At 40.8% G+C, this 461,373-nt stretch carries 350 protein-coding genes and 1 tRNA gene (2 of these 351 running past the window's edge); 180 read left to right on the top strand and 171 right to left on the bottom strand.

Annotation, left to right across the window (positions count from 1 at the left end; all coding sequences use genetic code 11):
- From BVC89_RS21190 to BVC89_RS21170, 5 genes are all read right to left on the bottom strand, one after another.
- Positions 1–325: the 5' end (the start) of an HvfC/BufC N-terminal domain-containing protein gene (locus BVC89_RS21190; RefSeq protein ID WP_086933119.1), read on the bottom strand. Its footprint begins 443 nt before the window's first position; the window shows 325 of its 768 coding nt (coding positions 1–325); its start codon is at positions 323–325; its stop codon lies off the left edge, out of view.
- On the bottom strand, positions 322–1,185 hold the full coding sequence (gene bufB / locus BVC89_RS21185; protein WP_245929173.1) for an MNIO family bufferin maturase: 864 nt from the start codon (positions 1,183–1,185) through the stop codon (positions 322–324). Before bufB ends, BVC89_RS21190 begins: the two co-directional genes overlap by 4 nt.
- Positions 1,186–1,263: 78 nt before the next feature.
- Positions 1,264–1,530, bottom strand: coding sequence for a BufA1 family periplasmic bufferin-type metallophore (locus BVC89_RS21180; RefSeq protein WP_086933117.1), 267 nt, complete (start codon positions 1,528–1,530; stop codon positions 1,264–1,266).
- 212 nt (positions 1,531–1,742) lie between these two features.
- The gene (gene pgi, locus BVC89_RS21175) at positions 1,743–3,386 is read right to left on the bottom strand and encodes a glucose-6-phosphate isomerase (RefSeq protein WP_086933116.1); all 1,644 of its coding nucleotides are present in this window, start codon (positions 3,384–3,386) and stop codon (positions 1,743–1,745) included.
- A 94-nt stretch (positions 3,387–3,480) separates the two neighbouring features.
- Positions 3,481–4,443, bottom strand: coding sequence for a polyprenyl synthetase family protein (locus BVC89_RS21170; RefSeq protein ID WP_086933115.1), 963 nt, complete (start codon positions 4,441–4,443; stop codon positions 3,481–3,483).
- A gap of 316 nt (positions 4,444–4,759) precedes the next feature.
- Between BVC89_RS21170 and rplU the strand changes: the two genes are divergently transcribed.
- From rplU to BVC89_RS21105, 13 genes are all read left to right on the top strand, one after another.
- Positions 4,760–5,071 (top strand): 50S ribosomal protein L21, encoded by a 312-nt coding sequence (rplU, locus tag BVC89_RS21165; protein ID WP_086933114.1) that lies wholly within the window; start codon positions 4,760–4,762, stop codon positions 5,069–5,071.
- A 28-nt stretch (positions 5,072–5,099) separates the two neighbouring features.
- Positions 5,100–5,357, top strand: a complete 258-nt coding sequence (rpmA, locus tag BVC89_RS21160) for a 50S ribosomal protein L27 (protein ID WP_086933113.1) — start codon at positions 5,100–5,102, stop codon at positions 5,355–5,357.
- Positions 5,358–5,728: 371 nt separating this feature from the next.
- On the top strand, positions 5,729–6,913 hold the full coding sequence (cgtA, locus tag BVC89_RS21155; RefSeq protein ID WP_086933112.1) for an Obg family GTPase CgtA: 1,185 nt from the start codon (positions 5,729–5,731) through the stop codon (positions 6,911–6,913).
- Between the two features lie 91 nt (positions 6,914–7,004).
- A complete protein-coding gene (gene proB, locus BVC89_RS21150) occupies positions 7,005–8,126 on the top strand; it encodes a glutamate 5-kinase (protein ID WP_086933111.1) in 1,122 nt (373 codons plus the stop codon).
- A gap of 184 nt (positions 8,127–8,310) precedes the next feature.
- On the top strand, positions 8,311–9,363 hold the full coding sequence (locus BVC89_RS21145) for a pyridoxal phosphate-dependent aminotransferase (RefSeq protein ID WP_086933110.1): 1,053 nt from the start codon (positions 8,311–8,313) through the stop codon (positions 9,361–9,363).
- Positions 9,364–9,370: 7 nt separating this feature from the next.
- Positions 9,371–9,928: a COG4648 family protein gene (locus BVC89_RS21140; RefSeq protein WP_158658061.1), complete on the top strand. Its 558-nt coding sequence runs from the start codon at positions 9,371–9,373 to the stop codon at positions 9,926–9,928.
- A gap of 11 nt (positions 9,929–9,939) precedes the next feature.
- Positions 9,940–10,329, top strand: coding sequence for an ApeI family dehydratase (locus tag BVC89_RS21135; protein ID WP_086933108.1), 390 nt, complete (start codon positions 9,940–9,942; stop codon positions 10,327–10,329).
- A 14-nt stretch (positions 10,330–10,343) separates the two neighbouring features.
- Entirely contained in the window at positions 10,344–11,084 is a 741-nt protein-coding gene (locus BVC89_RS21130) for a glycosyltransferase family 2 protein (RefSeq protein ID WP_086933107.1), read from the top strand.
- Positions 11,084–12,064, top strand: coding sequence for a lysophospholipid acyltransferase family protein (locus BVC89_RS21125; protein WP_086933106.1), 981 nt, complete (start codon positions 11,084–11,086; stop codon positions 12,062–12,064). Before BVC89_RS21130 ends, BVC89_RS21125 begins: the two co-directional genes overlap by 1 nt.
- Before the next feature lie 10 nt (positions 12,065–12,074).
- Positions 12,075–12,521, top strand: a complete 447-nt coding sequence (locus BVC89_RS21120) for a hotdog family protein (protein WP_086933105.1) — start codon at positions 12,075–12,077, stop codon at positions 12,519–12,521.
- A gap of 60 nt (positions 12,522–12,581) precedes the next feature.
- Positions 12,582–13,811 carry a beta-ketoacyl-ACP synthase gene (locus BVC89_RS21115; RefSeq protein ID WP_086933104.1) on the top strand — a complete coding sequence of 410 codons (1,230 nt, stop codon included), beginning with the start codon at positions 12,582–12,584 and terminating at the stop codon, positions 13,809–13,811.
- 45 nt (positions 13,812–13,856) lie between these two features.
- On the top strand, positions 13,857–14,405 hold the full coding sequence (locus BVC89_RS21110; protein WP_086933103.1) for a sugar O-acetyltransferase: 549 nt from the start codon (positions 13,857–13,859) through the stop codon (positions 14,403–14,405).
- A 284-nt stretch (positions 14,406–14,689) separates the two neighbouring features.
- Positions 14,690–22,297: an RHS repeat-associated core domain-containing protein gene (locus BVC89_RS21105; protein ID WP_158658060.1), complete on the top strand. Its 7,608-nt coding sequence runs from the start codon at positions 14,690–14,692 to the stop codon at positions 22,295–22,297.
- 631 nt (positions 22,298–22,928) lie between these two features.
- Here BVC89_RS21105 and BVC89_RS21095 read toward each other — a convergent pair.
- On the bottom strand, positions 22,929–23,780 hold the full coding sequence (locus tag BVC89_RS21095; protein ID WP_086933100.1) for a discoidin domain-containing protein: 852 nt from the start codon (positions 23,778–23,780) through the stop codon (positions 22,929–22,931).
- Between the two features lie 114 nt (positions 23,781–23,894).
- On the opposite strand from BVC89_RS21095, the gene BVC89_RS21090 reads away from it, so the two are divergent.
- From BVC89_RS21090 to BVC89_RS21055, 6 genes are all read left to right on the top strand, one after another.
- Positions 23,895–24,152, top strand: a complete 258-nt coding sequence (locus BVC89_RS21090; RefSeq protein WP_086933099.1) for a hypothetical protein — start codon at positions 23,895–23,897, stop codon at positions 24,150–24,152.
- A 699-nt stretch (positions 24,153–24,851) separates the two neighbouring features.
- On the top strand, positions 24,852–25,379 hold the full coding sequence (locus tag BVC89_RS21080) for a hypothetical protein (RefSeq protein WP_086933097.1): 528 nt from the start codon (positions 24,852–24,854) through the stop codon (positions 25,377–25,379).
- 48 nt (positions 25,380–25,427) lie between these two features.
- Positions 25,428–25,754, top strand: a complete 327-nt coding sequence (locus BVC89_RS21075) for a hypothetical protein (RefSeq protein ID WP_086933096.1) — start codon at positions 25,428–25,430, stop codon at positions 25,752–25,754.
- Positions 25,755–26,810: 1,056 nt separating this feature from the next.
- Entirely contained in the window at positions 26,811–27,380 is a 570-nt protein-coding gene (locus BVC89_RS21065; protein WP_086933094.1) for a hypothetical protein, read from the top strand.
- Positions 27,381–27,577: 197 nt separating this feature from the next.
- Positions 27,578–29,245, top strand: a complete 1,668-nt coding sequence (locus BVC89_RS21060) for an RHS repeat domain-containing protein (RefSeq protein WP_086933093.1) — start codon at positions 27,578–27,580, stop codon at positions 29,243–29,245.
- 13 nt (positions 29,246–29,258) lie between these two features.
- Positions 29,259–29,732: a hypothetical protein gene (locus BVC89_RS21055; protein ID WP_086933092.1), complete on the top strand. Its 474-nt coding sequence runs from the start codon at positions 29,259–29,261 to the stop codon at positions 29,730–29,732.
- Between the two features lie 86 nt (positions 29,733–29,818).
- Here the strand turns inward: BVC89_RS21055 and BVC89_RS30780 are convergent, their stop codons facing one another.
- Complete coding sequence (locus BVC89_RS30780; RefSeq protein WP_086933091.1) at positions 29,819–29,932, bottom strand: SymE family type I addiction module toxin; 114 nt, start codon at positions 29,930–29,932, stop codon at positions 29,819–29,821.
- Positions 29,933–31,633: 1,701 nt separating this feature from the next.
- On the opposite strand from BVC89_RS30780, the gene BVC89_RS21045 reads away from it, so the two are divergent.
- Positions 31,634–32,848: a hypothetical protein gene (locus tag BVC89_RS21045; RefSeq protein ID WP_086933090.1), complete on the top strand. Its 1,215-nt coding sequence runs from the start codon at positions 31,634–31,636 to the stop codon at positions 32,846–32,848.
- A 434-nt stretch (positions 32,849–33,282) separates the two neighbouring features.
- On the opposite strand, the gene BVC89_RS30775 is transcribed toward BVC89_RS21045, so the two are convergent.
- From BVC89_RS30775 to BVC89_RS21025, 4 genes are all read right to left on the bottom strand, one after another.
- A complete protein-coding gene (locus BVC89_RS30775; RefSeq protein WP_425428399.1) occupies positions 33,283–33,366 on the bottom strand; it encodes a hypothetical protein in 84 nt (27 codons plus the stop codon).
- A gap of 1,363 nt (positions 33,367–34,729) precedes the next feature.
- Entirely contained in the window at positions 34,730–35,251 is a 522-nt protein-coding gene (locus BVC89_RS21035) for a hypothetical protein (protein WP_086933088.1), read from the bottom strand.
- Positions 35,252–35,699: 448 nt separating this feature from the next.
- The gene (locus BVC89_RS21030; protein WP_086933087.1) at positions 35,700–36,254 is read right to left on the bottom strand and encodes a lysozyme inhibitor LprI family protein; all 555 of its coding nucleotides are present in this window, start codon (positions 36,252–36,254) and stop codon (positions 35,700–35,702) included.
- Positions 36,255–36,478: 224 nt separating this feature from the next.
- Positions 36,479–37,906, bottom strand: a complete 1,428-nt coding sequence (locus tag BVC89_RS21025) for a Ca2+-dependent phosphoinositide-specific phospholipase C (protein WP_158658059.1) — start codon at positions 37,904–37,906, stop codon at positions 36,479–36,481.
- A 491-nt stretch (positions 37,907–38,397) separates the two neighbouring features.
- On the opposite strand from BVC89_RS21025, the gene BVC89_RS21020 reads away from it, so the two are divergent.
- Positions 38,398–39,687, top strand: coding sequence for an RICIN domain-containing protein (locus BVC89_RS21020; protein WP_086933085.1), 1,290 nt, complete (start codon positions 38,398–38,400; stop codon positions 39,685–39,687).
- A gap of 183 nt (positions 39,688–39,870) precedes the next feature.
- On the opposite strand, the gene BVC89_RS21015 is transcribed toward BVC89_RS21020, so the two are convergent.
- The 3 genes from BVC89_RS21015 to BVC89_RS21010 form a co-directional block, all read right to left on the bottom strand.
- Complete coding sequence (locus BVC89_RS21015; protein ID WP_086933084.1) at positions 39,871–41,331, bottom strand: amidohydrolase; 1,461 nt, start codon at positions 41,329–41,331, stop codon at positions 39,871–39,873.
- Positions 41,332–41,732: 401 nt separating this feature from the next.
- A complete protein-coding gene (locus BVC89_RS29920) occupies positions 41,733–41,873 on the bottom strand; it encodes a hypothetical protein (protein ID WP_158658058.1) in 141 nt (46 codons plus the stop codon).
- Positions 41,874–42,093: 220 nt separating this feature from the next.
- Complete coding sequence (locus BVC89_RS21010; protein WP_086933083.1) at positions 42,094–42,990, bottom strand: GGDEF domain-containing protein; 897 nt, start codon at positions 42,988–42,990, stop codon at positions 42,094–42,096.
- A gap of 442 nt (positions 42,991–43,432) precedes the next feature.
- Here BVC89_RS21010 and BVC89_RS21005 point away from each other — a divergent pair, with 442 nt between their 5' ends.
- From BVC89_RS21005 to BVC89_RS20990, 3 genes are all read left to right on the top strand, one after another.
- Positions 43,433–45,007 (top strand): alkaline phosphatase D family protein, encoded by a 1,575-nt coding sequence (locus tag BVC89_RS21005; protein ID WP_086933082.1) that lies wholly within the window; start codon positions 43,433–43,435, stop codon positions 45,005–45,007.
- A gap of 513 nt (positions 45,008–45,520) precedes the next feature.
- On the top strand, positions 45,521–46,051 hold the full coding sequence (locus tag BVC89_RS20995; protein WP_086933080.1) for a P-loop nucleotide/nucleoside kinase family protein: 531 nt from the start codon (positions 45,521–45,523) through the stop codon (positions 46,049–46,051).
- A 76-nt stretch (positions 46,052–46,127) separates the two neighbouring features.
- The gene (locus BVC89_RS20990; RefSeq protein ID WP_086933079.1) at positions 46,128–46,562 is read left to right on the top strand and encodes a DUF4279 domain-containing protein; all 435 of its coding nucleotides are present in this window, start codon (positions 46,128–46,130) and stop codon (positions 46,560–46,562) included.
- Positions 46,563–46,631: 69 nt separating this feature from the next.
- On the opposite strand, the gene BVC89_RS29915 is transcribed toward BVC89_RS20990, so the two are convergent.
- The 10 genes from BVC89_RS29915 to BVC89_RS20940 all read right to left on the bottom strand — a co-directional run bounded on the left by BVC89_RS29915 (position 46,632) and on the right by BVC89_RS20940 (position 55,169).
- Positions 46,632–46,772, bottom strand: coding sequence for a hypothetical protein (locus BVC89_RS29915; protein WP_158658057.1), 141 nt, complete (start codon positions 46,770–46,772; stop codon positions 46,632–46,634).
- A gap of 77 nt (positions 46,773–46,849) precedes the next feature.
- On the bottom strand, positions 46,850–48,085 hold the full coding sequence (locus BVC89_RS20980; protein ID WP_086933077.1) for a beta-ketoacyl-ACP synthase: 1,236 nt from the start codon (positions 48,083–48,085) through the stop codon (positions 46,850–46,852).
- Positions 48,086–48,127: 42 nt separating this feature from the next.
- Complete coding sequence (locus BVC89_RS20975; protein ID WP_086933076.1) at positions 48,128–48,859, bottom strand: 3-ketoacyl-ACP reductase FabG2; 732 nt, start codon at positions 48,857–48,859, stop codon at positions 48,128–48,130.
- A complete protein-coding gene (locus tag BVC89_RS20970; RefSeq protein ID WP_086933075.1) occupies positions 48,856–49,377 on the bottom strand; it encodes a hotdog family protein in 522 nt (173 codons plus the stop codon). Before BVC89_RS20970 ends, BVC89_RS20975 begins: the two co-directional genes overlap by 4 nt.
- A complete protein-coding gene (locus BVC89_RS20965) occupies positions 49,374–51,710 on the bottom strand; it encodes an MMPL family transporter (RefSeq protein WP_158658056.1) in 2,337 nt (778 codons plus the stop codon). Before BVC89_RS20965 ends, BVC89_RS20970 begins: the two co-directional genes overlap by 4 nt.
- Positions 51,711–51,712: 2 nt before the next feature.
- Positions 51,713–52,405 (bottom strand): outer-membrane lipoprotein carrier protein LolA, encoded by a 693-nt coding sequence (locus tag BVC89_RS20960; protein WP_158658055.1) that lies wholly within the window; start codon positions 52,403–52,405, stop codon positions 51,713–51,715.
- Between the two features lie 8 nt (positions 52,406–52,413).
- Positions 52,414–52,821 carry an acyl-CoA thioesterase gene (locus tag BVC89_RS20955; protein ID WP_086933072.1) on the bottom strand — a complete coding sequence of 136 codons (408 nt, stop codon included), beginning with the start codon at positions 52,819–52,821 and terminating at the stop codon, positions 52,414–52,416.
- A gap of 26 nt (positions 52,822–52,847) precedes the next feature.
- Entirely contained in the window at positions 52,848–53,126 is a 279-nt protein-coding gene (locus BVC89_RS20950) for an acyl carrier protein (protein WP_086933071.1), read from the bottom strand.
- A 303-nt stretch (positions 53,127–53,429) separates the two neighbouring features.
- Positions 53,430–54,200, bottom strand: coding sequence for a lysophospholipid acyltransferase family protein (locus BVC89_RS20945; RefSeq protein ID WP_086933070.1), 771 nt, complete (start codon positions 54,198–54,200; stop codon positions 53,430–53,432).
- 15 nt (positions 54,201–54,215) lie between these two features.
- Positions 54,216–55,169, bottom strand: coding sequence for a chorismate transformation FkbO/Hyg5 family protein (locus tag BVC89_RS20940; RefSeq protein WP_086933069.1), 954 nt, complete (start codon positions 55,167–55,169; stop codon positions 54,216–54,218).
- A gap of 623 nt (positions 55,170–55,792) precedes the next feature.
- On the opposite strand from BVC89_RS20940, the gene BVC89_RS20935 reads away from it, so the two are divergent.
- Together BVC89_RS20935 and BVC89_RS20930 are read left to right on the top strand one after the other, a co-directional pair.
- Positions 55,793–56,059, top strand: coding sequence for a phosphopantetheine-binding protein (locus BVC89_RS20935; protein WP_086933068.1), 267 nt, complete (start codon positions 55,793–55,795; stop codon positions 56,057–56,059).
- Positions 56,060–56,073: 14 nt separating this feature from the next.
- Positions 56,074–57,483, top strand: a complete 1,410-nt coding sequence (locus tag BVC89_RS20930) for an AMP-binding protein (protein ID WP_086933067.1) — start codon at positions 56,074–56,076, stop codon at positions 57,481–57,483.
- 30 nt (positions 57,484–57,513) lie between these two features.
- Here BVC89_RS20930 and BVC89_RS20925 read toward each other — a convergent pair whose 3' ends face one another.
- From BVC89_RS20925 to BVC89_RS20915, 3 genes are read right to left on the bottom strand one after another with little or no spacing between them, the layout of a single operon-like run.
- Positions 57,514–59,115: an NAD(P)/FAD-dependent oxidoreductase gene (locus tag BVC89_RS20925; protein WP_086933066.1), complete on the bottom strand. Its 1,602-nt coding sequence runs from the start codon at positions 59,113–59,115 to the stop codon at positions 57,514–57,516.
- Between the two features lie 42 nt (positions 59,116–59,157).
- Positions 59,158–60,015 carry a beta-ketoacyl synthase chain length factor gene (locus BVC89_RS20920; protein ID WP_158658054.1) on the bottom strand — a complete coding sequence of 286 codons (858 nt, stop codon included), beginning with the start codon at positions 60,013–60,015 and terminating at the stop codon, positions 59,158–59,160.
- Positions 60,016–60,028: 13 nt separating this feature from the next.
- A complete protein-coding gene (locus BVC89_RS20915; protein ID WP_086933064.1) occupies positions 60,029–61,225 on the bottom strand; it encodes a beta-ketoacyl-ACP synthase in 1,197 nt (398 codons plus the stop codon).
- Between the two features lie 159 nt (positions 61,226–61,384).
- On the opposite strand from BVC89_RS20915, the gene BVC89_RS20910 reads away from it, so the two are divergent.
- Positions 61,385–61,936, top strand: coding sequence for a hypothetical protein (locus BVC89_RS20910; protein WP_086933063.1), 552 nt, complete (start codon positions 61,385–61,387; stop codon positions 61,934–61,936).
- 81 nt (positions 61,937–62,017) lie between these two features.
- On the opposite strand, the gene rpsT is transcribed toward BVC89_RS20910, so the two are convergent.
- The 3 genes from rpsT to pdsR all read right to left on the bottom strand — a co-directional run bounded on the left by rpsT (position 62,018) and on the right by pdsR (position 65,223).
- Positions 62,018–62,284, bottom strand: a complete 267-nt coding sequence (gene rpsT / locus BVC89_RS20905) for a 30S ribosomal protein S20 (RefSeq protein ID WP_086933062.1) — start codon at positions 62,282–62,284, stop codon at positions 62,018–62,020.
- A 150-nt stretch (positions 62,285–62,434) separates the two neighbouring features.
- On the bottom strand, positions 62,435–64,453 hold the full coding sequence (locus BVC89_RS20900; protein WP_158658053.1) for an ATP-binding protein: 2,019 nt from the start codon (positions 64,451–64,453) through the stop codon (positions 62,435–62,437).
- Positions 64,454–64,530: 77 nt separating this feature from the next.
- A complete protein-coding gene (pdsR, locus tag BVC89_RS20895) occupies positions 64,531–65,223 on the bottom strand; it encodes a proteobacterial dedicated sortase system response regulator (protein ID WP_086933060.1) in 693 nt (230 codons plus the stop codon).
- Positions 65,224–65,530: 307 nt separating this feature from the next.
- Here pdsR and glk point away from each other — a divergent pair, with 307 nt between their 5' ends.
- The 14 genes from glk to BVC89_RS20825 all read left to right on the top strand — a co-directional run bounded on the left by glk (position 65,531) and on the right by BVC89_RS20825 (position 83,328).
- Positions 65,531–66,490, top strand: a complete 960-nt coding sequence (glk, locus tag BVC89_RS20890; RefSeq protein ID WP_086933059.1) for a glucokinase — start codon at positions 65,531–65,533, stop codon at positions 66,488–66,490.
- Positions 66,491–66,521: 31 nt separating this feature from the next.
- Positions 66,522–67,403 (top strand): DMT family transporter, encoded by an 882-nt coding sequence (locus BVC89_RS20885; RefSeq protein WP_086933058.1) that lies wholly within the window; start codon positions 66,522–66,524, stop codon positions 67,401–67,403.
- Positions 67,403–67,870 (top strand): hypothetical protein, encoded by a 468-nt coding sequence (locus BVC89_RS20880; protein ID WP_086933057.1) that lies wholly within the window; start codon positions 67,403–67,405, stop codon positions 67,868–67,870. The genes BVC89_RS20885 and BVC89_RS20880 overlap by 1 nt, the downstream gene beginning before the upstream one ends.
- Before the next feature lie 114 nt (positions 67,871–67,984).
- Entirely contained in the window at positions 67,985–68,476 is a 492-nt protein-coding gene (locus BVC89_RS20875) for an RNA polymerase sigma factor (protein WP_158658052.1), read from the top strand.
- A complete protein-coding gene (locus BVC89_RS20870) occupies positions 68,473–68,964 on the top strand; it encodes a hypothetical protein (protein ID WP_086933055.1) in 492 nt (163 codons plus the stop codon). The genes BVC89_RS20875 and BVC89_RS20870 overlap by 4 nt, the downstream gene beginning before the upstream one ends.
- A complete protein-coding gene (locus BVC89_RS20865; RefSeq protein ID WP_086933054.1) occupies positions 68,961–69,503 on the top strand; it encodes a DUF4252 domain-containing protein in 543 nt (180 codons plus the stop codon). The genes BVC89_RS20870 and BVC89_RS20865 overlap by 4 nt, the downstream gene beginning before the upstream one ends.
- Positions 69,503–70,051: a DUF4252 domain-containing protein gene (locus tag BVC89_RS20860; protein ID WP_086933053.1), complete on the top strand. Its 549-nt coding sequence runs from the start codon at positions 69,503–69,505 to the stop codon at positions 70,049–70,051. Before BVC89_RS20865 ends, BVC89_RS20860 begins: the two co-directional genes overlap by 1 nt.
- A gap of 452 nt (positions 70,052–70,503) precedes the next feature.
- Positions 70,504–71,250 carry a TIGR04219 family outer membrane beta-barrel protein gene (locus BVC89_RS20855; protein ID WP_086933052.1) on the top strand — a complete coding sequence of 249 codons (747 nt, stop codon included), beginning with the start codon at positions 70,504–70,506 and terminating at the stop codon, positions 71,248–71,250.
- 451 nt (positions 71,251–71,701) lie between these two features.
- Positions 71,702–72,928, top strand: coding sequence for an ABC transporter substrate-binding protein (locus BVC89_RS20850; protein WP_342752198.1), 1,227 nt, complete (start codon positions 71,702–71,704; stop codon positions 72,926–72,928).
- A 76-nt stretch (positions 72,929–73,004) separates the two neighbouring features.
- Positions 73,005–75,113, top strand: a complete 2,109-nt coding sequence (locus tag BVC89_RS20845; protein WP_158658051.1) for a methyl-accepting chemotaxis protein — start codon at positions 73,005–73,007, stop codon at positions 75,111–75,113.
- Between the two features lie 288 nt (positions 75,114–75,401).
- Positions 75,402–78,362 (top strand): hypothetical protein, encoded by a 2,961-nt coding sequence (locus BVC89_RS20840; protein WP_086933050.1) that lies wholly within the window; start codon positions 75,402–75,404, stop codon positions 78,360–78,362.
- A 785-nt stretch (positions 78,363–79,147) separates the two neighbouring features.
- On the top strand, positions 79,148–81,988 hold the full coding sequence (locus BVC89_RS20835) for a Kelch repeat-containing protein (RefSeq protein ID WP_103654294.1): 2,841 nt from the start codon (positions 79,148–79,150) through the stop codon (positions 81,986–81,988).
- Positions 81,989–82,117: 129 nt separating this feature from the next.
- The gene (locus BVC89_RS20830) at positions 82,118–82,723 is read left to right on the top strand and encodes an AHH domain-containing protein (protein ID WP_086933048.1); all 606 of its coding nucleotides are present in this window, start codon (positions 82,118–82,120) and stop codon (positions 82,721–82,723) included.
- On the top strand, positions 82,723–83,328 hold the full coding sequence (locus BVC89_RS20825; RefSeq protein WP_086933047.1) for a hypothetical protein: 606 nt from the start codon (positions 82,723–82,725) through the stop codon (positions 83,326–83,328). The genes BVC89_RS20830 and BVC89_RS20825 overlap by 1 nt, the downstream gene beginning before the upstream one ends.
- A gap of 22 nt (positions 83,329–83,350) precedes the next feature.
- On the opposite strand, the gene nspC is transcribed toward BVC89_RS20825, so the two are convergent.
- Genes nspC through speA form a run of 3 tightly spaced genes read right to left on the bottom strand, consistent with a single transcriptional unit; the run spans position 83,351 to position 87,669 of the window.
- The gene (nspC, locus tag BVC89_RS20820) at positions 83,351–84,523 is read right to left on the bottom strand and encodes a carboxynorspermidine decarboxylase (RefSeq protein WP_086933046.1); all 1,173 of its coding nucleotides are present in this window, start codon (positions 84,521–84,523) and stop codon (positions 83,351–83,353) included.
- 16 nt (positions 84,524–84,539) lie between these two features.
- Complete coding sequence (locus BVC89_RS20815) at positions 84,540–85,751, bottom strand: saccharopine dehydrogenase family protein (protein WP_086933045.1); 1,212 nt, start codon at positions 85,749–85,751, stop codon at positions 84,540–84,542.
- Positions 85,752–85,761: 10 nt separating this feature from the next.
- The gene (gene speA / locus BVC89_RS20810; protein WP_086933044.1) at positions 85,762–87,669 is read right to left on the bottom strand and encodes a biosynthetic arginine decarboxylase; all 1,908 of its coding nucleotides are present in this window, start codon (positions 87,667–87,669) and stop codon (positions 85,762–85,764) included.
- 623 nt (positions 87,670–88,292) lie between these two features.
- Here speA and BVC89_RS30610 point away from each other — a divergent pair.
- The 3 genes from BVC89_RS30610 to BVC89_RS20790 all read left to right on the top strand — a co-directional run bounded on the left by BVC89_RS30610 (position 88,293) and on the right by BVC89_RS20790 (position 90,335).
- Positions 88,293–88,418 carry a hypothetical protein gene (locus BVC89_RS30610; protein ID WP_281260969.1) on the top strand — a complete coding sequence of 42 codons (126 nt, stop codon included), beginning with the start codon at positions 88,293–88,295 and terminating at the stop codon, positions 88,416–88,418.
- 206 nt (positions 88,419–88,624) lie between these two features.
- A complete protein-coding gene (locus BVC89_RS20795; protein ID WP_158658050.1) occupies positions 88,625–89,644 on the top strand; it encodes a sensor histidine kinase in 1,020 nt (339 codons plus the stop codon).
- Positions 89,625–90,335: a LytR/AlgR family response regulator transcription factor gene (locus tag BVC89_RS20790; RefSeq protein WP_086933040.1), complete on the top strand. Its 711-nt coding sequence runs from the start codon at positions 89,625–89,627 to the stop codon at positions 90,333–90,335. The genes BVC89_RS20795 and BVC89_RS20790 overlap by 20 nt, the downstream gene beginning before the upstream one ends.
- A 97-nt stretch (positions 90,336–90,432) precedes the next feature.
- Here the strand turns inward: BVC89_RS20790 and BVC89_RS20785 are convergent, their stop codons facing one another.
- Entirely contained in the window at positions 90,433–90,789 is a 357-nt protein-coding gene (locus BVC89_RS20785) for a hypothetical protein (protein WP_086933039.1), read from the bottom strand.
- Positions 90,790–90,921: 132 nt separating this feature from the next.
- On the opposite strand from BVC89_RS20785, the gene BVC89_RS20780 reads away from it, so the two are divergent.
- Positions 90,922–91,338, top strand: coding sequence for an ExbD/TolR family protein (locus tag BVC89_RS20780; RefSeq protein ID WP_086933038.1), 417 nt, complete (start codon positions 90,922–90,924; stop codon positions 91,336–91,338).
- Between the two features lie 171 nt (positions 91,339–91,509).
- Here BVC89_RS20780 and BVC89_RS20775 read toward each other — a convergent pair whose 3' ends face one another.
- The 5 genes from BVC89_RS20775 to BVC89_RS20755 all read right to left on the bottom strand — a co-directional run bounded on the left by BVC89_RS20775 (position 91,510) and on the right by BVC89_RS20755 (position 96,205).
- On the bottom strand, positions 91,510–91,845 hold the full coding sequence (locus BVC89_RS20775; RefSeq protein WP_086933037.1) for a hypothetical protein: 336 nt from the start codon (positions 91,843–91,845) through the stop codon (positions 91,510–91,512).
- Between the two features lie 267 nt (positions 91,846–92,112).
- Positions 92,113–92,535 carry a chemotaxis protein CheW gene (locus BVC89_RS20770; RefSeq protein ID WP_086933036.1) on the bottom strand — a complete coding sequence of 141 codons (423 nt, stop codon included), beginning with the start codon at positions 92,533–92,535 and terminating at the stop codon, positions 92,113–92,115.
- Positions 92,536–92,736: 201 nt separating this feature from the next.
- Positions 92,737–93,831, bottom strand: coding sequence for a lipid A deacylase LpxR family protein (locus tag BVC89_RS20765; protein ID WP_086933035.1), 1,095 nt, complete (start codon positions 93,829–93,831; stop codon positions 92,737–92,739).
- Between the two features lie 120 nt (positions 93,832–93,951).
- Entirely contained in the window at positions 93,952–94,533 is a 582-nt protein-coding gene (locus BVC89_RS20760) for a TetR/AcrR family transcriptional regulator (protein WP_086933034.1), read from the bottom strand.
- Between the two features lie 811 nt (positions 94,534–95,344).
- Positions 95,345–96,205 (bottom strand): helix-turn-helix domain-containing protein, encoded by an 861-nt coding sequence (locus BVC89_RS20755; RefSeq protein ID WP_086933033.1) that lies wholly within the window; start codon positions 96,203–96,205, stop codon positions 95,345–95,347.
- A gap of 165 nt (positions 96,206–96,370) precedes the next feature.
- Here BVC89_RS20755 and rrtA point away from each other — a divergent pair, with 165 nt between their 5' ends.
- Positions 96,371–96,910, top strand: coding sequence for a rhombosortase (gene rrtA / locus BVC89_RS20750; RefSeq protein WP_086933032.1), 540 nt, complete (start codon positions 96,371–96,373; stop codon positions 96,908–96,910).
- Between the two features lie 372 nt (positions 96,911–97,282).
- Here rrtA and BVC89_RS20745 read toward each other — a convergent pair whose 3' ends face one another.
- From BVC89_RS20745 to BVC89_RS20735, 3 genes are read right to left on the bottom strand one after another with little or no spacing between them, the layout of a single operon-like run.
- Positions 97,283–100,381, bottom strand: coding sequence for an error-prone DNA polymerase (locus BVC89_RS20745; protein WP_086933031.1), 3,099 nt, complete (start codon positions 100,379–100,381; stop codon positions 97,283–97,285).
- A 32-nt stretch (positions 100,382–100,413) separates the two neighbouring features.
- The gene (locus BVC89_RS20740; RefSeq protein ID WP_086933030.1) at positions 100,414–101,979 is read right to left on the bottom strand and encodes a DNA polymerase Y subunit UmuC family protein; all 1,566 of its coding nucleotides are present in this window, start codon (positions 101,977–101,979) and stop codon (positions 100,414–100,416) included.
- Positions 101,976–102,773, bottom strand: coding sequence for a hypothetical protein (locus BVC89_RS20735; RefSeq protein ID WP_086933029.1), 798 nt, complete (start codon positions 102,771–102,773; stop codon positions 101,976–101,978). Before BVC89_RS20735 ends, BVC89_RS20740 begins: the two co-directional genes overlap by 4 nt.
- A gap of 333 nt (positions 102,774–103,106) precedes the next feature.
- On the opposite strand from BVC89_RS20735, the gene BVC89_RS20730 reads away from it, so the two are divergent.
- From BVC89_RS20730 to BVC89_RS20710, 5 genes are all read left to right on the top strand, one after another.
- Positions 103,107–103,658, top strand: coding sequence for an RNA polymerase sigma factor (locus BVC89_RS20730; protein WP_158658049.1), 552 nt, complete (start codon positions 103,107–103,109; stop codon positions 103,656–103,658).
- A 6-nt stretch (positions 103,659–103,664) separates the two neighbouring features.
- Positions 103,665–104,636: a HEAT repeat domain-containing protein gene (locus tag BVC89_RS20725; RefSeq protein ID WP_086933027.1), complete on the top strand. Its 972-nt coding sequence runs from the start codon at positions 103,665–103,667 to the stop codon at positions 104,634–104,636.
- Between the two features lie 40 nt (positions 104,637–104,676).
- Positions 104,677–105,813: a DUF4097 family beta strand repeat-containing protein gene (locus BVC89_RS20720; RefSeq protein WP_086933026.1), complete on the top strand. Its 1,137-nt coding sequence runs from the start codon at positions 104,677–104,679 to the stop codon at positions 105,811–105,813.
- 335 nt (positions 105,814–106,148) lie between these two features.
- Positions 106,149–106,571, top strand: a complete 423-nt coding sequence (locus tag BVC89_RS20715) for a hypothetical protein (RefSeq protein ID WP_086933025.1) — start codon at positions 106,149–106,151, stop codon at positions 106,569–106,571.
- A gap of 263 nt (positions 106,572–106,834) precedes the next feature.
- The gene (locus tag BVC89_RS20710) at positions 106,835–107,404 is read left to right on the top strand and encodes a hypothetical protein (protein WP_086933024.1); all 570 of its coding nucleotides are present in this window, start codon (positions 106,835–106,837) and stop codon (positions 107,402–107,404) included.
- A gap of 11 nt (positions 107,405–107,415) precedes the next feature.
- On the opposite strand, the gene BVC89_RS20705 is transcribed toward BVC89_RS20710, so the two are convergent.
- A complete protein-coding gene (locus BVC89_RS20705; RefSeq protein ID WP_086933023.1) occupies positions 107,416–110,058 on the bottom strand; it encodes a serine/threonine-protein kinase in 2,643 nt (880 codons plus the stop codon).
- A 12-nt stretch (positions 110,059–110,070) separates the two neighbouring features.
- Positions 110,071–111,054, bottom strand: coding sequence for an FHA domain-containing protein (locus BVC89_RS20700; protein WP_086933022.1), 984 nt, complete (start codon positions 111,052–111,054; stop codon positions 110,071–110,073).
- Positions 111,055–111,792: 738 nt separating this feature from the next.
- Here BVC89_RS20700 and BVC89_RS20695 point away from each other — a divergent pair.
- A complete protein-coding gene (locus BVC89_RS20695; RefSeq protein WP_086933021.1) occupies positions 111,793–112,635 on the top strand; it encodes an isopenicillin N synthase family dioxygenase in 843 nt (280 codons plus the stop codon).
- Positions 112,636–112,740: 105 nt separating this feature from the next.
- On the opposite strand, the gene BVC89_RS20690 is transcribed toward BVC89_RS20695, so the two are convergent.
- A complete protein-coding gene (locus tag BVC89_RS20690) occupies positions 112,741–113,967 on the bottom strand; it encodes a NupC/NupG family nucleoside CNT transporter (RefSeq protein ID WP_086933020.1) in 1,227 nt (408 codons plus the stop codon).
- Between the two features lie 401 nt (positions 113,968–114,368).
- Here BVC89_RS20690 and BVC89_RS20685 point away from each other — a divergent pair, with 401 nt between their 5' ends.
- Both BVC89_RS20685 and BVC89_RS20680 read left to right on the top strand, forming a co-directional pair.
- On the top strand, positions 114,369–115,568 hold the full coding sequence (locus tag BVC89_RS20685) for a PilT/PilU family type 4a pilus ATPase (RefSeq protein ID WP_086933019.1): 1,200 nt from the start codon (positions 114,369–114,371) through the stop codon (positions 115,566–115,568).
- A gap of 1,598 nt (positions 115,569–117,166) precedes the next feature.
- Positions 117,167–118,069 carry a hotdog family protein gene (locus tag BVC89_RS20680; protein WP_086933018.1) on the top strand — a complete coding sequence of 301 codons (903 nt, stop codon included), beginning with the start codon at positions 117,167–117,169 and terminating at the stop codon, positions 118,067–118,069.
- A gap of 92 nt (positions 118,070–118,161) precedes the next feature.
- Here the strand turns inward: BVC89_RS20680 and BVC89_RS20675 are convergent, their stop codons facing one another.
- The 5 genes from BVC89_RS20675 to BVC89_RS20655 all read right to left on the bottom strand — a co-directional run bounded on the left by BVC89_RS20675 (position 118,162) and on the right by BVC89_RS20655 (position 123,392).
- Positions 118,162–119,166: a glycosyltransferase family 2 protein gene (locus BVC89_RS20675; protein WP_086933017.1), complete on the bottom strand. Its 1,005-nt coding sequence runs from the start codon at positions 119,164–119,166 to the stop codon at positions 118,162–118,164.
- Between the two features lie 16 nt (positions 119,167–119,182).
- On the bottom strand, positions 119,183–119,746 hold the full coding sequence (locus BVC89_RS20670; protein WP_216825020.1) for a serine O-acetyltransferase: 564 nt from the start codon (positions 119,744–119,746) through the stop codon (positions 119,183–119,185).
- Between the two features lie 885 nt (positions 119,747–120,631).
- Entirely contained in the window at positions 120,632–121,471 is an 840-nt protein-coding gene (locus tag BVC89_RS20665; RefSeq protein WP_086934700.1) for a CPBP family intramembrane glutamic endopeptidase, read from the bottom strand.
- 19 nt (positions 121,472–121,490) lie between these two features.
- Positions 121,491–122,816 carry a hypothetical protein gene (locus tag BVC89_RS20660; protein WP_086933015.1) on the bottom strand — a complete coding sequence of 442 codons (1,326 nt, stop codon included), beginning with the start codon at positions 122,814–122,816 and terminating at the stop codon, positions 121,491–121,493.
- A 3-nt stretch (positions 122,817–122,819) separates the two neighbouring features.
- On the bottom strand, positions 122,820–123,392 hold the full coding sequence (locus BVC89_RS20655) for a MiaE family protein (RefSeq protein ID WP_086933014.1): 573 nt from the start codon (positions 123,390–123,392) through the stop codon (positions 122,820–122,822).
- Positions 123,393–123,656: 264 nt separating this feature from the next.
- On the opposite strand from BVC89_RS20655, the gene fabV reads away from it, so the two are divergent.
- The 9 genes from fabV (at position 123,657) to BVC89_RS20610 (ending at position 134,061) form a co-directional block, all read left to right on the top strand.
- Positions 123,657–124,847, top strand: coding sequence for an enoyl-ACP reductase FabV (fabV, locus tag BVC89_RS20650; RefSeq protein WP_086933013.1), 1,191 nt, complete (start codon positions 123,657–123,659; stop codon positions 124,845–124,847).
- Between the two features lie 176 nt (positions 124,848–125,023).
- Positions 125,024–126,070, top strand: a complete 1,047-nt coding sequence (locus tag BVC89_RS20645; protein ID WP_086933012.1) for an NADP(H)-dependent aldo-keto reductase — start codon at positions 125,024–125,026, stop codon at positions 126,068–126,070.
- Positions 126,071–126,233: 163 nt separating this feature from the next.
- Positions 126,234–127,256, top strand: a complete 1,023-nt coding sequence (gene lpxL, locus BVC89_RS20640; protein ID WP_086933011.1) for an LpxL/LpxP family Kdo(2)-lipid IV(A) lauroyl/palmitoleoyl acyltransferase — start codon at positions 126,234–126,236, stop codon at positions 127,254–127,256.
- Positions 127,257–127,765: 509 nt separating this feature from the next.
- On the top strand, positions 127,766–128,641 hold the full coding sequence (gene dapA / locus BVC89_RS20635) for a 4-hydroxy-tetrahydrodipicolinate synthase (RefSeq protein ID WP_086933010.1): 876 nt from the start codon (positions 127,766–127,768) through the stop codon (positions 128,639–128,641).
- Positions 128,642–128,704: 63 nt separating this feature from the next.
- A complete protein-coding gene (gene bamC / locus BVC89_RS20630; RefSeq protein ID WP_158658048.1) occupies positions 128,705–129,829 on the top strand; it encodes an outer membrane protein assembly factor BamC in 1,125 nt (374 codons plus the stop codon).
- A gap of 48 nt (positions 129,830–129,877) precedes the next feature.
- Positions 129,878–130,660 carry an MBL fold metallo-hydrolase gene (locus BVC89_RS20625; RefSeq protein WP_086933008.1) on the top strand — a complete coding sequence of 261 codons (783 nt, stop codon included), beginning with the start codon at positions 129,878–129,880 and terminating at the stop codon, positions 130,658–130,660.
- Between the two features lie 20 nt (positions 130,661–130,680).
- Positions 130,681–131,403 carry a phosphoribosylaminoimidazolesuccinocarboxamide synthase gene (gene purC / locus BVC89_RS20620; protein WP_086933007.1) on the top strand — a complete coding sequence of 241 codons (723 nt, stop codon included), beginning with the start codon at positions 130,681–130,683 and terminating at the stop codon, positions 131,401–131,403.
- A gap of 470 nt (positions 131,404–131,873) precedes the next feature.
- Complete coding sequence (locus BVC89_RS20615; RefSeq protein ID WP_086933006.1) at positions 131,874–132,140, top strand: PilZ domain-containing protein; 267 nt, start codon at positions 131,874–131,876, stop codon at positions 132,138–132,140.
- Between the two features lie 160 nt (positions 132,141–132,300).
- Positions 132,301–134,061, top strand: a complete 1,761-nt coding sequence (locus BVC89_RS20610) for an alkaline phosphatase D family protein (RefSeq protein ID WP_086933005.1) — start codon at positions 132,301–132,303, stop codon at positions 134,059–134,061.
- On the opposite strand, the gene BVC89_RS20605 is transcribed toward BVC89_RS20610, so the two are convergent.
- Positions 134,045–134,548 carry a leucine-rich repeat domain-containing protein gene (locus BVC89_RS20605; RefSeq protein WP_086933004.1) on the bottom strand — a complete coding sequence of 168 codons (504 nt, stop codon included), beginning with the start codon at positions 134,546–134,548 and terminating at the stop codon, positions 134,045–134,047. The two genes, BVC89_RS20610 and BVC89_RS20605, sit on opposite strands and share 17 nt — an antisense overlap.
- Positions 134,549–134,703: 155 nt before the next feature.
- On the opposite strand from BVC89_RS20605, the gene BVC89_RS20600 reads away from it, so the two are divergent.
- A complete protein-coding gene (locus BVC89_RS20600; RefSeq protein ID WP_086933003.1) occupies positions 134,704–135,354 on the top strand; it encodes a YiaD family glycine zipper/OmpA-like lipoprotein in 651 nt (216 codons plus the stop codon).
- 70 nt (positions 135,355–135,424) lie between these two features.
- Here BVC89_RS20600 and BVC89_RS20595 read toward each other — a convergent pair whose 3' ends face one another.
- The 3 genes from BVC89_RS20595 to BVC89_RS20580 form a co-directional block, all read right to left on the bottom strand.
- On the bottom strand, positions 135,425–135,652 hold the full coding sequence (locus BVC89_RS20595; RefSeq protein ID WP_086933002.1) for a hypothetical protein: 228 nt from the start codon (positions 135,650–135,652) through the stop codon (positions 135,425–135,427).
- Between the two features lie 228 nt (positions 135,653–135,880).
- A complete protein-coding gene (locus BVC89_RS30085) occupies positions 135,881–136,729 on the bottom strand; it encodes a hypothetical protein (protein WP_173780738.1) in 849 nt (282 codons plus the stop codon).
- A 393-nt stretch (positions 136,730–137,122) separates the two neighbouring features.
- Positions 137,123–137,524 carry a hypothetical protein gene (locus BVC89_RS20580; RefSeq protein ID WP_086933000.1) on the bottom strand — a complete coding sequence of 134 codons (402 nt, stop codon included), beginning with the start codon at positions 137,522–137,524 and terminating at the stop codon, positions 137,123–137,125.
- Positions 137,525–137,886: 362 nt separating this feature from the next.
- Here BVC89_RS20580 and BVC89_RS20575 point away from each other — a divergent pair, with 362 nt between their 5' ends.
- The 4 genes from BVC89_RS20575 (at position 137,887) to BVC89_RS20560 (ending at position 143,260) form a co-directional block, all read left to right on the top strand.
- Positions 137,887–138,276 carry a BlaI/MecI/CopY family transcriptional regulator gene (locus BVC89_RS20575; RefSeq protein ID WP_086932999.1) on the top strand — a complete coding sequence of 130 codons (390 nt, stop codon included), beginning with the start codon at positions 137,887–137,889 and terminating at the stop codon, positions 138,274–138,276.
- Positions 138,277–138,283: 7 nt separating this feature from the next.
- Positions 138,284–139,882 carry a M56 family metallopeptidase gene (locus BVC89_RS20570; protein WP_086932998.1) on the top strand — a complete coding sequence of 533 codons (1,599 nt, stop codon included), beginning with the start codon at positions 138,284–138,286 and terminating at the stop codon, positions 139,880–139,882.
- 12 nt (positions 139,883–139,894) lie between these two features.
- Positions 139,895–140,503 (top strand): energy transducer TonB, encoded by a 609-nt coding sequence (locus BVC89_RS20565; protein ID WP_086932997.1) that lies wholly within the window; start codon positions 139,895–139,897, stop codon positions 140,501–140,503.
- Between the two features lie 681 nt (positions 140,504–141,184).
- The gene (locus BVC89_RS20560) at positions 141,185–143,260 is read left to right on the top strand and encodes a CRTAC1 family protein (protein WP_086932996.1); all 2,076 of its coding nucleotides are present in this window, start codon (positions 141,185–141,187) and stop codon (positions 143,258–143,260) included.
- Positions 143,261–143,395: 135 nt separating this feature from the next.
- On the opposite strand, the gene BVC89_RS20555 is transcribed toward BVC89_RS20560, so the two are convergent.
- Together BVC89_RS20555 and BVC89_RS20550 are read right to left on the bottom strand one after the other, a co-directional pair.
- Positions 143,396–143,734 carry a hypothetical protein gene (locus BVC89_RS20555; protein WP_086932995.1) on the bottom strand — a complete coding sequence of 113 codons (339 nt, stop codon included), beginning with the start codon at positions 143,732–143,734 and terminating at the stop codon, positions 143,396–143,398.
- Between the two features lie 68 nt (positions 143,735–143,802).
- Positions 143,803–145,251 (bottom strand): substrate-binding domain-containing protein, encoded by a 1,449-nt coding sequence (locus BVC89_RS20550; protein ID WP_158658047.1) that lies wholly within the window; start codon positions 145,249–145,251, stop codon positions 143,803–143,805.
- 167 nt (positions 145,252–145,418) lie between these two features.
- On the opposite strand from BVC89_RS20550, the gene BVC89_RS20545 reads away from it, so the two are divergent.
- Positions 145,419–146,198 carry a class I SAM-dependent methyltransferase gene (locus BVC89_RS20545; RefSeq protein WP_086932993.1) on the top strand — a complete coding sequence of 260 codons (780 nt, stop codon included), beginning with the start codon at positions 145,419–145,421 and terminating at the stop codon, positions 146,196–146,198.
- Between the two features lie 401 nt (positions 146,199–146,599).
- Here BVC89_RS20545 and BVC89_RS20540 read toward each other — a convergent pair whose 3' ends face one another.
- From BVC89_RS20540 to map, 14 genes are all read right to left on the bottom strand, one after another.
- Positions 146,600–147,163 carry a YbhB/YbcL family Raf kinase inhibitor-like protein gene (locus tag BVC89_RS20540; RefSeq protein ID WP_086932992.1) on the bottom strand — a complete coding sequence of 188 codons (564 nt, stop codon included), beginning with the start codon at positions 147,161–147,163 and terminating at the stop codon, positions 146,600–146,602.
- Positions 147,164–147,269: 106 nt separating this feature from the next.
- Positions 147,270–148,076, bottom strand: a complete 807-nt coding sequence (locus BVC89_RS20535; protein WP_086934699.1) for a helix-turn-helix transcriptional regulator — start codon at positions 148,074–148,076, stop codon at positions 147,270–147,272.
- A gap of 220 nt (positions 148,077–148,296) precedes the next feature.
- Positions 148,297–148,638 (bottom strand): hypothetical protein, encoded by a 342-nt coding sequence (locus BVC89_RS20530; protein ID WP_086932991.1) that lies wholly within the window; start codon positions 148,636–148,638, stop codon positions 148,297–148,299.
- Between the two features lie 12 nt (positions 148,639–148,650).
- Complete coding sequence (locus BVC89_RS20525) at positions 148,651–148,956, bottom strand: hypothetical protein (protein ID WP_245929169.1); 306 nt, start codon at positions 148,954–148,956, stop codon at positions 148,651–148,653.
- Positions 148,941–149,372: a molybdenum cofactor biosynthesis protein MoaE gene (locus BVC89_RS20520; RefSeq protein ID WP_086932990.1), complete on the bottom strand. Its 432-nt coding sequence runs from the start codon at positions 149,370–149,372 to the stop codon at positions 148,941–148,943. Before BVC89_RS20520 ends, BVC89_RS20525 begins: the two co-directional genes overlap by 16 nt.
- A 105-nt stretch (positions 149,373–149,477) precedes the next feature.
- Entirely contained in the window at positions 149,478–149,741 is a 264-nt protein-coding gene (gene moaD / locus BVC89_RS20515) for a molybdopterin converting factor subunit 1 (protein ID WP_086932989.1), read from the bottom strand.
- A gap of 18 nt (positions 149,742–149,759) precedes the next feature.
- The gene (gene moaC, locus BVC89_RS20510) at positions 149,760–150,236 is read right to left on the bottom strand and encodes a cyclic pyranopterin monophosphate synthase MoaC (protein ID WP_086932988.1); all 477 of its coding nucleotides are present in this window, start codon (positions 150,234–150,236) and stop codon (positions 149,760–149,762) included.
- Positions 150,237–150,241: 5 nt separating this feature from the next.
- Positions 150,242–151,375 (bottom strand): succinyl-diaminopimelate desuccinylase, encoded by a 1,134-nt coding sequence (dapE, locus tag BVC89_RS20505; protein WP_086934697.1) that lies wholly within the window; start codon positions 151,373–151,375, stop codon positions 150,242–150,244.
- A 14-nt stretch (positions 151,376–151,389) separates the two neighbouring features.
- Positions 151,390–152,421 carry a 2,3,4,5-tetrahydropyridine-2,6-dicarboxylate N-succinyltransferase gene (gene dapD, locus BVC89_RS20500; protein ID WP_086932987.1) on the bottom strand — a complete coding sequence of 344 codons (1,032 nt, stop codon included), beginning with the start codon at positions 152,419–152,421 and terminating at the stop codon, positions 151,390–151,392.
- 9 nt (positions 152,422–152,430) lie between these two features.
- Positions 152,431–152,787: an arsenate reductase gene (locus BVC89_RS20495; RefSeq protein ID WP_086932986.1), complete on the bottom strand. Its 357-nt coding sequence runs from the start codon at positions 152,785–152,787 to the stop codon at positions 152,431–152,433.
- Between the two features lie 118 nt (positions 152,788–152,905).
- Positions 152,906–153,559 (bottom strand): endonuclease III, encoded by a 654-nt coding sequence (nth, locus tag BVC89_RS20490; protein WP_086932985.1) that lies wholly within the window; start codon positions 153,557–153,559, stop codon positions 152,906–152,908.
- Between the two features lie 39 nt (positions 153,560–153,598).
- The gene (gene dapC / locus BVC89_RS20485) at positions 153,599–154,810 is read right to left on the bottom strand and encodes a succinyldiaminopimelate transaminase (protein WP_086932984.1); all 1,212 of its coding nucleotides are present in this window, start codon (positions 154,808–154,810) and stop codon (positions 153,599–153,601) included.
- Between the two features lie 67 nt (positions 154,811–154,877).
- A complete protein-coding gene (locus BVC89_RS20480) occupies positions 154,878–157,580 on the bottom strand; it encodes a [protein-PII] uridylyltransferase (RefSeq protein ID WP_086932983.1) in 2,703 nt (900 codons plus the stop codon).
- Positions 157,581–157,583: 3 nt separating this feature from the next.
- Positions 157,584–158,354 carry a type I methionyl aminopeptidase gene (gene map / locus BVC89_RS20475; protein WP_086932982.1) on the bottom strand — a complete coding sequence of 257 codons (771 nt, stop codon included), beginning with the start codon at positions 158,352–158,354 and terminating at the stop codon, positions 157,584–157,586.
- Positions 158,355–158,664: 310 nt separating this feature from the next.
- Here map and BVC89_RS20470 point away from each other — a divergent pair, with 310 nt between their 5' ends.
- From BVC89_RS20470 to BVC89_RS20390, 17 genes are all read left to right on the top strand, one after another.
- Positions 158,665–158,937: a hypothetical protein gene (locus tag BVC89_RS20470; protein ID WP_086932981.1), complete on the top strand. Its 273-nt coding sequence runs from the start codon at positions 158,665–158,667 to the stop codon at positions 158,935–158,937.
- Positions 158,938–159,196: 259 nt separating this feature from the next.
- Positions 159,197–159,952: a 30S ribosomal protein S2 gene (rpsB, locus tag BVC89_RS20465; RefSeq protein ID WP_086932980.1), complete on the top strand. Its 756-nt coding sequence runs from the start codon at positions 159,197–159,199 to the stop codon at positions 159,950–159,952.
- Between the two features lie 159 nt (positions 159,953–160,111).
- A complete protein-coding gene (gene tsf, locus BVC89_RS20460; protein ID WP_086932979.1) occupies positions 160,112–160,984 on the top strand; it encodes a translation elongation factor Ts in 873 nt (290 codons plus the stop codon).
- 137 nt (positions 160,985–161,121) lie between these two features.
- The gene (gene pyrH, locus BVC89_RS20455) at positions 161,122–161,850 is read left to right on the top strand and encodes a UMP kinase (RefSeq protein WP_086932978.1); all 729 of its coding nucleotides are present in this window, start codon (positions 161,122–161,124) and stop codon (positions 161,848–161,850) included.
- 24 nt (positions 161,851–161,874) lie between these two features.
- Complete coding sequence (gene frr / locus BVC89_RS20450) at positions 161,875–162,432, top strand: ribosome recycling factor (RefSeq protein WP_086932977.1); 558 nt, start codon at positions 161,875–161,877, stop codon at positions 162,430–162,432.
- A 164-nt stretch (positions 162,433–162,596) separates the two neighbouring features.
- Positions 162,597–163,334, top strand: a complete 738-nt coding sequence (uppS, locus tag BVC89_RS20445) for a polyprenyl diphosphate synthase (protein WP_086932976.1) — start codon at positions 162,597–162,599, stop codon at positions 163,332–163,334.
- Positions 163,327–164,151 (top strand): phosphatidate cytidylyltransferase, encoded by an 825-nt coding sequence (locus BVC89_RS20440; protein ID WP_245929167.1) that lies wholly within the window; start codon positions 163,327–163,329, stop codon positions 164,149–164,151. The genes uppS and BVC89_RS20440 overlap by 8 nt, the downstream gene beginning before the upstream one ends.
- Positions 164,152–164,160: 9 nt before the next feature.
- Complete coding sequence (ispC, locus tag BVC89_RS20435; RefSeq protein WP_086932974.1) at positions 164,161–165,333, top strand: 1-deoxy-D-xylulose-5-phosphate reductoisomerase; 1,173 nt, start codon at positions 164,161–164,163, stop codon at positions 165,331–165,333.
- 30 nt (positions 165,334–165,363) lie between these two features.
- Positions 165,364–166,722 carry an RIP metalloprotease RseP gene (rseP, locus tag BVC89_RS20430; RefSeq protein ID WP_086934696.1) on the top strand — a complete coding sequence of 453 codons (1,359 nt, stop codon included), beginning with the start codon at positions 165,364–165,366 and terminating at the stop codon, positions 166,720–166,722.
- Between the two features lie 38 nt (positions 166,723–166,760).
- Positions 166,761–169,397, top strand: coding sequence for an outer membrane protein assembly factor BamA (gene bamA, locus BVC89_RS20425; RefSeq protein WP_086932973.1), 2,637 nt, complete (start codon positions 166,761–166,763; stop codon positions 169,395–169,397).
- 372 nt (positions 169,398–169,769) lie between these two features.
- Positions 169,770–170,273, top strand: a complete 504-nt coding sequence (locus tag BVC89_RS20420; protein ID WP_086932972.1) for an OmpH/Skp family outer membrane protein — start codon at positions 169,770–169,772, stop codon at positions 170,271–170,273.
- A gap of 12 nt (positions 170,274–170,285) precedes the next feature.
- Positions 170,286–171,308 carry a UDP-3-O-(3-hydroxymyristoyl)glucosamine N-acyltransferase gene (gene lpxD / locus BVC89_RS20415; RefSeq protein WP_245929165.1) on the top strand — a complete coding sequence of 341 codons (1,023 nt, stop codon included), beginning with the start codon at positions 170,286–170,288 and terminating at the stop codon, positions 171,306–171,308.
- Positions 171,309–171,367: 59 nt separating this feature from the next.
- On the top strand, positions 171,368–171,805 hold the full coding sequence (gene fabZ, locus BVC89_RS20410; protein WP_086932970.1) for a 3-hydroxyacyl-ACP dehydratase FabZ: 438 nt from the start codon (positions 171,368–171,370) through the stop codon (positions 171,803–171,805).
- 24 nt (positions 171,806–171,829) lie between these two features.
- Positions 171,830–172,609, top strand: a complete 780-nt coding sequence (gene lpxA, locus BVC89_RS20405) for an acyl-ACP--UDP-N-acetylglucosamine O-acyltransferase (protein WP_086932969.1) — start codon at positions 171,830–171,832, stop codon at positions 172,607–172,609.
- A 33-nt stretch (positions 172,610–172,642) separates the two neighbouring features.
- Positions 172,643–173,788: a lipid-A-disaccharide synthase gene (gene lpxB, locus BVC89_RS20400; protein ID WP_086932968.1), complete on the top strand. Its 1,146-nt coding sequence runs from the start codon at positions 172,643–172,645 to the stop codon at positions 173,786–173,788.
- A gap of 35 nt (positions 173,789–173,823) precedes the next feature.
- Complete coding sequence (gene rnhB / locus BVC89_RS20395) at positions 173,824–174,390, top strand: ribonuclease HII (RefSeq protein ID WP_086934695.1); 567 nt, start codon at positions 173,824–173,826, stop codon at positions 174,388–174,390.
- 219 nt (positions 174,391–174,609) lie between these two features.
- Positions 174,610–175,080, top strand: a complete 471-nt coding sequence (locus BVC89_RS20390; RefSeq protein ID WP_216825019.1) for a PilZ domain-containing protein — start codon at positions 174,610–174,612, stop codon at positions 175,078–175,080.
- A 25-nt stretch (positions 175,081–175,105) separates the two neighbouring features.
- Here the strand turns inward: BVC89_RS20390 and BVC89_RS20385 are convergent, their stop codons facing one another.
- Positions 175,106–175,660, bottom strand: a complete 555-nt coding sequence (locus BVC89_RS20385) for an energy transducer TonB (protein WP_245929164.1) — start codon at positions 175,658–175,660, stop codon at positions 175,106–175,108.
- 306 nt (positions 175,661–175,966) lie between these two features.
- Between BVC89_RS20385 and BVC89_RS20380 the strand changes: the two genes are divergently transcribed.
- Complete coding sequence (locus tag BVC89_RS20380; RefSeq protein WP_086932967.1) at positions 175,967–177,628, top strand: c-type cytochrome; 1,662 nt, start codon at positions 175,967–175,969, stop codon at positions 177,626–177,628.
- A gap of 49 nt (positions 177,629–177,677) precedes the next feature.
- Here BVC89_RS20380 and BVC89_RS20375 read toward each other — a convergent pair whose 3' ends face one another.
- From BVC89_RS20375 to xseA, 3 genes are read right to left on the bottom strand one after another with little or no spacing between them, the layout of a single operon-like run.
- Positions 177,678–178,475: an ABC transporter ATP-binding protein gene (locus tag BVC89_RS20375; protein WP_086932966.1), complete on the bottom strand. Its 798-nt coding sequence runs from the start codon at positions 178,473–178,475 to the stop codon at positions 177,678–177,680.
- A gap of 14 nt (positions 178,476–178,489) precedes the next feature.
- Positions 178,490–180,214 (bottom strand): monovalent cation:proton antiporter-2 (CPA2) family protein, encoded by a 1,725-nt coding sequence (locus BVC89_RS20370; RefSeq protein ID WP_086932965.1) that lies wholly within the window; start codon positions 180,212–180,214, stop codon positions 178,490–178,492.
- A 2-nt stretch (positions 180,215–180,216) separates the two neighbouring features.
- Entirely contained in the window at positions 180,217–181,575 is a 1,359-nt protein-coding gene (xseA, locus tag BVC89_RS20365; protein WP_086932964.1) for an exodeoxyribonuclease VII large subunit, read from the bottom strand.
- A 382-nt stretch (positions 181,576–181,957) separates the two neighbouring features.
- Here xseA and BVC89_RS20360 point away from each other — a divergent pair, with 382 nt between their 5' ends.
- From BVC89_RS20360 to guaA, 9 genes are all read left to right on the top strand, one after another.
- Positions 181,958–182,647: a response regulator transcription factor gene (locus tag BVC89_RS20360; RefSeq protein ID WP_086932963.1), complete on the top strand. Its 690-nt coding sequence runs from the start codon at positions 181,958–181,960 to the stop codon at positions 182,645–182,647.
- A 174-nt stretch (positions 182,648–182,821) separates the two neighbouring features.
- Entirely contained in the window at positions 182,822–184,171 is a 1,350-nt protein-coding gene (locus BVC89_RS20355) for a FecR domain-containing protein (RefSeq protein WP_086932962.1), read from the top strand.
- Positions 184,172–184,277: 106 nt separating this feature from the next.
- The gene (locus BVC89_RS20350; protein WP_086932961.1) at positions 184,278–186,638 is read left to right on the top strand and encodes a CHASE2 domain-containing protein; all 2,361 of its coding nucleotides are present in this window, start codon (positions 184,278–184,280) and stop codon (positions 186,636–186,638) included.
- 220 nt (positions 186,639–186,858) lie between these two features.
- Complete coding sequence (locus BVC89_RS20345) at positions 186,859–188,037, top strand: OmpA family protein (protein ID WP_086932960.1); 1,179 nt, start codon at positions 186,859–186,861, stop codon at positions 188,035–188,037.
- Positions 188,038–188,133: 96 nt separating this feature from the next.
- Positions 188,134–188,958, top strand: a complete 825-nt coding sequence (locus BVC89_RS20340) for a mechanosensitive ion channel family protein (RefSeq protein WP_086932959.1) — start codon at positions 188,134–188,136, stop codon at positions 188,956–188,958.
- A gap of 222 nt (positions 188,959–189,180) precedes the next feature.
- Positions 189,181–189,603, top strand: a complete 423-nt coding sequence (locus BVC89_RS20335) for a DUF4332 domain-containing protein (RefSeq protein WP_086932958.1) — start codon at positions 189,181–189,183, stop codon at positions 189,601–189,603.
- Positions 189,604–189,890: 287 nt separating this feature from the next.
- Entirely contained in the window at positions 189,891–190,427 is a 537-nt protein-coding gene (locus BVC89_RS20330) for a gluconokinase (protein WP_086932957.1), read from the top strand.
- A 134-nt stretch (positions 190,428–190,561) separates the two neighbouring features.
- Positions 190,562–192,037, top strand: coding sequence for an IMP dehydrogenase (gene guaB, locus BVC89_RS20325; RefSeq protein ID WP_086932956.1), 1,476 nt, complete (start codon positions 190,562–190,564; stop codon positions 192,035–192,037).
- Between the two features lie 114 nt (positions 192,038–192,151).
- Positions 192,152–193,729, top strand: coding sequence for a glutamine-hydrolyzing GMP synthase (gene guaA / locus BVC89_RS20320; protein WP_086932955.1), 1,578 nt, complete (start codon positions 192,152–192,154; stop codon positions 193,727–193,729).
- A 75-nt stretch (positions 193,730–193,804) separates the two neighbouring features.
- Here guaA and BVC89_RS20315 read toward each other — a convergent pair whose 3' ends face one another.
- From BVC89_RS20315 to BVC89_RS20280, 8 genes are all read right to left on the bottom strand, one after another.
- Positions 193,805–194,332, bottom strand: coding sequence for a hypothetical protein (locus BVC89_RS20315; RefSeq protein WP_086932954.1), 528 nt, complete (start codon positions 194,330–194,332; stop codon positions 193,805–193,807).
- Between the two features lie 466 nt (positions 194,333–194,798).
- A complete protein-coding gene (locus BVC89_RS20310) occupies positions 194,799–195,383 on the bottom strand; it encodes a DUF4202 domain-containing protein (RefSeq protein WP_342752194.1) in 585 nt (194 codons plus the stop codon).
- A 21-nt stretch (positions 195,384–195,404) separates the two neighbouring features.
- Positions 195,405–196,106: a Sir2 family NAD+-dependent deacetylase gene (gene cobB, locus BVC89_RS20305; RefSeq protein ID WP_086932952.1), complete on the bottom strand. Its 702-nt coding sequence runs from the start codon at positions 196,104–196,106 to the stop codon at positions 195,405–195,407.
- A 2-nt stretch (positions 196,107–196,108) separates the two neighbouring features.
- Entirely contained in the window at positions 196,109–196,903 is a 795-nt protein-coding gene (locus BVC89_RS20300) for a glutaminyl-peptide cyclotransferase (protein WP_086932951.1), read from the bottom strand.
- A gap of 205 nt (positions 196,904–197,108) precedes the next feature.
- On the bottom strand, positions 197,109–197,471 hold the full coding sequence (locus BVC89_RS20295; RefSeq protein WP_086932950.1) for a late competence development ComFB family protein: 363 nt from the start codon (positions 197,469–197,471) through the stop codon (positions 197,109–197,111).
- A 137-nt stretch (positions 197,472–197,608) separates the two neighbouring features.
- Positions 197,609–199,771, bottom strand: a complete 2,163-nt coding sequence (gene mnmC1 / locus BVC89_RS20290; RefSeq protein ID WP_086932949.1) for an FAD-dependent 5-carboxymethylaminomethyl-2-thiouridine(34) oxidoreductase MnmC1 — start codon at positions 199,769–199,771, stop codon at positions 197,609–197,611.
- 8 nt (positions 199,772–199,779) lie between these two features.
- The gene (gene fldB, locus BVC89_RS20285) at positions 199,780–200,319 is read right to left on the bottom strand and encodes a flavodoxin FldB (RefSeq protein ID WP_086934692.1); all 540 of its coding nucleotides are present in this window, start codon (positions 200,317–200,319) and stop codon (positions 199,780–199,782) included.
- Positions 200,320–200,337: 18 nt separating this feature from the next.
- A complete protein-coding gene (locus BVC89_RS20280; protein WP_086932948.1) occupies positions 200,338–200,778 on the bottom strand; it encodes a flavodoxin domain-containing protein in 441 nt (146 codons plus the stop codon).
- Positions 200,779–201,009: 231 nt separating this feature from the next.
- Between BVC89_RS20280 and BVC89_RS20275 the strand changes: the two genes are divergently transcribed.
- Genes BVC89_RS20275 through tadA form a run of 3 tightly spaced genes read left to right on the top strand, consistent with a single transcriptional unit; the run spans position 201,010 to position 202,680 of the window.
- Entirely contained in the window at positions 201,010–201,261 is a 252-nt protein-coding gene (locus BVC89_RS20275) for a DUF1653 domain-containing protein (protein ID WP_086932947.1), read from the top strand.
- A gap of 35 nt (positions 201,262–201,296) precedes the next feature.
- Positions 201,297–202,199, top strand: a complete 903-nt coding sequence (locus BVC89_RS20270) for a putative RNA methyltransferase (protein WP_086932946.1) — start codon at positions 201,297–201,299, stop codon at positions 202,197–202,199.
- 16 nt (positions 202,200–202,215) lie between these two features.
- Entirely contained in the window at positions 202,216–202,680 is a 465-nt protein-coding gene (gene tadA / locus BVC89_RS20265; RefSeq protein ID WP_086934691.1) for a tRNA adenosine(34) deaminase TadA, read from the top strand.
- A 33-nt stretch (positions 202,681–202,713) separates the two neighbouring features.
- On the opposite strand, the gene mltF is transcribed toward tadA, so the two are convergent.
- Complete coding sequence (gene mltF, locus BVC89_RS20260; RefSeq protein ID WP_086932945.1) at positions 202,714–204,174, bottom strand: membrane-bound lytic murein transglycosylase MltF; 1,461 nt, start codon at positions 204,172–204,174, stop codon at positions 202,714–202,716.
- A 642-nt stretch (positions 204,175–204,816) separates the two neighbouring features.
- Here mltF and purL point away from each other — a divergent pair.
- The 4 genes from purL to BVC89_RS20240 are packed head-to-tail and all read left to right on the top strand — an operon-like array spanning position 204,817 to position 211,081.
- Complete coding sequence (purL, locus tag BVC89_RS20255; RefSeq protein WP_086932943.1) at positions 204,817–208,701, top strand: phosphoribosylformylglycinamidine synthase; 3,885 nt, start codon at positions 204,817–204,819, stop codon at positions 208,699–208,701.
- Positions 208,702–208,712: 11 nt separating this feature from the next.
- The gene (locus BVC89_RS20250; protein ID WP_086932942.1) at positions 208,713–209,546 is read left to right on the top strand and encodes a glycosyltransferase family 2 protein; all 834 of its coding nucleotides are present in this window, start codon (positions 208,713–208,715) and stop codon (positions 209,544–209,546) included.
- Entirely contained in the window at positions 209,540–210,331 is a 792-nt protein-coding gene (locus tag BVC89_RS20245) for an MBL fold metallo-hydrolase (protein WP_086932941.1), read from the top strand. The genes BVC89_RS20250 and BVC89_RS20245 overlap by 7 nt, the downstream gene beginning before the upstream one ends.
- A 33-nt stretch (positions 210,332–210,364) precedes the next feature.
- Entirely contained in the window at positions 210,365–211,081 is a 717-nt protein-coding gene (locus BVC89_RS20240) for a glycerophosphodiester phosphodiesterase family protein (protein WP_086932940.1), read from the top strand.
- Positions 211,082–211,120: 39 nt separating this feature from the next.
- Here BVC89_RS20240 and BVC89_RS20235 read toward each other — a convergent pair whose 3' ends face one another.
- From BVC89_RS20235 to BVC89_RS20140, 19 genes are all read right to left on the bottom strand, one after another.
- Positions 211,121–211,792, bottom strand: coding sequence for a penicillin-insensitive murein endopeptidase (locus BVC89_RS20235; RefSeq protein WP_086932939.1), 672 nt, complete (start codon positions 211,790–211,792; stop codon positions 211,121–211,123).
- 68 nt (positions 211,793–211,860) lie between these two features.
- A complete protein-coding gene (locus tag BVC89_RS20230; protein ID WP_158658046.1) occupies positions 211,861–212,037 on the bottom strand; it encodes a hypothetical protein in 177 nt (58 codons plus the stop codon).
- 126 nt (positions 212,038–212,163) lie between these two features.
- Positions 212,164–212,670, bottom strand: a complete 507-nt coding sequence (locus BVC89_RS20225; RefSeq protein ID WP_086932937.1) for a hypothetical protein — start codon at positions 212,668–212,670, stop codon at positions 212,164–212,166.
- Positions 212,671–213,332: 662 nt separating this feature from the next.
- On the bottom strand, positions 213,333–214,061 hold the full coding sequence (locus BVC89_RS20220) for a hypothetical protein (RefSeq protein ID WP_086932936.1): 729 nt from the start codon (positions 214,059–214,061) through the stop codon (positions 213,333–213,335).
- A 108-nt stretch (positions 214,062–214,169) separates the two neighbouring features.
- Complete coding sequence (locus BVC89_RS20215) at positions 214,170–214,613, bottom strand: hypothetical protein (protein WP_086932935.1); 444 nt, start codon at positions 214,611–214,613, stop codon at positions 214,170–214,172.
- A gap of 112 nt (positions 214,614–214,725) precedes the next feature.
- Positions 214,726–215,493, bottom strand: coding sequence for a hypothetical protein (locus BVC89_RS20210; RefSeq protein ID WP_086932934.1), 768 nt, complete (start codon positions 215,491–215,493; stop codon positions 214,726–214,728).
- Positions 215,494–215,563: 70 nt separating this feature from the next.
- Positions 215,564–215,992: a DUF4399 domain-containing protein gene (locus BVC89_RS20205; protein ID WP_086932933.1), complete on the bottom strand. Its 429-nt coding sequence runs from the start codon at positions 215,990–215,992 to the stop codon at positions 215,564–215,566.
- A 678-nt stretch (positions 215,993–216,670) separates the two neighbouring features.
- Positions 216,671–217,288: a LysE family translocator gene (locus BVC89_RS20200; RefSeq protein WP_086932932.1), complete on the bottom strand. Its 618-nt coding sequence runs from the start codon at positions 217,286–217,288 to the stop codon at positions 216,671–216,673.
- A gap of 815 nt (positions 217,289–218,103) precedes the next feature.
- The gene (locus BVC89_RS20190; RefSeq protein ID WP_086932930.1) at positions 218,104–218,346 is read right to left on the bottom strand and encodes a hypothetical protein; all 243 of its coding nucleotides are present in this window, start codon (positions 218,344–218,346) and stop codon (positions 218,104–218,106) included.
- A gap of 118 nt (positions 218,347–218,464) precedes the next feature.
- Positions 218,465–219,034 (bottom strand): DUF998 domain-containing protein, encoded by a 570-nt coding sequence (locus tag BVC89_RS20185; RefSeq protein WP_086932929.1) that lies wholly within the window; start codon positions 219,032–219,034, stop codon positions 218,465–218,467.
- Between the two features lie 330 nt (positions 219,035–219,364).
- Positions 219,365–219,940 carry a putative adhesin gene (locus tag BVC89_RS20180; protein ID WP_086932928.1) on the bottom strand — a complete coding sequence of 192 codons (576 nt, stop codon included), beginning with the start codon at positions 219,938–219,940 and terminating at the stop codon, positions 219,365–219,367.
- A gap of 950 nt (positions 219,941–220,890) precedes the next feature.
- Positions 220,891–221,481: a LysE family translocator gene (locus BVC89_RS20175; RefSeq protein ID WP_086932927.1), complete on the bottom strand. Its 591-nt coding sequence runs from the start codon at positions 221,479–221,481 to the stop codon at positions 220,891–220,893.
- An 89-nt stretch (positions 221,482–221,570) separates the two neighbouring features.
- Positions 221,571–221,990: a hypothetical protein gene (locus BVC89_RS20170; RefSeq protein WP_086932926.1), complete on the bottom strand. Its 420-nt coding sequence runs from the start codon at positions 221,988–221,990 to the stop codon at positions 221,571–221,573.
- An 89-nt stretch (positions 221,991–222,079) separates the two neighbouring features.
- Positions 222,080–222,529 (bottom strand): DUF2846 domain-containing protein, encoded by a 450-nt coding sequence (locus tag BVC89_RS20165; protein WP_086932925.1) that lies wholly within the window; start codon positions 222,527–222,529, stop codon positions 222,080–222,082.
- A gap of 87 nt (positions 222,530–222,616) precedes the next feature.
- Complete coding sequence (locus BVC89_RS20160; protein WP_086932924.1) at positions 222,617–223,111, bottom strand: P-loop nucleotide/nucleoside kinase family protein; 495 nt, start codon at positions 223,109–223,111, stop codon at positions 222,617–222,619.
- Positions 223,112–223,240: 129 nt separating this feature from the next.
- A complete protein-coding gene (locus BVC89_RS20155) occupies positions 223,241–223,555 on the bottom strand; it encodes a hypothetical protein (protein WP_086932923.1) in 315 nt (104 codons plus the stop codon).
- 272 nt (positions 223,556–223,827) lie between these two features.
- Positions 223,828–225,150 carry a hypothetical protein gene (locus BVC89_RS20150; RefSeq protein WP_086932922.1) on the bottom strand — a complete coding sequence of 441 codons (1,323 nt, stop codon included), beginning with the start codon at positions 225,148–225,150 and terminating at the stop codon, positions 223,828–223,830.
- 383 nt (positions 225,151–225,533) lie between these two features.
- A complete protein-coding gene (locus BVC89_RS20145; RefSeq protein WP_216825018.1) occupies positions 225,534–227,474 on the bottom strand; it encodes an alpha/beta hydrolase family protein in 1,941 nt (646 codons plus the stop codon).
- A gap of 226 nt (positions 227,475–227,700) precedes the next feature.
- Positions 227,701–229,401 (bottom strand): SulP family inorganic anion transporter, encoded by a 1,701-nt coding sequence (locus BVC89_RS20140; RefSeq protein ID WP_086932921.1) that lies wholly within the window; start codon positions 229,399–229,401, stop codon positions 227,701–227,703.
- A 422-nt stretch (positions 229,402–229,823) separates the two neighbouring features.
- Here BVC89_RS20140 and BVC89_RS20135 point away from each other — a divergent pair, with 422 nt between their 5' ends.
- From BVC89_RS20135 to BVC89_RS20125, 3 genes are all read left to right on the top strand, one after another.
- Positions 229,824–230,756 carry a hydrogen peroxide-inducible genes activator gene (locus BVC89_RS20135; protein WP_086932920.1) on the top strand — a complete coding sequence of 311 codons (933 nt, stop codon included), beginning with the start codon at positions 229,824–229,826 and terminating at the stop codon, positions 230,754–230,756.
- 65 nt (positions 230,757–230,821) lie between these two features.
- Complete coding sequence (locus BVC89_RS20130) at positions 230,822–231,778, top strand: DUF2608 domain-containing protein (protein WP_086932919.1); 957 nt, start codon at positions 230,822–230,824, stop codon at positions 231,776–231,778.
- 25 nt (positions 231,779–231,803) lie between these two features.
- Positions 231,804–232,193, top strand: coding sequence for a cupin domain-containing protein (locus tag BVC89_RS20125; protein ID WP_086932918.1), 390 nt, complete (start codon positions 231,804–231,806; stop codon positions 232,191–232,193).
- 15 nt (positions 232,194–232,208) lie between these two features.
- On the opposite strand, the gene BVC89_RS20120 is transcribed toward BVC89_RS20125, so the two are convergent.
- The 7 genes from BVC89_RS20120 to dusA form a co-directional block, all read right to left on the bottom strand.
- Positions 232,209–233,192 (bottom strand): HDOD domain-containing protein, encoded by a 984-nt coding sequence (locus tag BVC89_RS20120; RefSeq protein WP_086932917.1) that lies wholly within the window; start codon positions 233,190–233,192, stop codon positions 232,209–232,211.
- A 233-nt stretch (positions 233,193–233,425) separates the two neighbouring features.
- Complete coding sequence (locus tag BVC89_RS20115) at positions 233,426–234,799, bottom strand: DUF1501 domain-containing protein (protein WP_086932916.1); 1,374 nt, start codon at positions 234,797–234,799, stop codon at positions 233,426–233,428.
- A 27-nt stretch (positions 234,800–234,826) separates the two neighbouring features.
- Positions 234,827–236,665, bottom strand: a complete 1,839-nt coding sequence (locus BVC89_RS20110) for a DUF1800 domain-containing protein (RefSeq protein WP_086932915.1) — start codon at positions 236,663–236,665, stop codon at positions 234,827–234,829.
- A 471-nt stretch (positions 236,666–237,136) separates the two neighbouring features.
- On the bottom strand, positions 237,137–238,507 hold the full coding sequence (locus BVC89_RS20100; RefSeq protein ID WP_086932914.1) for a DUF1501 domain-containing protein: 1,371 nt from the start codon (positions 238,505–238,507) through the stop codon (positions 237,137–237,139).
- Between the two features lie 23 nt (positions 238,508–238,530).
- A complete protein-coding gene (locus tag BVC89_RS20095; protein WP_086932913.1) occupies positions 238,531–240,393 on the bottom strand; it encodes a DUF1800 domain-containing protein in 1,863 nt (620 codons plus the stop codon).
- Between the two features lie 749 nt (positions 240,394–241,142).
- Complete coding sequence (gene tal / locus BVC89_RS20085) at positions 241,143–242,078, bottom strand: transaldolase (RefSeq protein ID WP_086934689.1); 936 nt, start codon at positions 242,076–242,078, stop codon at positions 241,143–241,145.
- 127 nt (positions 242,079–242,205) lie between these two features.
- Positions 242,206–243,180 carry a tRNA dihydrouridine(20/20a) synthase DusA gene (gene dusA / locus BVC89_RS20080; RefSeq protein WP_086932912.1) on the bottom strand — a complete coding sequence of 325 codons (975 nt, stop codon included), beginning with the start codon at positions 243,178–243,180 and terminating at the stop codon, positions 242,206–242,208.
- Between the two features lie 274 nt (positions 243,181–243,454).
- On the opposite strand from dusA, the gene BVC89_RS20075 reads away from it, so the two are divergent.
- Positions 243,455–243,877, top strand: a complete 423-nt coding sequence (locus BVC89_RS20075; RefSeq protein ID WP_086932911.1) for a MarR family winged helix-turn-helix transcriptional regulator — start codon at positions 243,455–243,457, stop codon at positions 243,875–243,877.
- 16 nt (positions 243,878–243,893) lie between these two features.
- Entirely contained in the window at positions 243,894–244,334 is a 441-nt protein-coding gene (locus BVC89_RS20070) for a hotdog fold domain-containing protein (RefSeq protein ID WP_086932910.1), read from the top strand.
- A 74-nt stretch (positions 244,335–244,408) separates the two neighbouring features.
- Here the strand turns inward: BVC89_RS20070 and BVC89_RS20065 are convergent, their stop codons facing one another.
- Complete coding sequence (locus BVC89_RS20065; protein WP_086932909.1) at positions 244,409–246,412, bottom strand: sensor histidine kinase; 2,004 nt, start codon at positions 246,410–246,412, stop codon at positions 244,409–244,411.
- Positions 246,381–247,097, bottom strand: coding sequence for an N-acyl amino acid synthase FeeM domain-containing protein (locus tag BVC89_RS20060; RefSeq protein WP_086932908.1), 717 nt, complete (start codon positions 247,095–247,097; stop codon positions 246,381–246,383). The genes BVC89_RS20065 and BVC89_RS20060 overlap by 32 nt, the downstream gene beginning before the upstream one ends.
- 474 nt (positions 247,098–247,571) lie before the next feature.
- Between BVC89_RS20060 and sbcD the strand changes: the two genes are divergently transcribed.
- On the top strand, positions 247,572–248,930 hold the full coding sequence (sbcD, locus tag BVC89_RS20055) for an exonuclease subunit SbcD (RefSeq protein ID WP_086932907.1): 1,359 nt from the start codon (positions 247,572–247,574) through the stop codon (positions 248,928–248,930).
- Positions 248,927–252,652: an SbcC/MukB-like Walker B domain-containing protein gene (locus tag BVC89_RS20050; protein ID WP_086932906.1), complete on the top strand. Its 3,726-nt coding sequence runs from the start codon at positions 248,927–248,929 to the stop codon at positions 252,650–252,652. Before sbcD ends, BVC89_RS20050 begins: the two co-directional genes overlap by 4 nt.
- A 60-nt stretch (positions 252,653–252,712) precedes the next feature.
- On the opposite strand, the gene BVC89_RS20045 is transcribed toward BVC89_RS20050, so the two are convergent.
- A complete protein-coding gene (locus tag BVC89_RS20045; RefSeq protein WP_086932905.1) occupies positions 252,713–253,201 on the bottom strand; it encodes a YchJ family protein in 489 nt (162 codons plus the stop codon).
- A gap of 368 nt (positions 253,202–253,569) precedes the next feature.
- On the opposite strand from BVC89_RS20045, the gene pgmB reads away from it, so the two are divergent.
- Entirely contained in the window at positions 253,570–254,217 is a 648-nt protein-coding gene (gene pgmB, locus BVC89_RS20040; protein ID WP_086932904.1) for a beta-phosphoglucomutase, read from the top strand.
- Positions 254,218–254,277: 60 nt separating this feature from the next.
- Complete coding sequence (locus tag BVC89_RS20035) at positions 254,278–256,596, top strand: family 65 glycosyl hydrolase domain-containing protein (protein ID WP_086932903.1); 2,319 nt, start codon at positions 254,278–254,280, stop codon at positions 256,594–256,596.
- Positions 256,597–256,663: 67 nt separating this feature from the next.
- On the opposite strand, the gene BVC89_RS20030 is transcribed toward BVC89_RS20035, so the two are convergent.
- Entirely contained in the window at positions 256,664–258,187 is a 1,524-nt protein-coding gene (locus tag BVC89_RS20030) for a tryptophan halogenase family protein (RefSeq protein ID WP_173780737.1), read from the bottom strand.
- Positions 258,188–259,230: 1,043 nt separating this feature from the next.
- On the opposite strand from BVC89_RS20030, the gene BVC89_RS20025 reads away from it, so the two are divergent.
- The 6 genes from BVC89_RS20025 (at position 259,231) to BVC89_RS20000 (ending at position 269,352) form a co-directional block, all read left to right on the top strand.
- Positions 259,231–263,745, top strand: a complete 4,515-nt coding sequence (locus tag BVC89_RS20025; RefSeq protein ID WP_086932902.1) for an alpha-1,6-glucosidase domain-containing protein — start codon at positions 259,231–259,233, stop codon at positions 263,743–263,745.
- Positions 263,746–263,861: 116 nt separating this feature from the next.
- The gene (locus BVC89_RS20020) at positions 263,862–266,948 is read left to right on the top strand and encodes a TonB-dependent receptor (protein WP_086932901.1); all 3,087 of its coding nucleotides are present in this window, start codon (positions 263,862–263,864) and stop codon (positions 266,946–266,948) included.
- A gap of 378 nt (positions 266,949–267,326) precedes the next feature.
- Entirely contained in the window at positions 267,327–267,641 is a 315-nt protein-coding gene (locus tag BVC89_RS20015; RefSeq protein ID WP_086932900.1) for a hypothetical protein, read from the top strand.
- A 37-nt stretch (positions 267,642–267,678) separates the two neighbouring features.
- Positions 267,679–268,182, top strand: coding sequence for a P-loop nucleotide/nucleoside kinase family protein (locus tag BVC89_RS20010; protein ID WP_086932899.1), 504 nt, complete (start codon positions 267,679–267,681; stop codon positions 268,180–268,182).
- A 400-nt stretch (positions 268,183–268,582) separates the two neighbouring features.
- A complete protein-coding gene (locus BVC89_RS20005; protein ID WP_086932898.1) occupies positions 268,583–269,005 on the top strand; it encodes a CBS domain-containing protein in 423 nt (140 codons plus the stop codon).
- Between the two features lie 143 nt (positions 269,006–269,148).
- Entirely contained in the window at positions 269,149–269,352 is a 204-nt protein-coding gene (locus BVC89_RS20000) for a hypothetical protein (RefSeq protein WP_086932897.1), read from the top strand.
- A gap of 283 nt (positions 269,353–269,635) precedes the next feature.
- On the opposite strand, the gene BVC89_RS19995 is transcribed toward BVC89_RS20000, so the two are convergent.
- The 5 genes from BVC89_RS19995 to BVC89_RS19975 form a co-directional block, all read right to left on the bottom strand.
- The gene (locus BVC89_RS19995; RefSeq protein ID WP_158658045.1) at positions 269,636–270,103 is read right to left on the bottom strand and encodes a hypothetical protein; all 468 of its coding nucleotides are present in this window, start codon (positions 270,101–270,103) and stop codon (positions 269,636–269,638) included.
- A 263-nt stretch (positions 270,104–270,366) separates the two neighbouring features.
- A complete protein-coding gene (locus BVC89_RS19990; protein ID WP_086932895.1) occupies positions 270,367–271,785 on the bottom strand; it encodes a DEAD/DEAH box helicase in 1,419 nt (472 codons plus the stop codon).
- Between the two features lie 246 nt (positions 271,786–272,031).
- A complete protein-coding gene (locus BVC89_RS19985) occupies positions 272,032–274,848 on the bottom strand; it encodes a TonB-dependent receptor domain-containing protein (RefSeq protein ID WP_086932894.1) in 2,817 nt (938 codons plus the stop codon).
- A 117-nt stretch (positions 274,849–274,965) separates the two neighbouring features.
- Positions 274,966–276,699 carry a serine/threonine protein kinase gene (locus BVC89_RS19980; RefSeq protein ID WP_086932893.1) on the bottom strand — a complete coding sequence of 578 codons (1,734 nt, stop codon included), beginning with the start codon at positions 276,697–276,699 and terminating at the stop codon, positions 274,966–274,968.
- Between the two features lie 402 nt (positions 276,700–277,101).
- On the bottom strand, positions 277,102–277,683 hold the full coding sequence (locus tag BVC89_RS19975) for a nitroreductase family protein (RefSeq protein ID WP_086932892.1): 582 nt from the start codon (positions 277,681–277,683) through the stop codon (positions 277,102–277,104).
- 370 nt (positions 277,684–278,053) lie between these two features.
- Between BVC89_RS19975 and gltX the strand changes: the two genes are divergently transcribed.
- Entirely contained in the window at positions 278,054–279,562 is a 1,509-nt protein-coding gene (gltX, locus tag BVC89_RS19970) for a glutamate--tRNA ligase (protein ID WP_086932891.1), read from the top strand.
- 52 nt (positions 279,563–279,614) lie between these two features.
- On the opposite strand, the gene BVC89_RS19965 is transcribed toward gltX, so the two are convergent.
- The 3 genes from BVC89_RS19965 to BVC89_RS19955 are packed head-to-tail and all read right to left on the bottom strand — an operon-like array spanning position 279,615 to position 281,066.
- The gene (locus BVC89_RS19965; protein ID WP_086932890.1) at positions 279,615–280,007 is read right to left on the bottom strand and encodes a hypothetical protein; all 393 of its coding nucleotides are present in this window, start codon (positions 280,005–280,007) and stop codon (positions 279,615–279,617) included.
- A gap of 38 nt (positions 280,008–280,045) precedes the next feature.
- Complete coding sequence (locus tag BVC89_RS19960) at positions 280,046–280,492, bottom strand: YybH family protein (protein WP_158658044.1); 447 nt, start codon at positions 280,490–280,492, stop codon at positions 280,046–280,048.
- A gap of 40 nt (positions 280,493–280,532) precedes the next feature.
- Entirely contained in the window at positions 280,533–281,066 is a 534-nt protein-coding gene (locus BVC89_RS19955) for a peroxiredoxin-like family protein (protein ID WP_086932888.1), read from the bottom strand.
- A 75-nt stretch (positions 281,067–281,141) separates the two neighbouring features.
- Between BVC89_RS19955 and BVC89_RS19950 the strand changes: the two genes are divergently transcribed.
- The 6 genes from BVC89_RS19950 (at position 281,142) to BVC89_RS19925 (ending at position 287,407) form a co-directional block, all read left to right on the top strand.
- Positions 281,142–281,750, top strand: a complete 609-nt coding sequence (locus BVC89_RS19950) for a TetR/AcrR family transcriptional regulator (RefSeq protein ID WP_216825017.1) — start codon at positions 281,142–281,144, stop codon at positions 281,748–281,750.
- 310 nt (positions 281,751–282,060) lie between these two features.
- Entirely contained in the window at positions 282,061–284,955 is a 2,895-nt protein-coding gene (locus BVC89_RS19945) for a hypothetical protein (protein ID WP_086932887.1), read from the top strand.
- 108 nt (positions 284,956–285,063) lie between these two features.
- Positions 285,064–286,116, top strand: coding sequence for a phosphotransferase (locus BVC89_RS19940; RefSeq protein ID WP_086932886.1), 1,053 nt, complete (start codon positions 285,064–285,066; stop codon positions 286,114–286,116).
- Between the two features lie 77 nt (positions 286,117–286,193).
- Positions 286,194–286,269, top strand: a tRNA-Ala gene (locus tag BVC89_RS19935).
- A gap of 347 nt (positions 286,270–286,616) precedes the next feature.
- Positions 286,617–287,105 carry a hypothetical protein gene (locus tag BVC89_RS19930; RefSeq protein WP_086932885.1) on the top strand — a complete coding sequence of 163 codons (489 nt, stop codon included), beginning with the start codon at positions 286,617–286,619 and terminating at the stop codon, positions 287,103–287,105.
- A complete protein-coding gene (locus tag BVC89_RS19925) occupies positions 287,102–287,407 on the top strand; it encodes a hypothetical protein (RefSeq protein WP_086932884.1) in 306 nt (101 codons plus the stop codon). The genes BVC89_RS19930 and BVC89_RS19925 overlap by 4 nt, the downstream gene beginning before the upstream one ends.
- 358 nt (positions 287,408–287,765) lie before the next feature.
- Here the strand turns inward: BVC89_RS19925 and BVC89_RS19920 are convergent, their stop codons facing one another.
- From BVC89_RS19920 to BVC89_RS19910, 3 genes are all read right to left on the bottom strand, one after another.
- The gene (locus BVC89_RS19920) at positions 287,766–288,500 is read right to left on the bottom strand and encodes a siderophore-interacting protein (protein WP_086932883.1); all 735 of its coding nucleotides are present in this window, start codon (positions 288,498–288,500) and stop codon (positions 287,766–287,768) included.
- A 79-nt stretch (positions 288,501–288,579) separates the two neighbouring features.
- Positions 288,580–289,254: a cytochrome b/b6 domain-containing protein gene (locus BVC89_RS19915; protein WP_086932882.1), complete on the bottom strand. Its 675-nt coding sequence runs from the start codon at positions 289,252–289,254 to the stop codon at positions 288,580–288,582.
- Positions 289,254–289,721 carry a c-type cytochrome gene (locus BVC89_RS19910; protein ID WP_086932881.1) on the bottom strand — a complete coding sequence of 156 codons (468 nt, stop codon included), beginning with the start codon at positions 289,719–289,721 and terminating at the stop codon, positions 289,254–289,256. Before BVC89_RS19910 ends, BVC89_RS19915 begins: the two co-directional genes overlap by 1 nt.
- Positions 289,722–289,832: 111 nt before the next feature.
- Here BVC89_RS19910 and BVC89_RS19905 point away from each other — a divergent pair, with 111 nt between their 5' ends.
- Positions 289,833–290,729 carry a LysR substrate-binding domain-containing protein gene (locus tag BVC89_RS19905; protein WP_086932880.1) on the top strand — a complete coding sequence of 299 codons (897 nt, stop codon included), beginning with the start codon at positions 289,833–289,835 and terminating at the stop codon, positions 290,727–290,729.
- A 552-nt stretch (positions 290,730–291,281) separates the two neighbouring features.
- Positions 291,282–292,523: a hypothetical protein gene (locus BVC89_RS19900; protein ID WP_086932879.1), complete on the top strand. Its 1,242-nt coding sequence runs from the start codon at positions 291,282–291,284 to the stop codon at positions 292,521–292,523.
- A 113-nt stretch (positions 292,524–292,636) separates the two neighbouring features.
- Here BVC89_RS19900 and BVC89_RS19895 read toward each other — a convergent pair whose 3' ends face one another.
- Positions 292,637–293,584: an SDR family oxidoreductase gene (locus BVC89_RS19895; protein ID WP_086932878.1), complete on the bottom strand. Its 948-nt coding sequence runs from the start codon at positions 293,582–293,584 to the stop codon at positions 292,637–292,639.
- 150 nt (positions 293,585–293,734) lie between these two features.
- On the opposite strand from BVC89_RS19895, the gene BVC89_RS19890 reads away from it, so the two are divergent.
- From BVC89_RS19890 to BVC89_RS19880, 3 genes are all read left to right on the top strand, one after another.
- Positions 293,735–294,622, top strand: a complete 888-nt coding sequence (locus BVC89_RS19890) for an AraC family transcriptional regulator (RefSeq protein WP_086932877.1) — start codon at positions 293,735–293,737, stop codon at positions 294,620–294,622.
- 888 nt (positions 294,623–295,510) lie between these two features.
- On the top strand, positions 295,511–297,571 hold the full coding sequence (locus tag BVC89_RS19885) for an Ig-like domain-containing protein (RefSeq protein ID WP_086932876.1): 2,061 nt from the start codon (positions 295,511–295,513) through the stop codon (positions 297,569–297,571).
- A gap of 258 nt (positions 297,572–297,829) precedes the next feature.
- On the top strand, positions 297,830–298,153 hold the full coding sequence (locus BVC89_RS19880; RefSeq protein WP_086932875.1) for a hypothetical protein: 324 nt from the start codon (positions 297,830–297,832) through the stop codon (positions 298,151–298,153).
- Between the two features lie 287 nt (positions 298,154–298,440).
- Here the strand turns inward: BVC89_RS19880 and BVC89_RS19875 are convergent, their stop codons facing one another.
- Positions 298,441–299,370 (bottom strand): SRPBCC family protein, encoded by a 930-nt coding sequence (locus BVC89_RS19875; RefSeq protein WP_086932874.1) that lies wholly within the window; start codon positions 299,368–299,370, stop codon positions 298,441–298,443.
- A gap of 345 nt (positions 299,371–299,715) precedes the next feature.
- Between BVC89_RS19875 and BVC89_RS19870 the strand changes: the two genes are divergently transcribed.
- The 3 genes from BVC89_RS19870 to BVC89_RS19860 all read left to right on the top strand — a co-directional run bounded on the left by BVC89_RS19870 (position 299,716) and on the right by BVC89_RS19860 (position 301,195).
- On the top strand, positions 299,716–300,243 hold the full coding sequence (locus tag BVC89_RS19870) for a GNAT family N-acetyltransferase (RefSeq protein WP_158658043.1): 528 nt from the start codon (positions 299,716–299,718) through the stop codon (positions 300,241–300,243).
- 73 nt (positions 300,244–300,316) lie between these two features.
- Positions 300,317–300,679, top strand: a complete 363-nt coding sequence (locus BVC89_RS19865; RefSeq protein ID WP_086932872.1) for a hypothetical protein — start codon at positions 300,317–300,319, stop codon at positions 300,677–300,679.
- Between the two features lie 54 nt (positions 300,680–300,733).
- A complete protein-coding gene (locus BVC89_RS19860) occupies positions 300,734–301,195 on the top strand; it encodes a GNAT family N-acetyltransferase (RefSeq protein WP_086932871.1) in 462 nt (153 codons plus the stop codon).
- 32 nt (positions 301,196–301,227) lie between these two features.
- Here the strand turns inward: BVC89_RS19860 and BVC89_RS19855 are convergent, their stop codons facing one another.
- Positions 301,228–302,208 carry an energy transducer TonB gene (locus BVC89_RS19855; RefSeq protein ID WP_086932870.1) on the bottom strand — a complete coding sequence of 327 codons (981 nt, stop codon included), beginning with the start codon at positions 302,206–302,208 and terminating at the stop codon, positions 301,228–301,230.
- Positions 302,209–302,896: 688 nt separating this feature from the next.
- Between BVC89_RS19855 and BVC89_RS19850 the strand changes: the two genes are divergently transcribed.
- Positions 302,897–304,687 carry a PepSY-associated TM helix domain-containing protein gene (locus BVC89_RS19850; RefSeq protein WP_086932869.1) on the top strand — a complete coding sequence of 597 codons (1,791 nt, stop codon included), beginning with the start codon at positions 302,897–302,899 and terminating at the stop codon, positions 304,685–304,687.
- Positions 304,688–304,752: 65 nt separating this feature from the next.
- On the opposite strand, the gene BVC89_RS19845 is transcribed toward BVC89_RS19850, so the two are convergent.
- The 3 genes from BVC89_RS19845 to BVC89_RS19835 all read right to left on the bottom strand — a co-directional run bounded on the left by BVC89_RS19845 (position 304,753) and on the right by BVC89_RS19835 (position 308,948).
- Positions 304,753–306,993 (bottom strand): TonB-dependent siderophore receptor, encoded by a 2,241-nt coding sequence (locus tag BVC89_RS19845; protein ID WP_086932868.1) that lies wholly within the window; start codon positions 306,991–306,993, stop codon positions 304,753–304,755.
- 195 nt (positions 306,994–307,188) lie between these two features.
- Positions 307,189–308,613, bottom strand: coding sequence for a diaminobutyrate--2-oxoglutarate transaminase (locus BVC89_RS19840; RefSeq protein ID WP_086932867.1), 1,425 nt, complete (start codon positions 308,611–308,613; stop codon positions 307,189–307,191).
- A 125-nt stretch (positions 308,614–308,738) separates the two neighbouring features.
- On the bottom strand, positions 308,739–308,948 hold the full coding sequence (locus tag BVC89_RS19835) for an MbtH family protein (protein WP_086932866.1): 210 nt from the start codon (positions 308,946–308,948) through the stop codon (positions 308,739–308,741).
- Positions 308,949–309,462: 514 nt separating this feature from the next.
- Between BVC89_RS19835 and BVC89_RS19830 the strand changes: the two genes are divergently transcribed.
- The 8 genes from BVC89_RS19830 (at position 309,463) to BVC89_RS19795 (ending at position 350,915) form a co-directional block, all read left to right on the top strand.
- Positions 309,463–310,545, top strand: coding sequence for a TauD/TfdA family dioxygenase (locus tag BVC89_RS19830; RefSeq protein ID WP_086932865.1), 1,083 nt, complete (start codon positions 309,463–309,465; stop codon positions 310,543–310,545).
- Positions 310,546–310,561: 16 nt separating this feature from the next.
- Positions 310,562–315,610: a non-ribosomal peptide synthetase gene (locus BVC89_RS19825; RefSeq protein ID WP_158658042.1), complete on the top strand. Its 5,049-nt coding sequence runs from the start codon at positions 310,562–310,564 to the stop codon at positions 315,608–315,610.
- A 2-nt stretch (positions 315,611–315,612) separates the two neighbouring features.
- Entirely contained in the window at positions 315,613–327,396 is an 11,784-nt protein-coding gene (locus tag BVC89_RS19820) for a non-ribosomal peptide synthetase (RefSeq protein ID WP_086932863.1), read from the top strand.
- The gene (locus BVC89_RS19815; RefSeq protein WP_086932862.1) at positions 327,397–337,071 is read left to right on the top strand and encodes a non-ribosomal peptide synthetase; all 9,675 of its coding nucleotides are present in this window, start codon (positions 327,397–327,399) and stop codon (positions 337,069–337,071) included.
- Between the two features lie 58 nt (positions 337,072–337,129).
- On the top strand, positions 337,130–340,876 hold the full coding sequence (locus BVC89_RS19810) for an AMP-binding protein (protein WP_086932861.1): 3,747 nt from the start codon (positions 337,130–337,132) through the stop codon (positions 340,874–340,876).
- 1 nt (position 340,877) lies between these two features.
- Complete coding sequence (locus tag BVC89_RS19805; RefSeq protein ID WP_086932860.1) at positions 340,878–345,233, top strand: non-ribosomal peptide synthetase; 4,356 nt, start codon at positions 340,878–340,880, stop codon at positions 345,231–345,233.
- Entirely contained in the window at positions 345,230–346,942 is a 1,713-nt protein-coding gene (locus BVC89_RS19800; RefSeq protein WP_158658041.1) for a cyclic peptide export ABC transporter, read from the top strand. The genes BVC89_RS19805 and BVC89_RS19800 overlap by 4 nt, the downstream gene beginning before the upstream one ends.
- A gap of 199 nt (positions 346,943–347,141) precedes the next feature.
- Positions 347,142–350,915, top strand: coding sequence for an AMP-binding protein (locus BVC89_RS19795; protein ID WP_086932858.1), 3,774 nt, complete (start codon positions 347,142–347,144; stop codon positions 350,913–350,915).
- A gap of 366 nt (positions 350,916–351,281) precedes the next feature.
- Here BVC89_RS19795 and BVC89_RS30770 read toward each other — a convergent pair whose 3' ends face one another.
- Positions 351,282–351,470, bottom strand: coding sequence for a site-specific integrase (locus BVC89_RS30770; protein ID WP_086932857.1), 189 nt, complete (start codon positions 351,468–351,470; stop codon positions 351,282–351,284).
- A 476-nt stretch (positions 351,471–351,946) separates the two neighbouring features.
- Between BVC89_RS30770 and BVC89_RS19785 the strand changes: the two genes are divergently transcribed.
- From BVC89_RS19785 to BVC89_RS19775, 3 genes are all read left to right on the top strand, one after another.
- Positions 351,947–352,534: a hypothetical protein gene (locus BVC89_RS19785; protein ID WP_216825016.1), complete on the top strand. Its 588-nt coding sequence runs from the start codon at positions 351,947–351,949 to the stop codon at positions 352,532–352,534.
- 63 nt (positions 352,535–352,597) lie between these two features.
- Positions 352,598–353,197 (top strand): macro domain-containing protein, encoded by a 600-nt coding sequence (locus BVC89_RS19780; RefSeq protein ID WP_086932856.1) that lies wholly within the window; start codon positions 352,598–352,600, stop codon positions 353,195–353,197.
- Between the two features lie 85 nt (positions 353,198–353,282).
- Positions 353,283–353,753, top strand: coding sequence for a hypothetical protein (locus tag BVC89_RS19775; protein WP_086932855.1), 471 nt, complete (start codon positions 353,283–353,285; stop codon positions 353,751–353,753).
- A gap of 383 nt (positions 353,754–354,136) precedes the next feature.
- Here the strand turns inward: BVC89_RS19775 and BVC89_RS30765 are convergent, their stop codons facing one another.
- Positions 354,137–354,325: a site-specific integrase gene (locus BVC89_RS30765; RefSeq protein ID WP_086932854.1), complete on the bottom strand. Its 189-nt coding sequence runs from the start codon at positions 354,323–354,325 to the stop codon at positions 354,137–354,139.
- A 447-nt stretch (positions 354,326–354,772) separates the two neighbouring features.
- Between BVC89_RS30765 and BVC89_RS19765 the strand changes: the two genes are divergently transcribed.
- The 8 genes from BVC89_RS19765 (at position 354,773) to BVC89_RS30605 (ending at position 358,649) form a co-directional block, all read left to right on the top strand.
- A complete protein-coding gene (locus BVC89_RS19765; RefSeq protein ID WP_086934685.1) occupies positions 354,773–355,363 on the top strand; it encodes a Crp/Fnr family transcriptional regulator in 591 nt (196 codons plus the stop codon).
- A gap of 60 nt (positions 355,364–355,423) precedes the next feature.
- Positions 355,424–355,870: a methyltransferase family protein gene (locus BVC89_RS19760; protein ID WP_086934684.1), complete on the top strand. Its 447-nt coding sequence runs from the start codon at positions 355,424–355,426 to the stop codon at positions 355,868–355,870.
- A gap of 104 nt (positions 355,871–355,974) precedes the next feature.
- Entirely contained in the window at positions 355,975–356,376 is a 402-nt protein-coding gene (locus BVC89_RS19755) for a VOC family protein (protein WP_086932853.1), read from the top strand.
- Positions 356,377–356,486: 110 nt separating this feature from the next.
- Positions 356,487–356,975 carry a hypothetical protein gene (locus BVC89_RS19750; RefSeq protein WP_086932852.1) on the top strand — a complete coding sequence of 163 codons (489 nt, stop codon included), beginning with the start codon at positions 356,487–356,489 and terminating at the stop codon, positions 356,973–356,975.
- Positions 356,976–357,070: 95 nt separating this feature from the next.
- Positions 357,071–357,649: an NAD(P)H-dependent oxidoreductase gene (locus BVC89_RS19745; RefSeq protein ID WP_086932851.1), complete on the top strand. Its 579-nt coding sequence runs from the start codon at positions 357,071–357,073 to the stop codon at positions 357,647–357,649.
- 176 nt (positions 357,650–357,825) lie between these two features.
- Entirely contained in the window at positions 357,826–358,044 is a 219-nt protein-coding gene (locus BVC89_RS19740) for a hypothetical protein (RefSeq protein ID WP_086932850.1), read from the top strand.
- A 3-nt stretch (positions 358,045–358,047) separates the two neighbouring features.
- Positions 358,048–358,374 carry a low molecular weight protein tyrosine phosphatase family protein gene (locus tag BVC89_RS19735; RefSeq protein WP_086932849.1) on the top strand — a complete coding sequence of 109 codons (327 nt, stop codon included), beginning with the start codon at positions 358,048–358,050 and terminating at the stop codon, positions 358,372–358,374.
- Positions 358,375–358,517: 143 nt separating this feature from the next.
- Complete coding sequence (locus BVC89_RS30605; protein WP_281260968.1) at positions 358,518–358,649, top strand: hypothetical protein; 132 nt, start codon at positions 358,518–358,520, stop codon at positions 358,647–358,649.
- 221 nt (positions 358,650–358,870) lie between these two features.
- Here the strand turns inward: BVC89_RS30605 and BVC89_RS19730 are convergent, their stop codons facing one another.
- Together BVC89_RS19730 and BVC89_RS19725 are read right to left on the bottom strand one after the other, a co-directional pair.
- Complete coding sequence (locus BVC89_RS19730) at positions 358,871–359,419, bottom strand: hypothetical protein (RefSeq protein ID WP_086932848.1); 549 nt, start codon at positions 359,417–359,419, stop codon at positions 358,871–358,873.
- A 99-nt stretch (positions 359,420–359,518) separates the two neighbouring features.
- Positions 359,519–359,896 carry a hypothetical protein gene (locus BVC89_RS19725; RefSeq protein WP_086932847.1) on the bottom strand — a complete coding sequence of 126 codons (378 nt, stop codon included), beginning with the start codon at positions 359,894–359,896 and terminating at the stop codon, positions 359,519–359,521.
- A gap of 270 nt (positions 359,897–360,166) precedes the next feature.
- Between BVC89_RS19725 and BVC89_RS19720 the strand changes: the two genes are divergently transcribed.
- Both BVC89_RS19720 and BVC89_RS19715 read left to right on the top strand, forming a co-directional pair.
- On the top strand, positions 360,167–360,631 hold the full coding sequence (locus BVC89_RS19720) for a carboxymuconolactone decarboxylase family protein (protein ID WP_086932846.1): 465 nt from the start codon (positions 360,167–360,169) through the stop codon (positions 360,629–360,631).
- Positions 360,632–360,674: 43 nt separating this feature from the next.
- Entirely contained in the window at positions 360,675–361,391 is a 717-nt protein-coding gene (locus BVC89_RS19715; protein ID WP_216825015.1) for a helix-turn-helix domain-containing protein, read from the top strand.
- 27 nt (positions 361,392–361,418) lie between these two features.
- Here the strand turns inward: BVC89_RS19715 and BVC89_RS19710 are convergent, their stop codons facing one another.
- Together BVC89_RS19710 and BVC89_RS19705 are read right to left on the bottom strand one after the other, a co-directional pair.
- Positions 361,419–361,997 carry a hypothetical protein gene (locus BVC89_RS19710; RefSeq protein ID WP_086932844.1) on the bottom strand — a complete coding sequence of 193 codons (579 nt, stop codon included), beginning with the start codon at positions 361,995–361,997 and terminating at the stop codon, positions 361,419–361,421.
- 181 nt (positions 361,998–362,178) lie between these two features.
- Positions 362,179–362,970 carry a hypothetical protein gene (locus BVC89_RS19705; protein WP_086932843.1) on the bottom strand — a complete coding sequence of 264 codons (792 nt, stop codon included), beginning with the start codon at positions 362,968–362,970 and terminating at the stop codon, positions 362,179–362,181.
- A 261-nt stretch (positions 362,971–363,231) separates the two neighbouring features.
- Between BVC89_RS19705 and BVC89_RS19700 the strand changes: the two genes are divergently transcribed.
- The gene (locus BVC89_RS19700) at positions 363,232–364,458 is read left to right on the top strand and encodes a DUF3103 family protein (protein ID WP_086932842.1); all 1,227 of its coding nucleotides are present in this window, start codon (positions 363,232–363,234) and stop codon (positions 364,456–364,458) included.
- Positions 364,459–364,590: 132 nt separating this feature from the next.
- On the opposite strand, the gene BVC89_RS19695 is transcribed toward BVC89_RS19700, so the two are convergent.
- The 5 genes from BVC89_RS19695 to BVC89_RS19675 all read right to left on the bottom strand — a co-directional run bounded on the left by BVC89_RS19695 (position 364,591) and on the right by BVC89_RS19675 (position 369,193).
- Positions 364,591–365,403, bottom strand: a complete 813-nt coding sequence (locus BVC89_RS19695) for an SDR family NAD(P)-dependent oxidoreductase (protein ID WP_086932841.1) — start codon at positions 365,401–365,403, stop codon at positions 364,591–364,593.
- Positions 365,404–365,705: 302 nt separating this feature from the next.
- Positions 365,706–366,008 carry a DUF1330 domain-containing protein gene (locus BVC89_RS19690; RefSeq protein ID WP_086932840.1) on the bottom strand — a complete coding sequence of 101 codons (303 nt, stop codon included), beginning with the start codon at positions 366,006–366,008 and terminating at the stop codon, positions 365,706–365,708.
- A gap of 26 nt (positions 366,009–366,034) precedes the next feature.
- On the bottom strand, positions 366,035–366,385 hold the full coding sequence (locus tag BVC89_RS19685) for a putative quinol monooxygenase (RefSeq protein ID WP_086932839.1): 351 nt from the start codon (positions 366,383–366,385) through the stop codon (positions 366,035–366,037).
- Positions 366,386–366,609: 224 nt separating this feature from the next.
- Positions 366,610–367,758, bottom strand: coding sequence for an ARPP-2 domain-containing protein (locus BVC89_RS19680; RefSeq protein ID WP_086932838.1), 1,149 nt, complete (start codon positions 367,756–367,758; stop codon positions 366,610–366,612).
- 16 nt (positions 367,759–367,774) lie between these two features.
- Entirely contained in the window at positions 367,775–369,193 is a 1,419-nt protein-coding gene (locus tag BVC89_RS19675) for a hypothetical protein (protein ID WP_086932837.1), read from the bottom strand.
- A gap of 652 nt (positions 369,194–369,845) precedes the next feature.
- Here BVC89_RS19675 and BVC89_RS19670 point away from each other — a divergent pair.
- From BVC89_RS19670 to BVC89_RS19660, 3 genes are all read left to right on the top strand, one after another.
- A complete protein-coding gene (locus BVC89_RS19670; protein ID WP_086932836.1) occupies positions 369,846–371,957 on the top strand; it encodes a methyl-accepting chemotaxis protein in 2,112 nt (703 codons plus the stop codon).
- 26 nt (positions 371,958–371,983) lie between these two features.
- Positions 371,984–373,090, top strand: coding sequence for a porin family protein (locus BVC89_RS19665; protein ID WP_086932835.1), 1,107 nt, complete (start codon positions 371,984–371,986; stop codon positions 373,088–373,090).
- 156 nt (positions 373,091–373,246) lie between these two features.
- Positions 373,247–375,130, top strand: coding sequence for a tetratricopeptide repeat-containing diguanylate cyclase (locus tag BVC89_RS19660; RefSeq protein ID WP_086932834.1), 1,884 nt, complete (start codon positions 373,247–373,249; stop codon positions 375,128–375,130).
- 100 nt (positions 375,131–375,230) lie between these two features.
- On the opposite strand, the gene BVC89_RS30385 is transcribed toward BVC89_RS19660, so the two are convergent.
- From BVC89_RS30385 to BVC89_RS19640, 4 genes are all read right to left on the bottom strand, one after another.
- Positions 375,231–376,829 (bottom strand): serine protease, encoded by a 1,599-nt coding sequence (locus BVC89_RS30385; RefSeq protein WP_245929161.1) that lies wholly within the window; start codon positions 376,827–376,829, stop codon positions 375,231–375,233.
- A 1,092-nt stretch (positions 376,830–377,921) separates the two neighbouring features.
- The gene (locus tag BVC89_RS19650) at positions 377,922–379,313 is read right to left on the bottom strand and encodes a TolC family protein (RefSeq protein ID WP_158658040.1); all 1,392 of its coding nucleotides are present in this window, start codon (positions 379,311–379,313) and stop codon (positions 377,922–377,924) included.
- Entirely contained in the window at positions 379,303–380,340 is a 1,038-nt protein-coding gene (locus BVC89_RS19645; protein ID WP_086932832.1) for an HlyD family secretion protein, read from the bottom strand. Before BVC89_RS19645 ends, BVC89_RS19650 begins: the two co-directional genes overlap by 11 nt.
- On the bottom strand, positions 380,333–382,048 hold the full coding sequence (locus BVC89_RS19640; protein WP_086932831.1) for an ABC transporter transmembrane domain-containing protein: 1,716 nt from the start codon (positions 382,046–382,048) through the stop codon (positions 380,333–380,335). Before BVC89_RS19640 ends, BVC89_RS19645 begins: the two co-directional genes overlap by 8 nt.
- A 1,117-nt stretch (positions 382,049–383,165) precedes the next feature.
- Here BVC89_RS19640 and BVC89_RS19635 point away from each other — a divergent pair.
- Positions 383,166–383,981, top strand: coding sequence for a hypothetical protein (locus BVC89_RS19635; RefSeq protein WP_086932830.1), 816 nt, complete (start codon positions 383,166–383,168; stop codon positions 383,979–383,981).
- 152 nt (positions 383,982–384,133) lie between these two features.
- A complete protein-coding gene (locus BVC89_RS19630) occupies positions 384,134–385,291 on the top strand; it encodes an AraC family transcriptional regulator (RefSeq protein ID WP_086932829.1) in 1,158 nt (385 codons plus the stop codon).
- Between the two features lie 33 nt (positions 385,292–385,324).
- Here BVC89_RS19630 and BVC89_RS19625 read toward each other — a convergent pair whose 3' ends face one another.
- Together BVC89_RS19625 and BVC89_RS19620 are read right to left on the bottom strand one after the other, a co-directional pair.
- Positions 385,325–385,609 (bottom strand): hypothetical protein, encoded by a 285-nt coding sequence (locus BVC89_RS19625; protein ID WP_086932828.1) that lies wholly within the window; start codon positions 385,607–385,609, stop codon positions 385,325–385,327.
- A 392-nt stretch (positions 385,610–386,001) separates the two neighbouring features.
- The gene (locus BVC89_RS19620) at positions 386,002–387,834 is read right to left on the bottom strand and encodes a glycoside hydrolase family 16 protein (protein ID WP_086932827.1); all 1,833 of its coding nucleotides are present in this window, start codon (positions 387,832–387,834) and stop codon (positions 386,002–386,004) included.
- Between the two features lie 439 nt (positions 387,835–388,273).
- On the opposite strand from BVC89_RS19620, the gene BVC89_RS19615 reads away from it, so the two are divergent.
- On the top strand, positions 388,274–390,745 hold the full coding sequence (locus tag BVC89_RS19615; protein WP_086932826.1) for a di-heme oxidoredictase family protein: 2,472 nt from the start codon (positions 388,274–388,276) through the stop codon (positions 390,743–390,745).
- Between the two features lie 384 nt (positions 390,746–391,129).
- Here BVC89_RS19615 and BVC89_RS19605 read toward each other — a convergent pair whose 3' ends face one another.
- The 5 genes from BVC89_RS19605 to BVC89_RS19585 all read right to left on the bottom strand — a co-directional run bounded on the left by BVC89_RS19605 (position 391,130) and on the right by BVC89_RS19585 (position 399,642).
- On the bottom strand, positions 391,130–396,388 hold the full coding sequence (locus BVC89_RS19605) for a DUF6531 domain-containing protein (RefSeq protein ID WP_086932824.1): 5,259 nt from the start codon (positions 396,386–396,388) through the stop codon (positions 391,130–391,132).
- 235 nt (positions 396,389–396,623) lie between these two features.
- Positions 396,624–396,869: a DUF2798 domain-containing protein gene (locus BVC89_RS19600; RefSeq protein ID WP_086932823.1), complete on the bottom strand. Its 246-nt coding sequence runs from the start codon at positions 396,867–396,869 to the stop codon at positions 396,624–396,626.
- A 114-nt stretch (positions 396,870–396,983) separates the two neighbouring features.
- The gene (locus BVC89_RS19595; protein ID WP_086932822.1) at positions 396,984–397,535 is read right to left on the bottom strand and encodes a hypothetical protein; all 552 of its coding nucleotides are present in this window, start codon (positions 397,533–397,535) and stop codon (positions 396,984–396,986) included.
- 288 nt (positions 397,536–397,823) lie between these two features.
- Positions 397,824–398,735, bottom strand: coding sequence for a hypothetical protein (locus BVC89_RS19590; protein WP_086932821.1), 912 nt, complete (start codon positions 398,733–398,735; stop codon positions 397,824–397,826).
- A gap of 307 nt (positions 398,736–399,042) precedes the next feature.
- Positions 399,043–399,642 (bottom strand): TetR/AcrR family transcriptional regulator, encoded by a 600-nt coding sequence (locus BVC89_RS19585; RefSeq protein WP_086932820.1) that lies wholly within the window; start codon positions 399,640–399,642, stop codon positions 399,043–399,045.
- 1,364 nt (positions 399,643–401,006) lie between these two features.
- Here BVC89_RS19585 and BVC89_RS19580 point away from each other — a divergent pair.
- The 3 genes from BVC89_RS19580 to BVC89_RS19570 all read left to right on the top strand — a co-directional run bounded on the left by BVC89_RS19580 (position 401,007) and on the right by BVC89_RS19570 (position 403,744).
- The gene (locus BVC89_RS19580; protein WP_086932819.1) at positions 401,007–401,891 is read left to right on the top strand and encodes a HEAT repeat domain-containing protein; all 885 of its coding nucleotides are present in this window, start codon (positions 401,007–401,009) and stop codon (positions 401,889–401,891) included.
- Between the two features lie 137 nt (positions 401,892–402,028).
- Positions 402,029–402,733, top strand: a complete 705-nt coding sequence (locus tag BVC89_RS19575; protein ID WP_086932818.1) for a hypothetical protein — start codon at positions 402,029–402,031, stop codon at positions 402,731–402,733.
- Positions 402,734–403,054: 321 nt separating this feature from the next.
- A complete protein-coding gene (locus tag BVC89_RS19570; protein WP_086932817.1) occupies positions 403,055–403,744 on the top strand; it encodes a glycosyltransferase family 2 protein in 690 nt (229 codons plus the stop codon).
- Between the two features lie 45 nt (positions 403,745–403,789).
- Here BVC89_RS19570 and BVC89_RS19565 read toward each other — a convergent pair whose 3' ends face one another.
- From BVC89_RS19565 to BVC89_RS19525, 8 genes are all read right to left on the bottom strand, one after another.
- Entirely contained in the window at positions 403,790–406,147 is a 2,358-nt protein-coding gene (locus BVC89_RS19565) for an NAD(P)-binding domain-containing protein (protein ID WP_216825013.1), read from the bottom strand.
- Positions 406,144–407,499, bottom strand: coding sequence for an MptA/MptB family glycosyltransferase (locus BVC89_RS19560; protein ID WP_158658039.1), 1,356 nt, complete (start codon positions 407,497–407,499; stop codon positions 406,144–406,146). The genes BVC89_RS19565 and BVC89_RS19560 overlap by 4 nt, the downstream gene beginning before the upstream one ends.
- A gap of 65 nt (positions 407,500–407,564) precedes the next feature.
- Entirely contained in the window at positions 407,565–409,046 is a 1,482-nt protein-coding gene (locus tag BVC89_RS19555) for a glycosyltransferase (RefSeq protein WP_086932815.1), read from the bottom strand.
- Positions 409,047–409,931 carry a hypothetical protein gene (locus BVC89_RS19550; protein ID WP_086932814.1) on the bottom strand — a complete coding sequence of 295 codons (885 nt, stop codon included), beginning with the start codon at positions 409,929–409,931 and terminating at the stop codon, positions 409,047–409,049.
- A gap of 625 nt (positions 409,932–410,556) precedes the next feature.
- Complete coding sequence (locus BVC89_RS19545; protein WP_086932813.1) at positions 410,557–412,020, bottom strand: MBL fold metallo-hydrolase; 1,464 nt, start codon at positions 412,018–412,020, stop codon at positions 410,557–410,559.
- 216 nt (positions 412,021–412,236) lie between these two features.
- Positions 412,237–412,791 (bottom strand): hypothetical protein, encoded by a 555-nt coding sequence (locus tag BVC89_RS19540; protein WP_086932812.1) that lies wholly within the window; start codon positions 412,789–412,791, stop codon positions 412,237–412,239.
- 36 nt (positions 412,792–412,827) lie between these two features.
- Positions 412,828–413,244 (bottom strand): hypothetical protein, encoded by a 417-nt coding sequence (locus BVC89_RS19535; RefSeq protein ID WP_086932811.1) that lies wholly within the window; start codon positions 413,242–413,244, stop codon positions 412,828–412,830.
- 435 nt (positions 413,245–413,679) lie between these two features.
- The gene (locus BVC89_RS19525) at positions 413,680–415,260 is read right to left on the bottom strand and encodes an alpha/beta fold hydrolase (RefSeq protein ID WP_216825012.1); all 1,581 of its coding nucleotides are present in this window, start codon (positions 415,258–415,260) and stop codon (positions 413,680–413,682) included.
- A 1,172-nt stretch (positions 415,261–416,432) separates the two neighbouring features.
- Here BVC89_RS19525 and BVC89_RS19520 point away from each other — a divergent pair.
- Positions 416,433–418,208 carry a peptide MFS transporter gene (locus tag BVC89_RS19520; protein WP_086932808.1) on the top strand — a complete coding sequence of 592 codons (1,776 nt, stop codon included), beginning with the start codon at positions 416,433–416,435 and terminating at the stop codon, positions 418,206–418,208.
- Between the two features lie 63 nt (positions 418,209–418,271).
- On the opposite strand, the gene BVC89_RS19515 is transcribed toward BVC89_RS19520, so the two are convergent.
- Entirely contained in the window at positions 418,272–418,973 is a 702-nt protein-coding gene (locus BVC89_RS19515) for an OmpW/AlkL family protein (protein WP_086932807.1), read from the bottom strand.
- A gap of 630 nt (positions 418,974–419,603) precedes the next feature.
- On the opposite strand from BVC89_RS19515, the gene BVC89_RS19510 reads away from it, so the two are divergent.
- Entirely contained in the window at positions 419,604–421,430 is a 1,827-nt protein-coding gene (locus BVC89_RS19510) for a M2 family metallopeptidase (protein ID WP_086932806.1), read from the top strand.
- Positions 421,431–421,476: 46 nt separating this feature from the next.
- On the opposite strand, the gene BVC89_RS19505 is transcribed toward BVC89_RS19510, so the two are convergent.
- The 7 genes from BVC89_RS19505 to BVC89_RS19475 all read right to left on the bottom strand — a co-directional run bounded on the left by BVC89_RS19505 (position 421,477) and on the right by BVC89_RS19475 (position 435,092).
- Positions 421,477–422,061, bottom strand: coding sequence for a YhgN family NAAT transporter (locus BVC89_RS19505; RefSeq protein WP_086932805.1), 585 nt, complete (start codon positions 422,059–422,061; stop codon positions 421,477–421,479).
- 96 nt (positions 422,062–422,157) lie between these two features.
- Complete coding sequence (locus BVC89_RS19500; protein ID WP_158658038.1) at positions 422,158–423,978, bottom strand: 2OG-Fe(II) oxygenase family protein; 1,821 nt, start codon at positions 423,976–423,978, stop codon at positions 422,158–422,160.
- A gap of 95 nt (positions 423,979–424,073) precedes the next feature.
- Positions 424,074–426,917: a TonB-dependent receptor plug domain-containing protein gene (locus BVC89_RS19495; RefSeq protein ID WP_086932803.1), complete on the bottom strand. Its 2,844-nt coding sequence runs from the start codon at positions 426,915–426,917 to the stop codon at positions 424,074–424,076.
- Positions 426,918–428,450: 1,533 nt separating this feature from the next.
- Entirely contained in the window at positions 428,451–431,366 is a 2,916-nt protein-coding gene (locus BVC89_RS19490; protein WP_158658037.1) for a TonB-dependent receptor, read from the bottom strand.
- A gap of 200 nt (positions 431,367–431,566) precedes the next feature.
- On the bottom strand, positions 431,567–432,595 hold the full coding sequence (locus tag BVC89_RS19485) for a FecR family protein (RefSeq protein ID WP_086932801.1): 1,029 nt from the start codon (positions 432,593–432,595) through the stop codon (positions 431,567–431,569).
- Positions 432,596–432,757: 162 nt separating this feature from the next.
- Positions 432,758–433,306, bottom strand: a complete 549-nt coding sequence (locus BVC89_RS19480) for an RNA polymerase sigma factor (protein ID WP_086932800.1) — start codon at positions 433,304–433,306, stop codon at positions 432,758–432,760.
- A 277-nt stretch (positions 433,307–433,583) separates the two neighbouring features.
- Entirely contained in the window at positions 433,584–435,092 is a 1,509-nt protein-coding gene (locus tag BVC89_RS19475) for a phospholipid carrier-dependent glycosyltransferase (RefSeq protein ID WP_086932799.1), read from the bottom strand.
- Between the two features lie 85 nt (positions 435,093–435,177).
- Here BVC89_RS19475 and BVC89_RS19470 point away from each other — a divergent pair, with 85 nt between their 5' ends.
- From BVC89_RS19470 to BVC89_RS19460, 3 genes are all read left to right on the top strand, one after another.
- Positions 435,178–437,100: a hypothetical protein gene (locus tag BVC89_RS19470; protein WP_086932798.1), complete on the top strand. Its 1,923-nt coding sequence runs from the start codon at positions 435,178–435,180 to the stop codon at positions 437,098–437,100.
- 280 nt (positions 437,101–437,380) lie between these two features.
- A complete protein-coding gene (locus tag BVC89_RS19465; protein ID WP_086932797.1) occupies positions 437,381–437,725 on the top strand; it encodes an ACP S-malonyltransferase in 345 nt (114 codons plus the stop codon).
- A gap of 107 nt (positions 437,726–437,832) precedes the next feature.
- Entirely contained in the window at positions 437,833–446,544 is an 8,712-nt protein-coding gene (locus BVC89_RS19460; RefSeq protein ID WP_086932796.1) for an SDR family NAD(P)-dependent oxidoreductase, read from the top strand.
- 129 nt (positions 446,545–446,673) lie between these two features.
- Here BVC89_RS19460 and BVC89_RS19455 read toward each other — a convergent pair whose 3' ends face one another.
- Complete coding sequence (locus tag BVC89_RS19455) at positions 446,674–447,585, bottom strand: LysR family transcriptional regulator (protein ID WP_086932795.1); 912 nt, start codon at positions 447,583–447,585, stop codon at positions 446,674–446,676.
- 88 nt (positions 447,586–447,673) lie between these two features.
- Between BVC89_RS19455 and BVC89_RS19450 the strand changes: the two genes are divergently transcribed.
- Positions 447,674–448,492: a class II aldolase/adducin family protein gene (locus BVC89_RS19450; protein ID WP_086932794.1), complete on the top strand. Its 819-nt coding sequence runs from the start codon at positions 447,674–447,676 to the stop codon at positions 448,490–448,492.
- Positions 448,493–448,575: 83 nt separating this feature from the next.
- On the top strand, positions 448,576–449,466 hold the full coding sequence (locus tag BVC89_RS19445) for a bile acid:sodium symporter (protein WP_086932793.1): 891 nt from the start codon (positions 448,576–448,578) through the stop codon (positions 449,464–449,466).
- On the opposite strand, the gene BVC89_RS19440 is transcribed toward BVC89_RS19445, so the two are convergent.
- On the bottom strand, positions 449,463–451,610 hold the full coding sequence (locus BVC89_RS19440; protein WP_086932792.1) for a flagellar assembly protein A: 2,148 nt from the start codon (positions 451,608–451,610) through the stop codon (positions 449,463–449,465). The two genes, BVC89_RS19445 and BVC89_RS19440, sit on opposite strands and share 4 nt — an antisense overlap.
- A 616-nt stretch (positions 451,611–452,226) precedes the next feature.
- Between BVC89_RS19440 and tagH the strand changes: the two genes are divergently transcribed.
- From tagH to BVC89_RS19415, 5 genes are all read left to right on the top strand, one after another.
- The gene (tagH, locus tag BVC89_RS19435; protein WP_103654288.1) at positions 452,227–453,315 is read left to right on the top strand and encodes a type VI secretion system-associated FHA domain protein TagH; all 1,089 of its coding nucleotides are present in this window, start codon (positions 452,227–452,229) and stop codon (positions 453,313–453,315) included.
- Positions 453,316–453,953: 638 nt separating this feature from the next.
- Positions 453,954–454,184, top strand: coding sequence for a hypothetical protein (locus BVC89_RS19430; protein WP_086932790.1), 231 nt, complete (start codon positions 453,954–453,956; stop codon positions 454,182–454,184).
- A gap of 176 nt (positions 454,185–454,360) precedes the next feature.
- Entirely contained in the window at positions 454,361–455,032 is a 672-nt protein-coding gene (locus tag BVC89_RS19425; protein WP_086932789.1) for a YceH family protein, read from the top strand.
- Positions 455,033–455,119: 87 nt separating this feature from the next.
- The gene (ylqF, locus tag BVC89_RS19420; protein ID WP_086932788.1) at positions 455,120–456,037 is read left to right on the top strand and encodes a ribosome biogenesis GTPase YlqF; all 918 of its coding nucleotides are present in this window, start codon (positions 455,120–455,122) and stop codon (positions 456,035–456,037) included.
- A gap of 244 nt (positions 456,038–456,281) precedes the next feature.
- Entirely contained in the window at positions 456,282–456,971 is a 690-nt protein-coding gene (locus tag BVC89_RS19415) for a transglutaminase-like cysteine peptidase (protein ID WP_245929157.1), read from the top strand.
- Positions 456,972–457,011: 40 nt separating this feature from the next.
- On the opposite strand, the gene gltA is transcribed toward BVC89_RS19415, so the two are convergent.
- Entirely contained in the window at positions 457,012–458,322 is a 1,311-nt protein-coding gene (gene gltA / locus BVC89_RS19410) for a citrate synthase (protein ID WP_086932786.1), read from the bottom strand.
- 613 nt (positions 458,323–458,935) lie between these two features.
- On the opposite strand from gltA, the gene sdhC reads away from it, so the two are divergent.
- The 3 genes in view from sdhC to sdhA are tightly spaced (at most 3 nt apart) and all read left to right on the top strand, a layout consistent with a single transcriptional unit that may run on beyond the window.
- Positions 458,936–459,310, top strand: coding sequence for a succinate dehydrogenase, cytochrome b556 subunit (gene sdhC / locus BVC89_RS19405; RefSeq protein ID WP_086932785.1), 375 nt, complete (start codon positions 458,936–458,938; stop codon positions 459,308–459,310).
- Positions 459,304–459,672, top strand: coding sequence for a succinate dehydrogenase, hydrophobic membrane anchor protein (sdhD, locus tag BVC89_RS19400; protein ID WP_086932784.1), 369 nt, complete (start codon positions 459,304–459,306; stop codon positions 459,670–459,672). Before sdhC ends, sdhD begins: the two co-directional genes overlap by 7 nt.
- Before the next feature lie 3 nt (positions 459,673–459,675).
- Positions 459,676–461,373 carry the 5' portion of a succinate dehydrogenase flavoprotein subunit gene (sdhA, locus tag BVC89_RS19395; RefSeq protein WP_086932783.1) on the top strand. Its footprint extends 72 nt past the window's final position, so only the first 1,698 of its 1,770 coding nucleotides appear in the window; the start codon lies at positions 459,676–459,678; its stop codon lies beyond the right edge, outside the window.

Below are 461,373 nucleotides of genomic sequence, written 5' to 3'. Positions count from 1 at the left end.
GAAATGATTCTGCGCCTGAAAATTCACTTAAAAAAGATGGAAATTGTTGGCCAAAATCAACCATTGCTGCGCTTGAGGGCGGATTATTGTCTAAAAAAATACGTGCACTGACACTAAATAAATCATTTCCGATAGCACCTAAGACAGTTGGATATAAATCTTTTAATGCTTCGATTAATGAATAAAATGTATTATTTTGATAGATAGCTAAACGTGCATTTAATTCTTCTTCTGAATATTCTTTCGCAAAGGAGCTAAGGCTTTTAGCCTCTTGTTTGTGAAAAACGAACTCGGTCATCTGCTGTTGAAATTTTTCAAGTGTCATAACGGCTCCGATAAAATCGCTTTATCAAGAGTATTATCCATTATCCTGTTAGCTTCATGCGCTTGGCTCGTTAGTATTGCAAGTTCTGGAATATTAGTATCCCATTCGATAAGCGTCGCTATAGGTTTTTTGTAGTGAGTAAAAAAATATTCATATAAGCTCCATACCTCTGCTACGACTTTTGATCCGTGGTCGTCAATTCTAATTTTTTGACCACTAGAAAGCTCTTTCAGTGCATGTCCTGCCAAGTGAATTTCTTTTACCGAAGCCAAGGGAAACGCGTCTATATAGGTTTTTGAATCGAAACCATTATTGTATGCCGATACATAAATATTATTGATATCTAGTAGCACATCGCACCCACATCGTTTAACAAGTTCAGCGAAAAACTCGGGTTCACTATAATCACTTTGTGCAAAATCAATATAGGTCGATGGGTTTTCAATAAGGATTGAGCGCCCCAAAAAATCCTGCACCTTATTAATATTATCGCAAATGATTTCTAAGCTTTGAGCGGTATAAGGTAAGGGTAATAAATCATTGAGAAAAATAGCATTCCAATGACTCCAGGATAAATGCTCGGACACATGTTCAGGTTGATATCTGTCCACTAATTTTTTCAATCGTGTAAGATGTTTTTCGTCGATGCCACTAGCACTGCCTAAGGACATACCGACACCATGCATGGACAGTGGGTAATCTTCACGCAGCTTGGATAAATAGCGGTGGGGTGGGCCACCGGCGCCCATATAATTTTCCGGATGAATCTCTAACCAGCTGGTAGCGGAAGTATCTTCAATTAATTGCGTATAGTGCTGGGCTTTTAGCCCAATACCTGCGCGACAAGGAAGTTGAAACATGATGTTGATTTAGTTAGGGAAGTGAGAGTTAGACGCTCTGAAATTAGTTTGCACAGAGCGTCTAATAATTAAGAAGAATTAAGACTTTTTAGGAGTTAAGCTTCCGCCTTTCATTTTTTCGCACTCGCCCTTTTTGACGTATTTCCATGCATCACCTTGGTAATCAACAGTGCTTGTTCCAGCACAGCTGGTTCCTGGGCCTGCAGCGCAATCATTCTTTCCTGCTTTTGCAACGCCATAGCATTTTTCTACTTTTTTAGCAGCGTATACATCGCTAGCTCCTGCCATCATTACGCCGGCTGCGATTGCAGTTGAGATTGCTAAAGTTTTGGTCATTTTTTTCATTTAAGGCTCCTGAGAATTACTTTCTTATTTAATAAAATGAAAATATCACTTCAATTGTTACTTGCAATCAATAAGACTTGGACTCAATTTGAAAGTTCGACTTCATCTTGAAACGTGACATTTGTGTGATAAGTGCTGATATCACACATAGGAATGTAGTACTGTTGGGCTCTGAAAACAAGATAAAAAGGGGCGAAACTGCCCCCTAATTCTCAAAACTTTTTGTTAGCGTCGTTAAATGCTTGTATCAGCTTTCGAGTGGACGAGTCCCAATCAGTAGGGATGTCTGTGGTGTCGATTGCGGTGGTGACATGAGTGCCCAGTAACTTGCCTAATTCCACGCCCCATTGATCAAAGGAGTTAATATTCCACAAAACTCCAAGAGTATAGGTTTTATGTTCGTATGCAGCGACCAACGCTCCCAAAGTTTCTGGCGTTAATGCATCCATAACAATAGTTGTGCTAGGACGATTACCTGGATGTACTTTGTGAGGCGCAATAAATGCTATTTCTTCTTCGCTCAAGCCTTGAGACTCTAATTCTGCTTTAGATGTTTCCAGATCGCGCCCAGCCATAAGAGCTTGGCTTTGAGCGACACAGTTGGCGAATAAAAACTTGTGTTGATGATCAAGTGAGTGATGAGCCTTGAGTGTAGCAATAAAATCGATTGGCGCGGTAATTGTTCCTTGGTGCAACAATTGGTGGAATGAATGCTGACCATTAGTGCCTTCCGTTCCCCAAACAATGGAGCCGGTTTGATAGTCTAGCTTGTCGCCGGTGCGAGTTGTTGATTTACCGTTACTTTCCATTTCAAGCTGTTGTAAATAGGCTGGTAATAGCTGTAAATGATAAGAATAGGGCAGCACTGCTTGCGTGTTTGAGCCCATGACATTGCTATACCAAAATACAATAAGCGCCATCAAAACTGGGATATTGCGTTCCAGTGGTGCTTCCGCAAAGTGACTGTCCATTGAGGCGGCGCCCGCCAAAAGTTTTTGGAAGTTGTCCATACCAATCGCAAAAGCAATGGGTAAACCGATGGCGGACCATAAAGAATAACGACCACCTACCCAATCCCAAATTGGATATATATTGTCGGCATCAATACCAAATTCGATGGCTTTATCTACTTTGGATGAAATAGCTACAAAATGCTTCGCTAATTGCTCGTGGCTGCAGCCACTGTTGAGTACCCACTGGCGTGCCGTCAACGCATTTTGCAAAGTCTCTAGAGTCGAAAATGACTTAGACGCAACAATAAATAGTGTCGATTCTGGGTTCAGAAAAGCACATAGATCACTAATTTCTGCGCCATCAATATTTGCCACAAAGTGAACGTTTACCTTCTTGTTATGAAAAGGCGTCAAGGCTTTGGTTACCATGCGTGGGCCTAAATCAGAGCCACCAATACCAATATTGACCACATCAGTAATGACCTTACCGCTGTGCCCTTTCCATGTTCCAGAGTAAACACTGTTAATGAGTTTACTCATCTTTTCCAGGGTTTCGCTGACACTTTTTTGCTCATCTGTCTTTGCTTGGCCTTCAAAGCGCAGTGCACTGTGTAGGGCTGGTCTGTCTTCTGTGGCGTTAACATGGTCGCCGCGTAATAGCTTTTTAATAGCGCCGGCAACATCTGCTTGTTCTGCTACTGAGAACAGCAGGGAGAGTGCCTTTTCATCGAGGTGATTTTTAGAATAGTCAAGCTCTAACCCTGCAGCCGAAACACTGTATCTTTCAGCGCGGTTGGAGTCAGCATCAAACAAGCTTTGTAATGTTGTATTTTGCCAAGCACTTTTTTGCTCAGCCAGTTGTGACCAGTTACTGTAGAAGTCTGACAGTGATTTAGTATTCATACGATTACTCTTTGATGTAAATCCTTAAATTTGGATCTAGGGCTTTTCCTACACTAGGATAGCGATAATGACGCAATATAGTATAAGAATGCTTCTAGAATGAGCGTTCAACCGAAAAGTTTGCCAAATCTATAAGTGCATCTTTGAAGGTCGTTGGTGCAAAATCTTCAATAGCCTCCTTAGCAAGCTGTACATGTTGTATTGCTTTCTCTTTTGTGTACATCAAGCTGCCAGAAGCTTTAACTATGGCAAGAATCTCATCGAGCTTTTCAACAGAGCCCTGTTCGATAGCGTTACGGATGATGTCGGCAGATTTTTCATCCCCGTGATTGATGGCATGAATAAGGGGGAGTGTCGGCTTACCTTCGGCTAGATCATCGCCGACGTTTTTACCGAGATCCTCCGCATTGCTATCGTAGTCAAGCACATCGTCAACCAGCTGAAACGCGACACCCAGATGATAGCCATAAGTTCTGGCGGATTGTTGCTGTTCCTTATTGGCTTTTGCTATGACAGCAGCAGTTTCACAAGCTGCTTCGAATAAGGCGGCCGTTTTCTTATGTATGACGGTCATGTAGTTGGCTTCTTCGAGATCATGGTTGCCAATGTTAACTAATTGCTGTACTTCGCCTTCAGCAATAACATTAGTTGTACCCGATAGGATATGCATGAGTTCCATGCTGCCCACTTCAACCATCATTTGAAAAGCTCTGGAATAGAGGAAATCGCCTACTAGTACACTAGGTGCATTACCCCACTTGGCATTGGCGGTTTCCCGGCCTCGGCGCAGAGACGAGATGTCAACAACATCGTCGTGTAGCAGTGTCGCAGTATGGATGAACTCAATAATCGCAGCTAAATCAATATGCTGTTTGCCTTCATAAGCTAATGCCTTAGCTATTAGTAGTACTAATAACGGACGAAGTCGTTTGCCCCCAGCATCGACGATGTAATGGCCAATATTTTCGACCAAACCGACATCAGAGTGCAGTTGATTGATAATAGTTTGGTTGACGCTATCAAAGTCTGAACGCACAACCTGATGAAAGGAAAGCATCTATCACCCGCTTTCGGTAGAAAAATTTCGAGCGATGCTAGGGGCCACACTGCGTGCTGTCAAGCTCTGAGCTTAACATTGTTAGGAGAATGACCTGCGGTGTATATTACTTAATACCAATATATGCCCACTAAAAGATCAAACAGCTCAGTGTTTGTCTTGCGAATCTTGTGCTGTTCGATTAGAATGCGCGGCCCTGAAAAACGTAAATCAACGATGCAAGCCATGAGGCCAGCTATCCATTTAGCGGCTCTAAAGCACCAAACACTATTTGCTGCTGCTTCGTATCGTCCAATGTGATATTTGGAGCTAGTTAATGTACGCAGTTATTGCTTCCGGTGGTAAACAGCACCGGGTTGAAGAAGGTGAAGTCCTTCGTTTAGAAAAAATTGAAGTGGCTACTGGTGAGAACATCGATTTTGATCAAGTTCTTATGGTTGCCGATGGCGAAGATGTCAAAATAGGCACTCCTGTTGTAGAAGGTGCTAAGGTAACCGCCGAGGTTGTTAGTCACGGTCGTGCGGACAAGGTTAAAATTATCAAATTCCGTCGTCGTAAGCACTCTATGAAGCGTCAGGGCCACCGTCAGTGGTATACTGAAGTGAAAATTACTGCCATTAAAGGCTAATTGAAGAATATATTGAGAGGGTTGAACAATGGCTCATAAAAAAGCTGGTGGTAGTACCAATAACGGTAGAGATTCGGAAAGTAAACGCTTAGGTGTTAAGCGTTTTGGCGGTGAAAAAGTATTGGCAGGCAACATTCTTGTTCGTCAGCGCGGTACAAAATTTCATGCAGGTCGCAATGTTGGCGTAGGCAAAGACTATACTTTGTTCGCTAAAGAAGCTGGCGAAGTTAAATATGAAGTGAAAGGCGATAAAGGCCGTAAGTTTGTTAGTATCGTAACAGCTTAAGGATTTTCCCTTCCGCGAAGCCTTCATGTTTTGAAGGTAAAAAAAGCCTCGCTGCTTTAAAGTAGTGAGGCTTTTGTGTTTTTAAAGGGACACTTTGTAGAATAAAAACGATGCTGTAATGGCATTCGTATTAAAGGCATTCATTTGCCACTTGAGATAACAATATTAACCTGCCCTGGGAACAACTAGAGCCGGCGCCCAAAATCACAGTGTTGCTGTGTCACTCGATGGTGTTTTTGCTCTAAATAACCTGCATAGTAATGGCAATTTTTGCCAGCAAATATATTGCTAAGTATCAGAATCATTAATTTAGTGTTATTTACTTGCTGTGTGAATAAGGTCTTTTTTAGGGCTATAGAGATAAGTCAATCATGAAATTTGTAGATGAGGCACCGATCGTTGTACAAGCTGGCAAAGGTGGTAACGGTTGCTTGAGCTTTCGGCGAGAAAAATTTATTGAGAAAGGTGGCCCTGATGGTGGTGATGGTGGCGATGGCGGCTCGGTCTACCTGGAAGCGGATGAAAATATCAATACACTTATTGATTACCGCTATCAACGTGGTTTTCAAGCTAAAAATGGTGAGCCGGGCCGTGGACGAAATTGCACGGGTAGAAAAGGCGAAGATCTGATTTTAAAGGTTCCTGTTGGCACATCTGTTGTTAACGAAGAAACGGAACAACAAGTAGGCGACTTGATTAAACATGGACAGCGCCTATTGGTGGCCCAGGGCGGATTTCATGGCCTCGGCAATACACGTTATAAATCTAGCGTTAATCGTGCCCCGAGACAAACTAGCCCGGGTACAGAAGGCGAACTCAAGCGTCTCAAACTAGAGCTCAATATTCTTGCTGATGTGGGCACTCTTGGCCTGCCAAATGCAGGAAAGTCCACTTTTATACGAGCTGTCTCTGCGGCGGAGCCAAAAGTTGCCGACTACCCATTTACAACATTGGTGCCAAGCTTAGGGGTGGTGAAAGTACATCAACACCGCAGCTTTGTTGTTGCCGATATTCCGGGGATTATTGAAGGTGCTGCCGAGGGGGCGGGGCTTGGTGTTAGATTTTTAAAACACTTAACACGTTGTCGAATACTTTTGCATCTGGTTGATTTATATCCTGTCGATGGTTCTGATCCAGCGCAAAATGCAGTCAGTGTGGTGCGAGAATTAGGCAATTTTAGTGCGACACTCGATCAGCGTGAACGATGGCTAGTGCTCAATAAGAGTGATTTGCTCGATGATGATGAGCTTGAATTGCGCAAACAAGCCATTATTGATGCTTTAGATTGGCAAGGGCCGATATTTGTTGTATCGGCCTTGGGGCAGGTTGGAACTGATGAGCTATGTGCAGCTTTGCTTGAGCGCCTGGAAACATGTTGGCAAAATGAAAAAGATGATCCAGAAGCTGCACAATTCGAGCGTGAAATTCAGCAGCAAATGCAAGCAGAAGCCCGTGAAAAAATAGAGGCTTTACGTGTGCAGTGGAAAGCGCAGAAAAATAAAGGTAGTGACGAAGAAGACGATGACGGTGTAGAAGTGGAATATGTGCGTGAATAAAGATGCTCAGTTGTATCTCTGCCTGTACTCTTTCAAAAATAACAGACGTGACATCATAGCGTTACACAATATGTGATTAAAATAGCGAATTATGAATAGACGACAACAAATAAAACAAAGTCGGCGTTGGGTGGTAAAAATTGGTAGTGCGCTGCTCACCGGAAATGGTGTTGGGTTGGATCGCGAAGCTATGAGTGCTTGGGTGAGGGAGATTGCTGCACTGAGTAAACGCGGTTATGAGGTGGTATTGGTGTCCTCTGGTGCTGTTGCAGCAGGCATGACTCGCTTAGGGTGGAAAGTACGGCCTAAATCTATTCACGAGCAGCAAGCTGCCGCTGCTGTAGGGCAATCAAGTCTCATTCAAGCTTATGAGCAAGAATTCAGTCGATACAATTTGAAAACCGCACAAGTATTGCTCGATCATGATGATTTATCTCATCGCCAGCGTTATCTAAATGCGCGCTCCACAATAAAGACTTTAACCTCTCTCAATGTCATTCCCATTGTTAATGAGAACGATACGGTGGTGACCGATGAAATTCGATTTGGCGATAATGATACGCTGGGCGCCTTGGTAGCGAACCTTATTGAAGCTGATACCCTATGTATTTTGACCGACCAAAAAGGCATGTTTGATTGCGATCCGAGAACCAACGCTTTAGCGAAAATTATTCCCGAACGTTCGGCTATTGATCCTGAGCTAGATCATATGGCAGGTGCGGGCGGCGCTCTTGGGCGTGGTGGCATGATCAGCAAAGTTCGTGCTGCCAGGTTAGCTGCGCGTTCTGGAGCCAACACCTTAATTGTTGGTGGTAAAATCTATGATGTTATTAGTCGTGTTGCCGAGGGAGAGTCTTTAGGTACTTTGTTGTACGCTAACCAACAACCACTTGCAGCGCGTAAGCGCTGGCTTGCAGGCAATTTACAGTCTCGAGGTGTTGTTGTACTTGATAGCGGGGCAGTCAATGTACTTAGGGAAAAAGGTAAAAGTTTGTTACCTGTGGGAGTAACTTCTATCAGCGGCTATTTTACTCGTGGCGAAATGATTGTGTGTCGTGACGTGCACGGCCGAGAAATAGCCAGAGGACTGGTCAACTATAACAGTGACGATGCACGTAAGATTATTGGTAAGCCCTCAGATGAAATTGAAAAGCTCATTGGCTACAAAGATTTTGATGAGTTAATCCATCGAGATAATTTAGTGCTGTCGTAAAAAAAGATTATTTTCTTAACATTGTATATCGATACACATGTTAAAGATTAGCCTAATTGCACAAATATATCGGGCTAATAATTGCAAAAAAATTTGCAGCCATGACTATTTTCAGTAGTACTTGGTATCCATATTTTAAAAGCATAGCGAGTATATGTCGCTTAGTTGAACGGTAATGAGATCTATGTCTATCTTTAAATCCCATTTATATGAGTTGTCTGCTTACACCCCACCGCTGGAAGGGCGTGATCCAGAAACACATTTGCTTTTGGATTTTAATGAGAGAACCCTGCCAGTGAGTGAGCCCATCCGTCAGGCCTTGATCGACTATGTAAACAGCGACCGTATTCAGATGTACCCTTCCTATGGGGATATCGCCAATATTATTGCTGATTATGCCAAGGTTAAGCCAACGCAAACTATGATTACTAACGGTTCTGATCAGGGAATCGAGCTTATTTTCCGCGCTTCTTGCAGTCCTGGTGATGAAGTCATTATTCCTATGCCTAACTTCGCTATGTACCAGCAATGTGCACAAGTAGAAAGGGTTAAAATTGTTGCACCTTTCTATAGTCAAGAGCATGGATTTCCTCTCGCCGAGGTATTGGCTGCTATTAACGAAAAAACCCGAGTGATTTGTATTTCTAACCCGAATAATCCAAGTGGCGTAGGGGTGAGACCGGATGATATTGAAAGCATAGCCAAGGCAGCACCTAACTGCACTATTCTTGTGGATGAATGCTACTTTGAATTTTCCAAGTTAAGTGCGGTTGGTTTGCTTGATCGCCACAGCAATATTGTTATCACTCGTACTTTCTCAAAAACATGGGGAATGCCATCGTTACGCTTTGGCTATTTATTAGCGTCACCAGAAAATATCCAAGCCTTGCTGTGTGTTCGTGGGCCTTATGATATTAACCAAATGGCCATTGTGGCTGCGCGAGCAGCATTGGAAAATCCCGGTTATACCGATGCTTATGTGGACGAAGTTATGAATAAGTCCAAACCTTTACTAGAAAAATTTTTAACAGATAAAGGTATTAGCTATTGGCCAAGTTGTGCTAATTACCTATGGACTTTCCCTGAAAATATTGACAATTTAGAATCCGCCTTAACAGCAGCTAATATTTTAGTGCGGCCTAAAGCGGATGCTAGTGGCAAAATGGGTTTACGTATTTCTCTTGGCTCATTTGCCCAAACGAAGCATCTGATCGATATTTTAACTCGTGCGCTTTAAGTCAAAAATGAGAACTTGCTTAATTGTCACTCTTACGCTGTTGACCCTGGCCTATCCTGCTATTGTGTATCTTGGTATCCAAAATACCAGCCCTGCGGTGTTTGCAAGCGTATTATTGATTATCACTCTACTGCGATTATTCTTTAGCCGAGGTCGAGCAGATTACAGGCAAACGGTTATTTTAATCGTAATGGCTGTTTATAGTTTTGTCACTGCACTTATCAATAGTGAGTGGGCTTTGCGTATGTATCCTGTCATTATCAGTTTTTGTATGGCGGCAGTATTTGCAATTACTTTGTTTGAGCAAGAAAGTCTTATTGAACAATTATCTAAAATAGCAGGCAAAACAATTACCACAAATGCTAAAAGATATACCCGTAAATTGACCGGTGTGTGGGCTGTAGTACTAGCAGCTAATGGTGTTATATCGCTTTTTTTTGCAACCTATGCATCGCTTAAAACGTGGGCTTTTTATTGTGGTTTCTTGTCTTATTTAATATTTGCTTTTCTATTTTTTATCGAACTGATCTACCGACAATATTACATAAAAAAATATGGTGCTTGACGAGGGATATTATGATCGACCTTTGTGTTGAAAAAATAAAAACACAGTTTTCTTCTGATGAATGGCCACAATTTGTGAGTGTTCAAGAACAAGAAAATGGATGTGGCTTAACCATTGATGTTAATCAAAATGTACGTTGGTTCGAAGGGCATTTTCCTGGGCAGCCGGTGCTCGCAGGTGTAGTGCAAACCCATTGGGCAGCCGAACTTGGTAAATTTATATTTTCTATTGAAGAAGATTTTCAGCGTATTGATAATTTGAAATTTCAAAATGTCATCATGCCCCCCTTAACCATAGTTTTGAAGTTGGAGTTTTTATCAGAAAAAAACGCACTTAAGTTTAAATTCTACGACGATGATTGTACCTACTCAGAAGGTAAAATTGTCTTTGCTGTTGAATAAGGCGAAGTAATATCATGACATACTGCCTTATTATTCCACACTATAATCATGAACGTCAGTTTTTGGATTTTTTACCCGAATTACTCAAAACACAATTACCTTGCATTATTATTGATGACGGTAGCCAAGTAGAGAGTGTTAAGCAAATAAAGGATTTTATTGCTAATTTGGCTAACGTATACTTGCTTGAGCATACTTATAATCGCGGTAAAGGAGCAGCAGTTAAGACTGGCTTTATCTATGCCAGAGCGCTCGGTTTTACACATGCGGTTCAGATTGATGCCGATGGGCAGCATGCCGTAGAAGATATTGAAAAATTTATTGAATATAGCAAAGCGGAACCCAGCACGTTTGTTTGTGGTTGCCCCACTTTTGACGCTTCTGTACCAAAGGTGCGTTTATATGGTCGCAAGGTAACCGACTTCTGGGTAATACTTGAAACCCTTTCATTTAAGATAAAAGATGGACTGTGTGGCTTTAGGGTATATCCTTTAAAACAAGCTGAAGCTGTGTATGATCATTATTATGTGGGTGGTCGTATGGATTTTGATACAGAAATTTTAGTCAAAGCAGTGTGGCTGAATATCCCTTTGCATTTTATCAATACCAAAGTTGTATACCCAGAGAAGAGCGTCTCGCACTTTAATTACCTGCGGGATAATATGCTACTTATACGTCTTCATACGCGTTTAATGATCGGTATGGTGCTGCATTTACCCAAGTTGGTAATGGGATTTTTTAGGGGATCTCGTTAGTGTCGGTTAGTGCATCAGAAGTCAAGCAAAAACACCACTGGGCTAACCTAAAAGAGGCAGGGACTTACCACGGTTTTTTATTTTTGTTGTGGGTTCATAAGCTATTTGGGCGAAAGATCTTTAGTTTGGTCTTATATCCTGTGACACTCTATTTTTTGTTGTTCCTTCCTGTGGCTCGTCGTTCTTCCAAAGAATTTCTTGAGACACATTACCAGTGTCGTCCTAGTTTTTGGAAAAAGAAACCAGGGTACTGGGATGTATTGCGTCATTTCTTTTCTTTTGGTCAGTCGATTTTGGATAAACTATTGGCTTGGTCTGTGGCGATGTCTGAAGATGAGTTTGAAATTGCCGATCCGGCTTTTTTAGAAGAGTTTTTAAATGATGAAAAAGGGCAGTTAATTATCGGCTCTCATGTGGGGAACCTGGAATATTGCCGCGGATTTGTACAACGCTATAAAAGTAAAACAATTAATATATTAGTCTACGACCAACACTCCGCTAATTTTGTGCGGATGATGCAGAAGATAAATTCGCAATCACGGATTCATGTTTATCAAGTAGACCAATTAGATATTCCAACAATTCTGAGCTTGAAAACTAAAATTGATGGGGGTGAATGGTTATTTATTGCCGGTGACCGAATTCCTCTAAGCGGAGAACAGCGCACGGTAGATATCACGTTTATGGGACGCACAGCGCAGTTGCCTATTGGCCCATATATGTTAGCCAAAACACTGCAGTGTCCAGTAAAGCTGATGTTTTCTTATCGTAAAGGCAAGAAAGTCTTTTTTGATGTACACCCTTTTGCTGACAAAGTTGTGCTACCGCGCCGTGAAAAAGAAGTCGCGCTTACTGAATATGCACAGTTGTTTGCACAATTACTAGAAAAACAATGCCTGCAAGCGCCTATGCAATGGTTTAACTTTTACCCTTATTGGTTAGACAGTGCAGATAAACAAACCACACCATCGCAACAATAGTATTAATAATATGACGATAAATACCGACTCATCTTTACTCGATCTTTTGCCTCATCGTCCGCCTATGCTGTTATTAGATCGCTTAGTGTCTGTTTCGAATAACGCCGCCCAAGCGGAAGTTGCAATCAGCAAAAACTCGCCTTTTTTTATTGCTGGTAAAGGTGTTCCTGCCTGGATTAGTATCGAATATATGGGGCAAACAGCGGCCTTAATTGCAGGTTATCAGCTGCAACAAGGAACGGTGGAACCTCACACCGGTTTTTTATTAGGGACGCGTAAATTATCGGCGCAAACATCTTGGTTTCCCGAAAGTACAGACTTGATTGTTAGCTGTAATGAGTTGGCTGTAGTGGGCGACTCCCTTGCGACCTTTGATTGCCAAGTGAAAGATAAAGCTAGTGATGCGTTGTTAGCGCAGACCAAGCTGTCAGTATTTAGAAAGTTAAGTAATACGTAATCATAGGGTATTACTTACATTATGCTAACGAAGACATATAAAAAGTTAAGGTGAGTATTGTTGAATAAGCGTGTCGCAATAACAGGTGGTGGAGCAATATCTTCCCTAGGAAATAATTGGCAAGATATCCGTGCCGCCCTGCTTGCTTGTAAAAATAAAATTCGCTACATGGATGAGTGGGATCAATATCCAGAGTTACAAACACGCTTGGCCTCTCCAGTAGACGATTTTGTTTTACCTGAGCACTACAGCCTAAAAAAAACCCGCGGTATGGGGCGAGTAGCGCAACTAGGTGTGCGTGCTAGTGAAAAAGCTCTAGAAAATGCGGGTCTTTTAAAAAATGATATTCTTAAAAGCGGTGAAGTTGGCGTCGCCTATGGCTCTGCAACAGGGAATAGCGCAGCGGCAATGGAGTTTTTTAATTTATTAGAAAATCAGTCTATGCGTCGTATTAACGGCACGACTTATTTACGCATGATGAGCCATTCTGCAGCAGTTAATATCAGTATTTATTTTGGCACCACAGGGAGAATGTATACCACCTCCAGCGCCTGCACAGCGGGTAGCCAAGCGATTGGCTATGCCTACGAAGCCATTCGCAGTGGTCAACAAAAAGTTATGCTAGCAGGAGGCTCTGAAGAATTATGCCCAACTCAGGCAGCGGTGTTTGATACGGTGTATGCTACCAGTACTAAAAATACTACCCCAGAACTATCACCACGACCCTACGACAAAAATCGCGATGGATTAGTTTTAGGGGAGGGCGCCTGTACTCTTATTTTGGAAGAGTGGGATTTTGCTGTAAAACGCGGAGCTAATATTTTAGCGGAAGTGGTGGGCTATGGCACTAATACCGATGGTGTCCATCTTGTGCGTCCACAAAAATCTACCATGGCTAAAGTTATGAGCTTAGCGCTTAATGATGCTCAATTGAATGTACAAGACATTGATTATATTTCCGGGCATGGTACTGCCACTGTTCACGGCGATATCGCCGAAACCCAAGCGACAGAGCAAACAATGGGCGCAGGCATTCCGTTTAGTGCCCTAAAAAGTTATATCGGACATAGTTTAGGGGCCTGTGCTTCGCTAGAAGCGTGGCTATCTATTGAGATGATGCGAGAAGGATGGTTTGCACCAACAATAAATCTTGAAACCATAGACGAGAGATGTGGAACCTTAAATCATATTGTAGGGCAGCCGCAGGAACTTAAGGCGTCTTATATTATGAGTAACAATTTTGCTTTTGGTGGTGTGAATACTTCACTAATATTTAAACGTGTTGATTAAGCTAGAGCTTATTAGCTCGTAATCAAAACAAGAGAGTTATCGCGTATGACTGAAAAAGAAAACATGATTCATGGCTTGGCTTATAACTCTCGAGATCCCATCCTTACCCAAGAGCGTCTTCACGCGAAATCTCTATGTCATCAATTTAATATTTATGATCCCAATAAACTGGAAGAAAGAATGGCGATTTTACGCCAGTTAATCCTATTTAAAGGCACAGCCCATATTGAACCCAACTTCTTTTGTGACTACGGCTATAACATTACAATAGGAGACAGTTTTTACGCCAATCATAACTTAACAATTCTCGATGTTTGCCCTGTAGCTATTGGCGATAATGTTATGCTGGGCCCCAACGTCATGATTTCAACCGCCACCCATCCCTTAAACCCAATAGAGAGAAAAACAACAGAATATGGAACGCCTATTCATATTGGCGATGATGTTTGGATTGGCGGTAATGCTGCGGTTCTTCCCGGTGTCACTATTGGCAACGGCAGTGTGATAGGGGCTTCTAGTGTTGTAACCAAAGATATCCCAGAAGGCGTACTTGCCTTTGGCAACCCCTGCCGGGTTATTCGCTCTATATCTTGAGTTTTATTGCTGGCTAAATTAACCCTAAAAATCTAATAATCCCCTTCAGGCTAGCTTTAAATCAGCCTAAAAAATATACTTTGGCATTGAAATCATTGCGCTTTGATTATAGGATAATGCCCACGAAAGGATGCATCCACATTCTAGGAATGAATATCTTTTCGCAAAATGTAATTAATTTTTTGCGTTATCGCCTTTTAAATTAATTTAACTTGCTTTTTACATATTTAAGAAGCCTTCTACTGAGTTACTTGTGCAGTAACCTCTATGATATGTTTGGGGAAATGATGTCTAGCTCTTTGTTGCGTACTCTTTTTGCGTGTGTCTTATTTTTGGGTACTGCTAATGCTACAGCAGTAGATTTTAACAGTAGTAAGTACGATATCTATCGAGGCGATATCAATGGCGATGGCCTTGACGATATCTATGCTCATGGTAAAGAACAATTTCTACTGCTTCATAGTGATATTGCTGTACCTCTTGTACTCCCTCCTCAAGCGAGTTATCGAATTGATGGTGAAAGTGTTACTGAAACCGAAGTGGTTCATACAAACTGTGGCCATCCGCAGTGTGACACGTATACACAAACTGTCACCCGCCTCCTTTATACAGATAATCCAGTAATCGTTGCTCCCCAATTGACACAGCAGCAGATTGCTGCCCATGGATTGGTGCTATTAAGGGAGGGTACTGATTATTTTCTCGCAGATTTTAACCGAGACGGCAATACTGATATATTGTTCCGTGCTGCCGAAATTCATAAGGCATATATCTACGCCGGCAGTGGAGGCGGTAATCCGCCTACCAAGTTTGTGGAATATACAGGTGAGCATGCAGATAGAATAAATAATCGTAATATTTCGCTATCACTGCATGATGCTAATTTTGATGGTTATATTGATATTGTCTTCCCATCTTCGGATTCCCAGCTAGCCGATACCGCAATCTTAGGCGGTGGCGACTACAAAACAATAGAATTAATTATAGATGATGACCCCGCACTGCCCGCAACGATGGTAGGTTCCACCAATGGCGCTTTTCGAGTGGATGAGACGGGCGCATCTAATTACAGTGTTGCAATAAGCCTACCCAAAGGTGTGGCTGATGTAACACCAGAAGTCAGTCTTGATTACTCATCCCGCAGTGGGAATGGTATTGTCGGTTTAGGTTGGACGCTCAACGCCTATTCCATGATTACCCGCTGCCGTCAAACCATCGTTACTGATTCTAACTCTTTGCCTTTAAGCTTGGGGACAAGCGATCGTTTCTGTATGAACGGGCAACCGCTAGTCCTCGATGGCAGCGGCGCATACGGAGCACCCAATACAAAATATAAAACTGAAATTGACAGCTATATGTATATCTACGCTGTTGGCGGCAGTTACGGCGACCCTGCTTATTTTGAAGTGGTTAGTAAAGACGGGTCACTAAAAACCTACGGCAAAACATCGGGTGCAAGCAGAGATCTAATTAGCAATGGTATAAGGAAAACCTTAACGTGGGCCTTAGATAGTTCAAAAGATAACCTTGGTAATGCTATTCATTATGTGTATGCAGGAGAAGAGCAAAACCATCGCCTTACAGAAATAAACTACGCTAATGGCAGTGCTAAGGTAACATTTGACTATACAAGCACTCGGCCAGATGTGCATCACTCATATATTGCCGGTGATAAAATTACTTCTTCTATGAGGCTCAACCGCATTGATGTTACTAACAATAATCAAGTATTACGTAGCTATCAGTTAAGTTATCTTAAAGCCACACCCAATAATCGTGTCAGTCGTTTAAACCGAATTCAAGAATGTGCTGCAATTAGAACTAATTGTTTATCAGCATTAGAGTTTCAATGGCAGAATCAAGCAGTTGCTTTCTCTACATCACCACAACGCTATAATCTCGACAGTGCGCACGATAACCGTTATTTAGCAGACTATAAACAGGCAGATATTAATGGCGATGGTTGTCAGGATCTTGTCATTGGCTGGTTTGACGCTGGAGATAGCCGTTATAAGACAGAAATAGTCATGTCCGATAGTACTTGCAATTCATACTTAATGACCACCAGTACCATATCTTCTGATCATTATAGTAATCTGGGAACCCCAGGTAATCAGCCACAATACCAGTTAAATATTCTCGATTATAATGCCGACGGTCGCCACGATATAGCTCTGCGTTACCGTGATAGTGGCTCTTGGAGTATTCACCTCGCAAAACCTGATAATCAGGGTAATTGGTATGTTAATGCACTAAACCCCATATCTACACCGAGTGATGTAGTAGGTCGTCATTTTATTGATATTAATGGCGATGGCTTAGTGGATAATGTGGGTGAGGTGGCAAAATTTCTAAAGCGAAACCCAGCCGCAGCGGATACTTCAACTACCCCTTATGCTTTTAGTGGCGAAAAGAATTTACAAAATACGGATAATATCGCCTATGGAGACTTCAACGGTGATGGCAATATTGATCTTGTCAGTTTTGAAGCCGGCAGCGAAACTGACGCCGTAGACAATAGCCAAAACTGTGTGGAAGACGCTAGCGACGGTCCAGGTGGTTTTGATTGTGACGATTATGAAACCGTCGGCGAAACAACTAATACTATAACTGTTAATGTGCAAACACCCACAGGTATCGCACCCTATGCTACCTGGACATCGTTCAATCGAACCTGTCCTGCTAATGATAGTAGCTGTGTGCCTGTATATGAACCAGAACTTATTGGTTCGGTATTCGTTACGGATTTTAATGGCGATGGTCTCGACGATATTATATTAAAACGCAGCACAACGTTTGCCTTACACCTAAGCACAGGTAACGGCTTTTCTGGTGCTATTTCAGTACCGCTAAACTTGCATGTTCTGCTCAGTGACTTGCCCGACTCTGTTAGGGTGCGTAACCCTGTTCCATCTGCTGTTGATTATAATCACGATGGTATGAACGACCTTTTCTGGCATGATAAGGTTGCCAATGAATTAAAAGTTGCTTTATGGAATGGGGCCAGTGCCACTTTCGAAACCCCAATGACAATTCGAGAGCGTGTGTTGGACAATGATCAGTACGGCTTTCTTGATGTCAATGGTGATAGCGCAGAAGACCTAGTAAGGTTTGTGCAGACATCAAACCAGCTTAACTCGCAAAAAACCATTGAAGTATTTTTAAACCAAGATGCTAGTAGCCACAATGTGATTAGCGTATTTAAAAATAACTTTGGTAATGAAACTAAAGTGCAATATCACAGCATGAGCACTAGCCATCATTACTCGCGCTTGGAAGTGGAGGGTAACAGCGCTAGTCAAAATAACGATTGCATTGCAAGTTTCCCCTCTTTGCCTGGAGTTTTAGCTAACTCTATTTGTCGACAACGAGTTGCTAATCAAAATGATTTTTATCGTGAAATTAACAATCCTTTAGGTTTAGCCGCGAATGATCCTGACTATGCGTTGCCTGTTTTTGATCTCAATACACCTATGTCGATTGTGGCCAGCGTCGAAAGCACTGCTCCCATTAAAAATAATATTAATGCCACCAGCAAGGTGGAATACCTCTATACTGAAGCAAAAATGCAAGCCGGTGGGCGAGGGTTTTTAGGCTTTAAAACTTTAACCTCTATCGACGTACAAACAGGAATTAAAACCACTACCGAATACCATCAAAACTTTCCTTTTGTTGGAATGCCCAAACGTACTCGCGTCTACACTCCTGAGGATGAATTACTGAGTGATGCTATTAACAAATATACGGATCAAGCACCTGCCGGTTCTGTGTATCATCAACCGCAGTTAACAAGAAGTACAGAGATCATTTATCCAACAAAAACTAATCTTAATCATAGTGATAAACTTGAAGTTGGTACTACTGCGTTAACTACAACCATCACTCAAAGTACTTATGATAATTTTGGCAACGTATCGTCAAGTAGCGTCAATACTCAGGGTGTTTTTAATGACCCCGATAGCAACGGTTCGTCTAACCTAAGCCAAACTACTTCAACAGTAAATACCTACGCTAGTAGTCAAACCATCAGCTTGCATGGTCGCTCATACTCCTATGCCCAATTAGGGCGATTAACCCGTGTGCAATCCAACGGCTCTCGCAACAATGTTGCGCAAGAAGCTCGCACAGTCGCCTTTACCTATTACCCAAATGGTATGTTGCATGAGGAAATTATCGAGCCGGACTCCTCAGATGTCTCTGAAAAACTTACCACAAAACACCATTACGATAGTTTCGGTAATGAAGTAAAAACAGAAACTACAGGTTGGAATGGTTACACAAGCGAAACACGTTTGGCAGAAGTGCAATATGATAGCAATGGGCGCTATTCTATTGAGAGTAAAGATGCTTATGGCCATATTATAGAAACGATTATCTCACGCGATAAATATGGCACGCCGTTACAAGTAGAAAATGCTAACGGTGTTATCACCACCTTTACTTATGACGCTTTAGGCCGTGAAATTTCTCGCGGTGATACTTCTGCTGATAACACGGTGACTTCTGAGTATTTAACATGTTCACAAGTATCGCCAGGCTGTCCTACAGGTGCGCAATATGCTATGCGCAGTATCGTGGCTAACGGTGCAACCACAGTTGAGTATTTTGATCGTCTTGGCCGAACTATGCGTGCTGCCACCCAAGACTTCCAAGGTAGTTGGGTATATGTCGATACAGAGTACGACCTTCTAGGCCGTATTGCGCGAGTAAGCGAACCCTATTATTTTACTGCCCAATATTGGACTGAAACCACTTACGATATTTTGAGTCGCTCTCGTACGGTAAGTGCTCCTGGTTTTGATGGGGTAACAGCCAACAGTAACATTAGTTATGACGGTTTGTCGATGACCACCACAAATGCCATTGGCCAAACCAAGCGAGAGATAAAAAACACCTTTGGCGAATTAATTAAAGTTGAAGACAATATCCATGATGCTGCCAATGACTATGCTTATATTCGCTATAACTATGATACCGAAGGCAATTTAACTAAGACCACTGTTTATCCTACACAAGGTAGCCCTCTTGTCACTGATATTCATTATGATCGCCTCAATCGTAAGCAATGGATGAATGATCCTGATAAAGGGCGTTGGGATTATCAATACAATGCCTTCGGTGAGTTGATTCGTCAGCAAGATGCGAAAGGGCAGGTGGTGCGCAATCGCTATGACCGACTAGGCCGACTACAAAAACGCACAGATTATAAAAATAGTGCGGAAACACAAGTGGAGAATCATACCCGCTGGTATTTTGATGGTGCCACTGATAACGCATCACTCTCAGTAGCGAATGCAATAGGCCAGACAACTGCGGTTATCATGAGTAAAAATACCTTTCATGAAACCTGTAACGCAGGAACAACGCAATATTGTAGTTATCCAACGTTTGACCAATATGGTCGACCATCGGCAAATACTATGCATCTTAACAGCGACAATAATGATGCAACTCCTTTAGAGGTTTTTAATACCGGACAGACTTATGATTTCGCAGGCCGCGTCGATAAGACCTTCGATGTACTGCATAACCTTGTACAAGATGTTAATGGCCAAGCCATCGAAAGTGGTACCCAAAATTTTTATAATGCGCGAGGCTTTTTAACCCACACACAGGACTTGCGTAATGGCGATACCTTATATCGCACGCGCAGAACCAATGAACGTGGGCAAGTAACACAGGCGGATATCGGCCCTTATGGTCGCGCTATGATTTATGACAATGCCAGTGGCCAGTTAAAACAACAAGTGGCCTATTTGGGAGGGATCATTTATCTTGGTACAACTCCTGATCCTTTGAGTATTCAGCATATTAGCTACCGATGGGATTTAGTGGGCAATTTGTTATCACGTCACAATCAAAGCTCCATGCGCAACAGTGGCAATAATTCATCTAATCGCAATTTACAAGAAAGTTTTTGTTACGACAGCCTTAACAGGTTAATTAAAACTAATATAGGCACAACCGCTACAAGTACTTGTCAGGGATTGAGTAGTTCGGCTCAAGATTTGCGTTACGATTCCATTGGTAATATCAAATACAAAAATGGTGTAGGTAGCTACAGCTTTCATGCTAATAGACCCCATGCAGTAAGTAGTACTGGCAATGGCGTTTCTTATTCCTACGATAGTAACGGTAATATGACCAGCGATACCAGCGGTCGTAGTTTGCAATATTCCACCTTCGACAAACCCTTAACTATCGGTAAAGGTAACCATGTATCTACTTTTGCTTATGGGCCGGATCGCAGTCGTTATCTGCAAATTGATAGCAATTCCAGTGTCGCTGCCAAAAATAAAACAACTATCTACCTTGGCAACGTAGAACGCATTACGCAAAACGACGGTACCATCGAATGGCGTCGCCAAGTGGCTGGCGGTCAACGCACTTACACCACCGACGCCTCATTTAAAATGATCGGTGATGAAAGCAAGCGCTTTATCTTTAAAGACCACCTCGGCTCAGTGGACGTCATTGCCGACGATCTCGGCAACCTTGAACAAAGCATGAGCTTCGACCCTTGGGGCGCCCGCCGTCAAGAAAACAGCACGTTGGAGTTATTAACAACGACACAGCTCTTTAACTTTAGCGACGATATCACCAGCCGCGGCTTCACCGGCCACGAAATGCTAGACGAGCTGGGCCTTATTCACATGAATGGCCGCATCTACGACGCCACCATCGCCCGCTTTATGCAAGCCGATCCCTTTATACAGGCAGCGACTGATATACAGATGTATAATCGCTACTCGTATTTAAGGAATAATCCGCTCAATGCTACGGACCCTAGTGGGTATTTCTTGAGTCGTGCTTGGAAGAAGATTAGGCCTTTTGTGGGGGTAGCTGTTGGCGCTTTAATTTCTATATATTGTCAGCCATGTGGCGCTCCCATCGTTAAGGCCGCAATTGCTGGCGCAGCAGGTGGCTTTGTTGGTGCTGCGGTTTATGGCCGCAACCCGGTTCGGGGAGCGGTTATAGGAGGAATATCTGGAGCTGCTTTTGGTGCAGTGGGAGAATACTTTAACGGCCTTGGCTTAGAAAATGCCAAGATGCTGGGTAAGAGCGGCTATATTAAGTTTGGCGGGAATGTGCTCAAAACTTCACAAGCGGTCGCCCAAATTGGTTCACATGCTGTATTAGGTGGCGTGATGTCTGTACTACAAGGTGGTAAATTTGGCCACGGCTTTATCTCCTCCGGATTTACCAAAGCTGTTATGGGCGGCGCAAACTTTGACTACTCTCAAGGTGACGCCTTAGATATTGCTAGACGCACCCTAGTCGCAGCAATTGTTGGTGGTACTACTTCTGCTATAACGGGAGGTAAGTTTGTTAATGGTGCGCGTTCAGCGGCAATTGGGCATCTGTTGAATCAGGAGGCTAGTGCGGCTGAGCGGAAGAGGATTGTGCAGGAGGAATTTAAATTAGTCGGAGAAGGAGCTCGTCAACTTGATAAGCGAGTTGGGTTTTGGCGCGGTATTGGTAAAGGGTTTAAGTCTTTAGGTTCAGGTGTTGTAAAAGCTATAGGTTACGGTGGTTCATACTGGGGGAGTAAAGTTTGTTCAGCTTGGTCATCAGGATGTGGGGCCACTCACCAATTTATTAGAGATGAGGGTGGACGAATCGGTTTGGCACTTCATGATCTTACTGTTGACCAAGTTATGACTGCTCTTGTACTTTCTTCAGCATCTAATACTGCTGAGGGTTATGCGACGGGAAGAGTGGCAGGAGCATTTGGCCTCAGCAAAATGCCTGGACCTACGTATTTGAAGATTGGGGTCGGCACTGTGGCTGTTGCAGGTAATATGCTTCAAATGTCGGAAATATACGGTGATGCACTAACAGGAAAGCATCTGGTTGATGCTGTTGTAATGGGGGCACAAGATGACATGTAGTTGTGGGAAGAGTTTAAGTATCTTCCGTATGTTATTCGCGACGATTTCTAGGCCGATACAATGCCAGGAGTGCGGTAAGTTTATTTATTCTAAAACGCCGATTTCAGAGCCTCTAATTGTTTTGTTTGGAGTGATTCTAATTTTTGTTTCTATTTTTCTGTTAGTAAAAAAAGAATGGCTTTATTTGGTTGTTTCTTTGGTGGCTTTCTCTGTCTTAATATTTTCAGTACGTTTAGTAGAGGTCAAGCTGGTAGGGCTTCGATTGGAGAATGAGGACAGGTTAAAAAGTGTCAAAAACGCAGATTTTTTTGTACGAATGGTCTGGGGAGGTATATTTGTATTGCTTATGATTGTCGCGTATTTATTTTTTTAGATGAGTAAATAAGACAGCTACGATAATAAAGAAGTAAATAAGATACCCACTTTTGTATATCAATAATGATACTTACCCTGTATAAACAGAGTAAGTATCATCTAGTGCTAGTAAGTTTTGGAATAAACGAGACACCCACTTTTTATATAAATAAAGAAGGCTTTCATTATGCGTGTCCTATTTGCTATCGATTTTCGCTGAATATTTAAATCATGATACTTACCCCGTATAAACGGAATAAGTACCACCTAGTGCAGGTTAGTTTTTGCCGTAAAGATTAACTTCATGAATAGACCACCAATTAACGTTGGATGATCCTGTTTGTTCGATTTGTATATGGCGGGCTGTTTGTCCGGCAAAACTAATATCTGTCACTGCGGAGTCGCCATTACCTGACGTGACGTCGCGATAGTTAATGCCATCATCGGATACACGTACGATATAGCCGCGTGGGTAGTCGTTGGGATTGCCTCCTGAGTCTAAAACAATGCGGTCAACATTGCGTATTGCGCCCAGGTCGATGGTGAAGGTTTGTCCCGCTCGCTGGGTTGCGCGTGTCGCCCAACGAGAGCTGGCAATACCATCAATGGCATTGTTAACATCGCGGGAAGTACTTGCAGTTACATTCCAGCCTACGCGGCTAAGCTGTGTGCTGGTGCCGCCATTACCTGGAGTGCCGCTGCCAGCCGCTGTCGAAGTGATGGCGTCGAGGTTAAAGCTACCGTTAATAAATTCTAAGCGGAAAATGTGTCTGCCAGAGTATGCGCTAAGATCGACATTTTCCAGTGTGACGTCTTCGAATTTCGTCCAATTTCCGGTAACGGGCACATTAACAGTTCCTACTTCAACACCACCTACCAACATACGGATTATACCGCTAGCATTAGCAGGATCAGCGACACTTAAGGTAAAGTCATAAATGCCAGGCACAATCTCGGAAGTGTATTCCAGCCATTCACCATCATTGATCCAGCCAACAAAACGTCCATCGCTGGCGCTTGCAGCATCGCCCACATCAACTCCTTCACGTTGGCGGTGGAACTGGCCACGCTGTTGTGGATCACTGTCGTTATAGGCGATACCTTGGCCGCCTTCGTCGTAACTTTCCAAATAAACGAGACACCCACGATACTATAGAAGTAAATAAGCCCCCCACTTTTGTATATCAATGGGAAACGAAGACAGCCAAGTTTTTGGGACAAAATACAAAGAAGCTTTTCTGTAGTGGATTCAGTAGATATTTCTACAGAAGTATCTCAAGTAGTATCTGATGCTTACGATCACGAAAATTTTCAAAAAGCTGGTACTACTGTATCCTTAACTTTAGCAGCAGGCAGTTTAACTCCTTGTTCGGCTTGGTGTGCCACCGGAAGTTTGGCTACTGACGGAGTGTTGGTCTTAGATGAATATCTATTTGGGGCCGATGGGTGGAGTACAGCTGCCGTTGCTTCGCCTGCAGCTGTTGGATTAATTTATCAATAAACTTTAATAAAGACAGGCGTTGCTCCGACTAAAGCTAATGCGGTCGGTGTTGTTGCTACATCAATATCAACTTATTGGTTTAATCGTGATTATCATAGAGAAAAATGATGTTCAATAAATTTACTTTAAGTTATATCACTCTATTAGCCCTGTTTTTTATTATTGGCACCCTATCAGGCGGAAAAGAGTCAGATGAGTGGATTGTTGGTTTTTTTATTTATAGCTACTTTTCTTATTTAGTCATCTGTTTTGTATTTAATAAAAAAATGATTTTGCCTCATGCCTCACTAAATTGTGGCGATATATTTTTGAGAAAATTTGTTTTTGTTATGTCAATAATTATTATGACGGTTTTTTCTTTTAACTAAAAATAAAACGGAAAAATGAGGGCAGGCCTACTGAGATGATTTGCCTCTGTTGGTTTTATCACCTACCATCCTCAATCAGGTGGGGAGGCGAGTCATCTCAGTAGATCTGACCCTGGATTTCTGTGGCTGAATATTTAATCCGTAATGGGCTTTCATATAGTAGTTCCACTGGAAACCAGGCAATGTTGACCAGTTTCCGGTAGGCAGTAAACCAAGCCACTGCTCAAGGTTTTAAGAATGGATAAATGGTTAATGTTGGTCGCTGGGAATTGATATTTAGTGTGGGGCGTTCGGGTGATGCTTTGCCAGTAATTAAACATGTGCTTTATAAATGATGTTGATATTAAAAAAAGAAAATCCCTGTGAAGATATTTCTATTGATATTGATGGATATATTCCGTTCACGGTTGAGGTAAAATCACAAGGGTCGTCAGCACCACCTCTTTATTTTAGGGGTGGTGATGGAAAGCAGTCATTAATAGAGATTGGATTAAACAGAGGAAGCGGCTCAGTTTGTAATGCAACATTAACTGCAATCTCTCCAGAGAGAGTTAGCGAAACTGAGTTGCCAGCTAATAATGACTTACCTGAAATTATTGGCTTGGCTGCTTTTGATGTGAGTACTTGGGACTCTTGTTCGGATAATTACGCAGATAATTTTGATGATAGCTTTGATTCTGAAATTACTTTAATGGTTGGTGCTAATTATCTGTCACTACACTTTGAAGGAATTGAGGAACCAGTTCGGTATATTAAAAATAATCAGCTTCGATTTGGTATAACGTCAGATGGAAAGTTATCGACTTTGGAGCTTTTAGAGCTTACTGAAGATCAAGTTAATCTTTTAAAACCAGTTTAAATTAGCCCCATACTCAGGAGAACTAAATAAGACACCCACTGTACAAAAATGGGTGACCCCAAACCCCGTAATAATGGTGTTTCTACATGGCAGAGTGGTTATCATGGTGGTGATTTCGAATTTAGTAAATATGAAACCATATCTAACCTAATTGGTTTTGAGGCAGACATGTCGTTAGCTGTAGGGGTTTCCTTTGGAGATTTAGGAAGCTTTAAAGGAAAAGGTACTGGTTTAGCTTTTGATTTAGGTCTGATGGCAGTTGATGTTACTTTCGATGCTAGTCAGCGTGTGTCTGGGATTCGAATTTTTCGTGGTACTGATTTCGCAGGTGGAATTTCTCAAGGAGATTCTAATACAACCACGAGTCGATATTGATGTCATATTCTGAATGTAAATTCTGTGGAGCCAAAACGATCTCATCTATGTCAAAACTTAGATCAGACCGTTTTTCTCCTCATATTTGTAGTAAATGTGGATGTAAAAGTTATGTATACTTTGGTTATAAATTTTTATTTATATTTTATGTAATAGTTTCATTTTGGGGAGTAATTGGTATTACTTATCTTTTTCATATGCCGTTTTGGCTCGTGATTGTTATTATTCCTTTCTTAATATATATGTCTTTTATAATGGTATTTTCCGGTAATGAAAATCGAGTCTATTTAAATAGAAAAATAGAAAAATAGAAAAATAGAAAAATGAAATAAACAAGAAATTCACTTTAAAAAATGGACCAGTAGACCTGTCCCCAGATCCTACAAACAAAGATAAGCGCCAATATGGTGAGACATATCTATGTGTCTGAATTAGTAGGCAGGTGAAAATTAAAATAATAAAGAGATAAATTATAATTAATTTATTTTTATTTAAATTGTATATACTTTATTTTAGATTCTTATTATTAACTAAAGGCGTAATAAAAATTATAAAATTAAAAACAGTATTTTTACGAGTGCTTAATATTTATTCTTGCAATTTTAAAAGACGAACTATTTTTTCTATTTAGATACTTAGTGGTACATTCCATAAGAGAGATTTAGAATTAATGGCTCACGTCTATAGTATAAAAACAGCTAGCAATCCATTTAACTGCCAGATTCGCGAAATACCACAAAACAGAAAGCAACACTAAACTGTAAAAGCTGTAAGGGTGCTACCCCAATATGCGGAACTTGCGCATTTACCATATCTCAAAAGAGTAACCCTAGATGTCCTTTTGATCAGACTCCTCTTGGTGATAGTAGCTCAAGCAGCACCAACGCAGCTAGTTCGAGTTCAACTAATTCAAACGCTAACAGCCAGGACTCAAGAAGACGGACAAGGCGTTCAGGTAGTATACTCAATAGATTTAGAAGATAAAGGGAGATGGGGTCATCTCAGTAGACGTGACCCTGAATTCCTGAATTCGGTTTTTGAGAAAGAGTAGTAAAAGTGATTTTAAATTTTTTAGGTGTAGTTTTTATATTGTCATTATTGTTTTCTTCTTCATGTTCTAACAGGGTTAGTAAAGTTGATGAAACTGATGAGAACGATACTATCAGTGAATTATTAATATCTGCAAGAGAAAACGCGGACAATGGTAAATTAAAGGAAGCGCTAGATGATGTAAAATCTCTAAAAGAAATACAAATTTCATCTGATTATCAGAACTTTTTAGTTTTGATGACAAGCGGGTATGTAAGTTACAAAACTGGACACTATAGAGAAAGTGCTTATGAATATCTTGCGGCTTCCCTAGTCGATTCGATTTCTATACAAGATAGACTATCAGCTTATGAGCATCAAGCACATTTGTTTTTTAAAATAGAGTCTTATGTATTATCTGGCGCAGCAGTAGATAAGTTTTTTAAACATAAAGAATCAGACTTACACCTTGCAACTATCGGATTGCTATCATACTTTAATTTGGGATTATGCTCAGAGTCTAAGAGGTATTATGATCTGCTTTCTGGAGAAAAAATGAACTACATAATAAATATATCAATAGAAAGCAGCTTTTAGAAATAGGTAATGCTTGTGCTATAAATAAATAGAGTATAGGGGCACCCATTAGGCTTTAAGTCAATAAAAACAAAAAAATAGGGGGAATGGGTGAGCCCGAATCTGCTATGGCGTTTGGAAATAGCAAAAAAGCTGCTTAATTATGTGTCCTGAATAGTGTTGATGGCGTTTCTTATTTCTACGATAGTAACGGTAATATGACCAGCGATACCAGCGGTCGTAGTTTACAATATTCCACCTTTGACAAACCCTTAACTATCAGTAAAGGTAACCATGTATCTACTTTTGCTTATGGGCCGGATCGCAGTCGTTATCTGCAAATTGATAGCAATTCCAGTGTCGCTGCCAAAAATAAAACAACCGTCTACCTTGGTAATGTAGAACGCATTACGCAAAACGACGGCACCATCGAATGGCGTCGCCAAGTGGCCGGTGGTCAACGTACTTACACCACCGACGCCTCATTTAAAATGATCGGCGATGAAAGCAAGCGTTTTATCTTTAAAGACCACCTGGGCTCAGTGGATGTCATTGCCGACGACTTCGGCAATCTTGAACAAAGCATGAGCTTCGATCCTTGGGGCGCCCGCCGTCAAGAAAACAGCACGTTGGAGTTATTAACAACGACACAGCACTTTAACTTTAGCGACGATATCACCAGCCGAGGCTTCACCGGCCACGAAATGCTCGACGAATTAGGCCTTATCCACATGAACGGCCGCATCTACGACGCCACCATCGCCCGCTTTATGCAAGCCGACCCCTTTATTCAAGCAGCGACCGATATACAGATGCATAATCGCTACTCGTATTTAAGGAATAACCCGCTCAATGCTACGGATCCTAGTGGGTATTTCTTGAGTCGTGCTTGGAAGAAGATTAGGCCTTTTGTAGGAGTAGCCGTTGGCGCTTTAATTTCTATATATTGTCAAGTGTGTGGCTCTGCGATTGTAAAAGGTGCGATTGCTGGCGCAGCAAGTGGTTTTGCCGGTGCTGCGGTTTATGGTCGCAACCCGGTTCGGGGCGCGATTATAGGAGGAATATCTGGAGCTGCTTTTGCCGGTATAAACGGAATTGGCAATCCCCTAGGTCAATTTGTTGCAAGAGGTATATTAGGAGGGGCCTTTGGTCTATTGCAAGGAGGGGGCTTTAGAAACGGTTTTATTAGTGCAGGGTTTAGCCAATTTGGTGGGGGTAGCCTTATAGGTCAGGTTGTTGGTGGTGGTACTATAAGTAGGGTGACTGGCGGGAAGTTTGCAAATGGCGCGGGAAGTGCTGCTTTTGCGTGGGCTGTGAGGGCGGGGTTAAGCTCTCAACAGTCTAGCAATGGAGGCCATACCGCAGAAGAAATTGCAAATATGGAAAAAGGGCTAACACCTGATGGGCGGCAGCTTGTTGCGGGTGATGGAGGCTTAATTAGTCAAAAGGAATTGTCAGAAATATTCAAAGATGAGCAGTTTAAAAAAATCCTCGCCAGAGGGCTTAGTATGGCAAAAGGTGATGTTGAAACTAGGTTTCAGTTGCAAGGGGATAATATTAGTTCTGGCAGTGTTATAAGATATAAAGAGGCATCTTGGTTTAGTAGTAAAGAAGGTTACTACATTGACGGCCTGCCTTCATCAAATACAGTTAGAGGCTTAACAGAAACTGGAGGTTTTGCGGGTGCTGTCCAGCCCTTAGAAGGTGTTAAGGCATTAGCAATTTCGCTTGACCGATGGCAAGGGAATCGAGGTATTACAAGTGCGTCATCAGTAGACAAATTTAATTCTCTTTCCCGTTTCGTTGAAGCCCCTGTTGTTGTTTCTGGTCGTGGAGCTGATACTTTTATCTTTGACGGAAGTTCTGGTTACAGTAAATTTGATTAGGTATTTATTTCAAATGGTTAAATATTTTTCATTTTTTTTAGCATCGCTGTTTTTTTCTCTGTTTTGTTATTGGAATGGAGTACAGATTGGTTTAGAGAGAGCGGCTGCTCAAAAACTGTCTTTGGAAGCATCCTATCAAATTGATGCAATCAATCAATTGAAGCAAAAACCTGATGTGAATGTTGTTGATTTACACGAGGCCAGAATAAATGCTCTACTAATAGAATATGGTAAGTACTTAGAGAGTAAAAGAGCTATAGCCCCTGGTTTGGAAAATGTGGATAAGGCCACGCAAGTGTTATTCTCTCAAGTTGCTCGATATAGAAATGGCAACCCACGTTTGATAAATGGAATTAAATATGCCCCATTTAATGTTAATTACTTAAGTAGCGAATCATATAATGGTTTATCCGAAAGTCAAAAGCTAAAAATCGATTTAGACGCTTCATACTATAATAAAGCTATTAATACACTATTGGAAAAATAACCAAAAAACGACCTGAATAATAAATAGGACACACACAAAGCCCTAGCTTTTAATCTAGGGCTTTTTATTTTTTTATCTATTACCTTTTATGTATCATGGATCACTACCAAAAACTTATCCCTGATCCTCACCTTTACCGGCGCATTAATCTCAAACCTCGCTTCAATCAACCAATGCCCTTTTAAATGAATCTCACCAATCGGCGTGAGTTGTTGGTGCTATTGGCTCAGCTGGTAAGCGTGGTAATTCTCCTTCACTTTTAGCCGTCGTTGGCGATGTCATTTTTTAGTGGTGGGCTGGAGTCGCGCTTGTGTATTATTATTACGAGTAGTCATGATCATACACCCTAATAGTATGGTGGTGATTAGCTGAGCCTTGGTGTTGCCGCACCTTGCCTCTCCATTTGATTTAGGATGGTAGGTGAAAAAAACCAGAAGAAGTAGGTCATGCGTTGTATTTTACCTACTCTGTTTTATACTTATATTGATTTTTAATAGTAAAGGTTTCCGTTTGGTACTTGTGTGTCGTATACAGGTTATTTTATTTTAAAGCTAGTTAAATTATGAGAAAGTAAAAAGAAAAGACCTGACCCTAAATCTTCTGGCAGATAAGTTTTTTAAACATAAAAAACAGACTTACACTTTGCGGCTATCGTAGTGCAGTAACACTTTAATTTGGTTTTATGTTTAAAAATAGGGGTTTTTGCACTATAAGAAATAAGGGCGGTAACAATAATATCGGAGCTATTTAAGTATGTCGAAAATTAGGGTTCAGTCTTTATTTTTTGTGTCTTATTTATAACTCGTGTGCTGAGTCAATTTTAGAAAAGTGTAGTTAGCATTAAATAAATATCATTTTTAAGAACTGTAACTTAATGAATTTCAACTAAGTTCCAGCGTCAACTGAGTTTTCTATCGAGTTTGTTAAATATCTATGCTTTTGGTTCTATACTTCAACTAAGGTTAGATGTTTCCATAGAAGATTTTCTTAATATGTTACATCTTAACTTTTGTTGTGTAAAAGTGATATTTTACATTTTATTAAGATTGTTAGTTTGTCGAAAAATATTACTTTTCTGGTGGGGTTTTAAGCATTTTTTCTGGTTCGGGCATGTTGTTTTATTCAGTTTATAAATATTTTTTTAACATATTAACTCCTATATGCCAATTACAGAATTTAAAAATACACTTCTTATCTATTTTTTTATTTAATAATAAGGTGAGTTTATTTAACACAATAATTTAGAGGAGTTAGACTTTTCTCGAACTATTAGCACTTAAAGATAGTTACCAGAGTGTTGGTTATATGACTTCATCTGATAATAGTGCACTACATATGGCTTTAATAATTGGTTTGATTGAGAAACTAAATTTGAATAAAGGTTGTTTTTATGAAATATATAATTTATTAAATACTCCCTGAAGCTGATTTATACTTCACCATATAAAGCATAACTTAATATCAATATATTAGTTTCTTTATATCTAGACTAAGTTTTGTAAAAAATGGGTCAGTAAATCTGACCTTGTGTTTTTGTTTTAAGTTTATATAAGAGGTAATATATTTCAAAAATATCAAAAAAATATTTTGATAAAATTCTTCAAATAATTTTTGCTATTTCAGTTATAATTATAGTTGCATCACATTCTTTTCTTTATTTCTCATTGTTATGTACAAAGATAGTTTCGAAAGTCTTGAATGGAAATAGGTATATCTTTGATTATTTAAAGTTAAATTACTTTATTTATTTGGGTGTTTTTCCCGATTTGTAAAGATCACTATAAGTATTTAATACCATCACCTAAAATAATGTAAATGTTTACAAATAAATAGAACAAAAACAAAATTTTCGCGACTAAAAGGAAAAAAACGTGATATTTATAAAGAGGAATTGATATTTAATGGCAAACTATAGAGTTACTTCGCAAGGAGTTCAATGTAAGACATGTAATAAAATTTATCCGAATAAGGATGACTTTAAACAACATTTTAGTCGCAGACACGCAACTAGTCAAAGACCAGCTCTTGCAACAGGGCCAAATATTTTGAGTTTACTTAGGCCGCGAAGACAACAGAGCCAGATAGGAACACCTGGAGCTGGGCCTGCTTCAAGGCCAGCTACTCAGCGATCATCATCACCAACACTTACATATAATCAAATAGCATCGCCCCATCTGAACGCTGTAGCAAGAGCGAATGGTCAATCAGCGCCGAAAATTTACCAATTGAGTTATAGTTATGGTAGTAGGGCGAGCGACAGAAACTATACACAGTCACTTGATCATAAGATGCTTGGTAAGGCGTACGCTGCTACAATTGGAGCATCAAATAGTTCTAGTCCTTCAAATCCCAGGCACCTTTTCCACGGAGTGCATGCGTCAGATCCTACGAGATGGAATAGCTTATCGCCACTTGTTTCTTCCAAAGGTTTTTGGGCTGTAGCTCCCAATCCCTCTAATTTGAAAAATGGAGCTGGCTTAGGAGAAATGCAAGGTGTAATAGCATATGCGGGAGATCCTAGCAAAAGTTCAAGGTTTGTTACCGTTTGGAAAACTGATCAAAGCACTTTCAGTAGTAATAACGTTGCGGTTTCCAGTCAACAAACGAGCCCAAGAGATAGAATCTTAAATTATAATGGTGTAAACATTCCTTACCAAGAATTTAAGGAAATACACAACATGGCAGATAGAAGTCAAAAATCAACAGTATCCACTCATTTTTCAAAATCGGATTACACCCGTATAACTTTAGCTTATTGCTTACGTGGTTCTAGCAGTAATAGGGATTTTGCTAGAAGTATTATGGATGTTGCTAGTCCAAGTACAGCAGGTTTATCACTTGAAGAGCGAATAAATAAAACAAATTTAAGTCGTGATAACCATAGAATGTCGAGACTAGATAACGGAACTCTTGCTACCTTAAGTCGGCTTTCAAAAGATGCTCTAGTTAGCTTCGATAGGCAAATTAAATCGTCCACAGGAGGATCGTCTTCACCTCCACGTGTGAATTTTGTCTCTGGCGATAATAGCCATGGTGTAACATATATAGCAAAGCCCCCAGCAGGATCATCTACTGTGCAAGGCTTAACGCTTGAAGCTATATACCAATTACCATAGATAGATATTTATTGTAATGTAAATACCTATAGTGAAGTTGTAATTATTTAAGGGGTATATTGAAAATTACGGAACTTAGCCATTCCAGTCATATGGTGATCGAATTACAGGTTAGTTACACAATTACTGCATCATTTCAGCCATTACTATCCGTAACTATGATCCATATAGTCTGTAGTATTCTTAAGTAGGTCTATAACTACCTTTTTAAAAAGCATTAGGTCTACTAGGTACTTTTAACGTTAATTTTATCAATTCCTGTTTACACCCAAAAGCGCTAATCGCTAAAAGTAGGTGCTTTAAGCGAGGCGCCAAGAGTGTAATTTAGTTTTTCTCGGCCATTACTGCTGCATTGCCCTAATGAATAATAAATAGGACACACACAAAGCCCTAGCTTTTAATCTAGGGCTTTTTATTTTTTTATCTATTACCTTTTATGTATCATGGATCACTACCAAAAACTTATCCCTGATCCTCACCTTTACCGGCGTATTAATCTCAAACCTCGCTTCAATCAACCAATGCCCTTTTAAATGAATCTCACCAATCGGCGTGAGTTGTTGGTGGTATTGGCCTCAGCTGGTAAGCGTGGTAATTCTCCCTCACTTTTAGCCGCCGTTGGCGATATCGTTTTTTAGTGGTGGGCTGGAGTCGCGCTTGTGTATTATTATTACGAGTAGTCATGATCATACACCCTAATAGTATGGTGGTGATTAGCTGAGCCTTGGTGTTGCCGCACCTTGCCTCTCCATTTGATTTAGGATGGTAGGTGAAAAAAACCAGAAGAAGTAGGTCATGCGTTGTATTTTACCTACTCTGTTTTATACTTATATTAATTTTTAATAGTAAAGGTTTTCGTTTGGTACTTGTGTGTCGTATACAGTTTACTTTATTTTAAAGCTAGTTAAATTATGAGAAAGTAAAAAGAAAAGACCTGACCCTAAATCTTCTGGCAGATAAGTTTTTAAAAAATAAAAAATAGATTTACACTTTGTGGCTATCGTAGTGTAGTAACACTTTAATTTGGGGTTATGTTTAAAAATAGGGGTTTTTGCACTATAAGAAATAAGGGCGGTAATAATAATATCGGAGCTATTTAAGTATGTCGAAAATTAGGGGTCAGTCTTTATTTTTTTGTTTTATTTATAACTCGTGTGCTGAGTCGATTTTAGAGAAGTGTAGTTAGCATTAAATAAATATCATTTTTAAGAACTGTAAATTGATGAATTTCAACTAAGCCCCAGCGTCAACTGAGTTTTCTATCGAGTTTGTTAAATGACTATGCTTTTGGTTCTGTACTTCAACTAAGTTAGATATTTCTATAGAAGATTTTCTTAATATGTTACATCTTAACTTTTGTTGTGTAAAAGTGATATTTTACATTTTGTTAAGATTGTTAATTTGCCGAAAAATATTACTTTTCTGTTAGGATTTTAAGCATTTTTATCTGATTCGGGCATGTTTTTTATTCATTCTATAAATGTTTTTTGAGCATGTTGACTTCTATATGCCAATTACAGAATTTAAAAATACACTTCTTATCTATTGGTTTTTTTAATGCTAAGGTGAGTTTATTTAACACAATAATTTAGGGGGCTAGAATTTTCTCTAACTATTAGCATTTAAAAATAGTTCCCAGAGTGTTGGTTATATGTCTTCATCTGATAATAGTGCACTACATATAGCTTTAATAATTTGTTTAATAGAGAAACTAAATTTAAATAAAGGTTGTTATTATGAAATATATAGTTTATTAAATACTTCCTGAAGTTGATTTATACTTCACCATATAAAGCATAGCTTAATATCAATATATTAGTTTCTTTATATCTAGACTAAGTTTTGTAAAAAATGGGTCAGTAAATCTGACCCTAAAATATTTTATTTAAGATTCCTTGCAATATCTTTATAGGCAGAATGTTTGACTGCATCAATTAAGGTTCTTCTATCAGGGAACTTTTGGTGTCTGTGGCTCTCATAACGGCCGATAGCTCCGTGAAAGTCTCTTTTATGCTCACGGGTATAATTATGGATAGTGCCTGCGTCATAAGGTAGAGCAGAGTTTCCCCCTCTCGTAGTAACAACATGTTCATTACCGCGTGAAATAACCCGGATATCTCCACCTCTTGAGCGAAAATCCTGCACAATAGGCGTAGCTGGACGACTTGGAGCACAGCCTCCCATAGCAAGATGGCTAAGAGGGTCTCCCTTCAGGTTATTTATGGCTGAACGATTTATTTGATTTACTATTCCACCCGCATGATTCAACAAAGAACCTGCACTAACGAATATATTACGTTCTGTTTGAGAATGGGAGAAGTATGGGGCATTCCTTATATTTGCACGATCTTGAAGGTGTGTTGTATGGGGGCGTCTTGGTGAGATAGCAGGTATTGTAGACATAAACGGTTACTCATTAAAGTTTTTAAGGATAACGAAGAAAATTTCTTAACATATGAGTACTGCATATATCTCTGTTATGGTGTTCTCGCTTCTTAGTAGAGGTTTAGTGCGGTAAGTTCTTAAAATTAAAAAATATTATAGAGAAAGATAAAAATCTCGTATTAGAGAATAATAAATTAGATAGACAAATCCAAATAACTTTTAAAAAAGCTATTTTCCGCTAAGAGAGCTTTCAACGCTGAGATATTAGAAAGTTGTAAATAGTGTGCCTGTTAAAGACCTATCAACATACTTTTAACTTTTGCAAGTAATTTTAATTTACCGTCCAATAATAATTATATTTTAAATATTATTTTTTTAATTAATATTTTAAGGCGATACTAAAGGGAGAGGTCATTAACATGAGGGTATACAAAAGAGGTATTGCTACCTCTGTATTTTTATAATGTCATTCCGAACAGTAAGTTTTATTTGGCCGGCTTTTATCGCACAGTATGCCTCCCCATTGATACGCTTTGACACCATTTGCTTCAATATAAAACCAAGGGTAACTATTCATTTTAATATCTGTTTCGCTGATGACAGTAATCGCTTGCCTTTCGTGAGTTGAGCCTACTTGGGAGCTTGATAAATTGGGCTCCTCTCGTAATATTCCTCCCCATGAAAACGCGTAAATAGACGATTGCTTACCTTCAAATGATATAATTCTTTTTAGGGATTTCTGCTTTATGCAATCAAAACTGTACTCACATTGGTCTCGCTCTTTTAGCCACCTTCTCTGTGCCTGCTTTAGTGCCTTCACATCTACATAAGGCTTGGATAATTCTTGCAGGTAATGCTTATTGATACGTTTATCAAGAGTGGATAATTCTTGACTGCCACATATTACTTTCTCGGCAATTTTGCTGGCGGCTGAGCAGTCAAACCCAGCAGCATATGTAGCGTTTCCACTAAATATGAAGCCAGCAATTAATGTTATTATTGCAGTACATATTTTATTCATTACCCGTATTTACTCCTTATTGTTGATATGTTAATTATATAGATACTACTATATTTACTGTTTTCAGGCATCTATTGTTTTTAATAACTGGAATAAGTCAGGCAAGTAAACATGGAGTTTTATTTAAATAGCCCTGATAATCTGAAAAAATATATGGTTTAGTATTCAGAATTAATCGAGGGCTATAAATTAATAATAATTAGAGATTATCAATAGTGATCCTACTACTTCCAGGGTGTTATATGGAAGCGCTGATTGCTATTGCCGCTGCAATCCCACTGAGCAATTTCTTCTCCTGAACCAACATTGTAATTCAATACATCCATGCAGTCGCGGCTAAGATTGTTTTTAATTTCATAGTCATTATTTGCATTACGAGTCAATATCCACTGCTGATTTTTAGCATGGCGGTGATCCCAAAGGTGGATATTGACTCCATTATTAGAATTATGATCCTTTATATCCGCTCTTTTACCACTATTTAAAATGCTAAGATAAAATAAACCAGAGTGGGAGTTCGATGTGACATTTGCATGGGGAATAGCAAACCAGCTTTGGTTAATATGCCCTTTTCCCGCGAACCTCCACTGATGAACGGTATCACCGTTGTTTTTACCTGAGCCATCGACAACGCCATCAAAACTCTGATTAAGAGCATGTCGAGGTTTAAGTGTCGTAAAAAGTGGTATTTCCGAATGCTTTAAAGCTCCCGTATAACGAGCGCCACTAGTATAAGCATCGCCTGCGCCATTTTGTATTAAAAATGCGCGATAGTCATAGCTGCTGCGTTCATTTAAGTTAACACCCCAAGTTCGAGAAATATAGTTTTTGCTAAATATTTCAGGCCCTAGGTGGCGTTTAGACGATGACAGGTTGTAAAAAACTACGGAGTTTTTATGTTCTGATAGACCCGCAGGAGTGTCGATAGAGCCTCGATCAATTTTAGGAGCAATAAATGCGCGAGCATTATCGCCTCTCTCATTAATATAATCACGTAAATTACGGTTATCTAGGTCGTAATCAGTAATTACCACCATTATTTTTCCACGCAATCTATTTATATTGGGCCAGCCTTTTTTAGTGACTGCCGATCTGAGGTTGTTTGTACCACTTAAGTTTAATAGGTCTCGCGGTTTAAATAGAATGTCAGATCCAAACATATTTTCTAACAATGCATCGAAGTCATTAGGCCTGCGGCAAGGGCTATTAGTACCGTTTTGACATTGACTCTGTGGTTGCCACTGTTGTTTTTTATCCATCCATAAGGTTATCAAATCATGCTGTGGAAAATTATTATGAAAACGAAGAATCTCCTCAAAACATTCGCTTAAAAAGTCATGATCGCCATCGTTAATACACATTACATCTTCAGCGGGATTAAAAAGCGTGTGCCTTACGTACCAATCTCCCGAACGATATTGCGTCCATGGAAAAGCGTTTTGTGCGTCAAAGAAGTCGAGTTCTATATTGGTACTATAATGTCTTAGAATATTGTATATAGTATGTCCTTTGGCATAAGCATTGTGAATGCTTGTCTGAAAATATCGATTTAGCGGAATGTTATCGTTATCGTCAGTAAAATGTCCGTCTTGATAATTGTCAGTACGATTGTCTCCCCAGTAATCAGCATGAGAAACATTTATAAAAGCCATACTTACTATCATCAAAAATATATGTATGGGCACTCTTGAGGTTGAAAAAACCATTTTTTCTCCTAGTTATGTTCATGGGTTTAATTATTTAAAAGGTATACGCTATATCATCAAGATGACAGTAGTTTTAACTCTTATATAAGCTAGTTGCTGTCAGGTAAGCTTTTATAAAATTTGACCTGATCAGTTTAATTGTTGTTTTTTATTAATATGTGTTGTTATTTCGAAGGTTGCAAGATAAAAAATAAAATTTTTACAGAATTATTACTTTACTTATATAAGGAATAACTTCACTATTTTTCAAATATCTATTTTGTTGATTTTAATTTGTTAATACTCAACTAAATGTAAAATATAAATTATCACCTTATTAAAGATAAATATTAAATTGTGAATTTGTGATGGCTTTGATTATTTAGGCAGGCTTTGCCGTAGTGCTCTTATTGTGGTGTTGCTATATTTGATTTGAATAAATTAAAAGTGAGAGAATCATGAATAAAAATAAATTTATATTGTATCTTTTTCTATTTTCACTCCTCTTGACAATACAATCTCAAGCACAAATCCCTTTTAAGCAGGGGAGAATTGCTATTAGCTCCGATGGCAACTGGACAGATCCAGATGATTGGGGCGCAACACCGGCTGCCCTTATGATGTTAGCCAAGGCGGGTTTACAAGATAAGCTCGTGGCATATACCTATACCGACCATATATGGGGAAATAACCCTGCAAACTCGGTTCAGCAAATGCGTTTAAGTATTAATGGAGCGAAAAACCGTTGGAATTTTAATTCAACAAAGTTTGTTGAAGCTATTAACAATCAGGAAGCAGCATTTAATGCCATTAGAGATGCTATTAATGCTTCAACAGCCAATAATCGTTTGTTTATTTTATTGGCAGGATCAACTCACGTTGTGGGGGTTGGTATGCAAAGAGCTCAACCTTGGCGGCGGCAGTTTGTCACTATGATTTCTCACTCCTCCTGGAATGAACAACACGCTGATAGTCCGCACAGCTGGGAGACACAGCATTCGGGTTGGTCATGGCAGGATATGAAAGATGCTTTTACTACCACTGAATATATCGATATTAGAGACCAAAATAGTTCATCTAATCCGAACTTAGGCTTCAGTACGCAAACACTACCCAATAAATTTAGTTATTGGCATTGGATGCGTGATCATGCCGATGCTAATGTTAGATGGGTCTATGACAGAATGTTTTTTGCGGATAAAGCGGATATTTCAGATGCGGGTATGACTTGGTATCTTTTACACGGTGATGAGAATGGAAATCCTACTATGTTGAAAAACTTTATAGGAAGCAGTGTGGGTACACCTCCGTCGAACGATACAATTATTTTGCCAGTGGGTAAAACTCAATTGCAGGTCAAGCACAGTAATAAATGTGTTGATCTAGCAAGTGGTGCTATTGAAAATGGCACGAATATTCAACAATGGAATTGCGGATCCGGCGCTAATCGTGAGTTTACCTTCGTTGCAAAAGGTAATAATTTTTATGAAATTAGAACCAGACACGACAAGTGCTTAGGTGTTACAGGGAATTCTATGGCGAATGGTGCTAATGTGACCCAATGGTCCTGTTTCAACGGTAACAATATGCAATTTAAGTTGGAGAGTACAGGTGAAGGTTGGTTTGAAATTCGTGCTCGCCACAGTGATAAATGCCTTGATGTAGCAGGTATTTCTAATGCTAATGGAGCCAATATCCATCAATGGAATTGTCTCGGTGGTAATAATCAACAGTTTAGATTTGAATAAGCTTCTTCTATCTTAATTACATGTCACGAAATACTGGGTACGTTATTTAAGGTGTTAGGGTAACTAAGTGATACGCTCATGCTTAAGTAGATTTTATTATCGGTATCTTGTTTAGCTGGGAGCCTTTTTTAGTTAACGTGTGTAGGTGCTGCCGTCAGCGCCTACAGGCTACTTAATACAACCCTACTTGCGGTAATCCAATGGTGGTTTACGGTCACCTAGTAAAGAACTGTATTTGTAATTGGCACCACGAGCTTTGTGAAACTCTTCTTTTGCTTGTTTACGCAAATCTTTGTTAGTGTAGAGCTCGATAGCCGTTAGTGTCATTGTTTTTGCTGCAACCTGTGCACCCTTAAAACCAATGGACATCCCGCTAGCAGCAACCGCCTGCCAAGAGTGAGCTGAGGTGCCTGGCACCCATGCAGCTGTGGTTATGCCAACGGTTGGCACAGTGTAAGAGACATCTCCAACATCTGTAGAACCATAACCAAGACTTTTTGAATAAGGCTGTACCAGACGCTCACTCCCTAGGCCTAGCCGCGCATTGCTAAAAGAGCTATAGATTTCTTCTGCAAATTTTTTCTCTTTTGCGTTATAACTAATACCGCCCACTTGTCTAAGTTTAGCGTCAGCTACTTTGGCTAATGTCTCGTTGACTAGCAAGGGGTTATTGCCGTGAATAATTTCCCAATCCACCTGTGTACCTGTGCCAAGCGCAGCACCTTTTGCAGCATTTTGCACTCGTTTCCATATAGCTTCGACTTGTTGAACTTCTGGATGGCGAACGTAGTAGAAAACTTCAGCAAAATCAGGTACGACATTAGGGGCATTACCGCCCGAAGTGATGACATGGTGAATGCGTGTTTGCTGAGGAATATGCTCGCGCATCATATTGACCATCATATTGAAGGCTTCAACACCATCGAGTGCTGAACGTCCACGCTCAGGTGCACCTGCCGCGTGTGAAGAAATACCCTTAAAACGGAACTTTGCAGATCTGTTGGCAAGGGTTGTTTGCGCTGCTGCTGAATTTTCGTCGTCGGCATGCCAGTGCAACGCAATATCAACGTCATTAAAGAGGCCATCCCTTACCATATACACCTTACCGCTGCCGCCTTCTTCTGCCGGTGTGCCATAAAGGCGTATAGTCCCTGGCGTCTTTGTTTCACGTAGCCAGTTTTTAATGGCAATAGCTGCTGTCATAGAGCCTGCGCCAAATAAATTATGCCCGCATGCATGTCCTGCATGTTTGCCTTCTATAGGGGTACGAGAGCTGGAAATGCTTTGGTTTATCCCCGGAAGCGCGTCAAATTCTGCAAGTACGGCGATGATGGGCTTACCTTTACCCCAACTGGCGATAAATGCTGTTGGAATATTAGCAACACCAGCATCAATCTTGAATCCTGCTGCTTTTAGTTCTTTTTGCAGCAATTTGGATGAGCGCTCTTCTTGATAGCCTACTTCCGCCCAGTCCCACAGCTGTTTAGCCACACTCGCGGTCTGCTGATAGTTGGCATCTATATTTGCCAGTACACTCTTGGTATCGACATTGGCTGCGTGTGTTGAAAAGGTGTTTAAGGCAAGATAAACACTCAGTATGTAGGTTAACAAGAGTTTTGATAAAGCAGGCTTTGCGTACCCCATAATCCCATCCCCATTAAAAGCGTTAATGGGGTATAAAGTATCCTAAAACGCCACTTATTTAAAGTAGATACCCATTGTGAACTTTATGTATTGACCATGAGTGTCTCGTCAGTTGAAGCTTTTACATATGCTTGCTTGAAGCACTTCTCGTTAACATGAGAACCTGATGCGATGGGATTTATGATATACGTATCGAATAATACGAGGGGATATATTTGCTATGTCTAACTTAGTTGATAACTATAAGAATTTAATAATTAAATAGTAGTATCTGCATCCATGCATTGCTTAAGAGGTATTATGCTCAGCATGTTAATAAATTATATTCAAGGTTAATAGATAGATGCTAAAAAATAAAACGATGAAAAATATTCATTAGTTTTAACAAAGCCTTGTACTGCTTATATAAATACAGAGGTAATGGTATAAGCAATAAAAAATGTGATTGATAAAATTGTTACTTCACTTTTTCCAAATACTTTTGAATCAGGTGTGTATTCTTTTACCCGCCTGCAAGTGAAATGTTCTGCTGATGCTGTCATCTTGTGCCCCTGTTTGCTATTGCGTTACTTGTTTTATTCCTTTAGTGATGGGCTTGGCAAAAATGTTCATTTATAAAAAAGTCTATGAGGTATTGTAGAAAAACGCGAGTATAGAGAGTGGAAGACTAGGTTAGTTATTTTAAAACTAGATCTTGGAAATAATTACTATGACTGGAAGAATGTTAATTATGGCGCCATCACGGCAATGCTTTAGAGGCTACTATTCAGATAGAACAACTCGGTTTCTGCCTTCTTGTTTTGCTTGGTAAAGGGCTTTGTCGCAATGGTTAATAATTTGTTCTAAAGTAGTATTCTCTTTGCGATGTGATGCCACACCAATGCTAACTGTTAGGCTAAAACTTTGCCCTGGAGTATTAATAATTAAGTTCTCTGTTTCTCGCCTTATTCGCTCTGCCAGTATAAGGGCATTATCAATAGACGTGTTTAATAAACTCAGTATAAACTCTTCTCCTCCAATACGGGCGAAGATATCTCCTAGTCTAATAATATTAGCGACATTATCCGAAAACTTTTTTAGCGCAATATCCCCTGCATTGTGTCCATACTCGTCATTAATCTTTTTGAAAAAATCTATATCTAGCATCATAAGGGTAAAGGGTTCGGTATTTCGGATTGAAATATTTAATGCAGAGTTTGCCTGTTGTATAAATGCCCGCCGATTATATATCCCTGTGAGGTCATCAATCATGGCTTGATAGCTAAGTTTTTCTTGCAGTAAAATAAGTTCGGTAATATCTCTTAAAAAAGCAAAAATATATAGCTCACCTCTCACCTTTACTGTATTGACACTAAATTGGACATGTACTTCCTCTCCATTCTTTCTAAGCCCTCTTAGTTGCAATGACCTGCCGATAATCGATCCTTCGCCTTTTTCTTTAAATTTTTTAAAGGAATCTTTTGCTTTTTTACGTATGTCGTGAGCAGGTAATATATCGTGCACATACTTGCCTAAGACCTCTGAGGCGCTGTAGCCGAAAATCCTTTTTGCTGAGTTATTCCAAGCTACGATATTTCCAAGGTTATCAGTGACAATAACGGCATCAATAGAAGTCTCAACAATCTCTCGGTAAACTAAGTCATCAAAATCACTTTTCATTTCTCACCAGTTAAAGGCTATATTGCACTAATATTAATTAGGGGCTGTAACTGTTTGCCTTAGTGGAATTTACCGCAGTAGAATTTATCGTAGTAGAATTGCAGTAATTGTGGTTTGTATATAAGAAAATATAGCATATTTTATGTGCTTTTTATAATTTAGTGCTCGATAAATACAAAAGTAGGCGGGTGAATTTTTTTTGTGTCGTATAAGAGAGGGCTTATTATATTTTTGGTAAAATATATTCAGTTGCAGTGCGTTTTATGAAAAATTGTACAATATTGGCTTAGATTGTTTTTTAACCTTTGAGATTTTGTAACTTGCCTATTTAATGCAAATATGATGTTAATAAAGATGTCATACTTCTAATATTGAAGCCACGCTTTTTAGTCATTAATATAGTCGTCTATATACTCTCCGGTATTCAATAGGCATTAATTGTATGACAGATAAAAGAAACCGCTTGCTTACACGAAGACAGCTGTTACATTATGCTTCTGTACTCGCTGCTCAATCGTTTTTTAACGTTCCTCAAGCTATCGCTAAAAGTACAAAGGGGATGACAGACTACCCATTTAAGCTAGGTATTGCATCTGGGGATCCATCCTCTGAAGGCTTTGTATTATGGACACGCTTAGTGGCCGATATCTATGATGCAGAATCTCTGCCCGCTAGTAATATTCCTGTGGTCTGGCAGGTTTCTGACTCTGAAAATATGAAAACAGTTATTCAAAGCGGTACTGTGCACGCAAAGCCCGATAATGCTCACAGTGTACATGTTGAAGTTTACGGTCTTAAGCCAGACAGAGAGTATTTTTATCGCTTTATTTGTGGTGGTGAAGATAGCCCCATTGGTAGAACTCGCACACTGCCTTTGTTGGAGGCGAATATTACGCAATTTAAATTTGCTTTCGCATCGTGTCAGGATATTTCCAATGGTTATTTTGCTGCCTATAGAGATATGTTGAAACAAGATCCTAAGCTGATTATCCATACCGGAGATTATATCTACGAGAGTATTTATAAAGACGGTGTTCGCCGTATTCCTGTTGCCAATGCTTTAACCTTAAGTGACTATCGTAATTTATATAGCCGTTATCGTTTAGATAGTCATTTACAAGCGGCTCATGCGGCATGTCCCTGGCTATCGATATGGGATGATCACGAAGTGGAAAATGATTGGGGAGGACAGTACTCTGAGAGTATTCGCGACCAAGAATTATTTTTACAACGGAAAATTGCAGCGTTTAAAGCCTATTACGAACATATGCCGCTGCGTTTGTATTCTCGCTATACGAGAGGGAGTGCACGCATTTATCAGCGCACTCAGGTAGGTAATCTTCTTGAATTTAATTTGTTAGATTGCCGACAATTTCGAGACCCTCCTCCTTGTCGCGACGATAAAGGGCAAGTTATTAATTACACCCCTTTGTGTGATGAGGCAAAATCCACTTCGCGTTCAATGTTGGGCGAGGAGCAAGAAGCATGGTTATTAAGGGGCTATGGCACATCAGGAGCGAGTTGGAATACACTGGTACAAACTGCACCTATTGGGCCTTTTGATTTTAAAAAGGGTGAGGGCACGATTTACAAAATGGATGGGTGGGATGGCTATGTCTCAACGCGTCAGCGCATAATAGATCATATTGACAAAAATAAAGTGCGAAACCCCGTCGCCATTGGTGGCGAAATTCATGCTTTTTATGCTGGTGTTATTAATAAAGATCCTTTTGATGGTGATTCTCCAGCAGTACTGAGTGAGTTAATTAGTACTTCAATTTCATCTGGTGGCGGCGGCGATCAGCGCTATCAACAGACGAATGAACAGTTTTCTGAAAATACCTTCGCCCGTTTTTTTGAAAATCGTTTTCGCGGTTATATGTTGTGTGAGGTTAATCATAAAGAGTGGAATAGTACAATGCGGGTAGTAGATAATGTTAATGACCCCGCATCGCCTGTTAATACTTTAAATACGCTTACTATTAAAGACGGTATTGTGGATGTTAATGTTGGTTAAGTTAGTTCTTGTTCATATTAATTAAATCACACAAAGCTTGGCAAAGGAGGCCTATTACGAACCTCCGGTGTATTCCCAATATTTTACCGTTGGATCACGCTTTTTTAGACGAATATAGAGTTGAAAGATCGGAACAACCGAATTCGCAGTTTTGTCTATAGTATACACAGAACGATTAGGTGATACTATTAGGATGATCTCTGCCAGAAAAGCAAACGAGAAAGAAAAAGCTTACTATAAAAAGGGAGTTTTTGGCTCAATAAATGGAGTAAACTAAAAGGGCGATTAAAAACGTAAAACTTAAAGACGTCAATAAATCCAGAGGAAAAACCGATTGAAAGTACTTGAAGCCTACCGATAGCGATGTTCAAGCTATGGAAGCACCAAGGCTATTATTTTCAGAGCTACACCAGGTGAAGAAAGTCAAGCAACATTGAACAAAGCAATCAGGTCTGACGCTCACTACAAAGCCGCAGCTTATGGCAACGCTAGATGCTCTAAGGAATTATAAATATGAAGTTCGTAATGATTTTTGGCCCGTCTGGGATAGGGAAAGAAACTATAGCACGTCATTTAGCAGCCCAAAAAGGATGGCATGTTTTCCCCCAGCATTTAGCATTCGATATAGCAAGTGCCGTTGTTGGCTTTGGAAATAATGGATTTGAAAAATATCAAAGGAATGTATGTCTAAAAGCTATAAAAACACTTCACTTAAGAAACGCCAACGGATTAGTATTTACTTTCTGCTATGTTACAAAGGCCAGCGACTTTTTTATTGAAGGCCTGCTATCGATGCTACGCGAATTGGATGTATCAGCAGAATTTGTCCGTATAACATGTGATTTGGAAGAGCATATAGCAAGAGTCACAAGCGAAGGTCGAAAAAATACAAATAAAATTCAAACTAAAGAATACCTTATCAACTATTTAGAACAATTTGATTTTGGCGAATCTATTCCAGGCAAAAGCTCAATATCATTAGACACAACGTCAATGTCAGCTGAAGAATCAGCAAATGAGATTGCGCGCAAACTATGTATTTAGTAATACCTTTAACCCGCAATTTACACTTCGTTCCAATTGCCCGCTGTGTTGGGCCTTCTGTTTATAGGATATCCTAATGCCAGATTATCAGTTTACCGTTTCATTAAAGGTAACGCATCCTTCGTTTAATTATCAAAGTATTTCTCAAGCTTTGTCTCTCGAGCCTAGTATCGCGCATAATATTGGTGATCCTAGATATACTCGAAAAGGCCACTCACTTGGGGGCTATCACAAAGAGACTTTATGGAGCTTAGACTTATGCAATGGTAAAAAATTGGATGCGGGAAAAATACTCTTTGAAGAATTCATAGAACAATGGAACACTAATCTTGCTAAACATAAGGCGTTTATTTCAGAGATACGTTCTAGTGGAGGAGTAGTAGAATATTTTGTAGGTTGGTTTAGTGTTGATAGTATCAATATGAGTATTGCCCTTGATCCTTCTTTACTAAAAAGTACAGCCGAACTGGGTCTGTCAATTGTTTTGCACGCATACCTTGATGAAGAATAAATATGACAAGGTGCTTACTAGATCCGACACTGTTATCACTATGATTAAGCAAGTTTTATAACGTTTAACCTAAACGGAATGAGACGGTAGATTATTAAGTGAAACTCGCAGACAATTTTGTGCTGGGACAAGTGCATTTGTTTGCCGCATAAGTGCTGAAGTCATTTGAACGTCAAACTCTGTGCTGGTTTTCTTAGAAGTGTTTGTCATGTTATTCACCTCCAAATCCAGTTTTAGTTGAACTACGGAATGGAGGTGTAGGAAGCGTGAACAGGCTGCTTTGGCCGTTATTGTTTCCATTTTTTAAAAATAAGAGATGTATTAATGCCGCCAAAGGCAAAGTTGTTACTCATGACATAGTCAGTGTCTATATGCTTACCTTGTTCAGTAATATAATCAAGTTCAGCACATTCTTCGCTCACATTTTCCAAATTTAATGTGGGAGCGAACCAGGCGTCACGCATCATATGAATACTGGCCCAGGCTTCAATTGCGCCGCAAGCACCAAGGGTGTGTCCAATATGGCCTTTTAGGGAGCTAATCGCTACGTCTTTACCAAAAATCGCATGCGTTGCCTGGGACTCTGCTACGTCTCCTAGCTGAGTTGCAGTGCCATGAGCATTAACATAAGCGATCTGCTCGGGAGAAAGTTGCGCATCTTCAAGTGCAAGTTGGATGACTTTACCCATGGTTGCTGTGGTTGGTTGTGTCACATGCTGGCCATCGCAGTTGGTACCGAAGCCGACTACCTCTGCAATGATATTGGCATTTCGTTGTTGCGCATGTTCCAGTTCTTCTAATACAAATGTGCACGCACCTTCGCCTACGACTAAACCATCGCGCTCGCGATCAAAAGGGCGAGGTGTTTGTGAAGGGGTATCATTTTTCAAGCTGGTGGCATAGAGTGTATCGAAAATAGCAGCTTCAGAAGGGCATAGCTCTTCAGCGCCTCCGGCGAGCATAATGTTTTGCTTACCACTTTGTATGGCTTCAAAGGCGTAGCCGATACCCTGGCTGCCCGAAGTACAAGCAGTGGATGTAGCTATGACGCGTCCTTGTAAGCCAAAATAAACAGCGATATTGACCGGAGCGGTGTGACTCATCATCCGAATATAAGTGGTTGCATTGACGTCGGAGATATCGGACTGGGAAATAAGTTTGGAAAAATCCTGCATTGCGTCGGTAGAGCCGGTGCAAGAGCCATAGGAAATGCCTGTGCTACCATCTTTAATGATTTCTTCATCGAGCAGATTTGCTTCTTGTAACGCTAACTCAGTTGCCCTTACCGCAAGCCTCGATACACGTCCCATCGTGCGCAGTTTTTTGCGGGTGTAGTGTTTTGGTAATGAGAAATTTTCAATAGGAGCGGCTAAGCGTGTATTGAGCTCGTTAATATTTTCCCACTCTGGCATATAGCGAATACTGCTGTTATTTTCCTGTAAATTTTGCTTAAACTCACGCCAGGAATCTCCAAGTGGAGTAATGGCCGAAATCCCCGTGATGACAACACGCTTTTTATTCATATTCTAATACTCTTACTACTGTGGGCAGGTAGCCCTCCCTTGTTAACACATACCACCGTTAACGCTGATCACTTGCCGTGTAATATAGCCTGCTTCGTCTGACATGAGAAATCTTACTGTTGCCGCCACTTCTTCCACTTGTCCGAAGCGTTTCATCGGGATCATTTTCATGGCTTCATCTTTATAGATGTCTTCGGTCATTTCCGTCTCAATCACACCAGGAGCCACACAGTTAACAGTGATTTTGCGTTTTGCCATTTCGATGGCGAGTGCTTTTGTGGCGCCAATAATACCAGCTTTGGCAGCACTATAGTTTGCTTGTCCTCGGTTGCCTACAAGGCCTGATACCGATGATAGAGTGACAATTCGCCCCCCCTTTCGCAGCCTTACCATAGGCATAATCAAGGGGTTGAGCACATTGTAAAAGGCGTCTAGGTTGGTGTGAATCACTGCATCCCAATCCTCACCGCTAAGTGCAGGAAAAGCGTTATCTTTAGCGATTCCTGCATTACACACCACACCGTAAAATGCGCCATGCTGTTCAATGTTCTCGTTCAATTTTTCTGCTACTTGAGCTCTTTCGGCAACGTCAAATTGAAGAGTGCTGGCACTACCATTATTTTGTTGTATCTCTGCCACCACTTCATTGGCCAGGTCTTCTCGTGAGTGATAGTGCACACATACATCAAAGCCCTGCTGTGCCAGATTCAGTGCGCAAGCGCGGCCAATACCTCTGCTTGCTCCAGTAATAAGAACTCTTCTTGTTGAACTCAATTGTTTCGCCTTTTTAAATTTAGTAGTGATTCCGGGTTTTCCGGCATAATAGCCTTAATCGTGGCATGAGCCAGTACTGCTTTATTGTTCTCACTTTGTTCGTCAAAATCTGTTATCTGACAACTGTAAACCCCTAAACTGGTTTGATTTTTCATTTCTTCTTCAACCCGCACTCGAATACGCTGGTGAAGGTGAAAGTGGGGTGTGTTTACCTCAAGCCGTTTACACCCCATCACAAATCCCATGGCGATAGGTTTCGCTTTTGCAAGCCGTTGGATGCCTTCAAGGGCTGCTATGGCTTGGCACATATATTCCAAGCTTAGCCAAGTTGGTATTTTGCCCGCGTTATCAGCAAAAGAACAGCCGGGAAGGTGGTCAACTAAGCACTCTAGCCAATCATTCCCCCACTGATCAATGTGGTCGATAAGTAACATCGGAGGGCGATGGGTTATTAGCTCTGCTGGCTTGTAGCTAATAGGCGTGTTGTCGGTAGGTGTATTGCAGGTAGGCTTAGTCATGATGCCTCAGATAGTGCGCAATTATTTTTCGAAACTATGTGATTAGACAATAATATTGCTCCTAAAAGATTGATGCTATTACCTATCAATACGGTTGTACCAAAGGCGCTGACAACGGGTAAGTCGCTGGTACTTAGCAGACCAAAAGAAAGCAAGCTGGTAAGCGCTGATAATATGACGGCGTGCAAAGTTTGGTCGCGATGCTCAGAAATCTCAGCAACAAATATTACGTAGTCCATACCTAGGCCTAACACCAAGAACATAGCCATCGTGTGGAACAAGGTCAGCGGTAAGCCTGCAAAGTATAGTATTACAACTGTCAGCGCAATAGCATTGAGTGGCACTAGTACTAAGCGCAGCTGCACTAGCTGCCGGTATCTTAACAAAACAAGTATTGCGACTAAAATAAAGGCTAGGGCGAGCAAAAGTGTGGCTGACTGCCTTTGTGATGACACACTTTGTTCGACCATTTGCGCGGTATTGATAACGGTAATATTGTCGTTGAGATGATGTAATGATGTTAACGAGTTGTGGTCAAATTCTTTGGGTATTAGAATAAAGCTAAAAATAGCTTCTTGCTGTTCTAGCCAGAGACTGATAGCGCCGCTTTGGGTGGTGGAAAAAAGTTCACTAGGTAAAAGTACCTTATCTATCGCAAGTCTATACTGCGTTTGTAAATTATCAATAACAGATTGCTCTACATCTTGAGCGGCCAGAAATTGTTGAACTAGACCATTTTCTTGATATAAGCGCGACTGTTGTTGATAGTAATGGGATTGTTGCTTGGGAGACGGTAATAGCTTGTGAACCCCAAATGTTTTCTCAAAATTTGGGATATTGTTTTTTAACGTGTTCAGGTGCTGATAAATTTCCTCGACAGACTTACCCTTTATTACGATGTATCTTCCTGGTTCGTAGGAAGAGATAAGTTCAGCAACTGTTTTTTCTTGTTCTAAAAGCTTGGGGTTAGGACTGAAGAATATCTTAGCGCTGTCGTTCACATAGGAACCTTTAAACAATAGAAAACTGAAACTAAGTAATATTGCTGAACAGGTTAACCATAAATATCTACCTTGCACATTTTTTAATAAAAAATTTAATATGCGTAGTATGTGAGCTAAGAATTGACTGTTTTGTGTATAGTCTTTTTGTTTTAGTTGCGGTGCAGCGGCGACTACTATCACCCAGGCCCCGATAAGCCCAACAGCGGAGAAAAAAGCTACTCGTGTTAGCGAACTCAACTCTGAAAATGCCAGTGCACCATAACCAATAACCGAAGTAAATAAGCTGAACGCCAAAGCCTTGTACAACTGTGAGACTTGGTTTTTATCTGTTTTATGAAAGAACGAGTGTAAGGAGTAATCTATTACAACTCCGATAAGCCCTGCACCAAAAACAATGGTGATAATGTGTACAGATCCAAATAGGATATGTGAACCGGTGAAGGCCAGAGCAATCCCAAAGATAATGGATAATCCTGGTAACAGCAGTGCGCCAAAAGATCTAAAAGTAAGTAACAGCAGTAGGAAAATACCAATACTGGAACCGGTACTAATGGTGGAAATATCTGCTTTTGCTTTTTTTGCTGCATCCGTTGCAAAAAATATAATACCCGAGTGAAGATACTGTATTTGCGGATAATCTAAGGCGATATGTTCTTTGATTTGTTGGAGTTGTTGTTGAATACTATTTTGTATCTCAAGATCCAGCGCATCCTTATCTATATTGAAAAATATAGGAATAAAATACTGTTGTTTGCCGTCAAGCTCGAATGCTGTCGCTTCATTTAAATTATTACTATTGAGTTGATTTGCACTATTTAGGATAAAATCATTAAGTAAACCAAAAGGGTCAACGGTAATTGGAAAAATTTGAGCGCTACTTTCTAAACTATATAGACGATGTTTTGCTGAAGTCATGAGCTGCGCGTCAGATACGCTGTCCAGCTGTAGGCTTTGCTGCTGACTAAGTAATTGAAAACGATACTGCTTGAGCAGGTCTGTGTAGCGTTGGAAATTCTCTAGCCCATCGACAACAGAAAAAGAGTAACCTCCATCTTGTACGAATTCCACAAAGGCATCGAAGGCTTCTTCCACTTGGTCACTATCTTCAGCATATACTACTAAGGTAAATCGTTTTTCTATGGAAGATGATACGTTATCAATAGCGTATTGGAGATCTTTCTTTGGAGCAAACTCCGGCGACATGGATTTCAAGTTGGTATCAATGTTAAATCCCTGTGGGAATTGCCTTACAAAAAAAATAGTAATAGCTATAAACAGCACAACAGATAGAGATTGGCAGAGTTTAACCAGGTGTCGGTGGTTGAACATACTTATTTTTGGAATAAAATATCACAAGCGGCTTGTGCTTGCGTAGATGTTAAATGCATTTTGCACTGAGCTTTATCTAATACTGCAAGTTCTTCAGTGGCAAAAATACTCATAGAAGTTTTCTGATCATCCTTGTGATGGATTGTGATGTCAGTACTGGTTTGCTTTTTTTGCAAGTCGATTGAGGAAATAAACTTCTTCATGCGGCGCTTTTTTGGAATCAACTGTATGTTCTGCTCATCGCCTTTGGCTGTAAAATATTTATTAATGTAAGTTGTATCAACCCCAATTAAACCATTTAACAGGGTGCTTAAATGTTTGTGTAAGCGATTGTTAAGCTTCTCTTGCTTTGCGTCCGCGTGTATTTTTGTTTGTGTACCTTGCTTGCTATAAACTAAGGTTTCATTGATTGGTGTATGTGTATACCAAATTAAACCGCTATCGCATGAAAATAAAAAAGTACCTGCTGATTCAAGAGGTTTTTTTATTCCCGACATGGTTTTATTTTGCGAATAGTTACCCAGTAGATAGCATGCCTTTGGCAACAGTGAATGCAAGTTTGTGCCTGCCAACTCTGATGTCTTTTTCTCTGCTAGTTTTGGCTGCTGTGCCTGTGTAATCGGAGAGGCGAAAATGACAAGTATGAGTAGTATGCCTAAAAATAAGTAATCCTTGAAAAAAGGCGATATATTCATTCTCGATATCATAAACAGGCATTGACTCTATCGGTGAGCACTTGTGGACATTGTAGCTGCATAATACCGGTTTTATTATTTACCGCTGCTTGCACAGTATGCGCTTGTGTGAGTTTTTGCTCAGATTCGCTATCGCAAATCACGTAGCTAATTTTTAGCCTTACTTGCCATTCCATAAGCGTCGCCTTAATTGTGATCTGTTGGCCAAATGTCAGCGGATTCACGTATTTTATTCGCATATCCACAATGGGAAATGAATATCCGGAACTCGCCATATCTTGATAGCTGTAGCCAATCTTTTCCAAAAGCTTGCAGCGAGCTAACTCGATGTATTTACAGTAATGTCCGTGCCACGCTATGTGCATTGAATCAACATCAAAGAATGGCACTTCCATATAGTAGTTTTCGCTAATCATTTGCACTATTGCCCAACGACTCGGCGTTACTGGCTGTCTTGTTTGGCCGCACTTTCTTCTTGCACGACGCGATGGATGGCATTGACAACATCATCAATAGTCCTGACCTCTTGGAAGTCCTCTAGGGCCATCTTTTTTCCAGTGAGAGATTTTAGCTCGATCATGAGGTCAACGGCGTCAATGCTGTCGATATCCAAGTCATCATGAAGTTGTGCTTCTAATGAAATCTTGTCGGCTTCTATCTCAAACTGATCCTGCAAAACTTGGCTGATATGGTTAAAAATTTCTTCCTTTGTATGACTCATGTTTTTTAAATTATCTTCAATTGTTACTGAATACGGCCTGAATAGACGCTATAGCGTTATCTGGCCTGCGTTGATGAACGAAATTATACCAGCTTATATTGATAAAGCGCGCTAAAATTTATTAAGGTTCGGCTAACACTTTTGAGTGCAAGCAGGAGTGATCAAGCTAGTGTTAACAGGCCCCTAGGTCGAGTAAGGTTTACTAGGCGGGCAATAACTACACAACCATAAATTCGATATTTGCCTGTAATCTCAAAGTACTTATATGTCTTGATTGAAAAACAGCCATGCAAGGAGTGTTTTCTAGGCTGGGGGTAGCCATTTAGAATATTCGTCTTGCAAAAAACGCGTTAGGTGTCTTGCCTGCACACTTGTTGGGCGAGAGACATCGATACAGTGATTGATATCCAGAGGGTCTAAGGCCGTAAATTTAAAGTGCGGTGGTGTATTTGGAACTTCATACCACTTTTCGTGTTTACGCAGAGTCATAGGCTGGCAATCAATCAGCACTGGACGAATCTTGCATTGTGCTTTGAGGGCTATGTTGGCCGCACCGCGCTTAAAGCTGAGATCGTGCTCGTCTTCTGTGCGTGTGCCCTCAGGGAAAATAATAAGGGTTTGACCGCTACGCAATATTTCAGCCGCTTTGTTGACAAGGTCTTCGCCGTTGTCGTTATTGGGGATATATCCCGCCAGAGATACTACGCCGAAAGTAAAAGGGTTCTTCCACATGGCAGCTTTTACAATACAGTTGGTGTTAGGCATGATGGACATTAGAAATACAACATCCAGTAGTGACGGGTGATTGGCAATAACTAATTGCCCATCTGAACGCAACTGATCGATATTTTTAAACTCAAACGATAGCAGTCCCAAGAACCACATCATCCGTATATAGAGCCAAGTGGCCCGCCAAATAATATATCGAGTGCAGCGTTGTTTGGAGCTGCGCTTCAGCGGGAAAGGGTAGAGTACTAAAAGCAATACCAGTGCAATAATGAATGCACCCAGGCCAAATACAGCAAAACTGAAGCCTGTGCCGATAATACGCCAGTATTTATATACCTGACTCATGGTGACCGCCTTACATTAATTCTCCAATACTTCAAAAGCTGTTTCGATCTCAACTTCAAGATTCGATCGACATATATCTGCAAAAGTATAGGTCACGTTATCACCACTTAGTTTGTCGGCGAGAAATTTTTGCGCAATATTTAAATCTTTTTTGTTGCGTAAATAAACACGTGTACCGTAATACTCACTGGGCTTTAAATTTATATGTGCAATTAAGTGATCAATATTACTCACTGTTAATTGCAGTTGTTCATTAATATCGCCTGGAGCTCGGGTTTCATGCCCCAAAATACTTGCGGTACCGGAAATAAAAACAAGTTTTTTATTGCCAATATCAATGCTTGTTGCTCGCGAGAATGAAGGGCTGCTGATACCGTATTGCTTGGGGTAATGATAAGCACTTTGTTGCCTGGGGTTTTCATGGTGAACCCCGGGCGCTTTACTGGCTAATACATATATAGCCGCGCCCTGTTTATGATGTCCTACCGCTGAGGCCGCAGGGAAAACATCAGAGGAGAAGCCAAGTTTGGTAAAGGCGTTTAAGCGTCCGGTACAAAACTTTTTATAGCGCTCCCTTTCGCTTTCCCCTAAATTTATATCGGCGATAAAATTCCAAAAACGGAAAGGGTAGCAATAGTCCAAGGCGCGCAGTTGCTCTAAAATCGTAAGGTAGGCCTTTTCAGCGGCGGCTTCTAAGTCGTCAAATTCCTTGCCGTCTATCCAGGTCGCAGCGCACATAACGTCATCGTTGTGACTCCATTGACAGTCACCAGTGATGCCGCGTTTGACCGTCCCTGAGCCACATTCAATAACCTCTGACGCGTGGCCGCAGAGCGAATCGACACCGATAGGAATGATTCCTGGTGTCGCTGACGCTTGGCATTGCGTGTTAAATGAAACAACTGAAAGTACACCCGCTTGATCGAGTAATTCTTCAGGTGTTTTGGTCGAGTAATATTGTCGAAACATTCTTGTCTATTTATTCTAAGGAGTAATAATTCACGAAGGCGCGAGTTTATACAAAAAAACAGTGCAAGTTAAGTAAGTGTCGGTTAACAGGGGCAGCTTGCACGCTGTCAACGCTAATATTTTTCTGGCCCCACAGAATAAGAGCTTCTATAACTATTATCTTAGCGCATAATTTTGACACTGAGGTAGGCCTTAAGTGATAGCTAGAGAAAATGCCTTGTGGGGCTATAATACTTGTTGCAAAATGTTGATTTTTAAGGAAATTATTCAAAGGATTCAACAACAATGCCAAACCCTGACTTTGTGTGCCCGCGTCACATTAGTGTCAACAAGCCCTAAGCTATTACCTTATCGAATTGCATCAAGATATAACGGCTTAGGGTCTCGATGAAATATTTTGTATTGCGCCAATATTCAGTACATTATTTGCTAATACTATTTTTTGCTAGGTAAAGTTGTTGATATATAAGGTGCGGCCGCAAAAGGTGTAAACGGCGTGCTTTTGCAGGGTAAAGTGTATAAACTCTGCGCCCGAATTGAACATAGGGGACACAATAAGGTGTGATTCAATTTAGTGTGAACAGGCCCTAGTAGACTATAACTTTGCAACACGAGGAACATGTATGTCTGAACAGACTACTGAGCAACGCGAAATGGCTGAATTATTAGTGGAAGCCCTTAACTTGGAAGACATCACAGCAGAAGAAATTGATCCTGAAGAATCTCTTTTCGGTGACGGTTTGGGCTTAGATTCTATTGACGCCCTTGAAATTGCACTTGCCATTTCGCAAAAATATGGCGTACAAATGCAGGCAGAAGATGAGAATGTTCGCAACGCTTTTGCGACCCTAGCGTCGTTGTGCGAGTTTGTAAAAGAAAATACGCCTTAATACAGAAGCATCCTATGACAGATACATATGCGCCTCTTGTTAATCGTTCAGTAGATGATTGGATTGCCTATACAAAAGCACCTATAGCGCCACTGGGAGATCATATAGGAACCGTATCTGTCGCTGATTTTCTCGCCCATGTGCACCAGCTTGCGCAGCATTTGCCTGATGCAGGCTACGCTCTCAATCTTTGTGAGAATCGCTATCTTTTTATGGTGGCCTTCTGCGCCGCAATTGTTCGCCAGCAGACTAACTTATTGCCTCCGAATAAAAATATTGCGACCCAAGAAGCCTTGGGGCAACGCTATCGCGATACCTATATTCTTCACGATGGCGTCGTTTGTGCCGAAAGTATGCCGCAATTCGATATTAATTCTCTCACTCTAAGCGCTAATACTGAGGCAAGTTCTGAGATAGCCATTCCTGACATAGCACTGGATTTTCTGTCAGCCATTACTTTCACTTCCGGCTCCACTGGAGAATCAACTCCTAGCCATAAACCTTGGCGTACATTTGTTGATAGCACACATATCAATGGAAATTATATGTTGCCTTCCACAGAGCGTCTCGTGTGGTTATTAGCTACCGTGCCTGGGCAGCATATGTGGGGGCTTGAAACTTCAATATTATTGCCGCTTATGGCGCGGGTGTGTGTATGTGATGCCAGGCCTTTATTTGCCAAGGATATCCGTTCAATACTGACGTATTTGCCCGAGCCTAGAATGTTGGTATCAACACCTGTACATCTTAGGGCAATGGTTTTAAGTGGCTTAGACTTCCCACCAATAGCCATGACGTTGTGCGCAACTGCGCCATTGGCAAAGGAGCTTGCGGTTCAAGCAGAAACATTGTTTCGGGGACAGTTACAAGAAGTTTATGGCTGCAGTGAAGTAGGCTCTATGTCGTATCGGCAAACGTCTAAAGTAGACTGTTGGACTATTTTTAACGGCCTTAGTTTTATTAGTAGTGGCAACAATGACGACGATAATAAATATATCGCTCGTGGCGCTCATCTACCCGCAGAAGTGTTACTGCAAGATCGCTTGCAGATGGTAGGGGAGAGGCAATTTCGTTTGCTCGGGCGCAATGAAGATATGATAGAGATTGCAGGTAAACGAGGCTCTTTACAGGAACTCAATAAAATTCTGCTTGCCACCAGGGGGGTGTTGGATGGGGTTGTGTTCTTGCCGCCCGAGGATAAGGCATCAGTTAATCGTCTAGCTGCACTGGTGGTATTCGATGGTCAGACCACTAGCCATGAAAACCAAGAAGACCTCAAAGAAAGGGTGATGGAACAATTTCGCGAGCGCTTAGACCCGGTCTTTTTGCCCCGCCCTTTGCATATTGTCGATGCCCTACCTCGAGAAGCTAATGGTAAACTGCCGCGCAAAAAGTTGTTGGCTCTTTTTGAATCGCTATCTTAAGATGTATTCTCGATGTTATGCAGACAGGCCCTAAGCCAAAATACTTTGGCGATAATCTCCTAAAAGATTGTGCTCTTCATCATCAATATGGCGACTTGGGTTTTCGCTTAACATATTCATCACACTAACGCTTATCTGCTCGATCATAGCCACGTTGTCCTGCAAGTGTTTATCGATGTCACTTGTTTCCGGCATCATTAATATTTCATTAAAATGTTTGAGGCAGGGAATCTTGTATTGATCCATAAATACCCCACGGTTGGGTAAAATTAAACGCTTCTCGGCGCGCTGTCTAAAGTGAGATTGAACCTGCTGGTTGAGGGTTTGGGCTTTTTGTAACACCACACTTAATTTGCGCATACGCGCGATGTCAGTTAATACATTTTGGAAAAATAACAAAGACAAAACACCCCAATAATAGGAATAATCCCACAGTAGTTTTAGCCCCATCATTTGGCGATCGCCAAAGCCGCCGTATTGACCGGTGTATAACGACAGAGTGTTGTTATAAATTGAAAAATGCAATCTTTCATATAATGCACGTTTAAAACGAATATCTTCTCCCTTTGCATCTGATCGTACTAAGTCATCAATAAAACCATTATTAATGGCAATAAAATCGCTGCCTGGAGAATAGAGAGGGTCAGCAAACAAACCTGCTTCACCAGTGATACCCCAGCCGTTGTCGCTAAATAATTGCTTGCAGCTATAGGAATAATCTTTTAATACCACAAAATCTAAAAAATTTGCCTCACCGATAGCTTCGGCACAGCGGCTTTGATTTTTATGCAACCAAGACATAGCGCTTTGCTCACATTCAATCTGGCTTTCATCAAACGCTTGGTTATCCATAACAATGCCAATACTAGTGATTCCTGAAGCGAGAGGGATAATCCAGACCCAGTAACCAGGGCCTACAAGATGATTGGTACTTAGCCAGCGCTTTCCTTGCGGCATACAGCGCCTATGCCAAGACTCTTGCTCACTCCATTGGTCAATTTCAATGGTCTTATCGATACGAAACCAAATGGCGTTGGCCTGGTGTTGGTTATTTTTGTGTAAATTGAGCTGTTGCTTAATAAAGGCTCTTCGCCCTGAAGCATCCAGTAGCCAGCGAGCGTCTATATCATAGCGATCAGTATCTGTTTGTGCCTGCAAATGGTGTTTTTTATCTTCTTTGTGGCTATCTTTTAATGCATCTTGGTTGATCAATAAGTGCTGGATATCGGCGTTATCGATCAGCTGTACACCCATGCCTTTTAATTCACAGGCTAAATGATTTTCAATATCTCCACGGTCTATTTGATAGGTGGGAATACCGAAGGTTTGGCTTGCGCCAAGTTCATCTTGTTGACTGAAATCATCGGCGCCCTCGCCAAAAAATATGCGAATACCAAACTTTTTTAAATGTTCATGTTTTAAATGATCCGCAAGCTTAAGATGCTTTGATAAATAGTGCGAGCCAATTTCAACCGTCGATTCACCTACTTTGGTAATCGCTCTTGGTACAGGGAATTTACGTTTATCCAGTACCACAACATCTAGTTCGGGTGACGCGGATTTTAATTGGTAGGCTAAGCCTAGACCTGCGAGCCCACCACCGGCAATGACAGCATCTGTTTTCAGTTTCATTATAGACATCCTTTTTACGGTGTTGGCACACGTTATATCGCTTTAGCCAGCGTTATATTGTGCTATGTCAAAAGTTACCTGGGTGTTCTCGCTTATGTTCAGTTGTACCTGAGCACTTGGGCTTGCGTCATCCAATTTGGCTATAGCCTGCAGCACATTAAGTATTTTTGCGGCAGGGTTTTGATGGTAGAGAGTATCTAGGTGGGCGTTAGCTATCGGCTCTGGTGAAATCGGCGCACTACCGCGGCTACCCAGTTGCATATCTAATCTAGCGATACTTTTGTCACTATGATGTTGCTCAGGGCTCAATACCAGTGCTGCAGAAAAGGCTGTATCGCAGGGGAAGATATCGCGATAGGCATTGTGCGCTTTATCGTCAAACAAAGTGACAAGTACCAACTCATCCTGATACACACATTGACTGAGTCCTTCAAGCAATGCCAGCCCCGCTGTATTGTCGTAGGCGGCAATAGAGTTGGCAGATTTCATACAATCTGTACTGATTGTCCAGTAACCAGCAGCGGCGTTGTGCACCGAATTATGAAACTTCGTTGGCGATAGTTGTTTGAGTTCGTTGTTGAGTGCGCGACACATGTAGTTGGTAATTTCCGTATCGCCGAGACCAGAGCCAAAGACGCATGCCATATCGTGGGGCTCAAGGGTCGATTGCTGCGCTGCCTGCCATGAGGTCTCTACTGCTATTTTTACAGGCAGAGGTGAGCGTCTGCGCTCATTCGCTGGAATAATGGTGGGCTTAGGTGTTACAGGCTTTGGGCTCTCTTCGTGTGTTTGATTTTGCTGAAGGAGTAGGGCTTTTAATTCGGGCCAATTGTTAAAGCCTGGCCCCCACGCGCCAATTCCTATGATATTGCAGCGCAAGCTATTGTTGTTATGGGTCACAGTGATCGCCTAATTAATGCATGTTGCTAAAGAGTAGACAGCAATTATTGCCGCCGAAGCCAAAGGAATTGGACATAACATGACGGACTTTACGTTGCTGGTTATGAGGGCTCATTGCCAAACCGATAGACTGGTCTACCTGCTCTAAGTTGAGGGTGCCCGGAAGCACACTGGTGTGCAGAGTATCCAGTGCGATAATTGCTTCGATAATGCCAGCTGCACCTAAGGTATGACCCATCCAGCCTTTCGTCGAACTAGCCACGGTATTTTGGCTAAACATATTGGCAATTAAAGAGCCTTCGATGTGGTCATTGGCGCGACTTGCTGTCCCGTGTAGGTTGATATAATCAATATCATCCGTTGTCAGCGCGGCACCTTGTAGTGCTTGCTCTATCGCCTTTTTTGCCCCTAAACCATCAGGGTGGGGGTGAGACATATGATGGGCGTCTGAACTTTCGCCGAAACCACTTAACTTTATGCCGGTATGTTCGGGGCTATTTTCCTTGCGAGTGAGAATAGCAAAGCCTGCAGCCTCACCTAAATTAATACCATCGCGTTGTTCATCGAAAGGTTTGCACGGCTTTTCGGAGACTAGCTGCAACGAGTGGAAACCGTATAATACACTCATGCAAAGAGTATCCGCTCCACCTACAACCACCGCATCCACCAAGCCTAAATTTAACCACCTTGCAGCACTGGCAAAAACTTTTGCTGAGGATGAGCATGCTGTGTTAATAGTGATAGCAGGCCCTGATATGCCACACACATGGGCTGCGTATAAGGCCGGTGCGTGAGGATTTAACACGTATTCTTGCTGAAAAGCGTGGGGCAAGTGCTGATCATCTTCTAGTTGGCCGTAAGCTTCCTCAGCTCGATCGATACTGGAAGTGCTCGATCCCATAATCAAGCCTACGCGCTCGCGTGAAAACTCACGTTTCACTCGTTCAATGGATTGCATGAAGTTGCCTTGGTTTAAGGCCAGCTGTATGAGCGCATTATTGCGACTTTTCCATCCCACTTGCGGCTCTGTCCATTGTACGTCGTCAATTTCAGGTACTCGACCAATCCAGGTGTTGAGTTCGACATTGACCATATCATTCTTGCGCAAGCCGCTTTGCTGCTGTGCAATGGCCTGTCGTAATGCTGTGTTACCCGTGCCTGCCGCGCACGTTGTTTGATAGTCCAAAATAACAATGTCTGATGCTTTCAAAATATTAAATGTCCATTGGCATAATAATAGTTAATTATAAATCGATTCTATGCGGTGGTCTAATTGCCAAAACCCGCCATTGAAAAAATAAAAAAATAGCTTATACGCTATTTTTTTGTAGAATTAGTACTTCAATAAACAAGGAAATTGGAGTTATCTATGACGCGATATTATTCGTCAATTCTCATACTGTTAATGGCATTTGCATCCAATAGTTTTGCTGCGGATTTTAATCCAGGTGAAAAACTGCAATTGCTTTCTAACTTGCATCCGGATGTTGCCCGCCAACGATTGTATACGATGAATTATCAGTTGGCGGATCTCATTCCCATGTGTGCTGAGGTTACGGTGGTAAAGAAAAATAAGAAAAAGTTTATTTTTGAATGGAAATCGGTCGAATATACGATGTTGTACGATAAGCATACAAAAAAATCAGGCGTATCTTTTGATGAAGCTTTGCAGAAGTTTTTTGGCAATAAATGTGAGGCTGATAAGGTTAAAAAGCTCAGTGAAATCGATCGTAAAGGCATACGTAAAGGTATTCCCTATGTTGGTATGACTAAGCAAGGTGTTCTCTATGCAATGGGGCATCCGCCGCCACATGCCAACCCAGATCTCGACGGCTATACCTGGATGTATTGGTTGAACCGCTTTAAGCGTAAAGCTATCGATTTTAATGAAAAGGGAATTGTGGAAGAAGTACGACTCTAACTGCTATGAGCGTGTTGAACGCTATTTTCAGACATAAAAAAACCGGCTATAGCCGGTTTTTTTATGTCTTCGTACAAAAACTTATGCCGCCATAGCTTTGATCTTGGCGTTTAGACGGCTCTTATGGCGAGCAGCCTTGTTTTTGTGGAAAATACCTTTATCTGCAACGCGATCAAGTACAGGCACAGCTTGTGAATATGCAGTTTTTGCTGCTTCAGTGTCGCCTGCTTCTATCGCTGCATCTACTTTTTTAAGATAGGTGCGAACCATGGAGCGCAGGCTAGCGTTATGACGGCGAGCTTTATCGTTTTGACGAGCGCGCTTTTTCGCTTGGGGTGAATTTGCCACCGTGAATGCTCCTATATAATTCTATTGAATAAAAATTCTAATTAAATAAAGTAATAAGCCCGTTGAGGGGCAAATTAAAGACGCGGCATTATGCCCGTTTGCAGGCCGATGTCAAGTAGATATTCTTGTTGTAGCCCCTCAATTTAGTGCTTAGAGGGCGGGCAGGCGAATTTCAAATATGACACCACTGTCATCAGGGGCGTTAAAACCATCCACCTCACCCTGATGGAAATCACTAATAAGGCGGACAATGTAAAGGCCTAAGCCAAGGTGGTGTTTGTCTTTGGGGGTGCTCGTTCCTTGTGCAGGAGTGTCTTTTGGGCTGGCTTTGTCTCTAAGGGATACCATGGAGTCAAAAAGGCGACCTTGCATATTTTCTGGTAACAATGGTCCTTCGTTACGAAAGCTAAAAATCACCCTGTTTTTTTCTTGCTTCAGGCCGATTTCAATCAGGCCGTTAGCGGGGCAGAAGTCGGCTGCGTTATCGATCAATTTGTCAAAGGCTTGTACGAGTAATTCTGCAGATCCTGTGATCTTTGGTTGTTGAGCTGGTTGCGTAACAAGTTTGAAGTGCACCTGAGGGTAGGCATCCTGATAAGCTTGCACAAGAAAGTTTATAAAGGGAGTGCAATCGATAGTTTCCACCTCCGCTGCATCGATCGCTTGTTCCACTCGGCTAGCGGCGCTCATTGCATTGAGGATGTGCGATAGCCTGCTTGCTCCTGCGCGTGCCCGTTCAGCATAGGTTTGGGCTTGTTCACCAAGAGCTTCATGTTCTAAGTTATCCAGCGACGAAAGCACAATCGCCAGCGGCGTCCTCAACTCATGGGAGAGGGTGTTCGACAGGGTTCTTAAATAATCTGTGTACTCTCGTAAACGAGATAGCAAATTGGCATAACTGCGCGATAAATCGCCAATCTCATCACCATTTTTAGAGATAGGAAAGTCTTCGTTAATCTTACCTTTGTCACTGATAGCATCACTGGCAGCTTCGCTCAGTCTGCGAATACGCAGTGATAGCCAGGTGGCGTATAACACCAAGGCAACCCCAGCAAAAGTAGAGGCTAAGAATGAGTATGCTAGTAAGCGGTTAAGTGCATTGTTGGTCGCGTCGGATAGTGAAGACGCACTCTGCTCAGCGATGATGGCACCGATAATCGTATTGTTCTCTTTGCTGCGAATGGGTAAAGCGGCTCGCACAATAGCTTGATCGTCTAATTGATACCAAGCCGATAAGGCGTTCTTGCGAGTGAGCACTTGCATGCTGCTGCCATCCAACATAACGCCATTTGAGTGATGTTGAGGGAGCTGGGGATAGTTGCGATTTCCTGGGGCCAAAGCGTAGAGCCATTCTAAAAAGCCATGTTGTTGTTGCTTGGAGCGTTTCTTTAATTGCCCTGATGAAGCGATTAAATGGCCGCTATCAGTGACAATATGTAACTGTGTATGAGCAGAAGAAAATACCTTAAGCTCATTTGCCAATGTCGCGGACTCGACGATGATGGGCTGCATGATACGTCCAGAATTATTAAGATACTGTATGCCTTGTTCTGGCTCGTAACTGGCAAATGCAATTCCCTCTTTGGCCCAGGAGATAGGCAGAGAAATTTCTACCTGATATCCCTGCGCCCATTCTAACCAGACACCTTTTATGCGGTGTTCAAGCGTTTTTGTATTAACGATTTTGTTATCGATATATTGGATGGCATTGAACTTCCCTGGCGCACTGGCGAATAGCGCATAATTACCTTGATTGGTAAATAACAATAAATGATGGCTTTGATTTAAGGTTTCTGAAGCGGGATTAAAATACTGTAATGAAGAGGCTTCGACCTTTAAAAAAATATGTAGCTGGTCTTGCCACACGGCCAACTTTGGTTGGTTGGGTAAACTATGTTGCTGGTCAATAAGACCTCGCTCAAACCAGTCATCACTGTAACCGTCATGCCATAATGGTTCTCTTAGGTCATGGACGTATAGGGGAGATTGTAAGTGAGCATATCGTTCAATACCTTGACGAAGTGCTGGGTCACTGGCAAAACGAGCGACTACGGCCTGGGCTGTGGCTGCTAATGAATTGGATTGGCCTTGTCGTAAAGTCGCGTCCATTTCATGGATATATTGACAACCCACCCAAGGCAAAGCGAGGGTTATCAAGCTCAGAAACATAAGTTGTTTGCGAAGGCGCATAATGTTGAGAAAGCATCTCGCTTTATAGCTGTTAATAGAAGATAGAAATAAGATCGCTATTCAGTTTGCCAACGATATCCCATGCCGTAGGCTGTTTGAATACAATCGAAATTATCGTCGTGTATTTTAAATTTCTTGCGAATCCGCTTGATATGCGAAGTAATAGTATTATCGTCTAGCACAACGTTAGCTGCGTCCATAAGTTGTTGACGATTCTTCACATGTCCTGGATGGAGGGCCAAGCAGTGGACAATCCAAATTTCGGTAATAGTCAGGTCGACTAATTGTTCCTGCCATTGGGCAATCATACGATCCATATTGAGTGTTAGCTTGCCACGTTTAATTTCTGTTTCTTGATTAGTAGGTTTTTGCAGACTGTCGATACGACGAAACAGCGCTGTAATTCTGGCTAACATATGTACTTGACTGATATCTTTAGTGAGATAGTCGTCAGCACCTAGACGCAGCCCGGACACCACATCAAATTCATTATCTCGAGCGGTAAGAAAGATAATGGGCAATTCTGGTGATCTCGACCGCAGGTCGCGGCACAGATCAAACCCCCCTTCGATTTCATCTCCCAGGCCAATGTCAATAATGGCTAAATCTGGAAGCCGTGATGCGAATGCCTCATTAGCCTCAGGGCGAGAGCGATAATGGCTGACTTTATAACCTTGCCTGCGTAAGGCATCGCAATAGTTTTGCGCAATAGCGTCTTCGTCTTCAACAATAGCAATATGTTTGGGCATAAATTTTTAACTTTTAAGGGCAAATAAAATTGTCTTTTTAGTTGCCCTACCTTATTGATTTTCAATGGCTTGCACCGGCTACGCCGATGGCACGGAGTGTTTGCTCCACACAATTAATGTACGGATTCTATCAGAACCAAACCGTCACAATACAGGCTTTGTACCTCGCGGGGCCTATGTCATACTTGCTGGCTGGAGCCGATAATGAATGCAAAACCTAGGCTCCTTTTTATTAGCGAGTTGTGAGCAAGCGGATATTTAAGCAAGAATGTAAGTCAACAAAGTGAATGAATCTAAGAGGGCCATAATGTTTCCATATATAGTCGCCGATATCGGTGGTACTAATGCGCGTTTTGCTTTAGTTACTGAAAAAAGCCAAGAGCAATTTGTAATTGAACACATTAATGTGCTTAACGGTGCTGACTATCCACAGTTTGAGGATGCCCTAGAGGCTTATATTGCTTCACTAAATGGTGTGCAAGCACGTGCAGCGTGCGTGGCAATTGCAGGGCCGATTGACGGTGATGTTGTTAAAATGACCAACCTCCCTTGGTCTTTTTCAAAAAGTGCGGTTCAAGCTCGCTTCGACTTTGCTGCTTTTGATGTTATTAATGATTTCGCTGCAGTAGCTGTTGGAACTAGTAGCTTAACCGATAAAGACCTCATTGAGATCAAGTCTGGTGTCATTAATCCTAAGGCAAATAAAGCGGTATTGGGGGCTGGCACAGGTTTAGGTGTTGCCGGCTTAGCTTATAACAGTGGTTCTTGGCTGCCTATTCCCAGCGAAGGTGGGCACGTGAATATGGCTCCAGCAACAAAATTTGAAGCTGAAGTGATCGCTGCAGGCCTACAACGTTTTGGCTATGTTTCTGCCGAAACTTATGTCTCAGGCCCAGGCTTGGTTAATCTGTATCAGTGTGTATGTGATGTGGAGGGCGTTGCTGTCAGTCAATTACAGCCCAAGGATGTTACTGCCAGAGCGCTAGCGAGGGATGATGCCCAATGTCTTAAAGCCCTGCATACTTTTTGCTGTTTTCTAGGAACCGTCTCTAGTAATCTGGTTTTGACCTATGGCGGCAAAGGCGGCGTATATTTATCTGGTGGTGTGGTCCCTCGTTTTGTGGACTTTTTAAAAGATAGTGAGTTTGGCGAGCGTTTTTCTAACAAAGGGGTCATGAGTCACTATGTTCAAAATGTTCCCGTCTATTTGATAGGCTATGATCATATCGCACTTTTGGGTGCTGCAACTTGGATAGGGAGCTTATAGTTAGTTTGCTATCGCGAAGAGTTGCCTTGGTATGATGAAAAATAATCACTCGGCGCAAGCCGGGTTAGTCGCTTTGTATTTATCGATTGTGTTGCTAGCGTTAAACGGCTTATTCGCAAAGATTATTCCTTTGGATGCACTTAACGTTACTCAAACACGCAGCGTTGTTGCTTGCATCATGCTCTTTTTGGTGCTGGTTGCTCAAAAGGCAAACTTAAGGCTTAACTCTTTAAAGCAGTTTATTGGTGTTTATGGCTTAGGACTAGTGCTTGGCGCGCACTGGATTACCTACTTCCATGCGATGCAAGTGTCGACAGTAGCGATAGGTATGTTGTCCCTTTTCAGCTACCCGGTAATCACTGTGTTGATTGAACCACTGTTTAAAAGGCAAGTGCCGAAAATTGCGGATTTATTAGCGGCATTTGTTGTTTTCAGTGGTATTTTTATTATGGTTTCACCGCAAATTATCAGTGGTGAGTTTGATGGTAATACTGTTCAAGGTGCATTTTGGGGCGTCACCTCCGCAATTTTATTTGCCTTTCGCAATACGAGTCAGAAATACCTATTTCCCCATATTAATTCCATTACTCTCATGTCCCATCAAACCCTGGTGGTTGGCTTAGTATTATTACCATTTATAGCTGTCGAACAGATTAGCAATATGGAAATAAAAGACTGGGGCCTGTTGATACTTTTAGGGTGTTTATGTACTGCGCTCGCGCATACGCTTTTGTCTATGAGTTTAAAACGCTTGCCAGCTAAATCTGTCGCATTAATCGGTTGTAACGTGCCTGTTGTGGGAGGCCTCATTGCCTGGCTTGCTCTAGGTGAAATCCCTGGTGTTATGGTTTATATTGGGGGTGCCGTAATACTTTCTGTGGCGGCATATGAATCTTTAAATCAAAACAAATAATGTCAAATTCAAAAGAAAAAATACAAGATATAGAAAAGCATATCGATCAATCCCTTGAGGATTCGTCAAAGGCTATTGATTCTTTGAAAACAAGGATTGCTAGTGAGTCGGCTAAATTACCTAAGCAGACCTTGGTTATTGAAGATCGTTTATCGTCGATTCAAGATGAAATGTCGAAATTGAGCGATAAAATGTTGGCATATAAGTTAAGGCGTATTGCGGATTCAAAAATGTTAGAATCCGTTAGTAAGATGTTAAAGGAGGAGAGGCAAACCCCTGCGATACAAGAGCCTGCTATCGGCGATCGTGAACCTCCAGCGAAAACAGATGCTAAGCAACCGCCTGACTATAGCTCGACAACATTTAAATGTAAGTCTGATCTCGATAAATGCCTACTTGGCTCCTCAAGCGCACTAGAACGTGCTCTGTGTTATGCACTGTTTATTCGCTGTGCAATGAAAGGTTAAATTCAGTTGGAACCTTTGCGCAATGTCATGTTGCCAAAGGTTCCACCATCCCCCGTCAATCTTTTTGCTATTTTTTTGTAACCTTTTGCTGGCTATCTCGTGTTTATAGACAATATGAGATTTAAATTCCGTACACTTGTTAATCAGCACGCTAAGCATGTCTATTCATTGGCTTTGCACATGCTCGGGCGCCCAGAGGAAGCCGAAGATATTGCCCAGGAGGTCTATCTTCGTCTGTGGAAAAACATTAACCAATTAGATATGGAAAATGCTAAGCCTTGGTTGTTAAAGGTTACACGTAATATTTGTATTGATCATATTCGCGCTCGCAAACAAGAGGTCGATGCCGAGCAATTTGAGTTTGCCTGTGACAATAACCGTTACCAACCGGCAAAAGCCTTAGCTAACAGTGATTTAAGTAAGTGGTTAACACATGCTATCTCTGCTATGAAAGAACCTTACAAATCATTAATAGTGATGAGCGATGTACAATTTAAAAGCCAAAAAGAAATGGCGAATATTCTTGAGCTAAGTGTTAACCAAGTAAAAGTCTATTTGCATCGAGCCAGGCAGCAGTTAAGAGATCGCCTGAAAGAGATAGAATGATGAAAGATATTGAACCGTACATTCAACAGTTAGAGCACGTTTCTCAGAATGTTACAGCCAAAGATAAGGCGTTTTTAGTTCGTATCCTGAGTGATGAGTCGAAGGATGATGAGCAATTCCCTTTAGTAGATATTCCTCAAGGCTTGGGAGAAAAACTGTATGCGATTGCAGATGATAGTAAGAATACTAAAAACAGGAAAAAGCTCAATGTTGTTTTGCAAGCGCTCGTTTCTCTTGCAGCGATGGTCATTATTGGTTTGTTTTTAATAGAAAAATTCCAGCAGCCATCAGAGAAGGAGATTCAGCGGGCAAAACAAGAATTGGTCATTGCCTTTAATTATCTAAACGCCGCTAATCAGAAAACAAACCTTAAAGTAAAACAAACGTTAAACGCTCGCTTGCAGCAAGCTTCAGTTAAAACTGTATTTAATATTGTACCTCCTAAAAAACACAATGAGGTAAAGAGTATAAGTGAGGAAAAATTATGAATAAATTAATAAAAAGTACGATCGCCATTTTTTGTATTTCAGTATTTTTATTTTCTAAAGCTGTTTTTGCACAGAGCAGAGGTTATGTCAGCTTTGAAAACTTAGCATCCACTTATGGCGAGCCCAAAGTGGAAATTAACCTTAATGCTTTAATGATGGGGTTTGTTGGAACATTAGCAAAAAATGAAGATCCTGAAGTATCGAGTTTGCTATCACAGTTAGAAAGTATCAGAGTTAGAGTATACGACACCAAAGGTGATTCTAAGAAAGCTTTACAGTCTATTGATAAAGTCACACAGAAAATACGCAAAGATAAATGGGAGCCCATCGTTAGTGTTAATGAAGACGATGAACGAGTAAAAATTTTCGCTAAATATACTGACAAGAAAATGGATGGTTTAGTGGTGATGGTTGTCAGCGATGATTCACATACGGGCGATAGAGGAGGGGAAGTTGTGTTCATCAATATTGTTGGTGAAATAGACCCTGCAAATATACAAAAAGTTACTAATTCGCTTAATATTAACGTAGGATCATAATGATGAATGCGCTCATTAAAATACTGCCTTTGTTAATCTTGCTGAGTTTGTCAGGTTGCGGTATTACTACTGCAGGCTTAATTTCCAATCCAGGTTATGCGCGACTTTCTTATCCTTCGGTATGGGAAGCTGATAAACAATTAAGTATATCTCTAGGGCCCTGGGCAATTAGGACATTAGTTAATTTTACGGATGATGGCGATCTTAACCAGCAACAGCTAAAAAAAATATTAGGTTTGCGTGTAACAATATACAATGTGCATAAAAATGCGCCAACTATAAATCAGCACATTCAAGAGTCAGTAAACCAACTTAAACAAGATGGTTGGGTGCAAACAGTGTCTATTAATGAAGGTGTTGAAAAAAATGTCGTTATGGTGAAGTTTGGAGAAGACCTCATTGAGGGATTTTCAGTAATGAGTATCGATCAAGAAGAAGCGGTATTTGTCAATATTATTGGTGATCTCGACCCTAAATTTTTTGATCAATTAATCAATCAAGTTAACGCAAATCAACATAATGACACATTAAAGGTTAGCTACTTATAAATTCTAGAGCGAGTTAACCACCTTTAGAATGAATGGTAGGAACTCACTCTTGTTAACTCTACTTTTGGATGCTTAAATATTAAACTTTGTCCATAAAAAACTAGCATTCTACAATTAAAAATTGAAACCCCTTTGATTCATATTAGATTCATACTGGTCTTGTTACTTTTGTTGCCACTTATGGTTTGGCTATAGAATTGTGCATAATTTATTAATATCACAGTGTTGCAATAGTAAATTTGGTAAAATCGCTTCAACACAACTATATTAGGCCTTGTTAACATTAGATGTGTCCATTAATTAAACGATGTGTTACGCCTTTAAAAGTGCCATTTGCTAAACAACTGCATTACGCGAGGCAGCGAAATCACACTTTAGTTATTTCAAATCTTGGTGTTAACAAGTTTTAGTTGACAAGCTTATGACGTACTAAAGAGAATTTAGGGGATAAAATGAAGAAACTGATAACCACTCTCATGTTAACTATAGCGCCAACAACGGTATTGGCTGTCGATGCTACACCATTGTTCTCCGTGAATATTGGCGCAGGGAGCTGGGGTGCCGACTACTCTGGCGAACTAGGTGACTTTGACACCAATGTTGATGATCTCGGGTTTGACGATGATAACAATGCCTATTTTTATGCCGCTTTTGAACATGCGGTTCCTCTTATCCCCCAAATTCGCTTTGAGAGAATTGATATTTCCTCCTCAGGGGTTGGCACCTTAACAAGGAGTTTTCAGATCGATGATCGTATTTTTACGGTTGGCTCTCAAGTAGCAACCGATTTAGATTTCACTTTCAATGACCTAACACTCTATTATGAATTAGCCATTTTTGATTTCGGTTTAACTTTTCGTCAATTTGACGCCGAGGTAGCCGCCAGTAATACCAATGGAAGCTTATCCGATAGTGAAGAGGTCGATGGCGTTTTGCCCATGGCATATTTACAAACGAAAATTGATTTACCTCTTACTGGCATTTATGTCACAGGTAATGTTAGTGGCATCTCCTTTGATGATAAATCTGTTATCGACTATCGAGCAGCTATTGGTTATGAAATTGATCTAGCTTTAGTTACTAAACTAGGGTTGGAAATTGGTTATCGAAGTTTTGAGTTAGACCTCGGTGATGAAGAAGACTTTGCTGCAGATATTGAGCTATCGGGTGCCTATATCGGCGCGAACCTGAAATTCTAATATCCTATGTATATAGAAATAGATGTTGGCTTGCCACATAGGCTCCAGCATCTATTTTTCATATCTACGTTTGCTGCCCGCTCATGAATACCTCCTAAGTATATTATTTGACTCTTTATGCGTTATAGATACTTTATATAATTGTAAAGATTGAAATACCTTCCTTTTATTTTAATTCATCATAACAACCATGTACCTAGAGGTATGGTGGCCAGCTATTTTCGTTCTCTTTCTTGGTTTGCTCTCTTCTTTGAGTGCCAAATATGGAATCGTTAAATTTCTATCCTCTATCGTTGTGACAACAAAGATGTATGTCTAATCTTAACTATAATGAGATTTTACATATATAAACCTTGTTGTTTGTCGCTTAATTGTAATAAATCATTAGTGAAAATTTTTTAGCTGCCGATAACAACTGTGTTATAGAAAGATTCTCAGATTTCAGCCTTGCATGCTTATAGGAATGCAAGGTTATTCCTATAAGCATGGCCTGGAGAAAACAATGAGACGTTTAGGTATTGTGAACAATACATGTGCATATTTAATATGGCTGTTTTGCTTTATATGTACTTCTTTTGTTGATGCCGGAGAGATAAAAGTCGGAATGAGCACAGCATTAGATGGGCCTGCCAAAGCTCTAGGTCAAGGTGTTAAACTAGGTGTCGAAACATATTTCAATAAAGTTAATGCCAGTGGAGGTGTTAACGGCAATACCTTATCGCTGGTTGCTAAGAACGATGGCTACGAGCCTAAAAAAGCCGCTGTGAATATGCGCGAACTTGCTGATAATCCAGATATACTGGCCGTTATTGGTAATGTTGGTACACCCACCGCCATTGTTACAGTGCCAATAGCTAATGAAAAAAAGATACTTTTATTTGGCGCATTTACCGGTGCCGGTGTGTTGCGAAAAACGCCCCCTGAACGCTATGTTATGAATTATCGGGCTAGCTATGCCGAAGAAACTTCTGCCATGATTGAAGGCTTATTAAAGTCTGGTATAAAACCTGAAGAAATTGCCTTCTTTACTCAAAATGATGGTTACGGTGATGCTGGCTATAATGGCGCAATTGCGGCATTAAAGAAAAAAGGCTATGCCGATGCTGATAGTTTAGCTCATGGACGTTATCCAAGAAATTCTCTTAATGTCGAAGAAGGCTTGTCTGATATATTAGATGCTGATGTAGAGCCTAGAGCTATCATTATGGTCGGCGCATATAATCCTTGTGCAACGTTTATTGAGCTGGCAAAGGAAGAACTGCCCGATACATTATTTTTAAATGTGTCATTTGTTGGCAGTGTTCCCTTGTTGAAAAAACTAGGGAAGCATGCCGAAAACGTGATTGTGACTCAAGTAGTTCCTCACTATAACGATGATCACTCAGGGATTAAAGAATATCGACAAGCACTAAAAGAGTTTAGCCCAGAAGCCGCGCCTGGATTTGTTTCTCTAGAAGGTTATATCGCTGCAAAAATTTTTGTTGAAGGTCTTAAAAAGACACAAGGTAAGGGTAATCGAGAGGATGTAATTAATGCTTTGCAATCCATAGGTACGATTAATTTAGGTATTGGCAGCGATATCAGTTTTAGTTCAACTAAGCACCAGGGCAGTAACACTGTATGGCCTACCATTATCAAAAATGGTGAATATGTACCTTTGCAATGGGAACAACTGTAGTGCTTAAAACTTCGCTTAATGTTATACGCCAGTTATAATAATGTTATTTCGACATTCTAAACTCTCAGTAGGGTTGATGATAACAATTCTTGGTGGCTTAGGAATTTTATCATCAATTTTAATTGCAGCATCAGGCTCATTCTCTTTACGTGGTTTAACCAAGTCTCAGCAGGAAATTTTAGAAGTAGGTGAACTGCGAGCGAAAATAACTGCTTTTCAAGGTTCACTATTGTCATTGGCACTATCTCAAGAAAATATAATAAGTGCCTCGAGTGCGGACGATATTAATCCAAGTGAAAATAAAATTTTAAGAGATAATGTTAAACATAATATTGATAACTTAGAAACCACTACCGAAAAATTTCCACAATTGCAAAATGTTTATCGTTCTCTCGCTAAAGAAACACTTTTACTTATTGAGGACGATAAATTACTTGAAAGTTTAACCTATAAAAATCTAAAACTCGAAAGTGAACTTAACTCCTATGTAGAGAGCCTGCAGAGCGATGTTAGTATTATACAAGCGGGTATTGATACTTTAGTAGGAAAAGTATCTTTCTCTGAAAAGCGCAGTGAGCGCTCTTTGAAACGGATGTTGAGAAAAAATTCAGATGCTGAAACTTTAGCGACTGATGTTGTTGTGCCTCTTATCAATAAAATATTATCCGATGGTAAAAAAATAATAAAGGAAAGTAATGCGTTAAGGGTTACTGTCTTAAAGCTATCTATTATTGCCAATAGTTTGAAGTCGATTCGTAATGTCGATGATCTCACTACCTTACAAAAAAACGAAGTCTCTCAGATTATTAGTAAAGGTGAATCTTCCTTGAAAAAGGTAGTGTCGATGACGGCGGACGATGAAATTCTTAAAGATCTCGTATTGGCTCAGGTGGATAATTTTTCAAAAATTAAAAACGTCTTGGCTGGTGAAGAGAGTTATGGCTTTGAGATACAAAGACAGAGTATTGAAAATAGAATTGCTAGGGAAAAGCTATTAAACCATATTGACGATATGTTTCTTGTTGTGGATAGCAATACTACAGAGATTATTCGTTTATCCATGTCTATTGCCAACGTAGCGAAGGAAAATTCGGAAAGTGTTAGTTCAAATTCTATAGATCTTAATTTTACTATTGCCTTTATTGTTACTTTGGTTTTGTTATGTTTAAGCTTTTTGGTGATCAGGTTGACATCGAAGCCCTTGTCTAATGTCAGTGAAATGATGAGAGAAATAGCCGAAGGTGAAGGTGATTTAACCTTAAGGCTAAAATCTGGTGGGGTTAAAGAAGTAGATGAAATATCTTTGGCATTTAATATTTTTGTAGAAAAAATAAGAGCTATATTAGAGGAGACAATAGAGGCTGTAAATAGTGTCTCAGGTTTTGCCGATAGAGCTGCCGATGTGGCTCAAAAGACTCTTTCTCATATGCTCAAGCAAAACCATGAGCTTGAGTCTATTGATACCCGAGTAAAAGAAATGGGAGCCACAACCAACCAGATATCTGACAGTGCAACAAATGTTTCTCACAGTGCCGAAGCAGTGAATAATCGTTCAAGAGAAGGTAAGGCACATGTCGACAACGTTGTAAGCGCTGTCTTTGAACTAAAAAATGATATCTCGCAAAGCACAGAGTCTATGCTGAATTTGGCTGAAGAGAGCCAAAATGTGGGTAAGGTTCTCGATGTTATTAAAGGCATCGCAGAACAAACCAATCTGTTGGCGCTGAATGCGGCGATTGAGGCCGCCAGGGCGGGAGAGCAGGGGAGAGGTTTTTCGGTTGTAGCTGATGAAGTTAGAACATTGGCAAGCCGTACTCAAGAATCTACTTTAGAAATACACGAAATTGTTGAAAAACTTCAAGATGGTGCAAAGCAATCACTGGCTCTAATGGAGCGTGGCAACAATAAAATTCACAAAGATGTTGAGTTAGCCAAAACGGCTGCAGAAATGCTAGTAGAGATAACCGAGTCTATAGAGTCCATATCTCACAGTAGTCAGCATGTTGCCTCTTCCACTGAGCAGCAAAGTGCCATGAACGTTGAAATTGGCGTAAGTATTTCCAATATTAGTGATCTCTCCAGTGAGACAGAACTCAGTGCTAAAGATACACTCAATGCCAGCACGCAACTTTTAGACTTAAGTTCTAAAGTGTCAACTTTACTGAATCGCTTCAAGATTCAATAGCTCGTGCTTCAAACCAACTATTACTTATTGTTCCTTTTATCATTTATTGTCTATAAATATCTGAAGGAATTAAAAGTGTAACTCAGACTTTTTTCAAAATATTAATAAAAAGTGCAACTATTTTGTTTGTTACTCAGTATATCCGAAATTGGTTTGAATTTTGGCTTGACCTTTTTGAAAAATATAAAAAATATTTTCTTTTAGCTGCACCCCTAATTAATTCCTAAGCGTACATCTACTTGTTATAAAAAACTCTAACTAAACGATTACTATCGGAGCTTACTCAGCATGAATAAATCACTTGTCGCAGCTGTTGCGACTTTAATTCTCAGTGCATGCGGTGGTAGTGATAATAATCCTACCCCGACACCCACGCCCACTGCTACACCCACAATCTCTTCTTGCCCTACAACCATTGGCAATCTCACTCCCATGGCCTTGGCCGTGCAAGATGGCCGTAACCGCTGTCAGATTAGTGGGGTACTTACTTCAGACGGGACGCTTAGTAACACTAATAACACGGATTGGGAACTAGAGGGACTTTTACAAATAGGTGATGATAGTAATAGCGCTACATTAACTGTTGATGCTGGCACAACTATTTATGGTGACAACATCGACATGGTGGATCATGTATTTGTATATCCAGGATCTGCAATTTCTGCCAATGGAACTGGCGCAAACCCAGTGCGCTTTTTATCCGATGATGATGATGTCAATGGCAGTGGCGAGTGGGGAGGTATATTTATTCGTGGTGATGGGGAGAATTTACTTGATTATGTAGTAGTTGCTGAAGCCGGTGCTGCTGTAGATGTAGCAGGCACCACCTATATGGACAATATTGTATTAAATTCTGTGACCCAAAATACTCGTCTTACCTTTGTTCAATCTCATGACTCTGCGCGGGATGGTATTCGTATTCAAAATGGTAATCCTAGATTGAGCTGGATCCTGGTTACCGGTGCTACTCGTGATGGCATTTGGTATCGGGACTTTAACGGTTTAATTAAAGACCTTATGGTAATTCACCGACCTACCACAGGGCGTGCCGGTATTTATACTAGCGAAAGTAGCGCCACAACAAGTTTTAATCCTCGTATTGTCAATGCAACATTAGTAGGGCGCGATGGCGCTAGTGTTGATGCTAGCGCAGATACTGCCGCTCGTGAATTTGGTATTTTGTTTGCCGATAATACTGACGAAGGACGCTTTGCCAATATTTTAATTGCTAATTTCCGCAACGGTTGTTATGAAACTTCTGCCGATGCCAATCTCAGCAATATCCCCTCGACAATGGGCGGCAACCTTGGCTACCTTGACGGTATTCATTGTGCTAACGAAGCTGGTGCTAACCCCAATTTTGCAGTACTAAGAGAAAATACCAACGGTCTCACAGTACAGGGAATTGGTAATGGTGATGGTTTTAGGTATTACAATGGTGCCACTAACCCTGTGACATTTACCGGTGAAACTACAGACCGACTCTTTACTGCTGGCTGGTATCTTTTCCAGTTGGGTATTATTCCTAATGGCTTAGCTGCTGATGCCAACTCATTAAATGCTTTTAATGATGGCGATACTAATAACGATGGCAATGTTAATGCTGATGACGTGGGAGCGACGCCTTTCTTAGGCGTGGCAGGTGCCAATGATTTTAATACTGATGTGGCTGCTGATACGGGGGGGTATGATCTCACGCATATTGGTGCAGTAAGAAGTGGCAGCGATGCCAGCAGTGCCCAATTTAATGGGTGGACGGTTGCCACCGGTGCAGGTGAAGGTTTCGCCGTACCTAATAGCAATGTTATCGCACCTAGCGCTGAAGCACCTGTGGCTTCCACTTGTCCTGCTGTTGGTAATTTAACGCCGACGTCGCTAATGACAGTTAATGGCCGTAATCGCTGCCAGCTAAGTGGTACCTTAACCGCTGATGCAAGTATCGACGGCTCCGTTATCTGGGAGTTAGAAGGTTTGCTACAGGTGGGAGATGATAGCAATACAGCGACCTTAACAATTGCGGCAGGCACTAATATTTATGGTGATAATGTCGATGCTGTGGATCACCTTTTTGTTTACCCAGGTTCGGGTATACAAGCTAATGGTACTGCGGCGAGCCCTGTTCGTTTTCTCTCGGATGATAGTGATATGAACGGCACAGGTGAATGGGGAGGTTTGTTTATTCGCGGCACTGGCGATAATCTTTTAGATTATGTTGTTGTTGCCGAAGCGGGTGCAGCAACCATGGTAGCAGGTACCACCTATCAAGATAATATTGTATTAAATTCGGTAGATGAAAATACTCGTCTTACCTTTGTTCAATCACATGACTCGGCGCGCGACGGTATTCGTATTCAAAATGGTAGTCCGCGTTTAAGTTGGATTCTTGTTACTGGCGCTACTCGCGATGGCATCTGGTATCGTGACTTTAGTGGCCTTATTAAAGACCTTATGGTAATTCATCGTCCCAGCACAGGCCGCTCTGGGATTTATGCCAGCGAAACTGTCGCAGGTGATTCCAATCCTCGTATCGTCAATGCTACCCTTGTTGGACGTGATGGGGCTAGTGTTGATGCTTCTGCCGATACAGCAGCGGGTGAATTCGGAATTCTATTTGCCGATAATACTGATCAAGCGCGTTTTGCTAATATACTAATTGCTAATTTCCGTAACGGTTGCTATGAAGCTGATGAAGCGGCGGACTTAAGTGCTTTTGATGCGACTATTCCAGGCCCTGTTTATCTTGATGGTATTCACTGTGCTAACGAAGCTGGTGCTAATAGTAATTTTGCTGTAGTTCGTGCTGGGTCACAAGGCCTACCAGATTCCATCCAAGGTATTGGTAATGGTGATGGTTTGCGCTATTACAATGGTGCTACCAACCCTATAACTTTCACTGGCGAAAATGCACCACGTGCCTTTACTTCAGGTTGGTATCTATTCACCATCGGTAGTTTAACTAATGGCTTAGCCGCTGATTCAGCAGCATTAAATGGTTTTAACGATGGTGATACTAATAATGACGGCAATACAGATACAGCGGATATTGGATTTGCCCCATTCCTAAATGATAGCAGCGCCTTCAGTGCCGATGTGGCTGGTGATACAGGTGGTTATGATCTTACCCATATAGGCTCCGTGCGCAGTGGTTCTCGCACTTCATTAATGAATCGTCAATTTGATGGTTGGACAATACAAACAGGTGCAGGCCAAGGCTTTGCTGTTCCTGCACCAGTGCCTGCTGCACCTTAATAGATTTCATTTGAGGTAAGTGACTTAAGGCCTTCTCGGAAACGGGGAGGCCTTTTTTTATGGTTGCCAGACGATATTCACCAACGCTACGCTTATTATTTATCTGTGCTTGCCTTGTTTAGCGCCTGGCTCTGCGCAAGTGTTTTGGTTTTGGCGGCAGTACCGGTAATAATTCATCCCTAATACTTTCTGGTTTTGGGGGGAGCGGTGGTGGCGCTGGTTTGGGGTATAGCGGAGGCCTTTTGCTCGATTTAGGATGTGTCATAACTGCAGGAGCTGAGCTTGCTCTTTTATGCGTCTTATGTTTTCTGTGTTTACTGGAACTTGAACTTCTTGCAGCTGTGCTGCTACTTCCATAACGACTTGTTCTCATATTTAAGTTCTCAACTGATTGCACATGTACTTTTATGTCTTGAAAAAATAAATTAAGTTCGTAGATCGTAAACAAGTAGTATTTTATGAGAACTCTAGCTGCACCCCAAATAATTTCTTGACGTTTAATATATTTCCAACCTTCAAATACATTTTATAATTACATAAAAACATTATGCATATCGGCTACTATTGGGTAATGACAGCAGGTGTGTTGAAGGTTTAACTAGTGGCTGTGCGTAGGGTGACATATAAGTAAATAGAATAATTCTGCTGACAAAAAAATAATGCCATTTAACCGCTTTTCTGTTAAATTGTTTTTTGGGGACCAATTTTTATTGGTATGACATTATAATTTTTGATCTAAATGCTTGAATAACGTCAACGCAACAATAACTTAAAAAATAAATCCTATGTCGATAATTATTAAATCTGTCCATATACTAAGGTTAACTATATTTATCAACACTTTACTGCTATTGCAGGCTTGTCAACCTAAAGAGAATATTGATAAAGAGGGGGAAAACTGGCAATGGGAGTTAGTAACAACTCAAGGGACGCCTACCGCAAGGCATGAGGCTTCATTTGTCGAGCATAACGGCCTAATGTACTTGATAGGTGGTAGACGAATTAATCCTACCAATGTCTTTGACCCTAGCAACAATACATGGGTTCAAAAATCTAAGCCCCCATTAGAGTTACATCACTTTCAGGCGGTCTCTTTGGGAGATGCTATCTATATTGTTGGCGCTATGACGGGAGGTTACCCTAAAGAATCGCCACTAACACACGTTATTAAGTATGACCCTAATACAGATACCTACACCAATGTGCATGAAATTCCACAAGCTCGCCGCCGTGGTGGGGCAGGTGCAGTTGTGTATAACGACAAAATATATCTGGTGGGTGGCATAACTAATGGCCATATTGACGGTTATAAGCCTTGGCTTGATGAGTACAACCCTGAGACAGGGGAGTGGAAGGTGCTCCCCGATGCAACTTTTGCTCGCGATCATGTGCAGGCAACAGTACTCAATGACAAGTTGTATGTCTTCGGTGGTCGCACTAGTCGGCAAAGAACCAATCAGGTACTTGAATTACTAGTGAAGTATGGCGAAGTTTTTGATCTTAAAAAACAACAGTGGGATGTGGTCAAACAGGACTTGGCTTTACCTACATTGAGAGCTGGTAATATGTTATTTGCCTGGGGTGATGAAATCATTGTCGCCGGTGGTGAAAGTCATACGCAAGAAGCTGCTCACGCTGAAGTGGATAGTTTTAATGTGGTAACACAAAAGTGGCGCCGTTGGCCAAATGCATTAAAAGGACGACACGGTACTGGTTTAGCGCAGGCCAATGGTTATCTCTATATGGCCTCCGGTTCTGCCAACCGTGGTGGCGGCCCAGAGTTGCCAACGATTGAGCGTTTAAAGCTACCGGATATTAATACCACTTCTAAGGCAGCTCAGGAAAACGACACAGATACAACCATCACACAAAATTGGCATACTATTACTGTTGATTTTACGGGGCCGGCTGTTGCGGAAACAGATGAAGAAAATCCTTTTACAAACTATCGCTTAGATGTGGAATTTAAAAACTCAAAAAGTAAACACTCTGTGCGCGGATTTTTTGCAGCAGATGGAAACGCTGCTAATACTGGAGCCGATAAAGGTAATGTTTGGCGTGTGCATTTCACCCCTGATGTTAAAGGTGAGTGGAGCTATTCTGCGGTACTGAGGAAAGGTAAGAATATTGCAATTCTCGATGCTGGAGATATCGCTGATGCGCAGTCTATTCCCATTACAAATAGCACAGGAACATTCCTCGTTGTCGATACAGATAAAGAAGCGCCTGATTTTCGCGCTAATGGCTTTTTAACGGCTGATGGTGCATATTTTCGCTTTCGCAACTCTAATACATATTGGATAAAAGCGGGTGCTAATAGCCCGGAAAATATGTTTGGTTTTTTTGAGTTTGATGGCACCTATAGGCATGGTCAAAATGAGCGCGATGGAGAAGCTTCTGCAGGAAGTGAATTACACCGTTTGCAAGCACATGCACAAGATTGGCAATTAGGTGATCCCACATGGCAGGACGGCAAAGGGAAAAATATTTTTGGTGCTTATAATTATCTTGCCTCTAAGGGGATGAATTCTCATTATTTTCTGACCATGAATATAAATGGCGATGGAAAAGATGTGTGGCCATTTATCAATCACAAAGATTTCAGCCGCTTTGATGTTAGTAAGCTCGAACAGTGGGATATGGTATTTTCCCATATGCAAGCAAAGGGAATTTTACTGCATATGGTGATCCAAGAAACCGAGAATGAGCGCCTGTTTGATGATGGTGATACAGGCCCGCAGCGAAAGCTTTATTTTAATGAGTTAATTGCACGTTTTGCTCATCATCCTGCTTTAGTTTGGAATTTGGGAGAAGAAAACGGCCCAGCAGAATGGTCTCCTATTGCTCAAACTCACCAGCAACGCAAAGCAATGTCGAGTTATTTAAAAAAACATGATCCTTATCAACACCCGGTGCTACTCCATACTCATTCAACACCTGAAGCTAAGGATGAAATTTTATCTCCACAACTTGGACACCAGCCACTAGATGGCTTGTCATTTCAGGTGGAAAAACGTGAGACGGTCAATGCAGAGATTCAACGATGGTTTAAGGCGTCTAGCAAAGCTAACAGAAAATGGTTAATTACTATGGATGAAATTGGTGTGTGGCAAGATGGCGCCTTACCCGATAGTAAAGATCCAAATCATAATACATTACGACGCTACGCTTTATGGGGCACTTTAATGGGTGGCGGTGCCGGAGTTGAATGGTATTTTGGTGCAAAACACCAAGCCACAGATTTAACGTCGGAGGACTGGCGTCTGCGAGACCGCCTATGGACTATCACTAATCATGCACGTGTCTTTTTTGAAGAACATTTACCTTACTGGTCAATGCAGGCGGCAAATGAATTAGCTGATCAAGAAGATGCATATGTGTTGGCGAAAAAAGGGGAAATCTATGCGGTTTATTTGCCTAAAGTCCTATCAACCAAATTAGATATGAGTGCATCTCATGGCGAATTTACAGTTCAGTGGTTTGATCCTTTACACGGAGGTGAGTTACAACAAGGGTCTCGTAAAATAGTATCAGCAGGTGGCCAAGTTGATGTTGGTCAGCCCCCTTCTAATGTTGATCGGGATTGGGTCGTGTTGGTAAAAAAACTGGAAGATAAAAATGGATAGATTTGAAAAAGGTTTTTTAATGTCAATATCGTATTTTACCTGTCAATAGACTAAAAGCGGAATGTAGAACACAAAGACGTACAACAAAACGCCATAGAATAGCTTTTTTTACTAAAATAAGGTTTATACATGGCTGTACCTCCTAAAACACTCAAAGTATATGAACAAAATCGGCTAGATCGGGCAATTGATGCTTACGCCCGATTAGATAACCCTACTATTGCGGATTTAAACTTCGTGCGAACACAAGCCTCTGTTCAAGATCAAATTGAGCAATATCGTCTTGGTGCGTTAGGTATGAATGAACAAGAACTTATGTTAGAACAACATGATAGTGAAAGGTTATCTAAATTTATGGAAGCTGCTGGAGATAGCAGACCCAATGAGTACTGTCATTGCCATGCGATGATTGCAGGTATACATAAAGATTCTGCAACATTACGTGCAGTAATGGCCTCGGTCATGATGCGTAAAGATGATCCACGTAATGGTTGCTACCTACCCGCAAATACTGCCGCTAGGAAACATATGCCTCACTGGTTACGAAACGCAGTTCCACATAGCCGTATCCATAGAAAATCATGCTATCGCTGGATGAATGGGCGAATAAGTTTTAATCTTACTAAAACAATAGAAGATTTAAGCAATCAACTGAAGCTTATACGCTCTAATTTACAGAAAGGAACAATACCTCCTGAAATATTATTGGAAATGCGTCAACAAAAGGTTAGATAATGACACTTTATTCAGTCCATGAAAACAGCGAAAAATTCGCGACACTTGGCTTTGACCAGGATCAGATGTTTACGGTATTTGGTAAACTTCGTAATCAATTCAGTGTCAATTACCAACCGAAGCCATATGCAGAAAAACTCATTGACCCCCTTAAAGTGAATTTTGGACTTGAAGACCCTCCTACCTCAGCGGGTACAGAAATTCCTGATATCAGTAATCATTATGGGCGTTTGTTCCTCAATCCTAAAGCCTATGATGCGTTAAAAGATTTGCTTAAAAATGATGGTGAGTTTTTGCCTGTGGTATATGAGAATGGTAAAGGCTATATATTTAATACGCTTAGTGTCGCTGAATCTGTCGATGGACTAGACAAAAAGCTGAGCCTTAAAAATGAATATGGCGATGTGCGTAATGTTGCCTTTGATAAAAATCGTGTTGGTGACTTTATGATTTTCCGCACGTCGTTTGACAACTATATCAACGCATATGTACATCAAAAATTAAAAGATGCCATTGAAGATGCAGATTTGCACGGTGTATATTTCTCAATAGACCTCGGCAACCCTTACTCGGAAAAACACGCACAATCTTTGCAAAATGATTAACGCCATATAATATTAACAGGCTCTAGGACAAACGAGACTTAAAATCTTGGTAGCCAAATTTTTTGATCATTCTTATGTCATCTGTCTGTGAATTCCAAATGGCAATGGAAGGCAAATTTATACCGTTGAAGGTTGAAGTTTTTACCATAGTATAGTGAGACATATCGTCAAACATCAGGCGTTGTCCGATTTCTAACGGTTGATTAAAGCTATAATCGCCCATTACATCTCCAGCTAAACACGTTTGCCCACCTAAACGATAGTTATGTTGTTTTTCACCTTTAATACCTGAGCCTAAAATATGCGCATGATAAGGCATTTCTAGCGTATCTGGCATATGGCAGGTCGCCGAAGTGTCTAATATGGCAAGGTCTAAGCTGTTGTGAGTAATGTCTAGCACTTCACTAACTAAAATGCCTGTATTTATAGCAATGGCTTCTCCAGGCTCCAAATAAACCTGTAAATTATAGCGATGTTTAATCTCTTGAATACGTTTTATGAGTCCTTCAACATTATAGCTATCATCAGAGATGTGATGACCACCACCAAAGTTAATCCACTCCAGAGTTTTTAGCTGGCTAGCAAAGCGCTCTTCTATAACATCTAGTGTTCTTGCCAGCGGTTCATAGTTTTGCTGGCATAAAGTATGAAAGTGTAAGCCGCTAATCCCATCCAAGTTTATACTGTCAAACTGGTCGACTGGAATACCTAAACGTGAGCCAGGGGCGCAAGGGTCGTAAATAGGTGTTGTGCCTTCTGAGTGTAAAGGATTAACACGTAAACCAAATTTTAATTGCGGACGTTGTTGTTTCGCCGTTTCAATTATAGGTTGAAACCTTTGCCACTGATGATAAGAATTGAATACGACATGATCGGAGATAGCCAAAATTTCAGTTAGATCTTGTTCTGTGTAAGCGGCAGAAAATGTGTGTACTTCTCCGCCAAACTCTTCTTTCCCAAGTTGTGCTTCATGCAAACCACTTGCACAAGTGCCCATTAAATAGCGGCTAATAAGTGGTGCTAGGCTAAACATGGAAAAAGCCTTGAGCGCCATTAAAACTTTGGCGCCCGATTGTGATTGTATGTAAGCTAGTTTTTTAAGATTGTTTTCTATCGCCACTTCATCCACAACAAAGCAGGGTGAAGGAACTCTACTTACATCAAAATTTAAAAAACTTTTACTTTTTATTTCCATAGTGAAACGTAGATACCTAACAAGTTAAATCAAAATTAGCATTATCAATAACTTTCCAAGCAAGTCCGTATTTATTCATATCGGCCAAAAAAGGATCTGGATCTAGTTGCTCGATATTCCATACTCCAGCCTGCATCCACTTACCTTCAAGCATCATTTTGGCACCAATCATGGCTGGTACGCCGGTAGTGTAAGATATTGCTTGGGAGGCGACTTCTTTATAGCATTCTTGATGGTCGCAGATATTATAAATGTAGGCTGTTTTCTCCTTACCGTCTTTAACTCCTGATACGTAGCAACCGATACAAGTTTTACCTTTGGTTCTTGGGCCTAACGTTGATGGATCAGGAAGTAGTGTTTTTAGAAATTGAATGGGGACAATTTTTTTGCCCTCAAATTCCACCGGCTCGATTCCGGTCATACCGACGTTACCCAATACTTCAAGGTGTTTAATATAGTTATCGGAAAAACTCATCCAGAACTGCGCCTTTTTTAAAGAAGGATAATGTTTGGTGAGAGATTCTAGCTCTTCGTGGTACATACGATAAATATCATAGGTACCAACTTCTTCTGGACAGGTAAATTTTTGTTGTTGAGACATTGCATCGGTCGTAACAAATTGACCATTTTCCCAATGGCGGCATTCTGCTGTGACTTCACGAATATTTATTTCTGGATTAAAGTTTGTGGCAAAAGGATAGCCATGATCGCCACCATTGACATCTATAATATCGAGTGTATGAACTTCATCAAAATAATGTTTGGCTAAATAAGCAGTGAAAACATTGGTTGCGCCGGGATCAAAACCTGAACCTAGCAGTGCCATTAGGCCAGCTGCTTTAAACTTTTCTTGATAAGCCCATTGCCATTTATATTCAAATTTTGCTGTATCCAAGGGTTCATAGTTAGCAGTATCCAAATAATGAACGCCAGTCTCAAGGCAGGCATCCATAATGGTGAGATCTTGATAGGGTAGCGCTACATTGATAACTAGTTGTGGCTGAACATCTTTGATCAAGGCTACTAGCTCTAGCACTTTATCCGCATCTACCTGAGCGGTTGAAATATCGCGGCCGGTTTTAGCTTTTACACTTTTTGCAATATTTTTACATTTTTCTTCTGTTCGGCTTGCTAGCACAATATCACTGAACACCTCAGGTACCTGAGCGCATTTATGGGTAACAACTTGACTGACGCCGCCAGCGCCAATAATAAGTACTTTGGCCATGACTATTTCCTTAATTCTCTTTTTCGTAATAAGTGTAACCACGCATACTTTCGTTAAACGCGTTTATCATCTCAGCTCTTTCACGAGCTGTTATCCGTCCTTCTCGAACAGCGCGTTCAGCGGTATTTCTATAACGTGTTAATAATTCTTTAGGCTGAAACTCTACATAACTGAGAACGTCTGCAATGGTATCGCCGTGTATTTCTTTGACAAAATCGTAGCTACCATCCTCATTGAGGCGCACGCTGACAATATTGGTATCGCCAAAAAGATTATGCAGATCGCCGAGGGTTTCTTGATACGCTCCCACTAAAAATACACCGAGGTAGTATTCTTCACCATCGTGAAGTTGATGTAAGGGGAGGGTTGGCTGGGTTTCATAGGCACCGATAAAGCTATCTATTTTGCCATCGCAGTCGCAAGTAATATCAGCGATTACAGCTTCTCTTGACGGCTCTTCATTTAGCCTATGTATAGGCATGATAGGAAACTGTTGTTTAATTGCCCATATATCGGGAAGCGATTGAAATAAACTAAAATTACCGTAGTAGATATCTGCCAGAGAAACTTTCAGGCCTTCCAGGTCTTGTGGAATACGTTCCATTTCTTTGGTCATAGCTAAAATAGCATGCATGATGTCGAGGAATAGATTTTCTGCCACCGAGCGGGTGCGCAAGTCCATTAGACCGCGTCGGAACTGTGCCCTTGCTTCATTACGATAGTAGTGGGCGTCATTGTAATTTTCCTGCAAACGCCTAGGTGTTAGATCTGCGCGTATCTCACGCATATTTTTAATAATATCGTCTTCATCATCGCAGGCGTCTGGCAGAGCCGTCGGTTCAAAGGTATTGGTATCGAGAATATTAAAAAGCAATATAGAAGTATAGGCGACTGTGGCACGGCCAGACTCTGTAACGATGGTCGGATGATCAATACCGAGTTTATCGAAAGTTTGTTTGAGTGTATCGACAATGTCTTCGCAGTACTCGATCAGGCTATAGTTGCGACTTTGATCCTCATTACGTTGGGCTCCTGAGTAATCTACTGCCAACCCGCCACCGAGATCGATGTACGCTAATTTAGCGCCTTCCGCTTGTAAATCTGCGTAGAAACGACAGGCCTCTGCAATGCCACTGCGAATATCTTGGATGTCTGGAATCTGTGAACCTAGATGGCAATGGAGCAATTGCAAGCAATCGAGCATCTCCTCCGATTTTAGTTGGTCGACTACGTCGATTAATTGCGTTGTTGTAAGTCCAAATACACTGCGATCGCCACTGGTGGTATTCCAATGCCCGCTCACTTTCGTTGTCATTTTGACGCGCACGCCGATTGCCGGTGAGATACCCAGTGCCTTGCTACGCTCAATGATAATTGGTAGCTCAGAGGGTGTTTCAATCACAAAAAAACATGCAAAACCGAGTTTGGTTGCTCGCAGGCCTAAATCGATAAATTCTTCATCTTTATAGCCATTACAAATAATCAAACTTCCTGGTTCCGCGAGAGTCGCTAAGGCGGCGATCATTTCGGGTTTGCTTCCCACCTCAAAGCCATGTTGAAAACGGGCACCAAAATCAGCGATCTCTTCGACTACTTGTGCTTGCTGATTAACCTTTATCGGGTAGACACCACGATATTGGCCGCGATATTCAAGGGTTTCAATCGCATTTTGAAAAGCTTTGTTCAGGCGAAATATCTGTGCATCTAGAATGTTTTCTATTCTCAACAGCACGGGCATCTGCATATCCCTTTCTATCATACCTTGTACAATATCCAGCAGAGCTACCTGGGTGTTTTCAACCTTTGCACTCACTTTGCCATCTTTTAACAGGCCAAAGTAATCGTTACCCCAACGATTAATACCGTAGAGCTCAGCAGAATCTTCTGTGCTCCACTGTGCTAAAGTTTTTTGATCCAATGACGGTCTCCTAAAAGGTGTCGAACGAAAATTTCTTTATTGTTTGCAGGCCCTAATGCGCCAGCAAACCGCAGAGTCATATGACTCAATGTTAGACTGCTTTTAGCTCGTTTGTCAGGGGCTGTTGACACTACTTGAATAGCCTCTGTCGCCTCTGAAAACACTAGCCAAAAAAGGGGCAATTCTGCCTTAGTTTTTTCTTCAAATCCAGCAAATATCACGTTGACTCATACTTCTTTCTAGCCTGGGATACATACTGTTCATAAGCCTATTTGACCTTTGATAAAGGATAATGACAGTTGATCATAAACTTTGCCCGAAACTGGCTGCAATCTGCCATTATGAACACTCCTTTGTTCGGCAAGGCAAAGCTAAGCAAGGCAAGAATTGTAATGGCAATTGTGTTAAATATATTCGTTTTAAGGAGTACGACGCTAGCCTGGGGTGTAAGGGAATATCCAATATAATTACAGCCTTAATGCATGGATGCAATGAAATAAGCCATTGGTTTATTTGGTGGAAGGTGTAAGATATTGCTCAAGGAGATAGGGAGGTTGTTTGATATAGCACGAGGGAGAGGTTTAGCGGGCGAACGTATTTTTCGGGTACGGAGGTATTGTTATATGAAAACAGTATTCTTACCAAGACAAGGGTTATTTTGGTTCTATAGAGGGCCTGTTGACACTAATAGAAACACCTCTGCTGGAGAGTATTTTTCCGCTCAGCAAGGCAGAGCAAACGTAGTTTAGCTGTTCTAAATGAGCTTTGCGATAACGCCGCTGAGCGGAAAAATAATCCCAGCCCTTCGGGTTGTCCCTGAAAAGCGCTATTCGTCGTTGCTCGTCGCTTATTTAACACATTAAACTTCTCTCCTCCCGCCTAGACTAGCGCTTTTCAGGGACAACAGAGGTCATTCAAGTAGTGTCAACAGGCCCTAGGTGGTTGGATGGTGTATATGTTGTGTTTTCCTTTCACTGCCATGGACGCCGAACAAGGGAACTTGTGGTTATCAGATGTATTACGTATTGTGCTGACGATGCCGCTGTTACTGAGTTTTCGTTATCTTTACCAAAAGAATGAATGGCATCAACTATCGTTAATCGAGACGATTAGTGTGACTTTCGGCTTTAATTTGTTAACGGCTATTTTAGTTGTTTATTTTGTTCCTTTTTCTATAGCTTCAACAGATATTTGGTTTGATTTATTCCAACGAGAATCTATTTCTACTACAAGAACATTTGACGAGAAGTTTATAAGTTTTTTTTATTCTTATATTTATCAATTGCTATGGTGCGTTGTTTATATTTTATTTAATGCTCGTCTAATTAATGAAGGTCTAAGTTCTAAAGAAGAAGCTATGAGCCACGAATTAAAAGACGTTAAGATACATTTTTTGGTTAACCAAATTAGTCCTCACTTTTTATTTAATGGACTCAACAATTTATGTAGCCTAATCGATGAAGACTCAGAGAAAGCACAATCTGTTGTTCGTTCTTTTTCTGAGTTATTGCGTTATTGCCTTGAAGCGCACAAGTACGAGAAAGCATCGATGCAACGTGAAGTGGAATTCGTACAACACTATATTGCGCTATCTAAAATTCAGTATGAAGAACGTTTGCGTTTTTCATTGCATATGCCTGACTCTCTGTATGGCTATATGGTGCCACCAATGATGGTTCAGCTACTAGTTGAAAATGCGATAAAACATGGTGTCGGTAGTTGTAAGGATGGTAGTGATGTAGAAATGAGAATATATGAAAAGGATTATTTTATTCATATTGTTGTGATCAATGATGGTAATTTATCTAATAGAGGAAATGGCCAGAGTAGTGGTGTTGGTTTAAAGAATATCTATGAGCGATTACAGTTATTATATAATGATCGTGCTAGTTTTGATATTGATGCTTGCGCAGGTAAAGTAATTGCGAAGTTGGTTATACCTAAGGAAAAATTTTATGAAAGCGGTCATTATTGAAGATTCTCGCTTAGCGCGAGAGGGCCTAAAAAAGCTGTTAAAAAAATTTTCTTCGATAGATATATTAGGTGAGGCCGAAGATGCAGATCAAGGTGTAGAACTGATTGGAAATCATAAGCCTGATGTTATTTTCTTGGATATAGATATGCCTGGTAAGAACGGTTTTGCTATGTTATCTGAGTTATCTTATGACCCTCAGGTTATTTTTACAACAGCCTACAGTGAGTATGCTGTGCGTTCCTTTGATTTTAATACGATAGATTATTTGCTAAAACCTATAAATCCGGAGCGCTTAGCTAAAGCCATTCAAAAACTTAACGATATGCAGGAACTTAATCAACAAGATGATAATCGTTTGAGTGACAATAGTAAGATTTTTATCAAGGATAGTAATGAGAATTATTTTGTAACTCTAAGTAAGATACGACGCTTTGAAAGCTGTGGTAATTATACACGTGTGTATTTTGATGATATTGCTCCGTTCGTATACAAATCTTTAAGTAAAGTAGAGGAGAGATTGCCCGAAGATATATTTTTTCGAGTCAACCGACAGCAGATTATTAATCTGCGTTATGTAAAAACAATGGAAGATGGCGTTGCTGGCAATTACGTTATTCGAATGGATGATGGGGAAGAAGTTGCTGCTTCACGGAACCAGTCGTCGCGCTTACGTGCTTTATTTTCTTTGTAGGAGAACAACTTATAAGTAAAAAAGACGGGTGCCACGAATACTTCATGATAAATACTCTTAATGCTTGTTAAAAAAACACCCGACTTTTATAAGGATTTTACTCTCTAATATGCTCGAACTTGAAAATACACGGTTCTACATGGGCGCAGCTTTTTTCGCTGCCTAAAAATAAGACACATTGATCTAAGCTGTTCATACCGTAACAGTAGTGGAGATCACCTGTGATAACAGGCGTGATGTAACGTTCGGCGGCTTCACGTTTGCAAGGTTCGACATTGTTGCAAGCGTCCTTACTGCCAAAAAAAGTAACGCACTGGCCTAAAGAGTTTTGGCCTCTACACCAAGTGGGCGAGTCGACTTTTATACCTAGGGTATCAGCTGCGAACACTTGTGTTGATGCTGTGAAAAGGCTAACTATTATAAATGCCATATTAAGAAAAATTGCTTTTTTCATTGTTGTTTCCCGTTTTTGTAAAAAATTCTATATGAAACAAATTGCTTCACTATTTAATACAGAATTTTGAGGGAAGGCAGGACAGCTAAATATATTTTCATCTTAGTCATAAAATACATTGAGGAAATATGTATGAAGAGAAGAATGAAATCTTTAAGTGTGTTCGATGATAAACCAGAAGTGGATATGACACCAATGTTGGATGTAGTGTTTATTATGTTAATTTTCTTTATAGTGGCAGCATCTTTCTCTACTGAGAAAACAATTGCGATTAACCAACCGCCTAAAGCTCCTGAAGAGGCTATACAGGAGCAAAAATCAAATTTACTTATTCATATAGATAGCACTAACCATATAAAAATAGATAATAGGTCTATTGATGCTAGAGCTGTTAGGGCTATGGTGGCACAACATTTAGCTGCCAACCCTGATTCACAGATTATTGTGCGGGCTCACGAAATGGCTGCAACTAAAAGTTATATTGTTATTGCTGATCAAGTACGTCAAGTAACCCAAGGTCGGCTTATGCTGACGACATATAGTAATTAATTCTTCTTGTGGTAAAAAGTATAGTTGTTGCCTACTTATATTAAAGCTATATCACTTATAGCTTTTTTACCATGCATTAGCCAATACCTTTTGAGTTGGCTTTTAAGCTAAATCATTAGGGGTAGTTAATTGATTTTACTTTTGCATGTTATATTGTAAGTTTTTTGAATTTTATATACGGTTTAAATATTTGTTGTTAAGTCTTCGAGCGATAAAAAATAGAAAGTTTCTTCTCTGAAGTTTGCCGCGAAATCTATGGTTTAGACGTATAGCCTCTAAAATGGTTGCTTGCATAAGTCTATCTACATCAAGCTTATGCTCTATCTCCATCTCAAAAAAACTGCGCAGATGTACGATATTATTTTTTATAATATTTTCTATAGGTTCATAAACGTAATTACTACTGGGCTTACTTTTAATTATGGATTTTAATTTTAATGAAGTATCAGCTTTATCTTCATTTTGTTGTTGCACGGATTTAGAACTATAAGTTGATGTATTTATCATAATTATTTCCTAGTCTATTTGCTTTAGGCTCAACACTATGTGTGGTTATAACCCAAATAGTTCTTTATTCTAAAAAATTATTATAAAAACCTTCATACTCCTTACTTTTAGCAATAAACAAATCACTAATTGTTCATTTACGAGAGTTATATAACATAGACTATCGTTTTCAGGCAGGGTAGAGCATCACCAACCTTTACTGATTGGTGTGGGATGTTTGACAACAGTTCGATGGGTGTTAACAGATCTTAGAGCCTGTTCACAGACTTAAGCAGACTCTACATATTTTGTTAGGTCTAAGGCTATGATCAGGCGCTCTTTATGGTGATAGGTTCCTAGAATAAGTTCACTGGTAGATGCTGAGCCAGTATTGGGGGCGGTATCTAGTTTGTCGAGATTGATGTCAATCATTTCATTGACAGCATCCACGACTAAACCGTAGTAGATGCCATGACTTTGCATGGTGATAATACGCCAGGTTTCTTGTGGATCTTTATGTTCCAAATCCAAGAGTCTGCGACCAGATAAGACCGTTACAATTTCTCCGCGTACATTTAAAATCCCCGTGACTTCATCAACAGCGCCAGGTACTGGTGTAGGTGTTTCGTAATTTAATATCTCTTGTATGTCATCGACGGTTAAGCAGTAGTCTTCGTCTGCAATCTCAAAGTTGACCCATTGTGTGTTCAAAGACCATTACCTCAAGTTGGTTAAAATAGTTAAAGAAGCTCTGACAATAGTCACAAACATCGGGCTTGCTCATAATAGCCAAGCCCTAACTTTATAATAGTTCAACCTGAAAGAAATGCTGCCTGTAATCTGAAGTTATATATCTATAGTTTTGCGATTTATCGCAGCCCCCTTAGGGCTAGCCAACACTTATCGAAGTACTTAGTCAAAGCTCTTCGCCAGTTGTAATCCTCCCCAAATAACATTGCGGTCTCCGCGTCCGTCTTTGATTTCAGAGGTATGTGCGCGCAGTGAGTAGGTAAAGCGATAACCGTTTGTTAGTGCCAGTGTATAGCCTAGCCAGCCTTCGAGAATGGCATGGTTTACTTCGCCGGTGTCATATTCTACTGCACTATCGCGAAACTGCCCTTGGAGAAATGCATTATATGCTCGGCCTTTAATCGCTACACCGCCCCAAAGATAATGCTCATAAACATGAGTTGATGAGGTGGGTGCTGATTTTTCACCATAGCTTATCAATTCTGGATTGAATGATACCCATGGTGTGTGAATTTTTCCTATTCTTCCACCTAGACTCCAACTGACCTCAGTAATATATCCAACCGACGCTTGTAAGGTATTTTTAAGTTCTGCACCGGAACTTGTTTTTAACAACAACTGTTGTCGAGCTATAGAATAGCGCGCGGTCAATTCGCCCCCATCAGATATTTGATTATTCCAGCCCAGTGGCTGATCACCGCTGGTAAGATCGTGTACACTCTCTTGCAGCTCTCCTACAATACCTAAGCCCAGAGCGCCCACTGTTAGTGTACTGCTCCATGAGGTTTCGCTCTGAGGGTTATAATGCTCAGTTGTGCTAGATACGTAGATCAAACTAGCATATGGCCTGTCGTCGAAAGCGGGCGCTGCTTGTCCTATATCTTCCGGTGTAAAGCCGAACAAGCCATATTCAATTTTGTGAGACGCTAAAGCATTATCGTCATGCTTAATTTGGAACTTGCTATCCAACCAGCTCAATGGCTGATGTAATGACGCCCAATGGTCTTTAGTTTTATCGCCCGCCAGAGTGACATTAACGCCGTAAGTATAATCTTGGTCACGGCTACCAGGCACTAGTACATCATTATCAAAAGCAACAGCCCAGCCTTGTTTTGCTCCATGACTATTAACGATGGATTTGCTGTGAGGCTTGGATACATCTGATTCTTCTATCTTAGCCCAACTCTGAGAGCTCACGAGGAGACTCAAGCTAAATAAAGTACTTAATAATGTGCGTTTTGATAAATTGATGGTCATAATATTGCTCCAGGTGACCGGTCGTCTTGTTTTTTTCCAAAAAAAAGTCGAAAATATATATCGAAACAATTGTTTCGAGTTGAATTCGACCGGTCGTCTTACTTTTAGTTCAAAAAAAATTTACACTGTCATATGACGAAGCATGGCACGAAAAGCGTTGAGTGGTTCACTGCATTTCGAAGCTTTCATTCGCATAAGGGCGCCTTGCCAAGCATTGAAAATAAACTCTGCCATAACATCCGTATCTACATCTTCGTTTAGCACTCCCTTGGCTTTTGCTTCATCTAGTACCATAGCGAAGAGCCGTGTATTGCGTTTAAGGATTTGCTGTACCTTAACTCGGATAACTTCATTACTATCAGACATTTCTTGGCACATGTTGCCCAAAAAACAGCCAAACTTAAAATTGCATTCATCGGCATGTTCGGCTCCACAAACGAAGTAAGCATGCAACTTTTCCATTGGGCACTTATGGTCTGCCAGCAAGATCTTTCGGGCTTCTTCATAGGACTCTTGTGAGACCTTTTCCAAAGCTTCTATGGCAAATGCTTCTTTGCTGTCAAAATAATTGTAAAAAGACCCTTTGGGAACACATGCGGCGTCGACGATGTCTTTAACACTCGTGCCGTTATAGCCTCGTGTTTTCATGACATCTAAGCCGTGGCACAAAATATAGTCTTTTTTCGATTCGCGTTTATTCATGGATGTATGATATGACCGGTCGTCTTGTTTGTCAAAGCTCAATTAGTTATAAGCTTAGGCCATTCCATTACCCTAAAGCAAATGGCTTTTGTCAGCTCATGCTTCTTAGTGAGCTTATTAACAGGTTTGATTAAAACGAAGGCTACAAAGCTAAGATTAGTCATTAGATCTACTGAAATATTTTTATTGGTTAGGCCAGTTTGTTTTTCCTATATAAATTTAACGTGCTTCCATTTTTAGTATTTCTTGTTTCTATATAAATAATAAGATGAATAAATAGCGCTTCGTTTATTGCTTTAATACGCTACTTGCATATGCTTAACTGCAATTGCTCCTCGGCTCTGGCTCCATGCTTCGCGCTAACACCCTTATCCTTATGGTCGTGCATTGCTCTACTACGCTACTTCCATGTAGCTAACGGGAGTTGTTTTGTGTCCTGGTTACAGTTATTAAAGGGTTATATTTCCGGGGTGGAGTAGATTTCCATTGTTTTTATGTATATTAAAAACAGTGAGTTTTATCTTTGTTATTTTTTTTCTGAAAAACAAAGTTAGAAGGGCATTTAAAAAGGGTTGTAATGTATTCTGATTTTTCAATAATTAATTTTTGTAATTTTAATCTTATATATGGATTAAAGAAAATTTTTTTTATTATTTAATTAAGTCTTAAATTTTTTTTCAGTGATTTTTTTCCTTACCAAGAAATGAGGTATAAGGCTTGTGTGAAATAATTCTAATTTATACTTTTTGCTAGGAAGGGCGTTAGGTGGGTATTGATTGCGCCAAAATAATAATTTTGGCGCAATCAGTTACTATATTTTTGAATAGTTTAATGTGAGGTTTTTCAAAACTTTATATTTTTCGTAGTCGAGCTGCTTGGTTATTTCATGCAAAGCAAGAAAACGTTGCTCCTGAACATAACGCAGTCTGTGGTGGATTGAGCCTTTAGTTATTTCTATTGGGCAAACATGAGTTGTGGCAAAAAGTCGGAACGTTGAAAACACACCGCGGTTAATTCTATCTTGCCCGGATTCATAGCGTTTTATTGTTTCAGGTGTTACTCCTAGAATATCGCTGAAGCCTTTTTGAGATAAGCCAAGCTGTTCCCTTAGTTGTTTAATTCGCTTACCAGCAGTTGTAATTAAGTCATCAATGTACATAGTTTGCCAGTTTTTGTCCCTTAATTTAGGCACTGGATGGTCACCAGATACATTGACTTGGCAGTGTCGCAATCCTAAACGGCGGCATATAAGTTTGGTAAAAAGCTCAAACTCATCGTGATCAAAGTGATGAAGGTGTCCATTAATAAACCATGAAATGCATTGTGATGGTGAAGCATTGAGAGGCGTACCTTGAACAACATCAGTAGGCGTAATACCTGTAGCAAAGCCCCATAGACCTAAATTACCTATGTTCAGCCATGCCTCTCCCCTTACTATTTTAGAGAATTGAGAGCTTTTTATGTTACACAGCTGAGCTAATTCGCTGCGACTGTAACCTGAGAGGTTATTGCCCGCCTCAATAACCTGACCGACTCTTTTGCGCATTTTATTTTCATCTTCTTGACTGAGTATAACGCCTGTAATACATGCTTCAGAAAAGTCTGGTTCGTTTTTTATATCGACAAGGTAGTAGTCTGCGGAGATGTCGACAATTTCACCCTTGGAATTCATATTATTCTAAAACCTTGAATTGTCAGTTTTTTGGTAGCTCTGCTTCCAGCAGAAAATGATTTTATTTGTTGTTTTATATATTATGGACTTTATTCTTACATGGGAATGCTAAAATAGCTAGAGCTATGTGTTGTTACATGTGTCAATGTTAACGGTTTATTTTGAATGCGTACACTAAGTCATAAAATTTTAATTCTTTTCTTATCTTTCTTAATACTATTTTCATTCTTCTTTTTCTTTAATGACGAATTAACTCCCTTTTTTAGATATGAGAGAGAGCTTATTTTACAAGGAGAGGTTTGGCGTTTGCTGACTTGTCACTTTGTCCATGTAAATACAACCCATGCAATTATGAATTTCTCAGCGCTTGTGCTTATCATGCTAGCGCTTGGTTATAAGCTAAGTTGTAAAGAATGGTTATCATCAGCTGTATTTTTAAGTGTATTTATTTCTTTAGGGCTCTTAATATTTTCTCCTGATATCGCTTGGTATGTAGGTTTTTCGGGGGTTTCCCATGGTTTATTAGTATTTATGCTGATTAAGAATAGTCTTACTGGTGATAAACTATATTTAATCGCACTACTGCTGGTCATAGTAAAAATAGGCCGTGAGCAACTTCCCGAATTCGATATCTTTCTTCTTATATTTCTGCCCCTGTCGTTGTCGATGCACATTTGTACGGTGCGATTGGCGGTGCATTATTAATTGCGTTACCTATTGTCATTACGAAAGTGATAAACACTCGCAAGCAGCATTAAAAGTATCGAATAATTTTACACTTTTATTTGGGGCGCACTATATGCGTCTATTTTATTATTTTTCTTGCACAATGTTTTATAAGTCTTAAATAGCTATAACTCATACTCACTATGAGCTGTTAATTTTCATATACAACCTGCTTATTAAGCAGGTTGTATGTTTTAATTAAAATAAAAAGTGTCGAGATTTAATACACTTTATATTCGAATACATTTTTTGATTCCTTTTTTCGACCTTGCATCTGTCTTTTAGGTAGTGCCATCAACGTTGTATTTTCAAGCAAATAAGGTTTGACACTTTTCGATAGAAGCTTCGAGTTTAGTGGAAGTCTCGTGATTTGAGGGTGAGGTTCTGAAGGTTGTTAGAGAGATCTTGCAATTCTCCCGCAATAATATGTACAACAGTATCTTTGGTTTCGACATGACCTTTAACCAGTATGAGTTTGGCTGAAAGTAGTGTTTGGCGAAAACGTTCCTGAACACTTTTCCAAACAATAATATTAATATTTCCGGTCTCATCTTCTAGAGTCACAAATATAGTACCTTTGGCTGATCCAGGGCGTTGTCGGCCAGTAACAAGACCTGCAACTCTGACAAAGCGGCCATTGCTCATATAAGGCAGTTCGCAGTATTTTTTGCAGCGGCTAAAAGGGTATTTCTGCCTCAGTAAAGCAAGGGGGTGAGGTCTAAGAGAGAGGCCTGTTGTTTTTAAATCCAGAAGAACTTCGCCTTCTAACTTTGGACGTGATGTGGTTAGCATATCTGCATTTTCTAAACGTTCATTGCTTGTAAGTAACGGACGATATTGCTTGACTGCACTCGCCTGCCAATGAGCGCTATAGCGATGCCCGCTAATATTATATAGAGCATCAGCGGCGGCAAGACATTGAATTTCTATTTGCGTTAACGATGTTCGTTTCGCTAGGTCTTCTACATCTTTAAATGGGGTCTGTGTTCGATATCGCTCGATAAGTATCGCTTTTTTCTCGGGAAGCGCTTTTATATTACAAAAACCTAAGCGAAGGCCCCAGTCGCAAGCGTTTTTTCCACCTGTATTTACTTTCCTTTCTATTTTATTTTGGTAAACGCTTGTATTAATATCAATAGGGAAAATTTTAATACCATGACGTTTTGCATCTTGAATTAATTGTGATGGAGAATAAAACCCCATAGGCTGGCTATTAAGAAGTGCGCAATAGAATGCTGCTGGATGGTGACATTTTAGCCATGAAGAAAGATAGCAAAGTAAGGCAAAGCTTGCTGAGTGAGATTCTGGAAACCCATAACCGCCAAAGCCTTTAATTTGGTTAAATAAACGATTAGCAAAATCTGCATCGTAGCCATTATCCAACATACCCTTAATAAATTTGTTTTCAAATTGCAACAAATTCCCATTCTTGCCCCAGGTTGCCATGGCTCGTCTTAACTGGTCTGCTTCGCCACCACTAAAACCCGCTGCTACCATTGCTAATCGAATGGCTTGTTCTTGAAAAATAGGGATGCCCTTGGTTGAAGACAATACTTCTTTAATGGCTTCATTATGATAAACAATGGGTTCTAGATTATCTCTACGCCTGAGATAAGGGTGTACCATGCCCCCTTGAACAGGTCCTGGCCTTACTATGGCGATTTCAATCACTAGGTCATAAAAACAAACTGGCTTTAAACGGGGCAGCATGGATATCTGCGCACGTGACTCTACTTGGAAAACGCCAATACTATCACCACGGCTTAGCATGGCATAAGTAGCGGGATCCTCCTTAGGTATGTCGGCAATGGTTTTAAGGTTGGACTGGTACTGATTCACATAAGATAGGGTTTTGCGTAACGCAGTTAGCATACCTAAAGATAGGATATCGACCTTGAGTAAGCCCATTGCCTCTAAATCGTCTTTATCCCATTGTATGACCGTACGGTCTTCCATGCTGGCATTTTCCAAAGGAACCAAGTCACTGATTTTACTTTGTGTAATAACAAAGCCACCGACATGTTGCGATAAGTGTTTAGGGAATCCGAGAATATCTTGGACTAGAGTAAAAAATTGCAGAAGGGTTGCGTTTGTATTAGAAAATCCGGCTTCCTCTATACGTTTAAGTAGCTCTCTTTTGCGATCCCACCAAGCTAAAGACTTTGCGAGATGATCTATTAAGGAAGGGTCTAGTCCCATGGCTTTGCCGACATCACGTACAGCACTACGTGAGCGATAGGTAATAACAGTCGCTGCAATAGCCGCTCGCTTTCGCGAGTATTTTTGGTAAATATATTGAATAACTTCTTCCCTACGTTCATGTTCAAAATCAACATCGATATCGGGAGGTTGATTGCGTTCTTTAGAGATAAAACGCTCAAATAAAACATTGATTTGCTCTGGTGATATTTCTGTAATATAGAGACAGTAACAGACTACGGAATTAGCGGCGGAGCCACGCCCTTGGCAAAGTATGTCTCGGCTTCTGGCAAATTTAACAATGTCATAAACAGTAAGAAAATAAAATTCGTAGTGTAGTTCAGCAATGAGAGAAAGTTCTTTTTTTATTGCTTTTTGAATAAGCTCAGGGATGCCATTTGGCCAACGCTTGTTTGCCCCTAAGTAGACCTGTTCTGTTAAATACTCGATAGCGCTCTTATTCTTTGGAACGAGTTCGTGTGGATACTGATAGCGCAGATCATCCATTGAAAACACACACCTTTTTGCAAGCTTATCGGCTTCTTCAATAAGGGCTTGTGGATAGATATTGCTCAAACTCTCAATATCTTTCAGATGCGCTTCTGCGTTGGAAGATAGCTTGCGGCCTAATTTATCAATGCTGGTATTGTGTTTAATACCACAAAGAACATCGTGTAATGGCTTGCGTAACTTATCGTGCATGACAACGCACTGACAGGCAAGAAGGGGAATCCTGTAACGTTGACTAATATTTTGCCATTGTAAAAATGATGCTTGCTCATTACTTGTGAACTGAAAATCGATGCCAATCCATAAGCGTTCTTTAAAGGCACGCAATAATGTAGAGGCATATTGCTCTTTATTTTCTAATGTTTGATCTGCCACCCAAATAATAAAGCAATGCTGTAAGCGAAAGCGTAGATCTTCAAAGTGTGCTTGGTAAGATCCCTTCTTACTACGCCTCCTTGCTAGCGTAATAAAACCCGATAACTCGTGATAAGCTTTTTTGTTAGGAGCAATAACAATTATTTTACAACTATTGCTTAAAGTAAATACACTTCCAACAATAAGCTTTATGCCTTGTTCTTTTGCTGAAATATGGGCTTTAACGATGCCGGCTAGAGAGCATTCATCGGTGATTGCAATAGATGCATAACCGAGTTTGCTTGCTTCGCTTACGAGCTCGTGTGGGTGAGAGGCGCCAGTTAAGAAACTGTAGTTAGTGATTGTATATAGATGATTATATTGCACTGTGATAGCTCTAGTATTAACAGGCCCTAGTACTAAGCAAAGATTCCATGGACAAACCACTCATCTTTATGTACATCATGGAAGACCCACAAACGAACATTATCATTTCGCTTCGCCACAAAATAATCTCTAGCTGTGGGCTTTTTCCACCATAGGCCTTCTATGCGTTCAGGCCCTTGTAAGAGTTCAAGTTTTCCCTTCCAAAAAAGAGTATTCTGTCGTTTCCCTATTTTTATTGGTATGTTAAATATCCAACTAGGCCTATTTAATATCTCAGGATTTTTTTGTAGTGGTTGCGTCATTGTTTTATTATTCATATAGTTTTTTTTAAATGAAAGCTCAGGTATATGAGAGTTTTTTTCAGACAGTTCGAAGACTTTGTTATTCCCTAGGCGAGCATTAATTTTTGTTGATACTAGTGTTTTCTCTTTATCTTTCTCTGCATTATTATTTTTTTCGATAGATAATATTTGACTTTTTAGATTAACTGGCAGCATGTACTTGCAAGATAACTCCAGTGTGTCAACTTCAAAAGGTAATGCTTGATTCTCAAGCTGTATTAAAGTTAATTGCAAGGGCATACTAATATCACTATGAAAGCGATCAAAATGAACTACAAGCTCTTTTTGATTTTCGTGAATGTCGTAAAAGCACCAACAAATACTTTGTATTTCTCTTTGTTTATTTATTAATTCTTCTTTAAGCTGATTCAGTAAAAACTTAATAGGGTAAATGAGTTGTTCTGTGTTACTTACTGGGTAATCAAATTGTGTGCTTTCTGAAAACTCTTGCTCAGGTAGATAGCTAATAGGTGTTTCGCTGAAGAGTTGTGCTTGATCAAATTGCGTTTCAATATCAAAGGTTTTAGCAAGACTGTTTGCAAAATTTTCGCCAAACCGTTTTCGCAGGCTGTATAAGGATGACGTATTAATATGGTGTATAATGTCTGCGAAGGTAAAAAAACCACTTTTCTTAAGAGCCTCGACACTATCTGAGTATTCGTATAGGTAATCTATATCAAGAAGTGCTAGCTTTTTTAGAAAATATTCTTTTGATAGTACACTAATAGTATGATCTTCTAGAGGAGTATCAGAATAAGAAAGTAACCAGGCTGTATTTTTTGTGTGTCCAATACTATACCGATAGCTGAATCGACAACTTTTTAATACACGCTTAATATTCCCTAGTAACGGTGTTAAACCTTTGAATAGTTGAATGCAAGATGATAACTCCAGTAATATACCAATATCGCTATATCCACTTGGTGTTGCTACACTGTAGTGTTCTATATGAGGTGTATAATGGTAGAGTTGTCGACATACAGTCTCCAATGCATTATTTTCACTATCCATTTTACGCTTATAAATACGGCAAATTTTGTTTGAGCTTGTATTGAATAGCAGCTGTCCTGTTGAACTTGGCATACCTAAGCTTAAACCCATTGCCCGCATATTATCTGTTAAGGCACATATTATATTTTTATCCGATACTATGACATTATCATTGTCTTTGTTAAAACCCAGGCTTTCTAATGGAAAGTGTGTAAAGCGTATTGCCACCCATAATTTTTTTGTTATTACCTTGCTAGATTTTTTCATGTAGAAACCCCTTTTTTTAGCTGCGGCCCTTTTGTGTGTGTGGATGCGTTACTAAAAATCTTAGGTGCTGTCTCTAGCGTATAAGTGGCGTTATTTTGTTTGCCTGATGCGGTGCATAGATACTTGTGCGGTAATATTTTTTCCCAAAAACTAGGAATAGGTAGTTGTACATCAATATTTTCTAGGTTTCCTCTTTGCTTAAAAATATTGAGTGTCAGTGTTTGCTCATTTGGTTGAGAAATCAGGCGTAGGCTCGCTGGAGAGCTTCGTTGTTTGTCTTTTATATGGCGGAAGATAACGTATAAGCCATTTTGTTTACTACTATTAAGTTGTAATTTCCTTAACTGACTATAGCTCAAAGAAAACTGCTGCTGCCAGGCAAAAATAGCAGAGTAAGCTGTTGAATATGATATATCAGAAAAGCACTTAATAAATTGCTGAGTATTGGCAGTTTCCACAACTAGTATTTTATGATACGGGATTTCTAACTGTGCTAAACCACCGATAAAAGGCAAAGCAGGTGGATTAATCAAAGCGATATCTCCGCTTTGACTTTCATTATTGAGTGTTTTTAATGTGTGATGAAATAAATACCATTCACTACTGTATTCATACTGACAAACTTCAATAAGTGTCGCCAAAGGCCAGCCGCCATGTTGTAATACTTTATCAAGTTCAGGGTAACCACTGGTGATCGCTTCGTGTTGGGTGAGTCGATGAGAATCCCCTTGCCATGTATCTGAACGACGCAGGATATTTTCTAGAGCGACTTGTCTTGTTCCGATCTTAGACATTGTTTCTTAATACACTAACTCTACTTGCTAATACGCTAACCTCGCTTCCTAGTAACCTAGTTATTAGCATATTTTAACTGTTTAAATATACAGTAATATCAAATGACAAAAATAGCAAGAAATTCGATGTTTGTTTTTATTCTTAGATAGAATATTCAGTGGTCTAATAGATATATGGAGAACCTGTGAACATCTATCGGTTATTGGATTTTTTGGTTGAAAATTGATCTATTTGAGTCGATCTATAAAAAACTCAGAGATTTGCCAACCTAAAGTTATGATTGTGCTTCTAAGTATATGAACAATAAAAATATTGAAAGGAAGAGCGTCATTTTGAAGCGACAGAACGAACTTATTTCATCTGCGCAAAAAGGGTCGATTGGGGCATTTGAGCAGCTGGTGGTTGACCTTGAGCCTGAAATGTTGTCTTTAGCCGCAGGCTTGGCCGCGTACCCTGATGAGGCGGATGATATCTATCAAGAATCTGTATTTAATGCTTATAAAGCCTTACCTAAGTTTCGCTCAGACAGCCAGTTTAGTACATGGTTCTATCGGATCATCGTCAACACGGCACTGGATTATAAGCGTAAATTAAGTCACCAATTTAGTCGTCGTCTTACCCACGAAGACAATCAAGTGGATGAATTTGAATATTATGGTAACCCAAGTAAGGATATAGAAAACACTCAATTGAGCCATTCTATTCATCAAGCTTTAAAAATGTTGAGTGAAAAAGAAAGAGTTGCTTTTGTCTTGTGCCATCAGCAAGAACTGATCATTGCAGATGCAGCTCAGATAATGGAGTGTACCGAGGGTTCGGTAAAGAGTTATTTATTTCGTGCACGCAGTAAATTACGTGACTTACTACAAGAATATAAGCGGTGAATAGCCATGAATCACAACGAAACGAAAATGCAATACGATGCGTGGATTATGGATTATCTTTATGGTGGCCTAGATGCTGAACAGCGCCTTATTTTTGAGCAGACCCTAGAAAGCGATGAGCAACTTCGTAAAGCTTATGAAAGTCAGTGTGAATTTGACGAGATAGTCCCCAAAGGTTTAAAGCCTGTAATTAGCGAACAGCGTACACAAGGGGTGAGATGGTCTGCATTTCATAACATCCGACGAAAAACACAGCCCTCTGATTTCTCTCTGGTGCGATACTTTCGGTACTTATGGTCTGCTCAAGTTTCGATGAGAATACAATTTGTCAGTATGGCAATGATGTTTGCTATAGGTTTGTTTTTTAGTTCATTCTTTAATGGTAGTTATACTCGCCCACAAGTAGACAATGATGGTGTGGCTCTAAATACATTAGGGGATAACAATATTGTTGATATGCAACTTGAAGTATACGACCGAAATATTGGTAATGTGGAATTTTCATTTACTTCTGCCGCTCAGTCAAAAGTTCAAGGTAATCTAAGTGATCCACGTATTAGGAATTTATTGGCAAAAGCGCTACATATTAATAATAGTGATGAAGTTCGGTTAGAGCTAAGTGAGATGCTTGGCGCTTACGTGCAAGACAACGATATCAAATCGTCGTTGATTTATATATTAACAAATGACCCTAATCCGGGTGTTCGATACAACGCTGTGACAAGCTTAGTTAAAGATGCTGCCGACAAGCAAGTGAGGCGAGCACTGCAATATGCTTTAGTTAATGATGTAAACACAGGTGTTCGAGTAGAAGCCTTTTTAGCCTTAACAAAGGCGGTAGATGAAGATTTATTAAAAATATTGCGCCAGCACTCTATTGATGATGCAAATACACTAATAAGAGAAAGATCAAAACGCTTGCTTGAAAAGTTCAAAAAACCAAAAAATAACGTTAGTAAAAAAATAACAGTTATTTGAGAGAAGTAGATAATTGTTGTTTAAAGTAGAGGAAAATACTATGAGTAGCTTTATTACACTTAATAAAATCACAGTTTTTGCACTGATTTTTATTTTGAGTTCATATGCTAATGCAGAAGTTCTTGAAAAGACGTTTGATGTGAATAAGGGAGGGACTTTCGTCCTCGATAGTTCAAAAGGATCTGTGAAGATCAGTTCATGGAACAAAAAAACTGTGGAAGTGGCTGCCACTAAAAAGTCTAATTATGAATCTGAGTTAAGTAGTTTTGTTATCTCTATGACTAAGAAAGGTAATAAGATTATTGTTAAAGGCGAAGGAGGGCGGCGTTCTGGCGTCAATGTTGGCTACAACGTAAAGGTGCCTAAAGATTTTAACCTTGACTTACAGACAGGTGTTGGATCTATAAAAATTGGCGACCTGAAAGGTAATATATCAGCTAAAACCAGTGCTGGTAGCATAAAAATTGATAATGTAGATGGTGATATTAATGTTAATACTTCGGGTGGTTCTATCTCTGTTGGAGAAGTGACTGGGAAAGTCATTACTCATACCTCTGGCGGCAGTATTAAAATAGAAAAAGGGGGTAAAATTGTCGATGCTGATACTTCTGGGGGCAGTATTAAAATAGGCTCTTCTTCAGGAGATGTTAATGCTGACACTTCAGGAGGGAGTATTCGAGTTGGTTACGCTAAAGGAAATATCAGCGTAGATACTTCCGGTGGCTCTATTAAGATTGAAGGGAGTGACGGTAATGTGAGTGCAGATACTTCTGGGGGAAATATTAGTATCGAGAATGTTGCAGGTGCAGTTAGCGCTGATACTAGCGGTGGTGGTATTAAAATTACCGGAGTCAAAGGTGCTGTTTCTGCTAATACTTCTGGTGGTAATATTTTAGTTGAATTCATTGCCGGTAAACCAAAAGGAAAGGCACCGATATCCTTGGATACGAAAGGAGGCTCAATTTCTCTCTACTTATCTAAAGATATAAAAGCCTCTGTTGTTGCTGAAGTGGATGGCGGGCGTCGTTCAAATGGAGGCCCCATTCACTCTGATTTTCCTTTGCAAATGAGTTCTAGCCGAGGAGGTGCAACAGCCAAGGGAGATATTAACGGTGGCGGTAATAAAATAAATTTATCCGCTTCCAATGGTACTATTAATATTAAACTTCTTAACTAAATCTTTTTATATTGACGACTATATAGCATTGTTATTACTGAGTGGTGGCTTGATCACTCAGTACCTCTTACAGCTTACCATTTATATAGCACACCTTATTGGGCATCTTACATAAGCTATTTTACCAGTTTTAAAGATGATGTCAGGTAAATCAATGTCCTCAACTATTATCTTGCTCTATAATGCTTTTTGCGCTGTCTTTTATTAGGACTTGTTAAAAGGTAATTGTGTTTATGAGCTTCTAGTTGGCCTTAGGTGTTTAGGCTAATAGCTTAAGAGTTTTAGAAAGGACGGTTCTCAATACAAATAATCGGTAAGATATTTGAGGAGACTCTATGACTACTTTTTATATTGATGTGCCAGATGGTAATGGCTCAGTTTTAAAGAGTTTTGTTTTAATACCATCGGAAGTTTCTGGACAACCTTGGCTTTTTACAAATCCACCAGATACGGAGAAGTTTGAAAACTTGATAATAACTTTTATCGGAGCTTCTCCAAAACCAGGAGATTATGCTGAAACCACATTTAAGATGAGTAGCTCAGAATGGACTTTTCCTGAAGATGAGCCTATTACCGTATCTAATGACCCTGCCCACGATGTGGAGCTTATTGCGCACGAGTCGAATTTTATAACACTTAAAATATCATCCAATACAGCATCGGACGAAGATGTTTGCGTGATATTTCATGGCTGTTTTGAAGGTGAAAGATACAGTTCTCCTGACCCTGTTATTGCTATTAAACGTAAGCCAGACTAATTTTAAAAGACTCTAGGCTGTCTGAATTAAAACTAGTAATCTATGAGTGAAAAACAAGGCCTGTTAATGCTAATTGTGTTATCACTAGCGTTAACAGCCTATAGTGTAAAGTTATTATGTTAAATTTAGATTACCATCGACAAAAGCTTTGCTAGCAAAATTTTCAGCAAGAATTTCAGTCTGTAGTTTTTTCTCAATACTTGACTTTTATCCTCCCTGTAAGACAATAAAATATATCATTTATAATCTATTTGGAAAACATTATGCTTAACAAGTACGTGACTTATAAATTTTTTGTGACTGATGGTAGTGGCAATCAAAAACCTATGGATCAATGTGACTTTACACTGCATCCTGAAATTGAACCAAATAAAGTATGGTGGTTTAAACCTAACAATGATAGTGCCTCAACGACAACCATAACGACCACTACAACCACAACTAATGCTGCAGGCACGACTACTGTTACTACTACAGAAACAAAAACCACTCAAGAAAATAGCTATCGTTTATATTCGAATTTGGATGTCTTATTTAGTGTGCAGCCTACACCTCCGCAAGATGTAGTGGCAGTTAACTATGACATGGTAGAATCGGAGTATGACTGGAAATTTTGCGAAGATCATCCTATTAGGTTTATTGATTCTGATATAGAGCATGATGTTTCTTATGAGCTGTTAAATAATGGTAAAAGGCTGTGTTTAAATATCACTTTTAATGATGAAGAACCCGAAACCTTGCCCTTTATTTTTAGAGCGTATTACAATAATGACCCCAACAATGTTGTTGAGTCTAAAGACCCAGTTATTGCTATCAAAAGAAAGCCTGACTAGCTGACAAAAAATTAAGGCTGTTCTTTTGCCAGATTTATATCTTCACGATTTATTGTATTGTTTGTACACAGTGAGACCTTATTGACATCACCTATAAGGTCGCCGATCCTAACTTTTTCACATAAGGGTGAAAACCAGGGTAAGGTAAACCATATAGGCGACATACCAAACTTTATTGCTTTTTTTATGTTGACTGTAGCTGAGGTATATTCTCCCGCAAGAGTATAGGTTAAGGCTGCTGTAAAAGCAGTATTTGGGTCATCTGGCGAGTGTTCTATAAGTTTATGTAAAGCTAGAATAGCCTGCTCATAATCGCCAAGCTGTGCGTGCGCTTGCGGTAAAACGAGCATTTCTTCTAAATCTTTAGGGTGGGTAAGGGTTGCTAAGATTTTTCTGTAGTTTGATAACGCAATATTTTTATTGCCCAATAGTAGTTCTACATCTGCTACATTTATTTGTAAAGTGAAATGTTTGGGGTTTTTATCAAGTGCCTTAATAAATAAGGCCTTAGCGTCATCATATTCTTTTAATAATAAGTGTACTAATCCTAAGTTGGTATAATGGTCGCTATCATCGCTAATTGACAATAAGGTATTATAAGTATTTTTGGCCAGTGTTAAATTCCCTTCTGATAGGGCAATACCTGCTTTAAGAGATAAACCGTAGTAGTCTTCTGGGGCAATATCTAGCAAAGCATCAATATGATGCTTTGCTGCATTTAAATCGCCTTGCAGCCAATGGGCAAGTGCCATTTCATATAAGACATTTCGGCTTTTTCGGTAGGATAAGACTTTTTTTAAAAAATTAATGGCCGCCACATAATCGCCTTTTTCTAAGGCTAGGCTTGCTTGCATTTCAAGGACTTTTACCTCATTCTGGTAATTGTCCTGTAAGTATTGAATTTGCTGCTGAGCAAGTGAGTAGTTGCCTTTTGCTAAATAGTATTCAAACCAATTAAAGATAATATTTTGACTTGAAGATATAGTTTTAGGTGTGCGCTTTAGTTTTTGCTCTAAGGCATTTAAGTACTTGCTATCGTTGGAGTCAGTATAAGCATGTAGTGATACATTTCTAAACAAATCATATAGCGGAGTATAATTAGGGTTATATTCGATGAGCGTTGCAATATCTTGTAGGCTTGAGTCAGGATTGTTGCTTGTATTGGCAATATTATATCGTATTTCAATATATTTTTTATAGCTTTCTTCATCTACCAATGCATTTAAAGACGCAGGTGCTATGGCGTCAGCGAATAACCCTACCGCCCTTTGTGCAGAAATATCGTGGCTATTAAGTAGCTGATCTTTTAATACACTCCACTGTTTTTGTTCTAGTACGCTCCAATCTCCCGCATCTAGGCGCACTAACGTAATATTGCAACTGCGACTAAAGCACTCAATATGACTTGATAAAACACTATCAGCACCCGTTTGTAACCCTATTTCTGAAGGGCTTTGTCCTACTTCACTGATTTCAAAGCGCGGTATCAATTTTAACCCCTGTGTTGTTACTATACTTTGTTCAAAGGCATTGAATACAGAGGATTTAACTAGGTAATCTTCTTTTTTTAGCGGCATTTGAGATGTGAGTTTCGGCTCAACAACAGCCACATAGTGATTGTTAATTTTTGTAGGATAGAAGATAAATGCTAATAAAGTAGATAGAATACAAATAGCTATAAAAACGGAGTAAAAAAGTGTAGGTTTGTTAAATTGTGAAGTTACGACTTTGGTGAAATCAGAATAAATTGAACTTGCTATTCTTGTGTGACTTTTGCTGTTATCTTTTTTTTCAATAACAGTGTCAGTGGCAATAACGTTGAAAACTTTTGTATCGTTGTGTTGTGATGCTGAGTCAAAAAATAATTGACTTACTTCTTGTAAATTATTAGGTCTGTCTTCAGGTCTTTTTTCTAATAATTCGACAATGAGATTCGCAATGGGCTTGGTTATATTATTATTTTCTCTATCAGGTGGCACAACACCGCCTGATAGAATATTGCTAATAATGTTGGCCGGCTCGCTGGAGTCTCCAAAGGGATGTTTTCTACACAAAAGAAGATAAGCAAAAATTCCTAGTGAAAATACATCACTTTGACAATCAAGTTTGTTGCCACTGGCTTGCTCAGGAGAAAAAGCAATATAGCTACCCAAAATATTATGGGTCGAATGGTTTTCTGAATTAATAAGCTTGGCTATGCCAAAGTCTGCTATTTTAACTTTGTTTTCGCTATTAAGTAATATATTCTCTGGTTTTAGGTCCCGGTGAATAATTTTATGCTGATGTGCTGAGTGTAAACCAAGAGATATTTCTGAAAGCCAAACAAGAGCCTGCTTCAACGTGTAGTCTTGGCTTTTAATGACATCTTTAAATGATACGCCTTTGACATATTCCATAATCAAAGCGAGCTGATTTTCTTGCTCGACAATATCGTACAGCTGCACAATATTGGGATGATTAAGTTTGGCAAGAACCTTTGCTTCTTTTTTTAAATAGCTGTCACCGTTTTCGATATTACTATCTAAACGTACGCACTTAATTGCAACTTCTCTTTCAAGGCGTGGATCATAACCTAAAAATACATTGCCCATGCCGCCAGCACCCAGCAAGTTCTTAAGCTGGTAATGACCAATGGACTGTTCAACGGTATTCACTATGAAATAAATCTAGTAGCGGTTAAGGTCTTGCACAGAGGTTTCTTCCATGCCTTTTTTGATCGTGATTTGATGAGTTAAAATACCTGTCCTGGTCGCACCGCGTCGACGCTGAATAACAATAGAACTGGAGCAAAGGTTTTTTAAAATATGAGCACATTGTTTGCGTAGCCGAAAAATTTGGATGTTGATATGAGATTCATCCATACCGAGTTCTCGTGACAATAAGGCATTTTCGACCCAGCCCTGGTCTTTTTCATCAAGCCCCATTTGAAAATCATACACTCTCTGTCTGGCGAGGTGAAGTAACAAATACATGTAGGTATTGTCTCCGGCGTTATAGTGCTTATCGCCATATTTCATTTTCAGTGACACATATTCTTCGTCTAAACTCACATTAAAATCAAAATGCAGATTGGAAAACTGCACTTGGCTGGCGTTATCCACTGTCATTTTTTGTTCGGGAGGAATGAACGCCCTCATATTGTTACCTGAGACACTCAGCTGATCTAGGTGGTTCAGGGGCTGGCCAGAATTATCCATGGACTCCATATCAGCAATACCAATATAGCGCCAACAAGATGTGTCGTTATCCATATAGATGATTAATTCTGGTGCCTCTTCGCTTGGTAAAAAGGTAATTTCATGTAGAGGAATACTTTGGCTATTGGGAGGATCAAAGAGCAACAGAGGACTAGGAGGATCGATATTCTCTACAACCCATATATCGTCGCTACTATCGGCGAATGTGATAGACATATCTTGGCTTAATACCTGGGGCATAAATTTCTCAAGCTTTCCTTTGTTTACCCAGGTGCCGTTACTGCTGAGATCTTTAAGTAGCCAATGATTGCCACTCCATTCAATGGTGGCATGAATTTTAGATATTTTAGGGTTAGAAAGGATAGTATCAACGATATCTTCACGACGTCCGAAGGTATGGTGGGCAAGAAGATAAACGAATTTGCCGGTAGTTTTATGTCGTATAAAAGCCATGAACTTGCACTTTAGAGTAGTCTGGATTCAACATTGCTATAAACGCTATGGATAGTAACAGTTAATAGCTGGCCGATATTTAACCTGAGCTAATCGTCTCAACACCTTCTATCTTGTTCTTATCTATCCAATATTTCCAAGTATACAATGAATTTGCCAGCGGTAGTTTGAGAATGGTTTTCACTACCCAACTTATATTTTTGTGCCATAAATGTCGTGTGAATTTCTTATTATACGACGAGTTAAATTTCTACTTAAAGAGCTTCTATGGCTACCCATGTTTTACCATGCGCCATTTTTGGGCAATTATGTTAGAGTTAGCTGTAACCCAGGAAATATTAAGAATACTTGCGTTTATGCTCTCTTTAATGGCTGATATATTGTTTTTACGCAAAATAAGTGCTTTAAACTCGTGTTATTGTTCGAAATGTATCCAATTGGGTGTTTCGAGTAGCAATAACTATCACTTATGATCGGTTTAGAGAAGGTGAAATAGCTATATTAGCTATTTAATAGCATCAAGGGAATTGACTGAAATTAAATGACAGAAATTAAATAAATTGGAGCAAGCGGAAACTAGAGTTATTCTTGGGAATATAGGTTGTGTGCCTAAGGTGCCACTGTAAAGATCTATGGTGCAATATATTGAGCTAATATCTGGTTAATTGATAGCTAAGTAGCTTTGCATTGCTTTACAGCTGGTTGTGTTGAATTACAAAATTTATTGTTTTACTGATTATGAATATGCAAATTGTTGATTACACAGCATCTAATGCTGCCGAACTATTCGTTACGTCTCTAAGAGAAACAGGCTTTGGTGTTTTGGAGAACCACCCGATTGAGCAGTCTTTGTTGGAATCTATCTACACTAATTGGCAAACGTTTTTTAATGGCGAAGAAAAGTTTGATTATGTTTTTGACAAGGAAAAATTTGATGGTTATTTCCCCATGGATGTGTCTGAAACGGCTAAAGGCAGCAAACATCGCGATATAAAAGAGTTCTACCATGTTTATTTAAATGGTCGAGTCCCTCAGCAACTGAGAGAAGAGATTTTTGAGTACTACAATAAAACGTCTGCTTTTGCAGCCAAACTACTTAGTTGGATTGAGGAGTTCAGTCCTAAAGATGTAGCGCAGAACTATTCACAGCCTTTATCAGAGATGATTCGCGATACTGATAAAACCCTCTTGCGAGTACTGCATTATCCACCAGTGACTGGTACTGAGGAAGTAGGAGCCGTGCGTGCTGCGGCACATGAGGATATTAATTTAATTACTATTTTGCCGGCGGCTAACCAGCCTGGTTTGCAAGTAAAAACCAAAGAGGGAGAATGGATGGATGTGCCATGTAATTTTGGTAACTTAATTATTAACATTGGTGATATGTTACAAGAAGCTTCATCGGGCTATTTCCCATCTACCAGCCATCGAGTAATTAATCCTGCCGGTGCTAATAGTAAAGAGTCACGCATTTCCTTGCCTCTATTTTTACATCCTAGAGGTGATGTTGTGCTGTCAGAACGCTATACAGCAGATACTTACTTATCTGAGCGTTTACAAGAATTGGGAATGAAAAAGTAAGCGTTAAGTAATGCCTATTACCTCATATGAAGCAAATCATGTGAGGTACATCAGTAATAAACCCATGGGGGAATATATTCCCCCAATATAAATCGATTTATTGTTTTAAATGCTGTTTAAGCCGGTAAATAGACCAGCAATGGAAGCACTCATCAAATTGGCGAGCGTTGCGGCAATAAGAGCTTTCACTCCCAGTCTTACTAGGTCTGGCCGCCGTTTTGGTGCTAGCGAGCCCAATCCCCCCAATAGAATGGCAATCGAAGAAAGGTTGGCAAAACCACACAGAGCAAAAGTTACAATGGTATTAGTGTGTTCGCTTAGTTGATCTTTGTGGCTGACAAAGTCAAGAAATGCCACGAATTCATTTGCGATTATTTTTTGACCGATAAAGCTTCCAGCTAAGTGCGCTTCATCCCAGGACACTCCCAGAATGAAAGCGATAGGCTGGAACAAATAGCCTAAAATCATTTGCAGAGTAAGGTTCTCTACGCCTACTAGTGAGCCTAAGCCCCCCAGCAAGCCATTGACAAGGCTGATCAAGGCGATAAATGCTACTAGCATTGCACCCACATTAATGGCAAGAGAGACACCGCTTACGGCACCAGCAGCAGCGGCATCAATGACATTTACTGTTTTGTCTTCTTCATTAAGCTCATCCAAGCTATCTTTTGTCTGTTCTGTCTCAGGCATAACAAGTTTTGCCATTAACAAACCTGCTGGGGCTGACATAAAGCTGGCGGCAATGAGATATTTAAGCTCAACCCCAATGCCAGCATAGCCAGACATAATTGAGCCAGAGATGGAGGTTAAGCCGCATACCATAACTGCAAATAGCTCAGATTGCGTCATGTTGTTAATGAAGGGTTTTACAACAAGAGGCGCTTCTGTCTGGCCTACAAAGATATTGGCGGTAGCACAAAGTGACTCTGGACGGCTCGTATTTAGCAATTTTTGCAAACCGCCACCAATCACTTTGATGACCACACCCATGATACCAATATGGTAAAGCACAGCGATAAAAGATGAGAAAAAGACAATAACAGGCAACACATGGAGGGCAAAAACGAAGCCTTTTCCTTTATCTGCCACATGCCCAAACATGAAGTTTATACCTTCGTTTGCATGGCTGAGAATGACATTAACCCCTTGCGAGACGTTCAGTAGTGCCTCTTTACCGAAGGGAATATAAAGTACAAATGCGCCGAGAGATAGCTGGATCGCTAGGGCAAAAAACACGGTTCGCCAGTTAATATTCTTTTTGTTAGCAGAAAACAAAAAGGCAACAAGCAGTATGAACGCTATCGCAATAACGCCGCGAAAAGCCTGCTCCATAGATGGTCCTCAAATCTAATTTATTCGGGTAAGGGGCGGATCATATCACTTTATGATTGCTGCCATCACGGCATTATTTGTTTCAAGGCACCTCTAATTGTATTGAGATGCTCTTTATAAAGATTTCTTATGCAGCCACTTGCTCTGTTTAAACTAACAAATTAAGTACGTGTTATACAACTATGTCATGACATTTGGCGGGGACATTAGGGCGATTTAAATCCACTGAAGCCTCTGATTTTGGAGATGGTAGCCTTACTTGCTATATGCTAATGCGTTATTTTGATTAAAAAATAATCTCTATTTGTGTATTGAATTAGCTCTATACTACATGAATGCGGGCGAGTCTTAACACACTGTTAGCCGTTCAGATATTGATAACTGAAGTGAGTGCCTATGAAATGGAAACGCCAATTAATAAGTATTTGATGCTTCTTGCTCAGAAAGATGGCTCTGATTTGTATCTAAGTACTGGCGCTCCGCCTTGCGCCAAATTTCAAGGTGTGCTCAAGCCTCTGACGCAAACGTCTTATAAAGCGGGGCAAATTGAAGAGATTGCCAATGTCATCATGGATGCAGAGCAGCGCGAGGAATTTACTCATGAGCTAGAGATGAATTTGGCAATTTCCATCCCCAGCATCGGCCGTTTTCGGATCAATATATTTAAGCAACGTAATGAAGTCTCTATTGTGGCTCGCAATATTAAATCTGAGATACCTAAATTTGATGATCTCGGCTTGCCCAAAGTATTAAAAGAAGTGATTACCACTAAACGGGGGTTAGTGTTATTTGTGGGGGGAACGGGTTCCGGCAAATCCACATCATTAGCTGCGCTTATCGATCATCGCAATAGTCATTCAGCCGGCCACATCATCACCATAGAAGATCCTGTAGAGTTTGTACACAAGCATAAGAAAAGCATTATTAATCAACGGGAAGTAGGCTCTGATACCCGCAGTTTTCATAACGCACTTAAAAATACTTTACGGCAAGCCCCTGATGTTATTTTGATAGGGGAAATCCGCGAGCGTGCGACAATGGAGCATGCATTAGAATTTGCTGAAACAGGCCATCTTGCTATATCTACCCTACATGCAAATAACGCTAACCAAGCATTGGAGAGAATTATCAATATGTTTCCTGAAGAGCGGAGGCCTCAATTATTACTAGGCTTATCACAAAATATTAAGGCAATAATTTCTCAGCGACTTATACCGACAATAGATAATAAGCGCTGTGCTGCTGTCGAAGTTTTGCTAGGCACGAGAACAATCCAAGATATGATCTTACAAAATCGCCTGGATGAAATAAAAGAAATTATGGAAAAGTCGGAAAATTTAGGGATGCAAACATTTGACTCAGCGCTATTTAAGTTATACGGCTTAAATAAGATATCATTTGATGAAGCTATTGCTAATTCAGACTCACCTAATAATTTGCGTCTACGAATTAAACTTGCCAGTGATGGCAAAGCCAACAGTGAGATCCAAGACGGAGAGAATCAAAATAATACAGCCACTAAAATTAGCTCAAGTTTTACGGAGCTAACATTACAAGAAATAGATGATGAAAAAAGTGATGATGATACGCCAACATTCTAGAGCGTATTAAATTGTTCGTCACCTCAGTAAAGTAAATGCTAGAAAATTAAAAAACATACGGCCGTTTTAAATATAAAACATTTTTTAACAGTTAAACTTTCAAGGCGTGCAAAGTTTTTAGTTGGCGTGATTTGTTGTTTTAAGTAATGGTCTTTGCTGTTTCTTAAATTATTTTTAAATGAAATTTTTGACGACAGATTGGCAATATTTTTACTTCAGCGCTTCACTTTTTTATTGCTGTTTATCAAAGCGCTTTGTTGGTATTTTAGTCTTCCCACCCATATTGGTGCTTATATTATTGTCGGTAAGGTTGACACCGACTAGTTCTCACTTTCTTATGCTATTGATTTTTTTGGTGTTTTTTTTTGGCTCTTTTCTTGCTTTGTTAGATATTGTGCGTCGACATATTACTGGCAAGGTTTATTACTACAACATTTTCTATGGGGGATAGGCAATAATGTTTTGGTTGTTTTTTGATCTTTCAATGTATGCTTGTGCGAGCTCTGTGTTACGAAATTTACCTAATTGGTAATAGGTCTTAACTTTCTTTTCAAATAAATAAGTCTAATAGATAAAACTGAATTGTAGAATTTAATATAAGGATCGTTTGTGAGACTTTTAAATACCATTGCCCTTATCACATTATTGATAATAATTAAATTACTAGATTTGCTATAAATGAACATCAATTAATATGGTAAAATTAGTATTAGCTTTTCTGAAGCTTTCGAAAAGGAATTTCTAAAGTAATATTTCCAAAGAAAGCTTCGAAATAGCACTATAAATATACTCAATAAAATACTTAGTTATGGCTATTTTGCTTTATTTAGCGAGATAATGATTGAATTAATTAAAGTTATATTTAATCTTAAAAAAAGACCTTTTCAAGTGATCGTTCAATAACAATTATAGAAAAGGGCTTATTCATAAGTAAGTATCAATAGAGACCAAATTCAGTAGTAAACTAGACAACATATTTTGAATATGTGATTCTTCTATTGAAAATAATATGAGTCATTGATTAGCTAAGTATTAAAATTATTTGGGTAGATTTTTTTACAATATCTACTGTTTTTTTGTTCAGAAAAATAATAAATTACTTATTTTATTGTTATTTAAAATACACGCTGAATGTTTCTTGTGTGATGCACTTCTAACAAAAATCTTAAACATGAAATAAAGTGGTGTGGTTGATATTTTTTGTGATGAAATGTTATGTCTTAATCCCTAAAGTATGGTCTGCATAAAGCCTTCCAATACTCTTATAAATATTCTTTCATTGGTATGCCGATTAAGTGTTATTGGTCTTACTCCGGGGGCAAATAAGAGTTTAAAAAAGAAAATATCTCTGGTTTTATTTTTTAAAACTATCTGGAATTTGTATAAACCAGTTAGAGGTTCTTTAGAAGCCGACTCTTATATTAAGAGCGTCAGTTGTTAGGGTTTTGGTGTGGCTAACATTCCATGTGGTTTGTGGTTGTCATTATGACTTTCTATGCTGTCGCCGACCTGACACAACCTATGTCAGGTCAATACAATAATAGGGATACCTTAATATTTGGAAAAACTAATAAGTTCTAAAATAACATAGGTTTAGTATGGTTGAAAATTTAAAAGCATATAGCATTGAGAATCCCAGTGTTTACTTTTTATCATATTTTTTTAAATTATTTAAAGGTATTGCTCGTAAACATAAGCCTGTACTTGAGTCCGAACTTCCAGTATTTCAGTCTGAAATGGAAATTAAAAGAAAAGATCGGAAGCGTTGGTGTGATTTTTTCAAGATAAGAAAAAGCTCGTATCCACCACTTTCATATCACATTCCGATAAGTTCGCAAGCTATTATTGAATATACTAAACGCCTAAATATATCCTATAAAAATATTCTTTTTGCATGTAGTGATGTTGAGATTCTATCTAACGAAATAGATGAGCAGGACAGTACTCCTGTTAAGCTGAAGTATTCATATGCTGGGGCTGAATCTGTTAATGATTTTTCTAGTTTAGCGCGTTTTAATTCGTGCGTACTCACCAAAAATGATAGTAGATTATTTTGCCAAACAGACTATGTTTATGTGAAAAATGCAAAGGCAAATTCATCCTTAAATGATTCAACTGCACAGACAATACAATCTATGCGTTCCCGTGAGAGTACACTCAGTATTAAAAACCACAGCCTTGGGAATTTTTATGTTTGGAAGGGGATGGGGGTGCATTTCGGAGCAATTTCTGGGGATTTTAATCTTACTCATATTTTTGATACTACAGCCAAAATCATTGGCAAAGCAAAAGCATTTATACAGGGCTTATGTACCTTAAATATTGTGATTAGTTTGTTCTGGAATCACTATTCTCATAACATTTCAAATGTGAAGATTTTTTATGCAAAACCCGTATACCACGATCAGTTAGTGCATCTTTTATGTGATGGGGAAAACTTTGAGTTGGTTGACGCTGATAACGAGCTGCTCGCATTTGGAACAATAAAACTGAGATCATAAGTACTTTTGGTTGGGGAATTGATGCTGGCTACTTCAGCTTATCATACAAGCGCTTGGTTGTTTGGCGGCAATTAAATTCCGCCAAACAACGACTACTTTTTAAGACGTGCTACATTAAAAATACTATTGCGCACAAAATCCTGTAGGTACTTAGGCGGCTGATTATCTAGGTCTTTAGGGGAAGTGAGGCGTTTGCGTAGACACCAAAATATATATCCTATTGTCCAGCCAAAATCCGCAAGGATTAACGTGATAAAGCCATGGTTTTTAAGGAAATAGCGTCGCCTAGAGTCAAACCAGTAGGTAGGACGGCGAGGCTGTCTTTTGCGTACATCAGAAATCCCGGTCGCTGCACCAACTTCATGAACAATTCGGCTCTCAGGAACATACCAGCATTTGAATCCAGCTCGTTGCACTTGTAGGCAGTAATCTACCTCTTCAAAGTACAAAAAGTATTTGTCATCCATCAACCCCACACGTTTAAACACCGACTGATGAATCATCAAGGATGCACCTGCTACCCAGTCGACAGTTTCACGTGTATCTGTAAGCGCCCGGGTAACACGGTAGCGTGCAAATAGTTTGTCTAATACACCTAGACTAAACCCTGAGAGGATTTCACTGACAGTGTTTGGAAAGTTAAAGGTAGATATTTGCGGTGTGCCATCAGGGTCTTCGAGGCGACTGCCACATATTGCGCCATCTGTTGTACTTAAAAAGTTAACTAAATTAAGGCATGCTTTGGGTCTAAGATAGGTATCTGGATTCAATAACCAATAATATTCAATAGGCGAAGGCTTATCCTTGTACTTATTTTTATAATAGCTGAAGCCTAAATTGTTACCGTATGCATACCCGCCATTCTTCTCCGCCAAAATAATCTCAGCCCAGGCGCCATAACTTTGTTTTTCAATGTGTTGTTTTATCTGACTAAATGAATCATTTGGCGATTGGTTATCCACTACTACCACAGATAAGTTTACGAGGTAGGTACGTTCTTTTGCGAGGCTATCAAGTGCGCGGCAGACCATAGCCCCAGTATTGTAATTGACGATGATTGTTGCCACTTGGCTATGATTTACATCATTATTTTCCATAATACTTTATCTATTCCTAGGAGTGAGCCTGCATGCATATTTCTTGTACTTTGGAATGTGTACTGATGTTTTTCTTTTTGCCGACAGGCTTTGCTGGGATACCTACGACAGTTGTGCCTGCGGCGACATCATCGAGTACCACCGCATTTGCACCAATAACAACATCGTCGCCTATGGTAATGTCACCAATTATCTTGGCTCCTGCACCGATATCTACACGATTGCCTAATACAGGAGCGTCGTTGGGTCTATCGATGTTCTTAATTCCCATCGATACCCCTTGTCTTATGATGCAATCGTCGCCGATGACGCAATTACCATGGATGACAATGGCGCCTTGGTGCTCGATAATGACGCGACGACCCAGTTCAATACAATAAGGTAACTCAATACCATAAATAGAACGAGCGCGGCGGTAAAGCGCACGATAGAGTAAGGTCATCGGGGCACGAAAAATACGGTGCTTGATGGTTAAGCGCCACCTGCCAAAACGATGAAAAGCAACAGCGCGAAATCCTGGACGAGTCCAGTCCCGTTGGTGTGCAATCCAGTCTTCTTTTATAATTTCAAATAATGTCACTTCGTATACCAATGCATAATTAAAATTTCCAGACAATACATCTGACTATCAATTATCCAAATACTTAGCATTATGTATCTAATTAAAATCTTGTAATATTTCAACGATAACATAACCACTATTGTTAAAATAATAGAGCATATAAGTAATATTGTGCTCATTAATATCAGCTAACTTTTCAGTCAGCATCTAAATCAATCGCTTAGGTACTAGTTATTAGGTGCTAGTTGTATTTTTATAATGTGCTATCCGATTTAAATCGTATGCCTACAATCATCCTCCTAATACATGTATCAGTAGAATGTTCTTATTTATACGAAATATTAATTATTATGGGGAAAGCTTTGGCTGAGAATACTTCAGTGCCTGTTAATACTAATTTAATTAGCGTTAGCAGGCCCTATGACGACTACAGTATTAAAAATAATGAAGCGATCTGTTTCTCTCACTAAATCTGCCAGATAGAGGGTATTATAAACAAACTTATAAAGTATAGTCGTATCTAAATTGTTATTTTTTCCATTTTACATAAAAAAATAGCCTAATATAAAAAAAATTGCATGAAATATAGTCGCATTTAACCTCATTCTTAAACATGGTTTTAAAGTAAAATCGTTGCGCTAAGATAATAGTGGCGTGGTAAATTATATAAACTGCACGTTTCAAGAAAATGTTTGATATAACTGGCTATTATTTGGTTGTGCGTTGTTCCAGTTCAAGAAAAATGATAATCAATGTGTGATGCCTCTCACGAAATTGCGGTTTTATCGTTTTTTTCCAGAGGCGTGCAAAAGCGAAGTTTTGAGTTTTCAAACATTTTTTGTCTTAGCGAGACAAAATTAAGAGTTCAAAAAAAGCTATCGTAAGTCAATACCAACTTATGAGTTATGGCCAAAAAACTGTCGGAATCTTCCCTTGCTTTATTAAAGACGCGATATCCATACTCACGGCCACACCTGCATGGACGAGAAAGCCCCCCCATATTGAGCGCGAACGTAAGGCTAAAATTCCCAAAAATAAACCGAATAAAATAGCGCCTGTTGCTTCTAGCCATAATTTTGGAAAGTGGATCATTAAATAGGGAAGGCACATTACCCATATTGCATTAGCACCTATTGCTGGACGCAGGGCATTAACAAAGTAACCGCGAAAAAAGAATTCCAAGCAGATAAATTGTAAAAGATACAAAAATTCCCAAGCAAGCAAGTCAAACCAGCTTCTACCAGCCTGTTTATAAAATGGATAGTGATTGATGAAATCCTCTCCTTGGCTGACCATTATAATAAATACTAAAATTGGGCTGAGTAATAATAGGTAGCCCCGCCAATGTGTGCTGGTATCATTCCAGCGCCACCCCATATCAACAATACTGGCTGATAAAACTTTTTTTATCACGATACAAGGAATAAGTACGTAGCCTATTACATGCCAAAATGTCCACCAGCAATATCCTATTAAATGGCCGTAACCTGTCGCTTGAATTTTGCCCGACCAGTAGTGTGTTGTTTGTCCTTGTATAGAAGAAAGTAGGGCAAGAGTTGCTTGGAATGTTGAATCATATTTCATGTAATGAATTATTAATAAACAAACGGCAACGCTTGCCATGGTGTAAAACACTTGGCGTAAGGCTTGTTGTCTATTCAATGTATATGACGAGGTTTCATTATCAATATCATCAAGCGCTATAAGTATATTGCGAGGATGAAGCCAGTTAGCCATATCCATAATTGTTCGTATTATTGCGTTATTTTGCCGGGCTTTCATGTTTCTCAATGAACTCTTTGAATATTGGGTAATTTGTCCAGTATGGTGTACTTTCTTGCAAACATTCCTGCAAGGGCTTTGCTGATATAAAATGGTCTTGCATATAGTGAACAAATTTTAGTGTTCTAAAACTATCAAACCAATCGTGAAAGTGTGCGAGGAAGTTCTTTTTATCATGACATTGTTTGTTGGCATGCTCTATAAACTTGTTAAAACCTAAGGCGTCAGTTGCCGCTATTACTTCGTCAGGCAAGCGATTAAAGGAAGCTTTAAAGAACGATGTCAGTGTTACTTTCGGTGCAGTTTTGCTTTGGCGTAATATCTCGATATCATCAAAGTAACAATCGCAACTGTGATTTACATAATCTATCCAATGTTTTAAATATATGAAGATTTGGGGGGAATAATAACAGTATTCTTGCTGCTGACTCTTTTGATTCAGAATCTCCTGTACTGCCGGCCCAGTGCCGAAAGGAACGCGTTGAGAAATTCTCGCATCGAGCTGAATATGGATATTTTCTTGAAATGATACTTCTCCTATCTTGGCGAGTTTATTGAGAAGGTAAAAGTCTTCTCCTGCTGCTCTTTTAGGAAACCCTCTTACTTTGCAATACGCATCAATAGCCACACTGAGCGTACTGCCTAAAGTAAAAAAAGCATAAGGAGAGCCGGCCCATTTTAAAGCATTGCGATAATATTTAATCGCTATCTCATACATATAAGTTGCTTGAGATACCAAACTTGAATTGCGCTTATGTGCAAAATCAAACACGCAAGCACTTACAGGTTTTTTCTGATAAAAACTTCCAAAAGCATCGGAAAAATAATTGTTGGGCAGATGAGCATCTGCGTCAGTAGAATAAAACCATGGCTTTATAAGACGCTTTACCTTGTAAAGTTTTACCGCAATATCGCCACCAATTTTTCGCGCCAGCCCGACCCCTTGCTTGGAGGGAATAGTATTGTTTTTAGAGAAGCGATCCACCAATAAAATATCTAATTTATCTAGGCAAACATGAGACAAGTTGCCAGCACTGGCGACAATTTTTCCATTGAGTACATACTCGTACAAATATTTATTTTTAGAGTTCGCACTGCTTGTATCAGGTTGATTGATAACAACAATAAGCAAAACATTTTTTATACGTAAGTGTTGCTGTAAGCGGATTAAAAAGTCTGTGTTTTCGTCGTATATGGGAATGACAACGCAGTATTGATAACATTCCTTATTGCTTGCAAATAGATTTTCAAGGTGTTTTGTTTCTGGCTCCGCATAATCGCGAAGGTATTTGTCAATCGTATTCACAGTTTAATGAAGGGCTGCAACGATTGGCAGTGAACTGCATATTTGGGCTTCATGATCAAGTATTTCGTCAAGGCGTGAATTGACCGTTTGCTCGGGAAAATAGCGAATGGCTAAGTCAATGAATAGATTCTCGTGGCGGGACTCAGACTCTGTAATGGCAATATAAAATCTCTTCAGCTCACCTTCTGGTAAGGCCTCGGCCACTAAACCAAATCGCTCGCAACCTCTGGCTTCAATAACACCTGCGATAACAAGCCTGTCTAAGAAATACTCCAAGCTACCTTTGCGCATAAGCTTACGCAGCTGAAGAACGTAAGCATCTTTTGTATCGGGCGCTAACATAAGACCTCTGTTGGTCATGATCTTCACCACTTCACGAAAGTGGGTCATCTCTTCTATTGAGAGGTCGATCATCGCTTTTACAAGCTCAGGTTTGTCCGGATAATGGGAAAGCATAGAGATCGCCATGCCTGATGCTTTTTTTTCGGCCGCGGCATGATCTATTAAAAAATCATCAAAGTGTTCAATAACAGTTTGTGTCCAGTCTTCACTGGTATGATAACGAAGTTGAAACATATATACGATTTGCTTAAATGTTGAACGGGTTGCTGTGATGCTCGCACTAATTCGCGCTTAAGCTATAATAGCCAGTCACAAGATATTATTATACTTATAATTCGTGTCTGTTTATAAACAGGTACTCATGGCATTACGGGGGGTAATGCCCAAAGTCGGCGGCGCTATATCGTCGATTTTGCGATACTCAGAATAAGCTCAGCACGTGCGTTTCTGAATGAATATTTAGTTAGTAAATAGCCGGGTTAAGAACAGGAATTTAATATGATTATAAAGCCTAAGGTTCGAGGATTTATCTGCACCAACGCCCATCCTCAAGGCTGTGCGCATAATGTGCACGAACAGATTGAATATATCAAACAGCAAGGAACCATCGAAAACGGGCCTAAAAACGTACTTGTTATCGGTGCTTCTACAGGCTATGGCTTAGCTTCACGTATCACAGCGGCTTTCGGCTGCGGTGCTAATACTTTCGGCGTTTTCTTCGAAAAGCCTAATACTGCTAAACGAACAGGGTCTGCTGGGTATTATAATGCTGCCGCCTTTGAGCATGCGGCGCAAGAAGCTGGGCTCTACAGCAAGAGTATCAATGGAGATGCTTTTTCTACTGAAATTAAAGACAAAACTATTGCTCAGATAAAACAGGATATGGGCAAAATTGACTTAGTTGTATACAGCTTAGCTTCTCCTCGTAGAACAGATCCGGTATCAGGAGAAACCTTCAATTCAGTACTCAAACCTATCGGCCAATCCTATACCGCACGCAGTTTAAATACCGATACCTTGACCATTGCAGACGTTACTTTAGATCCCGCTAATGAACAGGAGATCAGTAATACCGTTAAGGTGATGGGAGGAGAAGATTGGGAAATGTGGATAACAGCACTCAAAGAGGCTGATGTCCTAAGTGAAGGCTGTAAGACTACTGCTTATACTTATTTAGGGGATAAGCTAACGTGGCCAATTTATGGTCAAGCAACCATAGGTAAGGCAAAAGAAGACCTGGATAGAGCAGCCAAAGCGATTGAGCAAACCTTAGCCCCTTTGGGTGGCCAGGCAAATGTATCCGTCCTTAAAGCTCTGGTGACGCAAGCCAGCTCGGCCATTCCGATCATGCCATTGTATATTTCCATTTTGTACAAAGTAATGAAAGAAGATGGCAGCCATGAAGGATGTATTGAGCAGCTGTATCGTCTATTTTCTGAAGGCTTGTACAGCGATAAGCCAAGACTGGATGAAGCCAACCGTCTGCGTATGGATGAGCGTGAATTGCGTGAAGAAGTGCAAGGTGCAGTAGAGAAAATTTGGCCAACAGTAACAGAAGAGAACTTATTTGAGGCGACTGATTATAAAGGGTATGCCGATGAGTTTTTGAAACTTTTTGGTTTTGGTCTTAACAGCATTGATTACGATGAAGATATCGCGCCAGAACCCAGTGTTAAGGTGAATTTTTAAACTAGGGCGTTCGTCTACTTTGCATTCACAATGTAACCTATAGAAAAAAGGCGGTTTTATACCGCCTTTTTATTTACCTAGAGCCTACTTGTATTCAATTAGCGCGATATGCTCATGGCACATATTGGTATTAATGTTGTCCATAGAGCTGCCTATTAACTTGTTGAGAGAAAAGAATGAAATACACCACCCTTGGCAATACTTCCGTTGAAATCAGTCGCATTTGTTTAGGTACTATGACGTGGGGCGAACAGAATACGCAAGCCGAAGCATTCGAACAAATGGATATGGCTTTTGATCTGGGGGTGAATTTCTTTGATGTGGCCGAGATGTACCCTGTACCTCCGCGCCCGTCTACTCAGGGTAAATCTGAAGAAATTCTAGGTGAATGGTTAGTACAACGTGGTCGTCGCGACAAAATTGTATTAGCGACTAAAGTAACTGGCCGTGCCGAGAGAAATAATGGCTTGGAGCATGTTAGAGGCGGAGCTAGGTTGAATAGGGAGCATATTCATAAGGCTATTGATGACTCACTAAAGCGCCTGCAAACGGATTATATTGACCTTTATCAAGTGCACTGGCCTGAACGAGTTACCAATTTTTTTGGTAGGGCGGAGTATCATCATATGCCAGAGGACGATGGTTATGAAATTGCTGAAACCCTAAGTGCTCTCGATGAGCTTGTCAAAGCGGGTAAAGTTCGCCATATAGGCGTATCAAATGAGACTGCGTGGGGGATGCACGAATACTTACGTGTGGCACAACAAGAAAACTTCAGCCGGATAGTCTCCATTCAAAACCCCTATAATTTACTTAATCGCACCTTCGATGTTGGTGCTTCTGAAATGGCGCTCAGGGAAAAGGTGAGTTTGTTGGCCTATTCACCTCTCGCGTTCGGCTCGTTAAGTGGTAAATACCTCGATGGTAAGCGTCCTGAAGGCGCGCGCTTAACGCTATACGATCGCTTTAAACGCTACCTCAAAGCCAATGCCGCTGCGGCTACTGAGGCTTATGTTGCGATTGCTAAAGAAGTCGACTTAAATCCTGCGCAAATGGCTTTAGCCTTTGTTAATGGGCGTCAGTCAGTGGCTTCAAACATTATTGGTGCGACAAACTTGCAACAGCTCAAAGAAAATATTGATAGTATCGATATAGAATTAAGTGAAGATATAAGACAAAAAATCGATGATGTTCACTATAGCGATCCGAATCCGGCGCCTTAGGCTTTCTCGAAGGAGTGCTTAGGTCTTATCTTGGCATTAGATTGAAATTTGAAAACCATAGATAAAAATATCAAAAATGGCTCGCCCATGGGACAAGAGGTGAGGCGAGCCCTATAATGCGCGCATTTTGCGAACGTATATTTGACTCATACATTGATAATACATGGAAAAAATTAAGTTCTCCGTAAAACTTCTACACCCCAAATATTGGCCAGTTTGGTTTGCCATGGCTATTTGGTGGCTACTAATACAGGTTTTACCCTTTCGCTTACAAATGTGGCTGGGTGCAAAAATTGGTCGCTTAGCGGCTAAATTGAGCAAGCGCCGCCGTATGATTACACACAAAAATATAGAGCTATGCTTCCCTGAGCTTGATGAAAAAGCTAAGGAAAAGCTTTTTTGGCAGACCATGGAATCTACTGGTCGAGGTCTTTTTGATACTGGTATCGCATGGTTTTGGCCCTACTGGCGACTAAAAAAAGTGATCGATATTCGTGGTGTAGACCACTTACTTAAGGCAAAAGAATCGGGCAAAGGTATTCTCCTGCTCACCTATCATTTCACTTCTTTGGAGATGGGGTGTGCGGCGCTAAATCGACATTATCCCTATTTAAATCGAGGTGTTTATCGGCCCCATGGTAATCCCGTATATGATTACATTATGCGTAAAGGACGGGAGCGTCATGGAGAAGGTCTAGAAGCTTTGCCCCGTAAAGATGTTCGCGGTATGGTGCGAGCTCTGCGCAAAGGTAACCTATTGTTCTTCTTGCCTGATCAAGATTACGGGCACAAGTACAGTGTTTTTGTGCCCTTCTTTAATGTGGATGCGGCCACGATTACATCCCCAACTCAGTTAACTAAATTAGGTGCAGCACGAGTTTTTTCTTTGTACTGTGTTCGCAAACGCGATGGTTCTGGCTACTTAGTCGAAGTTTTCCCCGAGCACGAAAACTATGGCAAAGATGATGAGAAAGAGGACGCTTTAACTATGAATCGCTTCCTTGAAGAGCGTATAAGGGAATACCCCGAACAATACTTATGGGTGCATAGACGCTTTAAAAGTAGGCAGGACAATGATGAAGACTTTTATGGCTTACAAGCTCTAAGATCTTTTCGCAGGAACAGGCGCAAGCGATCTGAAGAACATGCCCGCAGAGAAATGCAAAAAAGCGCTAACAATAAATAAGCTTATGAAACGCTTGCACATTGACCTAAAGGTCAATGCGAGCCGTTAAAATGCCAGCACACTCGCGCGTTTGCGCCTGCATTTTAAGGGCGACGCCTTGTGGAAGGCAGGGAGCCTTGGACAAGGCAATATAAACAGAAATTCGCAAGCCATGGATGGCTTGCACATTGACCTAAAGGTCAATGCGAGCCGTTAAAATGCCAGTACACTCGCGCGTTTGCGCCTGCATTTTAAGGGCGACGCCTTGTGCAAGGCAGGGAGCCTTGGACAAGGCAATATAAACAGGAATTCGCAAGCCATGGATGGCTTGTACATTGACCTAAAGGTCAATGCGAGCCGTTAAAATGCCAGCACACTCGCGCGTTTGCGCCTGCATTTTAAGGGCGACGCCTTGTGCAAGGCAGGGAGCCTTGGACAAGGCAATATAAAACAGTTGAGACTATTGCCTTTGGTCAGTAATATGGCGCTCTTAATTTTTGTGTAATAAATATATGCATCTGGAGAAGTTTATGTTCAAAGGCAGTATGGTCGCCCTGATAAGCCCTATGAAGCCGGACTTGTCGCTGGACTGGGAAGCCTTGCATAAACTTATAGAATGGCATATTGAACAGGGAACAAAAGCTATAGTTGCGGTGGGAACGACAGGAGAGTCTGCCACTTTAAATGTAAAAGAACATGTTGAGGTGGTCAGCAAGGTCGTTGCGCAGGTGGCAGGTCGGATCCCTGTTATCGCAGGCACGGGGGCAAACTCCACTTCAGAGGCTATTGAACTTACTCAAGGTGCTCTGGATATTGGCGCTGATGCCTGTCTATTGGTTAGTCCTTATTACAATAAACCCTCTCAAGAGGGGCTTTACCAGCATCATAAAGCCATTGCTGAGGCGGTGGATATCCCACAGATACTCTATAATGTTCCTGGGCGTACCAGTGTTGATATGCTACCGGAAACAGTGATTCGATTGTCCAAGATCGATAACATTATCGGTATTAAAGAGGCCACAGGCTGTATGCAGCGTCTACAAGATATTCGCGCTGGTGTCAGTGACGATTTTCTGCTGTTGTCCGGAGACGACGCTAGTGCCCTGGAGTTTATGCGCTTGGGGGGCTGTGGTGAAATTTCCGTAACTGCTAATGTGGTGCCAGCACAAACAGCTAAAATGTGTGAACTGATGCTAGCTGGGCAAGTCGAAGAAGCACGGGCAATTGATGAATATATTCAAAGCCTGCATCAAGCACTGTTTCTAGAGTCGAATCCCATACCTGTAAAATGGGCTTTGGCTAGAATGGAAATGTGTACAGATGCAATACGTTTGCCCTTGACGCAACTCAGCGAGCAGTATCATCAACCATTGCTCGATGCTATGAAATCTGTTGAAGTGTTATAATTTAATAATATGTATTTACCTTTTCTTTGTAGATCTTTAAGTATTACAGGCATTCTTGCCTGTGTGCTCACATTTTCCGGTTGTACTGCTTTGTATGGCGATAAAGGGATATTTCGCGGTAAAAGCAAAGACTATCTCGAGGCGGGAGCCATCAGACCTATGGTTGTGCCGAAAGGCATGAATAACAGGCCCCTTGTTGAACTCTATGAGATTCCCAACGTAAGCCCCCGCGATGAATTTGGTGATTTAATTGGCCTGGAAGAATATGAAGTGCCTCGGCCGGTGGCTATTAACACTGAAAAAGGTAAGGTGGGCGTTAAACTTCAGAAGCTGGGGGAGCATAAATGGATTTTTTTAAACGCTTCTACTAGCCAAGTTTGGCCAAGAACACAGAACTTTTTCTCGCAGTTTGGCATTCAGGTACTTGTGAGTAATCCTGCTATTGGGTTGATTGAAACGGGTGATGTGGCCTTTAAAGATGATGATGCCACGAAGTCACGCTTTAGAGTGTTTATTGAAAAAGGTGTTCATCCAGAAACTACAGAAGTACATATTTTGCAAATCGAGAGGCCGGCAGATCAAGTTGCCAACACGGATATTACCTGGCCTGAAATATCTCACAATGTGAAAAGAGAGCGGCAGTTACTCGACGAGCTGGCAAATACTCTAGCCACTAATGTCAACAATAACAGTGCATCGCTGCTTGGGCAAAATGTTGGTGGTTCACTAAAAGTAGAATTTTTGAAAGATAAGCGCGAGCCGACGATGCGCTTACGTTTGTTTGAAGAGCGTGCACGTGCAACAGTGGCTCATGCGCTTGAGCGGGACGGTTTTGTGCTGTGGGACGAGTCGGTTGACAAGGGCTTATATTATGTTGGTTTTGACCCCGATGCAGATAAACAAGGTATGTTTAGTCGTTGGTTTAAAGGGGGCTTACCAAAGACTGCGCCTCATCCTATCAACACTTTGGTTCAGCATTTAGCTGCTGACGAAGAAGTGCAAAACAAGTTTGCTGAAGTTGATGGTGTGGCATACGGCGAACAGTTACCTAAAAGTATTGGCTTTCTTGTCATGGTAGATTCTTCAGGAAAAACCACGGATGTGGTTGTACGCAATGCTCGAGGCCAGCGTATTGCTCCCGCTAGAGCGAAAGAGTTACTTAGAATTATTCGTAAAAATCTAATTTAGCCAGGCCTTCTTAATCTAGAAGGTTTTTATTTCCATAGGGGAATCTACTTGAAGTTTGCTTCATTAGGCAGCGGTAGTTCAGGTAATGCCACGCTAGTGAGTGATGAACAATCACTTATTCTTGTTGACTGTGGCTTTGCTATTAAAGAAACACAGCGACGTATGCAACGTTTGGGGCTGCGACCAGAAGATTTATCTGCGATTGTTGTCACCCATGAGCATACAGATCATATTAAAGGCGTTGCACCTTTGGCGAGAAAATATAATTTGCCGGTGTATATGACTGAGGGAACACATGCCAGCCGTGATTTTGGTCGTTTGCCCAATCTTTGTGTGATCTCAAATTATCAAAATTTTACCATAGGGCAAATACATGTGACGCCGGTGGTTGTGCCGCATGATGCCCGTGAGCCAGCGCAGTTTATATTTGAAAATGCGTCGGGTCTTAAGTTGGGTATTTTGACAGATTTGGGAAGTGTGACTCCTCATATTACAGAAGCCTATAGCCATTGCCATGGGCTTTTGGTGGAAGCCAATCACGATTTAGAAATGCTAGCTATGGGGCCTTATCCGCCGTCTTTGAAGTCGCGGGTGTCTAGTGCTTGGGGGCACTTGAATAATCAACAGACAGCAACATTTCTGGCAGATTTGGATCTACAACATATGCAGGAAATCGTTGTCGGTCATATTAGTCAAAAAAATAACAGTATTGAGCGAGTAAAATCTGCATTGCACGATATCATGCAACAAGCGAAATCGGTTCACTTCGCCTGTCAGGACGAAGGCTTTGATTGGTTACAGCTAGATCATAATCTCGCCTTAAGCACATAAAATCTACTAGGTAATGGGCAATGGAAAAACAAGCAGAACTCTATTCTGGTAAAGCAAAGTCTGTGTATAACACTGATGATGAGAAATATTTAATTCTCCACTTCCGTAATGATACCTCGGCCTTCGATGGTAAGAAGAGAGAGAAACTTGACCGCAAAGGCATGGTAAATAATAAATTTAACGCATTTATTATGGAAAAACTCCAAGCGGCAGGTGTACCTGTTCACTTTGAGCGTTTGCTTAATGATAACGAAAGTTTGGTTAAGCGCCTTGATATGCTGCCTTTGGAATGTGTCGTTCGTAATATTGCCGCCGGTTCCATTTGCCGTCGTTACGGTATCGAGGAAGGTAAGGATCTTACCCCAGCGACGTTTGAGTTCTTTCTAAAAGATGATGCCTTGGGTGATCCAATGGTAAATGAATATCATATACGTTCTTTTCATTGGGCGAGTGATGAACAAGTGTCTAAAATGAAAGAACTTACATTTAAAGTGAATGAAGTATTAAAAAAATTATTTCTCGATGGCGGCATGCTGTTAGTAGATTATAAATTAGAGTTTGGAATGTCTGGGGATGAATTGATCTTAGGTGATGAGTTTTCACCGGATGGTTGTCGAATTTGGGATGCCGAAACCAGAGAGAAATTTGACAAAGATAGGTTTCGCCAAGGACTTGGTAATGTTGTGGAATCTTATGAACGCGTGGGTGAGCGCTTAGGTATAAGTTTTGCCTCAATTGGCTAATTTTAAGCGTCAGCGATACACAATAGCTGTGTTACTGGCATGTGAGTGTTTACTCCTGATAAAAAAATCTTTTTTTATTGCGAAAGTCAATAGTTTTCCACATGATGTGATAAGACTTTTTTATGTCGTGTCAAAAAACATACAAATACAGTGTTTATTGTTCTATTTGTTTGTAGTTCGTTGAAAACTAACGCTTTTTTTTTTCGAACGAAAAATGCGCACTACCGACAAGAGCCCATTACTACTGCTAACTGTAGAGGGGTTTAAAGGTCTTCCTCACAGACTTATCCACAAAAAATGTGGATAAGTTAATAAGCTTATTGTGTGCCAAATAATCATGTTTTAGGTGACAATATTAACAAATGCATTCTGTCGCCTAAATATGCTTATAATCCTCAGAGAAAAGATACAAATCTGAGTTATACTCAAGTTGTAGATTAATTATTGTTCGATGTTAGGAGCCTAGTTACGTGGAAGAACGGCGAAAATATGAGCGGACGCCAACAGGTGTTCGCGTTGAAATGAGACACCCTGCTTTTGGTGTTATCGTTGGCTTTGCTAAAGATATTTCTGATGGTGGGGCGCAGGTTTCTATCGAAAACCATCCGATTCCCCCTACTGGTACAATTGTCGATGTCAACTTTAAAAAAATGATAGGCCCTGTTAATGCCGAGCCAGTGAGCATGCGTGTGATGCATACAAGACGCAATACCATCGGACTTATGTTTATAAAATAGTTATCGTCCAACACCTTTTGCCACCTCTTCATACATCTTGATTCAATACAAGATTACATCCCCTGTATTTTTTATTTCATATTCCTGAAATAAAAAATACACGATGAGTTAACTTTATGCTCTTACCCTTAGCCCACTTTAAAACAGCTGGGGGAATAAGATGACAAAAGTCTCACGTAGAGGGTTTGTGAAATTTTCAATGATGGGAATGGGCGGTGCGGTAGTTTCCACTGGATTAGGTGGTGTCTTGGTAGGTTGTTCTGGGGACGATGATGCTGATGAAATTGCCGCAAGCTTCGATCATGGCGTTGCCAGCGGAGACCCTTTAAGTGACCGTGTTATTCTTTGGACACGAGTTACCCCAGTAGCTGAAGCCGATCGTGAAGGAAGCACCAATGTTAGGGTCTCCTGGGAAGTGGCTACCGATGAAAATTTTTCGTCGATAGTGGTATCAGGCTCAGCCACGACTAATGCGGGCCGTGACTTTACTATGAAAGTTGACGCATCTAATTTAACTCCCGGTACCGTCTACTATTATCGTTTTTCTACTGCGAGCAGCACTTCAGTAGTCGGGCGCACTAAAACCTTACCTGAAGGCGAGACTGATCAAGCAAGATTTGTCGTTGTTTCTTGTTCTAACTATCCCGCAGGACATTTTCATGCCTATGCAGAAGCAGCCAAACAAGATGGCGTAGATGCTTCGATACATCTTGGTGACTATCTATATGAATATGCTCGCGGCGGATTTGCCAGTGAAGATGCGCAAACCTTAGGGCGAGAAGTGTTACCTGAAGGAGAACTACTCACGTTAAGTGATTACCGTACTCGTTACGCACAGTACCGAACTGACCCGGATTTACAAACTTTCCATCAAGCGATGCCTATGATCGCAGTATGGGATGACCATGAAGTGGCCAACGATACTTGGCGCGAGGGGGCTGAAAACCACGATCCTGAAACGCAAGGTTCCTTTGCTGAGCGTCTACTTTTTGCATTGCAAGCGTATGCGGAGTGGATGCCTATTCGTCCTCCAGTGGATAACGACGTATCCTCATTAGCAAGAAATTTTCAATACGGTGATTTGGTTAACCTGATCATGTTGGATACACGCATTGTTGGGCGAGATCTACAACTGTCGCTTGCCAGCTATTTTGGTAATGACGGTAATTTTGATGTTCAGCGTTACACAAGTGAAATACTCGATAATAACCGTACCCTTCTTGGTACCGACCAATTAAATTGGCTGCAAGAACAGCTAGCAACTAATACTCGCTGGCAAGCACTTGGACAGCAAGTATTGATGGGGCGTATGGAGCTCCCCGGTGCTGTGGCTACTGCACAATTATCAATAGAGGACTACGTAACCCTGGTGCAACTCGCCCAAGCCGATCCTCTAACTCTCAGCCCCGAACAGGCTGCGTTTTTACAAGCTCGAGGCCCATTACTGCAACTACCTAGCTTGCCTTATAACCTGGATGCTTGGGATGGATATCCAGCTGAGCGGGAGCAAATTTATCAAACTGCACAAGATAATAGTGCGAATTTAGTTGTATTAGCAGGGGATACTCATAATGGCTGGGCAAGTAACCTCAAAACCTCTGCTAGCGCTGGCAATGCCAGTGTCGGCGTCGAGTTTGCAACTCCCGGTGTTTCTTCTCCTGGGCTAGAATCTTTTTTGAACCTCAGCTCAGAGCAAGCAATAATGCAAACAGAAGGTGGGCTGACGCAGCTTATTGAGAATTTAAATTATACTAATTTATCCGATCGTGGTTTCTTGATGGTGACCTTTACTGCAAATAACGTCACCGCTGATTGGATATATGTCAGTTCAGTAAAAGAAAATACTTACCAAACCTTGCCCAACCGAAATCGTCAAATAGTTGTTAACGCGGGAGCCAACGTAATTAGCGACAGTGTTTAGGAAGCACTTGTTCGATAGATGTTTGAGGCAGTTCAAGGGAACTGCAAGCTGCCTCATTATTACCATCGCTGTTGACAAAAACTAGTTTATCCAAGTGTTTTAACACTGAAAAATCTTTTACATGGTTATGGGAAATCTGTAGCTGCTGCAAACGAGGAAGTTTTTCTAGTGTGTCGATGTTCTCAATATTGTTCTTGCTCAAGCCCAGGTGCTGAATATAGGCAAATACTTCAATGCCTGTTAGGTCCAAGATATTGCCTGGCGCACAGATCAACTGCGTCAATTGTTCAGCTTTGGTTAATCCCTTTTCAGCGATAGTACTGCGCACACACTCTTTAAGAGCGGCATCTGCCAGCTCATACTGGCTAAATAAAGTTGGGGGCTCGTACACAACATTTTGATTTATTGATACGGAATATCGGCTACAGCCAGCAATGATTGCTACAATGGCGGCGCCGAAGAACTTCGGCTGGAAAAGAATTGTCATATTGTGGCCTGTCAGCAATAAATAAGCAGTAATTAGGATATCATTTTGCGAAAATGATAATAAGCCTTATGGCGCTGATGAAAGACAAAATTGATTGATTTTAATGCAAAGCTTGTGAATTTTAAGCGATTTAATATTTTCGGGAGAAATAATTTATGCGTATCGCACTTATATCGTTCTTGGTTTTATCCATGACTGCCTGTGTATCAACAGATCCTTATACTGGTGAACAAAAAGCTAGTAATACTGCAAAAGGTGCAGGCATTGGCGCAGTAACAGGGGCTGTAATCGGCGCGCTTACGTCAAGTAAAGGTGATCGCGACAAAGGTATATTAACTGGTGCAGCGGCGGGCGCAGCTATCGGTGGTGGCGTGGGTTTCTATATGGATAAACAAGAAGCGAAATTACGTCAAAGACTTCAAGGTAGTGGTGTGCAAGTGCGCCGTGATGGCGATAACCTGCATCTAATTATGCCAGGAAATATCACTTTCGAAACAGCACAATACAATATTCGCTCTCAGTTTTATCCTGTTTTGGGTTCCGTTTCTGATGTCTTGAAAGAGTTTGATAAAACTGCGATTACAGTATCAGGTCATACCGATTCTACAGGTGCCTCAGACTATAATCAGACATTGAGTGAAAACCGTGCCTCCAGTGTGAAAGGTTATTTGGTACAAAAGGGTATTCCTTCTGGGCGTATTCACTCTGTTGGTTATGGTAAGCGTCGTCCAATAGCCAGTAATAATAATGCTAGTGGTCGTGAGCAAAATCGTCGAGTTGAATTAAAGCTAGAGCCTATTCAGTAATCATTTAAAACAGCTAGACCACAAGGCAGGTGATGGTCTAGCTGGCAACTTGCTATTTAAGCGCGTTTTATTATTTATTTAACACGTCAAATGCTAAGGGTGGAGTTTCCCTTCTAGCACCACCAACTTCTGCTTCAAATGACCCTTTAATTGCCCCTTTAACTGCGCCGCCTATAATGGCATTAGGGCTTATTTTACCGTCTTTAACAGCGTCGAGGCCTCCTTTGATACCTTCGTGTATTGTATGAGATCGTGCATGTGATGCTTCAGGACTGAACATTTTTAAATTAGTTAGCATATTATGGGTACCTTAATATATTTTATTTAGTTACCAGGGCGATAAAAACCTCCAGGTTTTCATCTATATGTAAATAATTACGTCACAAAGTTCGCCTATATCACACGATCTAATTGGAAATAGATGGAAAAGTCATTCAAATAATTAACTGAAAATGTAATTTACATCGTGAGGAATTTATCAAGCAGAAAAATAGGAAGCTTCAGTTAGTGAAGCTTCCCGATATGGCTATGCTCCACGTCCATTTTTGGCATAGACATCGGTGATCATTTGTGTCATTTCTGCTTCAGTTGTTTGTCTATCACCTATGTTATTAAAGACTTCTTTAATATTTGCGTGATTTTTTGCTTTAATTCCCGCTGCTTCAGCGTCACTGTGTTGACCTTTGTGCGCGTCTAAACCGGTGGCTCCTGCAGTTTTGTGGAGATGCTGAGCAACTCTGTGTGCGGCACCATCATCAAGTCCCATTTTTCCTAACTGACCAACTAGTGCGGCTCTGTCATTGGTATCGTGGCTGCTTCCTTTAGTGCCATCACTGACGCCATCCCAGCCGCCCCATTTATCGCCAATTTGGAACTTACCATCAGGCCCAAAACCCATTTCTTTACCTGGTGCATTGGGGTTTCCTGGACCAGCTGCTCCTCCTGCCCCGCCGGCACCAGCAGGACCACCAGCACCACTAGGCGCGCCGCCACCACCAGGGCCACCTGCTCCACTAGGTGCGCCACCACCACCAGGGCCACCCGCAGGCGCAGGTCCGCCGGCACCTTCCTTACCACCTTGTTGATCACCACCTTTTAATAACATCATTATAAGTTGGATAATCATCATCAAGATCTCTAAGATCTTGTCTTTCATTGATCCGCCGGCCTCAGTACCTTCAGTGGTAGGTTGTTGTGTTTGTGCAGTTTTTTGCAACGGGTCGCCAAAGTTAATAGGACTTGTTTCTCCTACATTGCCAGGTTTAATGGTATTACCCGTTGAACCTGTATCTTGAGAAAAGTTGCCAAAGTTACCTACATCAACCTTTGGATTGGTACTAATGTCCATAGGTCTTGTTCCTATCATTACGCTCATTGTATTCGCCTCGATTAAATATCACATTATTAAAAAAACCATACATTTACATTACACTGAGTATTAATGTTGGATGCTTCGGTTCGATTATTTGAAATAAAAAACCGGCTTTTTTACATTTTGAGTTATTAGGCGTAGTAAGGGCTTAAAACCTAATCCAAATAAGTTCGGTATTTATTTGTTACACAGATTAAGAATTAAAATAGAATGGAAAAATAGGATAAAAAAGAGGATAGGGAATATGCTTGGCTGGATAAACTAACTTAGATCTTTGCATCAATACATTTGCAAATGAATGTATTGTTAAAATAAGGTGAATACCATGGCTATAAGAGTATTTAAAACATTTTTATATAGCCATGGTAACTATTACTGTAGGTAAAAATTTATTAATTATACCATTTCTGTTTTACGCAAACCGTTGAGATCAGATTGACCACCTTGGCCTATAGGGCTTGCACCATCAACACCAGGAGTGCCGCCTTCAGAGCCTTTTTTATCTCCTGCCTCATTGCCTTTTTGTAGCATCATCATAATAAGTTGTATAATCATCATGAGAATTTCCATGATTTTATCTTTCATTGTTTCACCCGAATTTTCTTTGCCTTGAGCCTTTTGGGATCCTGGACTTTGTTGCTCTGGCCCACCCCATTTTATTGGATTAGCTCCATCAGCTTTTCCGGTTCGAAGACTGCTGTCGTTTGTGCCACCACTTTCGGTTGGGGTGTTAAAACTAGTATTTACATTATTATTAGTAGGTATAGTACTCTTAGGTGCTATTGCTGTAGGGCCCATTATATTATCCTCAATTATCAGTTACGCTATTAAAAGAAATCACAGTGTTTACACTGAGGTGAGTATCTTGTTTTCTCAATTCGGTTCGACTAATAAGTTTAAAAACCTAAAAACGGCATCATTTTCTAATAAATGTCATTACATTTTATTCCTAAAAATTCTAGCACCGATTTTACTTCGTTCATTGGCATAAAAGTTTTACGAGCTATGGAATTAATTTTATCTTGACAGTGATCGTAAGGAGTGCTAATTTTTTAGCATATGCTAAAAAATTAGCACTCAGACTGTCAGCACTCTTTCTCTTAATAAAAGTTCTGACAAAAAGTGGCAAATATGATTGAAGCGATAGTTTAGGAGTAATAATGCCCCCGATTGATCAAATGCAGCTTAGTCGTAGGGAAAGACAAATAATGGATATACTATTTGAGCATGAAACCTGCTCCGCTCACGATGTTATGGAAAAATTGCCAGATCCCCCCAGTTATTCGTCGGTAAGGGCATTAATTGCTCGGCTTGTAGAAAAAGATATTGTTGAGTTTTATATTGAAGGTAATAAGCATATTTACCGAGCTAAACTGGCAGAAAAAAAAGTTCAAGAGTCTGCTATAAAACGGCTTCTTAAGACTTTTTTTCGCGGCTCTAGAATTAATGCCGTTAACGCTTTGCTTGATATGGAGGGGAGTGAATTATCATCAAGAGAGATTGCTGAGTTAGAGCGAACTATTAAAAGGATAAAAAAAACCAAGGAGTAAGTATTCGATGATAATTGATCTAGTGAATATATTTTTAGATTTTTGGTTTAAGCCTTTATTGTTTCTAGCACTAATGCTTTCTATATCTATGTATTCATTTCGGTTTTCCGCAGCTTCAGTCCACTGGCTATTAGCGTGTTCGTTTTTTATTACTTTCTTAGGTATCGTTCTGGCTCAGTGTTTACCTAGAGTGTCAGTTGCTGTTCTTCCGTCTTCTGTGGCGGCTATGACGGCAACCCCTGTCAGCTCCGACGCAAGTATTTCACCTATTATCTTTTTCCTTACCGCAGTGTACATACTTGGTTTTACATGGATATGCTTTTTTCAGTTATTATCTCTACAGGAAACAAAAAATTTAGGTAAGTTTTCTATACCTATAAATAACTTTGGTGTAAATAACAAACTAAAAAATAAAGCGAACTTATTAGGTATTAAAAAAACTGTACGCCTTGCCAGCAGTGAAATGCTTGAGTCGCCTATTATGTTTGGTTATCGCTCCCCTCTTATTATATTACCCAAGGACTATCAGACATGGAGCGATGGTTGTTTAGAACGAGTGTTGATCCATGAGCTGTCTCATGTACAACGTAATGACTGGTTAATAAAGATAGCCTGCAAGTTTGTATGTGCGTTTGTATGGCCCGTGCCTCTAGTATGGTATGTTATCAATAGAATAGAGTGGTTTGCTGAGCTCGCTTGCGATGATAGTGTTATCAATCTGTTAGGGTGCCGTGAGGACTACGCAGAAGATTTACTGAGTTTTTCTAAAAAACCATCACAATATCATGTTGCTATGTCACTAACATCATCTTCGAATACTTTTCTACGTATTCAATATTTACTTGATGGTAGTCAGCACAGGATAGCTGCGAGTCAGTTGTTTAAGTGGGCGAACTTACTGTTATGTATATTTCTAATTATACCATTATCGTTTTTATCTGCTGCTCCCGTTGCTAGTACCGGTATTGAAAATAATATTTTAGGTGGGCAGACTTATTATCATGACGTTAGTACTTTTCTACGAAATGAGCGTGATAAACCTATAGGTGAGCAACAAAAAATCGGTGAAATAGATTTAACTACACCAAAATACCTTATCAATATTTTGCCTGATTCACCGAACTTTACGGAAGAAGTGATTACCACAGTCACCGGCAACGTAATGGAAGAGCCCAATGGTGAATGGCACTCTACTGCAGCTTCGTCAATCGCTCAGATAAAAACAGCAGTTACCGATATAAAGCCTGCTCTGTCACCTTATACTGAGGTAAAAGGAATGCTGCCTCGTGTTATGTCGACACCCTTGTATCCCGCCAGCGCCCTTAGAAAAAATATAGAAGGGCGGGTGATTGTTCAATTTGATATTAATGAAACAGGCAATGTTATCAATCCGAGAATTGTCTATTCTAGTCCTGCAAAAGTATTTAACAAATCTGTGCTGACGGCACTTAAAAAATCAAAGTTCACGCCAATGGAGGTGGAAGGGCGGCTAATCATAATTAAAAATATAACACAAAGCTATTTATTTAAACTTACTGAGAGCACAACTGATAAAACGGTCATTGAACGGCCACAACATACACGTATTGCGCGCTACACGCGTTAGAGGATATCAGTTATGTATATATACGTACAAACGCCATTAGTATTGCCACGCTGGATCGCATCAGTTCCCCTTGCACTATTGCTTACCTTTAGCCTCTTTTTAATGATGGTGCAACTAAGTTTTAACGAAATGGAAGAACCCTCTGAACCCCCTGAAGTCATTTATGACCCGATATACGAGCCTAAAATTCTAGAAACCATGCCCGCGCTAGAGCCCATTGATAAACCCAAAGTTAATGATGCGCCGCCTTTACCTGACAGCTCGGTTGATAACACAGACAATACATTAATACCTAATCTGGCAGTGAATCACATCGTCAGTGATAATGAATTTTCTCTAAAGTTTACAGGTATGCCTATTACTCAATATCTCGTACAGCCAAGATACCCTTCGCGTGCCGCTACGCGAGGCATTGAGGGCTATGTCGATGTCAAGTTTGATATTAGCCAAATAGGAACCACAGAGAATATAAGTGTGCTAGCAGCTAATCCTTCAGGATATTTTGAAAAATCAGCGGTTGAAGCCGTAAAGCGTTGGCGCTATCAGCCACAGGTAGAAGAGGGGCAGGCACAAAAGTTTATCGGCATGACAAAGAGAATTCGTTTTCAAATGGAACAATGATTCTCTAGTGTTAATAAGCTCTAAGTACAGTATCTCTTAACTGGATAATAATTTGTTGTGCTCTTTTGACGTTTTCCTTGGAAAACGTCTTTTTTTTGCAATAGCAATTTATTTTTCGAACCGATGCTCGCTTCGATAGAGGTTAACTAAGTATAGTTGGTAAATTTAGGTTTTGTGTAGAAAGTTAAAAATTCATAGTACTACAATTGAAAAAAAACACTTTAAATCTAGTGCACTTTACATAACATTATGACGTACTAAATTTTATGTGCGGCTTGATAGTGAGACAAATAGTAATAATTCCTATCGAAAATCTGTGGTTAAAAAATAGTAATTACTCCAAAGGTTAGAGCTAACTAAAATTGTGGCGTTAAAAAAACTTCAGTAAAAAAATATTATGTTAGAGTTTTTCGGGTAATCTCTGATCGGGATGCATTTCTATAGGAAAATATTTTGGTAACAATGTGTAAATATATTTAAGAAAAAAATTTTCGGGGCTGGTTCAATACAGTCAATAAAACCCCCTTGTTTTTTCATGCCTTTACAATAGGCTTCTCTATAAAAATCTTGTTCAAATAATACGGTTGAAGTTTTTAAAAAGGTAGCTACTCACAACGAGAACTGCAACAAAAAATATAAGTGCTGTTCGTGAATGCAAAAATATAAATAAGGCTTAACTAGATGAAAATAAAATCATTTACTCGTCAAATAATACTCTATTCAACACTTGCCGTAAGCGCTGCAAATGCTATTGAATTTGAAGACATAGCCCAAGACCCAGCTAGTGGTGTAGACTTTAGGCACGGGGAGTCAGTGACACGCGAAGCTATAATGGAAAGTTTTCGTTCACGAGGTACTTTCTCTGCATCTGAGCGACCCAACTTTCCGCTAAAAGCAAGAGGCTCCGCAGGAGTTGTCCTTTTTGATTATGATCTCGATAATGATATTGATATTTATGTGACAAACGCTGAACAGAAAAATAATGGGCTTTACCGCAACCAGTTCAATGATAGCGGAGAGCTATTCTTCATTGAGTCGGCCCAAGAAGCAGGAGTTACAGTATTTGATAAAGAAAGCATTGGTGCTTGTTACGGCGATATTGATAATGACGGCGACCAAGATTTATATGTGCTTAATGCTGGAGCAGAAAATACTCTCCTAATTAATATGGGCGACGGATCATTTAAAGATTCAACCATCTATAGCAATATAGGTGCAGGTATTCATTATCCATCAGGTTGTTCCATGGGGGATATTAATAATGATGGACTGCTAGATATTGTAGTTGCCAACAGTATGCAAACTTGGGATAACCGTCATGCTTTGCGTATCGCGCCGTTTGTTCTCAACGAACATAACCAGCTTTTTCTCAATATGGGTGAAAATGTATTTGCAGATATAAGTGAAACCTCAGGTATTCGTGAGCATGCCGGTTTTCCTGCAGAATATGCAGGTGAGGCCAGTATCACATGGGCTATTGCGATGGTGGACTTGGATCAAGATGGTGATGTCGACATTGTTACTGGGGATGATCAAGGCCCAGGGCCATTTCCTGGTATTGATCACGGTTTAATTCATGTATTTGAAAATGACGGAACAGGTAACTTCACGGATATTAGCAGCCAGCTTGGCCTTGATGTCGTAGGAGCTTGGATGGGGCTTTCCTTTGGCGATATTAATGCTGATGGTTTAATGGATCTGTTTGCGACTAATGCCGGTGATTATGTAAATGCAGATGATAATTTACCGCCTTTTTCAGACAATAATCCTAGGCCCTTCCCCTTTGCCCTAGGTGCTTTTGCTTCACGTTGGTTCATCAACAGTGAAGGCGGTAAATTTGTGCAGCCCAGCGCAGGTGACACTGTTGCTAGTGTTTTTGGTTGGGGTACTGTAATGCTTGATTATGACAACGATGGCGATACTGATATTGCTTACGGTGGTGGGCTTGATGTTGGTACTATTTACGAAGCGTCACCCAATGTATTACTTAACAATAATGGACAAGGGCAATTTGTTTACGACACTCTCGCTTTAGCCGATAGCACGAATCACAGTCGTAGAAATGTTAAGGGTATGGCAAAGGGAGATCTCAACAATGATGGTTTTGTTGATTTGGTGTCGGTATCAAGTTTCGATATTGATGCGCCGCTTACACCGCATAAGACTCAATGGAATAGTGCTGTTGATTCTCAATCTTTCTACTTACCTATTTTCCTCCAGAAAAATCCGGAGGAGCTTGAATGGACTGGAAACCGGGCTATTGATGGCAGTTTATCAGTCGAAATAAACAGTGCTGATAATAATAACAACTGGGTTTCCATAAACTTGCTTGGGACAAAAGGTATAACCAAGAAAGGAAGAGTTAATCGTGATGCCTTAGGAGCTGTTGTTAGTGTAAAATCATCTCTGGGGAAAACGTCTATGAGTCCTGTTATAAGTGGTGCTAGCTTTTCTTCTCAAAATGCACTAAATGTAAACTTTGGCCTTGGTCAGGCGGCATCGGGTGATGTAGATATCCTATGGCCTGGCAATGTGCGCAATCGGTTGTACAATGTAAAAGCTTATGAAACTTTGACTTTGCCTGAAATACCATGCAGCTATACAACTAAAAGAAAACTACACAAGTATAAAAAATGCCTACGTCGCTCCTTCAGAGAACTACATAGTGCGGGTAAGATATCCAAAAACTTAAAAGTTAGAATGTATAGAAGCGCAGTGCGAGCATATATCGAGCACAATCGCGATAGGAAAATCTAAAAGTTGTCTATTGATGGCCGAATAGCTTTTATTATTCGGCCATTAATGGCTAGGTGTAATTCTCTGACAAATTGCCTATGATGCCTATTCAACTGAGTTGGCTTAAATTGGGTGAAAGCTGCAAACTAGCAATATTTATTGAAGTTTGACATTTTTTTCCGAACGTTCGCGAATACTCTCCATCGCTTGCAAAAATTCAGTGTAATTGTTGGTGGTGGTGACACATTCTTTAGCAAAGTCTTCCAGTGTATAGCCTTGCTTTTCTGCTTCTGCCGTCCAAAAATCGATAAGGAACTCGCTCAACCCGTCGATCTGTTTGGTCGATTGAGTTTTTAGTAATTGGTTGAATAAGCGGCAAGATTCGGTTATTTTTGCTTGCGAAAAACGATAGAGTAATGCATCAATATCCTCGTTTGCAGCACAGTATACATTTGCTGAACCTATTAAAAGCAAAATAGTGATGATAATTTTCATAATAACGAATGCCAATTTAATTAACCCCATTGTAAGTAAAAATGAGGAAAGCTCAAGAGCATCGTAACTTAGTCTGATGATAATAAATTGCTTGTGTTTCGGTTTTGTACCTTTATGGAGACGTCTTTTTTGATATTTTGTAATAACTGCTTATATTTTTGATCGAATATCCATACTTCCACCCGTTGATTTTTGTGCCGTGATTCTCCGGTGCTAGAAGCAATAGGAAAATGGTCACCGAAGCCTATAACCGACGCGGTGTTAACGCTATGCTTACGCAATTCTGTTTTTACAGATGTCGCTCGCAGCTTTGACAGTAATAGGGATCGTCTATTCCTATCTTTTGTATTGCCAAAGCCTATAAGCTGGATAATTTTATTTCTTTGTTCTGGTGCCTGCATGTAGTCAACCAATCTCATAATGTCTTGTTTGGCTTTGTTATCTAAGGCTGAGCTATTAGATTTGAAACGAAAGTTAATGGAGAGGCGTTCTCCTTTTTTTACCACATCAAGATACTCCTCTGGCCCACTAAGATCATTTATCGCAATACTCAGTGGCCTTTGAGAAATAAAGCCAGAATCTTCCACCAGCTGCTGGCCTGAGTCCGATTGAATAAAATCTAAAAAGTATTTAGCGTGAACATTAAGTTTATTGGGTAGACTATACATGTAGAGTCTTCTTGATAAGGGGTAATCTTCAGTTGCAATAAAAGCAACTTTTGGATGTATCGCTTGGTTTTGGGCATCAGATATTGCTAGTGCTTTATTATTACCTATAGACGATAGATCAACGAAGCCAATCCCGTATGGATTTTGGTAGATATTCTGTGACAGCATTTTACTCGATTCAAAGCGCTGTGTTTGGCGAGAAAGGAAATGGTTTTTACCTAGCACAATAGTGCTAAAGGTTTCCCATGTGCCTGATTTATGGTCACGCGCATATCTTGCAATAGGAGCATTAGTGCCGTTTAGCTCTTTCCAATTATTTATATTACCCGAGAAAATCTCTCGGATTTGCTGTACTGAAAGTGTTTTTATGGGGTTTTCTGGGTGGACAATAATAGCTAAACCATCGAGGGCCACCACATGCTCTGCCTCAAAGTCATTGAGATCAATTATTTTAGAAATACTTTCGTTTTCATCATATTTGATGGGGCGAGAAGACATGGCGATATCAGCACTGTTGTCTTTTAATCCCATAAAACCTGTACTTGAACCGTGTGCATAAATATCTACATATGCACGTACTTCACCATTTAAGCCTCCTACTCGAAATTCATTATCGATTGCACCTGGGATGATAGTCACAGACTTGAGTCCTCTTTGCTCCAAGTAGTGCTTAGTCCAATGAGGTGCAAGTTTTGCTCCTATAGTGTTGGACCCTTTTATCGTGAATAGTAGCCCTTGATCGGTCTTTGCTAAGGGAGGAGGTGATTCTTTTGCAGTGTTATTTTCTTGTGCGGATAGTGTATTTGAGGCAAACAAGAATAAGAAAAAAATGATAAAACTATACTGCATAATGTACATCCGTAGAAAAACCGCATACGCTATTTTGAAAATGTTGCATTAATATGACAGAGTGGCGTTTGTTTCCTATATTCTATTTTCGGATATACAGGGAGCAAGCCTGGAATTTGTACTTTTTTACGATCAATAGGTGTTTAGGAATATTATAAGTATCATTTATGAAGATTTTACTAAAAGACAGCGATTTAAATGACGATCTTAAGACATTTGCTGAAAAACTCAATTTAGATATTGTCTACAATGATGCTGAAGTTGAGTCTCTCGCCCTTAGTTATTCTACTGATGGTGTTGCTCTGTTACAAAGAAATGGTCGCAGGTTAATCAAAACCTGTGCAGACTTTATTGCTGGAAGTGCCGCTCATAGGCGTCGCTTTGGAGGTGGCAGGGGGCAAACTATAGCGAAGGCGGCTGGCTTGAGTAAAGGCTTTGTTCCCAGCATTCTCGACGCCACTGCTGGCCTTGGGAGAGATGCTTTTGTTTTGGCATCCTTGGGTGCAACAGTAACGATGCTGGAGCGATCGCCTATTGTTCATGCTCTACTTGAAGATGGTTTGGCACGTGCAAAAGTGTTTGCCGAGGAGCAAGCTGATGGTGAACTGCTTGATATCATAGGGCGAATGACACTAGTGAATAGTGATAGTTTTGATTATATGCAAACAGACAATACATATTTTGATGTTGTGTTTCTTGACCCTATGTTTCCAGAAAGAAAAAAGACAGCACTTGTAAAAAAAGAAATGCGTGCTTTCCACTCCGTCGTTGGTCAGGATGAAGATGCTGATCATTTACTTGATAAGGCTCTTCATATTAGCCGCTATCGTGTTGTGGTCAAGCGCCCACGTATTGCGCCTTTCCTAGCGGGAAAAAAACCAAGCTACCAATTAGAAGGGAAATCCTCGCGTTTTGATATCTATACTTTAAAAGCTTTACCGATATAAAACCCTACGCTAAGTGTGAGCAGGCTTGGCGAATGCTAAATATTTATTCCGTTTTAGCCAAGTATTCTAACGTAGTTCGAACAAAAAGTCGCTGGGCACAATGCTACCATCAGGCGCATTCCAGATACTTTCTCATGCATTTTCTGCGATATAGAAACAGACAAAGCCAGCCGGCTCACCATCAAGTTCTGCTAACAGAACGCGCTGGATAGATTTGGAGAATTAGACTCAGAGAGTTATACCCCTTACTTTGTTTATCTATAGCCGAAGTGAGGTTTACCAATGTAGACAAGAAAAAGTAATTATCAAAAACATGAATATTGCCTACATATGTGATGCAATTTATCTAGGGCCTGTTATAGACCCTAGGGTGTCGGCATTTTTCTCTTTATTGCTCTTTATTATAGGTCGCGTTTATATAAAGCCTCAATTGTGCTTGATGCTAACGCATTAGCTTTTACCATGTAGCCGGTTAGAGCGCCGGAGGCATTTTCTGGTAATTCTAAGGTTTTTGACAGAGCATATAAGGTAAATTGATAGCGATGGGCACCATCTCCTTTAGGGGGGCAGGCACCGCCAAAGGCTTTTGTTCCATAATCGTTGGTAATTTGAATACTACCTTTGGGCAGTTGTTTGCCATCTTTACTACCTGCACCTGCTGGCAATGAAGTGATTTTGGCGGGGATATTGACCACTTGCCAATGCCACCAGCCACTGCCGGTAGGTGCATCGGGATCATGGACTAATAGGGCGAAGGCCTTGGTGCCTTTAGGGGCGTTAGACCAGGAAAGCTGAGGTGAGATATCGTTTCCTTGGCAGCCAAAGCCCTGAAACTCTTGTGCTTTGTCCATAAACTCACCGTGGGCGATATCTTTGCTTGATAGTGAGAAGGAGTCAGCAACAACTGAAGTTGTTGCTGTTAACAATGAAAGTAATAGTGCAAATGTGCTGGTAATGCGTTGCATAATGCCTCCGATACAATAGTGTTGGAAAAAATTAGTATTTGAAGAGATATATATAATAGGGATTAATCGATGGAAAAATTAGAGCTTAAGCCGTCAACTATTCGCCTTAATCGCGCATTCTTGTTTTTCTAAGTTCTCGCGGTGTGATGCCAAAGAGCTGCTTGAATCTGTCTGTGAAGCGAGATTGAGACAAATAACCACATTGTTGGGCGACGTGGCCTATTGGAGCCAGGCTGGTCTGCAATAGGTGAAGTCCGTGACTTAACTTGGCTCGATCCTTAATGGCTTGCAAACTAGTACCTTCAGCATTTAACTTTCTACGCAATGTGGATTCGCTCATTGCCAATTTGGCAGATAAAACATTGGCACTGAGATCACTTAAAATATCGGCACAAATAATATGATGTAGCCTATGACTAACACTGGCTGACTCTATCACCGCAGCTACCTGTTTATATCCTAAGTGATAGATTAATTGCAAAATCTCTTGCTTGCGCATTGACCAAATACTACTAGGTGCAAAGGCAGACCATTCGACAAACTGTTGCAAGGTTTTTTGTAAAATAGAATCAAGTTTACCCTGAAAAAACATATCTGTTTTAGAATTCTCGTAACTGAGATGCTTAAAATCCTCAAAATCAAACTCAATTAATAAAGCAAAATATTCTGTATCGCTGGGGATATTTCGCATATCGATATTGGGGCTATTCGATAGAAAGATAAAATTACCAGCAGGGCAAGTAATTGGCTCTTCTTTGCCTATTTTTTTACAGCCTTCGAGTACACAAATTAACATGGGCTTAATAATCGGTACATTAAATATGCGCTGCTCTTCGATGGAAGAATAAACAGAGAAAGGTACTTGTTCGCACTCTTGTAACACCTGCCTTGAGGATAGTATTAACTGCTTCATAATAGCTAAAAACACCGTTAACCTTATTATTGCTCAATGTTATTTTATAACTATTTTGTTTTACATTTTTCAATAGGGGTATTGATAAATGGCAAGCTATAGCTTCGATACTTATATGACGGCCCATCATAGGTAAGGTCTTACCTATATATCTTACTTATACTTAGGTATCGAAAATAATAATGTGATATAGATAATTAAGAAAAAGTTCTTAAGCATGTTATCTATTGTCGTACACTAAACGTAATTCATTACAAGACTCGTCGAAATCTTGACAATATCTATCACAGAAATCATCCTCTTCCTCCTCCTCTGAGCAGTGTATTAAATGAGCTATTTTTTTCCAGCCTTGCGCTTTTGCATTAGCTATCAACTCATCGATAGCGCTAGGATGTAAATCTTCTATTGGATCTAAGCTCCCTGCGTTACGAACAGCATAGTCAATTACCCACAGGCAGTATATGGACTGCTCTAACAGCGTTAAACTTTCATAACTTGATTTAGTTTTCTTTTCAATGATGTCGTCGCCGACTTCGAGTATCCAAGTTTCGTTGTCTATCATTTTATGTTATCGCTATTTTTTGTTAATAAACATGATGATTCGGGAAATAATCATTCTTATATGTGCCATAACAGCCATGAAAAAACCGACGGCAATAAATAAGATCCCGATGAAGGTAATGATTTCTTGTTTGAGAGAAGGCTCTAAAGTATTGTGTGCGAGGTAAATTACGATAAAGCCAAAAGTAAAATAGATAAGCCCTGCACGAAAACGTTTAAAACTAAATTCTAGCGGTACACTATAGTAAATTTTAAGTGCCTTAATCATCTGCTTTAGCTGCTTATATTTCGGTTTCTTAGGCACTAGTCTTGTAGCCATATGTTTGCAGCAGCTTCATCGCTAGTTTTTGCCTCAACCCAAGTTTGGCCTTCTTTTTTCCAAAACGGAGCTTGGGTTTTTAGTATATCAATCATGTACTCGCAGGCCTGAAAGGCATTTTTTCTATGCTCAGAGCTGACTCCTACATAAACAATTTGATCGTCCACTTGTAAATGACCAACACGATGAATAATTCGAGTAGCCAGAAGAGACCAACGTTGGTGTGCTTGTTGTTCTATCTCAGTTAAAACCTTTTCAGTCATACCTGGATAGTGCTGGAGGTAAAACTGCTTGTCTGCTTGCGCAAAATCTCGAACGCGGCCAACAAAAGTGACGATAGCACCGGTGCTATTTTTGTGTAATAGCGAATCATATTCCTCAGCAATATCAAAGTCGTGTTGTTGAATAGATATCATACGGGCTTCTTCTCTTTAGTATTATTTGCGTAAAGGCTTCCTGCCTTTACGCAAATGTTGCCATTAAAATGCTTAACGCAAAAGCGGGGTTTTGCTTGCATTTTATTAACCACCGGTTACTGGCGGGAAAAAAGCAATCTCGTCGTTAGCCTTAATTATAGTCTTGTCGTCACTGATGGTTTGATTTACTGCGCAGCTTATATTGGCTGAATTCAGTTGCTGTTGCCAAATTTCCCCACGTTCGCAGAGATAGTCTTTTAATGCACGCACGTTAAAATTATTGTCTATCTTGAGTGTTAACTTTTCTTCGTCACGCTGCAGTTTTTCGCCCAGAGAGGCGAAGTATAAAACCTGAATATTACTCTTCATAACATCACTATTGTAATTTCATTCTTGATAATGAAAATCACCAGACTTACCGCCTGTCTTGGTAATAAGCTGGGTCGATGAAATAACCATACCTTTATCTACCGCTTTGCACATATCATAAATAGTTAAGGCAGCAACAGAGGCTGCTGTTAAAGCTTCCATCTCAACACCAGTTTTACCATCGAGCGTGCAGGTAGCTTCAATTTTGACGCGCTTATTTTCAGGTTCGGCTACCAGTTCTACAGCGATTTTACTGAGCATGAGTGGGTGGCAAAGAGGAATTAAATCTGCGCATTTTTTTGCAGCCTGAATACCTGCTATTCTGGCAACAGCGAAGACATCTCCTTTTTTGTTATCACCCGACTGTATCAGTGCCAGCGTGTTTGTTTGCATTTCCACATAGCTACGCGCTGTCGCTGATCGTCGAGTAATCGCTTTATTGCCCACATCTACCATGTGGGCTTCACCATCTTTATTTAAGTGGGTTAGGGCCATGTTAACTACCTGTTTACCAACATCCTCTGCAAGATATTTTCATATATATCACTGAGAGTATTGAGATCTTCAGCTTTTACACATTCGTTCACTTGGTGGATCGTAGCATTGACGGGCCCTAACTCCAGCACTTGCGCACCTGTTGGAGCAATAAATCTCCCGTCTGAGGTGCCACCGGCAGTAGAAAGCTCGGTCTCAATTTGGCAGATTTCTCGAATCGCTTGCACAGCTGATTCCACAAGCTCGCCTTTGGCTGTGAGAAATGGTTGGCCCGATAACTTCCACTCTAAATCAAAATCCACATCATGTTGATGAAGAATCTCTTCCGTTCGTGTTTGCAGCTGTTGCTGTGTGACTTCGGTGGAGAAGCGAAAATTAAATATAATCTCGGCTGTACCAGGGATAACGTTGGTAGCGCCAGTACCGCTATTGAAATTAGACACCTGGAAGCTGGTGGCAGGGAAGAAGTCATTGCCATTATCCCACTGAGTTGCTGCCAGCTCGGCTAGGGCTGAAGACACCGCGTGGATAGGGTTTTTCGCTAAATGAGGGTAGGCCACATGTCCTTGTTTTCCTTTGACAGTTAACTCTGCGCCGAGGGAACCTCGCCTACCATTTTTAACGGTGTCACCAACTGCCGCTGTGCTTGAGGGTTCGCCGACAATACACCAGTCAATTTTAGTATTGTGTTGCTCCAGCCATTCGACAACTTTAACAGTCCCGTTTTTAGCGGGGCCTTCTTCATCTGATGTGATTAAAAAAGCAATACGGCCGCGATGATCTGCATGGTGTTCAATAAAACGCTCACAGGCAGTGATCATCGCCGCAAGGCTACCTTTCATATCTGCCGCACCGCGACCATATAACATGCCATCTTTAAAAACGGGAAAGAAAGGTTGGCTTTGCCATTTATTAACATCGCCAACGGGCACCACATCAGTATGGCCAGCAAAGGCGAGAATAGGGCCTTCACTACCTCGTATTGCCCAGAAATTGTCCACATCATCAAAGCGCAACTTGGTGACATGGAAACCTATGGCTTGTAAGCGAGAGAGCATAATTTCTTGGCAGCCGTGATCCTCTGGCGTAACAGATGGGCGGCTTATTAGCTCGCAGGCAAGCTCTAGTGTGGGGGTGATTTCTTGATTACTCATTAGTTATTCGCGTGTAATTCCTGGTTTAGTGCAATCGTACTTTTGTTTGTTTTACACTCAACAGCACCGCTAATGGAGTTGCGCCGGAATAATAAGTCTGACTTACCTGCCAAATCGCGAGCTTTCACTGTCTCCACTACTAGGTTTTGGTCGTTTAACAAGATGACTTTCGTCCCGGCAGTAATATAGAGACCCGCTTCGACGGTACAGCCGTCGCCTAATGGAATACCGACCCCTGCATTAGCACCTAGCAAGCAGTTCTTGCCTACGGAAATGATAATATCACCACCGCCAGATAGTGTGCCCATGGTCGAACAGCCGCCGCCAAGGTCGGAGCCATCACCGACAATCACTCCTGCAGAAATACGGCCTTCCACCATACTAGTGCCCATGGTTCCAGCATTAAAGTTGACAAACCCTTCGTGCATTATGGTGGTGCCTTCACCTAAGTAAGCGCCTAGGCGAACTCGAGCAGTATGGGCAATACGCACTCCTTTAGGTACTACATAATCGGTCATTTTTGGAAATTTATCGACACAGCTAACGCTGAGTGTGCGGCCTTCCAAGCGAGCTTGTAGTTGACGTTCTGGCAACTCTGCTATGTCGATTGCGCCATCGTTTGTCCAAGCCAAGTTTGGTAACACCCCAAACACGCCACTTAAGTTTGTTTCATGAGGCTTAACCAAACGATGGGAAAGTAAGTGCAGTTTAAGATAGGCTTCAGCTACAGTCTGAGGCGCTTCGTCCTTTTCTAAAATAGTGGCAACCAACGGTTTTTTGCTCACCGATAAACTTGCGATTAATGAGGCAAATTCTGGCTCATCGTTTTTTAGTTCGTCGCCGAGGGCCTGAGTATTATCTGAAGTCAGTGCAATAACAGTGTTGCCGCTCTGATAGTCTAATACCTTGCCAAGTGCTTGTACTATATTAGCTGAAGGATTTAATAATGGCTGTGGATAGAATACCTCGATGAGATCGCCGCTTTTATTTTCTGTGCCGACACCAAAGCCCACGCTGTAAAGTGTTGTCATGAATAGTCCTCAACTAAAAATACTTGAATAGTGTTGTTCTTTAAAACCTACATAAACATCTTCACCTTTCTCCAAGATGGGACGTTTAAGTAGCGTTGGTTGCTGCAGAAGGATTTGTTTAGCTTCTTGCCCTAGGGTATCGCCTTCAAAATATGATTTTTCAGCATCACTGAGTTGTTTCCATGTGGTGCTGCGTCGATTCACTAATACGGCTGGCTCTATGTAAGAAAGCCAGTGAGTAATCTTTTCTTCGTCTAAGCCGTCAATTCTAAAATCATGAAAATCAAAGCTATGTTGGTTTGTGTCTAGCCATTTACGTGCTTTTTTGACAGTGTCGCAGTTTTTAATGCCGAATAGGGTAGTCATGCCATAGAGTTTTTTACAAAAAATGGGGCGTCAAGTTTAACAGAGAGCCTAGGACCTGTTAACCGGCCTTACTGTCTTGACGCCACCTTGTATGGTTTCTGGTAAGGGCCTTTCGGCCCTAGGCTTTTTGTGTAATCTTAGGTTTCTTACGATTTGGATAACAGGTTGTGCAGACAGGGCAGACGGTTCCGTCACATCCTCTTGCTGTGCAGAACTCTCTTGCGTAGTAAATAATTTGTAGATGAAGATCATTCCAACTCTCTTTGGGAAACAGGCGTTTAAGATCCTTCTCTGTTTGACTGACACTTTTACCGTTGGTTAACCCCCAGCGCTGGGCCAGCCGGTGAATATGTGTATCCACAGGAAATGCGGGTACGCCAAAGGCTTGCGACATGACCACCCCGGCAGTTTTGTGACCGACACCAGGCAACTCCTCTAAAGCATCCATGTTTTGTGGCACGACGCCGTCATATTTATCGATCAATATCTGCGAAAGGTTCTTTATGGCTTTCGATTTTTGTGGCGATAGACCACAAGGGCGGATAATTTCTTTAATTTTTTCTACCGGCTGAGGCGCCATGTCAAAAGGATTATCCGCTAGCTGCCAAAGGTGAGGTGTTACCTTGTTGACTCGCTCATCGGTACATTGTGCAGATAAAAGCACGGCTACTAATAGTGTGTACTCATCTTTGTGATCTAAAGGAACAGGTGGCTTAGGATAACGCCTTTTAAGTTCCTTTAAAATATAGTCAACGCGTTCTTGTTTTAGCATATTAATCTTGGTGAAGGTAATTAACTTTTATTGAGTTAGTCATTTTGTAGCAACAGAATCTTGTAAAAAGGCTTTAATTCTATGAGCCGCTTCAATACATTCTTCTATTGGGGCAACTAAGGCCATTCTTACATGTCCTTTACCGGGGTTTCCTGCTTGGGTATCTCTAGCTAAGTATGTACCAGGTAATACGGTGATATTTTGCTGGGCAAACAACTCTCTAGCAAAATCCTGATCATCTATAGGGGTTTTTAGCCAAAGGTAAAAGCCTGCATCTGGTCGTAGTACCTCAATCGAATCCTGTAAAAGCTCGATGACTGCAGCAAATTTTTCGCGGTAAAACTGGCGGTTATTGGCAACGTGTTGCTCGTCCTGCCAAGCTTTAATACTCGCTTTTTGTGCGAACACTGGCATAGCGCAACCGTGATAGGTTCGGTAGTGTAAGAATTTTTTTATAATGGCTTGATCACCAGCAACAAAACCCGAGCGTAACCCCGGAAGATTCGAGCGTTTGGATAAACTATGAAAGACCACGCAGCGCTGGTAGTCGTCTCGTCCCAGGTGAGCGCAGGCTTGTAATAATCCCGGCGGCGGAGCGGCTTCGTCAAAATAAAGCTCTGAATAACATTCATCACTAGCGATAATAAAATCATATTTGTCAGCAAGAGCAATCAGCTCACATAATTTTTCTACGCAAAGTACCGTTCCAGTCGGATTACCAGGAGTGCATATGAATAAGAGCTGGCATTGTTGCCAAACTTCTTCAGGCACATTGGCAAAGTCAGGTAGATAGTTTGTGTGCTCTGGACAGTTGATAAAAAAAGGTTCTGCCCCTGCGATTAAAGCTGCTCCTTCATAAATTTGATAAAAGGGGTTAGGCATCAATACTTTTCCCCCTGGGGTTTGTGCATTGACTACTACTTGTGTAAAAGCAAATAAAGCTTCGCGAGTGCCATTGACGGGGATAATATTATGTTGATCATCGATAGAGCCTTGTTTTAGCCCAAAACGGTGAGTTATCCAATGTGCCATAGCCTGTCGCAATTCATCAGTACCTTTAGTAACCGGGTAGTTGCTAATGGTATGCAATTGATCGCGGACTTCGTCCAATACAAATTCTGGAGGATTATGCTTTGGTTCACCAATGGATAAGGCGATATGAGGTTTATCTGCCGGAGGTGCTATACCTTGTTTTAATTTAAGTAGTTTTTCAAAAGGATAAGGTTGCAATTGCTCAAGATGTGGATTCATATTTTTAATAAATTACCCAAACGATTAACCCGGCATATTTGCCTGCCAGGTTAATTAAAAAGTGAGTTTACGCTTCATTAAGTTCTTGTTTGATTTGGCTATCCAAGCGACGACAAATTTCGTCTTGCAAATCCATACATAGCTGTGCATCGCCTAGGGGATTACCATCTCTGCTGGTAATAAAAAACACGTCTTCCACTCGTTCCCCTAAGGTTGAAATCTTTGCATTTTGCATATTGATATCGAAGTCCATAAAGATTTGTGCAATAGTTGCTAGTAGTCCTGGGCGATCCGGACTGATAACTTCTAGCACCGTGCAATTTTTACTGAGATTATTCGAGATACTTGTTCGTGTTGGTGTGGCTAATTGTTTTAACTGTCTTGGCGTTCTGCGTTCCGCGATATCAGAATACTCCCCCACCAGACGCAATTCTTCTAACAATGCGTTAGAAATTTTTTCAAACACGTCATGATTATCGCCGAGAGGATTAAAGTTTTCATCGAGCACATAAAAAGTATCGAGGGTATAACCTGTGCTCGATGTGTAAATCCTTGCATCTTGAATGTTAAGGGATAGTTGCGCGAGACAAGTGGCCGCCGCAACAAATACATGTTGCGCATCTTTTACATATAAAAATATTTCGGTGGCGTTAGTAAACCTTTTGTTCGCCGTTTCTCGAACGAGCACTAGAGGCTGATCAGTATTGTGGTTAATCAAGGCTTCGGTTTGCCAGGCGATATCCCAGTGACTCTCGCGAACAAAGTACTCGTCTCCCATTCCTTGCCAGAGAGCCATCGCTTGCTGCTGGGAAATATTCTTATCGTTCAGCTTCATAATGGCTTGATGTTGGGTTTCTTCGATCAATTCTTGTATATCGACGGTATTTTCAAGGCCTTTGCGCATAGCGCGCTTGGTTTCGCTATAAAGCTGATGCATCAAAGATGCACGCCAACTGTTCCATATATCTGGATTGGTGCCGCACATATCGGCTACAGTGAGGGCGTAAAGGTAGTCTAGATGTAATTGATCGCCTACTTGGGTGGCAAAGTTTTGAATAACCTCCGGGTCCGAGATATCTTGCTTTTGGGAAACGTAAGACATCAGCAAATGCTTTTCTACTAGCCAAGTGACAAGGCGTGTTTCTCGCCGAGACAGGCCATGAGACTCGCAAAATTCTTTGGCATCCTGAGCACCCAACAACGAATGGTCGCCGCCACGCCCTTTACCAATATCATGAAATAGACCGGCGATATAGAGCAGTTCAGGCTTTGGTAAATTATTGATAACATGTGCTGCCACTGGGAAGCGCTTTTCTTCTTCCGGTAAAGTAAAGCGACGCATATTCTTTATCACCAACAGGGTGTGCGCGTCCACGGTATAGCGGTGGAATAAGTCATGCTGCATCTGGCCCGTAATTTTACCAAACGCTGGTAAATAGCGACCCAATACCCCATAACGCTTCATTCGAGTCAGTTGGGTGACAAAGCCATATTCGATGGAAAATATGGCCATGAACATTTTTTTGTTTTCGCTGTTGGCACGAAACTCGTCATCGATAAGCCAGCGCTTGTCCCGGATCAGACGTATAGTCGATGCTGTAACCCCTGCGATGTTAGGGGCATCTCCCATCAATACAAAGATTTCTAGCAGAGCGCTTGGATGCTTATCGAAAACATCGTCGCTGGTAACCTCAATATAGTTATTACGCAGTTGAAAGCGCTCGTTAATAGGTTTTATCTTGGTTCTGAAGGATGGGCCATTAATCACATCTGCGAGGTAATGTAGCAGTACATCGTTGAGCCCGCGCAAGGCGGTCACAGTACGATAGTATTCGTACATAAACTGCTCTACTGCTAAGCCCTTATCTGAATCCTGGTAACCAAAGATTTTTGCTAGTTCCCGTTGATGTTCAAACAGTAGGCGCTCATCTGAACGTCCCGCAAGCAAGTGCAGCCCATAGCGCACTTTCCAGAGAAACTCCTCACCCGATCTAAAAACAGCAAATTCATGTTCGGTAAAAAATCCCTTACCTTCTAATTGGCGCAGCGTTTTGACGCCAAAATAGCGTTTCGCTACCCACGTAATCATTTGTATATCACGTAAGCCACCTGGGGAGTTTTTAACATTGGGCTCTAGGTCGTTTTCACTGCCTTCGTATTTTTGATGGCGTGTTGTTTGTTCTTCCCATTTGGCTTTGAAAAAATCTCGCGGCTTCCAGATTTTTTTGGGTGAAATTAAAGTGTTAAGCTCTTGCAGCAATTTATTATTGCCTGCGATAGTACGAGATTCTATAAGGTTAGTGGCGACGGTAATATCGTTACTTGCTATCTTGGCGCACTCTTTAACTGTCCTAACACTGCTGCCGATTTCAAGGCCAATGTCCCAAAGAAAAGTGACGAATGCTTGTAAGTCCTCATCGTATTTTTTGCCCGCTTTGTTATCCAAGAGAATTAGGATATCAATATCAGAATGAGGGTGAAGTTCTCCTCGGCCATAGCCTCCCACTGCGATCAGAGAAATATCCGTGTTTAATTCAAATGAATGATGCCAAGCGTAGTGCAGAATCAAATCAATAAACGCTGAGCGTTCATATATTAGGTATCGAATGGCTTCTTCTTGGTAAAAGCGATCGGCTAGGTGTTTGTTAACACCGGCAATAGCATCTTTAAAAACAGTTATTACCGGCTTAACCGCAAGATCTGATCGAAACCTTTCTTGATTAAAGCAAAGGGGTTGGCATGGAAACTCGGGATATTTTCTGGCCGCCATTGTTTAGAATGCTTCTTCTTTACGTGCTGTTAATACTTCTACGCCATCAGAGGTCACCGCAAGGGTATGTTCCCACTGAGCTGATAGACGACCATCGCGTGTCTCCACTGTCCATTGATCACCTTTAAGCTTTGTTTGTGCCTTACCTGCGTTAATCATCGGCTCAATGGTAAAAGTCATGCCTTCTTGCAATGCCATACCTGTATTTCGTTTGCCATAGTGGAGTACCTGAGGTTCCTCGTGAAAAACCTTACCAATGCCATGACCGCAGTAGTCGCGGACTACAGAATAGTGGTTTTTTTCAGCGTAGGTTTGAATTACATGGCCGATATCTCCTAGCTGAGTGCCGGGTTTTACCAGCTCTATGGCTTTATATAGACACTCTTGTGTTATTTTCGTCAGTCTATGAGCATGCGGTGCGACTTTGCCAACATAAAACATTTTACTGGTATCGCCGTGGTAGCCATCATAGATAACGGTGACATCGATATTCACTAGGTCGCCTTCTTTCAATATTTTCTTTTCTGATGGAATACCGTGGCACACTACTTGATTAACCGATGTACAGATAGACTTTGGAAACCCTTTATAGTTGAGTGGAGCAGGGATAGCTTTTTGCACATCCACAATGTAGTCATGGCAGATTCGGTCAAGTTCAGCTGTCGTCACCCCAGGCTTTACATAAGGCTCAATCATTTCTAAAACTTCAGCGGCTTTTCTGCCTGCCACTCGCATTTTTTGTATTTCTTCGGGCGTTTTAATACTAACGGTCATCGCGCGATCCAAGGAATGTGTCGTTGTTAATTGGGGGTGCATTCTAAACTAAAGCGTTCGATGACGCATACCTATTAGAAGCTGGTCTTGGGGAAAACGTACTTTGTACGCATTAGCTAAAGCTCTGAGATTAGATTTAGAACCGGTTAGTAAGCAGTTGATAAATGTTTCAGTCTAAAGAATACGCACTGATAGATTCTTTATCTATTTAATCGATTTTTTTGACAATTGTCCGGTTTTTGCAAAAAGCTTTGACTACAATGTAAGCACTATCTCGACAGAACTACTTAATTAGCGAGGGAATAATAAGATGTCGGTTGTAAAGTATGTAGGTATTATTTTTCTATGTGGTATATCGAGTTTTGCATTGTCAGGAACGACCACGGATGAGATTAAGTTAGCGCAGGATCAGGTGACCGAATATAAAACCCTTAGGTCAGAGTGTGCCGCGGCCCAGGGAGCAGAGCGTAAAATGTGCTTTAGTGAGTTACATGCGGCTACAGAAGATTATAGAAAGGCTAAAAAAGTGTTGGCTAGCCACAAATCTAAACGGGGCTATATCCTTGCTGATCAGGGGCGCTAAGTAAGGTTAAGACCTTAAAAATTCAAGTCAAAGGCCGCCGATTGCGGCCTTTTTTGTGCTTAGTGAAAAAAACTATTTTGAATTAGTTGGTTTCGTGGTATAAAGCGCGCCCACTTACAGCGATTTTGCTGCTTAAGTGGACAAAATCACATAAATTAATCGTCACACACATATCGTCACGATAACCTGGGTGCTGCTGAAAAGCGGTTGGTTCTATTGGGATATGTGGAGGCTTAACCCAGTACAACAGGAAAATATTATGCCTATCGTTAGCATGCGAGATATGCTTCAAGCTGGTGTTCACTTCGGACATCAAACCCGTTATTGGAACCCAAAGATGTCACAATATATCTTTGGTGCGCGCAACAAAATTCATATTGTCAACTTAGAACACACTGTTCCTGCTTTTAACGAAGCGCTTGCAGTTGTTCAGAAAATGGCGAGTCAGAAGAAGAAAATATTATTTGTAGGGACTAAGAGAGCGGCACAGAAAGCTGTCAAAGAGCAAGCTTCTCGCGTTGGTATGCCTTATGTTAGCCACCGCTGGTTGGGTGGTATGTTGACTAACTACAAAACTATTCGTGCTTCTATTCGTCGTTACCGTGACTTAGAAACGCAAAGTACTGATGGTACATTTGACAAGCTGACCAAAAAAGAAGCTTTGATGCGCACTCGTATGATGAATAAGTTGGAGTTGTCCATCGGTGGTATCAAAGATATGGGTGGTCTTCCTGATGCAATGTTTGTGATCGACGTGGATCATGAGCGCATTGCTGTACAAGAAGCCAATAAACTTGGTATCCCTGTATTTGGTGTTGTTGATACTAATAGTGATCCAGCTGGTATTGATTACGTTATCCCTGGTAATGACGATGCGATTCGTGCCATTAAGCTTTACGTGACTGCAATGGCTGATGCTTGTGCTGAAGGTGCTCACGAAGCAGCACACGGCGTATCGCAAGACGAATTCGTGGAAGAAGTTAACGACGATAATGCGGCTGAGTCAGCTAGTTAATTATCAAGCTCGTTTTTTAGGGCAAACAAGCCCTGATTAAAAAAGAGGGTGGCGACACCCTTTTTTTAAATCTGAATATTGGCGCTGGTATATTTTTGTACACAGAGGCCATTCAATTTTATCGAATATTGTAAATCGAAATTTAGTGAGGGTATTGACGTGGCAGTATCTGCTTCTCTTGTAAAAGAACTTCGCGAGCGTACTGGTCTTGGTATGCTTGAGTGTAAAAAGGCATTAAAAGAAACTGATGGTGATATCGATCTTGCCATTGAAAACTTGCGTAAAGCTTCTGGCTTAAAAGCGGCGAAGAAGGCTGATCGTACAGCAGCGGAAGGTATTATTGTTGCTAAAGCAGCTGACGATGGTTCTTATGGTGTAATTGTTGAAGTGAACAGTGAAACCGATTTTGTTGCTCGCGACCAGGGCTTTATTGATTTTGCTCAATCGGTATTGGCAAAAGCTTTTGCTGATAAAGCTTCAGACGTTGCTGCATTAGTAGATGAAGAAATAGAAAGTGCTCGCCAAGCTTTGGTTCAAAAGATTGGTGAAAACATCGGTGTTCGTCGTGTTTCTTGTATCGAGCCTGAAGCAGGTGTCGTTGGCTTATACTTGCATTCTAATAACCGTATCGCCACGTTAGTAGAATTGAAAGCTGGCAATGTTGAGCTTGCTAAAGATGTGGCAATGCATGTAACAGCTGTAAACCCTCAGGTGGTTAATCCTTCTGATATGCCTGAAGCGGTTGTTGAGAAAGAGAAAGATATCATCAAAGCACAACCTGATATGGCCGGCAAGCCGGAAAATATCGTTGAAAAAATGATGACTGGCCGTATTAACAAGTTCCTTAAAGAGAATAGCTTAGTGGAACAAGCTTTCGTTAAAGATCCTGAAGTAACTGTTGGCCAGCTTGTGAAAAAAGCAGAAGCTGAAGTTAAGCAGTTTATCCGCTACGAAGTGGGTGAGGGGATTGAGAAAGCAGAGGAAGATTTCGCTGCTGAAGTTGCTGCTCAGGTTGCTGCATCAAAAGCATAATCTCAGTAAAGCCACAGTTTAGGGGATTTTCTAAGATCCTCTAACGCTTGTGTGCACTAATTGAAAAAGGCGGGCTGCATTTCCCGCCTTTTTGCTGTTACACTTCTGCGAATTTTTTGTCTCAATGAGGAATCTGAATGGCGAATACAACTGATCGCAAATATAAACGCATATTACTCAAGCTCAGTGGCGAAGAGTTGATGGGAACCGAAGGTTTTGGCATCGATCCCAAAGTGCTAGACAAAATGGCACTAGAAATTGGTCAGTTAGTGGGTATTGGTGTTCAGGTTGCCTTAGTGATTGGTGGTGGCAACCTATTTCGTGGTGCAGCTTTGAGCGAAGCCGGTCTCGATCGCGTAACAGGCGACCATATGGGCATGCTGGCTACGGTTATGAATGCCTTAGCACTTAGAGATGCATTAGAGCGAAGTAATATTTCTTCTAACGTAATGTCCGCAATACCTATGAGTGGCATGGTAGATCACTATGATCGCCGTAAAGCTATTCGCCAATTAGAAAGTGGTGAAGTGGTAATTTTTTCAGCAGGCACAGGTAATCCTTTCTTCACGACTGACTCAGCCGCATGTCTCAGAGCCATCGAAGTTGAAGCAGAGTTAGTGTTAAAAGCCACCAAGGTCGACGGTGTTTATTCGGCCGACCCAGTCAAATTTCCCGATGCCACCAAGTTTGATCAATTAAGCTACGATAAAGTGCTGGCAGACAAGTTGGGTGTAATGGATCTGACTGCTATCTGCTTATGCCAAGACCAAGGTCTGCCAATTCGGGTCTTTAAAATGGCTAAAGCCGGGGCTCTGTTGAAAATTGTGGTAGGCGAACATGAAGGCACATTAATTTCTGCCGAATAAAATATACCAAGAGGAAGCAGCTACATGATAAATGATATAAAAGCTGATGCTGAAGAACGTATGGCTAAGAGTGTTGATGTTCTAGGTGTTAACTTTAACAAAATTCGTACAGGTCGTGCCCATCCAACCTTACTCGACGGTATCATGGTGTCTTACTATGGTAGCCCTACGCCATTGGCTCAGGTGGCCAACGTATCTATCCTGGATGCTCGTACTTTGTCGATTAGCCCATGGGAAAAGAATCTCGTACCTGATATCGAAAAAGCGATAATGAAATCAGACTTGGGGCTAAACCCTTCTACTACCGGCGATCTTATCCGAATTCCTATGCCACCTTTGACCGAAGAAACACGCAAAGGCTATATTAAGCAGGCTAAGAGTGAGGCCGAAGCGGGCCGTGTATCAATACGTAATATTCGTCGTGATGCCATTGCTACGCTTAAGGATTTGCTAAAAGAAAAGGAAATTAGCGAAGATGATGAGCGTCGCGCACAAGATGATATTCAAAAAATTACAGATAAGTACATCGCTAATGTCGATAAAGCACTAGCGGGAAAAGAAGCTGACTTGATGGAAATCTAAGCGCCTTTAAAACGTCATATAAGTCCTCGCCGTCGTGGATCGCTTCTGTTATACGTGACGGTGAACTTAGGGTCTGGTGATGAAAATCCAATAGGCCCTATTCAAAAATCGATTTTTAAACAACTTTCATTTAAAGTTGCGCAAATTCTTCGGAGAACATATTTGTGAGTTCAGCTAGTTTAAGGCATATCGCTATTATTATGGATGGCAATAATCGCTGGGCAAAACGTCAAGGCAAGCAAGGCATTGCCGGTCATCGAGTGGGTGTTGAACGCATTCGTAATGTGCTGACCGCGTGCCGTAAAGACGGTGTAGAGACGCTTACTTTATTTGCTTTCAGCAGTGAAAACTGGCGCCGCCCTCCGAAGGAAGTAGAAGCATTAATGGGGCTTTTCTATAGTTACCTTAAAAAGGAAGCGCGCAAGCTTGCACAAGAAGGGGTAAGACTTAAGGTAATTGGTAACCGAACACGGTTTTCACCACGTTTATGTGATGCCATTGAAGAGGCCGAGTCTATTGCCGACGGTACGGAGTCTACTCTGGCTATCGCAGCTGACTATGGCGGTTGTTGGGATATTGTGCAGGCTTCACAAAAAATTGCCCAGCGAGTTGCCGCGGGTGAAATGCAAGTTAGCGATATTACCGAACAAACCATGACGGATCACATTTCGACCGCAGGCCTACCGCCGTTGGACTTGTTGATTAGAACAGGCGGAGAGTATCGCATCAGTAATTTTTTACTCTGGCAAGCGGCATATGCAGAGCTGTATTTTAGTGATTTGCTCTGGCCTGAATTTGATGATGTGGCTTTGAGAAAAGCCATGCAAGAATTTTATTCCCGTCAGCGTCGATTTGGCAAAAATGGCGACCAAATCGAGAAGGAGGCTGCAACGGGTGCTTAAGCAGCGAGTATTAACCGCTAGCGTATTAGCTATAGTTTTTGTCAGCATTCTATTTTACTTACCTTGGTTTGTATTTTCGGCAGCCATGGGTGTGGTGATGTTGATTGGTGCTTGGGAGTGGGCGAATTTATCTGGCCTCAGCAATTTCCTCTCACGGATTCTTTACGTACTCTTCATCGGGGGTGCTGCCTGCACCTGCGCATGGTTGACCATATGGTCTGATGATATTGCTTCACTCAAAGCCTTGTTGATTGCTGCTTGTATATGGTGGGCGATATCTTTACTTTGGATTCAAAGCTTTCCTACCAGCGCGATTATATGGGGGTCTGTTCCTGCTCGCCTTGTGATGGGAATATTTGTGTTAATTCCCGCTTGGCTGTCGCATGTTTTCCTGCGTATTGAACCTTCAGGTGCTCTGCTAATATTGTTGGTGGTTTTGTTGGTAGCAGCAGCCGATATAGGAGCCTATTTCTCTGGTCGGGCCATAGGAAAACGCAAACTCGCGCCTTCGGTCAGTCCTGGAAAGTCATGGGAAGGTGTTTTGGGCGGTGCTATTCTTGCGCTAGTGTTAGCGATTGTTTTTAATTTCTTTTTGGGTGGCCATGCTTGGTTGTCATTATTTTTGATTGTCATTCCCACCTCACTGGTTTCTGTTGTCGGAGACTTGTTGGAAAGCATGGTAAAACGTCATCGCGGTGTCAAAGATAGCAGCCAGCTGCTGCCGGGGCATGGAGGCGTTCTCGATAGAATTGATGGTTTGTTAGCGGCGACCCCAGTATTTGCATTAGCTGTTATCTCTACACATTGGCAAATATAGAGATTAGAAATGCAAAATATCACGATATTAGGAGCAACAGGTTCAATTGGAAAAAGCACGCTTGCCGTGCTAGAGCATCATCGTGAGCAATTCTCTGTTTACGCTTTAACGGCCAAAACAAACGTGACTGTTTTAGCCCAACAATGCCTAGAATTTTCTCCCCGTTATGCAGTCGTTGCCGATCAGCAAAGTGCTGAGCAACTTAATACATTACTTGTTGGTCGTGAATCTAGTACTGAAGTGCTTGTGGGTACCAATGCCTATGAAGAGGTTGCCGCTGCGTCTGAGGTCGACATTGTTATGGCTGCAATCGTCGGTGCTGCTGGTTTAAGTCCAACCTTAGCCGCTGCCAAAGCGGGTAAAAAAGTGCTGCTCGCGAATAAAGAAGCCTTAGTTATGAGTGGCAGTTTGTTCAAGGCTGAAATAGAGCGTAGCGGCGGTCAGTTGCTACCGATCGATAGTGAACATAATGCTATCTTCCAGTGTTTGCCTGAGGACTTTACTTCGATAGAGGCTGCTGGTATTAGCAAAATATTGTTGACTGGCTCCGGTGGTCCGTTTAGAACAACGGATCTTGCCATGTTCAGTCGTATCACTCCTGAGCAAGCCTGTGCTCATCCCAACTGGTCTATGGGGCGCAAAATATCTGTTGATTCTGCGACTATGATGAATAAGGGGTTGGAGTTTATCGAAGCCTGTTGGTTGTTTAACGGTGATGCTAGTGTCATAGATATTGTCGTGCATCCGCAGAGTATTATTCATTCTATGGTGCAATACACCGATGGCTCTGTGATTGCGCAAATGGGTAATCCTGACATGAGGATTCCTATTGCTCATTGTTTAGCTTGGCCTAAGCGAATGAACTCAGGGGTTGAGGCGCTGGATTTTACAAAGGCCGGTGCATTAACTTTTGAGTCTCCAGATTTTAAGCGCTTCCCTTGTTTACGCTTGGCAATTGATACGTTTAAAGCTGGCAAAGACTATGCGGTGGCCCTAAACGCGGCAAATGAGGTAGCTGTGGATATGTTTTTAGATAAACGTATACAGTTTCCAGATATATATCGTCTTATTTCGTCAGTGTTGGAAATATGGCAAGCAGTAGAACCAGATTCCATTAGCGCTGTCATAGATGCGGATGTCAAAGCAAGGTCGGAGGCTTATCGCCTTGCAGAACTTCTGTGAAAATAAACATAAACATAGTGGTTTAGTGTGATAGATAGTTTGACAACAGTTATTTCCTTTTTAGTAGCTATCATCATTTTGGTGTCTGTACACGAGTTTGGACATTTTTATGTGGCTCGGCGTTGTGGTGTCAAAGTGATTCGCTTCTCTATTGGTTTTGGTAAACGTATTTTTACTCGCAAGGATAAATACGGAACTGAATTCGCCTTATCTGCTTTGCCTCTCGGTGGCTATGTAAAAATGGTAGATGAGAGAGAAGGAGAAGTTGCCGAAGAAGATAAACCCTTTAGTTACAATTCGAAAACGGTTTGGCAGCGCATTGCGATCGCAGCTGCAGGTCCCCTGGCTAATTTCTTATTAGCGCTATTGCTCTATTGGTGCTCTCATTTTCTGCAAGGTACAACAGCGGTTTCACCTGTGATCGGTAAAGTTGATGAAGGTTCTATTGCCGCGCAAGCCCGCTTGGTTAGCGGCCAAGAAATTATTGCTATCGACGGTGAACCGACACCCACTCGACGCGCTGTTGCTATGTACTTGCTCAACCGCTTAGGTGAGTCGGGAAGTATTCGTTTTACCACTAAATACCCCGAGTCAGAGCTGAAATATGAATCCGAGGCAACACTTGATAATTGGCTTAGAGGTACCGAGGCACCTGACCCCATTAAAGGCTTAGGCTTGGAATTCTATTATCCGCAATTACCGAAAGTTATCGATAATGTGCTTGATGGCAGTGCTGCCCAGAAAGCAGGTTTTGAGGCGGGTGATATTTTGGTGCAGATGGATGATAAAGAAATTGATTCTTGGCAATCCTGGGTTAACTATGTGCGTGAGCGCCCAGGCAAGCAAATCGAAGTTGTGGTTGAGCGCAATGGCCAGCAACTGGATTTACTTCTGACTCCAGAAGAAATAAAAAATGCGCAGGGCGAAATAAGCGGTCGAGCAGGTGTTTCAGTGAAGGTCCCCACCTTCCCTGAAGAAATGATTCGCCGGCATGAATATGGTGTGTTAGATGCAATGACTGCTAGTGTGAAGGAGACATGGAAAACAGGTGTATTTGTTTTAGTTTCGATGAGGAAGCTGATTTTCGGAGAAATATCGACTAAAAACTTGAGTGGGCCTATTGGCATTGCTAAAGTTGCCGCCTCTCATGCTGAACATGGTTTTTGGGCATTTATTGCGTTTTTGGCTCACCTGAGCATTGTTTTGGGTGTTCTCAATTTATTGCCTATTCCTATACTTGATGGCGGACACATATTGTTTTGTCTTATCGAGTGGGTTAAGGGAAGCCCAGTATCTGATGATGTACAAGTTTGGGGTTTAAAAATGGGCATGATTATGATTTTTGGAGTCATGATTATTGCGTTTTACAATGACATTTTGCGTCTTTAGTGACAGTAACAAGGCTTGGTTGATTTCCTTTGTATAGCATGATTCGATTGTTTGTAGTTTTGGTAATGGCTTTTGCAGCAACACACGTGCAGGCCGTAAGTTTTAGAGTAAGTGATATTCGTCTCGAAGGTTTGCAGCGTGTTTCCGCAAGCCCGGTTTTTGCTGCCATGCCAGTACGTGTTGGTGATACGGTTGACGATGAAGATGTTCGAGGCATTATACGTTCCTTGTTCGCCACCGGATTTTTTGCCAATGTGCAAATTGCTCGTGACGATGGTGTGTTGATTATTATCCTGCAAGAACGACCAGCGATTAAAAGTATTGAGATCGATGGTAACAAAGCCATTAAAACTGAACAGTTAACGGAGATCATGACCGATAACGGTTTGGCTGAAGGGGAAATATTACAACGCCAAGTTTTACAGGGTATCGCGCGTGAGTTGGAGCGGCAATATATTGCGCAAGCCCGCTATGGTGCTACTGTTGATGTTGAAGTTAATGAGTTACCCAACAGTTTAGTATCGATTGATATCCAAGTGGATGAAGGTAGCGCCGCAAAGATTCGTCATATTAACTTTATTGGTAATGAACTCTACAGTGATGAAGAGTTATTAGATCTATTCGAGTTGAGATCTACTAAGTGGTATAAGTTTTTTTCAAGTGCCGATAAATATGCCAAAGAAAAGTTAACAGGCGATATCGAAAACCTAGAGTCCTTTTACCTAGACCGAGGCTATCTTGACTTTAAAGTCGTGTCTTCACAAATCTCTATTAGCCCAGATAAAAAGGGTGTATTTATTACCTTAAATTTGAGTGAAGGTAGTAAGTATACGGTTAAAGATGTCGACCTTGCTGGTGATCCTATCATTGCAGAAAATACGGTAAGACGACTGTTTTTACTGCGTGAAGGCGATACTTTTTCGCAGGCAAGGATGACTGGTACCTCAGAATATATCACCACATTACTCGGTAATGCTGGCTATACCAACGCTTCTGTTGAAGGTATTCCCAAAAAAGATGAAGCAGAGAAAACCGTAGATATCACTTTCTTTGTGGACCCAGGCAAGCGCGTTTATGTTCGCCGAATAGAGTTTTCTGGTAACACTAAAACTGCCGATGATGTATTGCGTCGCGAGATGCGACAACTGGAAGGCTCTTCAGCTTCCAATGCGCGAATTGAGAATTCTAAAGTCCGTTTAGAACGTATAGGCTATTTTAAAGAAGTCACTGTGGAAACAGAAGATGTACCCGGTCACAGCGATTTAGTTGATGTTAAATATAAGGTAGAAGAACAGCCTTCTGGTAGTGTACAAGGCAGTGTTGGTTATTCGGAAGCCTTTGATGTTACTCTGGGAGCTAGCGTTCGCGAAAACAATTGGCTGGGGACGGGCAAACAAGTTGAGTTTAGTATCAACCATAACCGTTTCCAAGATGTCTATAGTTTTAGCTATAACGACCCATACTTTACACCTGATGGTGTTAGTCGCGGCTTCAGTGTTTTCTATCGCAGTTCAGATTTCACCAGTGCTAACTTTGGCAGCAGCTTTTCTTCAGACTCTGCTGGGGCTACGGTAAATTTTGGTTATCCTATTTCAGAGATTTCTTTCCTCCGGTTTGGTTTAGGTTTGACCACCCAAGAATTAAAGATTGGTCCGGGTGTTGCGAGCCAAATTCGTCAGAGCCCATTTTTCATTGATGGGGTTGATCTGGCTTACATTACCCAATCTGATTTCGAAGCTAATTCAACTGCGTTTAACAACTTAAGAACGACCCCTGAGTTTGTTTTAGATACTAATGCGGTGACACAGAGTGTTCTACCTCCGGCCGAAGAGCCTGGTTTTATCGATAAGTTTGGTAACCAGTTCAACAGTGCAATTGCTACACTTACATGGCGCAGAAACACTCTTAATAGAGGTATCTTAGCAACGCGAGGGAACTCGCAAACTATTAATTTTGAAGCCACAATCCCAGGCAGTGATCTTGAATACTTTAAATTGACCTACGATGCGCAATTATTTGTGCCGCTATCCAAGCAGTTTACCCTGCGCTTTCGTACTAAGTTGGGGTATGGCGACGGCTATGGCAAGCAAGATGAATTGCCGTTTTTTGAAAACTTTAGAACTGGTGGTATAGGCTCAGTACGGGGCTTCGAGCCGTTTACACTAGGTCCTTTGGATAGGCCTGCTGAGCAATATCTTACCTCATTTGCTGGCGCGCAAGACCTAAATGGTGACGGGATTAACGACGAACTTTTAGGGCCGGTTTACGTTTTATGTGAAGATCCGGGAGCCGCAGGCCAATTTGCCAACTGTACCCCAGGTCAACTTACAGTTGTACAGTCACAAGTTTCTAATAGGCGTATACGCTCAGCTGGTGGTGACTCGATTATTGAGTTCAGTACGGAGCTGCTGTTACCTATTCCCTTTGCAGAGGACACTCGTTCTATGCAATTGGTGGCATTTTTTGACGCAGGTAATGTATTTACGAGCAATTGTCGGGAAGAGCAAATTAACTGTTTCGACTTTGACCCAAGTGAATTACGCACCTCTTATGGCTTAGGATTCAAGTGGTTGTCGGGCTTTGGGCCAATGACCTTTAGTTTGGCTAAACCCTTACAAGAAAGAGAGTTTGACGACACCAAACGCTTCCAGTTTTCATTCGGCGCAGGGTTTTAACTCCCGCACATGTGGCCATATTATTTGACTTAATCGCAAGGACTGGAACAACTTAGCACGACTTTTGACTTCCAGTTGAAGTATTATGACGGTGCGCGCTGAATAAAGGGAATTGATATAATTATAGCCGGGTGTACGAGGTGTTAATGTTAGATTAAGCTTGGCTCAGCTAACGTTTAACTAAGTCAAGGCAACAGAGCTTAAGATTTGGGCTTTAGGCCCACATCAATCAGCGCATTAGATCGAAAAGCTGGAAATATGGATTTATAGATTTATAGATTCATAAAAATATACAAAGAAGAATGAGAGCTATCGTACTTTCGCTCTTCAATATAATTACATTGAGTTTATGATACTTGGGAGTGTGTTTACATGTTTAAAAAATCCTTACTAGCGGCTGCTTTCTTAGCCTTTAGTCAGTTAACTTTAGCGGGAAGCATCGTTGTTTTTGACCACGAAGAAGCGCTATTGAAAACCAAGAGTGCCAAGCAAAAAATCGAGCAGCTTAAAGCCAAGCCTGAGTATGCCCGCATGTTGACTCAAGCAGAAAGTTTACGTGCAGATCTAGAAGCTTTAAGCAAAGAAGCATCTTCCAAAGGCCTTACATGGAGCGATGCAGAAAAAGCAGAACAACGTAAGAAAATTGAATATATCCAGGCCGATCTCAAGCTTGCAGCACAAAAATTACAAGCCGAGAATAGTGCCCTTATGCAGGCTATTAGCGTTGAAATGCAACCTAAACTGCAAAAAGCCCTGACAACATATATTGATAAAAAAGATATCGACTTAGTATTGAGAAAGCAAGTCAGTTATATCTCTAAGCCAGCAGCAGATATTACTGCGGACATCACAGCAGAAATCGATAAATTGAAGTAGGCCTGAGCATTGATGCATAAGACATTGACTCTGGACGAAGTTGCCAAGGCTATTGGTGCTGATCTGCGTGGCGATGGACAAAGTACCGTTACTCGGTTGTGTTCGTTAGCTGATGCAACAGCAAATGATCTGACTTTCTTGTCTTCAAAAAGCTATAAGTCATACCTTGGCAGTACAGAAGCTTGCGCTGTTATTTTGACGGAAGAATTTGCCGAAGATTATAGTGGTAATGCGTTGATAGTAGATGATCCCTATCTTGCATACGCTAAAATTAGCGCTCTTTTTAGTACTAAGCCTGCACCCTCTAACAGTATACATCCGTCCGCGGTGATCGCCGATTCGGCAGTTATTGGCAATAATGTATCCGTCGGAGCCAATAGTGTTATTGAGGATAACGTCATCATTGGCGATGGCTGTGAAATTTATCCGGGTGTTGTTATTTCTGCCAATAGTAAGTTAGGTAATCACTGTATCATCTACGCCAATGTCAGCATTTATCACGATATTATTGTCGGCAATTACGTCACTATACATAGTAATAGTGTTATTGGTGCGGATGGCTTTGGTTTTGCTCCTTCCTCTAACGGTTGGGTTAAAATTCATCAAAATGGCCGCGTCATTATTGGTGATCACGTGGAAATTGGTGCGAGCACAACCATTGATCGCGGCGCAATATCCGATACTTTGGTCAAAGATGGCGCCATTATCGACAACCAGGTTCAAGTTGCTCACAATGTTGAAGTTGGTGAAAACACTGCAATTGCAGGTTGTGCAGGTATTGCAGGCAGTACCAAGATTGGTAAGAACTGTACCTTAGGTGGCGCTGTAGGTATGAGTGGGCATCTTAATATTGTAGATAATAGTCATTTCTTAGGTGGCACCGTAGTAACTTCAGGTACAAAAAAACCAGGTGTTTATGGTTCTAATACGCCCATGCAAGAAGCTCCGAAATGGCGAAAATGTTCAGTTAGATATCGGCAATTAGACGATGTTGTTAATCGCTTGAAGCGGCTGGAAAAGTTACAACAAACATAAAAACATTTTTTCTAATCGTTTATTAACAATAATTTATTTATTTCTGGGGCACATTATAAATGATGGATGTAGTTGAAATTCGTAAATATCTTCCTCATCGTTATCCGTTTTTACTCATTGATAGGGTCGTTGAACTCGAAGAAGGCAAAAGAATACTTGCCTATAAAAATATCTCTGTTAATGAAGAGGTTTTTGAAGGTCATTTTCCTCACTATCCAGTTTTTCCTGGTGTCATGTTGATTGAAGCAATGGCTCAAGCCTGTGGTGTTCTAGGATTTAAAACCATGGGCAAAACACCTGATGATGGTTCGATTTATCTGTTTGCAGGTATCGATAATGTGCGCTTTAAGCGCTTGGTTATTCCTGGTGATAGAGTGTTTTTTGAAGCTAAGATTGTTTCAGAAAAAAGAGGCATCTGGAAATTTGAATGTGTTGCTAAAGTGGATGATGAATTAGTGACGAGCGCTACTATCATGTGTGCTGATAGAGCAGTTTAATACCAAGGCAGATAGCAATCACCTATGACTGATCAAACAGTAGATAACAGAGCTATTATTGATCCCAGTGCTGAAATTGGCGAAGGGGTTAAAATTGGCCCGTGGTCCATTATTGGAGCTGGAGTTAAAATTGGTGATAATACCGAGATTGCCTCCCATGTTGTTGTTAAAGGCTCTACTACGATCGGAAAGAATAATCGCATCTTGCAATTCTCTTCGATTGGAGAAGACACGCCGGATCTTAAATATAAAGGCGAAGATACTCGCCTTATTATTGGAGATAACAATGTTATTCGCGAGGGAGTGACCATTCATCGAGGCACTGTCCAGGATGCATCTGAGACTGTGATTGGTAACGATAATTTGTTGATGGCCTATGTTCATATTGGCCATGACAGCCGAGTCGGTAATCACTGCATCTTTGTTAATAACGCTTCCTTGGCGGGTCATGTGGATGTTGGGGACTGGTCTATTTTAAGTGGCTATACTTTGGTACATCAATACTGTTATATCGGTGCTCATAGCTTTACAGGGATGGGAAGCGCTGTCGGAAAAGATATACCGGCGTTTGTTACTGTTGCTGGTGCCCCTGCTGCTGCTCGCAGTATTAATGCAGAGGGTTTAAAACGTCGTGGTTTTAGCAAAGAACAGATAACCAATCTCAACAAAGCTTTTAAAATTATTTATCGCCGTGGATTAACCCTAGAAAATGCAATGGAAGAGCTACTTCTCTTACCTGATGACGGTGAAATAAAAGTACTTTACGATTCCCTAACAAGCTCTAAGCGTGGGATTGTCCGTTAATTAATTGCCACATTTTTAGGGCTCAACCCAACTATGAAATCTCCTTCTCGTATCGCCATTGTTGTTGGTGAAGACTCTGGTGATTTACTCGGTACTGGTCTAATTAAAGCCCTAAAAGCGCGCTACCCTGATTGCATTTTCGAAGGTGTGGGTGGGCGTCGTATGCTGGCAGAAGGGTTCATCTCTCATCATGCAATGGATCGCCTGGCGGTAATGGGATTGATAGAGCCCCTCAAACGTTTGCCTGAGCTGCTTGGGATTCGAAAATCTTTACGTCTGCGCTATAGCCAAAATCCACCCGATGTTTTTATTGGTATTGATGCTCCAGACTTTAATTTATCTTTAGAGCTTGCCCTTAGAGAAAAGGGCGTTAAGACTGTCCACTATGTCAGTCCTTCTGTCTGGGCGTGGAGGCAAGGTCGCGTTAAAAAGATAGCGCGCGCTGTGGATTTGATGCTGACTTTATTTCCTTTTGAGGCTGCTTTTTATCAGGATCACCGTGTACCAGTGGTGTGTGTTGGTCATACCCTTGCTGACCAGATACCTTTAGAAGATAAAAAGTATGAGAAAAGGCAACAGTTAGGCTTAGATGCTGAGGGAAAATATCTAGCAATTCTTCCTGGCAGTCGCAAGTCAGAAGTTGAGAAACTATGCCGTACTTTTTTGCAAGCGGCAGAGTTATGTCGGGCCAACGACCCGAATATTCATGTTCTGATTCCGGCGGCTAACAATGCACGCTATGAGCAAATAACGAGTATTGTGTCTGATTTTCCCAAACTCAATGTGCAATTATCAAAAGCCAATTCTCATGATGTTATGGCCGTGGCCGATGTTGTCCTGATTGCTTCTGGCACCAGCACACTAGAAGCATTGTTATTGAAACGCCCTATGGTTATTGCTTATCGCGTTGCAGGTCTTACTTTTTGGTTGCTCAAACGTCTGGTGAAGTCTAAATATGTCGGTTTGCCAAACCTACTCGCTGGTAAATCACTTGTACCTGAATTACTGCAAGATCAAGCAACGCCTGAGAATATAAGTGCTGAAATTATTAAAGCTTTGAACGATGATTCAAGGCAACAGCAACTTATTAACGAATACGTATCCATACATCAAACGCTGAAAAAAAATGCCGATGAAACGGCTGCTTCAGCGGTTGAAAATCTACTAAAGAACTCATAATGACAGCCGATCTTTTTACTATAGAAACAAACAATATGATAGTTGCAGGTACCGATGAAGTTGGACGAGGGCCCCTTGCCGGTGACGTTGTAGCAGCTGCTGTTATTCTAGGTAAAGATCACGGTATCGTAGGGTTAAATGATTCTAAAAAGCTTACCGAGAAAAAACGTCAAAACCTAAGTGAGCAAATAAAGCAACAATCTGCCGCATGGTGTATTGCCCGTGCAAGTGTAGCGGAGATTGACGAGCTAAATATTTTACATGCAAGCTTACTGGCAATGAAGCGTGCCGTTGATGGACTTAGCATTGTCCCTGAGCATGTTTTTGTTGATGGCAATAAACTACCTAAATGGCAGTATTCTTCTGAAGCCGTTGTTCAGGGAGATAGCCTTGTTGAAGAAATAAGTGCAGCGTCGATCCTGGCGAAAGTTGCACGTGATAACGAAATGGTAGCGTTTGATAAACAATATCCGAACTATGGTTTTGCCAAGCACAAAGGTTACCCCACAAAGACCCATATGGATGCATTAAAAGAGTTCGGGCCCTGTGCTATTCATCGCCGATCCTATGCCCCTGTTAAAAAGATTCTTGATAAATGTTAGTAAAAATATTTTTTTAAATGACAATGACATTTTTTACTTTGTAAGCTATAACTAACATTAAGTACGACAAAAAAATACATTTATTCTTTTAATACAAAAGTATAACTAACAATTTAATCTTTGTTTTTTTATGTCGTGGTAAAGGAATATTATGGCAAAGGTTTTTTTAATCTGAGCTTAGGGTGTAAGCTCAAATTAAATTTCTGTGCTGATCATGGTATGTTAGTTTCTAATGTAGACGTTTCTGCGCTAAGCAGTTCTGACTTCGAGTCCGCGGCCATGCGACGTTTTATTCGTCATCCTTCCGACGTTCCGATAAAGTTTTCTCAAAATATCCCATTGTCAAAGTCCGATAGATTAAAAAATATTAGCCATGGTGGCCTTTGTTTTGTCTCTAAAACCCCTTTAAAAATGGGGAGTAATATTCATATTGAAATCGATATTAAAGCCTGCCCTTTTAGTGCAGATGGCACTGTTGCTTGGTGTCAAAAAGAAGAAAGTGGCTACGCTGTAGGTGTTTCATTTGCTGATCATTCAACTCAGTACAGTGTCAGAATGATTGAGCAAATTTGTTATATCGAGCATTACCGCTCGCAGATGTTGCAGACTCATGGAAGAAAATTGACAAGTGACGAAGCTGCCCGAGAGTGGATAGCGAAGTATGCTGCTAAATTTCCTAATTGTGATTAAATCCTTGAGCTAAAAGCAATGGCCTTTATGCTGCCAATAATCTGTCGTAGCGACGACTAAGAAGGTCGTAGAATTGTTCACGCAGTTGCATGATGGTGGATTTTATATCGGCAATTTCCTGTTCGGTAATATCTTCTCGACCAATGTACACTTGCTTTCGAAAAAAAGCGATTTTTGCAGCATAAAGGCGCAAAGTTTTTTCCATCGTTTTTTCCCCCAGCATTAACAACTTTGCTTCGGCGGCAGCAAGTTTATCAAATTCGTAAACAAGTTCTTCATTAATTCTTTCCAGCTCCGCTTTTCTAGCAGGTGGCCAGCGTTTGCCGAAACGAGTAGATTCTATGACTAATGCTGAATACTTGGCGAAACTGTGATTTACCCGACCCACTTCTGATGAAATCTCTTCTAGCAAATGCAGCTTTTTTTGCTCAGGCTTTAGCTTGTTAGGCGACTGATGATCACGCCAAAGTTTATTAAACCAAAAACAGGCGAATGTAAGGCCGATGCCGAGGCAAACCTTGGTAATAGTGTCGAGAAATAACCAATAATCGATACTCATAACATACTCACAACTTAACATACCTTGCCGCTGATAGACTATTTCAGACTCTAAACGAAAGCAGCAATTCGTTAGGCCAAAATCAGGGTCAAATAATTGGCGTTAACAAATATCTATCTATTGAATCAGCAAAAATTGAACCAGTTTGTCTTTGAATATAATATACCTCAGCCTGCCATAAACATCGGCAGTACATTTGTGATCGAAATGTTAGGCAGACATAAGCTGTTTTGTCTTTAGAGCATCTCTATATGAGAGGTGCTCTGTAAACCACCAGCTTGGACATTTTCAGGATCGATTATTAAAAATAACGAGGATATTGCGATCATGGGACTTTTGAGGGTTTTAGGTTTTCTCCTGTTATCTATCTTTGCCATTGCCGTTGTAGTACTAATTATCTGTCTTGGCATGATGACTCAACAAGAAACATTTGATCAATATAGTCTTGCCGACGATATTATTTCTCTTGATCAAAACTGGCCGCCAGATGTCCGTCAACAAATGCATTTTGCAAGTTTTGGCTCGAAATTGATGCCTTACTCGGTTTTTACCAGTTTGGAGGTTGCCGAAAGTGAAGAGCTACTGAGCAGTGATATCCACATGCAGCGTCTGGGTTTTATCCCTCAGCTTTCCGCAACCAATAACCCCGCTGGCTTACCCATAGGCTTCGCGGTGTATAGTGAGGATGTGATGCAAGACTGGGTAGGGTTGACCTGTGCGGCATGCCATACCAGTTCGATCACCTATCAAGATAGTAGCATCGTTATCGATGGTGGACCAGGCATGTTGGATTTTCTATCCTTTGAACGGGCAATAAGTAATGCGCTAAATGCCACACTTGCACAGGCAGAAAAATTTAATCGATTAGCAGAACGTTTACAGCTTGAAAGTGAAGAAGATAAAACTATGCTCAAGCTTTCGCTACAAGAACGTGCAGATTTCTTTGCTAAAAGGATTGCGGTCAATCAAGTAGATGTAGCCTATGGCCATGGGCGTTTAGATGCTTTTGGACGGATTTTTAATGCGGTCACTACTTCTGCCATGGCAATACCTGAAAACAAACGCCAGCCCAATGCTCCTGTCAGTATACCTATGCTTTGGGACGCCCAGCATTTAGATTTAGTGCAATGGAATGGCTCTGCACCCAATACTAACCCAGGCCCGTTAGTGCAAAATGCCACAACAGTATTGGCAGTCTATGGCGAAATTGATATGAAAGGGAAGGGCATGGGGTATCCTTCTTCAATCGATATGGTGAACCTCGGCTATATTCAAAGTCAGTATCAAGGTCTTACCTCGCCAATCTGGCCGGAACATATCTTGGGTGCGATTGATCGTACCAGGGCAGCTAGAGGCGAAGAAATATATCGACAACAATGCTTGTCTTGTCATGAGCTTATTGATCGCACTGATAGCAATAGAAAGTTGCGAGCAACGTTAGTTGATATCCCTGAAATTGGTACCGATCCTGTGATGGCTGAGAATTTTTCTACGCGAAAATCATATACCGGTTATCTTGAAGGAAAAAGAATGGGAGTTATTGCAGGTAAACGATTTGCCGATGAAGTGCCGACAATAGAGCTGGTGGTAAATGCCACGGTGGGGAGTATGCTTGATCAGCCCTTGCAAGTCATTGCAGCCTTTATTGCTGAAGCAAAATCTGTTTATAGTGCAAGTGTCGATTTTGATCGCAAGGCTTATAAAGCTAGGTCACTTAATGGTGTATGGGCCACTGGGCCTTTTCTTCATAACGGCTCTATTCCCACCCTTTATCATATGCTACAAAAAGTTGAGCTGCGTCCTGAAGTTTTTTATGTGGGTAATAAAGAAATCGACCCTAAGAAAGTAGGGTTTATCCATAGCGAAGCGCCTTTTACCAGTAAGTTTGATACCCGTTTATATGGCAACAGCAACAGTGGGCATTTATTTGGCACCGACTTAAGTGAAACAGATAAATGGGCATTGGTTGAGTACCTGAAAACCCTCTAAATATCTAGGCTCTATTAATAGTTTAGGTAGATTAGGTGGATGAGATAAATTACGTAAAAAAACGGGCAGGTCGCCACTGATAATAGCCATCTTCTTGGGAGACATGCATAGGCGTCTGAAACACCTCACTTAGTCTCTGGGAGGTGAGGGCTCCCGATTTATCGCCATCAAAATTAATCTTGCCTTCTTTAAGAATCACGATACGCTCAATCTCCGGAATGATTTCCTGGATATGGTGGGTGACTAAAATTAAGCTTATCCCTTGCTTAGCAAGCTCTCTCAAGTCTTCAATAATTTGGAAGGCCGCACTAATATCCAAGCCACTGCTTGGTTCATCCAGTACGATGACCTCTGGTTTATGAACGGTTGCACGGGCGATGAGCAAACGCCTTTGTTGCCCTGTAGAAAGTTGGAGAAACTGCCTATCTCTAAGTGACTCGATACGTAAACGAGCTAGGGCTTGTTCTGCCAAATGGACTTGTTGTTCATCGTACTGATGATGACGGTATAGACCTATGGAACCGAAAAATGCAGACATCACCACATCTAAGCCTGTAGCGATAGCTTGATATTGGTTTTGTAATTCATGAGACACGACGCCTATTTTATTTCTTAAATTCCAAATATTGACTTTGTCATCGCCGAATAACTTAACGTGAGAGCCAGCTTGAACCACTGGATATAATTCTCGCGTTAACAACTTAAGCAGGGTAGTTTTGCCCGCACCATTAGGGCCTAAAATTGCGACGTGTTCACCGGCATTAATATTTAAAGAAAGATTGTCAAATACACAATGAGATTCACGGAATACACGCGCATTTTTAATGTCAAGGATTGAGGAGGGCATGGTGTAAGTCTTGTTTATTTATCTGCTGCAGGGGGCCTGAGGTTATACTTTATTCGACGAATGCTATCGATGCAGTCATTAGCTTCATCACGACTATAGCCACTGGCTCTTAATACATAGTTTGATAATTGTAAACTTGCTTCGAGAGTTTCAGGAACAATGCGGCTAGCACCACTGGCAATTAAATTTTCTGAATGGCTGGTGTCTCTGGCACGCACAATAACCGTTAAATCAGACCATTGGTGCTTGGCAATATCTAGTGTTTTAAGCGCACTTTTTGCATCATTCATGGTAATTAATAAGGCCGATGCTCGTTCAATACCTACGTGTTTTAACACTTCTGTACGGGATGCATCTCCGACATACACAGGTTTATCCGTTTTATGGTGCTGGGATACTTCCTCGGGATTATTATCGATGGCAACATAGGGAATGGCTTGTGATTGTAAAACTTCTGCAACAGATGCCCCCACTCTGCCAAAGCCGGCGATAATGATGTGATCGTGGAGATCTTCATGTTCAGTATCGGTAACAGCAATGCTTTGCTCTGGTTGAATACGCTTGCTCACCCATTGGCCGATACTAGCCAATGCGGGTGTTAGCATCATGGACATCCCTGCGACGGCTACCATGAATTGTGCGATGCTGTTATCCACTAAGTTATATACCAAAGTCGCCTGACCGATAACTACAAAGGCAAATTCTCCTGCCTCTGATAGCAAGATTGCTGAGCGAATAGCGTTGGCAAGATCGATACGAAACAACAATGCGCAGACGAAAGTAATACATGTTTTTAGTAGAATTAATCCAAATACTGACGCGATTAGCCATAAGCCATTTTCGAAGGCGACAGCAAAATCGATATTCATTCCCACTGACATAAAGAAAAGGCCCAGGAACAAGCCTTTAAAGGGTTCTATTTCGCCTTCTATTTGGTGCCTAAACTCTGTTTCAGCAAGCAGTAGCCCAGCCATAAATGCACCCAGAGCCATCGACAGCCCAGCGACACCTGTTAGCATCGATATGGCAAGGATAGTGAGCAGGGTCATCGCAGTGAATACGTCAATACTATGAGTATGCGCTGCTATTGCAAATAGTTTACGTAAACCTAGGCGGCCAATTGCTACAATCAATACAATTGCAATGACAGCATTAAGTAAAGCGACGGTGATACTGGCTAAGATACTGCCATCTTCTTTTTGACCAAATAAAGAAAGTAAAATTAAAATCGGAACGACAGCAAGATCTTGAAATAGAAGAATTGAAAAGCTATGACGGCCATGGCGGGTAGCCAGTTCTCCCCGCTCATTAAGTAATTGCATGACCATGGCAGTCGAAGACAGTGATAAACACAAACCTATAATAATAGCCGACTCGCTATTGTTGCCCCAAGCGTAAGCTATACCGCCAATGGCCAATGCACAGGTGAGCACTTGAGCAGATCCCAGACCGAAAATAATGCCGGCATAACTTTTTAATCGCTCGAAAGATAGCTCCAAGCCGATAGTAAACAAAAGAAATATGACGCCCAACTCGGCAAAATGTTGAATACCTTTTACATCTTGGACAATGGCTAAACTATGCGGGCCTATGAGCGCGCCAACGGCTAAATACCCTAAAATAGGGCTTAGGCGAATTTTTTTGAAGATAGGGACGATCACCACAACCCCTAGCAGAAACGCCGCAATCTCAACCAGATAAGGGACTTCTATGGATTTTAATGTGATATCAAAAGGCATCGTTAATTCAACTGCTTTTCTTGTACGGTAGAGGTAATTTCACCGTCGCTTAGTTTGACGTGAATGACTTCCCCTACAGCAATATCTTGAGCCGAGTGCACAATCTCTTGCTTGGCATTAAGTGTAATACTATAGCCACGTTTTAACGTGGCTATAGGGCTGACAATATCCAGTTGTGAGATCAACCTAAGATAGTCTTGTTTCTTATTCGACATTTTAACCAGAATATTACGCTTGAGATTCTTTTGTAGCGCATGCACTTGAGTTTCGCTACGTTTAATTACGTTGCGGGGAGAAGATTGTGACAATCGTTGTGCTAGAGATTTGAAATAAAAGCGGTGATTTTCATTTCTTTTATTCATGGCCTGCGATAGGCGTATTTCTAACTGATCGAGACGTTGATGCCACTGATCCAACTTATCTCGAGGGTGCTTCAATTGTCTATTTAATTGCTCAACAGTGATCGTTTTAGTTTTGATACTGTCCTTGATACGCCGCTGCAATTGCATATGGTAGTGTGAAAAACGCTCGATTAAATCGTCTCTATTTGGGCTTAGTAATTCAGCAGCAGCAGAGGGGGTTGGGGCTCTTAAATCGGCAACAAAGTCTGCGATTGTAAAATCGATCTCGTGACCGACCGCATTCACAACTGGCGTCTTAGCATCGGCAATTGCCCTAGCCAGAGCCTCGTTATTAAATGCCCATAAATCTTCTATTGAACCTCCGCCTCTGCACAATAGTATTGCATCGTAGCGCTCATCTTGATCGGCGATATGTAAGGCCTTAATGAGCGCTTGCGGTGCCTCTTCACCTTGCACGAGACTAGGGATTATTGTCACTGGCATTGCAGCAAAGCGTCTTTTCAATACACTTAAAACATCGCGAATTGCAGCCCCCGTTGGCGATGTGACAACTGCAAGGTGCTTTACTTGTGAGGGGATTGCCTGCTTCTTCTCACTGTCGAACAAACCTTCTTCTAACAGCTTTTCCTTGAGTTCGTTAAAACGTTTTTGGAGCAAACCAAAGCCTGCTTGCTCCATATGCTCGATGATCAATTGATAATCACCACGGCCTTCATACAAACTAACACGAGCACGAACTCGAACATGATCACCCGCCTTAGGTGTAAAATTAGTTTGCTGATTACGCCGCTTAAACATTGCGCAGCTGACCTGAGCCTGGCTGTCTTTTAGGGTGAAATACCAATGACCAGAAGCGGGTCGACTAATGTTTGATATTTCACCCTCAACCCAGAGTAAAGGGAAATGCACTTCTAAAAGGCTTTTTACTTTTCGGTTGAGCTGAGATACCGAAAATGTTTGCTGATTATTGTCAATTAAATTCGGTGCATTATTAGGCATAATATGATTTCTATAGAAGCGAAGTGCAATTCTATCATTTTACTGGCAAGGATTAACCCTTCTGTTAAGTATTTACACAATGCTCAATAGGATGTATTTTTGTTGAAAATTACGCCACGTTTTGCAATGTAAAATCTTGTCAAACCAATGCCATAGGTCTTTAATGCTAATGTTTTATTTTATATGCTTTAAATACATTCTGGGGTCTGTTAATACCAACTTATATATTCGACATCTTGTTTTTGCAGCGTGTTGATTTGACTGAATTATAGTCTTTCGCTTTTAGTCTTAATAATTCGACTTATGCTGCTAATAAGATGTACTAACATTTGTATTAACAGTCTGTATACTCTGATAAATGACAAAGGCAGGCTTGTAGCTCGTGAAAATATCTGTACTCGAAGACGATGATGCCCAAGCAGAGTTAATGAGCCAATGGTTGACTGATGCAGGACACGAGATCAATCATAGTGCTAACTGCAAACAATTTATTGAGTCATTTGCTCTGTTTAATCCAGACTTAGCAATACTCGATTGGGAATTGCCTGACGGTACAGGTGTTGAAGTGCTTGAAACCATTCGTCAGCGGTTTGATAGCCATATTCCTATACTGTTTACAACGCAGCGTGATTCAGAAGAAGACATTGTTAATGCCTTGAAAAATGGGGCAGATGATTACCTGATTAAGCCTTTGCGCTTGCGCGAGTTTTCTGCGCGCTTAGCAGCGCTGGGACGTCGCGCAGGAATTAAAAACGATAGTGATCTAATTACAGAAGGGCCTTTTGTAATCGATACGAAAGCCGAAATTGTTATGCGTGACGGCGAACCGGTAAAACTTACGCAAAAAGATTACGCGGTAACAGTTTGTTTATTTAAAAACCTTGGCAAAGCTCTTTCTAGGGAATATTTACTTAAGGATGTATGGGGAGTAAACGCAGGGCTTGATACGCGCACAGTCGACATGCATGTTAGTCGTGTCAGGCGCGCATTAAAAATTGGCCCAGAAAATGGCTTTATCATAAAAACAATTTATCAGCATGGCTATCGCTTGGAAAAGATTAGTAATTCTTAGAAGCAATTTCATAACTGCTGTACTTGCCGATACAGCGTTAAGAATAACCTCAAAATGCTCATTTACTTCATGTAAACTCCGCTTTTTCGGTTATTTTTGTCTCGTCTCGCCTGCGTTTGCGAGTTATGAAACAGCTTCTAGTCATTTGGTAGCACATCATAGGGAGTTGAATACATGAAACGATGGCTATCGTTCGTAATAACTTTGTCTTTTTTTCTCATGGCTGACAACGTGCTGGCTGTCGATTGGACCTACACCGTTCGTAAAGGTGAAACCTTATGGGGCTTGTGTAAGAAGTACACGAAGGTTGCAAACTGCTGGTTGCGAATTGGGCCTTACAACCAAGTCGAATATCCTCGTAGTCTTGCACCTGGAACGCGCATACGTTTTCCTGTCGAGTGGCTAATCGAAGCACCTGCACCGGTAACTATCGTTTATTTAAAAGGCTCCGCGACAAAAGTTAATACTGACGGGAGTGTTACACCACTTAATAATGGTGATACCTTAACGATAGGTACATCCTTAAAAGTTGATGATGATAGCTTAGTTGTATTGGGTTTCGCGGATAAGTCGGTCATGACCGTTGATGCTGGCAGCGAACTTACCTTCGATGTTTTATCTAGTCACGGTGCTGAAGGCATGGTGGATACGCGTATCCATTTAAAGCGGGGGGCTGTGCAGACGCGTGTGTTAAAACACACACAAGAAAATAGATTTGAAGTCACAACACCGTCTTCTGTGGCTGCCGTTAGGGGAACAGATTTTCGTGTTACTAGTCTTGTGGGGAAAGAAACCGCCACACGCAACGCAGTATTTGATGGCGCTGTGGCGGTCTCTCAAGGCAAACAAGAAAAGCTATTGCCTAGGGGTAAAGGTATTTTGGCAAAACAAGGGAAGTCACTAAGTCAGGTGATAGATTTATTACCACCTACCCAGGTGCTTAATCAAACCGGCGAGGGACGAATACCATTTGACTTGCGTTGGCAGGCTTTAGAGGGGGCTGAGAGTTACCGCCTAGAAATAACGTCGGATAATAGCAAGGAAACACTAGTAAAAAACCTATCTGAAACCCATTTTACTTTTGATGATCAAGCTAACGGCTGTTATACCTTTCGTATAAGTGGCGTTGACAGCTATTCTTTTCAGGGGATGCCTGCTGAGTTTACATCTTGTCTGAAATCGATGCTATCGGCACCTGCGGATATTCGCCAACAATCAATGTCTAAAAATACGATTCAATTCAATTGGTCACAAGTAGAACAGGCTATTAAATATCGCGTTGAAATATCATTGTTTGAAGACTTTAATAGTATCATGATGTCTAAAACTGTAGACGACACATATTTCGAATTACCGTTGCGATACCCTGATACCCGTTTTGTTCGGATTGTTGCAATTGATAATAATGGTGATGAAAGCATCCCTAGTGCAAGCAGTACATTAGTAAAAACTCAGCCGCCAGCAGAAAAAAATACGCTGGGGTCTATTTTTCTAATCGTGGTACTTTTTGCTATTTTCGTATAAATTGTGATTGAGATATGACTAGAAGTTGTTTCAAAACTGGCGAACCTAGTAGCGTTAAGTGCAGCAGGTATGAAATGGCTTCTAGAAAAAATAAAAACGGTAAGCTATGTTAGCGCCGCGCTACTTTTCTTTATTGCTGGCAATGGTGTTAGCATTATTTGTAAGTCTTATCGCTTACTTTTCGTCGTTAAAAGATGTTGACTTTGAACTATACGACTATGCCCATCACTTAAATAGTTATCATGTCGCGGAAGATGTTTTAATTATTGAAATTGACGAGCAAAGTATTCAGGAGTTGGGTGCATGGCCATGGTCGCGCAGTGTCCATGGACGACTATTAGAACAGCTTACCCGTGTAGGAATTGATCATGTAGCCTTCGATGTTATTTTTTCTGAGCAAAATACTTCCGATATAGAAGGGGATATTGCCTTTTCTAAGGCTATCGTGGAGCATGGCGGTGTTGTGCTTCCCACCTTTATTGGACAATTAAAAGATAAAGGTGCAGTGTTAGAAATACCTCCAGCGCCATTATTTTATGAAGCCAACCCTGCTATTGGCCATGTCCATATCGACTGTAATCGAGACAGTATTTGCCGCTCTGTTTTTTTAAAAGAGGGCGTTGGTCAACCTTATTGGCCTCATATTTCATTAGCATTACTTGAAATGCAGATGCAGCAGCAAAAACAATATCCCCAACCGTTGCCAGGTGCTCGGCCACAAAAAGTCGATAATTATTCATCTAAATTAATTTATCGAGATTACCATAATTTTATTCTTTTCCCTGAGCCTGGACAGTTTTATCAAACGGTATCTTACCTCGATATTATTAATGGCTATTTTCCGGCAGGGCACTTTGACGGTGTGACTGCTTTTGTTGGTTCTACCGTTGCAGGTTTAGGTGATGAAATATCAACTCCAACGGGGTTGTTACCGGGCGTTGTTGCCAATGCCACCATATTTCAATTACTGCGAGAGGATGCTTTAATCTATAAAGTTCCCACGTGGTTGAACGCTACGATCACCGGTATTATTGGGTTTATCATCCTTGTTTTTCTTGCCAGGCTGACGCCTTTGTATTTTCTTATTGGCACTATCATCGCGCTTGGCATATGTTATTTGACTATGTGCTTGGTGCTTATTCATTGGCGTCTATGGTTCCCTGTTGCCCCCTTGATGTTGTTACTCATTATTTATTACCCCCTATGGGGGTGGTTTAAGACGCAGTTGGCATTAAATTTTTTAAAGAAGCAGCTCAAAAAGTTAAACGTGGAATCTATTGGAGACGGTGCCATATTAGCTCTTTTTGAAAAGGAAAATGAAGTTGGCAAAAAAGATCATTCACTCGGTGTAGAAGTTGTTACCAACACTTTACGGCAGCTAAATAACCTAACAGGAACAGTGGAAGAGCAGCGTTTTATTGTAAGAAATACTCTAGATAAGCTGCAAGAAGCTGTCATTTTAGCTGAGCAAAATGGTGAGATTCGACTTGCCAATCAAATGGCAAAAAATGTATTTAAATTATTGCCCAATAGTAATTTGAAGGATTTGGGAAACCAAGTAAAGTTACAAGTTAACCAAAGCCAAGAGCAATGGTTCGAATACATGGCCCGTTTACTGGAAGAGCCTGATGATTGTGAAATAGAGCTTAGATTATTGGCCGAAGGAGAGTATGACAATGACACTATACTTTATTGCCGCTTTGCGGTAACCGAATTCACTCGCCCGAAAGATGAAAAAACAAAAATGTTCATTCTGACTTTCACTAATATTACTGCGCTTAAAAGCACTGAACGCTCGAAGATGGATACCTTAAATTTTCTATCGCATGACTTACGTGCGCCAATGGTATCCATTCTTGCTCTTATTGCCAATATCAAAACTGGCCGTAACACCGACTCAAGTGAAGCAAACCTCGAAAGAATTCAGGCATATGCAGAAAAAAACCTTAGTTATTCTGAGAGTATTTTGCAGCTCAGTAGAGCCGAAGGTATTAGTGCTGGCAAGTTTAATTTTATTGACTTGCATGCTGTTTTAGACGCCGCTTATTACAGTGTTGTAGACTATGCCGCTGCCAATGATATTAATATTAAAATAGAACGTGAAGACAATGACTTCTGGGTGCTAGGTGATGGTGACCTGCTGGAAAGAGCTATTCAAAACCTTTTAACTAATGCCATCAAATATAGTTTTTCTCGCAACGATATTATTTTGAGAATCTGCTCTGAAGGAGCAAATATACAAATAAAAGTTATTGATTATGGGGTTGGTATTAACGAAAAAGATTCGCGTTTAATCTTTGACAGGTATAAGCGCGGTGGCGCTGTGCATGACCAACCTGGCGCAGGTCTTGGCCTCTATTTTATTAAAACCGTTATGAAAAAACATTCGGGTACGATAAATATTGACAGCGTCGTGGGCGAAGGGAGTTGTTTTACTTTAACATTACCTCGAGCTCATGAGGTTTAGATTGTTGTGCTAATGAATAGTCTATAAATCACTGAGTTATTTAACTGTTGTCTTTTAAGAATTAAAAAGCGGGTTACTTGAAATTGTCATTTTGAAATACCCTTTTAAACCGCTTTATATGTTCACCTTATATGTAAATTCCTTTTACACGGTTTTACACCGATACAAACAACAATTTGTCATAATTTAATCCAATCTAAATAAATGGAGATAGAAGACAGTGTCATTAATTACATCAAATAGAGTCAGTACATCTACTAAAGTATCTCAATATTCTCGTTATGCTTTAGTTTCATTGGCCATTGGTATGGGGGCCCCGCTGTCGAGTTATGGGCAAGATAATGTCTCCGGTTTTACGGTTTCACCAATGGTCGGTCGATATTTTCCTGCTGGGAATCGAGCACTTGATGACAGCACATTCGTGTCCCTTGGGCTTGGTTACGAATTTGAAAATAACTGGGCTGTTGAAGCAAGTTACTTAACATCCGAACCTGAAATTAACGGCACCAGCCAAGAAGTCGATTTTGATATGTTGCGCCTGGATGGTTTATATCATTTTAGTGACGGCAACTATCGTCCTTACGTAGTTTTTGGTGTGGGCGAAAGTGAATATGATTTAAATGGCTTGGCAGATGTGGACGATACTATTGCCAACGTCGGTGTGGGTATTAAATATGCCCTCAATCAATATTTTGGTTTGCGAGCCGATGTTCGTTTATCCCATGGTATGGATAGTGGAGAAAGTGATTACCTAGCAGGAATTGGGGCCATATTTAAGTTTGGCCAGGGGGCCAAGAAAAGAACTAAGCCCGTTGTGGTTGAGCCAAAAGCAGAAAAAGACTCTGATAATGACGGTGTTGTAGATAGCCGCGATGCTTGTCCTAACTCTGCTCCAGGAGCAAGTGTCGATGCTCGCGGTTGTGATATTCCCGTGGATTCTGATCGAGATGGAGTTGTAGATAGCAAAGATCAATGTCCAGATTCTCAACTGGGTGCGAAAGTCGACGAGACGGGTTGTTACCAAGTTTTAAAAGAAAATATTAGTGTTGCCCTCAATGTAAACTTTGCCACTAACTCTGACCAAGTGGTATCGACTTCAATGGAAGAGATAGAAAAAACAGCGCAATTCCTTAAGTCCTATCCTTTGACGACAGTTGTGATAGAAGGGCATACTGACAGTCAAGGTGCTGCAGAATACAACCGAAATTTATCTCAGCGCCGGGCAGAAGCTGTAGCAAAAATATTAGTGGATAACTATAACGTCGAGCAAAGCCGTGTTACTGCCGTCGGTTACGGAGAAGAGAAGCCTCTGGTAGATAACTCGACGCCTGCAAATCGTGCAAAAAACCGACGTGTCACTGCTGTAGTCAGTGCATCTGTGGAAAAAGTAGTCAAATAAAAAGCTAAATAATAAAGTTGTTCAAATAAATAGGGCTTGTGGTCGCCTCTATTAATAGGGGCGTTCCCATAACGATTGATATCGAGGAATAAAAAAATGAACGATATAGAGGGTAATGTTACATCGCTAGTGAGCGAGTCATCTCAACTGGTGGTTGCATATGGTATCAAGCTAATACTTGCTATAGCTGTGTATGTTGTCGGTAAGTGGGTAGTGAATGTCTTAGTCGGTGCTTTAGAAAAAAGTTTAAATAGCCGAGGGGTTGATCCGACAGTTGCCTCTTTCACGCGCAACATTAGTTATTATGCATTGTTAACTATGGTTGTGATTGCGGCATTGGGACAATTGGGAGTGCAAACGGCTTCTTTTGTTGCCATTGTTGGTGCTGCCGGACTTGCTATAGGCTTTGCCTTGCAAGGCTCTCTTGCTAATTTCGCCTCGGGTGTTTTATTGATACTGTTTCGCCCGTTCAAAATCGGCGATTTTGTTGAGGCGGGAGGAACCGCTGGTGTTGTTCATGAGATCTCTATTTTCTCTACAATATTAAAAACCCCAGATAACAAAACGGTGATTGTTTCTAATAGTGCTGTTATGGGCGGTAATATTGTTAATTATTCTACCGAAAAAGAACGTCGTGTTGATATTACAGTCGGGGTCAGTTACAGCGCTAACCTATCAGAAGTGAAAACGGTATTGCAGGAAATCATCGATGGGGAAGAGCGTATCTTGAAGGAGAGGGAAAGTACGATAGCGGTGGCTGAATTAGCTGATTCAAGTGTTAACTTTGTTTTTCGCGTATGGGTAGAAACTGGAAATTATTGGCCAGTGTTCTTTGATTTAAACGAGAAGATAAAAGTTCGTCTGGATGAAAAGAATATTGAAATACCTTTCCCTCAGATGGATGTACACCTTATAAAGTAATGTAAAGATTGAGAGTGTCATCTAAATATTCATTTAAAATAACCACTTAAATACACACTTGTAGCAGGGATATATTAAGCGCTTGATCACTTTCTTAATATATCCTGTCCATATGCGGGACAAGGATGTCTTTTATCTTGTCCTTGGTCTTGCGTGAATCAACTTACAATTAGTTGTAGGCAAGGCAAACATTTAAACTTGAATTACCCTAAGGCAAGGAATATGAAAGTAGTTAATATATCGGAGCTGAAAATTATTAGCGCTCCGATCAGGGAGAAACTCATTGACTTTGGTATCACCTCTTTGAATGAACTCACCACTTTTCACACCTCCCCCAAAAAGTGTTTCGAGCTTTCCAGTGATAGTGGTATCCCAATTAAAGAGCTACGTTGGATTATCAATATAGCGCTTTTTAGCCAGATTCCGGGGGTTGGTGTTAACCACTCTCTTATGTTAATAAAGATCGGCATAGACAGTGTTGAAAAACTGGCAAGGTGTGAGGCCGACAGAGTGCTCTTTGATATGGCCTTATATAACGAGAGCCAAGCTGTGCTACCCATATTACCGAGCTTGTTGGTTATTAACCGTTGGATTAAAGATGCCAAAGCAATTCTTGAAGAGCAAGAGCTAACGGTCAGTGAATAGCTTCCTTGTAATACTTTTTATTGTGTCTGGTATATAAAACTCTGCACGTTTTTTCCTTTCTTTGCTTTCGCTTTTCTCTTGAAAATTATTGTCAACACTATTGCCCATAATGAGAATATGGATAATAGTGTGAAAATTCTGATACTAACTATTGGGCACCTCTATTACTGGCTCTAGTATTAAAAACAAATACAAGAAGTGAAATAAGTTGGCTACAGTAGCGCTGTAGTTTTGATCTACTGCTATTATATGTAGTGTTATAATAATATAATTGACTGGGGTAAATTATGAGTGACTTCGAAACAGATTCATTGGACTCTAATAAAAGTAATGATGGCATCACCGCAGTTATTGTTGCTGGTGTTTCTGGCTCAGGAAAATCCACTATTGGTCATGCGCTTGCCGAAGCATTGGATTGGGCGTTTTATGATGCGGATGCGTTTCACTCCCCAACGGCAGTGGCAAAAATGAGTGCCGGTGAGCCATTAAACGATGAAGATCGACTTCCTTGGCTGTCTAAACTGAATACCCATTTAAAAGCTAAACCTCACGCAATACTTGCGTGTTCTGCACTGACCGAAAAGTATCGGCAGATTCTCTGTAAAGACCTGGCGTGTGCGTTTGTCTGGTTAAACATTACTCCTGAAGAAGCTGAGCGCCGAGTTGCGGCAAGAGAATCGCATTTTATGCCGGCTTCCTTGGTGCAAAGCCAATTTAGCTTGGCCGAATTGCCTAAAGGTGCCTTAAATGTGGATGCCACGTTACCGGTAGATGACATAGTGACAGAATGTATAAAGGCACTTTCTCTGCCTGTGCCGGCCTAGGGCCTTATGCAGCTATTAGCTTTCTGAGCTTCTTTAACGTGCAACCTTTGGACAGCCTTTGGTTTACCATATACGTATAGCACGCTATAATGTTGAGTTTTTCTTTTATCCTAGATTCCAGAGGTTTTTAGCCCATGTTGAGGATTGCTGAGGAAGCTCTCACATTTGACGATATATTACTTGTCCCAGGATACTCAGAAGTAACTGCTAAAGATGTAAGCTTAAAGACGCAGCTTACTCGCGGTATTTCGCTCTTTGTCCCCGTCGTTTCTGCCGCCATGGATACGGTTACTGAATCGCGCTTAGCTATTGCCCTTGCTCAGGACGGTGGTATAGGCATCATTCATAAAAGTATGAGCATCGAAGCACAAGCCAAGGAAGTGTTAACCGTAAAGAAATTTGAAGCCGGTGTGGTTCGCGATCCCATTACTATCGACTCTAGTGCCACTATTAACGAGTTGATAGCTTTAACTCGGAAAAATAATATTTCCGGTGTTCCTGTCATGAGCGAAGGCAACTTAGTTGGCATAGTGACAGGGCGTGATGTGCGTTTTGAGACTAATCTTGACGCTACTGTTGATAGCATTATGACCCCTCGCGAAAAATTAGTGACAGTAAAAGAGGGGGCAAGTGCAGATGATGTGCGTTCGTTACTGCATAAACACCGTATTGAGAAGGTGTTAGTGGTTAATGATAGTTTTGATCTCTGTGGTTTGATTACAGTAAAAGACATTAATAAAGCTGAAACTTATCCAATGGCCTGTAAAGATGAAGCGGGCCGTCTTCGGGTTGGTGCTTCGGTAGGAACAAGTCCTGATACTGATGAGCGGGTCGCAGCTTTAATTGAGGCAGGTGTTGATGTGCTGGTAGTGGACACAGCCCATGGCCATTCCCGTAATGTTATAGAGCGGGTACGTAAAATTAAGCAAGATTACCCTAATGTGCAGGTCATAGGCGGTAACATTGCCACCGGCGAAGCGGCGAAAGCTCTAGCTGAGGCCGGTGCCGATGCGGTTAAGGTAGGTATTGGTCCTGGTTCAATTTGTACAACCCGTATTGTTACAGGGGTTGGTGTTCCTCAAATTTCAGCCATATCGAATGTTGTAAAAGCCCTAGAGGGCACAGGTATCCCAGTTATTGCCGATGGTGGCATACGTTTCTCAGGTGATATTGCTAAAGCAATCGTGGCAGGTGCCAATTGCATCATGATCGGCTCCATGTTTGCCGGAACAGAAGAAGCGCCAGGTGAAGTAGAGCTTTACCAAGGCCGTACCTACAAGGCCTACCGTGGTATGGGTTCTCTGGGCGCTATGTCGAAAACGCAGGGCTCCTCTGATCGCTACTTCCAAGACTCAAGCCAAGGTATGGAGAAACTTGTACCTGAGGGAATTGAGGGACGTGTGCCATATAAAGGCCCTCTTAGTGCCGTTGTCCATCAGCTTATGGGAGGACTGCGTGCCTCGATGGGCTATACCGGTTCTGCAGACATTGATACCATGAGAACTAAGCCGAAATTTGTAAGGGTGACCGCTGCGGGTATGGGAGAAAGCCACGTGCATGATATTAGTATCACCAAAGAAGCCCCCAACTATCCGGTTTCAGGCCGCTAATATTCTTATTTGCCATCTGATTTACGCTCCGCTTTAGCTCCATGGTTTAACTATGGAGCGAGGTTCTTTTGATTCTTTGACGACTTTTTTGATCGCTAAGGTATACAACACTCTATGATTCACGATATCCACGCACAGCGTATTCTTATTCTAGATTTTGGTTCTCAGTACACACAGTTAATCGCTCGCAGAGTGAGAGAGATTGGTGTCTATTGTGAAATTCGCGCCTTCGACATGAGTGAGCAAGAGATACGCGAGTTTGCACCCAAAGGCATTATATTGGCAGGCAGCCCTGAATCGACCCAAGAGGAAGGATCTCCTCGTGCACCTGCCTGTGTTTTCGAGCTGGATGTACCGGTGCTAGGTATTTGTTACGGCATGCAAACCATGGCAATCCAATTTGGCGGCAAAGTACAGCAATCAAAAGTGCAAGAGTTTGGCTATGCGCAGGTAACCGTCTGTGAAGATAGTCCCCTGCTGCATGATATGAAAGATCATGTAGATGCAGAAGGTAACGCACTGTTGGATGTGTGGATGAGTCATGGTGATAAGGTCACGGAGTTGCCCGCTAATTTTAAGTTACTGGCAGCAACACCTTCATGCCCGATAGCAGGTATGTTTTGGCCCGAAAAGCATTTTTACGGTGTTCAGTTTCACCCTGAAGTCACCCACACATTGCAAGGCAAAAGACTATTTGAGCATTTCGTTTTGCAGCTGTGTAACTGTGATCCACTGTGGACAGCGGCCAATATTGCTGAAGATGCGATCGCACGTGTCAAAGAGCAGGTAGGCACGGATAAGGTACTATTGGGGTTATCAGGTGGTGTCGATTCCTCTGTGGTTGCAGCTTTGCTACACCGTGCTATTGGCGACCAGCTGACCTGTGTGTTTGTGGATAACGGCTTACTGCGTAAAGACGAAGGCGATCAGGTCATGGATATGTTTGCCAAGAACATGGGAGTTAAGGTGATTCGTGCTGATGCTGAAGACCTGTTCCTGGGCAAACTTGTAGGCATTAGTGACCCTGAGCAAAAACGGAAAATTATTGGCAATACTTTTATCGATGTATTTGATGAAGAAGCGGCAAAACTCAAAGATGTTAACTGGCTGGCCCAAGGCACCATATATCCCGATGTGATCGAATCCGCCGCAGCCAAGACCGGTAAGGCTCATGTGATTAAATCCCATCACAATGTGGGTGGCTTACCCGAGGATATGGCTTTTAAATTAGTGGAGCCACTGCGCGAGCTATTTAAAGACGAAGTACGCAAAGTCGGACTTGAGTTAGGCTTGCCGTATGACATGGTATACCGTCATCCTTTTCCAGGCCCCGGACTTGGAGTCCGCATACTGGGAGAAGTGAAAAAGGAATATGCGGATATTTTGCGAGAAGCCGACGCCATCTTTATCGAAGAATTACGCAATGCCGACTGGTACCAAAAAACCAGCCAAGCCTTTGCCGTATTTCTCCCCGTTAAATCCGTAGGGGTAGTGGGCGACGCCCGCCGCTACGAATGGGTAATATCCTTAAGAGCAGTGGAAACCATTGACTTTATGACCGCTCGCTGGGCGCATCTACCTTATGAATTGCTGGAGAAGGTATCCAATCGCATTATCAATGAGATATCCGGCGTTTCTCGCGTCGCCTATGATGTTTCCAGCAAGCCCCCGGCGACGATTGAGTGGGAGTAGTTAGTTATTCTTTAGCTGACGCCAATAAAAAAGCCCGCATATAGCGGGCTTTTTTCTTAAATTATATTGTCTTGATTAGCGAACAACATATTTGCCTTTCAGATGCATAATTGTTTTATGATCTTCAACTTGCTTGAAAAGGGTATTGATCTTTTCATTCATTACTGCCTGCGCTTCGTCAGAAGATGCGTAAGACGAGCCTTTGATTAATGCTGCGAATTCACCGCTTACACTATCGATAGAGGCAAAGATTTTTTGAGTTGTTTTGGTATCGTTAAAGACGCGAGATTTTTTGGTCTTTTTCAAGTAGTCGTCACACTCCTGCAACCAGTCTTTGCGTTGAACAAGGAAGTTGCGCGTGTTCTTTAGTGGGCCTTTATATTTCGTGTTAAAGTGATTGGTTCTATAGCTATCCAAGCTACGCACTGCAGATGTCATGAAATCCACTGCAATACCCTCACAGTACTTCCAAGTTAAATAACTCGGGAAGGTTACATTGTACTTAGCTTGAGCCTTTTCTCTTTGACACTGTTCGTCGCAACCAAAAGCTGCTTGGGCAACTACAGTCATACTGATAACGAAAACAATGAGTATATTTTTCATTTGAGGATATCTCTGTAATCAAATTTTTTTGTTGTATTTAGCTTGAGTTTTTTGGCTAGCTTTATACTTATTTAAAACAAGGCTTGACAGCTTGTCAACTCCACAAAAATAAAAAGTTCCTTATAAGTCAATGTCTTATATACACCTACTTATGCTTCTTACATTCAACATGCTTTTTTGTAATATGTATAATCGACAAAAACGATAAATTTTATGAAAATTTAACACTCAGTTTTATATCTTTTTTTCGCCTTCCCACTTATTTTTTGGAGGAGCAAAAAATGTCGCGAAAATACCCTTTTTTGACATATTACCGTGGAGGCCGCGCCACTATTGGCAGTTATAGCAAGAGGGTGCTGAGAATTGGGAGCATAAGCTTAAGTAACTAAGTAGTATGTGTACTTATTCATAAAACTTATACATAGATATTTCACATAATGTATGTCAGCTTTTCTTACAGAAATATTTATTGCAAAGATTTTTGCAATAAACTAAAAATTTTTTCTGAAAAGTTAATTTTGAGGGCAGCTTGATGTCCATTTTCCGACATTTTGTTCCAGGTCTTCTGGATGATACCTATGAGTTTTTCCTGCGAATGCTTAAGTGCAAATGCTTCGATATAGTGCCTTAAAAATACAAGACAGACAGTATCTTCCAGTGTTTGCGATTCCTGGTCTGTTTTCATTTGTCGCTTCTGTATGAGAAACCTCACTCTATCGATATCATCTTGGTCATAGCCTTGAGCCTGCATAATCTCTCCAGCCCTTTGAGCATGAAATAAGTAGAGCTGGGATCGCCACTTTTTATAGCCTGAGCGACCATCGGGATAATCCGAGCGGGGGGATTGCCAGCGTTCGATATGCTGTGCTCGAGCTGCCAATTGCAGATGCACACTAGGGGCTGATACAAACATCGATAGCTCTTCGCTCATACGCTGGCCATACAGCAATTCCCGGGGTATTTCTTTGCCCTTGTATATCTCCATATTCGGGTCGCAGGCGTTTGCTTTGTCGAAGGCGGCTAAAGTGTTATCCAATAGGTCTTTGTGCATTATCTTAATACTTTGATCATGTTATGAGAAAAATTCCCTTACGATTTGCGTCGCAGGCCCATAATAGGCGTGATTAAAACTTGAGTGCACGTCACTTGGCTTTAGGTTCAACTCTACCGTTGTGGCATCTGTCATTGAGGCCATTTGCACAAAACCTGCTGCTGGATATACCTGTCCAGACGTCCCTATAGCAATAAATAGATCGCACTCAAGCAGACGCTTTTCTATTTCTTCCAAATATAGTGGCATTTCCCCAAACCAGACAATATGGGGCCTTAGTGTACCGCTTCGCTGACAACACTGACATTTGGTATCCGGGTCGATAGGGCTATCTATATTAAATATTTGTTCGGTGTTGACGCATCTGGCCTTTAATAACTCACCATGCATATGCAAAACGTGCTCGCTGCCTCCTTGCTCATGGAGATTATCGACGTTCTGAGTAACTAATGTGAAATTGCCGGTGTAAATATGGCTAAATTCCGCCAACGCAATGTGAGCGTCATTGGGTTTAACCGAAGATATAAGTTGCTGACGACGGAGATTATAAAATTCATTAACTAAGTTAGGATTTTCATCAAAAGCTTCTGGAGTTGCAACCTTTTCAACTTTGTATCCATTCCATAAACCGTCATCATCACGAAAAGTTTTGACACCTGACTCCGCTGAGATGCCCGCGCCAGTTAGTACCACGATTGAGTGATAATCTCTTATATTGATCATGTTTATTTGTTATCGCGTTGATTGTTTTTCTGTTGCTCGAATCTGACAAGGTAACGGTTTGGCCAAAACTTGCCTGTTATCCAAAAAGCCTGTTTTTCAGGATCAAAGGCTATGCCATTAAGAACCGTGTGCTGGGGTACAGTATCATTTTTTTTGGCTAAATCTTTTAACGAGGCAATCCCCAAAACTTCACCATCTTTTGGGGATATTTTGAGGATATTGGAGCTTTGCCAGACATTAGCCCAAATTGCACCATCCACATATTCTAATTCGTTAATATTGGTATATTTACGCCATTTGTTATGAACGCTGATCGTACGTTTGATCTCAAAGCTTTTACTATCTCGAAAAAAAATCTTATCCGAGCCGTTGCTCATAATAAACTCGTCTTTATGATGCGTAAGCCCCCAACCTTCACCTTTGTATGGTCGGTTGCCAAGATATTCCAACGTCTCACTGTTGAAGCTGAGTAGCTGGCCGCTTTGCCATGTTAGAAGATGCAGTTGGTTCTCTTTGATGGTCAAACCTTCGGCAAATATATTGGCCGGTAAATCTACACGCTTTTCAATTGTATTTTTGCGATTGTAGCGTTGTATAAACGATTGACCATACAAGCCGCTAGACTCGAAAAAAACACCGTCGTGCAAATACAGCCCCTGCGTGAATGTCTTGCTATCGTGTGCCTGCTGCTCGATAACGGTTGCAATCAGCTTCATTTCTGCGCAAGCAAAAGCTGCTGTGAAGGCCAAAGGTAAAAGTATAAATGCTGTAAAAATTCTGTTGAATTGCTTCGCCATTTCACTGCTTATTTTGCGTCTTGGAATTGATGTGAGGAAGCAGTATAGGGGGTGTTTACAGGAATTGCATCATTGTGCTTGAACGGGGGTGTCGCTCGTCACACCATTCACTATAAAGGTAAAGTGATATGTTCGTATCTAATTGGGGGAAGGCCAGAACTAATGCTCAATATAAGTGCTGACCCTAGAATTAGCTAGTGAGAGATTATTCAGGCTGATCTTCTTCCACTTGCTGATCTTGATTTTCCTGCTGTTCCTTCTCGGCCTTTTCCCTTTCACGACTTTCAACATACTCCACGGCTTCATTGACGGCTCTTACAACATTATTAACCATCTCATCCAGTTCGTTGGGCGTCATAAAAAACGTCATATCCACATCGTGGCGAACATAGCGGGGAGGTAGTCTATTCAGTGCTACACAGGCTGCATCAGCAAGGAATTCGGAATCTTCTGAGGCTCGCTTAAAGGCTCGCGAGAGCTGCTCAAACACCATTTGCTCGTAATAATTATGCACTGAATCAGTCGCTGATTCTGAAATATAGCGTTGTCTTCCAACACTTAGCAGCATGGTTCGAAACTCTCCGTAAAGTTTTATGGCATATACCAAGTGTAGACTAAGGATGGGAACTTGTTAGGCGAATTAGAGCTGACCTATAACAAATAGCAACTTTTGTTACAGACGCCACAGTTTGTGGCGTCTATGGGCTAAACTTTGTTGCGCATAAGATCCCGAATTAGAAATCGGGCGGGATGGAGATAACGATATAGTTGGCGCTCAATAGGTAAGAAGTCACCGCTAATAAGGCTTGCTAACAATTGTGCGGATAGAGGCGCATAGCACAAGCCTCTCGAACCGTAAGCGAGGTTGCAGAATAGATTTTGATGATAAGCGCCTGGCTCATCAATAACGGCTTTCGCTTTCTTTCTTAACAAAGCAAACGATTGGGTCATATCTTCGAAGCGAGCAACGGGGCCAACGATAGGGAAATAGTCTGGCGTAGTGCAACGAAAGCCTACTTTACCAGACAAAGTATCAGGTTTTACTTGCGCGTCAATTCCATCCAAATCAGGAGAAAGCACCTTAAGCTTGTTAAGATTTTCGGTGTGGTCTGAGTGTCGCAGTCTTTGGTCGTCATCATTGAGGCCGAAGGTGGCACCAAAAGTATAGTGATTATCATGAGCAGGGGCGATATAGCCATCCCCACAAATTACGCTTTTCACCTGTGTTGGCATAAGATCGGTATCGATATGGCTCACCTGTCCACGGATGTGTTTTAGCGGAAGGTGCTGGCTTTGGTGAAATTGCTGTGCGTAGAAGGCATTGGCAATAACGACTGCATCTGCCTGGCATATATGTTGTCCACTTGCATTGCTTACATGCCAGCTTCCATTATGCTCAAGTGTTGTAATATCTTGGTAATATTTCACGGTAATCAGCGGATGTTGGCTGAGTTGCCTGCATAGTTTGACTGGGTTTATCCAGCCTGATGTGGGTAAATATAAAGCGTTATAGTGGCTCTTTAGGCCAGAAACATCTTGGCACTGCTCTCTTGTTAACCACTGCACAAATGCTTTATTACCCTGAAAACGCTTGGCAAATTCAGAGTATAACTGCTGCTGACGATCATTTACTGCCAGATGCAAAACGCCGCACTGATCACCGCAATTGCGGTAAAAATTATGCGTCTGATAAAAATGATCCGCATATATTTGTGCGTTTAAATTAAATGTACTCAGAGGGTCTTGAAAGGGAGATAGCTTGGCATACACAACACCTTGTCGGTTTCCCGATGCCTGTGTTGCCAGTGACGGCTCTTTTTCAATAATGGTAACGGCGATATTTTTTTGTGCCAGTGCAAATGCCGTATGGCAACCTGCTAGTCCACCACCGATAACAATACAGTGTTCGATATTTTTATTGTCTGGTGTACTAATAAGATGCCAGGAATTTTCATTCTGAGAGCGTCGTCTTTGTTTTGTAGATAGTTGTGTGGTTAATAACGATGGTTTTTTCTCAAGTGCTTCATCTTGAGAAGTTATGTCTGAAACAGGAAATGTTTGGTTAGCAGGTAAGTGGCCTATGAGCATTTCTCGCTTGCGACCGAAGCCTTTAATTTTTTTGCATTCAAAGCCGACATTTTGTAGGCCTTTACGTACAGTTCCTGCAACGGTAAAAGTGGCGATGCTGGTATTTTTGCCACTTAGCATTTTTATTTTCTCAAATAATTCATGCGACCACATTTCAGGGTTTTTAGCCGGTGCAAAACCATCGAGAAACCACGCATTTATATAAGGTGCTCTTGTCCCATTCGCACACTTAAAGGCGTTAATAAGGGAGCGAACTTTTTCGCCCGCTTTATCGATTGCTGCAAATTGAGAAAATCCTTCGGCAGCTTCACCAAAGTACAAGGTCAATAAAACCTTCCCTTGATTAAACACTAATTGGTGAATACCGCTAAGAGGTTGTGGCGGATACGCGTTAATCAGTGCATCACTATACTTACTTAGTTGTGGCCATAAAGCTAGGGCTTGTTTTAAGTCTGCGGGAGATAAGGGGTATTTTTCTACTGAGCAAAAATGTAATTGGCAACTTTCTGTTGTTTCCAGATTTTCCCACAATTGCCATGCAGCTAAAAAATTTAAACCGCTACCAAAGCCTGTTTCACCTATATTAAACCCAGAGCCCGGTATGAGTTGTTGCCAGCGTTCAGTTAATTGATTGCCATCGATAAATACATAGCGGCTTTCTTCTAAGCCACTTGCGGTAGAAAAATATATGTCATCAAATTGCTTGGACACAGGCAGGCCATCATCATTCCATGACACGCTGGCAAGTTGTGTTGCCGGGCTATTTTCTGATGAGGTCATAATATGTATTACGAGTGATTTTCGTTTATCGCGAATTCTTGCAATATCTGCTGACACCAGCTATCGATGCGAGTCTGTGTTTGGTCGAATTGGTTTTCGTCATCCAAGGCTAAGCCAAAAAATTGTTTTTGATCATCCGTTAGTGCTTTGGAGCCTTCAAACTGATAGCCCTGATTTGGCCAGCTACCTACAGTGATTGCACCGAGCCCACGAATCTTGTGATAAAGATAACCCATGGCATCCAAAAACCACTCGGGATAGCCTATTTGGTCTCCCAAACCATAGAGTGCGACTTTTTTATTGTTCAAGTCTAACTCATCGATCTCGTCCCAAATTTCTTCCCAGTCTTCTTGTAATTCACCATAGTCCCAAGTGGGGATTCCTAGAATAAGATAGTTGTAAAACTGAGTTTCAATAATTGGTGTGTCTGCAATGTTAAAAACATCTACCCATTGTTCGCCTATAGTATCGCGAATTTTTTCCCCTGCCATCTCGGTATAGCATGTGGAGCTGCCATAAAATAGGCCGATTTTTTTGCGTTCGCTCATCATCTTAAGTTCATCATCTTAAAGTAATGTTGCCCATTCTTTTATCCATGTAGACGCTTCTTGCTGATGGTCTTCAACTAAAATAGCATCCATAATTAGCCTGTCACCCAAGCGAACAGCACCGAGATCTGCTAAGGTCTCATCTAAGTGTATGCCTGCTTGGGCAAAATTTGGATAAGATGAATCTCCCAAGCTAATGATGCCGTATTTCATACCGGCAAGGCTGCGATCAGGACTCAGGAGAAAATGATAGAAGGGTATGATATTTTCCGGTAAATCTCCCATACCTGTACTTGATGTGCATACTAATAAGATTGCGTTTTCATCAAAGTTTTCGACGCTGAATGTTTCGTGAGCAAATACTGTATGCCCTAATTGTTCCAAAATTTTGTGAGCAGACTGAGCCACGCCTTCAGCGGTACCCATGACAGAGCCTGTGACGATGTGTATATTTGCCATATGCTTAATATCGAGTGAGTAGGGCGTGTATAGTAGAGGTTTGCGCCTTGTAGGTAAATATTTTGTTATGTCGTTGAAGCAGGATTTAGATATATCAATAACTGTTAGCGAGCCCGAACCAAAGTTATCATTTAATACGCATTTTTATGATGACTCCTGGAATAACCAGAACCTGTTCTAAGGCCTGGAAAACTTTCAGGAAACAATGAATATGCATGAGGTTTTTTAATAATGACTGATGAAATCGTTCCAGGAAAATACCGTCACTATAAGGGTAATGATTATCAGGTGTATGAAGTGGCAAGGCATTCAGAAACACAAGAACCCTTGGTGGTTTATCGTGCACTATACGGTAACTTCGATTTGTGGGTGCGACCACTGGCGATGTTTAGTGAAAGTGTCGATGTCAACGGTGAGGAAATATTACGCTTTTCTTTGATTGAAAAAGCCGATGTTAAAGATACTGATACTCACTTACCATAAAATAAATCCATTCCTTCACAACAGATAAGCCAAGTATGACCGCGATATGGGCCTGCCCTCTATGTAAAAGTGCATTGACGTTGGTAGACAATAGTTTGACATGCACTAATCACCATATGTTTGATCGCGCCAAGCAAGGATATGTCAATTTATTACCAGCAAATAAGAAACGAAGTCTTGAGCCTGGTGATAATGCAGAAATGATCGATGCACGCAGAAAATTTTTAAATACCGGACACTACGACTTTTTGATGTCGGCGATTTGCCAAAGAGTCTTAAATAAGATGGCGAGGGTAACTGCAGCTCATTCTGCGGCTTCAGACCAGCAGCACAAAGACCGCTCTTTTGTCTGTCTAGATCTGGGGTGTGGTGAGGGCGCTTATTTGGAATATATTACTGGGCAGAGCGCGGCAGGCCGATGTGACTGTTATGGTTTGGACATCTCTAAATTTGCTGTTAAACGAGCGGCTAGTCTTTTTAAGCAAAAAGCACAGGACAAAAACCACAAACAAGAGCATCAGCCTGTGCGCTTTGCCGTGGCCAGTAGTTATCATATCCCAGTACTCGATTCCTCAGTAGATATTGCCATAAGCGTTTTTGCTCCACTCGCTGCAGCTGAGGTGGCCAGGATATTAAAGCCTGGGGGGATTTTACTGCGCATTACGCCCGGTCCGCGCCACCTTTTACAACTGAAACAGGCTATCTATAGCAAAGCCATTACTCATGAGCCTCCTAAAGCCCTTGAAAAAGCCGAAGTGCTTGTGTCTGATCAAATACATCGGCAAGTTGAATTAGAACAGCAGGTGCTTGCTGACTTAATCGCAATGACACCACTTAGTTGGCACGGCAGTAGAGTGGGCAAAGAGGATTTACTGGCTAATACATCATTTACCGTCGACTTCAACTTCATTATTCAGGAAATACGTTTTGACGGATGATCACGACATCCAATGGATGCGACATGCATTAGCGCTCTCTCAACACGCTTTTGATATTGGCGAAGTGCCAGTAGGAGCGGTTGTTGTTGGTGACAATACTCTGCTGGGAGAGGGGTGGAATCAGCCTATCAGTCAGCATGATCCCAGCGGCCATGCCGAAATTGTGGCTTTGCGCCAGGCGGCAAAAAAAATGGCAAATTATCGTCTGCCTGAAACTACTCTGTATGTCACTATCGAGCCTTGCACCATGTGTCTTGGTGCTATCTTCCACAGCCGTATTAAGCGCGTTGTTTTTGGTGCACTGGAACCTAAAGCTGGTGTTTTAGCAAGCCATACACATATTATTAAAAGCGATATTTACAACCATCAATTTGAATGGCGAGGTGGTGTTTGTGCTGATCAATGTAGTGAGATTATTCAGCGCTTTTTTCGTCAACGACGGGCACAAAAAAAGGCTCAAAAGAGCCTTTCTAAGAATTGAACCTAAGCACTGGAAGTTGCGCTGATAAAGTAGCTACAGAGATGATGTGGGGGCATCAATATTTTGCATAACCTCGGTCATCACAGGGCTAAACTGGGCAAAAGTGCGCTTGGTTTTTTCTTCAATACTCAACTGCTGCTGTAGCTTTTCTTTTTCATCCCAAGCGATGATCGTATAGAAGTTGCGAATGTTTTGTACATACTCAACAGCTTCCCAGCCTCTAGCGTAGCCGTGCTTGGTAAACTTGTAGTACTTACGTTTTGCCAATAGTGATAAGTTTTCACGGACATCTGCCCATTTGTCAGGGTTGCCGCCATGGTGTTCCGTTAGTATCCGCGCGTCTTCAAGATGGCCTAAGCCAATATTGTATGCAGCCAAAGTCAACCACGTGCGATCGGGCTCAGTGATACGTTGTGGAATACGGTTGTAAATGCTTTTGAAATATTTCGCGCCGCCGTTGATACTTTGGTCTGGATTAAGCCTATTTTTAACCCCTACATCTTTAGCCGTATCGCGTGTTAGCATCATAAAACCACGCACACCAGTAGGCGATTTCGCCTTAGGGTTCCAGTGTGACTCTTGATAACTCAGAGCAGCCAACAACTGCCAATCTAGGTCATAAGTGTCAGCGGCAACTTTAAGTTTGTCTTGCCATTTGGGTAAACGGGAATCCAGGCGGTGGGCGAATAAAATAGCGCCGCTATAGTCCAATTCACCGAGATGGCCATAATACCTTTCCATAGCATCGTTGATGACGCCAGCAGTTTTTATAGTCTCGAAAAACTGCGTTGCTTGATTATATAGAGAGTCGTCATGCTCTTGTGTAAATGCCCAGGCCACTTGCTCGGGCTGGTTAATCTCAAATGCCACGCGCGCTTTAGGGTATACCGACTCACTCATCTGGTAAGCGTTGGAATCTACAATGGTGAAGTCTGCTTCGCCGTTGTGTACCATTTCCAAAAGATCCAACATTTCCGCTTCATAAAGCTCACGCCATGTCAGAGTAGGGTATTCCCTTTGTAGACCACGTAAATGTTCAGAGTGGGAGCTATTGGCAATGACCACGATGTCCTTACCTAGCATATCCTCGATAGTTTTGGGTTTTTTATCACCAAACCTATAAATCAGCTTTTGTGTGACATCGAGGTAAGGCTCTGAAAATTTGATTTTCTGCTGACGTTTATCAGTGATGGTAAGACCTGCCGCAGCGAAATGCACATCTCTATTCTCCACTGCATCAAGAATTAAACCGAGATCTTCCTCATCGTGGATAACCAGCTTAACGCCGAGGTGTTTTGCGAAACGCTTGGCCAAATAATACTCAAATCCTGTATAGCCATTAGGCCCTTCATAATAAGTGGTGGGGCCATTGCGGGAAATCATATGGATTTCGCCCGCGGCAAGGACATTTTCTAGTACGGTAGGTATGCGGCTAGTGGTCAAAGAACCGGCAATCACGACAAGCACACTCAACATCATTGAGCGCTTAATCATGAGAGCTACTATCCTAGCGGCCTTAATTGCGGTTGCTTTAAACATTGTTACTTTTTTACCCTTGTTCGTTAGTGGTGCGGGATTCTACCTGCTGAAAAAACATTCATCTACCTTATTTAGCATAAAATTTTACCCCAAGTCGGAGGCGATTTCGACCAAAATGCGATGTGTCTCACGTTTTGTGCGGGCTCCAGCGATTTTTTTGGCGTGAAATTTTCATATACTATTTTTTCATAGACAGCGAATTTATCTATTTGCGCCAGAATACGTAGTAGAACTCCTTTAGGTGTTACAAATTGATACTTGTTCCGCAATTTGGCGTATTAGTTTCCGTTTATAACGATTATAGCGACTTGGGTAACACTTTGACTCGGGGCTTTTGTGGGGATTTGCGGGTTTTTGTTCTCTGGTTGGCGTGGAAAAAGTGCTAATTATTTTTCTTCGCTGGCATATTTCCAGTACAATGCGCGCCCCGAAAAGCTGTATTGTCTAGCTCTAGCAAACGCTATATAAAATGGCATAAAAGAAAGGCGATGGGTTTTGTTGTTTTTCAAGGGCTTTTGTGGTTCTTGAGATAGGCGCTGTTTTGGCGTGTCATACCTATAGCATGTTTGCTACACACAACCGAGGTTATACCAAAACATGCTCATTCTGCTTGGTGCACCAGCGCTCTCTGCATTCCGTTTATCTAAATTACTTCAGGATATCCGTGCCTTAGATGCATCTGTCACTGAAATAACGAGTGAATATCTGCATTTTGTTGATACCACTGAAGATCTTCTACCGGCGGAAATGAAAGTGCTAGAAGCGCTTCTTCGCTACGGTGCTAAAGCGCCCATTAAGACAAGCGCTGATGATTTAGCGGGCTGTGCATCTCTTACTGTAACGCCCAGGCCGGGGACGATTTCACCTTGGTCATCAAAGGCAACTGATATTGCTCACAATGCCGGTCTTGCAAAGGTAAAACGAATTGAGCGTGGTGTTCGCTACTATATAAAAAGCAGTAACCGCGCTCTAGAGTTGGTGCCTATGCAAGCTCTACTTCATGATCGTATGGTGGAAGCAGTTTTTGCTAATGCCGAGCAGGCGGATGTCTTGTTTACGCAAGCACAGCCAGCGCCTATGACTTCTGTTGCCGTGCTAGAAAAAGGTAAAGCAGCTTTGGTTGAGGCCAACTCATCCTTAGGCCTTGCCCTTGCAGAGGATGAGATTGACTACTTGGTAACTGCTTTTCGCGGCCTTGAGCGAGATCCCAACGACATCGAATTGATGATGTTTGCCCAAGCAAACTCTGAGCATTGCCGTCATAAAATTTTCAATGCTAGCTGGACCTTAGATGGTGAAGAACAGCAGAACTCTCTTTTTGGGATGATTAAAAACACCTATAAAAAGGGAGGGGAAAATGTACTTTCAGCCTATGCGGATAATGCATCTGTGGTGGTAGGGCCAGAAGCCGGACGTTTTTATCCCGACCCTGTGTCGAAAGCCTACGCCTACCACCAAGAGCCTATTCATTTATTAATGAAAGTCGAGACTCACAATCACCCTACCGCCATTGCGCCGTTTCCTGGAGCTGGCACAGGTTCCGGCGGAGAAATACGAGATGAAGGTGCGGTAGGCAAGGGCTCTAAACCCAAAGTTGGTCTTTGCGGGTATACCGTATCGAATCTCAATATTCCAGACTACCCTCTGCCGTGGGAGCAACAGTATGGTAAGCCCGGGCGCATTGTTTCTGCTTTGGATATCATGGTAGATGGCCCAATCGGAGGCGCCGCCTTTAACAATGAATTTGGCCGGCCCAATATCTGCGGCTATTTTCGTACTTTTGAAGAAGACTTCGATGGTGAACGCCGAGGTTATCATAAGCCTATTATGCTGGCGGGTGGCTACGGTAATATCAAAGGTGAACATGTCGAGCAGACGGAATTTAACGCAGGAGCCCAGTTAGTCGTGCTTGGTGGCCCTGCAATGCTGATTGGTTTAGGTGGCGGTGCGGCTTCATCCATGACTTCAGGAGCTTCCAGCGAAGATCTTGATTTTGCTTCTGTACAACGACAAAACCCAGAAATTGAACGTCGTTGCCAAGAAGTTATTGACCAATGTTGGCAGTTGGGCCAAAGCAATCCCATTGCTTTTATTCATGATGTGGGAGCTGGTGGCTTATCGAACGCTTTTCCTGAATTGGCAAAAGATGGTGGCTGTGGGGCGCGTTTTGAATTGCGCAATGTACCCAATGACGAGCCGGGAATGTCACCGTTAGAAATTTGGTGTAACGAATCCCAAGAACGCTACGTGTTAGCCGTAACACCAGAGCAATTGCCCGTGTTCGAAGCTATTTGTCAGCGTGAGCGCTGTCCTTATGCGGTTGTTGGAGAAGCCACAGATGAGCAGCATCTAATCGTCAACGATACCCATTTCGATGCAAAACCTATCGATTTACCTATGGATGTCCTGTTTGGCAAAGCGCCAAAAATGCATCGCACCGCTGATAAGCGGGAGTATACAACCACGCCTTTTGATTATTCTGCAATAGCATTAAATGATGCTATCGAGAATGTTATTCGCCACCCGGCTGTTGCTAGTAAGATGTTCCTTATCACCATTGGCGATCGTTCAGTGACGGGACAAGTGTCTCGTGATCAACTCGTTGGGCCGTGGCAGGTTCCCGTGGCAGATTGTGCGGTTACTACAGTGTCTTATGATTCTTACTTAGGGGAAGCCATGAGTATGGGAGAGCGCACGCCATTGGCGTTGCTCAACGCACCTGCGTCAGGACGTATGGCAGTAGCAGAAGCCATTACCAATATTGCCGGTGCACCCATCGCCGATATCCGTGATATTAAGCTTTCTGCCAATTGGATGTGTGCCGCAGGACACCCTGGTGAAGATGAAAAGTTGTATCGTACGGTGGAAGCCATTGGTATGGAGCTTTGCCCCGCATTGGGTATTACCATTCCAGTGGGGAAAGACTCTATGTCTATGCGCACTGCATGGCAAGATGAGGGTGAGGAAAAAGCCATAACGGCGCCGTTGTCAGTGGTTATTAGTGCATTCACTCCTACCCAGGATGTCAGAAAGGTAGTAACACCAGAGCTGCGCGCCGATCAAGGTGGAAGTCTTTTGTTGATTGATTTAGCCAAGGGTAAAATGCGTCTCGGTGGTTCTATCTTCGCGCAAACTTATAATGAATTGGGGGTGGAAACTCCTGATGTAGAAAGCGCTGAAGAATTAAAGGCATTTTTCTTGTGTATGCAGGCCTGTATTGATGAAGGTTTATTACTTGCTTATCACGATAAAAGTGACGGTGGTTTAATCACCACTTTATGTGAGATGGCTTTTGCTGGTCACTGTGGTCTTCATATTGATATCACAGCGTTTGATGGTGATACTCACGAGATATTACTTAATGAAGAATTGGGGGCTGTACTTCAAGTAGCAGACCATAGCTTAAGTCGAGTGAAAGATATTTTTGCCGAACATCAACTGGCTGCCAGTTTGTATCCTCTTGGAACTATTGCGCAGGAGCCTGCCATCACTATTTATCGAGGTGGTGAGACCGTTTATCAAAATACTCGCGTGGCGCTACAACAGTTGTGGAGTTTAAATAGTTACCATATTCAAAAACGCCGAGATAATCCTGATTGTGCACAGCAAGAGTTCGATGCCATAGCCGCAGAAAACCCTGGGTTAAGCAGTAAACTTAGTTATGATGTTAAGGAAAATATTAGCGCTCCGTACCTCAATAAAGGCGCTAACCCCGCCGTTGCTATACTGCGTGAACAAGGCGTTAATAGCCATGTAGAAATGGCGGCCGCTTTTGATCGAGCCGGTTTTAATGCGGTTGATGTTCACATGAGCGATTTATTGTCTGGCCAGCGCAGTCTTGAAGATTTTAAAGGCTTGGTTGCCTGCGGTGGTTTTTCCTACGGTGACGTACTAGGGGCCGGTGAAGGTTGGGCCAAAACTATACTCTTTAATGAAAAACTACGCGATAACTTCCAAAGTTTTTTCCATCGCCAGGATAGTTTCAGTCTGGGTGTATGTAATGGCTGTCAGATGATGTCCAACATTAAGACGCTTATTCCAGGTGCTGAAAATTGGCCACACTTTGTGCGTAATCAATCTGAACAATTTGAAGGCCGTTTTAGTCTCGTAAAAATTGAAGCATCACCTTCGATTTTTTATCGCGGTATGGAAGGTTCTCATATGCCTATTGCTGTGGCGCATGGAGAGGGGCGGGCGGAATTTGAAAATGACCAAGCATTAAATGCATTACAAAATAATGGCAATGTGGCCATACGCTTTATTGATAACCAACTAAATGTCACAAGCCGGTACCCCGCCAACCCTAATGGCTCCCCTGAAGGTATTACTGGGCTGACTTCCAACGATGGCAGAGCAACGGTATTAATGCCGCATCCGGAAAGAGTTTTTCGTACGGTGGCCAATTCTTGGCGAGCAGCAGAGTGGGGCGAAGATAGCCCGTGGATGCGTATGTTCTATAATGCTCGTGTTTTTGTCGATTAGAGTTTTGTTATATGACAGACTTAGTCTCCATTATAACCCCCGCCTATCGTGCCCAAAGTATGATAGGCGAGGCTGTTACCTCAGTGCTAAAGCAAACTCATCCTCACTGGCAGATGTTTATTATTGCTGACGATGATACCGATTATAAAAAGATTCTTCGCGAACAAAATATTGTCGATGAACGAATCCATTTTTTGCGAACCGCTGCTGTACAGTCCGGGCCTAACGTTGCGCGCAACGTAGGACTGGCGCAAGCCGAAGGCGACTGGATAGCACCTTTAGATGCAGATGATGTTTACTACCCTGAGCGCTTAGAAAAATTAATACGTGCAGCACAGCCAACCGGCTTAGCACTGGATAATGTTAAAATTGTCGGTGAAGGTATTAGCAGTCGCACGGTGCTTGATGCAAAGCCGGATCAGCCTTTTGACTTTCAAGCATTTAAAAATAGCTTGGTGCCATTACTTTTATTATTTCATAAGCGCCATGTTCATCAGGGCTGGGATGAAGATATTATTCGCGGTGCCGATACCATGTTTAATCTCCGTGCTTTAGAAAGTGCAGGGTATGCAGGTTTTATTGCTGAGCCCTATCATGAATATCGGGTGCATAACCAAAGTATGTGTCATGCTGAAGGCTCTGAAGATTTATTTCACCGTGCTTATAAACATACTTTAGAGCGTCTAAAATCAGATGGCCTTGGTTTTCAAGACCCTGAGTTTCGCCAGCAAGTGATTGCTATGATAGAGGAAAAACGTCGTATTAATGCCGCCTTCGATGAGGCTGTAAAACAAGGTTTTAAAGGTAATTATCAAAGCTTTGTTAAGGCGCAAAATCTATGCTAAATAATCATGGCGATCGCGATAATAATAGCAATAACCATTCTAACTCTAATAATTCTAACGGAGAAAAAGTCTCCCTACGATTTTTAGGGGTTGGCAGCGCTAGTCAATCAGGTTTGGGCCATGCTGCCGCTGTAGTTGAATATCAAAAAAAATATTTATTAATCGATTGCGGGCCGGATACCTTACAGCTCTTTAAAGACACTTATCAATGTCTGCCAGATGCAATTTTTATTACCCATTGTCATCTCGATCATGTGGGGGACTTTGAGAATATTTTTATTCAGTCATGGTTCCACCAGCCCGAGCGCCATCAAGCAAAAGTGTTTGTACCAGCGAAAATCATCCCTTTATTACATGAAAGAGTAGGCAGTTATCCCTTACCCTTGGCAGAGGGCGGCGTTAATTTTTGGGATGCCTTTCATTTAATCCCAGTGGGCAAAGATTTCGTCTTTAATAATCTCAACTTTTCCGTTGTCAGTGTACGCCACCATGCTCCAGACACCGCTTATGGATTACATTTACCCGAAGCTTTTTTCTATACCGGTGATACACGCCCAATTCCTGAAGTGCTCAACAACATGGGTAAGCAGGAGCTTATCTTTCATGACTGCAGTGTGATTGGCAATCCTTCCCATACAGGCATAGACGATATTCGACGCGAATATTCCCCTGAGTTAATTGCAAGAATGCATTTCTATCACTACAGTTCACAAAAAGACCTTGCTGCGTTTAAGCAAGATAATTTACAGGTAGTTGAACAAGGACAATGTTTTACTTTTAATTAACATAAATCCCTAATTATCGAGGAAAAAAGCAATATGAAAAAGTCCAGCTATACAGTTGTCGGACATCGAGGCTTTCCTCAACAATATCCGGAAAATTCATTAATTGGCTTAGTGGCCGCCGCTGAAGCTGGCGCCCATGCAGTAGAACTAGACGTGCAAATAAGCCAGGACAATATTGCTATGGTATTTCACGATGATACCCTGGATCGTGTGTCAGGAGAAAAAGGCTATATATGGGATTACACTGCCGAACAATTACATACTATTAGCTGCCACGAACCGCAACGCTTTAATCAACAATACCATTCCACACCTATCTCTACTTTAGAAGAAGTTAGCAAGGCTTTAGCCAATTACTCTGTAAAAGTTTTTGTTGAAATAAAAGAACAATCAATGCACCGGCTCGGTCGAGAAGACTTTCTCGATAGGGTTATTGATGCAATAGCCGCGATAAAACAACAGGCCACAATTATTTCTTTTGATTTTGAGATTCTACACCTGGCACAACAGCGAGGCTTTCCCATCGGTTGGGTACTAACAAAAATGGATAACGAATCCCTGCAAAAAGCCCAAAACTTACAACCAGAAGTACTGGCCTACGACGTAAAAAAACTCAATAGTAAAAGCGAGCTATGGCGAGGCCCCTGGCAATGGTTCTTATACGACATTGTAAAACCTGATACTGCTCAGTATTGGTTTGATAAAGGTGTGGAATATATTGAAACTTGGGATGTGCAAGCTTTGCTCTGAAACAAACGATCTATAAGGCTCTAATTTTCTACTGACTTTTTACTCACACGGAATTGAGAAATCAATATGGTAGTGCTCATCGTGTCGTACCCAGGCTCGTTTTTTTGAAAATTGAATATTTTCCTTTAAATACACTCCATACGTAGTTTTAAAGAGATATGGCTGAAGTGTTGGATCAAATATTACTCTCCATATGTCATGGCCTGCTTTTATCGATTGTTTATGCAAAGCCACTATATGGGCCGCCAACGCTTCATAATCGATTTTTAAGCCATCATATACTCCATTAGAATCGAATTCTATGTCATATCCCAGCCTGTTTAATAAATTGGTTGGAAGGTGTACCGATTCCCCTTCTGCATTTATGACGGGTGTCATAAAATCCACTGAAAGTCCATTCATATGGGTTTTATGCGGCTTAAACCTACCACCTTCTTTAAATCCCGTCTCTGCATATTTAAATACCTTCCCAGGCTGATCCGTTTCCAACTCCTTGTAGGAGGTGACAATTATATCTCTAACAACCGAATGGACATATGTTCGCCCAGCAAGTCGAGCCGCTATACTATAACCAATAAAGTTTTCGCCTTTAGAAGGTAATTGAACGCCGTCTTCTAGCCTTCCATCTGAAGTTGTCCCAAAGCAAGTACTTCCTTTGGGATGGGATACTGGAGATGTAGTGATAAGTAATAATAGTAGAATGACTCTCATTTTTCCTTAAATGTTATAAATCCCGGTAATATGAGTTGCTAGCTTTGCATTTTTAATATTTTGTTACGCTAAAAAAAGTCTGTCCAATCTGCATATGGGTCATTGTTCTTCCACTTTTGATACGTTGCATCACCTTCTCGCCTTATTTCATGCATTTCTTTGTGATGCTCTTCTCGCACACGTATTGCATCCTTTTCGGCTTCTGTGAACTTCTGATCTCCAACTAAAGCTTCTCCGCAAAACATGCATTTATCAAGCAATGTATGTTGAATCTTTCTTTTGCACGCTTTGCAATTTCCTTTGTTTATCATTAAATTTCCTTCACACTTTTTGTGGATGACTTTTAACTTGTTTGATCCTTGTTTATAGCTCTAGTATTTAAGACCCGTTTTCTTTGTGATAAATTCGACAAATTTCAGGTAGCTCGTTGCTTGTTCCGTCACCACAAGAATACGATCCTCCTTATTGTTTTTAAGCTCTAGCACCTGTACTGATGCATAATGCTGTAGCGAGATGACATCTGCCCATAAATAATTCTTAACTTTACCACTTGGCCAATAAATATCAAAACCCTCAGGTGAAAACTCAACATCACAGCTAAGATATGGGAATACTTTAAAAGCTTGTGCGCACATATACATTGCAAAACCACCCAAAAACAGCGAAGCACTAATTAGAGCTAATTCATATTGATTTTGTATTATCGGAAGCAGCAAGATATAGCCACTTGCTACAAACAAAGGTGGTAAAAAAAGCCAGCCAAGCCATCTTACCCAAGTAGGATGGCGTAACAACCAAAGTTCTTCTGTCTCAGATTTAAGTTCCATATTTTTATTACAACTAATACCAAGTTTAAATGCCTCTTGTACCTCAAACATTAAGTTCATTACAAGTAGGTTAATAAAATAGGCTCGCTAATCTTGAAGTCTCCATATGATCGCTAGAGAAGGGAGCCGTCTTTCAAAGAAAACCATAGCAGAGTTAATAAGTTACAGCAATTAACTTAAATAAATTACAATGACACAAGAAAACCAATGTATTTAATAATATCCTAGGGCCTGTTCACACTAATTTAACCGCTCCTGTTTGCACCCAAAAGTGCTAATCACCAACAGTAGGCGCTTTAAGCGAGGCGCGAAGAGTGTAGTTTAGTCGCTCTAAATGAGTGATGAGTAACGCAGAGTAGCGCCTTTGAGTGCAAACCCGAATAGCCACATGGATGTGGTGTATTAGGGCAGTGCAGGAGCAACTGCCAAGGGCTGGTAGCATTTTTCCGCCTAGCGTCGTTAACACGCACTTATTTATGCCTGTATGGATACAGGTAATTAGAGCAATGCAGGAGCAATTGCCGAGAATAACTAAACGGCGTTTGTGTTGCCTAGCTAGTCGAAAAAATGCTTACCAGCAGGTGCGATTCCATTAGTGTGAAAAGGCCCTAAAAGTCCTTTATGTGCTTCTTGTAAACTATATAAATTAATAAGATAGCTGGTTTAATGAAAGGGTGTTTGTGTCCGTGAGTGTTAGATAACAACAAAGGCTCCTATTGTATATTTGTAACTTGTTTTGATTGTTCTGTTAATTGTGTGCTTGTATCTAGCTCGATAAGAGAATTTTCCAGTAAGTTATAGGTGTAGAATTTCGAATTATACTTTGTGCCAGTTCTAATAATAAGAATATTATCTTTTAAAACAAATGAGCGTGATACATTACTAATTAACTTACGTAGGTCTGAACCATCGTAGTTTGAAATATAAATGGAAAACATATCCTTCTCAGATAAATAACCATCGTTATTTGTGTCATCAGTGGCTATATGATAAATATTACTACCAAAGATATCGCCCATTTCGTTAGATTCAAATCTAGCGGGTTTAAATTCTCCAATTAGAGCATCTTTATCAAGGAGTACTGTTTTCGATCCATCTTCTTTTAAAAAGATGATGTTAATCATCTGGTCTCGCGCGTAAGATGAACTAGGCATTCTAAACTCTGCAACCCTAGTGTCAGCATAGCGAGCCTGTGTTGGATCAATAGTCTCGGATTCTAAACTAAAGAGATAAACACCCTTTAACTCAAGAAGGAAATTAGTTTCCACTTTTTCTTTGATAGTTTCTTCATTATTCGTAGGTTGTTCAATTGCAACCTTAGGAGACTCATAAGGCCGGCTAGGCTTTAGTTTATCTATTAACTCTTTGCCAATTGTAAAGATAACCAATAATCCCGCAACGAGGAGTATCACTTGGTTAATTTTCTCAATGATATTCAGCATTTGCTTTTATTTCCTTATGTATAGCTAGGTGTCTATATTTAAGATAGTTTTATAATTAACAATGAATGCAAACTTCTCCAAATTGCTTAGTGGTAGTTGATTACTTTATTAAACCACTAAAATTTCACTGTAATAATAAGTAACTAGTACCCCATTTCTAAATAATCCATAGCCTTTTTTAAAAACCATCCTTTCATCTTGAATAAACTCTCGCATATAATCTCCTTCTTTGCGTAATCTCCATATACATGATGCAGTGTCTTTTCTACCAGCCGGCTCTTCCAGCAGCTTGATAAGCCTAGGGATATAATCTGTATCGGGCCCTGTATATTCTGGAGTGAGGTTGACAACCCTTTCCAACTCTTTTGCGTGTGATAACAATATACTTTTTAAGATCATCTTGAATTCAACAATTTCTCCGAATTTTATTTTCGATGCATCACCAAAATAGACTTTTGCGTGCTCTGTTGGTTCAGAACAATTCACCGGTTCAATTGACCAAACGCTGCACGAGAGAAGGAGTAGGAATATAATATTAAGCAGATTTTTCATTTCCTTTCCAAAAAATAGAACTTCACAATAACCGAGAAGTGCATTAGGTTGTAAAATGAGTTAAATCCCTCACCCCAATGCTAAACTCGTTTGATTACTTTTTTAAATGCGCCTAGCAAGGAATTACCCAAATTGATGAGCCCAGAGCACTAGCTATACCGTTTATTGTTTCAGTCGTTATTCGCGCCTTATTAAGAACGATATCTATTAAAAAACCAAATGTAATTGAGAGATATGCTAAATAACTAAACCCTATATAATCATTATACAGAATAGTGTAGAACCAATCTTGGCCATAAATGTATATTGAAGAGGCAATAATAGTAGCGAAAGTTAGAAGTAGTCCTGGTAAGAACAAATGCACTATGGCTTTAGACTTTGCAAAAGACACAACCAGTAGTATGAAGAACATTGAAAAATTTGATCCCAGAAATATGCGGAGGTCTGTTTTCAAGTTGCCAATTATTTCAATGTACTTCCCCTTGATTAGATCATTAAGTGTTCCGTGAGCTATTTTAATCTTCTTAAGACGTTTGAAGTAATCTGATGTAATTGATTGTGCTAATGCGTTTTTTCTTTCGCAATCATAACCACACATAGATGCGATAACGCTAGCAATTTTCTCTGGGAGATTATTGTCTAAGTTTTCACGAATTTTATCAGATTCTACTTCAAGAGTTTTTGCGATACTACGTGCTTTCACTGAGACACTAGAATCTACTAACGACTTATACGTTTGTCTAACTTCTTTCTCTATCTGGTATTTCACGAACCCTTTCATTGAGTCTTCAATAACACCTGGTGATACAAATGTAATAGAGAATAGGATTCCAAAAATTAGAATTCCGAATAACCCAATTGTCCTTAATGTAATACTCATAGCTTCCTTAACATTTGAGGTTCTAACAGGAACGACTATTTCAGTCGTCCAACTTATTCGTCTTATTAAATTACTTTACAGTAATGGTAATCTTTTCAGATATGACCGGCTTATTGTGTGGAATATGCAGATAATTGCCCAGCAGTAACTGTAGCGTATGTTCTCCCTTTGGAAGCTTTAAAACGGTTTCAGTTTGTCCACCACCAAAATGTTTGATTTGATCCGTCGCAGGTAGGGGCATCGTAAAGTCAATTTTTGAAACATCTTTATTTATCAAGATATGATGATGCCCAGTATTTTCCACTTTACTGCCCGCTGGAGCTACGCCCATTCCACTTAATCCAAACTTAACCTTAAATTCCCCATTCATAACCTGGCCATTTTTGGGGGTTATAAAATAGACTTTCGCCCCATCTGCAGATTTTGATATCAGCTCGTTTGCAACGGCTGTAGTTGAACTAAATATACCAAGTATTAGTAAAACAATAGCTTTGTTCATTGTGATTTCCTAAATTACACGCCACCTTTATCATTTGCGATCATTTGCGATCATTTGCAGCTGAATTCCATCAGATGGCACCTATGGAAGCCTAGCGACCGCATATGCTGTCTGTATCGATACGTTTTAGTCTATCCCCGCTAGTGGAAAATACTGAAACACTAGCGCAAGAAAGAGCATAATAGCATTAGGATCATAAACCTAGCCACAGGATCTGCCTAGTAATAAAAAGTATCTTAACCATTACAATGGTTTCCCTGGAATACAGCTCTATAGGGGCCGTTTGGTATACCGAAGGCCCTATATCGTCTCGATTTGATGCTTCCCGGTGATTATGCCCAAACTACCCTACGATCCTCTGCAATTCCCTATAGACGGCGTCTCGCAAGCCTTTTGCTAGAGCCTGTAAAATTCACGCATACTTATAGTGGTTATTTTTGTCGATATTCTATCTAGACATTTTCCGAGTAATCACGAAAAACTATAAATGATAGCCAAGTCGTGTGGTGTTCTTTTGTTCAAATGTTCCGACCACGTTAGTGTGGCACGATTTCTTGTAGCTGAGGGTTAATATTTGAGCGACTTATGAACTTCTTTGCTATTTAAGGTTTTTGGTCGATGATCCCAAATAGCAAACACCTTCCTTTGACAATACCACTTTGTGTGCTTGGTAGTATTTTATTGTTGACGGGTAAATAACAGATTAACACCCGATATTGCTAAAAACGTAGCGCATACTCTATTAAAACACTTTGCCATTTTGGGTTTTGTAAACCATTGTCTTAAGTACATTCCAAATAACGCATATATGGATATAGCAGCCATTTCTAAGATTAAGAAGGTTGAACCCAAAATCAAGAATTGTTCATTTACCCTATCTGAAATATCTATGAACTGCGGGAGAAACGCGGTAAAGATGAGAATTGCCTTGGGATTGCCAGCAGCTAATAAAAATTCCTGTTTTGCCAAGTCTAAGAGGCTAAGAGTTTCTGTTATTTCCGTAACAGGATGTCTATTTGAACACCAAAGATTAAAAGCAATCCACAATAAATAAGCGGCACCCAGTAGCTTAATGATGAAAAATAGTTTCTCAGATGTGTGCAACACGACGGCTAAACCTGATGCTGACAAGACAATCATTAACGAAAACGCCACAATTCGACTAAGACCAGCAATAACAGTAGTCTTGAAACCATAGCAGCGGGCATTATTCATAGACATAAGGTTATTTGGCCCGGGAGCTATGTTAAGCGCAAAACATGCAGGTATAAAGAAAAGCAACTTCAAAATTTCCACATTACTTCCTCTAAGAGAATTAAATGTTGTAAACAGGTATTTGGCGCGTGATTTATGTTATTAGCCCTATTTACAAAAGCCCCCATTGCTACAACGGATTGCATTACCAATACTTGCTTTTGGTATACTCATTGATTTGTTAACGTTTCTTTCTAGCATATTAATGTTCCAAAAATAGCATGGTGCTGAAACCCAGTACACAGTATTTTCTTTTTGCACGATGTAATCTTGGCATTTAGAAATTGAGACTACCTTTCTCGCTTTTTATATTAGCTCTTCAAGTGCTGTTTTAGCTTCACCTGAATCTTGATCCCAATAGTAGGTGAATCAGACGTCTTGTTACAGTTTAATTTTATATACACTATTTAGCTAATAAGTTATTACTTAAAATACTACGTTTTACCGCCCAGGGGACAGCTACTACAAAAATAAACAAAGGCCAGCTGGACTGAAAAACTAAAACAAGTAGCCAAACTAAAGCAGTAGGCAAAGCCAAATATATGTATATAGCCCAAGCATATTTAATTGGTACATAACACCACTTGCCACAAGCTTCGCATTTTGCCGGGCTTAGCCTAGTAGCCCATAATTTTTGCCACCAACTAATGGTAGTTTCTTTGCAGCTTGGACATTTATACATTACATTTACTTGGTATGTGTTTTATATTGAGCATTCATAGCGGCCACAATATATGAGTGATGAATTTGATATTGGTTGAGTCGTAAGCTTAAAGCCACCCAGTACTTGTTTGTAGACTAAAACTAATATATTTGAATCCTTCGCCAAAGCTTTGAGTTTATCAATATTGTTATTGCTAACTATTTATACTTAATAAGTACTCTATGTCCATTGCAACTGTTTCAATAAAATCTTCATCTAAATATGAATCAATATTACTCTTTAGTTTGTGAGTAGGGTTTCTGTCTTCCCATGCATTGTATTCTTCGTCTGAGGCAGAATTATCTGGTTCTGACTCCCATTGAGGCTCAGAATACAAACAAGCCTCACCCCTATCTTGAAATTTACCTGAAAACACATATACTTGAGCTTTGTGCATTAAAAACTACCATGATACATAACAGTAAATTCATCGTAATTCCTGTTTATCTCACTTATTCACAACGGCTTTACGATGAATATCAAAAATCAAACTACAACATACTTGCATTGTCTATTTACTTGTTAGCTACTGATACAACTTGATAGGCAGCTAGTCCGTACCAGACCAGGGTAATTGCAACCCAAACTCGTTGTGTAACCCCTTTATATTCGAAAGGCATAAATCCATAATTAAAAAACCAAAAGAAGACAGTATGAATCAGTGTCACCAAGACACAGAGGTTTTGAAAGTTCCTTGATAAATAATAGTCTCGCATTTCTAATGCAAATAGAACTGGAACCACTATTAAAATGGTTGTCAATCCATAAATATCATGTAATGGACTCGTTAAAATAAATATACCAGCAAAAATCCATGTTATGCCAAAGGCAAACATTGTTAAAAAAGTAAACTTGGCTTTGGCAATCGAAAGACAAACTGTTGAGAATAAGCACATAGACAAACCAATTAATATATCCGTAAGTCGATGAGAGTACGCAAAAAACGGGGATTCTAAAGCCAGCTCACTTATATGTTGAGATATAACACTATAGTCTGCTGCAAATAGCCCTACGAATATATTGTAGAAAGCGAATACAGGGATGAACATCGCTTGTTTTACTGCTAATAAGTGGATTTTTTTCAAAGAATACTCCAACCTTTAATAGGTAGCTAATAGAATATTATTCGGATTTCCCGTTTATCCAACCTATCTACAATAGCTTCCTAATGAATATTGATAATAAAACTCTAACAGATTCAATAGGTTACAGCAATTCGCTTAGATGTTCTATATCCTGTTCATCCGGGCAGTATACCTAACGTTTCGTCTTAGCTATTAATAGTATTGTTAAAGGTTAGTCTTCTGCCCTTAGTGAGATCAACTTGCATATCGGCTAATGTTAAATTTGGCGCCATTTTGTTGTTAAATACCAATCGCAAAAACTCTATAAAGCGAAGATAAGCTACAAATAAGCTAAACCAGTTTTCGCCTTCTTGTATCCCCTTCACTTTCATACATATTAAAACACAGGTCTGCTATAAGCTTCTCCGAATTACAATATTGTGGTGTAAGCATTGACCGACATGCGGTCCAATGAAACTCTGCTACATGGGGCCCGAGAATTTCATCTTTAACTTCTTTAATGATTTTAGAGAAGGGAACAATTTTATCATAGTCTGTGACATATACTTGAGTGGCTTTCTTTAGGAAATAGAGTTTACCACTCGATAGCTGAGTATACTTGACCCCATTATCTTTGCTCGCTTTAAAAAAACCTTGAAATACAAGATCTGCCTTATATGTTTGCTGTGTTGTTACAAGTAGATGCTCGTAAAGTTCTGCCTGTTTGGCATGCTCCTCGTGGACTTCAATCTTGGGATCACCATTAGAACGAGATGGATAGTTTTTAGCTTTATCGTTAATAACACACGATAATTCTCTACCATCAAACATTTCGCCTTCTTTAACATAAGTATGGATTTTGTAATCAGCCTTGAATTTTTCAGTCTGTTTTATATAGCCATGCCCGTTAACGTAGATATTGATCATTATTTATTATTCCTTGTAATTAAATGTTTGAAGTGTCGTAACATCTTATCGATACATACGGGCTTATATTTGCAAAAGTTGCAGGGGCTGGTTTAGATAAACTGAAATGGACGTTGAACTATCAAATAGAGATAGAGATAGAGAGAGTGTAGGTAGCGTTTTATATGTCGGTGTTTTTTACACATAAAGCATCAAATATAAATTTGCAATATTAACAGTTTTTATTTTTTAACCTCCTAGCTTCTGTGGTAAAACCAACAAATCGGAATGGCTTCAACAGCTATTTTACTCCTAACGCCTCAAGCATAGGCACCGTTTGCATCGCCCTGTTGGCTTAGAGTGTTATGACTCGGTGACACAAAATCAATCGCCAATAGTTCCTCGATACACACAGATACCGATAGCTCTTTTATATATTTTTTAGAGTTTTTCTTAAATTAAGTTTTAAATGGTATAAGGTTGTATCAATAGACACTTTTTCAATTAGTAGGAAAATAGCTAAGGTATATATATGTTCTGATTTTGATAGATAGCTATCGCGATTATATTTCCAATCTTTAAAATCGACCTGCGAAAACTATTGGAAATTGGTGGCAGAATTTGCCATGAATACTCCAGAGCTAAGAAATATAGCTATAATATCCGTTGCAAATTCCCAATTATGCCAACCTCCGGGTGGCTCCTCTGGTTGAGTAGTAGTTAGGTTATGGGTATAAAAATTATCTCCATCAAAATATTTTAATAACTATTTAAAAGTAACAACTTAAAAGGCAGTATCTTCTTTAGATAAGACAGGTTTACTTTTAAAAAGTCTAAACATCTTTAATCCTTTTTAGATTCATAACGCTAAGCTCACGGGCATATATGCAGCGAGAAAATAACAAAGCTGTGCTGCGTATTTGCCCTGGTATAGCATGTGGGGATATACGTGTTAAGCGCAGGGTTATACCTCATAGAAAACTCCAAACAACAGCGATAACCATACCGATGGCCAAAAAGAGCCTGGTCACTTTGGCTTGTTCGGGCTTGCTAAAAACGGGTCTGAGTATATTGCCGAACAGTAACCATATGGAATCTACGACAAGTGCGACCAATATGCACACTAAACCAGTTAGGAAATAACTAATAATGATATTTGTAGCGGGTAATAAGAATTGTGAAAAAATGGCCAAGAATGCTGCATATGCCTTGGGATTAAGAAGGTTAAATATAAAACCATCTCTTATAGTAGGGGCATTTGATTTTTCATTTTGTACAGAAAGAGAAGAGGTTGCAATTTTGTACGCAATATAACAAATGTATGCCCCTCCAATAATTTGGACAAGATTTTTCGCATTTGGAAATGTACTAAAAAGTGTTGCTAGACCTAGAGCGGCTCCTGCTATGGCAATAGCTAGTCCAAGGATAATACCCGTAAGAAAAGGTAATCTATTTTTTATGCCAAATGAGGCGCCACTAGCTGCAAGAGCAATTGGTGCCGGACCTGGTGAGCCAAGCAGTAGCGCTGTCGTTGAGATTAATGCGATCGTTGCTTCTAACAAGTGATAATTCTATTCTGAGAGCTGGGTTATTATGGGGCTTAATGCCGCTATAGTTGGCCTATAGTGTGCGGGTCAATTTGATAATTTTGTTATAAATCAACCAGCCCACGCTTAACTCTATAGTAGGCAAGCTTTTGTCTCTCTGTAAGACTTGGCTTACCGATTATGTAGGCAAGAGCTGCGCTTGGCACCGCCAGTATTAAAAACCAATGACTTAATCCTAAAACGAGCCATGAAGAAATCATTAATACGAAAGTAAGTAAAGCTGGAATACTTTTTACCCAAGGACGGAATGCCTTACCACCACCAAATTTTGCACATACTCCAATAATTATACCCGGTAAAACAAAAAGTATTACTGGTAATTTGCCACCCGTCATCAAGAAGAAAATGGATAAAAACGAAGGTATGACTCCGACAATAGAACTAACAAAGGCCAGAGAAACGCTCTCTTGCTCGACCAACTCTTTGTAATATTCCCTAGCCATTTCTTTTTCTGCTTCATTCACTGTGAATTACCTTTTCTCTCTCATTGATTTACAATGCCTTACTCAGCGGCACTTTAGTTGAAGTGAAGTCTTGTCGTAAAATTGATATGTTATGACTCCTTGAGCTTCTTTAGTATAGCTACTGAATACTCTCTAGTTTTTCGATAAAAGTTTTCTTCCCCGGAAACAGAGCCAAAGCCCGGTGTTGCAAATATACCTGTCATAACTTGGCCATATTCGTAAAAATATATTTTCCCAGATTTAACTAAAATATTCGTGCGAAGATCTCTATCTGGCTCCCAAGTTCCTTTATCGAAGAGAATGGTATGTTCACCAGGCTCCAATTCAACTTCGAAGAACCCTCCGTTCTTGAGACAACCCATTTTTTTCTGATCGATAATTAAATCAGGGCAGCTTCCAGAACCGTAAAATGCAGCTTGGCGGAAAAAATAAGCTATAGCTTTTTCATTTTGAGGCTCAGCAACCTGCTCGAAGGCTGGCCCAGTTGCAGTGCAACCGATTAGCATTGTTATAAAAAAGAATAGAGTGGTTCGTCTCATTGATACTCCTAAGTCATGACATTTACATAAAATTCGACAGCTACCGCATCTAGCCCACGTTTTTGTCGGTGCTTTCTAATGTTCTTGTTATACCTCTATTGTGCGGCCATTCTTAAGCTCTTTTTGGCTTGGAATTTCAAATTTTGTTTCCATGAAATTAAACATGAGATTATTAACTTCGAATGAGTAAACACTAGGGTCTTTTTCAATATTTCTCTTTTCTACCCGTTTTTTACGGACATCTTTGGGTGCATCTAAATAGTGTATTTCAGGTTCAACACTTAAATTTCTAGCCAACTCAAAAAAGTACTGTCTTTGTTTTTTTGTCGTAAAGCCTAAATCTAAAATAACATTTCCATTAAGTGCTAAAATCTGTTCACTTACTTGCCATATTTGTTTGTAGCATCTATTAACTCGTTCCATCATCCAAGAGTAATCAAGTGAAGTCATATCTTCTGAAAATAAAGTCTGCATCCATGGGTCTATTGAGAATCTAATGGCATCAATTTCTTTAGATAGCGATATTGAATAAGTAGTTTTTCCAGCACCGGTAGGGCCACAAACTAAAATTAATCTTGCCATATAGTTTTATACCTCACTGTGCATAATGCTTGCATTTATTCGGGCATTGTATTCGGTTTGCTTTTTGTGCTACTAAGGCACAAAAAGCAAATAATTGAAAATGCGCCTAACAAGATGCATTTGTTATGTTCATTTTGATGTAAGAGCAATTAGCCAGCAAGCCCCATTGAAGGGCAATGGCTGATCATTTGAATAGTGGACTTGAACTATGGCCGATTGTGCTTTAGCTGCTAACGCATGAGATTCTGCGGTGTTATCTCCGAGCGGTATTACTATTTCCAGGCAGTTGTTTTGAAGAGCTTTATCCACCTTAAATGTTGTATATTTTACGGATGCTTTGTCTGTATGAGTGCGAAACCAGTTAATTTTAGCATCGTTTACCATCTGAGTTTCTGAATGTGCGCTTGTACAGAGCAAACATAGCGCAATTATTTTTTTTAACATTAACTATCTCCATATTATAAAGTATAACGGTGTATCAGTCGGAATTTCCGTTTATTCCACTTATGCACAATGGCTTTGTGATGAATGTTATAGATAAGAGTTTAACAGGTTCAAAGCGTTACAACAATTCACTAAACAATCTCCATCTGTAAAAGCAACCTACAGCATTTAAAGAGTCTCTAGTAGATTTTCTATGTACGTGTCAAAAGTTAAAATACTTGTACAAATAGGGTAACTCATTGGACGCGAGATATTGATGTCCATAACGTTGATTATCTAAAATAACGAATATGCAAACTAGGGGAAATACCATGAGGATTACCAAGTAAAATCTCGGACTGGCCGTCAGAATCCAAATCAAAAACCCTGATATTGCCACTATGAATGGTACGCCACATATCGGAATTATTTAGGTATTCTGAGGCTTCAATTAGTACAACAGGCTCATCTTTCTGTTTATAATTGCCATCTAGATAAAACAATACTAGGATGCTATGACGAGCTGTATCAGGCCTACTATTGATCGTGATTGTACCGCCCAAAACTATATCGATGTTGCCATCATTATTGGCATCGCCTGACTTTATGATATTAATTGCTGCAAAGGGTACCCCGTCAATTGTAGCTTCCATGGTATAGGGGATAAAATGATTGATATTGCCCTGCGATAGATGAGTAATTACTCCCCAGTCCCTGCCATTACCGATCACAGTCATAATATCTGGGAAATCATCTCCATTCATATCACCCACAACTTCCGCGCCAGAGGCAACACTAACAGGAGTAAACGTCACCTCAGAAGTTTCCTGTTTGACACTTCCCGGTTGTACAAACACAAAATATTGTTGCGAAGTTGATAGGCCGAGAGCGCTTCTTAAATCACCATTAACATCAGATATTAACGTATGAAATCCCATTACACCATTTTTATCTGTATCCGTATACGGTTGAGTCGTCGAGCCAAATATAGCATTGCTAGTAAGTATAAAGGGTAAGTTTCCTTCTGCATTTGAATGATCGATAATATCTTCGACCATATAGCGTGGGAGTGTTGTTTCATCCGCCTTACCGAAAAGTATAGTTCTAAATTGTCCAGATTTTCCTTCATTTTCACTCAATACTAGATCAGTAACACCGTTGCCATCAAAGTCTCCTATGCGGTGTCCGTAGCGGACAGAAAAATTAGATGTATAGTGGCTTCCAACTAACATGGCCTCATCAACAAACTGTACCTTTTGAACACTTCTGTTTTCATTTAAAAACACAATGACACCATGGCCCTGTGATTTGTTGAGAGGAGAAGTAAATTTTGCAGAGATAAATATTTCATGCACGGAGTTATTGTCAATATCGTCTAAAATTGCAAACGCTCTTGCGAATTCAGATCCGCTATCAATCTCTATACCCAAATCCGCTGGGCTAATTATTAGCTCACCATCTGCTTTAGTGCCTAGTAACGATGTGGGGGCGATATCGTTGGCAACATAAATACTTTGGTAACCTTTAATCTTTGGCGATGCTACTTCCTCCGGTGTGGCAAATATGGAAGAAGTAAAGAATCCTAAAGCGGCCAATATATGATTGAGTTTTTTCATTTAAGTTTCCATAGTTCAATAAGGTGTAGTGCGCATAAATACCACTTAAGAATCTGAGACTTTAAATATTTGTGTAAGGTTCTGTTACTATATCTCAATACTTTTCATTGTGAACTTCCACGAAGAATGCATGTTGTCTGAAAACTCTAAAAAGGCGGTATATGTGAACTCAAATTCGAAGTAAAAAGCGCACCCTCGCGTGAATTTTAGCAAAGCGAAACAACAAAAACCTTGCTCTTATTCAGGTAGAGGTGTGTCATAAAATTTGGCTCTATGTTTTTACCCAGTCTGGGCTATTTGTAGCTGTCTAAAGCAAATGTATTAATTCCCCCCAAAGGTAATAAATCGTCATCAAAATATAGAGCATATTAAGATTAAAAATATTACTCACCCAAATACTTAGCTAAAAACTCATCCATCGCTTTAAAAGTGGCAATGCGGTGATCGTTATTACTAAGGTAATGGTTGCCTTCTTCTAACTCTAAATATTGTACATCTTTATTAGCTTTTTTTAGTGCTCTATGCATGCGGCGGCTGTGTTCTACGCGAACTCTGCGGTCTTTGTTGCCGTGAATGAGAAGGGTGGGGATGGAAATTTTATCGGCGTAGCGCACGGGTGAGCGTTTTTTTAAATCCGACATATTTGAGCCTATTTGCTCTTTTACAATTTCGTAGTTGTCGTAGCGACGACTGGATTTTACTAGGTATGCTACATCGCTTACTCCCGCAAAACTGACGGCACATTGGTATAAGTCAGGTGTTTTTACCGATCCCATTAAAGCAGCATAGCCGCCGTAGCTAGCCCCTACAATGCATATCTTTTTAGGGTCACTATAGCCTTGTTTTATCATCCAACGGGCACCGTCTTCGACATCGTCTTGCATGGCCAGGCCCCAGTTTTGTAATCCGGCTTTCATAAAATTGTGACCGTAGCCCGAAGAGCCGCGAAAGTTCATTTGTAATACGGCGTAACCACGGTTAGCAAAAAATTGTACCCAGTAATCAAAGCCTATACCGTCATAGCTAATAGGGCCTCCGTGAGGGAAAATTACCGTTGGCAATGATGTTGCCTCTTGATTACCTTTTGGTAATGTAAGATAAGCTTCAATTTCAAGACCATCGCGGGCTTTGTAGTTAACCCGCTGCTTTTTAGCGGTATTATTTTCATTTAATTGACTGTATTGTCTTGCCGCTATAGAGAGTGATTTATCTTTGCGATTACCTAGGTAGTAGACGCCGGGATGGGTATCACTGGAGGAAAATAGAATGTATTTTTGCTCATCATGGCTAAAGCTATAAAAATAATTATCTGTATCAGGTAGTGCTTTATTAATACCCCGCTGTAAGGCTTGGTATTTTTTATCCCAAAAAACATAGCCATCCCCTTTATTAACACTTAAACCAATCACCTCACCACTGATCTTAGAATAAATTAAGCTACCATTAATATCGTATTTAGGGTCTGATAGAATTAGCTCTTTGGTTAGCTTAGGGTCTCTAATATCCACTTTAAAAATAGCGTCGCGCCCCTGATGTAAGGCGTTAACATAGAGGTAGTTAGGGTCTTTATCAAAACCGATAGGCCATACTTGATCGGCAGCAAAACTTTCAAATTGCCATAAGGTTTTCCATTTGCTGGTATTAGGCATACTATGCAAAATCTTATACGTTGTGTCCTTAAAGTAGTAAGCTATACGTACCTTATGTTGTTGGTCGGTCATCCAGTTGTAAACATTGGGCTTAGCTCGGTGAACGGATACCATTTTCCGCTTATTTAATGCAACTTTGTACAACGTAGGTGAACCTGGATCAAAGCCATCTAATGCTAGTAAAAAATGTTCGTCATCTTCGGGTAAGAAGTCGATAATATTGTCTTGGAACTGTGGCATTCTAAGGAATTTTTTAACGTAGCGTTTGGGGATAGAATTACGTATTTTATTGGTTTTGATATCAATAATAAGTAGGCGTGTCTCAGTGGTAGGTATGCCTTGGCGGGTATCAGCAAAGGTAGCGCTGGCGAACATTTTGTTATTATTGGCCCAACTAACCCAATTAATAACAAACTCGAGATTGCCTGCCATAATTGGATAGTGTTGCTTGTTGGTTTCTAGATTATAAATACTCAGTGCGGTACCTTGTTTTTCTTTACCTTGTACCCGTACCAGTGAAGCGAAGTGTTTGCCATCTGGGGAGAGTTGTACCTGCTTAACATCGGGTAGACTGGCAAAAGCTTCTACAGGAAGTTTTTCGGCGCCAGTTAGGTTAGCGGTTAAAAAAATAGTAAGAACGATAGAATAAAATGCTAGTTTAGCGGTAATGTGCACTGATCTTCCTTGGACTAGAAACCGAATGAGCGCGCATCATACGCCCATAAAGGTGGGTTAACAATATTTTCAATATAGTAGAAAATACTTCTTATTTAAAATGGGTGTTTGGGTCGAATACAAGAATTGGTAAAAACTTAGACGGGCAAAATAGGGTTAACAAAATAATGGGGTAAATAGGGGGCAAACCAGCGCCCCCTATATAGGTAGGAAGTAAAAAGAGCTATTAGCTTGCTGTTAGTATGGGAGTACTACCACTTTTGGCGTCTGCTCCATCCTCACTTTTTGCCTTGGCTTCACTTTTCGTATTGTCTTCCTGTATATGATTGCTCACTTTATAACAGGCTGCCTTTATTGCTTCTAAGCGGTTTTCGAAAATATGAGATTTATCAACCCCATGCAGAGAATCCAGCCCTGAAAGAACAGTTTTGACTTCGTCATTTAGACCTGACACAAACACAGACTTGCCGGCATCAAAAGCGTCGCTAGTAATAGTTTCTACCGCGCGCGCAGCGGATACATCCATAAATGGCACACGTTTGAAGTCTAGCACTAGCGCAGTCGTACCATGTTTAACTTGCTCTCTTACGCGATGACCCATATCTGCCGCAGCACCAAAACTTAAGGGACCACCAAAATCAAAAATGCGAACTTGCCCATTGGCTTGCTCAAGTAATTCGTGCTCTTCTGGGTTTTCAGTAAGGTCTGGCATATTTTTAATAGCATCCAACTGGTTTTTTGCAACTTGCTTAACATAGGCAAGGGCTGCCAATACAACACCTACTGCCACAGCGGAAATTAAGTCAACGAATACAGTAAGACCTAATACGGTTACCATTAGAGCCAGATCCCAGCGTGGGCCGCGGTGAGCTTTTTTCAAGTAGCTCCAGTCGATAATGTCCAAGCCAACTTTCACTAAAATACCCGCCAGCACAGCGTGAGGAATTTGTGAAGCCAATGGGCTCAAACCTAGGACAATTGCTAGCAACACCAGTGAGTGAACCATACCGGATAAACGATCGCGTCCACCTGAACGAATATTAACTACAGTCCGCATAGTTGCTCCCGCACCCGCGATACCGCCGATAAATCCAGCTACTGTATTACCGACACCTTGGCCAATAAGCTCACGATTACTGTCGTGTTGAGTACGTGTCATATTGTCGGCAACAAGAGATGTTAATAGGCTATCGATAGCGCCGAGTACTGCAAGGATGACTGCTGCTTTGAGTACCACAACAATGGTTGCCTGATCAAAGGTTGGCATTTGAATGCTTGGCAAACCTGTAGGAATATTGCCAAGTATTGGTAGGTTGCCCAGAGCCAGGCCAACCAGCGTACCAATGATTAGTGCAGCGAGTGCTCCAGGCACATATTTACCTAACGCTGGGGGCCACTTATAAGCGATAACCAAAGTACCTACACCCACCATTAAGGTGAAAAAGTTAATATCCATCAACGCTGTCGGCAGATAAGTCAGAGCACCGATGGTACCACTCGGTGGCGCATGGCCAAGCAAACGTCCTAACTGCAGAATGATAATAATAGCGCCGATGCCGCTCATAAAGCCGGAGATAACAGGGTAGGGAACCAAGCGGATATATTGGCCGATCCCTAATAAGCCAAAAGCTATTTGCATAACTCCTGCAAGCATGACGGCGGTGAATACCAAGCCTGCATCTCCTGATAAGCTAGCAAATAAGCCTGCTAGTACAACCACCATGGGGCCAGTGGGGCCAGATATTTGTGACGGTGTGCCACCTAACCAGGCCGCGAAAAAACCTACCGCAATTGCGCCATAAAGTCCTGCCATAGGCCCTAGGCCCGAAGCAACCCCCAGAGCTAAAGCCAGCGGTAAGGCAACAATACCGGCGGTAATACCACCGGTAATGTCGCCGCGAAGATTTGCTAAACTCACTTTAAACATATATTTTCCCCAGGTTTAAACAGTGACCGCAGACTTTTCTAATAAGCTTGTCTGGCATAGTGGATTAGTTGGTATGAAACCGTTTTGGCTCGCAAATACTTTTTGCTGGAGCTTTAACACCCCAGAAACCATATTTTTCATGTAATTCATTACTCCCAAAGCGGCATTTAAGGCTACAAATATAGGGTGTAGCTCGAAATACTCTTATATTTATTAAGTTACAAACTGTTGGCTAATTTTCCGTATACATGATATGAGTTCCATTCTGCATTGATAGTTTTATAGAAAAATATTACATCTCGTGATAGGGTTTTGCTATCAGGAGAGTTGTATGTCAGATAGTTGTTATGGAAGTCAGTCAACGGGAAGCTAAGAGGCAAATTGACGCGAGTAATCCTGTGATACGCTGAGGTGATTTTTAATTGAACAAAAAAAGACCGACTCTAAAACACCTAGAATATTTCGTGGTGACTGCGAGTATATTAAATTTTCGGCGCGCGGCAGAACAGCTGGATATTAGTCAACCTACGTTAACTGCCCAAATCGCCGCGATGGAAGACCTACTGAACTTGCAGCTGTTTGAGCGTTCTCGCTCAGGCACTTGGTTGTCGCCCCAGGGTCGCGCACTCTTGCCAGCAGCAAAGCAATTACTTGATGCCATGGGCCATTTTGAGGAGGCGGCCTTAACCCTTGCAGAAGGCTCAGCTACCACATTTAGACTTGGTGTCCCACCCACGTTGGGACCCTACTTACTTCCACATGTATTACCAGATTTGCATGGCAAATATGAGCGACTTAAATTTTATGTAAGAGAAAAACCCCATTTGGAATTAGTGCAGCAACTCATTGAAGGCGAGTTTGATATTATTTTGGCGCCAACTCCCATGAACTCCCCTGAGCTTGTGGTTGAGAATTTATTTATAGAGCCGCTTAAATTTGTGGTTCCTTCGTCCCATTCCCTTGCTGTCGAAAAGACGGTAAAACCCGAACAAATCACGGGAGAAAATGTTCTTACTTTAGAAGGGCAGCATCATTTTCACAAACAAGTACAAGATATTTGTGAGCAAGTCGGTGCGACAGTACTGCGAGATTATGAGGGCACTAGTTTAGATACTTTGCGGCAAATGATTGTGATGGGCCTGGGTGTGGCCTTTTTGCCAGGTCTTTACGTACATTCGGAGCTACATCGTCCTGAAGCGTTACACGTGAGTGAATTAGAGGGGGTTTCAATAGTGAGGCAACATGCATTAGCCTGGCGAAAATCTTCCGCTAGCCGTACTGTTTTTCGCGAGTTGACAAAGTCAATCCGAACAATTTTGAAAAAACGTTTAGGCAGTGTGGTGAAAGTAAGTTAACTGTTTGATTTAATTGTTTAGAAAAAAGACAAGCAAATAAATAAGTAATTAATAAGGAAAGATAAGTGAAAAGAACGATTATCGCGGCGTATTCTATTTTTTTGTTGATGTTGTCCCAAGCTATTTTTGCTGGTGCGACAAGAGGGCAGGTAAGTAGCTTTTTAGAGGTAGAAAAGATTATCGATAAATGGGGACAGCCAACAAAAACTCTTTTAGTTATGGATAATGATGATACTTTAACGATGATGCCCTGCCCGAACTTGGAAGATTTAGACAATTGTCAATATTTAGGCAGTGCAGCGTGGTTTTCCTGGCAGCGTCAGTTATTAAATACCTCATCACCTTACAAAGTTGCCGATAATATTACACACTTAATTGATATTTCGACTCTCATCTTCGCGATAAGTGATATGGATTACACCGAGTCAACATTGCCATCGATACTTCATGGATTAAAATCAAAAGGTGTGCGCTTGATGGTAGAGACGGCTAGAAGTAATGCTAATGTTGCTGCGACAACAAGACAGTTTAGCCAACTACCAACCGAGACCAAATCAGCTCATAATTTATTGCAATTAATTAAAAGCAATAGCCTACACTTTACTCCTTCGGGTTTAGCGAGTTTGCCCAGCCCCTATATTCCCTGCGATATTCCAGGAGCGCGACCTATTAGTTATCAACAAGGTGTGATGTATGTCGCCGGCCAAAACAAAGGCACCATGTTGGAGTGCATGCTTAATTTATATCAAGCGGATCGCGCTAGTGGCGTGGGGATGGATATTACCCATATTGTTTTTATTGATGATACAAAAAAGAATGTCGATAACGTGTTTGCTACTTTTAAAAACAATAAACAATATACACTCAGAGCTCTGCACTATAACAAACTCGGCGAACATAAAGCCGCGCTAACAAAAGGTATTCACAAAGATAAAATACAAGAAACAACACACAAACATTGGACGATGATTCGTGATGCTTTAAAACAAAATGTGTCTAAGCCTGCTGCAATTTATAATTGATTAACCTCGCGTAGGGTATATTGTTGTGACTGATATTATTATTCCGGTTCTTGACTGCAATGAAGATGGTTTGTCAATATTTACTGAAAGAAGCTACACCTTAGAAGATTTCAATGGCTTGTTTATTTCCGAACGTCAAAACGCGTTGAATTTCAGACATAGAATGAGCCAGCCCGGCTACTGTAGCGACTGGCACGTTGCGGGTGACCCCACACTTATCATCATTAGAAAAGGCACTTTACGTATTGGTTTAAGAGATAATTCTTATCGCGACTTTATGCCAGGAGATATGTTTATCGCACAAGATCGCTTAGAGGCAGGTATCGCTTTTAATCATGACATTCATGGACATACAGCTAAGTTGATGGGTAATGATACTTTGCTAGCGGTACATATTAAACTAGAAAAGCTCTAGTGGTGATAATGTAGACTAAACATCTTTTGATAAAAGATCGAGCTTGTCATAAAGATCTATAGGCAACGATAATTCTTTTAATAGCCCTAGCGCCATCTCTTCGTTTTTACGTCGTAAAGTGACATAGACTTCGGAGACAAAATTAGCCTGGTAAAGTATATGGGCATAAGGGCTTACTTTCATACCTGTGTGAATATTCGTTTGTTCTGCCAGGGCGCTGCAGATATCTTTGGGTAGCTCCCAGTCTTTTGCTATCCAGTAATTCACCGCAGGACCTAAAACCTTCATGATAGGCACAAAGGCATTGTAGCCCGGTTGAGCCTCTTCTTGGTTTTGTTCAAATTGCTTACACAATTCACTAAATATTGTGGTTAAGCCCATATCGTGTACTAAACCCATAATATAAACTTTAAACTTTTCTATACCACGATGTTCAGCGATAATTTCGCAGGCCACTGCACAAGTGAGGCAATGCTGCCACATTTTTTGGCCCGTTTGTGAAAAATACGATGAATCTTTTTGGATAATCGGCTGCATTACTGCTGCCGATAAAACGGTGCGCAAGCCATCGAGACCAAGTTTAACCACGGCTTTTTCAATATCATCTATACGCCTACCAATGGGGTTAAAATAAACACTGTTGGCAAGCTTTAATACGGCAGCACTCATGACAGGGTCTTTATTGATAATCGAGACATAGTGTTTGGCCGAGGAATCTGGATCGCGTAAGCTTTTTAATAACTTGGGAATAACCGAAGGCAGGCGTGGTACGGTTTTTTGACGTACAGCTTTTTTTTGCAGTGTATCTTTTAAAACATTGATTACGAGCTTTTGGGGAACCGTTAGTTTTTGTGACGTCTTTTTGGGGTATAAATAACGAAAGTAGGCTTCTTTGGAGCGGGATATGGAATATATCTCACATTCGCCCACAGTTAATTGCTCACTACTATCTGAGATCTCAGTTTTCTTGGTAAACATGTTGGCCAGCTTCAATGCCATAAGACTCTTTACTCACCGGATCGATAAATCTTCTTATAACAGTGTAGCTATAAATTATTGGCTTGTTCAGATGCTCAAGGAATAATTTATTGTTTTAGTAATAGAAAAGTGTCTAAGGAAAATAAGAGGTCGCTGTGTAAAGCTATTATCGAAGTCAGGTTATTTGGGTGGAAGCTAGGAAGAATAGAGCTACTAACACAAGGGCCTATCAGTAGGCCCTCACATCCCTTGGCTTACACGAAGCCTAAATTGACATTACTGAAGTTGCCGAGATTAGGGAAGATATCGGCGATGTCTGATGCTGATAAACCGTACCAACTGGCTAGAGTTGCGGCATATTGATCGATGGAGGTGGTGGGTATAAGACGACCTCTTCCAGAGTCCTGCGCGCCCCCAATAACCAGTTCAGGCATCTCTCCAAAGATCTTCTTGCCGTCGACTGCGCCACCCATTACCAATTGGTGCCCGCCCCAACCGTGATCACTCCCACTGCCATTACTGCCAAGTGTTCTGCCGAAGTCAGCGGCGGTGAAGGTGGTGATTTGATCTTGCAATCTCATTTCAACGGTTAAATCGTAAAAGTACTTGAGGGCATCACTAAGACTTTTTAACAAGCCTTGCTGGCGAGAAAGTTGGTCACTATGGGTATCCCAGCCACCCACGCCAACGAAGAAGATTTGGCGGTTCATATTAAGCGTTGAACGCGAATCGATCATCTTGGCCACAGTGGAAAGGCTCTGTGCGATTCCGTTCTCAGCAGGAAGTGGCGTAGTAAAGGCGCGGGCACTGGATAAGGCGTCACCGACAAAAGTACTGAGCATCTCAGAGCGCGATTTTACTTTAGCGAATTCATTAGCATAGATATTATCGTAGCTATTTTTCATCATCGCATCAAAGGCTTCGATGCGACGTTGCTCTTGAGCGTTACGGCTAGAGCGATTCAAACCGCCCATGGGCACGATACCAGATGAGGACATGGCATAAGGCGAAGTATTGTCTCCCACTTGGAATAAGTTTCTACCGGACATTGAAATATTCATCGACAAGCGCGAGTTTCTATTGGCATCCACCATGGCATCAGCCATACGCCCGGCCCATCCCCGAGGCTGAGGGACATCTGTTTTGAGACTATGCCAAAAATCCTGCTGGTCGTTGTGAGAAAATAAGCGCGGAGGTAATGGCACTCTGCCGTTTTCGTAATCTGTCTTGCTTGTAGGAGCCACTAGGGCACCCACATTACCTACTACAGACAGGTTACCTTGATTAAATAGGGTGCGTACACCTTCCATACTTGGGTGAAAACCATAGTCATTGCCATCTGAGCCACGAGCCGACGCCCGTAAAATATCTGCGCGTGGAATGGCTAAGCCTTCACGAGCATCTGAATATTGATTGTAGGCAGAATTGCTTGTGGGTATGAGCATGTTGTAGGAATCATTACCGCCAAACAAAAATAGACATACTAGCGCTTTATAATCACCGCTTGTTTGGGCGAATGCGTTCATCATCCCCAGGCTAGATAAACTGGCATAAGCACCGGCCCCTGCAACGCTTTTAGATAGGCAGGATTTCAAAAAATTGCGACGATGTAATTCGAATTTAGACATTGTGATATAACCTTGGTACGTATTCAGTTAGCGTTGATAGGCGAAGTCTGGTGATGCAAAGGCTAAAAATAAACCTTCCCTCACACGCAGGGTGCCATCATCGGTCATCGGTGTCTGATTGATGAAATCTTCTAAAATATCTTGCGTTTGCTGTGACATTTGGCCAGCAAATAAGAAATCATTAAAGTGTTTAACAAGCTCTTCAGGTCTATTGGCCAATCGCTTAGCTCTGTCAAAATTTAAATTAATTTGATGGAGGCCGCTTTCTGCTCGAGTGCCGTTAAGACGACTTCCATTGATATAACTGCGCAACCGATTTTGTGCGGAAATAGCAGTCGTTTCGGTATAGATTTGGAACTCGGGTGACACCATGTTGCCGTTCTCAATAGCGCCAGGTTGGCTAAACGTGGGTGAGAAGAAATTAAATACCGAAGGCGCGGCCAGTGCTTTTTGTGCAAAGTCGCGGTTCGATTGCGAATAGCGCAAATGACCACCAGCACCTTCAGCGCCAAATGCTCGCCAAAGGTGTGTGAGTTTTAACAAAGGCTCTTTTAACTTACCAAAGTTTTGCGGATCATTCTGATAGCCCAGTAGCGCGTCGCTATCGAGTAAGATCGCTCTTACGGTTGCCTGTAAATCACCGCGTACGCCGCGGCCGTTATCATTAAATACAGATGCCACACGGGCTACATAGGCTGGGGATGGATTACTCGTCACCAAACGTTGAATTAACTGCTTACCAATAAATGGGCCGACATTTGGGTGATTAAATAAGTTATCTAAAGCCATTTCTAAATCGGTACGAGCATCCTGGTTAGCGGGCAAAACTGTGCCGTTGAGTAATACTTTCTCACCAGTATCATGGAAATCTTCATAGGGCGTCATGGGTTTGAGCAGTCTTTCACTATCGGGCCTTTCAAAGCCGCTTTGGAATCTGCGTAGATTCTCATAATTCCAGCCGGTGAATACACGAGCAAAAGCCAGTACTTCTGGCATACCATAGGTTGGAATAGATCGGTTTCTGCTATCTAACTTCTCAGTGCCATCGAGGTTTAATTCTTTTAAGCCAATAGTGAACAGCTGCATAATTTCGCGTGCGTAGTTCTCATCTGGCTGAATTGTACCTTCATCATTACCTTTACTATTGCGGCGCATACTTAAGAAGTTACCCATAGCCGGGTGCAGCGTTACTTCTTCTAATAGCTCTCTAAAATTGCCAAAGGCGTTACGAATAAGTACATCATTATAGTTGGCCATACTCCTGGCATAGCCAGTTAATGCACCGTCATTTTCAGACACAACAAGTATTTGGCTCAGTGCAAATGCCACCCGCTGGCGTAACTGATCTTCGCCATTAATAACGGTATCGAACCATGCATCTGAACGACGGAAGCTGCGTAAGAAAACAATATCTCTCGTGTTTTCGTCGATTAGCTTTTTAACAGTTTCTGTTTGATAAGTAGGCGTTGCATCAAATTGTTGCTGCAGCCAAGAGGTGTAATTGGTTGCCTGGAGAGCATCGATCTCTCTTTGTGTGGGGCCAAACGTCGTTCGCAATAAGAATCTGACCGCTTCATCATTATTTCTTGCGCGTCTTGGTGCAGGCGTTGGTGTAGCAGCCACTGGTGTCGCTGTAGGTGTCGGTGTGCCAGTGGGAGTTGCTGTAGGTGTTGTTCCTGGCGTAGGTGTTGGAGTTCCTGGTAACGGCGGTACTGTTTGTGACGGCACTGGCTGATTATCAGGGGAGTCCCCACCGGGATTAGCATCGGGGCTCAGTAAGCTCTCGCTTTCACCGCCACAGGCAACAAGACCTGCCAATACACATGCTAAGGTAAAATTTTTGCTGAATATACTAATTCTAAACATAGATCAAGACACGAGCAATTTTGAGGGATAATTTATAATACAAATATTGTTTCATATTTGTACCGAACTAGATATTAGGCTTGTCGTTTTAATCGGCTTGGTAAGTAAGTCAAGTTCGAAAGTGTAATCTGTAGCACACTTTTTATTTAATAAAATCGTATATTTTTATTTTTTGAGAGTGACATTAAAGGGGGAGCAGAGTGTAGATGCAGTTGATGTCTGCACTGATTTTATGGGGAACCATTAATGATTAATTGTTGACAATAATTAATCACCCTATTGAGTGAGTGAACACTTAAGGGGCTCTATTCGCAATTAATTAAAGATTAATTATGGCGCTTTGGAATAAATAAATGTAAAGCAAAATAAATAGGGAATAAAAGGCAATAAATGTAATCATTGTGAGTAAAGTGTAAGACAACTTTATTCACAATAATAATATATATTTATGCTAGCGCACATTAATAGCTCTTAACTTAAGAATCCCAAATCTACGTTATTAAAGTTACTGAGGTTTGGAAAAATTTCTGCTACATCAGATGCACCTAAACCATACCAGCTGGCTAATGTTGCTGCGTATTGGTCAATTGATGTGGTAGGAACTAAGCGGCCGCGGCCTGCATCTTGTAATCCACCAAAAGCGATTTCAGGCATTTCACCATAAATTCTACGGCCTTGCACCGCACCGCCCATCACTAAATGATGATTTCCCCAACCATGGTCACTACCACTACCATTACTGCTCAGCGTTCTACCAAAGTCAGCCGCAGTAAATGTGGTTACTTTGTTAGCAACATTAAGTTCTTTCGTTAAATCATAAAAATATTTCAGCCCTTTACTTAAATTAGACAGCAATTCGCTGTGGCGAGAGAGTTGATCATTATGGGTGTCCCAGCCGCCAAGGCTCACAAAAAATATTTGCCGTGACATTTTTAAAGTAGAGCGTGCTGCGATAACTTTAGCAATAGTAGAGAAAGTATCTGTTAATGCCGATGGTTGTGCCGGTTGTGTGGTGAACGTTTGTACTTCATCCAACGCGGCACCGACAGAAACACTTAACTCTTCTGCGCGACGTGCCGTCTTAGCATATTCGTTGGCATAAATATTTTGATAAGAATTGGACATCATTTCTTCAAACACTGGAATACGTGCTTCATCTCGACGTCTGTCGCGGTTGAATAAATTCATCCTGCCGACCCCTTTACGGGACATGATATAGGGTTGAGTTCTATTGCCTGACTGAAATAAATTTTGTCCGGCGACAGAAATATTCATTGAGATAGGTGAATCTTGATTATGCGCCATCATGGCGTCAGCCATTTTTCCTGCCCAACCACGGGGTCTGGGAACATCGATATCTAAACTCTGCCAAAATCGTGTTTGATTGTTATGAGAAAATAAAAAGGGCGGTAATTGCTTATTTTTACTGATGAAATTATCACGTGTGATTGGTTCAATCAGCGAGCCGACGTTACCAATAAAACACAAATCTCCATTATTATACAATTCCTGTACTTCTCTCATACTGGGGTGAACCCCATAGGAATTACCATCGGATGCTCTACCTTGTATAGCACGCACTTGTCCTTTAGGAATGGCCAGTGGGCCACGAGCATCAGAGTATTGTTGATACGCGCTGTTATCTGTTGGGATAATTGTATTGTAGCCATCGTTACCACCACCAAGGAATAAACAAACCAGAGCTTTGTAATCATTATTGGACTGGGCGAAGGCGTTCATCATTCCCAGACTTGATAAACTGGCGTAAGCACCTGCACCACCTAACGTTGTCGATACAAAAGATTTAAGAAAATCTCGTCGTTTTGATTTAAATTGGGACATTAGTGTAACTCTTTAATATTCTGTTAACGTTGATAGGCGAAGTCAGGTGATAAAACGGCAAAAAGTAGGCCCTCTTGTACTCGTGCAGTACCGTCGCTACCGAAAGGTATTTGAGTAATATATCCTGTGAGAATATCGTGTGTGTTTTGCGACATCTGGCCAGCAAATAAAAACGCATTAAAATGATCTACTAGTGCGGATGGATTATTTGCCAGGGCTTTTTCGTCACTAATACGCAACTCTATGTTGTTTATTTTGGGCGTGGTATTAATCATACCTGTAACGTAGCTAGCAAGGCGGTTTTGAATGCTGATAGTTTTGCCTTCATCATAAAGTTCAAACTCTGGTGACACTAAATCTCTATCTTCAAGTGCGCCGGGTTTTGAAAAGAAGGGAGAGTAGAAATTAAATACCGAAGGGGCTGATAGTATTGCCTGGCCTAATTCACTGCCACCTTCATCATAACGAAAGCGATTGTTATCGCCACGGCCATCAAATGCCCGCCAGATATGGATCAATTTTAACAATGGTTCTTTTAATTTACCGAAATTAACCTGCTTATAACCTAATAATGCTTCGCGATCCAGCAGGATTGCTTTTATGGTTGCTTTTAAATCACCTCTTACGCCATTACCATTATTGTTAAATACCGAAGCAACGCGAGCCACATAAGTGGGTGAAGGATTACTAGTAACAAGGCGTTGAATAAGTTGTTTACTGATAAAGGGAGCCACATTGGCGTGCTGAAACAAATTGTCCAACGCCATTTCTAAATCTTCACGTGCGGTTTGTCCCGCTGGTAGTACGGTGCCATTGAATAACACTTTCTCCCTTTGATCATGCATACTTTCGTAAGGAACCATGGGTTTTAAAAACCTATCCGGATCATCTGTTTTTGATCTGGCAAATGTTTCAAATGGCCGTTTATTGGAAATTGTAATTCCGGGATAGCTCCAACCGGTAAATACTCTTGCAAACGCGATGACTTCTTCTATATCATAAGTAGGAATTAATTTTCCGTTGCGTAACTTATTGGTACCGTTTTTATTGAGTTCATTCAGGCCAATGGTAAACAGCTGCATAATTTCGCGCGCATAGTTTTCATCAGGTTGCACGTTACCGTCGTCGCTGGCTTTTCGATTACCACGCATATCTAAGTAGTTGCCCATTGCTGGGTGTAAGGTAACTTCTTCAATCAATTCTCTGAAATTGCCAAAAGCATGACGTATTAATACATCGTAATAATTTGCCATTCCCACGGTTTGAAAGCGTAGGCCTGTATCTCTTTCTGACACAACAAGTATTTGACTCAAGGCAAAAGCGACTCTTTGGCGGAGCTGATCGTTGCCTTTCATGATGGTATTAAACCACACGTCTTTACGAAGGCTATTGCGTGTTCCCGGCGAAGTTGATGGGGTAGTATCTTTATCCACTAACCTTTTAACCGACTGTGTCTGGTATGTGGGTGTTTCTCTAAATTGCTGATTCAACCAGGCCTCGTAAGTTGTAGCCATCAGCGCATCTATTTCTTCAGCCTTAGGTCCGAAACTAGTGCGCATTAAAAATCGTGCGGCATCTTCTCTTGTTTCTGCTTTCCTTGGTGCCGCCACCGGGGCAACCGTAGCTGTTGGGATGGGCGTAGGTGTTGTATTTGGTGATGGTGAAGCAAGTGGTGTTGTCTGTGGTGTTGCGCCAGGAGAAGGTGTTGGCGTAGCTAGAGGCGAGTCAGGTAGTGGTGGTACTGTTTGTACTGGTACGGGGGTATCATTATCCGCACTGGCATCAGGACTGAGTAAACTTTCGCTTTCTCCACCACCACAAGAATATAAACCTGCTAATACAAAAGCAGTCATGAAATATTGAGTCAATAATTTAACTTTAAACATAGGTCGGTACGTGAGTAATTTTTATTATCATTGGTAATACTAATATTTTTCCATATTTTTTGAATATAACCTATGGTCTTTGTCGCCTTGATCGGCTTCACCTTAAACACCAATAATAAATTGAGAGTTTATTCACATTTTATTATTGCAAAAATTACACATTATTATTTAAGTGTAATTAATAAGGAAATTTTTTACGTGCTAAATTAATTCTTTATTAAAAATAAAAATATATTTTTAATTGTTGTTTTTTTATTTTTCTGAAAAAAAGTAAGTGAGCGCTTCTTAAGTTTAGGAGGGTTAAGAGAGTGCGGTCACCTAGTTTTTTTACACTTCTTAATTATGATTTCTCCTGTTTATTGCAAACTATTTTATATTAATGAATAAGATTTATTAGCTGTTAGTTGTCTTCTTTACATAACTTAACCGTTCTTTAATAAGATAAAATTTTTACAAAATAATAAATCTATTTATATGTTTAGATAATATAAAAGTAAGCTGCAAAACTAAAACGTAAAAATATTAATTAACTTATGTTTTTACAGCCAAGTTAAAAAGTTATGTAAAGAAGCTTTACATAAAAGTATGAGTGATTTAAGTGCGTAATTTTGGCGAATTGGTTGCTTTTCTTGCGGAGTAATTAGTAAGGAGGGCAGGAAATAATGAGAGTTAAAATATTATTAAGAGGTGTAAGTAAGCTAAACTTATGAATTTTTAGGCTTACTTACACTAATTCTAAAAAAACTGAGTTAGTTTTTCTTAGATTTTAAGAAATTTTCAAGGTTAACTTGATCTTTCACAAAGTTACGAATACCTTCAGAAAGTTTTTCTGTTGCCATCGCGTCTTCGTTATTTGAAAAACGGAATTGAGCTTCACTCTCGATAGTTTTTGCAATAGCTTCGCCACTGCTATCTGGTGATAGCACTCGTTCAAGAGTATTGTTATCGTTTTCAAGTTCGCCTAAGAGTGCTGGGCTAATAGTAAGACGATCACAACCGGCTAGTGCTTCTAGCTCGCCAGTGTTACGGAAGCTCGCCCCCATAACAACAGTTTTGTAATCGTGCTGTTTGTAGTAGTTATAGATCTTTGTTACTGACTGCACACCTGGATCTTCGAATGGGCTGTATTCTTTTTTATCTGTATTGGCTTTATACCAATCTAGAATACGTCCTACAAAGGGTGATATCAAAAATGCACCAGCATCGGCACAAGCCGCAGCTTGGCTAAATGAGAACAACAATGTAAGGTTACAGTTGATACCATCCTTTTCTAAAATTTCTGCTGCACGAATACCTTCCCATGTGGAGGCAAGCTTAATCAAAATGCGGTCTTTACCGTAGCCTGCGGCCTCATATAAACCGATCAGCTTTTTCGCTTTTTCTACGCTTGCTTTAGTATCGAAAGATAGGCGAGCGTCCACTTCGGTTGAAATACGTCCTGGAACAACCGTTAAGATTTCTGAACCGATAGCAACGGCTAATTGGTCGCAAGCTTCGCCGATGGAAGCCGCGTTAGCGAGGGCTTTATCCACTAGAGAGCCGTATTGTTCCATTTGTGCGGCTTTGTAGAGCAGAGATGGGTTGGTGGTTGCATCAATTGGCTGATAACGCTTAATTGCTTCAATATCGCCAGTATCTGCAACAACATCAGAATATTGCTTAAGCTGTTCTAGTTTATTGCTCATATCTTCCTCATAAACTTGTGATCGTATGCACATACCATTATCCGACTGATATGCTTCGAGCACAACCAAAATGCAATTGGCGATTGGGGTTTGTGGCGGTTTTTTCCTCTGACGCCTTAATCATCGCTTAGTTTTTGTCTAAAAGAGCCAGTGCTTGGCGCAGAATATCGGTGGTTGCCTCTGGTTTATTCGCATTTTCCGTAACGTAGCGACGAAATAAGCGTGCTCGAGGCTGGCCTTGGAATAAACCGAGGATATGTCGGCTCATATGGTGCAAACGCTGTCCATTATTAACGTGGGTGTCACAGTAGTGAATATAGGATTCGATAATATCCTTACGTGTAGTGGTATTTGGAGCTGACTCAAACAGTGCATGATCCACTTGGGCAAGAAAAAAAGGGTTGTTGTAGGCTTCGCGTCCAATCATCACACCATCTACATGCTTCAATAAGCTTTGTGACTGTTCAATAGTTGTAATGCCGCCGTTAATGACAATGTTAAGTGCTGGGAAGTCGTGTTTTAGTTGGTAAACATGTTCGTATTTTAGGGGGGGGATCTCTCGATTTTGTTTCGGACTCAAGCCTTTTAACCAAGCCTTCCGAGCATGCACGATAAACGTTTGACAACCCGCATCGGCCACTTTTGAAACGAAGTGGTGCATATCAGGGTAGTCATCCATATCATCCACACCGATGCGATGTTTTACGGTTACAGGGATTGTACAAGCCTCACTCATAGCCTCCACACAACGGGCTACTAGATCGGGCTCGGTCATTAAAATCGCACCTATTCTGCCAGACTGAACTCGATCACTTGGGCATCCGCAGTTTAGATTGATCTCATCATAGCCCCAGCTCTGTGCAAGCTTTGCACACTTGGCTAGTTCTTCAGGCTCACTGCCTCCTATTTGCAGGGCAATAGGATGTTCTTCGGGGTTAAAGTCTAGAAAACGGTTCTTGTCACCATGAATGATCGCACCTGAGACCACCATTTCAGTATAAAGTAAGCTTTGCTTTGAGAGTAAACGCCAAAAGTAGCGGCAGTGTTTGTCACTCCAATCCATCATGGGGGCGATTGAGAAGCGCCTGTCTAAAACCTTCATATATCCAACAGCTTGTTATCGATAAATATCTTTTCACAATTTTCGCCATTATATCAGTAGGTTACATCTTTCAATGGCGATCTAAACCGGTAGTGTACCTTATCTATAAGATAACTGTTGCATTTGGTTTTAATTGAAGTTGCTAGGACTGTTTTCCAATGTTTTAAGAGCAACGTGTTCGTTACTGCTTGCAAGTTATTAGTTCGTATGTAAACTATATATGTCGTATACGAACTAAATTCTTAAATCGAGCCCTTAAATCAGGAATTTTGATGTGGATAATCGGCTTTTTTTTCTAATTAACAAAGCTCAACACCGAATTTTTAAGTATGCAAATACAAAAAGTGAGGAAGTGTTGGGAGTGCCGGTAACCCAGGTTGCAGCGCTTCTTTATATTGCGAAGGATGAAGGCTGTTTGCAGCGGGATCTATCCGTCGCTTTAGGTTTAAAGCATCCAGCCACCACGGGGTTGATTTCCAGAATGGAGAAAAACGATTTAATCGAACGCAGAGCTTGTAATGATGATGCTCGTGCTTCGCGTATTTATCTTACCGAGCAAGGTAAAAATAAACTTCCTGTTATCTTTCCACTTATCGATCAATTTAATGAGCAGCTCATTAAGGGGTTTTCGCAAGAAGAAATAGCCGTTGTCGTGCGTTTTTTGGGTGCGTGTATGCAGGATACTACCAATAAATAATAAAAAGGTGTTGGTTATGAGCCAGTTTTTAGCAATGTACAATCAAATGGGGCCTGAGGCCTTTTCCAAAGGTGTTGAGCAAGTCGCGCCTTATTTTGCCACTATCGATCCGGAAATTACTTCTCTTAAGCCGGGCTATTGCGAAACCATGCTACGCAATCAGAAAAAAGTCCACAACCACTTAGGCACTATCCATGCGATTGCCATGTGTAATGCTGCTGAGCTGGTTGGTGGTATGGCAACAGATGTATCGATACCTGAAGGCGCTCGCTGGATTCCTCAAGGAATGACGGTTGCCTACTTGGCTAAGGCTAAGACAGATCTGCGTGTCGTCTGTGATGCTGCTGATGTGGATTTCTCCAAGCCGGGAGAAGTCGTCGTTCCGGTAGCGGCTTTTGATACGGATGGGAATAAATGCTTTACAGCAGACATCACGATGAATATTAAACACAAATAGTAGTGTTTGATGCTCTATAGAGGCTTAATTGGGGCTTGCTAGCTATCGGGAATAGCGAACAAGCTCGGCCGGATTTAAACGTAGTCATAAGGTGGGGGAAAGCGGATAATAAAAGTTGAGCCTGCGCCTTCTTTACTTAATACTTCAACTTCCGCGTGATGCTCGTTGAGTATACGTTTAACCGCTTGCATGCCGATGCCGCTGCCATTGGGTTTGGTTGAGTAGGCTCGCAGAAATAGGTTATCCACATGGCGATTAGACATGCCAATACCGTTGTCTTGAATAGATATACAGGGGCGATTTACATCCAGCCATGATTTTACCCGAATATAGACTGCGCCGGGCACGGCTGCAGCTTCAATTGCATTTTTGATCAAGTTGATGAAAAGAATCTTTAGGTCTTCTTTATCGCCCCAGATTTTGGGTATTTCATTAATGTCATAGTCGACACTGTCAATTTGTCCATCAAATACGGTAATACACTCGATCAAAAGATCTGTTAACACCACCGGCTGCTCTTTGCGACTGCGATGTCCTTGGAATACACTTGCCATGGTTGTTATGAGCTTCTGAATGCGACTCACCTGTTCGAGCACTACGGCATTCTGTTTGTCATTGTCATAAACATTATTTGAGATTACACCATCGATAATCGATAGTGGAGCCTTGATATCATGATGATAGTGATTCATAAGGTCTAACAATGACAGCGTCTTCTTTGCATCATTCAGATCATTGTGAACCTCGTCAATCTTGCTAATCTTGACAATGGTAGGGCCAAGTTCCGCCGACAGCCATTCGAACAATACTAAATCGTCGTATGAGTAATAATCCTCATCTAAAGGTCTTCCTAAAAGGATAACCATCAGTAGCCTATCCTGATAATTGATACTAATGAATCCTAAAATATCGTTTTTTTCCAATGATTCCCGTGTATATCCCTCGCATTCATCCACCGAGGTAAAGCCCGAGCGCCGGCGACATAAGCCGATCATGTTTTCATTAAACATTGAATCTTTGATAAATTCTTTGCTTTCAACGAAGTTTTCCTGGATCAAAGTATTGTTTTCTGAGTTAACTGAAAATGAGTAGTAGCTCGAAAGATTCATGTTTTCAGAAAAGATGTAATGCAGTACTTGCCCAAATGCGAGGGAATCGAAGCTTGCCTCAAGCATTAAGCGGGAGTTTTGTTTTAGCGTCTGATGGTCATATTGCATGCGCGACACAAGCTTTTTGGTTTTAAGCAGTGCCCAATCTCTGTACTTAGGATAAATTTCTAATACTAGGTAGACAAAAACAGCCATAATAACGATGTGGCCGGTGGCATCGGAAGGTTGTTCAAATAAGGAATTAATAAAGAAGTATCCCCACAAAATGACCGCCACGGCTGCAGCTTTTACCAAGCCTACGCTCATAGCCGCTTTGATATCCATTAAGTGGTGTTGGATGGTTGCATAAAATAGCAGACCAATGAAGAGCATATTAATGGTTGCACCTACCAATTTAAGATAAAACGGATAGCGCAGTAAAAGCATACTTAATAAGCCTAATGATAGCGTGCCCAATAATACGATGAGCAACCATTTGATTCGTTGCTTTTCTCGGTGCGTAGCGTTGTTAAAACGCTTGATGCCCAGCGCAATGCAGCTGATCAGACACGCTATAAAGAGAAGTGAAAAAGCATTATAAATTGCATCTGGCTTAGGCTGGTAGCCGTCGATAACTCGCTCTAATTCAGAGGGAAAAACAAAAAAGTTCAATATGCACAATAATACGCTCGTGGCAAAGCCAGGAATAATAACAGCGTACAAAAAGCGTATTGACTTATTACCAATTAAATACCATGTGAGTAGTGTTAGGCTGGGAGGAATAAGAAACATTCCCCAGCGAGTAATATGAAATAACGTGTTAAGGGTTTCAAAGTCAGCCACTGAGCCAAGAATAAATAGCTCTAGTGACCAGCATCCCATACTCACTGCTACCAGTGACATCGGGCGGGATGCTGGAGCGTTTTTACTAGATAGTGCTATAAATGCAACACAAAAATCAACAAACGCCGTAGCTAAGTGGTGAGTCATTGAAAACTTTCCGTTTACCTAATTTTTTATCTAATCTTCTTCGAACACGCTCAATATCATCACATACCATCAGCGCAGTCTTGAATTTAAGGTGTGGATAAGAGCGGGGCTCTGATGCTAGCTCAAATCCAAACATTGAATGATTATACTGAATGTGTTCCTCTCGCACAGCTGCAACGAGATATTTTGCTCCTTGATCCAGTGCGGCATTGACTACATTTGCATACACCATAAACCTTGCCGTAATACCTCCGCGCCTCTGAAAATGCGGTGCGATCACAAACTTATTTATTTCTAACATCGTATTGTCTAAACCGATGGAATTATCAATTTCTTTCTCGAATACTTCCATTATAGGTATAGTTTGGTCGCTACCAGGAGTATACATACACGAGCGTATAGAGGCTATTGCGCGTTCTTGATAGTGTTCCCTATGGCCTTCTTTATAGCTTTCCTTATAAAAAGTTAAATAAGAGGTGCAATTAGGTTTATCATCGAATTCATCGAAAAACAGTTTGCTATCATTGGCTTTTATAAACCCTTCTGTGCTGTAGCTTTGGTATCGCAGTCTAAACACTGTATCCAACAGCGGTCCGTAGGCTCGCTGATTGCTATATTCATTAATTGTTTTTGGATGAGCATATTGCTCCGCCGCAGTGTGTATATTTTCCTGAGAGTTATTCATTCTAAGCACCTAAGTTTCTAATTGTATTTTTGAGAGTATGATCGTTTGATCAAATTGTGACGCTAAAATACATAATAGGTACGTGCAAATGTCAAATAAAAGATAGGTAAATAGGTGTTTTTCTCGCACTTCATACGATTTAGAAGTTTTTTTTAAGGCTGTATGACGAAAACCACTAACGATAATGGATGCACCAGTTTGGAATAATTTAGGCAGAGAAAAATATGCAATGGTTAAAACACTCAAAAAAGTGTTTTTTAGCATTGAAAAAGAATTAATACACGAAAATATAATGATTTAGGTGACATATCTGCAGAGAGCATATACAAACAATGTGTCAGTTTAAAAAGCGGTAACATAAAAAACCAAGAGGCGATGTTATATTGCCACAACTTTAATAAAGCTCTTGTTGTTGTATTTACAATAATTAAAATAACCGCCCTATAAAGTTGCAAGAGATAACCCCCAACATATATGAGCAGTAAGTATTTCAAAATAATACATACATCTGATTGGCATCTTGGCCAGCACTTTTTCGGTAAAAGCCGGAAGAATGAACACCATCAGTTCTTAGCATGGCTAATTAGCACAGCAGTAGAAAACGCAGTGGATGCAATTATTGTGGCTGGTGATATCTTTGATACGGGAGCGCCACCGAGTTACGCGCGAGAGTTATATAACCAATTTGTTGTAAATCTTCAGAAACACAACATTCAGCTTGTTATATTAGGTGGAAACCACGATTCTACGGCAACCTTGGGCGAATCAAAATCTCTGTTGGCTCATTTCAATACCCATGTTGTCCCGGGTGCATTTGCTGATCTTAACCAGCATGTCATTGTTTTGAATGATGCACTAGATGAGCCTCAGGCAATTGTTTGTGCGATACCTTATTTGCGACCACGAGACATTATTCATAGTCATGCAGGAGATAGTGGTCTTGAAAAACAGCGTAATTTGCAGCAAGCCATTGCGGATCACTATCAGCAAACATACCACATCGCCCAGCAATATCAGCAAGACATTTTGCAACAGCATAATAAAAGTGTACCAATTATTGTTACTGGTCATTTGACAACTGTTGGTGCAAAAACCTCAGAGTCAGTACGGGATATTTATATCGGCGCTCTAGAAGCATTCCCCGCATCCGCCTTTCCTACAGCAGATTATATTGCCCTTGGCCATATTCATAGAACACAAAAAGTTGCAGATTGTGAGCATATTCGATATTCAGGCTCACCAATACCTCTCAGTTTTGATGAACTAGGCAAGGCTAAGTCTGTTTTATTGGCTTGTTTTGAAAATGGAACTCTTGTAGATGTGCTTAATAAACAAGTGCCAACTTTTCAAGCCATGTATTTACTTAAAGGTGATTTAAGTACTATCGAGCTTGAGATTAAGAGTTTGGCTCAAAAGCACCAGTGCGAAGCTAATGCATGGTTGCATATCGAGGTCAGCACCCAAGACTACTTGAATGATTTGCAGCAACACATCCAAGCAATGATTGCCGATTTACCTCTAGAAGTACTTGTGCTTCGCAGGCAGCGTCCACTTCGTCTGCACAGCTCCGGAGCGAAAGCTAAAGAAACTTTGCAAGAGCTAAGTCCCCATGAAGTATTTGAGCGTCGTTTGGCGTTAGAAAATTGGGATGTTGAGGAAGAACAAAATAGAAAGACACGTATTAAGCGCGCTTTTGACGAAATACTGGATTCGGTAAACCGACAGATAATGGCCACTGAGGAGGATGAAACGCCTGAGTCGCACGATAGTGAGCAAGAACAGGACGGCGAGCAAGTAAAGAAAGGAAAGCGAGAGGAGAGATCGAGCACATGAAAATATTAAATTTAAGGCTCAAAAATATTAACTCGCTAAAAGGGGAGTGGAAAATAGACTTTACTAAGGAGCCTTTTGCTAGCAGCGGCCTTTTTGTTATTACCGGCGCTACTGGTGCGGGCAAAACAACTTTATTGGATGCGATCTGCCTTGCTCTTTACCACCGTACGCCGAGACTAAATGAGCCTTCTCCTGCGGATAAAATTATGACTCGCTACACGGGTGAGTGTCTTGCTGAAGTGGAGTTTGAAGTAAAAACAAAGCGTTATCGTGCGTTTTGGGAAGTGAAGCGTGCAAAATTAAAAGTAGATGGGAAAATTCAGCCGACTAGAGTTGAACTGGCCAGTATAAATAATACAGATAATAATGGTGAACCAGAACAATATGTTCGTGGGGATAAAATCCTGAGTGATAAAATCAGAGATAAAGAAAAGCTAATTGCCGAGATTACTGGCCTGGATTTTGGTCGTTTTACTAAGTCCATGTTATTGGCGCAAGGGAGCTTTGCTGCGTTTCTCAATGCGCCTGCAGGCAAACGTGCTGAATTACTTGAACAAATAACAGGTACAGAAATATACGGCAGTATTTCACAGCAAGTGTTTGAACGTTTTCGTCAAGAAGAACGTCAATTACAGCTTTTACGAGATCAAAGTGACACCGCAGAATTATTAGATGAGCAAGCGCTTGAGGAGCAATATGAAACTAGGGCCAAGCTAGAGGAAGCTGTTGCAAATACACAGCATACTTTACGTGATCAGCAAAAAAAAATAATTGCTTTAGAGCATCTCGATAACTCAGCAGTATCCTATCAACAAGCGCTTAGGTCTTGTCAACAATGTGAACAGCATATTATAGCGCATCAGCATGAGCTCGACCGTCTGCAAAGAAATGAACCTGCAGAAAAAATTCGAACACTTTTTTTAGTAGTAAAAGAAGTAAACGAAGAATTAGAAAAAATTAATAGCACTATAAAAGAACTACAGCAAAAAGAAATGTCTGTAGAGCAAGAGCTCTCTCAGTTACTCGCTAAGAAGCAAGTAAACCAAGAAAAGTATAACAATACTCAGCAAGAAATAGAGCGATTTAATACGCTTGTAAGCGATCAAGTAATCCCTCTGGATGAAAAGATAAAACAGCTACAGAGTCATTATCGTGAGCAGCTAAAAGAGCAGAATGAGCTGAAGGAGCAACTTAACAAACAGAGTACAATTTGTGAGAGCACATTAGATAAGCTAGCACAGGCGCAAGAAAGCTATGCGGCTGCCGAAACTTATCTAAACGCTAACCAATCTCATCAACATCTACTGTCACAGATCCCTCTGTGGACAGCTAAATGTGAACAGAGAAACAATATCAAGCAAAATATTGATCGAAGAGAGAAAATATTAGAATCGCTAAGGCAGGATCTTAAAGCGCTGGCAGCCACGACAAATGACAAGCAAGAGCAAGTGCAAGTAAAACAAAAGCAGCTCGATAATGAACAACGCGCCGAGGAACAATGGCATGGTAAATGGTTAGCTATACTGGATAGTGAAACAGAAGAAGATATAAAAAATAGTATTCGACGAACATTGATTTTGCAGCCTATTTTATTTGAGGCGCGACATACCTTTCAAAATTTTTTAAGCGCTCAAACGAAATTTTTTGAACAAAAAGAATCTCTAGAAACCACTTTAGTTAAAGCGGCTAAAGCCGAAACTGTGGTAGAGGGACTGCGCAAAAATTATAAACAGCAGCAGAAGCTTATTGCCGAAATTGAGCGTACCATAAAATTTGAGCAACAAGTATATAGCTTGCAGGATTATCGAGATAAGCTTCAGCAAAATGAAGCATGTCCTCTGTGCGGTGCAACTGAACACCCTGCTATAGAGGTATACAACAATGTTAACAGCTTAGCTAGCGAGCAGCGCCTCGATAGTGAAAATGCTATTTTATTTGAGCTTGAAGAAGCAGGCAAAAAAGCCAGTGAAGAATATGCCGAGTTAAGCAAAGATTGTAAAGTGATGGAAGCTAATCGACACAATATCCAATTGGAACTAGATGAGCTTAAAATTCGTTGGTCTCAGCTCAATCCACAATTAGCACTATCTGCGCCACTATGTGTAGAAAATGAGGCTGTGATTACTGAGAGTTTAGTCGCAATTCAAGATAATATTAGTCGCGCTCAAGAACGTGCAGATGCTATTGCAGTACTTAAGGAAGAAGGACAGACTAGAAAAAACAAGAGCAATAAACTAAAACAAGATCTGCTGCTTACAGAAAACGAACACCAACTTCTACTGAAACAACAAGAACAGTTATTATTGCAGCAAGGGGAGCAACAGCTTCACATTGAAGAAGATCATCGCGTTCTGCATCAGTTAGAGGAGGCTCTTACTCAGCAGCTTCGAGAACAATATCAATTGGCTTTGCCAGCAACGCAAGAGCAAGATAATTGGCTGCAGTTACGTAGGCAAGACAGTGAGCAGTATCAAATACAACTGAAGCTATTTAATTCATATTCAAAAGAAATTATTCAGTTAGAAAATGATAGTAAAAATGCTGAGCGAGAAGCTCAACAAACAGAAAATGATCTTAACTCTTTGAATGCTAAACTGCTGGACACTAAATCTCAGTTAAAACAAAATGAAGATGAACGATATCGTATGTTCGGTAATAAAAGTGTCCAACAGGAGCGAAATCGTTTATCAACGCTTTTATCTGAGTGCCTGAAGCATTTAGAAGAAGTTTCTGCAGTTTTAGAAGAGCAGCAAACATCTTGTCATACTTATCGTATTCAATTATCTGAAAATCATAGTAGCAGGCAAAAATATCTACAAAAACAAGAGCAGTCCAAATACCAATGGTCGCAGGCGCTCGCTGACAGTGTTTTTGATAATGAGGAAGCATTTCTGTCCGCGTTACTGAGCGATGATGAGAAAGAACATTTAACTAAGCTTAAAAATGAATTAGACCAGCAACTTGCAAAGGCAAAGACACTACAGCAGCAAGCCAAGCAAACTTTTGATGAGCTTTCAAATAGTACTGATACAGAACAAACCGTCGATCAACTAAAGCGAGGGGTTACAGATTCTGAAGTAACTATTACCTCTTGTAATAAACAGCTAGGTGAAATAGAACAGTTACTTAAAGCTGATATATTAAGGCGACAAGAACAGAAGTCCATCATTGCCAAAATAGTAGAGCAGCAACAAGTGTATGATGACTGGGATACACTCAAGAGTTTAATTGGCTCTTCTGACGGTAAAAAATTTAGAGTATTTGCCCAGGGCTTAACTTTAGACCATCTCATCTATTTAGCGAACCAGCAACTGACTCAACTCCATGGCCGTTACCAGCTTGTGCGAAAAGTAGAAGAAGCTTTGGAGCTTGAGGTGATGGATACTTGGCAAGCGGATTCCTTGCGCGATACTAAAACTTTATCTGGTGGGGAGAGTTTCCTAGTGAGCCTGTCTCTCGCTTTAGCTCTATCAGATTTAGTGAGTCATAAAACACGTATCGATAGCCTATTTTTAGATGAGGGCTTTGGTACATTGGATGCGCAAACTCTCGAGATTGCGCTAGATGCATTAGATAGTCTCAATGCCAGTGGTAAGATGATTGGTGTTATTAGCCATATAGAAGCGTTAAAAGAACGCATTCCCCTGCAAATTGAAGTAAAAAAAATGAGCGGTTTAGGAATAAGCTGTCTCAATAAGCGCTATGCTGTGTCAGAAACATAGCGCCGGAAAAATAGTGCCGGTGTTATAGGAGTATATATGCGGCTACTCACTCAGTAGCCGCTAAAGAGATTTATGACAAGTTTTAAGTTTTTTCCCGCTACCACACCAGCAAGGATCATTTCTCCCTAATTTTATCGCTGGTAATATGTCGCCTTGAGTATAAAACCATTGTTGTTCAAAAATAAATTGGGACTTTTCATGTAATTGATCCACGTTGGTCACAGTGTCAGGAGTATTTTTGGTATGGTAAAAGGCGACAAACTCTACCCAACCAATGTCTTTACGCCCTTTCTGTAGTCCACTATCGATAACTTTTAAGCTCAGCCATTGAGTTGTGTTAATCGTACTTTGAATATGATGCTGAGTGTTTTCTGTTATTTTGGATGGATGTAGAGTTTTGAGTAAATAATCTGCTTGTTTTTCGACAAAAGCCGTGTAGCGTGACCTCATCAATTGTTCAGGCGTACGCGGCAAACTTTGCTGGTAAATGAAAGGGCTACAGCATTGAATATATTCTTTTTTACTCCCACATGGGCAGATGGTAGGCACTCTTGTACTCCTTATGTGCTGTCTTGTAACACTCTATATGTTCTGTTAAGTCTGGGTGATGTCGATATCTAGTATTATTTTACTGTTGGCTGAATACCTATTCAATATGAGTCGCTTTTATTCTGTTGTATCGTATAGCTTTTAATGCTGACAAAACAAAGACCCCCTAAGCTCACTTGGGTTTTCCGGCTTCAAAAAAAATAAAAATTGCTATTTTTCATGTTTTACAAGCAAAATTCTAAACGCTATTGCACAGCTCAATAGGTATTGTTAAATAGATATGACAGGGTGTATGTAAGTTTCGAGGGAATATACTTGATAACTACTATAAGTTTGCCCTGAGAATATCTACACAGAAATATAGTTTTATGATCGATTGCTGCATTTTTGATTTAGATGGCGTTATTGTCGATACAGCCAAATACCATTTTTTAGCTTGGAAACGACTGGCTGACCAGCTCGATATTGTATTCACTGAAGAAAATAATGAGCTTTTAAAAGGCGTCAGCCGTGTTGAGTCGCTCAACATTATTTTGCGTCTTGCTGACAAAACTCTTACGGAAGAAGAGAGAGTCAGCTGTCTGGAAAGAAAAAATACATGGTACCTTGAATACATCCACCGCTTAGATCGTTCGGAAATATTGCCTGGTGTGGAAAAATTAATCACTGAAATTCGTGGCCGAGGTATAAAGATTGCTTTGGGGTCTGCGAGTAAAAACGCTGTCATTATTTTGCAACAACTTAAGCTAATGGATATGTTCGACGTGATTGTTGATGGCACTCAAGTATCACAGGCCAAACCAGATCCAGAAGTATTCCTCAACGCGGCTAAAGATGTCGATATTGACCCACAAAAATGTCTTGTTTTTGAGGATGCGGTTGCCGGCGTTGAAGCAGCCCTTAATGCAGGTATGTATGTTATTGGCATCGGTTCAGAGGAAACTCTACATCAAGCAAATTTTGTCCTTCAGGATTTACAAAACCAAACATTAGATCAGCTTATCGAACGGCTTTAAGTCTGTTTTATAAGCCCATAGAGCATTAGTTACAAAGATGCATTTAATTGGGAAGTAATAATGAAAAATTATATTCAGCATGACCCATGGAAGATTATTGAAAATGATTTTGACCCTGCGGTAAACCGCGTATCTGAGAGTATTTTTTCAATAGGTAATGGAAAGTTTGGCCAACGGGCTAACTTTGAAGAATCCTATTCAGGAGATTCTCTACGCGGCAGTTATGTGGCGGGGGTATATTACCCTGATCCAACTAGGGTAGGGTGGTGGAAAAATGGTTATCCCGACTATTTTGCAAAGGTAATTAATTCCACAAACTGGATCGGTATCGATGTTTGTATTGATGGTGAGCAGCTAGATCTTGCCAAATGTGAGATAGAATCTTTTAGTCGTACTCTCAACATGAAAGAAGGTTATTTGTTGCGTCGTTTTGTCGTATCTTTAGCTTCTGGGAAACGTGTTGAAGTTGTTGCTAAGCGCTTTGTTAGTATCGTCGACACTGACAATGGTGCGATTAAATATAGTGTTAAGCTACTAAATTTTAGTGGTACAGTTGAGTTTTCTCCTTACTTGGATCTAGATATTTTTAATTCTGACTCCAATTATGATGAGAAGTTTTGGCAACAGAAGTCTCACTATGTGGAACCTGGACTTGCTTATATTTGCGGTGAAACACTCAAGACAGGTTTTACACTGGGTGTGGCAATGAATTACCAACTCGTTTGTGGTGATAGTGAGGTGGTAAGCACTCCAGAGCTAATTGAAAAAGATAAATACGTTGCTAATAAAGTAAGCGCAACCTTAGCCGAAGGTGAAGAAGTAACATTTTATAAATACGCGGCTATTATATCCTCGCTTAACTGCCCTGTATCCGATATCGAAGGTTTTGCTAAACAATCTGTAGCTGATGCCAAAGGTAAAGGTTTTGAGACAATGTTAGCGCAACACGCTGCCGCGTGGGCCGACAAATGGTCGACAGCCGATATACGTATTGAAGGCGATATTGCTGCCCAGCAAGGTATTCGCTTTAACATCTTTCATATGAATCAAACATATACAGGTGAAGATGAGCGTTTGAATATTGGCCCGAAAGGTTTTACGGGTGAAAAATACGGTGGCGTCACCTATTGGGATACAGAAGCCTACGGTGTTCCCTTTTATTTAAAAACGGCAGACCCTAAAGTTGCCCGCCAATTGTTAATTTATCGCTATCATCATTTAGAAAATGCAATAAAAAATGCTGAAAAGCTTGGGTTTAACAGTGGCGCAGCGCTTTACCCTATGGTTACCATCAACGGTGAAGAATGTCATAACGAATGGGAAATTACCTTTGAGGAAATTCACCGTAACGGTGCTATCGCTTATGCTATCTACAATTATATTAATCATACGGGAGATGAGGCGTATCTTGCTGAGTATGGCCTTGAAGTATTGATAGGAATTTCCCGTTTCTGGTGCCAGCGTGTGCAATGGTCGAAAAGGCGCAATGCTTACCTTATGCTTGGTGTTACGGGGCCAAACGAATACGAAAATAACGTCAATAACAACTGGTATACCAATTATATTGCCCGTTGGACAATGCAGTACACGCAGCAAGCGCTAGCAATTGTTAAACAACTTGATGGACAACGCTATCAGCAGATTATTGCCAAAACCAAGCTGAATGCTAAAGAAGACGAAACCAGTGTTTGGAGTGATATTTGCGAGAAAATAGCACTACCTGTGGACGATGAAACGGGTGTCTTTATCCAGCATGATGGTTTTATGGATAAAGATCTACAGCCGATGTCTGCTATCCCCAAAGAGCAATATCCTATTCATCAACATTGGTCATGGGACCGTATTTTGCGTTCGTGCTACATTAAACAAGCGGATGTTATGCAGGGTATATATTTATTTGAGAATGAATTTGAGCGCGACACAATTAAGAAAAATTATGATTTTTATGAGCCACTCACGGTACATGAGTCGTCGTTATCGCCTTGTATTCATTCAATTTTAGCATCGAGCTTAGGCTATCAGGATCTTGCATATAAATTTTATTTACGCACATCGCGCTTAGATTTAGACGATTATAACAATGATACCAGTGATGGCCTGCATATCACCTCAATGGCGGGAACCTGGATGTCCATTGTTGAAGGTTTTGGCGGTGTGAGGGTCGACAATGGTGTACTGAGTTTGAAGCCTTTTATCCCTGAAAACTGGGATTCCTATGCATTTAAAATGATATTTAGAGGCGTAAAACTGAATATTATGGTGAGCAACAACGATATTATCGTTGAAAACGAATCAGAAAATGCGTGTGAGCTTAACCTATACGGTGAGATGAAAAAAATCTTACCCAAATCAAAAGTACAGCAGGAAATTAACTATTAGACAGTTAGATTAAGAGTTGCCTGAGTCAAGACAATATTAAAGTCACGAATGTGACTTTAATATTTTATCATCGCTGCTTGTACATTTGTTGTAGCACACTTTGGTTATTGGAAAAGTTTAAACTACATCTTTCAAGAAAAGTATTAATCTCTTTGAGCTCATATTTATGGGCTTTTACACTTCCTTTTAATAGTTTTTTCTCATCATGATACATACCATAACCCGATAAAATGCTATGCCATGACATAGAAGTATAGTGTTTTTCCATATCGCGCTTGCGCAGAACCTTATTTACATCTTCTGCTTGGTGCCAACTGGCGAGTACATTTTTTAGGTCATCTGAAAGTTTATTGTGTTGGCGATTTGCGTACCAATAGTCTGAGTCTTGTCGTGAATTTAAAACGTAGTGAGCAACAATGTAATCTCGAATGCCTTCGAACTTTTCGTTAATTCTATGATTAAACTTTTGTTGGTTGATATCAGTAAAATTACCTAGTTCATAGGCATCGATAAAGCCTTGAATTGTTTCTTGTACTAGGTGTAGAGCCGTTGCTTCCAACGGTTCAATAAACCCCTGCGAAAGACCTACAGCTAGACAGTTGCGATACCAATGCTGCTCGACTCGGCCTACTTTCATTTTAATATGACGGGCTTGTATGTCACTATCAAGCATATTTAAATGTTGGCGTAACTCTGTTTCAGCATCATCAGCACTACAATAAGATGATGAATAAACGTAACCATTACCACTTCGATTAGCTAGGGGGATATTCCATACCCAACCGTTGGTTTTTGCTGTTGACACTGTTTGTGGTTTAAAGTTTTCTTGTTTAGGAGTAGCGATAGTAACAGCAGAATCGTTAAATAGGTTTTCTTCAAAATTTATGAAAGGTACTTTAAGAGTGCGTTGTAATAATTGGGACGAAAAACCTGTACAATCCACAAAAAAGTCGGCTTTAATTATCTCTCCCGAATCGAGAATCAAAGACTCAATATTTCCTTGCTCATCAACACAGGCGCTTTCTACTTTTGCATCAATATGTCTAATACCTCGCTTAAGCCCTTGCTCATGGAGAAATTCACCTAATAAAGCCGCATCGAAGTGATAGCCATAAGATACTTTAAACGGGAAGTTATCATGTTCAATAGGCGCTAAATTTTTTTTCGTGAGTATTGAATTCAGATAAAAAGTATCGGGGTGGGCATATATATTGACACCTTTTCGTCGCATCTCGCAGTTATAAAAAAAGGCGGGTTGCGTTTTAAAATCTACCTCTGACTCAAATGCATGAAAATAGCTGTCAAAACCAGGTTTTGATGACCAACCAGCGAAAGTAATGCCGTTTTTATAGGTGGCATTGCACTTCGGCATCCACTGGTTTTCTGCAAAGCCAAGAAAATCGAAGAACGATTTCAGTTGTGGTGTTGAGCCTTCTCCTACACCGATAATACCTAATGCTCGTGATTCGATTAAGGTGATATTGATACCCAGTGTTTGCCAGCATGCCGCCATTAGGTGAGCGCTCATCCAACCAGCAGTGCCTCCGCCGAGAATAACAATATTTTTTATAGGGGCAAATGCAGCGCTCATATAATTCCTTACAAGCCAATGGGGGATAGTTGGCATAGCTTAACCAGAGCATAAGTGTTGAGCAAGTATTGTAATGTATACAGTGCCTAGCGCTAACACATAGCAAGCGTAAGGCTAGCTTCAGCTTCGCTTTTGGTGTTTTTAATGCATTTCATTTAGTCGACTTTTACACTCTTTTCATCGGCTAGCGGGTCGTTAGTGGTAAATTTATTTTTTATTTATACGTATGCATTGCCTTGACTTTTTACTACTTTGGTTGAGTTTTTTACGCAACAAAAAACAACGCATCTATTCGAGTGCTTTATCGAGCGAATGTACTTTACTTCGTCTCTCAATAATCTAATTTTATTCGATAAACTACTCAAACAGTAACATTTTCCTCGGCTTTAGAATTTTTGAGAAGGAAAGTTACAGTTAAATATTCCCTTTTGTCGTATCAATGACCCTTACTTAACTTTAACCGTTGTGTGTCTTATTACCTTCAGAAAATCAGAAAAAAATGTATTTTTTTCAAATGTACTTTCATACGTATGCATCAGTAAAAAATGTGTTTATGTCGTCGCCTATTTAAATCGCTATTATTTGTTTTTTTATAAATTAAAAATTCAATATCCAATCGTCAGTTTTAAGGCTGTGTTGTTTTTTTGTGATATTTTATTTTTATTTTTTTTGAGAAAACATAATAAAATCAACATATTATGTGGTTGGTTATGTTTTTTTTGAAATGCTGGGTGTGATTTTATCATGACCTTTTTATCACTTTTAAAAAAATGACAGCGCAAGAAAAAACTATATTTTTTTCTGTAATGGATCTGTAAGCAGGTTTTTTTGACATCTCTATTGCCTATTTTTTTGACGTGACATAGTTAAAAAAAAATGGCATGTTATTGCACCGGTGTGAAGAAATAATATTTCATCTGTTTTGCTACGATTGATTGTTATTCAGCTGTTAAGGCGTCTTCTCACAATAATAATTTTAATAAATTTTAGAGGTTTTAAACCTCCCCTTAAAACAAAAGAATAATTAAGCAGGGTGTCCGTTTATGTCCAGCTATAAAGTGTTTAACTATAAAAAACTCTTTGCGTCCACAATATTACTTTCTACTGTTGCATTATCGGGCTGTGGCGGTGGCGATGTTGAAGGCAACCAAGAGCCGCTGCTTGTGTGTGAAAATGGGCAGACTCTCGATAGCGCTACGGGAACCTGTAGTGCAAGACCATTTTTCTGCAGTCAAGCGGGTTTTACATTACCGGATGATTTCCCGGCAGACCAAGTACCCACCCAAGAAGATTGTTTGCCACCTGATTTTAGCGGTCCTGACCCGGTTTATTTCCCAGCTGAAAGTGAAGCTGTCATTTACTACAACCGCCAAGGTGTTGATGCAGAGTACGATGGCTGGGTATTACATCTATTTAATTGCGGCGATCAGCCCGGTTGGCCCGATAGTGAGCTGACTGTTTGGCCGAATGGGCCTTCGGTAAATGGTGACAGTGTTGCGGGCATGGCTACCAGCGATCGCTCAGCTGTGACAGAAGTCCCGGCGGATGGCATTGATCCTATTTATGGGGCTTTTTGGATTTTGCCAATCGAAGATGCTGCCACCTGTGGTAACTATATCGTGCATGAAGATTTCCAAGGCGGGGATCAATCGGCCGACTTAAACCTCACCCTTGATGGTACCGATCGCTTTGCGCGCATGGCTTTCTATCAACCTAGTGCTACGGGCACCGCTGCCGGGGGTGTCGCTTCTGAGTTACCTATTTGCTTAGATGAAGAATGCAGTGTGCCTGTGTTACCACCACGGCGCTTTGTCGATTTCTCCGCACATTGGATAGATGAAACTACAATCGCCTGGTCTGTTGCTGGTGCAAATGATACAGCATTATATGCCTCCACCACGGGCGGGATAGATCAGGATGGTGAAGGTAACATTGTGGCAGGCACTGGTGTGGATGCCGAAGGCAACACATTTGATGTCAGGTTACTCGGCAGTCTTTCGGCAACGACCTTTACTCCCGAGCAGCAAGCGGCATTTCCTCATTTAACCGGTGACGGCTGGGGCGCCTATAGGTTCGATACCGAGCTGACCGAAGCGGATATTAAAGAATCTCTAAAAGGCCAGCTTCTTTTTATTGGCACAGACGGTGATACGCTTCTGGGCAGCTTTGTTCAAAAGCAAAGAGTTCTCGATGCGTTATACACTTCCGGTGATGATACTAACCCTTTAGCGGAAAGCGCTGAGCTTGGTATTTCATATGCCGATGGCAATATTACTGTATCGGCGTGGGCACCAACAGCACGCGCTGTTGAATTAAAAGTCTTTAGTGCGGCGAATCCAAAGCAGCTAGTATCTGATAATACTATGACCTTTGACGATCAAACTGGGATATGGACATTCAGCGGCCCGGCTGCCAATTTGGATGGATTGTTTTATCGCTATTCTATTTCTGTATTTGACCCCATTGCCGACACCATAAAAAATGTTGAGTCAACAGACCCCTATTCGGTAAGTCTGGATACCGACGGCGTGTTTTCACAATTTATTGATTTAAATTCCGAGGCGACCAAACCCGCGGGTTGGGATGGCCATGAAATTCCCACGGTTACTAACCCAGAGCAAGCCGTGATTTATGAAGGTCATATACGGGACTTTAGTATCCGTGACGAAAGTACTTCACAAGCCCATCGCGGAAAATTTATGGCTTTTACGGAAGATTCCGTGCCAGTACAACATCTTGAAGAACTTGCTAATAACGGCTTAACGCACTTTCATATGTTACCTGCTTTTGATATTGCAACGGTGGTGGAGGCGCAAGAGTTTGTTGTTAATTTAACGGATACCGTTGAGCGTATATGTCAGCAGGTGACAACAGCGGCAATATGTGATGAAGATAATGAGGCATTTGTTGCTGATGCCACAATGACCATAGAAGAAGTATTGCAAAGTTATCCCACTAACTCTACCCAAGCTCGCGATTTAGTAGAATCACTGAGTGACGCCGACGGTTTCAATTGGGGGTATGATCCTCACCACTTTAATGCCCCAGAAGGCAGTTATTCCACTGACCCAGAAGGCTCTACTCGAATTTTAGAAATGCGGGCGATGATTCAAGCTCTGCATGAAATAGGCTTACGAGTGGTGATGGATGTTGTATATAACCATACCAGTGAATCTGGTTTAGAAAATGTGAAGTCTAATTTTGACAAATTTGTTCCTGGTTATTATTACCGCCTAGACCCTATTACTGGCTTAGTAGAAACTGCTAGTTGCTGTCAGGATACTGCTGCTGAAAATACTATGATGGGGAAATTTATCGAAGATTCGCTAGTGCAATGGGCACAACAATATAAAATCGATAGTTTCCGTTTTGATCTTATGAGTTTTCACCCTCGCGATTTAATTCAGCGTTCGCTAGCAGCGGTACAAGCAATTGATCCCGATAATTATTTTTACGGAGAAGGCTGGGAAGAGTTGGGTGGCAGTTCTGCCAACGATGCAATTTTCGCGCGAGCCACACAAGAAAATTTAGGTGGCACAGGTATTGGTACCTTTAATGATCTAATGCGCGAACCTCTGCGTGGTGCCTCTTTACTCAATGGCGGTAACCTTGATCGCATTCGTGCAGGTTTAGCTGGTAACCTTGCTTCTTATCAATTCTATAACAGCAGTAGCCAACTTATTTCCGCTTCTGATATTGGTGCTTACACCAATGATCCCCAGGAAAACGTCGCCTATGCCACGGTACACGACAACGAAACTCTGTGGGATTTTTTACACATGGAAGGCACTTTACCAGACGCTATTAACACTATGGCCGATCGCGCTAGAGCGCAAGTGCTGACTCTGTCTGTTCCCTTATTGAGCCAAGGGGTTAGCTTTATTCACATGGGGTCTGACTTACTGCGTTCAAAATCTTTTGAAGAAAATAGTTTTAATTCTGGCGACTGGTTTAACTACATCGATTTTACACAAACGGATAACAACTGGAATATCGGTGTTACCCAAGGAGATAGCACTCCTGAAGATGACACTTTCTTGGCGAATATTCTGGCTAATCCTGAAGCTGATCCGGACGCTGCAACTATTGCTTGGTCTTCCGATGTTTTCAATAACATGTTAGCTATTTCATCTTCTACGCCGCTGTTTAACTTAACATCAGCAGAGCAGATATCCGAGCGTGTCGGTTTTCACAATCAAGGTATTTTTCAAGCTGACAACATGATTGTCATGAGTATTGATGATGGTGATACGCAGGCCAGTATGTTTGATGATTTAGAAAATAATCTCGATCTAGACGACCTCGATCCAGCGTATGATGCTGTGGTTGTTATTTTTAATGGTGCCACTACTGCTCGTACACACGCCATTGAAAGTGCAGCGAATTTTGAACTGCATGCAATGCAAACAAGCGGTATCGACACTGTTGTGCAAACAGCATCTTTTGATAATGCCAGTTCAACCTTTAGTGTTCCAGCTCTGACAACCGCAGTTTTTGTTAAAAGACAAAATGGTGCCCAAGGCTATGGGTTGTGGGCAGGTGCATCGCCCGCTCTTGGTGGTGCGATACCGAATCCCTTCAGTGTACCTATTTTCTTGCGTGGCAGTATGAATTCCTGGGGTATTAGTGACGAGTTAAACTATAACGGCGATGGTACTTTTACTGTATTTACTGATATTACTGCTGCTGACTATGAATTTAAAATTGCATCCGAAGATTGGAGTACGGTGGATTTCGGTGCTGCCACTGCCGACACTACAGTAACCTTAGGTAGCGACAAAACTTTAGCGACAGGCGGTGGTAATTTAGCGATTACCATTCCCAGTGATGGTGAATACCGTTTTGATTTAAATGCGGCAGTGGATGCATCGTCGCCAGTACTTAATGTTCGCAACGCCCGTACTTTTGGCGACACCGCAATATTTTTACGTGGTTCTATGAATGGTTGGGGAACTGCTAACGAAATGGCCTACACCGGTGAAAGTATTTATCAAACACTACTACCTATCAGTGCAGCACGACATGAATTTAAAGTAGCATCGGACGATTTTGCCACGGTTAATCTAGGTGGCACAGAGTCAGGCGTTGAGGTGAATTTCGGCCAGTCTTTAGTACTTGGCGAAGTGGATGACAATAACCTAGCGGCAGAGTTTATTGCCGCCGATTATTTATTTACTCTCGATACATCCAATATAGATATGCCTCGCTTAGCTGTGGTACTTAACCAAACCTTTGGCAGCACACCTGTATTCGTTCGCGGTAGCTTTAATGGTTGGGGCATCGCGGATGAAATTATATTCCAAGGTAATGCGGTTTATAGCGTCGATATTAATATCTCAGCAGGAAGCTATGAGTTTAAAGTAGCGTCGGAAGATTGGAGCACAGTGAATCTTGGAGAAGGTATGGGGGCAGCTGTCACATTAGGAGTGCCTTTCAGCGGCCTTGCAGATAACGGTGGTAATCTTAGTCTTGTTATTTCTACAGACGGTGTTTATCGCTTTACCTTTGACTCAAGTCGTGGCGCTTCTACGCTGACGGTAACAGATGTATCACCTTAAGCCGGTTGTGATGAATCGATAAAAAATATAACGGCAATGCCAAGTTATGAGGCATTGCTATTAGGATACTTTCTTAAAAATAAATAATAAGAAAATAAAAATAAGGGTGCAAAGCAATGAAACAATTTAAATTGAACCCCTTGGCGACAGTGATTTCGTCTCTTGTGTTAGTTATGGCTGGAACGCATTATACATATGCGCAAGATGCAGTTATCGAAGAGGAAGAGCCTCAAGTCAATACAGATGAAGAAGTTATTGTTACTGGGTTTCGGCGTTCTCTTCTCAATTCCATCGATACTAAAAGAAATGCGGATACTATCATTGAATCTATTTCTGCAGATGATATTGGTGGTCTTCCAGATCGTTCTATCGCAGACTCACTAGCTCGCTTGCCAGGAATTACTGTTGATCGGACTGGCGGCCAGGCGGGTGAAATACAAGTACGGGGTTTATCTGGAGATTTTGTTTTTGCAACTCTTAATGGTCGTGAGCAAGTATCGCCAAACCGTGAACGTGTTATTGAATTTAACCAATACCCCGCAGAGTTACTATCTAAGGTAGATGTTTATAAAGTACCTAAGGCTTCGATTATCGAAGGCGGCATAGGCGCAACGGTTGAACTTAAAACAGCTAACCCACTGGAATTAGACGTCGATCATAAATTTCATGTAAGTGCTCGCGGTAGCTATAATGATCGGGCTGGTGATCTTGCCGGTGGTGATGAATTTGGTAGCCGTTTCACGATTTCTTATCAAGGTAAGTTTCTCGAGGATACCTTGGGCTTTGCCATAGGCTATGCGCGTTTAGATCAAGGACAAACGGCAGAAGAATATATAGGTTTACAGTTTCCCAATCCTTCATCTAGCGACTTTGTTGATGTAGATGGCGATGGGCGCGGTAATTCTATTCCCGACGGCTTTGAATTACAGCATACCGGTGGTACTGAAATCCGCGATGGCTACATGGCGGCGATACAATTTGAACCCAATGAAAAACTCACAATTCAAGCGGATCTTTTTCTATCTCAATTTGAGTCAACAGGTTTTTCCAAGGGCTTTCGGATACAGAACCTTGCACGTTTTGAAATCGACAACCCCATCCTCGACAGTAACGGTATTGATGTCATCGGCGGTGAATTTTCTCTAATATCAGAAACAGTAGGGGGCGTCGAGCGCTCTACGCGCAACAATGGGCCACGTTATAATAGTGATGCCTTAGTGCTTTCGGCCGATCAAGGCTTCCAACTAATTTCTGATAACGTCACCAACGATGACGAAGTTATTTCTGGCGGTATCGCGCTTAAGTGGACTGAAGAAAGTTGGGAAGTCAGTGCCGATATTTCCACCTCTCGTGCGGAAGGATTCTTCAATGATGGTATAACCCGTTCTCATTTATACGATGTAAACAACACCACCGATGCCGATGGTAATCCTATAACTACCACAACAAGAACAGATAATCTCGGCTTAGCTTTTCGTTTGAATGGTAACCAAATACCGCAAATTACTTTTAATGAAAGAGCAAATTTTACTAATCTCGATCCCAGCCGAGGACCTGTTGTTCGTTTATCCACGTACGAGGCATATCCTCATCTTAACGAAGATGAGGTGGACGCGATTCGTATTGATGGCAAATACAATTTTGATAGTTCATTTATTGCTTCGGTTGAGGCGGGAGTGAGATACTCTGAACGTAACTACATTCGCGGACGACAAACTTTTGTTTACAGCCCCTTCCAATCTGGTGACGGTGTTAATGCCAACTCTACAAGCTTACCAATTGACCCACAGTTTGCTGAGGTTATTAACTGGCAAGGTGATTTTTCTCACTTCCCTTCATTTTTAGATATTGATGCTGACGCTGTTTTTGCTCAGGCAGTAGCAGAAGGTTTGGTGGTTGACGATGAGGGAAATCTGCGTGATACAACACCACGTGCTCGCTGGGGAGAAGGACGAGCGTGGTCGGTCACGCAAAGTGCTGATGTTACCGAAAAGGTAACGGCCTATTACTTTTTGGCGAACATCGATACCAATATAGCTGATATGCCACTAACGGGTAATGTGGGAGTGCGCGTTGTAGATACAGACCAATCTGCCTTGGGTATTTTTGGGGCTGACCCGGCTAATGGTTTGCCGGCAGATAATATTTTGGATGGCTTGGGCCGAACCGCAGACCAAGAAGGTGCGCCGGGTTTTGAAAATGGCGCAGCCTATGTGAGAAATGGTGACGAATATACTAAAGTACTGCCATCACTGAGCTTAAACTTATCCCTTACGGATAATGACATTGTAAGGCTGGGGGTTGCTAAAGTTATTTCCCGTGTTCCTATTTCTGACTTGGCTAATGATACTGCACCCAATTACTCATTGGATCGAAATAATACTGTATTTAGACTAGATATTGATGCTTCCAATAATCCATTTCTACGTCCCTTTGAAGCTGAACAAATCGATTTATCTTACGAGCATTACTTCGAAGAAACTGAAGGTGTGTTTGCTTTAGCACTTTTTAATAAAGATATTAAGAATGACCAGCAGACCGTTGGTTTTACCGAATTTCCATTTCAAGAGTTAGGCTTTGGTAGCTTTGCTATTCCATCATCTCGTTTGCAAGAGCCGACTCGTGACCCTGTCACTGGAGAAATTACCGACTTAGGTGCAGCACTTCCTGTTGTCGATGGTACCTTAACTATCTCTACTAATAATGCCGATGCGGGTTTTATTCGAGGTGTTGAAGTATCATTGACGCAGACGTTAAATTTCTTGCCTCAACCATTAGATACCTTCGGTTTTCAAGCGAGTTATGCTCGCTTGGATACAGAGCTAAATGTTACCAACCCCTTTACTGGTGATACCGCTGCAACTCTGCCTTTCCCTGGTTTAGCCGAAAATTCTGGTCAGCTCACATTATTTTGGAGCTATGAAGGTTTAGAACTACGCCTATCTACGAACTATCAAGACGCCAAAGTAGGGGAATTATTCGACCCCACCGGTGGTGATGGCGATTTAGCACTCTTTGAAGAGCAAACGACCATGGATTTCCAGTCTTCATATGATTTTGGAAATGGTCTACAACTTCTTTTTCAAGTATCTAACTTAACGGATGAGCCTAATCTAAGTAGCTTTGGCGGCGGTAATAGAACTGGCAATATTCAATTCTTTGGCCGGCAGTTTTATTTCGGTGCCAATTACAACTTTGAGTAAATTATTCATAGAGTATCTACTGCTCCACTTATGCCAACGTAGGTATGACGTTGGCTTTTTTTGTATTTCTTCCATTACTCCCACTCGCTCTGCATTTCCCCAAAAACCATGCAATATGACTGGACTATGACTTTAGTTGTGTTTGAAAAGTGTACAGATTGTTTTTACCATTAGCCTCATAAACTGGGCTCATAGACAGTATTCACTTCTTCGGTATAATAAAGCCGGGAAGTGAAACACGCCGATAAATACAGGGAAGGTAAGACTACCCTGCTAAGTTATTGAATTCACTTGTTTTTTGAAAAATGACTGCTCCCTATACTTTGTATGCTATGGGAAGCGTATGACATTTGTTAGTTGTATTGTAAAGGATAGATAATGAGATATTTAGTTTTATTAGTGGCCCTATTTTCTTTTAGTAGCTATGCCTCTTGGGATGGCAGTACCAGAGGCGAAGTTGTAGCTATTGAAGTAACAGCAGAGTCAAATTATGCATTCCGAATTCATTTAAAAAATGCTCCAGCACTGTGTGGTAATGCTAATACATGGGCGTTCTTAAACAAGTCTGATAGTAACTATGAGACATATGTCAGTTTATTAACGGCAGCAAAATTTGCACAAGCTGAAGTCACTGTGTATACCAATCAAATCTCAAATGGTTTTTGTAAGATAGGGCATATCACAGTTCATTAATAGGAAAACCTGTTGTCAATAAGCGTAGAGAACAAATATGAAAAAAGGAAAATTGATATTTTTTTGCGGAAAAATGGGAGCAGGTAAATCTACTGAAGCGTCTAAAGTAGCGCAAGAAGGAAATAGCGTCTTACTTGTTGAGGATGAATGGCTTGCGTCACTCTACCCAAATAAGATTTCTTCGTTAGAGGATTATATTAAATACTCGAATCAATTAAAGCCGCAGATTAAAAAACTAGCCCAATCTATTTTAGTCACGGGTGCTAACGTGGTGATGGATTTCCCTGCGAATACAATATCCCAGAGAAGTTGGTTTCGAACGATTTTTTTAGAAGTCGATACCTCACATAATTTGATTTTTATTGATGCCTCTGACGAAACTTGTCTTGCACAGATTGAAAAAAGATGCCAATCACATCCTGAGCGAGCGTTGACCGATACCCCCGAAATGTTTGAGCAAATAACTAAATACTTTGTTGAGCCTTCGCCGGATGAATTATTTGATATCACTAGGATTGTTAAGGGAGAGAATAAACCCTAGCTCTATTTGTGAATGAAAAATACGATGCCGTTTGACGAAGGTCTCTTTAATAATATGTAGTAAAATTTGACTGTCTAATACCCGCATTTGCCAAATATTATCTATGCTACTCCAGAGGTATTTTAAGCAACTTGTTTGTACATATAATTACTAAGAATGATACATCTGTGAAATATTAGTTTTGGCGATGAGTAGGATTTTTTATGCTGCAACATTTCATAATTCTTAATATTCGGTAATTCTTAGCACTTTGTAGTATAGATGGAGATATTAACGTAGAAAATATTAGAATGGTAAATATTAGACTAGCAAAATTAATACTAGAGCAACTGAGCTTTCTAACTATACTTATTTAAACAGACTATTACGCATATAGACTATTTAGAATAGAAGGGTAGCTATGAAGATTACCTCTTTAATGACACCTAAGGTTGTTAGTGTAGAAATGGATGATGCTCTTAGCGTGGTTAAGGAGATATTTGATAATAAAAAATTTCATCATCTGCTAGTTGTGGGGGAATCTAAATTACTTGGTGTTATTTCAGATAGAGATTTGCTTAAATCATTGAGCCCAAATATCGATACCGCCGCGGAGACAAATAAAGACTTGGCTTGCTTAAATAAAAAAGTGCATCAGATAATGACGAGGCAGCCCATTACTCTCCATGAAAAATCTACTATAAAAGATGCCGTTGCGCTATTTAATAGTCATCGAATCTCATGTATTCCTGTTATCAATAATCTGAACGAACCTGTTGGTATTATTTCCTGGAGAGATATAATGAAGGAAATTGGCAAGCGCCTTGAAAATGCAACTAAGTAAATGCTCAGAGCTTTCACAAACGTAGCTTTTGCATCTACTATGGAAAGCTTGTTTTAATAGGTCTAAATAAGTAGGCTTTAGTCGAGATGGGTAGTGAGTAAACTGAGTAAGGTGTATAGGTTTTAAGATGGGTGAGCTACAAGATGAGTAGGTTAATAGCAGCCGGATTTGCTGGCCTTGGGATTTGGAAATTATCGGAAGATAGTTCAAACTGGTTCTGGTGGGCATGGACAGCTTTTTTTCTCATTATATTTATCTTTCCAAATAAGGGTAAGTCAAGTGGTGATTCTTGGTTTGATTTTGATGGAGGGGATTCTGGTAGCGATGGGGGAGGTGGTGGTGATTAATGAATAAAACATACTCATATATTGAGTGATATTTCAAGAAGTGATAACTTTTGAAAAATAAAATTAATCCAGTATTTAAAAAATGTATTAACTTTTTAAGAGCAATTTTATTCACAACACAATGTCTTTAAAAGTAATAATATTGCTGACTTACATTTGATAGAGATTTTTTGCGCTTTAAAAAAGGCGACTGTTAGAGGTTATTCGTTATGTTTTTCTAGCCTGACTGTATTGAATGTCTTCGGTTTTGCTAAGCACTTTAAGTGATCAAAAAAACCATTGTTTATTTAGGATTTTCGTGGCATTGACAACCACAGGTTTCTGCCTCTTCTTGATTTTTGCTTTCAAGTGAGAGCTTTACCTCTACGTTGGTTTCTTCACTATTTATCATTGTTTGTGCAGAAAGAAACATTTGCTCTGCATGTAATGGACTTAGTTTATCCACCAAAGCATGTAAGTCACTATGGCGTGTTTTATACGGTTCATGTGGCTCTGATATATGAACACTTTTATTGCCTAGAAGTACGTAATTGGCGTCAGCGCCTGTGACCTCCAATAAGGCAATAAAATTCTTCAGTCTGAGACCACCGGTTTGGAAACTCTTATATAAGGATTGTTCCGTAATCCCCACAAACTCGGCAACATCAGCTGGCTTTTTCCCACAGGTCTTAACGGCTTCTCCTATCCGTTGACCAAGTGCACCTTCACTATCAACCATAGGTTGGATAATATCGACCAGATATCTTAACAACAATAAGTCTGAAGTTGTTAAAAATAAACTTATAGTTTATTTTGTCGTCTTTAATTGAATATGGTCACCTAAAGCAGAAAATATTCGCATAAGATTTTATTTGGTCATCACTAATAGAAGCAATCGATCTATTTTTTTTTAATGAACATCAAATTTATGTGTGTTTTTTTTAATCACAATACAGATGCTATCAGGTTCATACTGAAGTTATTATCTTGTTAATTAACATGTATACCTGTTTGTTTTTTGTGCGAAAAAAATTGTTAACGAGTAATAGTCCTCCCTGTATTTTTATTGCGCTGCGCCGGTTTCACATGTTTTTTGCGTGTACCTGGTTGGCTTTTTTTGTCCTGGGCTTTGTCTCGAATATTCGATTGGTTACTTCGTTGAGATCTGGGTTTATGCTTATTAGGTTTTGCTTTTTCCTGAGCGCTGCGACGGCCGTTTTTATTTTCACTAGGTCGTTGGCCATCTCGATGCTCTACTTTTGGTTTCTTGGGCTTTTTAGGGCGCACGGGGCGCTTATCCAGCCGAGATGGAGGAACATCGTGAACGGGCTCGAAACCATCGACTAACTTGCGAGTAAGTAACTGCTGTATAAGCCGTTCAATATCGCTCAGTTGCTTATATTCGTCGGCACATACCAAAGATATTGCCTGCCCACTGGCTCCCGCTCGTCCAGTGCGGCCTATTCTATGTACATAATCCTCTGCAACATTGGGGAGATCGAAATTAACCACCTGTGGCAGCTGGTCAATATCCAAGCCTCGAGCGGCAATATCCGTGGCTACTAAGATGCGAATTTCACCATTTTTAAAACTATTTAATGCTTTTGTTCGAGCCCCCTGACTTTTATTGCCATGGATGGCAGCCGCTTTTATGTTTTCGTTTTCAAGGTGGCGGGTAAGTCTATTGGCGCCGTGTTTGGTCTTAGTGAAAACTAACGCTTGTTGCCAATCACCCTCGTTAATTAGCTGGGTTAAAAGCGCTGGCTTACGTTTTTTATCCACTGGACACATCCACTGCTTCACCGATTTTGCGGCAGTGTTGGGAGGGCTTACTGAAATTTCCATTGGGTTGCTGACCAACCCTTTCGCAAGCTTGCGAATGTCATCAGAAAATGTAGCCGAGAACATTAAGTTCTGTCTTTGCTTAGGCAAAACTGCCAGAATTTTGCGAATATCGTGAATAAAACCCATATCGAGCATGCGATCGGCTTCATCGAGTACCAATACTTCAAGCTGTTTGAAGTTAACCGCTCGCTGGTTATATAAGTCTAATAAACGCCCTGGTGTGGCTACTAATATATCGACGCCACGGCGAAGTTTCATCATTTGAGGATTAATCTTAACGCCACCGAACACCACTAATGAACGTAAAGGTAAATACTTACTGTAGGCGGCAATATTATCTTCCACCTGGGCGGCTAATTCTCGTGTTGGTGCTAGCACTAAGGCTCTGACTTGATTGGAACCCACTGACTGTCCGTCGGACAGCCTCTGCAAAATAGGTAATGTAAAACCTGCCGTTTTACCCGTGCCCGTTTGGGCCGCAGCCATAACATCCCGTCCTTTAAGCACCGCTGGGATCGCTTTTAATTGGATGGGAGAGGGCGTGTCGTAGCCCTGCTCGGCTACAGCTTTAAGGATGGAGTCTGATAACTCCAGGGAAGAAAAACTCATAAATATGTCTTGTCTTGCTTAAATAGTGATTACTACCGCTGTTTACGGCAGGGGCGCAGCTTACAGGAACTTACCCTTCGGTGCTATCGTTGTATTAAGTGTAGAGAATAGTTTGCCAACGGTGTAATTATTATTGTAAAAGTAAAAGCAAGTAGGTGCTTAGTTATCATTGTCTGTTTTCTACGGGCAAAAAAAACCGCGCAGAGCGCGGTGAGTACTGAACGTACGTAGAGAATTAACAAGACTTTAGAATGTAAGCGTTGCGCTCATGCTAAAGTTTACGCCTCTTTCTTCCTCTAGCAGGGTAAAGCTTTCATTTTCCCGTTTGAACGATACCGTCTCGTCCAAAATATTTTTCGCTTTAAGCTTAAATATTAAATTATCTGTCGGGAAGTAAGAGTAGGTCATATCTAAAGTGTTGGATGGCTGTTCAAATACATCTGCCTGCCCAGCACGCCCAGCGAAAAATAATCGCTCTCCAAACCAGTTATAAGACATTGTCGCCGCGTGTTTACCGTCATCGGAGTCAAAGCCGAAAATAAGGTTTGCCGCGTTAGAAGCGCCAACCAGGTCTCGCTCAGGGTTAGTTGGATTAAGTGCGCGAGAGCCTGCTACGGTATTGGTATCTAACACCGTAAAGTTACCTTGGATAAAGAAGGGTTCTAAGAGATCGCTAACGTTGCCTAAGCTTTTCAATAACTCAACCTCTATACCGGTGATTTCAGCACTTTCAGCGTTAAAGATACTAACCGCTCTATCATCTTCTGAGCGGGGCACTTCCTGCACATCTATTGGGTCAGTAATATCTTTATAGAACAATGATAATGTTAAGTTATCACCGTCTTCGAAATACCACTCTGCTCGAATGTCATAGTTTTTAAACTGCGCAGGAACAAGGCTAGATTCACCAAACACTAAGAAGTCGGTAATTGGATCGATATAACTGGATTCGGTAATTTCCCGCAAGTCAGGACGTACAGTTGTTTCACTAAAACCTAAGCGCAATTGAAAATCTTCGGCAAAGAAATTCGGTGTCATGTAAGTTAACGCTACAGAAGTAAAGATATCGTTATCGGCAAAGGTTGCACTTTCAAAGAAGTCCGCAATAACGTTGGATCTTACTCCGTCGGGACGCAAGGTATTGTCATATGCGCGCGCTTCTATGGCATCAGGAATAAGAGGGCTGCCATCAAAGTCCAGAGGATCCCATGATAGGCCCACTTGTTGATAATCTTCCCAGCGCAGGCCTGCAGCGACACGCCAGGTATCTTGCCAAGTAACATCGAATTTACCGTAAGCGGCAGAAACTTTATTGGCTGCCACATAACTATCAGCATTGGCATTGTTAACATTGATTTGGAAACCAAAATCTGGATTTAATATATTAGCATTGGTAAAAACTTCACCTGGCTGGCCCACATTAGGTGAGGACTGAACATTAGAACCCAAACCGAATTGTAGCTGACGGTAAGTTCTCGCTTTACGCCAGTATTCGGCACCACCACTTAACTCTATAGAAAAGTTAGTTAACTCGATAGGGTAAGCTAGTTCCCAACCCGCACTCTCAAGATGATCTTCCAAATCAGTAAAGCGATAATCTGCTGCGGAAAGGTTGGTTTGTACTGTTGAAGCATTAGTCTCTAAGCTGAACGGGCGAATAAAACCTGCTTGCCCATTCACGCGAATTTCGTTAGGAATTTCTGTAGTGGATTCACTATCTGAGAAATACCAGCTAAATTTCAAGCCATCTAACGACTCGAGAAAATCTAAACCCAATAATTCCCGCGTAGCAAAGCCTAACTCGTGTTCGCCGTGGATTTGATTCACTAACAATTCACGCTGCTCATAACGCAAGTTATAGGAGCGATCAGAGGTGCCGCTGGTAATGGGATTATCCGTATTAAAGTTATCTTCAATCGTGGTTTCATCATCGGTATTGCGAATATAAACCGTCGTTGTTTCGACGGTATTTTCTTCGTTTAAACGAAAGCCAAGGCTAAAGTTTCCGGTGAGTGAAACGTTGAATGTACTTTCTTTTTCAAACGCCTGATCTTGCGCGATATCTGTTCCAGGTATTAAGTCATCACTTAAAACAAATGTAGTTTCAGTATTACGCCAGCTTGAATTATAAGAAATGCCAGCAAGGAAACCGATCTCAGCTTCATCTGTTACGCCAAAAGTATTACCGACGTTAACCTGAAAAGAACGATCTAGCTCTTCTGGATTCTCGAAAATAGTGATATCACGATTTAACTCTAAAGCTAAATTTCTAACATCTTCTTGAGCTTCTGCCTCACTAATACCATCAAATTCTGCGATATTACGGAAGTTGCCGCGGTAGCGATTGAGGGCACTACTAAGTGTTGGTGTCAGTGCTCGTGTGCCATCGTCCTTACCTAAACGATCATCACCACCACCGTTATAAGTAAAGAAATCGCCTGAATTACTATTGTCACCAATACCAATTTCAGCAAAAAATAAAAAATCATCGGGTAAACCGTTAGTGCGAATATCTACTGCACCACCACCAAAGGCTGCGGCCATATCTGCAGAGGCAACTTTTTGTACTGATAAAGTCTCTACAATTGATGTCGGAAAAATATCTAAAGGCACAACGTTTCGCGTTAAATCTGGCGAAGGTATGTTGGCTCCATTAAGGGTTGTGCTTGAATAGCGTTCCCCAAGGCCACGAACAAATACAAACTTATCATCTACCAAGGTAACACCTGGTACACGACGTAATGCCGTCGCAACATTGGAATCACCAATACGGCTAATTAATTCGGCACTGATAAGGTCGACGGCGACTTCCTGTTCCATTCGCTCTAAAACAATGTCACCGGCAGCACTTTGTATTCTGCCTAATACCAAAACTTCCTCAATAGGATTGGCAAGAACGACTCTACGTTTCGGTGGCGCACTTCGTTCTTCGGACGACGTCTGTTCTTGCTCAGGTGCATCTTGCTCAGCTTCTTGAGCATAAATACTGCCACTAATTGCTAAGCTTAATGCGCTTAGTGGAAAGGCGACAAGTGCTGTTCCTTTCTTTAAAAACTTTTTCATCTGAACTGACCCATGTTGTCAAATGTGTTTTTATTTGTCCGCTATATAGAAAAGGCGCCGTAAGGCGCCTTTCAATTACGGCAATAAGGTTTGATTAACGATGTTTTCTGCTCAGATTTATTGATCGATCCAAAGTGCTTGACCGCGGTTGCCATCGGCCAATCCGAATGCCCAGCCTTCAGTCCAATCATCAGCCCGTGTTACCGCGCCGATAAATGTACGTGATTCAGTTGGCGTGATTGTCGCGTTAGCAGCTGCACCATTGATCATAGTGTCAGTGATAGCTAGTGAGTAGAAGCTGTCGAGAATAACAAGGTCAGGAGCTGTTCCAGCTTCAGGATCTTCACCCGTTTCTGGCGTTTGACGAGTGATGTTGCCACCGTTGTTGTTAATCCAATCTAACGTTGAAGCACCACCTGCAAGCTCACCATCGATAAGATCCTGACAAGCTACGATGGAAGAAGAAAGCGTTAAAGTGCCATCGATAGCGGCCTGTTGACCTTCGTCATCGATACGAACACAGTAGTTGTAATCATCATCACCAGTAAGAACGTCGCCAGCGTAAGCTGTTGTTACTATTGCGTTCTCGATAGTTGGGAAATGCGCTTCGCGGATACGGAAACCTTGACCGGGATCATGCGTCGCCGTGCCGAGAGCTTCGTCTTGCATAGCTGTAGCAAGGTCAGCTCGTAATGCAGAAGGAGAAACAATGCACGTTACGTTGCGAACAGTTGCTGCTGAGTTTAAGCCTCGTGCGATAAAGTCGTCGATAGTGGCTTGAGTTTGGCTGCTATAGCTGCCGATACCATCAGATTCCATACAACGGTTGCCGTCGCCTTCAGACTGAATCACCAACGCGTAATCAATAGTGCCACGGTAACCTTCGTCGATGTCTATAGAGTCATCGCGAACATATAAGCCGATGTAATGGTCAACGTTAACTGCACCACCAAAAAACTCGATACCGTCATCGAAAGTTGAGTAGGCTTCTAGGTAGCTTACCTCAGTACCTGAACCAACAGCGTTAAATGAAATTCCGTTTAACTCATTACCAGGAGCAACTTCAGCACCCGTATGCTTAACGATGAAATAACGCAGCACACCGGAGTTATCGGCGTCGTTTGCACCACCGTAGAAAGTTTGAGCTGAGCCAGAACGGCCTTCAGCAGCTACGTGACATTCGCCTGCTAGAGCAAAGCCTGCGTCACCGCGATTACCTGTGTATGCACACTTGTTTGTAACACCGAAACCGTTGATGATCATACCGCCCCATTCCTGCACAGCTTCAGGAGTGACTGTGCCGTCAACGGCATCACTAACAGAGGTAATAGTTATAGGATTTTGCTGAGTACCTTCAGCAAAAATTTGCGAGCCACGGTTAATTACCATGTAATCATCAGAAGTGCGGAAAGCTAGAGTTGCTCCGGCTTCAAGGCGGATAACACTGCCTGTACCACCAGCAGTGAGACCTGCATTTGTTAAGTCAGCATCTGTGTTAAAACTTTGACCAACAACTAAGCTTCCGCGGAAGATATGAACTCCATCAGTAGGAAGATTGCTAAAAGTAATTTGAGTTGTTGGGTCGGTAACAATTGGATTTGTTAAATCAGAGAAGTCTGTGCCGTATACACAGTTAGCACCGTCAGGCTGGCCCGCGATAGTCTGACCGCCACGCACGTAAGATGCACAATTGTTAGTAGGCGTCGTGGTTCCGCCACCTGAACTACCGTTGTTGTTTGTTGTGGTTGTTGTCGTACTATTGTTCTGTGCGTCAATTTCAATATCGCCACCACCACAAGCAACAAGTGCTGCAGATAATACGCTAAGGCTAACTAGTGTTTTAATTTTCATCTTTATCGACTCTCCAATGAGACCGTAGAAATTAATAAGTAAAGAAATAACTGAAGGCCATCCGGCTTCCGTATAGAAAAACTTAAATGCCGGCGCTGTTATGTTGTTATCGACATTTAGATAGTCTTTTCACAAGCTATCTTTTCCCACGCCAAGTGCTTTAATGCGGCATAGTTTTCATCAGATTTATGAAATATAAACGACAGATTTGTTAAGGTTTTTTTACAGTGAGAATACGTCGAGGAGATTGGCAGTCTCTACCTTCTGAGAGGGGTTAGTAGATGCTAACTCTTTTTTATAAAAAATATACTAACCCAGAATGTAGATAAAGGTGTCAACGATTTTTGTGGAAACTATAAGTGAAATAGTTTCCCTTTTTATGCTAGCCGTGCATGTGTATGGCTACAAGCTTTCACTATCATTCCAATAGCTTACCCGTTCATTTAAGTCGGGACGATTGCGTTCTTGGGGAGCTTGTCGGTAATTACCTATATATATGAAACCGGCGACTTTCTCGTTTTCTTTAAGAGAGAGTAGCGCATCCACTTCTTTGTTAAAGGCGTACCATTCTGTTAACCACTGAGCGCCATAACCTAAAGCCTTTGCAGCTAACAACATATTTTGGCAAACGGCGCCGCTGCTTAATTCTTGCTCCCATTGAGGTACTTTATGTTCGATGGGGGAGCTAATAACAGCTATCACTAGAGGAGCGCGAGTGAAGCGTTCTTTTTCAAACTCCACGACCTTGGGACCACAAGTAGGGTTTTCCTTTGCAAAAATATCAGCCAAATGTTGGCCGAACGTTGCCCGAGCCTCGTTTTGAAAAATAATAAAACGCCAGGGGCCAATTTTGCCATGATCCGGCACACGATGGCCGGCAGCAAGAATTTGTTTCACTTCGCTTTCATTTGGACCCGGGTCGCATAAATCTCGGGCAACCACAGATCTGCGGGTAAGAAGGGTATCGATGAGTGTGTCAGTCATAGAGCTGGGCTTGTATATTTGTCAATTTAGAGTCATTAGACTTTGGTGCATATTTAAGTATTTCAAGCTAACGGCAGTAAATAAATACATCGTTAGATAGTAGAGTAAATTAAATATAAATCGGCATAATAAAAGCGGTTATTTTGCTGTCTGGTGTCGTTGCTCACCTTGCTCATAACCCCACTATGCCTAAATGGATTGTAGGTAAGGGGCGTGAGCTGGGGGCGGAAGCTTCGAGTGAGGTCAAGCGCCTAAACAAACAGCAAAATCCCACGCTTTTCTTGATAGCCATCTATAGTTAATTTGCTCTAAAGGGGCGTATAATGCGCGCCTTTTTTGTGAATACACTATTTCCCGAGAGGCTTTGTTCATGACCGTAAGAACTCGCATTGCACCCTCGCCAACCGGCGACCCCCACGTTGGTACAGCATATATTGCATTATTTAATCTATGTTATGCCAAGCAACATGGCGGTAAGTTCGTACTGCGTATAGAAGATACTGATCAGAGCCGCTCCACACCTGAGTCCGAGCAAGCCATTTTCGACTCCTTACGTTGGTTGGGACTAGACTGGGACGAAGGACCTGATGTCGGGGGAAATTTGGGGCCTTATCGTCAAAGTGAACGCAAAGATATATATAAGAAGTATGTAGACCAGTTGCTTGAGGCCGGTCATGCATTTAAATGCTACCGCACACCCGAAGAGCTGGACGCTTTGCGAGCAGAGCGTAAAGCCTCCGGCATTAATACTGCGATAAAACCTGAGGATTTAAAACTTGACGATAAGATAGTGGCCGAGCGCGAAGCAGCCAACACTCCTTATGTAGTAAGAATGAATGTTCCCACCGATGGTATCTGTGAAGTGGAGGATTTGTTGCGTGGAAAAATTGAATTAGATTGGAGTATGGTCGACGCGCAGATTCTTATGAAGTCCGACGGCATGCCCACCTACCATTTAGCTAACGTTGTCGACGACCATTTGATGGAAATTACTCATGTGATACGTGGGGAAGAGTGGATTAACTCAGCGCCAAAACATATCTTGCTTTACCAATATTTTGGTTGGCAAGCGCCTGTACTTTGTCATTTGCCGCTATTGCGTAACACCGATAAAACCAAGCTGAGCAAGCGTAAAAATCCTACCAGTATCCTTTATTACCAGCGCATGGGTTACATGGCTGAAGCCTTAACCAATTACTTGGGGCGCATGGGGTGGTCCATGCCCGACGAAAGTGAAAAGTTCTCACTGCAAGAAATGCTTGATAATTTTGACATCAAACGTGTTTCTTTAGGCGGTCCCATTTTCGATGTGGAAAAACTTCGCTGGCTAAATAGCCTTTGGATTCGTGAAGACTTGGATGATGAAGCCCTCGCCGAGCGCATGGTTAAGTGGGCACTTAACCAGGATAATATGATGAAGGTTATCCCACATGTTAAGCAACGCATCGAAACCTTTTCAGATTTTTTGCCCATGGTGGCCTTTTTAGCTGCCGGTAAACTGGAACTTACAGAAGCGGACTTTACTGCTAATAAATTGAGTCTTGAAGATCAAAAGAAAGCATTGCAATTTGCCTTATGGAAACTTGAAGCGTTGCAAGAGTGGAATCGCGATCAGCTATTTAATACCTTGAAGAGCCTGGCCGACGAGATGTCACTAAAAATCAAAGATTTTCTCGCACCTCTATTTGTGGCAATTTCAGGCACCACAGCATCGTTTTCTGTTATGGATGCGATGGAACTACTCGGCTCAGATATGAGTCGTGCACGCTTACGCGAAGCCATTGAGGTTCTTGGTGGCGCAGGGAAAAAAGTGTTGAAACGTTATGAAAAGGAATTTGCGCAATTAGGCAAGAGCCCGGAAGGTGAGGCCGTAGAATAACTTATTGATTTATCAAGGAGGCTATAGCCTCCTTTTTATTGTATCTTACTGGTTATTTGTCATCACTAACAAAGATTACTTCACGTGTTATCTGCCAACGGTCATCTTCAAATATGAAATCAATACTGAGGGTGACAAGTTGCTGTTCGCCAGTAAGATTGACTTTACGGCTGATAATAATATGGCCATTATGTTTATCTGCCTCAACAAGATGGTATTTCGACCAAATTTGTGGTGCTTGCGCAGTCTTTGTCGACTCAATAACATGTTGCTTAAAGCCAAGCTTATCCATTCGATGTAAGGTGTTATTAGCATCCAGTAAATATATCTGCATATTATCGTGATAGATATTGTCGAGAATACTAAAATCTTCACTTGCTGCTGAAGCAATAAGTTTGTCGAGTTCTTTTTTTAACTCAGTTGCCTGAGGTGAATCCGGGGACATAGTCGTTTTCCTGAATTGTATTTATAAGATTCGCAAAATTATTTTTCTGCGTGCTGGTGCCACATATCGGTAACAATTTTCCACTCTTTACTTTCTCGTTTAAGTACAAAAAGATAAGTGCCAGTAGCATCCATACCTATTTTTTTTGCTTTTGCAATAACGCTACCTATCATCACTGCCTGTGTGCCATCATCAGCAATCATTAATTTGTCAATAGTGTGAGTGATTTGACCGTCTTGGTCTTTTACAAACTGCAGTGTCGCTCGTGGTTCACCATGCCCTTTTACTGGTGGTTTTGCAGGTGCAATCCATAACACTTCTTTAGAATAAAGTGAGAGAAAACTATCCATATCACGATCGGCAACAAATTGATTAAACTTGTCGTTAAAGCTGTGCAGTTCTTTCGTTAAGTGGTCATGCTTGCTGTCGGCAAATACCGGAGCTGTAATAAAAATAAATACACAAAAAATTGTAAGAAAGCGCATAAATATTTCCTTTAGAAGAGATTGAAAACTAAGAGTAGGGTTAAACATAAGAGCCGTTAACAGGGAATTTTTCTTTTAAGCTGCGAATAAAGCGCAAACCCATTAGCATTGAACTTAAACTTGGGCGCGCAAAAGGTACATTTGAAATATCAATCATTTGCAGATTACCTTCATCGTTAATGACAAATAAGCCTGGCTCTGCAAAGGGGCGTTCGGCGCCCATGCCTAAGTTGGGGCCAGAAACAAAGAGTCCGAGCTGTTTCATTTGATCAATACTAAGATCATAGCCCACAGGAAAATCTGGATTCACTCCCGCTATCTGGCTGTTGGCTCGCTCTTGCGAATCGGCTGACACCGCCACAACATCAATATTAAGTTGGTGTAACTCTGGTAAAACTTGATTAAGTTCATCGAGGTATTTTGTACAAATAGGGCAGTGTTTACCGCGATAAACTACCACCATCTGCCAATCGTATTGTGGCTCTGGTCGACCTAGAGTAATGGTACCGCCACCTAGTTTTGGTAAAGAAAGGGTGGGAAAAACATCACCGGGTTGTAATGTTAAAGTGCTCATAAGCTATTGCCTTGTAGTTATATATCGATCAATATATAATTATGTCAAATGAATCCCATGTCAAGGACTTTTATTTTGAACGATACAAAAAAAATAGGTCGTCCTCGCACCTTCGATGAAAACGAGGCACTTTTGGCAGCTATGAGTGTGTTCTGGGCTAAGGGCTACGACGGCGCATCTCTTAAAGATCTGACTCGGGCGATGAAGATCAGCGGTCCTAGCATGTATTCCGCCTTTGGGGATAAGCGCGAACTCTACTTAAAAACCATCGATCTCTATGCCGATGTCGACGCCTGCGCGCCGGTGGTAGCTTTTGAAACAGAGCCGGACTTGGAAAAAGCGGTGAGAGGTTTTTTCGAGGCAGTGATTACATACGCGACAACTCCCGGTACCAGTGCTAAGGGGTGCTTTCTTGCTTCCTGTGTTATTGCTAATGTGGATGAAGTAGAAGGTGTTGCGGGACGTATGGAAAAAGCTATCGACGATACCGATGTTCGCCTAGCCGCGCGCTTCGACAAGGAAAAAGAAAGAGGCGTGTTACCTGAAGACTTCCCTTCCAAAGCCCGCGCAAGACTTATGTACGATATGCGCCAAGGCTATATGTTTAGGGGCCGAGCGGGGCGCACTATAGAGGCCTTGTTAGAAGATTTGGACGATCGGGTAAAGATGATTATTACTCCCTAATTCACTATTTACTTAGACGATAAACCAAGAATACTTCTCGAAGAACGGGGCGCTTTGTTAGCGACTCTGCGCCTTATCTGTATAACCAAAAAATAAAAGCTGCATAGCCAAAAAAAACTACAAAATCAAAAAGCTACACAAATTGATGTGCTCTTCTCATTTCTATTATCGTCATCTTTATCCACATGCTTTATTTCTGTATTTTCCCTAAGTGGCTTTTTTACAGTAAAAAGAATATCTACTTAGACAAAGAGTGAATAGCTTTTAATTGCGAAAAAGTTTCTATCAACTTGTGGATTATAGAAAGTATATGAAAACTTATCGCCCCGTTGTATTACTATGCATTTTATCGATTTTATTTTCTTGCGGAACAGATAAGGAAGAAGGCAGTATCTTCGATTCTGCATCAAATAATCCCGACGGTGGCAATTCCTCGGTTGATAATAGTGCGCCGCCAACACCAACAACGCCTCCGACGCCTTCAACACCCAATGTTTCGCCAACGCCTATAGCCTCTCCAACATCAACACCTGAACCAACCACTACTGATGTGCCTCAGCCCAAGGCTGTGCTAGAAAATGTAGCGCAGAATAGAAACACAACAACGATTAGCAATTGGCTAGTGGAAGCAAAATTAATTGATACACCTACTAATTATCCCCTCGGTAATGTTTCGGTAGAGTTGAAAATCGATGGAAACGCTTTTATTACTAAAAACTCACCACCCTACAATTGGCGTCGATCAGATAACAATTCCCTCGGTAAGCTTCGTGAAGGGGAGCACACAGTAGAGCTGAATACCTTGGTCAATGGCAAGGTAACACATAGTGCCACTATGACGCTGGATATCAAGCCTTATACAGCTAATCAGCATCCTTTTTTAATTCACCGAGGGGGTGAAGCGTTCTATCAAAACATGCGCGCAAAAATAGACAAAAATCCTTGGAAGTTCATGGCGAATGCAGCCGTGAAGCGATGGGATAATCTCCCTCCCGACGACATCGCATCAAACTTCAATCGTTTTAGAGATTTTGCCAGCTTATACAGCTATAACATGATTGCTTATATGATGGAGGATAAGCCCTCAAATCGATCGAAGTATGTTAATAAAGTTGGTGAGCTTATTGAGTTTTGGGACTCTCACGCGCTTAAAGAAATAGGCTTTACAGGGCATGCAGCAGAGGTTGATTCTGCAACAGCACTCTTTAATACGATACTTGCGCTCGATTTAATGTATAACGATTTTAGTCGCTCAAGACGCCAAGAGTTAGAACGTACTGTAGAGCAAGTAGTTGAACGCTATCGATATATGCGCCGAGCGAGAAATGCCCAGAAGCAAGATATTGCTGATTATCAAAGGATATCCACAAGTGGCATTATCGTGCTGTGGGCTTTATATAAAGGTGATACGCAGCTATTTGAAAAATTTTATTATGGTGGCAAAGATACTTTTACTCTTTCTGTTAGAGACAGAAAAAATGTTGAGGTTTCTACTATCGAAAATTTCACTTCGAATATTCGTGGCTATAGGAACCACGTGTTTGGAGATTTTATATTTGATGATGGCAGTTGGTCGCAATCATCAGGTTATTACTTTGCGCGTATGCTCGGTAACCGCATGGCAAAAAGTCATACTATCGATGTACTAAGTGCGACGGGTATCGACAATCACTATCGTTCTGGGATTATGTATAAATCTATTGAATGGAGTGCTACCTGTGCAAGAACCCCCTTTAGTTCACCCACGTTGTTTGGTGATACGCTTCTTTATACTGGCCGCACCGAAGACCAAAATACATTTTTTAATAAAATCCACCAATATGGTAGCCAAAGTCTGACAGATATGATGGCATGGCATACTAGCGGCTGGCCTTCATCATTTGGTGCAGACAACTATGTGCGTTTCATATTAGATGATGAATATACGGGCAACAAAGAAATACCGAAGTCAAAACTTTATCCTAGATCGGGCGCATGCCTGTGGCTGAAAGATAATTCTATCAACGGTTTACAAGGGGTGCTGTTGTCCTATGCCGAAAAAGGAGGCCATGACCATGACAACACTAACAGTATAAGTCTGGTCGGTTTTGGTGAACATCTATTAGTTAATTCTGGAGTGGAGTACAAGAACCACAAAAGAAATGGAGAAATTACTAGCGGTTATCCAGGCAACACTCCCGACTTTAAGTCTTGGGCCCATTCTTCACTACAAAATGTTGTATTAATTGGCGATAACGAAGTACACAAAAAACGTTTTGGTGAAGGACTTACCCACGGACTCACGGGCGGCCATATTGAATACGGCCGCACGAGTGCGGGAGATGCTTTAGGTAATGGCAAGCATTTTAGAAGCTTACTGCTTGCTCATCCACATGAAGACAAAACAGGTGGATATTTTGTCATCGTAGATGAGATTTCGCCTGATAAAAAAAATGACACAGTGAATATTTTACTGCAGCCCAATAGCCAACAAAAAAGTGTCGTGGCCGCTAAGAATAAAGAACACTACGTGGCAACTATTGATGCTCTTTTGCAACAAGATAAGCATGGAGACAAAGCACCCGCCGACTCTTCACTGGTGGCGAATATTTATTATGGCACTTCACCGCAAACAGTTGAGATAGAAACGAGCTTTAAAGGTGGTACCGGAAAAATTGTTAAAACAGCCGCTCTTAAAAGTGCATACAAAGCCGATGAAAATGGATGGGTTCGATCATTAATTGCAGTTGTTCCAGAAAATGCTAATAAGCCTGCACCAACAGTAACGCGATTAGATACCGCTTTAGGGAAGGGTATAAAAGTGAATCATGGCGCTGGCATAATCGACAACATCTTGATTTCAGATGGTGAGAGCAAGTTTCATATTCAAGATGAAACCCTTACATATAAGGCCCTCGTTGCTTCGGTAAGAAAAGAGCATAATGAGATTATCAGTTATTTTGTAGAAATTGGTGATCAATTACTTAATGAGTCATTGCAAAATTCTAGCTATGGATTTACTTCATCTAAAAATATATCGGTTAGCATGAACCAAAATACGGGTGTTATAGAAGTTATTGAAGACAATACTAACCTGTGCCTATACCAAAACGCCATTCGCGCAATTCAATTGAACAATGTTGAACTCACTGCGACAAGTAAGGGCGATGGTTATGTTTGTAGTGAGGTGCATACTGGAAAATATAATATTGCCGCAGTATTTTAATTTCTTATAACTGATTTCCCTCTAACTTGTGGCGAACTATAAAGCCATAGCTAGAAGATTTAGATGATCGTGTAAAGATGACGATCACTTCGTAGTATAATGTGAGCTATGAGTGAAAAAAGTTTACCCGGTCTAAACCTTATTATTGAAAATATTTTATCACGCAAACTAGGTGTACACTCCCTTGTTCGCATAGAAACCTTACAGTCTCTTTGGAGCGGCTACGGCGAAATTCTTCGCTGCATAGTCTCTGGCTGCGAGACGGATACTTTCATTGTTAAACATATTAAAGTACCTGACAATGTCGATCATCCACGCGGCTGGAATAGCGATATTTCCCATAAAAGGAAAATGCACTCCTACCAAGTTGAAGGAAATTGGTACCGTTACTGGGTTCCCTCCGAGAGCCTTCATGAAGAAGTTAATCAACAGCTTAATTGCCGTGTACCAAAGTCTTTTTTCATTCAAAGCAACAACAGTGAATTTTTATTCATACTAGAAGACCTAGATGCCGCCGGATACTCCCGCAGAATCGCACAAGCCTCACTACCACAAATTCACCTCTGCCTACGTTGGCTTGCCAACTTCCACGCGAAATTTATGGGGCAGCAGGCGGATAAGAATAGTAACGACACACTCTGGCCAGTGGGCACCTACTGGCATCTCGCCACACGCCTAGACGAACTCGCAGCCCTCAATGATGAGCAGCTAAAACAAGCTGCCAACAAGATCGACACCACCCTCAACACCTGCCACTACCAGACCATCGTCCACGGCGACGCAAAAATTGCCAACTTTTGCTTCACCGAAAATGCAGACCAAGTGGCAGCAGTGGACTTCCAATACGTGGGCGGCGGCTGCGGCATAAAAGATGTGATGCTGTTCTTAAGCAGCTGCCTCAATAGCGACCAATGCAAGCAATATGAAGCGCAGTTACTGGATTACTACTTCACCAGCCTAAAAACCGCCCTAGCCGCACAGGAATATGAAATTGACACCGACGCCCTAGAACAAGAATGGCGAACACTCTACGCCTTCGCCTGGGCAGACTTTGTAAGATTCCTCAAAGGCTGGAGCCCCGGCCACTGGAAAATACACGACTACAGTGAAAACTTAACTCAGAGGGTAATCGAGCAATTGGACAAAAAATCCCCCAATTAGAGGCTTATAATAACAATCCCCACAAGAATAGTTGACACTACACCAAGGCCTGATACAATGCGCCTCCTTCAATATTTGGGGCCTTAGCTCAGCTGGGAGAGCGCAACACTGGCAGTGTTGAGGTCAGCGGTTCGATCCCGCTAGGCTCCACCAAAATTTCTTTGTAAATCAACGATTTAGAAGCCCGCATAACTTTATCAAAAGGCGCGGGCTTTTTTGTGCCCGCAATATAAGTCCACAATAAGTCCAAATGTAACGGTAAGTCCGGCTGTTGCTTTTCTCCCTGCTCAATATTTCTCCTGCTTTGTAAAAACATGAATCCTTAACGAGTTAGAGGACTCTAACGCCAGAGGTGGACAGTGACGCCAATATCACTGATTTGTTTAGGGGCTTAATATGATTTGGGTTAGTATCTACGCAGAACCGCAGTTGGTGTTGGTAGGTATTCAACTGTCACAACGAATTTGCACCTTTCATCATTTTGGTAACAAGGAAAGAAAATGGAGTCAGAGATAAATCAGTTTAAAAGTCTGGTTGAATTACGGGACTATATAAAACAATTTGACGGGTTTAGGGCAAGACCTATTCGCGATGGTGAGCATCCAACACTTTACCGCGAGGATGATACCCACAATGCCAATACGCACGGTGTCCGTTACCGTGACTACTTATTTGATGTTGACGGCGTTTGGGTTTTACCTCATGAACAAAAAGGCTTGTCTTTTTCCGGTACTTGGAAGCATCTAAGCAGCGTTTACAAAATGTTCTCTCGTGGTGTTGAGCGAACGCCGGATGTGTATTGGGTACTGTCGGGCGCTGACTTGCCGCCTGGACTAAAATTTGAGCAAGACCGCTCTTCAAGCTCCAAAGCAAAAGGCCACTACTTTTTAACCGTAACGGAAAGAATGCATGTTTCGCAACTCCGGCAAAAATTACTGTGGGTTGCTGATAGAATGCAGAAAATTACTTCAGGAGGGAAAGTGCTATGAGCTTTAAGCCCTATCATTACGACTATATTAATGACTTTCTCCGGTATTACGCTGAGTCGCTCGGTTATGGCGATATCATTACGATAATGGACAAGGGGATAAGTACAGAGCAAGACGCTAAAACATTTTGCGACTTTATTCCTGTGCTATTAGATCAGCGGCTTGCTGACGAAAAATCAGGTAAACAATTCCCTGTAGAAATTGGCAGTGCTGTGATCCCTGACTTGCACTATGAAGCGGGATCATTTGTGTGTGATGCTGGGTTTGAGCCAATATGGGATGAGATGATCGATAACCTGTGAATCTCACAAATCATAGGCTCTCGCATGTAGGCTTAAATAATGTCATACAATTACAAAGACCTAAATTAATTTCATCGTTTTCAACACTCTTAACTGGGGTGTGATTAGTTTGATCTAGAGCCACAAGTAAAAGGGGTAAGATTACCGGATTTGGTAGAATACAGACAGGGTATATTTAGGTGAGACACCCTCAGCCATAAAAATGTAACTTGGCAACCGGTGAAGAACCGGTTAAAGCAATCCTTCATGCTGTGCTTGCTTGGCATAACGGGAAACCGTTGATTTGTTTAACGTTAAGGCAATGGCGGTATCTTTTTACGAAAGTTCGGTTCTTTACAGCTGCACGGCCATAAAAAACTTAAGCATCAGATAACATAACCGTTTGTTTTTCCTTTTTATGATCCGGCTCTGTAAGTCCTTGTTTCCAATAACTGGAATAGTAGGCGTTTTGTTTTTCTATTTTTCTATGGTCACGAAAGTAGGTTTTGAGGTGTTTGACCATTGTAAATTCGCCGGCCAGCCATACGGCGCAGTCGCCATTTAACCAGTTTTTTTTCGCAACCGTGTCCATCACAGTTTTTGCGCGATTTTCTGCGTTATTACTTGTTTTAATCCATTCGACTACTACCCCTTTGGGGGTATTTACAGGGTGAATGTCTGAGTCGTTATCCACGACTATCATCACGTATCCGACGGCGTTTTCCTGGAGGTGTTCCAGGTTTACATTGATGGCGGGTAATGAGGATAGGTCTCCGATAAAAAAGTACCAATCCGCTTGTGGGTTGGCTAATTTTCGTGGCCCTGGTCCGCGAATTTCCAACGCGCTACCAATGGTACATGTCTGTGCCCAACGGGATGCTAGGCCTTGATCACCATGTGCGACAAAATCTACTTCTATGGTCTGTTGTTGGTGGTCTATGTGACGAATGGTGTAGGTTCTCATTTCTGGTTTGGCGCGATGGTCTGATTCGAACAATAATTTAATGTAGCCGCCTTGTGCATCGGCTGGAAATTCCGCTAAGGCATTTCCTTTGAAAGTTATTCTTAATAAATGGGGGGTAATATAGGTTTTTTGTTTGACAAAAATTTTCATTATGATTCCAAAAAATATGTTTTCCTGAGTATTATTAAAAGCCAATTCTTACACGTGTTAAGGTTTATAAGGGTGGGGTTTATAAGGGCATTGACCAGAGCCATGCGACCCACAAGCCTGACAACGATAGTGCGAAGCCAAGGGTTAAGTAGTGTTTATCGGCTTCAGGCTTATTGGTATTAGATAGTGGTTTATAGCCGTGTAGCATTGCGCCGACAATGGGCTCTTTAAGGTAATATTGATGTACCAACACGGCGAGGATGTGAAGTGCTACTAGCGCTTTAAGTGCGATTCCCATGGTATTATGTATTGCTCCGCCTAGCTCAGCGATGTTGTCGTTTGCCCAGCGATAAAGTGGACCACTCCATAGTATGTCATCAGTGGTTACTAAGCCGCTGATTGTTTGCACACTAAGTGTGAGTATCAGTACCAGTACCATGATTGCCCCAGCCGGGTTATGGCCTAAATAAGCGGAGGGCTTTCCCTGGATTACACCTTGTAGATATTTAAGCACGACTTTAGGTGTTCGCACAAAATAGCTAAATCTGGCGTGGTGGCCGCCCCCAAAACCCCATATCACACGAAATATTATCAACCCGGAGAGTAAACAGCCGCTCAAAATATGATAACGCATGAGCTGGCCGCCTAGTTCAGCGCTAACTATAAGAAATACGAATAAACTTGCTAATGACCAGTGCCACAATCGCGTTGGCAAGTCCCATACCTTGGTTGAGGGGCTATTACCGGGTTTCATTATTTATCTGCTCTAAAACTTTTGTGGCAACCTTGGCAGGATTTACCTACCGCACCGATGTGTTGACGAAGCTTATCCAGGCCTTTGCCTGCATTTGCAGAAAGCGAAGCAGATGCTTCAATCCACGCGGTATGCTTTTCTACAACACCTGGGTAGTTTGACCAGACTTGTGGTAATGCATCTGTTTTAACCGCTAACTTTGCAGCGTTATCGGAGCCTTGAGGCCACATGGCACTGTTATCCATTAATGATGCTGCGTGAATATTCTTCGCAGAACTTTCGGCTAATTTAGCATCATAATCGCGATTGCCTTTAGCCATGTCGCCAAGAATGCCGATATTGAATTTAAGCACTTGCATAAAAGCTTGGCGTGCTTGGATTTGTGCTTCAAATTGCTCTGCTGATACTGCCAACTGACTTATGCTCAATAGCAATATGCTAAAAACTTTTACTAACGCTTTGTTCAATTTCGTCACCTTATATAGAAAATTAATTTGAATAAGTCTCGCCTACTCAACTAGTATGCCTATATTATTTACGCAGTAAATTCACCAAATAAGCATAGTTGGTATGCAAAAATGCACAGCATAAGATGGGATGACTTACAATATGTACTCACCGTGGCCAATGCCGGGTCTGTTGCCGCTGCCGCGCGAGCTTTGGGGGTAAATCACAGTACGGTGCTCAGGCGGCTTAATGGCTTTGAGCATCGTCATAAGTTGCGGGTATTTCATAAGTTGCCGACGGGGTACAAGCTAACGCCCGAAGGTAAGGAGTTGTTAGATGCCGCCCTTATGATAGAAACTACCGTCAAAACATTGGAGCGAAAGGTATTTGGCCAAGAGATGAAATTAGAGGGAACACTGAAGCTAACCACTACCGACACTCTCTTGCGCTTAATTCTAGAACGCCACTTGAGCAGATTTCATCAGGCTTATCCCAAAATCAAATTGGAACTAAGTATCACCGCCCGCTTATTAGATCTGAGTGTGCTAGATGCGGATGTTGCTATTAGGCCAGGTATCGCCATCCCTGAAAATTTATTTGGCAAGCGGCTATGTGACCTTGCCTTCGGTGTGTACGGATCGCCCACTTACATCAACAGTTTGCACGGGCCTAAGCCAATTGAAGCGGCTCATTGGCTGGGACTTTCCTCGGAAATGAGTGGTGGCAAAGTCGCCCGGCAAGTGGAAGATATACTTAATCCTTATAATGTTGTGTTGAGAGCGGATTCTTTTGAAGCGCTAGCTCTTTTAGCAGAACGTTGCATGGGCTTGGCTTACCTTCCTTGCTTTGTTGGCGAAGCGTCTGACAAACTTCAACGCATTGATATGGAACTCGAATCGGCTAACGTTGGTTTATGGATGATAAGCCATCGTGATTTAATTAATTCAGGAAGAGTACGTTCGTTTTTTGACTTTATTGAATCTGAAATAAAAGCAGATCACAACAAACTTGCTGGGATTATATACTGAAGGTAGGCTCTATAATTTAATACCGACATCATTTATGAACTCGGTATTCCTATACCTATCATAATGTTAAGTATTGTTAATACAAACGGCTTGTTAACAAAAACGAGCAGCCTAGTATGAATAAAGCTATTTTAAAAAATGAAAAAATCTGATTTAAAATATCGAGCTTTAGTAAGTTATTAATGATTTATAAACGCTTTACCTCTAAAACTTTTTCTACATCATCGTTTTTTCTAACAACACACGTAAAACAGCTGCATCGCACTGAATTAAGTCTTTTGTAAAAGTTTAAAAAAACATCATTCAAAAATAGACTTTGCGTCCTTTTCATCATTTTTTATGTAGGTCGGTTCACATTAATTAGTCATCAATTTAACGTGTTAAATAAAGATTTGAGAAATTTCATAAACGCTACAACTTTTTCGAGGTGCCCGCGTAACTATCATCACAACATCTGATGCAGTCTTCACTTTGAGCATATAGCAGGGTGTTACATCTGACTATTAATTGAAATTTAGAACTATAGATATAAATATTTTTAAGGGATTCCCCATGGATTACAAATTATTTGATCAAAATTCTCCAAACTATTACAGCGTTGTTCAGAATGTTCCAACGATTCCTTTTTTCCATCGTGCCATAGGAATCAAACGGTCCACAGGTGAATTAATCTATGGAACATTAGCAGACCGTGGGCAAATTGCGGCGGCTGCGCCTTACATCCGTCCATACACCATTCAAGAATACAAGTTACGTCGAAAATATTGTGATTCTGCTCTTGGAATGATAATGATCGACAACCCTGCGTTCACTCGTCCTGCCGTTGAAAACGTGAGACCGGGAATCCGACAGTTTATATTTACTTTGCCGACGCCGAACCCAAATCAACCATTGTTAACACAGCGCTCTTGGGGAGCGACAACCCAGGTCGGCGCTAATGTACAAACTGTAGCGAGTCAAGCCGGAAGGCATTTGCATAGTCCTACAAGTTTTGGTCGCCATTTTGGGCCCGGTATGAATGCTCCTGCCGCCGGCCCACTGGGCAAATTTGCACGATGGCTCGGAATTCTGGCAGGAGACGATCTACCGAGAAAAATGAACCTGTTTGATGTATTTTTTGAAGTGTATGTGACAATGGAAAGTAGGGTACCTGGGTCTCATATCGCCAATACCACGAGGGCTGAAGCGACGAGACTTGGGCTTAGAGAAGCATGGTTCGATAATAATAACGGCGCCAACGGAAGAGGCCGTACTAATGCTAATCCTAACGCTACACCTGTGGACTTACCGGGGCTCGTGGGAACAACAAGACCGGCTGAAGGAATACGCGCACTCTCTCGTGCGGGAGTAGCAAATAATGGCCATGGCAGTTACGGGATCGTTTGTCCTGATAAGATGATGCGACGACGAGGTATTAATCAGTTCCAGATCAATCAAAATTTAAATGCGGCTTACGCGCAAGATTTAAATAACCACAACCTCAACTTTAGTGCATCAGCCTCTGGAACTACCAGCACTCTTCTTGCTTCTGCTGCTTCGTTTTACCCCAACATACTCAATAACGCTAACATTGAGCAGTATAAGCAATACGTTATGGCCTGCGTCGCTTACCTTGTAGGCAGCGGCATGCATACCTGCCATGAGGTTTTTTATACTGCTGCCTTACACCAGAATCTGTTCTATGTAACAGGCTCATACCAATCTATGCTACCGGATTTATTTACCAGGCATAATTTGTATAATCAATGGCGACAAGAATTTTTAGATGTAGTAGATAGAAAATACTTTGCCTAACTTTCCAAAAAAATTTAGCGTATAGAAAATGATTAGTAAGGGGCTCTGTGATGGTTGAGCCTCTTATAAAATAAAAAAGTGTTGTTAGACTGTATCTGGTTATTACAACAAAATTATAATGACCATTTTAGCGATGTTTTTTCCTCGGAAATTTTCCAGAGCTTAGTCGCCATTTCTTGTTCTAGGGCTACCTTATCTAATGGGCAATTGCCAATGGGGCCTACCATCTCGGCCCGCTTTGTCGGACCATATAAGGTTGTCGGTTTTAAATTCTTTTCTACCGCGCACATCACTTCAGGCCAAGAGCCTTTTTCAGCGGACTGTGCAATAATACGGGAGAGTATCGACCAAACAATTTTGTTAAAGGTGCTGGCTGTATCTTTTAGTAAATTTGTTCGCGACGCCCCAGGATGGCAAACCTGCACTTGAATGCTTATATCTTTAGCCTCAATACGACGCTGTAATTCATAGGCAAACATCATCTGCGCGAGTTTGCTCTGGGCATAAGAATTCCAAGCGGTATAGTTTTTATCAAAATTAAGGTCTTCGAACTGAATTCTCTTCAGTCCCATTTTATAAGCGTTGCTACCGACAACAACAATACGGCCTTCAGACTTTTCAATAGTTTTAAAGAGTAATCCGCACAAGAGAAAATGTCCAAAGTGGTTTACACCAAGCTGGCTTTCAAAACCGTCGACAGTGATTTCTTGCTTAGCTACTTGCGCAATAGCCGCATTGCAGATGATGGCGTCTATCCGAGAAGACTTGTCCATTAATTCCTTAGCGCCTTCTCGCACAGAATTTAGCACCGCTAAATCCATTTTTACGAACGTTACATCCGCTTTTTTGCCAAATTCTTGCTTCAGCGTGGTGATTGCAAGCGCCGACTTTTCAGCGTTGCGATTAAGCATCACCACCTTTGCGCCCTTTGATAAGAGTACTCGTGTTGCTTCAAAGCCAGTACCTGTGTTAGCCCCAGTGATAACATATGTTTTTCCTGCAAGGGAGCCAAGTTGCGCAGGTGTCCATCCCTGTATGTTGTGTTGGTGTTCTCTACTCATTATAGATGCTCTTTCTTCGTATCCACATTCAATATCAATGAGGTTATTTTAATTATTGACTTTGAATATAAATAGGCGAAATAATCGCTAATAATTGCCTAATTGTATCAATTTATTTATTTTTGTATTCTTTAATGCTAAGTTTTGAATATGAGTAAACAACAGATTAAAAAAATAATTGAAAATAAAATAAGTGAAAATAGAGTAAGCGCCGACGGAATGTTTGAAACCGGCGTGAAGGGCGTTAAACTCTTTCAAGTTACGCGTGCTATCCACTGTGCGCCGGCAGTATATGAGCCTGCTATAGTTGCTATCGTAAACGGATCTAAAGAAGCTATTCTAGATGGTAAGAGGTACGTTTATGGCAGCCACCAGTATCTGTGTTGTACTATGTTGATGCCATTAGAAACCGGAGCGCCAGCAGCTTCACTAAAAAAACCTCTTATTGGTGTATATATTTCCTTAGATACGAGAGTGATGACAGAGTTAGCCATAGAGATGGATAGCGTCGCCGGTGTTATTAGAAAATCAACAGGCGAACCACAACCTAAGGGTATCTCCCTTGCCCGTTGGGATGATACTTTTACAGAAGCATTATTACGGCTATTGCAATTAGGGAAGAGTCATACCGATACTTCAATACTTGGGAGTAGTCGACTTAGGGAAGTATATTACGCTGTAATAAAAGGGGACGCAGGAAATTGTGTGAGGCAGGCATTTGGTGTAGGCAATGAAATCGCCCGAGCAATTGAATATTTATCGCGTCATTTGCAAGAAGCCATTACTATAGAAGATATGGCAACACAGGTCGGAATGAGTCGTGCTGTATTTCATCGTAAATTTAAACAGGCGACAACTATGTCACCCATTCAATTTATTAAAGCTATGCGGCTGAATAATGCCGCTGTAAAGATCTCTGAAGGCATGAATGTTAATGAGGCGGCTATGGAAGTCGGTTACATAAGCTCGTCTCAATTTAGTCGTGAGTTCAAGCGTATGTATGGACAATCACCGAAGCGGTGGGCCCAGTCAGAATGACATCTGTCAATGTAAATTAAAATTTATTAGCGTTAATAATTCCATTCGATTTATAAGATCGACACTTAACTTAAATTATTCTTTCAGCTTCTTTTTTTCTGGCTTTAGTAAAAATCGTTAGATTTAAGCGTTCCAAACAATCTAAACAGATACCTGAAAACTATACAGCAATAGAGCTTTATACTGTAAAGCCGTAGCTTACACCTCTTGCTGAATTAAGTTATGTCGTCATTGTCCTAAACAAAATCGCATTATTGGTATTACCAAAGGGTTTGCGTATTAGTTTATCTAATTTAATTAATTTAGTATTGGTATTACTTTTTATTTGTAAATACTCAAAAGTTAAGAGCTCATTGAAATCTTGACGCTTTAGATAATTGTGCTTATAACATCGAATCTCACTTTTGGAAATTTTCTAATTTAAACCCAGATCCTTCTTTTTTGTAAAAAAATTAAACAAAGCGTTAAGAATAGTGTTTTATCTTTATCTTAAAAGTAGATTTAACTCACAACTAAATACAGTTAAATAGATATGGTTCACAAACAGCTATCTTATTATAAAGCTATTTAGAGGTTTATGATGTATAAATTAACTTAACTTTTCAAAGCCTTGTATATTAAATTATATAAACTCTTAAATAACTTCTAAAAATTATTTGATCCTATTTAAATAGTCAAAATTCAATATTTAAAAATAAATATAGTTACAGGATTTAACAAATTCTTATTAAAAATATAAATTAGATCGATTTTTGGAGGTAAATGAGAAGAGGTTATATTATATGCTTTCTATACATTGAACTATTACCTTGAGTATTTATTGTTTTGGGTATTATCTTTAATGCTACTAGCTTGCAAAAAACTATGGATGAATGTATCGGAGAAAAAATGAAAAAAATATTTTTATTTATAACTGCATTCCTAATTATTTCTAGTAGTGTAGTACAAGCCCAAATTGTCGAGTCTCGTAGAGTCGCAGCAAACGCTTTATGGGAGACTTACGGAAGAAATAATAGCAACCCGTCACAAATGCCCAATGCTGTCCCCGCTAACCCAGGTAATAATATTGACCAGATAGTCGTAGCCCCAAATTATAGCGATTTGAAAAAAGGCCTTACTGACTTACTTAATAACAACGGTGGCGTTCTACGTTTTAGTAATACAGGCCCGGCGACTATTAACTTCAATGAAGTCATAGAACTTTTTCCTGAGTACAGGAATCGAGATAAAATAAGAACTATTGTTATTCAAGGCGCTGATATTACATTTAATGGAACAAATAAAAGCAGTATCTTTTTACTTAGGGGAAGTGTTCGACTTATTGTCCAAGATGCGATCTTTAGGAATGCAAACTTTCAAGGGAAGTCAATGGATAACCTTAAGAAGATATACCGGACGGGAGGAGGTGCTATAGAAGTAACGCAATCCGGGCCATATTTTTCATCGTTAAGGGTCAGAAATTGTCAGTTCTTAGATAATACCGTTTCACATTTTAAAGGCATGGGTGAGAATCAAAACGGTGCGGCCATACGATTTAATTATGGAACTTCCGGAGAGGTATTTGGTAGCGTATTTAAAAATAACAAAGCGGTTACCGGTGGTGCTATTGGCGCCACGTCAATACAAAAACTTACTATTATCAACAGTGAATTCGACTCTAACTTATCCAACGGTTACAGTTCCACTGTGGGCTATATGAATGTAGTGGAGGGTGCTGGTGCACTGCGGGTGGATAGAACAGTAAAACCTCTTGAGATATATGGATCTAAGTTCACACGCAACTCTGCAAACGTAAAAGTGTCCGGTATTGAAGTATTTGCCGCTCCAGTAAGTGGATTTTCTCCTGGAATGCCTTCTAATAACGAACCTACATTGATTATTGATAACAGCGAGTTTAGCAACAATAAATACAATAACTACGCCGGCGTTAGTAATTTTAATAGAGCATTTTTTGCTGGCGTTATTGTTTTTCATGGTAATAGTGCAACAATAAAAATGACGAATTCTGTATTTTATAATAATGATGTAGGGCAGGCTAATATTAGAGTGATTAATAACTTTGAGTTTAGTAATTGTATTTTTGCAAATACAAACTTTCTCGATACATCAGAATCCATACAACAAGGTGCTGTATTCTTACAAAATATACCTGAGTCAGGTTCTTTTGATAATTGTACTTTCTATAAAAATGAACCGAGAAATGGTGCTGTAGCCAGTGATATCATGTTTTGGGCTGGAAATATCCCATCGAGAGTAGAACTCAATAATTCTATATTTTACAGAGAGAATACCAGCACAAAGACCAAGCAAGTGAAAGCGCCTCTAATCGGTGGTGGTAATAACCAATACATTCCTACCGTGAATATGTCGTCAGTCGCAGAAGTATCCACATCAGCATCTGACAAAAGTAATCCAAGTATTCAGCCAAATGAGATAACGGATATGTGCTTGAGAGACGACTCATTGCTTTCCAACATAGGTGGGTTACCAAGTTGCCAAGGAGTGACGCCAATGCCTCCAAGTATCACAATCACCTCACCTGCCAATGATGCCAGCTTCACTGAAGGCTCGAAAATTACAGTAAACGTTAATGCGAGTGATGAATCTGGACTTGACCATACGAGTATGTATGTTGATGGCGGCTGGGTGCAAACGGATAAAACCCCTCCTTATGTGTTTACCGCAGAAAACCTTTCAGTTGGTACCCATGAAATCAAAGTTCACGCCCAAGATAATACGAACGTCTGGAACAGCCATACTATAAACGTCACCATTAATCCCGAAGGCGTCAGCAACAGTGGCGGCACATTTGCATGTGACAACAATGATAACAACTCCGCACAATGTAAAAGTGTTACTGGCGCATCAAATGCTTGGTGTAATGTTTGGAATCAATTTAAGCCTAAGTATGTTTGTTTCTGTGGCGGTAGCGGTCCTTGTAAAAAGTAATCTGGTGGGTAACCAAAATACATTAAAAAATGCTTCAGTTACCATCACTATCGTTGATAACGAAAGCCGGGTGTAAGTTTGGTTGCCAATTATCTAAATCAATGATAATTAAATGGGTATCAATAAGAACTAAAATTTATATTAAAATAATGGCATCTAAACTGATAACACATTGCAAATATGACCTATTGTTAATTGGCAAATAAGCTCGGTGAAATATTCGAGCTTATTTTCTATTAATACTTAGGAGTTATCGAAATGAAATATTTGCTCGTTATTTTTGGTATTTTTTTAGCAGGAGATGTATTCGCGGGATGTTCTGGGTTGAGTTGCACTAATGTGACAATTACAAGGCTTTATGTTACTGCAGATGGTGACACTAGAATAAGTACTTCAGGAGATGAGCGAGGACTTAGCTGTGACGCTGGTAGCCAAGGCTATATTACTATAAGTCCATGGGTGAGAAACTATGACGCTATTTATAAATTACTTTTGTCTGCTCACACCGATAACCGCCCTATATGGGTTCGTATGAGCGAAAGTGGCCCATGCAAATTAATATATGTAGTGTCTGATAAATAAAGTCAGATAGAGGCGTTTATTAAATCGAATATTAGGGCTTGTTAACACTAATCACACCTATATTGGGTTGTGCCTTTTGCAGATCAGTTGATTGCGCCTTTTACGTGTCAATCACTTTCGCAGGTCAATCGATAGAAGCAATGAAATTAGTGTTAACATGGCCCAATATGACGATATAAAGTAATGTGTGATAAGTACTCATCTTAATCTTAGCAAGAGAATAATTTATTTTTCACTAGTTCTCTTGTAACCCAAGTTTTTCTATTATCGCAGTCACTGTGTTTTTCTCATTTTTTTAGCGGAAAATAAACACTTGTCTTTAACTCCTCCGCAGACACTTCCATAGGGCTATTCCAGTATTGCTCGAAAGGGAAATCTTTACCTTTAATTTTTTTAGCGCGCATATATATCATGCCCATTGACCAGGCATTACCGAGGAAATCATAGGCGCCATCGTGTTTGATCTCGAGCGAATTACCATCATTTATTTTTCCTTTTACATATTCAGCCCCCAAATCTAAGCCGCCTAGATCTTCATCTGAAACTGCAGCAATGTAGGTCGCTTCCATATTTTTGATGTCAAACTTTGGGTAGATACACACCCAGTGCATGGCGCCTTTCTTGCCATCTATAACAATATCGTTAACCAACTTTTCAAAGTCTTTTTGCATGGCTGTGGGCATATCTGAGATGGCAACACGTCGCTGTATGCCTACATAAGAGAAACCTTTATATTCCACAATACCGTTGTTTGTTGTCGTACCATTAACATGGTCATGCTCGGTCATTTCTTTTAGCATTCTAAGACCGCGGTCGTAATCCATTCCGATCATGTTCTGCATAGTCTTAATCATAAAGAACATGAAAAAAGGCATGCTTGAATTCATTATCCAGGTAACTTTTGTCTTCTCATCTAGCTCTTCAAATAAAAAACTCACCTGGGCTTTTGATTTCCAGGGTTTAAAAAACTCTAAATCGTAGTGGAGTTGCTGTGGATTGGTTAAACGAAGCGTGTTTTTTCCTGAGCCAATAATTTCACCTTCCCAACTCATGGAATGTCCTGGTTTGTTCGAAGTGCCTGAAACGCTAACCGCACAATTGGGTTCTAGAACTGTCCAGGGAGACCAACTATTCCAGTGGTTGAAGTCTTCCACTAGTTCGCGAACCTTGGAGATGGGAGCATCTATTATCGTACTTTTCTGAACATCAAACTTCATTTTCACACCTATCAATATAAATTTGAAATCAATATTAGAATTTTTATTAGTCCGTTTTTTGGCCAATTATACCTGTTGAATATTGAATGTCGATTGATCAGTGAGTTAAAACGTAAATTTACAACAAGAGAGTCTTACTTTTTCTAAACGTGTGTAGCCTTTTAAGCGTCGGATTTTTTACTTGCATTGAAGCTCGTCAAGTGTAATTGTACACCTAGATAGAGAGTAACCTTAGTCTGCTGTGAAGCTTTGCAGATTGGGCTTATAAAGAACAACAGCGTCGTTTTGTCTGACCCTTTACAGCTGATTTTAGGGTATATCGTCTCTAGATTAAGGAGGATAATCTTGGAAATAGGTATTCGTCAATTTAGTGAATCTGATGCGCAAGCATTCTACGCAGCCGTTGTAGATTCAGCTTCACATATAAGCCAGTGGTTGTCATGGTGTACACACGACTACAGCATGGAAGATGCTATACAGTGGATTTCATCTGCAGCTCAGGTTTGGGAAAAAGGCACAGACTATAGGTTTGTCATTGAGAGTGTTTATTCTGGCGAGATTCTCGGCTCTGTTGGTATCAATCAAGTTGTGCCTCAGCACAAAGTTGGCAATCTTGGGTATTGGGTGAGAACCTCTGCTTTGGGCCAGGGAGTCTGTACTCAAGCTGCGCGTTTAGCGATAAAATATGCCTTCCGGTCGCTAGGTTTTCAGCGTATAGAGATTCATGTACATCCAGATAACAGCGCTAGCAATAGGGTTGCATCCAAGTTGGGGGGTATGTACGAGGGTACGTTTCGCAATAAAATCATACTGAGTGGAGTGTCGAGTCCCGCTAAGTGCTATTCCGTCATACCCAGTGATTATGATTCTTAATGAAAAGGGGACATGGGTGTGTGTTGCGCAGAGCTACCGACATCAGCGTTATATATTATTAGGGATATAAACCATGAACGTAGTAGATGAGTCTGTAAAATTATATCGTGAAGCTTGGAGTGACCACAGTAAGTTTACTGAACTTTTAGAAGAGGCCGCTCATTTGCTAAAAGACGCAATTGATAGTGGTGAGGACGACCCTCTGTTATTAAGCAACTATTCCGCAGTCCTATTGGATTTGCAACGCGATACCGAAGCACTTGATATTTTAAAACAGCGTACGCCTATGTTTTCGGAGTATTGTTCTAATTATGCTATCGCAATTGCGAAAACTGCATATAATCTTGCGTTAATCCGAAGATGGAATCAAGCTGCGGCAAAACAGCCAAAACGGCAGGGGGCTATCGTTGCCTATATGGATTGGCAAGCCTTGTAAAATCGACTAAATCCTTTATTTTACTTTCACCATTTTGCTAATAAGGATTATGTTATGCCTGATTATAGAGAAGCAAACTTGAATGATATTCCTCAGCTGCTTGAGCTGGAACAACGTATTATCGATGCCGAAAGGCCATTTAACTCCTCTATTAAATCCGAAAAAACCACATATTATAATTTAGAACACCTAATTTCGAGTGATGATGCTTATGTTCTTGTTGCAGAGGCCTCTGCAACTATTGTTGCTACCGGCTATGCACAGATAAGGGAATCTAAGGTTTCATTTAAACACGATTATCACTCATATTTAGGATTTATGTTTGTTGTGCCTGAATATCGTGGTAAAGGGGTTAATCAACATATTATTGATAAGCTTATTTCATGGAGTAAAACCAGGGGGGTAACTGATTTTTACCTGGATGTATATTGCCAAAATAGTGCGGCCATAAAAGCCTATGAAAAAGTTGGTTTCGAGCCAAATGTTATAGAGATGAAGCTCAGTGTGTCTGAGTAGTATATTTTATACTTCATACCTTTAATTTATCGTTAGTTGCCATAGTTAAAAGTAAAGCGATTCCTTACTCCTTTAATGTTAATGGCTTTGCCATTCACTATCTTTGGTCTGTAAATAAACATCTTAGCTGCTTCTATACTACTTGGTATGAATATAGGATTGGGGCAGTCGACTATTTTGTGTTCATACGTTTTGCCAGTATGTCGAATAGAGAATTCAACAGTACAATAGCCATTGATTTTGCTCTGGATTGCTTTTTTGGGAAAAGTAGGCGTAACTGAATAAACTAGAGTTTCGTTGTAAGCTTCAAATTTTTCAATCTCTTTTTCAAGAACAGGTATTTCATCCGTTTTTCCTTGAGAGTTAAGAATACTTATTTTTAGGCTGTAATATGTGGCTGAAGCTTCTTGGTTTTTATATTTATCGATTAACACATCAATTACACGCAACGCTCCTTGCTTGAAGCCTTCATCGTATAGCTCTACAGCTTCTACGTAGGCTATCGTTCCAAATTGCTGAGGTGCCAAAGCTTCAATTTTTGTTAAGTACGGTCTTATTTCCTCAAGTTTCTGTAATTTAACGGCGGTATTTAGTGCTGCACGTAAAGTATCAAGCTCGACTGCCACGGGTATATCAGGGGAGTATGCTAATACTTGATCATAAGCACTCTTAGCCTTTTCAAGTGTATTAAGTCGATAATAAATATAGCCGTAGTACCTATGAATTTGAGATTTCTCATAGTTATTACACCCTAGTTTACAATCATCTTCTATTTCATTTAATAGGGCCAAAGCCGATGGGAAATCAGGCTTAATAATACCTCGCTGGTTTGCAGGGGGAATCACTAGACTCGATATTGCATCTAGCTTTTTTATAAGTTTGTAACTGATTCCAGGCAATTGGCGGCTTTGATAGCGCCGATCATCGGCAGAAGCTTGAATCTTAGTGTTGGTGGGTGTAGTACATCCTAAAATGATTATGCAGAATATGCTAAAGATGATGTAGCGAAGCATAATGATTCCTTCTTGTGTTTATCCGTTAACAATAGCTACCAGATTCAAGTGTGCAAAATATAGTTTTTGGGCTACCTATACTTCATAAAAGATTTTATAAAAGCTGGTATTTTGTATATATAGCAAGTATAGGCATGTTGATTTTTGTGTCAACATACCCCCGATAATGTCTCTAATGACATTTTACAGAAGGGATACTTATGCATGAAGCATTTCAAAATGTGTAAGTAATAGCACAACAAACCCGGTTTGAATTTAGACAAGGGTAAAATCTATCAGATTTTTGCTGCGTGCTTATTTACAGAACGGCATCTTAAATGTAATAATTCTCATTTGCAAAAAAACCTTGTTTGGTCTTTTATTACAATTAAACGACCCATTTCTATACGAAAAGTGAGTGCGGTAAACACCAACATCATTAGGTGAGTTGTATTTTATTCTTAAATTGTATGATTTTAGTTGGTTTTTGCTGTGTACAGAGGTTCCCTTTAAGCTGTATTTTCGGAGGTGCAGTTAGAAAGCTTCGCAGTTAGAAAGGGGTTTTAGAGTGTTGTTTAATGTGCCAAATAATGGCCGGTCAGAATCACCTGGTGGCACGTATATTTGCTAATTAGGGCAGGGCGATGATTCTAACAAGCTTGCATATGCAAACTGTGATAATAGCTTTTCTATGAGTAGTCTCTAAAATATGAAGATCTCAAATAAAACCCTTTTTTCACTTCATGGATGGTTAGGATTAAATTTAGGCTTTTTGCTATTTGTGATCTGTTTTTCCGGCACGATTGCGACTTTAAGTTATGAGCTTGATTGGCTATTAGACAGTGAAATTCGTCCAGTTGCAGCTGCAGAAGGCGAGGAGCGTATTTCTTTAGCGAGTGCTTATCACAATGTGCAGGCACTTTATCCTCGAGGAAACATTTATGCTATACGTAGCCCCTCAGAAGATTATCTTGCCCTTCAAGTATTTTTACGAGATCTCGACTCTGGTGAGGTGACTGTCTATCTCGATCCTTTTACAGGAGCAGTGCTTGCTGCTCGGGATAGGATGAGTATCAAAAATTTCTTTCGAATTTTCCACAAACAGCTTTTTATTGTACCAACAAAGTTTACTTTTAACGGTGTGTTTATCGTTGGCCTCTTCGGTTTGTCGTTGTTGGTGACCGTGGTAACAGGCTTTTTGTTATTGGGTAATTGGCTAAAAAATTTATTTCGTTTACGTTGGCGTAAAGGGCTCCGCGTTTTCTTTGTTGATTGGCATCATAGCACTGGACTCTGGTCTTTATTGTTTTCTTTTTTGTTTGCTTTGACTGGTATATGGTATTGGCTAGAAAAAGTGACAGATATCTCAGAAGTTGCATTGGCGAAAGAGAATCAAGTCGTTTATGAGCAAAAAGGGTTATTGCTAGATGCTCCCAATCCTGAACTTTATATCCAAAAAGCTCAAGCGGCTCTGCCTGGTTTAGAAGTGAAAGCATTTTTCTTCCCTTTCAAAGCGGGCGATCCTGTGCATGTATTTGGCCAAGCCGAAGCTATGTTAGTGCGTGACGCTGCAAATTATGTTGCTTTAGATCCATATAGTGGCAAGGTTTTACAGGTGCGTAATGCTACCGATTTGGGGTTATTAGATCGCTGGCTTCATACGGTAGATCCATTGCATTTTGGTACCTTCGGTGGCTTGTGGACTAAGTTAATTTGGTTTTTCTTTGGCTTGCTTATCTCCCTGGCTATTTTGGTTGGATTTTATCTTTGGTTTAGGCGTATTGTTAATTCTCAGAAAATCAAAGCCAAAGGCGTTAGCCGACTTGCTATTTGTGCTCATGTGATCAGTATATCCTTACTTATTTTATCGACGCTATTTAGCGTTGTTGGTATGAAGCGTATGGGATCTGGTGTTCACGATACTCACAAAATCGCCTTTAATATGGAAAGCTTGGGGCCTTGGCAAGGCTATTTGCAACAAAAAATAAATAGTTATTCGCAAACTCATGGTCATTTTGAGTTGGTGTTTAATGATGCCCGGCCCAACCTTAAAGCAGCATCATTGTATGTTCATATACGAAATCAGGAAGATGTTATCAAGGCTGATTTTAAATTGGATTGGTATGGACAGAAAGCACAATTGGATATTCCAGCTCTTCAATCTGGCCAATCGTTAGATAAAACAATAGCGCAATGGTATGAAAGTGTGGCATCACTCTCACTTGTTTTAGAGGATCAGCAAGGGAATTTTTATGAGCATCGCTTAACCAGTGACGAACTTCTAAGTGCTGTACCTAATATGGAATCTCTTCCCTTAGGAATAACAAATAACCGTGCGGTTAAGTACTTTATTTTATCTTTTCTTCTTTTTATTTGGCTTGGTTTGTTTTTCTGGGTTGGAGTATATATGCGTATATATCGAAAAGCTCAAACAGAAGATCAACCGCTACCTGCGACAGAAGATATTGCTGACGTATCACAGGATGTTGTACAAGCATGATGTTTTGGGTGAAATTAAGCCTGGCATATTTTTATGCCAGGCTTGTTTAGCTTATAAGGTATGAGTTAAAACTCGTAAGCAATCGAAGCGGTGACTGATCGAGGAATTGAAGTGCCTACTCGACCAGCTGCGAAAACATCAGATGAGATAAAAGACTGGGTTAAAAGAAATTCTTCATCAGTGATGTTGCGAACATTTAATTGCGCTTTCCATGCGTCCATTTTGTAGTATGCCGCTAAATCCACTTGAGTCCAGCTATCAAATTCTGTGCGGTTCTCTAGGCTGGCAAATACATCACTTTGACTAAATACGCCGCCGCCTAGCCCTAGATCACCAGTGCCGATAGGAATCTCGTAGAAGCTGAATAAATTAAAGCTGTGATCCGCGATACCGGGAAATTGATTGCCTTCTGTAAAGGTGCTACTGAATGCATCGGTGCCACCTTCAGTAATTTCTGTATCGGTGAATGTATAACCTGCTTGTATTCGCCATTGGCTAGTAATGTAACCTACAACTTCAAGTTCAAAACCTTGGCTATTGACCGCTCCAATGTTATCGAAAAAGAGCACAGGCTCGCCGGGGTTGGTAATGAAAGCAATATCTTCTTTATCTATATCGTAAAGAGCGGCGGTAATTAACAGTTGCTCTTCTAGTAGCTGCCATTTGACACCAGCTTCAATTGATACTGATGTTTCAGGGTCAATATTGTTACCATTTTCATCTTGTCGGCCAGCGGAATTGGTATAGCCTTCGGAATAGCTAGCATAGAATGATAGGTCTTCAGCAGGAGTAAATACCACACCAGTGCGCATACTAAAGTTGTCGTCGTCAAAAGATGCGTTAGTATTATCTTGAAAATCCGAAAAACGTCCGCCAATTAACCATGCCCACTGCTCATTAAAGCGAACGTAGTCGAGTATATTAATGCCTTGTTCTTCAAAATCTTGATTAATAAGAGAGCCACGATTAACTAAACCAAAAGTAATATTATCGTTAACCCGAACTTCTTCTAAGCCAGGTGTAACTGGTGTGCGAGGATCATCGAAATATTCTCCAGTAGCAATATTAAAGAGCACTGCTTGATCGCCTTGAAAGCTGGTGGAGTCTGTAGAGAGTTCTTCGCGTGTATAAGAGGCTAGAACTTGGTGTTCAAAGCCAAAACCATCGCTAAAGCTTAAGGTATTGGTAAACTTAAATTGCTCGCTATCACCTTCACCGTCGGACTTTCTTGGGCCAATGGCTACCAAGTTATCTACGGCACTGCCTTCAGGGCCAACGACAGCGAAAAGGGGGTCGCCGACAAGGGCAACAGGCGATGAGTCAAAATTTACTTTGTCGTTTTTAGTATTGCTGTAACTAAAAGCAATATCCCAGATGTCGTTCACTTTATGCTCCGCTAAAGCATAGATACGTGTTGATTCAGCGGTAGTATTTCTATTCCAATCAGGAATGCCGAAAAACTGTTCTCGATTTAGGCGATCACTGTAAAAATAACCTTGGACATTGTTACCATCTAATACTTGACCTCTATCCTGAGTAGATTCATCGTCGATATATTCTACGCCCACCTGAACGTAAGTATCGCTCCCAATGTAAGCAAGTGTTGGGTTTACTAATATCCGCTCGCGGAAAACTTCATTTCTAAAGCTTTCTGAATCTTCATAAGTCGCCACAACTCGATAAGCAAAGTTTTCCAAGCTCCCAATAGCGCCGGTTGTATCTGCCTCTATTTTCTTAAAATCATCAGAACCTGCTAACACTTCGATAGAACCGTAGCGCTCTATTTGTGGTCGTTTGGTAATGTAATTAATAATACCACCAGGTTCGCCTTGCCCATAGAGAAGGGCTGATGGTCCTTTGAGAACTTCGATGCGATCAATATTTGCAGTTTCAGTGGAAGGTATATTCGAAGCATTAAAGCTGTTATTAATACGTGCACCATCTTTATAAATAGATTGTGATGCATCAAAGCCTCGGATTGAGAATCTTTCTTCGCCACCATTACCTGTTTTAAATTTCGTCACACCTGCGACATTTCTCAGTGCATCGTCGACGTTATTGACTTGTTGATCTTGCAATAAATCTTGTGTAATGACGCTAACTGCTGCCGGAGTTTCAATTAATTTTAGGTTCAGACCCAATGCAGATTCGGCTTCATTTTCGCGGTAGTCCCGCTGATATCCCGCCACAAAAACCTCTTCGATAGGAGGTCGTGCTGTGTTTGTTTGTGCGTTTACTGAGGATACAGCAACGCTAAGTGCGGCGATAATGAAGGGTGGCCGAAGATTAAAGTTTTTCGTGTACATACTAATGATTCGAATTATATTGTAGTTATGGTGGAAAAAACGTCCCACCTCCTTAGTTATAATGCTGATGATCAAAAAACATCAACCTATTATTCCCTTGTCTCGATCAGTAATGCAAAACCCGACCACTAGAGCGAATTAACTATAATTTATACTGATCTATAGTTAGTCAGCTCTTATCCTTAAAATGTGTTGTTAAGTATTTTCGAGAGCGACCTGTGTTGCCTGTGCAAATATTTCTGCGACACGATCGATTTCCTCCGGTTTAATAATTAAAGGAGGCAGGAAGCGCACTGTACAGCCATTGCGACCACCTAGCTCAAGTATTAACCCTTTTTTTAAGCACTCTCGTTGAATTTTAGCTGCCAATTCACCTGATGGGGTTGGTGAGCCATCGTTCAATAATTTCTCTGGATTAACAATTTCAACGCCAATCATCAAACCTCGGCCTCGAACATCGCCAATGTGAGAATATTGTCTTTGTATCTCTTGTAGATGCTGGCGAAGGCGTTCACCCATTAGACTAGCATTTTGACAAAGTTGCTCTGTTCTAATTACATCAAGTGTTGCAGACCCTGCTGCCATGGCCATTTGATTGCCTCGAAAGGTTCCGGCGTGTGCACCAGGATTCCACTTATCCAAAGATTTATCAAATAACACCAAAGACAGTGGCAGCCCGCCGCCAATTGCCTTCGACAATAAAATCATATCAGGCACAATATCGGCGTATTCGAATGCAAACATGTCTCCTGTGCGTCCAATACCACATTGAATCTCGTCTAAGATTAATGGAATATCGAAGCGAGCTGTTATTTCGCGTAAACCCTTAAGCCAACGAGCGGGTGCGGGTATCATACCGCCCTCACCTTGGACGGCTTCCACAATAATCGCTGCAGGTGTGGTAATTCCTGATTCCGGATCGCTCAATAAATTCTCGATATAATGTAAATTACTGGCAATACTTTGTTCCCCTTTAAGACCGAAAGGACAACGAAACTCGTAAGGGTAGGGGAGGAAGTGTACTTCCGGCATTAAATTGCTAACAGGAGTTTTAGCCGCAAGGTTACCGGTAAGGCTCAATGCGCCATGGGTCATACCATGGTAGCCACCACTAAATGCTAAAACACTACGCCGGCCAGTGGCTGTTTTGGCAAGCTTAATTGCTGCTTCCGTGGCATCGGCGCCGCTTGGCCCACAAAACTGTATGTGTGCTTTTTGCGCAAACTCTGCAGGTAAAATATCGAATACATCTTTGATAAATGTATCTTTTGTTGGTGTTGTAATATCTAGGGTGTGCAAAGGGCCGCTACTATCGAGGTAATTCTTTAACACGTTATGTATTACCGGATGGTTATGGCCCAATGCCAGTGTTCCAGCACCGGCTAAGCAGTCAATAAATAATTGTCCCTTAGTATCTTCTATATAGATACCCTGAGCACGTTTTATGGCAATAGGGATACGACGAGGATAACTGCGGGCATTCGACTCCAGTAGATTCTGTCGTTCTAGATAGTTGGTATACGACAAAGAAATAGCAGCCTGTTCACTAAACTTTTTGAGCGTAAACGGCGAGGCCTGTAAAGTCTTAGAGTTTAAATCATCTTGCAAGCAAGAGTGCATGGTTATTCCTCTGGGAAGATAATGTTGACTAAATCTATCTAGACTGTTTTTGCATGCACTATATTATTAGGTTTAGTTAACAGCGGTTTTAAATAGATAATAGAGTGCACTTTGTTAATTATTTGTTACGCATTTTCTTCCATAAATTTACGCAAGCTTAGTGGTCTCATATCCGTCCACACAGTCTCAATGTATTCTAAACATTCTTGTTTCTTTCCGGTTTTTCCTACTGCTTCCCAGCCGCCAGGTACTTCTTTATATTCTGGCCAAATGGAATATTGCTCTTCATGATTCTTTACCACCAAAAAAACGGTGTTTTCGTCATCCCAACTCATTTCAACTGCCTTTCAATGTTGTTGTTAAAGAAATATTTAAAATTGGCGTGCGAGATTCTATGCTTAGGAAAATTTCACCATACAATAGGATCGCTAAAAGTAGTGGCATTGATTATTTGCCTGTTACTTTGTCCTTACTGCCTTTATCTAGCTTCCTTATTATTCAGACGCTTCTATATTTATCGCCTTGCTCCATGAGGCTTATGACGACAATATGAACATATCTATACTAATAATCATAATACTACATTTAATATAAATGATAATCAATATTATTTACATTATTGAAACCAATTGTTATCATGCTGCCTATGTTTTCTGCTTGAAAAAATAATTTTTATTTCTGGTGCGCAATTTTTTTATTCTCAAAGATGAATTTGGTGTCATCTTTGTGTGCTGAGCAGCTTAATGAAGCCGAAACTGGCCAATAGTATCTGTCTCTCGGCTTTAGCACCTTGTCTAGAATCAAGCCTCATTTATAAAAATCAATCTTCGAAGGGTGGGCGAATTTGAAATGTCTCACGACTCTATATTAGAACGCAGTGGCGACTTAAGTCAGTTAGTACCTGGTATTTTAATTTCACATGAGAAAGATAATATACCTCTGCTTATTGAGTGTGAAAAAAATACGAATTTAAGTAATCGGTGGCGTGATTATCATCAAGTTATCCAAAAGATTATTACTCGCTATCAGCGTGACATAGGCGCAATTTTATTTCGAGGGTTTAAGTTTATTGATGACAATGATTTTTACGATTTTGTAAAATCATTTGGTCTCGATTTATTGCGTTATGAATTTGGTTCAACACCGCGCTCACACCTTGGTAATGGAGTTTATACCTCAACTGAATATCCAGCACATCAAGTTATACCTCTACACAACGAGCAAGCCTATACCTTAAGTTGGCCGTTAAATATATGGTTTCACTGTGTGACGGCAGCTTCGCGAGGAGGTCACACTCCTATAGCAGATAGTCGTCTTATTTATCAACATATTAATCGCACTATTCGCGAGCGCTTCGAAAAGAAACGCCTAATGTATGTTCGCAATTATGGCAATGGGTTAGATATACCCTGGCAACAAGCTTTTAATACTGATGACATATCGGTCGCACAAGCCTATGCCAAAAATAATAAAATTCAATTGGAGTGGAAGGAAGATGGTGAGCTACGTACGCGGCAATTATGCCAGGCCACCGCGCAACACCCACTGACAAATGAATGGGTATGGTTTAATCAAGCACATCTATTTCATATTTCTAATTTAAATGAAAGTGTACGGGAAATGTTGCTTGGTTGTGTCGATATGCAGGACTTGCCGCGCAATGTGTACTATGGCGATGGTAGCGAAATTGAAACATCTATTCTCGATGAAATTCGTGGTGTAATCGATGAATTTACCGTGTCTTTTCCGTGGCAACCCGGTGACGTCATGTTGTTAGATAACATGTTGGTCGCCCACGGACGAGGAACATTTGAAGGTGAACGAAAAGTCGTTGTCGCTATGACAGAGCCTTTCGACTCAATAGCTGCTAATGGAGATAGCCAAAATACGACATTGGAAGATACTTCACCATCCCTTGAATATAGCGCATAGCTGGAGAATTAAAAGAATGTTATCAGCTTTAATGCGCTCACTTAGACAGCGTGGGATAAAATTGTGGTTGGACGGTAGTGCGCTAAAATTTAAAGCCTACCAAGATTGGCCTATTGATGAAGAAACACGTATTCAATTAAAAGAAAATAAAGCCGAGGTTATCGCCTGGCTTAAGCAGTCCCCCGATTTTTTTAGCTACTTCCCAGCCAGTGAAAACCAAAAATCCATGTGGCTTGTGTATTGTATGGAGCCCGAAAATACTGCTTATAATCTTAGCCATGCTGTTCGTTTAAGGCAGGATGTTTCTGTTGAATACTTGCAGCAAGCCTATCGATTACTTTGTCAGCGTCATCTTATTTTGCACACAGCTTACTGTGATCACGATGGTGAAATTTTACAGTACGTTAAAGACGATTTTACACCGTCATTAGATATTGAAGACATTAATACGCTGAATGAAAATGAGTTAGTCACAAAAGTTAAACAAGAAGCAGATAAATGTTTTAATTTGAAAACCGGCGATGTATGCCGAGCTAAGTTATTGATTAACCGTCGTGGCAAAGTAATAGATACTGTTTTCCAATTAACTGTTCATCATATCGCGGCAGATTTTTGGTCGTGTGAAGTTTTATTCGATGAACTGCTAGGTATTTATAAAGATTTATCTGGTCAGCAACAGCCACAATATAGTGAATCAAAATATACTGATCTCTCTCATGACTATTTTGATTGGTGCCTACACCAGCGGTATTTATTACAAAGCAATAAGCTTGCTGATACAAAAGAATTTTGGCAAAAGAGTTTGACTTCAAACAATGCCTGCGATGATTCTTTAACTTCTCGCTACGAGAATTTAGCTTTGACGTTAGATTATCCACGTCCAGCAGCTCAAACATATCAAGGTGAAGAGCTTACTTTCCACCTCGATAAGATTCAGAGTGAAGCATTGCGTTCAGCCGCTAAAGCGCTAGGTGTTACTCCTTATGTTTTTTGTCTGAGCATTTTTCAGTTATTGCTGTACCGCTATAGTGGACAAGAAGAGTTTCTTATTGGTACGCCAACTTCAGGCCGCCTACAGCAGCGCTTTGGCCGTACAGTAGGTTATCTGGTTAATCCTGTAGTACTTACCTGTGATTGTAGCGGCAATCCACGTTTTAGCGATTTAGTTAAACGTGTTGCTGATGTTAGTAAAGCTGCTTTTCACCATCAAGATTATCCATTTCGTTCTCTGTTAGAGCAGTTAAATATTCCTCGAGATCCATCGCGCACACCACTATTTCAGCACATGTTTACTCTGACTCATGTGCATACTCAACAGCATGCGAATATGGTTGAGGCAACGTTACTTTCTGAGCAACGTGGCGCGGCTCATGATCTCAATTTAGTTGTACTTGATGATCGTGAGACATTTACTGGTAAATGGCGCTATAACCGCGCATTATTTTCTCTACCTACCGTGCAAGGCATTTTGGATAATTACTGTCATTTATTGAAGGTGATATGCGAAGACTCTCATTGCTACATTAACCATATTGCCTTGCTTCATACTAATGTTGAAAAATTAGAAGAACTCAATAGACCACAAAAAGAAAAAGTATCCGATTTAGGTGCATTGGATTTATATGAGCAGCAGGTCGAGCATTATTCGGATGCATCGGCACTGTACTATAAGGATAAAGTTCTGACCTATCAGCAACTAGATGATTATGCCCATATACTAGCTCACTATTTTCAGCAACAGGGGATTGTTCAAGGGGACTGTGTTGGCCTATGTTTGCCTCGTAGTAATGAGCTGATTGTTAGTATTTTTGCTCTGTGGAAAATAGGTGCTGCTTATGCAGCTCTAGACCCTCAATGGCCTGAGGCTCGTATCGAACAACTATATAATGATGGCCAATTAAATGCTATTGCCTTTCTTGATGTTAATAGTTATGAAAAGGATCGTTATAAAGTTGATGATCTATTCGCTTTACAAGAACGTTTTGAGAAACAAGGTAAATGTATTCGTATCGCTAGCCTAGATTCTTTTCCTAAGGTAAAGAATGATATTCCTAATCATATTTATCATCAGGATCAACCCGCGTACTTTATTTTTACATCTGGGTCAACCGGTAAATCTAAAGCGGTATGTGTGACACATCGAAATTTAGCTCACTATATTAGCGCTATTGATAAGCGCCTCGAATTACCCTCAGCCACTGAGGCTAATGTCAGTCTCATGAGCTTGGGTTCTTTAGCAGCTGATTTAGGACACACAACCGTTTTCGGTGCACTGTTAACTGGGCGCTGTTTGCATATACCCACTCAACAGCAACTGGACGATCCCAATCTGCTTGCCGACTATATGTGTCGTCACGCCATTAACTGTTTGAAATTAACGCCATCTCATTTGCGTGCATTTAATGAAGTTTTAGCGGATATTTTACCTACGCATACATTGATATTAGGGGGTGAACCCTTAGTAAAGGAACAGGTAGCCCAAATACAGGGTATAAAACCACAATGTCGTATTGTCAACCATTATGGGCCAACGGAAGCGACGGTGGGTGCTTTAACTTATCATGTTAATGATTTGACCTCTATAAAATCTTCAGTTCCAATCGGTCGGCCATTAAATGATACTCAAGCTTATATCCTGGATAAGTATTTAAACCCTGTGCCAAACGGTGTATCTGGAGAGCTATACTTAGGAGGCGAGGGTATAGCGCAGGGTTATGTGGGACGTTCCGCATTGACCGCTGAGCGTTTTGTTCCATCTCCTTTTATACATTCAGGCCAACGTTTATATCGCACTGGTGATCGTGCACGACGTCGTCATGATGGCGAAGTAGAGTATTTGGGGCGTATTGACCAGCAAGTTAAAATTCGTGGATATCGAATCGAACTGGAGGAAATTGAATATTGTTTACGACAAGATGAACAAATAGCAGATGCGATAGTAATTTTATATTTTTCTGAGCTTAATAGTAATAGCAGCAATAGTGTTGGTAGTGATCAAGATGTAAGAAATACTAGTAATTCAGAAGGGCAACTGCTTGCTTACATAATAGCTGATGCAACCAGTCAACAATTAGATACTCATTTGCTCTGTGAGCGGATAAGAGAAAAATTACCGGAAGCTATGGTGCCGCAGTTATGGCAAGTGCTTAATGAGTTTCCGCGTCTGAGTAATGGCAAGGTCGATCGCCGTAACCTTCCTTTGCCTAAATCGGAAGATAGAGCATCAGAAGAAAAATTATTACCTCGAACAGAAGCGGAAAAAATCTTATACGAGATTTGGTGTAGCGTACTCAACCGTGAAGACTTTGGTATTTGTGATAGCTTTTTTGAGTTGGGTGGCGATTCAATTTTAAGCTTGCAAATCATCACAAAAGCCAGAAAACAAGGAATTAGCTTAACGCCAAAAGTATTCTTTGAAGCTCGTACAGTAGAGCAGTTAGCGTTAAGAGCGACAATTAAAAAATCCTCTCAGGATTCTTCCAAGCAGCATAGTGATAAGCAAGCTGCGCAACACTCTAATGTACTATCGGAAGAGCTAAATGGAAAGACTGTACCTTTAACGCCTATTCAACAGTGGTTTTTTGATAATCAAAAAGTTAACCTGGCGCACTGGAATCAATCTCTCTTACTTGACGTCAAGCAGACCCTTGACCCAGTTGCTCTGCGTTGCGCGGTTATTGCTTTAGTTTATTACCATGATGCTTTACGGCTTTCATATGAGCAACATTTAGAAGGTGAATGTTTAGAGGTTACTCAGCGCTATCAAAATATTGCTGATGACGAGATTGCTAAATGCTTTGTGCACTTAACCTATACGGTTGAATCTTCCGTCCCATCTCATAAACCTTCCTATGAATCTTGGCGAGATTCTCATATTGACCAACTACAAAAAAGCTTCCAGTTAAATAGCGCTCCACTTTTTAGAATAGCTTTAATCGAAAAGAATAAGAGTGGAGCTGTGATCGCTTTATGTGCGCACCACCTGCTTGTTGATGGTGTGTCTTGGCGTATAATTCTTGAAGACCTTGAGATTCTGTATCGTGGGTTTTCCAGCAAAGCGTGCAATAATCTTTCTCATCAAGAAATTCGGGAATATGTTTTTTCTGCTTTGCCTGAAAAAACGAATAGTTATTTGGAATGGAGTAATTTATTACACAAGCAAAGTTGTGTTAGCAAAGTGCAAAATGATATTGCTTTTTGGCAATCGTTGTCGTCGTCGTTCACACAATCTGATTATGTTCCAGGTTTTGATATAAATAAGAATACGGTCGCAGATGCTAAAACAGAAAGATTAAGTCTGAATTCCGATGACACCGAAAAATTACTTGGGCCAGCTTTAGCTGCTTATAATGTACATGTTAATGAGTTTTTATTAGCCGCACTTGTGCCAGTGCTGTCGGTTTTATTTGAAAATCAAGTGCTTGCTGATGAGGCTCTTAAAAATGAACAACCTTGGATTCCTGTGGAGTTGGAGGGGCATGGGCGTGATAATCCTTTATCAGATGACGATATTGTCGATGTCTCACGCACAGTAGGTTGGTTTACTAGCCGTTATCCGGTTGCTATTAATTCTATATTTGATGACTGGGATGCTGCTTTTTTGCAAGTAAAAGCTGCTCTTAGAAATGTGCCAAATAATGGTTTGACATATGGAATTAACCGTTATCTAAATAAAAATATTGTTGCAACCCAACAATTTTCGCCAGTCAACCTTATAACGCTAAACTACCTAGGTCAGTTTGATCAGAGCTTTTCTTCGTCCGATATTTTTGCGTTAAATAGAAATGAGGTTGCCAATACTCGCAGTCAAGATAGCACTCGCACTCACGTTATCGACCTCACAATGCAAGTACTTAATGGTGAATTGCATATTGCATGGACGTATCCTGCTCATTGTATCGATAGTGCATATATGCAGGATATCGCTAATCGTTATCTCACTTCTCTTAGTGACTTGCTACAGCACTGTCTTGGCCGAGATGAGGTAAGTGTTGATGCGAGTGATTTCGATGATGCCGATATTTCACAAGATGAATTTGATCTTTTATTACAGGAATTGGATTAAGCATGACGGTCACTAATGGCAATGCCACAAGCAACAAAAAAATGATTAGTGAAAAACGTAGTGGAGATAAAAAAAAGGCAGGTAATATCGAGGATATTTACCCATTATCGCCAATGCAGTCGGGACTTTTATTTCATACATTAATGAATCCTGGTACTGGTGTTTATCTCTTGCAATATCGCCATGTTATGACTATGGATAATCTAGATCTTGTGGCGTTTAAAAGTGCTTGGCACCATGTGGTACAACGGCACGAAGTGCTGCGAACTTCTTTTGTTTGGAAAAAACAAAAACAACCGCTACAAGTAGTACATAAAAACGTTGAGTTACCTGTTGATATTCTCGACTGGCGTGATTTGGATGAACTAACTCAAGAACAAAAACTAGCGAGCTTATTACAAGAAGAGCTAGTGAAGGGCTTTGATTTTAATAAAGCGCCGTTGATGCGTGTGCGCCTTATTCGCTTAGACGAAAAACGCTATCAATTTGTTCGCAGCTACCATCATATATTGATGGATGCTTGGTGCTTCTCAATCATTATGATGGATTTTCTGGCAGCTTATCGTGCTCTCGTTGCGGGTAAAAAACTGAATTTAGCGAAGCCGGCTGCATATAAACGTTATTTAATGTGGCTACAAAAACAAGATCAAAATCGCGCCTTACAATTCTGGCGTGACAAGCTATCAGGTTTTGATACCCCTACAGCCATACCAATAATGAAAAAGCCTATACCGGCAGGAATTCCCGAAACTTCATTGCTTGATAATGAGTTCGATAAAAAAGTAGCCGGCATAAAAAATAAAGAAAGTAATAGTAAGCACGATAACAACACACAAGAATACACCGCTTCAAACCAACGTGTGGATGTAGCCGAGTGTTCCATTCATATAACAGTAGAACAATCGCGTAGAGCAAAGAAAATTGCAGCCGATCGTCAGATCACCTTAAATACTTTAGTACAGGGCGCATGGGCATTATTATTAAGCCGTTACAGTAACGAAGAAGATATTGTCTTTGGCGTAACTGTCGCAGGTCGCCCCATAGATATGCCTGAAATGGCTACAGTCGTGGGCTTATTTATTAATTCTATTCCTTTGCGTTGGCGTATCAAACCAGCGCAATCACTTGTGGATTGGCTGCAAGGGCTTTTCTCAGAAAATATTAATTTACGCGAATATGAATTTGCGACTTTAGCTGATATTCAAAAAATATCCGATGTGCCGGCACAACAATCACTCTTTAATAGTTTGTTAATATTTGAGAATGCCCCTTTCGATACTGGTTTAAAGCAGGAAAACCTCGAGTTTTTTGTTAGCGATGCCAGTAATAGAACACACACCAATTACCCACTAACTTTGATGGTAATTCCAGATGAAACTTTACATTTTAATATAGCCTACCACTGTCATCTATTTGCACGGCAGGCTGTTGAGCGCATTTTAGAGCATTTTCGAACAGTTTTTGTAAATATTGTGACTGCTCTGGAAAATACACCTGAGGTAGCACTCAATAATATTTCAATGTTATCTGCTAACGAACAAGATTATCTTTTTCATCATTGGAATCAGCCCTATTATACAGATAGCCAAGACGATTATATTCACCACTTTGAGAAGCAGGTGGAAAAACAAGGTGATAAAGTAGCTGCTTACGATGGTTGTAATCAACTCAGCTACCGACAATTAAATGAACAGGTAAATCGTCTTGCACACAGCTTGCTTGAAAAAGGTATAGGCACTGATAGTTGTGTTGCGCTTATGTCACAGCGAAGTTGCGATTTATTAACGATGATTCTAGCAGTATTGAAGTGTGGCGCAGCTTATTTACCTTTAGATCCTAAGCATCCGCCTAAGCGAATAAATGAAATTATATCTCAATACCCTATAGACGCACTCATTACCCAAAAAGCGCTATCTACTGTATTAAATAACGCAGTTAACGATGCTAAAGCTCCTAATATTCTAAAATATGAAGCGCTTCTAACGGGAAGCAATAACGCTACTAATCCGCTTATAAAATATCACCCTCGTCAATTAGCTTACGTGTTGTTTACCTCTGGCTCTACGGGTAAACCCAAAGGGGTTATGGTTGAAAGAAAGGGGATGTTAAATAATATTTTAGGTAAAATTCCACGTTTAAACCTAAACGAGCATGACATTATTGCTCAAACAGCTTCCCAATGTTTCGATATCTCTGTATGGCAGTTTTTAACAGCTTCTGTAGTAGGTGCTTGTGTTCATATCTTACCAGACGACATTGCCCACAACCCTAAATCTTTACTCGAATACTTGTGTGATCATCGAGTGACATTATTAGAGGTCGTGCCGTCCTTAATACGTGAAATGCTACGTTTAGAGGCATTACCTCTTAATCTAAGATGGTTATTATCCATTGGGGAAGCTTTACCGCCAGATGCTGCACGTCAATGGCTGACGAACTATCCAAAAATTCCCTTAATGAACGGCTATGGGCCTGCTGAGTGTTCGGATAATGTTGCATACCATGTGATTGAACAACAGCCTTCGCCATTGGTATCAAATATACCAATAGGAATAACTACGTTAAATTTACAATTATATGTGCTTGACAGTAATTTGAATCCTCAAGTTACAGGTTGTATTGGGGAGCTATATGTCGGTGGCGTTGGTGTTGGACGTGGTTATTTTAATAAAGCTAACCTAACTAGCGAAAGATTTTTACCTAACCCTTTTGCCTCTGAGCTTGGCGATCGAATGTATAGAACGGGAGATCTTGCGCGCTTAAACAGTGATGGGAAATTGGAATACATCGGTCGGAGTGATGGCCAAGTTAAGTTACGTGGATTTAGAATTGAGCTAGGTGAAATTGAGAGTACTCTAGGCGATATCTCAGGTATTGGCTTGGTAGCAGTTATCGTGCGTGAAGATCAACCGGGTGATCAGCGCTTGGTAGCATATTACGAGCATAGCGCTTGTCATGGTCTAAAAGAAGAAAATGCCGAAGTTCTAGCTAAGCTTAATAAAGAACTTGCAACTGAGATAAATAATCAGCTTGCCGCCAACTTACCCTTTTATATGTTGCCTTCGGCTTACGTATTGCTTCCCTCCTTGCCACTCAATAATAATGGAAAAATTAATCGCAGGGCTTTACCTGTACCAAATTATCAGTCTATAGATGAGAGCGAGCAGATTGCACCACGAACTGAAACGGAGCGCACGGTTGCCAAAATATGGAAATCTGTTTTAAATCTTAATGCAATAAATGTTAACGATAATTTCTTCATTTTGGGTGGCCACTCGTTGTTGGCGACCCAAGCAATTGCCCGCTTGAGTGCAGAGTTAACTTTTGATCTTCCTCTACGTAGTTTATTTGATTTTCCAACGGTGGAAAAACTCTCTCGACATATCGATGTCTTGCGTTCTGAAGGAAACTTGACCTTACAACGAGATCTGATCCAGCCCATAGCAAACCGAGAGGATTTACCTCTTTCTCATGGTCAGCAGCGTTTGTGGTTTTTAGATCGTTTAGAAGGCCCCTCGGCGACCTACAATATGCCTGGGGCAATTCGTCTTAGAGGAAAATTTGATCTGGCCGCGGCGAATACAGCCATGCAAAAGATTATCGCCCGCCATGAAATACTGCGTACTTATTTTCAAGAAGTGGATGGTGTCGCAAAACAGCGTATTTTGCCCACACTAACATTATCGTTGGGTATTGAGGAGCTTAACGAGGCTAAACAAAAGCAGGATTTAAATACACTCCTTAAAGAACAAAGTATGCAATGCTTTGATTTGGAAAAGGCGCCTTTATTTTCGGTGAAGTGTTTTAAACTTGCGGATGATGAACATATTATTTGTTTAACTATGCATCATATTATTGCTGATGCTTGGTCTTTACAGATCTTTATCGATGAATTTACTCGATGCTACGCTTCGTTTAGTCAAGATAATAGTCCTCAAAATCGCGAACTAGAGCTTGCGCCACTGCCAATACAATACGCTGACTATGCTCACTGGCAGCAACAATATTGTCAAGCAGAGCAGCTACAAAAACAATTGCAGTATTGGCAAAATAAACTGGGTAATGCTCATGAAGTATTAACACTTCCCAGTGATCGTCCCCGTCCAGCACGCCAAAGCTATTGCGGTGAACGGATAGAATTTATGATTGCGCCGGAATTGACAGTCAAGTTACGTCAATTAGCTGAGCAACAGGCTTGTACACCTTTCGTTATTTTGTTAGCAGCGTACCATATTGTACTGGCTCGTTTGAGTGGTCAATCCGAGATACGTGTGGGTGTGCCGACCGCTAACCGTCAGCGTCTAGAAACGGAAGGACTTATCGGGTTTTTTGTTAATACGCAAGTATTAGTGGCGAACGTTAATCCAGAATTACAGGTCGAGCAACTTATTACTCAGCTGCGCAAAAATGCGGTTGAAGCGCAAGAATATCAAGACTTGCCCTTTGAATTTTTGGTAAATGCGCTAAATCCCGAGCGTGACCTTAGCCATTCGCCATTATTTCAGGCCATGTTTAATTTCCTTGAAGGTGATGCCAGCGAGGGTTTACAACTGCCTGGTATGTCGGTGCAGGCGATTCCCATATTGTCCGATACCGCCATGTTTGATTTGAATCTCGATATGCATAGCTTAGCCGAGCAATATCGCGGTTCTCTGGAGTTTAGCTGTGATTTATTTGATCGAGCTACAGCGCAGAGATTTATTGGTTATTATCAGACGACTTTGGCAAATATGGTGTCATCGCCTAAAAGACGTGTTAGTGAACTAGCGATTATTCCTCAACAGGAATATCAACGTTTATTATCTTTTGCAACATCGAGCGATAATACTTCTGTTCCATTATCAGAGTTAGATAATTGTTGGTTGCAGCGTTTTGAAGCACGAGTTTTAATTCATGGTGATGAAGTCGCCGCTTGTTGTGACAACAATTCTCTAACATATAATCAATTAAACCAACGTGCGAATGCTCTGGCTCTACATCTTTTAGAAGGCCACGGCAAATATGATCTCTGTGATCAGGTAGTCGCTATACTGAGTAAACGGGATTTATCCTTACTGGTACAGATTATTGCCGTATTTAAAATTGGTGCTGCATATCTACCGTTAGACCCTAAACAGCCAGCTGAACGCTTACACACTATTGTCAGTAAAGCAAAAGTTGCTGCAGTGTTATGTGCAGGTGACGATGATAAGAAAGTTTTTGCTGATGCTACATATCGCGTCTACGATGTAAGCTCTCATCTAGTTGGCGCTAATTTTACTAACATTGATTTTGCTAACAGTGATTTGACGGGTACTGATATTCCTAACCTAGGTATTTACCCTCGTGGTGATCAACTTGCTTATGTAATCTTTACCTCTGGTTCAACCGGGACGCCTAAGGGAGCTATGGTGACTCAGCAAGGCATGCTAAATAATATGCTCAGCAAGGTGCCCATATTAGGAATAAGTACACGAGATCGTATTGCACAAACTGCTTCCCAATGTTTCGATATCTCGGTCTGGCAATTACTCACCAGTATCATCACCGGTGGTCGTGTGCATATCTTGCCCGATACTATTAGTCAAGATGCTGATGCTCTTGCGCACGCAGTAACAGAGCAGGGCATTACTTTGTTAGAAATTGTCCCTAGCTTAATGAATGTTTTAGTGAGTTTGGAAGAGCGCACATCGCAACTCACATCGCAACTCACATCGCAACTACAAACCTTACGCTTTCTTTTGCCTACAGGCGAAGCTCTTGAAAGTGAATTGGCCAAAGCCTGGTTCGCTCGTTTTCCCAATATTCCATTAGTGAATGCCTATGGTCCGGCAGAATGTGCTGACGACGTGGCGATGCACTTAGTTCGCGACGGTGGTGAGCTGGGCAATGGCTATATGGCCATTGGCCGACCTTGTGCTCTTAGTCGTCTATATGTGTTAGATAATAACTTGCAAGTGGTTCCTGTAGGCATGACAGGGGAGCTATATATTGCGGGTGTTGGTGTTGGCCGTGGTTATTTACACGCACCGAATTTGACGGCCGAACGTTTTATTCCCAACCCTTTTGCTGGCAGTAATAATGTAAATGCTAGCACGATTAATTCCCTCGAGGTTAATGCTCATAAGACGCCCATCAATATTCAGGCAGAGCGCCTTTATCGAACGGGAGATTTAGCTCGTTATCGTGAAGACGGTATCTTGGAATTTATTGGACGAGCGGACTATCAAGTCAAATTGCGCGGCTACCGTATTGAATTGGGAGAAATTGAAAATCACTTAAACCGTTTCAATGCTATAGAACAAGCTGTTGTTGCTGTGGCTGGCAATCTTAAGAACCAACTTGTGGCCTACTGGGTACCGGCAGATAAAAGTCGCGCACCGAGTGATTCCAGCTTGAAAGCCTATCTTCAAAAATACCTTCCCGATTATATGCTTCCTTCAATATTTATGATGATGGATGCATTACCATTGAACGCCAATGGCAAAGTTGATAGACGTGCGTTGCCTCAGCCAGAAATAAATACCGATCGTAAACATGTTTTGCCTACGACTGGCAATGAATCTGTGCTATTAAATATTTGGTGCGAGATACTACAGCAGCAAGACCTTAGTATACATGATAACTTTTTTGAGCTAGGTGGCGACTCGATACTCAGTCTACAGATTGTTGCTAAAGCCAGACAGCAAGGGCTGAATATCCGAGCTAACCAAATATTTGAACATCAAACCGTTTATCAATTAGCGGGGGTTTGTGAAAAGCTAAGTAAAGGATTAGGTGAAGAAGAACAAATACCGCAGCGTATAAATGTTAACGTATTAACTGAATGTACAGATGATAAACCTATCGATAAAGCATCAAGCGAAATACCGTTAACGCCTATTCAACAAGACTTTTTTGCACAGGGTTTGTATCAGCCTAACCATTGGAATATGGCTTTGAGATTTGAGGTGCTACAAACATTAGATCAGGCGCACCTTGCCCATGCTGTGAATGCCTTGATTAGTCATCACGATATGTTACGGGCGGCCTTTTATAATATTAACGGGCGTATTGTACAAACAGTTAAGGCGCAACTTCCTGCCAACGCTTTTCAGTATAGCGAGCTGTTGGTAAGTGCATATGGTAATAGTGCTAGTGATTTTAGTAACAGTGATGATAGAACAGCAGCAATTCAAGCTTTGGCTCATCATCTGCAAGCAAGCCTTAATTTAGAAAAAGGTGAAGTTTTTAAGGTAGGTTATTTAAATTGTGGTGAAGACAAGCCAGGATGTTTACTGCTCGTGGGGCATCATCTTGTAGTCGACGGTGTATCCTGGCGTGTCTTGCTTGAAGATCTGCAGGATCTATATCAACAGTGCCAAGCTTCGAGCACAACATCCGCGCGTCCGATGCTTACTCTACCCATCAAAACAAGTGCTTACCGGGATTGGGCGCAATCACTTAGTGCTTATGAACCAGCACGTCATTCTTTAAAACAGAATGCTTATGTTAGTAGTAGTGTAAATAAGCGTGCAACGGTCGAAGATTATTGGCTGAATATTGAAAGAGAACTCTTACCTAAAGAAGTAGCAAAAGAATTAAATAGTTTAAATTACTTACCGGTAAAGTCGGACTTTACACAACAAGGTAATACTTTTGGTAATCGACGTACTTATGATTCAATTATTGATGAATCTCTGACGCAGGCGCTACTTAATCGGGCTGGTAAAGCTTACCAAGCTTCCATGCAGGATCTCTTACTTAGCGCTTTCGTCATGGTGCTGTGCCGATGGAGTGGTCAACAAGCAGCGTGGATTGAATTGGAAAGTCATGGCCGAGAAGCGCTTGATGACGCTATTGATTTGTCTCGTACCGTAGGCTGGTTTACGAGCCTTTATCCTGTTTATTTAAAAGCGGACAACAATGATATTGGGGCAACAATTTGCTCTGTGAAAGAATACCTACGTGCTATTCCTCAAAAGGGTTTGGCTTATGGTGTTATGAAATATCAGCGTGATGCTTTAGCAAACTTACCGCGTCCGGCGATTACTTTTAATTATTTTGGTCAATATGATCAAACGGCAGATACATTACAGTGGCTGACGCCATCGACAGAATCTGCTGGGCCATTATTTGATGCTCAAAACCTTGCCACTGCATTACTTGAAATTAATGCAGATGTTCTTGGTGGACAGTTACGTGTACGGTGGTCTTATGCCTCACAAGCTTTTGATGAATCCACGATTATCGAGCTGGCCCAACAGTTTGGGCAACAATTAATAGCACTTACTCGTCACTGTGAAAAAGTTGTAGCGACAGCGACACCTTCAGATTTTCCTTTACTCATGAGTCGGCAAGCGCAATTAGATAAACTCTTCATTGATTATCCGTTGGCAACTATTGATGATGTTTATCCCTTATCGCCTGTGCAAAGCGGCATGTTGTTTCACACTCTGTATGACACCCAAAGTGGTGTTTACTTTGACCAAATGACCGCTCAGGTGAAAGGAACGTTAGAGCAAGAAATCTTTACTAAGGCATGGCAAGTAGTCGCTGCTCGTCACGATATTTTACGCAGCGGTTTTTTTGTCGATACTTTTGATGAAGCGGCACACGTGGTGTTTAATAATGTGGATATTCCGCTGACGTTTCACGATTGGCAGCATCTAGAAAAATCTGCGCAGTCATCACAATTAGAGGATTTTTTGCAGGCGGATATTGCTCAAGGCTTCGACCTTCAGCGACCACCACTAATGAGGATTGCTGTGCTTCAGCTAGGTGCCCAACACTACCACTTGGTTTGGAGTCATCACCATATCGTACTCGATGGTTGGTGCGCGGTAAGCTTGATGGAAGAAGTGTTCAGTGTCTATCATTTGTTGCAAGCAGGGGACGATGCTATACAACTTGCTAAACGTAAAGCGCCGTCTTTCAAACGTTTTATTGCATGGTTGCAAGAACATAATTACCAAGGAAATACTATCCCTGCAGATAAACAGGGCGATGACTATTTCTGGCGCGGTTATTTAGCTGGTTTTGAACAAGCAACGAGTTTACCTTTATCCCATTTATCCTCTTTTGCGCTTAATAATAAAGATGATATCGACCAAGGCTATGCTCACTGTCGCGTGAGCTTGAGTATGGATGAGAGTTCGGCTTTGGGGCGAGTGGCTCGTCAGCATCACACAACGTTGGCCTGCACTATGCAACTTGCTTGGGGATTATTATTAGCAGCTTATAGTGGTGAAGAGGATGTTGTGTTTGGTGTTGCCAGTGCAGGACGCCCAGCAGATTTACCTGGAGTAGAACATATGCTGGGTATGTTTATTAATACCTTGCCACTGCGAGTTCGTTTTACCAGCGCACATTCTGTTAGCGATGTATTAACGCAGGTTCAGACCTCGTTAAACCATATAAGAGAGCATGAGCACAGCCCACTTGTTGAAATTCAAGCCGCAAGCGATATTGCAGCAGGCGAGCCATTATTTAACAGTATTTTTGTTTTCCAAAGTTTGCCTGCACGGGATGCTGTAGAAGAACACAAAAATGCCTGTACGGATACTTCTCGTTTACAAATAACCATCGATCAAAGTCGTGAGCAAACTCATTATCCGCTAACATTGACGGTTGTTCCCGGTGAAACTATAGCGGTTGAGCTACTCTACAGCTGTGAATATTTTGACAAGGATACGATCGCAAACTTATTGCAGCGCTATCAAGATCTATTGTTGCAAATTAGTCAATGCTTGGCGCGCGACGGCAAAACGCTGCTACGTGATTTAAATTGGCTTAATACTGAAGATTCTCGACATTGGCAGGCATTAAATAGTGGATATTCTACTTGGTCTGAGGATTTTATCGGTGGTTCAGCCAATATACCTGCCGCTTCGATTGCCGATAATGTTGCCGGCTTCGAGGCACAAGCAAATGCTGATGCCGATAAAGTCGCAGTAATATCTGGTGGGCAAAGCATTACCTATCAAGCATTAAATCAGCGGGCCAATCAATTTGCCCGTTATCTACTTACCAATGGGGTTGGTGCCGAGTCACTGGTTGTGGTGAGTTTACCGCGTAATCCTAATTTACTGGTGACTTTACTTGCTTTACACAAAGTAGGAGCCGCGTATTTGCCCATCGACCCAGGCTTATCATCCCAACGAATCGCCAGTATTTTATCCCAGGTAGATGTGTCATTAGCCATTGCCGAGAAAGATGAGGCCCCCCACTTTTTTGATGGCAGCTTAGCCGCCAGTGCAGAATTCGCAAACGACTTTAATAATGAAAAAAACTGTAGCAGTGTAAATAAAGCTGTATATTCAGGCGCTGTGGTATGCCTTTCTGAATTGCAGTCGAGTTTGTCGGAGTATGAGTCGACGAATCTTTGTGTGTCTTATCACCCATCGCAATTAGCTTATGTTTTATTTACCTCTGGCTCAACTGGCAAACCCAAAGGAGTCGCTATTAGCCGTGGCGCATTTAATAGTTTTTTACACGGAGTGCAGCAGTATTTGAAGCTCGATAGCGAGCAGCGTTGGTTGGCCATAACTCCTCTAAGTTTTGATATTTCAGGCTTGGAGTTATGGTTACCGTTACTATGTGGTGCAACGGTGGTATTAGCTGATCGTGCGCAGTCTTTAGACGCTGAAGCGCTTATGGCTATGTGGCGACAAGAAAGTATCACTCATATGCAAGCAACTCCTGCGACTTGGCAAATGCTCGTTAATGCAGGAGATGATAATTGGCCGTCATTGATAGGTCTATGTGGTGGAGAAGCGTTGCCTCGTGATTTAGCCCAGGCCTTGTTATCTCGTGGTGTTCACTTAACGAATGTTTACGGACCCACTGAGTGCACGGTGTGGTCATCTCTACATCCATTAACTGAAGACTCTGAGTTAACTAGTTTTGCTACTCAAGAAATTTCTGCCTATGAAAGTGTTGATCGAGAGAATCTAAATAGTGTTGTGCCCATCGGGTTGCCAATTGCAAATAATACGCTGCATATTTTGGATCGCTATTTAAAACCGGTACCGGTGGGTGTGCCTGGCGAATTATATATTGGCGGTGCGGCTTTAGCCCGTGGTTATATGGAACAAGCAGGCTTAAGCGCTACTGCATTTTTACCTAATCCTTTTGCTGATAATGGCAGTCGAATTTACCGCACAGGTGACTTGGCGCGTTTGCGCGACGATGGTGTTATTGAATTCTTGGGGCGTAATGACTTTCAGGTCAAGCTGCGAGGATTTCGCATAGAGTTGGGTGATATAGAGCATCGTCTCAAGCAACATTCACTCGTGCAAAATACGGTAGTTGTGCTGCAAAATAATTCTCAGCTGGTGGCATTTTGGCAACCCGCATGTTCCATCGTTGAGGCCAGCACAACAGAAAAAATTGCTCAATTGCGAGAGCACATGGCAACTTTACCGGATTATATGCAGCCCTCGGCCTATCAAGCGTTGGAATACTTACCTCTTACCTCTAGCGGTAAGGTTGATCGTAAAGCGCTGCCCATCATCCAACAGCAGGCTTCGTCCAGTTATCTTGCTCCTCAAAGCGAACTGGAAGTGTCATTGAGTGAGATATGGGGTGAGCTTTTAGAGCAAGAAAAGATTGGTATTAACGATAATTTTTTCGAGCTCGGTGGTCATTCCTTATTGGCCATGCAGCTTAAATCGAGAATACAAAATCAATATCACTGCCAGTTAGATTTTCTGGCACTTTTTACCCAGCCGACTATTGCCGGCTTGGCCAAGCTTATAGAGAACGCGCAGTCCTTTAGTGACAGCGATCTCGATGTCATGGACGCGCTACTGGAAGAGTTTGAATAAATGTCTGATAACTTACGCGCTATTGCTGAACGCTTAAATGCATTAACACCCGAGAAACAAGACGCTTTTCGTAAGCGCCTTGCCGACAAAGGTATCGACAGTTGGGCGTTGCCAATTGTCCCTTTTACTGTGCCTTATACTTTGCCGCAGGCTAAACACATAAACGATCAATCAAACCGGCAAGCTACTGTGTGGCCATTGTCCGCAGCGCAACAACGCCTCTGGTTTATTCATCGTTTTGAGCAGGGTAACCAACTATATAATCTTACATCGGGGTTGCGATTACAGGGCAAGTTAGATGTAGAGCGTTTGCAAAATGCATTTATAAAACTCGTTGAGCGGCATGAAATTTTGCGTACTATTTACTGCGAGTATGAAGGAGTGGCAGGCCAGCAGGTTCTATCTCTCGATCAGGTAAGTCTTCAGTTATCCATAGTAGACATTGAATCGGAGTCAGGGTTAGAGCTCAGCCAGCAATCCCAAGAGCTGGTATTTTCTCGGATCACTCAGCATTTTCACCAGCAGGGATTTACGTTAGATACATCTGTGCCGTTCCGGACTCAGTTATATCGCGTCGCTGAAAATGATCATCTGCTGCTTATCTCTGTTCACCATATTGCTTTTGATGCGTGGTCACAGGAGCTGTTGATTCGTGAGCTAAGTCTGCTTTATAGCGGTGAATTACAACATACTGCCTTACCCCCTTTGCCGATTCAGTATAAGGATTATGCTTGCTGGCAACAGCAGTGGCTTGTAGGTAGTGAGTATCAACGTCAGCTCGATTATTGGCGTAAACAGCTCGAAGACTGTCCTCCATATCTAGCTTTACCTCTGGATAAGCCACGTCCAAAAGCCGATCAGCGCCACCACAAAGGAGCTGAAATTCGCCTCTCGATAAGTGATACTTTAAGTGCTACTGTGAGAGAGCAAGCGAGGGTTAATGGAGTTAGCGTTTATCAGTATTTACTCACTGTTTTTAATATTTTGCTACAACAATATACTGGTAGCGAAGATATAATATTGGGGACTTCTGTTGCCAATCGCCAACGTAGTGAATTAGAGCCTTTAGTGGGCTTATTGGTAAATACTCTTGTTTTAAGAACTCAAATTCCAAACACTGCACGTTTTAATGACACCTTAAAAGCAGTGTCTGATACTAGCCAGCAGGCAGTAGCGAACCAAGATATTCCGTTTGATCATCTTATCGAAGCTTTAGATGTAGAACGCAGTGATCAGTATTCGCCTTTATTTCAAGTTCTTTTTGTTTACCTAGCGATGCCACAAAAAGAAGCGTTGTCCTTGGGTGAGCTTAAAGTTGATATATTGCCTCAGGAAACGGATCAGGCTCGCTTCGATTTAAGTCTACGAGTTGAAGACCAGGGACATTTTTGTTTATGCATGGAATACGCAAAGGACATATTTTTAGCCACTACTATCGAACAGATGCTCGAAGACTTCATTTGGATACTGGAGCGTGTCTGTAAGACGCCAGAGATATGTTTAAATAGTTTAAATCTGCCCTCAGCGAAAATTTGTAAAACGCTCAGCAGCCTTGATAAAGTAATAGATTCTGTTGATAGTACGCTTCTTGGCGACGATAAAGACGATATATTAGAAAGCAGAGTATCAGAAAATAGTTTCTTTGAAAGTGCTTTGGCCATGTTCCATCAAAGTGTTGCACATCAACCTGATGAAGCTGCCCTTTATTTCGAAGCCAGTGAGAACAAAACAGCCGATATATGGAGCTATCAAAAGCTTAATAATGTAGCGGATCAATTATCTCAACATTTCTATAGGTGCGGTGTAAGAACTGGCGAGCGAGTTGCGTTGTGCTTCGAAAACTCCCCCAAGCTTATTGCCTCGATTATTGCCGTCTGGAAATTAGGTGCCGCCTACGTTGCTTTTGATCCTCGCTGGCCTTTAAGTCGGCGAGCTGAATTGCTCGAAGACTCCCAGGTTTGTTTACTAGTCAGTGAAAAAAGACTATGGCATGAGGAATTATCGCGAAGTATTCCTAAAAATAACCCTAAAACTAATCTTAAAACATTCTACCTTGATAATTTATCATCACTTAACATTGATGATCTGCCCGATTCACATGTTAACGACATAGAAAAATTAAGTGCTCTACCGGCGTATTTTATTTTTACTTCCGGTTCAACAGGTAAGCCTAAAGCGGTGTGTGTAACACAAGGTAATCTCGCTGGCTATGTTAAAGGTATCACCGAGCAGCTGGATCTTAGCATTAAGGCTCAATTGTTGAGCCTTGGCTCTTTGTCTGCTGATCTTGGCCATACGGCTGTTTATGGGGCATTATTGACGGGTCGGTGTTTACGTATTCTTGATAGTTCTATTTCTGAAGATCCTTCACTACTGGCGAAGTCACTGCAAAGCCAACCGGTAGATTGCTTAAAAATAACACCTTCACATCTTAAAGGTCTTGGCGATGTTATATCACAGGTATTGCCCCGTGAAGTATTGGTGCTTGGCGGAGAAGCTTTTGATAAAGCCTTGGTGGATCAGTTACATGAGGCAATGAGTAACGAATTAGGAGCAGCTTGTCGTGTTATGAATCACTACGGCCCTACTGAAACTACTGTAGGAGTCTTAAGCTATAATTTCACCTTTGATGATACTATTTATCCTTGTGATCTCACCCGTAGCGAAAATGTCCCCCTTGGTTCTCCTTTAAAGAAAGTACAGACCTACATACTTAATTCTTCTTTAACTCCAGTACCAAAAGGTGCAAGTGGTGAATTATATATTGGCGGCCCAGCCGTAGCACAAAGCTATTGGAATAGAGCAGCATTAACTGCCGAGAAATTTGTACCCGACCCTTTTAGTCATGTACCTGGGGCACGAATGTATCGTACTGGAGATCAGGTACGCCTTTGTGCTGATAATAAAGTGGAGTATCTCGGCCGCATAGATCAGCAAATTAAGGTGCGTGGCTATCGTGTTGAGTTGGGAGAAATTGAACAGGTATTACGTACTCAAGTTTATATTCAAGATGCGGTGGTCCTGGCTTATGTCCACCAACAAACCCAGCAAGTGCAGCTGCATAGTTTTCTTGTATTAAGTGAGAAAAGTTCAATACAGCAACAAGTCAATCATAAAGAAGTCAATCATAAAGAAGTCAATCATAAAGAAGTCAATCATAAAGAAGTCAATCATAAACAGGTCAATAAAAAACAAGCTCAGAAAAACTTGGATAAGGCTTTAGGGGATGTATTACCGGAATACATGATTCCCTCGCACTATCACTATCTAGCCCAATTACCTCGCTTGGCTAATGGTAAGGTCGACCGTGCTGTTTTAATTGATCAAATTAGTGCAACCGCTAATTCGCAGCAGGTAAGTGACGATAAAAATTTTGCGGCACCTATGAGTCCTACAGAAAAAACATTGGCGGCGATATGGTGCAATGTACTGGTGCGTGATGAGGTAGGCATTGACGATAACTTTTTTGCTTTAGGCGGCGACTCCATACTAAGTTTACAAGTGCTGGCTCAAGCCCGAAAAAAGAATATTGTATTGACCCCAAAGCAGTTCTTTGCTGGCAAAACCATTGCCGGAATGCTAGCGCTTATTGATCCTGTTAAGCCTGCCGAGACAAGTAAAAACAAGGAAAATACGACTCAGTCGGGCAACGAGAACAAGAGTGATGCGAGCGCTAATAATAAGCAAATTGTTGCTACTATTATTCGGCAACCACGTACTGATCAACTACTTACCCATCAACCACATGAGACAGATGCAAATAAACATTGGCCTTTATCTTTTTCACAGGAGCGACTTTGGTGGCTAGATCAGTACTCACAGGGCAGCTCACATTACAATATTCCCGTTGCCCTAGAGGTAGAAGGCTCACTTAATCTCGATGCAATTCAATCTAGCTTGAATGCATTAATTACACGACATGAACCATTGCGCACAGGATTTATCAATATTGACGGACAAGGAGCTCAGGTGGTGTATAAGGATGTCGCTGCGACGGTTGGTTTTAATGATCTCAGTGCATCTCTAAGTGATAAAGACTCTTCTAAAAGTTTGCTCGATAATATTATTGAACGTGAAAGTCAATGGGTATTTGATTTATCAAAGCCGCCTTTGTTACGTTTGCAGGTGCTACGTTTTTGTGAACAGAAGCATGTTTTACTTTTTAACATGCATCATATTTGCACCGATGGTTGGTCAATGAAGTTGTTGATTAAAGAGTTTTTATTGGCTTATAAAAGTAGTGCAGAAAAGGGTATTCAAAACCCCCGACAACAATTTCAACAACAATTTCAACAACAAGCCCACGAGCCGACTTGGGATTCTCTCGCTGCGCTACCAGTACAGTATGTGGATTATTGTTGTTGGCAAAGGCAATACTTAAGTGATAGTCAACTCCAAACCCTGACGCAATTTTGGCAGCAACAATTACAGTCTACATCCAGCGCCTTAGATTTACCCTGTGATCGACCGCGCCCGGCTGTGCAAAGTTTTCGTGGTGGGCGGCTCCGTTTAGAATGGCCTACTCACCTTAATCAGGCAATTCAGAAGCGTTGTCGAGAAAGCGCCAAGACACCTTTTATGGTTTTACTTGCGGTCTTTCAATATTGCTTGCGTTGTTACAGTGGTGAAAAACATTTTCGCATTGGTATACCTGTTAATGGTCGTGAACATGCGCAAACACAAGATCTCGTTGGCTTTTTTATTAATACCTTAGTGTTGCCAGCACATATCGATGATGCTCTGACTATTGATCAGTTTATGACACAGATAGAGCGATGTGTTGTGGATGCCCAGGCACACCAGGCAATGCCATTTGAAAAATTAGTTAGCCTTTTGGAACAGGAGCGTGATTTGAGTCGTTCCCCTTTGTTCCAGGTGATGTTTAATTTACAACACGCGGCTGTTAATGATGAACAACTTTACGCAGCTGGAATTAGTTTACGTTCGCTGAAGATATCTTCTAACACCGCTAAATACGACTTGACTCTCGATCTTACAGAGCATCGCCCAGCGGGTGCACAGTACCCCCATTATAGTGGTGAATTAGAGTACAACAGCGATATTTTTGATCCGACCACTGTCGCCTCAATTGGCAAGTTATTTGTTGGACTTGTGGATCTTATGCTTGGTGAACCTAAGCGCTATTTGCGAGATCTGCTTTTAGCTGATTCGCAACATGACATGAACAAGAGCATAAATACATCCGTTGTTTCATGTGTTACTCCAGGCGAAAGTATTCCTAGCAGTGCAATTCCATGCAGAATTACTGCAATGGAAACGTATACCCAAAGCAGACAACCTGCTGTTATTGATGACAAGGGAGTAATGAGCCATCTTGAATTACATCAAGCATCTGATCGTATCGCTAACTGGTTGCACGCTCAGGGTATTGCAGAAGGCGCTGTCGTCGCTGTTAATTTACAAAGGACACGTCATTTACTTATCACATTATTAGCAATAGCAAAGGCGGGAGCCGCCTATTTGCCACTGGACCCAAGCCACCCAATATCCCGCCGTTTATATATGTTGCGACAAGCCGCTGCCAAACTAGTGGTGTGTGAAAAGAATGATGTCTTATTGTCAGAACACAACCAAAACCTAAATGAAAAAAGCGATCAAGTAATCAATAATATAAGTATTGAACGTCTAATCGCTGAGGCTGACTCAGCTCCATTATTAAAAAACAATGCGGACGAACGAGTAAATAAATACAAAAAACATCCACAGCAGTTGGCGTATACCATTTTTACTTCCGGCTCCACAGGCAACCCTAAAGGGGTTCAGGTGAGTTATCGTGCGCTGGATAACTTTCTTAATAGTCTGCAAAAAAACTTGGAACTTAAATCCTCAGATCGTTTATTGGCGGTAACCACGGTGGCCTTTGATATCGCTGCCCTCGAACTTTGGTTGCCGCTCACATGTGGTGCTTGTGTGGTGCTGGCTAGTGAAGAGCAAAGACGTGATCCCGACGCTTTGGTAGCGCTGATGCAATCTCATCAAGTATCTGTTATGCAAGCGACACCAGCCACTTGGCGTATGTTAATGACGGCATCTCAGCCATGGCCTACAAGATCAGGTATAAAAGTATTATGCGGTGGTGAAGCACTGCCTATAGACCTTGCTCGAAGTTTATTAGCGAAAGAAGTAACGTTGTTCAATGTCTATGGACCTACAGAAACAACCATATGGTCATCATTGGCAGAGGTGGATGGCAACTTACTTGAGGCGGCACAGCCATCTTCTACAGTAAGTCTTGGTAGGCCGATTGATAACACTCAGTGCTACCTTCTCGATGAATGGCTAAGGCCCGTGCCCCAGGGCGCTCTAGGCATGCTTTATATCGGTGGAGAGGGTTTGGCAAGGGGCTACGCAAAGCGTGCAGATCTTACTGCAACTGCTTTTATCGCTAATCCATTTGCAAATGATGGCAGTCGTCTTTATTGCACTGGGGATTATGTGCGCCTGCTGCCTAATGGCCAGCTTCAATACCACGGTCGTCGAGATGGCCAAATTAAATTGCACGGTTACCGTATCGAGCTATTTGAAATTGAAGCATGTTTGTGTCGTCAAGGTGTCGTTGCCGAAGCTGCGGTAGTGCTTAATAACGGTGAGCTGGTGGCCTATTGGGTAGCCGTTGACGGCGATCATACTGCGGATGAAAATAAAATTCTTGAAGATGCTCTTGCACAGGATTTGCCTGAATATATGCGCCCGCGTCAGCTTATTAAAATGGATAATTTACCCTTAAATTCAAGTGGTAAAGTGGATCGTAAGCGGCTGCAAAACCTCGCCATAACACGTTCAGATTCCCGGCTAGATGATAATAGTTTTGAAGCACCAACTGATGCCTTGGAACAACAACTGGCTGATCTTTGGTGCGAGTTATTAAAGTTAGATAATACTGACCGAGAAAAAGTAGGGCGGCACGATAATTTTTTCCGACTTGGTGGTCATTCCTTGTTAGCCAGTCAACTTGTGGCACGTTTGCGCCAATTGCCTGAATGGCAAGGTAATTTTGGCTTACGTGTGGTTTTTGAACATCCCACGGTAGCGCAATTAGCACATTGGCATCAACAGCAGTCACAAGAAAAACCAGAGCTCAAACAAGAGCTAAATGCCTTGCCAACCCTTGATGTTGCAGATTCAGCAAAGCCTCTACCTTTGTCGTTCCAGCAACAGCGCTTATGGTTGTTACAGCGTTTGAGCACTGAGACCAAGATGAGTAGCACTGCTGCTGGAAGCTGTGAGAGCGCTACTTCAAATGCTTATAATATGTCTGCACTGATACGCTTACAGGGCGATATTAATGAAGACGCGATCAGCTACAGTATCGATAGTATCGTCGCTCGTCACACAGTACTACGTACATGTTTTGCTTCTGCTGTGATCGATGGCATAGAAGAAGATGTACAGGAAATAAAGACAGCGGCATCAGTAGCCATTGATCATATAACATTGTTAGGAGCTTCATTCGATGATGAGGTAGTAAAGCAAGCGTTAAGTGCATTCGCCGAGATACCCTTTGATCTCGCTGCGGATATACCCTTTAGAGTTCAGTTGTTAAAGCTTGCGAACGATGATCATATCTTACAATTAACGATACATCACGTTGCCAGCGATGCCTGGTCAATGGCCATAGCACAGCGTGAATTTACCGAGTGTTATTGCGCCTATATAAATGGTGAGCAGCCACGTTTGCCGACACTCGACATTCAATATAGCGACTATGCACATTGGCAGAGAAAAAACTGGCAGGGTAAATGGGCGTTAGAACAACAAGCATATTGGCGTGAAAACTTAGCGGGCTATAGCGGTGTGCAAGCGTTACCCTTGGATAACGAACGCCCGTCTGTTCAATCCTATAGCGGTGATGTTTACTCATTTACTATTAAGGCAGAGCAGGTTGTCGCTTTGAAGAGTCTCGCTCATCATCAAGGCGCTACCTTATTTATGGTGTTGATGGCCACGTTTCAGTTGCTGCTACACAAAGAAATGGCCTGTGATGATGTGGTGGTAGGTACGGACGTAGCCAACCGTCCACACCCATCCTTAGAGAATCTAATAGGTTTCTTTATCAATGTTTTACCTATTCGCAGCAAGATAGATAGCAGCCTAGCTTTTGAAAGTTTTTTAAATAACTTTAAAAACATTGTTTTAGATGCATTTGCGCATCAAAGCGTTCCTTTTGAACAGATTGTTGAGGTTATGCAGTTAGCGCGTATCGAGAGTATGTCGCCTCTTGTGCAAGTATTGTTTGTCATGCAAAACCTAGAACAGGAGTCCTTGTCTTTACCAGGTTTAACCGTAACTACAATGAATAATCCTCATATTTCATCGCGTTTTGATATGGCTTTATTTATCGACAATGACGAAGGCGTTGAAGTGGGGGAAGATCTCAACGCTCGATGGGTGTATCGCCGCGATTTATTTAAACCTACAACAATAGATCGGCTGGCTAAGGCCTGGCAATTTTTACTCGAACAAATAATAGAAACCCCTTCCCATACTATTAACCAATATCGTTTAGTGGACACTAAACAACAAAGCACTATGCAAACAAAAAATAAGCTTAGAAAATTAGGTAAACTGAAAAAAACCAAGGCTAAAGCATTGCATGCAGACAGCCAGGAGTGGGTAAAAACCTCGCACTTTTCGGCAAGCGTTTCCTCAAAAACAGCACCTTTAAAAACGACACCTGTAAAAAAAATGCCTCTTATTATCAGTCCTGCGTTGGAGGCACTAGACCCTCTCCATTGGGCTAAGACTCAACGAGATACTATTGAAAGTCAACTGCAGCAATATGGTGCAGTATTATTTCGAGGTTTTCGTTTGCAGGATGCCCGTGAATTTGAAGCCTTTGCACAAGCAATCTGTCCCAATCTACATGGTAGCTATGGCGATCTGCCAAAAGAAGAATCGGGTAAGCGTATTTATAAATCGACGCCATATCCTGAAAACCAAATGATTCTTTATCATAACGAAAGTTCACATATGCATCGTTGGCCGCGCCTGCAATGGTTCTTTTCTCAAACGGTGGCTCAAAGTGGTGGGGCAACACCTATTGTCGATTGTCGTGAAGTTTATCGAAAGCTTCCCAAAGCTGTAGTTGACACATTCGAGCGCAAACATTTGCTTTATGTGCGTAATTTTACTCCGCGCTTGGATGTTAGCTGGCAGGATTATTTTAAAACTGAAAAACGTGCTGATGTAGAAAAACTCTGCCGAGAAGCAGGAGCAGAGTTTGAGTGGTTTGGTCAGCAGGGCTTGCAGATTCGCGAGCATTCTCCGGCGGTTATTTGTCATCCTCTAACCGGCGAGAAAAGTTTTTTTAACCAAATACAACTTCACCACGCCGCTTGCCTTGAAGCTGATGTACGCGAGGATTTAATGTCGCTTGTTGGCCTTGAAGGTTTACCCCGTCATGTTTATTACGGTGACGGTACACCGATTGATGATTCGACCGTGCAACAAATTTTGGCAACTTACGAGTCTCTTGCGATACGTTTTGATTGGCAGCAAGGGGATGTATTAATGGTAGATAACATGCTAGTTGCTCATGCCCGAGATCCTTTTGAAGGGCCACGTAAAATCGCTGTAGCTATGGCAGAGCTGCAAGCTCGAAAAGAGGTTTTTTCTGCACCGCATACGGTATCTAAGCCTTTTACCACTGCTTAGATAATTTTTTGGCCTTGATGGTTTTTAACACGTTAATTTTTTTGATGCTTTGATAATTATGAAAGATACAGCACAGTGTTTGCGTTTATCGACGATACAACAGATAAATCTTGCAGGTTTTAATCATTGGCAGGGTGAATCCTTGAACTTGCCTACTATAGCTCTCTGCATCCGTATAGACGGGGTTCTTGACAATCAAGCTTTGCACAAAGCGATCACCGACGTCGTCGCGACACAAGATGCACTGCGTAGCCACTATCGTAAATTGCCGGGCATCGATGGTCTCGTACAAGAAGTGCTTACAATGGATGAAACATTGATTGCTTGGCAAATTCACGAGGCTGAAGCCCTGTTAGAGTTAAGCTCGCAATTTGCATCACAAGCACATTTAGCACAAGCAAATATAGCGCAAGCTCTGGTGAGTAAAGTTATGGCAGATTCTGCCGTAGAAAATGAAAATAGCAGTCAAGATGAAAGACAAACCACCTTAAGCTGTGATCTTTTTCCAGGGGAAAATCAGGCTTGTCATTATTTAGTCGTAGCGATGCCGGCACTATCGGCTGATCGAGGAAGTCTGACTCGTTTTACTCGGGCGTTAGCCGCCGCTTATCAAAGTGACTATTACGTTGATGAAGATGAATTCATTGGCTACCCGCAGTTTTCTGAGTGGCTTTATGACATGGCCGAAGATGAAACAGCAGAACAAGCCCATAGCTTTTGGCAAAAACATACCGCCGCAGCAAAAGAGCAAGGGCTGCCTGAGTTTTTATTAAAACGCTCACACACAAATCATGCTTACTGCTATTCCAATCCTGAAGATTATGCACCACTGTGCGAAAGTCTAAGCCCGGAGTTACGACAGCAGTTAGTGACACTTGCGCAGGAAAAAGTGCACATGGATGAAGATGCCTGCCAAGATGATAGTGACCCGCTAGAGAGTTTGTTGCTCCTTGCCTGGGCCTCCTTACTCAGTCGTCATACACAGACAAATACTGTACATATAAGTTGGTTACATGATTGTCGTGAAGATTATGAGGAATTAACATCGAGTTTTGGCTTATTCTTGCGCCCATTACCTGTTACTTTGAATTTTCCACCTGAAGCTTCTTTAGCTAACACTCTGCCACGTATAACAGAGCACATGGCTTCGATGCGTGAATGGCAGGAGATGGCACCTTCAGATCCTGAGCTATTAAAAATATTTAGTCATTTTGCCTATGAATTTAGCGCTGGCGAAGGTGCTGTAAAAAACGAAACCTTCGCAACAAGCTCTGTCCCAGCGACTCTAAATTTTGCTTCTGCTGCGCTAGCACTGGCCCAAGAACCTTTTGCTTTGCGTTTACACTGTCAGTTAGATATGTGTGGCGAAGAGAGTAGAAAAGAAAATGATCTCTCACTGCAACTTGATTATGATTCGACACGGATTGACCGAGGAGCTGCTGCTCTATTATTACAACAGTTTCTTTGCCTGTTAAAAAATATAGCAAGTCAATCCTCACAAAACCTTACAAAATACAGCATTATTGGTGAACAAGAACGAGCTTGGCGTTCTGCTCTGCATCGAAGTGATATATCTAATAACACACTTGTTGATAGCAATAGTAATGTGCCAAAGCAAATTACGCATATTGCTCAACATTACCCCGATGCCTTGGCTCTAATTGATGATCATCAGCGTTGGCGTTATTATGATCTCGAACGCGACAGCAATCAGCTGGCACATGCTTTAATAGCGAAAGGCGTGGATTACAACTCTAAGGTAGCCATTTGTTTAGAACGCACGGGAAATTATATTGTTACTTTATTGGCAGTATTAAAAGCAGGTGCTTGTTTTATTCCATTAGAACCGCAGCAGCCTATCGGTAGGGTGAGAAGCATAGTTGAAGATGCCGAGGCATTTTTAATTACCGCTACCGATAGTGTAGCCGGTGTTTCCAGTGATGAATTCTTTCAAACGTTCAACGACGGCCAAAACTGGAAAGCGTCTCGTCATCTTATACTTAGTATTCTTGTACAAGAATATACAAATCCTCAAAAAAATGAGAATGGGGCTAGTGAAGATTATAAGCCGTCTTCACAACTATTTCCAAAACTACCGCCGCAGAGAATTATTACCTCTAAGAGTCCAGCTTATATTATTTATACCTCAGGCACTACCGGTCGTCCCAAGGGGGTTGTTATTGAGCACGGGCAGTTAAATCACTATATTGCAGGGGCGGTAGAGAACCTTGAGCTTAATACGCTTAAATTTAATACTGCTTCTTTAGATCCCTTAAAAATAAATAAAGAAGCCGTTGGTAAAGACGGCGACTCTTCTTGGCGCTCTTCTTGGCACTATGGCTTAAGCTCAACTCTAGTGGCGGATCTTGGTAATACGATGATTTTTCCTGCCTTATGCACGGGGGGATGTTTACATATCCTCGATCAAGCCACCTGCATTCAAAGTGAATTATTAAATAAACGCGCTCAGCAGATGCCCTTAGATTGCATGAAAATTGTGCCTTCCCATCTTGACGCTTTACTAGGTAGCGAAGAACTTGATGACAGTATTTCTTTTTTGCCGAAAAAACGTTTAATTTTAGGAGGAGAATCCTGCCCACCAAAGCTCCTTCAAAAAATACGTGCAGCCTCTCTTAAGTTATCAAATAAGCAATTATCAAATAGTACGTTACGTATTTTTAATCATTACGGGCCAACCGAAACTACAGTGGGTGTTCTAGTCAAAGAATTGCCAAAAGAAATCGATCAGGACTATGACTTAAACTCACCGGTTTCTCTTGAGCAGGTGATGCCTGGAAGTCATATCTACGTGCTAGATTCGACTATGCAGATAGCTGCTACTGGCACTGTGGGTGAAGTTTATATCGGCGGAGCACAGTTGAGTTCTGGGTATTTGCACAAGCCGGCTATTTCTGCCGCCGTTATGTTACCCGATCCTTTTGCTAACACGCCCGGCGTGCGTATGTATCGCAGTGGCGACTTGGCAAGGGTACAGGCTAATGGTGATATTACACTTTTAGGTAGACGTGATCACCAGTTGAAAATTCGCGGTTATCGCATCGAAAGTGGTGAAATTGAAGCGTTACTAATGCGTCATAAGAGCGTAAATAAAGCGTTAGTTATGGTGGCATCTCAAGGGGAGAATGAACAATTGATAGCTTATCTTACAGTGGCTAGTGATTATGCTAGTCATGATAACGCTGGCAATGAGCAACAAACATTTGATCGTGATGCGCTGATAACTTACCTAAAACAGCACGTGCCAGACTATATGGTGCCCCAGCAGTTTATCGTGCTCGATACAATGCCTATTACTGCAAACGGTAAGGTTGACAGAAAAGCGCTACCCGCAGCACCATTAATAAAAACCACTTTTATTGCGCCGAGAAATAATTTAGAAAAATTATTAGTGAATATTTGGCAAGAGCAATTACGTGTCGATTCTTTAGGTGTACAACACAATTTCTTTGACATGGGAGGGCATTCCTTATTAGCGATAAAAATTTCCGCTCGTATATGTCGTTTATTACAGATGGAATTAGCACCGGGAATTGTTTTCGAACATCCTTCAGTCGCCCAGTTAGCCGAAGCCATAATCGCTCGCGAAAGTGCACCGGGTAAAACCGAAGCCACCGCTCGTATACGTCTTAAATTACAACAGATGACACCAGAGCAAAGGGCAGCTTTGGCGGCACAAAAAAAAGTATCTGGCAATGTAAGCGAAGGTGAAAAAAGTGAAAGTGCGATAGATTCTGGCAAGAGTGAAAATAAAGCTGAAGTGAAAGCAGAGAACGAGGCGGTATAACATGACGATCGATAACGCTTTTGAGGAAGATGATTTACTCGCACTATTACTCGCAGAGGAGGGTTTTGACGAGTCTTCCAATACTGTAGTCACTAATACAACTGTTTGCCAAACAGCCGCCTCACACACCGTTATTGCTAAGCGTCCAAATCTGCAATGGGCACCTATGTCTTTTTCCCAACAGCGCCTATGGGTGCTCGATCAGTTGGAAGCTAATCGCCAAAACTATGTTATTCCACGTTTATTTAAACTGAGTGGAAATTTGGATGTGACGGCACTTACGCGTAGTTTTAAAAGCTTGACGGATCGGCATGAAGTATTTCGGACGAGCTTTTCTCAGCGCGATGGTGAAACCGTGCAAGTAATACATGAGGATGCTGCTTTTGTGGTGAACACCCATGACCTTCGCGACGAGCATGATAAAAAGGTATTGCACGATTTTATTAATATGTTAAGCGAGCGACCTTTCAATTTGAGCCAGCCGCCGTTATTACGAGCTGATTTAATCACTTGGTATGACCAAGAATTCTATCTTGTGTTGGCGATTCATCATATCATCTCTGATGCTTGGTCAAATACTATTTTCTTGCGTGAATTTACGCAACTGTACCAGGACTTTAGCGCTGGTGGTTTACCCCAATTACCAGCAATAAAAATTCAATATGGCGATTATGCTCACTGGCAGCGCTCCTATCTTCAAGGAGAAACTTTACAAAAACAGGAAATGTTTTGGCGGCAGCAATTGGATGATTGTGACGTAGTGTTATCCCTGCCTTGTGATTATCCTCGCCCAGCAACAAGACGGTTTGTTGGTGCTCAGCATCCGTTTACGCTGAGTCGTGAGGACAGCCAAGGTGTACGTGACTTAGCTAAGAAGCAACACACGACACCGTTTATTGTGTTATTGAGTCTTTATCAGGTGTTATTGTCTCGCTTTGCCGGGCAGAATGATATTCGCGTGGGAGTGCCGGTAGCGAATCGTCAACGACTTGAGATTGAAGATACCATAGGTTTTTTTGTCAATACTCAGGTCATGCGTTTGCTGCTTACATCTCAAATGAATTACCAGCAAGCGATACAACAGTGCCATCAGCGTTTCTTAGCTGCACAGGATTATCAAGATTTTCCCTTCGAATATTTAGTCGATAGCATAAGCCCTGAGCGAGATTTAAGCCGCAGTCCTTTGTTTCAGGTAATGTTCGACTATAAGCAAGCCAATGCTTTAAAAGGAGAGTCTTTGTCACTTGGCGATTTACATATCTCCACAGAAGCGCTACCAAATACTAATGCTAAGTTTGACCTTACGCTGTCTATACTTGATCATGAAGATGGTTTTGTCGGCCATCTTGAATATAATGCCGACATTTTTTCCAGCGCTACCATAGCGGCACTCTTGCGCAGTTATTTAGCGCTACTATCTCAGGTATTGGCAACGCCTGAACAACTAATTCATCGTCTGAGTTATCTCGATAAATCCGACTTTCAACGTCAAGTCTATAACATTAATCAAACTGCTTATCCTTTGGCCGGGGAAACGGTTATCTCACAGTTTGAGCAGCAGGCATACATGCAACCTTCAGCGATTGCGCTAGAGGATTCTGCTGGCAGCATGACTTATGCTGATCTTAATCGACAAGCGAACTGTTTGGCTCATTTTTTTATTGCTCTTAAATCAGAACGGCCACAACAAGTAGAACCGATTGTTGCTTTGTCCATCGAGCGCAAGCGTGAATTAGTGATTGCTATGCTAGCGGCATTTAAAGCGGGCTGTGCTTATTTACCTCTCGATCCGACTCACCCCTCAGAACGCCGAGCATTTATGATCAAACAATGTCAGGCACTTTGTATTTTAGGGTCGCGAGACAAAGCACAGGATAAAAGGGTGGCTGATAGTGCCCCTTACTATCAGATAGAAACCATACTTGAACAGTTGGTTCTACTGGATAAAGTGACAGACACGCGAAAAGAAAATCCTGAGGTGCCTTATCATCCAGAGCAGCTTGCTTATACTATTTTTACCTCAGGTTCTACTGGAAAACCTAAAGGTGTACAAATAAGCCAGCAAGCTTTGGTGAACTTCCTAAGGGCCTATCAACGTAAGCTTAGTCTTACACCTGTAGATAATTGGTTGGCGATTACGACCATTGCCTTTGATATTGCCGCACTAGAAATATTATTGCCTTTGGTGAACGGAGCTTCTGTGGTTATTGCTAACGAAGAACAGCGGCGTGATCCCGAAGCACTTATCGAAATGATTGGACAGCATAATATTAGTGTTTTTCAAGCGACACCTGCAACGTGGAATCTATTAATACATAACCAAACTAAATGGCCTAAGCACGCAAGTACGATGACTTTTCTAAGTGGTGGTGAAGCCCTTCCAGGAGCATTAGCAGAGCAGCTTTTGGCCATAGGCATGATAGATACCAAAGGCGCAAAGAGTACGAATGATGTAAAAAGTATAGACGCAGAGAGACGTGGAGAAGGTGTGAAAGGAATAAGGTTGTTTAATGAATATGGCCCAACTGAAGCGACTATTTATACCGGGCTATACTCCGTTTTATCTTCTGCTACGCCATCTGGTGAAAAGTTTCCCTCCGTGTTGCCTATTGGCAAACCCCATGATAACACAGGCTATTATATATTAGATGATAGCTTGTCACTAGTTCCTAGTGGGGCGGTAGGTATTTTATATATTAGCGGTATACAACTGGCGAGAGCTTATCTTAAACAGCCAAAACTTACTGCTGCTGCATTTATTCCCAACCCTTTTGCCAATGACGGTAGCCGCATATACAACAGTGGTGATCGTGTTCGCTTGCGAGAAGATGGTAATCTGGAATACTTAAGCCGTAACGATGGCCAAATTAAATTACATGGGCATCGTATTGAAATTCGTGAAATTGAACACTGTCTGCAACAACACCCTAAAGTCCGTAAAGCCATTGTTACTTTGCGAGCAGAAGTTGAAAATCCTTTTCTCGCCGCTTACTGGTTGCTTGAAGACGATGACGATAAAAATAAAGAAACCATCAATAGTGGCGCAGCTGAGAAACAAATAGAAGAAGCGCTCAAACGCCATTTGCAAAGTCAACTTCCTGATTACATGATACCCAAAGCCTTTCATCGTCTTGATAGCATTCCTCTTAACACTAACGGCAAAGTGGACAAACATGCGTTACCTGAAGTAGACGCTCAGACTTTTTCTTCTTATGAAGCGCCGACAAACCCAATAGAACAGCGCCTGGTTAGCTTATGGTGTGCAGCCTTGCAACGGGATCGTATTGGTATTGACGACAACTTTTTTGAAATAGGGGGGGACTCCATGGCAGCGATTAAAGCCATGGGAGACATTCGTGTTGCCTTCAATCAAGCACTTCCTGTCACCAGTATTTTTCAACGCCAAACTATTCGTACTTTTGCACTGCTTTTGTCTGCTAAGGCTAGTGAGGAAGGGCAGGGATATGCCCAGGTAATTGCGCTTAATACTGCTAATAAAAATGTACCTCGAGTGTTTTGTTTCCACCCGGCAGGCGGTCATGTAAATTGTTATCGTGATATGGCACGAAAACTAAGCCCGGTGATAGAAGTTATGGGTATCCAAGCTCAAGATTTATTATCGGGTGAAAAAATTCCTCGTTCGATGGAATCCTTAGTCGCAGATTATGCCCGCCAAATAAAACGTGTATCGCCGCAAGGGCCTTATTATTTAATGGGGTGGTGCCTGGGTGGTCATATTGCGTTAGCGGTGGCTGAGTATCTAGAGAAACAGGATGGCAACGAGCAAGTCACGTGGGTAGGTGTCGTTGACTATGATCCGAAATTTTACGAACTGCGAAGCCGTGACACAGATGACGATGTAGACGAATTATTTAGAGATTTTCTCAATTATATTAACAATGAAGGTATCAATATTTCTTCAGTACTGATTGATCATATCCAAGAGTTATTAGCACCTCTGGACTATGAACAGGGCATCGATCAACTGATCGAATACGGTCTTCGCCAAGGCTATTTAGGGCGCGAATATAATCATGCACAGTTAAAAGTAAAATTTATGGCAGACAAACAGGCCAGTCGTTTAGTGAAAAATAATAAAGTACCTTGTGTGGAGAGTGAATTAACCGTGTGGATGACAGAGCAAAAATTGGCGGGTCGACCACAGATAGAAAAAGATTGGCAACTCTATACTGCTAAAGATCTAACATTACACCGCTCTGGGGAAAGCCATTTTTCCATACTAAAAAGTACAGAGCTGCTTCAGTCAATACAAGACACAATTTTAAAGAAGTTCGAGCACAATAAACATCTTAGTACTGATAATCTAGCGCTAGCTACCCAGGAATCTGTGCAGTGAAACTATTTCGAGTATTATTTGAAAATTCCACACGTCTATTGTTATTGGCAATCGTAATTGGTGGCTTAAGCGCTTTTATGGGTATTAGCTTGATTGCCCTGATCAACCAGATGATTGAGCAATATCGCGCAGATTTTTCGGCCTATGGTTGGCGTTTTATCTTTTTACTTGTTGGTCTATTAGCCTCTGGGCTTGTAACTCAAATGTTACTTTCTAGTATTGGACAACGCATAATTTATCGCTTGCGCATGGCGATGGTAAATCGTGTTTTGGCTTCCGAAATAGAAGATCAAGAGCGAGCGGGAGCGCATCGATTATATGCAGTATTGACTAAAGATATTAATGATATTGGTGTAGCATTTAGCCGTTTGCCTTTGGCCCTTTACAATACATTATTACTACTAGGTTGTATTGGATATCTTGCTTACCTGTCACTTCCATTTTTACTCTTAACTCTCGCTACAACGGTACTAGGGCTGGTGGTAGACCGCATTTTTACTCGCAAAATGGTATTGTTCTTTAAACGTTCTCGTGAACTTGAAGATACTATGTTTAAACAATATGAAGCGGTTATTCACGGGTGTAACGAATTAAAAATAGACAGCGCTAGACGCCATTATGTGTATGAAAAATTGTTGCGGCCAGCAGCGCAAGACTACCGCAAAACCAAGCGTCGTGCAGACATTCTCTGGGCGTTTAAGCTCAATTGGACGGTTGCTTTGATCTTTAGTTTGATGGGAGTGATAGTATTTTTAGGGGTTGAAGTATTCCAAGCACCGTTGGAAGTGATTACAGGCTTTGTACTGGCCATCATGTTCTTGCGTACACCTATCACTATTTTGATTGATATGGTTCCGACAATTATCGCAGGCAGCGTCTCGCTTAATAAAATTGAACAGCTTAACTTGGCTGAATTTAATCAGGCTTATACCACCAATGATTCTAGTTTAGTGGCAACAGATGATATAACATCTTTTACAACACTGGAGCTAAAGAAAATTGCTTATACGTATCCCTCTGATAATGTAAAAGATGATTATCGCTTTGCCTTAAAGCCTCTAGATCTAACGATTAACTCAGGTGAAACCTTATTTATAATAGGGGGTAATGGTAGCGGTAAATCTACTTTTGCTAAACTGCTACTGGGTCTTTATCATTGCTCGCAGGGTGAAATATTACTCAATGATAAACTCATCGGAAAAGAAGAACTGCCTTGGTATCGCAGCCATTTTGTTAGTGTTCTCTCGAACTTCTATTTATTTGACCATACCTTTGTGCCAGAAGGAAATAGTGTCTCAAATACTAAAAAAGATGAGCTGGCTCACCATTATCTAAGACGCTTGGAATTACATGAAAAAGTTACTATAAAAAACGGTGTCCTATCTACCACCGATTTATCTGTTGGCCAGCGTAAGCGTTTAGCTTTGTTAAATGTTTATTTGTCGCCTTCTCCATTGGTGTTGCTCGATGAGTGGGCTGCCGATCAAGATCCAAGATTTCGCCAGTTCTTTTATCATGAGCTGTTACCAGAAATGAAAAAAATGGGTAAAACCATAATTGCTATTACTCATGATGATAAGTATTTTGACTGTGCTGATAGGATCTTTCGTTTTGATGCGGGGGTTATGAGTGAAATTACAAAAAATAATAGCGTATCGGGCAACCAAGCACAGGCTACTATATCGCAGGATGCCGCACTGAATTTTTAGATGTTCACAGTGCAACAGCCATTCAGCCATTCAGCCATTTATATTATTGTAAGTCTGTTAATGTTTAATGGTTTAACTGGTTTCTTACTTAAATCGAATTTTTTGACCCATATCTCTCTTTTTTTCTTCAAAATGTATATGCAATTCTATCTGCGATGAAGAAAAGAGCTTTAATTTAAATCTATATTTGGAGTTAGCAATGCTTAAAACTGGCCAATCATCACTCGTTCATTGGTTAGAGAAAAAAAGAGAAATTCTAGGTGAACAAGAAAAAGTGCCAGCATATACTTATCTGCATGGCGAAGATTTTTTAGCCTTGGGCAAAGATATTTCTCTCGCAAATGATGAGCAATATCGCCGCTTAACTCATACAGATTTATTGGCAAAAGCAAAAGCGCTAGCGGCAAGAATTCAACAGCAGTGTTCTCAGGGTGAACGTGTGTTGTTACTATATCCACATAGCCTGGACTATATCATCGCGTTTTTTGCCTGTATTTATGCTGGGGTTATCGCTGTACCTTCCTATCCACCGGGCAATCGTCGTCGTTGGGGACGATTTGATTCGGTATTTAAAAATGCTGAGCCGGCGCTTATTTTAACTACCCAAAGCTCTAGTAAAAATATTGTCAGTTGGCAGCAAGAAAAATTAACCGACACGAGTATCCCAATATGGGAGACCGATAATATTGAATGTGGTGATTCAACATTGTGGCAATGGCCTGACAGCGAATCCGAGAGTATTGCTTTTTTGCAATATAGTTCGGGTTCGACAGGTACACCAAAAGGTGTGATGGTTAGCCATGCTAATATACTCAATAATTTGCAAGTGATTACCGATGGCTTTCAGTTAAGCAAAGAAGATGTTTGCGTGAGTTGGCTGCCGATATACCACGATATGGGGTTGATTGGTTCAGTACTTGAACCATTTTATCTAGGTATGAATATGTATATGATGTCGCCGTTAGATATTTTACAAAAACCTGGACGTTGGTTAAAAGCCATTAGCCAACTAGGTATAACGGCCTCTGGCGGCCCCAATTTTATTTATGATCATTGTATAAAACGTATTTCTGAGGAAGAAAAACAGCAATTAGATTTAAGTTCGTGGCGCTTAGCATTTAATGGTGCGGAGCCGATTAACACCACAACCTTAAAAAAGTTTTCTGAAGTTTTTGCGCCTTATGGCTTTAATGCCAAGGCGTTGACTCCTTGCTATGGTATGGCAGAAACAACGCTTATGGTAAGTAGCAAGGTAGCAAGTGAAGTTTACAAAACGTGTCCATCACCTGATACTTCATCTTTTGACTCGGCAACGGAGCTTACCAGTTCTGGTAGAGTTCACCATGATTACGATGTGAAAATTGTGCACCCTGACACTCAATTAGAGATGGCGTCCGGCCAAGTAGGAGAAATTTGGGTTAGTGGGCCTAGTGTTGCCAAGGGGTACTGGGGCCAACAAGAACTCAGTGAAAAAGTCTTCAAAGCGAGTGTGATAGGTAACGATAAAACCTATTTGCGTACTGGAGATTTGGGCTTTATTACCAATGATGAATTGGTAGTAACTGGCCGTCTTAAAGAATTAATTATTATTCGCGGACAGAACTATTATCCACAGGATATTGAGGCTTCTGTAAGTGAATGCCATCTTGCATTTAGTCGTGGCGATGGCGCTGCTTTTTCTGTTGAGGTCGAAGGCAGTGAACGATTAGTTGTAGTTCATGAGGTGAACCGTGGACGGATAACACAAGAAGAATCCGACAAGGTTGTGGCTGCGGTACGAGGCGCACTTGCTGAATCCCACCAATTACAATTACATGCATTGATACTGATAAAACCCGCATCATTATTGCGTACTACCAGCGGCAAAATACAGCGTGTGGCTATGAAAAAAGCTTATCTTGCAGGTCAACTCAAAACCGTATATCACTGGAGTGCCATAGATGAAGGAAAACAAAACCCAGTAAACCGACACCCAATAAATCAAAACATTGTTGACGCAGGTCTTCGCCAACAGAATAGTGAAGATGATGCAAAACTGCACAATATACTTAATTGGTTAAGAGAATATGCTGAAAAACGCATTAACTCAAAATTAATAGATGAACGCCGTTGTATCCCTCCTCATATTGTTTTGGATATGGGGAATAAGGGGCTTATGGGAGTTCAAATTCCTCAAAGTGATGGCGGTCTTGGTTTTAACCATAAACAAGCCATGAAGCTTTATCAGCAGCTTGGTGCGATCGATGCATCGTTGGCGCTATTTGTTGGACTAGGTAATGTATTAGGACTGCGTCCAATACAAGGTTTCGCTAATGAGAGGATGCGACAGTTATGGTTGAAAAACATAGCTAGTGGTCGCAACCTTGCAGCATTTGCTATAACTGAGCCTGGCGCTGGTTCCAATCCACTAGCGATGACTACCACCGCAGTTCGCGATAGTGAGGGTAATTTTTGTTTGAATGGCTGTAAAATCTGGAGTGGCACAGCAGCGTGGGCAAGTGTGATTCACGTCTTTGCTAAAACCTATGACGAACAAGGCAATAGTCTAGGCATTACAGCTTTTATGGTAGAGCAGGGGCTTGAAGGCTTGCAGTTGGGAGCAGAGGCTCTAACTATGGGGTTGCGTGGAACATCCCAATGTAAAGTTATATTTAACAACGTACGGCTTAATGCTGATGCGGTGCTTGGCAATATAGGTCAGGGCATGGTTGTTGCGCAAGATGCGATGAAATTTGGCCGTCTGGTAATAACAAGTGCGAGTATTGGTGGCATGAAACGCTGTGCGCAATTAATGGCACGTTATGCTAGGCGTCGGCAAATCAGCACTGGACGCCTACTGGATAACCCGGTAACCATTGAGCGACTTAATGATATCCAACATGCAATTATCGCTGTTGAGTCCTTAGTTAATCATATTGCCAGTTGTCTTGATCGTGGCATTGAGGTACCGATTGAACTTTATGCCGCTTGCAAAATTAGCGGCCCCGAATATTTTTGGCAAACGGTCGACCATCTAGTACAACTCTTAGGAGGCCGGGGTTATGTTGAAAATAATATTGCACCACAATTACTACGCGACGCTAGAATTTTACGAATATTCGAAGGCCCATCAGAAACATTAAGTATGTTTGTCGGTGCACGAGTACACAAACAAGCGGATGTATTTGTTAACTTTATTAAAGAATATTCTGATAATGCAAATGTGTGCGATGTGTTACGTCATGATCTTGAGCTACTGGCGACGAAGGTAAATGATAGCCACGCATTTGAAAAACAACTTGACGGCGAACGTTGGCTACATGAGCGCAGCGGACGCTTAGCTGTATTGGCTACATTAAAATCGGTACTTTCTAGTGATAATAATTTAACCCTTGAATGGCTTGATAGACAATACCATCAGATATTACAAAGTGCTCAAGCCTACTTATCGCAGTCTGCAAAAATGTCTGGTAATGATGTATTAGTAAATATTCTTGCTTACGAAAATGATATTGGTGATATTGAGCAAACACTAGCAGGCGAAGACCACGAGCTTGATCATTACCTTAAGAGTGGTGACGGAAATGACAGTAATAGTGATATTGCATCCCCTTCTTCTGAGTGGGTGCTAAATCATAATAAACAAATGGATGGGCAAACGCCGAGTTTGCTACAACAAGATATTGAGCGGTGGATGTGTCAATGGATTGCTAAGCGAGCCAACCTTGCATCTGATGAAATTGATGTGACTCAGGATTTTATTGCCTACGGTTTGGATTCTGTTGATGCGGTATCGTTAAGTCATGACCTAGAAAATGCCTTTGATTGTCAGGTGAATGCGGATCTTGCATGGACTTATCCGAATATTCTATCGGCCTCTCATTTCTTAGCAAAAAAATTACGTACAACTAGCACACCAAGTAGTGATTCAACAGCAGATACAAACAAACTCGATGCAAATAAAAAAGTTAAGTGGGAAGAAGGGGAAATATAGATCTAGGGCCTGTTCACAGTTGCACTCCTTGTGCCCAACGTCTTATCGTTGGATCACGCGCAAGGATGGAGAAGTGACTTCTCCATCCTTGCACCCTAAACCATGCATAATCTGATGGCAGATTAATCACTGATCAGGGGAGCATTCAGTGCTGCTCCTTATAACCTCGTCGATCAACCGTACACCCATTGGATACGCGCCAGTGTTTAGGCTGCTGGACTTCGACCACTGTATCGCCACTGGATAACGACCAAGGTACAGCCTTGGATATGGGAATATACGGAAGTTCGATGCATGTCTCATTCTATGTCCCGATTATAAACAACGGGCAGCCTATGGTATTGCTCGGCAGGTATGTAATCTAAATTATCCAGATTGACACCACATAAAGTGGCTGTATAAATATACGAGCGCATTTAACGAAGTACGTTGTGTGTTGACAGAGCAATAGTGTGTGTTGGATAAATCCGTGAGAAAGCTCTCAATCTGTTTTGATCCCATTACTTTGGGGTGCTGTTGATTATGAAAATATATAAGCCGCTTAACCCAATGAATGTAAGTTTACTCTATTCGATAAGCCAGACCATTTTTTCGCATATGCAGCCGAAGCTGATTAAGCAACCGTAGCGAACTTGGAAAAATAGTGACACGGATATCATCCATTATAATTAACCAAAATGCTGTATACAAAAACAGTTTTTCTGTTAAAGAGAATACCTTGGCAAGCCCAAAATCAGTAGACCGATTCTCTCGATCGGTTTATGATATCCTAACTCCCTGAAATATAAAGGATAAGTAATATTAATCAAGGGAAAAGTGTTGTGCCATATATTCTCTGATCTCTTGATCAAAAATATATGAATGGAGCCTTATCATCTAACCAATTGTTTTTATTAAAAAAATGCCTAAATTTAGTTAAGAGTTACTTTTGATCGAAAGAATCTTGATAAGTGTAATAGGTCTATTGATTAAACTGTTATAAGTCTTAAGTAATCATGAACACTAGATATTTAGATCGAGGATCTCCACTTTTGTATTGGGCAACAGAAATTGAAGCTGTTTGCCCAAAATGTTCTGGTGTTGGAGTCGTAAATGGAAATCCATATTGGAAAGATTGGCGAGCTACATTTTTATGCCATAGTTGTTCCCACTCTTTGAAAACTGATCGCGATGGTTGGCTCGGGCCTGTGTTAGGAATGGGGCGTCGCCCATGTGGTGCTTGTGGCTTCCAATGGGTACATGTGGAAAAAGTATTTGATGATGCTGCCAAAATAAAGAGAGAGTCTTCGAGTGCTAAGTGCCCAAAGTGCAAATCGGAAAACAAAGTACTCTTGAAGTTTACCCGCTCTGAACCATTAGATCATGCTATTGATCCTTTCTTTGGCTTAGAACTATCTTTAAAAGAACATACTCGTTATGGTACCGTTTGGGCTTATGGAGCACCTCACTTGGAACAATTAAAGCTTTATATCTCTGCTCATTTGAGAGAGGGAGGTGGTACAGAGTGGTCTTATTTTACAAAATTGCCTAAATGGTTAAAAACATCGAAAAATAGAGAGTTAGTCTTGAAAGCTATCGCTAAATTAGAGAAACGGCTTATAACAAAGCCATCAAATTGACCGCCTTACGCTGCGCTTCAGGAGGCAAATTATGGCGGTGTTACGTGTCTATAGGAGATATTATTGAAGTTTAAACTAGTCGCTTTTAATTTAGATCTATTTTATGCATGGAAAAAGTATTTCGATAGAGTTGAAGGTGTTGAAATAATAGATGGGGATATCCTCAAAGAAAAAGCTGATGCTATAGTTAGCCCTGCTAATAGCTTCGGGTATATGGATGGTGGATTGGATCTTAAATATAGCAAATATTTTGGTTGGGATTTAGAGACTAAAGTTAGAGACGTTCTAGAAAAGGAACATTTTGGAGAGTTGCCAGTAGGCAATGCAATCGTCGTAAATACGGGACGTCAAGATATTCCATTTCTCGTTAGTGCCCCGACCATGCGGGTTCCCTCAGATGTCAGTGAAACTGTAAATGCTTATTTAGCTTTTAAAGCTGTAATACAATCGTGTCTATTGCATAATAAAGGGAACACATTGAAAATTAATACTGTTTTATGTCCGGGACTAGGAACTGGAGAGGGAAAATTGCCAGCAGAAAAGTGCGCCAAGCAAATGTATGTGGCATACCAAACGGTACTTGGCGGTAAAGTTTTAAAAAATGGTGGTTTAGCAGCGGCAGTTAAAAGTCATATGGAATTGCTTCATACAGAAGACACGTAACAAGAAACTTCAGCCGAGCAATTTACGCTTCGCTCTAATTGCCCGCTGTGTCAGACGCTAGATTTCAATCAAAGGTAAGCTCTTTGTGGGAATAGATTTTTATAAGTTATCTAATCATGATAAAAAAGAGTATATTACTCCGTTAGAGAGCTACATGCTTTCCAATCATGTCATGCTGTTGTCATCTGACTGGTTTCTAGGCGCTTCTCTAAGTTTCTTGGTATGTGAGCCTCATGAAATATACGAGAATAAAGGTAGCTATAGTCATGCATTATTGGGTTCTTGGTCTGGAAACAAGCTTAAATGGGTTTCGGGAAAAGATGCAGATATAGAGCCAATATACTTAGAAGATGGTTGGATAGATTTAACAGCCGAAGTATTTTTGATGTTGCTAGAAATTGAACATGCTAATGCTCATGCACTTCTAAATGCAATCGGAAGTGACTCAGTAGCTTTAAAAGCTATTAAAAGCCTTTATAAAAAGTCTGGCTCGGAAGTATTCGAGAGTAAATTTGAGGAGTGTTTTGGGCGTCGCTGGAAAAAAAAAATATATTAGGCTTTTCTTGCTTTTCCACTTCTACACCAAAAACATAACAAAGCCATCAACGGTGAAGTACGGACTACGCTCCAATTTGTGTGATACTCGCTCCGCTCAAACATACCATACAAAAAACGTTCCACTGCACTCACTTTATAGCGGTGTATACATTAAAAGGAAATCCATGGGAGAAATAGACGACGAATTTTATAGTAGAGCCGATGCCCATATTCATCTGTCCAATGGCCAGATAAAAAAAGGTTGTCATGGGTAAAGTTAGTGCATCAAGCATGTATACAATAGCTAGGTTTAACACATGAGCTAATGCTTGTGGTTGGAAAAATCGCCATGAAATTATAAAAGCCTAAAAGGATATTCTTGAGTATTTTGTGTAATCTAAATTATCCAGATTGACACCACATAAAGTGGCTGTATAAATATACGAGCGCATTTAACGAAGTACGTTGTGTGTTGACAGAGCAATAGTGTGTGTTGGATAAATCTGCGAGAAAGCCCTCAATCTGTTTTGATCCCATTATTTTGGGGTGCTGTTGATTATGAAAATATATAAGCCGCTTAACCCAATGAATGTAAGTTTACTCTATTCGATAAGCCGGACCATTTTTTCGCATATGCAGCCGAAGCTGATCAAGCAACCGTAGCGAACTTGGAAAAATAGTGACACGGATATCATCCATTATAATTAACCAAAATGCTGTATACGAAAACAGTTTTTCTGTTAAAGAGAATACCTTGGCAAGCCCAAAATCAGTAGACCGATCCTCTCGATCAGTTTATGATATCCTAAGTCCCTGAAATATAAAGGATAAGTAATATTGATCAAGGGAAAAGCCTTGTGCCATATATTCTCTGATCTCTTGATCAAAAATATATGAATGGAGCCTTATCATCTAACCGATTGTTTTTATTAAAAAAATGCCTAAATTTAGTTAAGAGTTACTTTTGATCGAAAGAATAGTGATAAGTGTAATAGGTCTATTGATTAAACTGTTATGCGTTTAGACCCGAGTAAGCCGATGGAATATACTCACTACGAATTGTTACATGAAATTTTCTCGCAAATTGTACCGTTTGACCAAGTCGAATTAGATTTGGCATATCAGTATTTTACTTTTCAAACGTACAAACCGAAGGATTATATTTTTTCCTGCGGCGATGTCGTTCATGATATTCACTTTATAATTGATGGTATTGGGCGGTATTTTTATGTTGATAAAGAAGGTAACGAGCGAAACAAGTCTTTGGTCAGAAAAGGAGGTGCATTTTCTAGTGTCAGTTCTTTGGTAGAGGGGAGTCCCAGCCCTTTTTTCACACAAGCAATTACACCGTGCACCATCGGTTCAATAGAATACGAATGTTTAATTAAGCTTTCAAAAAGCAATTGTAACTGGGGTGACTTTCTTCGAAAAGTTTTCGAACGCCTCGTTTTAAAAAAAGAAGAAAGGGAGGCTGGGTTTTTATTGCTTAGCGCAAAAGAGCGCTATGAGCAGTTTTTAGTCGAATTCGGAGAGGAAAGCAGATTAATACCACTTCGTCATGTAGCGATGTATATTGGTGTAACTGATGTTACTTTGTCGCGAATTAGAAGAGAGATGGGTTTAACATAGGTTAAGGTAGTGATTGTGATAGCTCCGTATAGTAGTGCAATACTTTACTGGAAACTTGATATGAAAAAAATATTACCACCGGTTCTATTTGTACTTTTTATCATCGTTATGGGAGTGATATGCTGGGGAATGGGGGCTCCGCACAATATTGATTACCGATACAGCTTAATAGGATTGCCTTTTGTCGTTGCTGGTCTGACGCTTGCGGTTGAAGGGAAAACTCTATTCAGAAAATTAGGCACAAATATCATGACATTTGACGAGCCTGATAAACTGGTAACTGAAGGCGTTTTTAAATACACCAGAAATCCTATGTATCTTGGTCTTGTTGTCGCCATGCTGGGATTTTCCTTACTTATGGGGTCAGCAATTACATCTATACTGCTGACCGCGCTATTTTTGCTCATTACTGATCGGTGGTATATAGCCTTTGAAGAACAAGTAATGCATAGAAAATTTGGATTGGATTATGAAGAGTATTGTCGCAAAGTGCGGCGGTGGATTTAAAAGTGCATAACAATTCGTTGTACTGAATTCAGCCTATTGTTGCGGTTTTTGCAAAAAGCGCAAAAGCCTATTACGCGGGTATTATACGTAAATAAGAGGAAAGTATGAAATTAGGATTTGTGATTACTTATGTGGAAAATGTAAAAGAGGTTTTGGATTTTTATTCAAAAGCTTTTGGTGTACCAATAAAGTTAGAATTTGAAGACAATGGGCAGCTGCTCTATGGCGAGCTATCGACAGAAGGAGCAACCCTAGGGTTCGCATCCCATGAAATGGGTAAAATGAATCTTAGTGGTGCTTACCAAAAGCTATCGCTTGCGGACAAACCTGTAGGTCAGGAAATAGTTTTCGAGCACGAAGATGTTGATGGTGTTTACAATAACGCACTAAAAGAGGGGGCGATCTCTATCGCTCCGCCAGCCGATAAAGAGTGGGGGCAGCGTATAGCTTATGTTCGTGGTATCGATGGCGCCTTGATAGAAATATGTTCACCAATGGATATATAACAAGTCAATGAACTTCGCACCTTCGGCGCCGGACTGTTTACACAGCAGCTTTGCTTCATTTCAGTAGCCGGTTGTTGAGGCGTTATGCAAAATATTCTAGGTTTAAATTTATGAAGTTTATAATCGTTTTTTTTATGTCCCTACTGATTGTCGGATGTATAGCATCAAATCCAATTACTGAACAAGAAGTGGATACAATATCCAAAAAATATAACTTAACAGGTGATAGCAAAGAGATACAAAAGTGCCATCTATATTATCGTCTTCAAGATCGCCAAGGATATTGTGCAATTACAACTAGTGAATTTCTATTTTTCTTGGGTAAGAATACTAAAAACATAGATAGCGCCGCATATAGGAAATTTGAAATATCTGACATTAAAAAAGTTGGACTTAAAGGTAAAATGCGCCTTTTGCAGGTGCAAATACAAACAAAAACAGATTTTATAGTTTTTTCTGTAACACCAAATTATCCATTTGTTGATAGGTCTCTTACTAGAAGTTGGTATCAGAGATTAATCGATAGCGGTGTAAGCACATATAAACCAACAATGTACTACGAAACACCACCAACGCAATATAAAATTAAAGTAAATTAATGCATAACAAAGCTCTCATGTACACGCATTTCATACGCCGGACTGGCCTGTCGGCTCGCGGTATGGCGTGGCGTTAGAAGCACAAAGGTATACCTGTGAAGTGTTTAGTCGTATTAGCTCATCCCTTGAAAAATAGCCTATGTAAGCATTTGGCAAACAAAACTATTTCTCATTTAGAATCAAAAGGCTATATAGTTACAGTTAAGGATCTGTATGAAGAAAGCTTCAACCCCGCCTTAAGTGAGAATGAAAGAGATAGTTACTATCAAGAATTCGATAGTTCGCAGCTGGAAGACGATATTATGCAATTGAAGACTGCAGAATCAATAGTATTGCTATTTCCAACTTGGTGGTTTGGCTTCCCGGCAATACTAAAAGGCTGGTTTGACCGAGTCTGGGCACCTGGTCATGCATATGAACACGCGACTGATTTTGGGCCAATCAGACAAAGTTTGAATAATCTCAAAGAAATGAAAGTAGTAACCACTTTGGGTTCTCCTTGGTGGGTGGACTTTTTTATCTTAAGACAGCCAGTAAGAAAAGTTTTGAAAATTGCATTACTTGGTGCTTGCGCTAAAAACTGTAAATTCACAATGCTTTCACTTTATAAAAGTGAAAACCTCACAAAATCAAAAATAGACGGTTTCGTAAAAAGAATAGAGAAAAAGTTTTGAATACATGTGTAAGTGCTTCTAACAAGGCACTCAAAAGGGCCACATACATGGCGTAGCTTCGCCATTGTTACGCGCTATGTATATGCCCCTTAGCTAAGCGTTAAGCGCACAAAAATTAGGAATCCTCTTCGTATTACCGCGGCTGCTGAACCCGATAATTAATAGAGGAAAGAGCAATGGATGAATTAAGAGGTAGGGCTTGGAGAAGATCCAAGACCAAAATTAAGTCCCGAAAGAATAGTGCTAAAACTGAAAAGCAATGGATTTCGGAGAAAAACTGGAAGTTGATGTATACACGTTCTGAAAAACTTCGTAGAGCTAGGCAACTAGGTATCGAGTACCCCAAGCGAACTGTACGTCAAACCCTAGATACTGAGCTTCCCGAGAAAGAGTAAAGTATGCGAAATCTATTGTTTATATGTAGTAGGAATCAGTGGCGTAGCCCTACAGCTGAAGCCATATGGAGAAAACACCCTGATTTCAATGCTAAGTCTGCGGGCACTAGCCCGCGGGCTAAAAAAACAGTCAGCCCAGCGGATATCCGCTGGGCTGACGTGATATTCGTCATGGAGCAAAAGCATAAAAATAGGCTTAAAGCAGAGTTCACTCGGATGTTAGATCATAAGCCAGTCCACGTCTTAGATATCCCTGATGAATATAAGTACATGGATCCAGAGTTGGTCCAAGAACTAGAAACTGTTGTTGGGGTGTACTTGGAGAGTTAGTGCTAGGATTCAGCCCTTAACAAATTTAGGCAAGTGGGCAAATTACTACGCCTTCGGTTCCGCAATTTGCCTTTGCTAAAGGCGTTAAAACCATCACGGGTAAACTGGTCGCTCTACACGGATTGCCTGAGATCGTTGGCGGGATGGCAAAAGATTTTAACGCTATCAATATCCGTGAGTGCGAGAATGAAAAAGGGCGCGAAGCTGTTAACAATGCACAGGCCGGATTAGACAAAAAATTTATGTCTTTTAAGTATTTGATAAAAAATAATTAAAGATCTTAATTTTTAATGTCGTGTTTAGGTTGATGCGTAATGTAGTGCAAAACTGTCTCTTTATTGATCGAATCCCCGGCGTATAATGTCTTCTGCATAGGGTTTTATTTCGCTCTTTTCTTTTCTAGCTCACTTTTAAGCCAAATAAAGATAGGAAGATGGACAGGAAGATAGACATCGTCATGCTTATCAACCATATGAGCCACTGGATCTTAAAATATTTAGAACAGAGGTATTGAGGGATCTTCTATCTCAAGTTGACCTTCATTTATTGCCTGTACGATTCTAAGTTGTATCTCGGTTCGACTAGTATGGGATAAATTAGCTGTTTCGGCCAGCATATGATAAGCATTATCTTTAGACCAGGTGCCCGCCTGTAATTGGGCATCTACATATGCAGATAGCTGCTGATAACTTGCCGAATCTTTCTGTTCTTCGATAACAGCGTCATTTGAGATATTCTCTTTGTGGATATGAGTATCGGCACTGTAGTGTGATTGGTTAGCCAAGGAACTCGAATCCAGTAGATAGTTAATCCCTTCTTCTGCTGATTCTAAGCGGATACTTTGTTCAATAAGCATAGCCTTTACAGCTTCGATGCTTGCGAGCAATTTATCATCAGCACTATTTTGAGATATATTAGATATAGAATGTTTAGCCATAAAGGGTGCCTCTTTTGGCACAATGGGCTGTTCGCTTACAAATGGGCTGGCCAATATACCTGCCAAAAAGCCCGTCGCAGTAGCAAATAATATTTTCGCTGTTAACATAATCCTATTACCTTTAGGCATGGGCACCTTTATTATTGTATTTTGACCGTTAGATTCGTGCTGAGGTCAAAACCAATTAATAGAGGTGCCTGTAAATACTTATTCAATAAATGCAGAATTTGAGTGTGTCAATATTCTTGTACATACACCACTATCGTTAATTGTTGCAGATATAAATGAGGCGTTTGAAATGGATGCCACACTATTGAGCATACCTTCAGTGGGCGAAGTATTCATACACGTCTTAGAGCTGCCCGAAGCGTTTCTGGCTACACATATGACAACGTTGTTGCTTTGAAAAGCATTGATATAGCAACCGATGTATTGCTTAGTATCGCTGCTCTTGTCAGCAGCAGATACTCCGCCATGTAAAAAGTCGTCGCCAAAGTCAACGTCATGGCTGAAAGTTGCTCCGGCGGATGCTATTACTGAAACCGAAAATAGAAAAGTTGCTAAAAGGGCTTGAAATAATTTCATAGTTGTTAGTCCATATAATGTTTAAAATTAAATAAATGGGTTCGAGGTGTTCGATTCGTTAATAATCCCGCCGCAATAAGGTGTGCGATATTAAAAAAATCATCTGTCTCACATCCTACCCTTCACTTGGTAACAGCAACGATCATTGGGTTACATAGCTTGTTATTATGTCGATAATATTCAATACATATGCTGGTTTAGGGTATATCTTGTTGTCTTACATTTATTCACTCGCCTTTTGTTAATTTGCCTTTTATAAGGAGACAAGATATGACTCTACGTGTAGACTATTTCAGCTTAGCGCCAGATGCGATACAGATATTAATGAAGCAAGAAGCTTACTTACGCGACCACTTTAGCGCCTCGGACACCGTTACTGTTGCTACCTGGGAATTGGTGAAACTGAGAGTATCGCAGATCAATCAGTGCGCATTTTGTGTAGATATGCATAGTAAAGATGCTCTAGAATTGGGTGAGTCAAACGAGAGACTTATAGGGCTTTCTGCTTGGCGCGATATGCCGATGTATACAGAAGTAGAACGCACAGCATTGGCATGGGCCGAATGTTTGACTGCTGGGCAGGCTATTGATGATCAAACGTACAAATCTACTGTTGCTGTATTGGGTGAAAAGGTCTTGATTGATTTGACAGTTGCTGTAAATGCAATCAATAGTTGGAACCGCGTTGTAAAAGCTTTTAAACCTGAGGTGGGTAGTTATAAACCGCAAAAGTAAAATACAGACATTAAGCTTTCAAATTTGTCAGCCGACAGGATGCTTGTCTAGCGTTGTGCAAGGAGTCTGGCGAGCATCTGTGCCTGGCTCTCAACCTCAACCAATTGTTAAACCTCTTTATCCTGATGCCGGTAGTGGCATTGTTTTTAACTTGGGAGAAGAAGTTTTAATTGGCAGCAAAATACTCCCTCGCGGAGTTATTATGCTGCCCGTTAATAAAGTAACGCAGTTCATAACATTATCGCCGGGGTCTCTGATTGCCGGCATTCGTATGCACCCTGCTATGGGTTACGCCGTCTTTGGTAGGCGTTATTGTGAACCTACCCATATACCTCGCAATGAAGCCTGTTATCGACATCTTTATAAGATATTCGATGCGTTAATGCAGCAGGCAAATAATAGCGATCATCATGTTGATACCTTAATTGATTGGTCACGCCAGCATATGGATGTTTCTCGCTTAATGCCTGTATCGATGCAGAAAATCTTAGACGGTATCACTCATGTAGAAAAACTGGCAGGTCTGGACCAATATGTGGGCTTGAGTCAACGCCAAGTAGAAAGGTTATGCAACACATGGCTAGGAATGACGCCAAAGTATTTTCAACGTATTTTAAGAGTCAAGGAGGCAATTCTTTTTTTACGTAAAAATAATAACAACGATCTTGCTAATGTGGCGATTAACTTTGGTTTTAGCGATCAAGCTCATATGACAAGGGAGTTTCGTCATATCGCTTGCACAACACCTCGAGCCATTTAAATCCAGCTATTATTAGTCAAGGTATAGTTATAGCTTTTTAAAATCTATTGTAGCTTCAAAGTTAACGGATTCTTTACAATCAAACTCATCACCACAATCAATATTTAAAATACTTTTAACGGCTTCACTAGCGTCAATAATATACTCTTCTTTTTGTATGCCTAAAGCATTTATATCAAGGTTTTCAACTTTTACTTTAAAACTATGATTATTTAATTTTTCAGCCGATATTAAATCCATATAATTTCCTAGGTCAAAAGCTGCATCAGTACTAAACATTTCACCTTTATTGTATAAAGTAAAATATATCTTCTTGGTGGGTGATAAATCAGTAGATCCTCCTAAATCTATTACCACAACTTTTGCTTCTAAATCACTTTCTCTTAATAAATCTACGACTCTGACAACTCTGGCAACACGGACTTGGGCGCTTTGACTGCCGCTGTTTATCTTTCGTGATTTTAGCGATACACTTTTTAAGGCTAAATTACTAGCGGAATGTTCTGCTGCTGGACGAGCTTTTCCTGATGAATCATCATCATTTGAAAAGCCACACCCAATAAAGCTGATGAAAAATATTATTAAAATAGGTTTAGCGTAGTACAACTTTTATCCTCTTCTATATGATTGAGTATATATTGACGTGCCTGATGGCAGAGCACGATTATAATAACATGTAAAGCTTTGAGTGATCCTTACACAACAGCGAATACCCTTCAACAAATCTTCAGTAGTGGTTGTTATTTTCGTCGCAGATTGTGACTAAGCTTACTAATTTGCTGAAGAATTACCACAGGCGATGAGCTGGGCTTGGGTATATTGCGATAGGATCATCGCCTTCATATTCGAGTCGTCCATCCTCCGTTAAGCCCACTTCATTCATACAACCAAGTACAATTCTACCTGTCTGATTAGCTGTTTCTTGCGCTACAGATATTCCCGTGTGCTGGTTTACAACTGCGTTATGGCAGATAATCATTCGTATGAACTCATGGTCGATACTATCCGGTTTTGGGAGTTTAGATGCAAGATAACCACCTATACGCGTACCTGATATTCGAAATTCTTGGTTCCTTTTGTTTGTAGCTTCGACAACTCCTCCTCTTGCAGATCCCTCCCCACAAACTTCAATAAAGGGATGGTCTTTAGGCAACTTGTTAAAGCGCATGACAGCTTCTTCATGCCCTTGTCCAAACACAATATGAGGATGCTGTTTAGATGTTATCGCAAGCGCTTTTATTTTAACTGTCTTACTTGTCTTATCTGGTTCCAAGTGGGGGGTTGCTGCTCTTGAGTCGGGGTCTAAGACATTGTAAAGAGTAGGGGAGATAGGTAATCCTGGTTTTAGTCTATAGCGTAACCGTTGTGCTACAAGATTGTTTAAATCTATGTTTTCTGTAGCTGTGGTAGTTTTGGACGAACTCGTGATTAAACTAGTGCTAGCCGACGGTAACTGCTGTCGTGTGGCCCTTGTCCTTGATAGAGATGTCGCCTCGTTTTTATGTTCATTTTTTATATCGCGCGTTCCAAGCCCAAATTCTCTGTTTAACGTTGTGTTGTAACTCGATCCTGCATCCATAAGTAAGTCTCAGTATAAAAGCCTAATAAGAGTATGTATATGCCCATTCTATAAGTTCATTTTTTTCTCAGCTATTTTTGCTATTCATCATGCCATTTTTATTTTATTAAATGACAGAAAACCGTGATAGATGACTTTTTAAATAGACATGAGAATATTTAATGATTCTTTATTTTCAAACAATTAAAGTAAAGCTAGTTTTACAGGCTTATAGATAGGTTTTAATCCAATACTTAACCAACTAAAAGTAGGTGATTATCGATGAAGTTTTCCTCTGTACTGCCAGTCTTATTGGGCGGATTATTGGCTTTCTCAACAAGTTCCTATGCAAGTTCAACACCAATAGAAGGTGCTACTTTTAATATCAAGCAATCGTTTGATAAACGAGCCCTTGCTCAACAGGCCCAACGAGCGCTGTCTGATGAAACAGTATTAAATGAGGCGCTTAAGTTATTGCAGGCGAATCCTGTAGGGCTTTCGATGGATGTGTTTGTTAACAAACTGAGTATCAAGAATAATCGACAAGATGGATTACAAAGGGCTAAATTAAAAGAATTGGGCAATTTAGCAACCAATCAATGCTTTCGGAACTCTCGTATTAGCAACGACATGTTATGTCAAAATTATATGAAATCAGGGAATCTTGAAGTTCCGGAGCTATGGCTATTCAAACCCAAACATATGATAAAAGCTCTCACATCAAAAGAAGTATTATTTGCATATCCTCCGGCTGGAGATGAAGATAGCTGGACGCATATTGAAGCTTTTGATCGCTTTGGCAATGTGGTTTTTCTCGATGCTAAAGTCGCGCCTGAAGTTCCTGTTATTGTCGTAGAAACTCAAGGCGGCGCCGCTTTTGATATCAAAGTAAAGATAATGAATGACGCGCTTCGCAATGCTGGTCTACAGTCTTTAACAAGTATTAACACGCCAATAAAACCCTTGGATAAAAACATGTTAAGTGCTCAGGCATTGGCAGAAGATACTACTAAGATGACACAAATTCATTTAGATGATGACAAGGAACCTTGGATTAAAGGTGCCGCTGAGATTTATATGATTACCTCAGGTGTTAAAAAATCCGGTGATAAAGCGGAACTGAAAATTACACCATTGCACTATCTAGATGAAGATGGCAAAAACTACTACCCTAATCAGTTAGTACTTTTTTGGAATGATTACGCCTACAACGTCGCTAATATTCAGCTTTGGGAAGATGATGGGGATAGTAATTATCAACAGTTAGTCCAAGCGCTAATTCAGGCAGTCGGGCGAGCAGGGGGAGTATTCGGCCTACCTGAGTTAACCGCTGTGACAGAAATCGCGGCCATCATAGTCGAGGCCATGCCAAGTAATTGGTTTAGTGACGACGATGATTTTGTGGATACCTGTTACACCATCGAGAAAAATCAGCAGTACAGTAATCATAACTGTGCGGCGGGTAATGCACGTATAAGTCTAGAGCCCTTTACAATAAATAGTAATTAATGCTGTAGACACTAATGCCTGATTCATCACATTAAAAAAGAGCCATCACTGGATATATGTGATGGCTTAAAAAGTCGGCACTTAATAACGGCGGATAACAATTACTTACCTCAATAATTTTATTGATCGCCTTTAGGAAGCGACATATTTGTTCAATACTTCTTCCATAGCATCAATGATTTTTATACATTTGTTAGAGTCTAGGGCATCTGGGTGAGGCGAAGCAAACTGCCCAATATCATTATCAAAATATTGTCCCGTAGCATCTTTAAATTCATCCGAAATAGCGGCTCTAACTAATATATCTGCGCCGACACTGAGATCCGCACCGACTACACCATAGGCTTCTTTGACCATTTTACTGCCCAGCATAGACTTAGGATTTACTGCAATAATGGCCACTTCATCCTGCCCTAGATCTATCGCCATCTGACGAGACCACATCGTCAGAGCAAGTTTGCTCTGTGCATATGCCAAGCCATCGGATAGGGGTACTGTTTTACTTAAAGCATCGATATCAACAGGTGCTTGTGCAGCCGATGATAAATTAACCACTCTACTTGACTTCTCCATAAGAGGAAGTAGTTGCTTGGTTAGTAAATAAGGTGCGATCGTATTTACTACAAAGCGCACATCAATACCAGTAGAGGTGATCGGAGTAGAGGTGCCATAAATACCTGCATTATTAATAAGAGCATCTAACGTTTGATGTTGTCCTCTTATGCTTTTGGCAAAGGCTACAACGTCTAACAAATTAGATAGATCTGCAATATAGCTTTCAATGGAAGCAGCGCTAGAAAGTTCTGAAAGTTCTCGTTTTACTTTATCTAGCTTTGCTGGGTTGCGACCATGTAAGAGAACATTATGATCCTTGGAAACCAGTTGTCTCGCTGTTTCCAAACCTATTCCATCTGTAGCACCCGTAATCAGTATTGTTTTTTGCATTGTTGTTCCTTTTCTATTTATGAAAATTTAACAATAATTTTTTTTTCAAAAAGTGTAGTGTCTCTTCGATATAATTTTAGGGTCTGTTAATAAAATCTATTAACCTGAGGCTAAATATATCGTCCTAATATATTTAGCCATCGCCCCTTAAAATACTGTGCCGTCGTGAAAAACAGCTTGATTTTAATGGCTTAATAGTTAAAACCTATATTCTATCTCTGCCTAATCTAAAGGTAGTGAATAGATTATAGTAATCAGAAGTGATGAATTGAAAGCCAAAATTTTTCCAAAGAACATTTGTTTTATGAAAGATCGTCTTTGGCTTCAATCAAATAATGATTACTCACAGAGCCTGCTGTACGTGCTTTTAAATGTGGAACATAGCGCTCATCCTTCATAAAATTTAATGCGGCTTCTTTCGATGGCCATTCGATTACAATACGAAGTGCAGCGTCTTTCTTTTCACCCTCTAATTGCTCGTGGCTAGCGGTACGCGCTAAGTACTTACCGCCATATTCAGCCGCTATTTTATTAGCGGGCTCAATGTAATCGCCAACCCAATCATCATTCGTGGGAGTAACATCTAGCACAGAATAATAAGTCATGATTTTTCCTTTATTTGCTGTTGATTTTAACGTGAAAAGCCTGCAAAGGGCTTTAATAATTTAGGCGCTAGAGCTCCGTGACGTTCGCGTAATGCTTCAGGTAAATTACCAAGGTGAACCATACGAGTTCCTGGTGCAGCTTCTAACCAACGTTCGGCGTAATTATCCCAGGTAGTGATATGAATATGTGCTGACTCAACATCGTTAAACTGCTCTAGTACTAACACATCGCCATCGTCAGAAACAAAGTACTTATACGTTAATGTGCCGCCTTCATCTTGAGTTTTTGTGACAATTTCATCGACGATTGCTTTAAAATCATCGCGACGCCCTTCTTTAATTTTGGCTTCAACTATCCAGCCGATATGGTCAAACATGGATTTCTCCTGTATTTTCTAGCTGTTGATGTGTTTTTTCGCGATACTCAGTATAACAATCAAAAATAAAATGATAATTGCAGTTATAACTAAATCATAATTAGTTTATTTTTTATAATAATACGATTTTTGATGATTAAAAGAGCAGATGTAAAGACATATGAAGGGTTAATAGCCAAAGCACTTGCATTTTTGGGTGCCAGTGTTTGGCTAAAATCAGTTACTTAGTTATGAGGGCAGCCTTTTAATAAGTAAGCAAAGCCCAGTTGATGTAAGCGTCGAATGATATCTTTTTTACTACAGCCAATAGTCTTGCCCGTCGCTTCTAAATTCCAATCATTTTCAGCCAAGGTCTTTAATATATAAGCTCGCCGAGTTTGTGTATTAGATAACTGGTAGGTTTTTAAATATTCTAAGGAACCTGTTGGGCCTGTAATGGCTTCGCCAATAAAATTGAGTTTATCTGTATCAAAATTTGTTGAAAAACGTTGTAGGCGAAATTTTCCTAAACGTTTAATTACTTTGCTACTGATTTCTCGATCGAGAACATCATGTAATAGACCTTCATATTGTTGTTGAGCACTCTTTCTAGTTTTTTCAATAAGGTTATGTAAGTCTTGGTGACTATTAATTGAGAAGTTATCTTCAATTGTCGCTAAATTAGGTGCTTGGTAACGATGTTGACCATAATGAAATAAAATTTCTGCATAAAAGTCTTGTAAAAGCATTTTATGTAGAACGTGATAATCGCCGTTGTTGGGTAAGATAAAAATTGACGCTAAGGCATCAGATACAAATACCACTACACCTACTTGCTGAGGGTGTATCTCAAATAGACGCAGAGCTTCATCAAAACCCTCGATATCATAACCATCAATAGAAGATTCGTGCCGGCTTACTAATCCTTGACGCATAGCAATTTCGCTGTATTCATCCCATTTAAAGTCTGGCCCAGAAAAATGTAGTCCTAAAAATCCCTCCATAGCGAGATGTAAAGGTAAAAAGCGTAGCTGTCTATTACCTTCTTTCTTGGCAAGCCTTTCTTCCAATCTAGCACCAAAATTGGCCGGACCGTCGATTTTTTCCAATTGGCAACCGTAAGTTTTTGCTTTCGTTTGATCCGTTGTCCACGTGGCAATAAGTGCACTAGGAATATAACTGTAATAATATGACTTGGTATCTTGTAACGGCGCTTTACCATCCAAACATACAACAGAATAGGGCGCTTCATATTGACGAAGCCCTAGTCTTAAATTCTCCGTATTTTTTTTCTTAATAACAGGAACTAGGCGAACATTCCCCCATATTTGGGAGGGAGTAAGTTCAAATCCCTGAAGAGAAATTTTTTTTAGAGTTCTGGTGTTATTTGTCATTGCTATTTCCTAAATCTTATTTCCTTTTATACAGCTGTTTGCGTAGGTATTCTTCGAATTCAGTTTGTGAATAACTGCCGTCAGCAAATAGGCTATATTTCAGTATTGTAGGTAAATCTTCCACGTTACGTATCCCGACAGTTGTAATATCATCACTTAATTTTTTTACATCGAAGTTTTCTGCGTTGTAACAAGGATTAATATGTAATACTTTCTGCGAATTTTCCTTGCACAAGTGCTTTTTCCAAAGCTTGTACACCATTGCCGTCATACCTGTCACATCATTTTCAAAACCATCCGACACTATTATTATAGTATCAGCACCAGTACTTAGCGCATTTACTAAAGGTGATGCTATATTAGACTGACCATGGGCACTAACATAGTTTTCATCAGTAACCTGTGTAGACCAAAAAGTATGACAGCTTTTTGCTAAACGTTTAAGGAGATGAAAAATACCAAATGCGATTGCAAGAGGACGTCGTTTTTTTTCACTACTACCTGACATTGAATAACTTCTATCAAGAACCAAAGCAATAGATGTATTTTGTAGCCTTAACCTTTCTTTAAATAAATTTGCATGATAATCCAGGCTTAGTAAGAATTTATTTTTCACTACTGAACGTTGTTTCTTATCTAATGACAACCAATATATCATTAGTGGAGTATAATTTACCTTGCTAAAATCCAAGCTAATTGTTAACTTTTCTTTCTCTACACTATTTTGTATGCGCAAACGTTCCTTTTTTGTTAGATTAGGCTCTATTTTTTTTAAAAAAGTGGATTTTTTTATTCCGTGTTTTTTGGCAAAGCCTTCTGCAATAGAGTAGGGCAAACGATAAACCGCTTGATGACTATAGTGTGCTTCCATATAGGTTTTAAATAAATGGTTTTGATATTGTTTGTATTTTTTGTTAAACAAAAAGTGTCCAACTTCCGTTTGCCAATCTATATGCGCATGGCGAGATATATCTTGTAATTTGGATTTATATTTAATTGCATCAAACGCATGATTTTCACGTGCAGAAATATAATTTTTAATTATTGCACGTGTTCTTCTGTTGTTTATTCGATGTTTTTGGAGCTGCTTAAACAGTTTAAACACGCGATTAACAGGTAAGCTCGATAATGCTTTGTTGATAAGCAGAGCTTCCTCTTCCTTTTCTTTGCTACAATCCGGGCTACCTGCACTTAATAAATTTTGAACAATAAGTGCTTTGTTAAAATCATTAATGCCTGAAGCGAGTGTTAAAGCATAAAGAGATCTATAGTTCGCTAGGATATACTCATGCACAAAATTCACAGAGAGTTCTTGATTAAATTGATTTTCATAAAATTCAGTTTGTCTCGTACACGTCAAGCAAGTGTTAATAAATAATATTAGATCTTCACTTTCAACTTGTTCTGAGCGCGTATTGTATAGATAACGGTTCATAATATTCTTCTTAGTAGAAGGGGATACAGTGGGGAGTGCAACAGGCAATAAGCTAGGTTACTTAGCAGAGTAAATTCGGAAATTGCCCATAAGTCCCACACTGTATCCGAAAAAATCATAACTAATTTAATAGTAAGGCCAGTATCGCAAGAGCTGTGCCAAAGATTGGGTGTTGTTGTAAGTGTCTGAAATTATTGAATATTATCCTACTTTACTACGATATTAATAATTGCTCAATGTATCAATTATGATATTTAATATCAAAAATGATAGAAAATGCAAATACCTGGAGCTAGTATGATGTAACTCTCTATATACGTGACATTTGTAGGTGTTGGGTAGGTGTTGGGTAGGTGTTGGATAGATATCGAGTAGATAGTTGGGTATTGGTTACGTCGTTTGGAGAGCAAATGAAACGTAAATCTTTTAAGTATAGGAATCTATGCTTAAAACTTCCACGCTGAGCTTTAGTATTTATTGTTATCGCATATTGCTAGTTTTTAGTGGAAAATTCTTCATCACCTATTATGGTTAATAAAGCTTAGCTAAAAAATTGTGTTCGAGTTTTAAGTATTGGGCTCAAATAAGGTATGGCTAAATTAGGATGATTTTACCGCCTTGTTATATGCTTTAGTTACCTGATAGGAATCCCATGTTTAATTCAATTAAGACGCAAATCGCCGCTGCGGCAGGAGTAAGCTTACTTGCGTCGATTATCACGATGATTGTATTTGGTATGTTTTCTGGGCGATCGCTCTATGTCGATACCTCCGATACTATTGTGGTCTATTCAGAAAAAATGATCGAAGAATCATTAAAAAAAGTGTCCAATCAGGTGTCGCGTGTTAGCCGCACAATATCTGATAATATTCGAGTGGCAAAAGATATTGCTATTAACCAAGAATTTATTATCGCCAATGATTTAGTTGATTCTATTGATCGTGACGAATTCAGTAACTATTTGAAGCATACACTTCAAAGCAACCCGGGAGTTGTTGGTGTTTATATGGTTTGGGAACCCAATGCAGTCGATGGCATGGATGAAGTTTATCGCGGTAATCAATTTCACTCAGATAATAAAGGACAATATTCTCCCTACTGGACGCGATCGGCAGCGAGCGAATATAAGGTTCGTCCAAGTAATATGGATTTGGTATACAACAATCGAACGCCGAACAAGAGAGGCGTAAGACCCGGCGAATGGTATTTATGCCCTTTTGAGAGTGGCAGAGCCTGTGTCTCTGATCCAGCTGTTTGGGAAGTGCAAGGTATCGATACATTAATGACGTCAATTACAGTACCGGTACAAGCTGAAGAAAAAATCATTGGTGTTGCTGGCGTTGATGTATCTATGGGGTTCATACAAGGCCTAACTGAACAGGTAAATAAGAGTATTTACCAAGGGGCCGGTGACATTCGTATTATTAGCTTTAATGGAAGCGTGGTAGCGGATACTAAAACGCCAGATGAAGTAGGCAAACTTGTGTCAGCACAATATTGGCAAGACCTTAAAAATAATATACAAAATGGAAGAGCCCAAACGGATATTGGAGAACAGTCAATCACCCTGTTATTACCGCTAACGTTTAACTTTTCTGAACATTCTTGGGCTATCGAGTTAACCTTACCCACCTCGGTGGCAATGCAAGAAACCAATGCTCTCAATCATCAACTAAAGAGTAACTTTACCGAAAGCTTAATAGGTCAGCTTGTGTTAGGTGTTATTGTTGGGGTCTGTGGCCTTGGCATTGTGTACTTACTTGCTAAACGTTTGGCCGCGCCTGTGCAACAGGCTGCGTCACTTGTCTCCGAGCTATCCGAGTCAGAAGGCGATTTAACGCAAAGAATCGACATAGATTTAAAAAACGAAGTAGGGGTTTTGGCTTCAGGTTTGAATTTGTTTTTACAAAAGACCCATGAGATCGTAAAGGATACATGTGATTCTTCTGAAAAGCTGAAGGCTGCTGCGTTAGAGAGTACACAGTTGTCCAACCAAACCAGTACAAGTGTCAGTAATCAGAAACTTGAACTAGACATGGTTGCTACCGCCGTTCATGAGATGTCAAAGGCATCTGCTGATGTGGCCAGTAATTGTGCTCATACCGCCAGCTCTGCGCAAAGTGCTTTAGATCGTGTTCGCTCTTGTGCTACAGGGTTAAATGAAACGGTAGATAATTTAGGTTACCTCACTAATAAAATGCGTGAAGCCGCAGCCACTATGGATGAGCTTGAAGCTGCAACCCAGAGTATTAGCGGCATCGTAGATGCGATTAAGGGTATATCAGAGCAAACCAACCTACTCGCTCTCAACGCAGCAATTGAAGCCGCTAGAGCAGGTGAGCAGGGCAGAGGCTTTGCTGTTGTGGCAGATGAGGTAAGAAATCTAGCTTCTCGTACGCAAGACTCGACGGGAGAGATAAATAGCCTAATAGAAAAATTAGTAGCCCAGTCTTCGGTTACTGTAGTCACTATGCGCGAAGGCACAGAAATGTGTGAGAAAAATATGTCTCGTGCGAATGAATCACAGGAACAATTACGTGAAGTTGTGAGTGCCACACAAATTATTAGTGATGCCTCCATATCCATTGCAAGTGCAGTGGAACAGCAGAATCTTGTCACTGATGAAGTTTCTCAAAGTGTTAATAAAATTAGTAACGCGGCTAACGAAGTAGAAAGGTATGCCCGCGAAAGTTATGTTCAAAGTGATCTTATTAGTTTTGTAGTGAAAGAAATTGAAGGCAAATTAAACCGCTTTAAGTATTGATAGTCTCTATCCGTGAAGGCGATATCATGCGAGTATTATTGCTAATTTTTTCAAATTTCATACTATCTTTCTGCTATGCATCTGAGGATGAATTTACTTTTGGTGGCCATGTAAGATTTAACTTTGACCACCGCGATTGGATTAATGTAGAAGATCGAGCACGTTTTGAATTTGAATCATTAAAATTAACGGTTAAGGGTAACAGTGGCCCATTTCTGATTAAAGCAGATTATCGATGGTACGAAAATGTCGATTTTGACACAGTAAAGTATGCTGATATCACCTATCCAATTAATAATAACTGGAAACTAACAGCAGGTATTACCAAAGTCCCTTTCGGTTTACTGCCTACGGTTTCCACCAGTTTTTGGTTTTCGTTAAATTATTATTTGGGCTTTGAAGATGATTACGACTCAGGAGTGGTGTTAAATTATGAAGACTCTAATTGGGATCTGTACTTAGGTTACTTTTTTAATGATGAATACGATAAACCTAGTACTTTTGGTCGTTTCTCTTTTGATGTTGCCGATAATGGCGTCTTTCGTAATAAAGAAAATGGGCAGTTTAACGCTCAGGCAAATAAAAAATGGCAGTGGGATGATAACGATGTTACTACCCTTATTGGTGTGTCCTATCAGTATGGTGACATACTAAATCTTGATACACTGCAAACTGGTGAACACTGGGCGTATGATATTCATATGCGTCATACTCACGGTAGATGGAAATTCGAGTTAGAATATCTTGAGTATGACTACCAATTAGCTCATCCTTTTGGATTGGTGAGAGACCGCCTCATCCTTTCTGCTTTTAATTTTCCTTTTCCTGTTGCCAGTGAAGGCCATACGTATCTTGCGAACATCGTCTATACCCTACCTTATAGCAGTAGTATCGTAGATTCAGTAACCTGCTATAGCGAGTATGGCCAAATGGATTCAGATTTACCTAATTCTAGTAAATCAATACAATGGGTTAATGGTTGCGTCGTCGGATCGGGTAAATTGTTTGTTTATTTAGATAACATTTCGGGAAAAAATATGTGGTTTTCGGGAGGCTCCTCTATTGGCCTAAAATTTCCTGACAGTGATGAGTGGACCAATCGTGTTAATTTAAATATTGGTTACTACTTCTAATATTTTCCGTTATCGACTTGTTAGTAAAGTCTTTCCCTTTAAAAAATGAATTTCGAGTCAGTAAAGACCATTATTTGGCTTGGCTACGGTGCACTTGTGCATATTCTCTTTTCAACTATATTAATACAATAAGTCTAACTCCCGATTGAAGTCTTTATGCCAATTCGTTCTATTAAGCTTTTGATATGGCTAGTTTTTACAGGGGTTCTTTTTTCAGAAACCTTGGCAGCTGAACAAGTTGACGAACAAGCTATAAATAAGAAGTGGGAATCTTTCGAAGAACTTTCTCTAGTAGACGCGGCAGGCGCACTTACTAAAGTGCAGCAAGCCTATGCAAAACTTCCTGAGAGCACATCTAAGTATGAGCGTGTAATGGCAAAGCTTGCCGTTATCACTATACAGATGCGTTTGAATCAACTACCTGATGCCTTAAAAAATATTAATGATACTTATACGCTTTCACTTGAAACAGGACACCACCGTAATACCGGTGAATTATTGGCGAGGCGTGGGCGGATACTACTTAAGAACCAGGAGTTTAATAAAGCTTTGCTAGCAATAGATGAAGCGCTAGCGATGTTTGAACGTATTAATGACAAACCTTTAATCGGAATCTCTTACAATATTCGCGGGCAAATTCTGTTAGCTTTAGGTAATAAAGCAGGTGCGCTAGACGATTTACTACGTTCTTATGATATTGTCAGAACGGAAAATGATGCGACCAAAACCGCATCTGCACTGTCCGCAATTGCCAATATTTATGTAAGTAATAGTGAATATGAAAAAGCAATCGAGTATTTTAAATTGGCACTGAGTTATTTGGATCATGATAAGCAGAAGCTGTTTGTCAGCATCGTAAAAGGTAATATCGGTAGTGCAAGCATTCAGTTGAATGACTTAGATGAAGCAAAAACATATCTGTCGCAAGCGATTACTTTAACCGAAAGCCTCGGAGATAAGGTAGGCTCGGCAAGTTCAAAATTGCAACTTGCACGAGTTTATAAATTAGATAATCAGGTGTATAAATCAATTGATTTATACAGGGAAGTGCTCGCTGTTTTTGAAAGCATAAACGATGTTAGTAATGAGTTCGTTATTTATACTGCTTTGGCACAGATTTTTAGTGAGTTGAGTAACCTTGGTATGGCTACCAGCTATTTGAAAAAGGCAGAATTAAATTTTCCCGAAGTCAAAGTTCTGGAAACCAAAATGAGCTTTCATCGTATTGCCGCAGATATCTATTCCCAGACAGAAGACTATAAGAAAGCCTCAGATTCTTTGAGGAAGTATATTTCGTTTTTGAAAGAAAAATTTAAAAATGATCACAACGAAAGGTTCAATCAGCTCCAAGTACAATTTAATACCGAACAAAAGGAAATTAGAAATAAACTACTAGAGCAAGAAAATAAATATAAGACTGAAATGATTACTCAACAAAAAGCACAGTATAAGTTACTGTACACCATTGTAACCTTGATTATTGTGTTTTCATTAGTTCTTGCTTTTGGTTTGATTAAACAGGTAAAAATCAAACATGAATTTGCTCAATTGGCGTTGACAGATGAACTGACTAAAGCACCAAATCGACGAGCGATATTAGAACGAGCCGACTTTCATATTAAATTAGCCAGTCAAAAAAAATATTCTTTAATTATAGGCATTATTGACTTGGATGACTTTAAAGTGGTGAATGATACTTATGGCCACGATGCAGGGGACGAGGTTCTCAAATCATTTTATAGGTTTACCAAGCAAGCTATTCGAGAGCCCGATGAGCTTGGCCGTCTAGGTGGAGAAGAATGGCTACTGATTTTACCCAATATAGATTTAGATCAATTGGATACTTTATTTAATCGTATTAAAAAGAATGTTTCAGAACTTATTATTCCTGGAATTGATTTACCTTATTCAGTTCGTTTTTCAATGGGCGTAGGAACGGTTGATAAAGAGAATAATACAACTCTCGACAATGTCTTAAAAAAAGCAGATATTGCCATGTATAAAGCCAAAGATTGTGGTAGGGACTGCTGGGTAGTGTAGTGTTAACGCTGTTCATAAAGCCGCTTCACTTCTTTTCTATACTAAGACTGTCAATAGTGAAAGTGAAACGGCTTTGTTTAGTTATCTATAGCTTAGATGACTACTGGTAGCTCCAATTTAAGTCAACGCCACTGAAAGCGCGATAGCCTCGAAGTGAAATATACCAGTCATCCGCCTGAGGATTATCAATTGAGCACGTCTCGCTGTTACCGTTTCTGAAAGGTCGGCATTGGTAGCTAGATGTCGTTGGTTGTTGACCGCGACGAACATATAAGTCGGCGTCACCACTACCACCAGATATACTAGCTGTTAAGTTACTAGTGCCGGCGGGGACAGCGAGTCTAAAGTGAGTCCAAGTGCCTTGATTTCCTGAAAGGTCTGTTTGACTACCGGAGTTTCCTGGCGTAGGTGTTGGTGTAGGTGCTGAGCCACCGTTGTCACCCGTTGGAATTTGCCCGCCGAAGAAGCTTGAAACTTGAGGCCAAATACGAGAGATACGCACTCCTTGATTTAAACAGCCACCAAAGTGATGAAGAGCGATAACATTATTGCTGCTAGCTGCGACCACTGGCGAGCCTGAACTACCGCCAATGGTGTCACAAAAATATCCCATGTCGGTATTGGAACCTCGACCATTTGCCACGGTATCATCGATACGACAAACATTACCTGTATTCTGGTCACTAGTCACAGCGAGTTCTTTAGGATTACCTGCACCATGTTGGGGAATATAAATGCGCTCTTGAAGTACAGCGTTGCGTACATCAAGTCCGAAGTGACCAAAGTTTCTAATGCTATTGAAATTAGTAACAGTGAAGAGCGTATAGTCAAGAGTGAAATCTGTTTCAAGCATTTGAGAACCTGAAACCACTGTTGGGGTATTAGGACTTCCACTGCTACAGCTGCTACGTTGGTAATTAAACCACACTTCGGTATTACGCAGTTCTGTTTGAGAATCAACACAGTGGTTGTTAGTGAACATGTGATTATCTTCACCAACACGCCACGCTGTACACAAACCTGAGCCATTGATAAGTAAACGTGCTACTGGCCGAGTGCGCTCGAATTCGGTTGGGTGTGAACTAGCAAAACACTGTACGTCTCGCCTCTCATTTACGCCACAAGTTGATGCCTGTTCTACGCTTTGACTCAGAACCATCTGTTCAATGATTTCTTCTGCATAACCTTCCATAAAATAATCAACATTAATTTTATAGGGTTTGCCTTCGTTGCCATTGGCAATATATTTTATAATCGCGGTATCGCCGACAATGGATAAAGCCGAGAAAGACTTAACACCATTATCGCCGACGGACTTATCCACCGTAAATGCAGTGTCGCTACCGGCGCCATAAATATGAGATTGGCTGCCGTCGGCGTTGCTGACTACTACCTGGCTGCCTTCTGGAATATTAAAATCACTGAAGTGAACTTTAATAAAGCTCGCGCCATTTTTATTAATAATAATTCGTTCGTCATCGCTTGCATCAAAGCTTTGTTGGCTAGTCAATAGTGACGAGGAATAATCACTGAGATTAGCTTTAAATTTTTGTCGAGTAGCCACTGTTAACATTTGTGGCGTTGGTTGTTTTAATAATGTTGGCTCTACTTGTTTCGATTCTATGCCCGCATAGCTTAAACAACTAGTTAATAATCCTACGGCAGTTAACGAAGCACCTATTAAAAATTTTGTTTTCATAGTCTTCTCATTTTTTTAGAGTGTTGTACATCATTATGAAGATTTATTTCCGAAATACAGAAAATAATACCCGAGTTAAAATACAAGCCATGAACTTATCAATGTTATGAAAAATTGTAATTCAACATTGTTGTTCATTCGCTGGACGAATACTCGATCAACTCCCTCAAATTTTTAAACTTAATACGTGAATAAAAAACAAAAATGGCGCTTATCTTATTGTTTAAGGTGTTTTTCTAAGAAAATAGAGGATATCGATTAGATTGAAATTAAAAACAATTAAATAAGCTCTGGGAAATATTAGGCTGACTTTAGAAAAGTAGTGAATTTTAATTAAATTTTCTAATAATTTTTTAATGGCGAGTAAAAAGTATGAGTTGAGATTAATTTCGTTAACACCTGAGGTATGATAATAATAACCTTGTCTGGCTAGTAAGTTTTGACGCTTAGTTTTGTAAACAAAATAATATTTTGTTTACAAAACCATTGAAGACTTTTTAAATATAGTTGTTTCGTTTTACTATCAATATGCAAATTTGGAAAGTAAAAAGCACCACCAAATTGGTGCAAAATATTGTATTCAAGTCGCGTGTAAAAATCGATGGCAATATAAATAATTGTATTGACGTCAGATTATACTATGGCTTCTTATTAAGTTTCCTTTTTTACTTTATTTAAGATTAAATAGAATTTAATTTGTTCTCATCCCTGAAGTGGTAGTTTTTTTAAGGTCAGTTTTGATAGTATTTGAAATGTTCTTTATGCCGGCATTTTTATGCGCGTGATCGAATTTTGCAGTAATAGTTATTTCTTGCTTCGAATTATCAGTGTTTATTGGAATTGCCATGGAGATATTTAATAAATTACAACATCACCAATGGGGTTGCTGTAAGGAATTAAAGCCTAATGAACCTCGCCGAAAAAATCTGCGAAGTGTTATACTCTTTCGCTGGTGTTAGTAGTAAATAATATGTACTTGCCTAAGTAATGATATCGGCCGTTGTAGAATATATATGAGATGACGGTGATGGTAGGAATAATCAAAGGAAGGCGGTAATTGGAGGTACAACTAGTACAGGGATGGATAAACTCCTAGAGCTTATCCATCTGGTAGGCACGACCTAATAACTCGATACCCGCTAGTACATGACTTAGTTCAGCAGTGATAGCTTCGATTTCAGCCTCTGCTGAGTTTTCTTCACGTAAGTTAAGTAAAAATATATCACTTGCTCCTTCGGAAAAACGCTTTTGCTCTTGTACCTGTAATTTCTGAGCGATCTTGGAGCGCTGTAAGGATACGTCTGATTGAGCTATTGCGTTAATAAACTTTGCATGGGTTTGATAAAGAGAACCCGTTAACGTTTCTATCAAGCGCTGACGTAAAAATTCTAGCTCTCTAATTTTTGCTGTGGCTTTATTTAGCTTGCCTTTTGCTTTGCGACGTTCTAATGGCATACTAAATTGCAAGCCTATATAAGATTCAAGCCCATCTCTGGTTTCGCTGCCGGCGCCTAAGTCATGAGCAACTTTTACTTCAAGATCTACGTTAGGTAATAGCTGGTTTTTATAGAGTCGACTTTCATTACTGACCTGTTCGAGCTTATTTTCCACTTGATTGATATCAGGGTGTCGCACAATGGCGTCGGATACTAACATATCGATATTATCGCGCAAATCCATAGGGAAATTAGGTATGCCGGCATTTTTTGTGGGCAACTCTGGTCTTTGAGGTCGCCCTTGGTTATCGCGCCAATAAAGAGATAACTTGATTGCTGCTATCTCTAGTGCATTCTGGGCCTTTAGCACTTGCCCTTGACGTTTCAACAAGTTTTGTTGATGGTCGATTAGCTCTATTTCTGCCGAATCGCCTAAGGCCACACGTTTTACAATGGCCGACTGGCGTTCCTCGGCGGTTGTTAGCAACTTTTGATACACTGTGAGTTGTTGATGCGTGTTAAGCCAATTGAGATAGGCCAATGCTGCATCATATTGCACGTCGTTTTCAACTGCTTGCTGTCGCATTTTTTCCATACTACGTTGCAAGTCTGTGTTCGCTAATTCCAGCCTTTTTTCGTCTATATCTCTATCTCGTAATAAAGAAAAAGATACCCCGAAGTTGAATTCTCCTCCTTCTAAAGTTACATACTCATCTTCATAAACGGGGAATTCACCATCAGCATAACGATATTCAGCAAATACTTTGGTATTGTAGTTTTGCAAAGGCTTGATAATTTTTTGGTTGGCATACAAGCCGCTGTAGTAACCAGAAGTCCTCACGCGAGAGTTTTGTTGTAACTGCGTGTCAAAAGCACCTTGTGCGCTAAGCTGGGCAGCTTCTGCTTGTTTTAACTTTTGTCTTGCCTCAAGAATTTTTGGGAAGCTACTTCTGGTTGATGCAAGAACATTTTCTAAGCTTATCGGTTGTGAATGTGCTGAGCTAACGGACAGTAGTAAACAAAGTATAATGAACCATCTATTTACCATCTTTATAGTCACCATTTTCAATTGCCGAATACTCAGGAGGGAAATTGTTGAGCTGTCGCCAAATTTCATAACCTAAACTGACCTCACTGAGTAAAACCCAACCTTTCGCCTTACTACCTAATCGAACAAAGCCGTCACTTGGCCAAGGTATGTCGTTAGGGTCTTCGGTTAACCACACATTAAATGTGCCTCTAAGTGAGGCAACAGGCTCTATAAACTTTACCAAGCCTCCGAAGGTTCCTACAGCCGCAGCTGGCCAACCACTGAACTGTAGTACCGGCCAGCCCTCAAATTGCAGGCGTACTTTTTGGCCAGGTTTTATGAGTGGTGCATCTAAGCCACTTATTTCCATAACCACGGCTCGTTCCACATCTTTAGGGATAAAAGTGGCGAGAGTTTCTCCTGCCTTCACATAGGTGGCGCTGCCTGCTGAGGTTAAGCGTGAGATAGTACCATCTCGCGGGGCTACTTTAGTTTGCGAGGATAGTCTTGAAAGACGCACGTCAACTTGATTGACCTTGGCGAGAGTTTCTCCCATTTTTGCTTTCATGCCCTCATATTTAATGTTCGCTTGTTCTAAATCCCGTCGCGACACTAGGCCTTGGTCAAAAAGCTTTTTCCGCCGCTCAAGGTCTATGCGCGCAGTCTCGGTAGCAATAACATTCGCTTGATGTTCGTATACAACCGCTGCTTTTTCGGCATTGAGCCTTTGTAACAGATTACGATCGGTATCCACCAGAGTAACAATAGGGTCACCTTTTTTTACTGGCTGACCTTCTTGCACATGCCACTGTCCTATCTGACCCGTTACCAGGGCACTGATAGCCTGTATTCTATCTTGCGGATCAAGCGTACTAACTTCCCCCGTTCCCGGCGCAGTTTGCACCCATGGAGTAAACCATAAAACCAGAGCCAGCATTAAAATACCTAAGCCTGTCAGTTTGGCAACTAAAGATGCGGCACTGGGCAGTGTTTGTGCGGCGAGCGTGTGAAACTTATCTCTATTTCGATGATTAAGCTTAGTCATTATCGGCTCCTGCCAGCACAGTATTATCGTTATTGACTGAAGCATTGTTGCCCGAGGTTAATTTTTGTTGCTTCTCTTCCAGCAATAAGCGATGGTCAAAAATAGGGTGGTTAACTTGTTTGGTGAAATATAAAACGGTCATGGGAAGTTTGGATACTAATGACAATGTTTGCTCTAATACATTAGGGTTTAACAAGTCGAAGAATTGTGTCAGCACCAAAATCTTAGGTTGTGTTAACAAGCAAGCGGCGAGTTTTAAATGTAAAAAAGACACAGGTGATAAAGGGTCACCCAAGGGAGACAATAATGTTTTTAGGCCGTCGGGCAAATTCTCAACTTCTTCTTTAATACCTACATGTTTTAATACTGAACGAATCTCTGAAAGTGAAACCGCAGGGCATGACATTCTAAGATAATCTTCAATGCTACATTCTACGATTGGTGATCGATCGATGACTACTACGTCTTGACGCAGATGATATACATCTAGATCTTCAAGGTCACAACCTGCAAGTTGGATTGATCCTGAGCTGGGATGAGTATGACGTTTGAGTAGATGGATAATCGCACGGTGAGTGCTGCTTTTTTCTGCGTGAGCTAACACTTTTACATTCGCTGGAATTTTGAAATTGAACATATATTCGGTGTTATGTATATCGTGTAAGCGCACTTGATCAAAAACAAGCGCACCACCGTTCAGAGCATGTTTAGCGCTGTTATCAATATTTTCTTGTGGGATAGAAAATACTTGGCCAAGCTCATCAGCGGCGCCACACATTTCATAGTAGTTTTTAAGATAGTCGGCCATCTTCGATAGGCCGAATAAAATAGCAGATAGAATCAACTCAGCAGCTACTAGCTGTCCCATTGATAACTGGCCGATGATTACCAACCAACCACCGATACCGAGCAAACTCGCACTGGCAACGGCATAGAGCAGTAGAAAAGAAATCGTTTGTGCGAAAGTGTATTTAAAGTGTTTTCTGTGGCCGCTAACATAATGATTTGTAAGTGAGTCTGTGCGTTCTACTGCGTAGTCGATATGACGGGTGGATTTAAAAAACTCATGAGCATAGGCCAAGCTGTCTAACCACTTGGACATTTCGTATTTCGCATGAGAGAGCGCGACTGCACTGCTGACTGCTGAGCGTCCCCATAGTTTCCAAAAAAGTATCAGCGCTAATATGACGCCAATATTAAACATTAAGAGTATCGGATGATAAAAAGAAACAAGGCTGAACCCTACCAACATTTGTAAGACCAAAGCGAAGCCATCCACCAGTAAGAATGGAACATTCTTCTGCAATGTCATGATATCGAAGTAGCGGTTGGTAATGTCTGTATTTCTCCGTCCTTCAAAGTATTCATGGCGGGCATATATAGTATGCAGGCTAACCTCCGCTGTTAGGCGGGCATAAATTCGCCTTTCAAAATATTCCATCGTGCGGGTGCGCAAAGCAGTTAGAGCGCCGGAGACTAGCAAGGTCAGGAACAAAAGTATCGCCAGAACAATAATCGCTCGTATTGAGGCTACGTTGGCGAGAGTGTTGATTAATGTTTGTACTGCAATTGGCACAGAAAGGGTGAGCAGGCTAATTGCTAAACTGTAGGTAATAGCAACACGATAAAAACTACGATCTGGTGCCAATAACTGCCATAGCCAGGTCGCAGGATGCTTGTTGGAAGCGGGTACAGTGTCGTTTGTCATGGATTTGCTACTTACTAGTTAATAGGGGGACAGCTCTTCTATAACAGAGCTATACCGCGCGAAAAAAAGCTATAAAAAATTACCGGTATATGATAGTAGTAAACACATACACAGGTAAACACTGTTTATTCGACATTTTTATTCGAAAAAAACTGATAAAAATTTTTAGCCTACTTACCATAAGCCTTGCAGTATGAGTGCTTTGCATTATCCTCGGTGAGTGCTTAACACGAACTTCTGAAGCTACTTTTAGGCATTTGTTTAATTTCCTCCGTATCTCGTCTCTGCCACTTTCTTACTCTTGCCACTTTCATGTTCTTGCCATTTTCTCAGTACCATCCTTCTATAGTATTTGTAGGTTTTGGATCGATCGTTATATTTTTGCTGAAGATTCTATCTACTACAAGATACATACACTCCCTCCTCTCAATACCTTTTAGGCTAATTTAACAGCTCCAGTTTGATTCAGTTAGGCCAGATAGGTTCCAAACTGGAATAAGAAATACTCGGCTAGACGTTTTTTTGCAGACCATAATTGTCACCTTTTGACAAACATAAAGCTGTGTTTGAAAAGTATATTTGTATAGCAGAATTACATCAGTATTTGTCTAAGCTAATTTTTCTATTGCCAAAAAGGGAGTACTAACAATTTTTTTAATTTCAGATTAAGGAAGTGCTAACATTTTTATTTTTTTTTAATAAAAAAATATTTTATTTTTTGTTCTATTATGACCGGCAGTTTTTATTATTTTAAATGGTTTAATATAAAAAACGTTAGTAAATATTAAGGATTTACTAACGTTTTTTTGCAAGTTTAATGAAGGGCTTACTAACGGTTTTCGAAAATAATTAAGCCGGTTTATTTAAGAAAATAGCTGATATTTTTCGTGTTTTTTTATATAATAAGCAGGTCATGTAAGAGTGCTTAGCTCATATCTATTGAAGATAAATAGGGACATAAAAATGTAGCAATGGACTGTGAAATAGGAAGGCTACATGGCAAAAAATAATTTGTTCTCATCTAACACCCTTTTGATTTTTCTCGTCAAGAGAGTGCTTTTTATTTATGTATTGTATGTAATCAATATACTGTTGTAATACTTAAAAGGAATATCTTATGAAGTACATTAAATTCGTTATCTGCGCCACACTGCTTGCATTGGCGAGTATGCAGGTGTCGGCACAAACAGCGCAATATTCATTTTCAACACACACATCCAGTTTTCCCGTTTATCCTTCATTGGAATTGGGAGGCATTGCTACAGGTAAAGTAAAAACTGAGTTCAATTCGTACAATGGGCAGACGAATGTGACTAATTTCTCTGTCAATTTCGAAAATGCTCCAAATTTAAATGTCAATAACTTTAGCTTCGATCCCTTTACTAATAGCTATATTGCTATCGCTAATAATATCTGGGTATTTCGTTCGGTTCGCGTAGAATTATTATTGAATGATCCTATGTACCCCGTAGATGTGACATTTAATATATTCGTTAACGAGCAGGAGTCTTTTGTCGGTGGAAATGCTTCTCCTCTCGGCCCAATGTTGGCGTCAGGATACGCAATGTTGGAAAATACTACGCCTTTTAATGAGGTTGACAACTATACGACCACGCTCGATGGCAAGTCCGTTATTATGCGCTTAAACGGTAATTTAGGACGTAACTATGATCCCAATAAAGGTACTGTTGGAGAAGGCATTGAAGTAAAGGTACTTTGGCACGGACAGGGCGAAAAGTTACTTTACATCCCTATGCCTCTTGTCGGCTCAAACATCACGCCTATTGCTCTAGTTGTTAGTTCTATCTCTGCTCCACCACCTCAGGAGGACATCATGGAGGTATTTGTTCGCTACTCAGAAAATGGTGCTACACAAGAGAGTCCAAGGTTGCTACTGCGAGACTTTTTAGCACAAGCATTCCCTGTTTTTTAAATAAAACTATTGTATTCTTCTGCACCGACTTTAGGCGATGATTATTCATCGCCTTTTTTTATGGCTATTTGGGCCTGTATGCCCTAGGAAGAAGGGGGAGATTGGTGTATGTTGCCAGTGTTACCAAAATATAACGATAACGAGGTGATACTGTGTCTGTGCTGCTATTTAATATTAATGATTTGGCACTTATTCTTGCTATTGCTGCATGTTTATTTCATATTGGCCTGTTGGGTTTACAAAATACAGTGACTCAAAAGAATATATTTCTATCGCTCTTTTTATTATGTATTGCGCTGACTTTTTTGGACGCACTTATTTATTGGTCTCTGGCGATTAAGAGTCAACTACTTTTGTTGTCTCCTCACATTTTCTTTATTTTTAAAGTCTCTCTTTTCTTACAGGCGCCACTGTTATTTTTTTATGTAAAGTCCGTTCTTTTTTTCAACCTAACATTAACACCAAACAGTGCTTTGCATTTTTTACCTGGAATATTTTTTATCATTGCTATTCCACTGATATACCATTCTCTAGGTGAGCAAAATTTAGAGGCGGGTATACATAATTACTCTATTCTTTTTGCCGATCCGATTTTTAGATTTTTTATGTGGTTGTCAAAACTGTCCTATATTGTCTACGGCTTTTTATGTTTAAGAATGCTTCAGGCCCACAGCCAAAAACTAAAAGATAATATCTCAAGTATTGACAAAGTTAATGCTGATTGGTTGCGTTTACTTGTGATTGGCTTTGTATTTCTTTGGTTATGGGACACTTTAGCCCAAGCGTTGACACAAGTTAATTTATCCGGTCATATCTTGTCCTTGCTTAAGAATTATGCTCACTTAGCTCTTGTGGTAACCTTGTTGTTTCTCAATATCTCACGGGCCAGTTACACTCTTAAACACAATGCTTTGGAAGTAGAAACAACCTTTGCCACACAGTTATATACGACAGAGCATGTGCAAAGAATTAATGAGGCGATGAATCATCGTCAAGTGTACCTTGACCCAGAATTATCGCTGAACAAGTTGTCTAAGGTAACTTCATTGCCTAAACGTTTATTGTCAGCGATTATAAATAAGCACTATGAGAGAAATTTCTTTGAGTTTGTCAATTATTATCGTGTTGAACATGCGAAAGATGTTTTAGCTAAAGATGGAGCAGGTGTATCTATGATCGATGTGATGAACCGCTCTGGTTTTAATAGTAAATCGGCATTCAACCGCTTTTTTAAAAAATTTACTGGCATGACGCCAACACAGTACCGTGCGTATTGTGCCTCTCAAAAACTTATTAAGAGTATATCATAGGGCCTGTTAACGGGCCCTAGTAGAGCTTGTTCGCTAATTTCCAAATGAAATATTGTCCCAATAGTACACTTCTTCTCCCGCGATAGCTCCTGAAGTACCAAAGTTGAAAAATATGGAGGCTTTATCGAAACGCCAGCCTGGTTGAATTAATGGCTCGGTACCCAGCACATGATTATTAAAGTCGAATATTAATTCATGCCATTGGTTGGCTTGTGTTGTGTGAACCTCACTCTCAACACTATGCGCAGGATTACTATGATCTTCTAATTTTAAGCGGACTGGAATATTTTCTCGGGGCGAATACAACCAAACTTTCATAAGGCTACTAGTTTTTGTTATCGGAATTATCGACGCAAACCCTTCGCTAGGGCCTGTTCACACTAATTTAACCGCTCCTGTTTACACTCAAAAGCGCTAATCAAGACGCGAAGAGTGTAGTTTAGTCGCTCTAAATGAGCGATGAGTAACGCAGAGTAGCGCCTTTGAGTGCAAACCCGAATAGCCACATGGATGTGGTGTATTAGGGCAGTGCAGGAGCAACTGCCAAGGGCTGGTAGCATTTTTCCGCCTAGCGTCGTTAACACGCACTTATTTATGCCTGTATGGATACAGGTAATTAGAGCAATGCAGGAGCAATTGCCGAGAATAACTAAACGGCGTTTGTGTTGCCTAGCTAGTCGAAAAAATGCTTACCAGCAGGTGCGATTCCATTAGTGTGAACAGGCCCTAGTACTCATAGTAGTACCTGCCCAGGTTTCCGCATTTTGCGTCCTTGTCGTCATGGCTACTCTACCAGCAGCGCCAGTTGGATCACTCGTTAATATTGTGGAGACTCCGCCGAAGTCTATTCGAGAATAGTCTACCTGCTCATCCTCAAAAGTAACGGGCAGATCTACCTGTGCTTTTGGGCTTGGGGGGATGGTGGGCGTAGTTGTGTCTCCATCTGCTGTTGTAAAGCGAATATTGTCAATAAGTAAACTTATCGCACCTGTCGGCTCTATAACGAAGGGGTTGATAATATCTGACAAGGTCGCGATGCCATTTGCTAACGAATTTCTTCGTGTCGCAAGCTCTGTTACGCTTATACGTATTTCTGACCATTCATTAGTGTTGTCAATAGGGACTTCTATATCACTGACATTTGGCCAACCACTGTCAATCTTTATCAATAAGCTGGTAGCTGGATTACTTACGCTGTTATCGACTACCTTCAGTTCGAATATAAGTGTGCTGCCTGCTGCGAAATCACTTAAATCTACACGAGGTGGATAGGCAAAATATACATTCCCATTGACACCCGTTTTGTCGACCCTGAGCACACTGCCGCGATTAGTTTCAGCAACTTCAGAAATGGCAATTTGGTTATCTGGATTATAAGAGCGTAACTCCAGTCCCTCGGTAACACCATTGTTATAAAGTGTGTACACAGGCCCTGAACCATAGTCACTGCTTGAATCCACTACTGGTGGAGCGGTATTTCCTGCTACCAGCTCGGCGCTATTGCCAAGATTTGCACAACCGGCACCAGTAGTAGGTGACACCGCGCACTCATAGACGCGCACATAGTCGATAACTAATGTCTGAGGAAACACCGATTCGTCGATACCTTTCTCATTGACATTACCTGCCCAGGCGCCACCTACGGCAAGATTTAATAACATGTGAAATTTTTGATCAAAAGGGGAGCCAGTTGGCCCATTTATCATGGTGCCGCTTTCGTCCAAAAATTGGCTGTACCAGCCACTTTCTCTTTGGGTAGCGAAATGATGATCGTCTACGTACCAGCGTATTTCCCCGGCTTCCCATTCCACTGCATACACATGAAAGTCATCGGCAGGATTAACACCATTAGGTAATTTATAGTCAGTGCCGGAATTAACGTTATCCGGCCAGCTTCTTCCGTAATGTAAGGTGCCGTGAACGCGAGCCTCTGAAGTTCCTGGTGGTGCTTCTGCTTCATCTGATTGTGTTTTTAAGTTGACCGCTTCCATAATATCAATTTCGCCAGATGCGGCCCAACCACCGTAAACATAGTCAGTGGGCAGCATCCATATGGCAGGCCAGGTGCCTTGGCCCTCTGGAAGTTTGGCTCTAATTTCAAAGCGGCCGTATTTCCAGTCGCCTTTGTTCATGCTTCTTAGGCGGGCAGAGGTATAAGGCAAAGTTGCATTGTTGCCGGCGCTACCATCAGGTGTTGCAGGTCCGGTAAATTGTTCTCTGCGTGCGACGATGTTGAGCATGCCATCGTCGATAAATGAGTTGATAGCTCGGTCTGTATAACACTGTTGCTCGTTGTTACCGCCTCCCCAACAATTGACTTCGTGGCTCCACTTGCCAAGATCAATGTCAGGCCCATCAAATTCGTCATTCCATACCATCTGCCAATGACGAGTATGGCTATTTACTGGCAGAGGTGTTGACGAGGCTTGTGAAGAGGTTTCAAAAGTAGGGGATGAGGAATCAGAGCCACCACAAGCTAACAACGTGGCACTAAGTGTAATGAGTAAGAGCACTTTAGTTGATAGAAACTGAATGTTATTCATTATTCTTTTTTCCGCTAAACAAGTTGCAAGAGATATTACCGCAGCTTACTTTCCACTTGTTGTTAGGTCGACGCAGTAAACGTCTGATGTAATGGCACCTCTACTAATAACAAGAGCCAAAAATAGTATGCGCAAAGTGGCACTTGTCTGGTTTTACGCGTTTGCTTGATTTTGAACTTTCTAAAATCCGTTAGCAGAGGGCATTTTGATCTCTATTGGAATACAACCTCAACAGTATCACTTTCGCATCGTATATCAGGTCGACACTTCACCATGAGAAGCTCAAGTTAATACTAGTGTTGGCAAAACAATCACTAATAATGACAAATATATTCAAATTGTTTTCGTAATAGCGAGATGGAAATGTGAGCTTTAATAATTTTTTATTAGTGTTAGTTATGACGACAGTTCAATTCACTGGTATTGCTTGGAACTTTTTATGACTTCTATCAAACAGCTATCTTCACGATATTTTGTTTATCTGCGTTTATTTCTCAATTGGTTTAATTCATCTATAGCTTTTTTGCTATGCATGGTGACATCTACTGCTCAAGCTTCTTTTCCTGATCGGGGGATGGTGGATAATATACCTATGTTTAACTATAACGGTCAGGCGGAGCCTGCCATAAATGATGTGAACAAATCGCTTCCAGAAATTAGCGGTATATACCGAAATGGCCCCTCTAGCGTTACTTTTTTTGTTAATTCCAATGCTTGGTCAGATGTCCATTACTCGATCAATACAGGTAACCAGCTCAATGTTCGTATGCATCATGATAGTGGACGTAATACCTACACCATTAATAATTTAAGCCAAGGAGATCGCATTAGTTTTAATTTCACCTACTGGAATGTGGATCATGCGGTGGATACTAAAAGACAAACCTATCGTTTAAGTGGTTATCCTGCTCCAACAGCGAGTGTGACGCCCACGCCGACATCAACACCAATACCTACAAATATTCCTTCTCCTACATCTACCCCGGTGCCCAGCCCAACTTATCCCCCTTCGCCTAAAACTGTAGTGCCTCTGTTTGATCCTTCGACAAAACTAGAGCCTGTTACCCAATTCGATCGCGGTGATGCTTTGGTGACACGCTTTGCGGATCGTGGAAGGGATCGTCATGCGAAAGAAGATGAGTTCCAGGCCTACGACCATTATTTAACGTTTTATTGGGAACATCGAACAGCGGCTATAGAAATTGTCGACTATGTTGCCAAGGGTGGCAACAGCGTGAGAATGAATGTTACTACCCAATGGCGTTTGGACGATACGGAAGCGGAGAACCGTTGGTTTTATCGTGGTGTTAATACAGTGGCAGAATACTATGATAATGGCACTATGAATCGTATTGGTGACTTTCATTATTACAAAGAACGAAACTGGAATGTGAGAGAAAATAGGCCTATTCAAATTGGTGATAAAATTGAATTTGAGATCAGCCAATTTCTTACCAATAACCTTCCCCGCGGTCGCGCAAATTATTACGGAACTACCTATTTGTACATTGTTGGCGAAGGGCTTGTTCCTTGGGATACAAATAAAGGTTTTGTTCAAGGTGGGCCGCTGCATCAAGAAGATTCTTTTAAAATTCCTAAAGCTGCTTGGTTAGGTGGCAATACCACATTGCCTTCTATGGAAACTAATGAACCTGATAATCACTTTATGCAGATGGCAACTAACTTAGGCTATGACAACGGTCAGCCTTTTGTTAAGGGACGACGTATCCACCATACATCTTTTGTTGATGGTGCTCATGATGAAAATCCGCAAAACGGTATTTTTAGTGAAATGGTAGGTAAAGCGGGAAATCATTATATCAATCAACGTTGCTCAGATTGCCATGAGCGTAATGGTAGAGCTGCGCCGCCAGAAGTAGGCCAAACACTAGATAAATGGGTGTTTAAGGTGGGAGACACTGAGGGTAAGCCCGACGTAAATATTGGCCGCGTGCTTCAGCCTAAAAGTGCTAATAATGCTATCAGTGAAGGTGAAGTGACTCTTGCATTTTGGGAAGATGTTAACGGCTTACGTAAACCTCATTATCAATTTACTCAATATACACCAGTGAGATTCTCAGCACGTATTGCCCCACAGCTCGTTGGCTTAGGTTTATTAGAGGCGATTGCGGAAACATTGATTTTAGCTCGTGAAGACCCAGAGGATAGAAATGGTGATGGTATTTCAGGTAGAGCACAGAAATTAATTGATCCTGTCTCTGGTGATATTCGTTTAGGTCGCTTTGGCTGGAAAGCGGGAAGCTCAAGTTTGCGGCATCAAATTGCTGCGGCATTGAATACGGATATTGGTGTGATGACGTCTGTCTTACCTGAACCCGATTGTGGTACAGCGCAGAATGATTGTGGCAGGGCTGGTTCAGAATTAGGGGATGAGCACTTAAATAATCTTGTTAAATATATCGCTTTACTTGGGGTTAGGCCCCAGCGAAATGTTAGTGATTCACGTGTTAAACAGGGTAAAGCGTTATTCTCAGAGATTGGTTGTGCGGATTGTCACACACCTACATTACAAACCAGTCCCTTTCATCCTTTTGCCGAGTTGCGCGAGCAAACAATTCACCCCTACAGTGATTTATTATTGCATGATATGGGGCCTGGCCTTGCGGATAGTTTAGGTGAGGGAGAAGCGTCTGGGTCGGAATGGCGAACGACGCCTTTGTGGGGACTTGGTTTAAGTGCTTGTGTGACAGGAGGCGTTATTAACCCAACGGGTCGGCAAGGTGATGAACGTTGTTCACCAGTGCATAGTTATTTACATGATGGTCGCGCTAGGTCAATTGAAGAAGCCATTTTTTGGCATGGTGGCGAAGGACAGAAAGCAAAACAAAATTATAAGAGCCTACAGACTGTAGAAAAACAAAACATTCTTATTTTTCTACAGTCATTGTAATAGCAGCTCTAATAAAAGGGCAGCTTAAATACTCCTTTCTCCATGTATTATTTTTTCTACTGCCCCTCACTAGGGCCTGTTCACACAAATTGAACCGCGCCTGCTGGAGCGTATTTTTTTCGTATTCTAGGCGCTGTGAGTGCTGTTTGGTCATTCCAAATGAACGAACAGCAACGCAGAATATGGGAAAAATACGCCCAGCCCTTCGGGTCGTCCCTAAAACACGCCATTTGTCGTTGCTCGTCACTTATTTGGCCCACCAAACTGCGCTTCTCGTGCCTAAACTGGCGTGTTTTAGGGGCGACAGGAGCGATTCCATTAGTGTGAACAGGCCCTAGCAGTGAGGGGCTTTTATATGATCAACAGTTAAGGTATTGATCTCTTCTAATCACAATGAGTTTTACCGTTACCAAAGGCACAGTCCAGTGCGCCCATCGCATAAGAGTCAGCGTTATGTTTTGCTTTATATGTATTGTTTTCCGACCAGGGCCTACGTATAGCTGAAGCACGAGCGGAAGAGTTTGCATACTTCTTATCGCCAACGGCTATGCCAGCATTGTGGGCCATTTCATGTAGGATGACGCCGGGCCGACTTGACCAGCTACCTGTACGCGGAGGTGTGGTATCGGTGGCACCTCGCCATCCCCAGAAACTTGGGCATATACGGATGTAGGCGTGGCGACTGGCGAGTGTCCAGGCAAGGGTGTTGGCGTTGCCGCACATTCCAGTTGTGCGTTCTTTAAAGGTAACTACATCATTTTTTGAGCGTCGATGAATATATATTGCACTTCGTCTCAGTTCGTCGGTAGATGCACGTGAGCGCCAGCTACCAAAAAAATCAAATAAGTTTTGACCATCGCCATAGTAGCGATTGCGTTTTGAGTTTGAACTATAAGGTTGCCAGACGAACTCAAGTTGTGCGCGCAAATGCCAAGCACGAGATTGCGCGCGGCTCATCATACTATTTTTAATGCGTGATTCCTGGCTACTGCTAAATCCAATAAAATTAGGTGTTTTCCAGGTACCATCCAAGTCAACACTTGTCTGTGGTTGATTTCCTGCATAGGTATATGGATTACCTAAAGCTGAGCTGTCTGCCCAGCGTCCGGCAGGGTCAACAGTAAGAAAACGGCCAAGCTTTGGATCTACTATACGGTGCCTAGCGTAGTAATAACCGAGACCTTGCAGGTAACTCAAGCCGCCGAATAGTCTTGTATTATGAAATCTACTCTTGTTTGAAGTCATGCCTCTATTATCAATAAATACAGGATGTCCGTAGTCAGAATAGCTATAGCTTTCTCGCTGGGTATTGCCGTCGGCATCAAGTAATATTGCGTTTGTTACAGAAGATACATCATTATCAAAATAAAAAAGGTAGTTATCTCGATTATTATCTAAGTTGTGACGTACTATAGGACGAGAATTTTTTTCATCTGGATAAATAAAAGAATAGGTAACATGTACTTTTGTATCACCCTCTGAGAATTCGCGTTGTTCTTCGAGTATCTGTTCGCCAAACCAAGTGCGTGTATTTTTATACACTTGCTCATTATCACTATTCGTTTGTGTCACATCGATAATGCGATCTAGTGGGTCATAGGTAAGTTGAGTTAAAACAGTATTGTTTCCTATGCGCTCATTTACTGCCACTAAACGATTTTTAAAATCATAAAGTAACTGGCGATTTCTGCCGTTGTTATTTAGTGCGCTAAGTGATGTTAATGAGCCTTTTGCGTCATATTGTAGCCGCTCGCATGGTGTGCTGCGATATTGGTTGCGTAAGTTATCGACTACATAATTTCCACTACAGCTGTGTTCGCTTTTTATTGCTTGATGTGATACTTCAAGCCAATTCCCGGCGGCATCATATTTATAGGCAACATCAACGGTATTGTTACCAAACAGCTGTTTTTCACTTTGCACGGTTCGACCTAAAGCATCGTAAGCATAAAGTTCATTGTGATTGGAGGACGTTACAGAGGTTTTATTACCAGCGTTATCACTTGCATAGACTGTATTACTGATAACAGTACCGTCAACAGAGTGTTCAATTTCAGATATTTGGCCTGTACCGAGTCGCGTATAAATCGACTCTGCATTGATAAGGGGAAATCCTCGTGTTTGTAGCCAATCTGGGCCGAGATAGCCAGAGTTAGCAAGGACGTTATTATTGTCAGAAATTTCAATAATTCGCCCTGCACTGTCACGCTTGAAATGTAATTGCTTACCCGAGGGATATCGCAAGTTTGTTGTTAGATTATAACGATCAACAATGACTTTAGCTGCTCGTTGTGACTGTGCACTTTTTTCTGAGGTCGCTGTATTTAAAGAATTATACTGCCAATAAATAGTGCTCGCATCATTCGCAGCCATAACACGATTAGAACTTCCGTCATAAGCGAACTTTTCAAAAGTAGTTGTATCCTGGATACCTCGCCCAGTGGTTACTTTTACTTCAGTAAGTCTGTCGAGTAAATCGTAATACATCTCTGTAATAGTGCCAGCAGGATCACGGTGCCATAATAAGTTGCTGCTACCATCGTAACGCATTTGCTCATATGTGCCGTCGGGATAATTGATACGGGTAGGGCGGCCTATGGCATCATATTTTGTATAGGTGATGTTTCCTAGGCCATCACCTTGGGCGACTTTTAAGCCTGAAGAATCCCATTGTCGCTCGATAGTAATTTGCTCACCGTTATTTAATTGGTAAGTTGCCGATGTTTCATTACCTCTATCATCATATTCATAAGTGACAGTATGACCGCGTTCATCGGTCACACTTGTTTCACTGCCACGGGAATCATAGGTATAGTGGCGAGAAGCATTGCGTTCATTGATGGTCGATACTCGGTCGCCATAAGCGTCAAACTCTTGTGAAAATTTAAAACTCATGGTGTTTTTATTGTGCTGGTCATGAATATGGTAAGCACGGGATGTGACTTGATTTAAAGGATCTAAACCCCGAGTGCGTATAACATTGCTAGCACTAATCTTACCTGTATCTCTGCCGGCAGAGTCATACTCACGCACTGTTAATTTGCCATTGCTGTCGATAGCTTCGGTGGGGCGGTCTCGATTATCTAATAGCACTGAATGGCTTACCCAATTGTCGTTTGCGGATGGGCCTTCTTTGGGATTAAACAACCTTTTTCGTGTTGTTGTTATGCGTTTTATATCGTCCATTTTAATTTCAGTATGAGAAAGTAAAACGTTATTAGCGTCTCCTTTAATATCTACGAGCTCACCGTATTTTCTTATAGATGTTATGCGATCAGCTAAGTCTCTTGTAAATATTGTTTTATTACCCATCGGATCGACTTCTTCTGTTTGTCGCCCCCAGCCGTCGTAACCGTATTGCCAAATACGAGGCGTACCGGTAGCGTCTTCAATTCTCTGTACAACATTGTCTAAGTCGTCGTAGATAAAGTGGGTTGCCGTGGTTTCATCTTCGTTGTGTGCATGTATTACTTGTGCTAAGCGTCCATATTCATCCCACACATTAACTTTGTTAGCACCTTTACGAGAACCGTCCACATCACCGGGAAAACGTGTAGTTTTAGATCTGCCCAAGCCGTCGTAAGTTTCTATAGTTGTAGCCCAGCGAATTTCTCCTGTGGAGGCATCAATACCATTTTCTTCTTGCGTGACAACAGGGTTGCCCAATATATCTAGTTGGTAATTAACATCGATAGTTGGGTTGTCACGAAGCACTTGATTATTGTGGTCAACGTTGAGGTACGATACACCTACCATTTGGGCTTTAGCATCATAACGTCTCAGGTCATAGCGTCGTACATTATCTTTTTCTGGTGACCATTCGATAAGAATCTTATCTGCCTCATTAAACTCCCGCTTGGTATCGTGTCCTCTTGCATCAATTTCTCGAATATTATTTCCGCGCGCATCTACTTGGTACTTTGTGGTTAGTTTTAATGTGTCAGCATCTTCAATAACAGCTGCTAGATAACCAGTGTAATGCCCTTGGTCATCATTATTACGATCATAATAATGATATTCAGTGCGCTGGCGTACGCCATTATCATCAGCGGGATAAATATGCTCTATTAGCTGACCAAAACTATTGTATTTCCAGTCCGTACGTTTCTGCCGAGCATTTAAAAAGCTATGGTTCAGTAGGTTACCTGATTGATCGTAACTGAAGAGCTCTGTTAAATTGGAAGGGTCGGTAACGCGACTAGCAAAGTCAGCGGTGCCAGAGGAAGCAAAGTTATGGTCGTACTCATATTGCCAACGACGCTCATTACCTGTTGGATCGATTTCTACTTTTGTAAGTAGACGACCACGTAAATGTGCTGCAGCTTTTGTGGGATAGTGAAACTGTATTTGTGAACCGTTGGGCTTAGTCATTAAAGTGATATTAAAATAATCATCATGGCTATAACTAAAGCTACGTTTACTTAATCTATTTTCACCTACTAAAGGATTTTTGCGTGTATGGAAAGGCTTACTAGGATTCGCTTTGCCTGTAAATTGTGTAAGTTTTCTCATGCTATTACGATGATCAAAATCGTAAGCACTAACCACACCTTCTGCATCGTTTAACCATGTACGAATACTAGTATCTTCATCATCACTACGCTCATATGCTAGCTGAATAGCATGGCTTGCGTTTTGTCTTTTCTGATGAGTTAGCCTATCATAGTTGAGGCTTTTAGAGTCGCTGGTCGATGAGTAACGGTTGGTTAATACTGTTTCGCCATTCTCATCGATAATAGAAAGTAAGTTATGGTTTAGTTGGGGGTCACTAAAGCCCGTGGTATAAGTGTATTTAATATTTCTGGATATATGTTTAGTATTACCAGCGGTATCTTTCTCACTTGTTAAACGAGGCAGACTAACTTGAATTAAATCACCATTATTAGCCTGTCTTGTATTGCGTTTTGCGTAACTGTAACTGACACTTCGACCACTAAAATCGGTAACACTAGCGACGCGCCCATGACTGTCATGTTTTATGGTATACGCTCTATTTAGGGTGTCTGAGATGTTTGTTAACTGGTGTTGTTTATTATAATTAAATGTGAGGGTATTACCGTTACGGTCTGCGATGGTATCAATTTTTCCTGGCGCTACAGAATCATTTAGACCTCTAAAAATCCATTTGCCTCCTTCTGGAAAGTAGACGGTAACGATTTCTTGTTCATCAATATTGATAGATCGCTGATATCCTGCTGACTCGTAGTCTCCTTTTTGCGTTTTTGTATAAAGGGCAGGCTGGTTGTAAGCATCGTGTAGGCGAAGTCCTTGAGCATGCTTTTTAATGTAAATATTGTACGTATGATTCCAGCCGTGTCCCATACTTTCATCGCTCGAAAAGCGTGAGCGATAATGGCGGGCCCAAATAAAATCTAAACCGCGCCCTTCAACGTGTAAATCGATATTAGTATCGACAAATTCGCCGCTGTATAAATGCGCGGGTGAGGGTGTGCATAAAACTCCGTAACATTGATGGCGATGGGCTGGAGCGGCTGGGCTTACTTGCGGCGGTTCAGCTATGAAATTATTCGTTGCACTTAAAGTGCTAGCATGTGCATCGTTAAATGGTAAGTTTGAAATAATACTAGAGTACATTACTCCAATACAAAGTTTAGAAAGTTTCTTAGAAACTAATATAGACATAATGTATTTATCCAATCCTTAGGTAATATAAGAAAAAATGATGCGTCGCTCTTAAAAGTAAAAGCACGCGTAGTTTTCTATACAAGAATTGGCAAAGACACCGGACAATAAGCTTTAACAGTATTTTGATAAGCTCAGAATCGCCAGTAACCGAGCTTATTGCCAGTAGTATAAAGATTATATGGAGAGTAGGTTATTTAGTGCTTAAAAAATCGCTAGAAATATGAATCCAGCGTTAGTCACTATCAGAAATGGCATTGTCGGAAATAACGAGAGCCATTATTTTTCTAACTATCGGTGCAACAAAAATCACTGTGGGGAAGGCAATAACAAATGCAAAGCACCATGCTTTTAGCCATATTAGCAAGATGTTATGAACAAATCCTATATTAAAAATGCTGATAGCCAAGGACATAATGCCAGACATAATTAAAGCCATAAAAAATGCGAAAATATAGGAGGTATATTTGGCAGATATCAATTTTTAATCCAAGCTTTACCGTAACGATAGTGATGATGAAAAATATACAGAACTAAATCCTATATGAGCGACCAATATCGTGCAACTGGTCGTTCATATAGTATCAGTGTTTTGTCATTGGTTCCTTGGACATTTAACCGGCGTAATACGCATCCATACCTTGTTTAAGCCTACACTGCTAAAACCATGTACTTTGGCACAGTCACCCGCGGCGAGCTGGCCTGTCACTTTCGGCTCAGGTGGACTCAACATGCTGAGCCAAGTTTTAGTAAAGTTGCCAAATGCGGCATTGCGAATCTTGACTTTTTTCGTAGCTTTTACTGTTTGATTGGCCGCAAACTTCTGGTCGCCCTCTAAACTTCGGAAGTTCCACTTATTATTGTCGTAGCCCTTGCCCAAATATACCCATTGCTCTTGCTTTTCTGCGAACGCGGCTGTTCCCATAACAGCAAGTAATATAGCACTTACACACAAGGTAACAATAGAGAGGTTTTGTGTGTTGATATGGAATCCGCCATTTTCTGGGTTATATCCAGCATTTACTGCACTTTGACGTTTGGTGAGTGTGAGTTTTATGACGGATAAAAGGAATGCTATAACAGCGGTAAGCGTGATTATGATACCTATTAGCTCCCTTACTCCGAATGTTGGTATTGTTGTTTCCATAATTCCCTCGTTTTGATAGCTAAATAGCAAGCGCGCACTATTCTTAAACTTCAATACAGATTAGGCCTGGCTGTCCCCGGTTGAAAAATTACTCTATGTTTAGGTATACGTACACCAAAGAGAAACGTTGCAGGACAGACATATATAATTGGACTTTTATTAATTGATGCTAATCTGTGCCCATCCGCATCAGTTTGACGACGGCTATTTTTCTCTTAAACCTTAGTACTTTAACTCTATTTTCCCTGCAGAGCCTATAATTTACGCGCCAATAACTGTTTTAAAGCCCTAGCTTAGGCTAGCGTACAAGGCGTTCATGGTAGTTAGTGAGGTTTGTTGACAAACTATCTCATCTATCTGGCCATCTTTGAATATCAATTGCGCCGAGATCTGGCCCTTGTGTGTATGCCGTATAGTGAGTGCTTTAAAGGACTCGCCAAATATTCGGCTGAGTTTAAGACTTTCCTGCGGGCAGGTTGATTCAGCATTTTCAACCAGGTAGAAAGAGTTGAGTAGCTGTCGCGTGTCTATACTGTAAACCGTTTCCACTGTCCCGTGTATGGCGCTGTGCTTAAGCAATATTTCACCATGTACCGTCACTTGCTGTCCTTTATTTTGTGTGTCAGCCAGGGAAAATAATACTGGGGCGTTAGTGTTAGGGATAAAGCCACCGTCATAGGGTTTGGCGTAATATCGAATAGTGATAGCTAGTGGCAGGTTTTTATCAGTTTTGGATGTACTACAGCGGATTTGTAACACGACCTCACGGGTAGCGTAATAAAAATCGTATAAATAGTTAGCGATATTGTCTAATGTTTGACAATCAATTAACTCGAACTCCTCACCTTCTGCAATCCGTTGGAGCTGCATTTTTTTATCTTCTCTATGGTAGCAAAAGTGTGCCTTACCACTGTTAATCTCTGAGTAAAGAGAGTAGCCGGCGAACGTGCGATGCTGGATTTCACCGATGCTGGTATTAGTGGACACTTCACGTGTTTCGTCGAGCCATTTTAATTTTAAGGGATAGGCATTATGGCGGTCTACCAATAACCAATGTACCACGATGCTCGGATGAAAGCGCTTTGATTTGATGCCATCAAATAATTCGCTACGGGCGACTTCAAGCACATATTGATTGCTATTTAATGCTTTGTATGCGTAAACAAAATGATAGCTGTTGGGATTTAGGGTATGGCTCATGATACAAGGTTCTAGACAGTGAAAACTTGAGCAGTCTAAATCTTCTATCAATCAGAAACAAAGAAAAACTTAAGCAGAGTAAAACATGACTGTGTAGAAAGAGTCAGGTTTAACAATATGAAGCCGTAAAGTATGTGTTTTTATTTTTTAGCTTACAGCACATTGGTATATGGAGATCGGGGTTTGACCTAGTATGAATTAAAATATTTATGCTGGGGTCTGTTGGCGCTACTAGTACCAACAGATCCTAGGTCAAATAAAGCACAAATTGCAGATAAGATTCGTTCGCCGCACGAGTATGAAGATTTTATACTTCATTCTGCTCCAATTCCTTAATGCCTAGTTCCCTTTTGATGGTGGCGATAGTTTGCATGATGTGGTTGGTATCTTTTTTCGCTCGGCTAACAATAAGTGAGCCTTGTAGTGCATCTATAGCAAGGCTTGCACTAAGAGATGAACTGCTATCGAAGGTAAATACGCCTGTATTTTTACCGAGAGTAAAGATATCCGTTAACCACTTTTGGTTATCTTGGATAAATAGTAGTACTTCTTGCTGTATTTCTTTTGGAAGTATTGTGTACTCACCAGCAAGGGCAGCGGATAGACATATTTTTTCGTGATTGTCTCCAAAGTCCATATAAGAGTCTATATATAGATCCAGTGCGTTGATGGCATTTGTCTGATAATTAGCGGTTGTATCTAGGAGTTTTGCTGTGAATCTTTTACGGTAACGGCGAATAACATCTAAGCATAAATCAATTTTACTTTGATAATGATTTAATATATGTACTTTCTCCACTCCGATGACGGAGGAAATATCCTCAAAGCCGAGGGTGTTGTATCCCTTACTTTGGATAAGATACTGAGTCGCATCCAGTATTTTTTCGCTTATGGCAGTGTATTCCATAAAGTTCTCTATCACTCAAAAAATATACGAAGTAAACTTTAGCTAGGATATTGTTCACACTAAACTTAATAGATGTGAACAATATCCTAATTCATCCATGAACTAATTTTTATCTGCTCTGCATAATCGATGGCTTATTGCCACTGATTACGATGGTAAGTCCCTTTTCCACGAGAACCTATTGAAGTTATCAAGGCTCTCTCATCATGTATTGATGTGTATTTAATTTAACCAATTATGATTGGGTCGAACAGTAAATATTATTAATACTGACTAACAGGTCTAATTGTTTCAATTTTTTTGCCATTTAGTACTTCAGAGGCTTGAAATAATAATTTTTTTTTATGTCCTAAAATGTCTTTTTGGTGCCAAAGTGTCTTTTTCCTGTCGAAATGCTCAACTTATTTAGAGTAAAAACATAGGCTTTAAGGCAAAGACATAGGTAATTTTACACCTGGATTAGTTTTTTTTTGCAAGTGGAGCCGACTTTATTGTTCTACGGCATCGGCACATGAAAAATCGATATGGCAACGCTGATAATATGTTCTATCTAAAAAGCTTTCTTAGAACTATCTGTTCTATCTTAAGTGTGAGTTTCTAGTAGTTTGCTTGTGACAATTGTGAAGATGTAATAAGTATTACGGTGGATGATGTATGGCTTTTGCAAATATTAACTCTTACATGTTTAGCGTAGAGGTAGAAAAGTGTATTGGTATAACCAAATATAGTATGTTGGTTTTTCAAATAGATTAACCAAGCTCGTTACCTGCTAATACTTGCATCGTATTTAAGACGATGAAAGCAGGGAAGATCAATTACAACGTGACATAAATTTTTCATTGAATAGTAAAATCGTTAAGCATAACTACACGGCCCAAAAATCTATTATAAAATATAGATAGTATGCATTATCTGCTCTTCAATTAATTTCTTCAAAGATTAAAGCCATCAAAAAATATCGATTAATGAATTAAGAGACTACTTAAGCGTTATTAACTCATTCCAGTCACTTTTTTGAGAAGCTAAGGTATTTTGAATGACTGCTTTCATCACCTTAATAATTAAAGAAGGTTTACTTTTTGATGGCGGTTTTAATTTATGTGTTAACACTATCTTTTTAAAATTTCTTTACATATTTGAGTAAGTTAATGTGATCCAGTTTTAATTAAAAAGTTAATTTATGTCTAGCTATTTGTGTAGAATGTAAAAAGTAATATGTTAGTATATTAAGATATTGTCTAGGTCGATCTCCTTATCGTCTATAAGGCAGTACTCTCTGTATCTAAATTAAGCGCTACTTGCATAAGGCATATAAGCCTTGGAAAAATTAAACCGTTTGTTTTAAAAATTGAGAAATTCCGTTAGTGAAAAATAAAAAGATAGCGGTGACTATATCTTCTTTGCTTTTTTTATCTCTTGTAATTCTTTTTAAAAACGCTGTTAATCTTGATAAAAAAAAAGAAAAGAAAGTTAAAGATCAGACTGTGCTTGAAAGCCCAAGCAAGAATAATACAAACGATATAGACGATAAAAGCCGAAAACTAGTTAACGCTGATACTGACAATGCCGAGCCTTTTGGCCCTAATGTACAGAACTTAAAACGCACGGATACAAAGCTTCTAAAAAATAAAGGTGATTTGAATCTTCCCTTTGACGTTAAAACGATGACAAAGGAAGAAATTGAAGCGAGTATTTTACAAGATATTTATTATTACAATGATCAGCAACTGCTTGCGGTTATTCATACGATTAATGAATTAGCGCTATCTACTGAATCGATCGCTTTTTTTATCGCGGATATCGTTCAGCAGCAGTCATTTATCGAACCTGAAAATATCGATGCTTTTGCTAAGGTTTTAAGCTATGGCAATAGCGAAACACGTGCCGAATCTATTACTGCAGAATATGTTCTCGATGCTTTATCGCATATTATGTACGAAATCGATGAAGGCTATCGTCCCTCAGTATTAGAAGCTATGTTGAGTTGGCAGGGTGTTGATACGGATGCTCGAATAGAAGAGTCGGTGCTTGGTTTTCTTTCATCCACTTCTCCTGATGTGGCTAAATCAGCGGTATCAGCTTTGGGGAAAATAAACTCTGATTCTTCTGAAAACAAATTATATGAACTCGCCTATAACGAAAATCTCACTATGGAGCTAAGACGTGAGGCATGGCGAACTATTTCTCAAAAAGGTATGACTGAGGAAATGGAACATTATTATCGTCAATTTAAAGAAGAAAATCCTTAATTTTATGGTGGGCTTTAATTGCTCAGCCAGCAGTAATTGCAAAATCCCGTGTTAGACCTTCGGGACACCGCTAACAGTATTATTTCATTTAAGTGTTTTACCCAAAAAGCAAAAACTCACAATAGGAGAATGTAGTAATGTATAAAAAATCACTATCATTATTTTTGATTGGTGTATCTTTATTTTTAGGCAGTACGTTGGCAAATGCACTGAACCTAAATCAATTTCCTCAGAAAGTTAAAAGTGGTAATTTCTATTTATTAAAAAAAGATGGTAAGTGTGCAGATATCCCTACTAATCAACAAACAGGCAAAATGCTTCAACAAAATGTTATCGCATGGAATTGTGGCAATAAGCAGTGGCAAAAATGGATAAAAATATCTAACAACGAATATCAAAACGCATTTCACAAGCAATGTCGTTTTAAGAATAGCGGTTTAAATTGCTCTGGCTCTAATTCTGGTGGTTCAAACTCAGGAGGTATTAGCACTAATACCGATTGTATTTCATACTCTAATAACTTTTTTCGTTTAAACAAAGCGAAAGCACTTAGAAACAATGGTAAAGCTTGTACTGCACAAACTTGTAATAACCCTAATAGAAACTATCTTGCAGCATGTCAGAAATATGTTCATGCGGATTGTTTTATTGTAAATGGTCAGCGCAATGTTACAGGCTTTCACAAAGGACTATCTGAAGGTGGCACCACTAACAATCACTTCTGGAGCAATATCGATCCTGTTAAACTTAATGGCCTGAAAAAGGGCGACAATAATGTTGCCATGTACGATAAGCAAAACTGTACTGGATGGTTAGGTCAGTTTAACGCGAACGTTAAATAATATGCACTAATGAGGTGCTGGAATCTGATTCCTGCATCTCTACTTAAATCCGGCAATTTATAAAGCCTTCCCTTCATTATAAGCCTATATATCTAACAGCATATCCTGCTCTGATCCTATCCAAGCATATTAAGAGAGGCTCCCATAAGTGATAAACTTGGGATGAATAGACTTCTTGGGCGATAGTATAGTCACGCTGACAGTGATGCTGCTTAAAGACTATACTAAGCATACTTAACACGTATTATTGGCGGAGAATATTTTTTCGGCGTGAAGCCTAAAAAATATTCTTTTAGGCCTTAACTACCGTAGTAATTTCTGATGTCCAACTCTATTAAAGTTATTATCCCTGCATTTAATGAAAGAAATGCTGTGGGCAATGTCATTAACGAAATCCCAAAGGATATCGTCGATGAAATTATTGTAGTTGATAACGGCTCAACAGATGATACTTGTGAGGTTGCGAAAAAATGCGGTGCAGTTGTGTTAAGAGAAGATATTCGGGGTTACGGACGTGCTTGCTTAAAAGGTATGGCCTATATTGCTGAGCAATCTCATCAACCAGATATCATTGTTTTCCTCGATGGCGATTATTCTGATTACCCTGAAGAAATTACTGAGCTGGTAGCGCCTATTATAAGCAACAGTGTTGATATGGTAATAGGCTCGCGCAGCTTGGGCATTCGAGAAAAAGGTTCGATGACCATTCAACAAATTTTTGGTAACTGGCTGGCCACAACCTTGATGCGCTTTTTTTATAAGGCAAACTATTCCGACCTAGGTCCATTTCGTGCAATTCGCTACGATAGCTTAGTCGCTATTAACATGCAGGATAAAACTTATGGTTGGACAATTGAAATGCAAATTAAAGCGGCAAAAATGGGCTTGCGCAGTAAGGAAGTGCCGGTAAATTATCGTAAGCGTATTGGGGTGTCGAAAATATCTGGGACTTTGTCAGGCACCCTTGCGGCAGGATATAAGATTATCCATACCATTATTAAGTATCGCTAAAGTGTAAGTTAATGAGCCGCCTTCAAAAGCGGCCCACACAAAAATTCAAGATACTTTACGATCTGTTGCGATGATTTCCATCATCTGTACAGGGCTTGCTGCTAATGTATCTGTGCGTAGTACTTCACCTGTTTGACGGTTAATTTCGCCAAAGCTTAATACACCTGTAGGGCAGCTTTGTACGCATGCCGAGCAGCGAACGCATTGTGGGTCTTGCATGGGGGCGCCTTTGTTGGCGAAATTCATGATATCTATACCTTGGTGGCAAACGCTTGTGCAGACCCCACAACTGATACATTTGTTTTTATCAGCGAATATTCTAAAGCGACTAAAACGGGCATAGACATGCATCAAAGCTGCTAGGGGGCAAGCAAAACGGCACCACATTCTGCCGGAGTATTTGAAATAAAGCCCGACGCCTAATATTCCGCCAAGTAAAACATCTACGATCCATTTCCAGCTGATAGGGTTTACTAGCTTGTATTCGCTATTTTCACCTTTAAGCAATAGGTCGAAAGATTGATTCATCCAGCTTTCCGGCATAAGCCAGCCGCCGATTCGGATAAGCAGCATAATAAAAGCCACTAACAAGATGGCTTGACCGAGCATATTAAGCTTGTTCCAAAACGGCCCGTGAGGCATTTTATGACGTTGATTATCTCCCATCGTCTCAGCCAAGGCACCGCAAGAACATATCCAGCCACAGTAGGCGCCTTTGCCGTATTTATAAATAAGGGCAGGAATAATAATAAAGGTCTGAACAAAGCTGATAATCAGCCAGCCCATAATAGGGGTTGGGGTAAATACATTGTAAACATTCAATGGCCAAGCGAGGATAAAACCATACGCATGCCAGTAGGCGCGAGGATGTCCCCATTCTGGCCATTGATGGGCAGCCAGGGCTTCGGCAGAAATATAGCTAGGGAATAAGCTGTCTGCGATGCTCTTACCCCAGCCTGCATCAAAGGCACCGTGATAACCCAACAGTGGCAAGACAATTTCTGGCAGTAAGAACAGGGGAATAAGCTGTACAAAGAACAGCGTTAACGTTTGCTTTGTAACATAGGGTGTATTGCGTCTTTTTATTCTGGCCCAGCCAAAAAAGCCGATACAACTGGTGTAGAGTAGAGTGTAGTAAAACGAACGACCTTTCATGGAGGTGGCCAGTGTACCCACCAAGGTGGTGCGATCATTAACCATCGCTTGCCAGCTTTCTCCCCATTGCGCAATTAATGAAGGCGCATTATTGGGGAAAGCACTTAAATTCCAGATATGATTTAAAAAGCCCCAGTTTTTCCAATCGTATAAAGCAATGGTGAAAATAAAAAAAGCGGCAAACATGGCCCAGCCGCTAATTGAACTTTCCCCGGCAATGGGAATCTTGCTGCGCCTAAAAAAATCCAGTGGTGCCTCGCGACCGATAAGTGATAAAACATTATCGTTGTCTATTTCGAGTTCTGATTTATCCTTATTTGTTAGTACGACACTGTTGTCTTTAATTTCTCGTACACGGGTCGCCAATTGTAAATTGAGTCTGCCTTCTTGAGCGAGACTCTCCGCGCGTTCTATATTTTCTGGTTTTGGCCGAGAAAACTCTTCTTTACGATAGGAAAGTGTTGCATTGGCTCCAGCCTCTGCTGTCGCAATCGCAGCTTCTAAGGCACTATCTCCGCCGCCCACAATAAGAATGTTTTTGCCCTGATACGCTTTTGGGTCATGTAGTCGGTTAACAACTTTATCTTTATCTTCGCCAGGGATGTTAAGTTGGCGAAAGTTTCCCGATCGACCGATGGCTACGATGACCTTGTGGGCCTTAATGCTGTTATCGTCATTGGCACTTTCCTGCAATACAACACTTAATATACCGCCTTTTAGTCGCTCCACGTGGCTAGCATTGGCGGTGTATGTGGTGATACCAGATTGATTGGCTTTGTCGACAAGTTCTTGTAGTAAGCTTTCTTTAACGCAAGTATCACCATCAAACTTCAACTCACCTGCCGGCACCATTTGCGATGGATAAGTATATATTGGCTTGCCTTTAGGAAAGTTTTTGATGGTTGAGAAAGCTTCGCTTGCTTCAATAAGTTTAAAATTTAAGTTGTTTTTTTTGGCTTCCAGTGCTGCTGAATAACCACTGACACCCGCGCCTATTATGACAACATCTAATACATCCTCTTGAGCCTTACGAGCCTTAAAATCGTCGCTCTGTACTATGTGTTGTATTGCCCGAGCACCGGTATCGGAAGAAAACTTTAGTAGCGGAATACCGGTCAGATCTCCAACCACATAACAACCTACTAGTGCAGTGGTGCCGTCAGGATTGACTAAGGGAGATTTTTCAACAGTATTTGCCGGCCATTTACCGTGCAGCCAATGGTTATATTTTTGTATCAGCGTAATCATAAGGTGTTAACCGCAGTAGGCTTATTTAATAAGCGTGGAATATAAATTTTTAAGTCAAATATCAGGCCCAATAATAGGCCTCCCGCCACTACCCATAATGGCCAAACTGCAGGGTTCCAGTTGGCACAACAAATAAATTGACCCATCACTTCGTAAGTTAATGGCATCAGCGTGAGCCAAGCGAGAAGGTAGGCCTTTGGTGACAAGGCGATGAATAAAAGTAGCGGCATCAAATACCAAGGATAGACCACAGGACTGAGCAGCAAGGGTAGGGCAAGGGCAAGCTGTATGGCGTGTATAGTTCTCTGATTATTCTGTTGATCGTCTATCTGCTTACTGCTAAATAGCTTATCTCTTAAGCAATACAGTGCGATAAGTGCCATTCCTAACACTAATATGCTTGCCGTAACTAGCGGCAAGGTTTTGCTAGAAGAAAGTGTACTCAAAGCATTGAAGGTGGGTGACCCGAAACGCCATTTTTCGAAAAATACAACTAAACTGCCAATAGGCTCTAGGCCTAGAGCGATTACCGAGCCATAACCTGCCGATATGGTTGCGAGCACACTAGCTGTGAGTTTTAGTCGTTGTTTATGGTTTTGTGCCGACAAAAATAGCGGCATGGCTATAACCAGGGGTAAGAATTTAATCAGCGTACCTGCCGCTATCCATACACCGCATTGGAGGATACGTTTTGTTTGCCAGCACCATATCGCCAAACATATAAACAGAACACTGAAAATATCCAAGTGAGCACCAATACCTGTTTCCAATATAAGTAAGGGCGATAAGGCAAAGAGTGCAAGATGCTGCAGTTGATTGGCATGACGCAATACCATAGCCGCCACCATCACCGCTCCAATACCTGCCAATCCGCTAATGACTTTCCATACAATAGCTGCCCATTCAACGCCAAAACTTGCGGCCAGTGTGAATAAGCTTAAGGCCAGGGGAGGGTAGATAGTCACGTAGGCGGCATGCTCATCAGGTGGCCCCCATAGAGCTCTTAAGCTTTGTATTTCTGGGGTTTCATGATTTACTCGATATGGGTCGTAGCCCTCCCACCATAATCTTCCATCAAATAGATAACGATCAATATCATTTGAGCTATAGACATCAGCAGGAATAAGTATCAATCTGGTGGCGATCGCCGCTATTATAAGCCAGCGATAATCCCTGAGTTTTTGGCTGTTAGGCCCATAAAGCCAAACGGCGAACATGGCCACTGTGGCAACTAAGTGCTGGGCAATGATGCCATTGCCAATCTGACTTTGGGGAAGCCATCCTTCCCCGCGAAAAATCTCTCCGACAGGATAGCTTGCCAGCGCTACCAAGATAGTAAATAGTAACGCCACGAGATAGACATCGCGGCGGCATGATCGGTGGTTAAGGCTAGTATTAATGTTAGGGGGGAGGGACATCATTCTGCGTGTTGTTGAAATACTGCGCCGATAGCATTATTGGCAAAGCCAACAATAAGCAATAACAAAAACGGCAGCATGAACCAGATTTCGTGGGCAAATGCCCAGAATAAAACTAAGGTATAGACGATTGCGAATAGTAGCTCGAAGAACATACCTTTAGGGGCTACCGCATTATACAGTCGCAGCGCTTTGCGTGGTTTCTGTTTTATCTCCTTATTGCAGTCGCCACTTTTCGGTGTTCTTACAAACTCGCTCTTTTGTCCTAAAAGTGCTTCCGCTGCGGCCCGAGCATTGTTAACCGCCAATTGGATGCCCAAGAGCAGTAGCCTGGGAGAGTTCAACAAGGCCTTCAGTTTTGAGTGCCCTAGCGCGACCTGGCCAAAAATCAGATAGATAAGATGACCACCTGAAGCCATAATAACAATAGGAATATCAAGCCACATAAATCGCTGATTATAGCCGTAATACTCGCGAATAAATAAACTTGGGATGAGCAAGAATATGGTATCAATCAGCATTACCAGATAAGCCAAGTTATTCGATAAATGGAAGGTCGCTTCGATTTTATGTCTGATACTAAAAGGAGAGCGCCATACTGTGCCTAGAATTTTCAGCATCACCTGAATACCGCCTTTAACCCAGCGGTGTTGCTGACTTTTAAAAGCATTCATATTGGCGGGTATCTCGCCAGCGCACGACTGCTCATTGAGGTATATCATTTTCCAGCCGCGCAATTGCGCGCGATAACTCAAGTCGAGGTCTTCAGTGAGTGTATCTGCGCTCCAGTGGCCAGCATCTACGATGGCTTCTGTGCGCCAGATCCCTGCAGTACCATTAAAATTGAAGAATAGATCGCTAGCGTGACGAACGTTTTGTTCCAAACTGAAGTGTGAATCCAACATCATCGCTTGGGTTTCGGTCAGCGCGCTCTGTTTGCGATTAAGGTGTTCCCAGCGAAATTGCACCATACCGACTTTAGGATCGCTAAAGTGATCAATGGTGTCTTCTAGCAAGCTTGGATGAGGTAGGAAGTCTGCGTCGAAAATTGCGATAAACTCACCGGTTGCGCTTGCCATCGCTTGCTTTAGAGCTCCTGCTTTATAACCTTCGCGATCATCCCGTCTCACGTGATGAATGTTAATGCCTTTTTGTTGATGATAGCGCACTCGCTCAGACACCAGGTCTTTGGTTTCATCCGTAGAGTCATCGACAATCTGAATTTGTAAAGCGCCCGCAGGATATTGCAATGCCGCAACGGCATCGATGACTCGTTCGGCAACCAGGCGCTCATTGTACAAAGGAATTTGCACAGTAATACTAGGCTTCTGCGCAAACTTCTCGGTGGGAGTTAAATTTTTTTTGACATTTCTATATCGATACCAGCGATATACCATGGACAGGCGGTGTAGCCCGAAACCACATAAGATAGCAAGTAATAAACCATGTACACCAAGAATAATTGTACTCAATATTAGCATTTAATACGCTCGTGTTAGTCCTATTTGAAAGCCGTCACCTTTGAGGGCGTTATCCCCATAAAGGTCTTTATTATAGGTGAATTCTATTCCCCAGCGCCCGTTTGACGTATTTGCTTCACCAAAATTCCATCCTGCCGTTAATTCTAACCTACCTAAGTCGAATTCTGGGGTAATCGATAGGTTAGTATTTGTACCTGTACTTGCTGTATCGGCGTTGCCAGCACTTTCAATAGCGTCAATTTTAGTTCTAAGGTACAAGTTGTCGTTGACATTAAACCCGTACTCAATCAGGTAGCGATACTCATCAGACGGCTCATCTACTCTTAAACGATATCCTGCTTCTATACCGAAATAACCGTATTGATTTAAGCTGCGACCAATGAGGAAGCGTAATTCATAATCTTCTTGACCATTACCGCGAGGTAGCTCATCGTCTTCGTCGTACAAGAAAGGTAGCTTAACGGTGAATGATGTCGAAAACACGAAAGGAGATGCTTGCCATTGATAGCGTATACCAAGTTCGGTATCACCGAAGCCTGATGATTCAGTAAGATTACCTGAACTATCAATTTGTTCCAAATCTTGATACAGCAGGCTGCCGAAGATACCGATATTGTTACCCAGTCCTTGCTCACCATAGTACGAGATATTAACGCCGTTGAATTCCCCCAAGTCATCGTTATTACCAAAAAAATCATCAGCGCTGTAGTCGGCATAACCTATTTTAGCGTAGCCATCACCTTTCTGAGGCACCCACGCACCGGACCAAGCTGCTTGAGATAGGGTATAAAGTAGAACTCCTGTAACAGGCGTGGCTAATTTTACAAGTGTGCGAAATGATTGGCGACCACCTACTAAGGCGATAACATTTGATGAGATGGGCATGGGGTGTTTTCCTATTTGAGGTGTTTTAAATCAGTATTAACTAAAAAATAAAAGTGTTCGGACAAACATATAGTTTTTATCGCCACGGCATTCCATAAGATTTTTGTAGCTGGCGATGCGATGAATATTATTTTACATACCCTTAGCAGGGGGAGAAGGGGGATAAACTAGAAGTTATAGAAAGTTTATATTTTCGTTATTTTTGCTAGAGCTTGTGTTATGACTCTGTATGTTTGCGTTATGGATAGTGCAATATCTATAGTCTGCGGTTAGCACGGTGTTAGTTGAAGGTGGGCACGCTAGGAGGTTGTTCGACATTCATTTAATAACTCGCGGAGGAAATATTCGTCTTATCGGCATCAGTACCCTAAGCGCATTTATTTTTAAAAATAAACAACTTAAATTAAATGTATAAGGCTAGCTAAAAATAAAACTCTACTATTGTGCTTTATAACCAATATTTAGATTAGGTTTTAATAGCGCTTATTAAAAGGAACCATCAGTTATTTTTTGGTGCACCTAGTTTGTTTTTGTCTAGGGCGGACATAAGCTATGTCCACTCAGTGCCATAATAATATTTTATGATCTTCGTCACATATAGCACATGGGGCAACAAAGGTTCAGATCATTTTCGCTTTTCTTTTGTCCTATGAGAAATAAGTAAGTCATCAAAACTTGCCAGCACTGCGGCATGTGCAGATGCAATGGTTTTTACATTGATTTTTAATTCTTTAATTGCACTTACTAAAGCTCTGACATTATCAGTAACAGGGGGCATTGGCCCACTCCCAGGAATTAAAAAATGATCTGCTTCAAAGATTATTCCATGCTCGGGTAAATGTACCAATAAGTAATGTTCGGAATGTGGCGTTGGCCCGATGTCATAGATATCAATCGGGGTCGATATATTTTGCAAGCGCATTTTTTTGTTGACGAATACCATTGTTGGTTTTTTGTGCGCACTTGCGTTTTTTATTATTTTTGCATGCTCTTTTACTGTATAAATAGTCGCACCTTCCGCCACAAGGCCTGCCACACCACTTACATGGTCACTGTGGTGGTGAGTAATGATGGCGTGTCTTAAGGAAAGTTTGCCAATTCTATTTTGTAGTGCATGAAAGCGTTTGTCTGAGTCTAGCGAGCCGCCGACGGCGATAACCTCTTGTCCGCTTTTAATAAAAAGGTTGTTTGCTCCACCATCTGTTACCCAATAGACATTTTTTGCCAGTTCAGTAACCTTACGCTGAGGTGGGGGCGGTGGATCAATAATACGATAGTGCGAAGGTGTTTTTGTTCGCCGAGCCGGGTCGTAGTCAAAATCTATAGAACTTATATAAAACTCCTGGCTTGGTGCCTCATTTATAACTGACCATGATTTATGCGGATAATATAAGCCTTGGTGTTGACGGTGGTCTGCAAAAAAATACTCCACTAGAAATGGGCCTATAATCCGTTCGCTTTTTAAAATATAGCCTTCGCGATTTATATACAATGTCAGAGCTGGCCCCATATCCATATCAAAGCTAATAATATCTGTTTTTTGCCCATGTATTTTTTGTTTGCCGAGGTAACGAGTAGATGTGGAATGAATGAGTAGTTGCTTTGCCAATAATGTAGAAACAATACGGACAACAGGGCCGGCAACACTAGCAAAGTTTCCGCTAACACCTACTGCGACGGTTTGTCGTCGGTGATCTACTTGCTTAGTCTTTCCATTCTTTATCATAGTGGCTAGGTGAATATTATGGCCTCCACTAGTATCAAGACTCTCGTTATAGGCTATTTTTTTAGAAAAGCTCAACGCGTTAACTTGTTTTCCTTTTGAGCGATCCCAAGGTGCTACGGTAGCTTTACTCTGTTGGGCGTTTATATTAATAACATCATATTCAAGTAAAATTCCGTCAAGCTGTGATAGTCTTTCTTGGCCACCATAGGCGTTCACTATTTTTGTAATTATTTCATTAGCTTTCTTAACATTTTCTTGTGTGAAGTTTTCACTATACCCTTTTGCGGAGCACAGTGTGCAAAGTAAAACGAGTAAGCTAAAAATGCCTTTCCTTGTTAAGAACTGCGGAATATGTATGTTCATTTACTAAGTTTGCCTTAAATAAGAAAACACTTACTATTCTGCAATATTTTTGGTTAAAAATCGACCCTGTTAAGTATTGATAACTCTAATTTAGTGATTTCATTTCTTTAGAATGTGAACATTTTCAGTAGTGATACGCTAACCTATTTGATAGCCACTATGTAACGCTTCTTATTGAAGAGAAGGAACATAAAGAAATTACCTATCGCTTTGCCTTTAAAATGGTGGAATAGTGCCCGACGAAATTGAACCTTCTTTAAATGCTTGGATATACTTTCCAACTATTTTGTTGCGCTGAGCATCTGTCATTTTGTCACTATAGATAGATAGCTTTTCATTTACTGATTCATCCCAATCTCCTTGTAGGAGAGCTTGTGAAACGATGTCAGTTGCTGCTGAGAATGCTTCTTCCGACTCCCTTATGTCTATATATTCATCCGATACAGGTGCCACCTTATTATTACAAGTAAATGATTCTTCTTTCTTATGAATAAGAGCTTTTTTATAATCTGCTAGTGCGAGTTTAACTTGTTGTTCAATTATTTTTTCTAAGCTCTTAGAAGTATTGTTGTCTAAATGAAATGATGTGAAAGTGGACTCTTGCTTACTATATTCATCTCTTATACCCCTCTCTTTTCTTGTGTTTTGAGATTGTGTTATTAAATTTTTTACATTTGAGTTTATGTTGTATGCAAACCAAACATTACTGATGCCTTGTAGCACCAGTAATGAAATTATGGCTGTAGTTAAAACTATATGAGATTTTTTCATTTTCTCTTGTAGATAAGCCAATAATAGATAGGGTTACTAGTTTAAATGCTGCCAGCTATTCTTATGTAGTGAGGCTCCACTGCAGTAGTCTAAGTGGCCAAATTTTGTAACTAAAATACGAGAGCCATTATTAAAAGCTGCAGCAATTGTCCTAAAGTTTTCCATTTCTGAAGGTGATTTTACACTCTCATGAACGAAGCAGCTAAAATTTATACCTTTATCTCTGGCTAAAAAATAAATATACCCATTTGATGTAGTGGATACGGCAGTAAAAGAATTCTCTTCATGTGCTCTTTCGTACGCTAGTGTTCCAAACATCTTTTCTGTCACTGTTCCCGTGTTTTCATTTGTTGTTGATGTAACTTCAACAAAAAAATCACGATCATAACTAACTGCCTGAGCCAACGAAGAAAAAGAACCCAATAAAAGTATGAGGGTGACCAATATTTTCATAGTTATTTCCTAAAAATTGTTCAACAACGTTTTTTTAAAACATTATTGAAGAAGTGGTGGAGGCTTAATGTAAACAATGATAAAAAAGCTATTAAATAATCCCGCTTTATTTTTGTATATTGCAGTGAAAATTTATTTGCTAACCATATCACATATAAATACAGCCTCTAAAAGTTATTGGCGTCAAAAAATAAATCAACTGCGCCACTATAAGCGTGCTTTCTATTTTGTTGCTAATGTTTTAATGCAAATACTAATAAATGGTTTTACCTACTTGTCAAATGTGTATCCGATATCCACCTATTATTTACGGAGCTCCTAGGTATATACTTATGTATTGCATCCTTGCTTTACTGATAGCAATACTTATTTGCCAATAAATTCATTCTCCATATTTCCAAAATCGCTTAATGAAATGTATGCGGTATATAACTATTAGCGAGTTACCGGTAATGTGAGTGTTGAGCTTAAATCGCGCTGAAACTTAAACGAAGCTGAATAGGGTAGTAGTGTTGGAACAGCGTATAGTGCATCAAAAGTGTCAATGGCAATCGCTAATTTGTGACCAGCTGGGACATCATAAGCAGTGGCCACCATCTCCCACTCTAACTCCTGGGTTTGTCCTCTTTCAGCATTATATAGAGTGATTGGGCCATGGCTAATTAATGTACCTACTCCGGCGTGTACGTCATATAGATAAGCGTTTAATTGTAACTTTTTCAGGGAGGGCCGAACGTTGAGTTTTATTTTTGGAATACCTCGTATTTTCATTGTTTGAGAAAGACGTGGCCCCTCAAATACAATACCATTTGCACGGTTGATCAAAGCTAGAGGTGTTCTTACGGGGGTTCGTAGTTGCCCATCTAACAACTCAGAAAGAATAGGAATTCCTGTTGTTGCGAAAGTATCTAAGCCGCTAAAAATTTTATTAGTCTTAGTCCAATAAGATGAGTAAGGTTGCCGTGACAATTCTCCATTGGAAAGCAAACCTCTTGGTAATAAATGAAATTCCTCTTCGCCAATAGTATTACTAGGCCAGTTTTCAAAAAAATTACGTTGGTAATATTGGTTTGCAGCAGGAACTTTGGTTAATGTGCTTACGGGGGGCTCTTGTATAATACCTGTCTCGATTCCACGCAGCCAGTAGTCAAACCATCTATGTGTATTGCGCCAAGTAAAGTTATCAAATCCTAGCAAACCTAAGCCTTCTGCGCTGGCATGTGTGCCTTGGTTTAAATCCAATCTTTTGGGGCCACTTAAACGCGAGAAGAATTTTAATAGATTATTTGCCTGAAATAAGTTATCGCCAAAACTATTTGCTAGATATACCGGGGCATTGCGCTCATTGATTAGGTTGACAAAGTTCTTTACTGAACGCTCTTCTGCCCAGGACAATGTGCTGGGTATATTTCTATTGGTAAGTAAGTTGTTGTAGTTTTGTGCAATAATCGGATCCATATTTGCGGTGAGTAAACCACTGGAAACAAGTAAAAAGCCCCAAAAAAAACGTGGGGTTTGTTGCTGATAAAGCGCATCTGTTAGTGATGCCCATGTGCTCATCGCGACTGCAGTTTTTATTCTCGGCTCTTTTGCTAAGCCCATCAAACTTATTCCTGAGCCATAAGAAATACCGCTGATACCAATGTTTTGCGAGTCAATAGGATAGTTGGCAATAAGCCAGTCAATAATTGAAGAAAGATCTTTAATATCTTTTTCCCCGGCGACATTTACCTCGCCACCTGAACACCCCCAGCCACGAGCACTATAACTGAAAACTACATATCCTTTTTCTGCAAACTGTGCTGCTTGTATAAGATACTCGTGTTCTTCTACCACCCAACTATTGACAAATATAATTGCAGGAAAACCCTTTTCGCTTGGGGGATGTTTTGGTACTAATATATTGCCTGCAATCGTCGTATTGTCGTAAGAGATAACGTTGATATCGTCGTCAAATGTGTAATTAGGGTGCTGGGGTAATTTGATTTCCAGACAAATATTTGCTTGAGAATACATGCTAAAAGCGAAGAGAAGAAAAATACTAAAAAAATATCTGCAAATAGTTTTTATCATGATAAAGACCTTAAATTATTCATTATTTTTATTTTGATCTGTTAACAAATGTGGATTTTAGGTTAGCCCTAAAAGGTAATTCACCTATAGTGTATTACAAGCCGTGGTTGTATTTCAGACTTTGAAGTTTTTATCAGAGGCTAAATCTATTCTGCTTTGTAATATTAATTTTTAAATAAAAACTACAAGTCACCTTGAGCTTAACTAAAAGCCACTTATAGGCATTTGAGGTTGGCGTTTGAAGTAGTTTTTATTTTTTTTAAGGCAAATATTCTGAAGATATTTTCCGTAGTACCATAGGCGTCAAGAATCTTTTTCACACACAAGCGGTATGAAGAGTAACGGCATAATATGACTGATTGTTTTTTGATCGGCCGACAAGTGTCTCTTTATTGCCACTCATGCCTTTTTGGAGCTTCGCCATATTGCTTAATTATCATAAGGAACTCATCGCTCTTTAGCTTGTTTGATCTTAAACAACAGCTTTTTCCATCTTAAGCCCGATATACTGTACCGCATTTTGAAAGCAGTCTTCGGTGTGTGCAATCCTGCGACCAAAGGAGAGATAGCTGCCGTAAATCTCAATTTGGCATTCATCAATGACGGTAAAACATGTTATCTTGGCGGAGGATAGAATTACTGAAATAGCTGTCAATTCTAGTGTTAATAAAGAGCATGTAATAGCTAGAGGCTGATAGCCTAGAACAATTACTTAGGCTCTCTTTGCTGATCAACGGTTACTTTTGGTTAGGTAAGGCTTAAAAGCTTAGATGAGCAGCAATAACAATAAATTTAAATGAATAGATCTTGGTGTAAAACTGGTTGTTAAATCGTCATATTCGTTCGTATAACTGTAATACAGCAGCTGTGCCTGTGGTGATAAGTTACACAATAGTAGCAAATCACAACAGCTATTAATTGTACACAAGTTAGTGAGCTATACAGATATTTATATAAATGACAATGGCGATAGATGATTGCAAGCTATTTACTACCTCGATCGTTAACTATACCAACTATAACAATGTCTTCAGGTAATGGGGCTGGCCCCCATAGGCTTGAGGTGGCGTTTATATCAAACGTCTCATAAATAAGTTTAGGTATTTGGAGAAAGCATGTCTACTATCGAATCATCAGCCGCGATTACCACAAGTAATAGTGGCGAACTCTTTGGTCACCCCAAGGGCTTATATGTTTGCTTTGCTACTGAGTTATGGGAGCGATTTTCTTTTTACGGGATGAAATACCTGCTCTATGTTACAAAGTATCATTTGTTTACCGATTCGGCAGGTCTCGATGTCCTTGGGGCGTACGCAGGCTTAGTATACGCCTTGCCTTTAATCGGTGGTTTGTTAGCAGATCGCTATTTGGGAATGCGAAAAGCAGTTATTTTCGGTGCTATTTTGCTTACATTAGGTCATGTTTTTATGGCCTACGAAGGGCATGAGGCAGTGAGATATACCGCTGGTACCATATTAACTGAGGCGGTGACGTTAAACAATGGTGATGTCCTTGTGGCAGGTTCGACAGTAGCCGAAGACGTGGTAGTGCAGGATGTAATGGCATTGAATGTTTTCTTCTTTGCGCTAGCTCTTATTACCGTAGGGGTTGGTTTTCTAAAGCCCAATATCTCCACAATAGTAGGCAAGCTTTACTCTGAAAGCGACCCTCGCCGGGATGCAGGCTTTACTATTTTCTATATGGGAATCAACTTAGGTTCATTTACGGCCACCATTTTATGCGCTTGGTTGGGGGAAAACTATGGTTGGGGCTATGGATTTGGCGCTGCAGGTATTGGTATGGTCTTTGGTCTAATTACTTTCTTATACGGCCAGAAATATCTCGATGGCCATGCCGAACCCAATAACCCTGCTATTCTAAAAGAGCGTTTCTTGGGGCCTATCAACAAAGAATGGGCGATTTATATTGGCGGTATTCTTTCCTTAAGTGTTATGTGGTTGTTGGTTCAAAATGAGCCTATTGTCCACGTAGCTCAAAATAGCTTACTCATTGTTGCCATTGTCGGCATTATTTTATTTGCCATGATGAATAATGAAAAGGGAATGGATATGGTAGCTGTTGGGCTCGCTGCTGTAACAATGATAGTGGGTTTAGTTTGGGCGTTTACGGGCAACGATACTTGGCTTGGGTTTATGTTGCTTGGTCTTGTGGCATTCATTGGCTATGGCTTTAAAATGCATGACTCAAAAGAGTATAGCCGCACCGTTGTTCTGATGATTCTTATTGTATCTACTATTGTATTTTGGTCTTTGTTTGAACAGTCTGCCGGTAGTATGACATTGTATGCCGACCGAGTTCTCGATCGAAATTTTCTTGGCTCCGAAATTCCTGCCGCTTCTTTTGGTTCTCTGAATGCATTATTTATTATCATTCTAGCCATACCTTTTGCTGCTATTTGGATTTGGCTGTCAAAGCGAAACTTAGAGCCTTCTACGCCAGTAAAATTTGGCCTGGGCATTCTGCAAGCTGGCCTCGGTTTCGGCGCACTGGTACTGGGCGCTAACTTTGCTGACGATGCCGGTAAGGTAGCAGCAATTTGGATGGTCTTGGCCTATTTGCTTCATACTATGGGTGAGCTTTGTTTATCTCCGGTAGGATTATCAGCTGTGACTAAACTCTCTATTGGCCGTGTTGTTAGCGTCAGCATGGGCACCTGGTTTTTAGCTACTGCTCTCTCTGAAACAGTGGCAACACGTATAGCGAAAATGGCTTCCATTGACACTTCTGGTGCCGAGGTAGCAGATACGGTTAGCACACTAGCGACTTATACGGAGTTGTATGAATTTCTGATGTGGGTCGGTGTTGGTGTTGGTGTATTTATGATTGCTATATCACCTTTATTGAAAAAGGGCATGCGTGGCATCAACTAAGAGTTGTGAGTTAATAATTGTTAGTAGTGCATAAAAAAACACCGGCTAAGGCCGGTGTTTTTTTTAAAACGAATAACCGAATGATCCGAGTATCACCCATGGGTCGATATCCACATCAGTTGATATAGTGCCAAGACCGGGTGTTTCAAAATTAGCTGTTGTTTCAATATCCGTATACCAAACCGATAAGTTTAATAGCCAGTTATCATCTAAGCGATAATCGAAGCCTGCTTCTAAAGCAAGACCGACAGAGGAGTCCAAATCTACATCGGCATTACCGGTAGCACCTAGACCTGCCAGTGCTGTATTTAGCTGTGAATCAGACTCTTCATCAAAAAATACGGTGTAATTAATACCTGCGCCAATAAAAGGCTGGAAACTGTTATTGCCACCATTAAAGTAATATTGTGCCGTTAATGTTGGCGGTAAATGCTTAACTTCTGCAGCTTTAACCCCTAAAGCATCGGCGTTGACATCATGAGAAAAGGGTGTAGCAACAAGAAGTCCTATCCCCCAATTCTGGGACAACATATGTGTCAGTGTAATTCCTAACTGTTCATTAGATTCAACACTCGCTTCTGTACGAGGTAAACCCAAACCTAGTTGAGATAATTCTGTGCCATTAAGTGTTAATGGTGTTGAATCATCGTTAGGTTGCACACTTGCCAATCCTGCGCGGATAATCCAGTCACCTTTTTCGTAGGCGAAGGCTGGGGTTATTGTAATTGCCGAAGCTAGTAAAAGTAGGGCGCTGCTTTTTTTCATAGACTATGCCTTTCAAAAATAATAAGAAATATCTTGTATTTCATTCTAGTAGAAGAAATTCGAAAGTTACTTTTTTGTAAGATTATGGCGCGTATCCTATTTAATTAAGGTGCTACTACTTTTGATAAACATCAATTAAGACTTTTGAAAACCATTTGAGAATTCAACTAATCATCACTTTTTTGATTTAAACACATGTTTTTTAAAATATTGGGCTACTTTAAAGCGATTGTGTTACCGCTTGTTGAGAAGGCATTTGTGTTGCAATAGACTCCCTGGCTTGATGGATATAAGGTTTTTGAACATAAAATTGTAAAACCCATTCTAATACAGTGTCCTAAACCTTAAATTCCAAAACGCGAGTTGTCATGTTAGTGCTTATCATGAATATATGAATAAACAACGAGTGGCGTATGAAAGAGGGGTAAAAGTAAATAGTTAAACAGGTAAAAAGATAAACAGTGCAAAGGAAAGCGTATCAAAACTGAGTCTATGTCGTTTTTCATTTTTCACATAATGATGACGTTGCCACCCGATTCGTTTATAGTCGATGGCTTTAAAATCCACATAATAATTGGGCACTATTGAGCAGTGTCAGGAGAGGTAGCAGTGAAAATAACTTCCAAATATATGGCTATTGGCCTGGTTTTATCAGCGTTTTCCCTTGTGTCTTGCGAGCAAAGCAACACACCGGTGTCGAACACAGATGCCGTGGCCGAACAAAAAGCTGTGCCTCTTACTGCGGATGACGCGAAAGCATTTTTAGATAAAGTAGAAGCGGATCTTACGGATATTTATGAATATGCTGGTAGAGCTGCTTGGATTGCTTCTAATTTTATCAACTATGATAGTCAGTATTTAGAAACTCGTGCAAACAAAGAGTTCACTATCGCCAATGTGGCCTATGCCATGGAGGCTGCAAAATTTGATAATGTTAAGCTAGATGCGGTGACTCGTCGCAAACTCGATAGTCTCAAATTAGGTCTGGTTTTCCCTGCACCTAATGACCCTGTAAAAGCCGGAGAACTAGCCGAAATTGGCTCACAAATGCAAGCCTTTTATGGTAAGGGTGAATATTGCAATAAAGAGAAATGTTATAACTTGCAGGATATGGGGCTTATCTTTGCGAAAAGCCGCGATCCTAAATTGTTAAAAGAATTATGGCAAGGCTGGCGCACAGTGTCTCCACCTATGCGGCCTCTTTATGAAAAGCAAGTAGCTATCGCTAATACCGGTGCGAAGGACTTAGGGTACGATAATTTAAGTGTCCTTTGGCGATCCAAATACGATATGGATCCCGATGCTTTTTCTGCTGATATGGATAAACAGTGGGGTAAGGTGAAGCCTTTTTATGAAGCATTGCATTGTCATGTACGTGCTAAGTTAAGTGAGTTCTACGGAGAAAAGGTTGTACCGCAAACGGGCAAAATACCTGCTCATTTATTGGGTAATATGTGGTCGCAAACCTGGAGTAACGTTTATGATTTGGTCAAACCTGAAAACGCAAAATCTAGCTATGACCTGACAGCATTAATAGAAAAAGATGGTATGAGCGAGATCGATATGGTGAAAACTGGGGAAAAATTCTTTACTTCCCTAGGCTTTGAACCTCTTCCTGAAACTTTTTGGCAACGATCCTTATTTGTTAAGCCTCGAGACCGAGATGTTGTCTGTCATGCAAGTGCATGGGATATTGATAATGTCGACGATTTGCGTATAAAAATGTGTATCAACAAAAATGCTGAAGATTTTCAGACAGTGCACCATGAGTTAGGCCATAACTTTTATCAGCGTGCGTACAATAAACAACCATTATTATTTCGCAACAGTGCTAACGATGGCTTCCATGAAGCTGTTGGCGATACTGTAGCCTTATCGATAACTCCAAAATATTTGATGCAAATTGGCCTGCTGGATAAAGAACCCTCAGAAGATGAAGATCTCAGTATTCTACTGAAGTTGGCATTAGATAAAATTGCCTTTCTTCCCTTTGGTTTGTTAGTGGATAAATGGCGCTGGCAGGTATTTAACGGAGAATTATCCCCTGAAGATTACAATAAGGGGTGGTGGGCCTTACGTGAAAAATACCAAGGTATTGAGGCGCCTGTAGCTCGTTCAGAACAAGACTTCGACCCTGGAGCTAAGTACCATATTCCAGGTAACACCCCTTATATCCGCTACTTTTTAGCCTTTATTCAACAGTTTCAATTCCATCGAGCATTGTGTGAAGCAGCAGGTTTTGAGGGGCCTTTGCAACGCTGTTCAATCTATAACAATGCGCAAGCGGGAGCAAAGCTTAAAGCCATGTTAGAGATGGGATCGAGTCAGCCATGGCCACAAGCTATGGAAGCGATCACGGGTCAGAAAGAGTTGGATGCTTCAGCTATTATTGATTACTTTGCCCCGCTGAAAAAATGGTTAGACGAGCAAAACCAAGGCCGTCAGTGTGGCTGGTAGGATATAAATAATAGCTAAATATTAATCGAAAGATGGTTTAAAGACGTTATGATAAAAATGTCTTTACGCCATCTAGCATCATTTGTACCGACATCATAATCAGTATCATTCCCATTAAACGCTCTACTGCTGATAAACCTCGCGCACCTAAGAGCTTCGATATTTTAGTGGAGCCGAGCAATATCACACTGGAAACTGCCCAGGCACCTATTAATGCGATAACCCAGTCAATGGTTCGTTGCTCGGCACTGTTCGCCAGTAACATCAAAATTGCCACTGTTGAAGGCCCTGCGACACAGGGAATAGCAAGTGGCACAATCAAAGGTTCCCCCTCATCTTTATCGCCCATGACACCGCCTTCCTGAGGAAATATCATACGCATGGCTATAATAAACAAAACAATAGCCCCTGCGATGCTGATAGATTCCTGTGACAAACCTAGAAAACTTAATATTTGTTTGCCCGCAAATAAAAACACCAACAGTACTGCCAGTGCGATAAATAATTCTCGCATGATGATTTGCTGCTGGCGTTTGGCTGGTATCCCCCTCAATGCGGATAAAAATATGGGGATATTGCCCAACGGATCCATGACAAAGACCAGCGTAGTAAAGGCAGTTATAGTGTCCATATGTCTCTCCAAAGTATTGGGCGCCAGGATAACAAAAAGAGTCGTAAGTTATTACATTTTTCGTTACATAGCTAAGATTATATTAGCTGTGAGAACTTATTTTGGGACAACGTCAAATGGAACAGTAAGTCTGTAGTCGTCCGCACTGCCTTTGAACGTATTCGTACCATGCCAAAAGTATGAAGGAAATAGAACCAGTTTACCTACTTCTGGTTTAATAACTTTATCTGGAGAGCTGTTAGTAAGATGGTTTTCTCCAAATTTGATATATCCCTCATTGTTATTCATCTTCCCATCTTTAATATTTTTAGGTAAGTGAACATAAAATGATGAGCTTATCCATCCTTCTGGATGTATATGGTTTGAATGAAAACCTCCTGGAAATAATTTAACTGACCAAGAACCTGCGATTTCAAATAAATTAGATTTTCTGGATAAAAAAGGGTGAGTCACATCTGAATTCAACTCAGAAATATACTCATGAATAGCCTCATTAAATGCTTTTTTTAACAATTCAATCTCATGAAAAGGTTTATAAAGTAATCTTCCTGGTGTTTGAGTGCCGTTTTTTAAAGTTTGGGTTAAAGGCGCTTTATGCGTTCTATGCATTTGTAGGATTAGTTCTTTGAGATCGCTAATAAATGAATGCAAGTTTGAGTACCCGTTGGGGGTTGGTAAGCTGTAACAGCGTAGAAAGTCATCATAGTTATTTAGCCATGCATATCTCTCATCCTTTTGTTCTTTCCAGCATATACTTCTGTAAGCCCAACTTTTTTGGCTTAAGTAATTTTCTTTTTGTGCTAGATCTAGAACACTAGATGCTTTCTCGATGTTTTTATTTATGATGAGTATTTTTACAAGGTCTTGCGCAGTTTCTAATGAATAATTTCTTGTTAGAATGCTCTCGTATCTTTTTTCTGCATCCGAGTGGTTGCCACTTGCCGCCAGTAGCTTAGCTTCTAATAATTCTAATTCAACGTCATTATTATTCTGTTTTTTTGAGCTTTCAAATAGAACTCTGTGGGCATCTTCATACTTTTTTGCAGAAATCAAGAGCTCGATATAGGACTTACGTAGATCCCTATTGCTAGAGTTTAATGCCAATGCTTCTTCAAAGCTTTTTCCAAATTTATCTAGTTGCCCTAATTGCCAGTAAAGCTCATTAAGAGACTTGTGTGCATCGACATAGAGAGGTTGTTTCCCTATTGCCTCAATGTAGCATTTTTCAGCGTTGTTGTACTGGCCAATCTCAAAGTAAGCATTGCCACAATTATAGTCTAATTGAGGTATTTTATTCGTCAGTTGTTTAGCTTGGTTATACATCCCAATAGCATCATCATAGCGTTCAGTTAACTTATATAAGAGTGCTAGGTTGTGAATTGCTGGGACGTATTTAGGATTGATTCTCAATGCCTTCAGGTAATATGCAATGGCTCCTGGATAGTTGTGTTGGGTTTTTAATAAACTTGCTATTGATGAAATTATACTGACATTATCTGGCTGTAATGATTCTGCCCGTTTAAGGCATTTTTCTGCATCGGTAAGTTGATTTTTTTCAAGATAAGTCAATCCAAGGTTCTTCCATGCATCGAAAAAGCCGGGGTTTAGCTCGATAGCTTTTCTATAGTGCTCAATTGCTTGGTCAGTGGATTCTATTTTTTTAAGGCTGTTTGCCAAATTATTATGAACTTCATATTGATGGGGAGCAATGACTAAGGATTTTTTAAAGTGAGTAATTGCAGAATGATTATCCCCTGCCGAATCGTATGCTAGTGCAGACAAATGTAAAACGTTAGGTTCCTTAGGTATTTTCTTTAAAAACTCCTCTGCTTTTTCGATTACATAAGCATGATTTCCTTTTAATAGTTTTTCATAAAGGTGCTTAAGAAATGTTGTGATATCGGTCTTGTTATCCATGCTCATACAAAAATAATAGAGTTATTTTGAAGGCAATAGTTTAGCCATAAAAAAAGCGAGTATAAACTCGCTTTTCATCACAGGTAAGTTAATTACTATCTAAACTTGTAGCTCGCACTTACGAAAACTCTTGGCCCGAGAAGGTTATAAGTTTCCGGGAATGTATTAGCTTGCTCTGAATTATCACCAAGGGGAGTAGGCTCTGTATCCAGTGCATTGTTAACACCAAAGTTTACTCTGAAGTCTTCACTAAAGCTATATGCTGCGTTTAAGTCAAGATATACTTCAGCATCAACCTTAGGAACTACAATATCACTAGTGTCTCCACCGTTAACGATTTGGTCATCTTCAGCTTCACCTATATATCGTACTAGGGCTGATAAGCTAAGATTGCCAATCGACCATGTAGTTCTTAAATTAGCAACGACATCGGGTAATATATTGGTATCACATATAGAACCAAACGCCCCAGCACATTCGTTAACGATATTGGGTTGGCTCGCTACTGGAGTTTCGTCCCATGTATCCAAGTAGGTGCTTACAAAGTTAAATGCTAATGTAGACTCATTCAAATCGACCACATAATTAATATTCAAGTCGATACCGGATGTTTCGATTTTACCTATATTCTCATTGAGTACCGTTACGGTGTCTACGTTTCCATCAGACTGTCGTGTAACTGCTTGACATGCAGGATTACTAGCATCTCTAAACACGTTGTAGCATAGGTTTAGTGTGTTGTTAACTCCACCACCAAAAGTGTCGATCGCATCTTCTATTTCAATATCATAATAGTCGATTGATATATCGAGACCTTCTATCGGTTGGATTACAGCTCCGATTGTAAACGTGTTAGAAGTTTCTTCTTGTAAGTCTGGGTTTCCACCGAAGATACCTTCGATCTGGCTGTCTTGTTGATCAAACACACCAGCCTGGCCTGCTGGAACACCTGTCGCTTCACAAAGAGCAGCGTCTGTAGTGCCGGTTATGAAACCATCGGCAGAACATGGGTCAGTTGCTGAAGGAAAACCGTTAGATTGGCCTAAGAACAGTTCAGAAACGTTTGGTGCCCGCACAGCTTCTTGGAAGCCCACACGGAATGTCACTTTATCAGTTGGAGCATAGTTAAATGCTGTTGCGTAAGAACTTGTTCCGCCTACGTTTGAGTAATCAGAATAACGATATGCACCCCATAGAGAAAGAGACTCAACTAAGGGTTGACCTTCTACAAGTGGAACATTGAATTCAGTGAAGAACTCATCAACAGAATACTTACCAACAGTAGGTTGGCCCGCGTTGAAGCCAAGTACATCACCGCTTGAAAGGAACGTATCCGGTCTAAAGCTTGATTCATCTTCACGATGTTCGTAACCGAATAATATACTCACTGGGTTAGAAGCTGAACTAATGGTGAATAATTCACCAGAAATATTAGCTTGAATAACTTCTTGATCAATAGTGGTTACGTTTGTTGCCCCGATCCGTATGAAATTTGCTGCTGCTTCGGTAATGTTTCCTGCGCCGAAAATATTGACAGGCACACAACCATTGCTTGTATCTTGACAGGCTGTGCCATCATCGGTTACCGCCAGTCCTTGCAATAGTCTAGAGCGCGAAATATCGTTTTCAAGTAAGTTAATTCTATTCAGTGAAGACTTACTATAGTAAGCGTCGAAATTCCAATTATCAGTAATTTCTCCGTTAACGCCAACTAGCAAGCGGAATGCATCACGCTCATCAACAACTTGTCTCGGCCCAACTTCAACCATACGTCGTGTTATACTAACGGGTGCATTATCGTTTCCGTCAACTACGCCATCGTTGTTTGTGTCTGTACGAATAGCATCTAAAGCTGAGCGTGTCGCAGCATCGAACAATGGACTGTCTGGGTTAAGGAAAACAGAAGTAGCTGCTGGAGTAGGAGCTAATTGTTGGGGTACAGTGTTTTGTGAGAATGCTAGCTCAGAGTATGCTCTCACGCTTTCGTTGATGTCATAGTGCGCTATTGTGGAAATAAGATAGCGTTCTTGAGGGAGCTGAAGGTAATTGTCCGGAGCAAAATTAAATCGATCTTCTGGATCTAGAAATTCTCTTGCAGCTCCGGTAGGGGAAAATATCGCAGTATCAAATTCATCACCACTGTTAGGTACACCATCTGGATCAACTAAGAAACCAGCACCTGATACGCGGCCTTCAGGAACCCGTGATGAGCCCCCATTTACTAGTGTTCCATTGCTTTCGGTAAGGGTAACTGAGGAGAAATCTCTGTCGCCTTGGAATAATGGATCTCTATTTAAAAAAGAAGCATACAAAACAGCGTTACCACGGCCATCATCAAAATTTCCACCGATTGTGATATCCATATTATATCTTTCAGCATCACCTTCGGTAGTAATGTCATACAGGCCCGTAACCTCTACACCTTCAAAGTCGTCGACGAGTTGAAAGTTGACTACGCCAGCAAGTGCATCTGAACCGTATACCGCAGAGGCGCCGCCAGTAACAACGTCTACTTGCTTAATGAGTGTTCCAGGTATGCTGTTCAAGTCTACAATGCCCGTTTGAGTCGCGGGTATGTATCGACGTCCATTCACAAGTACTAGGGTTCGAAAAGCACCTAGACCTCTTAAGTCAACACGAGCTGTACCGTCGCCAGGGTTATTTGAGCTCGCGCCAAAGCTTGGGTTAGTTGATGGTAATTCGGCTAATTTTTGTTCGACATTGATGTTGCCCGATATTTTGAACTCTTCACTTCCTATGACCGTCATGGGACTTACCGAGTCGAGATCAGGGCGAGAGAGTCTTGAACCAGTAACTAGCACTTCTTCTTCAACTAGATTTTCACTCTGCTGAGCTAGAGCGTTATTGCTGAAGAGTAGTGGTGCGAGAGTGATGCCGATAGCACTGCTTATTGCTGCTGACAGCTTTGTTCTTTTCATATGGTTTGTATCCCCCAAAAGGCATTGTTAAATCTTATTTACCATTTTTGATGTCCAATAGTCACTTACTAGTATGCTATTAGATATAGTGTAGACGTATTGGACGCGCCAGCCCTCAAAAAGCGATAAAAAATTTTAACTGATCGCTCGTAAAGTATATTTAGAACGTATATGGAAAGTTAGTGATTACAGAGACTCTTTTACGATAATTAGTAAACTATTTCCCGCTTATGAGTTTTAGCCTCAAATTAGGTTTTTGGGGTGGGTGTTTCTGTGCTGCTTCACTCATCAATAAGTGAATCTTACACGATAGTAGCATAAGCTGAAACGAGGCTGCATTGAAGGTTTCGTAACGTTTTAGATGACCGGGACTAGATAGTCGAGAGTTATGAATGTAATATCCAAGTGTCTATTTATAGTAATTCATACGCTGTTGTTATAGTTTTTTAGGAGATTTTGTTTCCTTAAAGTGTGTTGACTGTTTATATTTATTTCGAGCTATTGTATTAGCTTATAAGTTGGCTTGTATATGTACTTAGCGATATGAGTAATAATCCTGCAGTATATTATAAGAACACCTTTATAACAGTTATAATCCTCATTATCGATGAAATCACATTTCATCGTTTAAGTATACCTTGGTATTTTCACAATATTTTAACTCTGTATCCGAGTGCTAAATCGTAAGTCTAGATCTTATCCATGCTCTTGTTGCTTGTGTTAATGCAAAAAATATCTCGGCAGCTTTCACTTTTGAGCTTATATGGTAGCTCATGATTTTTAGAAAATATGCTGCTGTTACTATAATATAGGTAGCATGTTCTTTCGCGAGTTTTAAAAACTCATATCTGCGATAAGTATCTATAAATCTTTCTGACCGGTGTTTCCTCAATGGACTGTGATAAGGGTCGTTTTAATATGATTCTTTTTAGTTTTCTAGTATCTTGCGGAATCTTAAGTAGCTATAGAGCAGTCTTACCCTCTATATCCGTTTCATCTAATTGGTGAATAGATTTTATGTGTCCTGAGGGAAGAGATAAGTCGCTTCGGACGTTTCACTGAACTAATCTCAGACAAAAATTGCGGATCTCGATCGACTCGGTGTTGGGACTGTTGACAAACTGATTGGTGATTTAAGTGCAATAATCGGTGGATCAGCTAATACCGCTACTTTTTAATTGATATCTCTCGTAGGGTGAGGTCGAAAAAAACCAAATGCTAGCTCAGGCCGCTGAAAAAACTGTTATAGGGCTAATTTGCCCGATAGTTGCGTGAATAGTTTCATTTATACTTTCATCTATATTTAGTCGATTATGAAATTTAGTCGGTTATGAATGATATCGCTGACATATCAACCCTTAGCTACCATACTTCTAAAATATCATAGCGTAAGTAGAACAGTATATCCTATGAATACAAGTTAACCTTTAGGTTTATCTATTCTACTATGTTGCTAATTGCCAGAGTTTTACCAACTTGCTGAAATCAATAACATGATTGGTTAAAGAAAATTATCATGTTTAACTGCGTACTTTAGTACAAATATACGAGCCTGGTATAAAGAAACTGTCCTCGTATATCGTATGTTCGACCATCATAATTATCATTAAACGCGGCGGCAGAAAAGGGCGGCGCTTTGTTAAAAATATTGTCCGCGCCGAATGTTAATTTGATATTCTTTCTTTTTCCAAGTTTAAACGTTGCTTGTGTATCGTGTGTTACCCAACTACTTATGGTGCGTCTTTCGTTAGTTCTACTGCGTGGTATTTCTTCACTAACACTACTGATGTAATTAATAGAGTAATTAAACTCGAATATCTTGTAAGCGAAAAAAACTCCTGTATTAGCCTTCCATTTTGGCAGTGCACCACTGCCTTCGTTGGCTGCATCTTCAAATGTACCTGCTAGATTTTCAAAAGGACTATTACTGTCGAGTTTAAATGCATACTCTTGTAAGTATGAAGTGTTTAAAGTGTAATTGAGATAGCCTTTGTTTTTAAATTTATATATGTAGCGAATAGTTGTATCGATGCCGGATATTTTGCGTTCACCAATGTTAATAAAAGGCGAGAAAAGATTTGTAATTTCCCCGTTTGTATCGCGCACAACAAGGTCTGAGAAGTCGCCAAATAATGCATTGCGATCCAAGATAAGTTGGGCATCAGAGCTGACGATATTGCGCTGATCAATATTAAATTGGTCAATACTAATGTGCAGGTCTTTGTTAAAGCGAGGTGTCCAAACGATGCCTATGTTGTAGCTACGCGACGTTTCCGGAGCTAAGTTTGGCTCGCCTAAAAAAGTTGTCAGATATTGTGTGCGAGTATCATCTGTTTGCCCAATACAGCCTGGCAGGCTGGCAATACTTACCAGTGTTGAACAGGGATCGACAAGGGGGAGTTGGGACTGAAAATCACCCGCGAATAATTCACCCAAGCTAGGTGCCCGAAAACCTTCAGAATAGGTTGAGCGTATTAATACATTAGCTGCTGGACGATAGCGAATGCCGAATTTAGGTGAGGTATTGTTGCCGAAGTCGCTGTACTTAGAGTGTCTTAATGCGGCTTCAATATCAAAACTATAAACTCCGGGACGATATTTAATAATAGGTAAGTGAGTTTCAAGGAATACCTCATAAATACTCCTACTACCGACTGTCTCACTTCCAAGAGGGTTACCAATATTCTCGGATAAGGCATTTTCTCCGGTGGGAACGGATTCTATTTTTTCACGACGAATGTCAAAGCCAACGGCGGCTTGGATTGGGCCGGCTGGCAATTCAAAAATACTATCGTTGATACTCCCGGTGATACCCTTTAGAGAGGTGACACCTCTGTTTGAGCTAGACGATCTGATAAAGGCGAGCTGTTGCTCGTTAATACTTCCTAACGGCCCAAATAAATCAAGTGGCTGGCAGCCATTAAGATCCGTTCCCGGGCAATTACTACTTGGCCCAAGTGCCTGAGCAGTGCGTGGCAGGCTAAGTAAATTTGCCACTGATTCACGAGCAGATGTGCGGCTCCAGTTGCCATTTATCTTCCACACGGCTTCATTCAAAAGGCCATCGAGTGTGATACTTATGCGTTTGGCTTCTGACGTATTTTCCTGTTGTCTAGGGGGCAGCTCCAGTACCCTTCTTCTTACATCTGTAATATCTTCACCAAAAGGATTAAATATATTATCTCGAGAAACTGTAATCGGCTCACTTTCAAATGCAGTGAATATCGGGGTTGAAGCGAGGGTAATAGTCGCCTTAGTTTTATTGTAACTGGCATCGAGGCTTAGTGTGCTGGTATCAGATAGAGCCAAATGCCCACTTAAAAAAACACTTTGACGCAGTGATGGAGAAATCGTCGAGGTTTGCGAGAAGAAGTTAAATAAATCATCTTTAGTGGCGTCACGGTAACGTGGAGTTGGGGTATTGATAGTAGCTTCATCCAGGGTGACTGTTGAGCCGTCGTTAAGGGTAATTCGACTGTTGGGTGTTGCAGTAGAGCGTTCATCCACTCCTCCCTGTGGCCGTCCATCTGCATTTGCCGAAACTGAGCGCTCGCGGCTGAATATACCATTTTGATCGAAATGCTGTGCAGATATCAAAAACGCGCCTTTATCTCCGGATTTACCCCATAGGAGATGAGTTGACGCGGTTTCGAGGTCATTCTTGTAGCTAGAGCCGTAATATTGCTCTAGCTGGAAACCATCATATTCCTTTTTGAGAACAATATTAATAACCCCAGCGATCGCGTCGGTACCATAGGTGGCTGAAGCGCCATCTTTAAGTATTTCAATGCGATCTACAGCAGCAGATGGAATACTGTTGAGATCTACTGAGTCACCATTAAGGCCCTGTGCGTTAATGCGTATGCCATTGAGAAGAACCAGTGTGTTGTTGGCTGGTAAGCCCCGTAACGTGACTGTTGCCGTGCCATCGCCACCATTGCTAATTGCCGTACTGGTTGAGTTTCCTGACACTGCTGGAATAAATCTGAGAAACTCGGCAACGCTTTGTGAGCCGCTAATTCTCAACTCGTGACCGGTGATAATGTCAATGGGCGAGGACCCGTGCAAATCAGTCCTGTCTAAAAATGATCCTGTCACTTGACGACCAATAATAACTAACTCTTCCACCGAATACTCAGTTATTGGATCTGAAGAATCGTCTTTTGGTTTTGGTACTATTGCTATTACTTTGCGGTTAATCGCACGGAATGTTAAGTCGGTCGGCCTAAGTAATATCTCCAACGCTTGTTTAGGGGTATATACGCCATCTAACTGTTTTGCTTTTATGCCATTGAGTAGGTGAGACGGGACGATAATACTGATCTCTGACACCTTACCTATTTCAATAATGGAGCGTGTCAGAGCTTGTTTGGGAATGTCAAACTGAAAAGAATCGTTGGTGCCTGCTAGCGCGTCGCGACACATAAGCATCACTGACAGCACGCTCATACCGAAATAAACAATATATGATGTGATACGACTTAGCATTTAAACAAATATATGGCAACAATTTTAGCTTTTGGCTACGTGTATATACGAAAATAGTCGTTGTTTCTCGCATAGTTATGCCAACAAAAACCATTTATCACACCGGCGAGCCCAAAATGAATTTTGTACTTTGAATTCGCACAGGCCGATTAGGTTATATATTATTCGTCGCTAAGGTACAAGGTATTATCAATAGAGGAGGTTGTTTTTGTAAGGTCGAAGGTGGCGACAAGTGCATCTAGAGTCTCGTCGGGGCTATCTAAGCTAAAAGTTCCTGTTACATTAAGATCGCTGAGATTAGACTTCTGTATATTAACAGGCATAACAAGATAACGATTGAGTTCTTGTAGTGCTAGTCTCAAAGAGGTGTTGTTAAATACTACGGTCTTATCACGCCAGCTTAGCTGATAATCGGGATGGACATTGCGAGTAGGGCCAACACCTCGATTACCCACTTTTACCTGCTGATTTTCGGTAATATGGCGAGCTTCGGGGTTAGGTACGGCAAGATCGGCACTTTCTCTTACTGCAACAATGCCCTCAGTCACAGTAATAGCCGTATTGGACGCCTTTCGGTAGACATTGAATGCTGTTCCTACCGCTGTTGCGCTGCCTTTGCCAAAATCAACTATGAAAGGCCGGTTTTTATCAGGAGCAACAGAGAAAAATGCCTCACCTTCAACCAGATTGAGCAATCTCTTTTCATTAGTGATCTGCACATCCAAGATGGAATTAGTATTGAGCTCGATGATTGAACCATCACTTAAGCTCACCTGACGCGTCTCGCCCACGGCTGTTTCATAGCGCACAGGAGCTAGATTCGAAGGGGTAGTGGTAAGATCGTTACTGAAAATGAATACTGCTAGCAAGCATGTAACAGCGATGCTTATTTGCCAGGGAGAAACAAAACGTCGATAAAAGCTTTCTAATGTGCCAGCAAAACTCATTTCATCTGAGCTAGCCTGTTGCTGATAGTTGATGAGCACTTCTTCAGGTAAAAATTTAGCCGCACCCAAATTTTCCCAGAGATTATACGCTTCGTCGAATGCGCGTATATGATCTCTGGATGTGTTAAGCCAAGCAGAAAACGCACGCTTATCATCAACAGTTACATCTTCGGAACGAAGCTTTACGATCCAAGCTTCGGCTTCGTCAAGGAGATTTCCTTTATGTGAGTTTTGTTTTTCCACGCTACGTTATAAATTCTAGTAAGTAAGTGCCACTAAATTTATATTTTAGAGCACTATTGTGTATTTTGGTTCCCAATTTGTATTTTTTGTCCGTCCTTAAGTACTAAGACGTATGGTAAAAATAATACCGCCAAAAAGAGGCGCCATAATACACGCTTTATCCTAAAAAAGTTGCCCTTCACCTGTTTTTGTCAAAGTTTTGCGGCAAACTTTTAATGATTGTAGGATATATTTTTCTACACTAGATACTGATACCGACATTTCATGGGCAATTTCTGAGTATGATAAACCCTTGTTTCGATGCAGCAAAAACGCTTGTCGGCATTTCACGGGAAGATTGTCCATTGCCCTTTTTATTTCTTTCAACTGACGCTGGGCGGTTAAAAGACGATCAGGAGTGCATTGATCTGATAGGCTTGGGCTACCTTCATCTTGAGTTAAATGTTTACTTGTCTCCTGATTGACATAATTATTGTGTAGTTTTTCTCTTCGCAGCTGGTCGATTGCGAGATTAGAGGCGGTTTGATAGAGGTAAGCTTTCAGATTATCCAGTTCACCTGTGCTTGCAACACGTTGAATCCGGATAAATGCATTTTGTGCGATATCCTCAGCATCTTCGGTGCTTTTCATTTTTCTGCTTAAAAAACGAACAAGTCCGGAGCTGTGATTCTGAAATAACTCTTCTAATGCGGTTTTATTCTCAATAGCCATAGAAAGAAGTTTCGGAAGTATTTTTTTGGAATTTTTGATTTTTATTCTTAAACAAATGTTTTATAGCAATCGTTTTATAGCAAACATGTGGCTATGGCAACACTTATTCGAAATAATCTTCAAAAAAATCATATTTTTGCGTAAATATTACTAATTGCACTTTATGTCAGCATATTTAATGCCAAAAAAATATACGCAGAGAAAAAATATACTAACTTACCGAAACATTGTAGGTTGATCATTTTTTCGATAGCTGGCGATGAGTCAAATTTTTATTCTATGGGTGCCAGCCAAAAAAACGTAAAAACCACAGAAGATCGCTTCCATACCAGTTAACACCGTAAGTAAGCGGAGTAATTAATAAGAATATCCCGCCCGCAAGTGTGATTAACCCCACTGCCCACCTATTTTTATTCGGCAATTGATCGATAAAAAACGCTAACAGCAAAATGGCGAAACAGAGGCTTGTGAGGTAGTGATACATAAACATGACCCTATTGACCATGGCGAAAGGCAATAAATTTGCACTAAAACCGGTCATGAGAATCCAAAATGCCTCTTTACGAAGCCCAAGATTAAATTTCAATTGACCGACAATAAGTGCAATGACAGCCAGAGCACTTAGCCACCAAACAGCCAGGTTGCCAAGCAAGTATATTCTGGCGCCATTGTTGTACCAATAGTAGAGAGGCTTACTCATCAGAGGCCAGGTATACCATTTACTCGCATCAGGGTGAGATTGAGATAAGCCTTGATTGGTAAAATACATGGTGCGGTTGAGTTCAACTAGCTTTTGCCAGAAGTTTGGCTTCTCTATCTCAGTAAAGCTGATTTGGCACGCAAGTTTCTCTGACGTTTTAACTTCAGTGTCTGGTGTATTAATACCTAAGGAGTGGCGATAGTTAGGAGGGCAGCTGAACTGGCTAATTAGGCTTTTGGCACCATAATAGCGACTACCCTTAAGTGTGGCTTGAAAGCCAAGGGTCATAAATTGATCGCCTTGGTGATGAGAGATAGGGAGTAGGTTGAAATGTATATAAAATACGCTGGTATAGGTTGCCGCAGTAATTAATATAAAGAGTTTACCTTTGAGTGCTGGCGTTATATTCCAACCCTTGGCCCACAGCAATTTTATCCAATCAATGATCATCACTAAGCCAATAAGCCCTAAAAATGATACGCCAATCCATTTAATGGAAATGCTGCACCCGGCCAATATTGCCGATGATACCAGTAGTCCCCAGTGCTGTTTTTTTCGATAAAGTAAAAAAAGATATAGGCTGGAAAAACCAAAAAACAGCAGCATGCTATCTAAGAGGATCAGTTTCGACTGAATAAGGTAGGCATTATCAAGCACGATAAAGGCGCCGGCGACAATAGCTGATGCCAGGCTCATATTGAGCGTTCTGGCAATGAGAAAAATAATGACCGGTAAGCAAGTGCCTATAAACGCTGGCAAACTGCGCATTGCCATGTAGGTATCGCTCGGGTAAGGCGTGCTTATTGCTCTAACGATATCTTCCGGTGCAATCCCCCCAGATGGCAGTGCGCTTAGTGCAAGTAACAGCTTACCAAGTGGAGGGTGAATGTCATAATAGTATTGACCTGTATAATAGAAGCCAGCAAAGTAATTAAAATGCACTTCATCAAAAACAGCGGAGTTTGGGTGCCCAAGCATGAACCATCGCGTGATGGATGCGAAAATTAACAGCATCAAAATAGCGAAGCGATCCGGGTATTGTTGTATCCAGTTGTATATTTTATTGTCAATCAGAGTGTTAGACATAAGAAGATTTTGTTTTTATTTTACCTTGAGGTGTATTTAATATAAGGTGCAACGCATTTATTGAGCTTAAGATAAGTTTACCGCAATGGAATATATCATAGCTATCTATGCCTTGTTGTTAACATATTTACAATATACCTTTGGTTATGTTTTGGTCGTTCGAGGCCAGAGCATATTATCATCCATCAGTGATACTGCCAGTATTAGCAACTCCAGTTTTAATAAGCCCGATATAAAAGCTGTTAACTACGTACCATTTATCTGGCTGCTGGGTTTACTGTTTCATATTACTTTTGTTTTTCTGCTAAAAAGCTTAGGTTTGCCATGGCCTATAGCGGTATATCTTCCTTTTGTTTTGCAATTGTTTTTTTTGCACAATGTCCGTGACGCAATTTCTATTTTTAATAACTCAATAAGAAAAATATTCACCCTACCTTTTATAGCTTGGCTGCTTGTCCAATTGGCGCTTGCTGTTTCATTATTCTCAGCTCAAGACAGTATACGAACATACTGGGTAAACAATTATGGTGACTTGGCTTTTCATCTTGGGATGATTCATCACTTCACTTTACAAGGAGATTTTCCGCCAGACTATCATCTATATGCTGGGCAGACTTTATCTTACCCATTCTTCGTAAATCTATGGACTGCGATGTTGTGGTGGCCCGGTGAGTCATTGAGCGCATTGAAAGGAGTGTTTGTCGTTCAGTGGGTACTGCTTTGGTCTTGTGTCTATTATTTCCTAAGTTACAGAAAAGCGTTTTTTTTGCCTTGGGTGCTCCTGCTTGGTGGTGGCAGCTACTTTGCGATAATAGAGCAACCACAAACATATTCCTGGCGTTTAATTGGTGAAGGTTATCCTTGGACCACATGGTTGAGCACTATCTGGGTAACCCAGCGCAGTGCGCTAATGGGCTTAAGCTGTTGCCTTGCTTCATGTGCTTTGGTGTTTAATCTACATCGCTTTTCCAAGCATGGCGCTATGCACATGGCGTTTGCTGGTATTATCCTAGGCTTGATGCCTTTGGTGCATACCCATTATTTTGTTTTCACTTCGGTATTTTTAGGCGCCTATTTATTTTATTCTGTGTTGCCGCTGATTTTTTCAAGAAGCTTTGCTTCTTTTCCTAAAGGGTACTTATCTCTTATTAAGCATCCGACCAGTATTTCATTTCTATCGCTATTTTTACCGGCTTTAGTTGCTGTCGCTTTTTTCCCATTTTTATTGGGTAAATCCGGTATGACTAGCGTTATGCTGGGGTGGTCTGTACCACTGCAAAAGCCCGGATGGGAGTCTGTCAATACTAGTTTTAGCATGTGGATGTCTAATGCTGGTCAGTGGTTTATTGTATTTTTAGCGTTGTGGTGGTTAACCAAAAAACATCTTATTTTCATCTTGTTAACGCTTTTGTTTGTTGTCGCTAACGTTATTAAATTGGCGGTATGGGAGTGGGATCAAATTAAAGTGTTTTTAGTGATATTCAGTATTTTCGCTATGGTGTGGAGTATTTATATTAACGATAGTGGGTGGAACCTCAAAACTATTGCGTTGAATACTATGTTTACCCTTCTATTAATTGGGCCTGGTAGTTATGAAGTCTGGCGTTTATGGCAAGCAAAAGAAAATTATGAAATATATGATAAGAGTAAAGTCGCACTGGCCAAGTTGATTCAAGAAACAGTGCCTGAAAAAGCTATCATTGCAAGCTCTACCGACCACAACAGTGCAGCTACGTTATCGGGTCGTTCCCTTTTTATGGGGTATCCGGGAACACTTGCTAGCCATAGTATTGCTTACCGGTCGCGCGAGAATATTCATTTGAATATTCATAGTTTACGTTTTTGTAAAAAACGTTCTGATATAGACCTTGCACTATGCCCTGAATATATTGTTTGGGATCATTCTGCGAGAAAGTATTGGCATCGTGTTACGCCTGGTGAAGGTTTTGAAAAAATCGCTGTGACAAAAGATGGGTTTTACAGCATATACAGAATCTTACCTGATTAATAGTTGCTCTAATTAAATTATGCCTGCTGGAGCATATTTTGAATTATTATTTAGGTTTAGGCGTTGTTTTCCCTACCCAATTCAAATACAAAATCAAGATAAAAATAGACAACTATTAGTTGTTTTGATCTTGGCATATCTTTAATTTTTATCATCACTATTCATCGGATAGGATAGAGACTTCTCATAACTGATGATCTTGGTATTTACAACGCTAAGCCACGCATATTTTGTAACCTACTAAATCCTTACTACTTAGTAATTAATTTTAGAAGAAAAAATGACGATATATCTATTTCCTGGGAGGGACTCACTACTTAAGGGAATGAGATGGATATTGTTTAATTCTTTTCCGGAGCAGACAGATATAGCAAGCGATATTCTTAGTTCTTCTATTAAGGGTATTTGCTTTTTTGATAGATATGGATATTTGAGTAGTGCAAATTTTTTTCGGTCTGTATCGTATGTTGTCAAATTCTTAAGTTATCAACAGAGAGTAATCCAAAGCTCGGATGATCAACCAGATTTTTTATTAGGTCATAGCTTGGCTGAAGTTAACGTGCCACCAGCATTTGATGCTATCAGTTTTGACGATGTTATACAGCAGTTGTTTTTCTTTGGATGAAATTCTTTTAGTAAAATAAATACCATTTAAATAAGCCCGATTAACTGTCTTTTACAAAGGCTGTTGAAGTCAAAGTTTTTTTAGGTAAATTATTAGATAGCTAGATTATGAAAAAAAAGATCAATTATCGATTGAATAATGTTAATAAAAATGAAAAAGATATAACACAACAAATAAACCCCTCAAATGATATAGCCATTATAGGTATGGCATGTCGATTCCCTGAAGCCGAAGATCTGGAGCAATTCTGGCTAAACCTAGAGCAAGGTAGAAATAGTATTCGTGAAATTCCTTCAGAGCGCTGGGATTGGAGAGCTTATCTAGGTGATCCGCAAACAGAAGATAATAAAACCAATAGTAAATGGGGTGGTTTTATTGAAGGTATGGATGGATTTGATGCAAGTTTTTTTAAGTTATCTCCTAAAGAAGTAAAGTATATGGACCCTCAACAAAGAATTATGCTAGAGCTTTGTTGGGCATGTTTCGAAGATGCGGCTATAGCACCAAGCCACTTAACAGGAGAAAATATAGGCGTTTTTTTAGGTGCTTGTAACTATGATTACAAAGAACTTCAAACCAGCAGTAGGCATAATATCGAGGGCCATTCTGCAACCGGCACATACACAACTATTATCCCGAATCGTATCTCCTACTATTTTAACTTTCATGGTATGAGTGTGCCTATCGATACAGCGTGTTCCAGCTCTTTAGTTGCGCTACACCAAGCAGTTAACGTTTTAAACAATGAAGAATGTAAGATGGCTTTGGTTGGAGGGATTAATGTTTTATCTACGCCAACAAGTTATATTTCGTTTAGTAAAACTGGTATGTTATCTCCTACCGGGCAGTGTTATAGCTTCGACGAAAATGCCGATGGGTACGTGCGTGGAGAGGGGGCGGGTGTCGTTTTGTTGAAGCCGCTGCAAAATGCTATAGAGGATGGTGATAATATACTTGGAGTGATTAAAGGCTCGGCCGTTAACCATGGCGGAAAGGCGAGAACATTAACTGCCCCCAACGCTTTTTCTCAGTCTCAGGTTGTCAGCAGTGCAATATTAAAGGCCGGCATTCATCCTGCAACCATAGATTACGTTGAGGCCCATGGTACAGGAACACCTTTAGGTGACCCTATCGAAGTGCAGGGGTTAAAACGAGCATTCAATGCCGTACAAAAAACTAAATCTTTATCGCCACTTCCTGATGCATATTGTGGTCTTGGTTCAGTAAAAAGTCAGATAGGACATTTGGAATCAGCGGCGGGAATCGCTGGTTTAATTAAAGTATTGTTGAGCATTAAACACAAAAAAATCCCTGCTACACAAAACTTCCATCGTTTAAACCCTAAAATAAAATTGAAAAATAGTCCATTCTATATTGTAGATAAAATGCAAAATTGGCCTGCAAAGAAAGATGAACAGGGACAAGCTATTCCACGCCGCGCTGGAATAAGTTCTTTTGGTTTTGGTGGAGTAAATGCTCATGTTGTAGTAGAAGAGTATTTGCCACAGGAAAATCCCTTACACGACACTATGGATCAGCGTGTTGCCAAGATGATCTTGCTTTCTGCTAAAACAGAAGAACAATTGCACAAAATGGCGGAAAGGTTACTATTGCATCTTTCCCATGCCCCTAAATATGACATTAGCCGCATCGCCTATACTCTACAGGTGGGGCGAGAGGCGATGGATAAAAGATTGGCTTTTTTAGTGGAGTCACATGAAGAGTTACTCAAAAGGCTATCTGAATATGTTTCGGGCAACAAAGAAAAATCTGCTTGTTACGAATCTCAAATCAATAGTGATTCTGAAAAAAATGATGTTTTTTTAGACAAGGAACGCTTACATGATTTTGTTAAAGAGTGTGTTAAAGAAAAAAAATACTCTAAATTGCTGACTTTTTGGGTTAATGGTGCGGATATTGACTGGAAGGCTTTTTACGATAAAAAATCTATTTTACCGGTAAACTTGCCTACTTACCCATTTGCCAAAGACCGTCACTGGTTGACACAAGAATTGTTAGCAAATCCTAAAGAAATCCTTCGTAAAACTCTTCATCCGCTAGTGCATGAGAACGCTTCGAATTTATCCGCGCTATGTTTTAGTGCAAGCTACAGCGGAGATGAGTTTTTCTTTAAAGATCATGTGGTGCAGGGATATAAAATTTTACCGGGCGTGGCTTACTTGGAAATAGCTAGGTTTGCACTTCAACGATCCGTTACTTTTAAAGGTAGAAAATTACAATTAAATAACATTGTATGGCGACAAGCTCTAACCGCGAATGAAAGTAAGCGTCAAGGCCTTCATATCGTTATAACGAATAATAACACTGATATTCTGAGCTATAAGATTTATAGCCACGCTAAGAATAGTAGCGATGAAGGGTGTAAGCTGGATGTTGATAATCAAGAGGTTGATAGTGAAGTAGTGCACAGTGAAGGCAAGGCTATTTTTATAAACAGTAGCCATCCGGAACCACTTATAATTCAAGACATAATAGACTCTTATCACCGAGAATTATCATCTGAAGAGTGTTATGCTCAGCTTCGTCAACTCGGATTCGATTACGGTCCAGCTTATCAAGGCATTGATTGTATTTATCGCAAAGATCACGGCTTACTTGTCAAGCTCTCATTACCTACAGGTCTTGTTGCTGATCAGGAAATGTTTTTTTTGCATCCTAGCATAATGGATTCTGTATTGCAGGCAGCTTTGTTTATCGACTCATTATCAATATTAACGCCAGTCATACCATTTGCATTAGAAAGTATTACTTTGTTCCATCCCACATCAGAAAAAATGTGGGCCCTGGTTAACTATGAGCAAAACTATTCATCCGATGCTCATTTAAAAAAAATAGCTATCGACTTATACAACCATCGTGGTGAAGTTTGTGTGCAATTACGAGGTTTATTATTGAGAGCTATACCAGGCCAGCTAACAGTTACCGAAGAAGCAGGTAGGTCGCGTAATGATACAAAAGTTTTTAACTCTTCGACTAAAGAAAATCAGCTTACACAAGCTCCCACAATAAAAAATGATGATAGTAAACTCGCATTTCTGCAAGCCGTCACTGATTTCATTAAACATCAGTTAGCGGATGTATTAGAACTACCTTTTGATCAAATTTCAGGACATCAGCCATTGGAGAATTATGGGATTGATTCGCTGATGTCTATGAAAATGATTGATAAGCTGAAAAAAATATTCAATGACTTACCCAGTACGTTGTTTTTCGAATACCAGACATTAGATCAACTTAGCCAATATCTTGTCGCTACATACTCCACATCAGTGTTACAGAAAATAATACCAAGAGATATATTTGCGCCGATAAAAAGTTCTGATCAGGAAATGGCTGCTGTATCACCCGCTGCATCGGTGCCAGAGCATGATAATCGAACCATTAAAAAATGGCATAGTGACTTACCTCAACGCAATAAAAAACACAGTATTGACACTACGTCGCAGGTAGATCCTTTAGATATCGCCATTATTGGCGTATCAGGGAGATATCCGCAATCGGATAATATTGATGAGTACTGGAGTAATTTATGTAAAGGTAAGGATTGCATTACAGAGGTGCCCGCACAGCGCTGGTCTTGGCAAGAGTACTACAGCCAAGATCGCAGCGAGGTTGGACGTCACTATAGTAAGTGGGGTGGTTTTGTTAATAACGTCGACAAATTTGATCCACTATTTTTTAATATTTCACCGCGAGAGGCTGAGATTCTAGATCCACAGGAGCGATTATTTTTAGAAGAGGTATGGAAGGCAGTGGAAGATGCAGGTTATACACGTCAAAAACTGCAACAAGTAGGCAACGGGGGGGAAGTCGGTGTTTATGTTGGTGTAATGTATAGTGAGTATCAACTGCTGGCTGCACAATCTTCTACTACTGCGGCGGCTTGGAATAGTCCCGCTAGCATTGCTAATCGTATCTCCTACGTGTTTGATTTGCATGGGCCTAGTATGAGTATTGATACTATGTGTTCAAGCTCACTAACTAGCTTGTATCTTGCCTGTCAAGATTTAAAGTATAACCGCACGCACATGGCCATTGCTGGTGGTGTTAATCTCAGTTTACATCCCAATAAATATTTACTATTGAGCCAAGGACAATTTATTTCGAGCAAAGGTCGCTGTGAGAGTTTTGGGCAGGGCGGGGAAGGTTATATCCCGGGCGAGGGTGTCGGTGCTGTGATATTGAAACGGCTAAGTGATGCCAAACGTGATGGCGATAATATTTATGGCGTCATAAAAGGGATGCATATAAATCATGGTGGAAAAGTGAATGGTTATACTGTACCCAACCCCAATAGGCAACAAGAAGCGATTGAGCAAGCACTTCAGGAAGCCCATGCTGACCCGAGAACAGTGAGTTATATAGAGGCTCATGGCACTGGCACGAAACTTGGCGACCCTATCGAGGTTAGAGGTCTAACTAAGGCGTTTTCTCAACAATCACAAAAACAATTTTGTGCTCTCGGATCGGCTAAGTCTAATATCGGTCACTGCGAAAGTGCTGCAGGAATTGCAGGTTTAACGAAAGTATTATTACAACTTAAATACAAAAAAATTGTTCCTTCTTTACATTCTAGTACTCTAAATTCTAACATCGATTTTTCTAGCACACCTTTTTTCGTTAATCAAACGTTGAGAGATTGGGATGCGCCTGTTATTGATGGTATACCATATCCTAGGATTGCAGGCTTATCATCTTTTGGTGCGGGTGGATCAAATGCTCATATGATTGTGGAAGAATATAATAAACCTTTTGCTAATCATCTGGACAACAATATAGATCAAGCAAATATTATTGTTCTGTCTGCTAAAAATTATGTTCAGCTGAATAAGATCGTGACTAATTTGGCGCGTTACTTATCGAAGTGCAGTCATATGCTTAGGCTTAAGGATATTGCTTATACTTTGCAATTAGGTCGTGAAACGATGAGCGAGCGTTTAGGTTTTATTGCCTACTCACATCAGTCCTTAATAGCATCGTTAGAAGAATATCTCGCCGATGCGAGAGATAAGAATACCAAGTTTTATCGTTCTGCAAAGAGTAATAAAAATAGTGAAATACTCGATTTGTTAGTTCAAGATGAGGATATTGAAACAGCTATTAGTACTTGGCTTATTAAAGGTAAGTACGATAAAGTGCTGACGCTATGGGCGCAAGGGTTAGATGTGGACTGGTCGGCTCTACACGATCACACAGATAGTCAACGAATTAGCTTACCCACCTATCCGTTCGCAAAAGAGCGCTATTGGATTGTTGACAATAAGCATTCAAAACCTGAAACTTCCGCCAAAACACTTCATCCTCTATTGCACGAAAACACTTCTGATTTTTCGGGCTTAAGCTTTACTTCTAGATTTCAAGGAACTGAGTTTTTCTTTAAATCTTGTGCAGACAAAAAACTTTCTTATCTTTCTAATATGGCCTATCTGGAAATGGCATATGTGGCTGTACACAATGCTTATCAAAATGAGGGTGCACATTATGCTTTGCAGTTAAATGATGTTGTTTGGCGGTGCGAATCATGCCCGCCAGAAGATCAATATAATGAATTATATATTCGCTTGGTTCCAGATAATAAAGAAGTAACGGCTTACTATATTTATCGACGGATTAATAAAACCACATATAATACAGAAACGAGAAAGGTCGCTGATAATGAGGGTATGGCGACCATATTGACTATTGATGAGCAGCCGAAGCTAAATTTATTGGCTATACGTTCTCGTTTGCAGGAGCGAGTGTTAAATGCAGCACAATGTCAGCAGTTATTGCAGCAACGCGATGCCCATACTATAGGAGACGGAGATAAAACGGACATTGAACTAATGTACTGTGGTGATGAAGTTTTGGCAAAAATAGCATTGCCTTCTTCTCTCCAGTCAACTGCAGGCGTATATACGTTGCATCCATTGTTAATCGATCTTGCACTAAAGGCATACTATGGCCTAAGCCATTCAAACATGCCTGAACTTGATTTTCCATTGAGCTTGGATCAAGCGACTATTTTCCAAGCCTGTGAAGTAACTATGTGGGCTTGGGTGCGCTACAGTCAAGATCATTCTACATCGCAAGGTAGAGTTGTACTTGATATTGATTTGTGTAACGACCAAGGAGTCTTATGTGCACAATGTAAAGGTTTTTCATTTAGCGTGGCAGAAGCCAGTTCAAATACACTAACGAGTAGAAACACTAATTATTTATTATTACGACCTACTTGGCATGCAATGGAGGCAACACAAAACATTAATAACACACTGCTTGTGAACTATAGTGAACACCATGTATTTTTATGTGGTCTTGACTTGCAGAAGTCAGATACTGCCATAAGCTTTATCCAACATGAATTTACAACAGTAACCCATGCATCAACAATAATCGAAGCCAAAGGGTTCATTACCGTAGCCCAACAGTTATTTGACAAAGTTAAGCAAGTTCTTCAAAGTAGGCTCAAGAAAAAGACTTTATTTCAAGTTGTTGTGGCTTGCGATCACATGCCACCTGTTTTTTCTGCCTTAGTTGCTTTGCTTAAAACTGCTCAGTTGGAAAATCCATTATTTATCGGCCAGTTAATAGAAGTAACGTCCGATATAAACATGCAAGATCTCGTTGGTAAGCTTGAGGAAAATAAGCTATATCCTGATCATAAGATGATTCGTTACCAGCGTGATAAACGCTTGGTTCAAGGCTTTGAAAAAATATCACTCCCCCAAAATACATCTGCCAATAGTCGCTGGAAACATAATGGTGTTTACTTAATTACTGGAGGGCTAGGAGGTTTGGGTTTTATTTTTGCAAAGGCAATTGCAACAGCGACTTCACAAGCCAAGTTAATTCTGACAGGGCGCTCTAGTTTGACTAAAGAGAAAGGAGAGCTATTGTTGGATGAGCTAAGCAGTTTGGGGGCAGTGGCTGATTACCAGTGTGTAGATGTTAGTAATGAGCTAGCGGTTAATACATTAGTTAAAACTATACAGGAAAAATATGGTGAGTTAACCGGTGTTATTCACAGTGCAGGTATAACAGATGATAACTTTATTATTAATAAAACCTCAGACGCTATCGATAAAGTAATGGCCTCGAAGGTATCTGGCACATTCTATTTAGATGAATCCACTCGAAATATCCCCTTGGATGTATTTATTTTATTTTCCTCTGTAGCGGGGGCGATGGGAAATTTAGGACAGTCTGATTACGCAATGGCGAATGCATTTATGGACGCTTATGCTGACTATAGACAAACGCTTGTTGCTAACAACCAGCGCTTCGGACAAAGTTTATCCATTAACTGGCCACTGTGGAAAGAAGGGGGCATGAAGGTTGATAAAGCAACAGAGGATATATTGAGGAAAAATACCGGTATGTTGCCTCTGGGGACTGCCGATGGTATTGATGCTTTACAACAAAGTTTGTTCTTAGACTGTACGAGTACAATGGTGTTATCTGGTTATGAAACCGAATTATTACAATGGGTTCAAATTGAAGGCGCTGGAAATATTGTATCGAATGCAGCGTTAGAAAGTGCTGTTTCGTTATCTCACGATAATCAACAGTATCAAAAAATTGCCCATATTTTAAAACGCCATCTATCGGCAATTCTAAAACTCCCTTATGAGAGTATAGAAGATGACGAGTCGCTCAGTGTATATGGCACTGACTCAATTATGAGAATGCAATTAATTGCTGCATTAGAGAATGATCTTAGGGTGACTCTGCCCAAAACACTACTCTATGACTATCAAACAGTACGCGAAATCAGTGAATACTTGGTTAGTTCAAACTCATCTGAATTGATAGCTCTACTTGCTAAATCAGAAGTAAAATATACTGAGCAGGCTCAATCAGAAACAAATAGTCAGGTAAATAAGTTTTCTGAATTGGTCTTATTTAATCATAAAGCTAAGGGTAGGCCTATATTCTGGATACACCCGGCTATAGGAAGTGTAGAGCCTTATGGTGTTATTGCATCAATATGCGAGCGACCATTCTATGGTATCCAAGCACCTGGTTGGAAAACTGATAAAGCTGTTTTAAAAGGTATTGCTGCGATGGCGAGCTACTATACCGAAATTATTCAAAGTGTTCAGCCAGAAGGGCCTTACGATTTGGGGGGCTATTCTGTAGGTGGGCTAATTGCCTATGAAATAGTGCGTCTTCTTCAAACTCGTGGACAACAAGTAAATAGTATAGTTATGCTTGATACTTTCCATTCGGATTATAACCACCTTATTAGAGATGATTACTCTAAAAAAAGTTTAGTGCTAGTGTCTGTAAACACAGTACTTGCTTCTATGGTAGGTGAAAGCTTGGATAATACCGAAAGACTAACATTTCATCGCGATGAATTGGATATTGATTTCAATGATGAAAACTATTTGCAAACATTGGTTGATCTAGTTGATAAACGTGGTTTGAATATCGCTAAGGAGCAGCTATATCGCAATCTTAGTCAAGCTATTGATATTTTTGCATCTTATGATATCAATCCCTATGAAGTTATTCCTCTACCTAAACCTGAGGTTGTTGATTGCTATTATTTTCGCAATAAGAGTGAGTCTTTTTGGGGAGAGGCTTCAGGCTATTATGTTGCTAAGAGCGATGAATTGTCGTTAAAAGGTGTTGACTATTGGAGTGATTGGCAAAAGGTACTCCCTAACTTTAAGCTGACCCACGTGGATTCATCGAGCCATTTAACATTGTTATCTGAGCCAAAAGCCTACGATGTTATTATTGAGTGCTGTCTAATGTTGTATAAAAAAGAGTCTGTTTGTCACTCGTCTACTGATTCAGTTCCTGCATAAAGTGTTAACTGCTAAAAAGTAATGCTTGATCATGTTTATTTGGAGGTTTTTTACGTAAAAAGCCTCTGATTGAGATAGTAGTTCTGCTCACTTAATACTATTGGATATTATTTTTTAATTGCATTTTTTCTATACTTTAAACAGCTGTGATGCTATGTGTAATAACTTATCCCTCATCCAGCTATTTATCGGATCTTGTTCCACTTGTTTATGCCAATAGATATGGACAGGTAAGTCTGGAACCGCGAAAGGTAAACTAGAAACAGCAATAGGAATAATATCTTTTAGCTTGTTTGCATAGGCGCTTGGAATCGTCAGTAGCAAATCACATTGACTGATCACATTTACTGCTGCGAAATAACTTTCGCAGCGAAGGGTAACATTTCGTGTAACACCGCACTTGGCTAATGCCATATCAATAATATCTACATCCGAATTTTTTAAAGATACGATGGCGTGTGACGCTTCGCTATAGGACTTTAAGGTTAGCTGTTGCAATATTGGATGATTTTTCCTACATACAAGGGAAAAGTGTTCGTTGCACATGAGTGTGCTGTGAATGTTCTTATTCATGGGGACTAATACATCCACGGCGATATCTAGCGACTGTTGCTCCAGTGCATTTTCTATTTCACTGAGCCTCACTTGCCGACTGTCGATGGTGATATTGGGCGTATTAGTCGCGAGGTCTGTAATCAAATAGGGGAAAAATAACGACTCTAATATATCCCTAAAGCCTATTTTTATTTCTCTTTTATATTGTGAAATGTCGAACTCGATTTGATTGTCGACCGTAAGATCCAGTAGCTCTAGCGCTGTGATAACATTGGGAATAATCGTTTGACAATATGCTGAAGGCACCATCTTCCTGCCGTGACGAGTGAATAACTCGTCGTTGAATTTATCTCTTAAGCGAGACAGAGCATGACTTACAGCCGGTTGAGTTAAGTGCAGTCGAGCGGCGGCGGCGGTCGTTGTTCCCTCTTCATAGATCGCCACTAGTACTGAAAACAGATTGAGGTCAACTTTTGTATGCAGCATATTAATAGTTTGTTATGAATTTGTATCATTTGTATTAATTCTAGCGATGGTTAAATTAATGTCAAATCCAACAATAATAGGCATAATAATGAAACCCACCGATGACAGTATCAATGAGCAAGTCAAGCAAGTAACTGCGACTAATGAGAAGCTTACGATCCCTCTGGAGCCTACTTTTACGGATAAATTAGAACAGCGCGAGTACGAAAAACAGCGTCTTGCGGCAGCGTTTAGAGTGTTTGCGCTACATGGTTTTGACGCCGGCCTGGCGGGCCATATCACCCTGCGGGACTGTATCGATACGGATACTTTCTGGGTAAATCCTCTGGCCATGCATTTTTCACAAATAAAAGCATCAGATCTTGTGCGCTTAGACCACAGTGGCACTATCTTAGATGGCAAATATCCCGTTAATAATGCTGCATTTGCCATTCACTCCCGCATACATAAAGCCAGGCCTGATGTAAATGCTGTTGCCCATGCGCACACTACATATGGTCGTGCCTTTTCTGCCTTAGGAACACTGCTTGAGCCTATATCGCAAGATGCTTGTATGTTTTATGAAAATCACAGTGTTTTTGATACCTTTACAGGTGTTGTGGCTGAGCTGGATGAAGGTGATATGATCGCCGAAGCTTTGGGTGATAACCTCGCAGTTATTTTGCAAAACCACGGGTTATTGACGGTAGGTAAGAGCGTTGACGCTGCTGCCGCTAATTTCGTGATGCTCGATAGCTGCTGCCATAGTCAATTAGTAGCGCAAGCTGCATCAGATAAATTAACCACGATTAACCATGATATTGCAATTAAAACAAAACAGGTAAATGCTTCAGACCTTGTGACCTGGGGTAATTTTCAGCCTTTATATCAAGTGGTTGCTGCCCAGGATAGTAGCTTCTTGGAATAAGTTTTTCTGAAATAAATGATATATCGGGGCCTGATTGGCCCCAACACCTGTATTAATTTTAATCTGTTGAAATAATAATAACGATGACCGGATCAATTTTAAACGAGGTGTTTTTGCCTTTTGCTCTCGCTTTGATTATGTTTGGCATGGGCTTAACACTGACGCGATTAGACTTTCTTCGCTTATGGCAAACACCGAAACCGATTTTTGTTGGTTTGTTGGGGCAGTTACTATTATTGCCATTACTGGCTTTTGCTATCTGTTTTTGGTTTAAATTGGCACCGCCTTTAGCAGTAGGCTTAATGATTTTGGCCGCTTGCCCAGGTGGCACAATGTCTAATCTTATCAGTCATTTATCCAATGCCAATCTTGCCTTATCTATTAGTTTAACCGCCGTGTGTACACTTGTTTGTGTTTTCACTACACCTTTTGTGGTCGAATTTTTTCTCTCTTATTTTGCTGATGATAATTCACCTAGTTTTTCTCTTATAAAAACTTCGGTAGGGCTGATACTTGTGACCTTGGTTCCGATTATTCTGGGTATGGTTATTCGCCATTACTTTTCTTCTTTTGCTTTAAAAAGTGAACTTTTCTTTCGTCGCTTTTCTATGACTTTTATGATGGTGATTATCGCTGGTTTACTGCTGCAAGAGCGTGACACGCTCATGGATTCTTTTTCGCAAGTATTTGCAGCTTGTTTAGCGTTGAATTTATTATCCACGATTATTGGATTAGTACTTGGAAAAGTTTTTCACCTTTCTCAAAAAGACGCAATTACCCTTGGCATTGAAGTGGGAATTCAAAATTCAACAGTGGCTATATTAATTGCCATTAGTTTATTGAATACACCTAGTTATGCTTTATCCGCAGGTGTCTACGGTTTAACGATGTATATTGGTGCAGCTTTGTTAGCACTATATGCGAAGTATACGGATAAGGATAAATCTCTAGAAGAGGTAAATGTGGAAGCTTAATGCTTCTTTGATGAATAGTTTAACCAGCGAATATCATCGCCTTTTTTGACAAAGATTCCTCCTTTTGATTCTTGGCGAATAGGAAATTCTGAATCATTTATGTTGATCGTAACATTCGGAAACATTTCACTGCGCACACTAACTTCTGCATTTTTTGATTCGTCAAAAATGCGGTTAATACTATCAATTGTATGAGACATTTTATCTATTTCTTGCCTGATATCGGATAGCACTTTTTCTACCGACGATGCTTTTTGTGCACAGCTAGCATCGTCGGGATTCGCCTGCTCTGCTTTTTTATATTTTTGTAGAATTTTAGACAGTTGCTGTGACTGCAGTAAACGGTTTTTATGAGATTTAAGTAGTTGTTCAAACTGTTTTTGCTGGCTTGGATGAGTGCCTGCACTCAACTGTGTTTTGATTCCGCCACTGGCGCCGATGCTATTGGCAAACACTCCCATTTGACCATAACAACTGCCGCCAAATATTTTACCTTTACCGCCTCTTTGGCCCACTAACACCTTATTTTTCGAGCTAATATTACAATGACTAATATACTCTTTCACATCAATATTACCATTGGAGTTTACATCGGCAAGGGTAATATATTGTGCTTGAATATCACCACCTGCTTTGACGATAGCCGGTGGTGATTCTTCACCATCTTTGTTGGGATCCGAGCCAATAATACCGCACTCAATAGTAATATTATTCTTTGCCTGTAGGCAGGCTTTACTGACAACGCCCTTGACGATTATATCTCCGGTAACCTTCACTTTCATGCCAGGACAAACTTCGCCTTTTATCATCACTGAACCGTCGTAATTAATATGGCCTGTACTCATGTCAACGTCATTAACGATGATAGTGTTATCAACTCTTATACCATCGGACAGTATCACTGGATGCCCTTTACAATCTGCAAGTAATAAGTTTGGGTCGTCCGGGCTTATCTTGGTACCGGGTAAGTCGTCGTTAAATGGCGTGTCGATAGCTTCGACAGCGGGAATAACTTGTCCTTTAACATTTCGTCCATTGATTCCGGGTTTTGCTGGAATACGACGCATTAGTTGATCGTTTTCTTCTACTAGCGTGAAGTTAATAATTTCTCGCAAGTTTATTTTGCCCGTTTTACTTTCTTTCGGTTGGTTATATTCTACTTCTTGAACTAATGCTTCGAATACTACATCGACACCGTCAACCGGTTCCCGGCCTCTGGCGAATTCTAATTTATCTGCTGACTTCTCTTTCAATACCTGCTTTAACGCTTTAATATCGCAGGATTTTGAATAAATGCCAGCCTGGCGCAATGCCTTATCCAATAAATGCTTATCCAGTTCTCTGCCTCCCTGGGGCGGACATACAGTGATATACGCGGACATAAGCTCCTCATCGAATTCAATCTCAACATGAGCATTGCGTCGTGTTCCAATAAGGTAACGTCCTTGTTTCCCTTTTTTTGCGTTATCCGCTATTTTTTCTATGATATTGGCTTCGAAGTGGAAGCCGTCGTAGTTGAGTTGTTTCAGGGAATCCAATATTGATGTACTACTTATTGGGATTTTTTTTGCAGTAGATGATAGGTCTGCAAATAACTGATCCGAATCCTCATCTAGCACATAATCAATTTGAATGTATTCAGCTTTTTGCCCAAGTAGGTAACGACCGCAAACCCTGTGTTGAGCTTTATGTGTAATATCTTTAAGAATCTCGCTCTCGATATTAAAAACACCGTGACCTGCTTTACGTATTTTATCCTTAAGTACGTCCAAGGTAATATCTGGTGCTGAGCGAGATTGGCTGAGTACGGCGAATAGCTCTTTTGTTGCTGGATCGAATTCTAGATCTACCATGGCTGAGGGTAATAGAATGCCCAGCGCTACTTTGCCCAATTCACTTTTGCGTATCTTCCTTAACACATCCAGCAAGGTAACATCATCGATATCGACATTAGAATAACCCGCTGAATCGATAATATTACGCAGGCTTTTAAGATCTACTTGCAGCGCTTCATTGGCGCTGCAAAGCTCCACACTCAACTCACGAGATACTTTATCTAAAACAAACTCTAAGCGAACAAAACTCGGCCCGTCTGAAGAGCTGCTTTGACCTTCTGTCGTACCAGTTATTGAGTTGTCGCCCATGGTTTTGTGGTCATAATTAAAATAGATATAACGAGTATAGTTGTATATTAGTTTATTAGAAGCTCTTTAGTCTTAGTTCCAGCCCTGCTGATTTTTATTACTTTCGGGTTTTGTTTGCAGGTATGTTATAGCCATCCAAGCTTATATAAATTATAGGTCTGGCATAAAATAATGGGTGATTGGATACCTATATTGAGACAGCCTTAGAGGCTATGGCTAGTTAAATGTAAAAGCTAAAGATGTTTATAATTGCGCCAAATTGCTATAGGTCGCATGCTCATTGCTGCACTAGCGTACTAATACAATCAGCCGGGATATCTGCACTTCGTTTATCCTTGATACTCTGGTTATGGTAGCTCTTACGTAATGGAGTACGAGGAGAGTACTTGACTATTACTGCAGACATTAATAGCGCAACTCATTGAAAATCTCGCCATAAGCACCGAGAGTTGGTGTAAACTTTCGCAATTGCATTACTGGATGTGATTAATTCTCATGCGATTTGCGATTTGCGATTTGCGATTGGTTATTGACGGCAGTGGCGCTTTAATTGTGCTATTGTCGTTGTTAGTGAAATCGGGTACATATTATTATGCGCCTGCAAAGAGGCATCTTTATGGTAATGGTGATTTTTGCCATCAGAACTCCATCAGGCATTAATTTATCTCAACAACGCTTTTTACTGCGCCAAAGCCGGAGTTTATTTGGCAGGGGTAAAAACAATGATATTGTGCTGCCTGACCCTGACCGTATTGTCTCTGCTCGCCATTGTGTTATCGATTGTCAGCAAGGGGACTATCGTCTTACAGACCTCAGCACTAACGGTACTTTTATCAACGGTTCTGTACATCCACTGGGTAAAGAATCTTCCGTCATGCTTAACGATGGGGACCGGTTTAATATTGGCGGCTACACATTTGAAGTATCCCTGCGTCTGCGACCAGATGATATTGATTTATCCCATCAGAAATTGATTTATAAAGAGAGTCTGAGTAAACCCTTGGAAGATAGAAGGCAGGGGGTTGATAGGCGCTCGATTACAGTGCGAACGCAACCTGCCAAGGCAACCGCTGATCTGCGAGATAAAACATCGGCAGGTCAATTGCGCAAAGAAATAATTGAAGATATGGGAATTGATGCCAGAGCGCTGAGTCAGCAGGCTATTGCCCACGCTATTGAGGAATATACGAGGCAAACTCAAGTACTAATTGGTGGTTTAATGCGGTTGCTGCGAACACGTTCAAGCGTGCGTAATGATTTGCGCTTAGCCGTGACAACTGTTCAGGATGAAAATAACAACCCTCTGAAGTTTTCTACTAACGCTACTGAGGCGTTAGAAAAAATGCTGGTTAAGACTAATTCTGGAGATCTTGCTATAAGGGATGCACTAATTGAAGCATTTGATAATGTCAGTGACCATCAGGCGGCTTTATTGGCCTCTGTCAAATCCGGTTATCGTCAAATGCTCGAAGCGTTAGATCCACAAGATTTTGAGCGTAAATTATTGGCTAAAAATGGGGCATCCTTATTACCAGGACGCAGTAAAGCAAAGATGTGGGATGATTATTGTGAGCATTTTCAAAATATCTTATCTGAGCGTGAAAAGCGTTTCCATGAATTATTTGGTGAGCACTTTACTCGAGCTTATGAGAGCCAAGTAAAAAGGTTAGAAGACGAACGTAAACGCAATTCCAAGAAGAATTAGGCTGTTTTTCAAGGCTTAATCAGGTTCTATTGATCTGATAATCAGGCATTTCGTCCAGCAATACTTGATTAACATCGTTAAAAACCCCTGCCGTTTGCCACGGCCCTTGACGATGTTTCTCGGTTTTCAATGGCTCGCATCGCCAACACTACCATTTTGTTACTTTTTTTATGTCTTCTCTGTAACATCTGTTACAGAGATACTCACTCAATTGCCTCCAAGGAGAGGGCGAATGATTGATATACAATTGTGAAGAAGCGCAAGTAGTGGGCAATAATGGCGGGGATTGCTACAATTTAAGGTAATAAAGCTCGACGTGTATCAAATAAAAATAATGGTTGTGCATTGGTTACGAAATTTTTTCTACTAAGGTGATATTGTACAAATAATATTATATTAGTTATTACAAGTGGCTGTAATTGCGACCAGGAGCTGGTATTTATGCTTTATATGTGTCTATCATAGGTTTAGGTGATTATCACTTAATCAAAGGGCATGTATCATTATGTTTTGCTTAAACTTAGTTGCGTTTGGGCTAAGTTGACAGAGCTATATTACATATATATTAGTTTTTGCTTTGTTGTTTTTTATAGCTTTATAGCATTTTAGGTTTTAGATATTTTGTAATAGGAGTTTGTGTGTCAAAAAGTTATGCCACGATTTTGCAAAACCTCTGCCATGATCATATGAATCATAGGCTGAGCTTTGAGGAATATCGCCGTAAACGTCGTGTGCTATTTTCTAAAATTGACGAGCAATTCAACGGTTACTCAAATGACTGCCAAGAAGATTTAACTGCGCCTACTCTCCCGTCGAAACAATTTGGTGTTCCATCATTCGCTGTGCCTGCTCAGGCTAAAAAAAACTAAATACTTTGTATTTCTCATTCCTGTGTGATGAAATTAGTGTAAACAGGATCTAATAAAATATGCAGTTTCGCCTACATTTTAAGTCGTTATATAGTGAATAATATATAGCGGCTGGGTAGTCTATGCATATTGACACGCCTATCTAACATCCTCTTTAAAATAGGAATTTTGACCATATGATTGAATTATCTGCCATTGAAGCGCGTATTGTCGGGGCTCTTATTGAGAAGGAAGTTACCACTCCGGATCAGTACCCATTATCACTTAAAAGCCTTACGGCGGCCTGCAACCAGAAAAGTAATCGCGAGCCTGTGATGAACCTATCAGAGATAGAAGTACAAAATGCTGTTGATGATATGGCAAAGAAAAACCTTGTGGCCCCCGTAGTTTTTGGTAGCCGGGTGAATAAATACAAGCATCGTTTTTGTAATACTGAATTTAGTAAAATACGTTTAAGTGCCAAAGAGCTTGGGATTATCTGCGTGATGCTTTTGCGTGGCCCACAGACCCCTGGTGAGTTACGTTCGCGTACTAACCGATTATGTGATTTTGACGATGTTAGTGAGGTGGAAACCATTCTCCAGCAGTTAGCTGACAGAGAAGAGGGCGCTATGGTAAGTAAGCTTGAGAGGGAACCGGGAAAGCGTGAATCTCGTTACAGCCATCTTTTTTATGATCAAGAAAGTTTGAGTATGGCATCAAGCCCTGCTACCGATATTGCGGCGACTGGAGCCTCTCGATCAACGTTATCGCAAACAGATCGTATTGCTCTATTAGAAGATGAAGTAGCCAGTCTTCGGTCTGAGCTAGATGAGCTTAAACAAAAATGGCAGGAACTTGTTGAGTAGGGCACAATTATTGTCTCGAGTTAATAGCTTTTATGCTATAGCGATTAAATTAACATATCACTATTTAGGTTTTTATAAAGTAGCATCATGACAATTCAATGGTATCCAGGGCACATGCACAAGGCCCAAAAAGAAATAAAACAATCGTTGCCCAATGTAGATATTATCATTGAGGTCATCGATGGTAGGATTCCATTTAGTAGTGAAAACCCTTTAATTGCCAAACTACGAGGCGATAAGCCTTGTATTAAAGTACTTAACAAATGTGACTTAGCCGATATGGATACGGTGCAATTGTGGCAGCAGTTTCTCGAACAAGAGCGTACAGTGAAGACCCTGGCAATTTCCATCCATGACCAGGCAAAAATTCATAAGCTACCTGAACTGTGTAAGAAATTGTTGCCGCAAAAAGCGCGCAGTGTTAAAAAAATGCGAGCTATGATTGTTGGTATTCCCAATGTTGGCAAATCAACGCTGATTAATGTTTTAGCCGGTAGAGCAATCGCTAAGACGGGCAATGAGCCTGCTGTGACTAAACAGCAGCAATATATCCAGATCCGTGAAGATTTTTTGTTACTGGATACCCCTGGTATTTTATGGCCCAAACAAGAATATGAAAACTCTAGCTATCGTCTGGCTGTTACAGGAGCTATTAAAGATACCGCTATGGAGTATGAAGATGTTGCGTTTTTTGCAGCAGAGTTTTTAAAACAGCACTATCCTGATAGGCTTTTGGATCGTTACTCTCTAGATAAATTACCTATCAGTGAGATGGATTTTTTTGAGTTGATAGGGCGCAAAAGAGGTTGCTTATACAGCGGCGGCCGTGTCGACTTAACCAAAATATCTGAGCAGTTTATCCACGACATTCGAAGTGGTGCCATTGGCCCATTGTGTCTCGAAACACCGACAATGGTGCAGCAAGAAATCGCAGAACAAGAACAAAAGAACGTAAAAAAACAGGCCAAAAAAGCCAATAAGAATAATACAAAAAAGCATACATAAAAGTGCTTTAACGATAACGACTAGCAGCTGTTAGCTAACGTTCGAACACGGACGAGGCAAGGTAAAAATAACCGAAAAGCGGAGTTTATCTGACGTAAATGAGCATTTTGAGCTTGTGTTTAATGCTGTATCGGCAAGTACTGCAGTTATCAGGTGGCTTCTAGAAAAATTGTGCACTAGCACCTATCTTTGTCTAACCTTAAGGGGGAGCCTGTTAACTTCTAGATAGTGATAATAGTACGTTTTGTTAGCTAAAACACACACAATTAAACATGTCATTCTCACCCTTGTTTTGCCTCTGGTGATGTCTCTTTTGTGGGCAGTTCCTCCATGGGCAGCAGCCAGTACAATTATTCCTGAATCGACTTTGCAAAGTGTTGAGAAAGAATATGGTAATGATGCACGCTTACGTGTATTTAATTGGGGAATTTTGATGGAACAAGATCGCGATAACCCAACGATTACTGAGCTTGTAAAAATGCAACATGCGAATGACTATTTTAATCAAGTAAGGTGGTTGAGTGATCAAGAGCATTGGGGACAAGAAGATTACTGGGCGACACCGATAGAAACTTTGGCTACCAATGGCGGTGATTGTGAAGACTATTCTATAGGTAAATATTTCTCGCTTTTAAAATCTGCTTTTGACCCAGCCAAACTTCGTATTACCTATGTAAAGTCCTTAACCTATAATCAAGCCCATATGGTGTTAGCTTATTATCAAACACCTAGTGCAGAACCGTTGATCTTAGATAATATTAAAAAAGAGATATTACCCGCATCTAAGCGGCCAGATCTCTTTCCTGTATATAGCTTCAATGGAGAAAGTATTTGGTTGGCGCGAGATAGAGGCAAAAAAATTAAAGGTAGCAGTCAGAAAAGTTTACCAAGCTGGAAGAAACTTAATGACAGAATGCTTAATCTCTTTCAATAAGACAAAAAAAAGGCTGTGTTTACAGCCCTTTTTTTACTTTTTAGAAAGTAGGATTTGCTGGCTTGCGATCTTCAACAGCTGTGAGGTCGCGCTTGGTTTCGCCAGTATAAAGTTGACGAGGTCGACCAATACGGTAATCTTCTGTCAGCATCTCATGCCAATGAGCGATCCAGCCCACTGTGCGCCCGGTAGCGAATATCACAGTAAACATATCGGTTGGAATACCAATAGCTTTCATAATGATACCCGAGTAGAAATCTACATTAGGGTAGAGTTTCTTCTTGATGAAGTACTCGTCTTCCAGCGCAATTTCTTCAAGACGTTTTGCAATCGCTAGCAATGGGTCATTTTCAATACCCAAAACGCTCAAGACTTCATCACAGGTTTCTTTCATTACTTTGGCGCGTGGATCAAAGTTTTTGTAAACTCGATGACCGAATCCCATTAAGCGGAAGGGGTCGTCTTTATCCTTGGCGCGCTGAATAAACTTGTCAATATTCTTCACATCGCCGATTTCTTGCAACATCGACAATACAGCCTCGTTAGCACCGCCGTGAGCTGGCCCCCAGAGTGTTGCAATGCCGGATGCGATACAGGCAAAAGGGTTTGCACCTGATGACCCTGCTAAACGAACTGTGGAAGTTGAGGCATTCTGCTCGTGATCGGCGTGCAACAGGAAGATTTTATCCATGGCTCGTGCCAGCACAGGGTTTACTTGGGGATCGTCACAAGGGGTGCCGAACATCATGTGTAAGAAATTTTCAGAATAACCCAACTTATTGTCGGGATACATGAAAGGTTGACCTTGAGAATGCTTGTAACACATTGCAGCAAGAGTCGGCATCTTAGCGATCAAACGATGGGCTGAAATAATACGATGACGCTCGTTAGTGATATCCAATGAGTCATGATAGAAGGCCGATAGCGCTCCAACAATGCCGCACATCATCGCCATCGGATGTGAGTCGTGGTGGAAGCCTCTAAAGAAACGTGCAATGGATTCGTGAACCATCGTATGGTTGCGGATAATGCTAACAAACTCGTCATATTCTTTCTGAGAAGGCAGTTCACCGTGTAAAAGTAAGAAACACGTTTCCAGGTAATCTGATTTTTCAGCAAGGTCTTCGATGGCATAACCCCGATGCAAAAGCATACCTTTACCACCGTCGATATAAGTGATTTTAGATTCGCATGATGCAGTGGATACAAATCCAGGGTCGTAGGTAAAAAAACCTTTGCCTGTAAGGGCTCTAACGTCAATGACATCTGGTCCTGTTGAGCCGGAATACACCGGTAACTCAATAGAATCGTCCAAACCATCGACCGTAAGTTGTGCTTTCTTATCAGCCATTAAGGACTCCTGTATGTGATAGATAAAAGATAATCTGTCGCTGTTAGCACACTCGAAATTGTGCACAAAGCAGCCAAATAATTAATTGTTAAGTCGCGCAACTATATAGTGCTATAAATTTATGTCAATGTGATCAAAGTCCAATTTCCCATGGCATTTTTGTCATACTGGGTCAAGTATCAGTATAGATAAAATTTATTTTTGTGGAGAAAATGGGCGCTTAAAGGCTTTTTCGAAAAGAAATTTAAATCTTCTTGAGTGAGGACTATTCAAGAAATGAATTATAACTATTCAAAAAATGAATTATAACTAGTGAACGTGATAACCGTTTTAAAACGTTGTTTTGTACAAATTATATGCTAATGTTACATAAGTTATTATGAATGTTTGTAATTTGTGTGGCGCATATCTATAATTCTGCGCGATCTTTTTGGGGCGTGTAAGCATAACCTTCCATGGGAAATGCGCTGCGAGATGCTGGCGCTAATAACTAATTAGCTGGTGCTAAAATGTCCAGTCTATGTACTTATATTAAACAGCACAGTATGTACTCGCCAAACCTTAGAAAAATCTTCCTGCCTATCAATCTTATGAATTAAGGTGTTGCAAAACTGTGAACGATAACCGACCTGTAAATCTCGATCTAAAAACAGTTAAATTCCCTATTACCGCGCTTGTCTCCATTACCCACCGAGTTTCAGGTGTGGTTTTGCTTATCGGTATATTAATACTGCTGTGGATGCTCGATATGAGTCTCAGCTCAGAGCAGAGTTTTAACGCTCTTAAAACTGCATTGCAGGCACCACTTTCTAAATTTATTGTGTGGGCTGTTTTAGCCGCTCTTGCGTATCACCTTGTAGCCGGAATACGTCATCTTATTATGGATATGGGCGTTGGTGAAACACTTGAAGGTGGAAAGCGTGGCGCGACCATTGTTGTCGTTGTTGCGATCGTGTTAATTATTCTTGCGGGGTTATGGGTATGGTAACAGCAGTTACGAGTCTGGGGCGAAGCGGCCTCTCAGATTGGCTTATTCAAAGATTTTCGGCAGTAGTACTCGCTGCTTATACAATATTTATTGTGGCATTTATTTTCTCTGTGCCAGAGATGACTTATGAACTTTGGACAGCTTTGTTTGCGCAGTTGTGGATGCGCGCATTTAGTTTGTTGGCGCTATTGTGTGTTGCTGCTCATGGCTGGATAGGTTTGTGGGGAGTATTAACCGATTATGTCACCAGTCGGATGATGGGTGGAAAAGCTTTATTCTTGCGCATGAGCGCTCTAACTATTTACGCAGTCATTACTCTTGCCTACTTGGTTTGGGGTATTGAAGTGCTCTGGGGGTTTTAATCGATGCCAAATATTCGAACCATGTCTTTTGACGCTATTGTTGTTGGCGGTGGCGGTGCGGGGATGCGCGCGGCACTTCAAATGGCTCAATCAGGTTTTAAAACGGCTGTTGTCACTAAAGTTTTTCCTACACGCTCACATACAGTCTCTGCCCAAGGAGGCATTACTTGTGCGATAGCCAGTGCTGACCCTAACGACGATTGGCGTTGGCATATGTACGACACGGTCAAAGGCTCTGATTATATTGGTGATCAGGATGCTATTGAGTATATGTGTTCAGTCGGCCCAGAAGCAGTATTCGAACTGGAACATATGGGCTTACCATTTTCGCGAACTGAGAACGGTCGTATTTATCAGCGTCCATTCGGTGGCCAATCAAAAGACTTTGGTCGCGGCGGTCAGGCAGCGCGAACTTGTGCAGCCGCAGATAGAACGGGTCACGCACTTTTGCACGCTCTTTATCAGGGTAATGTGAAAAACAATACGGTATTCCTTAACGAATGGTTCGCCGTTGATATTATCAAAAACCAAGACGGTGTGGTCTGTGGTGTCATTGCCATTAATATGGAAGATGGCGAAGTTGTTTTTATTAAATCTAAGGCAACAGTTTTTGCTACTGGTGGTGCTGGTCGTATCTACGCTTCTACCACTAACGCTCACATTAATACTGGTGACGGTATTGGGATGTCTTTGCGCGCAGGTTTTCCTGTACAAGATATTGAAATGTGGCAATTCCATCCCACTGGTATTCACGGTGCGGGGGTATTGGTGACAGAAGGGTGTCGCGGTGAAGGTGGCTACCTCATCAATAAAGATGGCGAGCGTTTTATGGAACGTTATGCGCCAAATGCAAAAGACCTTGCTGGCCGTGATGTTGTGGCCCGATCCATGGTGTTGGAGATTCTCGAGGGGCGCGGCTGTGGTGAAAATGGCGATCATGTTTTCTTAAAGCTCGATCACTTGGGTGCTGAAACGCTGAACCAACGTTTACCTGGTATTTTGGAACTATCTCGTACCTTTGCTCATGCTGACCCGGTAAAAGAACCTATTCCTGTAGTGCCTACTTGCCATTATATGATGGGAGGAATTCCAACCAACGTTGATGGGCAGGCACTGACTAATGTCAGCGGAGAAGATAAAGTTATCGAAGGTTTTTATGCCTGTGGTGAAGTTGCCTGTGTATCTGTGCACGGCGCCAATCGTCTCGGGGGTAATTCACTTCTCGATTTGGTTGTGTTTGGTCGCTCGTCGGGTATGTTTATCGAACGTGCTTTGCGTGAAGGTGTCGAATATCGTGACCCTTCTGAAAGTGATATCGAAGCCGGTATGGCACGTCTTAACAAGCTTAATGGCTCGTCACAAGGTGAAAATGCTTCAATGCTTCGTAAGGAGCTACAAAGCATTATGCAAAATCACTTCGGTGTTTTCCGTAAAGGTGAGTTCATGCAAGAAGGCATTAAAAAACTCGCTGATCTTAGAGAGCGCATGGAAAATATTCATTTGTCTGACAAGAGCAGCGCATTTAATACTGCACGTATCGAAGCCTTGGAAGTACAAAACTTATTTGAGGTGGCTGAAGCTACTGCAATTGCTGCCGAAGAAAGAAAAGAATCTCGAGGCGCTCATGCACGTGATGATTTCCAAGAGCGTGATGATGAAAACTGGCTGTGTCACTCCATGTATTACCCTGAAGATAAATCC

Source organism: Agarilytica rhodophyticola (genome assembly GCF_002157225.2).
Classification (GTDB): Bacteria; Pseudomonadota; Gammaproteobacteria; order Pseudomonadales; family Cellvibrionaceae; genus Agarilytica; species Agarilytica rhodophyticola.
The sequence above is the reverse complement of the archived record's forward strand: the minus strand, read 5'-3'. Positions and strand labels throughout refer to the sequence as shown.

What these genes read in the sequence shown, in the direction of transcription:
- bufB (WP_245929173.1), bottom strand. Translation starts at nt 1,185, where the DNA reads ATGTTTCAACTTCCTTGTCGCGCAGGTATTGGGCTAAAAGCCCAGCAC.
- BVC89_RS21180 (WP_086933117.1), bottom strand. Translation starts at nt 1,530, where the DNA reads ATGAAAAAAATGACCAAAACTTTAGCAATCTCAACTGCAATCGCAGCC.
- pgi (WP_086933116.1), bottom strand. Translation starts at nt 3,386, where the DNA reads ATGAATACTAAATCACTGTCAGACTTCTACAGTAACTGGTCACAACTG.
- BVC89_RS21170 (WP_086933115.1), bottom strand. Translation starts at nt 4,443, where the DNA reads ATGCTTTCCTTTCATCAGGTTGTGCGTTCAGACTTTGATAGCGTCAAC.
- rplU (WP_086933114.1), top strand. Translation starts at nt 4,760, where the DNA reads ATGTACGCAGTTATTGCTTCCGGTGGTAAACAGCACCGGGTTGAAGAA.
- rpmA (WP_086933113.1), top strand. Translation starts at nt 5,100, where the DNA reads ATGGCTCATAAAAAAGCTGGTGGTAGTACCAATAACGGTAGAGATTCG.
- cgtA (WP_086933112.1), top strand. Translation starts at nt 5,729, where the DNA reads ATGAAATTTGTAGATGAGGCACCGATCGTTGTACAAGCTGGCAAAGGT.
- proB (WP_086933111.1), top strand. Translation starts at nt 7,005, where the DNA reads ATGAATAGACGACAACAAATAAAACAAAGTCGGCGTTGGGTGGTAAAA.
- BVC89_RS21145 (WP_086933110.1), top strand. Translation starts at nt 8,311, where the DNA reads ATGTCTATCTTTAAATCCCATTTATATGAGTTGTCTGCTTACACCCCA.
- BVC89_RS21140 (WP_158658061.1), top strand. Translation starts at nt 9,371, where the DNA reads ATGAGAACTTGCTTAATTGTCACTCTTACGCTGTTGACCCTGGCCTAT.
- BVC89_RS21135 (WP_086933108.1), top strand. Translation starts at nt 9,940, where the DNA reads ATGATCGACCTTTGTGTTGAAAAAATAAAAACACAGTTTTCTTCTGAT.
- BVC89_RS21130 (WP_086933107.1), top strand. Translation starts at nt 10,344, where the DNA reads ATGACATACTGCCTTATTATTCCACACTATAATCATGAACGTCAGTTT.
- BVC89_RS21120 (WP_086933105.1), top strand. Translation starts at nt 12,075, where the DNA reads ATGACGATAAATACCGACTCATCTTTACTCGATCTTTTGCCTCATCGT.
- BVC89_RS21110 (WP_086933103.1), top strand. Translation starts at nt 13,857, where the DNA reads ATGACTGAAAAAGAAAACATGATTCATGGCTTGGCTTATAACTCTCGA.
- BVC89_RS21105 (WP_158658060.1), top strand. Translation starts at nt 14,690, where the DNA reads ATGATGTCTAGCTCTTTGTTGCGTACTCTTTTTGCGTGTGTCTTATTT.
- BVC89_RS21080 (WP_086933097.1), top strand. Translation starts at nt 24,852, where the DNA reads ATGATGTTGATATTAAAAAAAGAAAATCCCTGTGAAGATATTTCTATT.
- BVC89_RS21075 (WP_086933096.1), top strand. Translation starts at nt 25,428, where the DNA reads ATGGGTGACCCCAAACCCCGTAATAATGGTGTTTCTACATGGCAGAGT.
- BVC89_RS21060 (WP_086933093.1), top strand. Translation starts at nt 27,578, where the DNA reads ATGACCAGCGATACCAGCGGTCGTAGTTTACAATATTCCACCTTTGAC.
- BVC89_RS21055 (WP_086933092.1), top strand. Translation starts at nt 29,259, where the DNA reads ATGGTTAAATATTTTTCATTTTTTTTAGCATCGCTGTTTTTTTCTCTG.
- BVC89_RS21045 (WP_086933090.1), top strand. Translation starts at nt 31,634, where the DNA reads ATGGCAAACTATAGAGTTACTTCGCAAGGAGTTCAATGTAAGACATGT.
- BVC89_RS21035 (WP_086933088.1), bottom strand. Translation starts at nt 35,251, where the DNA reads ATGTCTACAATACCTGCTATCTCACCAAGACGCCCCCATACAACACAC.
- BVC89_RS21030 (WP_086933087.1), bottom strand. Translation starts at nt 36,254, where the DNA reads ATGAATAAAATATGTACTGCAATAATAACATTAATTGCTGGCTTCATA.
- BVC89_RS21025 (WP_158658059.1), bottom strand. Translation starts at nt 37,906, where the DNA reads ATGGCTTTTATAAATGTTTCTCATGCTGATTACTGGGGAGACAATCGT.
- BVC89_RS21020 (WP_086933085.1), top strand. Translation starts at nt 38,398, where the DNA reads ATGAATAAAAATAAATTTATATTGTATCTTTTTCTATTTTCACTCCTC.
- BVC89_RS21015 (WP_086933084.1), bottom strand. Translation starts at nt 41,331, where the DNA reads ATGGGGTACGCAAAGCCTGCTTTATCAAAACTCTTGTTAACCTACATA.
- BVC89_RS29920 (WP_158658058.1), bottom strand. Translation starts at nt 41,873, where the DNA reads ATGACAGCATCAGCAGAACATTTCACTTGCAGGCGGGTAAAAGAATAC.
- BVC89_RS21010 (WP_086933083.1), bottom strand. Translation starts at nt 42,990, where the DNA reads ATGAAAAGTGATTTTGATGACTTAGTTTACCGAGAGATTGTTGAGACT.
- BVC89_RS21005 (WP_086933082.1), top strand. Translation starts at nt 43,433, where the DNA reads ATGACAGATAAAAGAAACCGCTTGCTTACACGAAGACAGCTGTTACAT.
- BVC89_RS20995 (WP_086933080.1), top strand. Translation starts at nt 45,521, where the DNA reads ATGAAGTTCGTAATGATTTTTGGCCCGTCTGGGATAGGGAAAGAAACT.
- BVC89_RS20990 (WP_086933079.1), top strand. Translation starts at nt 46,128, where the DNA reads ATGCCAGATTATCAGTTTACCGTTTCATTAAAGGTAACGCATCCTTCG.
- BVC89_RS29915 (WP_158658057.1), bottom strand. Translation starts at nt 46,772, where the DNA reads ATGACAAACACTTCTAAGAAAACCAGCACAGAGTTTGACGTTCAAATG.
- BVC89_RS20980 (WP_086933077.1), bottom strand. Translation starts at nt 48,085, where the DNA reads ATGAATAAAAAGCGTGTTGTCATCACGGGGATTTCGGCCATTACTCCA.
- BVC89_RS20970 (WP_086933075.1), bottom strand. Translation starts at nt 49,377, where the DNA reads ATGACTAAGCCTACCTGCAATACACCTACCGACAACACGCCTATTAGC.
- BVC89_RS20965 (WP_158658056.1), bottom strand. Translation starts at nt 51,710, where the DNA reads ATGTTCAACCACCGACACCTGGTTAAACTCTGCCAATCTCTATCTGTT.
- BVC89_RS20960 (WP_158658055.1), bottom strand. Translation starts at nt 52,405, where the DNA reads ATGAATATATCGCCTTTTTTCAAGGATTACTTATTTTTAGGCATACTA.
- BVC89_RS20955 (WP_086933072.1), bottom strand. Translation starts at nt 52,821, where the DNA reads ATGATTAGCGAAAACTACTATATGGAAGTGCCATTCTTTGATGTTGAT.
- BVC89_RS20950 (WP_086933071.1), bottom strand. Translation starts at nt 53,126, where the DNA reads ATGAGTCATACAAAGGAAGAAATTTTTAACCATATCAGCCAAGTTTTG.
- BVC89_RS20945 (WP_086933070.1), bottom strand. Translation starts at nt 54,200, where the DNA reads ATGAGTCAGGTATATAAATACTGGCGTATTATCGGCACAGGCTTCAGT.
- BVC89_RS20940 (WP_086933069.1), bottom strand. Translation starts at nt 55,169, where the DNA reads ATGTTTCGACAATATTACTCGACCAAAACACCTGAAGAATTACTCGAT.
- BVC89_RS20935 (WP_086933068.1), top strand. Translation starts at nt 55,793, where the DNA reads ATGTCTGAACAGACTACTGAGCAACGCGAAATGGCTGAATTATTAGTG.
- BVC89_RS20930 (WP_086933067.1), top strand. Translation starts at nt 56,074, where the DNA reads ATGACAGATACATATGCGCCTCTTGTTAATCGTTCAGTAGATGATTGG.
- BVC89_RS20925 (WP_086933066.1), bottom strand. Translation starts at nt 59,115, where the DNA reads ATGAAACTGAAAACAGATGCTGTCATTGCCGGTGGTGGGCTCGCAGGT.
- BVC89_RS20910 (WP_086933063.1), top strand. Translation starts at nt 61,385, where the DNA reads ATGACGCGATATTATTCGTCAATTCTCATACTGTTAATGGCATTTGCA.
- BVC89_RS20900 (WP_158658053.1), bottom strand. Translation starts at nt 64,453, where the DNA reads ATGTTTCTGAGCTTGATAACCCTCGCTTTGCCTTGGGTGGGTTGTCAA.
- pdsR (WP_086933060.1), bottom strand. Translation starts at nt 65,223, where the DNA reads ATGCCCAAACATATTGCTATTGTTGAAGACGAAGACGCTATTGCGCAA.
- glk (WP_086933059.1), top strand. Translation starts at nt 65,531, where the DNA reads ATGTTTCCATATATAGTCGCCGATATCGGTGGTACTAATGCGCGTTTT.
- BVC89_RS20885 (WP_086933058.1), top strand. Translation starts at nt 66,522, where the DNA reads ATGATGAAAAATAATCACTCGGCGCAAGCCGGGTTAGTCGCTTTGTAT.
- BVC89_RS20880 (WP_086933057.1), top strand. Translation starts at nt 67,403, where the DNA reads ATGTCAAATTCAAAAGAAAAAATACAAGATATAGAAAAGCATATCGAT.
- BVC89_RS20875 (WP_158658052.1), top strand. Translation starts at nt 67,985, where the DNA reads ATGAGATTTAAATTCCGTACACTTGTTAATCAGCACGCTAAGCATGTC.
- BVC89_RS20870 (WP_086933055.1), top strand. Translation starts at nt 68,473, where the DNA reads ATGATGAAAGATATTGAACCGTACATTCAACAGTTAGAGCACGTTTCT.
- BVC89_RS20865 (WP_086933054.1), top strand. Translation starts at nt 68,961, where the DNA reads ATGAATAAATTAATAAAAAGTACGATCGCCATTTTTTGTATTTCAGTA.
- BVC89_RS20860 (WP_086933053.1), top strand. Translation starts at nt 69,503, where the DNA reads ATGATGAATGCGCTCATTAAAATACTGCCTTTGTTAATCTTGCTGAGT.
- BVC89_RS20855 (WP_086933052.1), top strand. Translation starts at nt 70,504, where the DNA reads ATGAAGAAACTGATAACCACTCTCATGTTAACTATAGCGCCAACAACG.
- BVC89_RS20850 (WP_342752198.1), top strand. Translation starts at nt 71,702, where the DNA reads ATGCTTATAGGAATGCAAGGTTATTCCTATAAGCATGGCCTGGAGAAA.
- BVC89_RS20845 (WP_158658051.1), top strand. Translation starts at nt 73,005, where the DNA reads ATGATAACAATTCTTGGTGGCTTAGGAATTTTATCATCAATTTTAATT.
- BVC89_RS20840 (WP_086933050.1), top strand. Translation starts at nt 75,402, where the DNA reads ATGAATAAATCACTTGTCGCAGCTGTTGCGACTTTAATTCTCAGTGCA.
- BVC89_RS20835 (WP_103654294.1), top strand. Translation starts at nt 79,148, where the DNA reads ATGTCGATAATTATTAAATCTGTCCATATACTAAGGTTAACTATATTT.
- BVC89_RS20830 (WP_086933048.1), top strand. Translation starts at nt 82,118, where the DNA reads ATGGCTGTACCTCCTAAAACACTCAAAGTATATGAACAAAATCGGCTA.
- BVC89_RS20825 (WP_086933047.1), top strand. Translation starts at nt 82,723, where the DNA reads ATGACACTTTATTCAGTCCATGAAAACAGCGAAAAATTCGCGACACTT.
- nspC (WP_086933046.1), bottom strand. Translation starts at nt 84,523, where the DNA reads ATGGAAATAAAAAGTAAAAGTTTTTTAAATTTTGATGTAAGTAGAGTT.
- BVC89_RS20815 (WP_086933045.1), bottom strand. Translation starts at nt 85,751, where the DNA reads ATGGCCAAAGTACTTATTATTGGCGCTGGCGGCGTCAGTCAAGTTGTT.
- BVC89_RS30610 (WP_281260969.1), top strand. Translation starts at nt 88,293, where the DNA reads ATGAAAACAGTATTCTTACCAAGACAAGGGTTATTTTGGTTCTATAGA.
- BVC89_RS20795 (WP_158658050.1), top strand. Translation starts at nt 88,625, where the DNA reads ATGTTGTGTTTTCCTTTCACTGCCATGGACGCCGAACAAGGGAACTTG.
- BVC89_RS20790 (WP_086933040.1), top strand. Translation starts at nt 89,625, where the DNA reads ATGAAAGCGGTCATTATTGAAGATTCTCGCTTAGCGCGAGAGGGCCTA.
- BVC89_RS20785 (WP_086933039.1), bottom strand. Translation starts at nt 90,789, where the DNA reads ATGAAAAAAGCAATTTTTCTTAATATGGCATTTATAATAGTTAGCCTT.
- BVC89_RS20780 (WP_086933038.1), top strand. Translation starts at nt 90,922, where the DNA reads ATGAAGAGAAGAATGAAATCTTTAAGTGTGTTCGATGATAAACCAGAA.
- BVC89_RS20775 (WP_086933037.1), bottom strand. Translation starts at nt 91,845, where the DNA reads ATGATAAATACATCAACTTATAGTTCTAAATCCGTGCAACAACAAAAT.
- BVC89_RS20765 (WP_086933035.1), bottom strand. Translation starts at nt 93,831, where the DNA reads ATGACCATCAATTTATCAAAACGCACATTATTAAGTACTTTATTTAGC.
- BVC89_RS20760 (WP_086933034.1), bottom strand. Translation starts at nt 94,533, where the DNA reads ATGAATAAACGCGAATCGAAAAAAGACTATATTTTGTGCCACGGCTTA.
- BVC89_RS20755 (WP_086933033.1), bottom strand. Translation starts at nt 96,205, where the DNA reads ATGAATTCCAAGGGTGAAATTGTCGACATCTCCGCAGACTACTACCTT.
- rrtA (WP_086933032.1), top strand. Translation starts at nt 96,371, where the DNA reads ATGCGTACACTAAGTCATAAAATTTTAATTCTTTTCTTATCTTTCTTA.
- BVC89_RS20740 (WP_086933030.1), bottom strand. Translation starts at nt 101,979, where the DNA reads ATGAAAAAATCTAGCAAGGTAATAACAAAAAAATTATGGGTGGCAATA.
- BVC89_RS20735 (WP_086933029.1), bottom strand. Translation starts at nt 102,773, where the DNA reads ATGTCTAAGATCGGAACAAGACAAGTCGCTCTAGAAAATATCCTGCGT.
- BVC89_RS20725 (WP_086933027.1), top strand. Translation starts at nt 103,665, where the DNA reads ATGAATCACAACGAAACGAAAATGCAATACGATGCGTGGATTATGGAT.
- BVC89_RS20720 (WP_086933026.1), top strand. Translation starts at nt 104,677, where the DNA reads ATGAGTAGCTTTATTACACTTAATAAAATCACAGTTTTTGCACTGATT.
- BVC89_RS20715 (WP_086933025.1), top strand. Translation starts at nt 106,149, where the DNA reads ATGACTACTTTTTATATTGATGTGCCAGATGGTAATGGCTCAGTTTTA.
- BVC89_RS20710 (WP_086933024.1), top strand. Translation starts at nt 106,835, where the DNA reads ATGCTTAACAAGTACGTGACTTATAAATTTTTTGTGACTGATGGTAGT.
- BVC89_RS20700 (WP_086933022.1), bottom strand. Translation starts at nt 111,054, where the DNA reads ATGGCTTTTATACGACATAAAACTACCGGCAAATTCGTTTATCTTCTT.
- BVC89_RS20695 (WP_086933021.1), top strand. Translation starts at nt 111,793, where the DNA reads ATGAATATGCAAATTGTTGATTACACAGCATCTAATGCTGCCGAACTA.
- BVC89_RS20690 (WP_086933020.1), bottom strand. Translation starts at nt 113,967, where the DNA reads ATGGAGCAGGCTTTTCGCGGCGTTATTGCGATAGCGTTCATACTGCTT.
- BVC89_RS20685 (WP_086933019.1), top strand. Translation starts at nt 114,369, where the DNA reads ATGGAAACGCCAATTAATAAGTATTTGATGCTTCTTGCTCAGAAAGAT.
- BVC89_RS20680 (WP_086933018.1), top strand. Translation starts at nt 117,167, where the DNA reads ATGGTTGAAAATTTAAAAGCATATAGCATTGAGAATCCCAGTGTTTAC.
- BVC89_RS20675 (WP_086933017.1), bottom strand. Translation starts at nt 119,166, where the DNA reads ATGGAAAATAATGATGTAAATCATAGCCAAGTGGCAACAATCATCGTC.
- BVC89_RS20665 (WP_086934700.1), bottom strand. Translation starts at nt 121,471, where the DNA reads ATGGATATGGCTAACTGGCTTCATCCTCGCAATATACTTATAGCGCTT.
- BVC89_RS20655 (WP_086933014.1), bottom strand. Translation starts at nt 123,392, where the DNA reads ATGTTTCAACTTCGTTATCATACCAGTGAAGACTGGACACAAACTGTT.
- fabV (WP_086933013.1), top strand. Translation starts at nt 123,657, where the DNA reads ATGATTATAAAGCCTAAGGTTCGAGGATTTATCTGCACCAACGCCCAT.
- BVC89_RS20645 (WP_086933012.1), top strand. Translation starts at nt 125,024, where the DNA reads ATGAAATACACCACCCTTGGCAATACTTCCGTTGAAATCAGTCGCATT.
- lpxL (WP_086933011.1), top strand. Translation starts at nt 126,234, where the DNA reads ATGGAAAAAATTAAGTTCTCCGTAAAACTTCTACACCCCAAATATTGG.
- dapA (WP_086933010.1), top strand. Translation starts at nt 127,766, where the DNA reads ATGTTCAAAGGCAGTATGGTCGCCCTGATAAGCCCTATGAAGCCGGAC.
- purC (WP_086933007.1), top strand. Translation starts at nt 130,681, where the DNA reads ATGGAAAAACAAGCAGAACTCTATTCTGGTAAAGCAAAGTCTGTGTAT.
- BVC89_RS20610 (WP_086933005.1), top strand. Translation starts at nt 132,301, where the DNA reads ATGACAAAAGTCTCACGTAGAGGGTTTGTGAAATTTTCAATGATGGGA.
- BVC89_RS20605 (WP_086933004.1), bottom strand. Translation starts at nt 134,548, where the DNA reads ATGACAATTCTTTTCCAGCCGAAGTTCTTCGGCGCCGCCATTGTAGCA.
- BVC89_RS20600 (WP_086933003.1), top strand. Translation starts at nt 134,704, where the DNA reads ATGCGTATCGCACTTATATCGTTCTTGGTTTTATCCATGACTGCCTGT.
- BVC89_RS20595 (WP_086933002.1), bottom strand. Translation starts at nt 135,652, where the DNA reads ATGCTAACTAATTTAAAAATGTTCAGTCCTGAAGCATCACATGCACGA.
- BVC89_RS30085 (WP_173780738.1), bottom strand. Translation starts at nt 136,729, where the DNA reads ATGAGCGTAATGATAGGAACAAGACCTATGGACATTAGTACCAATCCA.
- BVC89_RS20580 (WP_086933000.1), bottom strand. Translation starts at nt 137,524, where the DNA reads ATGGGCCCTACAGCAATAGCACCTAAGAGTACTATACCTACTAATAAT.
- BVC89_RS20575 (WP_086932999.1), top strand. Translation starts at nt 137,887, where the DNA reads ATGCCCCCGATTGATCAAATGCAGCTTAGTCGTAGGGAAAGACAAATA.
- BVC89_RS20570 (WP_086932998.1), top strand. Translation starts at nt 138,284, where the DNA reads ATGATAATTGATCTAGTGAATATATTTTTAGATTTTTGGTTTAAGCCT.
- BVC89_RS20565 (WP_086932997.1), top strand. Translation starts at nt 139,895, where the DNA reads ATGTATATATACGTACAAACGCCATTAGTATTGCCACGCTGGATCGCA.
- BVC89_RS20560 (WP_086932996.1), top strand. Translation starts at nt 141,185, where the DNA reads ATGAAAATAAAATCATTTACTCGTCAAATAATACTCTATTCAACACTT.
- BVC89_RS20555 (WP_086932995.1), bottom strand. Translation starts at nt 143,734, where the DNA reads ATGAAAATTATCATCACTATTTTGCTTTTAATAGGTTCAGCAAATGTA.
- BVC89_RS20550 (WP_158658047.1), bottom strand. Translation starts at nt 145,251, where the DNA reads ATGCAGTATAGTTTTATCATTTTTTTCTTATTCTTGTTTGCCTCAAAT.
- BVC89_RS20545 (WP_086932993.1), top strand. Translation starts at nt 145,419, where the DNA reads ATGAAGATTTTACTAAAAGACAGCGATTTAAATGACGATCTTAAGACA.
- BVC89_RS20540 (WP_086932992.1), bottom strand. Translation starts at nt 147,163, where the DNA reads ATGCAACGCATTACCAGCACATTTGCACTATTACTTTCATTGTTAACA.
- BVC89_RS20535 (WP_086934699.1), bottom strand. Translation starts at nt 148,076, where the DNA reads ATGAAGCAGTTAATACTATCCTCAAGGCAGGTGTTACAAGAGTGCGAA.
- BVC89_RS20530 (WP_086932991.1), bottom strand. Translation starts at nt 148,638, where the DNA reads ATGATAGACAACGAAACTTGGATACTCGAAGTCGGCGACGACATCATT.
- BVC89_RS20525 (WP_245929169.1), bottom strand. Translation starts at nt 148,956, where the DNA reads ATGGCTACAAGACTAGTGCCTAAGAAACCGAAATATAAGCAGCTAAAG.
- BVC89_RS20520 (WP_086932990.1), bottom strand. Translation starts at nt 149,372, where the DNA reads ATGATATCTATTCAACAACACGACTTTGATATTGCTGAGGAATATGAT.
- moaD (WP_086932989.1), bottom strand. Translation starts at nt 149,741, where the DNA reads ATGAAGAGTAATATTCAGGTTTTATACTTCGCCTCTCTGGGCGAAAAA.
- moaC (WP_086932988.1), bottom strand. Translation starts at nt 150,236, where the DNA reads ATGGCCCTAACCCACTTAAATAAAGATGGTGAAGCCCACATGGTAGAT.
- dapD (WP_086932987.1), bottom strand. Translation starts at nt 152,421, where the DNA reads ATGACAACACTTTACAGCGTGGGCTTTGGTGTCGGCACAGAAAATAAA.
- BVC89_RS20495 (WP_086932986.1), bottom strand. Translation starts at nt 152,787, where the DNA reads ATGACTACCCTATTCGGCATTAAAAACTGCGACACTGTCAAAAAAGCA.
- nth (WP_086932985.1), bottom strand. Translation starts at nt 153,559, where the DNA reads ATGCTAAAACAAGAACGCGTTGACTATATTTTAAAGGAACTTAAAAGG.
- dapC (WP_086932984.1), bottom strand. Translation starts at nt 154,810, where the DNA reads ATGAATCCACATCTTGAGCAATTGCAACCTTATCCTTTTGAAAAACTA.
- BVC89_RS20480 (WP_086932983.1), bottom strand. Translation starts at nt 157,580, where the DNA reads ATGGCGGCCAGAAAATATCCCGAGTTTCCATGCCAACCCCTTTGCTTT.
- map (WP_086932982.1), bottom strand. Translation starts at nt 158,354, where the DNA reads ATGACCGTTAGTATTAAAACGCCCGAAGAAATACAAAAAATGCGAGTG.
- BVC89_RS20470 (WP_086932981.1), top strand. Translation starts at nt 158,665, where the DNA reads ATGTCGGTTGTAAAGTATGTAGGTATTATTTTTCTATGTGGTATATCG.
- rpsB (WP_086932980.1), top strand. Translation starts at nt 159,197, where the DNA reads ATGCCTATCGTTAGCATGCGAGATATGCTTCAAGCTGGTGTTCACTTC.
- pyrH (WP_086932978.1), top strand. Translation starts at nt 161,122, where the DNA reads ATGGCGAATACAACTGATCGCAAATATAAACGCATATTACTCAAGCTC.
- frr (WP_086932977.1), top strand. Translation starts at nt 161,875, where the DNA reads ATGATAAATGATATAAAAGCTGATGCTGAAGAACGTATGGCTAAGAGT.
- ispC (WP_086932974.1), top strand. Translation starts at nt 164,161, where the DNA reads ATGCAAAATATCACGATATTAGGAGCAACAGGTTCAATTGGAAAAAGC.
- bamA (WP_086932973.1), top strand. Translation starts at nt 166,761, where the DNA reads ATGATTCGATTGTTTGTAGTTTTGGTAATGGCTTTTGCAGCAACACAC.
- BVC89_RS20420 (WP_086932972.1), top strand. Translation starts at nt 169,770, where the DNA reads ATGTTTAAAAAATCCTTACTAGCGGCTGCTTTCTTAGCCTTTAGTCAG.
- lpxD (WP_245929165.1), top strand. Translation starts at nt 170,286, where the DNA reads ATGCATAAGACATTGACTCTGGACGAAGTTGCCAAGGCTATTGGTGCT.
- fabZ (WP_086932970.1), top strand. Translation starts at nt 171,368, where the DNA reads ATGATGGATGTAGTTGAAATTCGTAAATATCTTCCTCATCGTTATCCG.
- lpxA (WP_086932969.1), top strand. Translation starts at nt 171,830, where the DNA reads ATGACTGATCAAACAGTAGATAACAGAGCTATTATTGATCCCAGTGCT.
- lpxB (WP_086932968.1), top strand. Translation starts at nt 172,643, where the DNA reads ATGAAATCTCCTTCTCGTATCGCCATTGTTGTTGGTGAAGACTCTGGT.
- rnhB (WP_086934695.1), top strand. Translation starts at nt 173,824, where the DNA reads ATGATAGTTGCAGGTACCGATGAAGTTGGACGAGGGCCCCTTGCCGGT.
- BVC89_RS20390 (WP_216825019.1), top strand. Translation starts at nt 174,610, where the DNA reads ATGTTAGTTTCTAATGTAGACGTTTCTGCGCTAAGCAGTTCTGACTTC.
- BVC89_RS20385 (WP_245929164.1), bottom strand. Translation starts at nt 175,660, where the DNA reads ATGTTAAGTTGTGAGTATGTTATGAGTATCGATTATTGGTTATTTCTC.
- BVC89_RS20380 (WP_086932967.1), top strand. Translation starts at nt 175,967, where the DNA reads ATGGGACTTTTGAGGGTTTTAGGTTTTCTCCTGTTATCTATCTTTGCC.
- BVC89_RS20375 (WP_086932966.1), bottom strand. Translation starts at nt 178,475, where the DNA reads ATGCCCTCCTCAATCCTTGACATTAAAAATGCGCGTGTATTCCGTGAA.
- BVC89_RS20370 (WP_086932965.1), bottom strand. Translation starts at nt 180,214, where the DNA reads ATGCCTTTTGATATCACATTAAAATCCATAGAAGTCCCTTATCTGGTT.
- xseA (WP_086932964.1), bottom strand. Translation starts at nt 181,575, where the DNA reads ATGCCTAATAATGCACCGAATTTAATTGACAATAATCAGCAAACATTT.
- BVC89_RS20355 (WP_086932962.1), top strand. Translation starts at nt 182,822, where the DNA reads ATGAAACGATGGCTATCGTTCGTAATAACTTTGTCTTTTTTTCTCATG.
- BVC89_RS20350 (WP_086932961.1), top strand. Translation starts at nt 184,278, where the DNA reads ATGTTAGCGCCGCGCTACTTTTCTTTATTGCTGGCAATGGTGTTAGCA.
- BVC89_RS20340 (WP_086932959.1), top strand. Translation starts at nt 188,134, where the DNA reads ATGAACGATATAGAGGGTAATGTTACATCGCTAGTGAGCGAGTCATCT.
- BVC89_RS20335 (WP_086932958.1), top strand. Translation starts at nt 189,181, where the DNA reads ATGAAAGTAGTTAATATATCGGAGCTGAAAATTATTAGCGCTCCGATC.
- BVC89_RS20330 (WP_086932957.1), top strand. Translation starts at nt 189,891, where the DNA reads ATGAGTGACTTCGAAACAGATTCATTGGACTCTAATAAAAGTAATGAT.
- guaB (WP_086932956.1), top strand. Translation starts at nt 190,562, where the DNA reads ATGTTGAGGATTGCTGAGGAAGCTCTCACATTTGACGATATATTACTT.
- guaA (WP_086932955.1), top strand. Translation starts at nt 192,152, where the DNA reads ATGATTCACGATATCCACGCACAGCGTATTCTTATTCTAGATTTTGGT.
- BVC89_RS20315 (WP_086932954.1), bottom strand. Translation starts at nt 194,332, where the DNA reads ATGAAAAATATACTCATTGTTTTCGTTATCAGTATGACTGTAGTTGCC.
- BVC89_RS20310 (WP_342752194.1), bottom strand. Translation starts at nt 195,383, where the DNA reads ATGCACAAAGACCTATTGGATAACACTTTAGCCGCCTTCGACAAAGCA.
- cobB (WP_086932952.1), bottom strand. Translation starts at nt 196,106, where the DNA reads ATGATCAATATAAGAGATTATCACTCAATCGTGGTACTAACTGGCGCG.
- BVC89_RS20300 (WP_086932951.1), bottom strand. Translation starts at nt 196,903, where the DNA reads ATGGCGAAGCAATTCAACAGAATTTTTACAGCATTTATACTTTTACCT.
- BVC89_RS20295 (WP_086932950.1), bottom strand. Translation starts at nt 197,471, where the DNA reads ATGCTGCTAAGTGTTGGAAGACAACGCTATATTTCAGAATCAGCGACT.
- mnmC1 (WP_086932949.1), bottom strand. Translation starts at nt 199,771, where the DNA reads ATGACCTCATCAGAAAATAGCCCGGCAACACAACTTGCCAGCGTGTCA.
- fldB (WP_086934692.1), bottom strand. Translation starts at nt 200,319, where the DNA reads ATGAGCGAACGCAAAAAAATCGGCCTATTTTATGGCAGCTCCACATGC.
- BVC89_RS20280 (WP_086932948.1), bottom strand. Translation starts at nt 200,778, where the DNA reads ATGGCAAATATACACATCGTCACAGGCTCTGTCATGGGTACCGCTGAA.
- BVC89_RS20275 (WP_086932947.1), top strand. Translation starts at nt 201,010, where the DNA reads ATGACTGATGAAATCGTTCCAGGAAAATACCGTCACTATAAGGGTAAT.
- BVC89_RS20270 (WP_086932946.1), top strand. Translation starts at nt 201,297, where the DNA reads ATGACCGCGATATGGGCCTGCCCTCTATGTAAAAGTGCATTGACGTTG.
- tadA (WP_086934691.1), top strand. Translation starts at nt 202,216, where the DNA reads ATGCGACATGCATTAGCGCTCTCTCAACACGCTTTTGATATTGGCGAA.
- mltF (WP_086932945.1), bottom strand. Translation starts at nt 204,174, where the DNA reads ATGATTAAGCGCTCAATGATGTTGAGTGTGCTTGTCGTGATTGCCGGT.
- purL (WP_086932943.1), top strand. Translation starts at nt 204,817, where the DNA reads ATGCTCATTCTGCTTGGTGCACCAGCGCTCTCTGCATTCCGTTTATCT.
- BVC89_RS20250 (WP_086932942.1), top strand. Translation starts at nt 208,713, where the DNA reads ATGACAGACTTAGTCTCCATTATAACCCCCGCCTATCGTGCCCAAAGT.
- BVC89_RS20245 (WP_086932941.1), top strand. Translation starts at nt 209,540, where the DNA reads ATGCTAAATAATCATGGCGATCGCGATAATAATAGCAATAACCATTCT.
- BVC89_RS20240 (WP_086932940.1), top strand. Translation starts at nt 210,365, where the DNA reads ATGAAAAAGTCCAGCTATACAGTTGTCGGACATCGAGGCTTTCCTCAA.
- BVC89_RS20235 (WP_086932939.1), bottom strand. Translation starts at nt 211,792, where the DNA reads ATGAGAGTCATTCTACTATTATTACTTATCACTACATCTCCAGTATCC.
- BVC89_RS20230 (WP_158658046.1), bottom strand. Translation starts at nt 212,037, where the DNA reads ATGTTTTGCGGAGAAGCTTTAGTTGGAGATCAGAAGTTCACAGAAGCC.
- BVC89_RS20225 (WP_086932937.1), bottom strand. Translation starts at nt 212,670, where the DNA reads ATGTTTGAGGTACAAGAGGCATTTAAACTTGGTATTAGTTGTAATAAA.
- BVC89_RS20220 (WP_086932936.1), bottom strand. Translation starts at nt 214,061, where the DNA reads ATGCTGAATATCATTGAGAAAATTAACCAAGTGATACTCCTCGTTGCG.
- BVC89_RS20215 (WP_086932935.1), bottom strand. Translation starts at nt 214,613, where the DNA reads ATGAAAAATCTGCTTAATATTATATTCCTACTCCTTCTCTCGTGCAGC.
- BVC89_RS20210 (WP_086932934.1), bottom strand. Translation starts at nt 215,493, where the DNA reads ATGAGTATTACATTAAGGACAATTGGGTTATTCGGAATTCTAATTTTT.
- BVC89_RS20205 (WP_086932933.1), bottom strand. Translation starts at nt 215,992, where the DNA reads ATGAACAAAGCTATTGTTTTACTAATACTTGGTATATTTAGTTCAACT.
- BVC89_RS20190 (WP_086932930.1), bottom strand. Translation starts at nt 218,346, where the DNA reads ATGCACAAAGCTCAAGTATATGTGTTTTCAGGTAAATTTCAAGATAGG.
- BVC89_RS20180 (WP_086932928.1), bottom strand. Translation starts at nt 219,940, where the DNA reads ATGATCAATATCTACGTTAACGGGCATGGCTATATAAAACAGACTGAA.
- BVC89_RS20165 (WP_086932925.1), bottom strand. Translation starts at nt 222,529, where the DNA reads ATGAGACGAACCACTCTATTCTTTTTTATAACAATGCTAATCGGTTGC.
- BVC89_RS20160 (WP_086932924.1), bottom strand. Translation starts at nt 223,111, where the DNA reads ATGGCAAGATTAATTTTAGTTTGTGGCCCTACCGGTGCTGGAAAAACT.
- BVC89_RS20155 (WP_086932923.1), bottom strand. Translation starts at nt 223,555, where the DNA reads ATGTTAAAAAAAATAATTGCGCTATGTTTGCTCTGTACAAGCGCACAT.
- BVC89_RS20150 (WP_086932922.1), bottom strand. Translation starts at nt 225,150, where the DNA reads ATGAAAAAACTCAATCATATATTGGCCGCTTTAGGATTCTTTACTTCT.
- BVC89_RS20140 (WP_086932921.1), bottom strand. Translation starts at nt 229,401, where the DNA reads ATGTTTAAAGTGAGTTTAGCAAATCTTCGCGGCGACATTACCGGTGGT.
- BVC89_RS20120 (WP_086932917.1), bottom strand. Translation starts at nt 233,192, where the DNA reads ATGGCATTGAAGCTGGCCAACATGTTTACCAAGAAAACTGAGATCTCA.
- BVC89_RS20115 (WP_086932916.1), bottom strand. Translation starts at nt 234,799, where the DNA reads ATGTCTAAATTCGAATTACATCGTCGCAATTTTTTGAAATCCTGCCTA.
- BVC89_RS20110 (WP_086932915.1), bottom strand. Translation starts at nt 236,665, where the DNA reads ATGTTTAGAATTAGTATATTCAGCAAAAATTTTACCTTAGCATGTGTA.
- BVC89_RS20100 (WP_086932914.1), bottom strand. Translation starts at nt 238,507, where the DNA reads ATGTCCCAATTTAAATCAAAACGACGAGATTTTCTTAAATCTTTTGTA.
- BVC89_RS20095 (WP_086932913.1), bottom strand. Translation starts at nt 240,393, where the DNA reads ATGTTTAAAGTTAAATTATTGACTCAATATTTCATGACTGCTTTTGTA.
- tal (WP_086934689.1), bottom strand. Translation starts at nt 242,078, where the DNA reads ATGAGCAATAAACTAGAACAGCTTAAGCAATATTCTGATGTTGTTGCA.
- dusA (WP_086932912.1), bottom strand. Translation starts at nt 243,180, where the DNA reads ATGAAGGTTTTAGACAGGCGCTTCTCAATCGCCCCCATGATGGATTGG.
- BVC89_RS20070 (WP_086932910.1), top strand. Translation starts at nt 243,894, where the DNA reads ATGAGCCAGTTTTTAGCAATGTACAATCAAATGGGGCCTGAGGCCTTT.
- BVC89_RS20065 (WP_086932909.1), bottom strand. Translation starts at nt 246,412, where the DNA reads ATGACTCACCACTTAGCTACGGCGTTTGTTGATTTTTGTGTTGCATTT.
- BVC89_RS20060 (WP_086932908.1), bottom strand. Translation starts at nt 247,097, where the DNA reads ATGAATAACTCTCAGGAAAATATACACACTGCGGCGGAGCAATATGCT.
- sbcD (WP_086932907.1), top strand. Translation starts at nt 247,572, where the DNA reads ATGAGCAGTAAGTATTTCAAAATAATACATACATCTGATTGGCATCTT.
- BVC89_RS20050 (WP_086932906.1), top strand. Translation starts at nt 248,927, where the DNA reads ATGAAAATATTAAATTTAAGGCTCAAAAATATTAACTCGCTAAAAGGG.
- pgmB (WP_086932904.1), top strand. Translation starts at nt 253,570, where the DNA reads ATGATCGATTGCTGCATTTTTGATTTAGATGGCGTTATTGTCGATACA.
- BVC89_RS20035 (WP_086932903.1), top strand. Translation starts at nt 254,278, where the DNA reads ATGAAAAATTATATTCAGCATGACCCATGGAAGATTATTGAAAATGAT.
- BVC89_RS20030 (WP_173780737.1), bottom strand. Translation starts at nt 258,187, where the DNA reads ATGAGCGCTGCATTTGCCCCTATAAAAAATATTGTTATTCTCGGCGGA.
- BVC89_RS20025 (WP_086932902.1), top strand. Translation starts at nt 259,231, where the DNA reads ATGTCCAGCTATAAAGTGTTTAACTATAAAAAACTCTTTGCGTCCACA.
- BVC89_RS20020 (WP_086932901.1), top strand. Translation starts at nt 263,862, where the DNA reads ATGAAACAATTTAAATTGAACCCCTTGGCGACAGTGATTTCGTCTCTT.
- BVC89_RS20015 (WP_086932900.1), top strand. Translation starts at nt 267,327, where the DNA reads ATGAGATATTTAGTTTTATTAGTGGCCCTATTTTCTTTTAGTAGCTAT.
- BVC89_RS20010 (WP_086932899.1), top strand. Translation starts at nt 267,679, where the DNA reads ATGAAAAAAGGAAAATTGATATTTTTTTGCGGAAAAATGGGAGCAGGT.
- BVC89_RS20005 (WP_086932898.1), top strand. Translation starts at nt 268,583, where the DNA reads ATGAAGATTACCTCTTTAATGACACCTAAGGTTGTTAGTGTAGAAATG.
- BVC89_RS20000 (WP_086932897.1), top strand. Translation starts at nt 269,149, where the DNA reads ATGAGTAGGTTAATAGCAGCCGGATTTGCTGGCCTTGGGATTTGGAAA.
- BVC89_RS19990 (WP_086932895.1), bottom strand. Translation starts at nt 271,785, where the DNA reads ATGAGTTTTTCTTCCCTGGAGTTATCAGACTCCATCCTTAAAGCTGTA.
- BVC89_RS19985 (WP_086932894.1), bottom strand. Translation starts at nt 274,848, where the DNA reads ATGAAAAAGTTTTTAAAGAAAGGAACAGCACTTGTCGCCTTTCCACTA.
- BVC89_RS19980 (WP_086932893.1), bottom strand. Translation starts at nt 276,699, where the DNA reads ATGAAAATTAAAACACTAGTTAGCCTTAGCGTATTATCTGCAGCACTT.
- BVC89_RS19975 (WP_086932892.1), bottom strand. Translation starts at nt 277,683, where the DNA reads ATGACTGACACACTCATCGATACCCTTCTTACCCGCAGATCTGTGGTT.
- gltX (WP_086932891.1), top strand. Translation starts at nt 278,054, where the DNA reads ATGACCGTAAGAACTCGCATTGCACCCTCGCCAACCGGCGACCCCCAC.
- BVC89_RS19965 (WP_086932890.1), bottom strand. Translation starts at nt 280,007, where the DNA reads ATGTCCCCGGATTCACCTCAGGCAACTGAGTTAAAAAAAGAACTCGAC.
- BVC89_RS19960 (WP_158658044.1), bottom strand. Translation starts at nt 280,492, where the DNA reads ATGCGCTTTCTTACAATTTTTTGTGTATTTATTTTTATTACAGCTCCG.
- BVC89_RS19955 (WP_086932888.1), bottom strand. Translation starts at nt 281,066, where the DNA reads ATGAGCACTTTAACATTACAACCCGGTGATGTTTTTCCCACCCTTTCT.
- BVC89_RS19945 (WP_086932887.1), top strand. Translation starts at nt 282,061, where the DNA reads ATGAAAACTTATCGCCCCGTTGTATTACTATGCATTTTATCGATTTTA.
- BVC89_RS19940 (WP_086932886.1), top strand. Translation starts at nt 285,064, where the DNA reads ATGAGTGAAAAAAGTTTACCCGGTCTAAACCTTATTATTGAAAATATT.
- BVC89_RS19930 (WP_086932885.1), top strand. Translation starts at nt 286,617, where the DNA reads ATGGAGTCAGAGATAAATCAGTTTAAAAGTCTGGTTGAATTACGGGAC.
- BVC89_RS19925 (WP_086932884.1), top strand. Translation starts at nt 287,102, where the DNA reads ATGAGCTTTAAGCCCTATCATTACGACTATATTAATGACTTTCTCCGG.
- BVC89_RS19920 (WP_086932883.1), bottom strand. Translation starts at nt 288,500, where the DNA reads ATGAAAATTTTTGTCAAACAAAAAACCTATATTACCCCCCATTTATTA.
- BVC89_RS19915 (WP_086932882.1), bottom strand. Translation starts at nt 289,254, where the DNA reads ATGAAACCCGGTAATAGCCCCTCAACCAAGGTATGGGACTTGCCAACG.
- BVC89_RS19905 (WP_086932880.1), top strand. Translation starts at nt 289,833, where the DNA reads ATGCACAGCATAAGATGGGATGACTTACAATATGTACTCACCGTGGCC.
- BVC89_RS19900 (WP_086932879.1), top strand. Translation starts at nt 291,282, where the DNA reads ATGGATTACAAATTATTTGATCAAAATTCTCCAAACTATTACAGCGTT.
- BVC89_RS19895 (WP_086932878.1), bottom strand. Translation starts at nt 293,584, where the DNA reads ATGAGTAGAGAACACCAACACAACATACAGGGATGGACACCTGCGCAA.
- BVC89_RS19890 (WP_086932877.1), top strand. Translation starts at nt 293,735, where the DNA reads ATGAGTAAACAACAGATTAAAAAAATAATTGAAAATAAAATAAGTGAA.
- BVC89_RS19885 (WP_086932876.1), top strand. Translation starts at nt 295,511, where the DNA reads ATGAAAAAAATATTTTTATTTATAACTGCATTCCTAATTATTTCTAGT.
- BVC89_RS19880 (WP_086932875.1), top strand. Translation starts at nt 297,830, where the DNA reads ATGAAATATTTGCTCGTTATTTTTGGTATTTTTTTAGCAGGAGATGTA.
- BVC89_RS19875 (WP_086932874.1), bottom strand. Translation starts at nt 299,370, where the DNA reads ATGAAGTTTGATGTTCAGAAAAGTACGATAATAGATGCTCCCATCTCC.
- BVC89_RS19865 (WP_086932872.1), top strand. Translation starts at nt 300,317, where the DNA reads ATGAACGTAGTAGATGAGTCTGTAAAATTATATCGTGAAGCTTGGAGT.
- BVC89_RS19860 (WP_086932871.1), top strand. Translation starts at nt 300,734, where the DNA reads ATGCCTGATTATAGAGAAGCAAACTTGAATGATATTCCTCAGCTGCTT.
- BVC89_RS19855 (WP_086932870.1), bottom strand. Translation starts at nt 302,208, where the DNA reads ATGCTTCGCTACATCATCTTTAGCATATTCTGCATAATCATTTTAGGA.
- BVC89_RS19850 (WP_086932869.1), top strand. Translation starts at nt 302,897, where the DNA reads ATGAAGATCTCAAATAAAACCCTTTTTTCACTTCATGGATGGTTAGGA.
- BVC89_RS19845 (WP_086932868.1), bottom strand. Translation starts at nt 306,993, where the DNA reads ATGTACACGAAAAACTTTAATCTTCGGCCACCCTTCATTATCGCCGCA.
- BVC89_RS19840 (WP_086932867.1), bottom strand. Translation starts at nt 308,613, where the DNA reads ATGCACTCTTGCTTGCAAGATGATTTAAACTCTAAGACTTTACAGGCC.
- BVC89_RS19835 (WP_086932866.1), bottom strand. Translation starts at nt 308,948, where the DNA reads ATGAGTTGGGATGACGAAAACACCGTTTTTTTGGTGGTAAAGAATCAT.
- BVC89_RS19830 (WP_086932865.1), top strand. Translation starts at nt 309,463, where the DNA reads ATGTCTCACGACTCTATATTAGAACGCAGTGGCGACTTAAGTCAGTTA.
- BVC89_RS19825 (WP_158658042.1), top strand. Translation starts at nt 310,562, where the DNA reads ATGTTATCAGCTTTAATGCGCTCACTTAGACAGCGTGGGATAAAATTG.
- BVC89_RS19820 (WP_086932863.1), top strand. Translation starts at nt 315,613, where the DNA reads ATGACGGTCACTAATGGCAATGCCACAAGCAACAAAAAAATGATTAGT.
- BVC89_RS19815 (WP_086932862.1), top strand. Translation starts at nt 327,397, where the DNA reads ATGTCTGATAACTTACGCGCTATTGCTGAACGCTTAAATGCATTAACA.
- BVC89_RS19810 (WP_086932861.1), top strand. Translation starts at nt 337,130, where the DNA reads ATGAAAGATACAGCACAGTGTTTGCGTTTATCGACGATACAACAGATA.
- BVC89_RS19805 (WP_086932860.1), top strand. Translation starts at nt 340,878, where the DNA reads ATGACGATCGATAACGCTTTTGAGGAAGATGATTTACTCGCACTATTA.
- BVC89_RS19795 (WP_086932858.1), top strand. Translation starts at nt 347,142, where the DNA reads ATGCTTAAAACTGGCCAATCATCACTCGTTCATTGGTTAGAGAAAAAA.
- BVC89_RS19765 (WP_086934685.1), top strand. Translation starts at nt 354,773, where the DNA reads ATGGAATATACTCACTACGAATTGTTACATGAAATTTTCTCGCAAATT.
- BVC89_RS19760 (WP_086934684.1), top strand. Translation starts at nt 355,424, where the DNA reads ATGAAAAAAATATTACCACCGGTTCTATTTGTACTTTTTATCATCGTT.
- BVC89_RS19755 (WP_086932853.1), top strand. Translation starts at nt 355,975, where the DNA reads ATGAAATTAGGATTTGTGATTACTTATGTGGAAAATGTAAAAGAGGTT.
- BVC89_RS19750 (WP_086932852.1), top strand. Translation starts at nt 356,487, where the DNA reads ATGAAGTTTATAATCGTTTTTTTTATGTCCCTACTGATTGTCGGATGT.
- BVC89_RS19740 (WP_086932850.1), top strand. Translation starts at nt 357,826, where the DNA reads ATGGATGAATTAAGAGGTAGGGCTTGGAGAAGATCCAAGACCAAAATT.
- BVC89_RS19735 (WP_086932849.1), top strand. Translation starts at nt 358,048, where the DNA reads ATGCGAAATCTATTGTTTATATGTAGTAGGAATCAGTGGCGTAGCCCT.
- BVC89_RS30605 (WP_281260968.1), top strand. Translation starts at nt 358,518, where the DNA reads ATGGCAAAAGATTTTAACGCTATCAATATCCGTGAGTGCGAGAATGAA.
- BVC89_RS19730 (WP_086932848.1), bottom strand. Translation starts at nt 359,419, where the DNA reads ATGTTAACAGCGAAAATATTATTTGCTACTGCGACGGGCTTTTTGGCA.
- BVC89_RS19725 (WP_086932847.1), bottom strand. Translation starts at nt 359,896, where the DNA reads ATGAAATTATTTCAAGCCCTTTTAGCAACTTTTCTATTTTCGGTTTCA.
- BVC89_RS19720 (WP_086932846.1), top strand. Translation starts at nt 360,167, where the DNA reads ATGACTCTACGTGTAGACTATTTCAGCTTAGCGCCAGATGCGATACAG.
- BVC89_RS19705 (WP_086932843.1), bottom strand. Translation starts at nt 362,970, where the DNA reads ATGGATGCAGGATCGAGTTACAACACAACGTTAAACAGAGAATTTGGG.
- BVC89_RS19700 (WP_086932842.1), top strand. Translation starts at nt 363,232, where the DNA reads ATGAAGTTTTCCTCTGTACTGCCAGTCTTATTGGGCGGATTATTGGCT.
- BVC89_RS19695 (WP_086932841.1), bottom strand. Translation starts at nt 365,403, where the DNA reads ATGCAAAAAACAATACTGATTACGGGTGCTACAGATGGAATAGGTTTG.
- BVC89_RS19690 (WP_086932840.1), bottom strand. Translation starts at nt 366,008, where the DNA reads ATGACTTATTATTCTGTGCTAGATGTTACTCCCACGAATGATGATTGG.
- BVC89_RS19685 (WP_086932839.1), bottom strand. Translation starts at nt 366,385, where the DNA reads ATGTTTGACCATATCGGCTGGATAGTTGAAGCCAAAATTAAAGAAGGG.
- BVC89_RS19680 (WP_086932838.1), bottom strand. Translation starts at nt 367,758, where the DNA reads ATGACAAATAACACCAGAACTCTAAAAAAAATTTCTCTTCAGGGATTT.
- BVC89_RS19675 (WP_086932837.1), bottom strand. Translation starts at nt 369,193, where the DNA reads ATGAACCGTTATCTATACAATACGCGCTCAGAACAAGTTGAAAGTGAA.
- BVC89_RS19670 (WP_086932836.1), top strand. Translation starts at nt 369,846, where the DNA reads ATGTTTAATTCAATTAAGACGCAAATCGCCGCTGCGGCAGGAGTAAGC.
- BVC89_RS19665 (WP_086932835.1), top strand. Translation starts at nt 371,984, where the DNA reads ATGCGAGTATTATTGCTAATTTTTTCAAATTTCATACTATCTTTCTGC.
- BVC89_RS19660 (WP_086932834.1), top strand. Translation starts at nt 373,247, where the DNA reads ATGCCAATTCGTTCTATTAAGCTTTTGATATGGCTAGTTTTTACAGGG.
- BVC89_RS30385 (WP_245929161.1), bottom strand. Translation starts at nt 376,829, where the DNA reads ATGAAAACAAAATTTTTAATAGGTGCTTCGTTAACTGCCGTAGGATTA.
- BVC89_RS19650 (WP_158658040.1), bottom strand. Translation starts at nt 379,313, where the DNA reads ATGGTAAATAGATGGTTCATTATACTTTGTTTACTACTGTCCGTTAGC.
- BVC89_RS19645 (WP_086932832.1), bottom strand. Translation starts at nt 380,340, where the DNA reads ATGACTAAGCTTAATCATCGAAATAGAGATAAGTTTCACACGCTCGCC.
- BVC89_RS19640 (WP_086932831.1), bottom strand. Translation starts at nt 382,048, where the DNA reads ATGACAAACGACACTGTACCCGCTTCCAACAAGCATCCTGCGACCTGG.
- BVC89_RS19635 (WP_086932830.1), top strand. Translation starts at nt 383,166, where the DNA reads ATGAAGTACATTAAATTCGTTATCTGCGCCACACTGCTTGCATTGGCG.
- BVC89_RS19625 (WP_086932828.1), bottom strand. Translation starts at nt 385,609, where the DNA reads ATGAAAGTTTGGTTGTATTCGCCCCGAGAAAATATTCCAGTCCGCTTA.
- BVC89_RS19620 (WP_086932827.1), bottom strand. Translation starts at nt 387,834, where the DNA reads ATGAATAACATTCAGTTTCTATCAACTAAAGTGCTCTTACTCATTACA.
- BVC89_RS19615 (WP_086932826.1), top strand. Translation starts at nt 388,274, where the DNA reads ATGACTTCTATCAAACAGCTATCTTCACGATATTTTGTTTATCTGCGT.
- BVC89_RS19605 (WP_086932824.1), bottom strand. Translation starts at nt 396,388, where the DNA reads ATGTCTATATTAGTTTCTAAGAAACTTTCTAAACTTTGTATTGGAGTA.
- BVC89_RS19595 (WP_086932822.1), bottom strand. Translation starts at nt 397,535, where the DNA reads ATGGAAACAACAATACCAACATTCGGAGTAAGGGAGCTAATAGGTATC.
- BVC89_RS19590 (WP_086932821.1), bottom strand. Translation starts at nt 398,735, where the DNA reads ATGAGCCATACCCTAAATCCCAACAGCTATCATTTTGTTTACGCATAC.
- BVC89_RS19585 (WP_086932820.1), bottom strand. Translation starts at nt 399,642, where the DNA reads ATGGAATACACTGCCATAAGCGAAAAAATACTGGATGCGACTCAGTAT.
- BVC89_RS19575 (WP_086932818.1), top strand. Translation starts at nt 402,029, where the DNA reads ATGTATAAAAAATCACTATCATTATTTTTGATTGGTGTATCTTTATTT.
- BVC89_RS19570 (WP_086932817.1), top strand. Translation starts at nt 403,055, where the DNA reads ATGTCCAACTCTATTAAAGTTATTATCCCTGCATTTAATGAAAGAAAT.
- BVC89_RS19565 (WP_216825013.1), bottom strand. Translation starts at nt 406,147, where the DNA reads ATGATTACGCTGATACAAAAATATAACCATTGGCTGCACGGTAAATGG.
- BVC89_RS19555 (WP_086932815.1), bottom strand. Translation starts at nt 409,046, where the DNA reads ATGCTAATATTGAGTACAATTATTCTTGGTGTACATGGTTTATTACTT.
- BVC89_RS19550 (WP_086932814.1), bottom strand. Translation starts at nt 409,931, where the DNA reads ATGCCCATCTCATCAAATGTTATCGCCTTAGTAGGTGGTCGCCAATCA.
- BVC89_RS19545 (WP_086932813.1), bottom strand. Translation starts at nt 412,020, where the DNA reads ATGAACATACATATTCCGCAGTTCTTAACAAGGAAAGGCATTTTTAGC.
- BVC89_RS19540 (WP_086932812.1), bottom strand. Translation starts at nt 412,791, where the DNA reads ATGAAAAAATCTCATATAGTTTTAACTACAGCCATAATTTCATTACTG.
- BVC89_RS19535 (WP_086932811.1), bottom strand. Translation starts at nt 413,244, where the DNA reads ATGAAAATATTGGTCACCCTCATACTTTTATTGGGTTCTTTTTCTTCG.
- BVC89_RS19525 (WP_216825012.1), bottom strand. Translation starts at nt 415,260, where the DNA reads ATGTATTCTCAAGCAAATATTTGTCTGGAAATCAAATTACCCCAGCAC.
- BVC89_RS19520 (WP_086932808.1), top strand. Translation starts at nt 416,433, where the DNA reads ATGTCTACTATCGAATCATCAGCCGCGATTACCACAAGTAATAGTGGC.
- BVC89_RS19515 (WP_086932807.1), bottom strand. Translation starts at nt 418,973, where the DNA reads ATGAAAAAAAGCAGCGCCCTACTTTTACTAGCTTCGGCAATTACAATA.
- BVC89_RS19510 (WP_086932806.1), top strand. Translation starts at nt 419,604, where the DNA reads ATGGCTATTGGCCTGGTTTTATCAGCGTTTTCCCTTGTGTCTTGCGAG.
- BVC89_RS19505 (WP_086932805.1), bottom strand. Translation starts at nt 422,061, where the DNA reads ATGGACACTATAACTGCCTTTACTACGCTGGTCTTTGTCATGGATCCG.
- BVC89_RS19500 (WP_158658038.1), bottom strand. Translation starts at nt 423,978, where the DNA reads ATGGATAACAAGACCGATATCACAACATTTCTTAAGCACCTTTATGAA.
- BVC89_RS19495 (WP_086932803.1), bottom strand. Translation starts at nt 426,917, where the DNA reads ATGAAAAGAACAAAGCTGTCAGCAGCAATAAGCAGTGCTATCGGCATC.
- BVC89_RS19490 (WP_158658037.1), bottom strand. Translation starts at nt 431,366, where the DNA reads ATGAGCGTGCTGTCAGTGATGCTTATGTGTCGCGACGCGCTAGCAGGC.
- BVC89_RS19480 (WP_086932800.1), bottom strand. Translation starts at nt 433,306, where the DNA reads ATGGCTATTGAGAATAAAACCGCATTAGAAGAGTTATTTCAGAATCAC.
- BVC89_RS19475 (WP_086932799.1), bottom strand. Translation starts at nt 435,092, where the DNA reads ATGTCTAACACTCTGATTGACAATAAAATATACAACTGGATACAACAA.
- BVC89_RS19470 (WP_086932798.1), top strand. Translation starts at nt 435,178, where the DNA reads ATGGAATATATCATAGCTATCTATGCCTTGTTGTTAACATATTTACAA.
- BVC89_RS19465 (WP_086932797.1), top strand. Translation starts at nt 437,381, where the DNA reads ATGACGATATATCTATTTCCTGGGAGGGACTCACTACTTAAGGGAATG.
- BVC89_RS19460 (WP_086932796.1), top strand. Translation starts at nt 437,833, where the DNA reads ATGAAAAAAAAGATCAATTATCGATTGAATAATGTTAATAAAAATGAA.
- BVC89_RS19455 (WP_086932795.1), bottom strand. Translation starts at nt 447,585, where the DNA reads ATGCTGCATACAAAAGTTGACCTCAATCTGTTTTCAGTACTAGTGGCG.
- BVC89_RS19450 (WP_086932794.1), top strand. Translation starts at nt 447,674, where the DNA reads ATGAAACCCACCGATGACAGTATCAATGAGCAAGTCAAGCAAGTAACT.
- BVC89_RS19445 (WP_086932793.1), top strand. Translation starts at nt 448,576, where the DNA reads ATGACCGGATCAATTTTAAACGAGGTGTTTTTGCCTTTTGCTCTCGCT.
- BVC89_RS19440 (WP_086932792.1), bottom strand. Translation starts at nt 451,610, where the DNA reads ATGGGCGACAACTCAATAACTGGTACGACAGAAGGTCAAAGCAGCTCT.
- tagH (WP_103654288.1), top strand. Translation starts at nt 452,227, where the DNA reads ATGGTAATGGTGATTTTTGCCATCAGAACTCCATCAGGCATTAATTTA.
- BVC89_RS19425 (WP_086932789.1), top strand. Translation starts at nt 454,361, where the DNA reads ATGATTGAATTATCTGCCATTGAAGCGCGTATTGTCGGGGCTCTTATT.
- ylqF (WP_086932788.1), top strand. Translation starts at nt 455,120, where the DNA reads ATGACAATTCAATGGTATCCAGGGCACATGCACAAGGCCCAAAAAGAA.
- gltA (WP_086932786.1), bottom strand. Translation starts at nt 458,322, where the DNA reads ATGGCTGATAAGAAAGCACAACTTACGGTCGATGGTTTGGACGATTCT.
- sdhD (WP_086932784.1), top strand. Translation starts at nt 459,304, where the DNA reads ATGGTAACAGCAGTTACGAGTCTGGGGCGAAGCGGCCTCTCAGATTGG.